The sequence below is a fragment of the Streptomyces sp. NPDC079141 genome, assembly GCF_040686775.1.
Taxonomy (GTDB): domain Bacteria; phylum Actinomycetota; class Actinomycetes; order Streptomycetales; family Streptomycetaceae; genus Streptomyces.
The window spans coordinates 1-400,260 of sequence record NZ_JBFBLP010000007.1; the positions used below are offsets into that span (position 1 = coordinate 1).

The window sequence follows — 400,260 nt, forward strand, 5'->3', positions numbered from 1 at the left end:
AGCTTCCAGTTCGCCTTCACGTCGTAGGTGATACGGCGGCCCAGCTTGAGGTCCTCGATGCCGTAGCGCTCGATCGACTCGACGTCGCCGAGGCGGGCGACGACCTCCCCGATGACGTCCTCCTCGAAGGAGGGCGGGTTCTCCGCCAGGCACACCCAGACATAGCCGAGCCACTCCCGCACGGCCACGCTCACCAGGCCGTACTCGGTGCGCCCGACGTCGGGCATCTTGGTGAGATTGGGCGCCGCGACGAGCTTGCCGTTCAGGTCGTAGGTCCAGGCGTGGTACGGGCACTGGAAGGCCCGCTTGACCTCGCCGGACTCCTCGGTGCACAGCTTGGCCCCGCGATGCCGGCACACGTTGAAGTACGCACGGATCGAGTGGTCGCGCGCCCGGGTGACGAGGATGCTCTCGCGGCCGACGTCGACGGTGCGGAAGGCACCGGGCTTCGCCAGCTCGGAGGCGCGCGCGACGCAGAACCACATCGCCTCGAATATGCGCTCCTGCTCCTGGGCGAAGATCCCCGGGTCCGTGTAGGAGGAGCCGGGGAGGGTGGCGATCAGACTGTCCGGCAGGCTGGTCGAGGTCACGGTGCACTCCTCGGGAAACGTCGTGGAGGGGTCAGGTGTCAAGATGCGGTGGCGGCGAGTTGCTTGCGCCAGCGCATGAACAGCCGCGGCTGGTTCATCCCGAGCACGGCGACCGGGTTCCCGGCCCGCCGGTAGACGGCCAGGACGTCGCGGTCGTCCGCGGCGCCCGCCTCGACGGTCACACTGTCCGCGCCGGACGCGTGACCGACGAACTGGATCTTCACGCCGTACTGGTCGGACCAGAAGTACGGCGGCCGGGGCACACCCGGTTCCACCGCGCCCTGCGCCAGCAGGGTGGCGACGGCGGCGTCGGGCCGCTCGCGCGCACCGGTCCAGTGCTCGACGCGACGATGGACGCCCGCGCGCGGGTCGTACCAGTTGGCGCAGTCGCCGACCGCGACCACGCCGGCCAGGCTGGTGCGGCCGTCCGCGCCGCACTTGACGCCGTTGTCGAGCGCGATGCCGGAGCCTTCCAGCCACTCGACGCACGGACTTGCGCCCACACCGACCACGACGACGTCGGCGGGGATGCTGCGGCCGTCCTCCAGCAGAACGGCGGCCACGCGCGTCTCCCCGCTCAGCCCCTTGACGCCCACACCGCACACCAGCCGTACGCCGTGGTCGGCGTGGAGGGCGGAGACGAGGGCGCCCATGGTCTCGCCGAGCGGCCCTGCGAGCGGTGTCGGGGCCGCCTCGACGACGGTCACATCGAGCCCGAGGGCGTACGCGGTGGAGGCGACCTCGGCTCCGATGAAGCCGCCGCCGATCACCACCAGCCGTCCGCCGCGGGCCAGTTCGTCGCGCAGGGCACGGGCGTCGTCCAGGGTGCGCAGGGTGTGCACTCCGGCGAGCCCGGCGGACCCGGGCAGGGTGCGTGCCGCGGCGCCGGTCGCGAGGACGAAGCCGTCGGCGCGCACCTCACGTCCGTCGGCGAGCCGGACGACACGGCCGGCGTGGTCGAGTCCGACGGCACGGGTGCCGAGCAGCCACTCCGCCCCCAGGTCCTCGTCGTCGGTCTCCAGGGCGAGTTCGGCCTCGCCGAGGGTGCCGGCCAGGAACTCCTTGGACAACGGGGGCCTGTCGTACGGGCGGTGGAGCTCGTCGCCGATGACGACCAGTCGCCCGTCGTAGCCCTGCTTGCGCAGTGAGCGCGCCGCCGACAGGCCGGCCAGGGAGGCGCCGACCACGGCGACGGTCCTCACGCGGGCCCTCCGGCGAGCCGGGCCGAGATGCAGGGCGGCAGGTTGGGCGCCGCCGTGGACAGCCGGACGTAGATCATGCCGTCCTCGACCACGACCTCGTGCGTCCGCACCGGGAGCTTGGCCGGCGGGGCGTCGACCGCACCGGTCCTCAGGTCGAACTTCGAGGCGTGCAGCGGGCATTCGACCTCGCAGCCCTCCAGCCAGCCGTCAGCGAGCGAGGCGTCCTGGTGGGTGCAGGTGTCGTCAATGGCGAAGAGTTCGCCGTCGTCGGTGTGGAACACCGAGACCGGCGGATCGATGTCGAGCCGGTGGGCCTCGCCTCGCGGGAGATCCGCGAGACGGCACGCGGGAATCATCATGACACCTCGGTGCGTATAACGAAACGGATTGCGGTAAGCGCAACGTCAGTCTGGGGGCCGCCCAGAAGCGTTGTCAAGGCGTCAAAAGACCTCGTTCGGACAGGCCTGCCGCCCGGCCCCCGGGCAGCCCGAAGCGCCCGAACCACCTGCACGAACAGGCGGAACGGGCGCCACACGTCATCCCCTCGGGGAGAGTCAGAAGCCGCGGTCGATCCACTCCTGGAGGTGCGGCGCCTCGGCCGCGACCGTCGTCGTCCCGCCGTGCCCGGTGTGCACGACGGTCTCCCCCGGCAGCGTCAGCAGCCGGTCCCGGATCGACTCGACGATGGTCGGGAAGTGGCTGTACGACCTTCCTGTCGCCCCCGGCCCACCGGCGAACAGCGTGTCCCCGCTGAAGAGCGCGGTCAGGGCCGGCGCGTACAGGCAGACCGCTCCGGGGGCATGGCCGGGGGTGTGCAGCACGGTCAGCTCGATGCCGGCCACGACGAGGCCCTGGCCGTCGGCGAGTTCGGCGTCGGGCGCCCTGTCGGGGTGGGTCTGCTTCCACAGCGGCAGGTCGTCCGGATGCAGGAGCACCGGGGCGCCCGTGCGGGCGGCGAGTTCGGGCGCGGCGTCGATGTGGTCGTTGTGGGCGTGCGTGCAGACGATGGCGCGCAGGGTGCGCCCGCCGACGGCCCGGGCGATCGCCTCGGCGTCATGCGCGGCGTCGATGACGATCGCCTCGGTGTCGTCGCCGACGATCCACACGTTGTTGTCGACGTCCCACGTACCGCCGTCCAGCGAGAACGTGCCCGAGGTGACGAGGTGCTCGATGCGGGCGGCCATCAGAGCACCACCACCGAGCGCAGCACGTCGCCGTGGTGCATCCGCTCGAAGGCCTTCTCCACCTCGTCCAGTGCGATGGTCTCGGTGACGAAGGCGTCCAGGTCCAGCCGCCCCTGCAGATAGAGGTCGATGAGCATCGGGAAGTCACGCGAGGGCAGGCAGTCGCCGTACCAGGAGGACTTCAGTGCGCCGCCGCGCCCGAACACGTCCAGCAGCGGCAGCTCCAGCTTCATCTCCGGGGTCGGCACGCCCACCAGGACGACCGTGCCGGCGAGGTCGCGGGCGTAGAAGGCCTGCTGGTACGTCTCCGGGCGGCCGACCGCCTCGATGACGACATCGGCGCCGAAGCCGCCGGTCAGCTCACGGATCGCCTCGACCGCGTCGGCGTCCTTGGAGTTGACGGTGTGAGTGGCGCCCAGCTTCTGCGCGGTCGCCAGCTTGCGGTCGTCGATGTCGACCGCGATGACCTTCGCGGCGCCCGCCAGATTCGCCCCCGTGATCGCCGCGGCGCCGACACCGCCGCAGCCGATGACGGCGACCGAGTCGCCCCGGCCGACGTTCCCGGTGTTGATGGCGGCGCCGATGCCGGCCATCACGCCGCAGCCCAGCAGTCCGGCGGCGGCCGCGGACGCCGTCCGGTCGACCTTCGTGCACTGTCCGGCCGCGACCAGCGTCTTCTCCGCGAACGCGCCGATGCCCAGGGCCGGCGACAGCTCGGTGCCGTCGAGCAGGGTCATCTTCTGCTTCGCGTTGTGCGTGTTGAAGCAGTACCAGGGCCGTCCGCGCCGACAGGCCCGGCACTGGCCGCACACGGCACGCCAGTTGAGGATGACGAAGTCACCGGGGGCGACATCGGTGACCCCCTCCCCCACCGACTCCACGACACCCGCGGCCTCGTGGCCCAGCAGGAACGGGAAGTCGTCGTTGATGCCGCCCTCGCGATAGTGCAGATCGGTGTGGCAGACCCCGCAGGCCTCGATCTTCACCAGCGCCTCACCCGGACCCGGGTCCGGCACGATGATCGTTTCCAGGCTGACGGGGGCGCCCTTGCCCCGCGCGACGACAGCACGGACCTGGTGCGTCATGGCCACTCCTCGGCTGATCGAGACTTGAATCAGATGTTGCTTATTACGGCACGCATCTCATCTATCGCAACACAGCATCGTGGAGCGCCGACCGGAGGTCAAGGCGTCGACGGAGGTTGCTTCCCTCAGGGGGACGGCATCGCGGCGCAACAGCGCGAACGCCCGACGGGGCCGTGACCACACCTGTCGGTGCCACGGCCCCGCCGGGCGCGGGTCCCGCCGATTTCAGCGGGCGGAGGAGGATACGGACTGCGTGGACTCCGTGCCGTCGTTGGACACGGCCGGGCCGATGCGGAGTTCGAAGTCGCCGTCGTACTTCTCGTGACCGGCGATGACGGCCGTCTCGATGGCTTCCTTGCACTCCCGACCGCGGATGATCAGCGGATCACTGCGCAGATCGCGGGTGAGCGCGACACACAGGCCGACCATCACCACGGTGAAGGGGGCCGCGGCGAGAATCGTGAGGTTCTGCAGCCCGGTGAGCGCGTCGCCCTTGCCGTCGCCGATGAGCAGCATGACGGCGGCGACCGCCCCGGTCAGCACACCCCAGAACACCACGACGGTTCGGGTCGGTTCCAGGGATCCGCGCTGCGAGAGCGTCCCCATCACGATCGAGGCGGCGTCGGCGCCGGAGACGAAGAAGATCCCGACGAGGATCATCACCACCACGCTCGTCACCGTGGCGATCGGGTACTGCTGGAGCACGTCGAAGAGCTGTCCCTGGGGTGTCGTGGCGTCGCCCAGGCGCCCTTCGTCCTGCAGGTGCATCGCCGAGCCGCCGAAGATCGCGAACCACAGCAGACTGACCGTGCTGGGCACCAGGATGACCCCGCCCACGAACTGCCGGATGGTCCGGCCACGACTGATGCGCGCGATGAACATGCCGACGAACGGCGTCCAGGAGATCCACCAGGCCCAGTAGAAGACCGTCCATCCGGCCAGCCAGTCGGCGACTCCCTCACCGCTTGAGGCCTCGGTGCGTCCCGCCATCTGCGCCAGGTCGCCCAGGTAGGCACCGATGGAGGTGGGCAGCAGGTCGAGGACGAGGACGGCCGGCCCCGCGACGAACACGAAGAGCGCCAGGGCGAGCGCCAACACCATGTTGATATTGGACAGCCACTGGATGCCCTTGGCGATACCGGACACCGCGGAGGCGACGAACGCCATGGTCAGCACCGCTATCACCACGACCAGCAAGCCGGTGCCGACGGATCCCATCCAGCCCAGTTCGGTGATGCCGCTGCGGATCTGCAGGGCGCCGAGCCCCAGGGAGGCCGCCGAACCGAAGAGGGTGGCGAAGATGGCGAGGATGTCGATGACCCGGCCGCCCCAGCCGTTCGCCCGGCCCTCGCCGATCAGTGGGGTGAACACGGCACTGATCAGCTGCCGGCGTCCACGCCGGAAGGTGCTGTAGGCGATGGCCAGGCCCACCACCGCGTACATCGCCCATGGATGGAGGGTCCAGTGAAAGAGGGTGGTGGCCATGGCGGTCTCCATGGCCTGGGGAGCATCGGCCGGGTCGGTGCCCGGTGGTGGCGTGGTGAAGTGTGACAGTGGTTCGCTCACGCCGTAGAACATCAGGCCGATACCCATGCCCGCGCTGAACATCATGGCGATCCACGAGACGGTGCGGAACTCGGGCTGCTCGCCCTCCCGGCCCAGCGTGATCCGACCGTAGCGGCTCATCGACAGCCAGAGGGCGAAGACGACGAAGCCCGAGGCGGCGAGGATGAACGCCCAGCCGCCGTTGCGGATGGTCCCGTCCAGCAGCTTCCCGGACATGCTCTCCAGCGTGTCGGTGGCCGTGGCCCCCCACACCACGAAGGCCAGGGTGAGGAGCGCGGCGACGCCGAAGACGACCGGGTCGGTCCGGGGGCCGACGGATGCCGCCGGACCTCCTGGCAGATCCGCCCCGGCGGGACGACTTCGGCTCCCGTTCCGTTCGCGGGTCTTGTTCATCAGCTCGTCCTTTCCGCAGACGGCAGGGGAGGTGGAGGGGTCAGCACCGAGACGTCCCGGCGGTCGGTGGCGCACTGGACTGCGCGTCCGCAGCGACCGGCTCCAGCCGTACGACGACGGACTTGGACGTCGGGGTGTTGCTGACGGCTGCCGTGGAGTCCAGCGGTACCAGGACATTGGTCTCGGGGAAGTAGGCGGCGCAGCAGCCCCGGGGGGTCGAGTACGGCACCACCCGGAAGGCATACGCCCTGCGCTCCACCCCGTCCTCGTACTCGCTGACGATGTCGACGAGGTCGCCGTCGGCCAGACCGCGGGCGGCGAGGTCGTCCTGGTGCACGAAGAGCACCCTGCGCCCCTGGTGGATCCCGCGATAGCGGTCGTCAAGGCCGTAGACGGTGGTGTTGTACTGGTCGTGCGAACGCAGCGTCTGCAGCAGCAGACGGCCTTCCGGCGCGCGCGGGAACTCCAGTGGGTTCACGCTGAAGTTGGCCAGGCCGGTGGCCGTCGTGAACCGTCGTTCGTCACGGGGCGGGTGGGGCAGGGCGAAACCGCCCGGCTGCCGTACCCGGGTGTTGAAGTCCTCGAAGCCGGGGATCACCCGTTCGATGCGGTCACGGATGCGGCCGTAGTCCGCCTCGAACTCCTCCCACGGCACCTGCGCGTCCGCGTCCGCGAGGGTGGCCCGTGCCATCCGGCAGATGATCGCGGTCTCGCTCAGCAGGTGCTCGGAGGCGGGGGCGAGCCGTCCCTGCGAGAGGTGCACCATGCCCATGGAGTCCTCGACCGTCACCTGCTGCGGTCCGCTCGGCCGCAGGTCGGCCTCGGTGCGTCCGAGGCACGGGAGGATGAGCGCCTGCTGCCCGGCGATGACGTGCGAGCGATTGAGCTTGGTCGAGATCTGGACGGTCAGGCGGCAGTTGCGCAACGCCCGCTCGGTCAGCTCGGTGTCCGGGGCCGCGGCGACGAAGTTGCCGCCCAGCGCCACAAAGACCCGGACCTCGCCGTCGCGCATGGCGCGGATCGTCTCCACGGCGTCATGACCGTGGTGCCGCGGGGGCGTGAACGCGAACTCGGCGCCGAGCGCGTCGAGGAACGCGTCGTCCGGCTTCTCGTAGATGCCCATCGTCCGGTCGCCCTGCACGTTGGAGTGGCCGCGCACCGGGCAGAGGCCGGCGCCCGGACGGCCGATGTTGCCACGCAGCAGAAGGAAGTTGACGACGTCGCGGATGGTGGGCACGGAGTGCCGGTGCTGGGTGAGTCCCATCGCCCAGCACACGACAATCTTCCCGGCGGCCAGTACCTGGCGGAACGCGGCCCTGATCTCCTCCTCGGGCAGACCGGTCGCCTCCAGGATCTCGTCCCACGACGCCTTGCGGGCATGCTCGGCGAACTCCTGGAAGCCATGGGTGTACCGGTCGATGAAGGACGTGTCCAGGCAGGTGCCGGGGGCCTCGTCCTCCGCCTCCAGCAGCATGCGGTTGAAGGCCTGGAACAACGCCTGGTCCCCGCCCAGCCTGATCTGGAGGAACCGGTCGGCAAGCCGGGTGCCGCCGCCGATGATGCCGGAGGGCCGCTGGGGGTTCTTGAACCGGAGCAACCCGGCCTCGGGCAGCGGGTTGACGGCGATGATGCGAGCGCCTCGCTGCTTGGCCTCCTCCAGCGCGGAGAGCATGCGGGGGTGGTTGGTGCCCGGGTTCTGGCCCACGACGAGGATGAGGTCGGCCTCGTAGAGGTCGTCGAGGCTGACGCTGCCCTTGCCGATGCCGATGGTCTCCGTGAGGGCCGAACCGCTCGACTCGTGACACATGTTGGAGCAGTCCGGCAGGTTGTTGGTGCCGAAGCCCCGGGCGAGGAGCTGATAGGCGAACGCGGCCTCGTTGCTGGCCCGTCCGGAGGTGTAGAAGGCGGCCTGATCCGGGTTGTCGAGCGCGGCGAGTTCACGGGCGACCACGGCGAACGCATCGTCCCAGGAGATCGGCCGGTAGCGGTCGCTGCCCGCCGGGCGGTACATGGGGTGGGTGAGGCGCCCCTGCTGTCCGAGCCAGTAGTCGCTGCGAGGGAGCAGGTCCTCCAGGGTGTGCTCGGCGAAGAAGTCCGGGGTGACCCGGCGGAGGGTGGCTTCCTCGGCCACCGCCTTGGCCCCGTTCTCGCAGAACTCCGCCCGGTGCCGGTGCTCCGGCTCCGGCCAGGCGCACCCGGGGCAGTCGAAGCCCTCCTTCTGGTTGACCTGGAGGAGGGTGAGCAGGCTGCGGCGGGTCCCCATCTGCTCGCCGGCGTGCCGCAGCGACGAGGTGACCGCGGGGATGCCGGCGGCGTACTCCTTCGGGGGGCCGACCCGCAGGCGGGCGTCGCCGGGATCTTCAGCAGGTGCCTTGCGAGTCATGTGAAGCGCTACTCCGAGGTGTAGGGGAATCACAGCGGGCTGAGTTGCCTATTGCGCAACCGTATCTCTATACGCAACGCATCCAAGGAAGCCCAACGCACGACCTCCTGTCAAGGCCGCTGCTCTGTCGGATTCGAATCGGGCGTATACGAAAAAGGGCCCTCACAGGTGGTTACCTGTGAGGACCCTTCGCACCGTCGGGACGACAGGATTTGAACCTGCGACCCCTTGACCCCCAGTCAAGTGCGCTACCAAGCTGCGCCACGTCCCGGTGCCGTCTGACCTGGGCTTTCCCCTGGCCGAACGAACACGGAAACAATACCGCACTCGGGTCCGTGGTCGCGCACCGGTTTGTTCGGCGCCGACGGTCCGATGCCGTTCGGCGCTCAGTCCTGGCGCGCCCCGCCGACGTCGGCCGTACCGCTCGGACGCGCCCGCTCCTCTCCCTCGGCCGGCTTCGATCCCGTCGCCGGTGCGTCGGCGCGCTCCAGGTTGCGTATCGCCCCCACCGAGAGCAGCGTGCCGGCGACGACCAGGCTCATCACGCCGGCGACGACGAGCACGTGCCCGGCGCCGAAGGCCGAGGCGGCCGGGCCGGACAGGGCCTGGCCGACGGGCATCATGGCGAGGGAGCCGGCCACCTCGTAGGCGTGGATGCGATTCAGGACGTCCGGTGGGACCTGCGTCTGCACGCTGGTCGCCCACATCACGCTCCAGAACGCCATGCCGGCGCCGGCGACGGCGGCCCCGGCCGCCATCGCCGGTACGTCGAGGCCGAGCCCGACGGTCACCGGGAACCCGACGAAGGCGAAGAGGCCGCTCGCACCGGCGCGCAGCATACGGCGGGGGCGCAGCCGGAGGGCGAGGAGGCCACCGACGACCGTGCCGGCGCCGAGGGCGGAGTTGATCAGGCCGTAGGCGCCGGGGCCGTGCTCCCGGACCACCTCGGCCGCCACCAGCGGGAGGGTCGGTCCCCACACGGCGAGCATGTAGAGGCACCAGACGGCAATGACGCCCCACATCCAGGTGCGCGACCTGAACTCCCGCCAGCCCTCGACCAGATCGGCCCGGAAGGTGCTCGCCCCGCGGGGCTTCGCTGCGCTGCCGGGGGTGAGCGGGGGCAGGCGGAGCAGCAGGAGGCACAGGGCGCTGACCGCGTACGTGGCCGCGTGGGCCGCGAACACGCCGGCCGGTTCGGCAAGGCCGACCAGGAGGCCGGCGAAGGCGGGGCCCGCGAGCTGGGCGGCGGACTCGGCGATGCGTATGGCGCCGTTGGCGCCCTGGACGTCGGAGGCGAGCCGGGGGGTCGTACTGGCGACGCCGGGCTGGAACAGGGCTCCCGCGACGCCGTTGACGAAGCCGATCGCGCAGATCTCCCACAGGACGACGTGACCGCTGAAGAACAGGGCGGCGGCCAGCGCCTGGGTGCCCAGCCGCACCAGGTCGGCGCCGATCATCAGCCTGCGGGTGTTGAACCGGTCGGCGAAGACCCCGCCGAACACGACGAACCCGGCGAAGGCGGCGGCCGTCGCGGCCATGGCGAGGCCGACCGCGCCCGCGCCGTGGCCGTGCTGGAGCAGCCCTGCGGCGAGGGCCACCGGCAGCATGGTGTCGCCGAGCCGGGCGACGGCACGGGCGACGAAGAACAGCGCGAAGTCGCGTGACCAGACGGACTGCCCCTTCGGCGACTGCTTCAACGGCCCCCCTGCCCGCCCGGCTTCCGCACACCTGCGTCCTACGGCAGCCGGGATCCCCTCCATCCCAGCCGCCACGTTCGTCTCCGGATCATGCCACTCGGCACTGACAACGCCCGAGGGGTTTTCACTCGGCGGCCGGAAGCCCCAACTCCGGGTAGGAGTCGAGGAGTCGGGTGGGCGCCGCCTGCCGCCAGGAGTCGGCGAGGATGTCCCTCAGCTCCCCCTCGTCCTCCAGCGCGCCGAGGCGGACCCGAACCCACGCGAACTGCGCTTCGTGCTCGGCGATCCAGAACTTCCCCGGCTCGGCCAGCACCAGCTCGTCGCGCTCCTCCTTGGGGCAGCGCACCGCGATGGAGCTCTCGTCCTCGGGCAGCGTCGCGAACATCTTCCCCGCGACCCGGAACGTGGGCATGCTCCAGGCGATCTTCTCCGACGTGTCCGGCAGGGACAGGGCAATACGGCGTACGTCTTCGGCATCCTGCATGGCACGCACCGTAGCCGCTCCCACTGACAGTCACCGTTCGAGCCGTCCCGCCTCTCGGACCTGCGGTCACGGCCGAACCGACCGCCCGCCCTGGGATCATGAACGCATGTCCCGTCTGCGCGTCCCTCCGCGCCCGTTGAGCACCGCCGAGCGGGCCCTCCTTGAACACGTCCTGTCGGCCGACTTCGCCGGGGCGGCGGAGCTGCGCGGCCAGCTGGACCGGACGGAGGTCGTGGCCTCCTGGGCGCCGGGGTCCGTGAGCGTCGATCTGCGGGTTCGCGAGCCTGTGCCGCATGCGGCGATGCCCTCCGCGCTGGTGCCCGTCGACGCCCACGTCCAGGACGCCTCCGGCGAGTACGTCGGTGAACTGCTGGTGTGGACCGACGGCGGTGCCACCCTGGCAGCCCTGGAGTTCGCCTGGGTCACCGCCGAGCCGCCGCGCTCGCTGCCCGGCGTCGGCCAGGTGCGGGTCAGCCCGCGCTGACCAGCCGCTTGTAGTAGAGCGTCGTCCCCCGCAGCACCCCGCCCGGGTCCGCCGCGTAGTCGGGGATCACACCGACCCGGGTCCAGCCGGCACTGCCGTAGAGGTGCTCGGCGGGGCTGTCGGTCTCGGTGTCCAGGTGGAGGAGGGTGATCCGCGCGGCCCTGGCCGCCTCCTCGGCGGTGGTCAGGAGCGTCCGGCCGAGGCCGCGTCCGCGGGCGTCCCGGTGGACCATCAGCTTGACCAGTTCGGCGCGGTGGCCGCTGTTGGGCTTGTCGGGGAAGGCCAGGCTGACGGTGCCGACCAGCCGGTCGCCGTCGAGCGCCGCCCAGACGGCCAGCTGCCCGGCCGCCGCCGCTGTGGCACGCTCCTTCCACCATGCGGCGGCCTCGGCGAGGTCGAGCGGGGCGAGGAATCCGACCGACGCTCCCCCGTCCACGGTGTCGACCAGCAGCCCGGCCAACTCCTCGACCCGGTCCAGGAGTTGTTCCGTGTCCAGACGGGTGACGATCACGGCAGCACCACCGCCAGGACATAGCGCGCCTCCCGGCTCCCGGCGCAGCGGAACCGGGTCGGCCCCCACACCCGCATCCGCAGACAGTCGCCCGTGTCCAGGTGGTGCTCGGTCTTCCCGTCCGTCACGTCGAGTTCCCCTTCCAGGATCCAGAGGTGCTGTTCGAGGCCGGGGACCGGCGGGCGGTCGTAGGCGATGTCGGCGCCAGGGGCGAGGCGGCCCTCGACGAGTTCGCCGCGCAGCCCGGCGTGCGGCGGGGACACCGAACGCCGTACGAAACCGGAGGCCCGGTCCTCCCACACCTGCTGGTCGGCGGCCCGCACCACGCGCGCGGGTTCCGCCTCGACCTCGCTGAGCAGCTGGGACATGGTCCGTCCGTAGACCGCGCACAGGCGGTTCAGCAGCGAGGCGGTGGGGCTGGTCTCCGCGCGTTCGGCCCGGGACAGGGTGGACTTGCTGATCCCGCTGCGCTCGGCCAGCTCACCCAGCGACCAGCCGCGTTCGGTGCGCAGCTCGGCCAGCCGGGCGCCGAGCAGGGCGTCGACGGGATCGGGCCCGGCCTGAGTCTCCTGCTGTTTCATATCCGGGACGATATCCCAGATGCGCAACGATCATTCCCGGCCGCCGAAGCCCGCCAGCGTCCGCTCCAGCGCCGGCATGGCCCGCATCACACGCTTCGAGCGGATCCCCCTGGGCACTGCTTTCGGCCCGCGGCCGGCTCCCCTACCCTTCGGCGGACTCGCCGAGAGCGGCCGCGCGCAGGGCGTCCAGCACCGGGCGGATCAGCGGGTGCTCCTCGGCCCCGCGGCGTACGGCCGCGAAGACCCGGCGGGTGGGTGCCACCCCGTCGACCGGACGGACGACCACGCCGGTCAGATCCATGCCGCGCAGCGCCGAGCGGGGCACGAGCGCGACGCCCACGTCCGCCGAGGCCAGCGCCACGACCGCGCGGAAGTCGTCCGAGGAGTGTTCGAGACGGGGCTGGAAACCGGCGCTCTCGCAGGCCAGGACGACCACGTCGTGGCAGGGGTTGCCCGGGTACGGGCCGATCCACGCGTCCTTGGCCAGCTCCGCCAGCGGCACCTCGTCGGCGTCGGCGAGCCGGTGGCTGACCGGGACGACCGCGTCGAAGGGCTCGGCGTACAGCGGGACGTGCGCCAGCCGCGGGTCGTCGGCGGGCGGGGCCCCGCGGTACTCGACGGCGACGGCGACATCGACCTGCCTGTCCAGGACCATTGGCAGGCTGGCGTCGCCCTCGGCGTCCTGGACGCGGATCCGGATGCCGGGCGCCGACTCGGCGAGGCGGGCCACGGCCGGGGCGACGACCTGGGCGATGCCGGTCGCGAAGGAGGCCACGGTGACCGTACCGGCCGCGCCCGAGCTGTACGCGGCGAGCTCGGCCTCGGCCCGCTCCAGCTGGGCCAGGACCGCATTGGTGTGGCTGAGCAGGATCTCGCCGGCCGGGGTGAGCCGTACGCCCTTGGCGCCGCGCTCGACCAGGCGGTGGCCGGTCTCCTGCTCCAGCGCGGTCAGCTGCTGCGAGACCGCCGAGGGCGTGAGATACAGCGCGGCGGCAGCCGCCGTCACCGTGCGGTGGTCGGCCACCGCACGGAGGATGTGGAGCCGCCGCGCCTCGATCATGGGATCGATTCTCTCAGGTCAGGCGGCCAGCTCCGCGCGGGCGGCCACGAAGGCGTCCACGGCCCGGTTCACGTCCTCGGTGGAGTGCGCGGCGGACAGCTGCACCCGAATACGGGCCTGGCCCTGCGGCACGACGGGGTACGAGAAGCCGATCACGTACACGCCGCGCTCCAGCAGCAGCTCCGCCATGCGGCCCGCCTGCGCCGCGTCGCCGATCATCACCGGTGCGATGGCGTGGCTGCCGGGGAGGATGTCGAAGCCTTCCTCGGTCATCCGGCGCCGGAACAGGGCCGTGTTCTCGTTGAGGCGGACACGCAGGTCGTCCGCCGACTCCAGCAGGTCGAGCACCTTCAGCGAGGCCGCGGCGATCACGGGCGCCAGGGTGTTCGAGAAGAGGTACGGCCGCGAGCGCTGGCGCAGCAGGGCGACGATCTCGGCGCGGGCGGCGACATAGCCGCCGGAGGCGCCGCCGAGGGCCTTGCCGAGGGTGCCGGTGATGATGTCGACGCGGTCCATGACGCCGTGCAGCTCGGGGGTGCCGCGCCCGCCGGGGCCGACGAAGCCGACGGCGTGCGAGTCGTCGACCATGACCATGGCGTCGTAGCGGTCGGCGAGGTCGCAGATCTCGGCGAGGGGCGCCAGGTAGCCGTCCATGGAGAAGACGCCGTCGGTGACGATCAGTCGGCGGCGCGCGCCCCCTTCGATGGACTCCTTCAACTGCCGTTCCAGGTCGGCGAGATCGCGGTTGGCGTAGCGGAAGCGGCGGGCCTTGGACAGCCGGATGCCGTCGATGATCGAGGCGTGGTTGAGGGCGTCGGAGATGACCGCGTCCTCGGGGCCGAGGAGGGTCTCGAAGACGCCGCCGTTGGCGTCGAAGCAGGAGGAGTACAGGATCGTGTCCTCCTGGCCGAGGAACGCCGACAGCCGCGCCTCCAGCTCCTTGTGCACCTCCTGCGTGCCGCAGATGAAGCGCACGGAGGCCATGCCGTAGCCCCATCGGTCGAGGGCGTCGTGGGCGGCGGCGATCACCTCGGGGTGGTCGGCCAGGCCGAGGTAGTTGTTGGCGCAGAAGTTGAGGACCTCACCAGGGCGGCCGCCCGCGGTGACGTTCACGGTCGCGGACTGCGGGGTGCCGATCACGCGCTCGGGCTTGTGCAGGCCCGCGGCGCGGATCTCGTCGAGGGTGGCGCGCAGGTCGTCGCGCACGGAGTCGAACATCGAAACAGCTCCTAAAGGGTTACGCAGTCCAGTCCAGAATGACCTTGCCGCCCTTGCCGCTGGCAGCGTCGGCGAAGGCCGCCTCGAAGTCGCGGTAGCCGTAGCGGCCGGTGATCACGGGGGCGAGGTCGAGGCCGCCCTCCAGCAGCACCGACATCGCGTACCAGGTCTCGAACATCTCGCGGCCGTAGATGCCCTTGATCGTGATCATGGAGGTGACGATCCGGGCCCAGTCGACCGGGAACTCCTGGGCGGGCAGGCCGAGCATGGCGATCCGGCCGCCGTGGGTCATGTTGGCGATCATGTCGCGCATGGCCACGGAGTTGCCCGACATCTCCAGGCCGATGTCGAAGCCCTCGCGCAGGCCGAGGGAGCGCTGTCCGTCGGCGATCGTGGACTGCGCCACGTTCAGGGCGAGGCTGACGCCGATCTTGCGGGCCAGCTCCAGGCGCTCCTCGCTCACATCGGTGATCACGACGTTGCGGGCGCCCGCGTGCTTGGCCACCGCGGCGGCCATCAGACCGATCGGTCCGGCGCCCGTGATGAGCACGTCCTCGCCGACCAGCGGGAAGGACAGCGCGGTGTGCACGGCGTTGCCGAACGGGTCGAAGATCGCCGCGACGTCGAGGTCCACGGGGACGCGGTGCACCCAGACGTTCGACGCGGGCAGGGCGACGTACTCGGCGAAGGCGCCGTCGCGGCCGACCCCGAGTCCGACCGTGGCCCGGCACAGATGGCGGCGGCCCGCCAGGCAGTTGCGGCACTTGCCGCACACCAGGTGGCCCTCGCCGCTGACCCGGTCGCCGATGCCGATGTCGGAGACGTTCCGGCCGGTCTCGACGACCTCGCCGACGAACTCGTGTCCGAGGACCAGCGGGGTACGGATGGTCTGCTGCGCCCAGCCGTCCCAGGACCGGATGTGCAGGTCGGTGCCGCAGATGCCGGTGCGCAGCACCTTGATGAGTACGTCGTCGGCTCCGACGGCGGGCTCGGGGACGTCCATGAGCCAGAGCCCGGGCTCCGCCTTCTGCTTGACCAGCGCCTTCAACGCTACGGCTCCTGTGGGTGCGACCCCGGACGCGGGCATGCCGAAGGAGCCCGTACCGGGGAAAGAGGTGGTGTCGACTGGCAATCTGCCGCACCGCCGCACCCCTGGTCCATCGAGGTTTTCTTAACCGCGGCCGAAGCTCCGCTTCACGCCCGCCCCTCGAAGCACCTCACAAAGCATCGCTCTCCCGCCGCTCCAGCCGTACGACGAGCTCGGCGGCCGTCGACTTGATCGACTCAAGGCCGGCCTTCCCCCACGACCTCGGCTCGATGTCGACCACGCACACCGTGCCGAGCACCATGCCGGTGCTGTCGACGAGCGGTGCGCCCAGATAGGAACGGAACCCGAACTCGTCCACGACGGGATTGCCCGCGAAGCGCGGGTAGTCGAGGACGTCCTCCAGGACCAGTGCCTTGCGCCGCACCACCACATGCGGGCAGAAGCCGTGGTCGCGCGGGAGTTGCCGGCCGACCTCCGGGCTGGTGCCGTCCCCCTTGCGGTACGGCCCGGTTGCCGGACGGCGCAGCCCCGCGAAGAACTGCCCGTGCTCGTCGATGAAGTTGACCATGGCGTACGGCGCCCCGGTGGCCTCGGCGAGGCAGTCGGCGAAGGCGTCGAGGGCGGGGTCCGTCCGGTCCCCGAGTCCCAGCCTGCGCAGTCGGCGCGCGCGGGCGGGGGCTTCCTTGTCCTCCGGGGTGAGCAGCAGACGACCGGCCGGGCGGGGCGGGTCGTAGCTCATCGGCACGCTCCGTCGGTGTGGACGTAAGGCATAGGCAGGCTCCGTGGGGTGTGCGTTGATCACATGTGGGCGCCGTGGCTGGGCGCGGGTGCCGGGGTGTGGGCGATGAGGTGTTTCACCAGGGTCAGCAGGGTCTGGACGCCCGAGCTGGAGATCCGGGCGTCGCAGCGGACGACCGGGATCCCGGGGTCGAGGTCGATGGCGGAGCGGACCTCCTCGGGGTCGTAGCGGTAGGCGCCGTCGAACTCGTTGATCGCGACGATGAAGCCGAGACCGCGTTGTTCGAAGAAGTCGACGGCGGCGAAGCAGTCCTCCAGTCGTCGGGTGTCGGCGAGGATGACCGCGCCGAGGGCGCCCTCGCACAGCTCGTCCCACATGAACCAGAACCGCTCCTGCCCGGGTGTGCCGAACAGATAGAGGACGTGTTCGGGGTCGAGGGTGATGCGGCCGAAGTCCATGGCCACCGTCGTCTCGACCTTGTTCTCGATGCCGTCGAGATTGTCGGTCGCGGCGCTGACGGTGGTGAGCAGTTCCTCGGTGCTGAGCGGCGCGATCTCGCTGACGGCGCCGACGAAGGTCGTCTTGCCGACCCCGAACCCGCCCGCCACAAGGATCTTCAGCGCGGTGGGGAAGGGGTCGGCGCCTTCGTCGTACTCAGAGCTGTCGTCGTAGTCCATCGAGCACTGCCTCCAGAAGAGCCCGGTCAGTGGGGTTGTGGTGGAACTCGGGGGGCTTGGTGGTGAGCGCCCCGCAGTCGACCAGGTCCGACAGCAGCACCTTGGTGACCGCCGCCGGCAGCTTCAGGTGGGCGGCGACCTCGGCGACCGAGACGGGGGCGCGGCACAGGGCGAGCGCTTCCGTGTGCTCGGGTCCGAGGTAGCCGAGGGGCGTCGCCCCGGTGGCCATCACCTGCGAGATCAGATCGAGCGCGACGGTGGGCCGGGTACGGCCGTTGCTGACCGTGAAGGGGCGCACCAGTCGTCCGGCCGCGTCGTCGAGCCAGGGCCCGTCGCCGGCCGCCGCCACGCTCAAGGCCTCGACGCCGACGGTTCGACGGCATGCTGCCGGGGGGCGGTCACCAGGTACGGGCGGACGCTCTTGACCAGCATCGCCATCTCGTAGCCGAGCACGGCGGCGTCGGCCTCGCGGCCGGCGAGCACGGCGAGACAGGTGCCGGAGCCGGCGGTGGTCACGAACAGCAGCGTCGAGTCGAGCTCGACGACGACCTGCCGGACGTCTCCGCCGTCGCCGAAGCGGACCCCGGCGCTGCGGCCCAGGGAGTACAGGCCGGAGGCCAGGGCGGCCATGTGGTCGGCGCTGTCCGGGTCGAGGCCGTGGACGGACTTCACGAGCCCGTCGCAGGAGAGGAGTACCGCACTGGTCGTGTGCGGTACGCGCTGCACGAGGCCACTCATCAGCCAGTCGAGATCGGATGCATGGCCGGTCGGCGCTTCGCTCGCCATGGTGGATCGACTCCTTGAGGTACGAAGGTCTGCGGGAGCGCTGGGGGTGGGGGTGGGAAGGGGGGTCATCCGGCGGGTGCGCTCCCGTCGTGCCGGGTGGTGTGGTCGAGGCGGGACATGCGCACGGGGCGCGCCTCGGTTATGCGGGTGGGGGACACGTCCGGTTCCATGGGGCTGGACACCATGTGGATCGAATCCACCGTGTGCGGCGGCTCTGTGGGGTCGGGACCCATGTGGCCCGCCTCCATGTGCTGTTGGGCCTCGGCCAGGCCGATCCCCCGTTGGAAGGCCGCCATGAGGCCGGGGTCGTGTCCGGCGAGGTGTTCCGCGTCCGGGCGGGGCGCGGCGGGGCCCCCGCGCAGTTGGGGCGCGATGTGTTCCTGGGCGCGGCGGCGGGGCAGTTGGGGCTTGCCCATGGTGCCGCGGACGGCACTGCTGCGCGGGGTGGGCGGCGCGATCGTGTGCTCCGCGACGAGGGGGCGGTCGTCGGGCCGGATGCCGGGCACGGCCTCGGCGGGGGTGGGCCGCTCCCGGTGCGCGCCGCGCACGGGCAGCGGTACGGGCCCCCCGCCGTTCGCCATCGGTGCCGCGCCCCGGTGCTCCCCCACCGGCCCACGAGGCGGCGCGGCCTGCGCGTGCTGCTGAGGATGCACCCGATGCTGAGGCTCCCCCTGCGCCGCCTGCTGCGCTACGGCGGTCATGGCCCCGCCCGCCGCCCCCGCCGCCCCCGGCTCGGCGCCGAGCAGCCCCTGCGGTACGACGAGCACGGCCTGCACGCCGCCGTAGATGTTGGTCTGGAGGCGGACGTTGATGCCGTGCCGCCGGGCGAGCTGCGAGACCACGAACAGTCCGATGCGCCCGTCCGCCAGCAGGCTGGCGACGTTGACCTGGTCGGGGTCGGCGAGCAGGGCGTTCATCTTCTCCTGCTCGCCGACGGGCATGCCGAGGCCGCGGTCCTCGACCTCGACGGCGAGCCCCGAGGTGACGAGGTTGGCCCGCAGCAGCACTTGGGTGTGCGGGGCGGAGAACACCGTGGCGTTCTCCACGAGTTCGGCCAGCAGGTGGATGACGTCGGCGACGGCGTGCCCGCGCAGGGTGCCGTCGACGGGCGGCACGAGCTTCACCCGCGAGTACTGCTCCACCTCCGCGATCGCCGAGCGCAGGACCTCGGTCATGGAGACGGGGTTGCTCCACTGACGGCGGGAGACGGCGCCGCCGAGGACGGCGAGGTTCTCGGCGTGGCGGCGGATCCGGGTGGCGAGGTGGTCGACGTGGAAGAGGCTCTTGAGCAGGTCGGGGTCCTCGATCTCGTTCTCCAGCTCGTCGAGGATCGAGATCTCGCGGTGCACCAGGGACTGAAGGCGCCGGGCGAGGTTGACGAAGACCTCCAGCTTCTGTTCGCTGCCGGCCTGGCTGGAGAGCTGGGAGGCCTGCACGACGGCGGTGACGGCGCCGTCGTGCGCGCGGGCCAGGTCGGCGGCGAGCAGTTCGAAGTCGTCGGCGTCCTCGGGCGGGCCGCTGCGCGGCTTGCGGCGGGGTGGGCCGTCGCCGCGGCGCAGAGTCTCCACGAGGGCCCGCAGATCGGCCTCCTGACGCGCGCTGCCGCGGCGCAGGGCCCCGATGCGCTCACTCACGGACTTCGCGGTGCGGTCGGCGGCCACGGCGGCGATCACGATGCCCGCGAGGGCCACCGCGATCGCGCCGCCGAGCATGCCCCACAGGGTGAGACCGGGCCGGGCGCCGGTGGACCGGACGGTGAACAGTACGGCGGCGCAGCCGGCGAGGGCGACCGCGATCGGCGGCAGCACGGCGAGCCGCAGCAGTTGCGGCCGTATGTGCGTCTCGGGCAGCGCGGGAACGGGGCGGGCGACCGGCCGTCCGTGCCGCCCGCCCTCACGGCGGTCTGCGCGTGCGGCCGGTGCGCGGAGGTGAGACATCGGTGTCCTCGTACTGTCCGTCGGGCGGGTTGCCGGGAGTCGCGGTCTGCGCGTCGGGCGTGCGCCATCGCGGTGCCGGTCGAGTGAGCCCAAAAATTCGGCCCCGCGTCGCCCGACGGACACTGACAGTAGTCGGCAAGGCATCATGTGCGATGGGCAGTTGACAAACTCGCACGCACAGCGTCCCGCTCTGGTATGAGGGCTCGCACGGCAGATCGACGGACCTTACGGGAACCGGCCCCGGAACGGAAAGATCTCGATCACACCTGGTCAGAAGCGGTCATCGACGAACGGCGGGGGCCGGAGAGCGTCTCGCTCTCCGGCCCCCGCTGTTTCCCGTTTCCCTGCCCGGGCACCCCGTTCTCGCCCGCCTCGACGGTCTCCTGACCGGAACTGCCGATGTCACCCGCCGTGTCGGACCTCCGCCGTGAACAGTTCACTCGTGCAGGTCAGCTGGTGGTGACCGCCTGACGGGGTTCCCGGGCCGGTCCGTCTTGCTCCGGCGGTGGCAAGGACGCGGCCGTCGAGCAGGGTCACCGCCGCGAAATCGCTGCGGCCCACCGTCAGGCCGGCGGCCGGGTACCAGGACCGGGTGAGGGGGTCGTAGCGCACCGCGCTGCCCAGGCCCGCGTCGTACAGCGGCTCCGTGGTGCCGCCGAGCACCAGCACCTCGCCCGAGGGCAGCGGGACCGCGCGGTGCTGGGACCGGCCGCAGGGCATGTCCTGCTCCCTGGTCCACGCGCCCGGGCCCGGGTGGTAGCGCTCGGCGGTCGGCAGGCTGAACGGCTCCAGGCGGCCGTCCGGGCCCGGTGAACCGCCCGGCCCGCCGCCGGTTGCCAGGACGGAACCGTCCGGCAGGGCGGTCAGTTGGTGGCCGCCACGGGGGACGGCGAAGGAACCCGTGGGCGTCCAGGTGCCCCTTGCCGGGTCGTAGCGTTCGCAGTACGCGAGGGCCGCTCCGCCGCCGCGGTGGGTGTAGGCCCAGCCGCCGGCCACCAGGACGGAACCGTCCGCCAGGGCCGCCGCCGGGTGGTGGGCGCGGGCGTCGCCGAGGTCCCCGGTGGGCAGCCACCGCCCGCCGCCCGCCGGATCGAACAGCTCGGCGGAGGTCAGCGAGCGCTGCGAGTCGCCCGATCGGCGGTCGCCGCCACCCGCCACCAGGACGCGGCCGTCCGCCAGCAGGGTCGCGGAGTGCGCGAAACGCGCCTGTCCCATCGGCGCGGCTTCCGTCCAGCGACCGGTGTCGGGGTCGTACAGCTCGGCCGTGGCCAGCGGACGCAGCGGATGCGTCAGCGGACCGCCGTAGCCTCCGGCCACCAGTACGCGGCCGTCGGCGAGCACTGTGGTCGTGTGCATCCGCCGGGCCGTGTGCAGGGGCTCCGTCGGCGTCCAGGTGCCGGTGGCCGGGGAGAAGAGCGCGGCGCCCGCCTGGGCGGTCAGCCGGGCGTCGCCCCCGCCCGCCAGCAGGACGTGCCCGTCCGCGAGGAGGACCGCGCCGCTCTGGGCTCCGTACGCGTTCAGTTCCCGGGGCAGGTCTCCGGTGGGCGCCCAGTGTCCGGTGCTCATGGCGTGAACACCTCCGCCTGCGTTGCCGGGACGTCCGCGCCCAGGGCCGGGGCGGCGACGCCGGTGCGGGTGACGCCGCCGGCCACCAGGACCCGGCCGTCGGCGAGCGAGGTCGCGCCGAAGATCCACCGGCCGGTACGCAGCGGGCCCGCCGGGTACCAGCGGTGGGCGGCCGGGTCGTAGCGCAGCGCGCTCGGATAGCCGCAGTCCAGGACGGCCGGGTCGGCGCCGCCGCAGACGAGGACCTCGCCCGAGGGCAGGGCCAGCGCCCGGGCGGCGCAGCGGCCCCAGGGCAGCGGCGCCTCCTGCTGCCAAGTGCCGGTCGCCGGGTCGTAGCGTTCCACGCCGGTGGGACCGTACGGGTCGTGGCGGGCGTCCCCGGTCGGCGTGCGCCCGCCGCCCAGGACGAGCACGGAACCGTCGGGCAGCGGCACGGCCTGGTGGTCGGAGCGGGCGGAGTGCAGCGCGCCGGTGGCGGTCCAGCGGTCGCCGAGCGGGTCGTAGGTCTCGCACCAGCCGAGCGGGGTGAGGACGGGGCGCTCGGTCGCGGTCAGCCCGCCGACGGCAAGCACGCGCCCGTCCGGCAGGAGTGCCGCGGCATGGTGCCAGCGGGGGTCGAGCATGTCGCGGGCGGGTGTCCAGGTGCCTGTGTCGGGGTCGAACAGCTCGGCGGCGGCCAGGGTCAGGACGGTCCGGGTGTCGCGCGGCCGAAGTCCGCCCGCGACCAGCACGCGGCCGTCCGGCAGCAGCGTGGCCGAGTGCCCGGTGCGGGCGGCGGCCATGGGCCGGCCCGGTTCCCAGGTCCCGCTCTCGGGGTCGTAGAGCTCGGTGCTGTCCAGGGCGGGCTGGGGGTACGCCTGAGGTCCGGGGGTGCCGCCCGCGGCCAGGACCCTGCCGTCGGCGAGGACGGTCAGCGTGTGCAGCCTTCGGTCCTGGCGGAGTTCACCGGTCGTCGTCCAGCTGTTGTGGGCGGGGTCGTAGAGCGCGGCGGTGGACACGGATCGCAGATCGGGCCCCGCTCCGCCCGCGGCCAGCACCCGGCCGTCGTGCAGGGTGACGAGACCCTCGTACTGGCCCGCCCAGTACACCAGCGGGAAGGGCGGCTCACCCGCCGCCGCCCACTCCCCCCGGCCCGCCACGGGCCGGGAAGCCGGTTCGCCGCCGTCGGCCAGGACCATGCGCACGGTCGTTCCTCCCGCGTTCAGGGGTGGTAGATCTCGGTCGTGGCGGTGACCTCGTCCTCGCCGTCCACCGGCGCGGCGGGGCCCGAGCGGGTGAGGCCGCCGATGGCGACCGCCCGTCCGTCCGGGAGGGCGACCGCGGCCGGTGCCCAACGGCCCTCGACGGTGCCGAACTCGGCCGACCAGTTGTCCGCGACCGGGTCGTAGAGCACGGCGTTCTGGTAGCCAACGGCGAGGGAGGCGTCGTCCGTGCCGCCGATCACCAGGACGGCACCGGACTTCAGCCGGACCGCCCGGTGGTGGCTGCGCCCCCACGGCAGGTCGGCGACCGTGCTCCAGGTCCCCGCGCGCGGGTCGTAGCGCTCGGTCGTCCACTGGCTGTATGGGTCGAACGCCCAGTCGTCCTGGCGGAATCCCCGCATATCGCCTCCGGTGACCAGCACACCGCCGTCGAGCAGGAGGGTCGCCTGGTGGCCCTTGCGCGCGGAGGCCAGACTCCCGGTCGGCGACCAGGCGTCGGCGGCCGGATCGTACGTCTCGCAGTACCCGAGGGCGGCATAGCGGCCGCGACCGACCGCGAGAACCCCGCCGGCGACGAGCACCCGGCCGTCGCCGAGCGGCACCGCAGGATGGCCGAAGCGGGCGTCGGTCATCGGACGGGCGGTCGTCGTCCACTGTCCGGTGACGGGGTCGTACAGCTCGGCGGTCGGCAAGGTCTGGAGGGACGGCCCGGGCCGTGCCGTGACACCGCCCGCCACGAGGACCCGGCCGTCCTCCAGCAGGGTTGCCGAGTGGGAGAAGCGGGCCTGGCGCAGGCCGCCGGTGGGGGTCCAGTGTCCGGTGCCCGGATCGTGGATCTCGGCGGTGGCGAGGCCCTCGGCGGGTCCGCCGGGAGGCCGGCCGATCCCGCCGACGGCCAGCACCCGGCCGTCGGCGAGCAGGGTCGTGGTATGCAGCCGTCGCGGGGTCCACATGTCGTCGTTCGTCGTCCAGGTGCCGGTGGCAGGGTCGAGGACCGCGGTGGTCGCCGTGGGCGTACGGCGGCCGTCCTCGCCTCCGGCCAGCAGGACCCGGCCGTCCTTCAGGAGCACGGCGGCGTCGGCGGGTTGAGCCCAGAACCCGGCGGACGGCAGGTCTCCGGCGGCCGTCCACCCGCCTGCCGCCCGGGGGGCCGCGGGCCGGTCGGCCGTAAAGCCTGACGCCCGCTCCCCGCCCGGACCGGACCGCGGCGAGAGGCTCACCGCTCCACCCGCGCTACGGTGTACCGCACCACCAGCAGCAGGTCCACGACCGCCTCCGGGTTGATACCGGAGCCCGCCCGCAGGTCCGGGGCCAGCGCCGCGATCCGCTCGGCCGGCACGCTCAGCTCCCACTCCTCACCCGCCTCCGTGACCGGGCCTCCGACCCCGTCCGCGGCCGCCCTCGGCTGCCCGCCCAGGGAGGGATCCGCGCTCAGCCGCACCGCCGCGCTCCTGCCGGGGCCGGCGGTGAGCGTGCCCGTGAGCGGCTGGCCCTCGCCGTAGCAGTCGACGTAGCGCTTGCGGCCGTCGGGCCGCAGCTCCCCGGAGAGCACCAGCACCAGTTCCGGCTGGGACACCGTGATCCGCTCGTCCCGGAACACGTACGGGAACCGGTCCTTGGCCACCGTGAACCGCAGCGTCGCGGGCCCGCCCGACGGCGGGGCGAGGAAGCGGCTCCACCGGTCGCCGAACTCCCGGCGCGCGCTGAACGCCCGGTGCGGCGCGGTCGCGCCCTCGCCGTGCGCCCAGGTGGTCAGCGCGGCCCGCAGCTCGTGTACGGCCCGTTCGGCCAGGGCACCGCCCCCGTCGCGTGCCGTGTACCTCAGGTGCAGGACCACGTCGGTGATGGACTCGTAGTCGAACTGCCGGAACTCCTCGGGCAGCGACAGCCGCCAGCGGCTCACCGCCCCGGCGCCCTCGAACGGCAGGAACCGCTCGTCGCGCAGGCTGGTCTCGAACAGACCGGAGTCGTCCTGCCCGGTGCTGGTCACGATGGACTGCCCGCTTCCGGCGCTGTCACGGAACCGGGTGTCCGAGCGCTGCCGGGCGTACTTCCCGTCGGTCAGCCGGGGATCGACCCGTACGGTGCTGTCCAGCAGGGTCGCGGTCAGATTGACGGGGGTGTACGGCCCGGTCACGCACGGCACGCTCACGGCCAGGCTCTTGATCCGGCGGAGATAGTGCCCGGGCGTGTCAAGGTCGAACAGCGCCTCGGGCAGGGAGAGATACGCGCTTCCGGTCTCCTTCAGCCGGAGCAGCGCCACCGGGTCCAGCTGGGCGAGTGAGATCCGTTTCGTCAGCTCGAACTCGCGCGCGTTGCTCTCGTGGTAGGCCGCGTCCATCCGGCCCAGGTCCACGGCGAGGCGCTCGCCGGACAGCAGCCCCTTGTGCAGGGTGTCCCAGTAGCCGAAGCGGATGAAGTCCGTGTCCTCGACGCCCAGCTCGTGGCGGTAGGCCCGCTCGGCGCGCTTCGCCAGGTCGTACGCCAGCTGGTACGCCTGGAAGTAACTGGTGGCGAGCCGGCCGGCCATCCAGTCGTAGAGCTCCTGGCTGGTGTACTTCTCGTACAGGAAGGCGTCCGCCTCCCCGGCCTGGGCGAGCTGGAGGTCGTGGTTCTCCAGTTCCAGCCGGGCGACCTTCAGCCGGATCTCGGCCGCGACGATCTGCCGCTCGTACTGCGCCTGCTCGATACGGCCCTGGTCGGCCTGGAACGTCCAGTCGTCCTGGCGCCGGTCGTAGCCGGCCATCGTGGCGGCGAGCGCGCCCGCCGCGTTCAGGTTGTTGCCCACCTTCTCCAGGGATCCGGAGAGCCCGTGGAGCGCCTGGCTGAGGCTGCTGCCGCCGAAGGTGAGGCCGATGGTGGTGGGGGTGCCGGTCTTGACGTCGGGGATCAGGCCCATGGCGCTGGCCGTCATGTCCACACCGGCGGCGACCGCTTGGTGGACGATGGCCGCGGCCGACAGCACGGTGTGGGCGATCTCGCCGGTGTTCATGTACGACCTGCTGGAGTAGTACTGCACCTTCCCCTCGGCGCCGTCACGCGACTTCTGCACGGCCTGGAGGCTCGCGTCGGCCTCCACCACCTGCTGCGCACGGACCTCGCGTGCCGCTTTGAGCACCGCCTCCTCGTGGTGGGACCTGAGCCGGGCGAGCGCCTCGGCGTCGCGCTTCTCCAGGGCGGAGAGCAGGGCGGCGCCGAACGCCTTGACCTCCGCGGCGAGTTCCTTCGCCTTGGCCGACATGGTGGCGAACCGGTAGTGCGGTACGGGAGCACTGATGTCGTCCAGGACGCTCTCCAGGCTGAGGCCGGCGGCCGTGGCCCGCACCAGCAGCGCGGGATCGATGGCCGGGCCGAACAGCGCGGCGCGCCGCTGGACGCCTGCGATGTCCTGCCCGGCACGGATCTTGGAGAGTCGGTCGGCCACGGTGTCCCAGTAGCCGAGGAGTTTGTCGTTGCGCGGGACGACGAAGTAGTTCAGCCAGTTCACGCCGAGTCCGGGCATGAGCTGCGGGTCGGCCACGGGCGCGTCCTCGGGCCCCACCGGCACGAGGTGTTCGGCCTCGACGACCGCGGACGGCCCGGAGGTGGGCGCGACGACCTCGCGGTAGGTGAGAGGTGGGGGAACGGGCCGTCCGGTGACCTCCTCGGGCCGCCGTCCGAGGAGTTGGGAGGCAAGGACGTACAACTGGGTGGCCTGGTTGACGGCCTCCAGGGTGTCCTGGCGGAACAGCTGGTCGCCCCAGGCGATCAGGTTGTCGAGGTATTTCATCACCACCGCCTTCTGGTAGGCGGTGGTCCGCAGCCGCGCCACCACGTCCGGCTCGAAGGGGTGGGTCAGCCAGTCGTACACCTCGGTCGTGTCCCACCAGCCGCCTTCGGCCAGCCGGCGCAGGATCACCTCGATGCGTTCCTTGTGATAGTCCGTCGTGAGAAAGAACGGCTTCGTCTTCCAGAAGCGCTGGGGCGCCGGCAGATCCTCGCGCTCCGTGGGATCAAAAATGTGGTGCAACCACTCCTGCGCCTGCGCGAACCGCTGGTTGGTGGACAGCCGGGCGGCCCCGAGCAGCGGGGCGTGGAAGAACAGCTCCCAGTTGTAGTCGGCGTAGGCGTCGCCGCGCGTGAACTCGACGGTCTCGACGGGGAGATCGCCATGGACGACGTTCATGTTGGGCCCGTACGAGCGGGCGAAGTCGAAGGCCACACCGAACTTCTCGGGCGTGAGCTGGAGTCCGCGGTCGTACAGACCGTCCATGCCGCGCAGTGCGAGACGGGAGGCAAAGGTCTGGGTGTACGGGTGGTAGACGGGGACGATCTGCACGTGGGAGGTGCCGTAGGGCTGGGGCACCAGCAGGAAGGTGCGTTTGTCGTCCGTGAACGTCTGGTAGAAGCGGGTGGGGTCGTCCGTGTACGTATGGGAGCACAGCAGCCGGGGCAGGTCGAAGCCCGGGGTGCTCATGAGCAGGTCGAGGTGCGGCCGGTACCAGGGATTCTGGACGTCGAACATGCAGAAGGGGCCGTACTCCCCCAGAATCTGCACGTACTCGTTGTAGCGCGCGCGGGTGCGGGGAGGGATGGGCAGCGTCGGGTTGTCGGAGGTCGCTTTCATGAACACGCCGAAGGTGATTCCGCCCAGGCGCGAGGTGAGGTAGTAGTCGCCCGTGAAGTCGATGGCCGGCCCCAGCCGGCGGGCGAAGCAGAACTCCACCGCCAGATCGTCCGGAAAGTACTGCGCGGGCCGCCTCGGCGCGAGGGAGTAGAGCTCGGGATTCAGGACTCCGTCGATCGGGTCCACCGTGCTCTGCCGGGCGTACAGGATGTCCTTGGCGACCGTCTTGTGCTGCCACCTGCCGTCCGTGAACTGGCTCCAGCTGAGCTTGAACTCGCCGTGATGGGGCGGGTCGGCCACCGTTTGGCCCGGCTCGGGCATGCGCAGCGGCTGCTGATCGGCCACGTCCGTGTATGTGCCCCAGAACAGGAACAGGCGATCCTTCCAGATCACCGGCACCACCGGATCCCCGTCCACATCGAGGTCGATCTTCTCCCACGGAGTCCAGTAGCGGCCTTCCACCCGCCGCCGGTAGTAGTGCACGCGGGGCGTGGCCTCGCTGCGCCCCACCAGGTGCAGGTCGCCCGGGCCGTACTCCTTCTTCTCGTGGCACAGCCCGGCGGGCTGCAGCCGGGCCACCCGGTCCAGGCTGTCCAGATAGCCCCTCACCCCGTCCTCGATGGATTCCGAGGTGACCTCTCGCTGCATGATCGCGTTCTCGAAGTCGGTGAAGAACGGAGTCTTGTCCGTCCGTAGCTCCGGCTCGAAGTAGTTCTCCGGGAAGAGGAAGACCCTCTGGTTGGCCTCCCAGGTCCGGAACCGCTTCATCCACTCCCACTGGCCCCACGGGCCGTTGTTCCACACGGCCACTGGCTCCAGGTTGAGCAGGATCCGCTGGGCGAACAGCTGCACGGTGTAGATGGCCTGGGCGAGCCGGGTGGTGAGCTGGGCGGGTCCCATCTCCACGTCCAGCAGGAAGTGGTCGTGCAGGTCGTCGGCGGTCCGCCAGTGGGGCCGGCCGTCGGCGTCGCGCAGGGTGAGGAGGTACGACACCAGGGCGGCCCGCTGCCGTTCGCGCAGCGCGTCCCGCAGCGGGGTGGCGGCCGCCGTCCAGTCGCGGGGCGCGTGCCGGGACTTCGCCGCCAGCCAGGCGGCCTCGGCGGCCTCGGCGGTGGGTTCGGGGGCCTGCCACAGCTGGGCGCGTTCGGCGGCGACGCCCATCCGGCGCAGCAGTGCGATGCCGTCGAACAAGGTGCGCATCGCGCCCGGGGTGCCGTACTGCGCGGCTGTGGTGATGCCACGGCTCCGAGCGACGGCCGTGATGTCGGTGGCGGTCCAGCCGGTACGGCGGGCGAGTTCGGCGGCGGCCTCGCGTTCCTGGGCGCCGGGGGTGCGAGCGATGTCGAAGACGGCCCGCAGGGTCGGGACCCCACCCGGGATCACGGAGCGCAGCCGGCCCAGCTCCAACAGGGTCCGCAGCGGAGCGACGGGGGCGGTCGGCACCGGAGTGAGCGGCAGGGTGTTGAGGTCGAGCCAGCCGCCCTGCGCCGCGTAGCCGAAGACGTACGGGATCTCCTCGGCGGTCACTCGCAGCCGAGCCAGCACCAGGGCAACCCGGTACAGGTAGGACAGCGCCCGGAACTGCGGTCCGAACGCCGTCCGGCTCACCGCCACGGCCGGGTCGCTGCCGGTGAACTCGGGTGCCAGGAACTCCTGGAGGACCGGGCCGCGGCCCGGTGCGCGGAGCCAGTCGCGCAGCAGGGTGTCGGCGCTCGCCGGGTCGAGGCCGGTCGCCCGGCCGAGGTGCTGGACGACGGCGGTCTCGCTCAGGGTGCGCCGCAGGTAGGGCGCGAGCCGTTCCAGGACCAGGTGGAAGCGGTCCGCCGGCGTCACGTCCGAGCCGTCGAAGAGGGTGCCGGCGTCGGCGGCGGTGAGGAAGCCGTTGCCCTCGGCGGGCGCCTTGTTCTGTGCGGCCACGAGGTCTTCGGCCGCTTTCACGATCTCCGCTGGTGTGCCCTGGACGGTGAGGAGGGCGTGTTCCGCGTCCGTCAGATAGCCCCGGCAGCGCAGGGCGCGCAGGCTCGGGTCGTGGAACACCTTGGCGGCGAGCGTCGCCGGGATCGTGTATCCGGCGGGCAGAGCGGGCAGGGCGGCGGCGAACACCGGGACGCGCAGGGCCTTCATGCGCATCCGCACGACAGCGCGCGGCGCGTCGTGCAGCAGGCGGACGGCTGCCCGGAAGGCGTCGTCGGCGCCGGGCAGGGCGAGGGCGCGGTCGAGCTGCGCCTGGTTCATCGGCCCGCCGAAGGTGAGCCTGCCGCTGTCCGGTTCCTCCGCCATCTCGTGGCGCAGGGGCAGGTCGGGCGGCAGGACCAGCTCCTCGGGCAGCGCGGCCAGCGGTGTGGTGTAGGTGACGGTGCCCAGCAGAGTGGCGACGGCCTGCTGGACGAGGGCGGCGTCCCAGCCGAGCAGGGCGAGGTGTTTGCGGGTGAGGTCGCCCTTGTCGTCGCTGGTCCGGGCGGTCTGCTGATGGACGGTCTGCACGGCGGCGCGCACCGCGGTGAGGGTGGCCGCGAGCTCCTCGTCCCCCGGCACCGGGCCCTGGGGCTTCGCGGTGAGTACGGCCTCCAGGTCGGCGACGGTCAGACCGCTGTCGGCGAGCAGCTCGGTGAGTGCGAGGAACTCCTCGGTACGGGTGATGCCCTGGTCGATGGGGTGGGTCGGGGCGGCCGCGGCGGTGGGGTCGGCGCCGCCGAAGCGGGCGGGATCGCCGCCTGCGGGCTCGGACTCGGCGCCGGTGACGGGGGTGACGCGGGGCAGCCGGACGGGCGCCCCACCGCCCAGTTCCGTCTCGGCGCCGGGGGCCTGGAGGCTGCCTGCCGTCGGAGGGGTCCAGACGAACGGAGGGCTGTAGCGGCCCAGGCGCAGCGTGTCGGGGATGCTCAGGGAGACGGCCCGGGCGAGGGCGACCCAGGCGGTCAGCTTGGTCAGCGCCAGGAGGTCCAGCCGGTCGGGGATCACCGCGTCCGGGCCGGTGGTGAGGGCGGCGAGCTCGTCGTCGGTGACGCGCAGGACGCCGAGGAGCGCGGCCGTGACGGCGGGCCGACCGGTCAGCGGGCCGACCTCCTGGAGCTCCGTGCGGTCCGCCGTGAGCCGGAACGGGTGTGCCTGGCCGGGCTGGACGGGGACGACGGCCGGGTCGAGGAACAGCCGGTCGTACAGCGGCGGCCGCTGCTCGGCAGGGTGGCGATGGGTGTCCAGGGGTTGGGAGAAGGCGAGGACCTGGTCCGTGTCCAGTCCGAGCCGGTCGGCGAGTCGTCGGGCGGCGGCGATGCAGCGCAGGGCGACCGGGTCCAGTCGCCCGCCGGAGCCGCTGCCCGCGATCAGCCGGTCGAGTTCGTCGGCGGACACCCCGAGGGCGCGGCACAGCCGGACGAACCGGTGGAGCCGGTCGAGGAAGGCCCCGTCGATGCCGGTGAGCGTCATCCGGGTGGTGTCGTAGGGGCGTTGGGGATCGAACTGGACGCTCACGGTGCCGCCCGGGTTCACGAACCGGGTGCGCAGGAGGAGTTCCAGCTGCTCGTAGGAGAGGTGGCCGGTGTCCAGGAGGGTGCGCACCCCCGTCATCTCGGTGGCCAGCTCTTCGGGCGTGAGGTCGGCGGGCCGTCCGTAGAACTCGGCGAGGCTGCGCACGGGGGCGAGGGGTTCACCGGCGATGATCCGGTGCTCGTGGCGGGTCAGACCGAGCCGTTCTGCGGTGCGGACGGCGCTCGCCTCCTCGGCGCCCGCTCCGGGGATGCCGAGGGTGGTGAGGAGGGCGTCCCTGGTCACGCCCAGGTGTCCGAGGCAGGTTGCGGTCTGTGTGTGCCACAGGTCGAACGGCAGGTCCCACGGGTGGACGGCGGCGCGCAGCTTGTCGTAGGCGCCGGGGTTGATGTGCTGGGGCTGGACGCGGAGTTCGGCCTCGTCGCCGGTCGTCTGGCGGGCGGCGGTGGGCACCGCGGTCTCCGGTGCGGCGGCCGACTCCAGGAGTTCGTTGACGAGGTCGACGTAGGGCAGGGCGAGTTCGGTGTTGTCCTTGCCGAGGTGCAGGTCCCACAGGTCGGGGCGCCGCTGGTGGAGGACGTCGGCGACGGGTCCGTCGCCGGACCGGCCGGGGTCGGAGCCGTCGCCCTCCCCGAGGCGCCGCAGGAAGTACAGGAGGTCCACGAGATAGGCGGGCTGCCCGTGCACCGTCTGCCATTCCTCGACCGCCGGGTAGTCGGCCGAGCCGAACAGTTCCTCCCAGTTGGGGATCCGGCCGTCCGGCGCGAGCGGCGCGGGCAGCCAGGGCACGGCGAACTGTCCGGCGGTGCGCAGGTCGGCGACGAGGTTGACGGCGGTGGCGTGCACCCGGGTGGCCCGGGCGTGCATCGCGTGGGCCTCCGCCTCGCCGACCTGGCCGGCCATCCGGCGGGCGAAGCCGGCCCCGTCGATACGGGCGATGTCCTGCGCCGAGGCGAAGCCGTTGTCGCGCAGCGCCCGCATGGTCTCGAAGCGGGGCGCGATCTTGAACGTGCGCTGGAGGACGCCCAGTTCCCGCCGGGCGTCGGCATCGGGGACGGTGGCGGCGTTGACGGGGGCTCGGGCGAGGTCGAAGTCGGGGTTCTCGGCGAGGAAGCGGGTGGCCGGGCCGTCCCGGTGACCGGGGTCCGCGGCCAGCTTGTGGGCGAGGTAGGCGGTGGGATGGGCGGCGGCCACGCGGGCGCGGACCGACTCGGCGTATTCCGGGGCCTCGCGTCCGGGCGGGGGGCCGCCGGCCCGCTCGACGAGCTCGGGCCACTGCTCGTCGAGTGCCACCAGGTCGCGGGTCCCGGTCAGGCCGTCGGCGGCGGCACGGTCGAGGAGGACTCCGACCAGGGTGGGGTGTTCGGCGGTCAGGGCGGAGAGTTCCAGGGCCAGCCGCAGCCGGTCGGCGTGCGGGTCGGCGCCCGCCGTCCGGTGCCAGGTGTCGTCGGTGCGGTCCAGGTAGGCGCGGTAGAGACGCTCCCGGGCGTTCGGGTCGGGTACGGCGATGGTGAGAATCCGCGCGAGCGGGGTTGCCGCGACCCCGGCCTGGGTGAACGAGGCGGAGGCTGCGGCGAGTTGGCGCTCCCGCAGCGCTGTGAGGAGCGCGTCCGTGTGGGAACTCAGATCCGGTGCGGGACCGCCCGTGCCGTCGGACAGATGCCCCGCGCGGCCCTCGGCCGGCTCGGGCGGGGCGACCGGTGCGAGGGCACGGCGGACGTCCTCGGCCCGTCGCTCGGCCAGGGCGGCCAGGTTGTCGGGGAACCCGTGGCGCAGCAGCGCGTAGAAGACCTCGGCGGGCTGATCCGTCACTTCCGCGTGCCGTGCGGCTGCGGCGAGATGTGCGATCGGGCCGGGCTCCCGGCCCAGGACGCGGGCGATGTAGGAGACCTCCTCCTCGGTGAGGCCGGCCGGGTCGGCTCCGTCCAGCAGGGGTGCCAGATCGGCAAGGAGACGTTCGTACTCGCTGCGCCCGTCCACGGAAAGGGTGACGTCGAGGGTCGTGTCGGGCGTCCCGTCGAGCGGGCGGGCCACGCTTGCGGAGGTGCCGTCGAGCACGACCTCGACCAGCAGGTCCGCTGTTCCGGCGGGGGCCGTGAACTCCAGCACATAGCCGCCGTCGGCCCCGGCGACGGCCTCGCCGAGCTGCTCGGTCGAGCGCAGCCGCCGAGCGCTGACGGCCACGCCTGCGCCCGAGCCGGGACGGCCGTCGGCGCGCAGCACCCGTCCACGCAGTCGGCGCACGCCGTCGGCGGAGACGGACGCGGGGGCACCGGAGGGAACGCTGGTCAATGTCCTCACCATCCGAAGAACTTGTTGACGGCCATCACGTGGTTGCGGAAACTCTCGGACTTGGCGAGCAGGGGGATGCCCACGTGGTCGACGAGCTTGTCGACCGCGAAGTCGACGGCGGCCACCGCGGAGCCGATGCCGGGAACGGCGCTGATCACATTGACCGCGGCATGGGTGTAGTCGCCCTTCCTGAGGTCCTGGTTGATGCCGTACAGGGCGATCGCGGTGCCGAAGAGGGGTGCGATGCGCGCCGCGCCCCGCGCGTTCTTGACCACGGACGCGGCGCCCGGTGCGGTCTTCGCGACACTCGCGGCGGCCTTCGTCGCGGTCTTCGCGGCGGTGTCCGCCGCGGATCTGGCCCCGGACAGGAAGGCATGGGCCGCGCCGCGGAACCCGCGGGCCGCGCTGGCCGCCTGGGCGGCGGGCCGCCCCCGCACCCCAAGCTTGATCTCCCCGGTTTTCACGGGGTAGAGGCTCTCCTTGCCGGCCGCCCGCGCGGCCTCCAACGTCGGATTGGCCGCGCCGGCACCGGCCGCCTGGCGTGCCTGTTCGAGGATCGCGTGGGTGGTGCCCGCGGTGCCCTCCTGTCCACGCACCAGAGCCAGATTCGTGACGTCCAGAGCCTTGGCCGGCACCATCGCGAGCTTGTCGAGGACGTGGTGGATCTGGATGCCCTTCTCCATCCCGCTCACGTACCGGAAGCGCTTCCCCGCCGCCTCGAAGAGCTTTCTCGCGCGGTTGACCGCCGTCCCCGCCGCCCGGTTGGATCCCTGGCCGCCGTGCAGCTCGGTGACGTACGCCAGCTCGTCGTGGAACCGCTGGAGGCCCTCCTTCAGGTTTCTGGCCCCGTATTCCTTGGACAGCACGTGCTGGACGGACTCCTCCCACATTTTGGCTACACGGCCCGAAAGCAGCCCCTCGTGCGTCACCGCAGGCAGCGCCGACTCCAGTCCGTCGGGGTCGTGCCAGGTGGCCGGGTTGGCCCGGGCGTAGACGTACAGGTTGGGTCCGTCGACCGGGCCGGCCGGGTCCGGGCTGGTCCAACGGCCCAGCCACGGGGCGTAGTAGCGGGCACCGTGGTGGGTGAAGCCCGTCTCCGTGTCGGTCTCCCTGCCGGTGAAGCGGTACCGCTTGAGGCTCGTCCGTGCCGCGCCGGCCGCCGACCGGAAGGAGGTCGTGCCGTACGGGTGGTACTCCTCGTACGACAGCAGAAGGCCGTCCTCGTCCACTTCGACGGTGGCGCTGCCGAGCAGGTCGGAGAGCTGAAAGCGCAGCACGGTGCCACCGCCGGTGGTGGTCTCGGCTAGCGCGATCCTGCCGTGCTCGTCCTCGGCGTGCACGGTGGTGCGGGTCAGCGGTCCGGTGACGGCACCGGTCCTGACGTACCGTTCCCAGGCCCCGCAGTACACCCGGGTCTCGGTCCGTGAGCCGTTCTCGACGGTGGCGCGGACCCGCTCCCCATGCTCGTCGTACTGGTAGTGGGCTGTTCCCCCGCCACCGAGGTCTGCGCGGACGAGGTGATCGTCCGCGTCCCATTCCAGGGCGGTCAGATGGGGCATCGAGGTGACGCGGCCCAGCTCGTCGTAGGTGTAGGGGGCGGAGTGGGTGCCCTCGGCGTCGCCGGGGAGGCTGGTGGCCGACAGGCGGTTGGAGTCGGGAGCGATCGCGTGGCGCCGGGTCCAGCTGCCGTCGGAGCCCGCCGAGTGGGCGAGGGTGAGCAGGTTGCCCGCGGGGTCGTAGGTGTAGGACTCCCTGTACCGCCGCATCGCGTTCGCGTCGTTGACGTGGGGCAGCGGGTGCGTGGGCGGTCCACCCGGCCCGGGCATGCTCGGCGGGTTCTGGCCGATGTGCTCCCGGCCGGTGGCCCCGACGAGCCGGTACGCCGGGTCGTAGACGTAGCCACGGGTGGCCGGGACCACGGTGTTGGCGAAGAAGAGCGTGTCCTGGGCGCGGTCCTCGGTGGCCACCACGTTGCCCACCGGATCGTAGGTGTACTCCAGCAGTTGGAGCTGTTCGCCGGAGGCGGAGCGGGTGTCCACCGTGGACAGCCGGAAGGTGTCGGGCTCATAGACGTAGCGGGTGCGGGTGCGGGAGCCCCGTTCGAGCAGCACACGGCGGCCGTGCTCGTCGTAGTCGATGTTCCGGACGAGGAAACGCCGTTCCCCGCCCGGGACTTCGATCTCCAGGGTCTCTGGAAGTCCGGCCAGGTTGTAGCCGGTCCACAGTCGGCTGCCGTCGGGGTGGGTGACCAGGACGGGCCGGTCCAGCGCGTCGTAGGCGGTGCGTGACGCGTGCTCCTCGTCCTCCAGCAGCCCGGCAACAACCTCCAGCGCGTGCTCCGGGTCGTCCTGCTCCCCCAGCGCGGACCAGTCGGGTTCCCCGCGTGGATCGGCGGCGAACCTGCGTACGACCTGAAGGGTGTTGCCCTTGAAGTCGACCTCGTCGGTACGGGTCACGCCCGCGCCGTCGAAGACCAGGCAGGGCCTGCCCCGCAGGTTCACAGCCTCGGGAGCGGCCAGGGACTCGCCGTAGTACCAGCGGGTGCACAGCCGTTCGGCGCCGCCCGGCTCAGAGCGGTAGGTGTGCGTGGGACGCCCGGCCACGTCGTGGCGGTGGCGCACGGCGGTGCCGTGGGCGTCCCAGGTGCGGTACGGGCGGTCGGCCGCGTCGTGCAGGGCCCACCGGTCCCCCGCGTCGGCGCTCCAGGTGTGCGCGGGCCGGCCGAGCATGTCGTACCGCCGCTCCAGGACGCGAAGCCCGCGGGGGTCGGTGAGAGCCGTCTCGTTGCCCTGCGCGTCCTGTTCGACAGTGGTGACCAGGGTCTGCCCACCGCCCAGGTCCACGGCGGTGACGCGGGGGCGACCGAGCGCGTCGAGCCGGACCCGGGTGGGGGTGTCGGCGTGGGCGTCGGTGAGAACGGCGGCCCGGTGGCGGGGGTGGGTGTCGGGCAGGGCGAGGCGTTCGCGCTGCCAACGGCTGTCGCGCGCGGTGTCGTTGCGGTCCCATTCGCGGCGCTCCCAGGCGTGCGTCACCACGCGTTCCTCGGTGCCGTCGGGGTACTCGGTCCGCTCCGGCCTGCCCAGCGGGTCGTAGTGCAGGACGGGTGTCACCCCGCGCTCGACCAGCTCCGGCTCGGTGTCGTACTCGGGGTCGGGGGCGAAGTACGGCTCGTACTTCTTCACCGGGTTGCCCTTGCCGTCATAGACCGTGCGGCCGGTGCCCACCCAGCGGGGCGTCCCGGCGACGGGCTCGGCGCGCGTCTTGACCAGGGCGATGCGGCCGGTGCCGTCGACGTAGGTCCAGGACTCCCGCAGCGGTGCGTCGGGGTCGCCGTGGCGTTCGCGCGCGTACTGCCGGAAGCGGGCGGGGGTGGCGCGCAGGTCGTAGTCGAGCCAGGTGGTGGGGGCGTCGCCGGGGGCTGGTTCGGTCCGGGTCAGGTCCAGGTGGTCGCCCTCCTGGGCGCCGGGCCTGCCGAGAGCGGCGGTCGCGATGACGAAGCCGAGCGGGTCGAAGCGGACTCCGGTGCGGTTACCGTTGGCGTCGGTGAGCAACCAGGGCCTGCACACCCGGTAGTTGAGCGCGGCACGGGTGCGATTGCCGGCGGGATCGGTGAGCTCGGTCGCGTGCAGCAGATGGATGTCGTACGCGATCGTCCAGCGGCCTCCGAACGGGTCGACGTGGGCGACCGGCAGAAAGCCCCGGGCCGGATCCGGGACCTGCCGCATCGAGGGCGCCCACCACAGCCCGTCAAGCCGCACATAACCGGCATCGGCCAGCAACGCGTCGCCCACCCGCTCGCCGTACAGCTGCCGGGCCTGCCCGTCCGCGAACACCTGCCGGTACTGGCGCCAGAGCAGCGCCCGCAGGCCGACCTGGCCCGGCGGGAGCTCCGTGGCCAGGTCGTTCGCGTGGTAGGTGTGGCGGGTGCGGCCGATGAGCCGACGCTGGGGTCCGGGCCCCTCGAACTCCTGGTGGTACGGGATCTCGTCCCGGGCGGCGGTGTCGAGAAGCTCCACCAGCCCGGCGACGGTGAAGACCTCCGCCGTGCCCGGGACTCCGCCGATCTCATAGCCGCGCTCCTCGACCGGGGTGCCGATGCGCCATGGGCCGTCGGCCGTGGTGTCGTTGGCCGGATCGAGTTCCTGGACGGTCAGCCACAGCCGCTCCTGCTCCGGGCCGGCGGGGGTGGCTCGGGGGTAGGCGGCGCGGGCGGAGCGCAGCACGTTGCCCCAGTCGTCGAACTCCAGGGTGAGTTCATGGCCGATCCGCGGGTCGTCGGCCTGGCGTTCCAGGTGCGCGGTGAGGGTCTCGCCGGGTACGGCGAGCACCACGCAGTGACGCCGGTCACCCTGCGCTTGCAGCACGTGCAGCAGGTGGCTGGTCTCGGTGACGGCGTACGGGGTCCCGAGGGCGCCGTCGGCGTCCTCGGCGTAGACCTCCTCGCGCAGGGGTCGGCCGCGCAGGGCACGGGTCGCCTGACGGGCCTCCTCGACGGTGAGGCCGGCGGGCAGGACGGTGTCGGGCAGCAGCGGGCCCGGCGGTAACCGCTCCGCGTGCCAGTACTCGTCGGCGAACTGCGTGGAGACGCGCTCGTCGGTCCAACCGGTGTGCTGCCAGCGCCGGGTGACGGCGGCGGGCTCGTGGCTCCGTCCGTCACCGGCCGGGTAGGAGAGCGCGTCGCGGTGCTCGACGTAGCCGAAACCGCGGAACTCGCGTTCCGTTCCGTCGTAGTGGCCGTGCCGGTAGCGGTACGAGGAGACCTGGACGGTGCCGGCGACCTCGTCCTCGGCCCGTACCTCGGAGACCGTCTGGACCGGGAATGGCAGCCGGGTCAGCCAGGGCCGTCCGGCGGCCTCGTCCGCGAGCCGCTGCGTGGTGGAGGACGCGTAGCGCAGCGTGGTGCGCAGGCCCATGCCGTTGCTGACGGTGTGCAGCACATGGGGTTTGCCGCCGGCCATCAGATCGACGTAGCGGATCTGGGGCTCGGAGTCGGGGCGGGGTTCGGCGAGGACCAGGCAGGCGGTGCCCTGGCCGAGTAGGTCGGTGACGGCGACGGCCGACGCGGCGGGCGCGCTGTGGTGCACGGTCTGCGACGGGCCGAAGGAGTTGCCGGACTGGTTGAACCAGACGCGGACCGTGTCCGGCCCCACGTAGACCAGATCGGTGGGTGCCGAGCCGTCCACGTCGCCGAGGATCACCCGGCGGGGGTCGAAGCGGTCGGGGTGGTCGAGGTGGGGGGCGTCCGCCATGGTCACCCTGGGGCCGAACCGGCCGTGGCCGAGGCTGGGCCAGTAGCAGATCTCGCCGTTGCGGACCCGGACCAGGTCGGTCAGCCCGTCCCCGGTCATGTCGGCGAGATGGACGCTCTGTTCGGCGTCGGCGAGCAGCAACCGGGGGCCGCGGTCCTCGGTGCGGGCCGCCGGGACGGAGAGGCTGTCGCCGAAGCCCTCCGGGCCGAGGGAGGGATGCCAGGTGAATCCCTCGTCCCCGGCGAGCAGGACGTCCGCGAGTCCGTCGCCCGTCAGGTCGATCAAGTGGACACCAGGGTCGGTCCAGTTCAGTGCGGGCCATCGTGCGAAGGTCCGGAACGGCGCCCAGCCCCGGTCGTCCGTGCGGGAGTGGTGCCCGGGTAACGCCCCGGCGAGTTCGACGAGGGAGAGCCGCCCGTCACCCGCGAGGTCGAGCAGCCGACGGCCGCGGGACGGACCGGACGGCATGGGGTCCACCGGCCGGGGGCCGTCGAGCAGTCCTTCGCCCAGGTTGCGCCGGTAGTACCAGGCGCCGTCCTGCTCGGTGAGGAGGCCGGCGATGCCGTCGCCGTCGAGGTCCGTCCACTGGCTGCGCTCGTCCATGCGGGGCGGCGGGTCGCCAGGCGCTCCGCGCAGCGGTCGAGCCTCGGAGGTCACGACGCGTGGGGTGTACGTGAAGGTGAGCGCGGGCAGTTCGGCGGTGCCGGTTCCGGTGTACCCGCGGTGGGTGATCGACGTGAGCTTGGTGAGCGCCGGGTCCGACCGGTACTCCAGGTCGGTGGAGCTGACGAGGACGGGCTCCGGGCCGAGGTCGGGGATGCGGTGGAAGAGCAGGACCCGGTGACACAGGCGGTGGGTGCGCACCTCGAAACCGGGACGGCGGGTGGAGAACGGGTCGGAGCGTTCGCTCCAGGGCCGGACCTCCTCCGGGGTCGGCGCGTCCTTGTCGTGCTCCCCGTAGTCGAAGACCACCTCGAAGCAGAAACGTCCGCTGTCGCCGGGCACGGGGTTCCCGTAATGGATCCGCTTGATCAGCCGGTCGGCGCCGCCGGGCCGGTCCTCCGCCTTGTACGCGTACCGCACCAGGTTGCCGCGGTCGTCGGCGGTCTCCTCAAGAAGCCAGCGGAAGATCCGTGTTGGATCGTCCGGGTCCGCGATGCGGGCCGCCGCGTCACGCCCGAAGACACTGGTGACGTTCTCCCGCGAGGTGACCCGCCAGTGGGTGTCACCCGTCGCGCGCTCCCGCCACCTCTCGATCCGCGCGAACAGCCCCTCGGTGCGCGGCCGATAGTAGACGATGTCGTACGGTCCTACTGCCCGCGCCGACGGCGTGACGGCCGGAACCAGATCCTCTGCCCCGGTGAGCTGGAAGACGTCGGCACCGTCGAGATAGCGGGGCAGGCCCTTGTCCGTGGTCCGGGAGATGGTTGGCACGTCGAGCAGCCAGCCGAGCCCGAACGGGCCGTTGCCGGCGCTGGAGTCGTAGGAGAGAGCGAGCTCCGGCTCGGCACCGCCGCGGGCGGGGGTCAAGGTGATCGGGACGGTCAGGGAGGCCGTCCCGGTGACTGAGTCGGCGGCGATCTTCTCCGCCATGCCGCGGATCGCGCCGCCGGCCTTGGGGAGCGAGAGTGAAGGTGTGGACGGGCTGGCGGCGCGAGGGTCGGCGGGCACGCTCCCATCCTGGTGGGTGCGGCCATGACAGAACACCCCCCGAAAGTGGTAACTGATCTCGGCCAGGCGGCGGGCGCCTCTGGGCGATGACCTTCCCCGACCGAACGATCGGCCCCCGGCAAGCCGGGGCTCGCACGCTCTGCACCGGGATGGGGCCTCCCTGCTCCGGTCTGCCCCAGCAGCCCTGAGCCCGGGCGCTCGGAACGCGACGCCTTCAGCGAAGCCGGCGCGCACGGAACGCCACGGCCTCAGCGGAGCCAGCACGCACGGAACACATCGGCCTCAGGCCGCCAGAGCGCGCGAAACGCCGCAGCCTTAGCGTTCGCCTGCGAGGTCGAGGTCGGGCCGGGCGGGCTCCGGGGCGGCTGCCGCGGGCTCGGAACGGCGCCACGCGTGCGTGAGCGGTGCGGAAACCGATCGCCACCACGGGTGGACGGGCAGCAGTCCGCCGGGCTCGAAGGGCTCGCCGGGCCGCGGGAACGCGGCCGCCTGGCCGGCCTCGTCGGCGGCGTCCTTGGTCCACTCCCCCGGCTCGGCCCAGGCGTGCGTGGCGAGGTTGAAGGTGGCCCAGTGGATCGGCAGCAGCACGCCGTGCGGCTGTCCGCCCTGGAGGTCGAGGTGGGCGCGCATGCCCTCCTCGGGCGTCATGTGGATGTCCGGCCAGAAGTCGCTGTAGGCGCCGATCTGGATCATCGTGGCGTCGAACGGGCCGTGCTCGGTGCCGATGTCCTTGAAGCCCTCGAAGTAGCCGGTGTCGCCGCTGTGGTAGATCCGGTGCTCGGTGCCGGCGACGGCCCAGGAGGCCCAGAGCGTGTGCTGGGTGTTGCGCAGGCCGCGGCCGCAGAAGTGCCGGGCGGGGGTGGCGGTCAGGGTGAGTCCGCTGATCTTGGTGGCCTCGTGCCAGTCCAGCTCGCGCAGCCGGTCCGCGGAGACGCCCCAGTGCTCCAGGTGGGCGCCGACGCCGAGCGGGACCGCGAACACCGTGTCCGTGCCGGCCAGCGCCTTGATCGTGGGCAGGTCCAGGTGGTCGTAGTGGTCGTGCGAGATGACGACGACGTCGACCGGGCCGAGCGCGGCCAGCGGCAGCGGCACCGGATGCAGCCGCTTGGGACCGGCGAAGGAGAACGGGGAGCAGCGCTCGCCCCAGACCGGGTCGAAGAGCACCCGGTGGCCGTCGATCTCCGCGAGGACACTGGAGTGGCCCATCCAGGTGAGCCGCAGTCCGGTGGCGGGCGGGCGCGCGATGTCGGCCAGCGTGGTGGCGTGCACGGGGAGGGTGCCCTGGGGGGCGCGCCGGGGCCGCTGCTCCTTGTCGAAGAACACCTTGGCGAACTCCCGCATCGACCCGGAGGGCCGGGTCCGTGCCTCGCCTCCGGGGTTCTGGAAGACCCCGTCCTTGAAGTGGGGCGATCTGCGGATGCGGGCCATGCGCTCGCCGCTCGGCTCCGCGCCGAAGGCCGCCGGCTCCAGCGCGCGGAGCCCGGTGCTCAGGGAACGGAAACCGGTCACGGTACCTCCAGGTGGAGTCGTCGAGGCATCCATTATGGTCGCCCGCTCCGACAACTCCGGATCACCGGCCTCTCACATCCGGACAGCGGCCGCGTTGACAGCCCGGAGCACTCGTCTCGATACTGACCGGTAATTCAGTAAGGAGACTCGATGGCCGCCCCCCTTCTGTCGCTCACCTGGACCGATCACATCACCGGTCGTCAGGGATTTCTCGTGGTCGACCGGCTTGTGCGCGGGGTATGCAGCGGCGGGCTGCGGATGCGCGAGGGCTGCTCACTCGACGAGGTCACCGGACTCGCGCGTGGCATGACCATGAAGGAAGCGCTGCACTACGACCCCGAGTGCCGCTACGTCCCCCTCGGCGGCGCCAAGGGCGGCATCGACTGCGATCCCCGGGACCCGCGCGCGTACGACCTGCTGGTGCGCTACCTGCGGGCGATGCGGCCACACATCGAGGGCTTCTGGACCACGGGGGAGGATCTCGGCCTCAGCCAGGACCTGGTGGACCGTGCGGCCGCCGAGGCCGGGCTGGTCTCGTCGGTCCAGGCCGTCTATCCGCTGCTGGACGACGAGACCGCCGCCCGCCGACGGCTGGCGGAGGCCTTCACCGTCGAGGTGGACGGCATCGGGCTCGACGAACTGGTCGGCGGCTGCGGGGTGGCCGAGGCGGCGCTCACGGCGCTGGACCGGGCGGTCGTGCCGTACTGGCGGACGCGCGTCGCCGTGCAGGGGCTGGGGACCATGGGCGGCGCGACGGCCCGCTTCCTCACGCGCGCGGGTCTCACGGTCGTGGCCGTGGCCGACATCAAGGGCACGATCGCCAACCCGGCGGGCCTCGACATCGAGGCCCTGCTCGCCGCGCGGGACGCGCACGGCACCGTCGACCGCGCCGCCCTGCGCCCCGGCGACCGCGAACTGCCGGGCGACGCCTGGCTGTCGGTCGAGGCGGAGGTGCTGGTGCCCGCGGCGGTGTCGTACGCGATCGACACCGCGAACCAGCACCGCATCACCGCCCGCTGGATCGTCGAGGCCGCCAATATGCCGGTCCTGCCCGAGGCCGAGGACCTGCTGGCCGCGCGCGGCATCACCGTACTGCCCGATGTCGTGGTCAACTCCGGTACGAACGCCTGGTGGTGGTGGACCCTCTTCGGCGACATCGGGCCGGACGCGGAGGAGGCCTTCGCCCACACCCGCCGTTCGATGCGCGCCCTGACGGAACGGATGCTGACCCGCGCGGAGAGCGACGGGACGACGGCGCGGGCCGCTGCGCACGCGATCGCCGCGGAACGGCTGCCGGTGATCGCGGAGCGGTACGGGTGGTATCGGTGAGACGGCTGGCCGAGAAGCTCCGGGGCACCCCGGGCAGCCCGCTGCCCGGGGGCTAGGGTGAGCCGCGTGGCGAGAGTGCGATTGAGCGTGGCGCAGCGGCGTGAGGAGTTGCTGCGGGCCGCCATCGAGCAGATCGAGGCAAGGGGTGTTGCGGCGGTCCGGATCGCCGACGTGGCCTCGGCGCTCGGCGTGAGCAACGCCCTCGTGCTGTACCACTTCTCCACGAAGGAGAAGCTGGTCGCCGCCGCGTTCACCTACGCCGCCGAGGACGACCTCGCCCATCTGCGCAAGCTGCTCGGCCGCCGTACGACGGCGTTGCGCCGACTGCGCGCGGCCGTGCGCTGGTACGCGCCCACGGGCCAGGCCAAGGGCTGGCGGCTGTGGATCGAGGGCTGGGCGGCGGCGCTGCGCGAACCCGCCCTGCGCGAGGTCACCCAGGACCTCGACCGGGAGTGGAAGGCCGCGATCGCCGAGGTCATCGCCGAGGGCGTGGCGGCGGACGAGTTCCGCTGCCCGGACCCCTCGGGCGCGGCCCTGCGGCTGACGGCCCTCCTCGACGGGCTCGCCGTGCAGCTGACGTCCTATCCGGGCTCACTCTCCCGCGCGCGGGCGCAGGAGTGGGCCGAGGAGGCGCTGGACCGGGAGCTGGGTCTGGAGCGGGAGGCGCTGACCGCGCCGGCGTCTCAGGCGAGTTCGTAGACCGCGGTGACCGTGACGGTCTCCTGGATCTCACCCGGGGCGACCGGGACGCCCGCACCCCCGGCCGGTGCGTCCGCGGGCAGCGGGACGGGGTGCTGACCGCCCGACGAGGCCTCGTTGAGGCTGACCAGAGGGCCGAGCTTGCGTCCGCTGAGATCGGCGTACTGGAGGGCCTTGGCGTGCGCGTCCTTGTACGCGGCCTTACGCGCGCGGGTGTGCAGTTCGCTGCGGTCGGCGACGTCGAAGGCGATGCCGTGAATGCGGCCCGCGTCGCCGGTCGCGGTCGCGATCGCCTCCACGATCTTGCCGGTCGCATCGACGTTACGGACCTTCACCGAGAAGATCTGCGCGGCCTGATAGCCCGTCAGCAGCGTGGAGCCGTCCTCGTACTTGTAGACGGGCGTGAGGGACAGCCCCTCGGTGCGGATGTCGCCGTCGGCGACCCCGTGCTCGCGCACCGCGTCCAGCAGCGCCTGGGCGGCCTTGTTCTGCGCGTCCAACGCTTCCTGCGGGGTCTTGCCCACGACTTCGACCCCGGCGCTGACGACCGCCAGGTCCGGCGCGGCATTGGCGGAGCCGACGCCGGTCACGGTGACGGTCGCCACGCTCGGCGCGCTGGGCGTCGCCGAGGCGACAGGGCTGGTCAGCGCGGTCGCCGGGGCTGCGGCGAGGGCGGGCAGGCCCAGGGCGAGAAGGGTGACTGCCAGCGTGACGGTGGTGCGGGGCAGCGGTGCGGGCATACGGCGCCGGCCTTCCGGACGTAGGGGAGGACTCGCGCCCATCCCAGCACCGGGCCCGGCACGCGCGCGTGCACCACTCCCCCGCCGTCACCTCACTGGTCGAGCCGGCGGACCGCTCAGGCCACCGACTCGATCCGCATCTTGATGTCGTCCGGCGACAGGCTCCCCTTGGCCGTCACATGGTCGCCCGAAGACTCCCCGCGCAGCCGGCGCCCGATCCACGGCACCAGGTACTCGCGCGCCCAGTGGACGTCGTCCCGGCGGACCTCCAGGGTGCCGCGCGGCGGCAGCGGCGGCCACGGCTGGTCGGGGTCGGCCGGGACCTCCAGACCGAGGACCTGGCCCGCGCGCAGCGCCACACGCGTGTGCCCCTCGGGCGAGAGGTGCAGCCGGTCGTCGTCCCAGGCGCGCCGGTCCTGAACGGTCTTGAGGGACCACAGGTCCAGCACGGGGCAGCCGTACCGGTCGGCGATGGCCCGGACGTGCAGGTTGTACATGGCGATCTTGCCGCGCAGATGCTTCAGCACCGGCACGCCACGGGTGTCGAAGCCGGTCGTCACCAGTACGGTGCCGGCGACCTCGGTGAGCCGCGCGATCGCCCGCTCGTAGCGCTCGGCGACCTCGTCGGGGTCGCTGCCGGGCCGGATGATGTCGTTGCCGCCGGCGCAGAAGGAGACCAGGTCCGGCGCGAGTTCGACGGCCTTCGGAAGCTGGTCCTCGACGATCTGGTCGAGCAGTTTCCCCCGCACGGCCAGGTTGGTGTAGTCGAAGTCGTCCTCGGGCCGGCGGTCCGCGAGCAGCACCGCGAACCGGTCGGCCCAGCCGACGAAGGCCCCGTCGGGGCCGGGGTCGCCGACGCCCTCGGTGAAGCTGTCCCCCACCGCCACGTACGACCCGATCACTGCTCTGTTGTCACTCTTCGAATCGTCTGCCACATCGGCACATGATTCACCTTCGAATGTGACCTACGCGACCGTAGGCAGGGCTTGACGGTCGGTGAGATAAGCCACTCCTAAAGGGTTCGCCAAACCCGGAATAAGCCTCCGATCAGGGCTGTTGCGGGCTCAACCGCCACACCCGGAAGTCGCTGATCCGGAAGTGGCTCCACACGGTCCGGAAGGCGAAGTGTCCGCTCGTGTACGGCTCCGGGTCGGCGAGGTCGAAGACCAGCCGCCCGTTGTTCCACCACCGCTGGACGGAGCCGTCGGAGACGATGCGGACCCGGTGCGGGGCGTTCGCCACGAGGAGCGGCTCGGTGTAGTCGAAGACCAGCGGGCGCACACCGGCCTCGCCGACGTACCGGCGCAGCCGCGTGGTGGTGTTGTAGTTCGCCCCGTACCCGGCGTAGTACGTCTTGAGGTGGTCGTACTCCGCCAGGGCCCCGCCCCGCCGCGTGGCGAAGAGGTCGTCGGGGGAACGGACGTCGAGGGCGTTCCAGAAGTTGTTGAGGTCGGAGACCCGGTCGTTGACGCCTCCCTCCGACACGGGCGTGGCGGTGTATTCGAGGACGTACGGGCCTTCGAGGGGCCGCTCGAACCAGATCGTCGCACCGCTCGGCACGTCGATCTCCAGGACGCCGCGGGAGGCCGTGACCGTACCGCCGTCCTGGAGTTCGGTCACCCACTGGCCCAGTCCGCGGCGGAAGTCGTCGTGGGCGATCAGACGGCGGTGACGGGGGGCCGCGCTCGCGGCGGCCGCTGGGGCGAGGGCGGCCAGGGCGGCACCGGCAGCCAGTCCGGCGAAGGCTCTGCGCGTGGTCGGCATGGGCACGGCTCCTTCCAGGAGTCGAGTCGAGTCGAGTCGACAGAAAGCGCTTGCATCACAACAGAGATCACTCTGGCCCAATCCCCTGCCGCTGTCGACGCTTTGGACACCCGCGCCACAGGACCGCAATACGGCGATCACGAAAGAACAACCCGGCCTTCGCCGGCCTGGTCCACGACACCGCCACCGCCCTCCTCGGCAGCGGGCGCCTGCATGAGTTGCCCGACCCGGTCATGGGCTCCGAGGACTTCGGTTACGTCCTCGGACGCGTCCCGGCGCCATGGCCCTGCTCGGCGCCCGTCCGCCCTCGGTGCCGGCGGACGGCGCCCCCGACTGCCACTCCAACCGGGTCGTCTTCGACGAGGACGCGATGGCCACCGGTATCGCCGTCCACGCGGCCGTGGCCCTGCGCCACCTGGCCGGCTGACGGCAGGACAGCCGCACGCGGACACGGCAACACCGAAGGCCGGACCCGGGGATCGAGGTCCGGCCTTCGGCAGCGTGTCAGGCGGGGGGTTCCGAAGGAGGCGTCAGAGAGCGACGCCCTTCGAGCGGAGGTAGGCGACCGGGTCCACGTCCGAGCCGTAGTCCGGCGTGGTGCGGATCTCGAAGTGCAGGTGCGGGCCGGTCGAGTTGCCGGTCGAACCGGAGAGGCCGACCTGCTGACCCGCGGTCACCGACTGTCCGCTGGAGACGGAGAGCGAGGACAGGTGGGCGTACTGGGCGTAGTAGCCGTCGGCGAGCTTGATGACGACCTGGTTGCCGTACGCGCCGGCCCAGCCGGCGGAGACGACGGTGCCCGCGCCCACGGCCTTGAGGGAGGTGCCCGTCGGAGCGGCGAAGTCGGTGCCGGTGTGGTAGCCGCTGGACCACATGCTGCCCGCGACCTTGTAGCCGGTGCTGATGCTCGCGCCGGCCAGCGGAGCGGAGAAGCCACTGGCGGAGGACTGGGCGGCCTGGGTGGCCGTCGTGGTCTTCGACTCGGAGGTCTCCGAGGACTTCGTCGACTCGGAGGAGTCCGTGGACGCCTTCGAGGAGGACTGCGACGCGGAGGACTTCTCGGCCGTGTCCGTGGCTGCGGCCTTCTTGCCGATCGAGAGCTCCAGGCCCGGGTGGATCAGCGACGGGTCGGTGCCGACGGCCGCACGGTTGTCCTGGTAGAGCTTCCGCCAGCCACCGCTGACGTCCTGCTCGTCGGCGATCTTCGACAGATAGTCGCCCGACCGCACGGTGTAGGTCTTCGAGCCGGTCGCAGCGGTCTTCTTTTCGGTCGCCTTCTTCTCGGCGGCCTTCTTGTCCGCCACCGGAAGGGACTGAACGGCCTTTTCCGAAACGGACTGCGGCGTGGCCGCGTGGGCGCCGGTTGCTCCCAGGAGCGGGAGGGCGAGCGCGGCGCCGCCGGTTCCGGCGACGGCGATCGAACGGGTGAAGCGCTGGGTCTTGGGACGGCGGTGCTTACCCCTCGCGGGCATGGCGAATTCCTCTCCGGCGCCTACGAGGTGAGCTGTCGGGTGCGGACTGGAGATGTCCGGCCGCGCGCTGGGCGCGACTTGACCCCAAGCCTGTTCCGGAGACCGGAGCAGGCGGTTGTGCCTGTGGGTCCCCCGCTCCTGCCGGGTACGGGTAAGTGTGCGGATCCCGGACGGTGGCAGGATTCGGCGTCCGTCCGGATTGGTGGCGAACGTAAGCGACCAAGACGCAAAGGGACAAGCAGAAGGTTCCGCATGAATGCGTTCTTCTTGATCCCCTGTGAGAATTCCCGGTCACCCTCCGTGCATTACGCGAGCCACCGTTTCCGTAAACCCCCTTGAAAACCACTTGAATTACGTGAACATGACGGGCGACTCACGGTCACGGATATGACGCTGCTCACGTGACGTTGCTCCAGACTCCTTTACTCCAGAGCGAGTTGGAATGAAGGCTGCAATTCGGACAGAACTCTCAGATGCGACGCAGCCGGAGAACCGTCGCATCAAGGTCTCCGCGCAATTCCAGGCGCAGCCCGTGATGCATCAGGACCGCACCCCGGTGCACTTCGCCCGTTTCGCGGCATTCGTACGCCGCTGTCGGGTCGAGCCCGCGCAGCCGCACCGCCGGCACCGGCTCGCCGTACCGCTGCGCCTGGAGCCAGGCGAGGACGACGGTCTCGTCGCCGAGCATGTACTGCACAGCACTCAGCCCGCCCGACGGGGGCCGCAGCCGATAGAGGTCTCCGCGCTGCACGAGGGGTCTGATCTGCTTGTAGAGATCGACCCACCCGCGGGCCTCGGCCAGCTCCGCCTCGGTCCATCGTGTGAGGTCTCCGCCGACTCCGAGCACCCCGGCCATCGCGCTGACGAACCGGAACCGCAGGGAGCTGATCCGGCCGTTGAGCATGGCGTTGGGGCTGTCCGTGACCCAGGCCGCCATGACGCGCGCGGGGTGGATCTGGCTGAAGCCGTGCTGGATGGCGAGCCGGTCGAGCGGGTCGGTGTTGTCGGAGGTCCACACCTGGTCGGTACGGCTCAGCACCCCGAGGTCGATCCGGCCGCCACCGCCCGAGCAGGACTCGAAGGCGACGCCGGGGTGGGCGGCCCGCAGCCGGTCCAGCAGGCCGTAGAAGGCGTGCACGTGGTCGACCCACAGCCGCTGCGGGTACGGCTCCCCGGGCCAGCCCGCGTCGGTGAAGCAGCGGTTGAAGTCCCACTTCACATAGTCGATCGGAGCGCTGGAGAGGAGTCCGTCGAGCTGGGTCCAGAGGTACTCCTGGACGTCCTCGCGCGCGAGGTTCAGTACGAGCTGATTGCGGAACTCCGTCCGCTTTCGTCCCGGATGGTGCTGCACCCAGTCCGGGTGCGCGCGGTACAGGTCGCTGTCCGGGTTGACCATCTCCGGTTCGACCCAGATGCCGAACCGCATGCCGAGTTCGCGCACCTGGTCGGCGAGCGGTTTGAGGCCGTCCGGGAAGCGGTCGGCGTTGGGGGTCCAGTCGCCGAGCCCCGCGCGGTCGCTCGTGCGCGTCCCGAACCAGCCGTCGTCGACCACGAACAGCTCGACGCCGATCGCCGCGGCCCGCCGGGCGAGCGCGAGCTGCTGTTCCTCGGAGATGTCGAACTCCGTGGCCTCCCAGGAGTTGAACAGCACCGGCCGGTCCCGGTCGGCGTCCGGCACCACATGCGCGCGCTGGTACGCGTGCCAGGCCCGGCTCGCCCCGCCGAAGCCGCCGTCGCTCCACAGACCGGCGAATACGGGTGCGGTGAACGACTCCCCCGCCGCCAGCCGGAGCAGCCCGGAGTCGTCGTACCCGGCACCGCCGGTGATCTGCACGCGCGCGTCGGGAAGTTGGGCGACGGCGATCCGCCAGGACCCCGACCAGCCCAGGGCACAGCCGTAGACCTCGCCGCGCTCCTCGGTGGCGTCGGTGTCGAGGGCCACCCAGGGCAGGTGCTGGTGTCCGGTGTGGCCGCGGCGGCTGCCGATGATCTTCTCACCGTAGGTGAGCGGGGAGCGCACCAGGCGGGACTCGGCGGCCCAGCGGCCGTGCAGCTGGGAGAGCCGCCAGTCCTCCCGCTCGGGCAGCGTCCAGGTGGCGGAGTCCGCCCGCAGCACCTCGATCGCGGGCCCGTCGTTGTGCAGGGTCACCCAGCGCTCGACGACATCGGCGCGCATGCGGTAGTGGAGCGTGACGAGGAGCCTGCCGTCGCGGAACCGCAGCCGCAGCTCGTCGTCCCGGGTCTCGGACCGCTCGAAGCTCCACTCGGTGCCGCGCCGCTCCTCGGTGCGCACGGACAGGGCGGGCCGGACGAATCGGGGGCCGCCCTCGACCGGGTACTCCTCGCGTCCGTCGAGCCGGGACTCGAAGGGCCAGTGGTCCGGCAGCGGACGGGCCGCGAGCGCCTCGGCGTCGGCCAGGGCGATGCGCGCTCCCCAGTGCAGGTGCAGCAGCTCGTCGTCCGCGTTGAGGTGCAGGGCGTAACTGCTGGTCGGCCCGGACAGCATCCACGTACGTCCGTCGTCGGAGATCTCCAGCATGCACACCTCACAGATCCGCACATCCACACTCAAGGAACAACATCATCAAGCGTCCCGGGCCTGCGCGGCAATGCCTGTGGACAACCGCCTGTGGACAACTCATTGCCCTGGAAACCCATGTCGTATGGTCGAGAGGTGCCGTCGACGAGCCGCGTCGGCGGCATCGGCTGGGAGGAGCCCCCGTGACGCAGCAGATCCCGTCGACCGAGCCCGAGCTGGCCGGAGTCCGCAACTTCCGCGACGTGGGCGGACTGCCGACCGTGGACGGACGGCGGGTGCGCCACGGAGTGCTGTTCCGCAGTGGCCACCTCGCGCACGCGACCGAGGACGACGCGGCCTTCCTCGACTCCCTGGGCCTGCACACGATCTTCGACTTCCGCAACGCGGCGGACCAGAAGCTGGAGGGCCCCGACGTCGAGCTGACGGGCGTGCGCAATGTGAACCTTCCGCTGTCCGACCCCGCGGACGGCGCCGAGTTCTGGAAGATGGTCCGCGACGGCGAGATCGAGCAGCTGCGGGAGATCCTGGCGGAGGGCAAGGCCGCGAACCGCATGATCGAGTCGTACCGCATGATCATCACGGAGCGCACCGCCGAGCACTCCCAGGTGCTGCACTCACTGGCCGAGGACAGCGTCCCGGCCCTGATGCACTGCGCCGCCGGCAAGGACCGGGCGGGTCTGTCGATAGCCGTGACCCTGCTCGCCCTGGGCGTCGAGCGCGAGGCGATCGTCGCCGACTACCTGGAGTCGAACGCCAAGCACCGCCGCTACAAGGTGCACCGCAGCAGCAGCTCCGTGGCGGCCTACTCCCCCGAGGTCATGGAGCTGCTCAGCCCGCTCTTCGACGCGCGCGCGGAGTACCTGACGGCGGCCTTCGAGACCATCGAGGAGACGTGGGGCGGCGTCGAGACCTATCTGGAGCAGGCCCTGCGCCTCACCCCGGAGCTCCGGGAGCGGCTGCGGGAGCGGCTGCTCGACTGAGCCCGGCGGCTACTGCTTGGCCCCCATCTCGAACAGCAGGTAGATGAAGGCCGCGAAGACGTGGCCCACCGCGATGTAGATGATCAGCCGGATCCACAGGGCGCGGGGGAACTTCTCCTCCATGTCGCTCATGGCGTCTCTCCAAGGGTCTGGCCCAGGCACAGCGCGGCTGTGGGGCTCTGCAGCAGGGTGTGGACGAACAGCAGGTCGACCCCGTCCCGGTCCAGGGCGGCGATGCGGTGCGGGGTCAGTGAGTCGAAGTGCGCGCTGTCGCCGGGCGCGAGCCGGTGCACGGTGTCGCCGAGGCGCAGCCGCAGTCGGCCGGTGAGGACGTAGAGCCACTCCTCGCCGGGGTGCACCCGCACGATGTCGCCCTGTGTGCCGTGCGGGACGTGCACGCGCAGGGCCTGCATGCCGCGGCCGGGCGCGCCGGCCTGCCAGTAGGTCCAGCCGCCCGCGGCGGTCGCCTCCATGTCGGCGGCGCGCACCACGGCGTCCCGGTCGGCGACCGTCTCGCCGAGCAGCTCGGAGACGGTCGTACCGTAGATGCGGGCGAGCGACAGCAGCATCGGCAGGGACGGCTGGCGCTGCCCGGTCTCCAGTCGGGAGAGGTGGGCGGGCGACAGGCCCGCCGCGCGGGCGGCGGCCTCCAGGGTGAGGGAGGCCTGGCGCCGCAGGGCACGGAGCTGCGGCGCCATCACGGGCAGGTCGTCGGCCGGCCCGGTCTCGGGAGAGCTCATGCTCTCCATTCAGCCGGAGACTTGCCTGTGGGGCAAACTTCTTGCCTCAGAGGCAAAAGCCCCCGGAACCTCCTACCGGTTCGCCACCGCCTGCTTCACCAGGGTCCGCCCGAACTCCCACATCAGGCCACTCCCCCTGTGTGCGTCGTCCATCACGTCCGTGAAGGCGTCGACGAACCGGTCCACCTCCCGCTCGCCCACGATCAGCGGCGGAATCAGCTTGATCACCTCCAGGTGGTCGCCGGAGACCTGGGTGAGGATCCGGTGCCGCTGGAGCAGCGGCACGACGACCATCTGCGCGAACAGGCCCTTGCGGGCGGCCTGGAGCATCGTCCAGCGGCCGCGCAGCTTCAGCGAGGACGGCTTGCCGAACTCGATGCCGATCATCAGGCCCCGGCCGCGGACGTCGGCGAGCAGCTCGTACTTGTCGACCAGCGCCGCCAGGCGGGACTTCAGCAGCTCGCCCGTGGCGCGGGCGTTCGCGACGATCTGCTCGTTCTCCATGACCGCCAGCACGGCGAGCCCGGCCGCCATGGCCTGCGCGTTGGACCCGAAGCTCGCCGAGTGCACCAGCACCCGGTCCATCGACGAGTAGACCTTCTTGAAGATCCAGTCCTTGCCCAGGGTGGCGCCCACCGGCACATAGCCGCCGGAGAGCGCCTTGGCCACGCACACCAGGTCCGGCTCGACACCCTCCTCGTGCTGGTAGGCGTAGAAGTCCCCGGTCCGGCCGAGGCCGGTCTGCACCTCGTCCGCGATGAGCAGCGCCTTGTGCCGGTGCAGCAGCTCCTGCGCCGCGCGCAGATAGCCGGGCGGGGCCTCGTGCACACCCTTGCCCTGGATCGGCTCGACGATCAGCGCGGCGACGTCGCCCTTCTCCAGCTCCCGCGCCAGGGCGTCGAGATCGCCGAGGGGTACGGCCGTGTCGGGCAGCAGCGGGGCGAAGCCGTCGCGGAAGCCGTCCTCGCCGTTGACGGACAGGGAGCCGATGGTCAGGCCGTGAAAGGCGTGGTCGCAGTACAGGATCCGCGGCTTGCCGGTGGCCCGCCGGGCGAACTTCAGGGCGGTCTCGACGGCCTCCGTGCCGCTGTTGCCGAAGAACACCCGGTCCAGGTGCGGGCTGTACGTGAGCAGCTTCTCCGCCAGCAGCCCGGGCAGCGGCTGGCAGTCGAAGCGGGTGAGGTCGGCGAGGGAGGCGTCGAGGACGTCGTGCAGCGCCTTGCGGACGACGGGGTGGTGGCGGCCCAGGCCCATCACCCCGAACCCGGCGAGCATGTCCAGGTAGTCGTCGCCGTCCGCGTCCCAGAAGTAGGCGCCCTCGGCCCGCTCGTAGACCTTGTCGAAGCCGATGGTCTGCAGCATGCGCGGGAGCTGGTGGTTGAGATATCTGCTGTGCAGCTCGTAGCGCTCGGCTCCGCGCTCGGCGAGCAGGGCGCCGAGGTCGAACTCCGTGGTCATTCCGCTGTCTCCTTGACTGGCTCCTGGACGGCCAGGCTCGCGCTGATCCGCCCGGCGACCTCCACCGGGGTGAGCCCGATGTCGGCCAGCACCTCGCCCCGTTTGGCGTGCGCGAGGAACTGCTCGGGGATGCCGAACCGCCTGACGGGTACGTCGACTTCGGCATCGCCCAGGGCCAGCGCCACGGCGGCGCCCACACCTGCCGCGCGGCTGTTGTCCTCGACGACGGCCACCAGCCGGTGTTCGGCGGCGAGGCCGGGCAGCGCCGGGTCGACCGGTTTGACCCAGCGCGGGTCGACGACCGTGCAGCCGATGCCACGGGCCTGAAGCAGCTCGGCGGCCTGGAGGCAGACCGGCGCCATGACGCCGACGGCCACCAGGAGCACCTCGGGCTGTTCACCCCTGTGCAGCACGTCCAGGCCGCCGACCCGGTCCACAGCCGGGATCGACGGGCCCACGGACTCCTTCGGGAAGCGGACGAGCGTGGGCGCGTCGTCCACGGCAACCGCCTCCCGCAGCTGGGCCCTGAGCTGGTCGGCGTCGCGCGGCGCGGCGATCCTCAGACCGGGGACGACCTGGAGGATCGACATGTCCCACATGCCGTTGTGGGAGGCCCCGTCGACGCCCGTGACCCCGGCCCGGTCCAGGACGAACGTGACCCCGCAACGGTGCAGGGCGACATCCATCAGCAGCTGGTCGAAGGCGCGGTTGAGGAAAGTGGCGTAGACGGCGACGACCGGATGCAGGCCGCCCGTGGCGAGGCCGGCCGCCGATACGGCCGCGTGCTGCTCGGCGATGCCCACGTCCCACACCCGGTCCGGGAAGCGGGCGGCGAACTTGCCGAGGCCGACCGGGTGCAGCATGGCCGCCGTGATCGCCACGACGTCCTGGCGCTCCTCGCCGATCCTGACGATCTCGTCGCCGAACACCGAGGTCCAGGAGGGGCCGTTGGAGGGCGCGAGGGGCTCGCAGGTGAGCGGGTCCATCACGCCGACGGTGTGGAAGTGGTCCTCCTCGTGGGCGAGGGCGGGTTCGTAGCCGCGGCCCTTCTCGGTGAGGCAGTGGACCAGGACGGGGCCGTGGAAGCGTTTCGCGCGGCGCAGCGCGGACTCGACGGCACCGATGTCGTGTCCGTCGATCGGGCCGACGTACTTCAGGCCCAGGTCCTCGAAGAGCCCCTGCGGTGCGAAGGCGTCCTTGAAGCCCTTCTTGGCGCCGTGCAGGGCCTCGTAGACGGTGTGGCCGACGACGGGGGTGCGCAGCAGGACGTCCTTGCCCCAGGCCAGGACCCTCTCGTAGCCGTCGGTGGTGCGCAGCGTCGCGAGATGGTTCGCCAGGCCCCCGATGGTCGGCGCGTAGGACCGCTCGTTGTCGTTGACGACGATGATCAGCGGCCGGTCCTTGGCGGCGGCGATGTTGTTGAGCGCCTCCCAGGCCATGCCGCCGGTGAGGGCGCCGTCGCCGATGACCGCGACGACATGGCCCTTCTCCCCCTGGACCCGGCGGGCCTTGGCGAGTCCGTCGGCCCAGCCGAGTGCGGTGGACGCATGGCTGTTCTCGACGATGTCGTGCTCGGACTCCTCGCGCGAGGGGTAGCCGGACAGGCCGCCCTTGCCGCGCAGCTTGGAGAAGTCCTGACGCCCCGTCAACAACTTGTGTACGTAGCTCTGATGGCCGGTGTCCCACACGATGCGGTCGACCGGTGACTCGAAGACCCGGTGGAGCGCGATGGAGAGTTCCACCACCCCCAGGTTGGGCCCGAGGTGTCCGCCGGTCCTGGCCACCGCGTGCACCAGGAACTCTCTGATTTCTTCGGACAGTTCACCGAGATCCGCCTCGGACAGCGCCTTCAGGTCGCGTGGTCCCCGGATGTTCTCCAGAATCGTCACGCTCGGGCCCCCTTCGGTCCGTGCTGCTCAACTCACGGTGACGGCCGGCTCCCCCGACGCGACGCCGTCCTGCTCCATCTGTTCGGCGATCTTCATCGCCTCCTCGATGAGGGTCTCCACGATCTTCGACTCGGGTACGGTCTTGATGACCTGGCCCTTCACGAAGATCTGCCCCTTGCCGTTGCCGGAGGCGACCCCCAGATCCGCTTCCCGCGCCTCGCCGGGGCCGTTGACCACACAGCCCATGACCGCGACGCGCAACGGCACTTCCATGCCCTCCAGGCCGGCCGTGACCTCGTCGGCCAGCTTGTAGACGTCCACCTGGGCGCGTCCGCAGGACGGGCACGACACGATCTCCAGCCGCCGTTGCCTCAGGCCCAGCGACTCCAGGATCTGGATGCCGACCTTGACCTCCTCGGCGGGCGGGGCGGACAGGGACACCCGGATGGTGTCGCCGATACCCCGGCTGAGGAGAGCGCCGAAGGCCACCGCCGACTTGATCGTGCCCTGAAAGGCCGGACCCGCCTCCGTGACCCCCAGGTGCAGCGGGTAGTCGCACTGCTCGGCGAGCAGCTGGTACGCGCTGACCATCACCACGGGGTCGTTGTGCTTGACCGAGATCTTGATGTCCCGGAAGCCGTGCTCCTCGAAGAGCGAGGCCTCCCACAGGGCGCTCTCCACCAGCGCCTCGGGCGTGGCCTTGCCGTACTTCTGGAGCAGCCGGCGGTCCAGCGAGCCCGCGTTGACGCCGATCCGGATCGGCGTGCCGTGGTCCTTCGCGGCCCGTGCGATCTCCTTGACCTTGTCGTCGAACTGCTTGATGTTGCCGGGATTGACGCGTACGGCCGCACAGCCCGCCTCGATCGCGGCGAACACGTACTTGGGCTGGAAGTGGATGTCCGCGATCACCGGGATCTGCGACTTGCGCGCGATGGTCGCGAGGGCGTCCGCGTCGTCCTGCGTGGGGCAGGCGACCCGGACGATCTGGCAGCCGGACGCGGTGAGTTCCGCGATCTGCTGCAGGGTGGCGCCGATGTCCGACGTACGGGTCGTCGTCATCGACTGCACCGACACCGGGGCCCCGCCCCCGACCGCCACCGGTCCGACCTGGATCCGGCGCGACAGGCGCCGTTCGGCGATCGGGCGGACCGGTACCTCGGGGACTCCCAGAGGGACGGCGGTCATGACGTCACTCCCGGTTTCCGTTGACCGTCTCGCGCATGGCGCGCAGGGACTCCTTCAGGGACCCCATGGTGGCGAGGACGGCGGTGGGCTCGTAGCCGCAGTGCGCCATGCAGTTGGCGCAGCGCGGGTCCTTGCCGCGGCCGTACTTGTCCCAGTCGGTCTCCTCGATGAGCTGGCGGTACGTCGGCACGTACCCGTCGGCCATCAGGTAGCAGGGGCGCTGCCAGCCGAACAGGGAGTAGTTGGGGATCGCCCAGGCGGTGCACGGGAAGTCGACCTTGCCCTCCAGGAAGTCCAGGAAGAGCGGCGAGTGGTTGAGCCGCCAGCGGCGCCGGTTGCCGCCGGAGAAGGCCTTCTTGAACAGCTCGCGGGTCTGCTCCACGCCCAGGAAGTGCTCCTGGTCGGGCGCCTTCTCGTAGGCGTAGGCGGGCGAGATCATCATCTCGTCGACCTTGAGGTCGTCGTTGAGGAAGTTGAGCACCTCGATGATGGTCTGCGGGGTGTCGGTGTTGAAGAACGTGGAGTTGGTGGTGACCCGGAAGCCGAGCCGCTTGGCCTCCTTGATGGCCGCCACGGCCTCGTCGAACACGCCCTCCTTGGCCACGGACTCGTCGTGGCGCTCGCGCAGGCCGTCGATGTGCACGGCGAAGGCGAAGTAGGGCGAGGGCTTGAACTTGTCGATCTTCTTGCGCAGCAGCATGGCATTGGTGCACAGGAAGACGTATTTCCGCTTGGCCACCAACTGCCGCACGATTTCATCGATCTGAGGGTGCATCAGGGGCTCACCGCCGGCGATGGACACCATCGGTGCGCCGGATTCGAGCACCGCTCCCACGGCCTGTGCGACCGGCATGCGCTGTTTGAGGACGCCCGCCGGGTGCTGGATCTTGCCGCAGCCCTCGCACTTGAGGTTGCAGGCATAGAGCGGTTCCAGCTCGACGATGAGCGGAAACTTGTCGCGCTTTCGGAGCTTTTGTTCGGCCAAGTATGTAGCAACCTTGATGGACTGGCGCAGCGGCATGGCCATCTGGCTCACCTCCTGGGGAGCAGCAAAGAACGGTGCCATTCGAAGAAAGCGGGAAGGACCGACCTAAGTACACGGAATGCTGATATTCCACCGCGCACCGTTCCGATCCGGACGAGTTCATGTTCTGGAGCGTCCACGACCACCCGTACGGCCGCAACGGGGCGCTCGCCCGCGCGCACGGCGCTCAGGAGCGTGACCGCCGACTCCATGTCGACCGCGATTGCGCCGGTCGTGAGCAGATCGGACCGTTCCTGACCACGCACGACGTGATCGGAACCGGTGAGCGGTCCGGTGTGGACGGTGCGCCCCGGTACGGCGCGGGCGAGTTCCTTGACGAGCAGGTCGGTGGCGACACACGGCGTGGTCCCGCGCCGGTCCCGGGTCTCCTCGGCAACGACCAGGTCACCGGGGTGCATCCCGGGGGCGAGCCCCGCGCAGAAGCCGGTGGCGAGGACCGCGGCACCGTGCAGCGCCGGGTCGGCCAGGACCCGGGTGACGGACCGCTCGGCCGCCTTGGGCCCCATGCCGGTCCGCAGCACGGTGACCGGCCCGCCCGCACCGCTTCGGTCGCCGGTGCGCAGGGCGAGGTGCTCGATGCCGAGCGCGCAGGCGATCAGCAGCGGGGCCGCGGCGGGCTGGGTGGTCATCAGCGCCTCTCAGGCCCGGAGAACGGCTCTCCGTGCACATACCGGCCGAGCGCGGTGAGCGGGAAGACCTGCCGGTAGAGGTGGTAGTTGATGGAGAAGTCCCAGGGGAATCCGGTGCCGGTGAAGTACGGCTCGTCCCAGGAGCCGTCCTCGCGCTGGGTGGTGGCAAGCCACTCGACGCCGCGCTCCACGGCCTTGGCGTCCCGCTCGCCCGCGGCCAGCAGCGCCATCAGCGCCCAGGCCGTCTGCGAGGCGGTGGAGGCGCCCCGGCCGCTCCATCCCTTGACGTCCTGGTAGGAGCGCAGGTCCTCGCCCCAGCCGCCGTCGTCGTTCTGCACGGACTCCAGCCAGGCCACGGCCCGGCGGATCGCCGGGTGCGAGCCCGGGAACCCGGCGGCCACCAGTGCGGGAACGACGGACCCGGTGCCATAGACGTAGTTGACGCCCCAGCGTCCGAACCACGAGCCGTCCGGCTCCTGTTCTGCGAGCAGCCACTCGATGCCCCGTCGGGTGCGCGGGTCGTGGGCGAGCCCCTCGACCGCGAGCATCTCCACGACGTGCGCGGTGACATCGGCCGACGGCGGGTCGATGACCTCGCCGAAGTCGCAGAACGGCAGCCGGTTGGGGAACGGGCTGGTGTTGTCGACGTCGAAGGCGCCCCAGGCGCCGTTCTTGGACTGCATGCCGAGGTTCCAGCGCACCCCGCGCCCGATCGCCTTCTGCACCCGCTCCGGGTCGTGGTGCCGGACCCGGCGCAGCGCGAGCACCACCTCGGCGGTGTCGTCGATGTCGGGGTAGTTGTCGTTGTGGAACTCGAACGCCCAGCCGCCGGGCGGCAGTTGGGGGCGCTTCACGGCCCAGTCGCCGGGCCGGACGATCTCCTCGCCGAGCATCCAGTCGGCGGCCTTGACCAGCTGCGGATGGTCGGCGGGCACCCCGGCGTCGGCCAGCGCAATGGTGGCCAGACAGGTGTCCCACACCGGTGACTGGCAGGCCTCGATCATCCGGGCCCCGTCCTCGCGCCAGATGGCGAAACGGTCCAGCGACTCCAACCCGGCCCGCATCACCGGGTGTTCGAGGTCGTAGCCGACCAGGTGCAGCGCGATGACCGAGTACACGGCCGGGGGCTGAATGCCGCCCCAGCAGCCGTCGTTCTCCTGCCGTTCGATGATCCAGCGGGCGGCGGCGTTCATCGCGGACCGGCGCAGACTGCGCGGTGCGACCTTGCGCAGCACGTGCAGCGCCTTGTCCAGGCGCTGGAAGGCGCCGTCCCAACTCGCCACCGGGGCAAGGGGCTTGGCGGGATTGGGGGTGGCCGGATCGGTGTGCAGCTCGTCCAGCGGGAAGGGCGCGGGCCGCACCGGGCGTTTGGCGGAGACGATCGTCAGCGGGACAATGGTCTGCCGGGCCCAGCAGCCGAAGTCGTAGATGTTGAGCGGCACCCACTTCGGGAAGTAGATGAGCTCGGGCGGGAGTTCGGGCAGGTCCTCCCACTTCCACCAGCCGAACAGGGCCAGCCAGATCCGGGTGAAGACACGGGCGGCGGCGATACCGCCCCGCGCCCGGATCCACTCCGCCGCCTTCGCCATGTGGGGCGCGTCCGGCGTGTCACCGGCCAGCCGGAGGGCGACGTACGCCTCGACGGTGGTGGAGAGTTCGCCCGGTCCGCCGTGGAAGGTGGCCCAGGTGCCGTCCTCGCGCTGCTCGCCTCGGATGAAGAGGGCGGCGGCGTGGGTCGTGGCCTCGTCGCGGATGCCCAGGAACTGGCGCAGCAGCAGGTCCTCGGCGTCCATGGTGACGTTCGTCTCCAGGTCGCCCTTCCACCAGCCCTGGGAGTCCTGCCGGGACAACAGGTGGTCGGTGGCGCGCCGGACGGCGAGCACGGCGGCGTCATGGACCCCCGCCGCCACGGGGGTGGTGCTCTTGGTTTCGCTGGCCGCGGCAGCGCGGGGCGGCAGGGCCCCGGTGCTTCCGTCGGTCGTCGCTGTCATGGCTTCCCCTTCGTGCAGTGTGCAAGTGGTGCGTCTGCTGTGGGTCCGCCGTCGGCCGGTGCGCGTCAGCTCACGAACACCGGCCGGCGACTACGCGAGGGCTATTCGACCGATAGTGATCATCTCTTTCGTACGACGACGAAGTCGGCGAGCGCCGCGAACTGCGCCCGCACCCGGTCGGGCATGTCGATGGCGTCGAGGGCCTCGATGGCGACGGTGTGCTGACGGCGCGCCTCCTCGGCAGTCCACTCACGGCCGCCGGCCTCCTCGATCAGAGCGGCGCGGGCCGCGAACTCCTCCTCGGAGAAGTTCGCGAAGTCGCTGCTCTTGGCATCCGCGGCAAGGAGCTCGCCGAGCCGCTCGGAGGCGGGGCCGCCCGCCGCGAGCGCGGCCACGACCGGCAGCGACTTCTTGCGCTGGCGCAGGTCGCTCCAGGTCTGCTTGCCGGTGGAGACCGGGTCGCCCCAGATGCCGAGCAGGTCGTCGACGGCCTGGAAGGCGAGGCCCAGGTGGTAGCCGTACTTCTCCAGGGTGTCGGCGGTGCGGTCGTCCGCGCCGCCCAGCACGGCGCCGATGGAGCTGGCGCAGGCCAGCAGCGCGCCGGTCTTGTTGCCCTCCATCTCCAGGCACTCCTCGACGCTGACACGGTCGCGGTGCTCGTAGGAGATGTCCTGGGCCTGTCCGTCGATCAGGGCCCGGGTGGCGGTGGTCAGCCGGCGGGTGGCGCGGCCGGCCTCGACGGTGCCGAGCTCCAGCAGGATCTCGTTGGCCAGCGCGAACAGGGCGTCGCCGACCAGGATGGCCTGGGCGGGGCCGTGCACCTTCCACACCGTGTCGCGGTGACGGCGCTGCTCGTCGCCGTCCATCAGGTCGTCGTGCAGCAGCGAGAAGTTGTGGACCAGTTCGACGGCGACCGCGCCGGGGATACCCACCTCGGGCGCGGCGCCGGTGACCTCGGCGGAGAGCACGGCGAGGGCAGGGCGCACGGCCTTGCCGCCGTCACCGGCGGTGGGCCTGCCCTCGGCGTCGATCCAGCCGAAGTGGTAGGCGGAAACGGTGTCCATGGGAGGGGCCAGGCGGTCGATCGCCGCCCTCAGTACCGGGGTGGCCAGGGTCCGGCCGCGCTCCAGCAGCGCGGTCACGTCCACCGCGTCGGCAGCCGTCGAGGCCGGGGGCACAGTGGGCACAGTCTCTCCTCTTGTTGCGGTACCGGGGGTGCGGGGACCTGCCGCGTGCTGATCGAGCATCAGGCCGCCTCCTCGACGTCGAAGAGGTGGTCGCGGGGCCGGCCCAGGGCGCTCAGCGCGGCGTCCGCCGCACTCACGCCACTGCGGACCGCACTCTCCATGGTCGCGGGCCACCCTGTGGCGGTCCACGCTCCGGCCAGGTAGAGGCCGGGTGCCTTGGTGCGGGCACCGGGCCGCAGCCGCCCGACGCCTGGGGTGGGAGCGAACGTCGCCGTGCGCTCCCGGGTCACGAAGAAGTCCTTCACCTCCGCCCCGCGCGCGCGGGGCAGCAGTCGCTCAAGCTCGGGCAGATAGCGCTCGCGCAGTGCCGCCACCGGAGCGTCGATCTCGTCCTGTGCGGCGGACTGGGACAGCGCGAGGTACTGGCCCGCGCGCAGCCCGGAGGCCTCGGTCCGGTCGAAGACCCACTGCACCGGGGTGCCGAGGGCCGCGAAGAACGGCCTGCTCAGTACCTTCCGGTCGTACACGACATGGACGTTGAGGATCGGCGCGGTGCCGATCTCCAGCAGTTGTTCGGGGGCGTCGAGGGCGCCCGCGGGCAGCAGGTCGTACGCCTCGCGCTGTGCCACGGCGAGGACGACGGCGTCCGCCCGGAACGTCTCGCCGGGAACCTCGACGCTCCAACGCCCGTTCTCGTCAGTAGAGATGGAGGTGACGCGTGTACGGACCTCGGTACGGACGCCCGCGGAGTCGAGCGCCTTGCGGGCCAGCCGGTCATGCAGTTCGCCCAGCGGGACGTGCGCCCATCCGATGTCGGCCGCGCCCGGGTCGGACAGCAGACCGGTCTTGAACACCATCGCGGCGAGCCCCAGTGAGGCGTCGCCCGCGACCGCGTTGAGGGTGGCGACCCCGACCAGGTCCCACAGGGCCTCGACGGCACGCGCCGACTGACCGTGCGCGGTCAGCCAGCTGCCGAAGTCCTGGGTGTCCAGGGTCGGATCGGCGAGGTCGAGCCCCTTGAGCGCGAGCGCGGCACGCCCGACCGCCGCCCGCTCGGCGAGCGAGAGATGCGGGTAGGTGGCGAGACTGCGCCCCAGATGCAGCGGTACGGGCAGCGCATCGCGTCGCAGCCGGCCCAGCCGCCGCCCCTCGGGCCGGTTCACATCGACAACGGGCACGTCGAGACGATCCTGCAACGGCGCCAGCGCCTGCCCCTCGATCCGGTCGAGGAACCAGCGGTAGGCGGTGCAACAGCGCAGGTAGACGTGCTGTCCGTTGTCGACGGTCAGTTCGCCGCGCTGGAAGGAGAAGGCGAGCCCGCCCAGGCGTGGGCGGCCTTCGAGCAGCATCACGCGCACTCCGGCGTCGGCGAGCGCGAGCGCGGTGGTGATTCCGGCCAGGCCGCCGCCGATCACGACGGCGTCACGCCCCGGCTGCCGTCCCGGCGTGCCCGTGAGCGGCCCCTCCGGCCGCATGCCGTCGGTCATCGTGCGCCCTCCCCCGAACGGCCGCCGCAGTGCTTGAACGGTGCACGGTCGGCCGTTGCAGTCAGGGACGCCGCCCCGCCGCGGAGGGTTGCGTGCCGTTCTTCGCCAGTGGCATCACTTTGAACCGGATTGTCCATCAGGCGCGCCTCCTGACGGTCCGCCGCGTCACATGCCGGGCGTCCAGGCCGGACAGGCCGCGCACGGCGACGTACGCCTTCTCGCGCCCCGGCAGCGAGACCCGGCCGCGCAGCACGGCCTCCGGCTCGCGCTCGATGCGGTCGAGGAGGCGGCGGTAGATGCCCGCCATGGCGGCGACGCAGGCGCCGCTGCGCCGGTCGAGCAGCGGGAGCAGCCGGTATCCCTCGGCGAAAAGGGCGCGGGCCCGGCGCACCTCGAAGTGCACGAGCCCCGCGAAGTCGGCGCCCTCCGGCGGTTTCGGCCCACTGAACCCGGCCGAGCAGCCGAACTTGGCGAGATCGTCGGCCGGCAGATAGGTGCGCCCGCCCTCGGCGTCCTCACGCACGTCCCGGAGGATGTTGGTGAGTTGGAGCGCGAGCCCGAGCGTGTCGGCATACTCCGGCGCGCGCTCGGCGCCGCGCGCCCCCGGTTCGGTGCCGAACACCCCGAGCGAGAGCCGCCCGATGGCGCCCGCCACACAGCGGCAGTACACCTTCAGGTCGTCCCAGGTCTCATAGGTCTCGCCGCGCACGTCCATCAGCACGCCGTCGATCAGCTCGTCCAGGCCGTCGAGCGGGATCGGGAAGACCTCGGCGGCGTGGGCGAGGGCGACGGCGACCGGGTCGGTGTCGTCCTCGTCGACCGCGCCGCCGCGGACCCGGGACAGCATCGCCCGGGTCTCCTCAAGTCTCGCGATCTTGACGTCGCCGGCCAGCAGCCCGTCACCGATGTCGTCCACCCGGCGCGAGAACGCGTACAGCGCCGACATCGCGCGGCGCTTCGGTGTGGGCAGCAGCCGGATCCCGTAGGCGAAGTTACGGGCCTGCTGTCCGGTGACGGCCTCGCAGTAGCTGTAGGCGGCGAGTACCGGTGCGGACACGTGTGGTGCAGACTCCACGGTCCGGATCACCCCTCTCCTCGCAGAGTCACGCCCACCTCGCGCAGCAGCTGGATCTTGCCGGGCTTGGGCGGGCCGGGAAGTACGTCGTATTCAGCGGCGGCAATCGCGTGGATTGCCGCCCTTCCCCCCGCCACGAACCCTGCGAGCAGCAGCCTCAACCTGCCGTGGACGCTACCCACCAGGGGGGCGCCTTCATTCAGGAGATCGCGGGCGCGTTGCGCTTCGTATGCAACCAGTGCGCGCACTGATGCGCCTGCGGTTTTCGTGGCGAGATCCGCCTCCTGGACGTGAAAGCGCTTCATGTCCGTGGCGGGCAGGTAGATGCGGTCGCGGCCGAGGTCCTCGGCGACGTCCTGGAGGTGCTCGACGATCTGGAGTGCGGTGCACACCGCGTCCGAGCGGCGGATGCGCTCCGGGGTGGCGGTGCCGGTGACGGCGAGGACCAGATGTCCGACGGGGTTGGCGGACAGTTCGCAGTAGGCAAGCAGATCGTCGTAGGTCTCGTAGCGCCCCACGAGCTGGTCCTGGCGGTTGGCCTCGATCAGGCCGAGGAACGGCTCGGGGGTCAGCGAGCGGCGGCGGACCGTCGGCTGGAGGCGGCGCAGCAGAGGGTGTCGGGGCGTGCCGTCGAAGACCTGGCGCAGGTCGGCCTCGAAGGCGTCCAGCATCACCAGGCGGTCGTCGGCCTCCTCGGCGGCGACGCCCAGCAGCCGGGCGTCGGCGCCGCCGGGGGCCAGATCGCCGTCGCCGATGTCGTCGACGAGGCGGGCGAAGCCGTAGACGGCCATGAGGTCGGTGCGCCAGGCCCGGGGCAGGAAGAAGGGGGCCACGGGGAAGTTCTCGTGCGCGGCCTTGTCGAGCGTGCCGCGCTCCGCGTCACCGGTGTGCGGCGTGCCGGTTCCCGTCACCGCGTACTGCCCGGCGCGGAGACGGCGCATGCTGCGTTGAGCTGGGGAGTTTCCGTAGCCATTGCCGTCACATCTCCCGTTCTACACCGCAGACCCAATACACACTATTTCGGACACGCCGCCCGGCCGTCCGCGCGGCCGCCCCCGCAGAGGGTGTGGGGCATTATCGCCCCACTTGCCGCGTTTCGGGACCGGTACAGCTTACGTTGTACAACGCAGTGCGGTTCGCCGGGGTGTCCTGCACATCACAACAACACACCGATTGGCCCCCAAGATTCCTAAGGCCAGCCGAAGTTGACGTTTCCTTTGCAGACGCGGAGCCCCGCCGGAACAGTTCCGGCGGGGCCGTGGGAAGCGGGGTCGGCCGGGTGCGCCGGTCCCGGGTGGACTACTTGCCCGTGAACTTCTCGTACTCCTTGAGGACCTCGTCGGTCGGGCCGTCCATGCGCAGCTCACCGCGCTCCAGCCACAGGACGCGGTCACAGGTGTCCCGGATCGACTTGTTGTTGTGGCTGACGAGGAAGACGGTGCCGGCCTCCTGGCGCAGCTCCCGGATGCGCGCCTCGGAGCGCTTCTGGAACTTGCGGTCGCCCGTCGCCAGCGCCTCGTCGATCATCAGGACGTCGTGGTCCTTTGCGGCGGCGATGGAAAACCGCAGACGGGCCGCCATGCCGGAGGAGTAGGTGCGCATCGGCAGGGTGATGAAGTCACCCTTCTCGTTGATACCGGAGAAGTCGACGATCTCCTGGTAGCGCGCCTTGATCTCCTCGCGGGTCATCCCCATGGCGAGCCCGCCCAATATGACGTTCCGCTCCCCGGTCAGGTCGTTCATCAGGGCCGCGTTCACGCCCAGCAGCGAGGGCTGGCCGTCGGTGTAGACCTTGCCCTGCTCGGCGGGCAGCAGGCCGGCGATGGCCCGCAGCAGGGTGGACTTGCCGGAGCCGTTGGAGCCGATGAGGCCGATGGCCTCGCCGCGGTAGGCGACGAAGGAGACACCCCTGACGGCGTGCACCTTGCGCACCCCGCGCTCCTCGCCGCGCTTGAGGATGCGGCTCAGCGCCGCGGTGGCGCTGCCCTTGCCGGTCTTGGCGCCGTTGACGCGGTAGACGATGTGCAGCTCGTCGGCGATGACGGTGGGGACGCGCGCGTCCGTCTTGGGGTCAGCCACGGCCGTACCTCTCCTCCGCCTTCCAGAAGTACACGAAGCCGCCGAGCGCGAAGAGCAGCGCCCAGCCGCCCGCGGCCGCCCAGACGTGGTCGGGGAGGTTCTCGGAGCCGTAGCCGTCGATCAGCGCGAAGCGCATCAGGTCCATGTAGATCGCGGCCGGGTTCCACTGCAGGACGTCGGCGATCCACTGCGGCTTGTCGGCGAGCATGATCGGGATCGAGTACATGACGCCGGAGGCGTACATCCACGTACGCATCACGAACGGCATCAGCTGCGCCAGGTCCGGGGTCTTGGCGCCGGCCCTGGCCATGATCAGGGCCAGGCCGGTGTTGAACAGGAACTGCAGGGCCAGCACCGGAACCATCAGCAGCCACGACGCGTCCGGGTAGCTGCCGAACACACAGGTCACCGCGACCAGCACGAGCATCGACGCGAGCAGCTGCTGGAGCTGCTGCAGCGAGAACGACACCGGCAGCGAGGCGCGCGGGAAGTGCAGCGCGCGCACCAGGCCGAGGTTGCCGGAGATCGCACGGACGCCCGCCATCACCGAGCTCTGCGTGAAGGTGAACACGAACACGCCGGTGACCAGGAACGGGATGTACACCTCGCGGGACATGCCGCGGTCGGCTTCCAGGATGACGCCGAAGATGAAGAAGTACACGGCCGCGTTCAGCAGCGGCGTCACCACCTGCCACAGCTGGCCGAGCTTGGCCTGGCTGTACTGGGCGGTCAGCTTCGCCCGGGAGAAGGCGAGGATGAAGTGGCGCCGGTCCCAGAGCTGGCGCACGTACTCGAACAGCGAGGGGCGTGCGCCGCTCACGGACAGCCCGTACTTGGCGGCCAGCTGGGCCGCCGTGAGGCCTTCGTCGGGCGACGGGGGCTCGCTCACCGCGACTCGGCCGTCGTGCGTTGTCTCACTCACTACCGGAAACTTTCGTCTTCGAGATGCACGCCTGTGCGGGCATGGCATGACCCTGGGGCCGTGGGTGCGGCCCGGTTGCTCTCAGGGACGAGCTTGTCAGATGACGGGAGGTCGGCCCAGTCGGGTCAGCCGCCACACCGTACGCCACTTCATGGGCCGGCGGGGGCCGCACGGGCTGGTCCAGCCCTCCCGGAAACCGCCGAACCAGGCTTTGAGGGCGGGCCGCGAGGGGCGGCGCAGCAGGGTGAGCAGCATCCAGACGCCCAGGTAGACCGGCACCAGGAGCGCGGGCAGGTTGCGGCGGGCCAGCCAGACGCGGTTGCGGGCGACCATGCGGTGGTAGACCGCGTGCCGCGAGGGCGCGGTCGTGGGGTGGTACAGCACCATGTCGGACCGGTAGTCGATCATCCAGCCCGCGTCGAGGGCCCGCCATGCCAGGTCGGTTTCCTCGTGTGCGTAGAAGAATTCGTCCGGCAGGCCGCCGACTTCGGCGAAGACCTGGGTGCGGACGGCGTTGGCGCCGCCGAGGAAGGTGGTCACCCGGGAGGAGCGCATCGGGTCCGAGGCGCGCAGCCTCGGCACATGGCGGCGCTGGGTCTCACCGGTGTCCGGGTCGGCGATGCGGAAGCTGATGATGCCGAGGCCGGAGTCGGCCGCGAAGGCCTGCCGGCACAGCTCGGCGGTGTCGGTCAGCGGCAGGAGACCGTCGTCGTCGAGGAACAGCAATATGTCGACATCTCGACCGCTGGGGCCGAAGGCCTCGATGCCGACGTTGCGGCCGCCGGGGATGCCGAGGTTCTCCGGCAGCTCGACGGTGCGTACACCCGCGGGCACCTCCGGGACGGGCGAGCCGTTGCCGACCACGACCACCTCGACGCGGTCGCCGTCCTGCTTGGCGACCGAGTCGAGCAGCGCGCGCAGTTCGTCGGGGCGGTTTCCCATGGTGATGATGACCGCGCCGACCTTGAGCGAGGAGTCCATGCCGCTCACCTCAGCCTGCTCGACACGAGGATGGACACGAGGTGCAGCAGCGTCTGCAGCAGCGCGATGCCGGCCAGTACGGCGACACCGAGCCGGGAGAAGAACAGGTCGCCGCGCAGCTCGTCGGCGATCGCGAGCACCAGGATCAGCAGGGACGCCTCGATGCCGAGGATCAGCCGGTGGAACTTCAGCGCCGCGGCGGCCTTGCGGGCCAGCGCCATGCCGGAGGAGCGCGGCTCGGACGCCGACTCCTTCACGGGCGGCAGGCCGTTCTGGTGGCGGGCGACGCCCACCAGGTCGGTCTCGGCCTTGATCAGGATCGCGCCGAGCGCGGCCAGCGTGCCGAGGAAGGCCCACAGCCAGTCGATACGGCCGCTGCCCCACAGGTCGGCGGCGCGCAGACCGAAGCCGACCAGTACGGCGGCGTCGGTCAGGTAGGCGCCGACGCGGTCCAGGTAGACCCCGCCGAGCGAGTACTGCTTGCGCCAGCGGGCGATCTCGCCGTCGACGCAGTCCAGCAGCAGGTACAGCTGGACGCACACCACACCGAGTACGGCGCCCGGGATCCCCGGCACGAGCAGTGCCGGGGCCGCGAGCACACCGAAGACGGTCATCAGGTACGTGAGCTGGTTGGGCGTGACCCTGGTGTTGACCAGGTAGCGGTCGACCCGCAGGGACACCTCGCGCATGTAGAGGCGTCCCATCCAGTGCTCACCGCTGCGCCGGTCCTTCACCCCCGGGGGGTGGACGACCGGACGGAGTTCAGCTACCGATGGCCTTGACATAGTCGGCGTAGATGTCCTTGATCTGGTCGGTTTTCAGGTCGAGGTGTTCGAGGATCGTGTAGCGGCCGGGACGGGTCTCCGGAGCGAACTCCACGACGCGGACGAACTCGTCCCGTGTGAAGCCGATCTCCTCCGGCAGCACCGGCAGTCCGTGCCGACGCAACACCTCGGCCATGTAGGCCGACTCCTCGTGGGCCCCGCGCAGGTACATCGCGAAGGCCGCGCCCAGTCCGCACTGCTCGCCATGGGCGGCCGCGCGGCGGGGGAACAGCAGGTCGAAGGCGTGGTTGATCTCGTGGCAGGCCCCGGAGGACGGGCGGGAGTCGCCCGACACCGACATGGCGATACCGCTGAGCACCAGCGCCTCCGCCAGTACCTGGAGGAAATCGGTGTCCCCTATGCCGCCGGGGTGCCTGAGCACGGCCTCGCCCGCCTGCCGGGCGATGGCGGCGGCCAGGCCGTCGATCTTCTCGCCCTTGACGCGGTTGGCCAGCTCCCAGTCCGCGATGGCGGAGATGTTGGAGACGGCGTCACCGATGCCGGCGCGCACGAAGCGCGCCGGGGCGTCGCGGATGATGTCGAGGTCGATGACGACCGCGATCGGGTTCGGCACGCCGTAGGAGCCGCGGCCGGCGTCGTTGTCGAGGGTGGCGACGGGCGAGCACAGGCCGTCGTGCGCGAGGTTCGTCGGCACGGCGACCAGCGGCAGGCCGACCCGGGCCGCGGCGAACTTGGCGCAGTCGATGATCTTGCCGCCGCCGAGCCCGACGACCGCGTCGTAGTGGCCGGCCTTTATGTCGCCGGCCAGCCGGATCGCGTCGTCGAGGGTGCCGCCGCCGACCTCGTACCAGCTGGCGCCGGGCAGTGAGGGCTCCAGCCGCTCGCGCAGTTTCGCCCCGGAACCGCCGCTGACGGCCACGGCGAGCTTGCCGGAGTGCGAGATGCGCTCGTCGGCGAGCACACAGGCCAGGTCGTCGAGGGCACCCGGGCGGATGTCCACGACGACCGGCGAGGGGATGAGCCTCGTCAGTACTGGCACGCGATCTCCCGTCCGCGGGCGAGATCGTCGTGGTTGTCGATCTCGACCCACTTCACCTCGCCGATCGGCGCCGTGTCGATCTTGAAGCCGCGGTTCACGAGCTCCTGGTAGCCGTGCTCGTAGAACTGCTGCGGGTCGGTCTCCCAGACCGTCTTCAGGGCGTCGACCAGCTCGGGGGCGGCGTCTCCCTCGATGAGGGTGACGCCGATGTACTCGCCGGTGGCCTCGGACGGGTCCATCAGCTTGGTGATCTTCGTGACGCCCTTGTCGGGGTCCACGACGACCTTCATCTCCTCGTCGGCGAGGGACTTCACCGTGTCGAGGGCGAGGATGATCTTCTTGCCGTCGCCGCGGGCGGCGAGCAGCGTCTGCTCGACGGAGACCGGGTGGACGGTGTCGCCGTTGGCGAGGATCACGCCGTCCTTGAGGGCGTCACGGCCGCACCACAGGGAGTAGGCGTTGTTCCACTCCTCGGCCTTGTCGTTGTCGATGAGGGTGAGCTTGAGGCCGTACTTCTGCTCAAGGGCTTCCTTGCGCTCGTACACGGCCTCCTTGCGGTAGCCGACGATGATCGCTACCTCGGTCAGGCCGATCTCGGCGAAGTTGGCGAGGGTGAGGTCGAGAACCGTGGGTTCGCCCTCTATGCCCGCGGGGCCCACCGGCACCAGAGCCTTGGGAAGGCTGTCGGTGTAGGGGCGCAGACGCCGTCCGGCGCCGGCCGCCAGCACGAGGCCGATCATGCGGGTTCTCCTTCATCGTGTACGGCGGGCGCCCCTGCGGACACCCAGAAGCGGATGCTCTCGACGAGCACCACCAGAGCCACGGCCACGGCAAGAGCCGTGAGCGCGACCTTGAACTGTGCGGCGGTGAACAGCACGGCCAGCACCGTGACCACCAGCGTCCGGCCCTCGTGCCCCCCGATCGCCCGCACCAGCCAGTGCGGGGGCGCGCCCGCGTTGCCGCGGATGCGGTAGACCGTGTCGTAGTGATGGTAGGCGACAGCCGCCACCAGGCCGAAAGCCGCAGGAAGGGCTCCGTTCACCCCGGCGTTGACTGCGAGGGCGAGGACGGTGCCGTACTCGGCCGCCCGGAAGAACGGCGGGACCAGCCAGTCGAGGGCGCCCTTGAGGGGGCGGGCGACGGCGAGGCCCGAGGTCACGGCGTAGAAGAGGGCGGCGACGACCGGCCAGGGGCCGCCGAAGTCGGTGAGCGCGGCGGTGGCCACGACGGCCAGGCCGCCGAGGAGGGCGAGCGCGGGCGCCGCGAAGCCGGGCAGCCGGCGCGCGGGGTTCTTGACCGCCTCGGCGATGCCCTGCGCGAGCGGGCCGGAGTCCGCGAGGTCGGCCAGCGCCTGCGCGGCCCGGTCGGTGCGGCGCGCCTTGCGGGTCAGCGAACGCAGCACGCGGCCCGCCGTGGTGTACGTGGCGGCGAAGGCACAGCCGATGAGCAGCGCGTAGAAGGTGATGCGCGGGGTGGTGACGGCCGTCAGGACGGCGATCATCGCCCAGCGCTCGCCGATCGGCAGGACGATCATGCGGCGCACCCAGACCGTCCAGCCGACGCTGTCGAGCTTGTCCGAAAGGGCCGCGGTGGGGCTGGTGTTGGCCGTCGCGTCGTGGTTCGCCTCGTTGAAGGAGAAGTCCACGACGTGCCGGCAGGTCTGCAGGACCATCGCCCCGAGGGCGAGCGCCCATACGTCGTCGCCGCCGCGGGCCGCGCCGAGGGCGAGGCCCGCGTAGTAGGCGTACTCCTTGGCCCGGTCGAAGGTGGCGTCGAGCCAGGCGCCGAGCGTGGAGTACTGCAGGGAGTAGCGGGCGAGCTGGCCGTCGGTGCAGTCCAGCACGAAGGAGAAGAGGAGCAGCACCCCGGCCGCCACGAATCCGCCGCGGGTGCCGGTGGCCGCGCAGCCCGCTGCGATGAGCGCGGTGAGCAGCGAGGCGGTGGTGACCTGGTTGGGGGTCAGACCGCGGCGGGCGCACCAGCGGGCGATGTAGCGGGAGTAGGGGCTGATGCAGAACGTGGTGAAGAAGCCGTCGCGGGCCTTCACGGCCGACTTCAGGCGTACGGCCTCGTCGTCGACGGAGGCGACGGCCTGGCGTGCTTCGTTGCGGGCCTGCGGGTCGGCGGGGACGGCGGCGACGAGGCTGCCGAGCTCGGGCCGGTGGACGGCGGTGCCGTCCTCGTCCAGGGCGGTGACGATGCGGTCGGCGAGGCTGTCCACGGCGAGGGCCGTACCGCCGCCGGCGGAGTTCTCGCGGGCCATCGCGCGGGTCAGCGCCTGGCGGCCCTCGGGCTGGGCGGTGATCGCGCCGGACACCGCGGCGAGCGGGAAGCGCGGGTCGGTCAGACCGAGGCGCAGGGCGTGCAGGTGGCCCACGAAGCGGGCGTCGACCAGGGCGACGCGCTCCTGGGCCGGGATCCCGGCCAGAAGCGTCTCGGCGTCGGCGGCGTCGGCCGCGGTGCGGACGTCGAAACCGAGCGACCGCAGATCGCCCTCGATCGACGATCCGGGGACCGGCTGACCGGTGAGGATGGCGGTCGACAACCGAACTCACTCCCTGGGTGCCGACGCCGGGACGCCGGTCTTGCGCATGATGGGGGCGCCCTTGCCTGTGGCCCCGGGCGGCATGTCGGCAGAGGCTATCGGATGCCGGGAACGCTGCGTTCACCGCCCGTTTCACAGCCCGATCGACGTGGTTTGCACACGCCGTTGCCGCGATCATCATCGGGGATCCGGGGCCCGGCCCACAAACTGCGCTTCCAGAGCTGACATTTGGAACATTTCAATGGCCCGGGATGCCTCGGCATAGGGTGGGACACCATGACATGGCTGATCACAGGCGGGGCCGGATACATAGGTGCACACGTGGCGCGGGCCATGACCGACGCCGGGGAGCGCGTGCTCGCGCTGGACGACCTCTCGGCCGGAGTGCCCGCGCGGCTGCCGGCCGGGGTTCCGCTGGTGCACGGTTCGTCGCTCGACGCCGAGCTGCTCAAGCGGCTCTTCGCGGAGCACGCGGTGACCGGTGTGGTGCACCTGGCCGCCCGCAAGCAGGTGGCCGAGTCCGTGGCCCAGCCGATCCGCTACTACCAGGAGAACGTGGGCGGTCTCGGCACACTCCTCCAGGCGGTGGCCGAGGCCGGGATCCAGCGGTTCGTGTTCTCCTCGTCGGCGGCCGTCTACGGCAACCCGGATGTGGACCTCATCACGGAGGACACCCCGTGCGCGCCGGTGAACCCCTACGGCGAGACCAAGCTCGCCGGTGAGTGGCTGGTCCGCGCGGCGGGACAGGCGCACGGAATCTCCACGGTTTGTCTGCGCTATTTCAACGTGGCGGGCGCCGCCGCGCCCGAGCTGGCCGACACGGGCGTCTTCAACATCGTCCCCATGGTCTTCGACCGGCTCACCCGCGACGAGGCCCCGCGGATCTTCGGCGACGACTACCCGACGCCGGACGGCACCTGTGTCCGTGATTACATCCATGTCGCCGACCTCGCCGAGGCCCACCTCGCGGCCGCCCGCCGGCTCACCGAGCGCAGCGGCGACCTGACCGTCAACATCGGCCGCGGCGAGGGCGTCTCCGTCCGGGAGCTGATCGACGTCATCGGCGAGGTCAGCGGCGACGCCCGGCCGGCCGTCGTGGAGGGCCGCCGGCCCGGGGACGCGCCACGGGCCGTGGCCTCGGCCGCACGGGCCGCCGAAGAGCTCGGCTGGACCGCTCGGCGCGGGGTACGCGAGATGGTGGAGTCGGCGTGGCAGGGGTGGCTGCGGCACCACGGCGGATGACCGCGTCGGCGTTCTGACCTGCGGATCGTTTCCGCAGGTCAGGGCACATGACAACGGTGTTCAGTGCAGCGTTGCCTGATACCCCCCACCCGTAGTTCACTGTGATCCCGGACGACCACCAGGACCACAGCAGGAGGCGGCTTTCATGGGGGCTGGGCACGATCACGGGCATGCACACGGTGCACCCGCCGGCGGTACGGCGACCGCCGCCTACCGCGGCAGGCTGCGCGTCGCGCTGTCGATCACGCTCACCGTCATGGTGGTCGAGGTCGTCGGAGGCGTCGTCGCCGACTCGCTCGCCCTCGTGGCGGACGCGGCGCACATGGCGACCGACGCGCTGGGGCTCGGCATGGCCCTGCTCGCGATCCACTTCGCGGGCCGCCCGCCGACCGGCAACCGCACCTTCGGCTACGCCCGTGCCGAGATCCTGGCCGCGCTCGCCAACTGTCTGCTGCTGCTCGGGGTGGGCGGCTACGTCCTGTACGAGGCGATCCAGCGGTTCTTCACCCCCGCCGGCACCGAGGGCGGCCTGATGATCGTGTTCGGCGCGATCGGTCTGGTCGCGAACATGATCTCGCTCACGCTGCTCATGCGCGGCCAGAAGGAGAGCCTGAACGTACGCGGCGCGTTCCTGGAGGTGGCCGCCGACGCTTTGGGCTCGGTGGCGGTGCTGATCTCCGCGGTGGTCATCCTGACGACCGGCTGGCAGACGGCCGACCCGATCGCCTCGCTGATCATCGGCCTGATGATCGTGCCGCGCACCGTCAAGCTGCTGCGCGAGACCCTCGACGTCCTGCTGGAGGCGGCCCCCAAGGGCGTCGACATGATGGAGGTACGGGCCCACATACTCGCCCTGGACGGCGTCGAGGACGTTCACGACCTGCACGCCTGGACGATCACCTCGGGCATGCCGGTGCTGTCCGCGCACGTGGTCGTCAGCTCCGAGGCGCTGAGCGCGATCGGCCACGAGAAGATGCTGCACGAGCTCCAGGGCTGCCTCGGCGACCACTTCGACGTGGAGCACTGCACCTTCCAGCTGGAGCCCGGCGGGCACGCGGAGCACGAGGCGCGGCTCTGCCACTGATGGAACGCAGCGGTCCGGCGCGCGGCTGCGTCTTCACCCCCACAGCCCGGCCGCGCCAGGGTTCCCGTGCCGCCGCGCCGGGCACGATCAACTGCCGGGAGTGCCGGATTCGTGCGGCACACTTGGGGCGCGAAGACCGAAGTGAAGGATGGGTATGCCGATCACACCTGCCACCGCCGCGCAGCGCGCGTCGAACGGCACCGCAGACGCGATTTTGCTCGAACTGGTCGACGAGAACGGTGTGACGATCGGCACCGCGGAGAAGCTCGCCGCCCATCAGCCGCCGGGGCAGCTGCACCGCGCCTTCTCGGTGTTCCTCTTCGACGAGCGGGGCCGGCTGCTGCTCCAGCAGCGGGCGCTGGGCAAGTACCACTCCCCCGGTGTGTGGTCCAACACCTGCTGCGGCCACCCGTACCCGGGCGAGGCGCCGTTCGCGGCGGCGGCCCGGCGCACCTTCGAGGAGCTCGGGGTCTCCCCGTCGCTGCTCGCCGAGGCGGGCACGGTCCGCTACAACCACCCGGACCCGGACTCGGGCCTGGTGGAGCAGGAGTACAACCACCTCTTCGTGGGCCTGGTGCAGTCCCCGCTGCGGCCGGACCCGGAGGAGGTCGGGGAGACCGCCTACGTGACGCCCGCGGAGCTCGCCGAGCGGCACGCCAAGGACACCTTCTCGTCCTGGTTCATGACCGTCCTGGACGCGGCCCGTCCCGCGGTCCGGGAGCTGACGGGCCCGTCCGCGGGCTGGTGAGCCGGGTCAGGTCAGCCGTTCGGGTTTGAGCGGCAGGGCGGCCCAGATCACCTTGCCGCCGCTCGCGGTGTGCTCGACGTCGCACACCCCGCCCGCCTCCCGGGCGACCTCGCGCACGAGGAGCAGCCCGCGCCCGCCGGTCTGGCCGTGATCGGCTTCCAGGGCCGTCGGACGGTAGGGGTGGTTGTCCTCCACGGACACCCGCACCCACTCGGCGCCGACGGCGACCTCCACGGCGAGCATCGGCGACAGCAGCGCCGCGTGCCGGACGGCGTTCGTGACCAGTTCCGAGACGATCAGCAGCAGACCCTGCGCCAGATCGTCCGAGATGGGTACTCCCTGGCGGTACAGCAGGTCCCGTACGGCATGCCGCGCCTGCGGGACGGAAGCGTCGACGGCGGAGGCGGTGAACCGCCACACCCCCTCATAGGGCAACGGGTCCGGAGACCCGTGGTTGTCCATCGTCCGGTCGCCACCCTCGCGCTCGATTGTCGCCACACGACGAGTGTTGGTAACACCCCGCTCCGCACCGGTTACCTGAACACAAGTCAGCGCATATCGAGCGTTTATGACCGTTGACGTACGGCACGGTCAGCCACAGGACCGCTTCTGCCCCTCTCGCACCAACTTTACGAACTATTCGGGTTGTACGGGTTTGTTGACTGCCCAGGGATGATCACCACGCCGAACCGGCGCCCTTCTTGATCGGCCGTCCGGTGCGGCCGGATAGCATCCGGCGCATGGAGCCGCAGCTGCTGCACAGCGTCACCGACTCGGTCGCCACCGTTGTCGTCCACCATCCGGCCAAGCGCAACGCCATGACGGCCGCGATGTGGCGGGCGCTGCCACCCCTGCTCGACACCCTCGCCGCCGATCCGCAGGTGCGGGCCCTGGTGCTGACCGGGGCCGGCGGAACCTTCTGCGCGGGGGCCGACATCTCCACCCTCCAGGGCTCGGCGGCGGAGGCCCAGGGTCTCGCGATGCTGGCCGAGGAGGCGCTCGCGGCCTTCCCCAAGCCGACGCTGGCGGCCGTCCGCGGACACTGCGTGGGCGGCGGTGCTCAGCTCGCGGCCGCCTGCGACCTGCGGTTCGCCGAGGAGGGCTCGCTGTTCGGCGTGACGCCGGCGAAGCTCGCCATCGTGTATCCGGCCTCGTCCACCCGGCGGCTGGTGTCACTGATGGGCCCGTCGGCCACCAAGTACCTGCTGTTCTCGGGCGAGTTGATCGACGCCGAGCGGGCCCTGCGCACCGGCCTGCTCGACGAGCTGCTGCCGGTGGGCGAACTGGACAAGCGGGTGGCGGAGTTCACCCGGGTGCTGGTGAGCCGTTCGCAGCTGACGCAGGCCGCGGCCAAGGAGTTCGCGAACGGGCGTACCGACCGGGACGCGTACTGGACGGAGCAGGCGCGCGGCAGCGACGACACCGCGGAGGGCGTCGCCGCGTTCCTGCAGCGCAGGGCGCCGCGCTTCACCTGGACTACGTCAGGATGAAGCGGCTCCGCGCGCGCAGCAGTTCGACGAGGTGCGCCGGCGCCTTCTCCGGCGAGCCCGCGTCGTAGGGCGGCTGGGGGTCGTACTCGGTCCCCAGCTGGACCGTCTGCGCGTGCTCGTCGCCCGCGATCCGGCCGAGCAGGGCGAGCCCCATGTCGATGCCGGAGGAGACCCCGGCCGCGGTGACGTACTTCCCGTCGAAGACGACGCGTTCGCCGGTGGGCTCGGCCCCGAACCGGGTCAGCTGGTCGAGGGCCAGCCAGTGGGAGGTGGCCCGGCGCCCCTTGAGGAGTCCGGCGGCGGCCAGGAGCAGGGAGCCCGAGCAGACGGACGCCATCCAGGTACTGGTGGTGTCGGCGGCGCGCAGCCAGTCCAGCAGGGGCTCGTGCGCCATCAGCGCGCTCTGGCCGGGACCGCCGGACACCAGCACGATGTCGGGGTCCGGCACCTCCGCCAGCGCCTTGTCCGCGCTGATCGCGAGGAATCCGGTCTCCGTGCGGACGAGGCCGGCCTCCTCCGCGACGAACACCGTCTCCGCGCCCGGGAGGCGGGAGAGGATCTCGTACGGTCCGACGACGTCGAGGGCGGTGAAGCGGTCGTAGACGACGATGGCGATCTGCATCGGTTCCCTTTCAGCGGGCGGGTGCGGGGCGGAAGCGGCGGCGGTACTCGGCCGGGGGCGTTCCGAGGGCCTTGACGAAGGCGCGGCGCATGGCCTCGGGGGTGCCGTAGCCGCTGGCGCGGGAGATCTCCTCGATGCCGCCGGTGGTGTCCTCCAGGAGGCGGCGGGCGTGTTCGAGGCGGACCCGGTCCACGTAGCGGCCGGGTGTCGTCCCCGTCTCGGTCCGGAAGGCGCGGGCGAAGTGGCGCGGCGAGAGCCCGGCGCGGGCGGCGAGGGTCTCCACGGACAGGTCGGCGGCGGGATGCTCGGTGATCCACTGCTGGACCTCGCGCAGCGGGTCGCGGCGCGCGGTCTGGGCGGCGAGCTGGGCGCTGAACTGGGCCTGGTTGCCCGGCCGGCGCAGGAAGACCACCAGGTGGCGGGCGATGGTGAGGGCGACGTCCCGGCCGAGGTCCTCCTCGACCAGGGCAAGGGCGAGGTCGATGCCCGCGGTGACACCGGCCGAGGTGGCGACCCGGCCGTCGCGCACATAGATCGGGTCGGGGTCGACCTCGACGGCCGGGTGCTCACGGGCGAGCCGGTCGCAGTGCGCCCAGTGGGTGGTGGCGTGGCGGCCGTCCAGGAGGCCCGCCTCGGCGAGCCGGAATGCGCCGGTGCACACCGAGACCAGCCGCTCGGCCCGCGGCCCGTGCTCGCGCAGCCAGGCCGTGAGCCGGGCATCGGGGTGGCGGGTGCCCCGGCCGCCGGGGACCAGCAGGGTGTGCGGGGCGGGCGCCCCGGCGAGCGACGAGTCCGGTACGAGGGTCAGGCCGCCGGAGGTGCGTACGGGGCCGCCGTCCGGCGAGGCCGTACGGATGCGGTAGGAGCCCGGGGTGTGCTGCTCGGCCCCCGCGAAGACCTCCAGGGGACCGGTGACGTCGAGGCCCTGCACACCGTCGAAGAGGACCAGGAGAACCGTTCGCTGCTGCGCCATGCCCTCGATTCTTGGCGGGCGCCGTCATGGCCGCAATGACGAGTTCCCCACCTTTTCTGCCACCCTTGACCGGGGATACCAAGCGGTCGGTAACCTGCCCGGCATGACTACTGCCGCCCTGGACCCGCGCGCGGGCCGCCGCTGCCACAACGCGCTCAACACCCTGCACTCGATGCACTACTTCGCGCCCGAGCTGGCCCAGGAGCTGGGCGCTCTCGGGATCACCCACCCCAAGGCCGTCAACTTCGCGGTACGGGCCGCCGCCCTCGGTGCGGTCGGGCCCGGCACGGTGGCCGCGACCTTCTACAACTACAAGTACGAGACGGTCGCCCGCTTCGTCCCCGCCGTCTGGGAAGCCGCCGCCCCGGAGCAGATCCTGGCCGCACGCGCGCGTGCGGTCGACGCCATGCTGCGCCGGCTGCTCGGCGAGGAGGTCCTGGCGTCCGCCGAGATGGCGGAGGCCGCACGGCTCGCCCTGCGCGCCACCGAGGCCTGCTCGCGCGCCGCCCGGCCGCTGTACTCGGCCCACGCCGACCTGCCGGTCCCCGAGGAGCCGCACCTGGCGTACTTCCACGCCGGCATGCTGCTGCGCGAGCACCGCGGCGACGGGCACCTCGCCGCGCTGATGTCCGCCGAACTGGACGGCCTGGAAGCGGTGGTGACCCACACCGCGACCGGCCGGGGCTTCACCCCGAAGTGGGTGCTCATGACCCGCGGCTGGGCCCAGGACGAGTGGGACGCGGCGGTCGGCCGGCTGCGCGAGCGCGGCCTGGTGGACGCGGCCGGCGAGCTGACCGACGACGGACTCGCGCTGCGCGACGAGATCGAGCGGCAGACGGACCGGCTGGACCGGGCCCCCTACGAGCACCTGGGCGCGGAGGGCGTCGCACGTCTGACCGAGCTCGGCACGGGGTTCGCGCACACCGCCCTCGCCGCGGGCGCGTACCCGGCGGATCTGATCGGCAAGGCCTGATCCCCGGTTGTCGGTGCCACCTGCCACAATTGCCGCGCAACCTCAGTGAGAAGGCGGTACGGGATCGTGACGACACCCGGGTCCAACGGATCCATCAACGCGGGATCCATCGAAGGCAGGATCGCCGGGGAGCTCGGCGTACGGGAGCGGCAGGTCAAGGCTGCCGTGGAGCTGCTCGACGGCGGTTCGACGGTGCCCTTCATCGCCCGCTACCGCAAGGAAGCGACCGAGATGCTCGACGACGCGCAGCTGCGCACGATCGAGGAGCGGCTGCGCTATCTGCGGGAGCTGGAGGAGCGGCGGACGGCGATCCTCGACTCGGTGCGTGAGCAGGGCAAGCTCACCGAGGAGCTGGAGGCGCGGATCCGCGGCGCGGAGACCAAGGCGCGCCTGGAGGACATCTACCTGCCCTTCAAGCCCAAGCGCAGGACCAAGGCGCAGATCGCGCGCGAGGCCGGTCTTGAGCCGCTCGCCGAGGGGCTGCTCGGGGACCCGGGTGTGGAACCGCTGGCCGCGGCCGCCGCGTTCGTCGACGCCGACAAGGGCGTGGCCGACCCGCAGGCCGCCCTCGACGGCGCCCGGGCCATCCTCACCGAGCGGTTCTCGGAGGACGCCGACCTGATCGGCGAGCTGCGCGAGCGCATGTGGGTGCGCGGGCGGCTGGCCGCGAAGGTGCGCGAGGGCAAGGAGGAGGCGGGCGCCAAGTTCGCCGACTACTTCGACTTCGCCGAGCCGTTCACCGAGCTGCCCTCGCACCGGATCCTGGCGATGCTGCGCGGCGAGAAGGAGGAGGTCCTCGACCTCGTCCTGGAGCCGGAGGAGGCCACCGAGGGTCCTTCGTCGTACGAGGGGATCGTCGCCTCGAAGTTCGCGATCGCGGACCGGGGCCGTCCCGCCGACAAGTGGCTGACGGACACGGTCCGCTGGGCCTGGCGGACCCGGATCCTCGTGCACCTCGGCATCGACCTGCGCCTGAGGCTGCGTACGGCCGCCGAGGACGAGGCGGTCAACGTCTTCGCCGCCAACCTCCGCGACCTGCTGCTCGCCGCCCCGGCCGGCACGCGCGCGACGCTGGGCCTCGACCCCGGGTTCCGTACGGGTGTGAAGGTCGCCGTGGTGGACGCGACCGGCAAGGTCGTGGCGACGGACGTCATCTATCCGCACGTCCCCGCGAACAAGTGGGACGAGGCCATCGCCAAGCTGGCGCGGCTGGCGAAGGAGCACGCGGTCGAGCTGGTCGCGATCGGCAACGGCACGGCGTCCCGCGAGACCGACAAGCTCGCCGGTGAACTCATCACCAAGCACCCCGAGTTGAAGCTCACCAAGGTGATGGTGTCCGAGGCGGGCGCCTCGGTGTACTCGGCCTCCGCGTTCGCCTCGCAGGAGCTGCCCGACATGGACGTGTCGCTGCGCGGCGCCGTCTCGATCGCGCGCCGGCTCCAGGACCCGCTGGCCGAGCTGGTGAAGATCGACCCGAAGTCGATCGGCGTGGGCCAGTACCAGCACGACCTGTCCGAGGTGAAGCTGTCGCGCTCGCTGGACGCGGTGGTCGAGGACTGTGTGAACGGCGTGGGCGTCGACGTGAACACGGCGTCGGCCCCGCTGCTCGCCCGGGTCTCCGGCATCACCTCCGGCCTCGCCGAGAACATCGTGTCGCACCGCGACTCCAACGGCCCGTTCCGCTCGCGTTCGGAGCTGAAGAAGGTCGCCCGGCTCGGGCCGAAGGCGTACGAGCAGTGCGCGGGCTTCCTGCGCATCCGGGGCGGCGACGACCCGCTGGACTCGTCCAGCGTGCACCCGGAGGCCTATCCGGTGGTCCGGCGGATGGTGAAGACCTCCGGCCAGGAGGTGGCCGCGCTCATCGGCAACACGGGCGTGCTGCGCTCGCTGCGGCCGCAGGAGTTCGTGGACGAGACGTTCGGTCTGCCGACGGTGACCGACATCCTCAAGGAGCTGGAGAAGCCCGGGCGTGACCCGCGGCCCGCGTTCAAGACGGCCACCTTCAAGGAGGGCGTCGAGAAGATCTCCGACCTGTCGTCCGGGATGGTGCTGGAGGGCGTGGTCACCAATGTGGCGGCCTTCGGGGCCTTCGTGGACGTCGGTGTCCACCAGGACGGGCTGGTGCATGTCTCCGCGATGTCCAAGACGTTCGTCAAGGATCCGCGTGATGTGGTCAAGCCGGGCGACATCGTCAAGGTGAAGGTGCTCGACATCGACATTCCGCGCAAGCGGATCTCGCTGACGCTGCGGCTGGACGACGAGGCGGCCCCGCAGGGCGGTCAGCCCTCCGGCGGTGAGCGCCGCCAGCAGCGGGGCGGGCGTCCGCCGCAGCAGCGGCAGAACCGTGGCGGGGGCGGCGGCGGGGGCTCGCGCCAGGCGCCGCCGCCGGCGAACAGCGCGATGGCCGACGCGCTGCGCCGGGCGGGTCTGGTGGACCCGAAGAAGGGCCGCCGCTGATCTGATCCCCGGTCCCTCCGCCACCGCGGGGAGGGACCGGGTGACCTCCCCTTGGGCCGTGTGCAGCAACACGGGCGGCTCGCGGATCGCCGGGAAGTGAAGCTGGACGGCGACCAGCCAGCGCCTCCCGGGAGTGCCCATGCCGATCCGCCGCCGTGTCCCGTTCCGCCTGGGGGCGGTCTGTCTGATCGCGGTGTGCCTCACCGCCGCGACGCCGCCCGGACCGCCCGCCGACCGCGGGCTGCAACACCAGTTGGACGACCTCGTCCGCAGGCCGGACGGGCCGCCCGGGGTCATCGCCGTGCTGAGCGACGGCAGGAAGAGCCGGGTCCTGCGGGCCGGGGTCGCGGATCTGGACACCGGGCGCCGGCCCGGGGCCCACGACCACATGCGGATCGCCAGTACGGCCAAGGCGTTCAGCGGCGCCGTGGCCCTGTCCCTGGTCGGCCTCGGCGACCTGGACCTGGACGACACCGTGGGCAAGCGTCTGCCGGGGCTGCCGAAGGCGTGGCACGCCGTGACGCTGCGCCAGCTGCTGAATCACACCAGCGGGCTGCCCGACTTCTCCGAGTCGCCCGAGTTCCTGCGGATCCTGAGGGCCGACCCACGGCACCGCTTCGACTCCCGCAGGCTGCTCGACTACGTCGCCGGCCGTCGGCTGCGGTTCGCGCCGGGCAGCCGCTACCAGTACTCCAACTCCGACAACATCGCCGTCGCCCTGATGGCGGAGGCGGTCACCGGCACCCGCTACGAGCGTCTGCTGGGCGAGCTGGTGTACGCCCCGCTGGGGCTGCGCCGCACCAGCCTGCCGCAGGGGTACCGGATGCCGGGGCCGTACCTGCACGGCTACGCCGTGGTGCCGCCGCCCGCGGAGGACGTCAGCGAGGTGATCGGCATGTCCGGCGTATGGGCGTCCGGCGGCATCGTCTCCACACCCGTCGACATGACCCGTTTCGTGCGCGGCTACGCCGGAGGGCGGCTCTACGGCCAGGACGTCGTACGGGAGCAGCGCACCTGGGTCTCCGGGGCGTCCGAGCCCGCCGGGCCGGGACGCAACGACGCGGGGCTCGGCATCTTCCGGTACAAGACCCGGTGCGGGATCGTCCTGGGCCACACCGGCAACACCCCCGGCTACACCCAGCTGATCGCGGCCACACCGGACGGGCGCCAGTCGCTGACCTTCTCCACCACCACGCAGATCAACCAGCGCGTCGCCCCCGACCTGTTGCAGCAACTGCGCGCCGTCCAGGAGAACTTCGTCTGCGCGCTGTTGCGCCCCAAGGGCTGAGCGGACCTGGTGAAGTCCACTGCGGTTCGGCAACTCCCTCCAGGGGCGCGGGGAACTGCGCGACCAGCCACAACGGCGCCGCAGCCGAACGACGACCCGTCACCGCAGCTCCAGCGGAGCGCTCAGCGTTCGGTCACCTTGCCGTCCGCGACCTCCAGGCGGCGGGTGACATGGACCGCGTCGAGCATGCGCCGGTCGTGGGTGACCAGGAGCAGCGTGCCCTCGTAGGCGTCGAGGGCCGATTCCAGTTGCTCGATGGCCGGGAGGTCGAGGTGGTTGGTCGGCTCGTCGAGGACGAGGAGGTTGACGCCGCGGCCCTGGAGCAGCGCCAGGGCCGCGCGGGTGCGTTCGCCGGGTGAGAGGGTGCCCGCCGGGCGCAGTACGTGGTCCGACTTCAGGCCGAACTTGGCGAGCAGGGTGCGGACCTCGACCGGTTCCGTGTCGGGGACGGCCGCGCAGAACGCGTCCAGCAGCGACTCCTCGCCGTGGAACAGCTTGCGGGCCTGGTCGACCTCGCCGATCAGGACGCCGGAGCCGAGGGAGGCCTGGCCCGCGGTCAGCGGGACCCGGCCGAGCAGGGCTCCCAGCAGCGTGGACTTGCCCGCGCCGTTCGCACCCGTCACCGCCACCCGGTCCGCCCAGTCGATCTGGAGGGACACCGGGCCGAGGGTGAAGTCGCCGCGGCGCACCTCGGCGTCACGGAGGGTGGCGACGACGGCGCCGGAGCGCGGGGCCGACGCGATCTCCATGCGCAGGTCCCACTCCTTGCGGGGTTCCTCGACGGTGTCGAGGCGTTCGATCATGCGCTGGGTCTGGCGGGCCTTGGCCGCCTGCTTCTCGCTGGCCTCGCTGCGGAACTTGCGGCCGATCTTGTCGTTGTCGTTGGCCGCCTTGCGGCGCGCGTTCTTCACGCCCTTGTCCATCCAGGAGCGCTGCATCTGCGCCCGGTCCTGGAGGGCGGCCTTCTTGTCGGCGTACTCCTCGTAGTCCTCGCGCGCGTGCCGGCGGGCGACCTCGCGCTCCTCCAGATAGGCCTCGTAGCCGCCGCCGTAGAGGTTGATCTGCTGCTGGGCGAGGTCGAGTTCGAGGACCTTGGTGACGGTGCGGGTGAGGAACTCGCGGTCGTGGCTGACGACGACGGTGCCGGCGCGCAGGCCGGAGACGAAGCGTTCCAGGCGTTCCAGGCCGTCGAGGTCGAGGTCGTTGGTCGGCTCGTCGAGGAGGAAGACGTCGTAGCGGGAGAGGAGGAGGGAGGCGAGTCCGGCGCGGGCCGCCTGGCCGCCCGAGAGGGAGGTCATCGGCTGGTCCAGGTCCACGGCCAGGCCCAGGGAGTCGGCGATCTCCTCGGCGCGTTCGTCGAGGTCGGCGCCGCCCAGGTCGAGCCAGCGCTCCAGGCTGGTGGCGTAGGCGTCGTCGGCGCCGGGCGCCCCGTCGACCAGGGCCTGGGTGGCCTCGTCCATCGTGCGCTGGGCCTCGGCGACGCCGGTGCGGCGGGCGAGGAACGCGCGCACGGTCTCGCCCGGGCGCCGCTCCGGCTCCTGCGGGAGGTGGCCCACGGTGGCCGTCGGCGGGGACAGGCGCAGTTCGCCCTCCTCCGGCGCGGCGAGGCCGGCGAGCAGCCTGAGCAGGGTGGACTTGCCGGCGCCGTTGGCCCCGACCAGCCCGATCACGTCTCCGGGCGCGACGACGAGGTCGAGCCCGCTGAACAGGGAGCGGTCGCCGTGGCCGGCGGCGAGGTTCTTCACGACGAGAGTGGCAGTCATCAGGCCCACGATCCTAGTCGCCGGCGCGGGGAGCCTTCATTTCCTTTCTCACCGGGCCATCGCCTCCACCAGCACGCTTCCCGAGGTCCGCGCCACTACGAAGGACTCCCCCTTCACCGCCCTGGCGTCCAGGGCGATGCGGTGGCGGCCCGCCTCCAGGACGCCGTCGAAGACCTCGTGGGCGTGGGTGCGGTACAGGCGGTCCAGACGGTAGGCGGTCAGCCGGACCCGGCAGGGCGAGGTCACCTCGATGCCCGCCTCGCCGTCGACGGCCACCAGGCGGGTCAGCCGGCGCTGCTGCTCCGGGCTGCGGTCCAGCGCGTGTTCGATCTGGGCGACGAGAAGGGGGACGATCGGGGCGAGGCCGTCGACGTACGCCACGTCGACGCCGGCGCGGTCGAAGGCGCGGCGTACGGCGGAGCGTTCCTGCTCGGTGACGGCGCGGCCGAAGGCGACGGCGCCGTAGGCCCGCAGTTCGTCGGCGGGGACGTGCTCGGCGTCGCGGGTGATGTCGGCGCCGATGCCGATGGTGCGCAGCGCGGCGGCGAGCTTGGCCAGCAGGGCGACCCGGGCGCCGATGAGCAGGACGCGGCGGCGGGAGCCGTGGGGGGCCTGGTCGAGGAGGGAGGCCAGCGCCTCCCGGTACTCGGTGCCGTGGAAGCGGAAGGGCCCTATGCCGTGGTAGCCGTTGAGCTCCAGGTCGGCGTGGTCGGCGGTCTGCCAGGCGAAGTCGCGCCAGATGTAGTCCTCGCCGTCCCTCTCGATGGCCGCGGTGACCGCGCCGCAGGCGAGGTTCTCGCATTCGGGGCAGCCGTAGATGACATAGCGGCCGTCCGGGAGCGGTGGTTCCGCTTCCAGCAGGAGGCTGCGGACCTGGGCCGTGAAGATGGCGGGCGGGACGTCGGAGGCGAGCGGGGAGACGGCGTCGAGGTCGGAGAGCTGGAACAGCAGCGGGCGGCCGTCGACGATGAAGTCCACGAAGTCCCGGTGCACTTGGTAGTCACCGTTGGCGAGGACTCCACCGGCACGCATCGCCGGTGCCAGGCCGAAGGTCGCGTACTCGGCAGACATGCTGTGAGTATTCCCGGCGCGGGGGTGATGTGAGCACGGCATGGCACATTCCGCTACCTTCCCCGGGTGGAGACTGGGCGGAGCGACGAAGTCATCGTGGTCGGCGGTGGGGTGATCGGCCTGACGACGGCCGTGGTGCTGGCCGAGCACGGCAGGCGGGTCCGGGTGTGGACGCGGGACCCTGTCGAGCGGACCACCTCGGCGGTCGCGGGCGCGCTGTGGTGGCCGTACCGGATCGAACCGGTCGCTCTCGCGCGGGTGTGGGCGCTGCGGTCCCTGGATGTGTACGCGGAGCTGGCCGCGCGTCCGGAGGTCACCGGCGTACGCATGGTCGAAGGGGTACTGGGCGAGGGCGATCTGGACGGGGCGGACGCGTGGGCGGCGGCCCGGGTGCCGGGGCTGCGCAGGGCGACGGCGCACGAGCACGCCGGCGGGACGGGATTGTGGGCCCGGCTGCCGCTGATCGACATGTCGACCCATCTCCCGTGGCTGAGGGAACGGTTCCTCGCGGCGGGCGGGGCCATCGAGACGCGTACGGTCTCCGCCCTCGCCGAAGCCGGGACCGAGGCGCCGGTCGTGGTCAACTGCACGGGGCTCGGCGCCCGCGAGCTCGTCCCGGACACGTCCGTACGGCCCGTGCGGGGGCAGTTGGTGGTCGTGGAGAACCCCGGGATCCGCACCTGGGTCACCTCCAGCGAGCCGTCCGGGGAGATGGCGTACTTCTTTCCGCAGCCGGGCCGGCTGCTGCTGGGCGGGACGGCGGACGACGGGGAGTGGTCGCTGGAGCCCGATCCCGAGGTCGCCGAGGCGATCGTGCGGCGCTGCGCGCGCCTGCGTCCGGAGATCGCCGGGGCGCGGGTCCTGGACCACCGGGTGGGGCTGCGGCCCGTGCGGGACGCCGTCCGGCTGGAGCGCGAACCGCTGCCGGACGGGCGGGTGTTGGTGCACAACTACGGCCATGGCGGCGCCGGGGTCACGGTGGCCTGGGGCTGCGCGGAGGAGGCGGCCGCCCTCGCCTCCGGCTGAGGCTCTGGCGTGGTCGTGGCCCAGCGGGTCGCCCACCGATGGGGTCCCCCAGGCTCGAACGCAGTTGAGAGCTGGGGGAGGCTGATCGCGAGCCAGAGGGCGAAGACCGCGAAGCGCGAGGCGGTCAGCATGAAGGCCCAGCCGCCGTTGTGGATCAGGCCGTTGAGCATCTTCGTGGACCCGTTCTCCAGCGAGTCCGTGGCCACCGAGCCCCGGATCACGAAGGCGACGGTGATGACGGCCGTGACGCCGGACACCACACGGTCCGTGTGGTGGGGGCCGGAAAGGTCGTCAGAACCTTCCCGGCCACCCCTTTTCTTCAGGTCCTCCGTTTCAGCAGTCGGTGTCGGGCTCCGCCGCGGTGAGGTGGTACGGGGCGCGCTCGTCGAGGAGCAGCGGGACGAGGGCGCGCAGGGACTGGCGGAGCGGGACGTACGTGCCGTTCGTCCGCACTCCGTGCAGGGCGAGTTCGTCCTTCACCTGTGCGTACTGGTCGGTGGTGAGCCGGTAGCCGCAGGGCGGGTCCTGGATCACCTCGGCGGGTTCGGGCGGGTCGTTGTCGGCGCCGCCGACGTAGACCGGTCCGGTGTCGCGCCAGCCGGCCAGCCGGGCCGCGGAGGTGGCCGCGTCGACCTCCGCTCCCCGCTCACCGGCGAACCCGAACAGGCCGTCCAGTGCCGAGAGTTGGGAGTTGACCCGGCGCAGGTTGTTGACCGGCTCCGGCACGTCCGTCAGCGGTTCCACGCGGCTTTCGATGAGCAGGCCGACCGCGTGCTTGATTCCGGACATGTTCCGCAGGATGCGTTCCTGGCCGTCGCCGGCGACCTGCCGGATCGGTTCGCCGGTGACCGGGTCGGTCCAGATTCCGTATGTCCCGGTGGTGTATCCGTCGGCCTCGGCCGCGGGCCGGACGTAGTCCAGCGACAGGGCCTGGGCCTCCTCGTGCACGGCGGGCGCGGTGTTGAGGTTGCGCGGCCACAGGTCGAAGAGGTCCTTCTCGTAGTACAGGGGTGTCCCCCCGTACTCGTGCAGGTCGTAGATCACGTCGGGCCGGCGGTCGCGGACGACCGCGGCCAGCGCCCGGCCCTCGGCCGTGCGGAGGGCGAGATGGTCGCGGTTGATGTCGACGCCGTCGCCGTTGCCGCGGGTGTCGGCGGCCCGGCCGTCGGGGTTGGCGGTGGGCACGACGAGCAGGGTGGTGTTGCTGAGGAACCGCCGAGTCCGCTCGTCCTCGGCATAGGCCAGATCGCGGATCGTGGTCAGACACGCCTCGCGGCCCGAGGGCTCGTCGCCGTGCTGGCTGCACACCAGGAGCACCGTGCGGGTGCTGGGCCGGGTGCCGATCCGGACGAGCTGGAGCGGACGGTCCTGCTTGGTGGTGCCGATCCTGCTGATCGACACGCGGTCGCTCGCCTCGTCCACGGCCGCGAGGAAGTCCTGCTCCTCGGGCTGACTGGTCCAGCGGGCGCCGCCCGACTCCTCGAAGCCCGTGCGCGGCGGGGTGTCCGCCGCGTGCGCGGGAATCGACAGCAGCGGGGCGGCGAGTGCGGCCGCGATCACCGCGGCGATACGGGACTTCACGAGGCCTCCGGGACACGCTGGGCGGCGCGCGGATCGCGTACGCCGTCGAGGACGGCCTCGCTCGGGGCGGCGACCGTGCCGGAGGTGGCCTCGCGGAATGCGTCGGCGCCGCCGACCAACGGCACCCGGGCCGAGGTGCGGGACAGATCGAGTGTCAGCGTCGGCGTCGTCGAGGGCGGTTCGATGAGGTCCTGGTCGGTGCCCGCGACGATCAGGGCGAGCCGGTGACCGGCCGGGACGACATGGTCGGTGGCCGCCAGGTCGAGGGTGATGGTGTACGGCCTGCCGGGCGTGAGGGGGGCTCCCCCGGTCGAGGCGAGGTCGGCCCAGCCGCGGCTGACGATGTTGTAGTCGACGTCGGCCGTCTTCGCCGCGGTCTCCTTGAAGCAGGCGCTGTCACCGGTGGTGCTGGCGCCCCAGCAGGTGCGCTCGGTGAGGGTGGTGATGCCCTCGCCCGCGGTGGCGTAGTCGCGGATGGTGTCGGGGCCGAGGTCCACGAGCACGGCCGAGAGATGGGCCGTCGAGGTGCTCGGGGTGGCGGTGACGGTGACCTTTGAGGAGCCGGACAGGCGCAGGTCGCGGGTGAGCGGCCCGGTCGTGAAGCCCGCCTTGTCGGGGGTGGGCTGGTCGATGTGGGCGGCCCAGTCGGTCTCGTCGTGCTCCGGGTTGTCGGTGAAGGTCTCGGTGCCGGAGCCGGTGGTGAGGCCGAGGGTGCCGACGCCCGCCTGGGTGCCCCGGCCGGGCCTCAGGCTCACGGTGTCGGTGGCGCGGGGCGGCCAGGCCTTGGAGGTGACCCACTGGTCGGGATGGCGCTCGATGTCGGCCATCGGCTCGTCGTCGATGCCGTTGTCGTAGCCGAGGAGTTCGTGGTCGAACCAGCGGTGCAGGGTGTCCACCCACTCGGCGCGGCGGAAGTCGAAGGGGTCGACGTGGCCGACCTGGGAGAGCCAGATCTTGCGCTCGACGCCGTTCTTCGCCAGGGCGTCCCACCACTGGCCGAAGTGCTTGGTGCGGACGTTGAGGTCCTGCATGCCGTGGATCACGAAGACGCTGGCCTCGACCTGGTCGGCGTCGGGCACGTAGTTGCGCTCGCTCCACAGCGGGGTCCAGGCACCGGTGCGCGGGGCGCCGGCGACGATGCGCTGCTGCACGGCGGCGCAGCGGGCGCGGGCGTCCGGGCTCTCGACGTAGTTCGACAGCCAGTCGGGGCCGGAGTCGAAGAGCGGGGCGCCCTTGGCGAAGTAGTAGTCGTACCAGGAGGAGATGGCGCCGATCGGGACGATCGTCTCCAGGCCCTCGACCCCGGTGGCGGCGACGCCGTTGGCGATCGTGCCGTCGTAGCTCTTGCCGATCATCCCGGTCTTGCCGTTGGTCCAGCCCGTCGCGTTGGCGCGGGTGGTGCCGGTGCGGGTGGTGTAGCCCTTGGCGCGGCCGTTGAGCCAGTCGACGACGGCCTTCGCGGACTGGATGTCGGAGCGCCCGCCGACGTCGACACAGCCGTCCGAGCGATTGGTTCCGGCCAGGTCCACGCCGACGAAGGCGTAGCCGCGCGGCACGAAGTAGTTGTCGTAGAACAGCGGCATCTGGACTACGTTGCCGTTCGCGTCGTACGTCTTGCGCTGGCCCTCGTTGCCCCGCCCGCAGCAGGAGTAGTACGGGCTGGCGTCCATGATGACGGGTATCTTGCGGCCCTGCTGGGCGGGTTCGCGGGGGCGGACGATGTCGACGGCGACGCGGTCGCTCTTTCCGTCGCCGTCGCCGTCGAGTCCGGTGTCCACCCATACGGCTTCGCGGATGGCGTTGTCGTAGGAGTGGACGGGTTCGCTCGTGCGCGGGCCGGCGTGGGCCGCGGCGGGCGTGAGGAAGGTGGCCATCAGGGCGGCCGTGGCCGCCGTCGCGAGCGGTCTCCAGATCGTGAAGCGCATGCGTATCGGCATGCGCGGACGGTACATCGGTCAACTCCCGTGCAGAAGAGGGCAACCGGACGCGGAAGTGGTCCGAGGGAGCTGTCGGCCCGTGTCGGCCGAATGGCGATCGTGTGACAGCCGCGCCTGTGGACACGTGCGGGGCACAGGTAGTGAATAAGCTTCGAACAGCCTTCGGTCCCCTACGACTTGGAGCTTTCGTGCACCGCAGATTCTTCACGCCGGGCGCGCTCGCGGCGGCCACCGTGTTGCTGGCGATCCCGGCATCGGCCGCGAGTTCCTCCCCCGGCACCCCGGGTATCGGCGACCCCTACTACCCGGCCTACGGCAACGGCGGATACGACGTCTCCCACTACGACCTGCGCCTGAAGTACCAGCCGGAGACGGACCGGCTGGAGGGCACCGCCACCCTGCTGGCCCGCACCACCCAGGACCTCTCGCGGTTCAACCTGGACTTCCTGCTCGACGTCGGCGAGGTCCGGGTCAACGGCGCGAAGGCGTCGTTCACCACCTCCGGAGAGCACGAACTGGAGATCACCCCGAAGACCCCGCTGGCCAAGGGCTCGCACATCACCGTCGTGGTGCGCTACAGCGGGGTGCCGTCCGCGGAGCAGGCGTACGGCTTCACCAGCTGGCACCGCACCCCGGACGGCGGTGTCGCCGCCAACGAGCCCGAGGCCGCCTGGTGGTGGTTCCCCAGCAACGACCACCCGCTCGACAAGGCCACCTACGACGTGTCGGTGGCGGTGCCGGACGGCACCCAGGCCATCTCCAACGGCACGCTGCAGTCGACCAGTTCACGGCTCGGCTGGACCCGGTACAACTGGCGCTCCAACAAGCCGCAGGCGACGTATCTCGCCACGCTCGCGGTCGGGAAGTTCGACATCACGACCGGCCGGACCGAGAGCGGGATTCCGGTCGTCAACGCCTACAGCAAGAACCTGGGCGACAACTACAGCGCGGCGCGGGCGAGCATCGAGCGGACCGGGGAGATCGCCGACTGGCTGGCCGAGTACTTCGGACCGTATCCGTACAACGCGCTCGGCGGATACGTGCCGAACACCACCACCCGGTACGCGCTGGAGACACAGACCCGGCCGTTCTACAGCCCGGCCAGGTTCGCGAACGGGACCAACACCTACGTGGTCGTGCACGAGTTGGCGCACCAGTGGTACGGCGACCTCGTGTCGGTCGCCGGGTGGAAGGACATCTGGATCAACGAGGGCTTCGCGCGCTACTCCGAGTGGCTGTGGTCGGAGCACGAGGGCGAGGGGACGGCGCAGGAGATCGCCGACTACGTGTACGCCTCGCGCGCTGCCGACGACCCGTTCTGGACGGTCCGGCCCGGTGACCCGGGGCCGGAGAACCAGTTCCACATCGCGGTCTACGACCGGGGTGCGCTGGCCCTCCAGGCGCTGCGGAACGAGATCGGCGACGACGCGTTCTTCGCGATCCTGAAGGGCTGGCCGCAGAAGTACGCCCACGGCAACGCGACCGTGGCCGACTTCGAGGCGTATGCCGAGGAGGTGTCCGGGCAGGCGCTGGGCACGCTGTTCGACACCTGGCTGTTCCAGCCGTCGAAGCCGTCCGCGCCCGCGGCACGCGCCGCGTCCCTCGCGCCGGAGACGGCTGCTCCCGCGCAGCCGAAGTCGTGGAAGAAGCTCGCGTCGACGGGCGACATCCACGAGCACGAGGAGTAGCACCCGGTGCGGGCGCGGCTCAGGCCTCGATTCCGGTCGGGGTGTGGGCCGCGCCCACCGGCTCGGACCATGCGAGAAGGTCGCTCCGGCTGATCGCGTCGGCCCGTGTCGAGGGCACCGTGCAGGCGTAGGCGCCCGCCACGGAGCCGTACAGGGCGCAGCGGTGCGGGGGCTCGCCGTTGAGGAAGCCGAAGACGAAGCCGGCGGCGAAGGAGTCGCCCGCGCCGTTGGAGTCGACCACCGGTGCCGGAGGCGTGACCGTCGGGATGTGGGTCACTTCGCCGTCGGTGAGCAGATACGCGCCCTCGGCCCCGGCCGTGGCGACGACCGCCTTGGCGCGGCCGTGCTCGGCGATGCGGCGCATGGTGCCCTTCGGGTCGGTCAGGGCGGTGGTGGAGAGGAAGACGACGTCGGCCGAGAAGGCGAAGGCCTCGTGGTAGGGGTTCTCGCCGTCCCAGTTGTGCAGGTCGGTCGAGATCGTCGCGCCGCTGTCGGCCAGGACGGGCAGGGCCTGGGCGCAAGGGTGGGTGATGGAGACGTGGACGTGCCGGCTCGCCTCCGCCAGGGCGCGGACGGTGTCCTGCGGGAGGCGGTCCTCGGCGTGCGCGCGGCTCGTGTCGTACAGCGACAGCCGCCGTCCGTCGGGGCCGACAAGGTTGACCGCGCGCTTGGTGCCGAGCGGCTGCGGAACGGCGGTCAGCGCGATGCCGTGGTCGTCGTGCAGGGCGCGGACCAGGTCGCCCTCGGGGTCGTCGCCGAGGAAGTCGAGGTGGTGGACGCGCAGGCCCAGCGTGCTCAGGCCGAGGGCGACGAAGTCTCCCGTCTGGCCCGCGCGCGTGCGGACGCCGTCCTCGATCATGTAGCTGTCGGCGTACGGGAGCGGAAGCTCCGGCACATGGACGATGGTGTCGACGCCTGCCCCGCCCAGTACGAGGACGTCGGTGTCACGGCTCAACTCTGCCCCTCCCCATGGTCGTAGACCGTGACGGGGATCCCCCGCCGGACGAGCCGCTGCTCGATCAGCGGTTCGACGCGGGACCACTTGCCGCCGGCCAGACCGCACCCTATCCGGGGCATGTGCACGGAGGCGCCGAGTTCGGCGGCCTTGTCCGCGAGGCGGTCCAGCGCCGCGTCGATCGCCTCGTAGCGCACGGGGACGCCCTTGCTGCCGGTCCGTATGCCGCGCTGGCCGACCATGTTGGCCACCCACACGTACGGCTCGACCTGGACGAACTGGGCGGCTCCCAGGCCGAAGTCGTTCGTGGCGCGGTCGCGGTGCCAGGCGCGGTAGGCCTTCTCCGGTTCCGGCCAGCGGCGGGACACGGCCAGCACGAAGCCCTTGCCCCAGCCCCCGATGTCGTTGCAGACATGGGCGATCAGCTTGACGCCCTTGACCGACGGAACGGTGGCGTCACCCCGGACGTAATTGATCTCCGACATGACGCCACCGTAGGCGGTGCCACTGACAGTGGCTCCTGAATTACTTCGTGAGCTCGGCCAGCTCCTGGTCCTCCGTCTTCGCGACCCGGCGCCGGACGGCGAACCAGCCGGCGACGAGCATCGCGGCGATCACCGGGATGAGCAGGAGGGTCTTGCGGCCGACCTCGGGGTCGTTCCACATCAGGCCGAGGACGGCGAGCAGGAAGGCGATCGTGACGATCTCCGTGACCGGGCTGCCGGGCAGGCGGAAGGAGGGGCGGGCGACCAGGCCGGCCTTGGCGCGGCGGACGAACAGCAGGTGGCAGATCATGATGATCACCCAGGTGCTGATGATGCCGAGGGAGGCGACGTTCAGCACGATCTCGAAGGCCTGGCTCGGCATGAGGAAGTTCAGGCCGACGCCGAGCACGCAGACCGCGCAGGTCAGCAGGATGCCGCCGTAGGGGACCTGGCTGCGGTTCATGCGGGCGGTGAACTTGGGGGCCGAGCCCGCCATCGCCATCGAGCGCAGGATACGGCCGGTGGAGTACAGGCCGGAGTTGAGGGAGGACATAGCCGCCGTCAGGACGACCAGGTTCATCACGTCGGCCGCGCCCTCCACGCCGATCTTCGACAGGACGGTGACGAAGGGGCTCTCGTCGGCCGAGTAGACCGAGCCGGGGAGCAGCAGGGCCAGCAGGACGACCGAGCCGACGTAGAACAGGCCGACGCGCCACATGATCGAGTTCACCGCGCGCGGGACGATCTTCTCCGGCTCGGCGGTCTCGCCGGCGGCGACGCCGACCAGCTCCAGGGCGGCGTACGCGAAGATCACGCCCTGCATGACCAGGACGACGGGCATCACACCGTGCGGGAGGATGCCGCCGTTGTCGGTGATCACGCTCAGGCCGGGCGTCTGGCCGCCGACCTCGTGCGAGGTGGCCAGCAGGAAGATGCCGATCAGCATGAAGCCGACCAGGGTGGCGACCTTGATGATCGCGAACCAGAACTCCATCTCGCCGAAGATCTTCACCGAGATCAGGTTCACGGCCAGGACCACCGCGAGGGCGGCCAGGGCGAGCACCCACTGCGGAATGTCGGTGAACATGCTCCAGTAGTGCGTGTAGAGCGCGATGGCGGTGATGTCGGCGATACCGGTCGTCGACCAGTTCAGGAAGTACATCCAGCCGGCGACGTAGGCGCCCTTCTCACCGAGGAACTCGCGCGCGTACGACACGAAGGAGCCCGAGGAGGGGCGGTAGAGGACCAGCTCGCCCAGGGCCCTGACCACGAAGAAGGCGAAGATGCCGCAGACGAGGTAGGCGATCGCGAGCGCCGGGCCCGCGTTGTGGAGGCGTCCTCCGGCGCCCAGGAAGAGGCCGGTGCCGATCGCGCCGCCGATGGCGATCATGTTGACGTGGCGGGCCTTGAGGTCCTTGCTGTAGCCGGCGTCGCCCGCGTCCGCGGGGGTCCCGGTCGCCTGGGGGTGGGCGGCGACCTGTGCCGTGTCCACGGCGTCCTTGCTCACAGGTGGTACCACTCTCTGGTGCGCCCGGGCGGGGGTGGGCCCGGGTGTCCTTACATAGATGTGGCCCGTACCGCGCGCGTACGCGGCACAGACCAAGGCAGCACCTTCCCACGCCGATCACTCCATATGCGGTGGTTCATGTCACAGAGCGTTGCTTCTCACATGGTCATCGGGGCCTGCCGGGAGGTTTCACAGCACTGGTGAGACAGCGATACTGCTGCACATGACGACCGAGGCCGAGCAGCTGACTCTCACCATCGACGAGCTCGCCGCGCGCGCGGGCGTCACGGTCCGCACGGTGCGCTTCTACGGCACCAAGGGGCTGCTGCCGCCGCCGGTGATCGGTCCCCGCCGGGTGGGCCACTACGGCAGGGAGCACCTGGCGCGGCTGGCGCTGATCGAGGAGCTCCAGCAGCAGGGCATGACCCTGGCCGCGATCGAGCGGTACGTGCAGCAGCTGCCGCCGGACCTGAGCGCCCACGACCTCGCCATCCACCGGGCCGTGGTGGCCTCCTGGGCGCCGGACGCCGTGGAGACCGTGACCCGGGCGGAGCTGGAGCGACGAGCCGGCCGTGAGCTGGGCGACGAGGACGTGGAGCGGCTCGCCGCGATGGGGGTGCTCGGCGCCGACGGCACCACGTACCGGGTGGACGCGGGTCTGCTGCGGCTCGGCGTGCGGCTGCTGGACGTACCGCTGTCGCAGGAGGCGATCCTCGCGGCGCGCGGCGTCCTCATCGAGCACTCCCGCGCCGCCGCCCACGAGCTGTCGCAGCTCTTCCGCGGCGAGGTGTCCCAGCGCGCCGCGCAGGACGTGAAGTCGCTCTCCGCGGACATGCAACCCCTGGTGGTGCAGGCACTGTTGACGACGTTTCAGCGTTCGCTCAAGGAGGAGCTGCGGGAATGGCTGAGCAGCGGGTCACAGGTAGGTGGATCCGCCTGACACGTTGAGCGTCTGTCCGGTGAGGAAGCCGCTGCCCTCGTCGACGACGTACAGCAGGGTGGAGACGAGGTCGCAGGGCTCCTGCGTGCGCCGGACCGCCTGTCCGGCGCGGACGTCCTCGAAGCCGCCGTCCGCGCCGACCGTCCGCTCGGCCGTGGGCGTGCGGACCATGCTGGGCGCGATCGCGTTGACGGTGATGTCGTAGGGCGCGAGGGCACCGGCCAGGGCGCGGGTGAAGCCGATCAGGCCCGCCTTGGAGGCGACGTACGGCACCATCGTGGGCGGCGCGGTGAACACGGCCGCCGAGGCGATGTTGACGATACGGCCCCAGCCGGCCGCCTTCAGATACGGCAGCGCGGCCCGGGTCACCAGGAACGGCGCCTCCAGGTTGACGCTCATGATCCGGCGCCAGTCCTCGGGCGTCGTCTCCTCGAAGGGCTTCGCCGGATAGACGCCCGCGTTGTTGACGACGACGTGCAGCGTGCCGAACCGGTCGATGAGCCGCTCAAGGCCCTCGCCTATCTGCGTCTCGTCGGTGACGTCGCCGACGAGTTCCACGTAGTCCAGGATCCTTCCTGCGGTCTCCGGCTGGGGGACGAGGTCGAGCCCCGCGACCCGGTAGCCGCGCCCGGCGAGCGCGACGGCGAACTCCTGTCCGAGGCCCTGTGCCGCTCCGGTCACCAGGGCGGTACGCGTCTCCATGCAGGCGAGTGTGACGAGCCGTCAGGCCCTGGGCAAGGGCACCCATTTCATTCGCCGGAACGCCGTGGTTGCCGCCCGCGTCCGGGGGATCGACGCTGCGGGGCGACCCAGCACCGGCCGTAGGGAGCCGTGTTCCGATGACCGAGACCGAGCGTGCCGTGGACGACGCCGAGCGCGCCCGTGAACGGGGGGCCGCGGCACACCGGCTGACACCCCGTCGGTTGGTGCGGGACGAGTTCGGGGTGCTGCTGGTGCTGGGTCTGCTGATCGCCGCGATCGGCATCCCGTACCCGGACTTCCTCGACACGGGCAATCTGCTGTCCACCGCGCACAACTCGGTCTACATCTCGCTGATGGCGTGCGGGATGGTGTTCGCGCTGGCCATGCGCGAGGTCGACCTGTCGGTGGGCGGCACTTACGCGATGTGTCTGGTGGTCGGGGCCCTGTTGGTGCGGGACGGTGTGGCGCCCTGGCTCGCGGTGCCGGTGGTGCTGGTCACCGGGACGGTGCTGGGGGTGTTCAACGCCCTGGTGACGACCTTGCTGGCGCTGCCGTCGTTCATCGTGACGCTGGGCACGCTGATGCTGTACCGGGGCGTCGGGCTCGCGCTCGCCGACGGCAAGCAGATCACCGATCTGCCGCTGGACGACTCCTTCTTCACCTTCGCGGGTGGGGATCCGGGCGGCGTGCCGTTCGCGCTGTGGGTGCTGCTCGCGGTGATGACCCTGCTCGCCGTGGTGCTCGCCCGCACCCGCTTCGGCGCCCGGGTGCGGGCGATCGGGTCCAACCCCGACGCCGCCGCGTTCAGCGGCATCCCCGTCGTCCGCACCCGTGTCCAGGCGCTCGGCCTGTCGGGCCTGACCACGGCCTGCGCCGCCGCGCTGGCGCTCGCCTTCTACGGCGCGGGCGACCCGACGCTCGGCCAGGGCTACGAGCTCCAGGCCATCGCCGCCTGCATCATCGGCGGCACCCCGCTGGCCGGCGGGCGCGGCTCGGTGGTCGGTGCGGTCGCCGGGGCGATGATCCTGTCGGTCGTGGCGGCCGGGCTCGTGTTCTTCGAAGTCCCCATCAACTGGACGTCGTTCGCGACCGGCGGGGTGATCCTGCTCGCCGTCGCGGCGGACAGCGCGCTGCGCCGCAGTGGACGTCGCCGCAAGTGAGCCGGAAGCCCTGACGCACCCCCCTTGGAGGCCGTGATGCACCCCCAATTCCGTATGGTGGCCGCCGCGTTGGTGCTGTTCACCGCCGTCGGCTGCGGCAACGACGGCCCCGGCGGCGACGGCGAGCTGGACATGGGCATAGCGGTGGCCAACATCTCGCTGAACTTCGCCCACGAGATGGTGCTCGGCGCCGAGAGCGCGGCCGCCCAAGCGGGTGACGTCGACTTCAAGGCCGTAGGGCCGCCGAACACGGACGGGCCGGCCGAGGTGCAGCTGTTCCAGAACCTCACCACGCGCGCGAAGGACGGCATCGTCCTGGAGAACCTGGACCCGCCGATCTTCACCCGCCCCGCCGCCCGGGCCGTGGACCAGGGCATCCCGGTCGTCGCCCTGGACACCTCCCCCACCGACGGCAGCAAGGTCACCTTCTACGTCGGCAACGACAACTACGCACTGGGCGAGTTGATGGCGAAGGAGGCGCTGAAGCGGCTCGGCGACGATCCCGAGGGGGAGATCGTGGTCGGGGTGCCGAACCCCGGAACCCCGGTGCTGGACAACCGGGCGCAGGGGATCATCGACACGTTCAAGAAGGAGGCACCGGGGGTCGAGGTGCTGGGCCCGTTCCAGACGTACAGCGATCCCGGGCAGAACCACAGCTCCTGGTCGGCGCAGGTCAACGCGCACCCCGACGCGCTCGCCTTCCTCGGTGTGGGGGACGCCGACAGCTACAACCTCGCCAAGATCAAGAAGTCCCGGAAGGGCACCTGGCTGACGGCCGGCTTCGACGTCGACCCCAAGACGCTGGACGCGGTCAAGGACGGTTCGAACTTCGTCACCATCGACCCCCAGCACTTCCTCAAGGGCTATCTCTCCACGGCGATCCTGATCGAGTCGGTGCGCGAGAACGACGGGAAGCTGCCCGACGGCTGGCTCCTGTCGCCGGGCGCCGTCGTGGACTCCTCCAACATCGACGAGATCATCACCCGGCAGAAGTCGGCCGAGGCGGCCCACGACTGGTACAAGCCGACGATCGATGAGCTGCTGGGCGACCAGGAGGCCCAACTGCACCCGCTGAAGGACGCGCGCTGACATGTCGTACGGCGATGTCCTGGTGGCCCAGGGTCTGGTCAAGTCCTACGGCGGGGTACGGGCGTTGGACGGGGCCGGGATCCGGCTGCGGGGCGGCGAGGTGCACGCGCTGGTCGGGGAGAACGGGGCGGGCAAGTCGACACTGGTGCGGATCGTGTCGGGGGCGCTCGCGGCGGACTCCGGTGCGGTGCGCACGGCCCGGGACACGCGGATCGCCGTCGTCTCCCAGGAGTTGAGCCTGTTTCCCGACCTCACCGTACGGGAGAACCTCTTCCCGCACCGGCCGCCGCGCACCCGCCTCGGCCTGCTCGACCGGGGCGCGATGGACCGGGCGGCCCGGCCGGTCCTCACCGAACTGGGCCTGGACGTCGACCTGTCCACCAGGGTCGGCGAACTCACCCTTGCCGACCAGCAGTTGACGGAGATCGCGCGGGCACTGCTGCTCGACCCGAGGCTGCTGATCCTCGACGAGCCGACGTCGGCGCTGCCGGCCGCGGCCGTGGACCGGCTGGAACGGGTGCTGCGCACCCTCACCGGCCGGGGCATCGCCGTCCTGTACGTCACGCACTTCCTGGAGGAGGTGATGCGCCTCGCGCAGCGCGTGACGGTGCTGCGCGACGGGCGGATCGCGCTGCCCGGGGCGCACCGGTCCGAGGTCGACGTGCCCGACCTGGTGACGGCGATGCTGGGCGGCCGCCCCGAGCCGCCGGTGCGCCGGGCACGGGCCTCGGTGAACCTGCCGCCGCCGGTGGTGCTGTCCGGGGTGTGCGTGCCCGGACGGCTGGCGGACGTGACGTTCACGGTGCGGGCGGGCGAGGTGGTGGGGGTCGCCGGGCTGCAAGGGGCGGGCCATCTGGACGCGTTGGCGGTGGTGTGCGGGCGTACGGCGGTATCGGCGGGGCGGGTAGACGTCTGCGGGCGCGGACAGCCGCGCTCACTGCGGGACGCCGTCCGCGCGGGCGTCGCCTTCGTGCCGAGCGACCGCAAGCGGTACGGGCTGATGGTGGACCGTACGGTGTGGGAGAACGCCACCGCGGTGAGCTGGCTGGCGTTGGGCCGCGGCGGCATCGCTCCGCCTCGGGCCCAACTCGTGTGTCGCACACTCGCCCTGACGGAACGTCTGCGTCTGCGGGGCGGGCCCGAGGACCTGGTGGCCCGGCTGTCCGGCGGGAACCAGCAGAAGGTCGTGTTCGCCAAGTGGCTCGCCACCGAGCCGACGGTCGTGGTCCTGGACGATCCGACGCGGGGCGTCGACGTCGGGGTGCGCGCCGAAATGCACCGGATCGTCGGCGAGTTGGCGACGGGCGGAGCGGCCGTGCTGCTCGCCTCGACCGATCTCGCGGAGCTGACGGAGGTGTGCGACCGGGTGCTGGTGTTCGTACGCGGGCGGCTCACCGGCGAGGTGCGCGGGGAGCGGCTGACGGAGCATGCGCTGGCGGTGGCGATGCAGCGGGGTACGCCCGCGTCAGGCTGACAGGGCCCGGGTCAGTGCCTTCGCCGCCGCGCAGACCCGGGCGCCGACGCGGTCCACGTCCAGGCGCCGGGTGCCGCCGGTCACGGAGATCGCGGCGATCGGGCGGGAGTCGCGGCCGTGTGCGTAGACGGGGGCGGCGACGGCCGAGACGCCGATCTCGGCCTCCTCCAGGTTGACGCCGTAGCCGCGGGCCCGGGTGCGGGCCAGATCGCGGGCGAGCTGGCCGGGGAGCACCAGGGTGCGCGGGGTCAGGCGGGGCAGCACCGGGCGCGGTGGGCGCGGGTCCAGGGCGAGGAAGACCTTGCCGGTGGCCGTGCAGTGGGCGGGCAGCCGGCCGCCGGTGCGCGAGACGATCGGGGTGGCACGGCGGCTGGTGATCTTCTCCAGGAAGAGCGTGTCGGTGCCGTCCGGGACCGCCAGGTGCACGTTCTCGTGCGTGGCCTCGTGCAGATCTCCGAGGTAGGGCAGGGCGGCGTCCCGCAACTCCCGTACGGACAGCGCCGACTGGCCGAGCACGAAGAGGCCGAGGCCGATGCGGTAGCGGCCGTCGGCGGTGCGCTCGACCAGGCCGAGCCGGACCAGCTCGCCGATGAGACGGTGCGCGGTGGGTTTGGGCAGGCCGGTGCGCAGGGCCAGTTCGGCGAGGGTGAGGGCGGTACCGGAGTCGCCGCAGGCGCGCAGCAGCGCCGCACCGCGCGCGAGCACCGACTTGGGCGGCGGGCGGTCGTTCATGGACCGATGGTGGTGGCTCGCGCGCGGGGTGACAAGGTGCGGGTCCCTGTGAGTTCAGCAGCGGGGCACGGGCTTGCTGTACGTCGTGTTGCTCGCGTTCGCGACGTAGTAGTCCGAGACGTAGTGGCCGTTGTCCAGCCGGTCCCAGACCTTCGTGGTGCCGACCGTCGTACCGGCGCGCTGGCAGGTGACCCAGGCCAGTGCGCCGTTGGGCGAGGTGCCGACGGCGGTGTAGCCGGCGCCCGGTCCGCTGCGCTCGGTGAGGCCGCCCGTGGCGGTCACCTGGTACGGGTACGTGCAGCGCGGCAGGGGCGAGCTGTAACCCGTGTCGGACGGCGTGCTGACGTAGTAGTCCGAGACGTACTGGCCGTTGCTGAGCTTGTCCCAGACGCTTGTGGTGCCCACCTTCGAACCCGGTGTCTGGCAGACGACCTTGAGGGTCGCGCCGGGCGCGTACGTGGTGGCGATCGGGTAGCTCGTCGAGGGGCCGGTGCGGGCGTTGAGCGGGGTCGTGCTCGTGACCTTGTAGGGGTGGGCGACCGTGGCGACGGGCGCGTCCAGGCGGTCGTTGTCGATGTTCAGGGTGACGCCGCCGTACGTCTCGTTGTGGCTGCCGCGGTACTGCTTGGCACGCTGGTGGACGGCCCACTTGGAGTCGGCGATGCCGGCCCAGCCCTTGAGGGAGTCGACGCCGTCGTAGCGGGCGATCCACAGGGCGTCGGGGCGGGCGTACGTGGTGGACGTGTAGACGTCGGAGAGCTGCTTGGCGCCGAGGTTGAGGTTCATGTAGACGCCGGAGACATAGCCGAGGCGGTGCAGTTCCTTGGTCCAGGCCGAGACGTAGGTCAGTACGGCGGTGCGGCACACGGTGTCGGTCTGGGAGTAGTGCTCGATGTCGTTGTAGAGGGCGCTGCCGGGCAGCATGCCGAGCGCCTTGGCCGCGGTGCTCGCCTCGCCGGCCGCGGCCGTGCCCTGGGAGCGGGCCGTCGCCGGGGTCGTGCTGATCTTGGCGTCGGTCGGGCGGGCGCCGCAGGGTGGTTGCAGGCCCTTGTGGATGGGCAGCAGACGCCACTTGAGCTGGGAGACCGAGGCCACCCAGGAGGCGGTCAACTGGGGTTGGGCGCAGGTGCGGTTGACACCCGAGACGTAAACGCCCAGGGCACGGTACGGGGAGGCGTTCCAGGCCTTCACGGAGGCCAGGGGCGGAGCCGTGCAGGTGTCGAAGGCCAGGCCGGAGTAGCGGGTGGCGGTCGCGCCGGAGGGATAGCCGATCGGGGTCGCCGGTTCGGCGGCGGCGACGGGGGCGAGGGCCAGGACGGCAGTGGTGCCCAGGACGCCGGCGGACGCGACGGCGAGGAGTCTTCGCAGGACGGGGTGCGGATGTGACATGACAGCCCCCTGAGTGAAGCGGTGTTGTCCGTCAGGTTCCGGGTGCTTCTGGGATCGGGCAAGGGGCCGATCGGCCCAAGCCGTGGCGCGCCGGGGCTTGTTGACCATCCCGGGGCGCGATCACGGCCGCAGCGGTACGTCCACCAGCAGCGGACGCGTCAGTTTGCCCGCGCCGGCGACCAGTTCGCGCAGGTGAGCGGCGCTCCGGGCGCGGACCGCGTCGACGCCGAAGAAGGCGGCGGCGCGGGTGAAGTCCAGCGCGCCCAGTTCGGTGCCGGGGCAGACGCCCTCGCCGCCGATCGCCTCGTAGGTGTCCTGGAGGGTGCGGTAGGCGCCGTTGCCCATCACCACGAACAGCACCGGTGCCGACTGCCGGGCCGCGCTCCACAGGCCCTGGAGCCCGAACAGGGCGCAGCCGTCGCCCAGAACGGCGACGACGGGCCGGCCGGGCTCGGCGAGCGCGCGGCCCACGGCGGCCCCGATGCCCCAGCCGAGGCCGCCGCCGACGGTGTGGGTGTAGCTGCCGGGGCGGTCGAGGCGGACGAGGCGGCGGAGCAACAGCCCCACGGTGATGGCCTCCTCCACGACCACCGCGCCCGGCGGCAGGCCGCGTGCCACGGCGTGGGCGGCGGCCCAGGGCGCCAGGGGCGCCGCGGAGTAGGCGGCGCGGGCCGCGGACTCCGTCCGGTCGCGGTCGGCGCTGTGCCGTTCGCCGGCGCGCAGGATGCGGGACTTGGCGGTGTGGGCGGGCACACGCTCGCGCAGCAGCTCCGCGAGACGGTCCAGCGAGGGTTCGAGGGCGCCCACGAGTCCGGCCGTGGCGGGGAAGTTGCGGCCGATCTCGTCCGGGTCGGAGTCGAGCTGGACGACGGTCAGGCCGGGCGGGAGCGCGGGCCCTGGGCTGTAGTGGTGGGGCGTGAACGCGTGCGCACCGGCGATGAGTACGGCGTCGTACCGGGCGAGGGCGTCGCGGATGGCGTCGTGGCGTGGCGGCAGCATTCCGGCGTGGAGGGGGTGGGTGGTCGGGAAGTCGAGGCAGTCGGCCATCGGCTGGTGGTGGACGGGCGCGCCACAGGCCTCCGCCACGCGCGCGAGCGCGCCGAGCGCGCCCTCTCGGCCCACGCCGTCGCCGGCGACGATCGCGGGGCGGGCGGCGTCGCCGAGCAGCAGGGCGGCCCGTTCGAGGCCCGGTGCCGGTCCCTGTGGGGGTGTCGGGGTGCGTGCCGGGACCTGTACGGCGGTGTCCTCGGCGAGCAGGTCCATGGGGACGGACAGGAGGACCGGGCCGGCGGGCGGGCGGACGGCCAGGGCGAAGGCGCGGCGCAGGGCGAGCGGGAGGTCGTGCGCGTGCTGGACGTCGTGCACCGCCTTGACCGCGGAGGCGGCGAGGCCGACCAGGTCGGCGGAGAGCATGGGGTCCTGCTGGAGGTGGCGGCGGTCCTGCTGGCCGGCGGTGACGACCAGCGGGGTGCGGGAGCGGCGGGCGTTGAGCAGGCCGATGAGTCCGTTGGCGAGGCCGGCGGCGATGTGGAGGCTGACGAAGGCGGGGCGGCCGGTGCCGCGGGCGTAGCCGTCGGCCATGGCGACCACGGCGCCCTCGTGGACGCCGAGGATGTACTCGGGGGCGTCGTCCGTGGTGGACAGTGCGGCCAGGAAGGGGAGTTCGGTGGTTCCGGGGTTGCCGAAGACGCGGTCCACGCCCTCGCCGCGGAGGATCTCCAGGAGGGCGAGGGCGGGGCGGGTTCCCATGGGGGCTCCTCCGGGGGCGCGGACCGTTTCGCCGGTCAGCGTCCGGGGAGGGGTGGGGCGGGGGCAAGGGGGGCGTGTCGGTGAGCGGTACGGGTGGGTGGGCGGCGGGGTTTTTCGCCCCCGCCGCCCCTACCCGTCCCGTCCTCCAGGGGCGCTGCCCCTTCGACCCCGCTTCGGCCTCACGGCCTCGTCCTCAAGCGCCGGACGGGCTGGGTGGTGCGCAGCTGCGGGTGGGTGGGGGCTGGTCGCGCAGTTCCCCGCGCCCCTTTGGGGCGCATCGATCACGCGTCCGTGAAGCGCTCGCCCTTCTCCGCCTTCTCCACCAGCAGGGCCGGCGGGGTGAAGCGGGTGCCGTAGCGGGTGGCGAGTTCGTTCGCGCGGGCTACGAAGCCGGGGAGGCCGCCCTTGTAGCCGTTGATGTACTGGAGGATGCCGCCGGTCCAGCCCGGGAAGCCGATGCCGAAGATGGAGCCGATGTTGGCGTCGGCGACGGAGGTCAGGACGCCCTCCTCCAGGAGGCGGACGGTGTCCAGGGCCTCCGAGAAGAGCATGCGTTCCTGCATGTCCTCGAAGGGGATCTGGGCGTCCGCGCGCGTGAAGTGCTCGCGCAGGCCGGGCCAGAGGGCCGCGCGCCTGCCGTTCTCGTCGTAGTCGTAGAAGCCCGCGCCGCCGCTGCGGCCGGTGCGGCCGAACTCGTCGACCAGGCGGTCGATGACGGCCTCGGCCGGGTGCTCCTGCCAGGTGCCGCCCGCCTCCTCGACGGCTCGCCGGGTCTCGGTGCGGATCTTGCGCGGGAGCGTGAGCGTCAACTCGTCCATCAGGGAGAGGACCTTGGCGGGGTAGCCCGCCTGGGCCGCCGCCTGTTCGACCGACGCGGGCTCGATGCCCTCGCCGACCATGGCCACGCCCTCGTTGATGAAGTGGCCGATGACCCGGGAGGTGAAGAAGCCGCGTGAGTCGTTCACCACGATCGGCGTCTTCTTGATCTGGCGGACCAGGTCGAAGGCCCGCGCCAGCGCCTCCTCCCCCGTCCGCTCGCCCTTGATGATCTCGACCAGCGGCATCTTGTCGACCGGCGAGAAGAAGTGCAGGCCGATGAAGTCCGCCTGGCGCTCGACGCCTTCGGCGAGGGCGGTGATGGGGAGCGTGGAGGTGTTGGAGCACAGCAGCGCGTCCGGCTCCACGATGTGCTGGATCTCCTGGAAGACCTTGTGCTTGAGCTCGGGGTTCTCGAAGACCGCCTCGATGACCGCGTCGCAGCCCGCCACGTCCTGCGGGTCGGCGGTGGGCGTGATGCGGGCGAGCAGTTCGTCCGCCTTCTCCTGGGTCGTACGCCCCCTGCTCACGGCCTTCGCGCACAGCTTCTCGGAGTAGCCCTTGCCCTTGACCGCCGCCTCCAGTGCGACGTCCTTCAGGACCACCTCGATGCCCGCGCGGGCGCAGGAGTAGGCGATGCCCGCGCCCATCATCCCGGCGCCGAGGACGGCGACCTTGCGGACCGGGCGGGGCTCGATGCCCTTCGGGCGGTTGGCGCCGGAGTTGACGGCCTGGAGGTCGAAGAAGAACGCCTGGATCATGTTCTTGGAGGTCTGGCCCGCGGCCAGTTCGACGAAGTAGCGGGCCTCGATGACCTGCGCCGTCTCGAAGTCGACCTGGGAGCCCTCCACGGCCGCCGCGAGGATGTTGCGCGGGGCCGGGTAGGGGGCGCCGTTCGTCTGGTTGCGCAGGTTGGCCGGGAAGGCGGGCAGGTTGGCCGCGAACTTGGGGTTCTCGGGCGTGCCGCCGGGGATGCGGTAGCCGGGCCTGTCCCAGGGCTGCTGCGACTCGGGGTTGGCCTCGATGAAGGCGCGGGCCTTGGCGAGCATCTCCTCCTGGCTGTCGGCCACGTCGTCGACCAAACCGTTCTGCAGGGCGCGCCGCGGGTTGTACTGCGTGCCCTGGAGGAGGACCTTCAGGAGCGCGTCGGCGATGCCCAGGAGGCGGACGGTGCGGACGACGCCACCGCCGCCCGGCAGCAGGCCGAGGGTGACCTCGGGGCAGCCGATCTTGGAGCCGGGCGCGTCGAGGGCGATGCGGTGGTGACAGGCCAGGGCGATCTCGTAACCGCCGCCCAGGGCCGCGCCGTTCATCGCGGCGACGACCGGCTTGCCGAGGGTCTCGATGCGGCGCAGGTTCCGCTTGATGGCCATGCCGCCGTCGAACAGTTCCTGCGCGGTCTCGGGGGTGACCCGGATCAGGTCGCGCAGGTCGCCGCCGGCGAAGAAGGTCTTCTTGGCCGAGGTGATGATGACGCCGCGGATGCTGTCCTTCTCGGCCTCCAGGCGGTCGGTGACCGTGGCCAGGGAGTCGCGGAAGGCCTGGTTCATGGTGTTGGCGGACTGGTTGGGGTCGTCGATGACGAGGGTGACGACGCCGGTGCGGTCCTGTTCCCAGCGGATGGTGGTGGTCATGAGGGGGTCTCCGTAGAAGTCTCGTGTGGCCGCTGGGGTCTTCAGATGCGTTCGACGATCGTGGCGATGCCCATGCCGCCGCCGACGCACAGCGTGGCAAGGCCGTAGCGCTTGTCCTGGCGCTCCAGTTCGTCGACGAGCGAGCCGAGGATCATCGCGCCGGTGGCGCCGAGCGGATGACCGAGGGCGATGGCACCGCCGTTGACGTTGACCTTGTCCAGGGACAGGCCCATGTCCTTCACGAAGCGGAGCACCACGGCCGCGAAGGCCTCGTTGATCTCCACCAGATCGATGTCGTCGATGGTCAGGCCGGCCTTGGCGAGGGCCTTGCGGGTGGCGGGCGCGGGGCCGGTGAGCATGATGGTGGGCTCGGAGCCGGAGACGGCGGCCGAGACGATCCGCGCGCGCGGGGTGAGGCCGTAGCGCTCGCCGACCTCCTTGGAGCCGATGGCGACCAGGGAGGCGCCGTCGACGATGCCGGAGGAGTTGCCCGCGTGGTGGACGTGGTCGATCTTCTCGACCCAGTGGTACTTCTGCAGCGCGACGGCGTCGAAGCCGCCCAGGTCGCCGATGTCCGCGAAGGACGGCTTCAGCTTGGCGAGCGAGTCGGCGGTCGTTCCCGGGCGCATGTGCTCGTCGTGGTCGAGGACGACCAGGCCGCTGCGGTCCCGGACGGGGACGACGGAGCGGTCGAAGCGGCCCTCCTTCCACGCCGTGGCCGCCCGCTCCTGGGAGAGGGCCGCGTACTCGTCGACGTCGCGCCGGGAGAATCCCCCGATGGTGGCGATCAGGTCGGCGCCGATGCCCTGCGGCACGAAGTTGACGGCGAGGTTGGTCATCGGGTCGTTGAACCAGGCGCCGCCGTCCGAGGCCATCGGCACCCGGGACATGGATTCCACGCCACCCGCGAGAACGAGGTCCTCCCAGCCCGAGCGCACCTTGGCGGCGGCCATGTTGACGGCCTCCAGGCCGGACGCACAGAAGCGGTTCTCCTGTACGCCGGCCACCGTGTCCGGAAGTCCGGCGGCGACGGCGGCGATACGGGCGATGTCGGAGCCCTGGTCGCCGACCGGGCCGACGACGCCGAGCACGATGTCGTCGACGGCGGCCGGGTCGAGGCCCGGGAAACGGTCGCGGAGTTCGTGGATCAGCCCTACGACCAGGTCGATGGGCTTGGTGCCGTGCAGGGCGCCGTTCGCCTTGCCGCGGCCGCGCGGGGTACGGATCGCGTCGTACACGTACGCTTCGGTGCTCACGAGGAAGCCTTTCGGTGAGGGTCGGCCGGGCAACTGTGCTTCAGCCGAGCAGGGAACGGCCGATGATCTCCTTCATGATCTCGGTCGTCCCTCCGTAGATGGTCTGGATGCGGCCGTCGGTGAACGCCCGGGCGACGGGGTACTCGCTCATATAGCCGTAGCCGCCGTGCAGTTGGAGGCAGCGGTCGGCGACCCGCTTCTGGAGTTCGGTCGCCCACCACTTGGCCATGGAGGCGTGCACGGCGTCGAGTTCGCCGCTGGAGTGGTCCTCGATGCAGCGGTCGAGGAAGGTGCGGGTGACGGCGCACTCGGTGGCCATCTCCGCTATCTCGAAGCGGATGTGCTGCTTGGTGGCCAGGGGCCGGCCGAAGGCCTCGCGCTCCTTGACGTACGTCGTGGTGATCTCCAGCAGGTGCTCGGCGGCGGCGATCGCGGACACGGCGATGCTCAGGCGCTCCTGGGCGAGGTTCGTCATCAGGTGGACGAAGGCGCCGTTCAGCTCGCCGAGGAGGTTCTCCTTGGGCACCCGGACGTCGTGGAAGAACAACTCGGCGGTGTCCTGGGCCTTCTGGCCGATCTTGTCGAGGTTGCGGCCGCGCTCGAAACCCGCCATGCCGCGTTCCACGACCAGCAGGGACAGGCCGTGCGCGCCGCCCTCGGGAGTCGTCTTCGCGACGACGATCACCAGGTCCGCCAGGATGCCGTTGGAGATGAACGTCTTGGAGCCGCCCAGCAGCCAGTGATCGCCGCGGTCCTCGGCGTGCGTGCGGATGCCCTGGAGGTCGGAACCCGCGCCGGGCTCGGTCATGGCGATGGCGGTGATCAGCGAGCCGTCGCAGAAGCCGGGCAGCCAGCGCCGTTTCTGCTCGTCGGTGGCCAGGCCGGTGAGATACGGGCCGATGATGTCGTTGTGCAGGCCGAGGGCGAGTCCGGGGGCGCCCGCGCGCGTGAACTCCTCGGCGAGGACGGCGCTGTAGCGGAAGTCGGCGGTGCCGCCGCCCCCGTACTCCTCGGGCACGGCGAGGCCGAGCAGGCCCTGCTTGCCGGCCGCGCGCCAGGCCTCGCGGGAGACGATGCCGTCCTTCTCCCACTGCTCGTAGCAGGGCAGCACCTCCCGGGCGAGGAAACCGCGCACGGTCTCGCGGAACGCGTCGTGCTCGTCGGAGAAGATCCGCCGCTTCATGCAAGGCCCTTCATCAGGTCGGGTACGTCCCAGTCGCGCGCCACGTCCGCGGTGTCGGCGCCCGGCCGCGCGGGCCCGGAGCGGACCGCGGTGGGGGTCGCGGAGAAGCGGGGCGCCGGGGCGGGCTGGGTGATGCCGCCGTGGTCGGTGAAGGTGCCACGGGCGGCGAGGTGCGGGTGGTGCGGGGCCTCGTGCAGCGACAGGACGGGGGCCACGCAGGCGTCGGAGCCCTCGAAGACGGCCGTCCACTCGTCCCGGGTGCGGGAGGCGAAGCGGGCGGCGACGGCCTCACGCAGTTCGCCCCAGCGGGTCCAGTCCTTACGGGCCTCGGCGTGCTCGGGGATGCCGAGGAGGGTGACGAACTCGTCGTAGAACTGCGCCTCCAGGGCGCCGACCGCCATGTACCTGCCGTCGGCCGTCTCGTACGTGCCGTAGTAGGGGCAGCCGCCGTCGAGGAGGTTGGCGCCGCGCCGGTCCTGCCAGCCGCCGGCGGCGAGCATGCCGTGGATCATCGCGGCGAGGTGGGAGGTGCCGTCGACGATGGCGGCGTCGACGACCTGGCCGGTGCCGGTCGCGCGCGCGTGGTGGAGGGCCGCGAGGACGCCGACGACGAGGTAGAGGGAGCCGCCCGCGTAGTCGCCGAGCAGGTTGGCCGGGACGGCCGGGGGCTCGTCCGGGTTGCCGATCATGCCGAGGGTGCCGGTGAGCGCGATGTAGGCGACGTCGTGGCCGGCGCGGTCGGCAAGGGGGCCGTCCTGGCCCCAGCCGGTCATACGGCCGTAGACGAGCCGCGGGTTGCGGGTGTGGCAGGCCTCGGGGCCGACGCCGAGGCGTTCGGCGACGCCGGGGCGGTAGCCCTCGATCAGGACATCGGCGCGGGAGGCGAGGTCGAGGACGCGCGCGGGGCCGTCGGGCGCCTTCAGGTCGACGATCACCGAGCGCTTGTTGCGGTTGGTGATGTCGTACGCGGGGTCGATCGCGAGCCCCGGGCCGCCGGGCCGGTCCACGCGGACGACGTCGGCGCCGAGGTCGGCGAGGAGCATCGCGGCGAACGGGCCGGGCCCGATGCCGGCCAGCTCCACCACGCGTACGCCGGTGAGCGGGCCGTGCCCTGGCGTCTTTGCCATCCGGTCCCCAGATTGGTGTGTGACACGACTGATGTAACACCAGCGATGCTAGGAACGTGTTCCAGTAAGCACAAGACCCTGACGAGCAAGCGCTTAGCCAATCTGTGGCGCGCTCCCGCGTCAACGCTTGTCGAGCTCCGCCGTCAGCCGTTTCGGCGCGATCGTGCGGTAGCTCTCCTCGACCCAGTCGCACAGCAGCTCCGCGGCCGGGGCGCCTGTCTGCTCCAGGGGGACGCTGACCCAGCCCGCCTTGCCCAAGCCGTATCCGGCCGGCTCGGCGCCGGGGCAGGACAGTGCGTGGGCATGGGCGGCCTCGTCCCTGAGCTTGACGGTGATGCCCAGGGGATGGCTGCCGTCGTCGACACCGAGGAAGACGAACACCTTCTTGTTGACCTTCGCGACGGTCTCGCCCCAGGGGAACTCCTCGGCCGCGCCGGGCATGCCCAGGGCGAACTCGCGCACTTTCTCCCACTTCTTCAGGGCATTCCTGGCCACGGCCACGCGCTACCTCCCGGCCTCGTCGTCGGGCTCCGCACCCTTCACGCTAGCCTCGGCCACCGACAACGGCGCGTGGTGCGGGACCGAGGAGTGTCATGAGCAGGCCGAACAGGGCGGACCGTCCCTACGACATCGTGCTCTTTGGAGCCACCGGCTTCGCCGGGACGCTCACCGCCGAGTACCTCGCGGAGCACGCGCCGGAGGGCCTTCGCTGGGCGATCGCGGCACGCAGCGAGGAGAAGCTGGAGCGGCTGCGCGAACGGCTGCCCGGCGGCGAGCGCGTCGGCGTCCTGGTGGCGGACGTGTCCGACCCGGCCTCGCTGCGCGAACTGGCGCAGCACGCGCGCGTGGTGGCCACGACGGTGGGTCCCTACCTGACCTACGGCGAGGAGCTCGTCGCGGCCTGCGCGGACAGCGGGACGGACTACATCGACCTCAGCGGTGAGCCGGAGTTCGTGGACCTGATGTACGTCCGCCACGACGCACGCGCGCGTGAGACCGGGGCGCGGCTGGTGCACGCGTGCGGCTTCGACTCCGTCCCGCACGATCTCGGCGTCCAGTTCACCGTCCAGCAGCTGCCGGAGGGCGTGCCGCTGACGGTGGACGGGTTCGTGACCGCCGACGCCATGTTCTCCGGGGGGACGTTCGCGTCGGCCCTCAACCAGTTCGGGCGCGGGCCGCAGATGCTGGCCGCCGCGCGCGACCGCGCCCGGCACGAGCCGCGGCTGATGGGCCGCCGGGCGCTGGCCCCGACGGGCGCGCCCCGCTACTCCGGTGAGATCGGCGCCTGGGCGCTGCCGCTGCCGACGATCGACCCGCAGATCGTCCGCCGGTCCGCCAAGGCCCTGGACCGCTACGGCCCCGACTTCCGCTACCGCCACTACGCGGCCGTACGGCACCTGCCGGTCGCCATGGCCGGCGTCGCGGCCGTGGGCGGCCTCCTGGCCGCCTCCCAACTCCCGCCCGCCCGCCGCTGGCTGTCCGACCGCCTGAAGCCCGGCGACGGGCCGAGCCCGGAGAAGCGTGCCAAGAGCTGGTTCTCCGTGCGCTTCGTCGGCCGGGGCGGCGGCCGCACGGTCTTCACGGAGGTCTCGGGCGGCGACCCCGGCTACGACGAAACGGCCAAGATGTTCGCCGAGTCCGCACTCTGCCTGGCCCTCGACCCCCTCCCGCCGACCTCCGGCCAGGTCACCACGGCCACGGCCATGGGCAACGCCCTCACCGAACGCCTGCGCCGCGCGGGCATCGTGTTCCGGGTGGCGGCCACACGGTAGCTCAAAGGGGCCACTGCACAACGGTGTAGATCATCCCGCAGATCCAGGCGAACGCCGCCAGCACGGCCAGCACCAGCGCGGCCGTCACGGCACGCTCGACGGGGCGGTTGGGGTCGGCGAGGGGCTTGGGAGCACGGTGCGTCGTCATGCGCCCAGCTTGCCGACGGGGGCAGTGGGGGCACATCCGTACGGGTACTCAGAGCGCGTACTCAGTCCGTCCCGTGAGTATCACTGGGCAGCCGGTCGCCCAGCGCCGCTTCGAGGCGGTCCCGTACGGCGGGATCGGCGGCCTCGGCGGCGATACGGCCGACGAGAGGGCCGATCGCCCAGCCGGCGTGGTGGTCGAAGTACGGCGCGGGACCTGCCGTGTTGTGGGCGACCTTGGCCACCAGCTCCGCGAGGCGGAACACCGACTGCTCCTCCGGGGCGACGTCGGCGGCGCGCAGCCGTTCGAAGACCGCGCGGCCCGCGCTCCACCGGTCCCGGTCGCCGGACATCTCCAGTGCGGCGACGATCTCCGGCCTTCTGGGCCCGCCCGTCACCGCCGCTTCGAGGACACGGCTCGCCCAGGACACCGGATCCCGCTGCCGCTCGAACAGCGTGCGACCCCAGGACCGGCTCCGGTCCGCCCGCGCGCGGGCGGCGACTTCTTCATTCGGCGCCGTCACCTCCCGCAACACCCGCCGGCACAGCGCGTCCGCCCGCCGGGTCGTCTCCGGTAGGCGGTATTCGGGGGTCAGGGCGAGGGTGTGGGCGCAGGCGTTGTCGAGGGTGACGCGGTGGCCGACGGAGACGAAGACCGGCTTGACGGCCTCTCGGGTGCGCAGGGCGCGGCCGACTTCCTCCGGGCCGGAGAGGAGCGGGGAGGAGGATCCGCGCGGCGCGTCGGGGGTGTCGTAGGTGAAGGTGAAGGGGTTCTTCGCGACGCCGATCGTGGGGAGGCCGGTGAGGACGCCGAGGTGGGTGGCGAGGCCGAAGCGGCGGGGGTGGGCGAGGCCGTAGCCGTCGCAGACGACCAGCCCGGGCGGGCAGGGCAGGGAGTCGAGGGCGGCCAGGACGGTCGGGATCTCGCGGAAGGCGAGCAGGCCCGGTACGTAGGGGAAGGAGATCCGCCCCACGGCCGTCGACTCGGCGACGACCTCCAGGGTTGCCGCGTCCAGGACCACGGCCGCCGCGGCGACGACGTCGCGCTCGTCGTCGTAGGCCACGTCAACCCCGGTGACCCGGCCGGTTCCGGGCGGTGGTCCGGGCTCGTCGAGCACCACCCGCTCCCGCAGCTCGTCCTGGACGGCGCGGGCTTCCTCCTCGGTCGCGGGCCAGCCCGCGGGAATGCGTACGGTCGTCATGATGCGGACGAGCGTACGGGCCGCAGGCGTAGGCTCGCGATCATGTTCGTACTGGAGCTGACCTACACCGCCCCGCTCGACGCCGTGGACGCCCTGCTTCCGGCGCATGTCTCCTGGCTCGACCAGCAGTACGAGAAGGGCTACTTCCTCGCGTCCGGGCGCAAGAACCCTCGCGACGGAGGCGTGATCCTGGCCGTCGCGAAGGACCGTGCGGAGATCGAGCGGGTGACCACCGGTGACCCGTTCGTCACCGCCGGCGTGTGCGCCTACCGCGTCACCGAGTTCGCCGCCACGAAGACCGCGCCGGAGCTGGCACGGTACCGGGAGACGCTCGGCTGAGGGCTCAGCCCTTCCCGCCCAGCGCGCGCCGCAGCCGGCTCTTGTTCATGTCCGAACGGCCGTCGATGTTGCGGCGCTTGGCCTCCTCGTACAGCTGGTCGTAGGTGGGCCCCTGGGAGCCCTTGCCGGACCGCTGGCCGCCCCTCTTGCCGGACGACATGTCCTGGGTCGAGGTGCGGCTCGCGGTCCTGGACTCGCCGGACCGGGCGCGTTCCTTGTTCACGGTGCGCGCGGCGATCTCCTTGGCCCGCTCCGTGCTCTCCCCCCGTTCCTGCGCGCTCTTCTTGATGTGCTCGTACTGCCGTTCCCGTTTGGGGCTCGAACCGCGCGGCATGTGTGCTCACTCCCTCTCGCAGTCGGCGGCCGAGTACCCACTTTCCGGATCAGCTCTCCAGCCGGGCCACCCGTCCCCGCTCGCCCGCGGCCCAGCAGCCCAGGTCCGGGGTGCAGTCCACGGTGTCGTACGAGCCCGTGTCGACGGTCCGCCAGGTGCGGCCGCCGTCGGTGGTGAGGTCGGTGCCGGTGGGGCCGACCGCGAGGGCGGCCGTGCGGCTGTGCGGGAGCCAGGCGACGCCGGAGCGGTAGGCGGGGACCGGCGCGGCGGCGGGCTGCCAGGTGGCGCCGCCGTCGCCGGTGCGGGCCGCCGCGCGCGGGGAGGCCTGGTCGGGCCGGTAGTCGCCGCCGACCGCGAGGCCGTGGACGCGGTCACGGAAGGCGAGGGCGAAGACGCCCCGGGCCGGGTCGCCCGCCGGGATCGGCGTGTCGGTGGCCGTCCAGGTCAGTCCCCGGTCGGCGGAGTGCAGCACACGCGCGCGTGCGGCGCCGCCGGTGGCCAGCCACACGTCCTTGGGCCCGGAGGCCACCAGACACTGCCCACTGGCGGCGAACCCGGCCTCGCCCTCCAGTGCCTCGGGCATCCCGTCGTTCGGCAGGACCGTCCAGGAACGGCCGCCGTCGGACGTCGACAGGATGCGGAACTTCCCCTCCACCGGGTCGCTCATCGCAAGCCCGTGCCGGCGGTCGAAGAAGGTGAGGCAGTCGTAGAAGGCCCGCGGATCGGTGTTGCGGAAGGACTCGGTCCAGGTGGCTCCGCCATCGTCGGTGCGGTAGACGCGGGAGGCCTCGCCCTCCCCGATGGCCAGGACGACGGCCCGCCGCGCGTCGAACGCCTCCACGTCCCGGAACTGCAACTCGGCCGCGCCGGGCGGCGAGACGTTTCGCCAGGAGTCCCCGCCGTCCGTGGTGCGCAGTACGGTCCCCCCGGTTCCGGCCAGCCAGGCGGTGTCCCGGCTGACCGCGGCCAGCCCGCGGAACCGCACCGTCGTGGTGCCGCTGTCCTTCAGCTCCCAGTGCGCTGCCGCCCCCGGCGACTCCTGCCCCTGCGCGGGTACGGCCGTCAGCGCGGCCAGCGCCGCCCCGCACACCACCCCCGCGGCCGCCGTACGAAGCCTGCGTCCCGTTCGTCGCGTGTTCCCCGTGCGCCTCATGGCGGGCGAAGCTAGCCCACTGCCCGGTCGCCGTCCAGAAGGCCTCCCCCGCCCCACCGGGCCCGCGCGGACGAACCCGCCACTCCCCTGCATGAAAAGCGGTGACCGAGGTCACTCGCCCTCGGTGTGCACGGATTGGCGGATTCCGTCGTCTCTTCCAGTGCCAGGTCTCGTCCGCCCGGAGATACGTCCAGCCGTCACAAGGGAGCAAGGCGTTGTCCATCGTCATCGAGCAGCCCGTCGAGGCCCGTCTCGTCGCCGCCGCGCCGCGGATGCAGAGCATTCCCGCCACGCTGCACTACGACCGGAGCGACCCGTTCGCCGTCCGCATGACCTTCCCGGCTCCGGCCACCCTGGAGGGCGTGGAGGTCTGCTGGACCTTCAGCCGCGAACTCCTCACGGAGGGCCTCACCGAGTCCGTGGGCCACGGCGACGTCCGCGTCCGCCCCTACGGCTACGACCGCACCGTCCTGGAGTTCCACGCCCCCGAGGGCACGGCCGTCGTCCACGTCCGCACCGGCGAGATGCGCCGGTTCCTGGACGCCACGAGCGCGCTGGTGCCGGTCGGTCTGGAGCATCTTCAGCTCGACCTGGACCATGATCTGGCGGAGCTGATGCGCCAGGCGTGAGCGCTCCGCGGGTCGGGCCGCGGTGTGCCGTTCTTAATTCCGTTGACACCCGTTTCCCTGCTCCGTACGGTGTTCAACGGTTCTGTTGCCGTCGATCGGAGAAGGACGTTGCTCGTCTGAGGTCTTGAGACACCGCGTCACACCACACGTGTGTGCGCAGCGTGCGACCTCGGCGTTCGAGCCGTCCTCCGGAGCAGGGCCTTTTCTCATGCCCCGGACTCCCTCCGCCCGTAGGTCGCCGGTGTCTCGATACGCGTTTGCCATCGATCACTGCGAGCAACCGCGGAGGCATGCATGCCCAGTTCCATCACCTGTACGTCCCTGGCCTACGCCTGGTCCGACGGCACCCCCGTCTTCGAGGGCCTCGACGTCTCCTTCGGCTCCGGCCGCACCGGACTCGTCGGCGTCAACGGGTCCGGGAAATCAACCCTGTTGAAGCTGATCGCGGGTGAACTCACCCCGGCCGACGGCTTGGTGCGCGTCGCCGGCGAGGTCGGCTACCTCCCGCAGAACGTCACGCTGGACACCACGCTCAGCGTCGACGAAGCCCTGGGCATCGCCGCGCAGCGGGCCGCGCTGCACGCCATCGAGGCGGGCGACGTGGCCGCGGAGCACTTCGAGACGGTCGGCGACGACTGGGACGTGGAGGAGCGCGCGCTCGCCACGCTCGGCGAACTCGGGCTCGACCACATCGGATTGGACCGCACCATCGGCGAGGTGTCGGGCGGCGAGTCGGTGCTGCTGCGGCTGGCCGCGCTGCTGCTGCGCCGGCCGGATGTCCTGCTGCTGGACGAGCCCACCAACAACCTCGACATCTACGCACGCAAGCGGCTGTACGCGGCCGTCGCGGCCTGGCCGGGCGTGCTGGTCGTGGTCAGCCACGACCGCGAACTCCTCGAACTCGTCGACCAGATCGCCGATCTGCACTCCGGGGAGATCACCTGGTACGGCGGCAACTACTCGGCGTACGAGGCAGCGCTCGCCACCGAACAGGAGGCGGCCGAGCGCATGTTGCGCGTGGCCGAGGCCGATCTGAAGAAGCAGAAGCGCGAACTGGTCGACGCCCAGGTGAAGTTGGCCCGCCGTAAGCGGTACGGCCAGAAGATGTGGGACCAGAAGCGCGAGCCGAAGATCGTCATGGGGGCGCGCAAGCGGGCGGCGCAGGAGTCCGCGGGCAAGCACCGGATCATGCACGAGGAGCGGCTCGCCGAGGCCAAGGAGCGGGTCGACGAGGCGGTGGAGGCGGTACGGGACGAGGACGAGATCCGTATCGACCTGCCGTACACGGCCGTGCCGCCGGGCCGTACCGTCCTCACCGTCCTGGATCTGGAGCTCGCGTACGGGGCGCGGGTGGCCGGCGGGCTCGATCTGCGCGGCCCGGAGCGGATCGCGCTGATCGGGCGCAACGGCGCGGGCAAGACCACGCTGCTGCGCACGATCGCCGGGGAGCTGGCGCCGGTGTCGGGCGAGGCGACGGCGCATGTTCCGCTGCGGTTCCTGCCGCAGCGGCTGGATGTCCTGGACGGCGAGCTGACCGTCGCCGAGAACGTGGCCCGGTTCGCGCCGGGCGCCACGAACAACCGGATCAGGGCCCGGCTCGCCCGCTTCCTGTTCCGGGGCGCCCGCGCCGACCAGAAGGCGACCACGCTGTCCGGCGGCGAACGCTTCCGGGCCGCACTGGCGGCGCTGATGCTGGCCGAGCCCGCCCCGCAGCTGCTCATGCTGGACGAGCCGACGAACAACCTCGACATGGCGAGCGTGCGTCAGCTCACCACGGCCCTGGAGTCGTACGAGGGGGCCCTGATCGTGGCGAGCCACGACATCCCGTTCCTGGAGTCGATCGGCATCACCCGCTGGCTGCTGCTCGACGGGGAGCTGACGCACATCACGCCGGACGCCGTCGGGGATCCGCTGTAGCGGGAAGGAGGCGGCGCGGAGGTGATCTTCACCGGGGCTCCGCGCCGCCTCCCCGACGTCCCCGCGCAGCATCTCAGGAGGGCCACAGCCTGGTGACGAGGGTTTTGTCGGGGCCGATCCGGCCTGCATGATGGCGGACCGGCGCTGTATGACGGCGTCCACACCTGCCGCCGATTCGGAGATCCCCCGTGCCCAGCAAGAAGGCCCTCGTCCGCCGCCCCAGCCCGCGCCTCGCCGAAGGCCTGGTGACGCACATCGAGCGGGAGAGCGTCGATGCCGACCTCGCGCTGGAGCAGTGGGAGGCGTACACCGAGGCCCTGCGCGCGCACGGCTGGGAGACGGTCGAGGTGGACCCGGCCGACGACTGCCCGGACTCGGTGTTCGTCGAGGACACGGTCGTCATGTACAGGAACGTCGCGCTGATCACGCGCCCGGGCGCCCAGTCCCGGCGCGCCGAGACGATCGGCGTCGAGGAGGCCGTGGCCTCGCTCGGCTGCTCGGTGAACTGGGTCTGGGAGCCGGGCACGCTGGACGGCGGCGATGTGCTGAAGGTCGGCGACACGATCTACGTCGGCCGGGGCGGCCGTACCAACGCGGCCGGCATCCAGCAGCTGCGGGCCGCCTTCGAGCCGCTCGGGGCGCGCGTGGTCTCCGTACCGGTGACCAAGGTGCTGCATCTGAAGTCGGCGGTCACCGCGCTGCCCGACGGGACGGTGATCGGCCAGATCCCCAAGATCGACCGGCCGTCGCTGTTCCCGCGCTTTCTGTCGGTGCCGGAGGAGTCCGGCGGCCATGTGGTGCTGCTCGGCGGCGACAAGCTGCTCATGGCCGCGAGCGCGCCGAAGACGGCGGAGCTGTTCACCGACCTCGGCTACGAGCCGGTCGTGGTGGACATCAGCGAGTTCGAGAAGCTCGAAGGATGTGTGACATGTCTCTCGGTGCGGATGCGGGAGCTGTACGCCTGACCGAGTGAATCCCTCACTCCGCCGGCCCCGGGACCTGCGATTCCCGGGGCTCTTTGGCATGCCCTCGGACCCTTGCGGAACAGCACCTGATCAGCGATCTTTACAGCGTTCTTAACCTACGGCTTCGTAACCTACGGATTCGTAGCCTACGATCCCGTAGGTTCGCCTACCGCAAGCCGGTTTCCTCCGCTCGTGCCACGTCCCCCTGGAGTTCCCGTGACGATCACTTCTCCGCACCTCGGCAGCCCGTCCGCCGCCTGGACCGACGCCCGGCTGCTCTACGCGCTTGAGGAAGTGGTCGAACAGGAACTCAACCGGCACCTGAAGGTCGCCAAGGACTGGATGCCGCACGAGTACGTGCCGTGGAGCGACGGCCGCAACTTCCCCGGCCAGTTCGAGGACGGCGAGGCCTGGGAGAAGGAGCAGTCCAAGGTCACCGAGATCGGCCGGATCGCGCTCGTGGTGAACCTCCTCACCGAGGACAACCTCCCCAGCTACCACCACGAGATCGCCTCCCTGTTCGGCCGCGACGGCGCCTGGGGCACCTGGGTGCACCGCTGGACCGCCGAGGAGGGCCGGCACGGCATCGTGATGCGCGACTACCTGCTCACCTCGCGCGCGGTGGACCCGGACAAGCTGGAAGAGTTCCGCATGTCCCACATGAGCGAGGGCTTCGAGTCGGACAACCGTCACTCGATGCTGCACTCGGTCGCCTACGTGGCCTTCCAGGAGCTCGCGACCCGCATCTCGCACCGCAACACCGGCCACCAGAGCGGCGACCCGGTCTGCGACCGCATGCTGGCGCGCATCGCGACCGACGAGAACCTCCACATGGTCTTCTACCGGAACCTGCTGAAGGCCGCCTTCGAGCTCGCGCCCGACCTGACCATGCAGGCGGTGCGCGACGTGGTCGTGAACTTCCGCATGCCCGGCCACGGCATCCCCGGCTTCGAGCGCGCCGCCGCCCAGATGGCGATCGGCGAGGTCTACAACATGCGGATCCACCACGACGACGTGCTCCAGCCCGTGCTGCGCTTCCTGAAGATCATGGAGATCGACGGGCTCGGCCCCGAGGGGCAGAAGGCCCAGGAGGAACTCGGGCTGTACATGGGCGGTCTGGACGCGGAGGCCCTGAAGTTCGACGAGAAGCTGGCCGCGCGCAAGGCGCGGATGGCGGCGCGCGCCGCGGGCTGACGCCCGCCGGAATTTTCCTTGGGCGAGATCGCGGGCCTGCGGCATCATGCAGGCCATGCGTGAGAACAGCAGGTCGGAACAGGCGGTCGGATTCCTGCTCGGGCTGGTCGGCGAGGACACCGCCGCACGGGTCCGGGCCCGGACCGGCCTGCCCGGCCCGGAGGCCCCGGAGGCGTCCCTGCGGCGGCTCCAGCGCGCGTGGAACTGGTCCCGCCTGCTGCCGGCCTCGGTGGCGCTGTGGATCCTGGAGAACGACGATCCGTCGCTCAACGCCGTGGTGTGGCCGCACCTGGAGCGGGACCCCGGTCTGCGCCGCGCCGTCGTCCGCGGGCTGCCGTTCGGGCCCGGCCGCACCGACCCGGTCCGGGTGGACGCCCTGCTCATGGGCCAGGAGCCGGAGGTTCCCCGGAGTTACGTCCGTCTCGGCCTCGTCGGCTGTCTGCGCGCGGTCACCTCGATGGGCGAGGGCCGCGCCGCCGCCTCGATGGTCCTCACCCGCGACGACTGGCGGACGGCCGGCGAGGCCGACAGCGAGCGTCCGCTGCCCGGGTACGCGCGCTGGGCGCTGTCCGTGCGCCCCGACTGCCCGCCCTCGGTACGGGCCGGATTCGGCTCGCACGCCAAGTTCGCCCACCGGCTGCGGCAGGCGGGCGTGCTGGAGGGAGTGGAGCGCTTCGCGCTGTCGTACGACCCCGCCGTCAGCGTTCTGGAGGTGCTGGGGATGGGGCGGACCCTCTTCCCCCGGCATGTGCGCGAGGCCGAGGACGCGCTGCGGCCACTCGTCCAGGAGCACCTGGGCGACCGCGAGGAGGCCTGGGCGGTGCTGGCGCAGCTGATGGAGACGTTCCACGGCACCGCACCCGAGCTGGTCGTCACCGCGGGCGCCATCGCCTGACCCGGCGAAAAGGGGGGCGGGGCGGCCGGATTCGAACCGGCGTGTTCTGGTTTTGGAGACCGGTGCGCCTGCCTCTGCGCTACGACCCCGCCCTTGGGGGCAGATCGTAATGCCTTGGCCCGTTGTCAGTGGGTCCTGGTACCAATGATCCACGGGGGACAACGGGCACGGGGGGCTTCGCATGGCGTACGGGGAGCGGGGGCGGCGTGTCCCTGTGGTCGACCTCGCCGACCGCAGGGCGCTTGAGCGGTACCGCCCGGCGGATGCGGGGACGGTCGAGGAGGCGCGTCGGCTGAAGGAGGCCGCGCTGCTGGACTTCGGGCTGACCGAGTCGGCCGTGGCGTCCTGGCTGTACGCGAAATGCCACCACCAGATCGCGACGACGGCGGTGGACACGGCCGCCGTGGTGGCCTCCGGCGACGGCTCCTGTCTGCTGCTGTTCAACCCGGACTTCTTCGTCGGACTGGGCCTGGACGGCGTGAAGTTCGTGCTGTTCCACGAGGCACGCCATCTGGTGCACCGGCATCTGTTCGCCGACCCGGAGCTGCGCGCCGACCCGGTCTTCGAGCTGGCCGCGGAGGTGTCCATCAACCAGGTGGCGCTGGTCCGGCTCGGCCGTCGCGAACTGCCCCTGCTGGACGGCCGGCCGACGGGCGTGGACCCGCGCGCGGTGCACGAGCTCTACCGGGCCGACCTGACGGCGCACGGCCTTGAGCCGCTGGACTACGAGGCGTTCACCGCGACGGACATGCGGGTGTACGGCGAGCTGAAGCGGATGCACCGCCCGCCGGTGCCCGAACGGCGGCTGTGTCTGCACCTGGTGGACGGGGCGGTCCCCGCCGACCAGGAGACCGTCGACGCGATCGGCTCCTCCGCGCTGCTCAACTCCCTGCTGGCGGCCAGGCGCGGGCACACGGGCGCCGAGCGGGAGCTGCTGGACCTGATGGGCCGCACCGAGGACGGCAACCCGCGGGCCGCGAAGCTGTGGGGGCAACTGGGCGCGGGCATCCTGCGCGGCGAGACCACGCGCACGCGTACGGTCCACTGGTGGCAGCGCTGGCTGGTCGACGTGCTCGCCTCGAAACTGCGCGAGGGCGAGCGGCTGGTGTACCCGAAGAAGCGGGGCGCGCTGCTCGCCGCCCTCGGCCAGGACCCGATGCTCTCGCGGCGCGGCCCGGTCCGCGACAAGGTCCTGGTCATCGCCTACGACACCTCGGGCTCGATGCCCCGCCACGTGATCACCTGGCTCACCGAACTCGTCGGCCGCATCGACGGCGTGGAGGCGCACTGGCTGTCCTTCGACGGCGTGGTGATGCCCTTCAGGCCGGGCGAGCGTGTCTACGGCGGAGGCGGCACCAGTTTCGGGGCGGTCGCCGACTACGTCGAGGGCCGCACGGAGGTGAACGGCCGCCGTTTCGAGCAGACCCCGGACGCGGTCGTCGTCCTCACCGACGGATACGCGCCCCCGATCACGCCCGCCGAGCCGGAGAAATGGATCTGGCTGATAACGGAGGGCGGCAGTGAGTGGCCCGAGACGCACACCCCCGCGATGGACTGCCATCGCGTGACCACAGGATCGCGGTAAATGACCAACCGGACACAGCAGTTGACGGCCTCGCGCCTGGAGTCCTTCATCGACGCGATGATCGACCTGGGTCAGACCGGCCAGGTCTTCGGCGAGCACGGCATCGGCAAGACGGCAACGTTCTTCTCGCACATCGGGCGGGCGTACCCGGACACCACCCTGGTGTACGTCCCGGCGGCCAACCTCACCCCGGACGACCTGCTGGTCAACGCGCCGGTGCGGGACCCGCACACCGGTGAACTCGTGCTGCGCCAGCTGGTGATGAGCCAGCTGAAGCCGGGCAGCCCGTTCGTGCTGCTCATCGACGACTCGTTGCAGGCGGGCGACACGATCCAGTCGCAGCTGATGCAGATCGCCTGCAACTGGACGCTCGGCGAGCACGATCTGCGGGCGCTCGGCTGCGTCGGTGTCTTCCTCGCCGACAACGAGTCACTCGCCGAGACGTCGGCCCGGCGCAGCGACCTGGCGCTGCTCGACCGCATGGTCACCCTGCGGATCACCGCCAACGACACGTCCTGGCGGCGGCATCTGGCGGCCAAGTACCGCCCGTGGGACCTCGGGCCGGTGTTCACGCTGTGGGCCTCGCTGCCGCCCTCGCTGCGCGAGCTGCTCTCCCCGCGCACGCTCGATCACATCCTGGCCAACGCGCGCGAGGGCTTCCCGCTGCGCTGGGGCCTGCCCCTGGTCGACGGCGAGCGGCTGCGGCTGGCCGAGTCCGGCCCGGACGGCAGGCCCGGGCAGAACCGCACGGCCGAGATCCTCGACCGGATCGCCGAGTCGCTGGGCGTGGCCAACCCCTCGACGATCCCGGACCCGGTACGGCAGGTCGTGCGGGCCGCGCTGCGGGGCCGCTGGACGGTGCTGCTCCAGGGCCCGCCCGGGTGCGGCAAGACGGAGCTGGTGCGGCAGACGCTGCGGGAGGGGCTGGGCCGTGAGGCGCTGTACTTCTCGCTGCCGGTGACCAATGTCGAGGACCTGTGCGCGCCGGTGCCCTCACCGGACGGCACGCTGGAGAACCTGCTGGCGGCGAAGTTCACCGGGCCCGAGCCCAAGGCGATCGTGTGGGACGAGTACAACCGGCCCAAGGACAAGGCCGCGTTCGCCAAGCTCATGGAGGTCACCCAGGAGTGGTCGCTGGCGGGACGGCCGATCGAGAACCTGCGCGCGCAGATCGCCGTCCAGAACCCGCCGTACCACCTGGGCCGCAAGCTGCTCGTCGCCCGGAACAACATCGCCCAGGCGACCCGCTTCACGGCCTCGCTCCAGGTGGCGCCGGAGGACATCCCGGCCAACGAGTGGCTGCTCGCGCGGTACGGCTCCGACGCCGAGACGGTGCTGGAGTGGTGGAAGCACGACATCGACGACGAGGGCCGCGCCTGGATCACCAAGCGCACCCTGGAGCGGCTGATCAAGCTGCACCGGCGGGGGCTGCCGTTGGAGATGGCGACGGTGTACCTGGGCGACGGCGAGTACGCGCCGGTGCCGCTCACGGCCCTGATGGACCGGCTGAACGGCCGGCCGGTCACGGGCCTGCGCGAACTCGCCCGCGACGCCGACGCGTGGGAGGCCCGACTGCGCAGGGCCGCCGAGCACTCCGAGGAGGGCGCCGACGACAGCGACGTGGTGCACCAGATCCTGGCCAACGCCGAGCTGTCCCAGCTGAAGAAGCACCGCACGGTGGTGATCCGCCTGGTGGCCCTGCTGCCGGCGAAGCTGCGGGCGACGTACCTGGTGGGGGCGGATCAGAAGCAACAGCGGTTCTGGACGGAGATATTCATGGCGCTGCCGCGGTGAGGCTCAGGCTTTTGGGGCTGCCGTGCGGTGCACGCTGCGGACCGCCGCCACGTCCGCCGGGACCGTCGGCGGCGGGACGTGGGCGCTCAGGGCCTCCAGTCGGCGCTTGATGCTGGCGGCGATGCCCTGGCCGAGGACGAAGCGGGTGGCGGTGGCGGCACCGGGGGCGGCGTCCAGCAGACGGTGGGCCTCGCGGCTGCGCAGGCCGGTGTGGCTCAGGACCAGGTGGGCGAGGCGGTGTTCGGCGGCCGTGAGGGCCTCGGCGATCGTCTCGGCTGCCGTCAGGTCGAGGTGGTTGTCGCTCGCGCCGAGCACGGCCGCGGCCCGCACCCGGCCGAGGTCGAGCAGGGTCGCACCGGCCGTGGTCGCCGCCGCCACCAGCCGGGCCGCCGCCCGGGGCCCGATGCCGTTGCTGGCCACGGACAGCCGGCTGAGCCGGCCGTTGGGGGCCCGGTCCAGGGCGTCGGCGAGGCGGAGGGCGCCCGCGTCGCCCAACCGGGCGGCGGAGACGTAGAGTTCGTCGATCGCGCCCGCGGCGAGCACGGCCGCCAGCGGCTCCGCGCCCGCCTCTCCCAGCGGGTTGCCGCCGACGAAGAGCCGCTCGATCCGGCGCCCGTGGGCGGCGGCCGTCAGCAGCGCGTCGGCGAGGGCGGCGGCACCGGCCGCGTCGAGTCCCGTCTGGACGAGGTCGAGGGTGCGCAGGGACCGGGCGGACTCGATGAGTTCCGCCGCCGCACGCCCTCCCCCGCTGCCCAGCGGGTTGCGTTTGAGCCACACGCCGGTGACCACCTGCGGGGAGGCGCGCAACTGGTCGGCGATACGGCAGGCGCCGCCGGAGGTGATGCCGTTGCAGCCCAGGTACAGCGTCTCGACGTCCGCGCCCGTCCCGGCCACGGCGGCGGCACCGTCGTCGCCGAGCGCGTCCGTGCCGAGCAGCAGGTGCCGTACCGGGGCCGGGCCCTGGGACAGGGCCTCGGCGACCAGGGCGGCGCCGTCCGCGCCCAGGGCCTGCTTGCACAGGTCGAGCCGGCCGTCGGGCAGGGCGGTCCCGGCCGTGAAGTCCCGGCGCTCCTCGACCGGTTGGCCCGAGCGCAGCCACTGGAGCAGCGGGGCGAGATCGACGAGCGGGCGCGGCACGACGTGCGGCACCCCGGCGAAACCCTTGCCCTCGCTCACCACTCCGCCTCCTGGTAGTCCTTGAGGAACACACCGGAGACGGGGTCCCCGGCCTCTCCCCGCACGATCGGGTCGTACACGCGCGCCGCCCCGTCCACGATGTCCAGCGGTGTACGGAACCCGGACTCGGCCATCCGCGCCTTCTTCGGCGCCGGATTCTCGTCGGTGATCCAACCGGTGTCGACGGCGCACATGTGCACGCCCCGCTCGGCGAGTTCGGCGGCACTGGTGCGGGTGAGCATGTTCAGGGCGGCCTTGGCCATGTTGGTGTGCGGATGGCCGGCCATCTTGTTGCGGACGGCGAACCGGCCCTCGACCGCGGTCACGTTGACCACGTACCGGCGCGGGTGCGGCGAGGCGAGCAACAGCGGCAGCAGCCGGTCGCACAGCAGCGCGGGGGCAAGGGCGTTGACCAGCTGGGTCTCCAGGACCTCGGCCGGGTCGAGCGCGCCGAGCCGGGCCGACCAGGAGTTCTCCGGGGACGGGTCGGGCAGCAGCCCGGCCTCGTCGGCCTCGCGCAGCGCGGCGGGCAGGGCGGCGGCCCCGCTCCCCAGCATCCGCAGCGGGGTGAAGCCGGGCGCCTGCCGGGCCCCTTCGGGCAGCGCGTCGTACTCCCCGGCCGCCAGCAGCGCGTACGACTCGGGTGGCCGCCGTACGGTCTGGGCGGCGTTGTTGACGAGGATGTCCAGCGGTTCGCCCGCGGCCCGCAGCTCCTCGCACAGGCCGAGCACCTGGCGCGGGTCGCGCAGGTCGACGGCGAGGACGGTCAGCCGGTCGAGCCACTTCGCGCTGCCCGGCTCGGCCCGGAAGCGGCGCACGGTGTCGTGCGGGAAACGGCTGGTCACCAGCAGTTCCGCGCCGTCGCGGAGCATCATCAGCGCCAGCTGGAAGCCGATCTTCACCCGGCCGCCGGTGAGCAGCGCCCGGCGCCCGCTCAGGTCGGTGCTCAGCGCGCGCCGGGCGGTGTTGTCGGCGGCACACCGCGGGCACAGCCGGTGGTAGAAGGCATCGACCTGTCGATACGGGGACTTGCAGACATAGCAACTGCGCGGCTTGTGGAAAGCCCCCGCGCTGCCGGAGACGGCCAGCGGCGCGTCCTCCCGGCGGTCCCGGGCGCCCGTCGCGGTCGCGGCCATGACGGCGGCGTCGGCGGCCGATGCCTCGGCGCCGCGGGTCTTGCGCCGGCGCAGCCGCCCGTCCCGGGCGAAGGAGGCGGCGACCTGCTCGGCCCGCAGCCGGACCGGGTCGTCGACGGGCAGGGCCCGCAGCCGGCCGACCGTGCGGTGGAAGGCGGCCAGCTCCTCCTCGTCGATGCCGTCGCCCATGTTCCCGCCCCGTGTGTGCCGTCGTGCCTGTGGTGGGCCCCGGCCGGATTCGAACCGGCGTGACCGCCCTGAGAAGGCGGCGAGTCTGCCTCTGCTCTACAGGGCCCCCGACGCGGTCCCGGGGATCGGATTCGAACCGATGTGTTCCGCCTGGGCAAGGCGGGTGCGCCTGCCTCTGCGCTACGCCCGGGTGCGCCCCCGGATCCTAACCGCACGCCGCTCGGCCGGTCGCACCGATTTACGACCGGCCCGGACGGTGCAACGGTGCCCGAAGGGGGTGACACACCATGGCCCAGACCCATGAGTGGATGTTCTACGAGGTCATGTGGCGCGGCTGGGCAGGGCGGGACCGGGTCCCGTATCCCGTGCCCTGGTGGGCGCAACAGGCCTTCCGGCGCTGGAGCGACGACTTCGACTCCGGCACCTACGAATCGAAGGAGGCGGCCTTCGCCTCCAACGCCCTGTACCGCTACTGGCACATGGTCGGGGTGAAGGACCACCGTCAGGAGTCCCTGATCGGGCAGGCCGGCGAGATCGAGCCGGTCTACGACAAGTACTGTCTCTGCTTCTTCCTGTACGAACCGGCGACGGGCAGCCTGCGGCTGCCCCAACTCCCGGACGGCGGGCAGGTGGAGCAGCGGATGGAGGCACCGCATCTGCCGGTCGTGCTGACGACGTTCCGCACACCGGAGGAGGTCGAGTTCGTACAGCGCACGTTCGCCGCCCCGGTGGGGCCCCGGCAACGGGACCTGACCGTCACGCGGGTGACCGTGGGCAGCCCCACGGGGCAGCTGCGCGAGGGGCTGCTCTGCGCGGCGGTGCTGCCGGCCGGCCCGAGCGGCTTCCAGCGGCACGACCGCAACGGACGCCAGATCACCGACCGCCGGCTGACCTTCCTGCGCTATCTGCCGGACGAGCAGCGGGTGGAGACCAACTCGGGCTGGGGCCCGGTCTTCGACACCGCGCCGGAGCAGTTCGGGGTCTACGGCAACACGGACTTCTCCTTCGACCCGGACGCGTACCTCACCCGCAGCGCGTTCCACGACCTGGTCGTGGGCGGCAAGCTGAACGGCGCGCTGGAGGCGCAGGACCAGGTGGCAGGCCTGTGCAGCGCGGTGTTCGGGTGGCCGTTCCGGGTGGCGGAGGACGAGGTCTTCGAGATCGGCGTCCGCCTTCCGGTGGACGTCTTCAGCGGCTCCGCCGACCTCAGTGAGCTGCGCGGACCGTCGACGGCCGAACTGGAGTCCGCGAGCCGGGACTTCTGGACGGCGAAGCTTCTCGAACAGGGGCTGCAGCCCGGACTGCCGCGTCCCGTCGGCCACTTGACGGACCTGTTCCGGCAGGCGCGCTCACAACTGCTGATCCTCTCCGACCACGGCGAGATCCATCCGGGCCCCACCGTGTACGACTCCTTCTGGATCCGCGACTCCTCCGTCGAAGCGACGGCCTGCTCGCTCGTCGGCGACGCGGCCCTGGCCGAAGGGCAGTTGGGCACCCACTACCCGCTGAGGTTCAACCGCGGCACCGGCCGGATCGGGCCGTGCGCCGAGTACGGCTTCTACGGCGGCCCGCACGAGAAGGACGACCGGGAGTGGGACAGCAACGGCCAGGCGCTGTGGGCGATCGGCCGCTACGACCGCACCAGCGGCCCGCGCACGGCCTTCGGCGCCAAGCTGTACGTCCCGTACGTGCGCGACGCCGCCCGCTGGCTGCGCGACAACCGCGACCAGTACGGCCTGCTGCACAGCGGCTGGAGCGCCGAGCACCTCGGCGAGCGCGACAAGCCGCACTACTGGGACGACCTGTGGGCACTGGCCGGGCTGTACGAGGCGGCGCGGCTGGCCGAGCGGATCGGGGCGCCCGAAGTCCCGGAACTGTGGGGCATCTTCGACGACGTCAAGCGGGCCACCGGTGACTCGGTCCGCTGGGTGCTGGGCGAGCAGCGCGGGCGCGGCGCGTGGGAGACGTACATTCCGACCGGGCCCGCGGACGTGGGGCGGCTGGACTCGACGATGATCGGCACGGCCGCCTACTTCCATCCGCTGCGCCTGCACATGGGCAGCAAGCTGGGCGACGACATCGACACCGCGGCCCGCTTCACGCTCGACACGATGTACGCGCACTGCGTGACGGGCGGCTTCCGGCACGACGCGGCCTGGTACGCCTATGGGCCGTATCTGACCATGCAGTTGGCGCACGCGTATCTGCTCGCCGGGAATCCGGGGCGCATGGACGCGCTGCTCGGCTGGACGGTCGGCGCGGGCTTCCCGGCCGTGGCCGGACGGCACGCGGCGCTGGGCGCCTGGAACGAGCAGCACGCCTACCCGGTGGCCTCCGACTTCCACGAAGCGCCGTACGGCCGTTGGTACATGGGGGACATCCCGCACGGCTGGGCGGCGGCCGAGTATCTGCTGCTGATCCGCGACATCCTCTTCTTCGAGGCCGACGAGGACCGCGACCCGCACCTGTACATCGCGCCGGGGATACGGCCGCACTGGGTGCCCGGCGGTGAACCGGTGACCGTGGAGACGGCGCCGACCCTGTTCGGCTCGCCGTTCGGCTACCGGCTCGCGCACGACCCGGCGGAGCGGACGGTGACGGTGGAGGTCACGCAGGCGCCCGAAGGGGTGCGGTTCGTTTATCCGTGCGCCTTCGGCGAGGTGCGGGCGGCGTCCGCGGACGGACGCGAACTCGCGGTGACGGGCCGGGACGTACAGGTGCCGGCCGGGACGCGGCGGTTCAGTGTGACGTACGCCTGATCGCGAGACGCTCCTTCTCCGACAGGCCGCCCCAGACGCCGAAACGCTCGTCGTTGTCGAGCGCGTACTCCAGGCAGGCGGAGCGGATCGGGCACAGGCCGCAGATCCGCTTCGCCTCCCGGACGGAGCTGCCCGGCTCGGGGAAGAAGAAGTCCGCCCCGGTCTGCGCGCACAACGCCTCTTCCTGCCAGTTGAGGTCGGGCGTGGTGAGTGTGTCGAAGTACATGGCCTGAAGCGTGCCGGGCGGCGAAAAACGTTCGATCAACGCCGGATCAACGCCTCGCGGCGGGGCCCCGGGCGACCGCACGATGATGGACCGGCCGCGCGCCCGAATGCACGGCGGCGCGCGGCACAGACCTCCGCGCGGCGTGTCAGCCCTCCTGCGTCGTGCCCTTGAGCACCGCGAAGCGTGCGCCGAAGGGGTCCGCCAGCTTGGCCATACGGCCCACGCCCGCCACGTCCGTGGCGGGCATCCGGACGGTGCCGCCCAGCTCCAGCGCCTTGCTCACCGCGACGTCGGTGTCCGTGACCTCGAAGTACGGCAGCCAGTAGGGCTCGGTCTCGGTTCCGGTCGGGTCGGCGGCCAGCGGAACGAGGCCGCCGAACATGGCGTCGTCGCCGGTCCCCGCGGGGTTGATGCACGTATAGACGCCGCCGGGGAAGGTCATGGCCGAGGTCTCCCAGCCGAACACGGAGTCGAAGAAGGCGGCGGTCCGGGCGATGTCCGGGGTGTACAGCTCGACCCAGCACAGGGAGCCGGGGTCGCCCACCACGTCCAGGCCCTTGAGGGCGGCCGGCTGCCAGACCCCGAAGTGCACGCCCGCATGGTCGGCGAGGATCGCCATCCGCCCCTTGTCCATGACGTCGTCGGGCGGCATGAGCACACTGCCGTGGTGCTCCTCGACCGCCTTCGCGGTGGCGTCGACGTCCGGACTCTGGAAGTACACGGTCCAGGCGGGCGGGCCCTGCTCGGCCGTGGTCTGCATGCCGCCGGCGGCGGTGCGGCCGTCGAGCTGGAAGAAGCCGTAGCCGCCGGCCTCGGGTCCCGCCGACCGGAACTCCCAGCCGAAGAGGGCGCGGTAGAAGGAAGTGGCGCCGTCGATGTCGGCCGTACTGACATCGACCCAGTTGGGTGCGCCGTGGACAAAACGGGTGGTGAGCATGATGCCCTCCTCTGAGGGGTCCCGTCTCCTGCTCTGCCGAGTCTTCCACCGCCCACTGACAATCGCCGTCGGAGCGCGCCCTAGGCTGTCGGGATGTTCTTCGGCAGGCGCAGGGCGCAGAAGGAGCAGGAGCGGCGCGAGGAGCTGTCGCTGCGGCTGAGGTCGGCGCAGGCGGAGGTCCGGGCGGCCGCGGCCACGGAGATCGCCGAGGCGCCCGACCTGGAGTGGGCGGTGCGGGAGCTGGCTCGGGCACTGGACCGGGAGCCGACGCCGGAGACGTTCCACGACATCGCGTGGCCCTTCTCGACCGCGCTCCGCCGGGATCGGGCCACACGTCAGCACATCGAGCACATGTTCGCATCCCGCGTCGACGACCCCGCGGCCCTTGTGCAGGACTGGACCGCGCTCCTGGCGGAGTACGGGGCCGATACGGCCGTGGAAACGGTCGACGACGATCTGGCCGAGGACGTGCGCGGCAGGCTGGAGCGACTGCGCAAGCAGGGCTGGAGGCACCATGAACTGGCCCGGATGAAACCGGACTCCTATGCCTACATGGTCGCTTTCGGCACGGCCGTGGAACTGCTGCACGAGGCCATGCTCCGCGCGGTACCCCTCGCCTCCGACCAGGAAGAACGCAGCCGGAAGGAGACACAGGCCGCCTTTGCGCAGGCTCTCGCCCACGCCCCGGACAGCGAAGAGCGCTCCGAGATCCTCATCGCGCTGAGCGAAGGGCCCGACGACGAATCCTGGACGGATCGCCCCCTCGCCGCGCTGCACATCGAGGAGGCGCTCGCCCTGTGCCGGAGCGCGGAGCCCGACCGGGTGACGCTGGGCGTGGAAGCGCTGCACTGCATGCTCCTCTTCAACGACGCCCTGCGGCGCGGGGCGATCCGGGCGACGCTCGACCGGCTCTGCGTACCGGAGCAGGAGCCGTTCACGCTCAGCACCGCTCTGCGCTGCTACACCGTGCTCCGCAACCACCAGGAGATGGCCGACCCCCCGGTCGAGGTGTTCCTGACCGCACTGCACCACCCCGACGCCCGAGTGCGGGCCGCCGCCGCTTCGGGGCTGGATCCCATGGCGGGCGAACAGCCGCAGGAGGCGCGCGCGGTCGCCGAGCTGATCGACGTCATGGACCATGACCCCGACATCACGGTCGCGCGGTGCGCCGCACGCTCCCTGGCCCTGATCGTCTGCGCCGAGGAGGCCCACACCCGCACGGCATCTCGGGCTCTGGCCCGTAGGGCCGACGCGGAGGATGCGGGAATCCGTGCCGCCGTCGTGGAAGGGGCGCTCTTCCGGGAGGAGCCCGGAGCGTTCGCGCGGCTGACGGCGGAACTCCAACGGTCCGATGTCGAGCCCGCGTTCATCGCCGCGATCGAGTTCATCTGCGGTCTCGACGTCACGATCCCCGACGACGCACGTGCCGAGCTGACCGGACTCCTGGAGCACCTGGAACAGGCCGGCTGGGCCGAACTGCCCGCCGACGACGAGAACTACCCGGATCCCGAGGACCGGGAGGAGCTGCTGGAACAGGCCCTGGAGGCCCTCAGGCCGACGCCCGACGCACCAATGTCGTAGGCAGCACCACACTGTCCGCCGCCTCGTCCGCCGCCCCCAGCAGCAGCCGGGCCATCAACCGCCCCATCTCCTCGATGTCCTGACGCACCGTCGTGAGCGCCGGATCGGTCTGTTCCGCGACCGGCAGCATGTCGTCGAAGCCGACCACGGCCACGTCCTGCGGCACCCGCCGCCCGCACTCGCGCAGCACCCGCAGGGCGCCCGAGGCGGTGAGGTCGTTGGCGGCGAAGACAGCGTCCAAGTCGGGTCGGCGGTCGAGGAGTTCGCGCATCGCCCGCTCGCCCCCGCCCGGCGTGAAGTCGCCCTCGGCGACCAGCCCCGGGTCGGTGTCTCCCACGACGTCCCGGTAGCCGTCCAGCCGGTCCACCGCCGACGTCTGGTCGAGGGCGCCGGTGATGTGGGCGACGCGGGTGCGGCCGAGGTCGACGAGATGGCGCACGGCCTCGCGGGCGCCGCCCCGGTTGTCGCTGTCGACGTAGACGACACCGTCCTTGTCGCCGCTCCAGCCGGGCCGTCCGCCGAACACCGTGGGGATGCGGGCCTGTTGGATCAGTCCGGGCAGCGGGTCGTCGAGGTGGAGGGAGAAGACCAGCGCGCCGTCGACATGGCCGCCGGCCAGGTAGCGGGCGACCCGGGCGTGGTCGTCGCGGCCCTCGGTGAGGAGCAGGACAAGCTGGTTGTCGTGGGCCGTCAACTCCTTGCTGATGCCTCGAAGTTGCAGCGCGAAGAACGGGTCGGCGAAGACGCGGCTCTCCGGTTCGGCGACGACGACGGCGACGGCGTCGTGCCGCCGGGTCACCAGGCTGCGGGCGGCCTGGTTGGGCACGTACCCGAGCTCCTCCACCGCGCGCCGCACCCGCTCGACGAGGGGTTCGCGCACGCCGTCCCCGCCGTTGACCACCCGGGAGACGGTGGCCCGCGAAACTCCGGCCCGGGCGGCCACGGCCTCCAGGGTGGGGCGCGGGGCTGTGTCGGTCATCGGGACTCCTCACCGGCGGCTGCGGATCAGGATAGTCCCGGGCGCGCGAACGGGTGAGAGCGCTCTCTCGGGTGCGGAAATGGCTCTTGCGGACGCCGACGGCCACGCACACTTGCTGCCCCCGGGGCACACCGCGCGAACCGTACGACGCGGTGGTGGTCACCGTCGGGGACGGCTGGACCAATCAGACGCAACTGAACGCCGTGACCGCGGGTTTCCGGCACCTCGCCGCACTGCCGGGAGGGCAGTAAGCAGGGCTGCGCCACTGGAGCAGCACGGACGAGAGCATGTGGGCCTGCTCACCGGCCGACGCGGCGCACTCGGTCTCCGACTGCTACGCGCTGAACGTGTCCCGAGGGACCGTCTGGGCCTGCCCGTACACCCGCTTCCCGCTGCTGGAGATCGGCCCCGGCCACTCGGTCCGCGTGCGGGAGAACCCGGTCCGGTCCGGCCGTGGGTTTCGCCGTGCGCGGCGACCGCGTCGTGCTGTTCGGGCGCCGCGGCAAGGAGCCCCACGGCTCGTCGACTGCCGTCTCACCGACTCGGCCGTCGAGCCGCTGTCCGAGAGCCGGCTGGTCCGCCCCGGTGGCGAAGCGCTCGGCCGCCACCGGGTGGTCTCGCGCGGCGCCCGTCTCTACGTCCAGGAGGAACCGGCCACGGCCTGGTCCGTGCTGGACATCGGCTGATGTCAGTGCCGGTGCGCGGCGGGCGGCTCGTCGGGCTCGCTCTGCGTGTGCGGTGCGTGCGGCTCGTAGCCCGGGATGGTGCCGTCCGTCTTCTTCACCAGGAACAGCCCCACCATCCCCATGTCGGAGTGGCTCTGGACATGGCAGTGGTACATCCACGCGCCCGCCCCGACGCCCTCCCCCGCGATCACCTGGAAGCCGAAGGAGTCCGCAGGGCCCACGATCTTGTTGTCGATGACCTGGGTCGGATCGTCGGGGCCGGTGAGCATGCCGGTGCGGTTGTCCGCCCAGCGATGACCGTGCATATGGAAGGTGTGGTAGAACTCGCCGTGCGTGATCATCACGAACTCGACGCGATCGCCCACCGTGGCCTCGAAGTTGGGCCCGGAGTGCGCCGGCTTGTTGTTGATGAGCATGTCGTTGAAGACGATCGTGTGGGTCGCGTCGGGGAGGATGTCGCCCTTGCGGCGGACGATCACCGGACCGTACAGGCCCTTGCGGAGGCCGCCGGTGCCGTGTTCCGTGCCGACGACATGGTCGTGGTAGTGCCAGTAGCCCGCGCTGCCCGCCCGCCAGGTGCCGTCCTTGCGGCGGCCGGGGGCGTGGGTGCGCCAGGTGTAGGTGCGGGTGCCGCCGGGTTCGACGTCGCTCTTGTTCAACTTCGTTCCGTCGCTGGAGATTTCGTAGTCCAGCCCGTGCACATGCAGGCTGACCGCGACGTCCATGGTGTTCTCGAACTCGATGTGCAGCGTGTCGCCCTCGTTGAGTTCGATGAGCGGTCCGGGGATCGTCGCCTTCCCCTTCTCGAAGCCGTAGCCCAGCTGTCCGTCGGCGAGCTTCTCGGCGTAGAGCTTGATGTGTTTCACCTCGCCCCCGGCCGGGGCCGTCTTCGCCGGTGTGTCGGCGATCGCGGCCTCCGGAGCGAGGGACAACGATGTCGCGACGGCCGCGCCGCCCAGCAGCACCCGACGGTTGAACCCGCGTCTGTCCATGCGGAACTCCCCACCCTGATACGGAATTTGCGGAGACGCACCTGTGATGAACCTGTGCGACGGTACCGAGGGCGCCCTCGTTTTTCCACACCCAGGACAAAGTTCGTGCCATTGCGGTCATAGGTATTGGCGAGTCGTGCAAAGAGGTCTAGCTTCCTTGGCGCTGCTGCTGTGACCGAGGAGGTGCCCATGCACTTACGAGGGTTGAGCACGAGAAGACGGGTCTGTGCGGCGGGTGTGACCGCCGCGGCCGTCGTGGCCGGGCTGCTGTCCGGCCCTGCCGCGAGCGCGCGACCCGAACCACCGCTGACAACGATGTCCGTCAAGTCGCCGCCGGGCGGCGCGAATGTACGGGTGCTGATCTTCCACGGATCCGCCGCGGCCGGCGAGGAGTCGCCGGTCGTCAACGCCGGGATCGAGGCGATCGAGCGGATCGGCCTGTCCGGTCCGGCGAACCAGCGCTTCAAGGTCGAGGCCACGGACGACGCCTCGGTGTTCACCGACGAGACGCAACTCGGCCGCTACAACGCGATCGTGTTCCTGACCGGCGGCGGTGACGTCCTCGATCCGGAGCAGGAGGCGGGCCTTGAGGCCTACATGGAGGCGGGCGGCGGCTTCGTCGGCCTGCACGACGCGGCGCGCGCGGAGCCGTACTCGGACTGGTTCACCGGTCTGATCGGCGCGCGGCCTGCCGCCCCCAGCCCAACGACCGTACAGCGCGCCACGGTTGAGGTCGGTGACCGCCGGCATCCGGCCACCAAGGACCTGCCCGTGCAGTGGAAGCGTCCCGACCGGTGGCTCAACTGGACCACCAACCCGTCGGGCCAGGTGCACACCGTGGCCCGCGTCCGCGAGTCGACCTACCAGCCGGGCGCGAGCGCCAACGGCCCGGACCATCCGGTCAGTTGGTGCCGTGACTACGACGGCGGCCGCTCCTTCTACACCGGGATGGGCGGCACGGTCTCGTCGTACGACGAGACGGACTTCCGCACCCATCTGCGCGGCGCCCTGCTGTGGACGACCCGGCTGGTGCGGGCCGACTGCCAGGCCACGATCACCGGCAACTACCGGGCCGAGCGGCTCACCCAGCCCAACCAGCCAGGCCAGAACGACCAGATCGGCGAGCCGCACGGCCTGGTCACCGCCCCCGACGGGCGGGTGCTCTACATCGGCCGCGGCGGTGCCGACTCCTCCCAGCCCGTGGTCACCGACTGGAACAACCCGGACATCGGCAAGGGCAAGGGCGAGATCCACGTCTACGACCCGCAGACCAAGAAGGTCACCCTGGCGGGCGCGTTGACGGTGTTCGGCAACAAGGGCGGCGGCGACGAGCTGGTCAAGGTCGAGGAGGGCCTGCTCGGCATCGAGCTCGATCCCCGCTTCCAGGAGAACGGCTGGGTGTATCTGCACTACACCCCGCACGCACAGATCAACCGTGACACCCGCATGGCCGAGCGGCGCGTCTCCCGCTTCACCCTGGACCTCGCCACCAACAAGCTCGACCTGGCGAGCGAGAAGGTGCTGCTCAAGTGGCCGGTCCAGATCCACAGTTGCTGTCACTCGGGCGGCGGGATGGCCTGGGACTCCAAGGGCAACCTGTACATCGCGACCGGGGACAACAACTCCAGCCGGTTCAGCGACGGTTACTCGGGCAACAACCCCGAGCCGAACTACAAGGGCGTCTCCTTCGCCGACGCGCGCCGCACCGCCGGCAACACCAACAACCTCAACGGCAAGATCCTGCGCATCCACCCCGAGCCGGACGGCACATACACCCTCCCCGAGGGCAATCTGTTCACCGGCCGGGAGACGGACGAGGGCGGCGGCAAGACGCGCGGCGAGATCTATGTGATGGGGGTCAGGAACCCGGCCCGTATCTTCGTCGACCGGCAGACCGACATCCTCTACGCGGGCTGGGTCGGCCCGGACGCCGGCGCGCCCTCGCCGACCTGGGGCCCGGCCAAGTACGACACGTTCGCCGTGATCACCAAGGCGAGCAACCGGGGCTGGCCGTACTGCATGGGCAACAAACAGCCCTACCGGGACCGCAATCTGCCGGACCCGTCGAAGCCGCTGGGCTGGTACGACTGCGACCACCCGAAGAACGAGTCGCCGAACAACGACGGCCTGGTCAACCTGCCGCCGGTGACCGGCAACAACATCTGGTACTCGCCCCAGGGCGGCGGCCCGGACTTCCCGCGCGACGCGAACGGGATCCCCTCCTACCAGCAGGAGCAGTCGACCTATCTGCTGCCGTGGCTCAAGGGCGGCGGCCAGGCCGCGATGAACGGCCCGGTCTACCGCTACGACGAGACGAGCACCAGTACAACCAAGTGGCCCGCGTACTGGGACGGCAAGTGGTTCGTCGGCGACTTCTACGACGGCGCCCAGCCGCGCAACGCCGTCATCACCGACCCCAGGACGCACGGCGACGGCGGACTCCCCGTGCACTCGGAGTCGCTGAAGAAGATCGTGCCGGTCGGTGCGGACGGCATCAAGAACCTCATGGACTGGAAGTTCGGCCCGGACGGGGCGCTGTACGTCCTCGACTACGGCCGGGGCTTCTTCACCTCGGACGCCAAGTCGGCGCTGTGGCGGGTCACTTACACGGGCGGTGGGCCGACCCCGGCCGCCGGCCAACTGGCGAGGGGAGAGCAGTGACACGGCAACGAAGACTCTGGACCGCCCTGTTGGCCGCCGTACTGCTGATGCTCGGTGTGCAGTCGGTGCCGGCCGGCGCGCAGCCCGAGCCGCAGGCCGCCGCCGCGCAGGTGCTGACCTGGACGGCCGGTGACGACATCACCAAGTACACCTCGGCGCCCACCACCGCGGTGGCCGGGCCGACGACGATCGTCTTCGAGAACAGTGCGGCGACCGGCAACACCACGGGCATGCCGCACACCCTGACGTTCGCGACCAGCGATCCCGAGTTCAACAGCGACGTCCAGCTCAACATCCTGGCGAGCCCGAACGACGACCAGGGCGGCCGGTACACCGCCGAGGTCACGCTCACCCCGGGCCGCTACTTCTATTCCTGCACGATCCCGGGCCACGGCCAGATGCAGGGCATCCTGGTCGTCACCGAGGGCACCGGCGAGGACACGACCCCGCCCGAGGCCTCGGCCCATGTCAGCGGCACCCAGAACTCCCAGGGCCAGTACGTCGGTTCGGCGAGCGTCATGATCCACGCCACCGACGAGGGCGGCTCCGGCGTCGACCGCGTCGAGTACGCGATCGGCGACACCGGCGCCTGGCTGCCGTACACGACACCGGTCGTGGTGGACCAGGTCGGCGACCACAAGGTGCGCTACCGGGCCTTCGACAAGGCGGGCAACGTCTCCGCGGAGAAGAGCGCCGCGTTCACGGTGGTCGCCCAGCCCTCGGACGACACGACGCCGCCGGAGACCTCGGCGACGGTGAGCGGCGAGCGCAATGCCGACGGCGCGTACCTCGACATGGCCACGGTCACGGTCTCCGCCTCCGACACCGGATCCGGGGTGAACACGATCGAGTACGCCGTCGGAAGCGGCGCCTGGCAGCCGTACACCCAGCCGGTGATGGTGCATCAGGTCGGCACGCACACCGTGCGGTACCGCGCCACCGACAAGGCGGGGAACGTGGCGGCGGAGAAGAGCGTCGGGTTCACGGTCGTCGCCGCGCCGCCGCAGGACACGACACCGCCCGTGACCGGCGTGACCGTCGAGGGCACCCGCAACTCCGACGGGGCGTACGTGGCGAGCGCCAAGGTCACCGTCAGCGCGACCGACGCGGGCGGGGTCGCGGGCATCGAGTACTCGCTCGACGGCGGGCCCTACCTCGCCTACACCGCGCCCGTGGTCGTGGACCGGGTGGGCGCGCACACCGTGGCGTACCGGGCCACCGACAAGGCGGGCAACACCTCCGAGGCCAGGACCGTGAGCTTCACGGTGGTGGCGGGCGAGGTGCCTGCGCCGCCCTGCCCCGAGTACGACGAGCGGCTGACGGTGATCGTCGGCACCGTGGACTCCGGTGTGCCGAACCGGGTCACCAACAACCGGTGCCGGATCAACGAGTTGATCGAGGACGAGAGGGAGTGGACGTCCCACGCGCTGTTCCTCAAGCACGTGAAGTCCGTACTGGACGCGCTGCTGAAGGAAGGGGTTGTCGACCAGCGCGAGTACAACGCCATCCAGAAGGCCGCCCGTCAGTCGGACATCGGCAGGCCCGGCCAGACCGAGGGCTACCGCAAGATCCTCGACGGCACGGCCGACTCCTTCGCCAAGTGGCAGCACGTGGGCGGCGGTTCGTTCGCACTGAACGCCGACGGCTCGATCACGAGCGGCACCACGAAGGCGGGCCTCGGCATGCTGTGGTTCCCGCAGCGCAAGTACGGCGACTTCTCGCTGCGCCTGCAGTGGCGTGACGACGCACCGGGCACCGGCAACGCCAACTCCGGTGTGTTCGTGCGCTTCCCGTGGGTCCACGACCACCCGGAGGAGACGCGTCCGGAGTGGGTCGCCATCAAGTACGGGCACGAGGTGCAGGTGCTCGACCGGCCCGACGGCGACATGTACAAGACGGGCTCGATCTACGGCTTCGACCGCGTGGGCCTGGCCGGCGCGGGCGTGACCGGGAAGGGCACCTGGAACGACTACGAGATCCGGGTGGTGGACCAGCACTACTCGGTCTACCGCAACGGCGTGCTGATCAACGAGTTCGACAACACCGGAGGCCAGGACTTCTACCCGCCCCGCTCGGACGACCCGGGCACGGACGGGCGGCGGTTCGCCTCCGGCTACATCGGGCTCCAGGTGCACGGCACGACCGACGTGGTCTCCTACCGGGACATCCGGATCAGGGAGCTGTAGGCGGCTCCTTGCGGGCCCGGCTCGGCTGTACCCGCTTGGGTTCCCCCGGCATCTTGGGGTACTCGGGCGGGTACGGCAGGTCGCCGAGCCCGTGGTCCTGCTCGTCCTTGTTGGCCAGCTCCAGCAGCGCCTCCAGCGAGTGGCGGTGCTCGTCCATGTCCGCGTGCACGTCGCCGAGTTCGGCGAAGCGCGCGGGCATGGTCGCGAGGTCGAAGTCGCGGGGGTGCGCGACGCCGACCTCGTCCCAGCGCAGGGGCGCGGAGACGGGGGCGTGCGGGTGGGGCCGTACGGAGTAGGCGGAGGCGATGGTGCGGTCGCGGGCGGTCTGGTTGTAGTCGACGAAGATGCGCTCGCCGCGCTCCTCCTTCCACCACTTGATGGTCACCTGCTCGGGCATCCGGCGTTCCAGCTCCCGCCCGACGGCGATGGCGGCCCGCCGGACCTGGGTGAAGGTCCAGCGCGGCTCGATGGGTACGAAGACATGCAGCCCGCGCCCGCCGGAGGTCTTGGGCCAGCCGCGCAGCCCGCCGAACTCCTCCAGCACTGCCCGCAGTTCATGGGCGGCGCGGACGGCGTCGTCGAAGTCGGTGCCGGGCTGCGGGTCGAGGTCGATACGGAGTTCGTCGGGACGGTCGACGTCGGCGCGGCGCACCGGCCAGGGGTGGAAGGTGAGTGTGCCGTACTGGGCGGCCCACAGCACGGCGGCCTCCTCGGTGGGGCACATCTCGTCGGCGCTGCGGCCGCTGGGGAAGGTGATGTGGGCGGTCGGGATCCAGTCGGGCATGTTCTTCGGCGCCCGCTTCTGGAAGAACCACTCGCCGCCCACGCCGTCGGGATAGCGCTCCAGGGTCGTGGGCCGGTCGCGCAGGGCACGCAGGATGCCGGGGCCGACCGCGATGTAGTACCGGGCGAGGTCGAGCTTGGTGAAACCGCGCTCCGGAAAGAAGACCTTGCCCGGGTTGGACAGCCGTACGCTCCGCCCGCCCGCCTCCAGCTCCACCGCTTCGCCCATGCGAGCCACGGTAGGCGCCCTTCGCATATCAGGCATCCGATGACATATGCGAGCAGAATCGGACCATGGATCTGCCGGTGATGCCGCCCGTGAAACCGATGCTCGCCAAGTCGGTCGCGAAGATCCCGCCGGGCATGCAGTACGAGGCGAAGTGGGACGGGTTCCGGGCGATCGTGTTTCGCGACGGCGCCGAGGTCGAGCTGGGCAGCCGTACCGGCAAACCGCTGACCAGGTACTTTCCCGAGCTGGTCGAGGCGCTGAAGGAGCGGGTGCCCGAGCGGTGCGTGCTGGACGGGGAGATTGTCATCGCGCGGGACGGGCGGCTGGACTTCGACGCGCTCACCGAGCGGATCCATCCGGCGGCCTCCCGGGTGCGGACGCTCGCGGAGCGCACCCCGGCCTCCTTCGTCGCCTTCGACCTGCTGGCGCTGGCGGACGAGTCCCTGCTGGACGTGCCGCTGGCCGACCGACGGACGCTGCTCACCACGGCGCTGAACGGGGTGACGGCGCCGGTGCACATCGCGCCGGCGACGACCGACGTCGAGGTGGCCGAGCAGTGGTTCGAGCAGTACGAGGGGGCGGGCCTGGACGGCGTGATCGCCAAGCCGCTCGCCTCGCACTACCGCCAGGACGAGCGGGCCATGTACAAGATCAAGCACGAGCGCACGGCGGACGTCGTCGTCGCCGGGTACCGCTTCCACAAGAGCGGGCCGGTGGTCGGTTCGCTGCTGCTCGGGCTGTACGACGACCGGGGCGCCCTCCAGCACGTCGGCGTGTCCGCCGCGTTCGCCATGAAGCGGCGCGCCGAACTGGTCGAGGAGCTGGAGCCGCTGCGCATGGAGGACACCTCGGGGCACCCCTGGGCCGCGTGGGCGCAGGAGGCGGCGCACGAGAGTGCCCGACTGCCCGGGGCGCCGAGCCGCTGGTCGGGCAAGAAGGACCTGTCGTGGGTGCCGCTCAGACCGGAGCGGGTGTGCGAGGTGGCGTACGACCACATGGAGAACGGCGCGCGGTTCCGGCACACGGCCCGGTTCCGCCGCTGGCGCCCGGACCGGACGCCGGAGAGCTGCACCTACGCCCAGCTGGAGGAGCCGGTCCGCTACGACCTGGACGAGATCCTCAGGGCTTCATCAGCACCTTGACCGCGCCCTCCTGCTTGCGCTGGAACATCTCGTACGCGTGCGGCGCCTCGGTCAGCGGCACCCGGTGCGTGGCGAAGTCGTCCACTCCGAGAGGGTCGTCGTCCGTCAGGTACGGCATGATCTCGTCGGCCCAGCGGCGCACGTTGGCCTGGCCCATCCGGATCTGGATCTGCTTGTCGAACATCGTCAGCAGCGGCAGCGGGTCGGCCGTACCGCCGTAGACGCCGACCAGCGACAGCGTGCCGCCGCGGCGGACCAGGTCGATGGCGGTGTGCAGGGCGGCGAGCCGGTCCACGCTGAACCGTTCCGCCAGCCGGCTGCCCAGCGCCCGCGGGAGCAGACCCGAGGCCTGCTGGGCGAGGCGGGCGGCTGCGCTGCCGTGTGCCTCGGTGCCGACCGCGTCGATCACGGCGTCGGGACCGCGGCCGGCGGTCCGGTCGCGGATCGCGGTAACCAGTTCCTTCTCGCCGTCGAAGTCCCTCAGGTCGAAGGTCTCCACGCCCCGGCCCCGCGCCCGGCGCAGCCGCTCGGTGACGAGGTCCACCCCGAACACCTGCCCGGCACCGCGCACCCGGGCGACCCGGCAGGCCATGTCGCCGATCGGCCCGAGACCGAGCACGGCGACGCTTGCGCCCTCCGGGAGGCCCGCGTGGACGACCGCCTGCCAGGCGGTGGGCAGGACGTCGGAGAGGTAGACGAAGCGGTCGTCGGGCGGCCCCTCGGGCACCTTGATCGGCCCGAACTGCGCCTGCGGAACCCGCAGATACTCGGCCTGGCCGCCCGGGACGGAGCCGTACAGGCGGGTGTAGCCGAACAGTGCCGCGCCCATGCCCTCGCCGGTGACCTGGGTGGTCTCGCACTGGGTGGGCAGTCCGTTCAGGCACATCCAGCAGTCGCCGCAGGCGATCTGGAACGGCACCACGACGCGGTCGCCCGCCTTGAGGTCCGGCACACCGGCACCGACCTCCTCGACGATGCCCATCGGCTCATGGCCGAGGATGTCGCCGGGTGTCATGAACGGTGTGAGCACCTCGTACAGATGCAGGTCGGAGCCGCACAGGCCGGTGGAGGTGATGCGGACCACCGCGTCGGTCGGCTCCTGGATCTTCGGATCGGGCACGTTCTCCACGCGGACGTCCCGCTTGCCGTGCCATGTCACAGCCTTCACCGCGCCGGCTCCCTCCATCAGCTCCCGGCCCCGGGTACCCGGGGTGTCCGCCGCGAACCACTCCGTGCGCCGATCGGTGTATTCCACGCGAGCAATCGAATTCGAGCGGGTATGGCCAGCAATGAACTGATAAGCGCACAATCGTTGACAACAGAACGGGGTGGCTTCGGTGGGCATGCGACACAGGGGGCGTACGCGACGGGCCGCGACGACGGCGGCGCTGCTGGCCACAGCACTGGCGGCCGCGCTGGCGGCGGGCTGCACCTCAGCGGACGAACGGCTCGACGACGGGCGCGGTCCCGACCAGAGCCGGGAGCAGGGCCCCGACGAGAGCCGCGCCGGCCAGGTACTCGCCGTGAAGATCGACAACGCCGGCCGGGCGAGACCCCACACCGGCCTGAACTCGGCCGACGTCGTCTACGTCGAGCAGGTCGAGGGCGGGATGAGCCGCCTGATGGCGGTGTACGCGACCAAACTGCCGAAGATCGTCGGGCCGGTGCGCAGCGCACGCGAGTCCGATCTGGAGCTGCTGCGCCAGTTCGACCGGCCGACGCTCGCCTTCTCCGGCGCCCAGCGCAAGCTGCTGCCGCTGATCAACGCGGCGCCGCTGGTCGCGCAGACGCCCGGCAAGGTCTCCGGCGCCTACTTCCGCGGCGCCGACAAGCCCGCACCACACAACCTCTACCTGCGCCCCGACCGGTTGCTGCCCTCCACCCCCGGCGCCGACGCGCTCACCACCGGTTTCCGCTACGGCGCCGCGCCCTCCGGCGGCACACCGGAGACCTCGCGCACCGTCCGCTACCCGGCGGCGAGCTTCACCTTCACCTGGTCCCAGAACAAGGCCCGCTGGCTGGTCTCGATGGACGGCACCCCGACCATGACGACCGACGGCAAGCGAGTGGCCCCCGCGACGGTCGTCGTGCAGTACGTGAAGGTGACCAAGTCGGACTATCACGACTCCCTCGGCAACTACACGCCGTACACGCACACGGTGGGCTCGGGGAAGGCGAAGGTGCTGCGCGGCGGGCGGGCGTACGACGTCGACTGGGAGCGTCCGAAGGGCACGGACGGCACCGAGTTCACGACCTCGGACGGCACGCCGGTCAACTTCGCCAAGGGCCAGGTGTGGGTGGTGTTCGCCAAGGCCGCCTGAGGACGCTCAGGGCTGTGCGACGAGGGGTTCCGCCGGGTTGCGGAGCCCCTCGGCCGCGTCGGCGACCCGGCGGATGAGATCGAAGAACACCGTCTGCTCCTCGGCGGAGAGCGGGGCGAGGAAGACCTGGTTCATCCGGGCCGTGCGCACGGTGAGCTTGCGGTGGGTCCGCACCCCGTCGTCCGTCAGCCGCAGCAGCGAGCGCCGGCCGTCCTGCGGGTCGCGGACCTTGTCGAGGAGTCCGCGGCGACTGAGCCGGCTGACCACCTCCGCGATGGTGGACCGGTCCAGGCCCACCCGCTCCCCCACGGTCCGCTGGTCGAGCCCGGGCTCGGCGACGAGGGTGTTGAGGACGGCGAACTGCGGTGAGGTGATCTCCTCCGAGACCATCGTGTTCCAGAGCAGGTAGTGGGCCTGCTGGAGCCTGCGGGCGAGGTGCCCGGGGTGGGTGGTCAGATCCACCGCAGCCATGTGCGCTCCCGAGGTCGTATTCGTTGGTGCACTGAACAATACTCGTAGGCACCTGTTTCTGTCTGCCTCACATCACAGCAGCTCAGAGCAGACCTCTTGACGGCCCGGCGCTCCGGTGGCAGCGTGAGGACATCCTCGCTGAGATACTCAGTGCCCTGAGTAATTGGAGAGATGGGGCTTACGGATGGACAAGGTGGTCGCCACAGCCGTCGAGGCGGTGGCCGATGTGCCGGACGGCGCGTCGCTCGCGGTGGGTGGCTTCGGGCTCAGCGGTGTGCCGAACGCGCTGATCCAGGCCCTGTACGAGCGCGGCGTCGGCGGCCTGTCGGTCGTCTCCAACAACTGCGGCGCCATGGAGTCCGGCCTCGCGGTGCTGCTGTCGGCCGGGCGGATCGCGCGGGTGACCGGCTCCTACATCGGCGCCAACAAGGAGTTCGCCCGCCAGTACCTGGCCGGCGAGCTGGAGGTGGAGATGATCCCGCAGGGCACGCTCGCCGAGCGGCTGCGGGCCGGCGGCGCCGGCATCCCCGCCTTCTACACCCCGGCCGGGGTCGGCACCCAGGTCGCCGAGGGCGGACTGCCCTGGCGCTACGACGGCTCCGGCGGCGTCTCGCTGGCCTCGCCGGCGAAGGAGGTGCGCGAGTTCGACGGCACCGAGTACGTGCTGGAGCACGGCATCCGCACCGACTTCGCCCTGGTCCGGGCCGCCAAGGGCGACCGGCACGGAAACCTGGTGTTCGCCAAGTCCTCCCGCAACTTCAACCCCCTCGCAGCCATGGCGGGCCGGGTGACGATCGCCGAGGTCGAGGAGCTCGTCGAGCCGGGCGGGATCGACCCGGACGCGGTGCATCTGCCGGGGATCTTCGTCCAGCGGGTGGTGGCGCTCACCCCGGAGCAGGCCACCGACAAGCAGATCGAGAAGCGGACGGTGAGCGGCTGATGGCCTGGACGCGTGAGGAGATGGCCGCGCGGGCGGCGCGCGAGCTGACGGACGGGAGTTACGTCAATCTCGGCATCGGGCTGCCCACCCTGATCCCCAACTACCTGCCCGAGGGCGTCGAGGTGATCCTGGAGTCCGAGAACGGCATCCTCGGCACCGGCCCCTACCCGGCCGAGGACCAGGTCGACCCGGACCTGATCAACGCGGGCAAGGAGACCGTCACGGTCCTGCCCGGCGCCTCCTTCTTCGACTCGGCACTGTCCTTCTCGATGATCCGCGGCGGGCACATCGACGTCGCCGTGCTGGGCGCGATGCAGGTCTCCGCGGGCGGGGACCTCGCCAACTGGGCCGTCCCGGGGAAGATGATCACCGGGATCGGCGGGGCCATGGACCTGGTCCACGGTGCCCGCACGGTCATCGTGGTGATGACCCACACCGCCAAGGACGGTTCGCCGAAGATCCTCACGGAGTGCGCGCTGCCGCTCACGGGCAAGGCGTGTGTGAACCGCATCATCACCGATCTCGGGGTGATCGACGTGACGCCGGAGGGGCTGGTGTTGACCGAGGTCGCCCCCGGCGTCGCCGTCGACGACGTCATCGCCAGGACCGACGCCAAGCTGACCGTCACGGAGGGCCTGCTGTGAACCCGGTGTACATCGTCGACGCGGTCCGCACCCCGATCGGCCGCTACAACGGCGGCCTGGCTGCGGTGCGCCCCGACGACCTGGGCGCCCACGCCCTGCGCGAACTCCTCGCCCGCACGCCCGCCTTGGACCCCTCCCGCATCGAGGACGTGTATTTCGGCAACGCCAACGGCGCCGGCGAGGAGAACCGCAACGTCGCCCGTATGGCCGCGCTGCTGGCCGGACTGCCGACCAGCGTGCCGGGCGTCACCGTCAACCGGCTGTGCGCCTCCGGCCTGGAGGCGGTCATCCAGGCGGCCCGCGCGATCGCGGTCGGCGACGCCTCCATCGCCGTAGCGGGCGGGGTGGAGTCGATGACGCGGGCGCCGTATGTGTTGCCCAAGTCCGACCGGCCGTTCCCGGCCGCGCACACCGAGCTGTACTCGACCACGCTGGGCTGGCGCATGGTCAACCCGAGGATGGACCCGCAGTGGACCGTCCCCCTCGGGGAGTCCGCCGAACTCATCGCGGACAAGCACAAGATCACGCGTGAGCAGCAGGACGAGTTCGCGCTGAGCAGCCACCGCAAGGCGGCCGCGGCACAGCAACAAGGTCTGTTCGATGCCGAGTTGGCGCCCGTGTCGATTCCGCGGCGCAAGGGTGACCCGGTCGTCGTCGGCGCCGACGAATGCGTACGCGCGGACGCGTCACTGGAGGCGATGGCCAAGCTCAGGCCGTCCTTCCGCAACGAGGGCGGCACGGTCACCGCGGGCAACGCCTCTCCGCTCAACGACGGCGCGGCGGCCCTGCTCCTGGTCGACGAGGAGGGGCTGAAGGCCGTCGGCCGCGAACCCCTCGCCCGGATCTCCGCCACCGGTGTGTCGGCGATCGAGCCGCACTACTTCGGACTCGCGCCCGTCGAGGCCGTCAACCGGGCACTGGCCAAGGCGGGCAAGGGATTTGACGAACTGTCGGTCCTGGAGCTGAACGAGGCGTTCGCCGCCCAGGTCCTCGGCTGTGTCGCCGAATGGCCCGAGTTCGACCCGGCGATCCTCAACCCCCAGGGTGGCGCCATCGCCCTCGGCCACCCGCTGGGCGCCTCCGGCGCACGGCTCGCCGGCACCGTCGCCCACCAACTCGCCCGCCAGGGCAGCGGTATCGGCGTCGCCACCCTCTGCATCGGCGTCGGCCAGGGCCTCGCCCTCGTCCTCGAACGCTAAGACCCCCGAGGAACACTCATGACTCTCACCCAGCACGACATCGACCAGGAGATCGCGGCCGAACACGCCGCGTACGAGAAGCGTGTCGCCGACGGCGCCCCTGTGGAGCACCAGCCGCGCCGCGACTACGCCCCGTACCGCTCCTCGGTCCTGCGGCACCCCAAGCAGCCGCCGATCACGATCGACGTCACCAAGGACCCGGAGCTGGTGGAGCTGCACTCCCCCGCGTTCGGCGAGCGGGACATCACCGAGATCGACAACGACCTCACCCGGCAGCACAACGGCGAGCCGATCGGTGAGCGCATCACGGTGTCCGGCCGGCTCCTGGACCGCAACGGCAAGCCGATCCGCGGCCAGCTCGTGGAGATCTGGCAGGCCAACTCGGCGGGCCGCTACGCCCACCAGCGCGAACAGCACGACGCCCCGCTGGACCCGAACTTCACCGGCGTCGGCCGCACATTGACGGACGGCGACGGGAACTACCACTTCACCACGATCCAGCCGGGCCCCTACCCCTGGCGCCAGCACCTCAACGCCTGGCGGCCGGCGCACATCCACTTCTCGATCTTCGGCACGGCGTTCACCCAGCGGCTGGTGACGCAGATGTACTTCCCGAGCGACCCGTTGTTCCCCTACGACCCGATCATCCAGTCGGTGACGGACGACGCGGCCCGGCAGCGCCTGGTGGCCACGTACGACCACAGCCTGTCGGTGCCGGAGTTCTCGATGGGCTACCACTGGGACATCGTGCTCGACGGCCCGCAGGCCACCTGGATCGAAGAAGGACGCTGACCAGCCATGACGAAGATCGACACCAGCCGTCCGGAGACGGTCCTCCCCACCCCGTCGCACACGGTCGGCCCCTTCTACGGCCACGCCCTCCCGTTCCCCGGCGGCGGCGACATCGCGCCCGTCGGCCACCCCGACACCATCGCGCTCCAGGGGTACATCCTGGACGGCGAGGGCAATCCGCTGCCGGACGCGTTCGTGGAGCTGTGGGGCGCCGACCCGGACGGTGACGTGCCGCAGGCCGACGGCTCGATGCGGCGCGACCCGGCGACCGGCGGCTTCCTCGGCCGCAACGGCGTGGAGTTCACCGGCTGGGGGCGCATCCAGACCGACGCGAACGGTCACTGGACCGCGCGGACCCTGCGGCCCGGGGCGCGCGGGCAGAGCGCGCCGTACCTCAGCGTGTGCCTCTTCGCACGAGGTCTGCTCGTACACCTGTACACGCGGATCTATCTGCCGGGCGACGAGGCGGCGCTCGCCGCGGACCCGCTGCTCTCCCGGGTGCCCAGGGACCGGCGCGACACGCTGATCGCGACGGACCAGGGCAACGGAACGTACCGTTTCGACATCCGCCTTCAGGGCGAAGGCGAGACGGTCTTCCTGGAGTTCCAGTGACTTCTCCCGATGCGGACACCGGCCTGCTCTCCCCCGGGTGGGCAGGCTCCCCCGCCGCGGCCGCGACCAGCGACGGCGCCTTCCTCCAGGCACTGCTCGACGCCGAGGCCGCGCTGACCCGCGCCCAGGCCGCGCTGAGTCTGGCCCCGGCCGAGGCGGCAACGGCGGTGACCCGGGCGGCCGACGCGAGCCGCTTCGACGTACGGTCCCTGGCGGAGCGTGCCCGGGCCGGCGGGAACCCGGTGATCCCGCTGGTCGCCGAGCTGACCGGCGCGGTCGGTGCGGAGCACGGCCCGTACGTCCACCGCGGCGCCACCAGCCAGGACATCATGGACACCGCGACGATGCTGGTCGCGGACCGCACGCTGGGGTTGGTCCTCGCCGACCTCGCCCGCACCGAGGCGGCACTGGCCCGGCTCGCAGCCGCGCACCGCGACACCGCCCGGCCCGGACGCACGCTCACCCAGCACGCCGTACCCACGACGTTCGGGCTCAAGGCGGCGGGCTGGCGGTCGCTGGTGCTCGACGCGCGCGACCGCGTCACCGCCGTACGCGGCTCACTGCCCGCGCAACTCGGCGGCGCCGCCGGGACGTTGGCCGCCTTCGCGGTCTACGGCGCCGAGGACACGACGGCGCTGGTCGCGGCCTACGCCCGGGAGGCCGGGCTCGCTGTCCCCGCACTGCCCTGGCACACCCTGCGCACCCCGATCGCCGACCTCGCCGGATGTCTCGCCTTCACGGCCGGGGCGCTCGGCAAGATCGCCGCGGATGTCCTCACGCTCTCCCGGACCGAGATCGCCGAGCTTGCGGAAGGCAGCGGGGGCGGCTCCTCGGCCATGCCGCACAAGGCCAACCCGGTGCGGTCCACGCTGATCGCGGCCGCGGCCCGGCGGGCGCCCCAGCTCGCGGCCACGCTGTACGGCTCACTGGTCGCCGAGGACGAGCGGCCGGCCGGGGCCTGGCACGCCGAGTGGGAGCCGTTGCGCGAGCTGCTCCGGCTGGTCGGCGGGGCCGCCCGGGACGCCGCCGAACTGGCCGAAGAGCTGCGCGTCGACGCCGACGCCATGCGCGAACACCTCGGCCTCACCCACGGGTTGATCGTCTCGGAGCGGCTCTCCGCCGAACTCGCCCCGCTCCTCGGCCGCGCCCGGGCCAAAGCACTGCTCACCGAGCTGGCCGGACGCTCCTACGCCGAAGGCCGAAGCCTCGGCGAACTGCTCGCCGAGGAACCGGAATTGAAGGACCTCGACCTCGACGACCTCACCGATCCCGACCGCTACACCGGCAGCGCCGCTGCCCTCACCGACCGTGCCCTGGAGCGACGTTGACCGACACACTCCTCAACCACCGCGCCGAAGGGCCTGCTTCGGCCCCGCCACTGCTGCTCGGACCGTCGCTCGGGACGTCGTACGCCCTGTGGGACAAGGTGGCACCCGAACTGTCGATCACCCACCGGGTCATCCGCTGGGACCTGCCGGGGCACGGCGGCAGCGCGGCCGGCCTGATCGGACCCGGGGCCACCGTCGGCGACCTCGCCGGTCTGGTGCTCGCGCTCGCCGACTCGCTCGGCATCGAACGGTTCGCGTACGCGGGCGTGTCGCTGGGCGGTGCGGTCGGGATGCAGCTGGCCGTGCAGCACCCGGAGCGGATCTCGTCGCTGGCCGTCGTCTGTTCGTCGGCCCACTTCAACGGCTCCAAGCCGTGGGAGGAACGGGCCGCGCTGGTACGCAAGGAAGGGCTGGCCGGGCTGGCCGAGGGCGCCGACTCCCGCTGGTTCACCCCCGGGTTCACCGTGCCGGAGCTGGTCCAGGACCATCGCGACGCCGATCCGGACGCCTACGCGGCCTGCTGCGACGCGCTGGCCGCCTTCGACCTGCGCGACCGGCTCGCGGAGATCTCCGCGCCCACGCTGCTGGTCGCGGGGCGGGAGGATCCGGCGACGCCTCCGGCGCATCTGCGGGAGATCGCCGACGCGGTGCCGAGCGCGGCGCTCGTGGAGATCCCGGGCGCCTCGCATCTGGCGCCCGCGCAGTGCCCGGAGGCCGTGCTGACCGCGCTGCGCGCGCACTTCGACGGCGGCGCCAAACGCGGTATGGAGGTGCGGCGGGAGGTGCTGGGCGATGCGCACGTGGACCGGGCCCAGTCCCGGCAGACCCCCTTCACCGCCCGCTTCCAGGACTTCATCTCCCGCTACGCCTGGGGCGAGATCTGGACGGACCCGACGCTCTCCCGCCGCGAACGCAGCATGATCACCCTGACCGCGCTGGTCGCACACGGGCACTACGACGAGCTGGCCATGCATGTGCGGGCGGCGCGGCGCAACGGGCTGACCCCGGAGGAGATCGGCGCGGTGCTCCTGCAGACGGCCGTGTACTGCGGGGTTCCGGCAGCGAACTCGGCGTTCGCGGCCGCGCAGCGCGTCCTCGCCGAGGAAGAAGGCTGATTCTGCCGGTAGTGGCTGCAAAAGGATCTCGCGCATGCCTTCACCGCCTGCCTACGGTGGAGGCATGTCCACGATTCTGATCACCGGCGCCACCTCGGGCCTGGGCCGCTATGTCGCCTTCGAACTCGTCCGCTCCGGGCATGTCGTGCTGGCCCACGGCCGCGATGCCGGCCGTACGGAACGCCTGGTCGATGAGTTGCGCACCGAGGGCGACGCGGAGGGCTTCGTCGCCGATCTGGCCTCGCTTGAGCAGGTGCGCGAACTGGGCGCGCACGTCGCCGCCGCGCATCCCGACCTCGATGTCCTGGTCAACAACGCGGCGGTGGGCGGCGGTCCACGCGGCTCCGGCCGCGAGCTGAGCGCCGACGGGTACGAACTGCGGCTGGCGGTCAACTACCTGGCGCCGGTCGCGCTGACCCGCGCCCTGCTGCCCGTCCTGCGCGCCAACGCGCCCGCCCGGATCGTCAACGTCGGCTCGGTCGGCCAGGAGCCCCTCGACTTCGACGACTTGGCGCACACGCGCGGCTACGAGGGCTTCGCGGCGTACTGCCGCAGCAAGTTCGCGCTGGCCGCCCACACCTTCGCCCTCGCCGAGGAGCTGGCAGGCACCGGTGTGTCGGTGAACGTGCTGCATCCGGCCACCTACATGGACACGGCGATGGTCCGCGAGAGCGGCATCGCGCCCTGGAACTCGGTCGCCGACGGCGCGCCGGGCGTGCTGGCCCTGGCCACCCGGGAGTCGGGCAGCGGCGGCTACTTCGACGGCACGCGTCCGGCGCGGGCGCACGAGGCGGCGTACGACCCGGAGGTGCAGAAGCGGCTGGCGGCGGTCACCGACCGGATGCTGGCCGGCTGAGCTACTCCGGCCCGGTGCCGGACGCCAGCATCTCCTCCGCCTTCGCCACCAGCCCGTCGGCGCCGCACGACTGTGCCAGCGTCAGGCCGCGCTGGAGTTCCGTGGTGGAACGGGCCGCGATGCCGTACTCGATGCGGGCGGCCGCGTGTTCGTACTGGCAGGGCGAGGCCTCCAGGAAGGTGACCGCCTGGGCGGCCAGGCGGACCGCGCGCTGGCCGGTCGCCAGGGCCGCCTCGCAGCGCAGGGCCTCGCCGATGGCCGTGTCGGAGCCGAAGCGCTCGGCGTTGCGGCGGACGTCGGCGGCGAGCTGGGCGGCCCGCGCCGGGTCCTCTGCGGCCAGGGCCCGGGCCAGGTCGAGGGCCCAGGGCACCAGGACGGGGTTGTGGTGCCCGCGTACGGAGGCCGCCTTGCCGGCTTCCTCCAGTTCGTTGATGCCGTCCTTGGTGCGGCCCACGGCCAGCAGCAGCCGGCCGCGCACCGAGCGCGGGTCGGGCAGCACGATGGTGGACGGGTACGGCGGTGCGAAGCCGTACTGCTCGGCCACCTCCCAGGCCTCCTCGACATGGCCGCGGGCGAGCAGGGTGTCGACGAGGTTGCAGGAGGCGGACCAGTACAGGGGCAGTCGGCGGCCGACGCGCTCGGCGAGCCGCAGGGACTCGCGCAGTGAGGTCTCGGCCTCCCTGAGGCGGCCGCGCCGGCGGTGCGCGAAGCCCAGGAAGGCGTGGGCCAGGGCGAGATGGCCGCCGCTCCAGCCGGCCGACTCGTACGTGCGCAGGGCCTCGGTGAACATGCTCTCGGCGCGGTCGAGCCGGTCGGTGTAGGTGTACGAACTGGCCAGCATCATCAGGATCTCAACGCCCCACTCGGTGTCGGTCCAGCCGAGGCCGGGTGCGAGGCGGCCGTTGACGAGGGCGCGGTCGCACAGCTCGACGACCTCCTCGGCGTTCTCCCCGTGGGTCATCGCGTCGAAGCCGCGCAGAATGATCAGGGCGCGCTCGGAGTTGTCCCGGCCGGTGCAGGTCGCGGCGAGTTCCGCGAGCCGTTCGGAGCGTCCCGGTGAGGTCGCCTCGCCGGCGTGGATGCCCTCCCACATGTACTGCACGGCCTGGAGCCGCAGCCTGGCCGGTCCGGACTCGTGCCGGGTGGCCTCGGCCTCGACGGTGCGGACGGCCTCCTCCAACTGGTCGTTGTGGAGCAGGGCCTGGGAGAGGCGGTAGACGGCGTCGACGCGCTCGGCACCGTCGAGGCCGGGCATGGCGAGCGCGGTCCGCAGATGGCCGATGGTGGTGGCCGGGGAGGTCAGGAGGGCGGCGCAGCCGAGTTCGTAGAGGACGTGCGGGTGGACCTCGGGCCGGGGCGGTTCGCGCAGGGCGCGCTCCAGACAGCGGCGGGCCGCGTCGGGGGCGCCGACGGCGAGGTGTTCGCGGGCGGCGTCGCGCAGTTGGTCGACGAGTTCCGCGTCGTCGTCGGGGTGGACCTCCAGCAGATGGCGGGAGGCGGCCGCGGCGCCGCGCCCGGAGTCGGTGACGACGCGGGCGGCGATGCCGTGCATGGCGGTGCACAGGGCGGGCGGGATGGAGTTGTAGACGGCGGTGGCGATCAGCGGGTGGACGAACTCCAGGTCGCCGTCCTGCGCGGGGCCCGCGGCCGGGTCGGGCTCGGTGAGGATACGGGCGGTGCGCAGCAGCGCGGCGCAGCGGACCGCTTCCTCGCGGCTCATCGTGGCGAGCCGGGCGACTTGGTCGACGGAGATGCCGGTGCCGAGGATCGCGGCGGCCCAGGCGAACCGGGTGGCCTCGATGCCGAGACCCTCCAGGCGGGCGACCAGGCCGCCGCCGCGCGCCGAGCGGTTCAGGGCGCGCAGTTCGGCCGCGGAGGACTCGACCGGCTCCATCTCGCTGTCCTGCACCTTGGCGAGGAGTTCGACCGTCTCGTAGGGGTTGCCGGCGGTGACGGCCCAGACCTCGCGGCAGAACGCGGCGTCGGCGTGGGCGCCGAGCGTGGCGCGGGTGAGGCCGGCGGTGGCGTCCGGGGTGAGCGCGCTGAGGTTGGCGACGGGGCGGTTCGCGGCGGCGGCCACCGCGTCGAGGTGACGGGCGCTCTCGCCGCCGACGTCGTTGGGGCGGCGGGCCACCACGACGAGCACGGAGAGGTCGTCGAGGCGCTCGGTGAACGCGGCGAGCCAGCGCAGGGTCTCCTGGTCGGCCCAGTGGGCGTCGTCGATCAGCAGCACCAGGGGCCAGTCGCGCCGGGCCAGCCGGCGTACGGCGGCGACCAGACCGTCGCACACGCCCTGCGGGTCGGGAATGCGCTCGCCGGGGTCCGCTATGCCGAGGGCGGGGCCGGCGATGTCGTACCAGTCGCCGAGGTACTCGCGGGCCTCCTCCGCCAGCAGGGAGACGAGTGCGGGCTGGAGTAACTGCCGTACCACGTTGAAGGGGACGGACCTGAGGGTTTCGCCGCCGCGGGCCGACCACACCGTGCAGTTGCGGGCCTCGGCGATGCGCCGGGTCTGGGCCAGCAGGGCGGTCTTGCCGAGGCCCGCCTCGCCGCGGAACACCAACACGCTGCCCGAGGACGACCGGTCGGCGCACAGGGTGTCCACCGCCCGTGCCACGGCGGCGACTTCCTCGTCGCGCTCCCACAGCGAGGCCGAGGCGGCCGCCGTGGGCCGTACCTCCGTCATCCCGCTACCTCCCCAAGTCGCCCGAACGACGTACAGACCTTGAGCGTAGCCCTCCGGGACCTCGCGCGGAGGCCGGTCCGGCGAGCTGTTGCCGTCACGGGTGACAGCAGGTTCGGAAAGGTGACCCGAGGGAACGGCGGACGGGCGGAACGGCTCGCAAGGGCTCCCTCTCATACGGCTTTCACCGACGCCTCATACGGTGGGGGCATGACGCAGGTGACTCCTCCCGGGTGGTATCCCGACCCTGGACAGACAAGTGACGGTCCCGCCACCGAGCGCTGGTGGGACGGCAGTGCATGGACGGACCGGACCCGCCCCGCCGGGTCGGCCGAGGTATGGGGTCCGCCGGTGCCGTCGCCGACCGCCGGGACACAACCGGCGTACCCGGCCTATCCGGTGTATCCCGGTCAGCCGCCGGCCGGCCGGCGGCGCGGGCTGCGCACCGGCATAGCCGTGGGCGTGGCGGTCGCGGTCCTCGCGAGCATCGGTGTGGGCGTGTACGTGCTCGCCGACAGCGACGGTTCGGACGGCGGCACCGCCAACTCGCAGCAGAGCCCGGGCGGTCAGGGCGGTCCGAGCGACGGCCCGGGCGGACCCTTCGGCGACTCGGGCGGCTCCGGCGGACAGTCTCCCGAGCCGAGGGACTCCGCGCCTCAGGAGTCCGAGGCACCGAAGGTGGAGAGCGGTTCGGTGACCGACTCGGTCAGCGGCATCAGCCTCCCGATCCCGGACGGCTGGTACGGCCAGGCGATCAGTGTGGGCGCGGCGGTGACGTCGAACGACTCGTACAAGTGCCCCGGCGACACCGCCGAGACCTGCACGAAGGGCGGCGCCTACTCGGCTCCCGCCGTCGCGCTCGGCGCCACGGGCGACAGCGCCGAGAAGGTCGCGAAGGCGGACATCGCCAAGAACGCCGAGGAGTCCTACGGCGGGAGCTACGGCGGCATCACCTCGCACGAGGTGCTGGCCTCCAAGGCCGTGACGGTGGCCGGGCAGAAGGGCTACCTGGTGCGCTGGAAGGCGGTCACGAAGACGGGAGCCGACGGGTACGTCGAGTCGCTCGCCTTCCCCTCCCCCGCGAACTCCGAGCAGCTGGTCCTGGTCCGCTTCGGCGTCGACGTCGGCGAGCCGCAGTCCGTCATCGACGAGATCACCGAGGGGATCGAGGTGGCGTCCACCGGCGGCAACGGCCAGGACGTCTGAAAACAGTCGGCCGGGTGGGTCACCTCTCCGCTCAAGAGGTGACCCACCCGGCCGGGGGGTACGCGCCGCCCCCGTCCCCACGGTGCGGCGCGAGCAGACCGCCGTCCAGTCATCCCGTGGACGGCGGCCCGGTCCTCAGGTCAGACCCAGTGCCGGCAGCACGGCGGCCTCCACGAAGCGGGGCAGGTAGTCCTGGTCGGGGCACTCGCCCTCCAGGATCGGACGCACCCGCATGACGCCGAACATCTGCGCCGGGACGAACGGCAGCGCCGGATGGTCGGCGGCGATCTCCCCGCGGTCGACTCCGCGCTGCAGAATCGCCTGGAGCGCGCCGATCTCGGGATCGATGAGCGTCTCGCGCAGCGCCTGCTGGAGTTCCGGGTCGTTCAGCACGGCGTGCCCGAGCGCCTGGTGCAGGTTGGTGATGTGCCCGGACAGCTCGCCCGCGGCCCGTGCGGCCTCGCGCAGGTCCTCCGCCAGCGAGCCGGTGTCGATGTCGGCGAAGAGCGGCCGACGGCTGGCGCGCAGCGCCGCCGCGACGAACCGGGGCTTGGTCTTCCACTGGCGGTAGAGCGTGGACTTGCTGCACCGCGTGCTGGCGGCGATGCCCTCCATGGTCACGGCCTCGTAACCGCAGGAGCGGAGCTGGTCCAGGACGGCGTCGAAGAACTCCCGCTCACGCTCGGGCGTGATCTTGGAGCGGCGCGAGGCGACGACCGTCTCCGGTCCGTCCGCGGCCTGCGACGTCATCGGCGCTTCCCTTCGTTCGTTTTCGGTCGCTTTCCAGTGTGGCGCACCTCAATCGATACACCAGTGTACCGGTACGCCGCCGTATCGGTACACTGCCGTATCGGTACAGTGTCGTTTCGGTACACACCCGTATCGATGAGTTCGGCGTCCTCGACGAGTCACAAGCCCGTCAGGGCGCCGCCTGCACCACCGAACGCACCACCGTCAGCGAAGGGGCCGGGGTATGAATGGCCGCACCGAGCTTGGAGAGCGACAGTCCGACGCGCTGGCGCGACCGCCGCTCGTCCGTGAGCTCCTGCTCGTCGTAGGGCTCTTCCTCGTCTACAAGTTCGGCCGGCAGTTGGCCACCGGCCACACCGGCGAGGCGTTCCGCAACGCGGACCGCGTCTGGGACTGGGAACGGGCGCTGCATCTGCCCGGCGAGGACTCGGTGCAGTCACTGCTGCTGCACGGCGACACCCTGGTGCACCTCGCGAACACCTACTACGCGACCGTCCACTTCCCGGCCACCGCGGCCTTCCTGGTCTGGCTCTACCTGCGCCGCCCCGCCCACTACGTCTGGGCCCGGCGCGTCCTGGCCCTGGTGACGGCCGCCTCGCTGGTGGTGCACCTGTTCTTCCCGCTGGCCCCGCCGCGGATGCTGGCCGCGACCGGCCTGGTCGACACCGCCCGGATCTTCGGCCCCTCCGTGTACGGCCCGCCCGAGAGCGACCACCTGTCGAACCAGTTCGCGGCGATGCCCTCCCTGCACTTCGGCTGGGCGCTGATGGTGGCGATCGGGCTGATCGTCGCCACCCGGTCCCGCTGGCGCTGGCTCTGGCTGCTGCACCCGGCGCTGACCCTGCTGGTGATCGTCGGCACGGCCAACCACTACTGGCTCGACGCGATCGTGGCGGCCGCCATGCTCGGCCTCGCCCTCACCGTCGTCCACCTTCCGCACCGCACCCGCACCACGGCAGGACGCGGGACGGACCAGCTCGTACCCGCCACCGAGGAACCGCCCGTACTCGTGGGAGCCGGCCGATGAACGCGACCCTGATCGCCGTAGTCCTGTCCCTGTTCTCGGCCGTCGCCTACGCGGCCGCCGCCGTCGCACAGGAGCGGCTCGCCTCCCGCGCGCCCTCGACCGGAATCGTCGGCATGATGGCGTCCGGCCCCTGGTGGGCCTCGGTCGGCCTCAACGCCTCCGGCGCGCTGCTGCACGTCGTGGCCCTGAAGTACGGGCCGCTCACGGTGGTCCAGCCGCTCGGCGCGCTCACCCTCGTCGCGGCGGTGCCGCTCGGGGCGCGGGTCGCCGGGCGCCGGGTCAGCGCCGTCGAGTGGCGGGGCACCGCGCTCACCCTGGCCGGCCTGGCGGCGATCCTGGTCACGGCCTCCGGGCCCGCCCCCGACAACGTGCTCAGCACCCCCGAGGCGCTGGCGGTGGCCGGCACCACGGCCGCGCTGATCGCCCTGCTGGCCCGGCCCGGAGCCCGGCCGGGGCTGCGGCACGCGACCGCGTCCGGCTTCGCCTCCGGGGTCGCCTCGGCGCTCACCCAGACCGTCACGGTGGCCGCGACGGACCGCTCCGGATCGCTGCTCAGCGTGCAGGTGATCGGGGTCGCGCTGCTGGTCGCCGCGCTCGCGGTGGGCGGGCTGCTGCTGTCCCAGACGGCCTACCGCAGCGGGCTCGACGCCCCGCTCGCCGTGGTCACCCTGACCAACCCGGTGGCCGCCGCCCTGATCGGGCTGGTGCTGCTGGGCGAGCGGCTCCAGGGCGGTGCGGCCGGAATCCTGCTCGCCCTCGCCGGGGCGGGGCTCGCGTCCTGGGGCGTGGTGCTGCTCACGCGGGTGACGCCGCACCAGGACGAGGACCGCGCCGTGGCCGCGCAGCATGACGAGGACCGCGCCCTGGCCCCGCACCACGACGACGACCATCCTGTGGCCGCCGTCCTGGCGCTGGCGCCGGGCACGGCGTCGGTGGAACCGGCGCTGGTGCCCCGGCAGCCGGAACCGAGGCGTCTCGCACCGGAACCGGGGCACCTCACCCCTCTGTGAGCCGCGCTACTCGACGATGAACGCCGGGTCGCTCACCCCGGGACGGCCGTTCTCGACGTGCCCGGCGAACCTCCGCAGGAACGCCGGGTCGGCGTCGGAGGTGACCGTCAGGTCGTACCAGCGGCGGCTCGCCGCGAGGTCGACGGTGCGCTTCACCGTGGCCCCGGGGCGCACGGTCAGCGTCGTGCCGGGGCCGCCGTACCCGTCGGCGATCTTCAGGCGCACGGTGCCGGAGCCCTTGTTGGTGAGCGTCAGCTCGATGTCGTCACCGGTGTGCCGTGCGGTGACCTCGGGTCCGGCGGCCTTGTTCGAGCCCTTGAAGTACCGCACGAAGCCGTTCGGGCCATGCACGGTCAGGTCGTAGGAGCCGCCGGAGTACACCGAGTTCCAGGTGTCGGCGAGGCTCTTGCCGGCCTCGGTGGTGTAGAACCAGGGGCCGTCCGTGCGGTTGCCGGACGTGACGTGGAAGGCGGCGCCCGCCTTGCTTCCGGAGGCGAAGGCCAGCGTGAACTTCCCCACCGCCGCGTCCACCGAGCCGTCCACGTACGGGGCGTACTTCAGCGGGCGGGAGGGGCGCAGGCCGCGCTCCTGCTTGGGCATGTCCGGGTCGGCCGGCGGCGTCGGCTTGTAGTCGGGGTGACGCTCGCGGTCCTGCGGCTCGTACTCGTCGGTCTCCGGCAGGGGCGCCGGGCGGCTGTCCTTGCGGGAGAAGTCGAAGGCCGAGGTGAGGTCGCCGCAGACGGTCCGGCGCCACGGCGAGATGTTCGTCTCCTTGACCCCGAAGCGGCGCTCCATGAACTGGAGGATCGAGGTGTGGTCGAGGGTCTCGGAGCAGACGTAACCGCCCTTGCTCCACGGCGAGACGACCAGCATCGGCACCCGCGGGCCAAGGCCGTAGGGGCCGGCCGGGCGCCTGCTGTCGCCGGGGTAGAGGTCGAGGGAGACGTCGACCGTGGACTTGCCGCGGGAGGCGTCCTTCGGCGGGAGCGGCGGGACCACGTGGTCGAAGAAGCCGTCGTTCTCGTCGTACGTGATGAACAGCGCCGTCTTCGACCAGACCTCCGGGTTGGAGGTGAGGGCGTCCAGCACCTGGGCGATGTACCAGGCGCCGTAGTTGGTGGGCCAGTTGGAGTGCTCGGAGAAGGCCTCGGGGGCGGCGATCCAGGAGATCTGCGGCAGCCTGCCGGCCTGGACGTCGGCCTTGAGCCGGTCGAAGTAGCCGTCGCCGTTCTTGACGTCGGTGCCGGTGCGGGCGTTGTCGTACCAGGGCGAACCGGGCTCGGCCTCACGGTACTTGTCGAAGTACAGCAGCGAGTTGTCGCCGTAGTTGCCCCGGTAGGGGTCGGAGATCCAGCCCCAGGAGCCCGCCGCGTCCAGGCCGTCGCCGATGTCCTGGTAGATCCTCCAGGAGATTCCGGCCTGCTCCAGGCGCTCGGGGTAGGTCGTCCAGCCGTAGCCGAGCTCGTCGTTGCCGAGGACCGGGCCGCCGCCGGTGCCGTCGTTGCCGGTGTAACCCGACCACATGTAGTAGCGGTTCGGGTCCGTGGAGCCGATGAACGAGCAGTGGTAGGCGTCGCAGACGGTGAACGTGTCGGCGAGGGCGTAGTGGAAGGGCATGTCCTCGCGGGTCAGGTACGCCATCGTCGTGGTGCCCTTGGCGGGTATCCACTTGTCGTACTTGCCGCCGTTGTAGGCCTGCTGGCCGTCGGTCCAGCCGTGCGGCAGGCCCTCCAGGAACTGCATGCCCAGGTCGTCGGCGTCCGGGTGGAACGGCAGGATGTCCTTGGTGCCGTCCGACTGGTGCCAGTTCGACTTGCCGTTGTCCAGCCGCACCGGGCGCGGGTCGCCGAAGCCGCGGACACCGCGCAGCTTGCCGAAGTAGTGGTCGAAGGAACGGTTCTCCTGCATCAGGACGACGATGTGCTCGACGTCCTCGATCGACCCCGTGCGGTGGTTCGCCGGGAGCGCGGCGGCACGCTGAATGCTGCTCGACAGCGCGGTGAACGCCGTGGTGGCACCCGCGAGCTGAAGGAATCTGCGCCGGTTGACTTCGGGCATGAGTGAGGGACCTCTCCCCTTGAGGGTGTTCGACCGGTCGGAACTGTTTGACGGAATGTGCGCGGAAGGAGTGTTCCAGGAGCAACAAACGTCAGGGAAGGGTCTGGTGGCGGTGGTGTGAAGGTCGGCGGTACGGGTGGTGCCGGGTATCAGTCAGGAGTGGAGTCGCTGGATGCGGGTGTGACGCCGGCCGGCATGGTGGGCCACGGCCCGGTCCAGCTCTTCGGGGGTGGTGTCGAGGCGGCTGCCCTCGACCGAGATCAGGCGGAGGCCGCCGTACTCCTGATGGAAGGGCCACCACAGGGAGCGCGGTGGGCGTGCCCCCGGTCTGAGCCACATCACGAGGGAGTGCTGTGCGACGAGGTCCTGCGTCGCGATGATGCCGACGCTCTCGATGTCGCCCCAGGGCACGCGCAGGGTCCGGGGACGACGCAGGCCGGAGAAGAAGGCCAGGGTCAGTCCGGTTGTTCCCACGTGGAGGGTGACCCGGTGACAGCCGGTCAGGAAGTAGGCGGGCAGCCCGATCAGGGGCAGCCAGGCCAGCAGCAGTTCCTCGACCGCGATGAGCAGTGTGGGCGCGTCCCGGCCGTCACTCGGGCTCACGTAAGTGAGGTACGGAGCGAAGAGCACGGCGCCGACGAAGAATGAGGTGCCCTTGGACCTGAGGCCCTGGAATGTCGTCCCTTCGTCGGACGGGCGGGACCCAGCCGGGGACCGGGCGGGTCTGAGCCATTCGTGTTCCGCGGGCGCGAGTTGCGACGGACCGGCGAACCGTTCGACGGCCCTGCGCAACTCGGCGGGATCGGTGGTCACTTCGGGAATCGTGCACAGGGTGAGCGAGCCGACACCGAGCCTCGGCAGATAGAAGGCGGTGCGGTCCACGGGTTCCCGCGCGGACCGCTCGACGGGCCGCAGCGCCAGCAGCCCGAGGGCGTCGACACGGCCCGGCCAGTGGACGATGCCGATCCGTTCGATCTCGGTCCAGGCATGGACGATCTCGGTCTCCGCTCTGGTGAGGGTCACACCGGCGGCGCTGATCACCAGACGGACGGGGTGGACAAGCCTGGAGACGGCCCACCACACGACCGCGCAGGCCGCGGCCGAGAGCAGCAGCGACGGGATGCCGAGCCAGACGCGAACGGGTTCGTGCACCGCGTCCTCGGGAAAGGCGGCGTAGGCGACCAGGGCGGAGACCACCGCCGTGACCACGAGGAAGCCCCTTTCCGCGGAGAAGACCGCCACCGCCTCCTCGTCCGGCGCGGGCGGTCCGAGCGGCTCGCTGCTGGGTGTCCACGCCGAGCCCGCGGTCCGCGAGAGGGCCTTCTCCACCATGGCGGGTGGAGCATCGAGACGGGTCAGCTCGGCGAAGCGCAGCGCGCCCGTCCTGCTGTCCCGCCTGGGTCCGGGGGCACCGAGCCTGGCGGTCTCGATCAGGACGCCGGGCTTGGGCCGGAGCATCAGGGCGTACCGGGGACCGCGCAGTCGCCCTCCTGGGCGGGCGACGATCCACACCCGGCTGACGCGGTGCCAGGGGTAGTAAAAGTGCTGGTCCTTGCTGTAGCGGACCTCGATCCCGTCCGGCCCGACGGACAGGGAGTACCCGCCGGGCAGCATCCGGCCCAGCGTGCCGAAGAGCACAACCATCGCGGCTATCGCACCCATCATGACCAGGCTGGGCGGGGAGGTCAGGTCCGACGTCGACTCCCCCTCCTTCGGCCCGAATTCGACGACCACCCAGCCGATCCCCACCAGGCCCGCGGCGGCGATCGACCACTCCACCAGGCGCCGATGCCAGACGTCGGGACGCAGCCGTGTCACCGGGACCGGTCCCGCCTCACCCTCGTCCGCGATCCGTTCCACGGCGCTCTCCTGGCCCGCCGCCCGGTTCCGCACCACCGCCAGCGCCGCATGCCCGTCCGACCCCTGCTGCCGCGGACGCGGCATGTTCCGCCGTTCCAGCGCATCAGCCAGCGGCTCGAACAGCACGCTGAGCGGCAGCAGTTCGGGACCGCCGGGCAGGCCGTCGCGCAGCAGCTGGATGAATTCGCCGGTGAAGGCGGTGTAGCGGTCCGTCGGCGGCGCGTACGACTTCAGGTCGCCGGAGGAGGAGGTGAGCAGGTACGTACCCCGGATCTCCAGCGGCGCCTCCCCGCCACCGCTCTCGCCCATCATCGCGTCCAGGACCCAGCCGCTCTGACAGCAGTCCAGGATGAGGATCTTGTTCCGGCAGGGCGCCGTCTCGAAGATCTCCCGGATCGCCTGGAACGGTACCGTCGTCCAGCGCAGGTCGTTCTGGTCGGCCCCGCTCAGCGCCAGATGCAGCTCGCTGTAGTCGTGGTTGAGGATGCCGTGGCCGGAGAAGTAGACGAGCAGCGTGTCGGGGGCGTCGGCCGCCGCCTCGCGGATGGTGCGGCACACGCCCCGCGGGTCGGCGGAGTCCTGTACGACGGTGCATCTGCCGGGCAGGAACGACCCGTTGTCCGCGGTGAGGAGTTCGGACAGCACCTCCAGGTTGTTGCGCACGGCCAGCAGGGGCTTGAGGTCCGGGCTGTCGTAGGAGGAGGTGCCGATGAGGACCGCGCGTGACCCTCGCGGGTCCGGCAGCCGGGTCTTCATGGCTGCGGCGGGTTCAGGTGGTCCCGCAGGGCCTCCTCCAGGAGGGCCCGCGCGTCCTCGACCGAGTCCGCGGTCACTTTCGCGCTGCGGCCGTCGGCGAGTGTGATCTCCACGGAGGTGGGCGACCGGCGGGCCCGGAGCAGCGCGGGCAGCGTCGTGATCAGCGCGGTGACGGCGCCTCCGCTGCCCAGACCGACGAGGAGCAGCTCCAGGCCGGTGCCCATCTCGCCCTCCGCGGGGCTGCTCCGCACGAGGTCGACATGGCCCCGGAGTTCGGGGCGGGCGCTCAACTGCCGCCGGACCGCCGCGAGATCGGCCCCGGAGGGTTCGCTCCCGTTCCCCTCCAGCATGCGCAACCGCACCTGCATGACCCGTCGCCTCCCCCTAGCCCGGTGTGGAGGTCAAGTGTGCAGCACCTAACCGGGAGTTGTACCGGCATTGCAGGGAAGCCTTCCGCCTGACGGAAGCAGCCTTGCCCGGCCCCGGCGGGCGTCACGAACCTGAGTCCAACCACGGCACGCGGGGCGACGGCGCCCCGCTCTCAGGGACGGGAACGCCATGCCACACACCACCGCCTTCGCCAGAAACCAGTGGTACGTCGCCGCCTACAGCCACGAGGTGGGCCGCGAGCTGCTCGGCCGGACGATTCTCGGGGAGTCGCTCGTCCTCTATCGGACGGAGGAGGACGGGACGCCCGTCGTGCTGCACGACCGGTGTGTGCACCGCAGGTATCCGCTGTCCGAGGCGCCCACCCGGCTGGACGGGGACCGGATCGTCTGCGGGTACCACGGGTTCACGTACGACACGACCGGTACGTGTGTGTATGTGCCGGGGCAGAAGCGCGTCCCGCGCACCGCACGCGTCGCCTCCTACCCCGTGGTCGAGCAGGACTCGCTGGTCTGGGTGTGGATCGGCGACCCGGCGCTCGCCGATCCGCAGGCAATTCCCCGGGCCGCGCACCTCGATTCCCCCGGCTGGGTCACCGTGCGCGGTATGGAGCCGATCGACTGCGACTACGGTCTCCTCGTCGACAACCTTCTCGATCTGTCCCACGAGACCTATCTGCACGGCGGTTACATCGGCACGCCCGAGGTCGCCGAGACGCCGATCACCACGGAGGTCGACGAGGGCGCGGGGATCGTGCGGGTGAGCCGGCACATGGACGATGCGGAGTGCCCGCCGTTCTACGCCAGGTCGACCGGCATCACAGGCCGGATCATGCGCTGGCAGGACATCGAGTACCACGCGCCCTGCCTCTATCTGCTGCACAGCAGGGTCGCGCCGGTCGGGGTGCTGCCCGAGGCGGACGGCAGCGATCCGGGCGGCTTCCACACCGAGATCACCTACGCCATCACCCCGTCCGGCGACGGCAAGGTGTACGACTTCTGGGCGGTCTCGCGCGACTGGGCGACGGACGATGCCGAGGTCACCGAGTTCCTGCGGGCCAACAACCACACCGTCGTCATGCAGGACGTCGACGCGCTCAACCTGTTGCAGAAGACCCTCGGCACCGAGCGGCACGGCTATCAGGAGCTGAGCATCAACATCGACACCGGCGGGCTGGCCGCCCGCCGTATCCTCGCCCGGCTGGTCGAGGAGGGTGACAAGCCCGTGGAGAAGGTCCTGTGACGGCGCGGACCGGGGAGATCTACCGCATCGACTGGCTGCCGGGCACCGATGTCCTGCACGGCACCTGTCACTGCGGGGCCGAGCACGCCTCCGAGGACCCGGTCGAGATGTGGGAGTGGATGCTCGGACACCCCGAGGGGCACGACTCATGAGGGAACTCGTCGTCGAGAAACGGGAGTTCGCGGCCGACGGGGTGATCGCACTGACACTGCGCCATCCCCTCGGCGAGCCGCTGCCGGAATGGGAGCCGGGCGCCCACGTCGACCTCCTGCTCGGGCCGGACCTGGAGCGGCAGTACTCCCTGTGCGGCGACCCGGCCGACCGCACCGCCTGGCGGATCGCCGTGCTGCGCGAGCCCGAAGGGCGGGGCGGATCGGCCTACGTACACGAGCAGTTGCACGACAAGGTGCGGGTGCGAGGGCCGCGCAATCACTTCGCCCTGCTTCCCTCCCCTCGCTACCTTTTCATCGCGGGCGGCATCGGCATCACGCCGATCCTGCCCATGCTGGCCGCGGCCGAGTCGGCGGGCGCCGAGTGGTCGCTGCTCTACGGCGGACGCAACCGCAACTCCATGGCCTTCGCCGGTGAGTTGAGCCGATACGGAGACCGGGTGACCCTCGCCCCGCAGGACGAGACCGGACTGCTGGACCTGGACTCCGCGCTCGACGGTCTGCCCGACGGCACCCTCGTCTACTGCTGCGGTCCGGGGCCGCTGCTCGACGCGGTGGAGGAGCGCTGTCCGCAGGGGATGCTGCATGTCGAGCGGTTCCGGCCGAAGGAGCAACCGGTTGGCGAGGACCGTGAGTTCGAGGTCGTTCTCGCGCAGAGCGGTCGTAGCGTCACCGTCCCGCCCGGCGTCTCCGTACTCGACGCCGTGCGCGACGCCGGTGTCGAGGTGCTCTACTCCTGCACCGAGGGCACGTGCGGGACCTGCGAGACGGAGGTCGTCGAAGGGGTGCCGGAGCACCGGGACTCGGTGCTGACCGACGCGGAGCGCGCGGCCGGGGAGACCATGCTCATCTGTGTGTCCCGGTGCCGTGGGAGGCGGCTCGTGCTGGACCTGTGATCCGCAGGTCGGCCTCGATCCGGGCGACCGTGTCCAGCAGCGGCGGCAGCAGGTCACGGCGTACGGACTCAAGGGAGTTGCGGCCGGCGTGCACCGCGATGTTCACGGCCGCCGTCACCGCGCCGCCCCGGTCCCGCACCGGGGCGGCGACCGACCGGAGCCCCAGCTCCAGCTCCTGGTCGACGATCGCGTAGCCCTGCCGGCGCACCCGGCGCAGTTCGGCCCGCAGGGCGTCCGGTGAGACGAGCGTGCGCGGGGTCAGGGGGCCGAGGTCCGCCCGGGCCAGCCGGGTGTCGATCTCCTCGTCCGTCAGATGCGCAAGGATCACCCGGCCCACCGAGGTGACGTGCGCCGGGAAGCGGGTGCCCACGGTGATGGACGCGGTCATGATGCGGCTGGTCGGCACCCGTGCCACGTAGACGATGTCGTCGCCGTCCAGGACGCACAGTGAGGACGACTCCCTTACGTGGGCGACGAGTTGCTGCAGGTGCGGTTCGGCGAGTTCGGGCAGCGTGAAGCCGGCGAGGTAGGAGTAGCCGAGCTCCAGCACGCGCGGGGTGAGCCGGAACTGGCGGCCGTCCTGCTGAACGTAGCCGAGGTCGGCCAGGGTCAGCAGCAGTCGGCGGGCGGCGGCGCGGGTGAGGCCGCAGTCGCGGGCGACCTCGCTGAGTGTGCGGGCGGGATGCTCGGCGTCGAAGGAGCGGACGACAGCGAGGCCGTGCGCGAAGGACTGCACGAAGTGGCGTCCGTGGGCCGGCTGTGGCATCGTCGCCCCCTATCCTGTCAACAATTTTGTCAGCGAAACTGGTTGACCTGATCCGTTCAGGGTTCTACCTTCCCGCTCAGTACGCCAGAGCACTACTGTGCGGTCTGCGCACAGCCTGTCGGAACACCGTTGTCTGCACAGGAGGAGCCATGCGTCGTCTGCTTGCCGGTCTGGTGACCGGCACCTTCATGTTCGCCGTGACGGCCTGCGGCTCGTCCGACGACGGCAGTTCGTCGGACGGGAACGCCTCGTCCGGGGGCACCACGACGGTGAAGGTGGGGCTCATCCCCATCGTCGACGTCGCGCCTCTCTACCTCGGCCAGGAGAAGGGCTTCTACGAAAAGCAGGGCCTGAAGCTGTCGTTGACGACGGCTCAGGGTGGCGCGGCGATCGTGCCGGCCGTCGTCAGCGGGCAGTACCAGTTCGGGTTCAGCAACATGACCTCGCTGATGATCGCCCAGTCGAGCGATGTGCCGGTGAAGGCGATCGCCAACGGCATCGCGTCAACGGGCCAGGACGGCAAGGACTTCGGCGCGCTCACCGTGAAGGGGGACAGCGAGGTGAAGTCGCCCAAGGACCTGGAGGGCAAGAAGGTCGCCGTCAACACGCTGAAGAACATCAACGAGACGGCGGTACGGGAGTCGGTCCGCAAGGACGGCGGCGATCCGGACAAGGTCCAGTTCGTGGAGCTCGCCTTCGACCAGATGCCCGCCGCCCTCGACGGCGGCCAGATCGACGCGGCGATGGTGGTCGAACCGGCCCTCGCCACGGTCAAGAGCCAGGGCGGCCGCGAGATCGCCTCCTCGCTGGTCGACGTGGCCCCGGACCTCACGGTGGCGATGTACTTCACCTCCACGCAGTACGCGCAGGAACACCCGGACATCGTGAAGAAGTTCCAGGACGCCACCGCGGAGTCCCTCGCCTACGCTGACGCCCACCCGGACGAGGTCCGCCAGATCGTCACCTCCTACACGAAGATCCCGGCGACGGTGCTGGAGCAGGTGACCCTGCCGAAGTGGCCGGCCGAGGCCAACCGGTCCTCCATCGAGAAGCTGATGCAACTCGGCGAGCAGGACGGGCTGTTCAAGGCGACCCCGGACCTCGACAAGCTGCTGTCGTGAGGGGCCTGAACCTCGCGCTCGGCGCGGCCGGGCTCGCGGCCTTCCTCGCGCTGGGCGAGGCGGCACCGCGGCTCGGCCTGGTCAAGGAGGAGTACTTCCCGCCGACCAGCCGCATCGCGGACGCCTTCGGCGCCGAACTCGCCGACTCCGCCTTCTGGTCGGCGCTCGGCGACACCCTCACCGGCTGGGCGCTGGGCCTGGCGATCGCCTCCTGCGCGGGGATCGTCGCGGGCATCGTCGTCTCCGTCGTGCCCCACCTGCGGGAGGCGACCGCGTCGACGATCGAGTTCCTGCGCCCGATCCCCTCGGTCGCCCTGATCCCGCTCGCGGTGCTGCTCTACGGCACCGACCTGGGCTCGGTGCTCCTGCTCGTCGTCTACGCCTCCTTCTGGCAGGTGCTGATCCAGGTCCTGTACGGCGTGCAGGACCTGGACCCGGTCGCCGACGAGACGGCACGCTCCTACGGCCTGGGCACCTGGGCGCGGATCCGGCATGTGCTGTGGCCGACCGCGCTGCCGTACGTCATGACCGGGGTGCGGCTGGCCGCGGCCGTGGCGCTGATCCTCGCCGTGACCGCCGAACTGGTCATCGGCGCACCGGGGTTGGGGGCGCGGATCGCGATCGCGCAGAACTCGCAGGCGGTGCCCGAGATGTACGCGCTGATCGTGGTCACCGGACTGCTGGGGCTGCTGATCAACGTGGGTGCGCGGACGGTGGAGCGGCGGGCGCTGGCCTGGCACCAGTCGGTGCGCGGGGAGGTGACGGTGTGAGGCTGCTGCTCCTGCGGCTCGTCTTCGTGTTCGCGCTGCCGGCCGTGCTCGTGAGCGTGTGGTGGGTGGCGTCCGACGACAGTACGGACGTGTACTGGCCGCCGCTGCGGAAGATCCTGGAGACCTTCCCGGAGGTCTGGACGGCAGACCGCTTCAAGGACGACGTGCTGCCCAGCGTGCTGCGGCTGACCGGCGGTTACGCGCTGGCGGCCGTGGTGGGCGTGGCGCTCGGCACGGTCATCGGCTCCTACCGGCGGGTGCGGGCGGTGTGCGAGCCGGTGCTGGAGTTCCTGCGGGCCGTGCCGCCGCCGGTTCTGGTGCCGGTCATCATGCTGTTCGCGGGCATCGGCGACACGATGAAGGTCACCGTGATCGCGAGCGGCTGCGTCTGGCCGATCCTGCTCAACACGGTGGAGGGCGTGCGCGCCGTCGACCCGGTGATGGCGGAGACGGCTCGCAGCTACGGCATCACCGGCGCCGCCCGGCTCAGGAACCTGGTGCTGCGCTCGGCGAGCCCGCAGATCTTCGCGGGTCTGCGCCAGGCGCTGTCCATCGGCATCATCCTCATGGTCATCAGCGAGATGTTCGCCGCCAGCAACGGACTCGGCTTCACCATCGTGCAGTTCCAGCGCAGCTTCGCCATCCCCGACATGTGGACCGGCATCCTCGTGCTCGGTCTGCTCGGCTTCCTGCTGTCGGTCGTCTTCCAGCTCGTCGAACGGCGGGTGCTCGGCTGGTACCACGGCCTGCGCGCCTCCACCCGGCGGTCCCCGTGAGCCATGTGAAAGGGCGGTCCATGCTCGACGTACGCGGCCTGAAGAAGGTGTACGAGGGATCGGGGCGGCGCGTGGAGGCGGTGCGCGACCTGACGTTCACCGTCGAGGCGGGCGAACTGGTCTGCCTGGTCGGCCCGTCGGGCTGCGGCAAGACGACCCTGCTGAAGTGCATGGGCGGCCTGCTGGCGCCGACGGGCGGCGAAGTGCTGCTGGAGGGACGGAAGGTGACCGGTCCGCCGCCCGGGATGGCGTTCGTCTTCCAGGAGTACGGGCGGAGCCTGTTCCCCTGGATGCGGGTCGGCGAGAACGTCGAACTGCCGCTGAAACAGAAGGACTTGACCAAGGCTGCGCGGCGGGAACTGGTCCGGGACGCGCTGGACTCGGTGGGGCTCGCGGACGCCGTGGGGGCCTACCCCTGGCAGCTGTCCGGCGGAATGCAGCAGCGGGTGGCCATCGCCCGCGCGCTGGCCTACGAGCCCCGGGTGCTGCTGATGGACGAGCCGTTCGCGGCGGTCGACGCACAGACCCGCGCCGACCTGGAGGACCTCGTACGGCGGCTGTGGCGGGAGCGGGGCATCACCATCCTGTTCGTCACCCATGACATCGACGAGGCCGTGTACCTCGGCGAGCGGGTCGTCGTCCTGTCCGCCTCCCCCACGGTCGTCCAGGAGCAGCTGAAGGTCGACCTCCCCGCCGAGCGGGACCAGTTGCACACCCGTGTGGCCCCGCGCTTCGCCGAGCTGCGGACCCATGTGTACGAGCAGATCCAGGCGGCGAAGCGCGGGGCACCGGTCACGAAGTCGGACACGCCCCCACTCGATTGAAGTCGCCTAGCGCGCGGCCCACAGCCCCCGGACGTGACCGAGGTGGCGGGTCATGACCTCGCGCACCGCCCGCTCGTCCCGGGCCAGCAGCGCGTCGAGCAGTTCCAGATGCTCCTCGGCGGAGGAGATCAGACGGCCCGCCTCCACCAGGGCGGTCAGGCCGTAGAGCCGGGAACGCTTGCGCAGGTCGCCGACGACCTCGACGAGGTGGGCATTGCCGGCCAAAGCGAGCAGGCCGAGGTGGAAGCGGGTGTCGGCCTCCACGTACGCGATGAGGTCACCGGCCACCGCGGCCTGCACGATCTCCCGGGCGGCCGGGCGCAGCGCCTCCAGGGAGACGGCGTCGGCGGTCCCGGCCAGCTCCACCACGGTCGGGATCTCGATCAGCGCGCGGACGTGCTTGTACTCGTCGAGCTGCTTCTCGGAGACGACCGTGACCCGGAACCCCTTGTTGGGAACGGTGTCGACCAGCCCCTCCTTGGCCAGGTCCAGCATGGCCTCGCGCACCGGCGTCGCCGAGACGCCGAAGCGGGCGGCGAGCGTCGGCGCCGAGTAGACCTCGCCCGGGCGCAGCTCGCCGGCGATCAGCGCGGCCCGCAGGGCGTCGGCGACCCGCTCGCGGTAGCTGCGCTTCTTGCCGCCCAGGCTGGGCAGGGCAGGAGCAGCGGCGGATGGGGCGCCGACGGACTGGGCGGCCATGGAAGGTCTCCTAGCTGGTGCAATGCAATGTCACGCGTCACCGGCCATTATCCCTGAGCCGCCGGGCGGCTACAGGACGAACCCCGCCGGAAAGGGATCGGCCGGATCGAGCAGGTACTGGGCGGTGCCGGTGACCCAGGCGCGGCCGGTGAAGCTGGGCAGGACGGCGGGGCGGCCGGCGACCTCGGTGGTGCCGAGGAGCCGGCCGGTGAACCGGGTCCCGATGAAGGACTCGTTGACGAACTCGGTGTTCAGGGGGAGTTCGCCGCGGGCGTGCAGCTGGGCCATGCGCGCGCTGGTGCCGGTGCCGCAGGGTGAGCGGTCGAACCAGCCGGGGTGGATCGCCATGGCGTGCCGGGAGTGGCGGGCGGTGGCGCCGGGAGCGATCAGATGGACGTGGTGGCAGCCGCGGATGGAGGGGTCCTCGGGGTGGACGGGCTCCTCCTCCGCGTTGATCGCTTCCATCAGGGACAGGCCCGCCTTGAGGATGTCGTCCTTGCGGGCACGGTCGAAGGGCAGCCCGAACTCCTCCAGCGGAAGGATGGCGTAGAAGTTGCCGCCGTATGCCATGTCGTATGTCACCGTGCGCCCACCGGCGAGTGTGATCTTGCGGTCGAGGCCGACGGAGAAGGACGGCACGTTCTTCAGGGTGACGTTCTTCGCCGCCCCGTCCTCCACCGCCACCTCGGCGACGACGAGGCCCGCCGGGGTGTCGAGCCGGATGGTGGTGACCGGTTCGACGACCTCGACCATGCCCGTCTCCACCAGCACGGTGGCCACACCGATCGTGCCGTGCCCGCACATCGGCAGATAGCCGGAGACCTCGATGTAGATCACGCCCCAGTCGCAGTCGGGGCGGGTCGGCGGCTGGAGGATGGCGCCGCTCATCGCGGAGTGGCCGCGCGGCTCGTTCATCAGGAGCTGCTTGATGTCGTCGCGGTGCTCACGGAAGTACAGGCGCCGCTCGTTCATGGTCGCGCCGGGGATCGCTCCGATGCCGCCGGTGATCACGCGGGTGGGCATGCCCTCGGTGTGCGAGTCGACGGCGTGCAGGACGAGTTTGCTGCGCATGACGCTCCTGATGATCCGGATCGGGAGGGGTGAGGGAGGGGGCGGTTACGCGAGCCCGGCGGCGACGGCCTTCTCGGTGGCGGCGCGGACGGCCGCCTCCTGCTCGGGCAGCAGCGGGACGCGCGGCGGGCGCACGGGGCCGCCGTGCCGGCCGACGATGTCCATGGACATCTTGATGGCCTGCACGAACTCGACCTTGGAGTCCCAGCGCAGCAGCGGGTGCAGCTGCTCGTACAGCTTCTTGGCGGTGCCGAGGTCGCCGCCGACCGCGGCACGGTACAACTCGACGGACGCGGCGGGCAGCGCGTTCGGGTAGCCGGCCACCCAGCCCTTGGCGCCGGCGACCGCCAGCTCCAGCAGGACGTCGTCGGCGCCGATCAGCAGGTCGAGGCCGGGGGCGAGCTCGGCGAGCTGGTAGGCGCGGCGGACGTCGCCGGAGAACTCCTTGACGGCGTGGATGCAGCCCTCGCCGTGCAGCTTGGCGAGCAGCTCCGGGACCAGGTCGACCTTGGTGTCGATCGGGTTGTTGTAGGCGACGACCGGGATGCCCGCCTGTGCGACCTCGGCGTAGTGGGCGAGGACTGACCGCTCGTCGGCGCGGTAGGCGTTGGGCGGCAGCAGCATCACCGAGGCGCAGCCCGCGTCCCGGGCCTGCTCGGCCCAGCGGCGGGCCTCGGCGGAGCCGTAGGCGGCGACTCCGGGCATCACCCGCTGCCCGCCGATGGCGGCGACGGCCGTCTCGACGACCTTGGTGCGCTCCTCGGGGGTGAGGACCTGGTACTCGCCGAGCGAGCCGTTCGGCACGACGCCGTCGCAGCCGTTCTCGACGAGCCAGGCGCAGTGCTCGGCGTACTTGTCGTAGTTCACGGAGAGGTCGTCGTTGAGCGGCAGGGCGGTGGCGACGAGGACGCCGCGCCAGGGGGTGCTGTGGGTGGCGGTCATGTGAATGTCCTTCTCGATAGCGTGTGACATATTACTGATGAATGGCCTGACGGCGGCCATGCGCGCTGGTGGTGACTATGGGGTGTGCTGCCCCGCCTGCGCCAGTACACCGAGCGGTACGGGCCGCGCGAAGGGCCGCCGCGACGGCGTGAGCTCGCACCCGGCGAGCCCCGCGACCGCGGGCCCGCACACCCGCCCCTGGCACCAGCCCATCCCGGCCCGCGTCAGCAGCTTCACAGTGCGAACGTCCCCGGCACCCAGCTCCTCGACGGCCTCGCGGATCGCCCCGCCGGTGACCTCCTCGCAACGGCAGACGACGGTGTCGTCGGTGACCTGCTCGGTCCAGTGCGCGGGCGGCGCGTAGACGCTGTCGAGCGCGGCGGAGAACGCCCGCAGCCGGGTACGGGTCCGCGCGGCGGCCGTCCACCCGGCGGGGTCGGGCTCGGTGCCGTTCAGGCGGGCCGCGGCCGACCGGCCCCCAATGTGTCCCTCGGCCAGGGACAGGGCCGAGCCGCCGATGCCGGTGGTCTCGCCCGCGGCCCAGACGCCGGGGACGTCGGTGCGCTGTTCGTCGTCGACGTGGACGTCCATGCCGTCGAGGCGGCAGCCGAGGGTCTCGGCGAGATCGGTGTGCGGCAGCATGCCGTGGCCGACGGCGAGGGTGTCGCAGGCGATACGGCGCTCGGTGCCGGGCCGGACCCGGCCGTCGCCGTCGAGGGCGGCCACGGTCACGGCCTCCAGCCGCTCGCCACCATGCGCCTCGACGAGGGTGTGCCGGACGAACGTACGCACCCGCCGGCGCAGCAACTGGGCCGCGTACCCAGCGCCTTCGGCGACCTTGCCGGGCTGGGCCGCGAGGGCGCGGGAGCGTCGTACGAACGCCTTGGGATCCGCCGACTCCACCAGCGCGGCGACCTCGACACCGGCCGCCGCGAGACCGGTGGCCACGGGCAGCAGCAGCGGCCCGGTCCCGGCGACGACGGCGGTGCGTCCGGAGACCGCGAGGGCGCCCTTGAGCATGGCCTGGGCGCCGCCCGCGGTGACGACGCCGGGGAGGGTCCAGCCGGGGAACGGCAGCACCTTCTCGTAGCCGCCGGTGGCGAGGAGGACGGCGTCGGCGCGCACCTCGACGGGCTCCTCCTGCTCGGGGCCGAGGAGGGCATGCACGGTGAAGCGGTCGGACTCCCGCTCGACGAACCACACATGATGGTCCGTCAAGTGCCGTACCGAGCCTGCCTGTACGTGTGCGCGCAGGCCGTCCCGGAGACGTTCCCAGGTGCTCCACTGGTGGTGCAGGGCCTGCGGGCGCCCGGCGCGCAGTGCGCTCGCCGGCTGCCGGTAGAACTGCCCGCCCGCCTCCGCGGCGGCGTCGAGCAAGGTGACCCGTACGCCGTGGGCCGCGGCGGCGACCGTCGCGGCGAGGCCCGCCGGGCCAGCGCCGATCACGGCGAGATGCGGTCGCTCAGTCATCGCGCCCCGTCCCTTCCTGCGTACGGATCGCGTCACCGGGGTGCAATGGCACCAGGCAAGCCCGTTGATTGGGACGGCCGTTGACGGTGACCAGGCAGTCGAAGCAGACGCCGATCCCGCAGAAGACGCCGCGCGGGCGGCCCTCTCCGCGCGTGCTGCGCCAGGAGGTGACCCCGGCCGCCCAGAGGGCGGCGGCGACGGTCTGGCCGGGCAGCGCCGCGATCTCCCGCCCGTCGAGGGTGACGGTGAACGGCGGGCCCGGCCGGGCGTCGGCGAGGCTCAGTGGGGTTCTCACACGGTCTCCTCGTCTGCGGGGAACCGGTCCGGGCGGAACGGCGCCAGGTCCTGGTCGGGGGTCTTCGCGGTCAGCACCTGTGCGATCAAGTGGCCGGTGCCGGTGGCGAGTCCGATGCCGGCGCCCTCGTGCCCGCAGGCGTGGTGGAGACCGGGGACGCGCGGATCGGGACCGATGGCGGGCAGGTGGTCGGGCAGATACGGCCGGAAGCCGAGGTACGCGCGCATGGCCCGCACCTCCGCCAGGAACGGGAACAGCCGGGTCGCACCGGCCGCCAGAGCGCGCACGACCGGCAGCGAGAACGACCGGTCGAAGCCCACCCGTTCCCGGCTCGCGCCGATCAGCACCGGCCCCGCGGGCGTCCCTTCGACGACCGGCGAGGTCTGGAGCGCGGCCGAGTCGCTGGCCACGTCGGCCACATAGTCGGCGGCGTACACCTTGTGCCGCACCTTGCGCGGCAGAGGCTCGGTGACGAGGACGAAGCCGCGTCGCGGGCGGACCGGGAGGCGGGTTCCCGCGAGTGCGGCCAGTTCGGCGCCCCATGTACCGGCCGCGTTGACCACCGCCGGGGCGTGGATGTCCCCGCGGTCCGTGCGGACACCGCGCACCGAACCGTCCGCCGCGCGCAGTACGCCGGTCACGGTCCACCCGGTGAACAGGCGGGCGCCGGATGCCCGTACGAGGTGCGCGGCGGCCAGGGCGGGCATGACCTGGCAGTCCTGCGGGTAGAGCACACCGCCGGGCAGCCCGGGGGTGAGGTGGGGTTCGAGGCCGTACAGCCCCTCGCCCACGACGGTCTCGGCGACGACCCCCGCGGCGCGCTGCGCCTCGGCGAACCGCTCCAGGGCCGTGAGCCCCTCCGCGGTCGAGGCGACGACGACGCCGCCCTTGGCCTCGTACTCGACGACCCCGCCGAACTCGTCGGCCAGGTCGGCCCAGAGGCGGCCCGAAAGGAGCGCAAGGTCCAGTTCCGGGCCGGGTCCCTTGTCGGAGACGAGGAGGTTGCCCTCCCCGGCACCGGTCGTACCGCCGGCCACCGGGCCGCGGTCGACGATGATCACGTCGAGGCCCGCCCGCGCCCCGTACAAGGCGCAGGCCGCTCCCACCATCCCGGCGCCGACAACCACGACGTCACAGGTCAGTCGCTTGCTCACGTCAGTACTATGTCACATACTTCTGTTCGGGGGAACGCCACCGCGCCCGCCGTCATCAACAGAAGAAGGTGTCCGACGTGGCCAAGGGCCGAAAGAACAGTCTCTACTCAGGAATCTCCGACGAGCTGTCCGCCTGGATGCGCACGGGATGGGCCGACACCGAGCGCAAGGACCTGACGCCGACCGAGCAGGCGCCCTACGCCGCGCGCCGGCGCGCCGCGCTCTCCGCCCGCTTCCCGGGCGAGCGGCTGGTCGTGCCGTCCGGAGGCCTCAAGATCCGCTCGAACGACGACCCTTACCCCTTCCGCCCGTACTCCGGCTATGTCCACCTCACGGGCGATCAGGCCCGCGACGGCGCCCTGGTGCTGGAGCCCCGCCCCGACGGCGGCCACGACGCACACTGCTACCAGCTCCCCCGCGACAGCCGGGACAGCGACGAGTTCTGGGCCGGCTACACCGCCGAGCTGTGGATGGGCCGCCGCCCCACGCTCGCCGAGGCGGAACGGGTGCTCGGCCTGCCGTGCCGCGACATACGGACGATCGCGCAGGACCTCAACGACTCCCCCGCCGCGCCCACCCGGATCATCCGTGGCATCGACCCCGCCCTGGATGCGGCGCTCGACACCGACCGGGAGCGGGACGACGAACTCGAAGAGGCCGTCTCCGCCCTGCGACTCGTCAAGGACGAATGGGAAATCGGCGAAATGCGCCGCGCGACGGACTCCACGGTGCGCGGATTCACCGATGTCGTACGGGAGTTGTCGCAGGCCATGGCCACCTCGGAGCGGTGGATCGAGGGCACCTTCTACCGCCGGGCCCGCGTCGAGGGCAACAGCGTCGGCTACGGCTCCATCTGCGCCGCCGGCGAGCACGCCACGATCATGCACTGGACCGACAACGACGGCCCGGTCCGCCCCGGCGACCTCCTCCTGCTGGACGCGGGCGTGGAGACCCGCACCCTCTACACCGCCGACGTCACCCGCACGCTCCCCGTCAGCGGCACGTTCAGCCCGGTCCAGCGCAAGGTCTACGACGCCGTGTACGCCGCTCAGGAGGCCGGAATGGCCGCGGTCAAGCCCGGCGCCCACTACCGGGACTTCCACGAGGCGGCGCAGCGGTCGATGACCGAACGGCTGGTGGAGTGGGGCTTCGTCGAGGGCCCGGTGGAGCGGGCGTACGAGCTGGGCCTGCAGCGCAGGTTCACCATGGCCGGCACCGGCCACATGCTCGGTCTCGACGTCCACGACTGCGCGACGGCCCGCAACGAGGACTACGTGGACGGCGTGCTGGAGCCGGGCATGGTGCTCACCGTCGAGCCCGGCCTGTACTTCCAGCCCGACGACCTGACGGTGCCCGAGGAGTGGCGCGGCATCGGCGTCCGGATCGAGGACGATCTGCTGGTGACGGAGGACGGCCACGAGAACCTGTCGGCGGGGCTGCCGCGCTCGGCCGACGAGGTGGAGGCGTGGATGCGCGAGCACGCCGGCTGAGTGTCCGTGACGGGGCGCCGTCGGCGACCTGAACGCCGGCGGTGCCCCGGTCAGGCTTCGGGGGCGGGCACCACGCTGAGGTGGGTCGCCGTACGGCGCGGGCGCACCGCCCGGCGCGCGGCGGGCGCCGGACGCCGCGCGTCGCGCAGCACCAGCGTCATCCGTCGGTAGCCCATCTCCTTGAGGGTGGCGGGGGTCTCCTCGACGATCCGGCAGTCGGTGGCGCCCCAGCGCGGGTCCGGGTGGAGCAGCGGGCGGACCGCGCCGTCGTGCGCCACGGCCTGCTCGCCCACGGTGCGGATCCAGTGCGGCAGGCCGTGCCGGTAGGCCGCCTCCATGATCGGGTCCTGGGCGATGTCCCGGCGGATGGCCTGGAGTCCGTGGTCGTGGCCGTGGCGCTCCACGGCGGCCGCGAAGTGGGCCAGCATCGGCAGGCACCAGCTCGACTCGTGCTCGCCGAGGACGGTGCCCGCATCGGGGTGGAACAGGACGAACCTGAGGAAGTTGTCACCCGGCATGGCCGTCGGATGCGGTCCGACGCCCCGGAAAAGTGACGCGAAAGCGGTGTTGGCCAGGATCACGTCCCAGCGGTGGTCGAGCACGACGGACGGGAAGGGCACGGCCTCCAGAAGGGTGGCGTAGTCCTGGAGGTATCCCTGGGCCTCGGGACTCTCGGGGACGGACCGCAGTTCCGATCGCTGCCCTCCTGCCTGATGTGCCATCCGGAGGTCACCCCTCTTGCCTGTGCGGCCTTGACGCGGCGCCCCGATCCTGATGCCCCGGCACAACCGGTGTCAACTATCGTGGCATTTCATGCCGGTTGACGGCTGAAATTGGCCACAGTTGTGGCGAGACCTGGATGTGAGTTCGAACCACCGGTTACTCTCCGGGAAGTTCACGGCAATCGCTTGTGAGAGACGTAGGAGTTCTGTCGGTGACGGGTGGCTTCGAAGGTCCGGGCGCCACGGGCACGGCGGCACTGCCGGCCGTGGTCGCTCGCGTGACCGCACTCGCCGACCGGCTCGGCGTACCGCACGCCGAGGTCTTCGACACCGGCCGTCTGTCCGTCGCCTCCGGTGTCCCCGAACCCGTGGTCAAGGCCCTGCTCAGCGGCCGCCCGGCGGGTGAGCCCGACATCCAGGCCCGCTTCCTGCAACGGCTGGACCTGCTGCGCCGCACGCGGCTGAAGCCCAACGGGCGCAAGTACACCCAGCAGGAGATCGCCGACGGGGCCGGCATGTCGCGCCAGCAGGCCGGCGCGCTCATCAACGGCGACCGGCGGCCCACGATGGAGCACTGCGACGCCATCCAGCGCTTCTTCCGTGTGCACGCCGGTTTCCTCACCGCCGAGGACCCCGAGGCGCTCGCGGGCGCCCTCCAGCGCACCGAACAGGAACTCCTCCAGCAACTCGCGGAGCGGGAGGCGGCCGCGTCCGCCGAGGACCCGCTGGAGCGGCTGCTGCAGGACCACGGCGTGCGCGGGATCGCCTGGCGGGCCGCGCAACTGCCCACCGACCAGCACCGCGACAAGGTCGCCGAGTGGCTGGACATGCTCCTGGAGAGCGTCAAGCGGCCCGAGTCGTGACCCGGGGGAGAACTGTGAGCATCCGAAGGGAAATGCACCGCCTGTGCGGCGAGTTGGTCGGAGAGCTGGAGCTTCCCGGCCCGGTGCCGCCCGCGGACCTCTACGGCGCACTGTGCGGATCGATGGCCAGACGGCGCGGTCGGCCCGTCCACTTCCGTACGGCGGCCTTCCCGGTCGGCACGGCCAGCGGGCTGTGGCTGGACATGCGCGACCAGGATCTCGTCGTCATCGAGGAGCGCACCGCCCCCGACCACCAGTTGGTGATCCTCGGCCACGAACTGTGGCACATGAAGGCCGGGCACTGCGGCCATCACGTCGCGGGCGCGGCCGTCGCCGCCCGGCTGCTGCGGGACGACGCCGACCTGGAGGCGACGGTGCGCAAGGTGGCCGCCCGCAGCCGCTTCGACCAGGCCGACGAGCAGGAGGCCGAGAGCTTCGGCCTCCTCCTGGCCAGCAAGTGCCGCACCTGGCTGGCGGGTTCCTCGCAACGCACCCCGGTCCAGCGCGACCGCCTGGCGGGCAGGATCGAGGCGTCACTGGGGTACCGGGGCTCGCAGGCCTGACTCCTTCACGTAGCGCTGCGTTCGCTCGCTTCGCGTAGATCCCGTTCCACCGCACGGTTGCGAGGTGTGTCCTGGCGGCCCTCCTTCAGCAGGTCGCGCCAGTGCTCTCGGCTCCAGTCCGCAGGTGCTGTCGTCGCCGTGAACTCCTCGACCAGGGCGACGAAGCGGCCGGGGTCGGTGTGGAAGGGGAAGTGGCCGGCGCCCTCGAAGATCTCCAGCCGGCTTCCGGGCATCGCCTCGTGCGCGCCGAAGGCGTGCCGTACCGGTACGACGCTGTCCCGGTCGCCCCAGAGCAGCATGGTGGGCATGCCCTCGGTCAGATAGCAGCGGTCGAGCATGGTCACGACCTGTCCGCGCCAGTCGACGACCGCGCGCAGGGTGCGGATGAAGGCGTTGCGGGCGGTCTCGTCGGGGAGCGCGTCGACGAGGGTGAGCAGTTCCGGCGCGTCCTGGCCCAGGTCGGTGTCGAGGAGCTTCATCAGGCCTACGGTCAGGCCGAGTTGGTATCGCATGCCGGGCAGGCGCAGCGCGGACAGCAGCAGGTGGGCGCCGGGCACGGAGACCAGCCGCAGGACGGGGTTGACCTCGCGGCCGACACCGCCGGCGCTCACGAGGATGAGCCGTTCGGTGCGTTCGGGGAACTGGTAGGCGAACTGCATGGCCACTCCCCCGCCGAGCGAGTGGCCGACGAGAGTGGCGGACTCGATGCCGAGAGTGGTGAGGAGATCGCGCACTCCGTTGGCGTACGCGGCGACGGAGTAGTCGGCGCGCGGCTTGTCGGAGGCGCCGTGGCCGAGCAGGTCGGGGGCGATGACGGTGTGGGTGCGGGCGAGGTCGGGGATCAGCTCCGCCCAGGTCGCCGAGGAGTCCCCGATGCCGTGGATGAGCACCAGCGCCGGGCCCTCGCCGGCCATGCGGAAGGCGCGCCGGTAACCGTGCACGACGCGGTACCGCAGCTCCAGTTCTCCGTCGCCCACGGGACGCAGCCGTACGGCGCGCACCGGGCGCCGGCGGGGGACGTCGACCACGCGCTCGCCTCCTGATGCCGGGGCCGCGCGATCGCGGCCGAAAGCCTGTCACTCCAGCGTAGAGGTGCCTTCCCCCAAGGGATTTCGGCCAGGTTTCACCTCCGCTAAGCGGGCGAACCGGGGACTGGGCGGGCCCGATTGTCAGTGGTGGACGGCAAGCTGGAGATGCGCCCTGACTTGCGGGGCGGGAGACGACGCCGACTTTGGGGAGAGCCGACCGATGCCCACCGCCGTTCTGACCGACCGTGAGCGCACCGCCGTCCAGGCCTATCTACGGCTGCTGCACACGGTGCGGGCCGCTTTCGATGCCGCGGGTGGCCCGCCGGGAGAGGGACGACCACCCGTCGTGCCGCCCTCGGTGCTCGCGGAGGCCGAGCAGGCGCTGGCGGCCGCCGGGCTCACGGGCAACGAGGAGGCGTTCTTCCGGCTGCTGCAGAGCTGGTGCCCGGAGCCCTGACGGGGGTCAGGGGTGCGGGACCGTGACCACGGACGCCACCAGCCCTCGGCCGACCGTCCAGCGGCCGTCGAAGTGGCCGAGGCGCCGGCCGTCGCCGAGCAGGGGGCCGGGGACGAGAAGTGTGGCGCGAAAGGTGCCGCTCGGGCGGTCACCGGGGTCGGCGGCGAGCTCGATGTCGGCCTCGGTGAACTCCAGCCACTGTCCGGTCAGGGGGAACCACGCCTTGTAGACGGACTCCTTGGCGCTGAACAGCAGCCGGTCCCAGCGGACGTCGGGGCGGTCGTCGGTCAGGGCGCGGATGCGCTGCTGCTCGCCGGGCAGGGACACGGCGGCGAGCACACCGTCGGGGAGCGGCTCGTTGGGTTCGGCGTCGATGCCGAGGGAGGCCAGGTCGGTGGCGCGGACCACGGCCGCGGCGCAGTAGCCGTCGCAGTGGGTCATGCTGCCCGCCAGGCCGGCCGGCCAGCGCGGGGCGCCCCGGTCGCCGGGCAGGAGGGGCTGTGCGGGCACGCCCAGCTTCTCCATGGCGCGGCGGGCGCAGGAGCGTACGGCGGCGAACTCACGGCGCCGTTTCTCGACCGCCTGTGCCACGACGGCCGCCTCCTCGGGGTACAGCGGCGCGGGCCCGGGTTCCTCGTCCCCGTACAGCTCCACCGTCACCACCGAGTCCGGCAGCAGTTCCTCGATCACGGTGCCCCGACCTCCCTGGGCAGTATGCGACGCAGCCGTCCCGGCGGTTCCGGGCGCTTGCGCCACTCACGCGGGTATCCCACCGACACCTCCTCGAAGCGGACACCGTCGTGCCAGGTGGTCCGCGGGATGTGGAGGTGGCCGTAGACCATGGTCTCGGCGCGGAACCTGGTGTGCCAGTCCGCGGTCAGCCCGGTGCCGCACCACATGGCGAATTCCGGGTACCACAGGATCTCCGTGGGGTGCCGGTCGAGCGGGTAGTGGTTGACCAGGACGGTGGGCAGGTCGTCGGGGAGGGCGGCGAGACGGCGTTCGGTCTCGGCGACCCGGGCGCGGCACCAGGCCTCGCGGGTGGGGTACGGGTCGGGGTGCAGCAGGTACTCGTCGTTGCACACGATGCCGGTGCTGTGCGCGTAGGCGAGGCCCTGCTCTTTTGTCGCGCAGCCCTTCGGGAGGAAGGAGTAGTCGTACAGCAGGAAGAGCGGGGCGACGACGACGGGGCCGCCGGGGCCCTCCCAGCGGGGGTAGGGGTCCTCGGGGGTGGTCACACCGAGGTCCCGGCACAGGCCGACCAGGTAGTCGTAGCGGGCGACGCCGCGCAGGGTGACGGGGTCGCGGGGGTGGGTCCACAGTTCGTGGTTGCCGGGGGCCCAGATGACCTTGCTGAACCGGCCTGCGAGGGTTTCCAGCGCCCAGCGGATGTCGGCCACGGTCTCCGCGACGTCGCCGGCGACCAGAAGCCAGTCGTCGTCGGAGTCGGGCCGCATCTTCTCGACGAGGGAGCGGTTCTCCTCGTAGCCGATGTGCAGGTCACTGATGGCCAGCAGCTGTCCGGCACCGCCGACCGTCGACGCCACCTCTCGTCCCCCTCCGCACTCCGAAAGCACCACCAGAACACAACCACCGTACGGGTTCAAGACGGCTTCACGCCGAGCCGCGGGCATATTCCGTGCGGAACTTCAGCGACTCATGATCCGGACGGGCATGATCGGAAAATCCGTAACACGCATGTTGCACGCGGGCCCTCCGCGGGGCCGTATGATCGCCCCAACACCACCGCCATGAACTTCCCTTCGCACGGGGCGGTTTGGTGTACCTCCCATCACCCTGGCCGGGCACGGCCTGCTTCGCCGTGCCCGCGAACCGTGAAAGGCGGCCTGCATGGTCTCTCGCGTACGCGTCTGGCTCAACCGCACGTACGCGGAGAACGTGTTCTTCATGGATCAGCTGCGGCGAAATCCCAGCGACCGGGCCGTCGAGATCCATGCCACCCACGGGGACGCCGACTCGCCCGTGCTGGCCGCCGCCGACACCGCGGACCTGGAGCCGGAGGGGCTGTCCCCGGCCGGTTACGTGGAGTACGCCCTGGACCAGTGCCAGCGGCGCGGGATCGACGTGTTCGTGCCGCGGCTGCACCAGGCGGCGGTCGTGGCGCACCGCGCCGAGTTCGAGGCGGTCGGTACGGCGCTGCTGGCGCCGCCGCCGGAGGCGGTGTCCGTCTTCCACGACAAGGTGATCGCCTACGAGGCGGTCCAGGCGATCGGGGTACCGGTTCCGCCGTGGTGGCGAGTGCGGACGGCCGACGAACTCGTGGGCGCAGTGGAGGAGTTGGAGGCGCGCGGCCACAAGGCGTGCTTCAAGCCGGCGTCCGGGGCGGGCGGGGTGGGCTTCCGCGTGATCACGCGCGCCCCCTTCTCGCTCGTGCACCTCAACGGATTCCCGAGCCCGTACGTGCCGCTCGATCTGGTCCTGGCGGCGCTGAAGGAGGCCGAGGAGGAGGTCGACTGGCTGGTGATGCCGCGGCTGGAGCAGCCGGAGGTGTCGGTGGACTGCCTGACCGGGCCGGACAACCGGGTGCGGATGGCCATCGGCCGCACCAAGAACGGCCGGCGGCGCGGGTTCACGCTGCAAGAGCAGTGGCTGGCGCCCGCGCGGCTGCTCGCCGAGGAATTCGGGCTGCACTATCTGTCCAACGTGCAGTTCCGGATGCTCGGGGACCGGCCGGTGCTGATGGATGTGAACACGCGGCCGGCGGGCGGTCTGCACCAGCTGTCGCTGTGCGGGGTCAATGCGCCCTGGGCCGCCGTGCAGTTGGCGCTCGGGGAGGACCCGGGGGAGATCGTGCCGCCGTTCCTCGGGCAGGACTACACGGTGGTGTCGGGGCCGCGGCCGTTGCGCGGGGTCTCCCTGCCGCAGCAGCGGATGGAGGAGGCTCTGCCCGCCGTGCCCGCGCCGGTCACCTCCGTCGAGGTGAGGGCGGGTCAGGTACTGCCCCTCTGAGCGGCAGATCCCCTCTCCGGTATGGACCAATCGACGCACAGACTCTTGACAGGTTGATTGGTCCAGACCAAATCTGGATGCGCACTCTCTTGCACCACCTCCCGAACACCCCCCATTCCTTCAGGGAGTTCGTGTGCGCATCCCACTCAGACGCACCAGACGTCGTCTTCTGGCCCTGCTCGGCTCCGCCGCCCTCGCGGTCACCGGAGCCGTCGCCCTTCCGGGTACGGCCCACGCGGCCAACATCCTGCCCAACCCCGGCTTCGAGTCGGGCTCCCTCTCCCCCTGGTCCTGCACCGGCAACCTCGGCTCGGTGGTCTCCTCACCCGTGCACAGCGGCACCAAGGCCCTTGCAGGCGCGGTGAGTTCCAGCGACAACGCCAAGTGCAGCCAGACCGTCACCGTCCGGCCGAACACCGCGTACACCCTGTCGGGCTGGGTGCGCGGCTCCTACGTCTACCTCGGTGTCGACGGCGGCGCCTCGACCTGGACCACCTCGCCCTCGGCGTACAGCCAGCTGAGTCTGACGTTCACCACCGGCGCCACACAGACCTCGGCCACCGTCTACACGCACGGCTGGTACGCGCAGGGCACCTACTACGCCGACGACATCAGCCTCGACGGGCCCGGCGGCGGCTCGGACACCCAGGCACCGACGGCGCCCTCGAATCTGCAGTCCACCGGCAAGTCCTCCTCCAGCGTGTCCCTGGCATGGAACGCCTCGACGGACAACGTGGGTGTGACCGCGTACGACATCTACAGCGGTTCGAACCAGGTGCTGAGCGTCTCCGGGACGACCGCCACGGTCGGCGGGCTGGCGCCGAGCACCGGCTACACCTTCACCGTGCGGGCGCGGGACGCGGCCGGGAACGTCTCGGCGGCCTCCAACGCCGTGAGCGTGACCACCGATCCGGGCAGCGGTGGCGGCGGCTTCAAGCAGGCCGCGCCCTATCTGTACCTCGGCTGGGGCGATCCGCCGAGCGCGACCTCGGTGATGAGCGCGACCGGCATCAAGTGGTACACGATGGCCTTCATCCTCTCCTCCGGCGGCTGCAACCCGGCCTGGGACGGCAACCGGCCGCTGACCGGCGGCAACGACCAGACGGTGATCAACTCGATCCGGTCCGCGGGCGGTGACATCGTCCCGTCGATCGGCGGCTGGAGCGGCAACAAGCTCGGGCCGAACTGCTCCACCGCCGAGGCACTGGCGGGCGCGTACCAGAAGGTGATCGACGCCTACGGGCTCAAGGCCATCGACGTCGACATCGAGAATTCGGACGAATTCGAGAACGCGACCGTGCAGGACCGGATCCTCAACGCGCTGAAGATCGTCAAGGCCAACAACCCGGGCCTGCGCACGATCATCACCTTCGGCACCACGACCACCGGCCCCAACTACTGGGGCAACCGGCTGATCGACCAGGCCAAGGCGCTCAACGCCAATATCGACGTGTTCACGATCATGCCGTTCGACTTCGGCGGCGGCGCCGACATGTACGGCAACACCGTGAACGCCACCGAGGGGCTGAAGAACAAGCTGAAGTCGGCCTTCGGCTGGGACGACGCGACGGCGTACGCGCACATCGGCATCTCCGGCATGAACGGGCTCAGCGACCAGCAGGAGCTGACCTCGCCGGCGACCTGGACGCAGATCCGCGACTGGGCCAACTCCCGGCACCTCGCCCGGCTCGCGTTCTGGTCGGTCAACCGCGACCGGCCGTGCCCGGGCGGCGGCGTGACCAGCAACTGCTCCGGCATCAGCCAGAGCAACTGGCAGTTCACCTCGATCACGGCCGGGTTCACCGGCTGACACCGCAGACGGCGTGGGGGTACCTAGACCGGGTACCCCCACGCCCGCGCGATCTCCTTCAGACGCGGCGGGAGTTCGACGTCCGGGTCGGCGGTGCGGGCCGCCTGGATACGGCCGGACTTGATGGTCGGGGACCAGTCGCCGAGCTGCGGGCGGAAACGGCCGTGGTCCTTGCTGCCGTAGTCGAGCATCGCGGCCTCCCAGGGGATGCCGAGGTGCTCGCAGATGCCGCGCGTCACCTTCTCCGGCTCGGCGGTGAGGTCCTCGTAGGTGATCACATGGAGGTTGTCGAGGCTGCGCCGCGCCTCCTCCAGCTTCTCGCTGTAGTTGGCGACCTCGGCGAGGATCTCCGCGTGGTCGGGGTCCGCGCGGCGGTCGGTGAGGGAGGCGATGATCGCGCCCGGGTGGCGGAGCAGCAGGAGGTAGCGGGCGTTCGGCCAACATCGGTTGAGCCGCGGCCAGATGAGGGTGTTCGGCGGCGTCTTGTCGACGATGACGTCCTTGCCGCTGCGGGTGAGCTCCAGATGCAGCACCCGGTCCCACAGCACGTGCTCCAGCTCGTCCTTGTCCAGTTCGAGCGCCTTCATGGCGTCCGCGGTGAACGAGCGGGAGAGGTTGACGTGCAGGGTGCGCAGATGCATCTCGTGCGGGGCGCGGATCCGGCTGTGACTGTTGAGCAGGACACGCAGCAGGGTCGACCCGGAGCGCACCGACGACAGCACGAACACCGGCGAGTCCACCAGGCGCGGGGCGGGCGGGGCGGTGTACGCGTCGGCCGCGGTCGGGCGGCTGCGGGGCGCGGGTACGGCGTCCAGAGTCGTCCGGCGCGGGGGGCTCACCGCCTCCCTCATCAGCCTCCCCCGCCGCCTCAGTCCCTTCCCGATCGCGTAAATGCGCGGGTCTCCCACGGTGACACCTCTCTCTCGCGCCTGCCCCCGCATCCCACGGGCAGCAGACGAACTGAAGGTGACGGGGAGGCGAAGCGCCGTGGTCACGGAGGCCCGGATTCCGGCCGTGACCAGGCGCTTTACCGCTTCCTTAAATCTTCCTGGGAGTTACTGTGCAACCGCCTTGGTCAGGCGCAGGGTGAGGATCTGGAACGGCCGCAGCCCGATCCGGACGGCTCCGGCCTCGACCTCCGCGTCTTCAAGGGGGCGTTCCAGCAAGTCGGTGACCTGGGCGGAGGCCAGCGGGAAGCCCGAGCGCAGCACTCCCTGGGCACGGCCACCGCGGGACTCGTAGAGGCGGACGACGACGTCGCCGGAGCGGTCGTCGGCGAGCTTCACGGCCTCGACGGTCACGCCCTCGCCGGTCACCGACACCACCGGCTCGGGGGCGCCCGCCGCGTCCGCCACACGCAGCGGCAGGTTGAGGGCGTAGCCCTCGGCGACGGCGTCCTCGATCGTGGCGCCGGGGAGCAGCGCGTAGGTGAAGCGGTGGCGGCCCTGGTCGGCCTCGGGGTCCGGGACCCGCGGGGCCCGCACCAGGCTGAGGCGCACCGTGGTCGTCGTACCGCCGTCCTCGCGGACCGTGCGGGAGATGTCGTGGCCGTAGGTCGAGTCGTTGATCACCGCGACGCCGTAGCCGGGTTCGCCGAGGTGGACCCAGCGGTGGCCGGAGACCTCGAAGCGGGCCGCCTCCCAGCTGGTGTTGGTGTGCGTGGGCCGCTGGATGTGGCCGAACTGGATCTCGGCGGAGGAGTGCGGGGCCCGGATGTCGATCGGGAAGCCCGCCTTGAGGAACTTCTCGGCCTCGTGCCAGTCGATCTCGGTCTCGAAGTCGATCCGGGGGCTGCCGGCGCGCAGGGTGACGGTCTGCGTGATGGTCGAGCCCTTGCCGAAGGAGCGTGTGACCCGGACCGCGCCCACCAGGGGGTTCTCCTCGACGACCGTGATCTCGGTGGCGTCGAGCAGGTCGGTGTAGCGGTTCTTGTAGTGCTTGTCGACGTCCCAGGCGTCCCAGTAGTTGGGCAGGTCGGTGTGCAGGCGGAGCAGGTTGCCCTTGTCGGCGAGGACCTCGCGGTTCGCCTTGAGGTCGCGTACGGAGGCGAGCGTGCCGTCCTCGGCCAGCTCGACGCGGACGAGACCGTTGTCGAGGACCCGGCCGCCGACCGTGACGGGCCGCGCGGGCGCGGCGCCGGCGAGCGGGGCGCTGCCGTTCGCCGGTACCTGTACGAAGGCGGGAGCGCCCTCGGCCGTACGCACGACCTCCGCCCGGTCGTACGGGCTGGTGTTGAACACCCGGCTGTCGCCGCCGCCCAGCGCGCCGACCGCCTCGCTCGTGATGACCTCCAGCTCCCGTGCCACACGGGCGTATTCGGCCTCCGCCTCCCGGTGCACCCAGGCGATCGAGGACCCCGGCAGGATGTCGTGGAACTGGTGCAGCAGCACCGTCTTCCACAGCCGGTCCAGCTCCTCGTACGGATACGCGTACCCCGGCGCGTGCAGCGCCGCCGTCGTCGCCCACAACTCCGCCTCGCGCAGCTTGTGTTCGCTGCGCCGGTTGCCCTGCTTGGTGCGGGCCTGGGTGGTGTAGGTGGCGCGGTGCAGCTCCAGGTAGAGCTCGCCCACCCAGACCGGGGCGTCCGGGTACTCCTCGCGGGCCTTGGCGAAGAAGGCGTCGGGGTGTTCCACGACGACCTTGGGCGAGCCCTCCAGGTCCGCCAGCCTGCGGGCCCGTTCCATGATCTCGCGGGTGGGGCCGCCACCGCCGTCGCCCCAGCCGAAGGGGGCGAGGGAGCGGGTGGCGCCGCCCTTCTCGGCGTAGTTGCGGACCGCGCGGGACATCTCCACGCCGCTGAAGCGGGCGTTGTAGGTGTCGACCGGCGGGAAGTGGGTGAAGATGCGGGTGCCGTCGATGCCCTCCCACCAGAAGGTGTGGTGGGGGAACTTGTTGGTCTGGTTCCAGGAGATCTTCTGGGTGAGGAACCACTCGTTGCCGGCGAGCTTGGCGAGCTGCGGGTAGGCCGCGTTGTAGCCGAAGGAGTCCGGCAGCCACACGCCCTTGGTCTCGATGCCGAAGTGCTCGATGAAGAACCGCTTGCCGTGCACGAGCTGGCGGGCGATGGCCTCGCCGCCCGGCAGGTTGCCGTCGGACTCGACCCACATGCCGCCGACCGGCGCCCACTGGCCCTTCTTCACCGACTCCTGGATGCGCGCCCACACCTGCGGGTAGTTGTCGCGCACCCACTCGTACTGCTGGGCCTGCGAGCAGGCGAAGATGAAGTCGTCGTACTCCTCGGCGAGCGCGGTGACGTTGGAGAAGGTGCGGGACGTCTTGCGCTTGGTCTCGCGGATGGGCCACAGCCAGGCGGAGTCGATGTGGGCGTGGCCGACGCCGGAGATGATGTGGGCGCTGGCGTTGGCGGGCTTGGCCAGCGCCAGCCGGAGCGCGGCGCGCACGTCGGACGCGGATCCGGAGATGTCGTCCAGGTCGAGGAGGTCCATCGCCCGGTCGAGGGTGTGCATGATCTCGTGCCGGCGCGGGTCGTGCTCGCCGAGTTCCAGCATCAGTTCGCGCAGCACCTGGACGTCGAGGTCGAGGTGGAAGACCTCCTCGTCGAGGACGGCGAGGTCGGCCCGCCTGAAGGTGTAGAGGGGCTTGTCGCCGGCGGTCAGGACGTCACCGAGCGGGGTCGGGCCCGCGAAGTCGTTCGCGAGGATGTCCGGGTTGGAGGCCGCCTCGACCAGGTAGTCGATCCGCTCGCCGCCGGTCGCCGGGTTGGCGATCGGCACGTACTGGTTGAGCGGGTTGACCGCCTTCAGCGGGGTCCCGTCCGTGCGGTGGACCAGCGCCTCGGCCTGGTTGCCGGGCCAGTCCCCCACGAAGCCGAGGTCGATGACCGCCTCGACGCGCCTGCCGGCCCACTCGGCGGGCACCTGTCCGCGCATCCGGAACCAGGTCGTGCCCCAGGGCGGGCCCCAGGGGGTGTCCATCGCGAAGGGAGCGTAGGGGGCGGCCGCCGCCTCCTCGAACGGGACCGGCTCCCCCGGCGCCTGCCAGGCCTCCACCTCGAAGGGCGCCGTGGCCGCGTAGATCGCGGGCTTGATCCGCTGGTTGTGGAGGCGCTCGACGCGCTCCTCGATCCGCCGGCGTTCGTCGTGCATGAGTGTCTCCAGAGAGCGTGCGGGAAAGCGCTTACCGCGAAGGGCTTACTTAAGGTACGCCAGGCCGGGGTGGACCTCGGTGTAGCCCTCCACCAGCCTGCGGGCGACGTTCACGGAGTCGACCAGCGGGTGCAGGGCGAAGGCCTTCACTGCGGTGGTCCGGGAGCCGGACTCAGCGGCAGCGAGGACCTCGCGCTCGACCGCCTTGACCGAGCAGACGAGCCCGGTGGCATGGTCCGGCAGCGGGTCGACGGCGACGGGGTGGGCGCCGTTGGCGTCGACGAGGCAGGGCACCTCGATGACGGCGTCGGCGTCGAGGACGGAGAGCGTGCCGCGGTTGCGCACGTTGAGGATCAGCGTGGTGCGCTCGTCCCGGGCGATGGCCCGCATCAGGGCGAGGGCGACCTTCTCGTAGCCGCCGGACAGGTCGTCGGCGTCGCGTTCGCCGGCGCCCGCCGTCTCCCGGTTCTCCGCCATGTACGTCGCCTCGCGCTCGGCGCGGGTGCGGTCCCAGGCGGTCAGCGCGGCGGCGTCGGGGGCGCGCATCTCCTCGTAGAAGCGGGCCTGTTGGTCACGGAGGAAGGCGCCGCGGGTCTGCTCGGCCTCCTGGTAGGCGCGGACGGCCTCCCGGTTGAAGTAGTAGTAGTGCAGGTACTCGTTCGGGATCGCGCCGAGGGACTGGAGCCAGTCGACGCCGAACAGCTTGCCCTCCTCGAAGGAGCCGAGCAGGGCAGGGTCGGCGAGCAGCCGCGGGAGTTCGTCGCGGCCGGCGATGCGCAGGCCGCGGACCCAGCCGAGGTGGTTGAGGCCGACGTAGTCGATCCAGGCCTGCTGGGGATCGGCGCCGAGCACCCGGGCGATACGGCGGCCGAGGCCGACCGGTGAGTCGCAGATGCCGATGACCCGGTTGCCGAGGTGGCGGGACATGGCCTCGGTGACCAGGCCCGCGGGGTTGGTGAAGTTGATGACCCAGGCGTCGGGCGCGAGACGGGCCACCCGCTGGGCAATGTCGACGGCCACCGGCACGGTCCGCAGTCCGTAGGCGATGCCGCCCGCGCCGACCGTCTCCTGGCCGAGGACGCCCTGGGCGAGGGCGACCCGCTCGTCGTTCGCACGCCCCTCCAGGCCGCCGACGCGGATCGCGGAGAACACGAAGTCGGCGCCGCGCAGCGCCTCGTCGAGGTCGGTGGTGGCGGTGACCTCGGGGGCGTCGGGGATCGCGGCGGCCTGCTCGGTCAGCACCCGGGTCACCGCGGAGAGCCGTTGCGCGTCCAGGTCGTGCAGGACGACCTCGGTCACCCGCCCCTCGCCGCGGTCCCCCAGCAGCGCCCCGTACACGAGCGGTACGCGGAATCCGCCGCCGCCCAGAATCGTCAGCTTCACGCCTGCACCTTTCCTGCCAGGACCACGTCGACGCCGGCCTCCTCCAGGGAGGCGCGGGTCGTCGCGTCCATGGGAGCGTTCGTCACCACCACGTCCAGGTCCTCGGGACCGCACACCTTGGCCATACCCGTCCCCGGGAACTTCGCCGCGTCGGCGAGCAGGACGACCTTGTCGCTCGCGGCGATCATGGCGCGCTTGACGGGGACCTCGACCACGGTCGTATCCATCACCTGCCCGCCCGGGCGCACTCCGCTGGTGCCGAGGAAGAGCCAGTCGGCGTGCAGCTGGCGCAGGTTGTCCTCGGTGAGGAAGCCGACCAGGGAGCGGTACTCGCGCCGGACCATGCCGCCGAGCAGGACCAGTTCGATGGCCTCGTCGTCCGCGAGCTCCTCGTAGACCACCAGGTTGCTGGTGATCACGGTGAGGCGGCGGCCGTGCAGCTGCCGGGCCAGCCGGTAGGCGGTGGTGCCGATGTCGAGCAGCACCGACTGGCCGTCCTCGACCATGGCCGCCGCGCGCGCCGCTATGGCGTCCTTCTCGGCGACTCTGATCTCGGCGACCTCGGCGAAAGGCTGATCGCCCTCGTCCACGACCGCGCCGCCGTGCACCCGGGTCAGCAGCCCGTCCTCCTCCAGCTTGACCAGGTCGCGCCGGATGGTGGCGGGGCTCACGCCGAGCTGCTCGGACAGGTCGGTCACAGCCGCGGGACCGCCCGAGCGCAGGGCCCGCAGGATGAGTTGGTGTCGTCGTTCTGCCAGCACGACGTGAACACTACTCGTCATTCCCAATCATTTCTATGCTCACTTCTGCTCGACTATTGACCAATCTCGCGGAGCGGCGCACGATTCCGTGCACCGAATTTGAACGGTTCTGACGAGAGGGCGTTCCCTTGGACGACGACCGGCCCGATGTGCTGCTGACCGGGCTGCTCTTCTACGACCTCGTCCTGACGGGCCTCGGGAAGCCGCCGACGCCGGGCGAGGAGATCTGGACCTCCGGGATGGGCAGCGGCCCCGGCGGCATCGCGAACCTGGCGGTCGCCGCGTCCCGGTTCGGCCTCAGGACCTGTCTGGCCACGGTCTTCGGCGACGACTTCTACGGCGCCCACTGCCGGGACGTCCTCGCCGGGCAGGAGCACGTCGACCTCGCGCTCTCCCGCACCGCGGACGGCTGGCACACCCCCGTCACCGTCTCCCTGGCGCAGGGCGACGACCGGGCCCTGGTCACCCACGGCCAGGAGCCCCCGTACTCGCAGGACGCCCTGATGGGCGACCCGCCCGCGGCGCGCACGGCGCTCGTGCACCTGGAGGCCGAGCCGCGCGAGTGGATCGGCAAGGCCGCCGCGAACGGCACGCTCATCCACGCCGACGTCGGCTGGGACCCCACCCAGCAGTGGCCGGCCGGTCTGCTCGACCAGCTCTCGCTGTGCCACGCCTTCCTCCCCAACGAGACCGAGGCGAGGGCCTACACCCGCACCGACAGCGCGGCCGCGGCACTGCGCGCGCTCGCCGAGCTGGTGCCGGTCGCCGTGGTCACCCGCGGGGGCGACGGGGCGATCGCCGTCGACCAGACGACCGGCGAGTACGCCGAGGCCCCGGCCCTCGACATCGATGTCCTGGACGCCACCGGCGCCGGCGACGTCTTCGGCGCGAGCTTCGTCGCGGCCTCCCTCGGCGGCTGGCCGCTGGCCGAGCGCCTGCGGTTCGCGGTGCTGGCCGCCGGTCTCTCCGTGCAACACCACGGCGGCGCGCTCGCGGCGCCCGGCTGGTACGGCGTCGACCGCTGGTGGCGCTCACTCACCGACCCCGAACTCCGGCGCGCGTACGGCTTCCTGGCCGACCGTCTCCCCGCGGACCCAGGACCTCCCCTCCGGCACGCGCCGGTCACTCCCCCCGCACGGCAGAACTGACCCCCCGAACCGAACGAATCCGAAAGGCGGTGGGAGCTGTGCGGCTCTCACGAAGAGGCCTGCTGCGCGCGGGCCTGGCCGGTACGGCCACCGCGCTCGGCGGCCTGGCGTCCGGCTGCGCCGTACCGACCGGCTCCACCGGCCGGAACATGGTGCTGTGGTACTGGAGCGGCGGCCTGAGCGACACGGTCGTCAAGAACGCCAAGGCGCGCTACGACAGCGCCGTGGACCTCCAGGCCATCCAGATCGGCGGCTACTACCGCTCCAAGCTGATCACCACCATGGCCGGCAACGCCCACATCCCCGACATCGCGGGCCTCAAGGGCGAGGACATGGCGTCCTATCTGCCCAACACGGACCAGTTCGTCGACCTGCGCACGCTCGGTGCGGAGAAGTACAAGGGCCAGTACCTGGACTGGAAGTGGGACCAGGGCATCGCGGACGACGGCACGATGATCGGCTTCCCGATCGACTGCGGGCCGGTCGCCCACCTCTACCAGTACGACGTGTTCCGCAAGGCGGGGCTGCCCTACGAACCCGACGACGTCTCAAGGGAGTTGAACACCTGGGAGAAGTTCTTCGCCGCGGGCGAGCGGCTGAAGCAGCGGCTCCCGGGCACCGACCTGCTCACCGACATCACCTCCGTCTACGAGAACGTGGTGAACCAGGGCAGCAAGCGGTACGTCGACAAGGACCGCCACTTCATCGGCGACCAGGAACACGTGCGCAACGCCTGGGCGCTGGCCGTCGAGGCCAAACGGCGCGGGATCGTCTCCAACCTGGTCAGCGGCACCCCGGACCAGCTGTCGGCCATCGAGAGCGGCAAGCTGCCCAGCCAACTGAACGCCTCCTGGGCCACCTTCGACATCAAGAACGGCGTACCGAAGACCAAGGGCCGCTGGCGGGTGGCCGACATGCCCGTGCGGCCCGCCAACAACGGCGGCTCGTTCCTGTCGATCACCAAGGCGTGCCGGGAACCCGAGCGGGCCTTCGAGATCATCACCTGGATACTCAACGCCGCCAACCAGGGCCAGGGTTACCTCGACGCGGGCCTCTTCCCCTCCACGCCCGCCTCCTACGGACTGAAGCAGCTCCAGGAGCCCGACCCCTTCTTCGGCGGCCAGGTCACCACCGATGTCTTCGGGCCCGCCGCGCAGAAGATCGCCGTCGCCTACAACAGCCCGTACGACATCGCGCTCGGGCAGCCGATCAAGGACGAGATCAAGAACGTCGGTGTCCTCGGCAAGGACCCGGACAACGCCTGGAGTGACGCCATGAGCAAGTGCCGGCGCATCGCGAAGCACCTGGGGGTGAGCCACTGATGGCCGTCATCGAGCAGACCCCGCCCGTCGTGGCACCGCCCTCGCCCGTACGCCCGAAGTCGGCCTTCAGGAAGTACTGGCATCTCTACGCCGCGATCTCCCCCTTCTATCTCCTCTTCCTCGGCTTCGGCCTGATCCCGGTCGGCTTCTCGCTCTACCTGTCCTTCCACCGCTGGGACGGGCTCGGCTCGATGGAGTGGGCGGGCCTGTCGCAGTACCAGTACCTGATCGGCGACAGCGACTTCTGGAACGCGATCGGGAACACGATCGTCATCTGGGCGCTGGCCACCTTCCCCATGATCCTCCTGGCAATGGTGACGGCCGTGATGCTCAACTCGGCGGTCCGCTTCAAGAGCGTGTACCGCGTCGCCTACTTCCTGCCGAACATCACCTCGGTGGTCGCGCTCGCGATCGTCTTCGGCTCGATCTTCTCCACCAACTTCGGTCTGGTGAACGCCGTGCTCCAGGCGGTGGGCATCGACCAGGTGGCCTGGCTGAACACACCGTGGGGTATCAAGGTCGCCATCGCCTCCCTGATGACCTGGCAGTGGACCGGCTACAACGCGATCATCTTCCTCGCCGGACTCCAGACCGTCCCGAGCGACCTCTACGAGGCGGCGCGCATGGACGGCGCCGGTCCCGTGCAGACCTTCTTCCGGATCACGCTGCCGCTGCTGCGGCCGACGCTGCTGTTCGTGCTCGTCGTCTCCACGGTCACCGGTCTGCAGAGCTTCTCCGAGCCGCAGGTACTGCTGCAGACCACCGCCAACGACTCGACGTATGCGGGTGGTCCGGGCCACGCGGGCCAGACGATGGTCCTCTACTTCTTCCAGCAGACCTTCGACAACAACGACTTCGGGTACGGCGCCGCGGTGGCCTGGGGCATCTTCCTGGTCGTCGTCCTCTTCTCGATCGTCAACTGGCGCCTGGTGCGGCGCCGGGGCGAAGACTAGGAAGGCCGCGTCATGGCATCCACCAAGGGAGCATCCGTCAAGGGGTCCCGCCGCAGAGGGATCGCGCTGCACGCCGGACTGATCGCCGGCACTCTGCTCTCGGCCTTCCCGTTCTACTGGGCCGTGATCATGTCGACGCACTCCACGTCGGAGATCTTCTCCTATCCGCCGAAGCTGCTGCCGGGCACGCACTTCCTGGAGAACGTCCGCGGCCTGTTCGACGCCGTCGACTTCTTCGGGTCGATGGGCAACTCGCTGCTGGTCGCGACGGCGGTGACCTTCCTGGTCCTGTTCTTCGACTCGCTGGCGGCGTTCGTCTTCGCCAAGTTCCAATTCCCGGGCCGGAAGCTGCTGTTCGCGCTGCTCATGATGATCTTCATGGTGCCGGCGCAGCTGTCGGCCATCCCGCAGTTCGTCATCATGGCGAAGCTCGGCTGGATCGGCTCGATGACGGCGCTGATCGTGCCGGCGGCGGCCAACGCGTTCGGCATCTTCTGGATGCGCCAGTACATGAAGAGCGCCATCCACGACGAACTGCTCGACGCCTCCCGGCTGGACGGCGCGAACTTCCTGCGCCAGTACTGGCATGTTGCGCTTCCCGTGGTCCGCCCGGGCCTCGCCTTCCTCGGCATCTTCACGTTCATGGGGCAGTGGAACGACTACGCCTGGCCCCTGATTGCCCTCACCAACCCCGACAACGTCACCCTCCAGGTCGCGCTGTCCCAGCTCAACGGCACCCACGGCACCACCGACTACGGCATCGTCATGACCGGCGCCCTGCTCGCCCTCGTCCCGCTGCTGATCGTGTTCGCGATCGGCGCCCGGCAGATCATCGGCGACCTCGCCAAGGGGGCCGTGCGCGGATGAACCCCCTGACGGCGCTGCGCCCCTGGGCGGCACCCGAGGTGACCTCCTGGGGGCGGCTTGCGATGAACTCCGTGGACCGGCGGGCCGGTGCGATACGGCTCGACGGCGAGTGGCGGTTCCAGCTGCTGCCGTCGCCGGACGCACCGGTCGGGGACGACTGGTCCTCGACGTACGTCCCCGGCGCCTGGACCCTCCAGGACACGGGTGACCTCCCCCAGTACACGAACGTCCGGATGCCGTTCCCCGAGTTCCCGCCCGAGGTGCCCGACGCAAACCCGACGGGCGTGTACGAGCGTGAGGTGGAGGTGCCCGCCGCGTGGGCGGGGCGGCGGATCGTGCTCCAGGTCGGTGCCGCCGAGAGCGTGCTGCTGGTGCAGGTGGACGGGCGACCGGTCGGGATCTCCAAGGACTCCCATCTCGCGGCCGAGTTCGAGCTGACGTCCCTGGTCCGCCCCGGCTCCTCGGCGACCGTACGGCTCACCGTCGTGAAGTGGTCCGACGCCTCGCACATCGAGGACCAGGACCAGTGGTGGCACGGCGGCATCACGCGATCGGTGCTGTTGTACTCGACGGACCCGCTGTATCTGGCGGACGTGACCGTGCGGGCCCACGCGGACGGCGAGCTGCGCGTCGACTGCCGGGTCCGCGGCGATCTGGCGGCCGGGTGGTACGTCACAGGCCGGCTGGACGGCGAGGCCTTCGCGCAGGACACCGACTTCGACCGGCTCAACGCCGAGGAGGAGCGCGTCTCCGACTTCCTCGGCGAGGCCCGGATCGTCGCCGCCGTCCCGGAGGTACGTACGTGGACGGCCGAGACACCCGAGCTGTACGGCCTCGCCGTCCGGCTGCACCGCGCGGACGGAACGGTCGCGGACACCTCGTACCACCGCATCGGCTTCCGTGACGTGGAGATCGTCGGCCGGGACCTGCTGGTCAACGGCGAGCGGATCTACGTCCGGGGCGTGAACCGGCACGACTTCCATCCGCTGACCGGACGGACCGTGTCCTGCGACGACCTGCGCGCCGACCTCGTAGTGCTCAAGCGCTTCGGCTTCAACGCGATCCGCACCGCGCACTACCCCAACGACCCCGCGCTGTACGACCTCGCGGACGAACTCGGCTTCTATGTGGTCGACGAGGCGGACATCGAGTCGCACGACCACGCCCACGAGATCGCCGACGACCCGCGCTATGTGAACGCCTTCGTGGACCGGGTCTCGCGCATGGTCCTGCGGGACAAGAACCATCCGTCGGTGATCATCTGGTCGCTGGGCAACGAGTCCGACTACGGGGCGAACCACGACGCGGCGGCGGGCTGGGTGCGCCGGCACGATCCGACGCGGCCGATCCAGTACGAGGGGGCGGCCAAGCTCGACTGGGCGGCGACGGACGACGCCTCCGACATCGCCTGCCCGATGTACGCACCGATCGAGGACTGTGTCGCGCACGCCCTCTCCGGTGAGCAGACGCGACCCCTCATCCAGTGCGAGTACTCGCACGCCATGGGCAACAGCAACGGCACGCTGGCCGACCACTGGGCCGCCATCGAGTCAACGCCGGGCCTTCAGGGCGGGTTCATCTGGGAGTTCTGGGACCACGGAATTCTGCAACGCGTGAGCGACGGAAGACCGGCCGGGCGTGGGGGCGTCGGGCTGTACGACAACGGTGTCACCGCGCCCGGCCACCGCTGGGCGTACGGCGGCGACTTCGGCGAGGTGATCCATGACGGCGCGTTCATCGCCGACGGGATCGTCTTCCCCGACCGCACGCCCAAGCCCGTGATGTACGAACACCGGGAGATCGCGGCACCGGTGCTGTTGCGGTGTTTCCGGCACGAGGGGCTGGTGGTGCAGAACCACCAGTGCTTCCGGGGCCTGGACTGGCTCGCCGCCCGCTGGGAGCTGGCGCTCGCGGACGGACGGACGGTCACCGCTCCGGCCGGGCTGCCGGATCTGCGGCCCGGCGAGACGGCGGTCGTGCCGCTGCCGTTCGAGCTGCCGGACGACGGCGGCGAGGCCTGGGTGACGCTCAGGGTGACGACGAAGGACGACGAGCCGTGGGGGCCGCGCGGCACGCAGGTGTGCGCGCCCCAGCTGCGGCTGCGGGGGCCCGCCGTTCCGGAGAACCGTTCCGCCGGCTTCGGGGCCGAGGTCGAGATCGACGAGGAGGGGCTCCTCGTCCACCCTCTCCTCGCGGCCGGTCCCACGCTGTCCCTGTGGCGGGCGCCCACCGACAACGACGAGCTGGGCGGCATCGCCGCGCGCTGGCGCGGCTGGGGCCTCGACTCACTGGTCCGCAAGGTCGTCGAGGTGCGGCGCAGCGGCGGGGGCGTGACCGTGCGCGCCGAGTACGCCGGCACGGTCGGTGTCGTCCACCACGTGCAGACCTTCACCCCGGTCGAGGGCGGCATCCGGGTCGATGAATCCGCCGAACTGCCCGAGGACTTCTACGACGTGGCCCGGGTCGGCTCGGTGTTCGAGACGGTGCCGGGGCCGGACCTGCTGGAGTGGTTCGGGCAGGGGCCCTGGGAGTCGTACCCGGACCGCAGCGCGGGGGCGCCGGTCGGCCACCATCGCCTGCCCGTGGACGAGCTGTTCACCCCGTATCTGCGCCCGCAGGAGAGCGGCGGCCGGCACGGCGTACGGCACTTCACGCTGTCGGCGTCGCCGGACGCAATCGGTGTCTCGGTACCGCCGGACGCGATCGGTCTCTCGGCGCCGCCGGACGCGATCGGTCGCTCGGCACCACCGAACACCACCGGCCTCCCGGCACCGCCAGACACCACCAGCCCCTCGGCACCGCCAAACGCCACCACCCTCGCCGTGCGCCTGGACGAGCCGCGGCAGGTCTCGGTGGCCCGGTACCGCGCCGAGGACCTCACCGCGGCCACGCACCACGACGAGCTGGTCCCGCGGCCGGGGTGCGTGGTGCACATCGACGCGGCCCACCGAGGTCTCGGCACCGCGTCGTGCGGGCCGGACACCTCGGCCTCCCATCTGATCCCGCCGGGCGTCCACCGCTGGAGCTGGACCCTGCGCGCTCTCTGAGTCCCCCCGGTTCTCACCTTCCTACGGAGCACACGTGTGCACTTCGCCCGAACACGGGTCCGAGCATGCCCAGGCCGGCGCCGGACGCCGCAGCTTCCTGCGGGCCACCGCGCTGCTCGGCGCCGCCGCCACGGCGGGCCTCGCGCTGCCGACGGCGGCCGAGGCGGCCCCGGACAGCCGGTGGCGGCCGGACCCGGAAAGCCGCCGCTTCACGCTCGCCGTCATGCCGGACACGCAGTACCTCTTCGACGGGCCCAGCATCGACAAGGCTCCCGTCGAGGCCTCGCTGCGCTACCTCCTGGAGCAGGGCAGGGAGGAGAACATCGTCTTCCTGTCCCACCTCGGTGACCTCACCCAGAACGGGGCCGTGGCCGAAGTCGCCGCGATCAGCGAGGCGTTCGGGCTGCTGGACCGGCGGGACGTCGGCTACAGCGTCCTGGCCGGCAACCACGACGTGAAGTCGTCGACGACCGACCAGCGCGGTGCGTCCCCGTACCTGAAGGCTTTCGGTCCGGACCGGTTCAAGGGCAGCTCCACTTTCGCGGGGGCCTCGGCCGACGGCTACAACACCTTCCATCTGTTCCGGGCGGCCGGCCGGGAGTGGCTGGTGCTCGCGCTCGACTGGCGGCTGTCGGACCGGGGGTACGCGTGGGCGAAGGACGTCCTCGCCCGGCATCCGAGGACGCCGGTGATCCTCACGACGCACGAGCTGGTCGTCGAGGACGACACCCTCTCCTCCTACGGGCAGCAGTTGTGGGACCGCCTGATCGAGGACCACGACCAGATCTTCCTCACCCTCAACGGCCACTACTGGCCCGCCGCCCGCGCGACCCGCAGGAATGCGGCCGGACATGACGTCCATCTGCATCTGACGAACTACCAGAACCGCTACTTCGGCGGCGCCGCGATGATCCGGCTCTACCGCTTCGACCTGGACCGGAACGTCATCGACGTCGAGACGGTCTCGCCGTGGATCCTGGGCCGGGCCGCCGAGGGGCTCAACGAGCTGGAGCGGCAGGAGATCGAACTCAGCGGCGACGCCGACCGGTTCACGGTCGGGATCGACTTCGCCGACCGCTTCTCCGGCTTCGCCCCGGTCCCCGCCCGTCCGGAGCGGCCGGCCTCGCGGATGCTGGTACCGGGCACGGTGGCCTACTGGCGCTTCGGGAGCGCGGTGACCGACACGGTGCGCGACCTGTCCGGCCGCGGCAACGACCTCGCCCTGGTCAGCGTGGGCGGTGGCACGCTCGGCTGGTCCGCCGACCACCATCCCGACCAACCGGGCCACGGCAGCCTGGAGTTCCGGGGCGACAAGTCGCCACTGACGGGCGCGTATCTGCGCACGGTCGAGAGCGCGCCCATCAACTCGGCCACCTTCAAGGCCGGTTACACCATCGAGGCGTTCTATCGTCTCCCCGCCGACTGGGACCCCTCGCACCACGCCTGGTCCGGCCTCGTCGGCCGCACCGGCACGGGCGGCGCCGCGGGCAAGACCGCCGACGACCCCGACGAGCCGCTGGCCACGCTGTCACTGTCCAACGACCGCGAGCCGCAATGGGCCGTGCGCCCGCTCAACCAGGAGGGCATCGCCACCAACTGGGGCCAGGAGACACCGCTGGAGACCTGGTGGCACCTGGCGGTCGTCAACGACGGCGAGCACACCACGCTCTACGTCGAGGGCTGCCCGGTGGTCCGCAATCCGAGGGCCGCGGCGATCGGCATCACCTCGGTGGGCCTGCCCTGGCTGCTCGGCGGCTACGAGTACGCCGGGCAGATCGACCAGATCCTGCACGGCCGGCTCGGCGACGTCCGGATCGTCGAACGGGCGCTGCCCGTCACGTCGTTCATGAACCACTGACACCCCGTCACGAAAGAGGCCACCCGTGAACGACCAGCAGCTGCCCGCCTGGGCCGATCCAGCCGTGTCGCCCGCTTCCCTCGACCCGCAGGGCCTGTCCCGGCGCGGACTCCTGCGCGGTGCGGGCCTGTTCGGTGCCGCCTTCGCCCTGGGTTCGGCCGCCGTGCCCGCGGCGGCGTCCACCGCGAGCCAGGACGATCCGCGCCTGGCCTACCTCGTCGGCGACCACCACATCCACTCCGTCTACAGCCACGACGCCAAGTACACGTTCTCCCAACTGGCCGCCGCGGGCGCGAAGTACGGCCTGGACTGGATGGTGTTCACCGAGCACTCCAACTTCGGGCACGCCCGCTACGGCGCCCCGCTGGAGCACGAGGAGATCCTCAAGGCGCGGGCCGAGAACCCGCGCCAGCTGATCTTCCAGGGCCTGGAGTGGTACATCCCGGCCGCCGAGCACTGCACGGTCTTCGCCGCCCCGGGCCCGCACGAGGTGGACCTCCTCACCCGGTTCGAGAGCGCCTACGACGGCAAGCTGCTGGGCTGGACCGACGGCTCCGCGGGCGGCGCCGACACTGCACGCAACGAGGCCCACGCCGTCAAGGCGATCCAGTGGCTGGCCGAGCAGCGCCGCACCGGCTACATCGACGACGTGCTGGTCCTCGCCAACCACCCGATGCGCCTGGGTATCGACTCCCCGCACGAGCTGCGGAACTGGCGGGACGCGGCCCCCGAGATCATGATCGGCATGGAGGGCGCGCCGGGAGCCCAGGGCGCGGCCATTCCCGGCTGGCGCGGCTCTGCCTCGATCCGCGGCGAGTACGAGAACAAGCCGTCGGCGCAGTCCTGGGCCGGCTACCCGGCGAACGCGTATCTCACGTACGGCGGTTTCGACTGGGCGACCGCGACCGTCGGCGGACTGTGGGACGCGATGCTGGCGGAGGGCCGGCTGTTCTCGATCACCACGAACTCCGACGCCCACCGCATCGTCTTCGACACCTGGCGCAACGGCGACTGGCCGGCCGGGCAGAACTTCGACAGCACCGGCCGGCTGCCCGACCCGGTGAACACCGACACCGCCCAGCCCGGCAGCGACTTCTGGCCCGGCCAGTTCTCCCGCACCCATGTCGGCGTCACCCGCTACGGCTACCGCGCGGTGATGGCGGGCCTGCGCGCGGGCCGCGTCTGGCTGGACCACGGGCATCTGCTGGACGGTCTTGAGGTGCGCCTCAAGCGCGCGGGCGACTACGGGCGGGGCGTCACCCTGGGCGGCAGGCTGCGCGTCCGCAAGGGCGAGAAGCTCGTCCTCGACGTGACGGTGACGTCCGCCTCCCGGCCCAACCCGCAAGGGATCCTGCCCGAGTTGGCCCATGTGGACGTCATCCGGGGCGCGGTGCGCGGCCCGTCCGCCGACCGTGACTCCTGGCGGGCGCCCGACACCAGGGTCGTGGAGACAAGGGACGTCAGCGGCCGGAAGGGGACGTACACCCTGCGCATCCCGCTGACCGCCGGGGACGAGTCCTTCTACGTCCGGCTGCGCGGCAGCGACGGCAACCGCCACGGCGCGGGCTTCCTGGGCGCCTCGGTCGACCCGCACGGGCCGGTCCCGCACGAGCCCGGCAACGGCGACCCGTGGGCCGATACATGGTTCTATTCCAACCCCGTCTTCGTGGACACGCACTGATCGACCGGAGGTACCGTGGGCCGCGTGAGCACGGAAGAGTCGCTGCGGCCCCAGTCCCTGATGCTGACGTTCCTGGGCGAGCAGGTGCTCGGCCGGGACGTCTGCGTGTACTCGGGCAGCGTCATCGACGTCTTCGCCCGCGCGGGCGTCGGCGAGCAGGCGACGCGCTCGACGCTGACCCGGATGGTGAACCGCGGTCTGCTGCGCCGCCAGCGCGAGGGTCGCCGGATGTACTTCGGGCTGACGGAGCGCTCGACGGCCGTGCTGCGCGGCGGCGAGCGGCGGATCTGGCAGACCGGGGCGGTCAACCGGCACTGGGACGGCACCTGGACGCTGCTCGGCTTCTCGCTGCCCGAGTCCTGGCAGCGCCAGCGCCACGACCTGCGCTCCCAGCTCACCTGGAGCGGCTTCGGCCCGCTGTTCAGCGGACTGTGGATCGCGCCGGGCGAGGTCGACGTCCAGGAACTGGTCGCCGAGCTCGGCCTGTCCGCCCATGTGAAGATCTTCCGCGCCCACGCGGATGCCGGCATGGACATCGGCGCGATGATCGAGGAGACCTGGGAGCTGTCCGAACTGGCCGCGCGCTACGAGGCGTTCGCTACCCGCTGGAGCCCCTGGGAGACGCAGCCGCCGGAGGCCGACGAGGCCCTCGCCCTGCGTCTGCGCCTCCAGACGGAGTGGCTCCGAATCGTCCGCCGCGACCCCCGTCTGCCGGTGAAGCATCTGCCGGACGACTGGCCGGCCGACCGGGCCGAGAAGACGTTCCGGGCGGTCCACGAGCGGCTGAGTCCGCTCGCGGACGCCTCGGCGGAGCGGCTGCTCGACCTCGTGCCCGTGCGCGAGGCTCAGGCGTAGAACCGCGACAGGCTCTGCAGCACGGCCGCCGGCTTCGCGCCGCCCTCGATCTCGATCGCCCCGTCGACGGTGATCTGCACCCCGCCCGGCACGTCCTCGACCTCGGTGAGCCGGCCGGACAGCCGGATGCGTGAGCCGACCTTCACCGGGGAGGGGAAACGCACCTTGTTCAGGCCGTAGTTGACCTTGGTGGTGACGCCCTGGACGTCGAGGAGTTCGGTGAAGAGGGGGATGAAGAGGGAGAGCGTGAGATAGCCGTGGGCGATGGGGGCGCCGAAGGGTCCCTCGGCGGCGCGGGCGGGGTCCACGTGGATCCACTGGTGGTCGCCGGTGGCGTCGGCGAAGGTGTCGATGCGCTCCTGGGTGACCTCGATCCATTCGCTGGTGCCGAGGTCGCTGCCCGCGAGCTTCTTCAGTTCGTCGAGGCCGTTCACGGTGATGCTCATGGGGTTCCTTAACTGTTGCCGTACCGGGTGCGGACACGGGACTTGAGGAGCTTTCCGGAGGCGGTACGCGGGAGGGCCTCCGCGATCACCACCGATTTCGGGATCTTGTACTTGGCGAGGCGTCCGGCCAGGGCGGCCAGTACGTCGTCGGGGTCGAGCGGGACGCCCTCGCGCGGCACGACGACCGCGCGCGGGACCTCGCCCCACTTGTCGTCCGGCACGCCGATGACCGCGCACTCGACGATGTCGGGGTGGGCGAGGAGCAGGTCCTCGATCTCGGCCGGGTAGATGTTCTCGCCGCCGGAGATGATCATGTCCTTGATGCGGTCGACGACGAAGACGTAGCCGTCCCCGTCAATCCGGGCTGCGTCGCCGCTGCGGAACCAGCCGTCCGAGAAGGAGGCGGCCGTCTCCTCGGGCAGCCCCCAGTAGCCGGGCATGACATGCGGGCCGCGCACGACCACCTCGCCGGTCTCGCCGACGTCGGCCGGGGTCATGTCCGGCCGTACGACGCGCACGTCGCTGAAGAAGTGCGGCACGCCCGCCGACCCCGCCTTGCCGATCGCGTGCTCGGCGTCCAGGAAGAGCACCCCGGGCGAGGCCTCCGTCATGCCGTAGCCCTGGAGGAAGGTCAGGCCGCGCTCCTGGTAGGCGGCGATCAACGGGGTGGGTACCGGGGAGCCGCCGCAGGTCAGGATGCGCAGGGACGACAGGTCGGCGGCGGGCCAGCGCGGATGCCGGGCGATCAGGTCGAACATCGTGGGCACCCCGAACATGAACGTGATCCGGTGCCGGGCGATCAGCTCGAAGGTGGCGTCCGGGTCGAAGGCCTCGACCAGGACGCAGGTGCCGCCCTTGAGCAGCACCGGCAGCGTCAGCATGTTCAGGCCCGCCGTGTGGAACAACGGGGCGGAGACCAGGGCCCGTTCGTCGGCGATCAGGTCGGTGTCGACGAGGACGTTGACCGCGTTCCAGGTGAGGTTGGCGTGGGTGAGCATCGCGCCCTTGGGGCGGCCGGTCGTGCCCGAGGTGTACATGATGATGCAGGTGTCGTCGGGCGTGACGGGCTCGTCGAGCGGTTCGTCGGCGGCGGACGCGACCGCCGCCTCGTACTCCTCGCCGACCTCGATGCGGACGGCGACGTCCGTGCCGTCGTACAGCGAGGCATGGACGAGGGCCTTCGCACCGGAGTCGGCCAGCTGGTAGGCGATCTCGGGGCCGGCCAGCCGGGTGTTGAGCGGGACGAAGACGGCACCGAGCGTGCCCGCGGCGAACAGCGTCTCCAGGTAGGAGGGGTGGTTGGGGCCGAGGTAGGCGATCCGGTCGCCGCGCCGGACGCCCCGGGCGCGCAGGGCGTGGGCAAGGCGGGTGGTGCGCTCGTACAGCTGCGCGTAGGTGAAGGCCGTGTCGCCGTGGATCAGGGCGGTGCGGTGCGGGGTCTTGCGGGCCCGGCGTGCGGGCCACGACCCCAGTCCCTCGTTGCGCATGGTCACGCCCCTTTACGGTGTGGTCAGCCCGAGCAGTCGGGCGGCGTTCTCCTTGAGGATCTTCGGCTTCACCTCGTCCTTGATCGTCAGCTTGTCGAAGTCGGCGAGCCAGCGGTCGGGGGTGAGGACGGGGAAGTCGGAGCCGAAGAGGACCTTGTCCTTCAGCAGTGTGTTGGCGTACTGCACGAGCTGCGGCGGGAAGTACTTCGGCGACCAGCCGGACAGGTCGATGTGCACGCCCGGCTTGTGCGTGGCGACGGCCAGGGCCTCGTCCTGCCAGGGGAAGGACGGGTGCGCCAGGATGATCTTCAGGTGCGGGAAGTCGGCGGCCACGTCGTCGACGTGCAGCGGGTTGGAGTACTTCAGCCGGATCCCGCCCCCGCCGGGGACTCCGGCGCCGATGCCCGTCTGACCGGTGTGGAAGAGGGCGATGGTGCCCGTCTCCTCGATCACCTCGTACAGGTCGTAGGCCACCGAGCGGTCGTTGGGGAAGAAGCCCTGGATGCTGGGGTGGAACTTGAAGCCCTTGACGCCGTACTCCTCGACCAGCCGGCGCGCCTGCCGCACGCCCGCCCTCCCGCGGAAGGGGTCGATCGAGGCGAAGGGGATGAGGACGTCCGCGTTGGCGGCCGCCGCCTCGGCGACCTCCTCGTTGGGGACCGGTGCGGTGCCGGTGGCCGACTCGGCGTCCACCGTGAAGATCACGGCGGCCATGCTCCGCTCGCGGTAGTAGGCGGCCGTCTCCTCAAGGGTCGGCTTCCGCTTGCCCTCGACCTTGAAGTAGGCGGAGGAGGCGTCGTGCAGGTCGTCGTCCAGGGAGGAGTGGCCCTTGGAGGACACTTCCGCGTGGGTGTGGACGTCGATCGCGACCAGTGACTGAACGTCCATCACGCCTCCGGGAGCTTCGGCGCCGGGATGCCGACCGTCTGGAGTTCGGCGCCCACGGAGGTCGGCCAGGCGTCGGCCAGCGCGTCGGGGGTCCAGCCGCCGTCGGCGTAGGCGGCGCGGATCTCCTGCGGATGCGACCAGAGTGCCACCTTGTCGCCGCCGATGCCGATGCACTGGCCGGTGACCTGCCGGGCGGCCTCGGAGGCGAGGAAGGGGACGAGGGCCGCGCAGTCCTCGGGGGTGCCGAAGCCCTCGCCCTTGCGCAGGAAGTCGGGCAGCGGCTCGCCGTCGCGCATGGCCTCGATGTATGGGGCGAAGGCGGGGATGGTCTCGGTCATCGCGGTCGCGGCCACCGGCACGATCGCGTTGACGGTGATGCCCGCGCGGCCCAGCTCCATCGACCAGGTGCGGGTCATGGCGGCGATGCCGGCCTTCGCGGCGGCGTAGTTCGTCTGCCCGAAGTTGCCGCGCTGCCCGGCCGGTGAGCCGACCAGGATCAGGCTGCCGCCCTCGCCCTGCTCGCGCATGCGGACGGCGGCGGCGCGGGCGCAGGTGAAGGTGCCCTTGAGATGGGTGGTGACGACCGCGTCGAAGTCGTCGTCGGTCATCTTCCACAGCACCTTGTCGCGCAGGATGCCGGCGTTGGTGACCAGGACGTCAAGGCGTCCGAACTCGGTGACCGCGCGGGTCACGAGCCGGTCGGCGGCCTCGGCCGTGCCGACCGCGACCACCTCGGCGACGGCCGTGCCGCCCGCCTCGGTGATGGACTTCACGGCCTGTTCGGCCACGGCCTCGTCGACGTCGTTGACGACCACGGACGCGCCGTGGGCGGCGAGGGCGTGGGCGTAGGCGAGGCCGAGACCCCGGCCGCTGCCGGTGACGACGGCGGCCTTGCCGGTGAGATCGATGCTGGGCACGGGCGAATCCCTTCGCGAGGTAGTGCGACGGAGATCGAAGCTAAGAGCAATAATTGGTGACGTCAATAGTTGTTCCCAACCGCACTCTGCGAAAGACTGGGGCCATGAAGACCACCGCCATCGATGCGAACGAGCCCTGGATGCGCGAACTGCACGCGGACACGGGCTACCTGCTCTACCGGCTGGGCCTGCGCTCCGGGCAGCTGTTCAACGCCTGCCTCCAGGAGTCCGGACTGCGGCTGCGCCACTACGCGGTGCTGCGCTTCCTCGCCACCGGCGAAGGCGCCCTCCAGCGGGAGCTGAGCGCCCGGCTCGGCTACGACCCGAGCGCGATCGTCGGCCTGGTCGACGACCTGGAGAAGCTGGGCTTCGCCGAGCGCCGCCCCGCCCCCGACGACCGCCGCAGCCGGATCGTCGTCCTGACCGAGGGCGGCCGCGGCTTTCTGTGCGACACCGACGAGGCGAGCCACAAGGTGACGGGCGAGCTGCTGGGCCCGCTGGATCCGCAGGAGCGCGAGACCCTGCACGCCCTGCTGCTGCGGATCGCGGAGGAGAAGCCGGGGAACTGATGTTGTGCAAATTATTGACGGCTGCACGAGTGATGCCTAACTTCACGGTGGCATCCCGCCCTCGTCCCCAGGGAGCTCCCCGTGCAGCCATCCCAACCCACCTCAGACACCAGGCAGTTGCGCCGCGTAGCCCTCTCCGGCCTGCTCGGCACGGCCGTCGAGTTCTACGACTTCCTCGTCTACGGCACCGTCGCCGCGCTCGTCTTCGGCGAGCTGTTCTTCCCCCGGGCCGACCCCGCGGTCGGCACGATCGCCGCCTTCGGCACCTTCGCCGCGGGCTATCTGGCCCGACCGCTCGGCGGCATCCTCTTCGGTCACTACGGCGACCGCGTGGGCCGCAAGTCGATGATGCTGCTGACCATGCTCCTGATGGGCTGCGGCAGCTTCCTCATCGGCCTGCTGCCCACCTACGACGCGATCGGCGTGTGGGCGCCCGTGCTCCTGGTGCTGCTGCGCGTCGTCCAGGGCATCGCGATCGGCGGCGAGTGGGGCGGCGCGACCCTCATGGTCGTCGAGCACGCCGAGCGCACCCAGGGCGCGCGCCGCGGACTGTGGTCGAGCTTCACCCAGCTCGGCGCCCCGCTCGGCTCGGTGCTCTCGGCCGGCGTCGTCACCCTCGTCTCCACCCTCCCCGACGACGACTTCCGCTCCTGGGGCTGGCGGGTGCCGTTCCTGCTCAGCGTGGTCCTGCTGGGCGTCGGGATGTTCGTCCGCCTCAAGGTCGCCGAGAGCCCGCTGTTCACCAAGCCCCAACCCCTCGACAAACCACCCGTGCTGGAGGTCCTGCGCCGCCCGAAGCCGGTGCTGCTGGCCGCCTGTGTCGGCATCGGCGCGTTCACCGCGCAGTCCCTGCTGACCGGCTTCATGATCTCGTACGCGGTGGACCGGGGGTACAGCCGCCCGCAGGTGCTCACCGCCGTGACGGTCGCCTCCTGCGTGGCCCTGCTGGTGCTGCCCACCGCCTCCGCGCTCTCCGACCGGATCGGCCGCCGCCCCGTCGTGCTGGCCGGCGCCGTCGCCTCGGCCGCGCTCGCCTTCCCGGTGCTGGCGCTGGTCGACTCCGGCTCCCCCGGCCTGCTGATCCTCGCCCTCGTCCTCGGCCACGGCATCGCCCAGTCCACGATGTACGGCCCGCTCGGCGCCCTGCTCACCGAGATGTTCGGCACCCGCGTCCGCTACACCGGCGCCTCCCTGGGCTACCAGGCGGCCACACTGATCGGTGCCGGCTTCTCCCCACTCATCGCGAGCAGCCTGCTCGCCTCGAACGGCGGGGGCAGCACCCCCGTCTCGCTGCTGCTGTGCGGCGGCGCGGCCATCACCGCGCTCACCGTCTGGCGGATGCGCGAGACGCACGGCAACACCCTGGAACCGGCCGCACCCCACGCCGTGACCCCCACCCCGGAAGGGACCCCGCGTTGAGAACTCTCGTTGCCGCGCTGGCCGTCACCCTCTGCGTGGCCGCCGCACCGCCCGCCTCGGACACCCACGTGGAGGGCCGACTCCCCTCGGGAGCCACCTACTTGATGGACGTGCCCGCCGACTGGAACGGCACCGTTCTCCTCTACAGCCACGGCTACCGCGCCGCCGGCTGGCCCAACCCCGCCCAGAACGCGCCCGACACGGCGACCCTCGACAAGCTCCTGGACCAGGGGTACGCGCTCATCGGCTCCTCCTATGCCTCCACCGGCTGGGCCGTGACCGATGCCGTCCCCGACCAGCTCGCCACCCTGGACCTGTTCACCGACCGGTTCGGCACCGCCCGGCGCACCCTCGCCTGGGGCACCTCGTACGGCGGTCTGGTCACCACGACCCTCGCCGAACGGCACGCCGACCGCTTCGACGGCTCCCTGTCGATGTGCGGCCTGGTGCAGGGCGGCGTGGCCAACTGGAACAGCACGCTGGACCCGGTGTTCGCGCTGAAGACCCTGTTCGGCACCGACGTCCCGCTGACCGGTTTCACCGACCAGGCCGAGGCGCAGAGCGCCGCACAGGCCCTCACCGGTGATGTCACCGCCGCCCAGGAGACCGCCGTGGGCCGCGCCCGCATCGCGCTCGCCGCGGCCCTGCACAACATCCCCGGGTACAACGACGCCACGCAGCCCGAGCCCGCGCCGACCGACTGGAACGCCCAGCAGGCCAACCAGTACTCCGCCGTCCTCGGGCTCGTCCAGCTCCCCGCCTTCAGCTGGCGCCAGGAGGCCGAGAGCCGGGCGGGCGGCAACCCCGCCTGGAACACCGGCGTCGACTACACCGCGATGCTCCACCGCTCGCCGCTCTACAAGGAGGTGACCGCGCTCTACAAGGAGGCGGGTGTGCCCCTGCACAACGACCTCAAGGCCCTCGACCGGGCACCCCGGATCTCCGCCGACCCGGCGGCCGTACGGTGGATGCGCGCCACCAGCGTCTTCAACGGCCGGCTCACCGACCCCCAGTTGAACATCCACACCACCGGCGACGCCCTGATCCCCGTACAGTCCGAGAGCGCCTACCGCAGGGCCGCCACCGCGGCCGGCTCGGGCGCGCTGCTCGACCAGGCCTACGTCGACGCACCCGGCCACTGCACCTTCACCCCGGGCGAGACACTGGGCGCCCTGCACACCCTGGAGGAGCGACTGGACACCGGACGCTGGGACACCGCCCCGGCCGCGCTCAACTCCCGTGCGCAGCAGGCGGATCCGGACAGCGAGGCCAGGTACGTCGGCCACCGTCCCACGCCGTACCCCCGCCCCTACGACCTGGCGCACCCGGGAGACGCCCGGCCATGACCCCCCGCTCCGCGCCCGACCGGCTGCTGTCCGTGCTCGCCGCGTTCGACCACGAACATCCGGCCCTGAGCCTGACGGACATCAGCCGGCGGGCCGGGCTGAGCCTCACCACCGCACACCGGCTGGTGGGCGCCCTCACCGAGTGGGGCGCCCTGGAACGGGACGCCTGCGGCGTCTACCACGTCGGGCTGCGGCTGTGGGAGATCGCGGCGCTCGCCCCGCGCGGGCTCGCGCTGCGGCAGGTCGCGCTGCCGTACCTGGAGGACCTGTACGAAGCCACGCACGAGAACGTGCAGTTGGCGGTGCGCGACGGTACGGAGGTCGTCTACATCGAGTGGCTGTCCGGCCGGTCGGCGGTCGGCGTGCACATCCGGGTCGGCGCGCGCTGGCCCCTGCACGCCACCGGCGTCGGCCTCGCGCTCCTGGCGCACGAAGACCCCGCCTTCCAGGAGGAGTACTGCGCGGGACCACTGGCCTCGTTCACGCCGTACACGATCACCGAACCGGCGCGGCTGCGCCGGGTGCTGGCCGAGGTGCGGCGGACCGGGGTCGCGGTGAGCAGCCGTCAGGTCACCGACGACGCCCTGTCGGTGGCCGCTCCGGTGCGCGGTCCGGGCGGCGCGGTGGTCGCGGCCGTGTCCGTGGTCGTACCTCAACTCGACGCCCAGGTACCGGTGTTGGCACCGGCGGTGCGGATCGCGGCGCGGGGGATCTCGCGGGGACTGGGGTGGCGGCCCTGACGGTCAGCCCGGCGTGACGCGGGCCGTGTACGTCACCTCTTCGCCCGCATGCCGTGCCGTGGCCCGGCAGGCGAGGGTGGTGTCGGCACTGACCCGGGCGGGGGTGACCCGCCAGCGCACGGTGAGCCGTTCGCCCGCCGCGAGGCGAGGGGCGGTGACCGGGTCCAGGGCGCGCAGGCGCCATCCGCCGGGGGCGCGCAGGGCGAGCCGGGGCGCGGTCCAGGGCCGGGCGGAGCCGTTGGCCAGGGTGGCGGTCACGGTGAACTCAGGCCCCTCGGCCGCCACTTGGAGGCTGAGGCCGAAGGGCTCGCGCCGGTGGGGCGCCGTGGCCCACGACTCGCGCATCAGCTTCACCAGGGCATCGGCCTGGGCGGGCCGGGCGGCGGCGAGGTCGTGCTGCTCACCGGGGTCGCGCGCGAGGTCGTACAGCTCCACGTCCCACCGGTCGTCGGGAGCGGTCCGGTCCTCCCCCGGCGCGAACCGCACCGCCTTCAGGTCACCGCGCCTGAGGGCCTCCGCCAGCCTGCGGCCCCGGCCCTGGTCGACGGCGTCGGCGCGCGGGGTGACCCCGCTGTGGTTGCGGTAGAAGTACAGGTGGTCGTGGCGGGCCGCGTGCGCGGAGCCGCGCAGCAGCGGGGCCAGCGAGAGGCCGTCGACGTCCGTCGGGGCGGGCGCTCCGGCGAGGTCGGCGAGGGTGGGCAGCAGGTCGGTGAGCGGGGTGGGGCGGTCGGTGGTGCCGGCCGGCACGCGCCGCGGGGACCAGGCGATGAGCGGGACGCGGATGCCGCCCTCGTACAGATTGCGCTTGTACCCGCGCAACGGGCCCGCCGCGGCGAAGAGTTCGGGGTTGGTACGGCCCTCCTCGTGCGGGCCGTTGTCGCTGGTGACGAGGATCAGGGTGCGGTGGGCGATGCCGAGGCCGGTGAGCCGGTCGACGACCTTGCCGACGAGGGTGTCGAAAAAGGTGACCTGCGCGGCGTGCCGCCGGTCCGGGCCGGGCCAGGGGCGGTCGGCGTAGTCGCCCTCGTCGGGGATCCGGCTGGGGGCGTGCGGCAGGGTCGGGGTGAGGTGGAGCAGGAACGGCTCGGCGCGATGCGCGTCGAGGAAGGCCAGCGCCCGCTCCTCGATCAGGTCGGGCGCGTAGACCTCGCGGGCGCCGCCCCGGTTGGCGGGGATCTCCTGCCGGGTGCCGTTGTGCCACAGGTACGCGGGGTAGTAGTCGTGGGCGTGGCGATGGCCGATGTAGCCGTAGAACTCCTCGAAACCACGGGAGTTGGGGTGGCTCGGCTGGTCCGGCAGCTCCGGGCCGAAGCCCCACTTGCCGATGAGACCGGTGCGGTAGCCGAGCGCCCGGAGCGCCTCGGCGAAGGTGAAGTCCCCGTCGGTGAGCGCCCCTTGGCCGCCCGGGCCCCACGGGTTCTCCCGGACGGTGGCGTGGCCGCCGTGCAGTCCGGTGAGCAGCGAGCAGCGCGAGGGCGCGCAAACGGGGGCAGTGGCGTAGGCGTCGGTGAAGCGCAGTCCCTCGGCGGCGAGGGCGTCCAGGCGCGGGGTGCGGATGAGTTTCTGGCCGTAGGAGCCGAGTTCGCCGTAACCGAGGTCGTCGGCGAGGATGACGACGAAGTTGAGCCGGTCCGACCCGGATTGCACGGCCGGCACGGCGGCGGCCCGTTTGCCGTCCGGCGGCGGCAGCGCCTCGTCGTCGGCCTCGCACGCCACGGCCCCCGTGGCCGCCACCGGTACGGCGGCGGCCGCGGTGAGGAAACGGCGGCGGCTCGGCATGCGTCACTCCCGCGGTGGGCGCTGTGTGTCGACCGTAGAGAGGGATTGTCCCGGTCTGCGGTTCCCTTCCCGCGGCATCGGAACGATCACAATCGAAAGGGCGATATCCCTCTCACCGGTGAGGACCCGGCCGCCCGGACGCCGGAATACTGGAACGTCCCCCGGCCCCCGAGGAGCCGCCGATGTCCCCACGGTCATGGATCACACCGCTCGTCGCACGGCTGCGCACCACCAACCCGTACGTCGTCGACGCCGCCCTCGCCGCGCTCGTACTGTTCGCCGTCTCCTTGCAGTGGCTCTTCCCCGACGAGGGTGACGACGTCCTGACCTGGCAGGGCTGGCTGCTCGGCGCGGCCACGGCGGTGCCGCTGGTGTGGCGCCGGCGGGCCCCCATGACCACCGCCTGCCTGGTCTCGGTGGCCACCCCCGCGATGGCGGTCTACCACGCGCCCCCGCCGGACGTGAGCTACGGCGGCCTGGTCGTCCTCTACACCATGGCCGCCCGCGGCCCCGCCTGGCAGCGGCGGCTGATGCTGGTGGGCTGGCTGATCGGCACCAGTCTGACCATGCAGCACAAGGAGAACGCCCTCCCCTTCGAGTACGCCTTCCATCTGATGGGCGTCCTGTGCGCGTACGGGCTCGGGGTGATCGCCCGGATGCAGCGTGCCTACACCGCGGCGCTGGAGGACCGGGCCCGGCGCCTTGAGGGGGAGCGGGCCGCCGACACCGCGCGCGCCATCGCCCAGGAACGCTCCCGCATCGCCCGCGACATGCACGACATCCTGGCCCACGCCGTGAGCCTGATGGTTGTGCAGGCGGAAGCGGGCCCGGTGGTGGTGCGCAGCGATCCCGCGCGCGCGGAAGCGGCGTTCGACGCGATCGCGGAAACCGGTCGGGACGCGATGTCCCAGCTCAGAAGGATCCTCGGCGTACTCAAGGAGGACCGCCTCGACGGCAGCGCCCACCGGCACCCGCAGCCGGGCCCCGAGTCCCTGGCCACCCTGATCCACCAGGTCACCGAATCCACCGGCCTGCATGTCGAGTTGCGAACAGCCGGCATCCCCCGACCCCTCCCGCCCGACACCGGCGTCGCCGCCTACCGCGTGGTCCAGGAAGCCCTCACCAACACCGTCAAGCACGCGTACGCTACCGGCGCCACGGTCGCACTCGACTGGACGGAGGAGGAGTTGACACTGACGATCACGGACGACGGCAGGGGTCCGGCGGGGTCGGGCGACGGGGCCGGGCTGGTCGGGTGGCGTTCTGATGAACAGCGCCGGGGCGGACGCGGACCGACCGCGCCTGGCGCCGCGGCGCCAGGCGGCGGGGCGCCAGGCGGCGGGGCGCCAGGCGGCGGGGCGCCAGGCGGCGGGGCGCACCTGGACGGACAGGGGTCTGGCGCACAGGACCGGCACGGACACGCCTCGACCCCGCAAAGCCCTGCCGGACCCGGCCCGACCCGGCAAGACCGCGCGGCATCGGGCGACGGGGCGGCTCTGGACGGACAGGGTCCTGACCCACAAGACCGCCGCGGCCACAGCCCGAACGTGTTCGGGCAAAGCCCCGGCGGGCGCCCCCCGACCGGACACGGAATGACCGGGCAGGACGCCGGCAGGCACGGCCCGAGCGGACACGGAGTCACCGGGCAGGAGCCCGGCAGGCACAGCCCGACCGGGCACGGAGTCACCGGGCAGGATCTCGGCGGGCGCCCCCCGAGCGGGCACGGCCTGATCGGGATCCGGGAGCGGGCCGTCGCCTGTGGGGGTACGGCGGATGTCGGGCCCGGTCCGGACGGTGGGTTTCGGGTTGTCGTGCGTCTGCCGGTGGTCGCCGAGCGGGAGGCGGCGCTCGGGTGAGCATCCGCGTGGTCGTCGCCGACGATCAGGAGCTGGTCCGCAGTGGCTTCAGCATGATTCTGGAGGCGCAGGCGGACATCGAGGTGGTCGCCGAGGCCGGGGACGGCGTCGAGGCGGTGGCCGCGGTGCAGGCGCACGCGCCCGACGTGCTGCTCCTCGACATCCGTATGCCGGAGATGGACGGCCTGGAGGCCGCGCGGCGGGTGTGCGCCCAGTCGGCGTGCAAGGTGGTCATGCTGACCACGTTCGACCTGGACGAGTACGTGTACGAGGCGCTGTACGCGGGCGCCAGCGGCTTCCTCCTCAAGGACGTGCGCCGCGACGACCTCGTGCACGCCGTGCGCGTGGTCGCCGCCGGGGACTCGCTGCTCGCCCCGGCGGTGACCCGCCGCCTGGTCGCCGACATCGTGCACCGCCGCCGCGAACAGGCCGCCGCCGATGTCACCCCCCAGCGTCTGGACATCCTGACCGCCCGCGAGGTGGAGACCTTGCGGATGCTCGCCCGGGGCCTGTCCAACGCGGAGATCGCCGCGGCCCTGTTCGTGAGCGAGCACACGGTCAAGACGCATGTCAGCAACGTCCTGAGCAAGCTGGGCCTCAGGGACAGGGTGCAGGCGGTGATCTGCGCCTACGAGACGGGGCTGGTGACGCCGGGGGCGCCCTAGCCGTCCAGTTCCGTGAAGAGGGTGAGCTGAAGACCGCCCGGCGCCTCCAGCCTGGAGTTCAGCGAGTTCCAGGGGGTACGGGTCGGCTCGGCGACGACTTCCGCCCCGGCGTCGGCCAGCTTCCGCGTCGTAGCGGGCGAGTCGTCCACCTCGAACGCCACCCGGATGTGCCCGGCGACCCGCCGCCCCACCTCCACGTCGTCGATGAACGCCGCATGGTTGGGATCGGTCAGCTCCAGCGTGGCCCGCCCGGCCTCCAGGATGCTGACCCGCCCGCCCGGGGAGGAGAACGCGGCCCGCTCGGGCAGGCCGAGGACATCCCGGTAGAAGTGCAGCGCGGCGTCGTAGTCCTCGGCGGTGACCACCAGGCGCAGCTCGCGGACGGCGGGTTCGTCGGACATGCGGGCTCCTTCAAGATCGCGGATGTTGGTCGGTCCAACTCCCTGACCGGTGCCGTTCATTCCTCCCCCGCAGGAGTGAGACTCCCGCGCCTCTCCCCCGTACGACCGAGGCCCGGAAACCGCTCCCCCCGGCGATCCGGCGACCCCCCGTCCGGCACGAGTCTGGGGGCGTTGTCAACCGTCCACTCGCCGGGAGGCGCCGTGCTCTCCACACTCGCCCGGGCGGCGACCCGCCGTCCGCTGACCGTCATCGGCCTCTGGCTGTTGTTCCTGCTGCTCGGCTTCGGGCTCGGCACGGGCGTCTTCGGGCGGCTCTCCGACGACGTGCCCGACGTGCCCGGCACCGAGTCGGAGCTGGCCGAGGAGTACCTCGCCGGCGTCGACCCGTCCGGCGACTCCGTGACCGCCGTGGTCGCGGGCGGACCGGTCTCCGACGCCGCGCTGCGCGCCCAGGTGGAGCGGGCCGTCGCCGACGTCCGTGAGATCGCCGGGGTGACCGCCGTACCCGATCCGTACACCACGCCCGGTCTCACCGCCCGGGACGGACAGGCCCTGATCATCCCGGTCACCTTCGACGGCGGCCTCGACGACGACGCGGCGGAGCAGGCGACCGACGCCGCCGCCGAACGCATCCGGCGGATCGACGCGCCCGACGTGCATGTCAGCGGCGGCGACCTGCTCGGCCGACAACTCGGCGAACGGGCCCAGGAGGACGTGAGGAACGCCGAGTTGATCTCCCTGCCCGTCGTACTCGCCCTGCTCCTCTTGGTGTTCGGCGGGCTGCGCGCGGCCGGACTGCCCCTGGTGATCGCGGTCAGCGGCGTCGCGGGCGCGTTCCTGGCCCTGTTCGGCTTCAGTCAGTTCACCGACATCTCGGTGTACGCGATCCAGGTCACCACCATGCTGGGGCTCGGACTCGCCGTGGACTACGCCCTGTTGATGCTGGTGCGGTTCCGTGAGGAGCGCCGGAGCACCGACGACGTCGTGGAGGCCGTGCACCGTACGGTGGCGGCGGCCGGGCGGACCGTCCTGTTCTCCGGGCTCACGGTGGCCGTCAGCCTGACCGGGCTGCTGGTCTTCCCGAGCGTGTTCCTGCGCAGCATGGGCCTGGCCGTGGCCGCCGTGGTGGTCGTCGACATGCTCGCCGCGCTCACCCTGCTGCCCGCGCTGCTGACGAGGTTCGGCGGGAAGATCCCCCCGTCCCGGGTCGGGCCGGACCGCGAGGAGGGCCGCCTGTTCGCCCGCCTGGCCCGCTTCGCGGCGCGCCGCCGTATCGCCGTTCTCGCCACGGTCGTCCCCGCGCTGCTGGTGCTGGCGCTGCCCGTCGCCGGCCTGACGATCAACATCGGCGACGCCAAACAGCTCCCCACGAGCACGGAGGCCCGACAGCTCTACGACACCGTCGACGCGCACTTCCCGCCCGGCACCGGGGTCGACCCGATCACCGTCGTGATCAAGCCCGGCACCGACCCGGCGACCGCCGAGCGGATCCGCGGCCTGTCCGGCGCCGACGCACGCGAGCTGCCCGGCGGCACCACCGTGGTCCTGCTCCAGCCGCCCGGCAGCGTCGACGGCAGGGCGGCGACCGACCTGGTCGAACGGGTACGGGAGCTGCGCGGCGACGAACCGGTCGAGGTCACCGGGGTCGCCGCCCGGCTGGTGGACTTCCGGGCGATGCTCGCCGAGCGGGCGCCCTGGGCGGCCGTGACCGTGCTGGCGGGGATCTTCGCGCTCCTGTTCGCCTTCACCGGGTCGGTGCTGATCCCGCTGCGCACCATCGCGACCACGCTGCTCAGTCTCGGCGCGGCGCTCGGTGCGGTGGTCTGGGTGTTCCAGGACGGCCATCTGGCCGGGCTGCTGGGCGCCGAGGGCCTGGGCGCGCTGAGCCTGACGGCGCCGCCGCTGATCGTCGCGATCGCGTTCGGGCTCGCCATGGACTACGAGCTGTTCATCCTGGCCCGGATGCGGGAGGCCCGGCGGCAGAGCGGCGACGACCAGGAGGCCGTGGTGACGGGGCTGCGCCGCTCCGGGCGTGTGGTCACCTGCGCCGCCCTGCTTTTGGCGGTCGTCTTCGGTGCCTTCATGACGGGCGGCTTCTCGCCCATCCTCCAGATCGGTCTGGGGCTCACGCTCGCGGTGCTGATCGACGCCACCGTCGTACGGATGCTGCTGGTCCCGGCGACGATGGCGCTGCTCGGGCGGCGTGCGTGGTGGTCGCCGCGTCCGCTGCGCCGGGCGCACGACCGGTTCGGGCTGAGCGAGGAGCCGACGGCGGCCGAGCCGCCCGTCATGACGAAGGTCTGACTCGGTTCCGCGGGGAGCTCTCACTGGAATCTCAGACTGCGGAGCTCTGATTCAAAGGTGCGCCCCAGGTACGGGGCGCACCATTCACGCGCAAGGATGGATGGATCAGGAAGGCCTGCCGTGGGTGTCCCGCACATATCGAACCGGTCCGAGCAGCCCTCGCGGAGGTGGTCCCGGCGCGGGGTGCTCACGGTCCTCGGCGCGGCGCCCGCCGCCGTTCTGACCGGGTGCGGCGGTTCGGCGGACGCCGCCGAGGCCGGTGGCGCCACGGCCGCCCCGGCACGGCGGCCGAAGATCGCCACGACCCCCGCCGACGGCACGAAGCAGGCCGCCTTCACCAGCCCGGTCGAGGTCACCGTGGCCGACGGCACGCTCGCGTCCGTAAAGGTCACCGGCAACGACGGCGCCACGCTGGCCGGTTCCTACAACGCCGCCAGGACGAAGTGGACCTCGGACGAGAACCCGTACTCGGGCACGAAGTACACGGTCGTCGCGCGGGCGGAGGGCGCCGCGGCGACGAAGGCGACCTTCACCACCCGCTCGCCCGCCGAGACCTTCGTCGGCTATTTCACGCCCGAGGCGGACTCCACGTCCGGCGTCGGCATGCCCGTGTCGATCAACTTCACGCACGCCGTGACAGACCGGGCCGCCGTCGAGCGGGCGATCACGGTGACCGCCGAACCGGCCGTCGAGGTGGTCGGCCACTGGTTCAGCGACACCCGGCTCGACTTCCGTCCCGAGACGTACTGGGCCGCCGGGACGACGGTCACGCTCGGCCTGCGCCTGAAGGACGTGGCGGGCGCCGACGGCGTCTACGGCAGCCAGTCCAAGGACGTCACCTTCCACATCGGCCGCGAGCAGATCAGCACGGTCGACCTGGAGACGAAGCAGATGACGGTCGTCCGGGACGGTGCGACCGTCGCCACCTACCCGGTCACCGGCGGCGACGCCGAGCACACCACCTGGTCCGGGATCATGGTGATCAGCGAGCGGTTCAAGGAGACCCGGATGGAGTCCTCCACGATCGGCCTCGGCGACGAGTACGACATCGCCGACGTCCCGCACGCCCAGCGGCTGACCACCTCCGGCACGTTCATCCACGGCAACTACTGGGCGTCCGCTTCGGTGTTCGGCGGCGAGAACACCAGCCACGGTTGCATCGGACTGCACGACGCGAAGGGCGCGGACGACAAGTCGGTGGACGGCTACCGGTTCTACGACAGCTCGATGCTCGGTGACGTGGTGATCGTGACCAACTCCGGTGAGGAGACGGTCGATCCGGCCAACGGGCTGAACGGGTGGAACCTGTCCTGGGCACAGTGGCGGGCGGGAAGCGCGCTGTAGACCGTTCTGCACCCATTCACAGGGTGAACTCCCGGACGGTGAAAGGGATTTCCCTGCTTCACCTCTTGACGACCGGGGTGCCGGGGAGCACATTGGCGGCACTTTGAGAGCGCTCTCAAGACCTCTCAAGGCCACTCGCGCACCCCACACCCCGTACCCGAGAGGCACCCCATGAGTGCACCCTCCGGAACACCCAGACGACGCATACCCGCACGGCACCGCGCCCTGATCGCCGTACTCTCCGTGCTCGGCCTGGCGGCCGTCGCCGCCACGGCCGTCACCCCGTCCGCGAGCGCCGCCGCTCCCCCGCCCCCGTCGGGCTGGACGCAGGTCTTCGTGGACGACTTCAACGGCGCCGCGGGCAGCGGCGTCAACACGGCCGACTGGCAGTACGCGACCGGCCACGGCTACCCCGGCGGCCCCGCCAACTGGGGCACCGGCGAGATCGAGACCATGACGTCCAGCACCGACAACGTGGCCCTGGACGGCAACGGCAACCTGCGCATCACCCCGCGCCGCGACGCCTCCGGCAACTGGACGTCCGGCCGGATCGAGACCAACCGCGGCGACTTCCAGCCCCCGGCGGGCGGCAAGCTGCGGGTGCAGTCCCGCATCCAGATGCCGAACGTCACCGGCGCCGCCGCGCGCGGCTACTGGCCCGCGTTCTGGATGCTGGGCACGCCCTACCGCGGCAACTACTGGAACTGGCCGAGCGTCGGCGAGCTGGACATCATGGAGAACGTCCAGGGCCTCAACACCGTGTGGTCGACGATGCACTGCGGCACCAGCCCCGGCGGGCCGTGCAACGAGACGACGGGCATCGGCGGCTCCCGCGCCTGCCCCGGCGCGACCTGCCAGGCCGGCTTCCACACGTACGCGACGGAGTGGGACCGCTCGACCAGTCCGGAGCAGATCCGCTTCTACGTCGACGACATCAACTACCACACCGTGCGCGCCGATCAGGTCGACGCGACGACCTGGACCAATGCCACCAACCACGGCTTCTTCGTCATCCTGAACGTGGCGATGGGCGGCGGTTTCGTGGACGCGTTCGGCGGCGGCCCGGACGCCGCGACCGTGCCGGGCCACTCGATGGTCGTCGACTACGTCCAGGTGCTGTCGGCCGGTGGGAGCGGTACCACGCCTCCGCCTACCGGCAACCGTGACGCCTACAGCGCCATCCAGGCCGAGTCGCACGACAGCCAGTCCGGCACGATCACCGAGGCGACCTCGGACTCGGGCGGCGGCCAGAACATCGGCGCCATCGCCAATGGCGACTGGGCACTGTTCCGGGGCGTCAACTTCGGCTCCACGGCGGCCACTCAGTTCGTCGCGCGGGTGGCGAGCGGCGCCGGCTCCGGCGTCAGCGGCCTGGTCGAGGTACGCCTCGACAGCCGTAGCAACGCCCCCATCGGCAGTTTCGCGGTGGCCAACACGGGCGGCTGGCAGAGCTGGCGGACGATCCCGGCGAACATCAGCTCGGTGACGGGCACGCACGACGTGTATCTGACCTTCACCAGCGGGCAGCCGGCGGACTTCGTGAATGTGAACTGGTTCAACTTCGGGCGCTGACGCGCCGTTTCCCTGCCGGGGCCCCACGCGCGTGTGGGGCCCCTTCGGCGTGTCAGCGCAGTTCCGCCCGGAACGCCGCCGGCGTCACCTCCGTGTGCTGGTGGAAGAACTTGGAGAAGTTCGCCGCGTCGGGGAACCCCACCGCCGCCCCCACCCTCCCGATCGGCAGGTCCGTGTGGGCCAGCAGCCGCTTCGCCTCCAAAATCACGCGCTTGTCGATGAAGCCCTTCGGGGTCTCCCCCGTCGCGGCCCGCACCGCCCGCACCAGAGTGCGCCGCGAATAGCCCAGCTGGTCGGCATACGCGCTCACGCTGTGATTCGTGGCGAAGCCCCGCTCGACCGCGTCCCGGAAGAGCGTGAAGGTCGAACCGGCTTCGCGGCGGGATGCCTCCTGGGCGCTTGCCGCGAGGTGGGCAAGGCGGAGCAGGAACGCCGAGAGGGAGTGGCGCAGGACGGCGGTGTGCAGGCTCAGGGGGAGCGTGGTGGTGTCCTCGTACTCGCGGCGGAGTTGGTCGAGGGCCGCCTGGAGGGCGGTGAGCTGCGGCTCGTCGGGGTGGAGCAGGGGCGGCAGGTCGTAGCGGTAGAGGCCGGTGGCCTCCACGGTGGCGCGGGGCAGGAAGCCGGGCTGCATGGTGAGGACGGTTCCCCGGTACTCGCTCGTGGCCGAGAAGCGGTGGATCTGTCCGGGGCGGATCCACAGCAGGTCGCCGGCGCCCGCCTCGTACTCGGCGAAGTCGATCATGTGGCGGACGGGTCCCCCGGTGAACAGCATCACGACGTGGAAGTCGATGCGGTGCACCCGGTCCAGGGGCGCCTCGGCGTGCCAGGTGCGCCCGGGTCCCATCGGGCCGACCTGCATGCCGACGCCGAGCACGCTCAGATCGACCGGGAAGGGGAAGGTTCTGATGCCGTCCCGGCCCGCGTCGCTCTCGCCGCCTTGTACTGCTCTGCCTGCCATGTCCTTCTTGTACCGCCTCTGCCGCCCGCCCGGTGTCCCACTTTCACCACAGGCTGACACACCCCGACCTTCCCTCGTAAAAGTCAGACTTTTACAGTCGAACGCGTCTCACCAGGGACGACGCAGGATTCGATGAACTCTTGAAGAGGACTGGCTTCAGATGAGCACGCAGACACCGGACAGCTTCGAATGGACCGAACTCGACCGGCGTGCCGTCGACACCGCCCGCCTGCTGGCGGCCGATGCCGTACAGAAGGTCGGGAACGGCCACCCGGGCACCGCGATGAGCCTCGCGCCCGCCGCATACACGATCTTTCAGAAGGTGATGCGGCACGACCCCGCCGACCCCGAGTGGACCGGCCGTGACCGCTTCGTCCTCTCCCCCGGCCACACCTCGCTGACGCTGTACACCCAGCTCTTCCTCGCCGGGTACGAGGTCGAGCTCGATGACCTGAAGTCGTTCCGCACCCAGGGCTCCAAGACGCCCGGCCACCCCGAGTACGGGCACACCGCCGGCGTCGAGACCACCACCGGCCCACTCGGCCAGGGCGTCGCCAACGCCGTCGGCATGGCGATGGCCGCCCGCTACGAGCGCGGCCTGTTCGACCCCGAGGCCGCCGAGGGTGAGTCCCCGTTCGACCACATGATCTGGGCGATCGTCTCGGACGGCGACCTGGAGGAGGGCGTCTCCGCCGAGGCCTCCTCGCTCGCCGGCCACCAGAAGCTCGGCAACCTGGTCTTCGTCTACGACGACAACCACATCTCCATCGAGGGCGACACCGCGACCGCGTTCTCCGAGGACGTGCTGAAGCGCTACGAGGCCTACGGCTGGCACACCCAGCGCATCGAGCCCACCGAGGACGGCGACGTCGACGTACACGCCCTGTACGCGGCGCTCAAGGCCGCGCAGGCCGAAACCGACCGCCCCTCGATCATCTCGATGCGCACGATCATCGCCTGGCCCGCCCCGAACGCCCGGAACACCGAGGCCTCGCACGGCTCCGCGCTCGGCGAGGACGAGATCGCCGCCACCAAGCGGCTGTTGGGCTTCGACCCGGAGCAGAGCTTCGAGGTCGCCGACGAGGTGCTGGCGCACAGCCGCCGGGCCCTGGACCGGGGCGCCGAGGCGCACGCGGCCTGGGACAAGCAGATCGCCGAGTGGCGCGGCGCCAACGCCGAGCGGGCCGAGCTGTTCGACCGGATCGTGGCCGGCCAGCTCCCCGAGGGCTGGGAGTCCTCCGTCCCGGTGTTCGAGCCCGGCAAGTCCGTTGCCACCCGCGCCGCCTCCGGCAAGGTCCTCCAGGCGCTCGGCGCGGTCCTGCCCGAGCTGTGGGGCGGCTCCGCCGACCTGGCCGGCTCCAACAACACCACGATCGACAAGACCAGCTCCTTCCTGCCGAAGGGCAACCCGCTGCCGGAGGCCGACCCGTACGGCCGCACCGTCCACTTCGGCATCCGCGAGTTCTCCATGGCCGCGGAGATGAACGGCATCGCCCTGCACGGCAACACCCGCATCTACGGCGGCACCTTCCTGGTGTTCTCCGATTACATGCGCAACGCCGTCCGGATGTCCGCGCTGATGCAGCTGCCCGTCACCTACGTGTGGACGCACGACTCCATCGGCCTCGGCGAGGACGGCCCCACCCACCAGCCGGTCGAGCACCTGGCGTCCCTGCGCGCCATCCCGGGCCTGAACATCGTCCGGCCCGCCGACGCCAACGAGACCGCCGTCGCCTGGGCGGAGATCCTGCGCCGCCACGCCACCGACCCGGCCCCGCACGGCCTCGCCCTCACCCGTCAGGGCGTGCCGACGTACGAGCGCAACGAGGACGCGGCCAAGGGCGGTTACGTCCTGAGGGACTCTTCCACCGGGACCCCCCAGGTGATCCTCATCGCCACCGGCTCCGAGGTCCAGCTCGCCGTCGCCGCAAGCGAGCAGCTCGAAGCAGACGGGATCGGCGCCCGCGTGGTGTCGATGCCGTCCGTGGAGTGGTTCGAGCAGCAGCCGCGCGAGTACCGCGACGCCGTCATTCCGCCGTCCGTGCGAGCGCGCGTCGCCGTCGAGGCCGGGATCGGTCTGACGTGGTACCGGTTCGTGGGTGACGCAGGACGCATCGTCTCCCTCGAACACTTCGGCGCCTCCGCCGATGCCCAGACCCTGTTCGCCGAGTACGGCTTCACCGCCGAGAACGTCGCCGCCGCAGCCCGGGAATCCCTCGCTGCCGCGCGTGGTTGATCCGACCGCCAGAAAGAAGATGATCACAATGACCGCAGTACTCAAGCGCCTCTCCGACGAAGGCGTCTCCATCTGGCTGGACGACCTGTCCCGCAAGCGGATCGCCTCCGGCAACCTCGCCGAACTCCTCGCCACCCAGCACGTGGTGGGCGTCACCACCAACCCGTCCATCTTCCAGGCCGCCATCGGCTCCGGCGACGGCTACGAGGAGCAGCTCGCCGACCTCGCCGTCCGCGGCGTCACGGTCGACGAGGCCGTACGGATGATGACCACGGCCGATGTGCGCGCCGCCGCCGACGTCCTGCGTCCGGTGTACGAGGCGACCGACGGCCGGGACGGCCGCGTCTCCATCGAGGTCGACCCGCGGCTCGCCCACGACACGGCGGCCACGATCGCCGAGGCCAAGCAGCTCGCGTGGCTGGTCGACCGCCCCAACGTGATGATCAAGATCCCGGCGACCAAGGCGGGCCTGCCGGCCATCACCGCGGTCCTCGCCGAGGGCATCAGCGTCAACGTCACGCTGATCTTCTCGCTGGAGCGCTACCGCGAGGTCATGGACGCCTACCTCGCGGGTCTGGAGCAGGCCGCCGCGAAGGGCCTGGACCTCTCCGCCATCCACTCCGTCGCCTCCTTCTTCGTCTCCCGCGTCGACAGCGAGATCGACAAGCGGCTCACCGTCCTCGGCACGGACGAGGCCCTCGCCCTGAAGGGCCGGGCGGCCCTCGCCAACGCCCGTCTGGCCTACGAGGCGTACGAGGCCGTCTTCGCGGGCGAGCGCTTCACCGCCCTGGCCGGCGCCAAGGCCAACCGGCAGCGCCCGCTGTGGGCCTCCACCGGCGTGAAGGACCCGGCGTACAAGGACACCCTGTACGTCGACGAGCTGGTCGCGCCCGGCACGGTCAACACCATGCCGGAGGCCACGCTGAACGCCACCGCCGACCACGGCGAGATCACCGGTGACACCATCACCGGCGGCTATGTCCAGGCCCGCGCCGACCTGGAGGCCGTGGAGCGCCTCGGCATCTCCTACGACGAGGTCGTCACCAAGCTGGAGGACGAGGGCGTCGCCAAGTTCGAGGCCGCCTGGCAGGAGCTGCTGGTCGCGGTCGCCAAGTCGCTGGACAGCAAGGGGGTCGACGCGTAATGACAACCGAATGGGCCAACCCGCTGCGGGACGCCCGCGACCGCCGGCTCCCGCGCATCGCCGGACCCTCCGGACTCGTCATCTTCGGCGTGACCGGCGACCTGTCCCGCAAGAAGCTGATGCCGGCCGTCTACGACCTCGCCAACCGCGGTCTGCTGCCGCCGGGCTTCTCGCTCGTCGGCTTCGCCCGGCGCGACTGGGAGGACCAGGACTTCGCGCAGGTCGTGCACGACGCCGTCCGCGAGCATGCTCGTACGGAGTTCCGCGAGGAGGTCTGGCAGCAGCTCGCCGAGGGCATGCGGTTCATCCCGGGTGACTTCGACGACGACACGGCGTTCAAGCAACTGCGCGAGGCCGTCGACGAGTTGGACGCCTCCCGGGGCACCAGCGGCAACTACGCCTTCTATCTCTCGGTGCCGCCGAAGTTCTTCCCGAAGGTCGTCCAGCAGCTGAAGAAGCACGGTCTCGCGGACGCCCCGCAGGGCTCCTGGCGCCGTGCGGTCATCGAGAAGCCGTTCGGCCACGACCTGGGCAGTGCCCGGGAACTGAACGCGCTCGTGCACGATGTGTTCGACCCGGAGCAGGTCTTCCGCATCGACCACTACCTGGGCAAGGAGACCGTCCAGAACATCCTGGCGCTGCGCTTCGCCAACCAGATGTTCGAGCCGATCTGGAACCGGTCGTATGTCGACCACGTACAGATCACGATGGCCGAGGACATCGGCATCGGCGGCCGCGCGGGCTACTACGACGGCATCGGCTCGGCCCGTGACGTCATCCAGAACCACCTGCTCCAGCTGCTGGCGCTCACGGCCATGGAGGAGCCGGCCGCCTTCGACGCCGGTTCGCTGCTGATGGAGAAGCTGAAGGTCCTCAAGTCCGTGAAGCTGCCGCGGGACCTGGGCGCGCACACCGTGCGCGGACAGTACGCGGCGAGCTGGCAGGGCGGCGAGAAGGTGCGCGGCTACCTCCAGGAGGACGGCATCGACCGGGCCTCGACGACGGACACCTACGCCGCCGTCAAGCTGGAGGTCGACAACCGCCGCTGGGCGGGCGTCCCCTTCTATCTGCGCACCGGCAAGCGGCTCGGGCGACGGGTCACCGAGATCGCGGTCGTCTTCCAGCAGGCGCCGCACTCCCCCTTCGACCACACGGCCACCGAGGAGCTCGGCAAGAACGCGATCGTCATCCGCGTCCAGCCGGACGAGGGCATCACGGTCCGCTTCGGCTCCAAGGTGCCGGGCACCTCGATGGAGATCCGGGACGTGACGATGGACTTCGCCTACGGCGAGTCGTTCACGGAGTCCAGCCCGGAGGCGTACGAGCGGCTGATTCTGGATGTACTGCTCGGCGACGCCAATCTGTTCCCCCGTCACCAGGAAGTGGAAGAGTCCTGGAAGATCCTCGACCCGATCGAGGAGTACTGGGCGCGGCACGGCAAGCCGGCGCAGTACGCCTCGGGCAGCTGGGGACCCGAGGAAGCCGACGAGATGCTCGCACGAGACGGACGGAGCTGGCGCAGGCCATGAAGATCGACCTGACCGACACCACGGCAAGCAAGATCAACAAGGCCCTTGTGCAGGGCCGCCGCGCCATCGGCACTCCCGCCGTGGGCATGGTCCTGACGATGGTCATCGTCACGGACGAGGAGAACGCGTACGACTCGATCAAGGCGGCCGAGGAGGCCTCGCACGAGCACCCCTCGCGCACCCTGGTCGTCATCAAGCGGCACGCCCGTACCCCGCGCGACCGCCAGGCATCCAAGCTGGACGCCGAGGTCCGGGTGGGCGCCGACGCGGGCACCGGCGAGACGGTGATCCTGCGGACCTACGGCGAGGTGTCCGAGCACGCCGACTCCGTCGTCCTGCCGCTGCTGCTGCCGGACGCCCCGGTCGTCGTGTGGTGGCCGGTGGAGGCGCCCGAGAACCCGGCGAAGGACCCGCTGGGCGCGCTGGCCCAGCGCCGGATCACCGACCTGTACGCGGTGGAGAACCCCTTCGAGGTCCTGGAGACCCGGGTCCGCTCCTACGCGCCCGGCGACACCGACCTGGCCTGGACCCGGCTGACCCCCTGGCGCTCGATGCTGGCCGCGGCCCTGGACCAGGCGCGGGCGCAGATCATCTCGGGGGCGGTGGAGGCCGAGGCCGACAACCCGGCCGCCGAACTGCTCGCGCGCTGGCTGGAGGCGCGGCTGAAGGTGAAGATCGAGCGCGTCGTCACCGGCGGCCCGGTGGTCACCGCGGTACGGCTGGGCACGGCCGACGGCGAGATCGTCATCGACCGCCCCGAGGGCCCGCTGGCCACGCTGTCCCTGCCGGGACAGCCGTCCCGCACCCTCGCGCTGAAGGTCCGCACCACCTCCGAACTCATCGCCGAGGAGCTCAGGCGCCTCGACGCGGACGAGATGTATGCCGTCGCCCTGCGGGGCGATGCCGCCAAGGAGACCCCCTCTCATGTCTGACTCTCCCAAGCTCACCCGGCGGCCGCAGTGGACCGCCCTGGAGGACCACCGCGCGGGGTGGCACGCCCACCTGCGTGACCTGTTCGCCTCGGACCCCGAGCGCGCCGAGCGGTATGTCGTGCGCGTCGGCGATCTGCGCATCGACTACTCCAAGCACCTCGTCAACGACGAGACGCTGGCGCTGCTCCAGGAACTGGCCGCCGCCACCGATGTGTTCGGGCTGCGCGACGCGATGTTCCGCGGCGAGAAGATCAACACCACCGAGGACCGTGCGGTGCTGCACACCGCGCTGCGCGCCCCGCGCGAGGCGGTCGTCGAGGTCGACGGCGAGAACGTCGTCCCCGGTGTGCACGCCGTCCTCGACAAGATGGCCGACTTCGCCTCGCGCGTCCGCTCCGGCGAGTGGACCGGTCACACCGGCCGGCGCATCAAGAACGTCGTGAACATCGGCATCGGCGGCTCCGACCTCGGCCCGGCCATGGCCTATGAGGTGCTGCGGCCGTACACCGCACGGGAGTTGACGTTCCGCTTCGTGTCGAACGTCGACGGCGCCGACCTGCACGAGGCCGTGCGCGACCTCGACCCGGCGGAGACGCTGTTCATCGTGGCGTCCAAGACGTTCACCACGATCGAGACGATCACCAACGCCACCTCGGCCCGCTCCTGGCTCCTCGCGGGCCTCGGCGGCGACGAGAAGGCCGTCGCCAAGCACTTCGTGGCGCTGTCGACGAACGCCGAGAAGGTCACCGACTTCGGCATCGACCCGGACAACATGTTCGAGTTCTGGGACTGGGTCGGCGGCCGCTACTCCTTCGACTCGGCGATCGGCCTCTCCCTGATGATCGCCATCGGCCCGGACCGCTTCCGGGAGATGCTCGACGGCTTCCACCTCGTCGACGAGCACTTCCGCACCGCGCCCGCGGAGGCCAACGCCCCGCTGATCCTGGGCCTGCTGGGCATCTGGTACGGCAACTTCCTCGGCGCTCAGTCGCACGCGGTGCTGCCCTACAGCCACTACCTGTCCAAGTTCACCGCCTACCTCCAGCAGCTGGACATGGAGTCCAACGGCAAGTCGGTGGACCGGGACGGGCATGGCGTGGACTGGCAGACGGGGCCGGTGGTGTGGGGCACGCCCGGCACCAACGGGCAGCACGCCTACTACCAGTTGATCCACCAGGGCACCAAGCTCATCCCGGCCGACCTCATCGGCTTCGCCCGCCCGGTGGACGAGATGAGCGACGAACTCAAGGCGCAGCACGACCTGTTGATGGCCAACCTGTTCGCGCAGGGGCAGGCGCTCGCCTTCGGCAAGACCGCCGAGGAGGTCCGCGCGGAGGGCGTGGCCGAGGAGCAGGTGGCGCACCGCACCTTCCGCGGCAACCACCCGACGACCACGATCCTCGCCCGCGAGCTGACCCCGTCGGTGCTGGGCCAGCTCATCGCCCTCTACGAGCACAAGGTGTTCGTCCAGGGCGCCGTGTGGAACATCGACTCCTTCGACCAGTGGGGCGTCGAGCTCGGCAAGGTCCTCGCCAAGCGGGTCGAGCCCGCCCTGACCGAGGGCGCCGACGTGCCCGGTCTTGATGCCTCCACCGCGGCTCTCGTGGCCGCCTACCGTGAACTTGGGAAGTGAACTGAAATGCAGCTCGGACTCATCGGACTCGGCAAGATGGGCGGCAACATGCGCGAGCGGATCCGCCGCGCCGGCCACACCGTCATCGGCTACGACCGCAACCCGGACCTCGCCGACGTCGCAAGCCTCGCCGAACTGGTGGACAAGCTCGAAGGACCCCGCGTGGTCTGGGTGATGGTCCCGGCCGGCGCCGCCACCCAGTCGGTCGTCGACGAACTGGGGCAGCTGCTGTCCCCCGGCGACATCGTGGTCGACGGCGGCAACTCCCGCTGGACCGACGACGAGAAGCACGCGCGCGAGCTCGGCGAGAAGGGCATCGGCTTCGTCGACGCCGGTGTCTCCGGCGGCGTGTGGGGCCTGGAGAACGGCTACGCGCTGATGGTCGGCGGCGACGCCGAGCACATCGCCAAGGTGCAGCCGATCTTCGACGCGCTCAAGCCGGAGGGTCCGTACGGCTACGTCCACGCGGGCAAGGTCGGCGCCGGGCACTTCTCCAAGATGGTCCACAACGGCATCGAGTACGCGATGATGCAGGCCTACGCCGAGGGCTGGGAGCTGCTGGAGAAGGTCGACTCCGTCACCGATGTGCGCGAGGTCTTCCGCTCCTGGCAGGAGGGCACGGTCATCCGCTCCTGGCTGCTGGACCTCGCGGTCAACGCCCTCGACGAGGACGAGCACCTGGACAAGCTGCGCGGCTACGCGGAGGACTCCGGCGAGGGCCGCTGGACCGTGGAGGCGGCCATCGACAACGCCGTGCCGCTGCCCGCGATCACCGCGTCCCTGTTCGCGCGGTTCGCCTCGCGCCAGGAGGACTCCCCGCAGATGAAGATGATCGCGGCGCTGCGCAACCAGTTCGGCGGTCACGCCGTCGAGTCGAAGTAGGCCCGGCCGTGGGGGACATCCTGCTGGTCCGCCACGGGGAGACGGAGTGGAGCGTGTCGGGCCAGCACACCAGCTGGACCGACCTGCCCCTCACCGAGCACGGTGAGGAGCAGGCCAAGTCGCTCGCTCCGCTCCTCTCCGGCCGGACCTTCTCCCTGGTGCTCACCAGCCCGCTGCACCGCGCGGTCCGCACCGCCGAACTCGCCGGACTGACCGGCGCCGTGCCCGAGCCCGATCTGCACGAGTGGGACTACGGGGCGTACGAGGGCATCACCACCGTCGAGATACACCGCACCCGGCCCAACTGGGACCTCTGGCTGCACGGCGTGCCCGGGGAGCGGAACGGTCACCCCGGGGAGTCCCCGGCCGAGGTGGGCCTGCGGGCCGACCGGGTGCTCGCCCGGGTGGACGCGGCGCTCGCCAACGGCACCGGGGACGTGGCCCTGGTGGCGCACGCCCACTTCCTGCGCGTGCTCACGGCCCGTCGGCTGGGGCTGCCCCCGGCCGAGGGGCGCCTGTTCCAGCTGGCGACGGGCACGCTCAGCCGCCTGTCGACCGAGCACGGACGGCCCGTCATAGCCGAGTGGAACACCCGGCCGTAACTCCCCTGGCCCGGGCTACAGCACGTCCCCGAACTCGCTCAACACCCCTGGTGGGGCGAGTGCGTTGACGTAGTGGCCCGGGCCGTGGTCGTCGAAGGAGTACTTGAACGGGATGGTGCGGGTCAGCGCCAGCCGGGTGGCGAGGAAGGCCAGCGGTGCCACCACCGCGAGACCGGCGAGAGAGTCCATCTGCGGGTAGTGCAGGCCCGGTTCGCGCACCTCGGTCCAGCCCTCGTCGCGGGCCCGCAGCAGCGGCCGCAGGGACCGCCCGGCGCCGTCCGCGAGCCGCGTCGCCAGCTCCGGCCAGCTGCGGCGGGCCACCGCTCGCAGCGCCTCGCCCGGCAGGGTGAGCGCCTCGATCGACGCGTCGGTGGCGGCGGTGAGCAGCGCGTCGGCCGGACTCCGGCGCCTGCGGTAGTGGAACTCGCGGCCGAACGGGGCGTAGGGGCCGACCGGGCGCGGCGGCAGCGCGGGGACGACGTCCCGGTCGAAGATGTAGCGCAGCAGCCGGTCGCGCAGCACGTGCGCGTCGTGCGGTCCGGGCACCTCCTCGCAGGCCTCGGCGAGGTCGGGGCCGCCGATCATCGGCTGGCCGAAGGTGTAGACGCCCTTGAGCCGGTCGACGATGTGCCGGTAGCGGGGTTCGTGCACCAGGGTCAGTGCCATGATCGCGGCCATCGCACCGCCCAGGCTGTGCCCGGTGATGTACAGGGCCTCCAGGCCGTCGCCCCGGGTGCCCTCCTCGGCGGAGTCCACGGACTCGCCGCGCAGCGCGCGTTCCAGGGCCTGGACGATCAGGTGGCGGGTGGCGCGGACATTGCGGTAGAAGCCGGCGTGCACCTCGTGCCGGCGGCCCTGGAGTTCGACCGCGAGCATCTCGGGGCGTACGTCGGCGTCGGTGAGGATGCTGATGATGTCCTCGGGCTGGGTGCCGCGGTAGCACAGGATCGCGACCCTGCGGTCCTTGTCCTGGATCAGATAGCCGGCGGACGCGATGTACATGGCGTCCACACGCTGTTCGAAGACCCGGCAGCCGTTCTCCTCAAGTCCCAGCCGCGCCATGATCATGGCGAGGGTCTCCGGGTCGCCCTCCTGCTCGAACCCCGCGTACGAGTAGGCCGAGCAGGTGGCCATGACGTGCGGGATCACCCCATCGGGGTCGGGCTGGAGCTTGTCCTCGACCAGCCGCTCCACCAGGTCGGGGTAGACCGGGAAGCTGCTCGGATCGGTCGCTGCCTTGCAGGGGCGCAGGGCCGCGAAACCGGGCCCCTTGACGAATGTGTCCCGCATGAGGGACCTCCCCGGAGGGTCTGCGGGTGGTGAGCACACCACCGGGGGCGGACGCCGTCAATGGACGAGGAGTCGTTCCCCGGCCAACGCGGGTGCGTGCGCGTGGGGTTGCTGGGGAGGGGCGGGACGTGAGCGGGTCCGGCCCGCCCGGCTGACGTGCTCACCCGCCGATGGTTCACATCGGAACAAGTCGGAGCACATCGACGCGAACCGGCGCTGCGGGGCGCTCGGGCCGTCGGTAGCGTGCGGCCCCTGTCCCGTACCACGCATCCGTACCTGCGAGGGAAACGACGATGGCCGACACCGGGCAGCACGAGCAGCGCTATGAACGGTACGACGGCGGCAGTCCGGAAGCGGAACGGCTGGTGTTCGAGCAGCTGGCCCGCGAGCTGATGGAGGTGCAGGTCCGCAACCGGCGGGCCGGGGGCGGTGAGGTGGCCCGCACCTTCCATGCCAAGGCGCCGGTGGCCGTGGAGAACGCACGGCTGCGCTTCCACGACGATCTCCCGGCCGCACTGCGCGTCGGCTTCGCCCAGCCGGGCAGCGAGTACCCGGCGGTGGTACGGCTGTCCAACGCGAGCGGCATCCGGCAGGGCGACGGTTCCCCGGACCTCAGGGGAGCGGCCGTGCGGGTGCGGGTGTCGCAGGACGAGAGCCACGATCTCCTCGCCACCAGCTATCCCGTCTCGCACGCCCGTAACGCACGGGAGTTCGTGGCCTTCGCCAAGGCGATGGCGGGCGCCCGCAGCCCGCTGCAGAAGGCGTTCGGCCTGTTCGTGAAGCTGCCGCTGGCCGTGGGCCTCGGCACCGCCAACCGGATGCGGCGCAATGTGCAGGCGGCCACCCGGCACACCGTCAACTCCCTGGCCAATGAGACGTACTGGAGCCGGGGCGCGATCCTGTGGGGCGAGGCGGGACCGGTGCGCTATCTGCTGCGGCCCGCGCCCGGCACCACGCCCGCGCCGGCCCCCGACCGCCGTGACCCCGACCATCTGCACCGCGAGTTCGCCCGCCGGCTCGCCCGGGCGGACGTCTCCTACGACCTGTGCGTGCAGCGGTTCGTCGACGAGCGGCGCACCCCGGTCGAGGACGCGTCGGTGGAGTGGAAGGACGCGGTGTCGCCCGCGATCCCGGTGGCCCGGCTCACCATCCCGGGCCAGGACCTGGACAGCGCGGAGGCCGGGGCGACCGCCCGCCGCGTGGAGGACCTCGCCTTCAACCCCTGGTACACGACGGACGAGTTCCGTCCGCTCGGCAACATCAACCGGGCCCGCAAGGCGGCCTACCGGGCGGCGAGCGCCCACCGGCTGGGCCTGCGCTTCGTCACCGAGGAGCCGGTGCGCAACAAGGTCCTCGGCCGCCCGGTGGAGGCGGTCTTCACGCTGCTGAACCGGTATGTGCCCTGGCACCGGCTGCCGTTGCAGCTGAGCCTGCTGAACCTGGTGTTCCTGCGCAAGGTGCTGCGCCGCCGCAACCTGATCGACACCGAGCCCCGCGAGGCGCCGCCGCGCGCCCAGCGGGTCCCGGAGCCGATACCGGAGCGGCTGCGCACCGAGCGCTCCTACGACGGCACGTACAACGACCTGTCCGAGCCGCGGATGGGCGCGGTCGGCTCGGCCTTCGGCCGCAACATGCCGCCGGTGCACCGCCCGGACCTCTTCGACGTCCCGAACCCGGTCACGGTCAGCCGCCAACTGCTGTACCGCGAGAGCTTCCTGCCCGCGACCTCGCTGAACGTGCTGGCCGCCGCCTGGATCCAGTTCCAGGTGCACGACTGGGTCAACCACCGCCGCCACAAGCCCGGCGACCGCAGTGTCGAGGTGCCGCTGCCGCCCGGCAGCGGGCCGTGGCACAACACGCCCGGCGGTCCGGCCGAGAACACGATGCGGTTCGCGGAGAACGAGGGCATCGAGGTACCCGGCAGCCCGCCGATCCTGTTCGGCAACACCGCCTCGCACTGGTGGGACGGTTCGGAGGTGTACGGCGCCGACGAGCAGACGGCCCGCTATCTGCGCGCGCCGGAGGGCCGTGCCGAACTCCGCCTGGAGGACGGTCACTTGCCGACCGGCACCAACGGCGGCATCCCGCTGACCGGGTTCAGCGACAACTGGTGGATGGGCCTGAGCGCCATGCACACGCTGTTCGCGCGCGAGCACAACGCGGTGTGCGCCGCGCTGCGCGCCGAGTACCCCTCGATGAGCGAGGAGCGGATCTACCACACGGCGCGTCTGGTGGTCTCGGCGCTCATCGCGAAGATCCACACGGTGGAGTGGACGCCTGCGATCCTCGCCACCGAGGCGATCGACATCGCCCTCCACACCAACTGGCAGGGCCCGCCCAGCAACTGGCTCAACCAGCTGGGCCTGTGGCTGCTGGAGGCCCACTCACTGACCGGCATCCCGAAGACACTGCCGGACCATCACACGGCCCCGTACTCGCTGACGGAGGACTTCGTCACCGTCTACCGCATGCACCCGCTGATCCCGGACGACTTCGAGCTGCGCGAACACCACTTCGGGCAGCGTCTTGAGACGGTGGGCTTCCTGGACATCCAGGGCGGCACGGCCGAGACACAGATCCGCAAGACCGGCCTGGCGAACACCCTGTACTCGTTCGGCATCGCCCACCCGGGCGCGATCACCCTGCACAACTTCCCGCGCTCGCTCCAGGCGTTCGAGCGGGAGGGCGAGATCATCGACCTGTCGGTGGTGGACCTGGTCCGCACCCGGCGGCGCGGAGTCCCGCGGTACAACGACTTCCGTGCGGGCCTGCACAAGCCGCGCATCCGCTCCTTCGAGGAACTGACGCAGAACGCGGAGACCCTGGCCCGGCTGAAGGACGTCTACCGCTCGGTCGACGAGATCGACACGGTGGTCGGCCTGTTCGGGGAGAACCCGCCGACCGGATTCGGCTTCAGCGACACCGCCTTCCGCGTGTTCATCCTGATGGCGAGCCGGCGCCTGCAGTCCGACCGCTTCCTGAACGTCGACTACCGGCCCGAGGTGTACACACCGCTCGGCATCGACTGGGTGGAGCAGGGCGGCATGAACTCCGTCATCCTGCGCCACTGCCCGGAGCTGGCGGCGCTGCTGCCGCGGGGGGCGAGCGCGTTCGCGCCGTGGCGGGCGGTACGGCCGACGGAGGAGAACCAGAGGTGAGTTGACAGTCGCTGTGCGTCGCGTCAGAGTCCCGGCTGATGGAGATCAACGATCTGACAGCGGCCGAGGAGCGGGTGTGGCGGGCCTTCCCGAAGGGCGAGGCCGTGGACTTCCGCACGGCGGGGGACGAGGACGCGCAGTGGGGACCGGAACGCACGGTGAGGGCCCGCGTGTTGCGGGCCCTCCTGCTCAACGGTCCTCGTGAACCGGGTGAGACGGCCGCCCTCAAACTGGCGGGCGCCCGCATCACCGGTGCGCTGGACCTGCGGTACGCGACGGTGGACAGCGTCGTACGACTGAGCCACTGCCGCTTCGAGGAGGTGCCGGATCTGTCGGGGGCGCAGCTCCAGTACCTCAACCTGAGCGGGTCCCACCTCCCCGGTCTGGCGTCCGCGCGGGCCCGGATCGACGGTTCGCTGCGGCTGACCGACTGTCGGTTCCGGGGACGGGTGCGGCTCGGCGGGGCGCAGGTTGCCGGGGCGCTCTTTCTGGAGGGCGCCGAGATCACCGTGCCGGAGGGCACCGAGGAACCGGTCCTCGCCCTGCACCAGGTGAACGTCGGTGAGGACCTGTGCGCGACCCGGCTGCGCACGCGCGGCGAGATCCGGCTCGACGGCGCCACGATCAGCGGCTCTCTCCGGCTGGAGGAGGCCGAACTCCGCAGACCCGGCGGCCTCGTTCTGCACGCCGAGGCCATGGAGGTGGGCGCCAACGTCCTGTGCCGACGGCTGAGCGCGGACGGCCGCATCGACCTTCGGGGCTCGCGCATACCCGGTCTGCTCGACCTGCTGTACTGCCGGCTGTCCAACCCCGGCGGCACCATGCTGCATGCGAGCAGCTGTGTCATCGGGGAGGTGTGGCTGCGCAAGGGTCCGCCGCTGGAAGGCAGGATCAACCTGCGACGCTCGCAGATCGAACACCTCAACCTGGAACCGGAGATGCTGCCCGACCAGGTCCGCCTGCTCGACCTCACCTACACGTTCCTCACCCCGCACGAGCCCGTCGAGCGCCGGCTGCCGATGCTGACGCGCGACGGCGACACCTACGACCCCCACGGCTACGAGCAGTTGACCGCCGCCTACCGCCGCAGCGGCGACGACCGGGCCGCGCGCCTGGTCCAGCTCGCCAAGCAGCGCCGCCACCGCTCCACGCTCTCCTGGTACGGCCGGCTGTGGGGCTACGTCCAGGACGCCGCCGTCGGCTACGGCTTCCGCCCGCTGCGCGCCTTCGGCTGGCTGCTGTCCCTGCTCGCCGTCGGCTCGGTCGCCTTCGCCCTGGAGCACCCGCCCGCGCTCAAGCAGGCCGAGGCCCCGGACTTCAACCCGGTGTTCTTCACCCTCGACCTGCTGGTACCGGTGATCACCTTCGGCCAGGAGGGGGCGTTCGCCCCGCAGGGCGGCTACCAGTGGCTGTCCTACGTCCTGGTCCTCACCGGCTGGATCCTCGCGACGACGATCCTGGCGGGCGTGACGCGGACGGTCAGCCGCCAGTGACCGCGCGCACGGCATGCTGGGCGGCCAGCCGGACGGGGGCGTTGCCGGCGCCGTAGCCGCGATAGCCCTCGCGCTGCACCAGTTCGAAGAAGACGCGGCCGACGGTCTGCGTGTAGCAGTGCCGGAAGACCCCGCCCGCGTCCCGGTCGTAGAGGATGCCCAGTTCGCGGTAGGTCTCCAACTCGCCGTCGGCGAAGTCGAATCGGGCCGCCAGATCGTCGTAGTAGTTGGCCGGGATCGGCAGCAGCCGTCCGCCCGCGGCGCGGAAGCGGCGTGCCGCCGCGACCACGTCGTCCGTGGCCAGCGCGAGGTGCTGGGCGTGGACGGTGTCGTCGCCGGGCGCCGCGCCGACGGTGAGCACGATGCGGACGCTGCCGTCGGCGTTGGTGACGGCGCGGCTGCGCAGCAGGCCGTAGGGGTCGGCGACGTCGACGCTCTCCTGGGCGTGCAGGCCCAGCACGCTGCGGTGGAAGAGGGTCGCCTCGTCGAAGTGGTGCCAGGGCTGGGTGAGGGCCAGGTGGTCGACGGCGGTGACGCCGGTGGCCGCGGGCGGGTGGGGTGCGTCCTCGAAGTCGCCGCGCCATGCGGAGGTGCAGAAGAACAGTTCCGTGCCGTCGGGTGCGGCCACGGCGTCGAGGAGCGCGTCCTGCGGGGCGCGGCGGCGCGGCAGTACGGGGGCGAGCAGGGCTTCGGCGCGGCGGGCCGCGCCCGTGGAGTCCGGGGACTCCAGCCCGATCGCGGCGAGGTGGACGCTGTCCCGGCGCGTGGCGGCTGCCGTGTTGACCAGGATCCGGGCCTCGCCCTGCTGCCACAGGTCGACGGGCTTGCTGCGGTGCCGTGCGGTGCGGGCGAAGCCCAGCGCGGTGAGGACCGCCGACACGGGTTCGGCGTCCGGGGTGAGGAGTTCGGCGAAGGCGACGCCGGTGGGGACGACGGGGGCGGGCGGCGCGGCCAGCCCCACCGCCTCCTTCAAGACCAGCAGGGAGCGCTGGGCGTCCACCGCCGTCGGTCCGGCCTCGGACTGGCGGAAGACGTCGTTGAAGACCTCCAGGGAGAGGGGACCGTCGTAGCCCGCGCGCAGCACGTGCCGGACCAGGCCCGTGACGTCGAAGCCGCCCTGGCCGGGGAAGCAGCGGTGGTGGCGGCTCCACTGGAGGACGTCCATGCCGAGCAGCGGGGCGTCGGCGAGTTGCAGGAAGAAGATCTTCTCGCCGGGGATGTCCTCGATCCCCTTGGGGTCGGAGCCCCGGGAGAGGATGTGGAAGCTGTCCAGGCAGGTGCCGAGCGCCGGGTGGTCGGCGCTCTCCACGATGCGCCAGGCATGGTCGTACGTGCTGACGTGCCGTCCCCAGGCGAGCGCCTCGTAGGCGACGCGGATCCCGAAGTCCTGGGCGAGGTCCGCGAGTTCGGCGAGCTGCCGGGCGGCGAGGTCGTCGTCGTCCACCGCCTGCGGGGAGACGCTGGAGCAGACGAGAACGGTGTCCGTGCCGAGCCGCCGCATCAGCTCGAACTTGTGCCGGGCGCGCCGCAGGTTGCGGGCGAAGACCTCCGCGGGCACGGCCTCGATGTCCCGCATCGGCTGGTAGAGATCGATGCTCAGCCCCAGATCCGCGCAGCGGGAGCGGATCTCCTCCGGAGCGAGCGGGCTGGCCAGCAGGTCGTTCTCGAAGATCTCGACACCGTCGAACCCGGCGCGGGCCGCGGCGGTGAGCTTCTCGGTGAGGGCTCCGCTGAGGGAGACGGTGGCGATGGAGGTACGCATGGTCAGACCGCCTCCACTACGTCCAGCTCCGCGATGTCCGCCAGCATCCGCGCGGCGTCGGGCTCATGGCCGGTGAACAGCCGGAACGCGTCCACGGCCTGGAAGACCGCCATCCCCCCGCCGTCGAGCGTGGCGCAGCCCAACTCCCGGGCGGTACGCAGCAGTTCCGTCTCCAGCGGCCGGTAGACCACCTCGGCCACCCACAACCCGGGATGCAGCAGCTCCGCGGGGAACGGCAGCCCGGGGTGCGCGGCCATTCCCGTCGGCGTCGCGTGCACCACCCCGTCGGCCGTGGTGAGCAGTTCGGCCAGCCGGTCGGGGGACGCGGCGGCGGCCCTGCCCTCGCCGAAGTGCCGGTTCAGGGAGTCGGCGAGCCCGGCCGCCCGCTCGGGCAGCGCGTCCACGACGGTGACCCGCGAGGCGCCGAGTGTGAGCGTCGCGTGCGCCACGGCCGCGCCCGCGCCGCCGGCGCCGAGCTGCACGACCCGCTCCAGCGCCGCGTCCGGCAGCCCGCGCGCGAACGACGCGGCGAAGCCGGTGACGTCGGTGTTGTGGCCGACGGCCCGGCCGTCCTCGAAGACGACGGTGTTGACCGCGCCGAGCGCCTCGGCCTGCGGGGACAGGGCGTCCAGGTGCTCGATGACGAGCTGCTTGCACGGGTGGGTGATGTTGAGCCCGTCGAAGCCGAGGTCGCGGGCGGCCCGCACCAGATCGCCGACCGCGCGGGGCGGAACGCCCAGCACCTCGATGTCGATGAGCCGGTACAGATAGCGCAGGCCCTGACGGTCGGCCTCCCGCTCGTGCAGGGCCGGGCTGAGCGACGGGCCGATGCCGGAGCCGATCAGTCCGACGAGATACGAGTCCTTGGCCACGACAGACCTCCAGGGCGGCTCACTAATGTACGAACTAGTGAGTTACTCATATCAGCCGGGTGCCGCCCTTGGAAAGCCCTCGCTCTACATCGCGCAGGGGCGCCCTTCTACAATCTGCGCACTGGCCCTACGCCCGAAGGATCCCGATGACCAGCGTCGAAGAACCGGCACGGCCGGGCGCACGCACCCGTGACGCCGCACGCACCCAGGCCGAGATCCTCGACGTGGCGACCCAGGAGTTCGCCCGGGCCGGTTTCGCTGGGGCCCGCGTGGACGAGATCGCCGCCCGCACCCGCACCACGAAGCGGATGATCTACTACTACTTCGGCGGCAAGGAACAGCTGTTCACGGCCGTGCTGGAGCGGGCGTACGGCGTGATCCGCGATGCCGAGCAGGAGCTCGACGTCGATCATCTGGACCCGGTCGCGGCCATCCGCCGCCTCGCGGAGCTGACCTTCGACCACCACGAGCAGCACCCGGACTTCATCCGCCTGGTCAGCATCGAGAACATCCACGAGGCCGAGCACATCGCCGCCTCCGAGAAGCTCGGCCGGATCGGCTCGCCGGCCCTGGACGTGATCCGCCGGATCCTGGCGACGGGGCAGCAGTCCGGGCTGTTCACGGCCGACGTCGACGCGGTCGACCTGCACGCGATGATCAGCTCGTTCTGCTTCTTCCGGGTCGCCAACCGGCACACCTTCGGCGCCCTGTTCGGCCGCGACCTGGTGGACCCGGCCCAGCGCGAGCACTACCGGACCATGCTGGGCGACATGGTGATCGCCTACCTGACCGCGGAGCGCGCGGCCGACTGAGAGCGTTCGGCCCGACCCCTTGACAGCTCGGAAACCTGCGCGCAACATCCTGGCACCGGGACTAACTATCCAGTGGGTTAATTAGCCGAAGATCCGGCCCCTCCCCCTCTCCGCTCACTCCGCGTACGTTGGAGTTCCCCCGAAGGAGCCGCCGTGTCCGTCCCCTCCCCCTCGACCGCCCCGCCCGGGCAGCCCAGGAAAGCCGCCACCGCCGCATGGATCGGCAGCGCCCTGGAGTACTACGACTTCTTCATCTACGGATCAGCGGCCGCACTGATCTTCCCCGAGGTCTTCTTCGACGAGTCCGACCCGGCCACCGCGACCCTGCTGTCGCTGGCCACCTTCGGTGTGGCCTACGCGGCCCGTCCGGTCGGCGCGCTCTTCCTCGGCCACTTCGGCGACCGCGTCGGCCGCAAGAAGATCATGGTCTTCACGCTGATCCTCATGGGCCTGTCGACGTTCCTGATCGGCTGTCTGCCCACGCGGGCCCAGGTGGGCACGCTCGCCCCCGTCCTGCTGGTGCTGTGCCGAGTGCTGCAGGGCATCTCCGCGGCGGGCGAGCAGGCCAGCGCGAACTCGATGACCCTGGAACACGCGCCACCCAACCGGCGCGGCTTCTTCACCAGCTTCACGCTCAGCGGCACACAGGGCGGCCAGCTGCTGGCCACGCTCGTCTTCATCCCGATCGCGGCGCTGCCCGAGGAGCAGCTGCTGTCCTGGGGCTGGCGGGTTCCGTTCTGGCTGAGCATCGCGGTCGCCGTGGTCGGCTACGTCATCCGCCGCAAGCTGGACGAGACGCCGGCCTTCGAGCAGCAGGCCGCCACCGAAGGCGTGGTCAAGCTCCCGCTGGCGGTGCTGATGCGCGAGCACTGGGCGGACGTCCTGCGGGTGATCGCGGGCGCGCTCGTCGCCTCGGTCAGCACGATCTTCACGGTGTGGGCGCTGGCGTACGCGACGAGCAACTCCGTCGGCATGAGCCGGTCCTCGATGCTGTGGGTGGGCGCGCTGGCCAACCTGGTCGCGCTCGCCGCGATCCCCCTGTGGGCCTCGCTCTCGGACCGCATCGGCCGCCGTCCGGTGTACCTGGTCGGCGCGGCGGGCAGCGCGGTGATGATGTTCCTCTACCTGTGGGCGATCTCCACCGGCTCCTACCCCCTGACCCTCCTGCTGGGCATCATCACCTTCGGTGTGGTCTACAGCGCCGCGAACGGCGTGTGGCCCTCCTTCTACGGCGAGATGTTCTCCACCAGGGTCCGGCTGTCCGGCATGGCCATCGGCACCCAGATCGGCTTCGCGGTGGCCGGATTCGCGGTCACCTTCGCCGCGCAGATCGCGGGCCCGGACGGCGACGGCTGGACGGCGGTGGCGCTCTTCACCTCGGCCCTGTGCGTCCCGCCGGTCGTGGCCGCGCTCTCGGCCCGCGAGACCGCCGGCATCCCGACGGAGCAGCTCGGCGAGCGCACGCCCAAGGAAGCGCCCCGGCCGGAGACGGTGACGGCCTGACCCGACCGCGAGCCCCCGGACGGCGTGACGGCCGCCGGGGGCTCGCTGCTCAGCTGTTGGACCAGCCCCGTGTGCACAGCACCAGCCGGTACCCGTCCGGGTCCTCGATCGTCACGCCCCACTCGTTCCAGTACGGGTTGGGCGACTCGACGCGCTTGCCGCCGTGCCGTTCCAGGCTCGCCACCACTTCGTCCGGGACCGGGCCGTCGACATAGATCACCAGGAGGTCCTCCTCGGTGGGCCGGGGCTCGACGGGGCGGGCGGGCTCGTGGACGAGTTCCAGGTGCCAGTCGGCGTCGGGCCAGCCGAGCATCAGCAGGTCGTGCTCGCCGTGCCGCGGCCCGGCCTCGGACCGCCAGACGACACTCAGCCCCAGCCCTTCGCCCCAGAAGCGCTCGGCGGCGGCCAGGTCCCTGGACGGTCGGGCGATCCGGATGTGACTACGGCCGTTGACAGGCATGCTGCCTCTCCTTCTGGGCGTCAGATGATCTCCGCACAGCCTAGGCAGCCCCCGCCCCACCGGACCATCGGCCGTCCGCCCTGCGCCCGGAGGCCTAGGACCGCGCGGTTATCGTTGCCCGATCACAGGGGCGAGGGCGAGAGGCGGCGACGGCGTGGCGGGGGCCGGGTGGATACGGGTGCCGGTGGGGGACGACGCGGCGCGCTGGGCCACGCGGGGGCGCGGCCGCAAGGTGCTTCTGGTCGTGCACAACGTGACCGCGGCGACGCGTCTCCTGGACGTACTGCCCCTCTTCCACGACGACTTCCGGGTGCAGTTGCTGGCGACGTGCCCCGGGTCGTCGGCGTTCCGGGCGGGGATCGCGGAGCTGCTGGCGGATACCGGGGTGCCGGTACTGCCGTGGGAGCAGGCGAGGAACACCCCGGTCTCGTTGGCGATATCGGCGAGCTTCGGCGGTCAACTACGGTCACTTTCAGGAGAGTTGGCCGTACTGTCCCACGGAGTCGGATACACTAAAAGATTGCCGACACCCGACACCCGACACCCGACACCCGACACCCGACACCCGACACCCGACACCCGACACCCGACACCCGACACCCGGCGTCGGGCACCGGGCTGCGGCACCGGATCCCGTCTTCGGCATGTCCCCGCAGTGGCTGCTCGACGAGGACGGCCGGCCGATCGCGGACGCGCTCGTCCTGTCGCACCCCGAGCAGTACGAGCGACTGCGTACCGTCTGCCCCGAGGCCGCGCCGACCGCCGTGCTGGCCGGGGACCCCTGCTGGGACCGCCTGCTGGCGGCCCGCCCGCACCGCGAGCGCTTCCGCCGCGCCCTCGGCGTGGGCCGGGGCAAACGCCTGCTCGTCCTCAGCTCGACCTGGAATCCCGACTCGCTCCTCGGTGACGGCGGCGACGACGTCCTGCCCGCCCTGCTGCCCAGGCTGACCTCGGAGTTCCCCGCCGACGAGTACCGGCTGGCGGCCGTACTCCACCCCAACATCTGGCACGGCCACGGTCCCGGCCAGATCCGTGCCTGGCTCGACCGCGCCCGGCGCGCCGGACTCGCCCTCGTCGACCCGCTGGACGGCTGGCGCCAGGCGCTGCTCGCCGCCGACGCGGTCATCGGCGACCACGGCTCGGTCACCTACTACGCCGCCGCCCTCGGCACTCCCGTCCTGCTGGGCGCCGCACCCCTGAACGGCCTCGCCCCGGACGCTCCGGTGCACGAGTTCGTCCGCACGGCGCCACGGCTGAGCCCCGGGCTCCCGCTCCTCCCCCAGCTGGAGTCACTGATCGCCCGACACCAACCCGCCCCGGAACCGGCCGAGTTCACCAGCTCGGCCCCCGGCGAGTCCGCCACCCGCCTGCGCCGCCTCTTCTACGACCTCATCGGCATCCCGGAACCGGACGCCCCGGCCCGCCTCGAACCGCTGCCCCTGCCACCGTACGAACCCGCCGCGCACACCGTGCCGCTGCTCGTGCTCACCCGGCTGCTCGGGGCCGGCGAGGTGGCGGTCACCCGGTACGCCGGCCCGCATCCCGCTCCGTACGACACCGGCGAGGCGCACACCGCCGTGCACGAGGACACCCGCGAGACGGACCAACTCGCTCTCGCCGACGTGGTGTTCCGCACCGGGCACACCGACGACCCCCGCTTCGGCTCCCCCGCCCGCTGGACGGCGGACATCCTCGCCCGGCACCCGCACTGCGCACTCGCGGCATACGTCACCGGCCCCGACTCCTGCATCGTCCGCACCCGCACCGGAGCACTGCTCCGCCTGGATGCCACTCCCGACGCGGACGCCGACCCCGCCGTCTACGCCTCGGCCCTGCACGCATGGCTCGCCGCGGGAAAATCCCCCCAGGAGCTGTACGCCACGGGCCTTACGGTCCGCACCGGCTCAGCACTGCACACGGTGACGGTCGGGCCGGCCTGACACCTGCGCCCCGGTGACACTCACCCCGCCCCGCCACACCGCCCCCGCAACACCCGCAGCCACGCCAGGTGGTAGTCCGCCTTCTCGCCCGCGAGGGCGGTGGTGGCCTCGTCGACGAGGGGGAGCGCGGTTGCGAAGTCGCCGTTGTCCAGGTGGGTTTCGGCGAGGTCGGTGAGGGTGCGGGCGGTGTTGTAGGCCTCGCCGGTGGTGCGGAAGAAGTGCAGGGCGCGCTCCAGGTGCTCGGCCGCCTCCGTGCGGCGGCCCTGGCCGCGCAGGGCGCGTCCGCGGTGGCGTTCCAGGAGGGCACGAGCGCGGGGGAGGTCGGCGGCGCCCTCGTCGTCGGGGCCGATGCCGTCGAGGATGCCGTACGCCTCCTCGAAGCAGGTCTGCGCCTCCTCGAACCGCCACTGGCGCAGTCGGAGCAGGCCGAGGAACTCGACGGCGGAGGCGTGGCCGCGCACATGTCCGGCGGTCCGCTCGTCCCGGGCGGCGGCGAGCGCCTCGGGCTCGGCCTCGTCCCAGAGGCTCAACTCGGTGAGGGTGTGGGCGAGTTGGGCGTGCAGGGCGCCGGACGTGCGGGTGCCGGGGGCGTGCGTGTCGGCGACGCGGGCACCGATGCGCAGTGCGGGCAGCAGGGTGTCGTGGTGGCCGGCCTTGAGCTGGAGCGGCCACAGGGCCCGGCAGAGCAGGAGGACGGTGTCCCGGTCGCGGTGTTCGTCGGCCGCGCGCACCGCCTCGACCAGGCCGGTCGCCTCGGCGGCCAGGGCGGCGACGGCCGTGCCCCGGTCCGGGTAGGACACGGGCGACGGCGCCGAGGGGACGCGCCAGCTCTCCGGCAGCGCCGCACGGGCCGCGCCGACCGCGAGGTCCCGGTAGCCCTCCACCACGCGGGCGACGGCCGCCGAGCAGGCGGCGATGCCGTCGACGGCGGCCGCCGTGCGCTCGGCGTGGGCACGGACGGAGGCGCGGTAGCGGTAGCGGCCGGTGTCGGTGCGGTCGAGGAGCAGCGCGTCGGCGAGTTCCTCCAAGAGGCGTGCGGCTTCCGTCTGCGGCACCTCCGCGGCGCGTGCCGCAGCTGCCGGGTCGAGGGCGGGCCAGTCGCGCAGGCCGGCGAGCCGGTACAGGCGGGCAGCGTCGGGGGTGAGCAGCTGGTAGGAGTCCTCGGCGGCGGCGCGGACCGGATCGTCGTCGCTCACGGTGGGCTCCTGGGCAGGCTCGGGCGGGGCCGTCAGGCGCAGCGCGGCGGCGTGCAGGGCGTAGGGGCGGCCGGCGCAGCGGTCCAGGACGCCGGGCAGCGTGGTGCGGGCCGCGGCCACCGCCGGTGGGCCGGCGAGGCTTTCGAGCATCCGTACCGCGTCGCGCCGGGCCAGCGGCCCGACCGGGATCTGCAGGGCGCCGAGGCCGGCCGGCGGCTGCCGGGCGACGACGAGGGTGAACACATCGGGTGCGGAGGCGAGCAGCGGCCGTACCTGGGCGGCGGACTGCGCGTGGTCGAGGACGAGGAGCATTCTGCGCTCGGCCAGGGCGCGCCGGCAGAGGTCGGCGCGGTCCTCGGCGGCCGGGGGTATCTCCTCGTCCGGCAGCCCGAGCCGGCGCAGCAGCGTGCCGAGGGCCGCCGCGGGGGTGAGGGCGCGCAGATCGACGTAGAGCTGGCCGTCGGGGAAGCGGGCGGTGTGCCGCCAGCCCCAGTGGCAGGCGAGGGTGCTGGTGCCGATGCCTTCGGGGCCGTGCAGGAGGGCGAGCCGGGGGCGGCCGTCGAAGGCGCGGGTGGCCTCCTTGTCGAGGAGCTTCATGGCCTGCTGACGGTCCGTGAAGAAGCGGGGCGCCGCGGGCAGCCGGGGGCGGAGGGTCGCCCCGGCGCCGGGGATGCGGACGGTGCGGGCGAACAGGGCCCAGTCCCGGGCGAGTTGCTCGTCCGCACGCACGCGCTCGTGCACCAGCCTGGCTACTTCCTCCCGGTCGCCGGGGGTGGTGGGAGCGGGGACCTCGCGTCCGGTGACACGGCGGACCAGTCCGCCCGCCGACTCCCAGACCCACCGCCCGGCCTCACTGCCCATGCCGGACCCGACGGCCCCGAGTACCGCGCTGATCGCCCCCACCGAAATCAGATCCATCATCGCGCGCACTCCCCCGCCCCGGTCGCCGTAGATCAACTCTAGTGTCAGGCAGCCGAGATGACGATGCATCACCGGTGGGACTTGAACCTGACACCGGTGTCAAGGCCGACCCTGCCGCCATGTCCACGCATACGACAACGGGCGCACGGAAGCCGTCCGCAGCCCCCGGTCTTCCTCTCCCGGCCCTGCTCGCTCTCGCCACCGCCGTCTTCGTCACCAGCCTGACCGAGACCCTGCCCGCGGGCCTGCTGCCCGCGATGAGCACGGATCTCGGCGTGGGCGAGTCCGCGGCCGGGCAGGCGGTGACCGTCTACGCCGCCGGTACGGCGCTCACCGCGATCCCGCTGTCCGCGGCCACCGCGCACTGGCGGCGCAAGCGGCTGCTGTTGACGGCGATGGCCGGGTTCGCCGTCGCCAACACGGTCACCGCCGTCTCGGCGAGCTATCCGCTGACCATGGCGGCCCGTTTCGTGGCGGGCGTGGCGGCCGGGCTCGCCTGGGCGCTGCTGGCCGGGTACGCCCGGCGTCTGGTGCCGGACGCAGTCCAGGGCAGGGCGGTCGCGGTCGTGATGGCGGGCGTACCGGTGGCGCTCTCGGTGGGTGTGCCCGCGGGCACGTACCTGGGCGGGGCGCTGGGCTGGCGGACGGCGTTCGGGCTGATGACCGTGGTGACGGTGCTGCTGCTCGGCTGGATCGCGCTGCTCGTCCCGGACCGTCCCGGGCCGGAGCACGGCGGCCGGGCGCCGGTGCTGCGCGCCCTGGCGGTCCCCGGTGTGGCGCCGGTCCTGTTCGTCACCCTGGTGTTCGTGCTGGCGCACACCGTGCTCTACGCCTACATCGCCACCTTCCTGGACCGGTACGGCATGGGCGGCTCGGCCGACCTGGTGCTGCTGGTGTTCGGCGGCACCTCGCTGCTGAGCATCTGGATCGTGGGCGCCCTGATCGACCGCAGGCTGCGTGCGCTCACCGTGGCGGGCGTGCTGCTGGTGGGCGCCGCGGCCGCGCTGCTGGCCGTCTTCGCCGACCGCCCCGCCCTCGTCTACGCGGCGGCCGCCCTGTGGGGGCTCGGCTGGGGCGGCGCACCCACGCTGCTGCAGACGGCCGCGGCCGACGCGGGCGGCGAACAGGCGGACGCGGCGCAGGCGATGCTGGTGACGCTGTGGAACGCGGCGATGGCCTCCGGCGGTTTGGCAGGGGGGATGCTGCTGGGAGTTTTCGGCGCGACGGCGTTCCCGTGGAGCGTGCTGGTGCTGCTGGTTCCTGTGTTGGGGGTGGTCATGGGGGCTCGCCGACACGGTTTCCCGGCAGAGCAGCAATGACTGACCTGCGGGCCGGTGGGGGCTGGTCGCGCCCACGCGGCGGTAGCCGCAAATTCAACACAGCCCCGCGCCCCTAAGGGGCGCCATCCCCCACCGGCGTCAATTACGCACGCTTCGGAATCCCGTACGCCCGATCCACCCTCAGCCGCAGTACCAGCCGGCCGTCGCGGACCATCGCGGCGCGGTAGTCGTCCCAGTCGGGATGCTCGCCCTGGACGTCGCGGTAGAGGCGGATGAGCTCCTCGACCGTGTCGTCGTGCGGGTCCTTCGCGACGGGCGTGAGGTCGGCGGTGCCCTCGGCGACGGTGTAGGCCCAGCGGTCGGAGCTGGTCACGTGGTAGGAGGCGCGCGGGTCCCGGCGCAGGTTGCGGGTCTTGGCGCGGTCGTCCGTGATCGAGACCCGGATGATCCGCTCGTCCGGGTAGTAGGCGTGGCTGACGTTCGACAGCTGGGGGCGGCCGTCCCGTTTGAGGGTCACCAGCACGCCGCTGTGCCCCTCGGAGAGCAGCCGGAGCAGGGCGTCCTGAGTCGCGTCGTGAGTCATACACGGTCAACCACGCGGGGCGGGCCGGACATTCCCGGGGTAGACACTGTCTACGTCGATCGGGTAGACAGTGTCTATGCATCAATCCGAGACCGGCCTCAGGGCCCGACTGGTCGACGTCGGCGCGGAACTGCTGGCCCAGGAGGGCGTCCAGGCCCTGACGCTGCGGGAGATCGCCCGCCGCGCCGGGGTCTCGCACGGCGCGCCCCGGCGCTACTTCCCCACCCACCTCGAACTGCTGTCGGCGATCGCCCGCCGGGGCTTCACCGAGCTGGCGGACCGCGCGACGGCGGCGACCGGTGACGGCACGGCGAGCCCGCGTGCCCAACTGGCGGCGCTGGCGGAGGTATATCTCCGGTTCGCGCTGGACAACCGCGGCATGTACGAGCTGATGTTCCGTCACGATCTGCTGGAGAGCGGTCATCTGGGCCTGCGGGACACCAGCCTTCCGCTGTTCGGGCGGCTGGTGGAGCTGGTCGGGCAGGTCCGCCCCGACGCGGACGCCCGGGTCGTCGCGGGTGCCCTGTGGGCGAACCTGCACGGCATCGCCCAGCTGTGGGGCTGGGGCAGCCTCCAACTCGCCACCGGTACCGACGACTTCAGGCCCGTCCTGCATGCCGCCCTGGACGCGCACCTGTGAACCCGCGCCCGACCCTTGCCGCGAGCGCGGCCGGAGCCGCGGTCGTCGCTCTCGACGGCACCGTGCTGACCGTCGCGCAGCCCGCGCTGCGCGAGGACCTGGGCGCGACGTACGCGCAGGTCCAGTGGACGAACACCGGCTATCTCGTCGCGGTGGCAAGCCTGTTGGTGTTCGGCGGGCGGCTCGGTGACCGCTGGGGGCACCGGCGACTGTTCGCCCTCGGCATGCTCGGCTTCGGTGCGGCCTCGGCGGGCATCGCCGTGGCGTCCGGCATCGGCTGGGTGATCGGACTCCGGGTCGTGCAGGGAGTGTTCGGCGCGCTGCTGCAACCGGCCGGCCTCGGCATGCTGCGCGCCGCCTACCCGCCCGACCGGCTGAAGGGGCCGATCGCCGTGCGGACCGTCGCCATCGGGGTGGCGGCGGCCGCCGGGCCCGTCCTCGGCGGCGCGCTCGCGGCCGGTCCCGGATGGCGGTCCGTCTTCCTGATCAACGTGCTGCCCGCGCTCGTGTTCGGCGTGCCGGCCCTCGTCTCACGGGAGCCACGACCGGCCACCCGCGTCCGGCTCGATGTGCCGGGTGCCCTGCTGCTCGCGGTGACGCTCGCCTGCCTGGTGCACGCGCTGGTGACCCGGACGGCGCCCGGACTGCTGGTGGCCGCGGTGGCGGCCGTCGTCCTGGTCCGGCACGAACGCCGTACGGCAAGCCCGTTGCTGCCGCCGGAGGTGGTCGGCGAGAGAGCCGTCGGGGCCGCGCTCGGCACCCTGGTGGCCGCGTCGGCCGCCCTCAACGGCGCCCTCTTCGTCGGGACCTACCTCCTCCAGGACACCCTCGGCCACGACCCGTTCCACAGCGCCCTGCTCAGCCTGCCGCTGGCCGTGCTGATGATCGCCGCCGCGGCCGGCTGCCCGGTGCTGCTGCGCCGGGCCGGTGCCCGCCGTACGACCGTGGCCGCGCTGGCCGTCCTCGCCGGGGGGATCGGGCTGCTCGCCGACGCGCGGGACACGCTCGCGCTGTGCACCGGTTTCGGGCTGCTCGGAGCGGGGTTCGGCACCGTGATGGTGGCCGCGACGCATGTCGTCGTCCAGCGGGCGGCCGTCGAGTCGGCCGGGGTGGCGGGCGGGCTTCAGCAGACCGCGATGAACGTCGGGCCGGTGCTCGGCGTGGCCGCCGCGACCACGCTCATGGGTGCCGCGGGACACGTCGCCCTGCCGCTGACCGTCCTCGCGCTGCTCGCCGCGGCCGGTACGGCGGCGGGCCGACTGTTGCCGGGACGTTTCGCCACGGCGGCCGACGAGCACTCCGATCGAAAGGACCGCACACGCGTTCCTACGCGACGATGAGGTCTGGGGCCGCTGCGGCTGGGTATGCCGGAGCGCACCTCGCGACAGGCATGCATAAGGAGAGCGATGGCACTGCTGCGACAAGAGGTCGACCCGGGCGAGGCCGGACTGGATCCGAAGGCGCTGGACCGCCTCGACCAGCACTTCGCCCACTACGTCGACGAAGGGCGACTGCCCGGCTACCTGGTGGCCGTCTCCCGCGGCGGACGCGTCGCCCACCTCACCACGCACGGCCACCGTGACCTCGCGGCCGGGCTGCCCGTCGAGGCCGACAGCCTGTGGCGGCTCTACTCCATGACCAAGCCGGTCACCTCGGTCGCCGCGCTGCTGCTGGTGGAGGAGGGCAGGCTGTCGCTCGACGACCCCGTGGGCCGCCATCTGCCGGCCTTCGCCGAGCCGCGGGTGTACGTCGAGGGCTCCGGCGCCTCGGTACGCACCCGGCCGGCCGCCGGGCCGATGCTGATCCGGCATCTGATGACCCACACCGCGGGCCTGACCTTCGCCTTCTACCACGCCCACCCCGTCGACGCCCTCTACCGCGAGGCCAACCTGGAGTCCGCGGTACTGCCGGGCTCCGACCTGGCCCGGACGGTCGACGTGTATGCGAGCCTTCCGCTCCAGTTCGACCCGGGCACCCAGTGGAACTACTCGGTCGCCACCAACGTGCTGGGCCGGGTGATCGAGGTCGTCTCCGGGCAGCCGCTCGACGAGTTCTTCGCCGAGCGGATCTTCCGCCCGCTCGGGATGACCGACGCCGGCTTCTGTGTCACGGACGAACAGGCGGGCAGACTCGCCGAGTTGTACGGCGAGACCGACGACGGCCGGATCGAGCCGATCCCGGGGCTTCCGCTGCGCGGCCGCCCCCGCTTCCTGTCCGGCAGTGGCGGGATGGTGGCGTCCGCGTACGACGTGCACCGTTTCATGGAGCTGCTGCGCCGTCGGGGCGAACTCGACGGCGTCCGGCTGCTCGCCCCGGACACGGTGGACCTGATGGCCTCCAACCACCTTCCGGGCGGCGCCGATCTGCGTTCCTTCGGCAGCCGCCCCGCCCACGACGAGCCCGGTAACGACGGGGTCGGCTTCGGCCTCGGCGTCTCGGTGGTCGTCGACCCGTCGCGTACGCGGGCTCCGGCGGGCCTCGGGACGTACGGCTGGAGCGGGGTGGCGACCACGACGTTCTGGGTGGACCCGGTGCACGATCTGACCGTGCAGTTCATGACGCAGGTGCGGCCGAGGACCTCGCACACGGTGTACCCGGAGCTCAAGCGGCTCGTGCACGAGGCCCTCGTCGGCGACTGAGCGAGGCTCAGCTGTCGACTCTGAGCGTGAAGTCCACGCCGTCGCGGGCGAGTTCACGCAGCCACCGCTGCGACCGGTCCGCCGTCTCGGCGGCCCGGTTCAGCCCCGGCGGCAGCTCGCCGTCGAGTACCTGGCGCACACCGATCGCCAGCGGCCGGGAGACACAGCGGGCCATCGCGCTCTCCTCCTCGTCGCCCACCAGGTCCAGGAGGTAACTGCCCGCCCAGGTCTGCCCGTTCGCCCCCTGCACGGCCAGCGACACGGCGAGGACGACGCGGTCCCGGTCGGCGTCGGTGGTCGGATGGGCGGCGGCCAGCTCCTTGGCCAGGGCGGCGATCCGGGTGTCGTCCCCGGTCTTCAGCTCCTCGAAGACGGTGTCCCAGGCGCGCAGCCAGCCGTCCAGGCGCAGGGTGCCGCGGACGAAGGTGCGCGCCTTCCACGCGGCCGGCAGCCCGTACTGGGCGACGAAGGGCACGCTGTCCCGGTTCGGGTAGACCTCGAAGGCCTCCCCGTCGACGACGTGCCGCCGGGTCGCCTCCCAGGGCCGGTCGACGGTGGTCTCGGCGCCCTCGTCGATGTAACGGGCGGGCGCGCGCAGGGCGTTGAGGACTCCCGCGGGCGCCCAGCTGAAGCGGTAGCGGAAGTCGTTCGGCTCGGCGGGGATGCCACCGCAGTACGAGGTGAGCCGGTACGAGGCCGCCGTCGTGTCGCCGATCGCCTCCCGGGCGCGGGCGACGAGGCAGTGCGCGAAGAGGTGGTCGATGCCCGGGTCGAGACCGGCCTCGGTGAGCACGACGAGCCCGGCCTCGGCCGCGGCCGGGACCTGTTCCAGGACGGCGTCGGACACATAGCTGGAGCAGACGAAGTGCGCCTTCTGAGCGACGCAGACGGAGAGGACCCCGGCGTGCTCGGGCGCGGGCAGCATCGACACCACGACGTCTCCGGGGGCCAGTTCGACCGTGAGGGCGTCGAGCGAGTACGCGCGCGGCTCGGCGCGCCCGGCCAGGCCCCGCTCGGCAAGGGCCTGTTCGGCGCGTTCCTCGGTGCGGTGCCACAGCCGGACCCGTCCGGCGCTCTCGCACAGGCGGGCCAGACCGCTGCCGGTGGACAGTCCGGCGCCGATCCAGTGGACGGTGCCGCTCGCGGGAACCAGGTCAGACATGGCGGAACTCCCCTTCTGCGCCGCCGAGTTCACGGCAGGCCCGGTGGAAGCGGTCCAGACAGCGTGCCCAGGGCGCGCCGGTGGTGAAGTCCAGGAGCTGGGGCAGCAGTGCCGCCGAGAAGTCGGTGCTGGACTCCTTCGGCAGCAGCGACGGCAGGTTGTCGATGGCGATGAGGTCCAGCGGCGGTTCCTTGCGCAGCCTGCGCGCCGGTTCCGTCCAGTCGGTGGTGCGGTCGTAGACCGGCAGGACGTTCAGGGGCGAGCCGACGTCGCAGGTGACGTCGCACAGGGTGCGCAGACGGCGGGCGGGGTCGTCGAGGTCCGCGTCGCGGAGGAAGGGCGGGACGGGTGTGGTGGCGAGGACGGCGTTGACCATGACGTCGTGGGCGAGCAGGGCGGGACGGTCCAGGTCGCGGGTCTCGGCGAGGTCCCAGCGGGTCGGCTCGACCCCGGCCGCCGTGAGGGCCGCGCACGCGCCCCGGCCGCAGCGGCCCAGGGCGCCGATCACCAGCGCGGTGAACTCCTCGTCCCCGGCGGCGGGCCTGAGCCGTTCGTCCAGTTCCGCCTTCGCCGTCGGCGTGAGCGGCGGCGCGAGCCGCCCGCGGTGCTGGAGGACGGCCAGCGCGGCACCCAGATATCCGGCCCAGAACCCGAACGCGGCGAGCCGGCGCCCGTCCTCGTCCACCAGGTACTCCAGGTCCAGCAGCGCCCCTCCCCCGGCGGCGAACCGGCCCAGCAGCTCGGCCGCCCCGGGCTGGCCCTTGTAGGCGTGCCCGAAGTACACGTGCCGGTGCGTCAGCCCGGCCGGTTCGTCGGGGAGTTCCTTCAGGCCTACGACCACGGCGTCGTCCGGCGCCGACGGCCACGACCCGGCGGGCGCGACCCGGCAGCCGGCCGCCGCGTACTCCTCGATCGGGAAGATCCGTTGCGGGGACTCCTCGACGGTCAGTATCACGCCGCTGTCGACGAGGCGCCGGGCGTCGGACGGCACGATCGGGGTGCGCCGCTCGGTGGAGCGGACCTCGTGGCGCAGCCACAGGTGGAGCTCGGTCATACGCAGTTGACCTCCGGGCGCAGGGCGTCGACCGCGAACCGGCCGGCGCTCAACGGGCTCACGTCCACGAAGGGTACGCGGCCCAGGTACAGGTCGCGGACGACCTCGCCGACAGCAGGTCCCTGAAGGAAGCCGTGGCCGGAGAAGCCGGTGGCGTAGAGGAAGCGGGAGGGGGAAGTCGCCTCGCCGATCAGCGCGTTGTGGTCGGGGGTGACCTCGTACAGGCCCGCCCAGCCGCCGGTGCGGCGCAGGTCGAGCAGGGCGGGCGCGCGGCGCTCCATGGCCTCGTACAGGCGGGGGATCCACCGGTCGTGGGTGGCGGTGTCGAAGCCGGGCCGCTCGTCGGGGTCGGACATGCCGACGAGCAGGCCGGGGCCCTCGGTGTGGAAGTAGAGGGTGCTGGAGAAGTCGATGGTCATGGGCAGGTCGGGCGGCAGTGCGGCGACCGGTTCGGTGACCGCGATCTGCCGGCGCAGCGGCTCCACCGGCAGGTCCACGCCGGCCATCGCGCCAACGGCCCGGGACCAGGCTCCGGCGGCGCAGATCACCGTGTCGGTGGCGATGCGGCCCTTGGTGGTGGTCACGCCCGTGATCGTGTCGCCGTTCAGGTCGATGCCGGTGACCTTGGTGTGGCGCAGGATGGTCGCGCCGTGGCGGCGGGCGGCGGAGGCGTAGCCGTGGACGACGGACTCGGGCGTGCAGTGGCCGTCGTCCGGCGAGAACGCGGCCGCCAGCAGTCCGTCGGTGGTGATCAGCGGGGAGAGCTCGCGTGCCTCGTCCGGGTCGAGCATGCGGCTGGGCACGCCCAGGGAGTTCTGGAGGCGGACGCCCGCCTCGAAGGAGGCGACCTCCTCGGGTGTGGACAGCAGGAACAGGTAGCCGACCTTGTGCAGTCCGATGTCCTGGCCGGTGTCCGCCTCGAAGCGGTCGAAGGCCTCCAGGCTGCGGGCGCCCAGGCGGATGTTCAGCTCGTCGGAGAACTGCGCCCGCACCCCGCCTGCCGCCTTGGAGGTGGAGCCGGAGGCGAGTTCGTCCCGTTCGACGAGGACGACGTCGTGTACGCCCGCGCGGGCCAGGTGGCAGGCGATGCTCGTGCCCATGACTCCGCCGCCGATGACGACGACGGACGCCTTCACCGCCGTACCCCCTTCGCCGCGTCGATCACGGCCCAGGCCGCGGCGGCGTCCTGGATGCCCAGGCCGACGCTGTTGTAGTAGACGATGTCGTCGGGTGCGGTGCGGCCCGTGTGCGTGCCCGTGAGGACGCCGCCCAGGGGGACGAGGTCGGCGGGCTCCAGCCGGGCGGCCATGATCGGGCCGGCGTGGTGGGCGGCGGTCTCCGGGTCGTCCACGACCACCAGGGCGCGTTGTACGACCTCTGCGTCCACCTCGCGCCGGGTCGGCTCGAAGGAGCCCACGCTGACGACCGTGCAGCCCGGTGCCAGCCACTGCCCGTGCACGACCGGGGTGGTGCTGAGCGTGCAGGCGGCGACGATGTGGGCGCCGGTCACGGCCGCCTCCGCGCTGTCCGCGGCCTCGACGGCGAGCCCCAGTTCGGCGGCCAGGGTCTCGGCGGCGCGCTCCCGGTTGGCCGGGGTCGGGCTCCACAGCCGTACGGACTTCAGGTCCCGTACCCGGGCGAAGGCCCGGGCGTGGGCGAGGGCCTGGGTGCCGGAGCCGATCAGGGCGAGATCCGCGCTGTCGGGCGTGGCCAGCGCGTCCACGGCGACGGCGCTGCCCGCGGCGGTGCGCAGAGTGGTCAGCGCGGTGCCGTCCATGACGGCGGCGAGGCGGCCGGTCACCGGGTCGAGGGCGGTCACGACGGCGTGCACCGTCGGCAGCCCGGCCGCCGCGTTGCCCGGATTCACGCTGCCGATCTTCGCGACCGCCCCGGTGTCCGCGGACAGCCGGGAGACGTACGCGAAGACGACGCTGTCGTCGAAGCGGCTCGGGTGCATGATCTTCCCCGGCGCATCGGCGGCCGCGGAGCCGAGGGCGCGGAAGGCCGCGCGCTGCGAGGCGATCGCCGCGTCGGTGTCCAGCAGGCGGGTCACCTCGTCGCCGGAGAGGAAGAGGACGTCGTCGTTCATTCCCTCTTCCTGTCCCGGCAGTCCCCGCGGCAATCAGGACCAGTGCGCGACCGCGTCCAGATGGGGCAGGTGGTGGTCCAGCCGCTCCCGCTTCGTGCGCAGATAGGTGATGTTGTTCTCGCACGGCGGTATCAGCAGCGGCACCTGTTCGGCGACCTTGATGCCATGGCTCAGCAACGCCTCGCGCTTGCGCGGGTTGTTGGACATCAGGCGGACGCTTTTGACCCCCAGGTCGTCCAGGATGCGGGCGGCGACACCGTAGTCGCGGGCGTCGACGGGCAGGCCGAGGGCGAGGTTCGCCTCGACGGTGTCCAGGCCCTCCGCCTGGAGGGCCATCGCCCGCAGCTTGGCGAGCAGTCCGATGCCCCGGCCCTCGTGCCCTCTGAGGTAGACGACGATGCCGCGGCCCTCGGCGACCACCGCGCGCAGGGCGGAGGCCAGCTGGTCGCCGCACTCGCAGTGCTGGGAGCCGAACGCGTCGCCGGTGAGGCACTCCGAGTGCAGCCGGGTCAGGACGTCCTCGGTGCCGATGTCACCGTGGACGAGGGCCACTTGCTCGTCGCCGCGGTCGTGGTCGAGGTAGCCGACCGCCTGGAATTCCCCGTACACGGTGGGCAGCGGGGCATTCACGACGCGTTCCACGCCGGTGCGCTGTGGTGGCTTCTTGCCGAGTACGCCAATTTTTTCTGTCATGATCTGGTTCCTAAGCAGAGACGAAAGGCCGTGAAAAGATGAGTGGTTCGGGAATACGTTCGGCGGCGTACGGTCTGTTGCCCGCGGACACCACGGAAGACGTACGGACGCGGGGAGCGGGCGTCTCACCGCAGATCGCCGTCCTGCCCGTCGGGAGCTTCGAGCAGCACGGCCCGTACCTTCCGCTGGCGACCGACACGCTCGTCGCCTGTGCCGTCGCCCGGGAGATCGCCGCCGTGTACCCGGTGCACCTCCTTCCTCCGGTGACGATCTCCTGCTCGCACGAGCACGCGGCGTGGCCGGGGACCGTCAGCATCTCCTCCGTCACCCTTCATGCGGTGGTGCGGGACATAGCGGACTCGCTCCGCCGGTCCGGCGTCGACGCCCTGGTGGTGGTCAACGGGCACGGCGGAAACTACGTACTGGGCAACGTCGTTCAGGAGGCCTCCGCGCGCAATGAGCGGATGGCACTGTTCCCGGCCGCGGAGGACTGGGAGGCGGCGCGGGAGCGGGCCGGGGTGGCCACCTCGCTGCTCACCGACATGCATGCGGGGGAAATAGAGACCTCCATCCTTCTGCATACTCATCCGGAAATGCTGCGCCCCGGATACGGGACTGCCGATTTCGTCGCTGACGACCGGCGGCATCTGCTCTCCCTCGGTATGTCCGCCTATACCGATTCGGGTGTCATCGGGCGTCCTTCCCTGGGATCCGCGGAAAAGGGGAAGGAACTCCTGGCGAGCCTTGCGGATTCTTTCGAGGCGTATTTCTCCTTGCTGACGGCGGAGTAGGCCGCCCCTCGCCGTGTGAGGAGGACGAGGGCGCCGGGCAGGCTGGCGGCGAGGCAGAGCACCCCGTACACGACGGCGACCGCAAGACCGCTGCCCGCGCCGAGCCCGGCCGCGCCGAACGCCCAGGCGGTGACGCCCTCGCGGGGGCCCCAGCCGGCGACGTTCAGCGGCACGCTCATGGCGAGCAGGGCGAGGACGGCCAGCGGCAGCAGGACGGCGACGGAGGCCGTGGTGCCCGCGACCCGGGCCGCGAGCACGAACATCGCGAGGTGTCCGGCCAGGACCACGCCGGAAGAGGCGGCGATCCCGGGCCAGTTGGCGCGCGAGAGCAGTCCGCCGATCGACGCACGCAGGGCCTGTGCCCGGGGCCGGCTCATCCGCAGGGCGAGGACGACGGCGAGCGCCCCCACCCCGGCGAGCCCGAGCAGCGGCGCGAACTGCCGGGTCTCGGCCAGCACCGGCGACGGCAGGGTCAGCAGCACGGCGGCGCCCACGACCACCAACGCGAGCTGTCCGGCAGCCCGTTCGAGGACGACGGACCGCACTCCGCGGCCCAGGTCACCGGTGCTCCTGCCGTGCCGTACCGCCCGGTGCACATCGCCGAGGACGCCGCCGGGCAGCGCCGCGTTCAGGAAGAGCGCACGGTAGTAGTCGGCCACGGCCTGCCCGAACGGCAGCCGGATGCGCAGCCCGCGGGCCACCAACTGCCAGCGCCAGGCGCTGAACACGGTGGTGACCACGCCGATCCCGACGGCCCCGGCCAGGCTCGCCGCGTCGATCCGCCGCAGTCCGTCCAGGAGGACGCCGGTACCGAGACGCCACATCAGCACGGCGAGGATGACGACGCCGACGGCCGTGCCGAGGTGGGCGCGGAGGGCGCGGGGCCGGGTGGGAGCGGCGGGCGCCGCCACTGTTGCCGCCGCCGGTACCGAGACGGCCCTGGGGACGACGTCGGCCGCCCGCACCATCGACACGCTCATGACGCCGCTCCGCCCGTCGGCCGGGACAACGCCAGCAGGTCGGTGTGGTGGACGACGACGTTCAACTCGCCAGCCTCGCAGGCCTCCAGGCGTTCGCGGAGGTAGCGCTCGGCGGGCTGGCGCAGTTCCGGGCGCTGTTCCACCGCCGCGCCGACCCAGCCGCGCAGCCACTGTGCGGTCAGCGCGGAGTCGGCGGGGCCGAGCCGCCAGGGGCTCGGATGCAGCCGTACCGTCGCGCCGCGCTCGGAGAAGGCCTCGCAGGCCACCGTGACGGCGTCCGGGCCGAGCAGGTCCGTGCGCCGCTGGTGGGCGTTGAACGCCTCGGCGATCTCCGCGTCGAGCGGGTGGGCCGGGGTGAGCTCCACCCGCCCGGCCACGGACAGCGTCAGCAGCGCCGGGCAGCCGGCGCCGGTGCAGGCCTCGGCGAGGGTCTCGACCTCCTCGCGGGTGAGGACGTCCAGCAGTGCGGAGGCCGTCACCAGCGAGGCGCCGGTCAGCGCGTCCGGGGTGAGCCGGGCGACGTCGCCGCGGCGCGTCTCCACCGTGACCCGGCTGCCGTCGGCGGCGGCCCGCGGGGAGGCCACGGCGGCGAAGTGCAGCAGGTAGGGGTCGCGGTCGTGCAGGACCCAGTGCTGTGCACCGTCGAGCCGGGGCGCCAGCCAGCGGCCCATGGACCCGGTGCCGCACCCCAGATCGTGAATCACCAGCCCGTCGCCCCGCCCCGGCAGATTGGCCAACCGCATCCGCAACGGATCGAGCAACTCCTGCGCCCGCGCCACCCCGTCCGGCGCCTCCCGCAACTCCAGCCACTCGGGCGCATACCGCGGCGGCTCCTCCGACCCACCTTCCCGCAACCGCACGGTGGGCCGCTCCCCGGGGCGGGGGGCGGCGGGACCGGCGCCCGGAATCACGCCGTGAGCTCCCTTGGGCCGGACCGTCTCCGTCGCCTCCCCCTGCCCCGGGATCCGCCCCGCCTCGCGTGGCGTTGCCGTCTTCCTCATGCCGTCCTCCTGGGGTCGTTCGGCAGTCGGCCCAGTACTCCGGCCAGGCTGCGGGCCGTGGTCGCCCAGCCGTCGAGGGCGGACCGTCGGCCCCGGGCGGCTGCCTTCAGGCGGCGTCGTACGTCCGCCTCGCCGAACCAGCCGCGCAGTTCGGCGGCGAGGGCCGCGGGGTCCTCCGGCGGGACGAGGATGCCGGGCACGCCGCCGTCGGGGGCGCGTCCGACCGCCTCGGGGACGCCGCCGACGTCCGTGGCCAACACCGGGATGCCGCGCGCGAGTGCCTCGGTCACCGCCATGCCGTACGTCTCGGCATAGGAGGTGAGGACCATGAGGTCGGCGGCGGCGTAGCTGGCGTCGAGTGCGGCGCCGGCCTGCGGGCCCGCGAGCAGCAGCCGGTCCTCCAGGCCGTGCCGTGCGATCAGTGCCCGCAGCCCGGCCACGTACTGCGGGTCCTGGGCCAGCCCGCCCACGCACACGCAGCTCCACGGCAGGTCCTTGACCGCGGCCAGCGCCTCCACCAGCCGGTGCTGTCCCTTGCGCGGGGTCACCGCGGCCACGCACAGCAGCCGGGAGACGCCGTCGGTGCCGGAGGCGAGCGGCGCGATGTCGGCGCCGGGGGCGGCGACGTGGACGCGGTCCGGGGCGAGGCCGTGGTGGGAGACCAGTCGGCGGACGGCCCACTCGGAGGTCGCGACGACCGCGGGGACCGCCCGCAGCACCGCGCGCTCACGCGCGTCCAACTCCGTGGCCACGGCGGGCTCCAGCCCGGTCTCGTCGCCCAGCGGAAGGTGGACGAGGACCGCGAGCCGCAGCCGCTCCGCCTCGGGGACGACGATCTCCGGCACGCCACAGGCGACCAGACCGTCCATCAGCACCACGGTGTCGTCCGGCAACTCCCGCAGCACTCGGGCCAGTTCCGCACGGGCCCCGACACCCGGCCGAGGCCACTCCCCCTCCACCGCATGCTTGTGCACCTGCCAGCCGAAGCCCGGCAGATCCAGACTCACCCGCCGGTCGTACGCGTTGCCGCCGCTCGGCGCGGCCGGGTCGTCGACGCCGCCCGGCAGGACGAAGTGCACGGAGCGCAGGGACATGGGCACGATCTCGGCGTTCTTCAGGGCGGAGTGCTGTACCGGCACATAGGTCAGGCGCGCCCGGTCCACGGTCAGGTCGGTCACAGGTCACGCTCGTAACTCGCCCAGGCGACATGCGACTCGTGCAGCGTGACGGTGATGCCCGCGAGGCCCTTGGCGCCCTCGCCCAGGGCCCCCTTGTGCACGCGCTCGGCAAGGCGGTCGGCGATGACCTTGGCCAGGAACTCCGTGGAGGTGTTGATCCCGGCGAAGTCGGGTTCGTTGTCGAGGTTTCTGTAGTTCAACTCGGCGACGACGGCGCCGAGTTCCTGGGTGGCCAGCCCGATGTCGACGACGATGTTGTCCTCGTCCAGCTGCTCGCGCCGGAATGTGGCGTCCACCAGGAACGTCGCTCCGTGCAGGCGCTGCGCGGGTCCGAAGACCTCTCCGCGGAAGCTGTGGGCGATCATGATGTGATCGCGGACGGTGATGCTGAACAACGGACGACCCTCCAGGTGCGGCGCGTCTGACCCCGGCGGATCGTCGCCGGGGATGCCGTGTAGTACGGCTCTTCGCTTCCCCTTGTTCAGCCGCCTCTCACTCTTTTCTCAGGTCAGGCGCTCTTGCCGTACCTCACCCGGTGGCACAGGGCGGGGATCTCGCCGGAGGCGAGCCTCGGCATCACCTCCGGCAACTCCTCGAACGCGCTGTCCCCGGTGACGAGGGCGTCGAGTGCCGGGTCGGCGAGCAGGTCGAGGGCGAGGGCGAGCCGGTCGGCGTAACTCCGACTGGCCCGGCGGGCCGGGGAGACGGTGCCGACCTGGCTGCTGCGGATGACCAGCCGTCGGGAGTGGAAGGCCTCGCCGAGCGGGAGGCTGACCTGCCGGTCGCCGTACCAGCTCAGTTCGAGGACCGTGCCCTCGGCGGTGAGGAGCTCCAGCGACCGGGCGAGGCCCTGCTCGGTGGCGCTGGCGTGCACGACGAGGTCGCACTCCCCCAGCGCGTCCCCGGGCAGCGCGAAGCCGACGCCGAGCGCCTCGGCGGTCTTCGCCCGCGCCGGGTCGGCGTCGACCAACTGCACCCGCACGCCCGGGAACCGGGCCAGCAGGGCGGCCACCGAGCAGCCGACCATGCCGCCGCCGACCACCGCGATCCGGTCGCCGACCAGGGGAGCCGCGTCCCACAGCGCGTTCACGGCGGTCTCCACGGTCCCGGCGAGCACGGCCCGTTCGGCGGGCACGGACTCCGGTACGACGGTGACGGCGGCGGCCGGGACGACGTACCGCGTCTGGTGCGGGTAGAGGCAGAAGACCGTACGGCCGAGGAGGTGGGCCGGGCCCTCCTCGACCTCGCCGACGCTGAGGTAGCCGTATTTCACGGGTGCCGGGAACTCGCCCTCCTGGAAGGGGGCCCGCATGGCGGTGTGCTGGCCCTTGGGGACGCCGCCGCGGAAGACGAGGGTCTCGGTGCCGCGGCTGATCCCGGACCACAGCGCGCGGACCAGCACTTCGTCCTCGCCCGGGGCCGGAAGAGTGACCTCACGTATCTCACCTTCACCCGGACTGCTGACCCAGAACGCACGTGCGGTGCGCTTCATCGGCGTCCTCCTGAACGATCGGGAAGCTGTTCACGTACCGAGGTGTGCACAGGCCGCGCACAGTACGCGGCGTTGATCGACTCTGTCACACGGCCGGAGGATGTTCGGTGGCCCTGAACAACACTTACGACGCGAGGCTGGTCCAGCAGGAGACCGCGCTGGGCGCGGGCGTGCAGATCCTGTTGCTCGCGCTGCTCGGTTCGGCGATCGGCATGGGGCCGGCGGGCTGGCTGACCGGGATCGTCTTCGCCGTCGCGAGCTGGGCGGTGCTCTCCCGGGCCCTGCACCGGTCCCGGCTGCGCTCCTTCGGGCCGGCCAACCGGGTCACGCTGGGCCGTTCGATCCTGGTCGGCGCCGTGACGGCGCTGGTCGCGGACTCCTTCCAGAGTCCGCCGTCGCTCACCCTCCTGGTCGGGCTGACCGCGGTGGCGCTCATCCTCGACGGCGTGGACGGCAAGGTCGCCCGCCGCACCGGCACCTCGACCGCGCTGGGCGCGCGTTTCGACATGGAGGTCGACGCGTTCCTGATCCTGGTGCTCAGTGTGTACGTGGCGATGGCGCAGGGACCGTGGGTGCTGCTGATCGGCGGCATGCGCTACGCCTTCGTCGCCGCCGCCCGGGTGTGGCCGTGGCTGAACGCCCCGCTGCCGCCGAGCACGGCCCGCAAGACGGTGGCCGCGCTCCAGGGCGTGTTCCTGCTGCTGGCCGCCTCGGGCCTGCTGCCGTACGTGCTTGAGTTCGGCGTCGTCGCCACGGCGCTGGCGGCGCTGGTGTGGTCGTTCGGGCGGGACGTGCTGTGGCTGTGGCGGACGTCCAGGGTTCAGGCGGCCGCCGAGACGGAGGAGGACCTGGTCGCCGTCTGACGCGGCAGCAGCGCCACGGCCGCCAGCGGTACGGCGGCCAGGACCAGCCACGGCACGGCCGCCGGGAGCCCGCTGTCCAGCAGCATCCCGGTCATCGAACTGCCCACCAGCACGATCAGGCCGGACACCGAGGACAGCGCACCGGTGTAGAGGCCGAGCCGCCCCTCCTCGGCGAGATCCGGCACCCAGGCGCGGGCGACGGGCGCCACGAGCATCTGCCCGAGGGTGAGCAGCACAACGAATCCGGCCGCGGGCAGGAGCCCCGCCGTGCGGACGGCGGCGACGACCGCGAAACCAGCCGCGATGATCAGCAGCCCGGCCACCATGGACCGGCGCAGGCTGAGCCGCTCCCCCACCCAGCGGGTGACGGGCAGCTGGGCGGTCACCACCAGCAGCGAGGACAGCGCGAACAGCCAGGCCAGCGGCGCCTGCGAGCCGGCCGCGCGCTCCACCTCGGCGGGCAGGGCGAGATAGAGCTGGTTGTAGGCGAGCAGGTAGGCGCCGTACGCGCAGCACAGCGCGAGGAAGCGCCGGTTGCGCAGCATCGGGCCGATGCCGCCGCGGACCCGGACGCGCTGCCTGCCGGGGATGTGCTGCGGCAGCAGCCAGGCGTGTCCGGCGAGGACGAGTACGAAGATCCCGGCGCCGCCCAGGCACACCGTGCGGTAGTCGAACGAGAGCAGCAGCGCACCGAGCAGCGGTCCGAGGAACGCACCCGCTTGCCCCGCGACGGTGAAGAGTGACAGCACGCGCGTGCGTGAGCCGCCCTCCTGTTCGTGGACGACGGCCTGCCGGGCGACCTCGGACTCGACGGCGGGCGAGAACAGCGCGGCTGCGAACCCGATGAGGAGTACGGCGCCGATGACGGCCCAGGTCCGCTCGGCGAACCCGAGCCAGGCGAACCCGGCGATCCGCAGCACGCAGCCCGCGAGCACCACCGGCCGGATGCCGTATCGGTCGGCGAGCGCCCCGCCGACCACGAACAGCCCCTGCTGGCTGAAGGTCCGCAGCCCGAGCACGAAGCCGACGAGCCAGCCCGCCATGCCGATGGCCTGACCGAGGTGCTCGGCGAGGAAGGGCAGCACGGCGAAGAAGCCGATGTTGAAGGCGAGTTGGGTGAGGATCAGCAGGTGCAGCAGCGGCGACAGCCGGGGGCGGGCGGGCTCGGTGGCCGTCGGTCGGCCACCCGTTCCCTTGGTTTCGGCGGTCACTTGGGGCTCCGGGGTTCGGGACGCGGCAGAAGCCGGGTATGGACGGGCGCAACAGTCATCGGTCGGGCTCCGGCTCCCTTGGGTTCGGCGGTCACTCGGTGCTCCGGGGCTCGGGATGCGGCAAAAGCCGGGTATGGACGGGCGCAACAGTCATCGGTCGGTCACCGGCTCAGGGCTCGGGACGTGACAAAGGACGCGACGGTCATCGGCTCACCACCGGCTCCCGGATTTCGGCGGGCACTTCGGACTCCGGCGCGCGGGGTTCGGGGACGCGCCGCCGGGGCAGCCGTATGCCTCCGGCCGCGGTCACCGCCAGCGCACCGAGCAGGGCGAGGACGGTGGCGGGGGCGAGGACGGACCAGGGGGCGCGCTCGGCGTAGGGCTGGTTCTCGGCGAGCAGCAGGCCCCATTCGGGGGACGGCGGCTGGGCGCCGAGGCCGAGGAAGGCGAGTGAGGCGAGGGCAAGGGCGATGCCGGGCAGCCGCAGCAGGGCGTGGCGGGTGACGGGCGGCAGGACCGCGGGGAGCAGTTCGTGCCGGAGCAGGTGGCCGCGGCCGGCGCCCAGGGCGCGGGTGGCGGTGAGGTGGAGGGCGGCGCGTTCCTGCCGGAGCAGGGCCGAGGTGTGTGCCGCGAGGGGTGCCCAGGCGACGGTGGCCACGGCGAGCGCGGGCGTGGCGGTGCCGCTGCCGGCCACGGCCGTGACGAGGAGCGCGACGAGGACGGGCGGCAGGGCGGTGACGGTGTCCACGAGCGGCCCGGACAGCCGTGGCACGAGTCCGAGCAGTACGCCGGTGACCAGGGCGGCGGTGCCGATCGCGAGGGCGAGCAGCAGGGTGTCGAGGGCGCCGTGGGCGACCCGGGCGAGGACGTCGCGGCCGAGGGCGTCGGTGCCGAACGGGTGGGCCCAGGAGGGCGCTTGGAGGCGGGCGCCGGTGTCGAGGGCGAGCGGGGCGCGGGGCAGGCCGAGGACGACGACGCCGAGCAGGACACCGCCGTAGAGGAAGGGCTGGAGGCTGCGGGACGGTGGGGTGGGCCGGTGCAGGGAGGGCAGGGCGCCGTCGCGCAGCGCGGGGCCGGTGAGGACGCGGGTGCCGAGGTGGGCGAGTGCGGAGGCGGCCGCCGCGAGCAGGACGAGCAGGAGGGTGCCGGCCTGGAGGACGGGCAGGTCCTGGGCGAGGGCGGCCTGGAGAGTGGTACGGCCGAGGCCCGGGATGTCGAAGATCTGCTCGACCGCGACCGCGCCTCCGGTGATGCCGACCACGAACAGGCCGGTGTTGGGCAGGAGTCCGGGCAGGCTGCGGCGCAGCGCCTGGCGGGCGATCCGCCGGCCGGGCAGTCCGCGGGCGGCGGCGGCCAGCGCCCAGGGTTCGGCGAAGGCGCCGGGCAGCAGGTCGTCGAGGAGCCGCCCGAGGACCGCGCCGGCGGGCAGGCCGAGGGCGAGCGCGGGCAGCACCGTCCACTGCGGGCCGTACCAGCCGAGGGCGGGCAGCCAGCCGAGCTGGACGCCTACGACGGTGGCGAGGACGGTGGCAGTGAGGAACTCGGGGAGTGCGGCGAGGACCGCGGAGCCGGTCCCGGCGCGCCGCCGCAGGGCACCATGGCGCAGGGTGCGGGCGCAGATCAGCGCGGCGGTGCCGACGGCGACCACGAGGGCCACCGCCATCAGCAGCAGGGATACGCCTAGGGCCTGGAACACATCGGGCGCGACCTCGCCGCCGGAGAGCCACGACCGCCCGAAGTCCCCGTGCCACAGCCCGCCCACCCACTGCCCGAGCAGATGGAACGGGCCCGCGTCCAGGCCGAGTTGGGCGCGGACGTCGGCGAGCGCCTCGGGCGTGGGGTCGCGGTCCGCGGAGCGCGCCTTGAGCACGGTGAGCGCCGGGTCGGTGTGCGAGACCCAGGGCAGCACACCGATGGCGCACACCAGGGCGACCGCGATCGCCGCACGCCACAGCAGCGCGCCTGCCTGCCGCCGCATACGTCAGCGCCGGGTGCCGATGCCGACGAGGGTGCGCTCGTACGGGTCGAGGAGCGCGCCGCGCACGGAGGCGCCGACGCCGGTGATGATGCGCTGGTGGACCAGCGGGACGACCGCGTCGGTGCCCAGGATCCGCGCCTCGGCCGCCATCGCCGCGTCCTGCCGCTGCGCGGTGTCGACGGCGTCCTCGGCCTCGGCCACGGCCCGGTCGACGTCCTGTTCGCACAGTTGGGCGATGTTGTAGCCGCCGTCGCAGGTGTAGTCGCTGGCCAGCACGGAGACGGGGTCGCCGGTGTCGACGAGGGTGTTGCGGGCGAGGACGAACGCGTCGAACTTCCCCTCCAGCGCGTCGCTCTCCAGCCGCGCGTACTCGCGCACTTCCAGGCTGACGTCGAACCCGGCCTTCTCCAGCTGCTGTTTGAGCACCTGGGCGACCTCGGGCAGCTCGGGCCGGTTGTCGTAGGTGGCCAGGGTGATCGTCGTACCGTCCGGGTCCGCCGCCTTCGCGCGCCCGACCGGCGCGCTCCGCCTGCCTTCGGCCCAGGTGACGGCGGGGCCGTAGATGCCGGTGCCGGCGTCCGCGTACCCCTCGTAGACGTCCTTCGCGAGCACGGAGGTGTCGACAGCCTGGCGTGCGGCGGCCCGCAGTCCGGCGTCCTCGAACGCACCGGACTCGGTGTTGAGCAGCAGGCTGGTGGTGCGGGTGGTGGCGGTCGCCTTGCGCAGGGCCTTGTCGAAGGTGGCGGCCTGGGCGACGGGTACCGCCTCGGCGAGGTCGATCTGGTCGGTGCGCAGTGCGTTGGCGCGGGCGGTGCCGTCGGCGATGAACTTCACGTCGATGCCGGGGGCCTGGGCGCGGCCGCCCCAGTAGTCGTCGTAGCGGTCGAGAGTGGCGGCGGTGGCGCCCAGGACCTTGGTGAGCTCGAAGGGGCCGGTGGCGGTGCCGACCGGGTCGACGCGGCCGCCGTTGCCGTACGCCTTGCCGGAGAAGACAGCGAGGGAAGGGCTGGACAGGCGCAGCGGCAGCACCGGGTCGGGTTCGTCGGTGGTGATCGTCACGTCGGCGTCCCCGGCGGCCTTCGCCGTCAGGCCGACTCCGGCCAGGGCGGCGGGTGCGGGCTCGGCCTCGGTGGCGTGGGTGAGGGAGGTGACGACCGCGGCCGGGGTGACGGCGGTGCCGTTCTGGAAGGTGGCCTCGCGCAGGGTGAAGACCCAGGTGCGGTCGTTCTCCCGGCGCCAGGAGGAGGCGAGCGCGGGGGCGGCGGCGCCGTTGGCGTCCAGGGCGGTCAGGCCCTCGGTGACCCCGAGACGGCTGAGGATGGTGGCGTCGGCGCCGTACGGCGAGAGGTTCTCGGCGGGCGGGAAGGCCAGCGCGACCCGCAGCCGGGCAGCGGCCTCGGCGTCGTCGGAGGAAGTGCCGCCGGAGGAGGCGAAGCAGGCGGTCAGCGCGGGAGCGAGCAGAAGGGCGAGGAGGAAACGGGTTCGGCGCACGATCGGTCTATCGCCCTGTCGGTATCTCGAAGTGGACAACAGCCTGACCGTCGGCGTCCTCGCGCTCGTCGTGCACGACCTTGCCGATCGACCGCCAGAACGCCTCCGCGCCCGGCACGGAAGGGTCCGTGTGCAGATACACGGCCCGGTAACCGCCGTCGGCCTCCGCGAACGCCAGCAGCTCGGCCACCAGCCGCCGGGCGAGCCCGCGCCTGCGGTGCTCGGGCCGGACGTAGACGCGCCGCAGCTGTGCGGTCTCACCGGAGGGGTAGCGCTCGGCGAGCTCCCGCGGGTTCGGCGGGTGGGCCGGGCCGCGGGAGTCGAGGGCGGCGGTGGCGGCGATCTCACCGTGCGGGTCGACGGCCACGAGGAGGGTGTGGCGGTCGGAGGCGAGGTAGGCGGCCGCGGGGTCGATGATGTCCTGGTGCCAGCGAGGTACATAGCCGCTGCCGAAGTCGCGGTAGACGGTGTCGAGCATCACGGCCCGGGCAGCGTCCAGATCGTCGGGGCTCGCCGCCCTGATGCTGTAGTCATGCACTTGCACATCATATGCATTAAGCGGAATCACTTGATCACCGGACTGGCGAACGGGCCGACCACCAGGCGATTTGACAGTGATCGACAACGCGCCTACAACGTACCGACATGACATCCGTTTTCAAAAACGCCTTACGTTCGGCAAAGGCGGGACGCTGATGCGCATCGCCTTCGTCGGCAAGGGCGGCAGCGGCAAGACCACCCTGTCGGCGCTCTTCTCCCGCCACCTGGCCCGCTCCGGCGCCCCGGTGCTCGCCGTTGACGGGGACATCAACCAGCACCTGGCCGAGACACTGGGCCACGACGGCCCACCACTCGACACCCCTCCCCTCGGCGCCCATCTCGCCGAGATCAAGGACTTCCTGCGCGGCACCAACCCGCGCATCGCCTCCCACGAGGCCATGATCAAGACCACCCCGCCGGGCCGGGGCTCCCGTCTGCTGCGCCTCCTCGGCGACGACGAGCTGCACACCCGGCACGTCCGGCGCGTGGGCGACGTGCCGCTGATGGTGACGGGCGAGTTCGACGAGAGCGACCTCGGGGTGGCCTGCTACCACTCCAAGCTCGGCGCGGTCGAGCTCTACCTCAGTCATCTGGTGGACGGCCCCGGCGAATACGTCGTGGTCGACATGACAGCGGGCGCGGACGCGTTCGCGTCGGGTCTGTTCGCCCGCTTCGACATGACGTTCCTGGTCGCGGAACCCACCCGCAAGGGCGTCTCCGTCTACCGCCAGTACCGCGACCACGCCCGGGAGTTCGGGATCCGGATCGCCGTGATCGGAAACAAGGTGACCGGCGAGGACGATCTGCTCTTCCTCAAGCAGGAGGTCGGGGACGACCTCCTGACCCACCTCGTCCACTCGTCCTGGGTCCGCGCCGCCGAACAGGGCCGACAACAGGGCGAGTTGGAGCAGGAGAACCGCCACGCCCTGAACGTCCTGCGCGAGGCGGTCGACGCCCACCCCCGTGACTGGGCGAAGCTCCACCGGCACACGGTCGAGTTCCACCTGCGCAACGCCCGGGCCTGGGCGGGCGAGGACCTGGCGTCCCAGGTCGACCCGGACTTCGTACCGGGCCCCGCATCACTGATCTGACACCTTTTCACCCCCCACCGCACAGACAGGAACAGCACCTTCATGTCTCTCGACGTCTCCCCGAAGCTCCTCGCCGAAGCCGAGCAGGGCGCCATCCGCGAGGAGGACTTCGTGGACACCGTCCGCACGTCCCTCCCCTACGCCTACGACCTCATCGCCTCCCTCGCCGCCGAACTGAACGACGGCAAGGCCGAGTTCACCGACAACCAGACCCCTCCCCCGTCCGAGCAGGAGCGCGGCCAGCTACTGCGCGCCCTGGCCAGCGACGCGATCCGCGGCAGCCTGGAACGCCACTTCGGCATCACCCTGGCCTTCCAGAACTGCCACCGCGTGGCCGCCTTCCGCCCAGGCGCCCAAAGCAGCGACACCTACACGAAGTTCACGTCGGTACGCTCACAGGTGCTGAACCAGTCACCGGAGTTCCGGGACTGCTGACCCGTCGCGCGCGCCTCTCTGCCTGCGCGCGGATCGACGCGTCCGCGATGTCGGTGTCGGCAGTGAGCAGGAACATGTTGATCCAATCGGCCTCGACGAGCTGTGCCGTTCAGCGGGGGCGAGGCCGAGGACGACGTCGATCTCGGCCACGGCTATCGGCCCCTCGCCCTACCCCGCACAGAGGTCCGCCGCCGCCCGCTGGGCCGTGAAGCCTGCGTCATCGACGCACCGGTCGCCGCGCCGTGAGCGTTGCGCTGGAATGACGGGCTCGCACTTGGCCCCATAGTCCACGATGCGTGGGAATTCTCATCGTTCGGCCAACGAAGCCTGCGCTCACGAGACGCTCAACCGCCGAGATGCCACTCGAACGCGCCCCTACCCTCCGCCCAGCGCCGAAATGCCGTCAGGCGTGAACCTCTGGGACATACAGAGGGATGGACAGCGGGCTGACCCTCCGTCACTATCGGTTACGCACACTGCATTTGACGGATCAACTTGCATACGGCATGCCCCGAATAGGGACTACCGGGGCGCACCCAATCCGGGGGACTCATGCCTGAGGACGCGTATGGCTGGTTACGCGACGCCGTGTCGGATTTCGGCCGACAGTGCCGTCAGAAGCTTGCTGGCGGAGGCGGCCCAGAATCGTCCATACGTTCCCCTGTTGAAGTGCTACTCAGGGCCGTGGGCGAACGTCATCAGTTTCGAGAAGTGTCGTGGCACGACGAATATCGCATCCCCGAGCTGGGCGTTCGCCCTGACTACGCCGTTCGGTCCGGGCACGACATCACCGGGTACATCGAACTCAAGAAGCCCGGACTGTCGGTGGACCCGGAAACCTTCTCGAAGCACAACCGCGAGCAGTGGGAGAAGCTCCGAGACCTGCCCAACCTCCTGTATTCCAACGGTACCGAGTGGCGTCTCTTCCGCCACGGCGATCAGCTCGGCGAGACCGTCTTCTTCCACGGAGCACTCAAAAGCGCCGGCGAGAAGCTGTCCCCCGTCGACCCGGCCGCGTTTGACGCACTGCTGAAACAGTTCCTGCGCTGGACACCGCCGAAGATCACCCAAGTGTCCCGTCTCGTCCACCACATCGCGCCGCTGTGCCGACTATTGCGCTCCACCGTCCTGGAGCAACTGGACTTCGAGGCACGCTCGTCAGCTCCCGACGACGACATGCGCGCCCGACCGTTCACCGGCCTCAAGAACGACTGGAGGCGATTACTCTTCCCCACCGCCGACGACGCCACGTTCGCCGACGGATACGCGCAGACGATCACCTTCGCACTCCTGCTGGCGCGCACCGAGGGCATCCCGCTCGAACCGAACTCCTTCCACGAAATCGGCCGCCTGCTCGACGCCGACCACGCGCTGATGGGCAAGGCTCTCCAACTGCTCACGGACAACGTCAACGAACGCTTCACCGTCACACTGGACCTGCTGACCCGGACCATCGCCGAAGTGCAGTGGGACGTCATCCGAGCCGGGAACCGGGACGCGTACCTCCACCTCTACGAGCACTTCCTCACTGTCTACGATCCGGCGCTGCGGCAGCAGAGCGGCTCGTACTACACGCCGCTCGAAGTCGTGGAGGAGATGGTCCGCCTCACCGAGGCGGTCGTACGGACCCGGCTCGGCCAGGAGGAGGGCTTCGGCGCGGACGAGGTGAAGATCGTCGATCCCGCCATGGGAACGGGCACCTTCCTCCACACCATCATCGAGCGGGTGGCCGAACAGGCGACGGATCGCCACGGCCCGGCCATGGCCCGCGACGCCATCTCCCGGCTGGCCTCGCGGCTGTTCGGCTTCGAACTCCAGACGGGCCCCTTCGCGGTCGCCGAACTCCGTGCCTCCGACATGCTCAAGCGGTACGGCGCGCCGCTGCCGCGGAACGGGCTGAGCTTCTTCGTCACGGACACCCTGGACAACCCCTTCGTGGAGGAGGAGCACCTGGCCTCCACCTACGGAGCCCTCTCCGACTCCCGCAAGCGCGCCAACCAGATAAAGGCCCGCACTCCGGTCACCGCCGTCGTCACCAACCCGCCCTACGACGACAAGGCGGAAGGTCGGGGCGGCTGGGTGGAGAAGCGTCCTGCGGGCACGGAACCGCCGGTGCTCGATGCGTTCCGCTACCCGGACAACGGACGTCACGAGCACATCCTCAAGAACATGTACGTGTACTTCTGGCGCTGGGCTACCTGGAAGGTCTTCGATGCTCATCCGGAGGACCAGCACGGCGTAGTCTGCCTCGTCACCCCGTCAGGCTGGGCAACCGGGCCCGGTGGCCGTGGGATGCGCGACTATCTTCGCCGTACCTGCGACGAGGGATGGATCATCAATCTCTCGCCCGAGGGACAGCGGGCGCCGGTCCCCAGCCGGGTCTTCCCCGGAGTCGCACAACCGCTCGCGATCCACATCTTCGTCCGCCGGGCAGACACGGTACGTGGGCCCCAGCATCGGGCCCATGTCCACTACCGGGAAGTGACCGGCCGACGTGCGGACAAATTCCGTCAGCTCAAGGGCATCTGCCTCGATGACGACGGTTGGCGGGACACCCACGCGGAAGGCCCTCGTCCTTTCACGCCAGCCACTCGCTCGGGCTGGGAGGAGTTCCCCGAACTCGGCGACTTGTTCCCCTGGAGCAGCCTCGGCATTACATCGAACCGCTCCTGGGTCAGCTCCCCTTCAGCCGAGACTCTGCGCCGCAGATGGGCCCGGCTGATCCGAGAAACCGACCGTGCGGAGAAGGGCAGCCTGTTCAAGGAAACCCGCGACCGGACGCTGGCAAACAGCAGGCAACCGCTACCCGGGCAGTCGGGCTCCCTGCTTTCCATCAGCCAGGAGACCGTCACCACACCGGCACTCATACGCGTCGGGCTGCGTAGTTTCGATCGCCAGTACCTCATCGCAGACAATCGCGTGCTCGACTACCCCAGGCCCAACCTGTGGGCCTCCCTTCAACCCGGCCAGATCTTTCTCAACCAGCAGTCGTCCCATGCCATCGACTCGGGTGCCGCCTTGGTCGCGACCCACCTGCTCCCCGATACCCACCACTTCAACGGCCGCGGCGGCCGAGTCCTGCCGATCCTCCATCCTGATGGCTCTGCCAACACCCCCTCCGGCCTGCTGCCCTATCTCGCGCACGTCCTGGGAATAGAGCGCGTCATCGTGGCAGATCTGGCTGCCTACACGATCGCCCTGGCCGGCCACAGGGCCTTCACCGAGTGCTTCACCGAAGAACTCCTCACTCCTGGTGTACGCATCCCCCTCACCCGGGAACGGGACCTGTGGGAAAAGGGCGTCGGCCTCGGACGCGAAGTCCTGTGGGCCTCCACTTACGGCGAGCGCTGCGCTGACCCGTCAGCGGGGCGCCCTCCCATGAACGTGGGGTTCGTCTCCGGTGAACCCGGTCAGGTGAAGTACCTGAGCCACATCGGCGACGGGCTGCCCGACCGCATGCGTTACGACGCCGAGGCCCAAACCCTTCACATGGGTGCGGCACGCTTCGCTCCGGTACCACAGGTCGTCTGGCAATTCGACGTCGGCGGCATGGGCGTCCTCAACAAGTGGTTCGGCTACCGCAAGGCGTCCCCCACCAGCAAGAAGACCAGCCCGCTGGACGACATCCACGTCGACAGCTGGCCGCATGAGTGGACGACCGAGCTGATCGAACTGCTCTCCGTCCTGCGCCGCCTCACCGACCTGGCGCCCGTACAGAGCGAGTTGCTCACCGACATCCTGAGCGGCAGCGTCGTGACCGTCACGGACCTGGCCACCGCCGGTGTTCTTCCGATCGCTCCCGGAGCACGGAAGGCCCGACATCGTGACGAAGGCACTTTGTTCAGCACCGGCACCGACAGCGGCTGATTCGCCTCAGTCGGTGTCGGCCACCTCGGCAAGCGCCTCGGCAAACGAGGCACTCCCCTGTGCCAATCGACGCACCGCGCGGCAGAATCTCGGGTCCAGGTTGTCCGCCGCTTCGGCGAGCAGCGCCACGGCGGCCAGCCGCTCCTCGGCTGCCTCGTATGCGGCCCGGTAGTGGACCGCCGCCCCCAGACGGGTCATCGCGAGCGAACCCTGCTCCTGGGAAACAAGTCCGAGGAAGATCAACTCTGACACGTCGAGCTCGGGATCTTCCCAGTCCAATCCCCTTGCGCTCCATTCCAGTTGCGCGTCCTCCCGCGTCGTGGGATCAGGCAGGGAACTGAGCACCGTCTCGGCCAGAAGCCGGTACTGGGAACTGCTGAGCTCGAAGTGCGGCAGCGGCATGACGTCATGCCTAGCACACAGCTCGGACAAGACTCACCGCGTGGATTCATGGGCGCCGAGGTGCGAGTGCAGAACTTGAGTCCCGGGTCATTGCTTCGGGATTGGTTGGGACGAGGACATATCCGAAACAGCTCCGCGTGAACTGCAACCGTTCGGTGGAACACTGGCTGGCCCACAGCACCGACGAGGACCTCGCCTCGGACAGGGGCTTGCTCGGACTGGACCGGTGGCGGACACCGAGTTTGCTCGCCGCCCTCGACGAATGCAGCCGCGCGGCTCGCCCCATTAGCGCCAGGCCCCTCCGGCGGCGACCCACAAGTCGGCCTGGGCCTAAGGTCCGCCGTAGCGTGCGTCTCCGCTTCGATGACATCACCATCACGCGCGACATCGGCCGCGTCATCAATACCCTGCACCTCAACGGTGGCACCCTCTCGATCTCAGCCGTGGTGGCTTCGTGCTGACCAGCCGCGCACGGACCCGGATCCCACCGCGATGGCCGAAAGATCTGCTGCACGCACTGGCTGCAGGTTTCGGACTTTCGTCCACGTGGTCCCACGACAGCCTCCTGCCGGAAACAACTCGGAACCCGAACAATTTCGCATCGCCGCAGCGGCGCTCCTCAAAGTGGGCGCAAGCGCCTACCGCGCCACGCACGAGATTCTCAGCTGGTCCACCGCCCTCCTCGTCGGCCGCCCCTTCGAAGAGCTGGCCGACGACGCGCGCAACGAGACGCTTCTCGGCTATCGCTCGACCCTGCACGGCGACGGCCCCGAACTGCACGCTGCGGCCACGGAGGAGGCGGAACTCGACGCGCTCGTCCATCGGGTGCGGGGTTGGTTGGACAGCGGGATCGCCCCTGGGGAAATCGGGATCAGCGCCCGGTTCAACAAGGTGTGCGACCAGGCCGTGACGCGTTTGCGGGCTGCTGGGCTGCCCGCGGTTCGACTGCGCCCCGACGCTCCGGAAGGCGCTGACGCCGTGCGCATCGGCACCATGCACTCGTTCAAAGGCCTTGAGTTTCGTTGCGTGGCCGTGATCGGCGTCCACGACGCGGCGCTGCCCAATCCGAGTGCCCTCACACCGAATGACCCGTCGATGCGCAGAGCGCCCTTCTGCTGTACGCGATCGCTCCGCCGAGCCTCATGTACTACCATGTAGTACATGGAGACCACCGCCCGCGAGTTCAACCAGAACGCCTCAAAGATCCTTGCCGCAGCAGAACGCGGCGAACGCATCACGGTGACCAAGAACGGACGGCCGGTCGCCATACTCTCCCCGGCGGGTGACCAAGGCACCCCTGTTTCCGCTTACCCGACCGACCCAATGGGCGAGGACGACGAAGCCCCCGTGTTTCACAGCGGATCCCCCCTCGACTGGTCGGCGGGCCGCCGTGACTACCTGGAAGGGTTCGGCGCGTGACCGTACTGATCGCGGACACATCGGGCCTGTACGCGTACTACGACGGAAGCGACGCGCAGCACAAGGCGTGCCGCGCGGGGGTGGCCTCCGCCGCTCATCTCGTGGTGACGCCCTTGGTGCTGGCCGAACTCGACTATCTGCTGACCACTAGAATCGGGCCGGAAGCCGCTCAGGGGGCACTGGCCCACATCCGCGACCGCGTCGCCGTACGCCGGTACGCGGTGCCCGAGATCGAGCCGCATCTGTCGACCGCATTGGTCACCATGCGCAGGTATCCGCAGATCGGGCTCACGGATGCCATGAACGTGGTCATGGCATCCGAGTACCACACCGACTCGGTCCTGACCCTGGATCACCGCCACTTCCGGATGGTTCGCCCTCTGACCGGACACCCCGCGTTCCGTCTTCTGCCGGACGATCTCTGACGGACCGGCCCCAGGGGGCCTGTCCCGCCGTGGGCACAGCTCTCCTCAGGCGCGATCCCCCGAGCCCAAGAACGACACCACGGCCGTCACGAACCGCTCGGGGTCGTCCAGCCACGGAAAGTGCGCTGCGCCGGGCTGGACGACCAGGTGGGCGTGCGGGAACAGCCCCGCGTACTCGGCCATGGCGGGATGCGGGGCCGCTACGTCCACCTCACCGGCCAGCACGAGTACCGGCGCCGCGAAGACGGTGAGCGCCGTGCGCGTGGTGTCCGGGGTGAACGCTCCTTCGGAGCCGTAGACCGGCGCCGCCGCGTCGTTGCGCTGCTCGTCCTCGGCCGCGCGCACCGCCCGGGCCTCGTCGTCCCAGCGGGCGAACCAGAAGGGGGCCACGGCCTGCCAGGCGTCGGGCGTCGGGCGGCCCTCGGTGATCGACTCCAGGGCCGCGTAGGCGGGCCCGAACCACGTCTCGTTCCGGCGCAGTCGGGCCGTACGCAGGCGGTCCTCGGCGGTGACGTCGATGCCGACGGCGTAGACGCTCGGCGTGATCAGGGCGAGGCGGGCGACTCGGTCGGGGTGGCGGGAGGTGTAGAGAGCGGCCAGGTTGGCGCCCGCGCTGTGGGCGAGGAGCTCTACGCGGTCCAGGCCCAGTTCCTTCCGCAGCGCCTCGACGTCGTCCACCTGGCGGTCGCAGCGGTACGTCGTCGGATCCTCGGGGGTCGCCGAGTCGCCCGTACCCCTGAGGTCGAGGCGGATCAGGGTGCGGTGGGCGTTCAGACCGCCCAGGTCGCCGAGGTAGGCCGAGGCCTGCATCGGGCCGCCGGGGAAGCAGACCAGGGGCGGGCCGTCGCCGGTGACGTGGTAGGCGAGCGGGGTGCCGTCGTGGGCGGTGAAGGTGGGCATGGTCGTGAGGCTTTCAGCGGGGTCGACGCGCGGCAACGGATTAAGTGCCGGCGCGTTCCGTTCGACGTACGCGGGAAGGGCCGGGCGGTCGACCGCCCGGTCCTTCCCGCTGCCGACGCTGTCCGCGCCGCTCAGCTCGGCGACTCCGCGCCCTTGCGGGCGTAGTGCCACCAGGTGATCGCGACGCAAGTGGCGTAGAAGATCACGAAGCCCCACATCGCGCTGGTGACGGCGAAGTTCGCGAACAGGGCCGGGATGAAGAAGAAGCCGTACGCGGCGATCGCGGCGGTGAAGCCGGTGACGGCGCCGGCCTCCATCTCGGTCTGCTTCAGCGCCTTGGTGTATTCGGGGGTGCCCTCGGTCAGGCCCTTGAGGTGCTGGTTGCGGAAGATCACCGGGATCTGGCGGAAGGTCGATCCGTTGCCGATGCCGGAGAAGAAGAACGCGGCCAGGAAGCAGAGGAAGAACCCGGCGAAGTTGCCGCCGTCGCCGCCGCCGCCGGGCAGGAAGTTGATCACGCCGATGATCGAGGCCGCCATGCCCACGAAGGACAGGATCGTGACGCGGGCGCCGCCCAGCTTGTCGGCGATCCAGCCGCCCGCCCAGCGGGCCAGGGCGCCGAGGGCCGGGCCCATCCAGGCGTAGGTGGCGACGGAGTACGCCGGGAACGTGGTCTTGATCAGCATCGGCAGGGCGGCCGCGAAGCCGATGAAGGAGCCGAAGGTGCCGACGTACAGCCAGGTCATCAGCCAGGTGTGCTTGCGACGGAAGATGATCTTCTGCTGGCGGAAGGAGGTGGAGGCCGTCCTGAGGTTGTTCTGGCCGCGCCAGGCGATGGCCGCCAGGATCACCAGGACCGGGACCCAGACGAAGGCCGCGTTCTGGAGGTAGACCGTCTCGCCGGTCTTCGTGTTCGCCCGGCCCGAGCCGATCGCGATGACCGAGCTGGTGATGACGATCGGGGTGAGCAGCTGGACGACGGAGACACCCAGGTTGCCGAGGCCGCCGTTGATGCCGGTGGCGTTGCCCTTCTCGCGCTTGGGGAAGAAGAAGCCGATGTTGGCGAGCGAGGAGGAGAAGTTCGCTCCGCCGATGCCGCACAGGGCCGCGATCGCCGCCATCTCGGTGAAGGAGGTGGAAGTGTCCTGGATCGCGTAGCCCAGCCAGATCAGCGGCACGATCAGCACGAGCGTGGACAGCGAGGTGAAGGTGCGCTGGCCGATCCTCGGCCCGAGGAAGGTGTAGAGGATCCGGGCCGTACCGCCCGTCAGACCCGGGATCGCGGTCAGCCAGAACAGCTGCGAGGTAGTGAAGGCGAAACCCACGTCCGCGAGGTTGGTGGCGGTGACACTCCACACCTGCCAGACGACGAAGGCCACGAGGAGGGCGGGGACGGCGATCCACAGGTTGCGCTGGGCGACGCGCTTGCCCACGGAGTTCCAGAAGAGCTCGTTCTCGGGCTCCCAGTCGGTGATGTCCCGGCCGGGCCGGTACTGGGCGAGGTCGTACGACCGCCCCGCGACCGCGGTCGTCGCTTCTTGTACGGCAGGCATGACGGTTCCCGGTGGTGAGGAGGAGGCCTGTCCTTGCAGGTCCTTGCCTCTTCAGGCTCCGCCCGGGAGAAGGGCGAGGTCAGAGCCCTTGGTTGGCTCTTCGGGCGGACGTTGGTCCCGTGGGGTGGTGGACTTTGGGTCGGCTGCGGCCCGTTCCGCTGCCGACGCGCCTCAGTGCGCGTGCCCGGTGTGGTCCGCCGTACCGCCCGCGTGGACCGTGAAGGCTGCCGTCCGCACCTCGCCCTCGTGCTGGAAATCCAGGAACAGTCGATAGGCGCCGGCGGTGGGCGCGGTGGCCGTGAAGGAGACCTCGGGGCCGGGCAAGGTCCTGCCGTCGCCGGGTTCGCCGTTGGGGTGGACGTGCAGGTAGGCGAGGTCGCCGAAGCGCAGGGCGACGAGGTGGCCGTAAGCACCCAGGTACGGCTCAAGGTCCAGGACCGGCTTGCCGTCCTTGGCCACCGTCAGCGTCAGCTCGCTGGGCCGGCCTGCGGTCAGACTCCCGTCGAGCCGCACCTCGTAACCGTCCACCCTGGCCGTGGTGTTGTGCTCCGGCAGGGCGGCGAGTTCGGGCGCTCCCGAGGCCGAGAGGTCCGCGCCGAGGATGAGCGCCTCGCCTCCCTCGGGACTGAAGTCGGCGAAGACACGGTAGCCGCCGGCCTTGGGGAGGTGCACGGGGGTGGACCAGGTGCCGCCGGCGGCCCGGGTGGGGTGCAGATGGCGGTAAACGGTCAGGTCGCGGGAGGCGAGGATGAGGTGCAGTTCCTTGCCGTGTGCGCGCTGGTACGCGGTGACGTTACGGCCGGTGCTGTCCTCGACAACGGCGAAGCGCAGCTCGCTCTTCTCGTCGGCTTCAAGGCGTGTGGTCTGCAGGGCGAGGGTGTAGCCGCCCTGTGAGATCTCCAGGCCTGCCGGCGCGTGGTGGTGACCGGCGCCTTCGTGTCCCTTGTGTCCCGCGTGTCCCTCGTGACCGGCGTTCATGACTCGCTCCTCTTCTTCATGCCGCTCGTCGGTGCGGTGCGGCGATGCACATCAACATACCCCCTGGGGGTATCAAGTCAAGAGAGATCTTCCCTTGCGTCGAATACGGGAGGGGGGTATACATGGAGTCGTCGCAGATACCCCCCAGGGGTATTGATGGCACCGAATCGCGGAGAAGTGGAGATCCCCATGTCGAACAGCCACACCAGCGCCCAGATCAAGACCACCTACAAGGTCGAGGGCGTCGGCAGCGCCCACTGCCAGGCCATCGTCGCGAAGGCCGTCGGCGGCCTGGACGGGATCAGCACGGTCGACGTCGAGATCGGCACCGGGCTGGTCACGGTGACGACCGCCGCCGAACCCGACGAGGCGCTCGACGCACTGATCGCCGAGACCGTCGACGACGCGGGCTACGACTACTCCGGCCGCCTGGCCGCCTGACAGGAGGCCGTCATGGCCGGACACCACACCGAACGGGCCGACATCGTCCGAAGGCTGCGCCGCATCGAGGGCCAGGTGCGAGGACTGCAGCGGATGGTCGAGGAGGACACCTACTGCATCGACGTCCTCACCCAGGTCGCCGCCACCACCGCCGCGCTCCAGTCGTGCGCCCTGGTTCTCGTCGAGGAGCACCTCAACGGCTGTGTGTCGGAGGCCCTCGTCGAGGGCGGCGAACACGCACGAACCAAGGTCAGCGAGGCATCGCAGGCCATCGCCCGGCTCGTACGGGCCTGATCACCGGGTCAGGCGGCGCCGGCGGCTCCTGATCAGCAGGTCAGGAGTCGTCGGCGTCGTCGGACTTCCCGGCAGCGGCGGGGAAGAGTCGCTGCACCGCGGTGACGACGGCTGCGCGGCGGGCTGCCGGGGAGGGGTCACGGACCTGGTCGGCGGCCGCCTCGACGAGGTCGAGCTGCCCGGCCCAGGCCATGGCGATCTGGTTGACGAAGACGAGGATGTCGATGGGGTCCCAGGTGGGATCCAGATGGCCGGCCTCCTGCGCCTTGCGCACCTGCTCGGCCTTGTGCCGCACAGTTTCGCGGGTGGCGTCGTCGGCGTCGGTACCCGCGAATTCCAGCCGGCCCCAGCTCATGAGCCGGTAGCGGTCGGGGTGACGCTGGAAGTAGTCGTGGACCCGCCCCGCGTACTCGGGCAGATCGGCGGTGTCCAGACGGGTCGCCTCGGCCACCGCGGCCAGCTCCTCCCCGGCGACGAACCGGTAGAGGGCCTCCTTGCTGCGGAAGTAGACGTAGAGGCGTTCCTTGCTGGTCTTCGCGGCCTTGGCGATCCGGTCGATCCGCGCGCCCGCGATCCCGTACCGGGAGAACTCCGCCCGCGCCGCGGCGACGATGCGATCACGGGTGGAGTCTGCGCCGGTCGAGGAAGCCATGCCCTCAGATTACCTGGCCGAACTGTCCGGTTTGGCCATGCCCCGGAGCCGGGCGGCCGTAGCGGGGCCTGCGGATCGGCCGCGGGCCGGTGATGCGGCGGGGGCCCGAGTGCCGACGAAACGCGGTCTGTGTCCGAGACCGACACACCATTTGGTCACACGCCCTCCACCAGCAGATATGGCTGGAGGTCGGCTAAATGATCGCCCGAACGAAGTCACGTGGCACACCCCCGGCCACCGCCTTCGAGCAACGATTCACGCTCCACGCCGTGACAGTGATCATGACGGCAGTTGTCGGTCTCGCCTTCCTCTTCGGGTTCGGCAATGTCTGGGCGCTGGCACGACACCTCGGCGTGAATGGCGGCCGACGAAGAGATCCAGGCATACGTGCTGCCCGCCGGCGTGGTCAGCCTTCTGCTCCGCGAGATCGGCGCCCGCCGCCCCGGCCTGATCACCACCACCGGTCTCGGCACCTTCGCCGACCCACGCCACGGCGGCGGCCGCGCCAACAAGAGCGCCACCGAACCGCTCGTCGAGCTCCTCGATCTCGACGGCACGGCACCACTCACTTGCGCTACAAACCCTTCCCCGTGCACGCCGCGTTCGTGCGTGGCACCGCCGTCGACCCGCACGGCAACATCACACTGCGCGAGGAGGCCGCCCAGCTCGACGCGCTCGCCGTGGCGCAGGCCGCCCGTGCCTGCGGCGGCGTCGTCCTGGCTCAGGTCCGCGAGCGCCTCCCCGACCCCCTCCCACCCGGCGACGTCCACATCCCGCGACACCTCGTCGACACGGTCACCCTCTGCCCAGACCAGCAGCAGACATATCTGGGCGGATACGACCCGGCGCTGTACGGCCGCACCCCCGTCGCCGCCGAGCCGGAACCCACCCCGCCCACCTGCCCGATCCGCCGCCTCATCGCTCGTCGCGCCGCACTTGAGGTGCAGCCCGGCCAGCTCATCAACCTCGGCTTCGGAGTCTCCAGTGAGGTCGCCGACGCCCTCGCCGAACAGCGCCGCACCGGCGAGATCACCTTCAGCGTCGAGCAGGGACACACCGGCGGCATGCCGCTGACCGGCGCCATGTTCGGCACCTGCCGAGGCCAGGAGGTGACGCTGTCTTCCCCCAGCCAGTTCGACCTGTATGCCGCCGGGATCCTCGACGCCGCCTTCCTCGGCCTCGGCCAGGTCGACGCCGCCGGCTCGGTCAATGTCCACCGGCTGGGGCCTGGCATCATCGGCCCCGGCGGCTTCGTGGACATCTCACAGAACGCCCGGCGCGTCATCTTCTGCGGCCACTTCACCACCGGGGGAGCCCGGGTGAAGGCCCGCGACGGACGCCTGCACATCCAACGAGAGGGCGACACCGCCAAGTTCGTACACCGCGTCACCGAAGCCACCTTCTCCGGCCCACAGGCCCTCGCCCGCGGCCAGGACGTCCTCTACGTCACCGAACGCGCCGTCTTCCGCCTCACCCACGACGGCCTCGAACTCACCGAGCTCGCCCCCGGCATCGACATCGAGCAGCACCTTCTGCCCCACATGGGCTTCACCCCGCGCTACCGCGAACCACAGCCCATGCCCGCCCACCTCTTCGACGCCTCATGACGGCCATGCACCGAGCGGCCCGCCTTACGGCTACCGCCTGGTGGACGCCGGCCCGCACCCCAACCGCGCCTACGCACGCCGCATGGAATCGTGCTGGGCCCGCCGACCCGCCTACCGGTGCCGGCACGGCCACACCAGCGTCACCGCACCCACCGCCCGGCGGGCCCCGAACGCCTACGTCCGCGAGGACCACGTCCTGCCCGCCCTCGCGCTCCCAGCGTTCGTGGTAGAGCCGTACCAACCATGCGGCGGGGTACCGCTGGGCGTCCAGCAACGTGCCACGACCTGCGGCCTCGTGCCGGGATCCGGGCGCGCCCGCCGAGCCACCGACACTTTCACAACAAAAGTGTCGAGGCGGAAGTTCCTCGAAGTCACCCCGCCTTCTAGGGCATGCTCGCAAGATTCAGGCAATCATGCTTCCGCCATGGAAGTAATCGCGGTTGCGTGGAATGCTGACCCTGCCAGCCGAGCGCCTGCCGCGCATGCCGACCCTGGGGAGGGCCACCCGTGGACGCCACCACCGCTCCGTCGACCCGCGCGGTCGCCCTGGAAGTGCTGCTGAGCGGCCCCCTGCCCCGCGGCGAGATCGCCCGTCGCCTCGACCTGTCGGCCGGCAGCCTCACCCGGCTGGCCAAGCCGCTGGTCGACAGCGGTCTACTCGTGGAGGTGGACACCAACGGTGCCCCCGAGTCCGGGAGCCTGCGCCGGACTCGCCCGCTCGACGTCAACCCCACCGCCCACCACTTCATCGGCGCCAAGGTGACCGGCGACGACGTCCACGCCGTCCTCACCACGATGCGCGCCGAGGTGGTGGCCTCCAGCCGCAGACCTCTGACCGGCCGGGACCCCGCCTCCGTCGTGGCGACCGTCATCGAGCTGGCACAGGAGCTCACCCCCGGGCATGCGCAGGTGAGTGGATTGGGCGTGAGTCTCGGAGGGCGAGTCGTCGACCATACGACGGTGACCGACGCGCCGTTTCTGCAATGGACCACGGCCGTTCCCCTCGGCAGCCTCCTCCAGGACGCGTTCGACGGTTCCGTCACCGTCGACAACGACCTTCTGGCGCTCACCCGGGCCGAGCACTGGTTCGGCGCGGCACGCGGTCATGACCGTTTCGCGGTCGTCGCCATCGGCGAGGGCGTCGGCTACGGCCTGGTCATGCACGACACCATCGTCGACATCCCTGACGTCGGTGCCGGGCTGCTCGGGCACCACCCCCTCGACCCGATGGGCCCGCTCTGCCCGCGGGGACACCGAGGCTGCGCCACGGCGATGCTCTCCGTCGCCTCCATCCGCTCCGCCGTCTCCGTAGGACTGCGCCGTCCGGTGACCTACGACGAGTGCCTCGACCTCGCAGCCGGCGGCGAACCCGTCGCCACGGCCGTGGTCACCGCCTCCGGTCGCGCTCTCGGCCGCCTGCTGGCCGCGGTCGCCAACTTCGCGCTGGTACAGAAGATCGTGGTCACCGGCGAAGCCGTACGTCTGGCGGAAGCCGCCCGTCCCGCCATGGACGAGGGCATCCGGGCCGACCGCGTCCCGGATGCCGCCCCTGTCGACGTGGACGTCCGCCACAACAACTTCGCCCACTGGGCCCGTGGCGCGGCGGCCACCGTCATCCAGAGCTACGTCCTGGGCCACGCCCCGACACCGGCGCGACGCCCACGGGCTGCGGCGGCCGGCCCCGGAGCACGCGCCGCCAGGGTCGCTTCAGGCTGAGTGAAGTCGTCGGGTGTGCCATCACGCGCACGCCGACTCTCGCGCCACCTTCCGCGCAGGCACACTCGTGCCACAATTCCATGCTTTGTCGAAGCGCTTCGATATCGACCTAATCCGACGAGGCGCCGCTTTTGATGCCGCCAAATAGAAACCCCGCCTGCGCGCGTATCCCCGTTTCTGCCTTTTCGAAGAGACTAAGGCGAAATCTCTTGTGCACCCCAGAGGGCGTCACTTGAAGAACGGCTCGGCGGCCGGGTACACCGGCAGGATCGACCTCGCCGTCTCGGTCCCGGACAAGCTCGGAACCGGCGCCCCCTTCAAGATCACGGCTCCGCTCTGGGGGACGCGCCGAAGCCGGACTGCGCCTACTACACGGAACTCGACAAGGCTGCGGGCACCAAGATCACCTGGAAGAACCAGGACGGCACCACCTACGGCCAGAAGCTCGGCGCCGTCCTCGCCTCCAGCTCCATACCGGACATGGTGGTAGTGCCCAGCTGGGAGCTGACCGGCAAGATCCCCAACGCCGTCATCGCGAAGTTCATGGACCTCGGCCCCTACCTGGCGGGCGACAAGGTCAAGAAGTACCCCAACCTCGCCGCGATCCCGTCCGACGCCTGGCGCATGAGCATCTTCGGCGGCGCACTGCGCGGCATCCCGATATCCGGCGCCCCCGTGCCCGGCATCGTTCCGTACTACCGCAAGGACATCTTCGACAAGAAGGGCTACACCGTCCCCAAGTCGGCCGATGAGTTCCTCAGCTGGGCCAAGGAGGCCACCAGCGCCAAGACCAAGGTGTGGGCCTGCGCCGACATGCGGTGGGCGTCGTCCACCCCGACGACAAAGCCAACACCGGTGACCCGACCCAGCGGTTCACCGCCGGGCAGATCCTGGTCTTCAACGGCGACATGTCCGCCTGGTACGGCAAGACCGCAGAACAGGCCAAGGCCAACCCGGAGTTCGAGATCGACGGCATGGACTACTTCGCCGCCGACGGCGGCGACCCGACCCTGTACTGGCCGCCGCCAACTTCGCGGCAGCCCCGTACGGCACCAAGGAGCGGATGTACGTCGACTACGGCGTCGAAGGCACCCACTACTCCATCGAGGGCGACGTTCCGGTCAAGAACGACCAGGGAATTCAGGAGGTGAACAACGCCTGGGTGATGCTCGCGACCCCGGCGCCCTACCTAGCTCACCCCGACATCACCCGCAAGCAGGTCGAGTGGCAACAGCGCCAGGGCGCCTTCATCAAGAAGACGTCCACGTACGGCATGAACATCATCGAACCGCGCCGCTACGCCAACATCTCCACCCCGTTCGAGCAGCTCGAGATCGACTTCGTGCACGGCAACAAGGAGCTGTCCGACGTGCAGCAGGCCATCTCGACGTGGAAGACCTCCGGCGGCGACAAACTGCGCGACTGGTACAAGATGCTGCTGGAGAAGAACGGCAGTGGTCGCTGATGTCCCTCACAGCGGGGAGCAGGCCGGACGGGACGCGTCCGGCCTCGGCCGTCGAGGAGCCGGTGGCCGCGGCCGGCACGGCCGTCCTCACCCGCCACGTACCGGGCAAGGCCCGCCGCACCGGCAGGGTGCCCTTCCGGGTCCGGTTGCGCCGTGACCGCGCGCTGATCCTGATGACGCTGCCCGTCCTCGGCCTTCTCCTGGTCTTCAACTACGTTCCGCTGCTCGCCGACGTCATCGCCTTCCAGGACGACGACCCGTACGCCGCGGGCAACGGCATCACGGCCATCTTCCACAGCCCCTGGGTCGGCATGGAACAGTTCTCGCGGATGCTCGACGACCCGCCGCTCTGGGACTCCGTGCAGAACACCCTTGTGCTGTTCCTGCTCCAACTGGTGCTGTTCTTCCCGGTCCCCATCGTGCTCGCGCTGGTCATCAACAGCGTGGTCCGGCCCCGGGTGCGGGCCGTGGCGCAAGCGATCATGTATCTGCCGCACTTCTTCTCGCGGGTCCTCGTGGTCACCGTCTTCCAGCAGGTCTTCGGTGGCACGGTCATCATCGCCCAGACCCTGCAGAACCACCCGGCAGCCTGGGGCACCGGGTCTTCCTGGCGGCCATGATGGCCACCATGTTCTTCGGAGCCGGGCTGATCCCCACGTATCTGCTCGTGCAGACACTCGGCCTCACGGACACCTACCTGTCACTGATCCTGCCGAGCGCCGTCAGCGTCTTCAACATCCTGGTGCTGCGGGCCTTCTTCATGGGCATCCCCCCCCGAACTCACCGAGTCCGCCCGCATCGACGGCGCCGGCGACCTGCGCATCCTGCTGACCATCGTCCTACCGCTGTCCCGGGCGGTGCTGGCCGTCATCTCCCTGTTCTACGCGGTCGGCTACTGGAGCGCCTGGTTCAACGCCTCCATCCACCTCTCCGACCAGCAGATGATGCCGCTGCAGAACGTGCTCATCCAGCTGATCCAGAAGAACACGGAGGCGCCGACAGGTCTCGCGCAAGCGGTCCACACAGGCCAACTCTCGGCACTGGGCCTGCAGATGGCCGTCATGGTCCTCGCTCTGACCCCTGTCGCCGTCGTCTCCCCGTTCGTCCAACGGCACTTCAAGAAGGGCATGCTCACGGGCGCCATCAAGGGGTGACGCCGAGAAACAGGGCGGAGGAAGGCGCTACGGCGGGGCCGGCGATCACGGATGACGCGATCGCCGGCCCCGCCGCGCACTGCGCTCTGCCAGCAGGAGACAGGCTCTCAGGCCTCCGGCGTCGTGCGGGTGATGCGGAGCAGTGCCGCGGAAGGCGCGGTGGGCAGGGTCACGGTGAGGTCTGCGGTGTCCGGGTCCCAGACGGCAACTGCCTGACTGGAGGCGGGGTACAGCACCTCGGCATGGGCCGCGCCGCCTGCCAGTTGGGGCAGCCGGAGGGTGGTGGTGGCCTCGCCGCCTGGTCGGCGCCAGATGGTGAGGTAGGTGGTGGTGGGGGTGTGCAGGGCCAGGGCGATCCAGAAGTCGTCCCAGGCGGGGAGGCCGAGCGGCCAGGACGGTATGGCCTTGGGCAGGTCGGCGCGGATCGCTTTGTATACGGCGACTGCTTCGTGGACCAGGGTGCGGGCTTCGGGCGCCAACTCCGGCAGGTGGCCGGAGAGGTGGATGCGGCCGAGGAGGGCGCTCGTCATGGTGAAGGCGACCTCGTCGAGGGAGTCTCCGGGCTGCGGATAGGCCCATACGGCGCCCTGTTCGGGGGTGACGGCGGTGGGTGCGGAGGCCGCGATGGGCGCGTAGAGCTGCAGGTTCTGCTGGTCGCTGGTGGACTGCAGGTGCAGCCGTGACAGCAGGGCGTGGTCCCAGCGCATGCCGCCCGAGGCGCAGTTCTCCACCACCAGGTGCGGGTGGCGGTCCAGGATGCCGTCAAGCCAGTCCAGTTGGGCCCGGTTGTGGCCGAGTAGTCCTGCGCCGGGGCTTTCGCCGGGGTGGGCGCTGGTGCCGGAGCCGGGGTCGATGTTGTGGTCGAGCTTGAGATAGCCGACGCCCCACTCGCCCACCAGGCGGTCCACGACCCGGTCGAGATGGGCGCGGGCGGCCGGGTGGCGCAGGTCCAGATGGTGCCGGCCGACTTCGGTGAGACGGACGCCGTCGCGGCGGAAGAACGCCTCGTCGGGCAGGGACTTGGCCATGGGGCTGTCGACACCGATGACTTCCGGCTCCAGCCACAGGCCGGGGACCATGCCGCGCTCCCGGATGCGGTCGAGGACCTCGCGGATGCCCTTCTCGCCGGGGAAGCGGGAGGCCGACGGCTCCCAGGCGCCGACCGAGGTCCACCAGTCGGCACCGTCGTCGTACCAGCCCGCGTCGATGACGAAGTACTCGGCGCCGGCCTTCGCCGCCGCGTCGATGTGCGGCAGCAGTTTCTCGGTGGTGGGGTCGCCCATCAGGCAGTTCATGTAGTCGTTGAAGACGACGGGCAGCCGTTGGTGGTCGGCGTGCGGGCGGCGCTGGACGCGGCGGTAGCGGGTCAGCGCGGCGAACGCGGCGTCCGGGCCGCCGTCGGAGCTGAAGGACAGCGCGGCCGGTACGGTACGGAACTCGGCGCCCGGCTCCAGTCGGTGGCGCCAGCCGTGGTGGGTGTCGGTGGGCCCGAACATGGCCGTGTACGCGGCCCGTTCGTGTTCCTGGCACTCCCAGCGCCAGCCGCCGCCGTTGTGCTCGATCTGCCACACCCAGCTGCGGCCGGTATGCCGGTCCGTCAGTCCGCCCATCGGCAGATGTCCGCAACTGGACCAGGTGCCCTGGCCGTTGAGGGCGAAGCCGGCCTTGCCGTGTCCGTACTGCACCTGCCGTCCGCTGACGCCGGGTGTGGTGTGGCGCATCGGCTGCCGCTGCCAGCGGCACTCGGCGAGCCAGTCGTTGTCCGCCCACAGCAGGTCGGCGGCGTCGAGCGCCGCCGTGAGGCCGCCCACCACGAGCGAGCTGACCGACTCCAGATGCAGCGTGGTCCGGCCTTCGTTGCGCAGGACCAGCTCGCTGCGCAGCACGGGGATTCCGTCGGGCGAGCGGTAGGTCACCTCTGCGACCAACCCGGTCTCCGGGTCGTGGAGTTCAACGGTCAGTGTGTGCCAGTCGCCGTCGCGGGCCGCGCGGTGGGACCGGTGGCGCAGCCGCCCGCCGAGAGCGGTCCCGATCAGACGGCTGCCCGACCAGCCGCGCCCGTGACCCGCCGCCGTCACCCTCCACCAGAGGCAGCGACGCACCGGGACCGCCACCCACGTCGCCGGGGTGACCCATATGCGCAAGGCGGACGCGGTCGTCGTCGCCGACGGTGAAGTCGAGTCGCAGGGCGCTGTGACCCCAGCGGAAGTCCCGCTGTTCGTTGTCCATGGTGTCCTTCGGTGTCCCTTGTGCGGAGGTGGGGAAGCGAGTCGCGGGATAGCGCAATCGAAGCGCTTCACTAAAACAGTGAAGCTAACCGAGTCAATTCTCCGGAACAAGCGGAAAGCGAGAGAATGACGTGTCAACTCCCGGGCAAATTTCCTCGGTTCGAACCATTGACAGCAACGGAGAGGAATGTCAGCGTCGAAGCGCTTCGACACATGCTCTCCACCACCACTCGCCCCGTCTGCCGAGGAATCCCTCACGTGACTTCTGCGTCCGCATCCGCAGCCACGCCCCCCTTCCGTGACTCCGCGCTCACGCTGCACGAGCGCGTCGACGACCTGCTGGAACGGCTCACGCTCGACGAGCGGCTCGCCATGCTGCACCAGTACGTGCCCGCCGTCCCCCGCCTGGGCATCGCCGCGTTCCGCACCGGAACGGAGGCGCTGCACGGTGTCTCCGGCCTCGGCAGGGCGACCGTCTTCCCCCAGGCCGTGGGGCTCGGCGCCACCTGGGACGAGGAACTCGTGCACGCCGTCGGCGAAGCCGTCTCCGCTGAACTGCGCGGGTTGCACCAGCATCGGCCCGCCCCGACCGTGCCCGGCCCCAACGGGTTGCAGGTCTGGTCGCCCGTGGTGAACCTGCTGCGCGATCCGAGGTGGGGCCGCAACGAGGAGGGCTACTCGGAGGACCCGCTGCACACCTCGCGCGTCGCCACCGCGTACTGCCGAGGACTGACCGGTGATCACCCCGCCTACCTGCGGACCGCTCCCGTACTCAAGCACTTCCTCGCCAACAACAACGAGACCGACCGCAGTACCACCTCCTCCGGCCTGCGCCCGCGCGTACTGCACGAGTACGACCTGGCCGCCTTCCGCCCGGTCATCGCCTCCGGCGCGGCCACCGGCGCCATGGCCGCCTACAACCTCGTCAACGGACGTCCCTGCCACGTCAGTCCACTGCTCGAGCGCGAGCTGAGGGCCTGGGCGAGGCCCACGGGCCACGAGCTGTTCGTGGTCAGCGACGAGGGTGCGCCGACCAACCTCGTCACACCGGAGGAGTACTTCGACGACCACGCCGAGGGCCACGCCGCCGCCCTGAAGGCGGGCATCGACAACTTCACCGACCTCCAAGTGGACAGCGCGACCGTGGTCGGCCGGCTGCGCGCGGCGCTGGAGCGCGGCCTGATCGACGAGGAGGATGTGAACCGCGCGGTCCGCCGGCAGCTGCAACTCCGCTTCCGACTGGGGGAGTTCGTCCCCGACCTTGACCCGTACGCGGGCATCGGGCCCGAGGTGGTCGACTGCCCCGAGCATCGCGCGCTCGCCCGCCGTGCGGCGGCGGAGTCGGTCGTGCTGCTCAAGAACGACGGCCTGCTGCCGCTCGCCCCGGCCCGTGCCGCGCGGATCGCGGTCATCGGCCCGCACGCGGACGCGCTGTACGAGGACTGGTACAGCGGCACTCTGCCGTACGAGGTCGGCATCGCGACCGGTCTGCGGGCGGCGCTCGCGCCCCTGGGCGGTGAGGTGGTGTGCGTGCCGGGCACCGACCGGATCGCGCTGCGCTCCCGTACCACGGGCGATCCCCTGGGCAAGAGCGCCTTCGACGTTCAGGAGTGGGGCGACGGCGTGGTCACCCTGTGCGAAGCCGGTACCGGCCGCTATCTCCGCTCCTGCGACGACGGTTCGCTCGTCGCCGACCGGACGACGCTCAAGAACTGGTTCGTCGACGAGACGTTCCGCCTGGAGGCCGTACCCGCCGACGAGGACGACGAGGACGACGTCGTGGTGCTCCGGCATGTGCGCACCGGCCGCTACGCCGCGGTCGATCCCGCGGACGGCAGCGTGCACGTCACCGCCGACGGCCTCGCGGCGGCCGAGCACTGGCAGCGGGAGCTGCTGCACGACGGGACGGCCGAGGCGCGGGCCGCCGCCGCGTCGGCCGACGTGGCCGTCGTCGTCCTCGGCAACCACCCGATGATCAACGGCCGCGAGACCGAGGACCGTACGGGAATCGCCCTGCCCGAGGCCCAGGAGGCGTTGCTGCGCACGGTCGCCGCGGTCCGCCCCGAGACCGCGCTCGTCGTCATGAGCAGCTACCCCTACGCCGTCGACTGGGCCGACACACATCTGCCCGCCGTGCTGTGGACCTCCCACGGCGGCCAGGAGACCGGCAATGCGCTGGCCGCCGTGCTGCTCGGCGAGGCCGATCCCGCCGGACGGCTGCCGCAGACCTGGTACCGCGGCGACGACGAGCTGCCGGACCTGCTCGACTACGACGTCATCAAGGCCGGCTGGACCTACCAGTACCACCACGCCGCGCCGCTCTACCCGTTCGGGCACGGCGTGTCGTACGCGGATGTCACCTATTCCGACCTGCTGCTCTCCGCGCACACCATGGCCCAGGACGGCGCCGTAGACGTCTCGGTGACGACGGTCAACTCCGGGTCCCGGCCCGGCAGCGTGGTCGTTCAGCTCTATGTCCGTCCCCGTCACGCCCGTTACCAGGCGCCCCGGCTGCGCCTCGCCGACTTCCGCAAGGTCCGGCTCGAACCCGGCGAGACAAGGCGGCTCGAATTCCGGCTCCCCGCCGACCAGTTCGCCCACTGGGACGTGGGGACCGGCACCTTCACCGTCGACCCCGGCGACTACGACGTACTGGTGGCACGTTCCGCCGGGGACGTCGTCGCCGCCGCGGGGCTCCGTGTGACCGGGCCACCACCCGTGCCCCGGACGGTCGTCGGCCGCCGCACGCGCGCCTGCGATTTCGACGACCACACGCGCGCCGTCCTGGTCGACGCCACCCGGGCCGCGGGCGACGCGGTCGCCCCTTCCGATCCGTCCCGCCCCACGACGCTGCTGTTCCGCTCGGCCGATCTGACCGGTGCGGTCCGCTTCGACGCCGAGGTCGCCCGCGAGGAGGAAGCCGAGGGCGAGGCGAGCGTGGAAGTGCGGGCGGGCGAGCGGAGCTTGGGCCGGATCGTGGTCCCGGTCACCGGCGACCGGTACGCGTGGACCGAGGTAGCCGCCGAGCTGTCCGGCGTCGAACCCGGCCCGCACGACCTGACCTTGATCCTGCGCGGGCGCTTGCGCCTCGCCGCGTTCCGCTTCCACTCGTCCCCGGCGGACGACTGAGCGTTCACCGCGCCCACCAGCGCACAACAAGTTTTGTGCGAAGTCTGTGCCCCCTCCTGATCCCGACGCCGCGGCCCCTGCCGCGGCCGGGAGACCTCACAGGCGTGGGCCGCCTCCGAGACGAACAAGGGAGAAACCGTGTCCTACAGCATCCGTGCGGGCGGCCTGGAGCGCCACACCGCGGCGGAGATGCTCCGCATCGAGCCCTGGGGCCCGCACGCCGTACGCGTACGGGCCACGGCAGGGACCCTCGACCCCGCCGCCCCCGGTGCACTGGAGAGCCCGGCGCCCGTCACCCCTGACGCCCTGTCCGCATCGGACGACGGCTCGGCCCGTCTGGTCAACGGCCGGCTGGCCGTGGAGGCCTCGGCCGACGGCCGGCTGACGTTCCGTCACGTCGCCTCGGGCCGCGTACTCCTCGCCGAGCGCGACCCGCGCTCCCATCACACCGGCTCCCGCGTCCTCGCGGCCGGCGGCCGTACGCAGCAGTCCTTCGACGCCTACGACGGCGAGCGGCTGCACGGCCTCGGGCAGCATCTGCACGGACGCCTCGACCAGAAGGGCTGCGTGATCGATCTCGTCCAGAGCAACACCGTGGCAGCCGTCCCCTTCCTGCACTCCTCGCGGGGCTACGGGCTGCTGTGGAACAACCCCGCCACCGGCCGGGTCGAGCTGGGCGCGGACGCCACCCGGTGGACCGCGGACGCCGGCGGACGCATCGACTACTGGATCACCGCGGGCGACACCCCGGCCCAGATCCTCGACGCCTACACACAGGCCACCGGCCGGCCGCCCCTGCTGCCGGAGTGGGCGTCCGGCTTCTGGCAGTCGAAACTGCGCTACCGCACTCAGGACGAACTCCTGTCGGTGGCACGGCAGTACAAGGAACGCGGCTTGCCGCTGTCCGTCATCGTCTGCGACTTCTTCCACTGGCCGCGCATGGGCGACTGGCGTTTCGAGCCCGCCGAGTGGCCCGATCCCGCTGCCATGACGCAGGAGTTGGAAGGGCTCGGGGTGAAACTCGCCGTCTCGGTCTGGCCGACGGTCGAATCCGGCAGCGACACGTACGACGAACTGCGCGCGGCCGGGCACCTCGTCAGGGACGCCGACGGCGGCCTGCTCACCTTCCCTTGGCCCTCCCGCCACGGCGGCGACGCGCTGACCCTCCCGATGGCGTACTACGACGCCACACACCCCGGCGCCCGTGCGGCACTGTGGCAGCGACTCAACGACAACTACCGTGCCATGGGCGTAAGTTGCTTCTGGCTGGACGCCTGCGAGCCCGACATGCCACCGGCGTTCGCCGAGCGCGCGGTGTACGCGGCCGGGCCCGCCGCCGCAGCGGCCAACCACTATCCGCTGGAGCACGCCCGCGCGGTGGCCGACGGTCTGCGCGCGGCGGGCGAGGACCGCCCTTTGTCACTGATCCGGTCGGCCTGGGCGGGCAGCCAGCGGCACGGCGCCCTGCTGTGGTCCGGCGACATCCCCACCACGTTCGACTCGTTGGCGCGCCAGATCAGGGCCGGCCTGAACGTCGCGATGAGCGGCATCCCCTGGTGGAACACCGACATCGGTGGCTTCGCCGGCGGCGACCCCGACGACCCCGCCTACCGTGAACTGCTCATCCGCTGGTTCCAGTACGGCACCTTCGGTCCGGTCATGCGGCTGCACGGAGACCGCGAGCCGAACCACCCCACGTTCTCCACCGATATGACCGCCGGTCCGAACGAGGTCTGGTCGTACGGGCCGGAGGCGTACGACATCCTGCGCCGGCATCTGCTGCTGCGGGAGCGCCTGCGCCCCTACCTGCACCGCCTCGCCGAGGACGCCCATCGCACCGGCGCTCCGCCCATGCGCCCGCTGTTCTTCGACTTCCCCGAGGACCCGGGTGCCTGGGACGTGGACGACCAGTTCCTTCTGGGCCCCGATGTCCTGGTGGCGCCCGTGTACGAGGCGGGCGTCCGGGCCCGCCGGGTGTATCTGCCGTCCGGGACCGGCTGGCTCGACCCTGCCTCCGGAGCCGTGCTGAAGGGCGGCACGACGCTCGACGCCGAAGCCCCCTTGGAACGTATCCCGATCTTCGTGCGGGAGGGGTCCGGCATGGCGGAACACCTGGCCTGACGACGCCCCGGGCACCCACTTCTCGTGCGCACACCGGCCCGGCACCTCAAGACAAGACTCCCATCAGAAAGGCAGGACCGTCCATGCCTCCCACCCCGCACCTCTCGCGGCGCGGACTGCTGGCCGCCGGCGCGGCAGCCGCCGCGCTCCCGGTGCTCGCCCCTTCCGCGGCGTCCGCCGCCGGCTCCGGAAGGGCCAGAGCGCCGTACCGCTTCCGCAACGCGGAGATAGTCGGCGGCGGCTTCGTCACCGGCATCGTCTTCAACCAGCGTGAGCCCGGCCTGGTGTACGCCCGTACCGACATCGGCGGCGCCTACCGCCTCGACTCGAAGTCCCGGCGGTGGATCCCGCTCACCGACTGGATCGGCTGGGACAGGTACGGACACACCGGCATCATCAGCATCGCCACCGACGAAGTCGACCCCGATCGCGTCTACTTGGCGGCGGGCACCTACACCCTCCCCGAATGGGACCCGGACATGGCGGCGATCCTGCGCTCGACCGACCGCGGCCGCACCTGGCAGACCACCCCGCTGCCGTTCCGCCTCGGCGGCAACATGCCCGGCCGCGGCATCGGCGAACGCCTGGTGATCGACCCGAACCGCAACCGGATCCTCTACCTGGGAGTGCGCGGAGGCCACGGGCTGTGGCGCTCCACCGACCACGGCAAGACCTTCGCGAAGGTCGCCAACTTCCCCAACGTAGGCACCTTCGTCCCCGACCCGAGCGACCCCAACGGCTACAACGGCGACAACCTGGGCGTACTGCAGGTCGTCTTCGACAAGCGCACCGGCAGAGCGGGCAGAGCCACCAAGACCCTCTACGTCACCGTCGCCGACAAGGACAACATCCTGTACCGGTCGACCGACGCGGGAGCCACCTGGGAACGCGTCCCCGGCCAGCCCACCGGGTACATCCCGCACCACGCGGTGTTCGACCACGAAGGCGGCTACCTGTATCTCGCCACCAGCGACACCGCGGGACCGTACGACGGCTCCAAGGGCGATGTGTGGAAGCTGGACACAGCCGACGACTCCTGGACCCGTATCAGCCCGGTCCCGTCCACCAGCGACGAGAACCAGTACGGCTACAGCGGTCTGACCATCGACCGGCAGAACCCCGACACCTTGCTGGTGTCCACCCAGGTCAAGTGGTGGCCCGACTGCCTCCTCTTCCGGTCCACCGACGGCGGCGCCACCTGGACCCGTGCCTGGGACCTGGACGCGGACGGACAGCGCACGCAGCGCTACGACATCGACATCTCGGACGCACCCTGGCTGACCTGGAACGCCACCGTGAATCTCCCCGAGTTGACCCCGAAGCTGGGCTGGATGATGGAGTCCGTCCAGATCGACCCGTTCGACTCCGGCCACTTCATGTACGGGACCGGAGCGACGATCTACGGCGCGGACAACCTGACGGACTGGGACAGCGGCGGCACGGTCCATCTGTCCGTGCGGGCCCAGGGGTTGGAGGAGACAGCGGTCCTCTGCCTGATCAGCCCGCCGAGTGGGCGAGCACATCTCTTCTCCGGCATCGGGGACGTCGGGGGCTTCCGGCACACGGACCTCAACAAGGCGTCGAAGATGTATGACACCCCGACCTTCGACCTCACCCCGGCCCTGGACTACGCGGAGCTGGCGCCCCACACCATTGTGCGGGTCGGCCGCCCCACCAGCGGCTGGACCCAGCACTTCGCGATCTCCACCGACGGCGGCGACACCTGGATGCCGTCCGGCAGCGAACCCGCCGGCCTCACCGGCCCCGGTGTCGAGGACCAGGCCGTCGCCGTCGGGGCCGACGGCCGACGGATCGTCTGGTCACCGGCCGGGGCACCGGTCAGCTGGTCCGACGACCACGGTGCGACCTGGACCGCCGCGAAGGGGCTGCCGGCGGGGGCGCCGGTGCGCTCCGACCGGGTGAACCCGGCGAAGTTCTATGCGTACGCCTCCGGTCACTTCTACGTCAGCAGCGACGGCGGCGAGAGCTTCGGCCGCACGGCGGCCACCGGTCTGCCCACTGACGGAAACGTGCGGTTCAAGGCGGTGCCGGGCCACGAGGGCGACATCTGGCTGGCCGGCGGCACCGACAAGGACGGGACCTCCACGCCCTACGGCATGTGGCGCTCGACCGACTCCGGAGCAACCTTCACCCGGATCGAGGCGGTGGACCAGGGCGACGCCGTCGGCTTCGGCAAGGCGGCGCCGGGCGCCACGTACCCCGTGATCTTCACCAGCTCGAAGATCGGCGGCGTGCGCGGCATCTTCCGTTCCGACGACACGGGCCGGACCTGGGTCCGCATCAACGACGACCGGCACCAATACGCCTGGACGGGCGGCACCATCACCGGAGACCCCCGCATCCACGGCCGCGTCTACTTCGGCACCAACGGACGGGGGGCCGTCTACGGCGACCCGGCCTGAACCCCCGGCTCCGGTCACGGCAGAAGCACCCAGCCAGGCGTCGATCTCGGCCATCGACAACTCCCGTGCACTCGCCTCTCGGAGCGGCCCTCACCCTCGGCAACGGTGGCCGGACGCCTGGCCGTCCCCGCCGACGCCCCGATGCCGCGCCCAGCGACATGGCGTACGACTCCAAGGCCGTGCGCGCCCTGCTCCTCATGATCCTGTTACGACCTCATAGGGATGTTGACCGACCACACGTCGCCCCCGTCCAAAACCGTAGTCGGATCCAGAGACCATCTATCAGCGCCAGACACTGAACGGGTTCGTCATGGAAGACAGAGTTCTCGTCTACACCCGAACACCGCTCGACGAGTACACGGACTCGCTGAGCAACAGCATCCACCTCGCGTTGAGCGAAGACGGAGCACCGTTTGAGCCGCTCAACCAGAACTACGGGATCTTGTTTCCCGAAGCCACGGTGAGCGAGCACAACACGATCCTGGAGAAGGGCGCCAAGAACCCCTTCCTGTTCCGCACGAGAGAAGGCGGGTTCGGGCTGGTCGCCGTCCGTGTCGCACCCCGGGGAGCACAGGACGAGGAAAGCCGTGGCTGTGTCCTGGTGTGGACGTCGACAGATCTGACGGAGTTCCGATCCCGAGGACTCCTTCGGTTGCACAACTGGGTGCATGTCGATGCCGTCGCGTGTCAGTACGACGAGGCGGTCGGTGCGTACGAGTTTCTGTGGCGAGACGCCGACGGAAACGTGTTTGAGAACCAGGTTGTCGATCTCGCAGGAGGAGTGTCGAAGGGGCCTCGGCCGGGATCCCGGTTCCCGCAGGTCGCGGACCCCTGCAACCTGACGGACATCAACCCGGGGAATGTGCTCGCGGTGGAACCGTCGATCGCTCAAGCCGTTCGGGACCGGTGGACGCCCCTGGCACATACGGAAACCCGCGTCCCCAAGACTGTCGTCGCGTCCTCCCTGTCGGAACTGGCCGCGGTGAAGGCGACAGCCGTCTACTCCGACGGTTCCACGGCCGACAAGTCTGTCGTCTGGGACACCGGTGCGGTGGACTTCTCGGCTCCGGGAACCTACCAAGTCTCCGGCACGGTGCAGACTCCCGTTCGCCCCTTCCCATTGGCGCGCGGGTACGCGGACCCGGTGATTCTGCCTTGGGAAGGGAAGTACTACTACATCGCGACCAACGACAACGTGGACGACATCGGCTTCTACGTCCGAGAGGCCGAGACGATCAACGGCTTGTTCGACGACGGGTTCCGCGAGCAGGTGATCCTCGACGCGGACGAGAGCAAGGGCTTCGTGCAGACCTTCTGGGCCCCTGAGTTCCACCAGATCGGCAACGACCTCTACATCTTGTTCGCTGTCAGCGGCACTGAGTGGGGGCCGCAGTGCCACATGATGCGGCTCAAGAAGGGGCGCGACATCATGCGGGCCGACAGCTGGGAGACCCCCGTACCGGTCCGGAAGGCCGACGGCTCCTCCTTGGCCGACAGTGACGGCATCACGCTGGACATGACCTACTTCAAGGCTGACGAGAGGTGCTTCCTCGTCTGGTCGTCCCGGACGGGTCTGGGCTCGCCGATGGACTCGGGCAGCATGGTCTGCATCGCGGAGACGACCGGGGCTGATCCCACTCGTCTCATCAGCGAACCGGTGGTGCTGACGCGCCCGCTGTACGGCTGGGAGAACGTGCACGGGACGATCAACAACGAAGGCCCGTACCCGTTCCTGACCGACGAGACCGTGTACATCACGTACTCCGGTGGAGACTCCAGAGGCTATACCTACTCCATCGGGATGCTGAGTATTCCCCGAGGAGGTGACTACCTGGATGCCTCCGCATGGTCCAAGGCGATCACGCCGGTCCTGAACTACCGGTCGGTGGAAGGGCTCTACGGTGCCGGGCACAACTCCTTCTTCACCGACTACGACGGCAACACCTGGATCTGCTACCACGCGGTCGCCTCGCCCGTGGGGCACGGCGTGGTCTCGTCCGCGATGCACCGGGTCCACTTCGGCACGGACGGAGTTCCCGTCTTCGACCTCAGCCCGGCCCGCGACCTGCGAGAGGAACTGACCGACGTTCGCCTCGAAGTGGTGGTGCCCTGAGGTCGGGGCAGGCCCTACCTCGGGCTGACGGCATCGGCGAACGGCCTGGGCGGCACCCGGACCTGGTAGGAGGTCCGGGTGCCGTCGTCAGACGGGGCGGTGAGGTGGGAGACCAGGGCCTGCACAGGCAGCCTGAACAGGAGGCAGGCCACCGCGTAACTCTCCTTGGTAAACGCCCAGTTCGACTACGAGAAGTGCACGATGGCCCTGTCTCAGTCTGAGCTGAGCTGATACGGCTCCTTGAGTCACTACGCTCGACCGACGGAATCGAGCTCATCCGCGCCATCGCCGAGCTGATCGAGGCCGAGGCGACCGCGCATGTCGGCGCGGAGTGGAACGGGCACACGCCGACGCGGACCAACATCCGCAACGGTCACCGGGAGAAGGTGCTGACCACGCTGGCCGGCGACCTCGACCTGGAGATTCCCAAGGTCCGCACCGGCAGCTGCTTCCCGTCCCTGCTCAAGCGTCGGCGCCGCATCGACCAGGCCCTCTACGCAGTAATAATGGAGGCATACGTGCACGGCGTCTCCACCCGCAGCGTCGATGACCAGGTCAAAGCCCTCGGCGGGGACAACGACATCTCCAAGTCCCAAGTGTCGCGGATCTGCGCTGTCGTGGACGAGCCGCTGACCGCGTTCCGCACCCGCCCCCTGAATCATGTCCGTGTGCCCGGCCCGGCGAACTCGCCGCCGTGCTCTGCCTTCTGCTGTACGCCGTCGAAACCCCGGAGACCACGCCACTGGCAGCGAGCCGCTACCCGGCAGCCTTGCACGATCTCCACACCCGCCTCGCCCGCCGCGCAAGTCCCGTACAGCTGGACCGATGGGCAGAAGCCGTCCGTGGATGGTTCCTGGCCGAGATCTGGCGGGCCGGCAACATCGACCGCGAGATCGTGCCATCGGTCGACGACTACGCGCGACTGCGTCTGTACAGCGGCGGCGGCATGGCCTTCCGTTGCCGAGGGCCTCAGCCGCGACAACGTACTCGGCCCCTCCGCCCATGACCGAGCCCGCTGCACGGCGCAGTACCGGGCAACGCTGTACGCCGGAGCGGATCCAGCACCGATGGCCCAATGGCTGGCCGAGGCCCACGCGGAGAAGTCTGCGGCCCGACAGCAGCTTGTAGTGGCGGCTGAGAGCCGCCGCGAAGCCCTCGCCCGGTCAGATCCGGGAAATGATCATCGCGCTGGGCAGCCTCCCGACCGGATCCAGGCCGCGGAGCCGGATCGCAAAGCGCCGCTGTAAGCGAGCCTAAGGCCTGCAGCTCACGCATGACATGCAAAAGCGGGTTGTGACTGTTCAGTCACAACCCGCTATGTGCGTAATCGCGTGTCCGAGGGGGGACTTGAACCCCCACGCCCGATAAAGGGCACTAGCACCTCAAGCTAGCGCGTCTGCCATTCCGCCACCCGGACTAGGTGTCTGCCGCCTGGCCGGGGGTGTTCCCCGCGGCGACATGGACAACAATACCAAGGTTTCGGAGTGCGTTTCACCTGCGTATCCGTGCGGTCGGGGCCTGTGAGCAGGGCCGGAAAGCGTCCGCCGGAAGGTTTCACCAGGAGTGAGGTCGTCGTCACTCGGTGACGTGGTCCTCCAGTGCCAGCAGCCGGAGCGCGCGGATCAGCGTTGCCGCGGTCTCCTCGTCCAGCGGGGACAGAAAGCGCCGCTCGGCGGCCGCGCGGGCCTGCTCGGCCTGCCGGAGGCAGTCCTCCCCCGCCGGTGTGAGCTCGACTATGTTCTTGCGCCGGTCCTGCTGGCTACGTCTTCGCGCCACCAGGCCGTGATCCTCCAGTCCGTCGAGGAGCGAAACCATGGTGGTGCGGTCCACGCCTAGCCGCCCCGCCGCCTCGGCCTGCGACAACGGGCGCGCGTGCGACAGCACCGCCAGCACGGCCAGCTCCTGTCCGTCCACCCCGTAGGGAACCAGCGCCGCGGCGGACGTCCTGGCCAGCCTGATCTGCGCGAGCCTCAGGAGGTGGCCGATCCGGGTGCCGGAAGACGCGGGATGCTCGTCGCTGACCATGCGCCGACTGTAGCGATCAGGATCCGACCCGACCCGATCAATCGGAGGGCCGGGAGGTCTCGATCATCCGGGGGCCGTGCGTCCCGCGGGGTGCGGTCCTGCGCGGTTCGGTCCCGCGGTGTGGTTCCGCGCAGTGCGGTGACCGCCCGGCGTCCGGCACGTCCGGCACCGCTTACAGTCCGGCGATCACGGCTGACACGGCCGACGGTCCGGCCGTCACGGCTGACACAGCCGACAGTCCGGCCGTCACGGCCTGAGGACGCCGCACGGGGACGGACGGACCCGACACTCCGCCCCCGCCGGCCCGACCATCACGGCATGAGGTGATACTCCGGGAAGTTCCCCGGCAGCCGCTCCCCGGCCGGCCCGAGCGTCACCGCCCGCACCAGCAGCTCGCCGCCGACGAACGCGCCCCGCCAGGACGCGCCGAAGCCGCCGAACAGTTCGTCGCGGTCGCCGCGGGAGCGCGGTGTGCCGTGGCCGACCTTGAAGGCGCGGATCTGCGGGGCGAGCCGGTCGTAGGTGGCACGGTCGTCCGTGGAGAGCGTGGCCACGAGGGCGCCGTTGGAGGCGTTCATCGCAGCCAGCAGCTCCGCCTCGGTGTCGACCAGGACGATGGTGTCGACCGGGCCGAACGGCTCCGCGTGGTGCAGCGGCGAGGACGGTGGTGGGTTGAGGAGCGTGACCGGCTGGACGTACGCCGCCGTGTCCTGGCCGGTCAGGAAGCGGGCGTCGGACAGCCTGCCGCGGTGCAGTGGGACGGCGCCCCGGTCGATCGCCTCGGCGACCTGGTCGTGGAGCTCCTTGGCCTTGGCCGCATTGATCACCGGACCGAAGTCCAGCGCCGGGTAGGGGTCGTCGCTCTGCTCGACGGCCAGCGGGTGGCCGACCCTGAGCGTGCGCACCGCCGGGAGGTACGCCGCCAGGAACTCGTCGAACAGCTCACGCTGGACGACGAAGCGCGGATACGCCGTGCAGCGCTGTTTGCCGTAGTCGAAGAGTTTCGGGACGACCGCCGTGAGCGCTTCCCAGTCCGTGTAGTTCCAGATGCCCCAGGTGTTGAGTCCTTCCTGTTCGAGTACATGGCGCTTGCCGAGGTCGGCGACGGCCGTGGCCACCGCGGCGCCGGTGTCGCGGCCGCCGACGAAGGAGACGCAGCCGATCTCGGGCGCCCGCACCAGCGCCTGGGACAGCTCGCCTCCGCTGCCGCTGACGAGGGTGACGGGGATGCCCTCGCGGGCGGCGAGTGCACAGGCCAGGGTGAGACAGGCGACACCGCCGTCGGTCGGGGTCTTGGCGATGACCGCGTTGCCTGCCAGTGCCTGTACCAGTACTGCGTGAACGAGCACGCTCATCGGGTAGTTCCAGCTCGCGATGTTGGACACCGGCCCGTCCAGCGGAGCGCGGTCGGCGAGCATCGGCTCGATTCCGTCGACGTACCAGCGCACGCCGTCGATGGCCCGGTCGACGTCGGCCTGGGCCAGCCGCCAGGGCTTGCCGATCTCCCAGACGAGCAGCAGGGCGAGCAGTTCGCGGTGTTCGGTGAGGGCGTCGAGGGTGGCCGCGACCCGGGCGCGGCGCTCGTCGAGGGGGATGTGGCGCCAGGCGCGGTGCTGGTCGAGCGAGGCGCGGACGGCTCGGTGGGCGGTGGCGCGGTCCAGCCGTGGCGGGCCGGCGACGGGGGTGCCGTCGACGGGGCTGGTGGCGGGCAGGGCCCGGCCGTCCGCCTGCCAGGCGCCGTTCCAGAGGTTGAGGACGCGGTCGTCCCGGAATGCCTCGGGGGCGACGGCGAGGCAGCGCTGCCAGGCGTCGGCCCAGGAGGTGCCGGTTTTGAGGGTGAGGGTGGTTGCCATCGGGTTGCTCCGCTCTCGGTGCACAGTCGGGGGCGGGATGGGCAGCGGACCGGCCTCGGAGCCGATCTCCGAGGACCGGGCGGCCGCTGTCCGGTGCATGGCTCAGGTCAACTATGGGTGACCTGGCGCTGCTCTTCGAGACGGGAGAGCACAAGTTTCGCGGTCTCGGTCGGCGTGCTTCCCACACTGACCCCGACCGCCTCCAGCGCCTCCTTCTTCGCCTGCGCGGTTCCGGAGGAGCCGGACACGATGGCGCCCGCGTGCCCCATGGTCTTGCCCTCGGGGGCGGTGAAGCCCGCGATGTAGCCGACGACCGGCTTGGTGACGTGCTCCCGTATGTATGCGGCCGCGCGTTCCTCCGCGTCGCCGCCGATCTCCCCGATGAGTACGACGAGTTCGGTGTCGGGGTCGTCCTGGAATGCGGCCAGGCAGTCGATGTGGGTCGTTCCGATCACCGGGTCCCCGCCGATGCCGACGCAGGTGGAGAAGCCGATGTCGCGGAGTTCGTACATGAGTTGGTAGGTGAGGGTGCCCGACTTGGAGACCAGTCCGATACGGCCCGGTTTGGTGATGTCGGCCGGGATGATGCCGGCGTTGGACTGGCCGGGAGTGATCAGGCCCGGGCAGTTGGGGCCGATGATCCGTGTGCCCTTCTGCCGGGCGTACGTGGTGAAGGCGACGGAGTCGTGGACCGGGATGCCCTCGGTGATGACGACCGCGAGGCCGATGCCGGCGTCGGCGGCCTCCACGACGGCCGCCTTGGCGAAGGCGGGTGGCACGAAGACGACGCTCACGTCCGCTCCGGTCTCCGCCATGCCCTCGGCCACGGAGCCGAAGACGGGGACGGCACGGTCGTCGAAGTCGACGGTGCGGCCGGCCTTGCGGGGGTTGACGCCGCCGACGACATTGGTGCCGGAGGCGAGCATGCGCCGGGTGTGCTTCATGCCCTCGCCGCCGGTCATGCCCTGGACGAGGACCTTGCTCTCCTTGGTGAGGTAGATGGCCATGGTGTCCCGTCTCCTTAGGCTGAGGTGGCGAGTTGGGCGGCGCGGCGGGCGGCGCCGTCCATGGTGGTGGCCTGCTGGACCAGCGGGTGGGCGCGCCCGTCGAGGATGGCGCGGCCGCGGGCGGCGTTGTTGCCGTCGAGTCGGACGACGAGCGGTTTGGTCAACTGCACCTCGTCCAGGGCCTGCACGATGCCGTCGGCTACCGCGTCGCAGGCGGTGATGCCGCCGAAGACGTTGACGAAGACCGACTTCACGGCCGGGTCCGAGAGGATCACGGACAGCCCGTCGGCCATGACCTGTGCCGAGGCTCCGCCGCCGATGTCGAGGAAGTTGGCGGGTCGGGCGCCGCAGCCCGCGACGACGTCGAGGGTCGACATGACCAGTCCGGCGCCGTTGCCGATGACGCCGACCTCGCCGTCGAGTTTCACGTAGTTGAGGCCCTTGGCCGCGGCCGCCGCCTCCAGCGGATCGTCGTGCGCCGCGCTCTCGTCGCCCCAACGCGCCTGCCGGAAGACGGCGTTGTCGTCGAGGGTCACCTTGCCGTCGAGGGCCAGGATCTGTCCGTCCATCGTGCGGACGAGCGGGTTGACCTCGACGAGGACGGCGTCCTCACGGACCAGCACCTCCCACAGCCGCACCAGGACGTCGACGGTCTGCGGCGGGAGTCCGGCCTTCTGCGCGATCTCGCCCGCCTTTGCCGAGGTGACGCCCTCGGCCGGGTCGATGTGGATGCGGGCCACCGCCTCGGGCCGGGTGGCGGCGATCTCCTCGATCTCCATGCCGCCCTCGGCGGAGGCGATGGCGAGGAAGCGGCCGGCCGCGCGGTCGAGGACATAGGAGACGTAGAACTCGCTCTCGATGTCCACGGGTTGGGCCAGCATCACCTTGCCGACCGTGTGGCCCTTGATGTCCATCCCGAGGATCTGACGGGCCGTGAGTTCGGCCGCGGCCGGGTCGGCGGCGAGCTTCACCCCGCCCGCCTTGCCGCGGCCACCGGTCTTGACCTGGGCCTTGACCACAACTCGCCCGCCGAGGGCGCGGGCCGTCTCGCGGGCCTTCTTGGGTGAGTCCGTCACCTCGGCCCTCGGCACCAAGATGCCGTGTTCCTCGAAGAGTTCCCTTGCCTGGTGCTCGTACAGGTCCATCTCGGCTCCTGTCTGAAAAGTGCCGCACGCCCCCTGGACACCACCCACCGGATGCGGGATAACAAGCTTCATACAGTATTCGTCGACTGTATGCAATGTACCGCGAGAGCGTTCCAACCCCCTACGAAGGGACAGGACTTCGCCATGCCCGACGACACCCAGGACGTGATTTCCGGTGGTCATCTCGTTGCCAAAGCGCTCAAGGCCGAGGGGGTCGACCGCATCTACACCCTGTGCGGCGGCCACATCATCGACATCTACGACGGCTGCGTCGACGAGGGCATAGAAGTCGTCGACGTCCGGCACGAACAGGTCGCCGCCCACGCCGCCGACGGTTACGCGCGCATCACCGGCAAGCCCGGCTGCGCGGTCGTCACCGCGGGGCCCGGTACGACCGACGCCGTCACCGGTGTCGCCAACGCCTTCCGCGCGGAGTCCCCGATGCTGCTGATCGGCGGCCAAGGCGCCCTCACCCAGCACAAGATGGGGTCCCTCCAGGACCTTCCGCACGTCGACATGATGACGCCGATCACCAAGTTCGCGGCCGCCGTGCCGGACACGGCACGCGCCGCGGACATGGTGTCCATGGCGTTCCGCGAGTGCTACCACGGCGCGCCCGGGCCCTCCTTCCTGGAGATCCCGCGCGACGTCCTCGACGCCAAGGTGCCGGTGAGCAAGGCACGTGTGCCGAAGCCCGGCGCCTACCGCGCCTCGACCCGCTCGGCCGGCGACCCCGAGGCGATCGAGAAGCTCGCCGACCTGCTCGTGCACGCCGAGAAGCCGGCCATTCTGCTGGGCAGCCAGGTGTGGACGACCCGCGGCACCGAGGCCGCCGTCGAACTCGTCCGCACCCTCAACATCCCCGCGTACATGAACGGAGCGGGCCGCGGCACCCTCCCGCCCGGGGACCCGCACCACTTCCAGCTCTCCCGCCGGTACGCCTTCTCCGGCGCCGATGTCATCGTCATCGTCGGGACGCCCTTCGACTTCCGTATGGGCTACGGCAAACGGCTCTCGCCGGACGCGACCGTCGTGCAGATCGACCTCGACTACCGCACCGTCGGCAAGAACCGCGACATCGACCTGGGGATCGTCGGCGACGCCGGACTGGTCCTCAAGTCCGTGACCGAGGCCGCTTCCGGGCGCCTGAACGGCGGGGCGTCCAAGCGCAAGGAGTGGCTCGACGAACTGCGCGCCGCCGAGCAGACCGCCCTTGAGAAGCGGCTGCCGCAACTGCGCTCGGACGCCTCGCCCATCCACCCGTACCGACTGGTCAGCGAGATCAACGACTTCCTCACCGAGGACTCGATCTACATCGGCGACGGCGGCGACATCGTCACCTTCTCCGGCCAGGTGGTGCAGCCCAAGTCGCCCGGCCACTGGATGGACCCCGGCCCGCTCGGCACGCTCGGCGTCGGCGTCCCGTTCGTGCTCGCGGCCAAGCAGGCGCGGCCCGACAAGGAGGTCGTCGCCCTCTTCGGCGACGGCGCGTTCTCCCTCACCGGCTGGGACTTCGAGACCCTCGTCCGCTACGACCTCCCCTTCGTCGGCATCGTCGGCAACAACTCCTCCATGAACCAGATCCGTTACGGCCAGAAGGCCAAGTACGGCGAGGCGCGCGAGCGGGTCGGCAACACCCTCGGCGACGTCCACTACGACAAGTTCGCCCAGATGCTGGGCGGTTACGGCGAGGAGGTCCGCGACCCCGCCGACATCGGCCCCGCGCTCCGGCGCGCCCGCGAGTCCGGAAAGCCCTCGCTGATCAACGTCTGGGTCGACCCGGACGCGTACGCCCCCGGAACCATGAACCAGACCATGTACAAGTGAGGTGGCCCCGATGACTGGTACGCCCACCAAGGCACTTGACGGCATCCGTGTCCTGGACATGACCCACGTCCAGTCCGGGCCCTCCGCGACCCAGCTGCTGGCCTGGCTCGGAGCGGACGTCGTCAAGCTGGAGGCGCCGACCGGCGACATCACGCGCAAGCAGCTGCGCGACGTCCCCGACGTCGACTCCCTCTACTTCACGATGCTCAACTGCAACAAGCGGAGCATCACCCTGAACACCAAGACCCAGCGCGGCAAGGAGATCCTCACCGAGCTGATCCGGCGCTCGGACGTCATGGTCGAGAACTTCGGACCGGGCGCGGTCGACCGGATGGGCTTCACCTGGGAACGCATCCAGGAGATCAATCCACGAATCGTCTATGCCTCCATCAAGGGGTTCGGCGACGGCCCGTACACCAACTTCAAGGCGTACGAGGTCGTCGCGCAGGCCATGGGCGGGTCCATGTCGACCACCGGGTTCGAGGACGGGCCGCCGCTGGCGACGGGGGCCCAGATCGGGGACTCGGGCACGGGCGTCCACGCCGTGGCGGGGATTCTCGCGGCGCTGTTCCAGCGTGAGAGCACCGGGCGCGGTCAGCGGGTGAACGTGGCCATGCAGCACGCCGTCCTCAACCTCTGCCGGGTGAAGCTGAGGGACCAGCAGCGCCTGGGCCACGGCCCGCTCGCTGAATATCCGAACGAGGACTTCGGCACGGAAGTTCCCCGCTCGGGAAACGCGTCCGGCGGCGGTCAGCCCGGCTGGGCGGTCAAGTGCGCGCCGGGCGGCCCCAACGACTATGTGTACGTCATCGTGCAGCCCGTCGGCTGGCAGCCCGTCAGCGAGCTGATCGGCCGGCCCGAGCTGGCCGAGGACCCCGAGTGGGCGACGCCGGAGGCCCGGCTGCCCAAGCTCGGCAAGATGTTCCAGCTGATCGAGGAGTGGTCCTCGACCCTGCCCAAGTGGGAGGTGTTGGAGAGGCTCAACGCCCACAACATCCCGTGCGGGCCGATCCTGTCCACCAAGGAGATCATCGAGGACTCCTCGCTGGTCGACAACGAGATGGTCGTCACCGTCCCGCACCCCGAGCGGGGCGATTTCGTGACCGTCGGCAGCCCGCTGAAGCTCTCCGACTCCCCCGTCGAGGTGACCAGTTCACCGCTGCTCGGCCAGCACAACGAAGAGGTCTACATCGGCGAGCTCGGTCTCGGCGACGAGGAACTGCGCCTGCTCAAGTCGAACGGAGTGATCTGACGTGATGGCCGAAGACCGCGTCCTTAGGGTGCGCACGCTCCTCGACTCCGTGCGGGCCGAGGGACGCACCGCGCTGACCGCACCCGAGGGCAAGGTGGTCGCCGACGCGTACGGGATCGCCGTACCCGGGGAGGAGTTGGCGACCGACGTCGACGAGGCGGTGGCGTACGCGGCGCGCTTCGGCGGGCCCGTGGTGATGAAGATCGTCTCGCCGGACATCCTGCACAAGACCGACGCCGGCGGAGTGGTCGTCGGGGTGGAGGGCGCCGCCGAAGTACGGGCCGCGTTCCACACGATCGTCGACAACGCGCGCGCGTTCAACGCATCCGCGCGCATCGAGGGCGTACAGGTGCAGGAGCTGCTCCCGAAGGGGCAGGAGGTCATCGTCGGCGCGGTGACCGACCCGACGTTCGGCAAGGTCGTGGCCTTCGGGCTCGGCGGGGTGCTGGTCGAGGTCCTCAAGGACGTCACCTTCCGGCTCGCGCCCGTGGACGGGGACGAGGCCCTGTCGATGCTGGACTCGATCCGGTCGGCGGAGATCCTGCGCGGGGTGCGCGGCCAGGCGGCCGTGGACCGGTGGGCGATCGCGGAGCAGATCCGGCGGGTGTCCCAACTGGTCACGGACTTCCCCGAGATCGCGGAGGTCGACCTCAACCCGGTGATCGCCACCGCGGAGGGAGCGGTCGCCGCCGACATTCGCGTGATCCTCTCCGAAGCACCCGCGAAGCCGCGCCGCCGCTACACGCGGGACGAGATCCTCACGTCCATGCGCCGCCTGATGCAGCCCTCCTCGGTCGCCGTGATCGGCGCCTCCAACGAGCAGGGAAAGATCGGCAATTCGGTGATGCGCAACCTCATCGACGGCGGCTTCTCCGGAGAGATCCATCCGGTGAACCCCAAGGCCGATGACATTCTGGGCCGCAAGGCGTACAAGAGTGTCACGGACGTTCCCGGTGAGGTGGATGTGGCGGTCTTCGCGATCCCCGCCAAGTTCGTGGCCTCGGCCCTGGAGGAGGTGGGACGCAAGAAGATCCCCAACGCCGTGCTGATCCCCTCCGGCTTCGCGGAGACCGGCGAGCACGAACTCCAGGCGGAGATCGTGGCGATCGCCGAGCGGCACGGCGTACGGCTGCTCGGACCGAACATCTACGGCTACTACTCGACGTGGCAGGACCTGTGCGCCACGTTCTGCACGCCCTACGACGTCAAGGGACCGGTGGCGCTGACCTCGCAGTCCGGTGGCATCGGCATGGCCATCCTGGGCTTCGCCCGCACCACGAAGACGGGCGTGTCGGCGATCGTCGGCCTCGGCAACAAGTCCGACCTGGACGAGGACGACCTGCTGACCTGGTTCGGCGAGGACCCGCACACCGAGTGCATCGCGATGCACCTGGAGGACCTCAAGGACGGTCGCGCCTTCGTGGAGGCCGCGCGGGCGACCGTACCGAGGAAGCCGGTGGTCGTGCTCAAGGCCGGGCGTACCGCGGCGGGCGCGAAGGCGGCCGGCTCGCACACGGGCGCTCTCGCCGGGGACGACGCCGTGTACGACGACATCCTGCGGCAGGCCGGTGTCATCCGGGCGCCCGGTCTGAACGACATGCTGGAGTACGCGCGCGCGTTGCCGGTGCTGCCCACTCCCCAGGGCGACAACGTCGTGATCATCACCGGGGCCGGCGGCAGCGGGGTCCTGCTCTCCGACGCGGTCACCGACAACGGCCTGTCCCTCATGGAGATCCCGCCGGACCTGGACGAGGCCTTCCGGAAGTTCATCCCGCCCTTCGGCGCCGCGGGCAACCCGGTGGACATCACCGGGGGCGAGCCGCCGTCGACGTACGAGGCGACGATTCGGCTGGGTCTGGAGGATCCGCGCATCCACGCGCTCGTGCTGGGCTACTGGCACACCATCGTCACGCCTCCCATGGTCTTCGCCGAGCTCACCGCGCGCGTGGTGGCCGAATTCCGGGAGCGCGGGATCTCCAAGCCCGTGGTGGCCTCGCTCGCGGGTGACGTCGAGGTCGAGGAGGCCTGCCAGTACCTCTACGAGCGGGGGGTCGTGGCGTATCCGTACACGACCGAGCGGCCGGTGGCCGTGCTCGGCGCCAAGTACCGGTGGGCCCGGGCGGCGGGCTTGTTGGGGGGCGGCTCATGAGGTGAGGGAGCGGGGGGCCGGTCGACGGTGCGCGTCGGCCGGCCCCGGGACCCGTGCGCGCACGAAAGGCATTGGACAGGGGGCGCTGGCCAGAACTTTCGACGCAAGGGGTGCTGAGCGACATGACAACCACCGACCTCTCGACATCCGCCACCTACAGGGAGGTGACGGACCGCAACGGCCGCGTGTACCGGATCGGGGAGACCGACCGGGACATCATGGGGCGGCCACGATGGACCATGGTGCTCTTCCCGTGGATGGGCATGCTGGGCATCAGTTCCTCGGAGTACGCGTTCACCTCCGCCGAGGACACCCTGCACGAGGCCCATCTGTGGGACAGCGGGCACATCTTCTGGCTGATGGGCGTCTGGGTGTTCTTCCAGGCGGCCGTGGCCTTCCCGGCCGGGCAGCTGAGGGAGAGCGGAAAGCTCCCCGCGCGGTACGCGATGATGCTCGGCGCGCTGGGCACGATCCTCGGATATCTCTCACTCGCGTACGCGCCGCACGTGACCGTCGCCTATCTCGGCTTCGGCATGTGCAGCGGCATCGGCGCCGGCCTCGTCTACGCGACCTGCGTGAACATGGTCGGCAAGTGGTATCCGGAGCGCAAGGGCGGCAAGACCGGCATGGTCAACGGCGGTTTCGCCTACGGCTCCGTGCCTTTCGTGTTCCTGTTCACCTCCTACATGGACCTGAGCAACTACCAGGGCGTCCTGGTGATGGTCGGTCTCATCTGCTGTGCGGTCGTGGCGTTCGCGGGCTGGTTCTTCAAGGACCCGCCGAAGAACTGGTGGCCGCCGCACGTCGACCCGCTCAGGCAGACCGACGACCCGAAGATCCGCCGGGCACTGGAGAAGAACCCGCCGGCGGTGAAGCAGTACAGCCCGAGGGAGGCCGCACGTACACCAGTCCTGTGGATGATGTGGTTCTGTCTGCTGTGCACGGCCGGGATCAATATCTTCGGCATCGCCTTCCAGGTGCCGTTCGGCAAGGACATGGGCTTCGCGGGCGGGATCGTGGCCACGGCGATGTCCCTGAAGGCGATCGTCAACGGCACCGGGCGCGGGGTCATCGGCTGGATCTCGGACCGCTACGGCCGCCGCAACACCCTGATCATCGTCTGTATCGTGCTCGGCTCGGCCCAGTTCGGTGTGCTGATCTCCGGTCAGATGGGCAGCATGCCGTTCTTCCTGTTCTGCTCCATGGTCTCCGGCTTCGGCGGCGGCGCGATCTTCCCACTGTTCGCCGCGATGACGGCCGACTACTTCGGTGAGAACAACAACGCCACCAACTACGGCATGGTCTACAGCTCGAAGCTGATCTCGGGGCTCGTGGGCTCCGGTATGGGCTCGATCGTGGTCGCCGCCTGGGACTACGAGGGCGCGTTCGTCATCGCGGGCTGCATCGGCCTGGCCTCGGCCGTACTGGCGCTCTTCCTGAAGTCACCCGGCCGGCCGCAGGCCGAGCGCAGCATCGTTCCCAACCCGCAACCGCTCGGCGAGGAAATGGCGTGACACGACGGCAGTTCCGTACGCAGCCGCAGACCGTCCCCACCCCAAGGTGACCGACTTCCCCGGTCCCGTCGCATACCTGAGGAGGCCCTCCCCGGCATGGGGAGGGCCTCCTCAGGCGTGTACGGCCGTCAGCAGTCCTCACGCAGGGAGTGCAGGTGCTCGCTCGAACGCCGTGCGAAGGTGAAGGACTCGGTCGGGTTGTCGTGCTCGGCCTGCCAGTGGTGGGCGAGCCGCTCGCCGCGCAGCCGGGTCACGCCGGAGATGAACCGCTGGTAGTCGATGTCGCCGTCGCCGACGTCGGTCATGCGGTAGCCGTAGGTGCTCGCCGGGTCGCTGACGCCGTCCTTGACATGGAAGAGCGGATAGCGGTGGGGCTGCTTGAGCACGTAGTCGAGGGGCTCGAAGGGCGCGGGGGTGCCGTCGGGCCGCTTGGAGAAGCGGAACTGGCCGGAGTACGCCCAGAAGATGTCCATCTCCAGGTGGACGAGGTCGGGGTCGGTCTCGGCGAGCAGCACGTCGTAGAGGCGGACCTTGGGGTTGTCGGTGGCGAAGGAGAACTCCTCGGAGTGGTTGTGCTGGTAGAACTTCATGCCGCGTGCCTTGGCGGCGGCTCCGTAGGTGTTGAACTCCTCGGCGGCGCGCTTCCAGGCGTCGACGGTGGAGCCGTAGCGGAACGGGCCGGAGGCGGTGCCGATGTGCTTGAGGCCGAGGGCCTGGGCGTCGTCGAGGACCTTGGTGAGGTTCTGCGCGAAGGTGTAGGCGTTGGGGTCGCTGGAGTAGTAGCCGACGTGGCTGCCGATCGGGTTCAGGCCGTGGTCCCTGGCCAGCCGCTTGAGCTGGGCGAGGGTGATCGGGCCGGCCGAGCCCTGGGTGTAGCCGGCGAACTCGACCTCGTCGTAGCCGTACTTCTCCAACTCGGCGAAGACGGCGGCGAAACCGAGGGTGGAGACCTTGTCGCGGAGGCTGTAGAGCTGGATGCCGAGCCGGCCGGGGGGCAGGACGGGGCGGCCGCGCCCGGCGGCGGAGGCATCGGTGTCGGTGGCGGCCGTCGCGGGGGCGGCTGCGGAGCCCAGCAGGGCGGCGGCGGTGGCGCCCGCGGCCACGCCGAGCATGCCGCGTCTGGTGAGGCGGTGGGTGAGTTCGGGGTCGGTCTGGGAGGTGCGGCTCATGCGGGAACTCCTTGTGGTCACAGGGCGTTGTCAGTGGTGAGTGCTTCACTTGTGACCAGTCGGACCCGAGGGTTCAGTCCTCAGGTGAGACCGGCGAGTCGGAGCAGCAGTGACTTCACATCGGTGGCCGCGACGCAGTCGCCGACAGCGCGGGGGGTGGAGCAGATGAGGAGCGGACCGTCGTCGTCGCTCGCGGGAAGGCGGCCGTGGCTGCCGCGAATAGGTGAGGGATCCAGGGGCACGACCGCCATCCGGTAGCGCAGACCGAGTTTCTTGCGCGCCAGGGCTGCGGCGGCCTTGACCTTGACGTAGGGGTCGAGCGGGTCCATGAAGAGTTCGACCGGGTCGTAGCCGGGTTTGCGGTGGATCTCGACGAGGCGTGCGAAGTCGGGCGCGCGGTCGTCGTCGAGCCAGTAGTAGTACGTGAACCAGGCGTCCGGCTCCGCGACGGCAACGAGTTCGCCGGAGCGCGGATGGTCGAGCCGGTGGGCCTTCTTGCCCTCGTCGTCGAGGAGTTGCTCGATGCCGGGCAGTCCGTCGAGCGCGGCCCGGGTCGCGTCGAGGTCCTCCGGGCGGCGTACGTAGACGTGGGCGATCTGGTGGTCGGCGACGGCGAAGGCGCGCGAGGCCATCGGGTCCAGGTACTCCATGCCGTCCTGCGTGTGCACCTCCAGCAGGCCCGCACGGCGCAGGGCGCGGTTGATGTCGACGGGGCGGCTCACGCGGGTGATGCCGTACTCGGACAGGGCGACGACGGTACGGCCCTCGGCGCGGGCGTCGTCCAGGAGCGGGGCCAGGGCGGTGTCCAGGTCGGCGGCCGCCTTCAGGGAGCGCGGGTCGTCGGGGCCGAAGCGCTGCAGGTCGTAGTCGAGGTGAGGGAGGTAGCTGAGCGTCAGGTCGGGGTGGCGGGTGCGCATGATGTGGCGGGTCGCGTCGATGATCCAGCGGCTGGAGACCAGGTCCGCGCCGGGGCCCCAGAAGTGGAAGAGCGGGAACGTGCCGAGTTTCTCGGTGAGTTCGTCGTGCAGGGCCGGGGGCCGGGTGTAGCAGTCGGGCTCCTTGCGGCCGTCGGCGTAGTAGATGGGACGGGGGGTGACGGTGTAGTCGGTGTCGGCGCCCATGGCGTACCACCAGCAGATATTGGCGACGGTGTAGCCGGGGTGGGCGCGGCGGGCGGCGTCCCAGAGTTTGTCGCCGGCGACCAGGCCGTTGTGCTGGCGCCACAGGAGTACGTCGCCGAGTTCGCGGAAGTACCAGCCGTTGCCGACGATGCCGTGCTCCGACGGGTGGGTGCCGGTGAGGAAGGTGGACTGGGCGGCGCAGGTGACGGCGGGCAGGACGGTGCCGAGCGGGGCGCGGGAACCGGACGCGCCGAGCGCCTTGAGGTGGGGCATGTCGTCGAGGAGACGGGGGGTGAGGCCGACGACGTCGAGGACGAGGAGCGGGGTGGGGGTGCTCATGGCAGCTCCTTCAGGCCGAGGTCCGTCAACAGGTCGCGGGCCAGGGTGAGTTCGGCGGCGATGCCGTCGGCGAGCTGGGCCCGGGTGGTGGGGCGCAGCTCGGGCGGGAGGGCCTGCCAGGTGTAGGTCTCGACCTCCAGGTGGCGGGTGAGCGGGTGCGGGCCGCCGACGAGCCGGGTCAGGGCGGTCTTCAGGACGGGGAGTGTGGAGGTGAGGGGCGCGGCGGGGGCCGCGTGCAGCGGGACGTGGAAGTGGGCGCGCCAGGGAGCGGCGTCGGGGAGCACGTGGTCGGTGAGGGCTTCGCCGAGGTCGTCGGTGCCGCGCAGGCCGGCGGCGGTGGCGGTGCGGGTCTGGTGCAGGAAGCGGGGCTCGTCGAAGGCGGCGAGGGCCTCGCGGACCTCGGGAAGGTGAGGGTGCTCGGCGTGCAGCGCGGCCGAGAGCTGGGACTTGACGACGGGGACCCGGGCCGCGGTGAGCGCGTCCAGGGCGGTGTGCGGATCTTCGAAGGAGGTGGCGAGGTGGCAGGTGTCGACGCAGATGCCGATGCGTTCGTGGCCGACCGCGGTGAGCGGGGCGATGGCGTCGGCGGTGGTCTCGACGATGCAGCCGGGTTCGGGTTCGAGGCCGACGCGGATGGAGCGTCCGGTCAGTTCCTCAAGGGCGTCGAGGCGTTCGGCGAGGGTGCGCAGAGCGGTGTGGGCCGTCTCCGTGGGCCGGGTGCGCCAGGCGAGCGGGAGGGTGGAGATGGTGCCCTCGGTGACGTCGTCGGGGAGGAGGCCGGCGAGGACCCGGGCCAGGGCGGTGGTGTGGTCGAGGCGCTCGGGGTCGGTCCAGTCCGGCCGGTAGACGCGGTACTTGACCTCTTCGGCGCCGAAGCCTTCATAGGGGAAGCCGTTGAGGGTGACGGCCTCCAGGCCCCGGCGGTCGAGTTCGCAGCGCAGGCCGCGCAGGGCGGACGGGTCGGTGACGAGGGCGTCGGCGGCGTCCTTGGCGAGCCACAGGCCGATGCCCAGGCGGTCGCGGCCGAGGCGGCGGCGGACGGGTTCGCAGTGGTCGCGGAGCTGGGTGAGGACGCCGTCGAGGGTCTCGGCGGGGTGGACGTTGGTGCAGTAGGCGAGGTGGACGGTGGAGCCGTCGGGGTGGCGGAAGCGCATGGCTCACGCACCGCCGCGGAGGATCGAGTTGCCCTCGTGGGTGGCGTCCGTGGTGGTGACGTCGAGGTTCAGTCGGCCGCTGAGCCCGTAGAAGGCGACGGGGTTGCGCCACAGCACCCGGTCGACGTCGTCCTCGGTGAAGCCTTCGGCCAGCATCAGGTCGGCGACGCTGCGGGTCTTGAGGGGGTCGCTGCGACCCCAGTCGGCGGCGGAGTTCACCAGGACCTGCTCGGGTCCGTAGGCGCGCAGGATCGCCACCATCCGCTCCTCGTCCATCTTGGTGTCGGGATAGACGGAGAAGCCCAGCCAGCAGCCGCTGTCCTTGGCTTCCTTGACGGTGGTCTCGTTGAGGTGGTCGACCAGGACGCGGTCCGGGGGCAGTGCGGACTCGGCGACGACGTCGAGGGTGCGGCGCAGGCCGGCCGCCTTGTCGCGGTGCGGGGTGTGCACGAGCGCGGGCAGTTCGTGGTCGGCGGCGAGTTGGAGCTGGGCGGCGAGGGCGGCGTCCTCGGCAGGGGTCATCGAGTCGTAGCCGATCTCGCCCACGGCCACGACCTGGTCCTTGACGAGATAGCGGGGCAGTTCGTCGAGGACGGGCAGGCAGCGCGGGTCGTTCGCCTCCTTGGGGTTGAGGGCGAGCGTGCAGTGGTGGGCGATGCCGTACTGGGCGGCGCGGAAGGGTTCCCAGCCGAGGAGGGAGTCGAAGTAGTCGAGGAAGGTGGCCGGCGAGGTGCGGGGCTGGCCGAGCCAGAAGGAGGGCTCGACGACGGCGCGGACGCCTGCGGCGTGCATGGCCTCGTAGTCGTCGGTGGTCCTGGACGTCATATGGATGTGGGGATCGAAGATGCGCATCAGGACTCCTTGCCGTGGGGGTGGACCGAACCGTGCGGTGAGCGTGGGGAGTCGGCTTCGGTCAGGGCCAGGACGCGGTACAGGTCCTCGGGCACGGGACGGCCCGCGGCGGTGCGTTCGGCGGCGTAGTCGCGGAGCATGCGGGCGAGTTCGAGGTCCGCGTGGGCGCGGCGGTCGAGGTCGGCCACCGTGTCGACGGACACGCCGGTGAACAGGCACTTCAGGACGGCGTGGCGCCACTGGTGGGGGTCGAGGTGCCGGGCGGCGTACGGGCCGACGGCGGCGGTGAGGAGCCGGGTGTCGTTGGCGCGCAGGGCGTCCTCGACGAGCGGGAGGGCGTCGGGGCCCGGCACGAGGTGAGGCAGGGCGTGCAGGACGGCGCGGCGTTCGGCGCCGGTGCCCTGGAAGTAGACACGGGTGACGGCCTCCGTGTCGGCCCGGGCCGCGTGAAGGATGAGGACGCGGGCGGCGTCGGCGTACTCGGGCCCGCAGCGGCGTCCGGCCTCGGCGAGGCGCAACTCCCATACGGAGATGGGTCCGTGGGTGCCGGGGTGGGCGGCGGCCTCGTCCAGGGCCTGGTCGAGCCAGGCGCGGGCGGCTGCGCCGAGGCGGTCGGCGAGGTGACCGTGCAGCTGGGCCGGCGGGGTGAGGGCGAGGGTGGTGCCCTCAGTGGCCGCCGCCGGCGTGCCCGTGGTGGGGCGCGGGTGGGTCATGAGGTGCTCCCTTCTGGGGTGGCGGAGGGATCGCCCCGGCGTGGAGGTGCGGCGCTGTGGAGGAACGGGAGGGAGTGTTCGGCGAAGTGGGGACCGGCGTGGGAGTGGCGGGGCAGTTCCACGACGGTCAGGCCCTGGTAGCCGGTGGCGGCGAGGGCCGCGAGGACGGGCGGGAAGTCGATCTCGCCGTCTCCGAAGGGGAGGTGTTCATGGATGCCGCGGCGCATGTCCTCGATCTGGACATGGCGCAGCCAGGGGGCGGCGGCGCGGACGCAGTCGGCCGGGGAAAGGGGTTCGAGGCACTGGCAGTGGCCGATGTCGAGGGTGAGTCCGAGGTGTTCCGGGTCGCCGAGGGCGTGGCGGAGGCGGTGGAAGTCGGCGAGCGTGGACAGGAGGTGGCCGGGTTCGGGTTCGACGGCGAGAGGGATGCGGGCGGTGGCGGCCGCGTCCAGGACGGGGGCGAGGGACTCGGCCAGGCGTTTCCACGCGGTGTCCGTGTCCGTGCCTTCGGGGGTGATGCCGCTGAAGCAGTGCACGGCGTGAGCCCCGAGATCGGCGGCGACCCGGACGGCCCGGAGCAGCAGGTCGACGCGTCGGGCGCGGTCGTCCGGGTCGGCGTCCAGCAGCGACGGCCCGTGCTTGCGGCGCGGGTCGAGCACATACCGGGCCCCCGTCTCGACGGTGACCCCGAGACCGAGGGCGTCCAGCCGGTGCGCCACGTGGCGCGTGCGGACGGCGAGGTCCGGCGCCAGTGGGTCGAGGTGCATGTGGTCGAGGGTCAGCCCGACACCGTCGTAGCCGAGGTCGGCCAGGAGGTGGAACGCGTCGTCGAGACGGAGGTCGGCGAGGCCGTTGGTGCCGTAGCCGAAGCGGAGGGAGGTGGTGGAGGTCATGTGATGCTCACCCTCTTCGCGAACCTGCGGCCCAGCGGGGCCAGGGCCGCGACGAGCACGGCGGTGGCTCGGGCGCCGGACCGGGCGGTGAGGGCGGCCTGGAGAGGGACCGTGGCGCGGATGCCTCCGGCGACGGCTCGTTGGGTGAGGGGAGGTGAGGCGTTGAGGGTGGCGTGGAAGTAGGGACGGGCCGCGGTCGCTGCGTAGGCGGCGGCGAGGGCGGCGCGCAGGATGTACGCCGCGGTCGACGCGGGCGCCGGGGTCGGTTCCGGCCGGCGGGCTCGCGGCGTTCCGGCTCCCGGCCGACCAGCGCCCGGTCGCGCGACTCCCGGCCGACGAGCGGCCCCGGGGTCAGGCGTGAGCAGGCGCGTCAGGACAGCGGTCGTCGTGAGAGCGGCCAGGGCTGTCAGGGGGGCACCACCCCGTGTCTCGCTTCGGGAGACGGCCGTCACCGCGAGGGTGTGGCTGCCGAGGAGGGCGGCGGAGGGGAGGGCGGTGCGGGTGTGGCCGGTGGTGGCCGCGGCGCCCAGGAGCAGGTCGAGGGCGCGGGCGGCGGCCATGGCCGCGGGGCCTGCCGGGGTGTGCTTCAGCTTGAGGTCGTAGGCCCAGACCGTGGCGGCGAGGGGTGCGGCGACGGCCAGGGCGGGGCGTCCGGCACGGACGGCCAGGGCCAGGCCGGTGCCGGTGAGGGCGCAGGCCGCCGTGAGGGCCGCGGTCGGTCGGATACGGCCGGAGGGGAGGGGCCGGTGCGGGCGTTCGGCCGCGTCCTCGTGGCGGTCGGCCCAGTCGTTGAGGGCCATGCCGGCCTCGTACAGGCACAGGGAGGAGCCGATGGCGAGCAGGGTGCGGGAGTTGGGGGGTGCGGCGGTGGCGGCCGCGCCGGCCAGGGCGTCGCCGGGGACGGTGAACAGGGCGGGCAGGCGCAGGAGTTCGGCCCAGGCGAGGGCGGGGTTCGGGTCGTGGCTCACTGTGTCTCCCCGGCGCTGTCGCCGCCGATGCCGGGCTGACCGGCGCCGCGGTCCTCGCCGGCTCCCCCACCCCGCAACCGCCCGGCGAACCGCACCAGTGCCGTGTACTGGTCCGCCAGTGCTGCCGGACCCTCGCCCAGTGGGTCCTTGAAGTAGAAGGCGAGGTCGGTAAGGGGGCCGGCGAGGCCCCTCTCGTGGGCGCGGGTGGTGAGGCGGGCCAGGTCGAGGATCAGGGGGGCCGCGAGGGCCGAGTCGCAGCCCTGCCAGATGGTCTGGAGGATCATGCGGGTGCCGAGGAAGCCGTCGAAGGCGATGTGGTCCCAGGCGGTCTTCCAGTCGCCGAGGGCGGGGACGTCGTCGATGTGGACCTCGCCCTCGGGGGCCTGCCCGAGGACGTCGGTGAGGACCCGCTCCTTGCCTGCGTTCTTGGCCGCCGCCGCGGCGGGGTCGGCGAGGGCGGCGCCGTCGCCGCCGCCCAGCAGGTTGCTGCCGGACCAGGCGCGGACCGTGAGGGCCCGCTGGGTGAACATCGGGGCCAGGACCGCGCGCAGGAGGGTCTGGCCGGTCTTGCCGTCACGGCCGGCGTACGGGAGGCCGGACACGGCGGCCGGTGCCGCGAGGGAGGGGTGGTGCAGGCCGGTGGAGGGGGTGAAGTTGACGTAGGGGCAGCCGGCGCGCAGGGCCGCTGCCGCGTACAGGGTGCTGGGCGGGAGTGCCCGGCCGGAGGGTGCGGGCTCGGTGGAGGCGACGTTCACCACCACCGCTCGCGCCAGACCGCGCTCGCGGACGAAGGATTGGATGTCGGCGGCGAAGGCGACGATCAGTTCGTCCTCGGTACGGGTGTCGCCGGGGAGCGGGCCGCCCGGCTTGATCTCCCGGTCGGCGGCGGCCAGTTCGGCGGCGACGGCGGCCGGGAGGCCGGGGGGCAGGACGCCGCCGGCGGCGAGTTCCTCCGCGCGTTTGGGCAGCGGGCAGTCCACCGTGTCGTGGCCGCCGAAGACGAGGGAGGGCAGCGGTGGCAGGCCGCAGTCGGCGAAGGCGGGGGTTTCGGTGACCATGCCCGTGGGCGGTTGCAGTCCCGCGGCGACGGCGGCGCAGCCCGCGACGACGGTCGTGGCGACGGAGCCGCGTGCCCCGATCAGCCACACACCGACGGGGGGACGGGAGAGGGACGCGGACATGGGCAGCCTCCTTGTCGTGCGTGCGTTGCCAGCACCAGGGGGTGGTAGACGGCGGGCGGGGGTCCGGCGTCCCCCGCCCGCCGCCGCTCAGTTGCCCTTCAGGGGCAGTTCCTTGATCCGGATGTCGCGGAAGGACACCTGGTCGTCGGCTCCGTGGTTCTGGATGCCGACATGCCCGTCACGCAGGCTCCGGGCCGGATCGGAGTTGGTGAAATCGTTGATCTTCACGCCGTTGAGCCAGACGCGGAGGCGTTCGCCCTCCACGCGGATCTCGTACGTGTTCCACTCCCCCGGCGGGTTCAGCGCGCTGTCGCGCTTGGCCAGGTCGGCGGAGTGGAAGCCGTAGACCGACCCCGTGGTCTTCTCGGGGACGTCCGTGGCGTCGATCTGGATCTCATAGCCGTTGTTGACAGCCGACCACGGGTCGTCCGAGGGCGGAAATCCCACGAATACACCGGAATTGTCGTCTCCGTCGACCTTCCAGTCGAGCTTCAGCGAGTAGGCACCGAAGCCCTGGCCGGCGTACCAGAGCATGCCGAGGCCGCCGGTCGTGGTGAGGGTGCCGTCGGCGCCGAGCTCGAAGGAGCCGGGGCCGGCCTGCCGCCAGTCGGCCAGGGCCTCGGCCGTGCCGTCGAAGAGCGGGCGGTAGCCGTTCTCCGGGCGGCAGTCGGCCTGGGCGGTGCCGGTGGTCCAGCGGAGCCCGCCCAGCAGGTGCTGCCGGAAGGCGGGGTCGGCGTAGGACTCCTTGGTGTGGCCGCCGCCGGTGTAGAAGGCGCGGCCGCCCTGGTAGGTGTGGCACCAGGCGATCGGGTGGTCGCCGTTCATGGTGCCGCCGCTGTAGGACGATTCGTCGAGGGAGGCCAGGACGTGGACCTGTTCCCGCGGGTTGGAGCGGTAGTTGTACCACTCGTCCGTGCGGTTCCACTCGGCGGGCAGCTGGGCGGTGGCCGGGTGGGCGTGGTCCTCGACGTCGACCGTCGCGGGCTGGATCGCCGGATGCGACTGGAAATACGCCCCGACGACCCCGCCGTAGAACGTCCAGTCGTACTCGGTGTCGGCGGCGGCGTGGACGCCCATATAGCCGCCGCCGTGGCGCACGTAGCGTTCGAACGCGCGCTGTTGCGCGCCGTCGAGCACGTCCCCGGTGGTCGACAGGAAGACGACGGTGTCGTAGCGCCGCAGGTTCTCGGGCGTGAATGCCCCGGCGTCCTCGGTGGCGTCGACGGTGAAGCCGGCCGAGCTGCCCAGCTCCTTGATCGCGGCCACCCCGTCGGGGATCGAGTCGTGCCGGAAGCCGGACGTCTTGGAGAAGACCAGCACCCGTTCGTCGGCGGAGGGCTCCGACGCCGCGGGTCCCGACATGCAGCCCAGGAGCAGGGCCGTGCCCGTGACCACCGTTGCCAGTTGGCTGGTTGATCGCATCGTGTACCCGCCTCCTCAGCCGGTGGTGAAGGTGAAGTCGTCCACGTCGAACAGGGCTGCCGTGCCCGTCCCCTTGAAGACCAGGTAGAGCGTGGTCGTGCCGCGCGGGGCCCGGGACAGGTCGGCGGTGACGTCCTGGAAGTTCTCCCAGCCGCCGGTCACCGGCACGGTCGCCTTGCCGAGCAGGGTGCCCGTCGACGAGCCGGCGCGGATCTCCAGCGTCCCTCCGGTGCCGCCGGACGACACGCGTGCCGTCACGGACTTCGCGTTGCTCAGCGCGTACGGCGTGAAGGAGATCCAGTCGCCGTTGTGGATGTCGCCCACGGTGTTGCCGCCGTGCGCGGTGTCCTTGGCGATGATCGAGACGCCGGAGCCGTTGCCGAAGTGCTCGGCCTGGCGCTGCTTGGGCTGGACGACGTTCTGGTCGTGGGTGGTCAGCGGGGCCTGGCCGCCGCCTCCGCCGTCGGTGTACTCGGCGTCGAAGACCCCGAAGATGTTGGCGTTGGGGTCGTGGCCGCCGTCGGCGGTGGTCTGGATGGTGCCGGTGCAGCCGTCGGCGGAGGTCACCGGGTGCCCGTGGCTGTCGTGGCCGAGGACGAAGGTGACCTTGACCTTGGAGCAGTCGATCGTCCGGTCCTCGGGGTCGGTGACCCGCACCTTGAACGGGATGGCGTCACCGAAGCTGAACAGCTGTCCGTCCTGCGGGAGTTCGAGTGTCACCTTGGGTGCGGTGTTGCCCACCACGATCTGCACGCTCGCGCTGCCGGTGCGTCCCGAGGGGTCCTTCGCGGTCAGGGTGGCGGTGTAGGTGCCGTTCTTCCGGTACCGGTGGGTGGGGTCGGCCGAGGTGGAGGTCGTCCCGTCGCCGAAGTTCCAGCTGTAGGTGAGCGCGTCGCCGTCCTGGTCGGTGGTGCCCTCGGAGGAGAACTGCACCCTCAGCGGCGCGGTTCCGGAGGCCCGGTCGGCCGAGGCCTGTGCGACCGGGGAGTGGCCGTCGATGGCGTTCTCGATGCGGTACAGGGCCGAGTGTTCGTCGCCGCCGAACCAGGCGGTGCCGTAGTCGAGGACGTACAGCGCACCGTCGGGGCCGAAGGCCATGTCCATGATCTGGGTGCCGGTCCACGGGACGTCGTTGATCGACTGTACGGTCCCGTCGGCGTCGCTGGTGATCCGCTTGATCCAGCGGCGGCCGAACTCCCCGGCGAAGAAGTCCCCGTCGTAGGCCTCGGGGAACTTCACCGGCGAGTCGAGCGCGGGGTCGTAGTGGTAGACCGGGCCGCCCATCGGGGACTCGGAGCCGGTGCCGAACTCGGGCAGGGAGCCGCCGTCGTAGGGGATCCAGGCCGCCTGGGCCGGGGGCAGGTCGGTCAGGCCGGTGTTGTTCGGCGAGGTGTTCTTCGGGGCGGCGCAGTCGAAGGCCGCGCCGGACTGACCGGTGGCGAAGTCATAGTCGACGTAGGCGTCGTTGTCGCCGGTGCAGTACGGCCAGCCGAAGTTGCCGGGGCCGGTGACGCGGGCGAACTCGACCTGGCCGGCCGGTCCGCGGGAGGGGTTGGCGGCGCCGGCGTCGGGACCGTAGTCGCCGACGTACAGGATCCCGGTCTCCTTGTCGACGCTGAACCGGAACGGGTTGCGGAAGCCCATCGCGTAGATCTCGGGCCGCGTCTTGTCCGTGCCGGGCGCGAACAGGTTGCCCTCGGGCACCGAGTAGCTTCCGTCCGCGTTCACCTTGATACGGAGGATCTTGCCGCGCAGGTCGTTGGTGTTGCCGGAGGAGCGCTGGGCGTCGAACGCCGGGTTGCGGTTGGCGCGTTCGTCGATCGGGGTGAAGCCGTCGGACTGGAACGGGTTGGTGTCGTCGCCGGTCGACAGGTACAGGTTGCCGGCCGCGTCGAAGTCGATGTCACCGCCGACGTGGCAGCAGATGCCGCGGGAGGCGGGGACGTCGAGGATCTTCGTCTCGCTGGCGTTGTCGAGGGTGCCGTCCGCCTTCAGCACGAACCGGGAGAGCCGGTTGACGCCGTCGAAGGGTGCGAAGTCGGCCGCCGTGCCGGTCTCGGGGGCGTCGCCCGCCGGGGTGTTCAACGGGGGTGCGTAATAGAGGTAGATGAAGCGGTTGGTGGTGAAGTCCGGGTCGACGCCGATGCCTTGGAGCCCTTCCTCGTCGTGCGAGTAGACGTCGAGCTTTCCGGCGAGCCTGGTGTTGCCCGCCGCGTCGGTCAGGCGGAGTTCGCCGTCGCGCGAGGTGTGCAGGACCGAGCGGTCCGGCAGGACGGCGAGCGACATGGGCTCGCCGACCTCCGGTTCGCCCTTGGCCAGAGTGACCTGCTGGAAGTCCTCGGCGGCCAGGTCGGCGTCGGCGACAGCCGGGGGCGCGGCGAGGGTGAGGGACGCGCCGGCGAGGAGTGCGCCGCTGAGCAGCGCGATCGCCTTGTGGAAGCGTCGTCTGTGGGTCTCGGTTCTGTCGTTGCCGGTGGTGCGGTCGTTCCCGTGCACGAATGCCTCCAGAATGGGGCCGGTTGTACGGGCGGGTGCGTACGCCGGGATGCGCCGTCATCCCGGAGAGTCACAGGAGAAGCTCAGTTGCCGAACGCCGCGTCGAACGAGGCCGACGGCGGGTCGAAGTCGTACGCCTTCAGGCGGGTCAGCGCCTCGGGAGCGCCCTGGAGCCGGTCCATGCCGGCGTCCTCCCACTCGACCGAGATCGGGCCCTGGTAGTCGATGGAGCGCAGCATCCGGAAGACGTCCTCCCAGGGGACGTCGCCGTGTCCCGCGGACACGAAGTCCCAGCCGCGGCGCGGGTCGCCCCACGGAAGGTGCGAGCCGAGGCGGCCGTTGCGCCCGTCGAGGCGCTTGCGGGCCTCCTTGCAGTCGACGTGGTAGATCCGGTCGCGGAAGTCCCACAGGAAGCCGACCGGGTCGAGGTCCTGCCACACGAAGTGCGAGGGGTCGAAGTTCAGGCCGAAGGCCGGGCGCCTGCCAACGGCCTCCAGGGCACGCTGGGTTGTCCAGTAGTCGTAGGCGATCTCGCTGGGGTGGACCTCGTGGGCGAAGCGGACGCCCTCCGCGTCGAAGACGTCGAGGATCGGGTTCCAGCGGGCCGCGAAGTCGTCGTAGCCGCGGTCGATCATCGCCTCGGGGGCGGGCGGGAACATCGCGACCAGGTGCCAGATGGCGGAGCCGGTGAAGCCGATGACGGTGTCGACGCCGAAGGCGGCCGCGGCGCGCGCGGTGTCGGCCATCTCGGCGGCCGCCCTCTGCCGTACGCCCTCGGCATCACCGTCGCCCCAGATCCGGGCCGGCAGGATCGCCTGGTGGCGTTCGTCGATGATGGCGTCGCAGACCGCCTGGCCGACCAGATGGTTGGAGATCGCCCAGCACTTGAGGCCGTACTTGTCGAGGAGCTGATGCCTCGACTCCACATAGGAAGGATCGGCCAACGCCTTGTCCACCTCGAAGTGGTCGCCCCAGCAGGCGAGTTCGAGGCCGTCGTAGCCGAAGTCGCGGGCCAGGCGGCAGACCTCTTCGAGGGGCAGGTCGGCCCACTGGCCGGTGAACAGGGTGAAGGTGCGCGGCATGACCAGTGGCCTCCTAGACCGCTACGGGGGTGTAGACGGAGTTCTTCTCGGCGCTCTCCTCGACCGCCGCCAGCACGCGCTGCACCTGGAGTCCGTCGGCGAAGGAGGGCTCGGGCTGCCGGCCCTCGGCGACGGCGTGCACCAGGTCGCGGGCCTGGTGGACGAAGGTGTGCTCGTAGCCGAGACCGTGGCCCGGCGGCCACCAGGCCTCCAGGTAGGGGTGGTCGGGTTCGGTGACGAGGATGCGGCGGAAGCCGGCGTGTGCTCCGGGCTCGGTGCCGTCGTGGTACGAGAGTTCGTTGAGCCGTTCCAGGTCGAAGGCCAACGAGCCGTGTTCACCGTTGAGTTCGATGTGCAGGGCGTTCTTGCGGCCGGTGGCGTAGCGGGTCGCCTCGAAGGAGGCGAGGGCGCCGGAGGGGAAGCGGGCGGTGAACAGGGCGGCGTCGTCGACGGTGACCCGGCCGGTGCCCGCGGACGCCCCGGCGGACAGGCCGCTGGTCGCGCCGACGGGCAGGGGGCGCTCCCGCACGAAGGTCTCCGTCAGTGCGGACACCCCCGCCAGCCGTTCTCCCGCCAGGTACTGGGCGAGGTCGATGATGTGCGCACCGAGGTCGCCGAGCGAGCCCGAACCGGCGTATTCCTTGCGCAGCCGCCAGGTCAGCGGGAACTGCGGGTTCACCAGCCAGTCCTGAAGGTACGTCACCCTGACGTGCCGCAGCCTGCCGAGCCGGCCCTCGGCGACCATGTTCCGGGCCAGTGCGGTGGCCGGCAGCCGGCGGTAGTTGAACCCGACCATCGCCAACTGGCCGCGCCCGTACGCCTCTTCGGCCGCCGCCGCCATCGTCGAGGCCTCCTCGACCGTGTTGGCCAGGGGCTTTTCGCACAGGACGTGCTTGCCGGCGGCCAGCGCGGCGACGGCGATCTCGGCGTGGCTGTCGCCGGGGGTGCAGATGTCGACGAGGTCGACGTCGTCCCGGGCGATCAGCGCACGCCAGTCGGTCTCGACCGCCGCCCAGCCGTGCCGGTCGGCCGCCGCGCGCACGGCCGCCGCGTCCCGTCCGCAGATGACGGCCAGTTCCGGACGCCGGGGCAGGTCGAAGACGCGCCCCGCGGTGCGCCAGCCCTGGGAGTGGGCGGCGCCCATGAAGGCGTAGCCGACCATGCCCACTCTCAGGGGCGGCTTCCCTCCCTCTCCCTCGGTCCCTTCTGACTGCTGCGGCTGTCCCATGGGTGTGTCCTCCTCGTCCTCGTCGGGTGCGCACGTGGGGGGTGCGGGCGGAGCGGCCTACTTGAAGCCGGTGGCCATGTACTGGTCGACGTTCGTCTTGTCGACGACGGCGGAGTACAGGGTGAGCGAGGCGGGGATCTCGAACTCGGCGAGCCCGCCGACCCCCTTGCCCTGGCCGAGCGCGCGGGCGAGGTCGATCGCGGAGGCGGCCATGGTCGGCGGGTACAGGACCGTCGCCTTCAGTACGCCGTCGTCCTGCTTGATGGCCTGGAAGGCGGAGAGCGCGCCGGCTCCGCCGACCATCAGGAAGTCGTCGCGTCCGGCCTGCTCGATGGCGCGCAGCGCGCCTACTCCCTGGTCGTCGTCGTGGTTCCACATCGCGTCGAACTTCGACTGGGCCTGGAGAAGTTGGGCCATCTTGGCCTGCCCGGACTCGACGGTGAACTCGGCCGCCTGCCGGGCCACCTTCTTGATGTTCGGGTAGTTCTTCAGGGCGTCGTCGAAGCCCTTGGTGCGCTGCTGGGTCAGTTCCAGGTTGTCCAGGCCGGCCAGCTCGATGACCCGGGCGCCGGACTTGTCCTTGAGCTTCTCGCCGATGTAGTGCCCGGCGTTGAGGCCCATGCCGTAGTTGTCGCCGCCGATCCAGCAGCGGTACGCCTGGGGCGAGTTGAAGATGCGGTCGAGGTTGACGACCGGGATGCCCGCGCGCATCGCCTGCAGTCCGACCTGGGTGAGCGCCTTGCCGTCGGCGGGCAGCACCACCAGTACGTCGACCTTCTTGTTGATCAGCGTCTCGATCTGGCCGATCTGGGCGGCGGTGTCGTTGGAGCCTTCAGTGATCTCCAGGGTGACGTCGGAGTACTTCTTCGCCCGGCTCTTGGCGTTGTCGTTGATGGCGTTGAGCCAGCCGTGGTCGGCCTGTGGGCCGGCGAACCCGATGGTGACGGGCTTGCCGGGCTTGTCGTCGGCGGCCGGCTGGTCGTTCGCGGCGGGCTCGTCGTCGGACTCGTTACTCGTGCAACCAGCGAGAAGAACACCGGCGGAAACGGCAGCGGTCCCGAAGAGCAGCCCTCTGCGACTCGTAAGCTCTGGCATGGCGGTGAACCCTTTCCTCAGGTCGTGCGTGCGATACGACGCTCAGGTCGTGCGAGCGAATGCGACGCTCAGGTCATGCGTGCGGTACGACGCTCAGGTCGTGCTTGCGGTACGGCGCTGGACCAGCACGGCGGCGACGATGATCGCGCCCTTGGCGATCTGCTGGACGTCGCTCTGCAGGTTGTTCAGGGCGAAGATGTTGGTGATCGTGGTGAAGATCAGGACACCGAGCACGGAGCCGGTGATGGTGCCGCGCCCGCCGCTGAGCAGGGTGCCGCCGATGATCGCGGCCGCGATGGCGTCGAGCTCGTAGAGATTGCCGTTGGTGTTCTGGCCGGAGCCGGACAGGATGATCAGCAGGAAGGCGGCGATGCCGCAGCACAGTCCGGACAGCAGATAGAGGTAGAGGCGCTGGCGGCGGACGTCGATGCCGGCGAGCCGTGCGGCCTCGGCGTTGCCGCCGACGGCGACCGTACGGCGGCCGAAGGTGGTGCGGTTGAGAATGAGCCAGCCGATGATCGTGACGACGGCGAAGACCATCACCAGCGGCGGGACGCCGAGGACGTAGGCGTCGCGTTCGCCGAGGTCGAGAATGCTCGGGATGGTGACGACCTGTGTCTTGCCGTCGGTGATCTGGAGGGCGAGGCCGCGCGCCGAGGCGAGCATGGCGAGCGTCGCGATGAACGGGACCATGCCGCCGTAGGCGATGAGCAGGCCGTTGACCAGGCCGCAGCCCACCCCCACCAGGACCGCGGTGAACAGGATGCCGCCGAAGCCGTACTCCTGGGTGGCGACCGTGGTCGCCCAGACCGAGGCCAGGGCGACGATCGCGCCGACGGACAGGTCGATGCCGCCGGAGGTGATGACGAAGGTCATGCCGACGGTGACGACGCCGATCACGGAGGCCTGGGTGAGGACGAGTTGGAGGTTGCGGGTGTCGAGGAACTCGTCGGGCTTGCTGATGCCTCCGATGAGGATCAGCGCGGCGAGCACGCCGAGGAGGGACAGGGTGCGCACATCGGCGCGGGCCATCATGCCCCGCCAGGCGGGGAGTTGGGCCACGGGGGCGGTCTTGCCGGTGCCGTCCCTCGGTGGGGACGCGTGCTGCGTCATGACGCCGGGCTTCCTTCCATGACGAGGTCGAGGACACGGTGTTCGTCGAGGTCGCGGGCGGGCGCCGTATGGACGACGCGCCCTTCGCGCAGCACCAGGACGCGGTCGGCGAGGCCGAGCACCTCGGGCACCTCGCTGGAGACGAGCAGGACGGCGAGGCCTTCGTCGGCCAGGCGGCGGATCACCGCGTACAGCTCGGCGCGGGCGCCCACGTCGACGCCGCGGGTGGGTTCGTCGAGGAGCAGGACGCGGCAGCCGCGCAGCAGCCAGCGGGCGAGGACGGCCTTTTGCTGGTTGCCGCCGGACAGGGTGCGCACGGGCGCGGACGGGTTGTCGGGCCTGAGCGAGAGCTCACGGGTGGCGGCACGCGCGGCTCCCAGTTCGGCGCCCCGGTCGATCCACCCGCCGCGGGAGAAGCGGGACATGGAGGAGACCGACACATTGCGCGTGACGGACTCCAGCATCAGCAGGGCCTGCGCCTTGCGTTCCTCGGGGGCGAGCCCGAGTCCGGCCCGGACGGCGGCGCGGACGCTGCCGGGGTGCAACGGGCGGCCGTCGACGAGGACTTGACCGGTACTGGGCTTGCGCGCCCCGTAGATCGTCTCCAGGATCTCGGAGCGTCCCGAGCCGACAAGGCCGGCGAGGCCGACGATCTCCCCGGGCCGTATCGCAAGGTCCAGCGGTTCGAACTCCCCTTGCCGGGACAGCCCCTTGACCTCCAGCAGCGGTGCGCCGTCCGAGGGCGACGCGGGCCGCTGCGGGAAGACGTACTCGACGTTGCGTCCCGTCATCAGGGCGACGACATCCCGGGTGGGCGTGGTCTTGGCGGGCAGTCCGCCGGCCACGGCCCGGCCGTCCTTGAGGACGGTCACCCGGTCGCCGATGCGGCGGATCTCCTCCAGGCGGTGCGAGATGTAGACGACCGCGACGCCGTCGGCGGTGAGGTCGCCGACGATACGGAAGAGGTTGTCGACCTCGTCCGGGTCGAGGGCGGCGGACGGCTCGTCCATCACGATCAGCCGTACGTCGTGGGAGAGCGCCCGGGCCATGGAGACGATCTGCTGCTGGGCCGCCGACAGCTCCCCGACCAGACGGCCGGGGTCGATCTCCGGATGGCCAAGTCGCTTGAGGAGCTGGGCAGTTGACGCTCGCGCGGTCTTCCGCCGTACGACGAATCCGGCGGTCGTCGGTTCATGGCCGAGGTGGACGTTCTCGGCCACGGACAGGTGCTCGACCAGGTCGAGTTCCTGGTAGATGGTGGCGATGCCCAGGCGCATGGCGGCAATGGGCGACCGCAGCGTCACGGGTGCGCCACGCCAGTTGATGGTGCCGGTGTCGGGCTGGTGGGCGCCGGCCAGGACCTTGATGAGGGTGGATTTCCCGGCGCCGTTCTGGCCGAGCAGACAGTGCACCTCGCCGGCCTGGACGTCGAGGTCGACGCCGTCGAGGGCCCGGACACCGGGGAAGGACTTGGTGATGCCGGACATGCTGAGCAGCGGTGCTTCTGGTGCCATGCGGATTCCCCTTGGCGGGCGTGCGGGCCGGTTTCAGGGCAGGGCGATGCGTCTGAGGGCAGGGCAAAGCAGGGAGAGGTGCCGATGCGACTGAGGGAGAAGTCGGTTACGCCGGTGAGAACAGGTGATCGCTGATGAGCCGGGCCGCGCCGATGACACCGGCGGTGGGGCCCAGTTCGCCTAGGACGATGGGGAGGTTGCCGGTCGCCAGGGGCAGCGACTGACGGTAGACCTGGGTGCGGAGCGCGGCGAGCAGGGTGTGGCCGAGGCCGGTCACCCCGCCGCCGATCACCACCAGGCCCGGGTTGAAGAAGCTGACGAGGCCGGCGATGACCTGGCCGACGCGGTTGCCGCCCTCACGGATGAGGTCGAGTGCGGTGGCGTCGCCCGCGGCGGCCGCGGCGGCGACGTCGACGGCCGTGAGGACGCCGTTCGTCTCCAGGCGGCTCGCGAGTTCCGCCGACAGCCCCTGCTGGGCCGCCTCCGTGGCGTCCCGGGCGAGGGCCGCCCCGCTGAAGTGGGCCTCCAGGCAGCCCCGGTTGCCGCAGGCGCACGGGCGGCCGTCGGGCACGGCCTGGATGTGCCCGATGTCTCCGGCGCTGCCCGTCACACCGCGGTGGACGTCACCGCCGGCGACGATGCCGCAGCCGATGCCGGTGCCGATCTTGACGCAGAGGAAGTCGCCCACGGAGCGTGCCACGCCCGCGTGCATCTCCCCCATCGCCATCAGGTTCACGTCGTTGTCGACCATGACCGGGCAGCCGAGTTCCTGGCTGAGGGCCTCCCGCACCGGGAAGCCGTCCCAGCCCGGCATGATCGGCGGTGCCACCGGGACGCCCTCGGGGAAGCGGACCGGCCCCGGGACGCCGATACCGGCACCGTCGAAGCCCTCCGCGAGTCCCGAGGCACGCAACTTCGCGGCCATGGACAGGACTTGCTCGAAGACCGCGACCGGGCCCTCGCGGACGTCCATGGGCTGGTTGAGGTGGCCGAGGATCTCCAGTTCGGCGTTGGTGACGGCGACGTCGACCGAGGTCGCGCCGATGTCGACGCCGAGGAACCGCAGCCCGGGGTTGAGCCGGATGTTGTGGGAGCGGCGGCCGCCGCGCGAGGCGGCGAGTCCGTCGGCCACGACCAGGCCCGTCTCCAGCAGCCGGTCCACCTCCACGGCCAGCTTGGACCGTGACAGGTCGACCTGGTCGCCCAGTTGCGCCCGGGAGTTGGGGCCTCCGTCACGCAACAGCTTGAGCAGCCGGGCCTGATGGGCGTTCGCGGGTCGTGCCGTCATGCGTCTCACGTGCCCCTCCCCGCCTCAATCGGCCACCAGTTGCCGGGCTTTCGAGGGGAACGTAGCAGCGGCTGCCGCGGCTGGGAAGAAGCTCTGCACGAATTGCTTCCAACTTTCTCCACTGACAGGACAAAGCCCGGCCCGGCGGCCGCGGCTGCCGGGCGGCATTGCAGGATGGGCGCAGGCCCGGGCCACCGCAGGCCCGGGACAGGGAGAGGGGAACCTTGTGTTACTTGTGACGGGTGCCACGGGGAACATCGGTGCCGAGCTCGTGCGGGGCCTGGCGGGGAGCGGGGAACCGGTCCGCGCGCTCAGCCGGTCCGGCGGCACGGACGGTCTGCCACCGGGCGTCGAGGCGGTGGCGGGCGATCTCAACCGGCCCGAGTCGGTGCGCGACGCGCTGGACGGCGTAGCGGCGCTGTTCCTGATGCCCGGGTTCGCCGGGCAGCGGCAGATCCTCAAGGACGCGCGGGAGGCCGGGGTGCGGCGGGTCGTCCTGCTGTCCTCGCCGTCGGTGCGCACCGGCGACACGGAGAACGCGGTCGCCGGCTACATGATCGACGCGGAGAACGCGGTGCGCGAGTCCGGTCTTGAGTGGACGTTCGTGCGGCCGACCAGCTTTATGTCCAACGCGCTGCGGCTGGCGGACCAGATCCGCAAGGGCGACACCGTGCAGGTGCCGTTCCCGGACGTGTACACGACCGACATCGACCCGTACGACATCGCCGCGGTCGCCCGGCACGCCCTGGTCTCGGACGCCTACGCGGGCCAGGCCCTCGAAGTGACCGGGCCCGAGGCGCTGCTGCCCGCGGACCGGGTCCGCATCCTCGGCGAGGCACTGGGCCGGGATCTGCGCGCGGTCGGGCTCAGCCACGAGGAGGCGCGCGCCGGGATGGAGGCGCAGATGCCGAAGCCGTACGTCGACGCGTTCTTCAGCTTCTACGTCGACGGCACCCTGGACGAGTCCGTGGTGCTGCCGACGGTCGAGGAGGTCACGGGACGACCGCCGCGCTCGTTCGGGGAGTGGGCGCGGGAGCACGCGGACTCCTTCTGAGGGTCAGCCCTGCTGACGTGCGTGGTACGAGGTCCGCGTGTGCTCGGTGTGCTCGCGCATGAGCTCGGTGGCGCGCTGCTCGTCCCGGTCGGAGATCGCCGCGATCAACTGGCGGTGCTCGATCCACGACTGGCGGCCGCGCTGCCGGGCCACCGGCGTGTAGTACCAGCGCACCCGGCGGTCGACCTGGGCGGCGAGCTCGGCCAGGACGGCGTTGCCGGCGAGCTCCATCACCTTGGCGTGGAAGCGGGCGTTCAGGGCGACCGCGCCGTCCACGTCGTCGGCGGCCACCGCGCGCTCGCCCTCGGCGCACAGCTCCTCCAGGGCCGCGATGCCGGCGGAACCGGCGCCCGCCGCGGCGAGCCGGGCGGCCTCCGCTTCCAGCAGGGTGCGGACGGTGAGCAGCTGGTCGGCCTCCGCCTCGGTCGGCTCGTGCACGAACGCGCCCTGGGCGGGCCGCAGATCGACCCACCCTTCCGTGTTCAGCCGCTGCAGCGCCTCGCGCACGGGCTGCCGCGACACCCCGAGATGCCCGGCGAGCTCGCTCTCGACCAGATGCTGGCCGGGGCGCAGGGCGCGGGTGGTGATGAGTTCGAGCAGGGCCTCGTAGACGCGGTCGCGCAGGGGCCCGGGGCGTTCGAGCTTGGGCACCGCCCCTTGCGGAAGTCCTGTCGACAACATCGCAGCCCCCTCCAGTGCCGTCGGACAGCCAGTATGGATTGTCTTTCGTCTACAGTCTACGGCGCACAAAGGCCAGGGAGAGGGGGAGTTGGCCGCATCACACCGCGGTCAGGGGCACCGGACGACCTGACCCGCGTACGACAGGTTCCCGCCGAAGCCGAACAGCAGCACCGGGTCGCCGGTGGAGATCTCGCCGCGCTCGACGAGCTTGGAGAAGGCCAGCGGGATACTCGCCGCGGAGGTGTTGCCGGACTCGGTGACATCACGGGCGACCACGGCGTTCACGGCGCCGATCTTCTCCGCGAGCGGCTCGATGATCCGCAGGTTCGCCTGGTGCAGCACGACCGCGGCGAGGTCGGCGGGCGTGAGACCGGCCCGCTCGCAGGCCCGCCGGGCGATCGGCGGCAGCTGGGTGGTGGCCCAGCGGTACACGCTCTGCCCCTCCTGCGCGAACCGTGCGGGCGTCCCCTCGATGCGGACGGCGTGCCCCATCTCGGGCACCGAGCCCCACAGCACCGGGCCGACGCCGGTCTCCGGCGAGGCCTCCACAACGGCGGCCCCCGCCCCGTCGCCGACGAGCACACAGGTCGTGCGGTCGGTCCAGTCCGTGACCGCGGACATCTTGTCGGCGCCGATCACCAGCGCGCGGGTGGCGCCACCGGCCCGGACGGTGTGGTCGGCGGTGGCCAGGGCGTGGGTGAACCCGGCGCACACGACGTTGACGTCCATCGCGGCGGGCGAGGGGATGCCGAGCCGGGCGGCGACGCGGGCGGCCATGTTCGGCGAGCGGTCGACGGCCGTGGAGGTGGCCACCAGGACCAGGTCGATGTCGCCCGGCGCGAGGCCCGCGGCGGCGAGCGCCTTGGCCGCGGCGTGCGCCGCCAGCTCGTCCACGGGCTCGTCGGGCCCGGCGATATGGCGTGTCCGGATGCCCACCCTGGACCTGATCCACTCGTCACTGGTGTCGACCATGCCCGCCAGGTCCTCGTTGGTGAGTACCGTGGCGGGCTGGTAGTGGCCGACTGCAGCGATACGCGAGCCGTTCATCGGGTGATCCCCCTCGTTGCCTTGGGTAGCGGGATCCACCAGTCTGATCAGTGACTCGCGGGTACGACGGCAGGTGAAGCCACAGGAATCGGGCGCCCGGGTTGTCGGCTTCCATCAGGCGCTCGGACGCCCGAACAGTTATCGAACGCTCAGCCGGTGAACAGCTGCGTCGCCTTGTGTACGAGCTCGTACAGCCCGTAGGCGAGCGGCGCGCCCACCCACAGCCAGGCGAAGGCGATCAGCCCGCGGCGGCTAGGCGGACTCTGACTGCTGTCGCTGGACGACATCGGCATCGACGCGCTCCTCCCTCGGTGCGGGGATGTGGTGACGGACATGGACGGGCCGGACCAGCTCGTTGGCGACGAAGCCGACGACGAGCAGGCCGATCATGATGAGGAACGACAGGCTGTACAGGGAGGAGCCGGTCCTGCCCGCCTCCTCCTGCCGGTCGGCGATCCAGTTCACGATCAGCGGTCCAAGGACGCCGGCCGTGGACCACGCGGTCAGCAGCCGGCCGTGGATGGCGCCGACCTGGTAGGTGCCGAACAGGTCCTTCAGATACGCGGGGATCGTGGCGAAGCCCCCGCCGTAGAAGGAGAGGATCACCAGGGCACTGAGAATGAACAGCGGTTTGGAGGAGTCGCCGAAGACGGCGATGGTCGCGTACATCAGGGCGCCGACGCCCAGGTAGACGCGGTAGATGTTCTTGCGTCCGATCAGGTCGGAGGTCGAGGACCAGCCGATGCGGCCGGCCATGTTGGCGGCGGAGAGCAGGGCGACGAAGCCGGCCGCTGCGGGAGCTGACACCGTTGTCGAGGTGTCCGCGAAGAAGTCCATGATCATGGGGGCGGCCTTCTCCAGGATGCCGATGCCCGCGGTCACGTTCATGCACAGCACGACCCACAGACACCAGAACTGCGGCGTGCGGATGGCCTGGTTCGCGGAAACCTGCGGGCCGGCCACGACGCTCGGGCCGCCGCCGACCGGCCGCTCGTCGCGCGGCACCCGCACCAGCACCACGCCGAGCAGCATGAACACGGCGTACGTCAGCCCGTGCACGAGGAAGGCCAGCGCGATCCCGGAGGGGGTGGCGCCGAACGACTCCAGCATCCGCGCCGACCAGGGCGAGGCGATCAGCGCGCCGCCGCCGAAGCCCATGATGGCGATGCCGGTGGCCATGCCGGGCCGGTCCGGGAACCACTTGATCAGGGTGGAGACGGGTGAGATGTAGCCGATGCCGAGGCCGATCCCGCCGACGAAGCCGTAGCCGAGGACGATCAGCCAGTACTGCTCGGTGGCCGCGCCCAGCGCGGAGAGCAGGAAGCCGGACGAGAAGCAGCACAGCGCGACGGTCATCGCCCAGCGCGGGCCGTTGCGCTCGACGAGCGTGCCGCCGAACGCGGCGGACAGGCCCAGCATGACGATGCCGAGCTGGAAGGGCAGCGCGCTCTGGGTGCCGCTGAGGCCGAGCGCCGATTCGAGGGGCGGTTTGAACACGGACCAGGCATAGGCCTGGCCGATGGAGAGGTGGACGGAGAGAGCGGCGGGGGGAACGAGCCAGCGGCTCCAGCCCGGGGGCGCGACGGGGGGACTCATGATCCCGAACGGTAGGAAGCGGCACGGGAGTTGAGAAGCCGACACGTCGACCGTATGCGGTGAACGGTATCCAGCGCGCGACGAACGGTCGCCCTGTCCAAACTCTTGCCGCCCCAACGAGCATACTGTAGACAATATTTCGTCGACAGCGTTTCGACGGTGCGCCATCTCCTCGGTATCCCTCGACCGAACGGAGCTACCCCGTATGAAAGTCGCAGTTCTCGGCGCCGGTGCGATCGGCGCCTATGTCGGCGCCGCGCTCCATCGCGCGGGCGCCGAAGTGCATCTCATCGCCCGTGGACCGCACTTGGCGGCCATGAGGCGGCACGGCGTGCGGGTCCTCAGCCCGCGCGGCGACTTCACCGCCGCCGCACACGCCACCGACGACCCGGCCGAGGTCGGCCCGGTCGACTTCGTCCTGCTGGGCCTGAAGGCCAACTCGTACGCGGCGTGCGGGCCGCTGATCGAGCCCCTGCTCAAGGACACGACGGCGGTGATCGCCGCCCAGAACGGCATCCCCTGGTGGTACTTCCACCGGCACGGCGGCCCCCACGACGGTCATCGTGTGGAGAGCGTGGACCCCGGCGGCGCGGTCAGTGCGGTGCTCGCGCCCCGGCGGGCCGTCGGATGTGTCGTCTACGCGGCGACCGAGCTCGAAGGACCGGGCATCGTACGGCACTTGGAAGGCACCCGGTTCTCCGTCGGCGAGCCCGACCGCAGTGTGTCCGAGCGCTGCCTGGCCTTCAGTGAGGCCATGATCGCGGGCGGCCTGAAGTGCCCGGTGGAGCCCGATCTGCGCAACGACATCTGGCTCAAGCTGCTCGGCAACATCTCCTTCAACCCGATCAGCGCGCTGGCCCGCGCCACCATGCGGCAGATGTGCCTGCACGGCGGCACCCGCAAGGTGATCGAGACCATGATGGCCGAGACGCTCGCCGTCGCCGAGGCCCTCGGCTGCAAGGTCGGGGTCTCCATCGAGCGCCGGATGGCCGGCGCCGAGCGGGTGGGCGACCACCGCACCTCCACGCTCCAGGACCTGGAGCGCGGCAAGCCGCTCGAACTCGACGTCCTCCTCGCAGCCGTCGTCGAGCTGGCGGAGATCACCGGCGTGGAGGTGCCCACCCTGCGCACCGTGCACGCCATCTCGGACCTGCTCGCGCTGAGGAGCGCCGCATGAGTCGCACAAGGAGCGCCGCATGAGGAAGCGTCAACCGAAGACGTACACCCGGCTCACCCACCCGCTCGTCAGGGACTCCCGTGACGAGCCCTTCAGGCAGGCCGGTTGGGACGAGGCCCTGGACCGCGCCGCCCGCGGCCTGGACCGCAACCGCAGCGCGTTCGGCATGTTCTCCTGCGCCCGCGCCACCAACGAAATGAACTACGTGGCCCAGAAGTTCGCCCGCGTGGTGATGGGCACCAACAACGTCGACTCCTGCAACCGCACCTGTCACGCCCCGAGCGTGGCGGGCCTGTCGGCGGCCTTCGGCTCCGGCGGCGGAACGTCGTCGTACGAGGAGATCGAGCACACCGACGTCATCGTGATGTGGGGCTCCAACGCCCGCTTCGCGCACCCGATCTTCTTCCAGCACGTGCTGAAGGGGATCAGGAACGGCGCCCGGATGTACGCCGTCGACCCGCGCCGGACCTCCACCGCGGAGTGGGCGGAGAGCTGGCTCGGTCTGAACGTCGGCACCGACATCCCGCTGGCGCACGCGATCGGCCGCGAGATCATCCACGCGGGCCTGGCCAACGAGGCGTTCGTCGAGCGGGCCACCAGCGGCTTCGAGGAGTACCGGGCGCTGGTCGAGCCGTGGACGCTGTCGCTGGCCGAGAAGGTCACGGGCGTACCGGCCGCCGCCATACGGGAGTTGGCGCACGCCTACGCCCGCGCCGAGCGTGCCCAGCTGTGCTGGACCCTCGGCATCACCGAGCACCACAACGGCACCGACAACGTCCGCGCGCTGATCAACCTCTCCCTGCTGACCGGCCATGTCGGCCGCTACGGCTCGGGGTTGCAGCCGCTGCGCGGCCAGAACAACGTCCAGGGCGGCGGCGACATGGGCGCCATCCCCAACCGGCTGCCCGGCTTCCAGGACATCCTCGACGCCGACGCCCGGCTGAAGTTCGAGTCGGCCTGGGACACCGTCATCCAGCCGCACTACGGATGGAACCTGACGGAGATGTTCGAGGCGATGGAGGAGGGCACGCTCAAGGCGGTCTACTGCATCGGCGAGAACCCGGCCCAGTCGGAGGCCGACAGCGAGCAGGCGGTACGCCGGCTCAAGGCCCTCGACTTCCTGGTCGTCCAGGACATCTTCCTCACGAAGACGGCAGAGCTGGCCGACGTCGTCCTGCCCGCGACCGCCGGCTGGGCCGAGACCGACGGCACGACCACCAACAGCGAGCGGCGGGTGCAGCGCGTCCGCCGGGCCGTGACCCCGCCCGGCGAGGCCCGCGAGGACATCGACATCCTCTGCGACCTGGCGGCACGCCTGGGCCACGAGTGGAAGTACGCCGACGCCGAGGCCGTCTGGAACGAGCTGCGGTCGGTGTCGCCGGACCACTACGGGATGACGTACGAACGACTGGAGGCGTACCAGGGCATCCAGTGGCCGTGCCCCAGCACCGACGGGATCGAACCGACCTATCTGCACGGCCGGTTGTGGGATCCCGACCCGGCCGAGCGGGGCATGCGGGCGCCGTTCGGACTGGTGCAGCACGATCCGCCGGTCGACCTCACCGACGAGACGTACCCGATCCGGCTGACCACCGGCAGGCGGCTCGACTCCTACAACACCGGGGTGCAGAGCGGGGGTTACGCCTCCCCGCTGCGGCGCGGCGAGTACATCGAGCTGTGCCCGGAGGACGCCGAGCGCTACGGCGTGGTGGTCGGCGAGGAGGTGCGGATCTCCTCGCGGCGCGGATCCGTGACCGCGCCGGTGTGGGTCGACACCGCGCTGCGGCCCGGACTGGCGTTCATGACCATGCACTTCCCCGACGAGGTGGACACCAACCAGCTGACGATCGAGGCCAACTGCCCGATCGCGGGGACCGCGGAGTTCAAGGCCTCGGCGATCCGCATCGAGAAGCTTCCCGTGGCGACCATCGTGAGGTGACGCAAGTGGACCTGCACTTCGGCGACAGCAAGCCGACGGACGACGAACGGGCGGCCGTGGACGCCCTGTTGGGGCCCCCGGAGTCCTCCTGGGAGGGCGCGGACCGTTCCGACGCCGACCTGAGGTGGGCGCGCGGCGGGCGTGCGGCCCGGGACCGCCGCGACCTGCTGTTGCCGGGGCTGCACGCGATCAACGACCGGATCGGCTGGATCAGCGAGGGCGCCCTCGACTACCTGTGCCGGCGGCTCACGGTACCGCCGGCGGAGGCGTACGGCGTCGCCACCTTCTACGCGATGTTCTCGGTCAAGCCCCGCCCCGCGACCGTGCTCCACGTCTGCACGGACCTGGCGTGCGCGGCGGCGGGCGCGGCCGAACTGTGCGCGGGCGTCGAGGCGGGCCTCGGCCCCGGCGTCCGCGTCGAACGCAGCCCCTGCCTGGGCCTGTGCGAGCGGGCCCCGGCCGCCCTCGCGATCAGGGCAGGCGATCCGGTGCGTACGGCCGTGTCGGCGCCCGCGACCGTGCGCGAGGCCGTCCTCGCGGCGAGCGCGCCCGACTCCGCGCCCGAGGAGCCGCCTGCGGCGATGGCGGTGCCCCAGACAGGGGACCCGTCCTTGACCTTGCTGCGGCGCGTCGGCGTCGTCGACCCCTCCTCCCTCGACGACTACCGCGCCCACGGCGGCTACACCGCCCTGCGCCGGGCCTTCGAGCTGGGCCCGGCCGGAGTCATCCGTGAGGTCACCGACTCGGGCCTGGTCGGGCGCGGCGGCGCCGCCTTCCCCACCGGCCGCAAATGGCAGGCGACGGCGTCCCAGCCCGACCACCCGCACTACCTCGTCTGCAACGCCGACGAATCCGAGCCGGGCACCTTCAAGGACCGCGTGATCATGGAGGGCGACCCGTACGCGCTGGTCGAGGCGATGACGATCGCGGCGTACGCGACCGGCGCGCACCAGGGCTACCTGTACCTGCGCGGCGAGTACCCGCGCGCCCTGCACCGCATGGAGCACGCCATCGCCCAGGCACGCGCGCGCGGTCTGCTCGGCGACGACGTCCTCGGGCAGGGATACGCCTTCGACATCGAGATCAGGCGCGGTGCGGGCGCGTACATCTGCGGTGAGGAGACGGCGCTGTTCAACTCCATCGAGGGGTACCGGGGCGAGCCGCGCTCGAAGCCGCCGTTCCCCGTGGAGAAGGGACTGTTCGGCAAGCCGACGGTGGAGAACAACGTCGAGACGCTGGTCAACGTGCTGCCGATCCTGACGACGGGCGCACCGGCGTACGCCGCGATCGGCACGGAGAAGTCCACCGGGCCGAAGCTGTTCTGTGTGTCGGGGAGCGTGCAGCGGCCCGGCATCTACGAGCTGCCGTTCGGCGCGACGCTGGGCGAGCTGCTGGAGCTGGCCGGGGTCCGTGAAAACCTCCGCGCGGTCCTGCTCGGCGGCGCGGCGGGCGGCTTCGTACGCCCGGACGAACTGGACATCCCGCTGACCTTCGAGGGCACGCGGGAAGCGGGCACCACGCTCGGCTCGGGGGTCGTGATGGCCTTCGACGACAGCGTGCCCCTGCCCCGCCTCCTGCTGCGCATCGCGGAGTTCTTCCGCGACGAGTCGTGCGGGCAGTGCGTGCCGTGCCGGGTCGGGACCGTGCGCCAGGAGGAGGCTCTGCACCGGATCGTCGAGCGCACCGGTGCCGCGGCCGCCGACGACATCGCCCTGCTCAGGGAGGTCGGCCGCGCGATGCGAGACGCCTCGATCTGCGGTCTGGGGCAGACCGCGTGGAACGCCGTGGAATCCGCCATCGACCGCCTGGGGGCGTACGAATGACCGTGACACCGCTGGGGATCCCCCGCCGACTGCTGGAGTTCCGCATCGACGGCCAGGAGGCCCGGGTCCCCGAGGGCTCGACCATCCTCGACGCGTGCCGGGCGGCCGGGAAGGACATCCCGACGCTCTGCCAGGGCGACACCCTCACACCCAAGAACGCCTGCCGGGTCTGTGTCGTCGAGGTCGAGGGATCCCGGACGCTCGTCCCGGCCTGCTCCCGCAAGGCGGAGCCGGGCATGGAGGTCCGCACCGACACCGAGCGCGCCCGGCACAGCCGCCGCATCGTCCTGGAGCTGCTGGCCTCCTCGGTCGACCTGTCGACGACCCCGCGGGCCGCCGAGTGGATCAAGGAGTACGAGGCGAAGCCGGACCGCTTCGGCCCGGACGCGGCCCGTCTGAACGAGGAACCGAAGGTCGACAACGACCTGTACGTGCGCGACTACGACAAGTGCATCCTCTGCTACAAGTGCGTGGACGCCTGCGGCGACCAGTGGCAGAACACCTTCGCGATCTCGGTGACCGGGCGGGGCTTCGACGCCCGGATCGCCGTGGAGCACGACGCGCCGCTCACGGACTCCGCCTGTGTCTACTGCGGCAACTGCATCGAGGTGTGCCCGACGGGGGCGCTGTCGTTCCGGTCGGAGTTCGACATGCGGGCGGCGGGTACCTGGGACGAGTCGGCGCAGACCGAGACGACCACGGTGTGCGCGTACTGCGGAGTGGGCTGCAACCTCACCCTCCACGTGCAGGACAATGAGATCGTGAAGGTCACCTCGCCGCACGACAACCCGGTGACCCACGGCAACCTGTGCATCAAGGGCCGCTTCGGCTATCAGCACGTGCAGAACCGGAACTGATCGGGACTGGTGGGGACATGGGACGAGTCACGGAACGACGCAAGGTGATCCGCATCCGGGACGGGGCGGTCTCCACCCGGCCGGACACACTCGTCGCCGAGGAGCCCCTGGAGATCCGGCTGAACGGCAAGCCCCTCGCGATCACCATGCGCACGCCCGGCGACGACTTCGCGCTCGCCGCCGGGTTCCTGGTCAGCGAGGGGGTCCTCGGTGCCTCTTCGGAGCTGCAGAACATCGTGTACTGCGCGGGCGCCACCGTGGACGGCTCGAACACGTACAACGTGGTGGACGTGAGGACCGCTCCCGGCGTGACGATCCCCGACATCACCCTCGAACGGAACGTCTACACGACCTCGTCCTGCGGCCTGTGCGGCAAGGCCAGCCTGGACGCCGTCCGTACGACGGCCCGCTGGCCGATCGCCGACACGCCCCCGGTCCGCGTCGACGCCGAGCTGCTCGCGAGCCTCCCCGACCGGCTGCGCGCCTCCCAGCGGGTCTTCGACCGCACCGGCGGTCTGCACGCGGCGGCCCTGTTCGCCGAGGACGGCGAGCTGCTCGACATACGGGAGGACGTGGGCCGGCACAACGCGGTCGACAAGCTGGTCGGCCGCGCCCTGCAGAACGGCGACCTGCCGCTGTCCCGCACGGTCCTGCTGGTCTCGGGCCGCGCCTCCTTCGAGCTGGCCCAGAAGGCCGTGATGGCGGGGATCCCGGTGCTGGCGGCGGTCTCGGCACCCTCGTCGCTGGCGGTGGACCTGGCCGCGGAGACCGGGCTGACCTTGGTGGGCTTCCTGCGGGGCACCTCCATGAACGTGTACGCGGGCGAGCACCGGATCGCCCTGCGGGCCGCGGCCGCCCAGGGCTGACCCGGCTCCCCGCGACACGGCGGCGGGACCCTCGCAGGCGGGGAGCGCCCCCTGCGCCGCGGGGGTCCCGCTTGTACTGGTCGGTCGCCTGCGGGGCGCCCTATGCCGGTGTCGAGACGGCGATCGTGCTCAGCGCTGCGCGCCTCCGCGCGTTCGCCGTCTCGACACCGGCGCGCCCCTCCGGCTCCCTCCCGGCCGGTGGCGTGGGGACAGTGGGCGTTGGTGGGCCTGTGCCGTCAGTTGGTGAATCTCACTGCCGCCGCCGGTACCACTGTGCCCAGCCTTGGGAAGTCCAGGCGTACCGATGCCTCGTGCTCTGCTGCTGTGAAGGCGGCCATGGCGTTCTCCACGAAGACCAGGTCGTAGCCGAGGTCGCCGGCCGCTCGGGCGGTGGACTCCACGCCCAGGTTGGTGGCGATGCCGCCGAACACGATGGTGGTGACGCCGCGTTGGCGCAGGAGGTCGTCCAGGCCGGTGCCCTGGAAGCCACCGATGGTCCGCTTCACGATCTCCAGGTCTCCGTCCTGCGCCAGGCCTTCCGCGAGTGAACTGCCGGGCGGCTGCTCGGTGACGCCCGGCCGTTCGACCCTGATCAGCACCACCGGCGCGCCCGCCGCACGGAAGGCGGACGCCAACTCCGCGCAGGCGGTGAGCACTTCCGTGCCCTTCCGGGGTTCCAGGGGCAGCGCGACGATGCGGTCCATCAGATCGACGAGGACGAGAGCGGTGCGCGCGGGATCGAGTGCGAGAGGTGCGGTCATGACGGAACGTTAGCCCCCGTCAGCCGTCCGTACCGGACATCCGGATCAACTGGGCCGTGAATCGGCCGCGTTCGGAGGCCCCATGGACCAGGTGCGCCCGGGCCACTAACGTCCCGGAGCGTGCCCGACGACGCACGAGCACGACAGCGCACGGGAACGGGGATCGGCCTGCTGCTGGCCCTGGTTCTCGGCGCCGTGCTGCTCACCGCCTTCCCGGAGGACGACGAGGGGGGTGGCGCCTGCCCGGCCCGTACTGTGCGGGCCTGGTCGGCCGACGAGCGGCTCACCTCGGAGTTCGCGCGGTACGGCGACGACGCGTCCCGCACGGACGACTGGACCGGCGGCGACGGCACCCACTCGGTGCGGCTGCCGGACGGGCGGGTGCTGTGGCTGTTCTCGGACACCTATCTCGGCCAGGTGTACGGACCTCCCAACCCGGTCGGCGAGTCGTACGCCTGGCGGGACTCGACGGCGCCGCTGGTGCGCAACTCGGCCGTGGTGATGCGCGACGGGCGCCTGGAGAGCACTCTGCCCGCGCCCCTCTTCCCCGATCCGGCGCCGAACCAGTGGCGCTGGCCGGTCGCGGCCCGGGTCGAGCCGCGCTCCCCCGGCTCCTCGGAGCAGGTGCTGCGGGTGCTGCTGTGGGTGCGGACAGCGGGCTCGGCGCCGTGGATCTACGGGGTCCCCACCGCCACCGAGGTCGCCACGCTCTCCCTGCCGGACCTACGCGTGGAGTCGACCGTCAAGGTCTTCGACCAGCAGCTCGTCACCGATCCGTCCCGGCGCGTGCTGTTCGGCACGACGCTGGTCCGGGAGGGCGGCTGGACGTATGTCTTCGGCGGCGACGACGGCCAGGCCGCGTCCCGTCCTGCCTCGCACGCGTATGTGGCCCGGGTGCCGGAGGGCGGGCTCGCCGATCCCGCCGCGTGGGAGTACTGGGACGGCTCCGGGTGGGCGGCCGGTGTCCGCCCGCGTCCCGTGCTCGGGGACGGGCGGAGTACCGGCGTGGGCAGCGCGTTCTCGGTGGTGCGGGACAAGGACACGTATGTGCTGTTCACCATGGCGGCGGGCAGTGCGGGGCTGACCACCGTGACCTCGTACTGGGCGTGTGCGCCGACCGGGCCCTGGTACGGGCCGACGAAGGACTTCAGCCCCTCGCTCCCCCAGGGCCGGGTGGCCGCGTACAACCCGCAGACGCATCCGGACCTGAGCGGCGGCGGACGGCTGGTGCTCAGCTACGACGTCAACTGGCTGGAGACGGACGGCGCGGCGGCGCAGCTCAGCCGGAACGTGTCCCTGTACCGACCGCGGTTCGTGACGCTGCGGCTGGCGGCTGCGGGGTGATCTCCTCGACGGGGTCGTGGGACCGGCGCTTGGCGATCACCGCGCACACCATGAGCTGCATCTGGTGGAAGAGCATCAGCGGGAGCACGGCGAGGGAGGCGTGCGCGCCGAACAGGACGCTGGCCATGGGCAGTCCGGAGGCGAGGGACTTCTTGGAGCCGGCGAACTGGATGGCGATGCGGTCCTCGCGGTTGAACCGCAGGGCCTTGGCGCCGTACCAGGTCAGCAGGAGCATCACGGCGAGCAGGACGGCCTCGACGGCGAGCAGTCCGGCCAGCCGGAGCGGGCTCACCTGGTGCCAGACGCCCTGGACCATGCCCTCGCTGAACGCGGTGTAGACGACGAGCAGGATCGAGCCGCGGTCGACCAGCCCGAGGACCTTCTTGTGCCGGGCGACGAAGCCGCCGATCCAAGGGCGCAGCAGCTGACCGGCGAGGAAGGGCACCAGCAGTTGCAGCACGATCTTCAGCAGCGAGTCGGCGGAGAACCCGCCGCCGCTGTTGCCGAGCAGGGCGGCCGCGAGCAGCGGGGTGAGGACGATGCCCACCAGCGAGGAGAAGGAGCCCGCGCAGATCGCGGCGGGCACGTTGCCGCGGGCGATCGAGGTGAACGCGATCGACGACTGGATGGTGGACGGCACCAGCGTCAGGAACAGCAGGCCCTGGTAGAGCGGGTCCGTGAGGAACACCGGGACGAGCCCGCGCGCGGCCAGGCCGAGCAGCGGGAACACGAGGAACGTGCAGGCCAGGACGGTGACATGGAGCCGCCAGTGCTTGAGCCCGTCCAGTGCCTCACGGGTGGACAGGCGGGCGCCGTACAGGAAGAAGAGGAAGGCGATCGCGGCCGTGGAGGCGCCGGAGGCCACATCGGCCGCCGTCCCGCGGGCCGGCAGCAACGCGGCGAGGCCGACCGTCCCGAGGAGCAGGAGGATGTAGGGGTCGATCGGCAGCCGACGCGGCCATCGCAGGCGTTTCACTGTGCTCCACACTTCGCTGTACGTCCGGTTCCAGGGGGCACGGTCGTGCCCTCTCCATCGTCCTCCGCGCCCTCGCGATCGGGAATCCGGCATACCACTCTGACTGTCATCGCGTTCCGCGATAACCTGGGGATGTGTACGACCCCTCCCACCTGCGCACTTTCCTGGCGGTCGCGCAGACCCTGAGCTTCACGCAGGCCGCCCGGCGGCTCGGTCTGCGGCAGTCGACGGTCAGCCAGCACGTACGGCGCCTGGAGGACGCGGCCGGCCGGCAGCTGTTCACCCGGGACACACACTCGGTGGAGCTGACCGAGGACGGCGAGGCGATGCTCGGCTTCGCCCGGCGGATCCTGGAGGTGCACGAGCAGGCGACGGCGTTCTTCACGGGCACCCGGCTGCGCGGCCGGCTGCGCTTCGGCGCCTCGGAGGACTTCGTCCTGACCCGCCTGCCGGAGATCCTGGAGGGTTTCCGGTACGACCATCCCGAGGTCGACCTGGAGCTGACGGTCGAACTGTCGGGCACCCTGCACGAGCAACTGGCCGCCGGGAAGCTGGACCTGGTGCTCGCCAAGCGCCGCCCCGAGGACGCGCGCGGCGAGCTGGTCTGGCACGACCGGCTGGTGTGGATCGGCGCGGAACGGCTGCGCCTGGACCCCGACCGGCCGGTGCCGCTGATCGTCTTCCCGCCGCCGGGCATCACCCGGGCGCTCGCCCTGGAGGCGCTGGAGCGGCAGGGGCGCGAGTGGCGGATCGTGTGCACGAGCGGCAGCCTCAACGGTCTGATCGCGGCGGCCCGGGCGGGCCTGGGCGTGATGGCGCACTCACGCGGTCTGATCCCGCCGGGGCTGGTGCGGATGCCGGAGCGCTCGGGGCTGCCGGAGCTGGGCCGCGTCGACTTCGTCCTGGTCCACGGCCGGCGCCGTACGGCCGCCCAGAGCGCGGCGGCCGCGCTGGCGGCGGCGATCCTGGCGGGCGGGGACCGACTGCACCGGCGTTAGTGCGTGACGTTTTCGGCCGCGTTGACGCTGACCGTAGAGAGACCTGCGACCCGGGTCGTCGAGTCGTACAGATTCGGTGGAGATTACGCCACCGAAACTTACTGAACCGTCAGTTTTCTGTCCGACCCTTCCGCAGATGAGCGCATTTTCCTTCGCTGACCTGTGCGGACGTGAGCGCTGCTCGCCTTCCGACCCCCTCCCGCCCCGTCGAACGGTGGGGTAGCTTTCACGGCGCTGTGCGGAGCGTCACAGGCGAACCGGGACACGAGGAGCGGGGAGCGGGGTTTGCGCGAGTTCACCAACCCTCCGTTGGCGTTGGCGCCGCCGGTGGGCGGCCTGGCCGACGTCGTGTTCCGGCACGCCCAGGAAGACCCTCAGCGCATCGCACTCGGGCGCAAGGACGAGGCCGGGCAGTGGCGGGACGTGACGGCGGCCGAGTTCCGCGACGAGGTGCTGGCCCTGGCCAAGGGCCTGCTCGCCCGTGGTGTCCGGTTCGGCGACCGGGTCGCGATCATGTCCCGCACCCGCTACGAGTGGACCCTCTTCGACTTCGCCCTGTGGACCATCGGCGCCCAGGTGGTGCCGATCTATCCGACCTCCTCCGCCGAGCAGTGCTTCTGGATGCTGTACGACGCGGAGGTGTCGGCGGCGGTCGTGGAGCACGAGGACCACGCGATGACCATCGCCACGGTCATCGACCGGCTGCCGCAGCTGCGCGAGCTGTGGCAGCTGGACTCGGGCGCCGTGCAGGAGCTGTACGACGCGGGCGCCCACCTCGACGACGAGGTGGTGCACCGGCACCGCCAGGCGGTCACGCCCGACTCGCTCGCGACCGTCATCTACACCTCGGGCACCACGGGCCGCCCCAAGGGCTGTGTGCTCACGCACGGCAACTTCATGTACGAGGCGGACACCGTCATCGAACGCTGGGAGCCGGTCTTCCACTCCAAGAAGGGCGACGAGGCGGCGACCCTGCTCTTCCTGCCCCTCGCGCACGTGTTCGGGCGCATGGTGCAGGTCGCCGCCATCCGCGGCCGGGTCCGCTTCGGCCACCAGCCGCAGATGAACGCGGCCGCCCTGTTGCCGGACCTGGCCGCGTTCAGACCGACGTTCTTCCTCGCCGTGCCGTACATCTTCGAGAAGGTCTTCAACGCCGCCCGCCGCAAGGCCGAGAAGGAGGGCAGGTCCGGCGCCTTCGAGAAGGCCGTCGACGTCGCCGTGAAGTACGCGGACGCCATGGAGGCCAAGGCCTGGGGCATCGGCCCCGGCCCGTCGGCGGCCCTGCGCATGCAGCACCAGCTCTTCGACAAGCTCGTCTACGGCAAGATGCGGGCCGCAATGGGCGGGCGCATCCGGCAGGCGATGTCCGGCGGCTCGGCGATGGACCGCCGGCTCGGCCTGTTCTTCGCGGGCGCGGGCGTGCACATCTACGAGGGCTACGGCCTGACCGAGTCCACGGCGGCGGCCACCGCCAACCCGCCCGAGCGCACCCGGTACGGCACCGTCGGGCAGCCCATCCCCGGGATGACCGTCCACATCGCCGACGACGGCGAGATCTGGCTGAACGGCGGCAACGTCTTCCAGGGCTATCTGAACAACAAGAAGGCCACCGACGAGGCGCTGCACGACGGCTGGCTGGCCACCGGCGACCTCGGCGCCCTGGACGAGGACGGCTACCTCACCATCACCGGCCGCAAGAAGGAGATCCTGGTCACCTCGGGCGGCAAGAGCGTCTCCCCCGGTGTGCTGGAGGAGCGGGTGCGCGACCATCCGCTGGTCGCCCAGTGCATCGTCGTCGGCAACGACCGCCCGTACATCGCGGCCCTGGTCACCCTGGACCACGAGGCCGTGGAGCACTGGCTGGCCATGCGCAAGAAGCCGCAGCTGACCGCGGCCGAGCTGGTGCGCGACGCCGACCTGGAGACGGAGGTGCGGCGCGCGGTGGTCGCCGCCAACACGCTCGTCTCACAGGCCGAGTCCATCCGCACGTTCCGGATCCTCGCCCAGCCCTTCACGGAGGAGCACGGCCTGCTGACGCCGTCGCTCAAACTGAAGCGCAAGGCGATCGAGAACGCCTACGCGAACGAGGTCGAGGCGCTGTACCGCGCGTGACACCCGTCCCATCCGGTCGATTCTCCCGTCAGGAATGCATCACGGCGCGTGATCGTTGACGATGGGAGTACCACCTGACGACAACCGAAGGATCAAGAGCTCGTGAGCAGCAAGGTCCCCCCGATCATCCTCAACAACGGTGTCGAGATGCCCCAGCTGGGCTTCGGCGTCTGGCAGGTCCCGGACGACGAGGCGGCGCAGGCCGTCGGCACCGCCCTGGAGGCCGGGTACCGCAGCATCGACACAGCGGCGATCTACGGCAATGAAGAGGGCACCGGGCAGGCGATCGCCGCCTCCGGCATCCCCCGCAAGGACATCTTCGTCACCACCAAGCTCTGGAACAGCGACCAGGGGTACGACTCCACGCTGCGTGCCTTCGACACCTCGCTGGACAAGCTCGGCCTGGAGTACATCGACCTGTACCTGATCCACTGGCCCAACCCGGCCCGCGGCCGGTACGTCGACACGTACAAGGCGTTCGAGAAGCTCCACGCCGACGGCCGGATCAAGGCCATCGGCGTCTCCAACTTCCTCCCGGAGCACCTGCGGCGGCTGATCGAGGAGACCTCGGTCATTCCCGCGGTCAACCAGATCGAGCTGCACCCCCACCTCCAGCAGCACGCCTCCCGCGAGTACCACGCGGAGCAGGGCATCGCGACCGAGGCCTGGTCGCCGCTCGGCCAGGGCAAGGGCCTGCTGGAGGTTCCGGCGATCGTGGCCATCGCCCAGAAGCACGGGCGCACCCCGGCCCAGATCGTGCTGCGCTGGCACCTCCAGCTGGGCAACGTCGTGATCCCGAAGTCCGTGACCCCGTCCCGGATCAAGGAGAACATCGACGTCTTCGACTTCAGCCTGGACACCGAGGACCTGGCGGCGATCAGCGCGCTGAACGAGGACCGGCGGATCGGTCCGGACCCGGCGACGTTCGACATCGGCTGAGAGCTGAGACCTGGGGCTCAGAGCTCAGAGCACGGCGAGTTCGCGGGCGGCCCGGTCCAACGGGCCGCCCGCACCGCTCAGTTGGGCTGCCCGATCGGCCGTACGACGACCGTGTTGACGTCGACCCCGGCGGGCTGCCGGATCGCCCAGACGACCGAGTCGGCGAGCTGGTCGGCGGTCAGCAGATGGCCGGGCGGCAGGCTGCCGTAGCTGTCCCAGAACGGGGTCTCCACGCGGCCGGGCGCGATCAGCGTGACGCCGACGCCCCAGTCGGTGACCTGGCGGCGGGTGTTCTCGGCGAGGCCGGTCAGGGCCCACTTGGTGGCGCCGTAGATGTTGCCCGGGCCGTGCACGAACCCGGCGACACTGCCGACCAGCACGATCCGGCCCTTGGTCTCCTTCAGGGCGTCGATCGAGGCCCGCACGAGCAGGGCCGGTCCGAGGACGTTGGTCAGGATCATCTCCCGCCAGCCCTCGGGGTCCCCGTCGGCGACCGTGTCGTGGGTGGCGATGCCGGCGTTGGCGACGACCGTGTCGAGCCGCCCGAACTCCTTCAGCGTGGTCTCGACCGCGGCCCGGATCTGCTCGTACTCCGCGGCGTCACCGACGAGCGTCAACAGCCCCTCGGGGTTGCCGAGTTCCTCGGCGAAGCCGCGCAGCCGGTCCTCGCCGCGGCCGGTGACGGCGACGCGGTGCCCGGCGTCCAGCAGCTGCCGCGCCACGGCGGCGCCGATGCCGCTGCCGCCGCCGGTGATGAGTGCGACCGGAGAGTCGGTCATGGGTACCCCCTGTGTTTCGGTGAACGCGAGGGAGTCCATCAGTTGGAGTGCTCTCGAAGTCAAGAGCCGCCGCAGGTGGAACGGTACGCGGCCGAGGGAAAGTAGCGCCGCCACTCGGCCTCCGTCAGCCCTCCCCCGGCCCGCTCGCACACCGTGGCCGCGGCGTGCTCCGGGGTCAGGGGCAGGCGCCGGTCGGCGAGATGCGGGGTGCTGATGCTCAACTCACCCGCGCGCGAGGGGAAGCGCAGGGCGAGCGCCGGGCCGTCCCCCACCGGGAGCACGGCCGGCGGCAGGGTGGGCGTGGCGGTCTCCCATACCTGCACGGAGCCGTCGGGCGCGCTGCCCGCGAGGAGCGAACCGTCGGCGGAGAAGACCAGAGCCACGTCGTGCACGGTGGAGCCCACCGCTCTGAGGACGGCGATCCGGTGCCAGGTGCCCGTGTCCCACAGGGTCACGCGCCCCTGGATGTCGGCGACGGCGGCCAGCCGCCCGTCGCGGCTCAAGGCGCCCGCGCGCAGATAGTCCTCACCCTCGACGCCCTTGCTTCGTCTGCCCGTTGAGACGTCCAGGACGGTCCCCTCGGACGTCAGCGCGGTGCGGCCGGCGCGGGCTAGGACCTCGGTGCCCGCGACCGTGAGGCGCTGCGTCCGCCGCGCCGCCCGCTCGCGCCATGCGTCGTCCATGAGCCCGTGCAGCGAGAGGGTGCGCACGACGCCGGTCCGTCCGCCTTCCCGGTAGCGCAGCACGCCCCGGCCGGGGTCCAGCCTGATGTCGGTGATCGTCTGAGCGGTGACGGGATACGTCAGCAGGGGCTCGCGCGGACCGTCGTCCGCCGGGGCCGGGAGGTCCGTGCGCCACAGGGTGAAGGAGCCCGGGCCCCAGGCCAGGGCGTGCACACCGGAGAACTCCACGGCATGCGCCCCGCCGGTGATCGGCAACCGGGGGCGTTCACGGCCGGCCCGGAAGTCCCAGGTGACGATCCCTTCCGAAGTGGCGGCGGCCACCGCCCGCCCGTCGGGGGTGAAGGTCAACTCCCCTTCGCACAGCACCCGTTCGGTCGCCGCCGGGATGTCCCCGGTGACGGGCCGCCCCTCGACCGCGTCCAGCACCCGCAGCCGCTCGCCGTCCTGCGCGCACCAGGCGAGGTGGCGGCCGTCGCCGCTGAACACGGGCAGGGCTCCGTCGCCGTCGCCCCGGTCGTAGCGCAGCAGCCGGCGCTCCCCGCGCACGTCCCACACCTCCAGCGTGGCGCGCCCGTCGGCCGAGCGGTGGTCGAGGCGCCGCAGCAGGAGCGTGTTCCCGCCGGGGCCCAGGGCGATGTCGGTGTCGGTCCACGGGCCGGTCGCGAGCCGGTGGGTGCTGCCGTCGGTGAGACCGGCGACCACCAGGCCGTCGCGGCCGCCGGGCGTCCGGTAGGCCACCGTCCGGCCGTCCGCGCTGACGTCGACCGCGCTGTCCGGCACCCCCGCCAGCCGCACCGAGCGCAGGCGCCGATGGCCCGGCACGTCCCACTGAACGGCCTTGCCCCGCATCACCGTTGTCAGGATCCGTCCGTCCCGGCTCAGCCACACCGGGGTGTCCGACGCGCGGCCGTCCTCCTCGGGCTGGACGAAGGCGTCCTGCTCGCTCTGGGCGGCGGCCGTGCGCAGCGCCGCGCGGGTCTCGGGCAGGTCGGCGGTGCGCCACGCGGCGAGGGCCAGCCGCATCGCGGTCCGCGGCTCGGTGGCGCGCACGGAGTCCACCAGCGCGGCGGCCCGGCGTGCCTCGGCCTCGTCGCGCTGCCGGGAGCTGACCTCGCTCTGCCGCCAGGCCGCCACACCCGCGACCACCGCCAGGCACAGCAGCACGGCAAGGGCAGCGGTCAGCGCGCGCAGCCGACGGGCCGCCCGGGTCGTGGCGCGCCGTGCGTGCTCGTACGCCGTCACGCTCGCGGCCAGGAAGTCGCGCTCCAGGCGGCTCAGTTCGGCCCCGTCACCAAAGTTCTCGCGCGCCTCCGTCAGCCGTATCCCCCGGTACAGCGCGCCCGCGTCACGGCCCAACTCGGCCCAACTGTGGGCGGCTTCGGTGAGCCTGCGGTGCAGGCGCAGCCGCTCGCGGTTCTCCTCGACCCAGCCGCGCAGCCGGGGCCAGGCGCCTATGAGGGCTTCGTGGGCGAGTTCGACGGTGTCGCCGTCGACGGTCAACAGGCGGGCGCGGACGAGGCGTTCGAGGACCTCGGCGGTGGTGTCGTCGGCGTCCAGCTCGGCGCGGGCGACGGGCCGCCGGGTGTCCTCGGTGCCGTCGCCGGGCTGCACCAGCCGCAGCAGCAGCGCCCGGGCCGCGGCGGCCTCGGCGGGGGTGCAGCGGGCGTAGGCCGCCTCGGCGGTGTGCGCGACGGCGCCGTGGACGCCGCCCACGGCCTCGTAGGCGGCGAGGGTGAGGGTCTTGCCGGTGCGCCGGCGCCAGACCTCGCGCAGGGCGTGCGCCATCAGGGGCAGGCCGCCGGGTTCGCCGGACACGTCCGCGACGATGCGGGCGGTCAGGGCGCGTTCGACGACCACCCGGCGGGCGGCGGCGGGGCGGACCACGGCCTCGCGCAGCCCGCGCGGTGACATCGGGCCGACCAGCAGGGCCGCGTCCCGCAGCGCTTCGGCGAGCGGGCCGTGTTCGGCGCAGCGGCCGTAGAAGTCGGCGCGGACGGCGACGACCACCCGCAGCCGGGAGGCGGGGTCGGTGGCGGTGAGCAACCGGCCGAGGAATCGGTCGCGTTCGCGGGTGTCGGTGCAGAGGGTGAAGACCTCCTCGAACTGGTCGACGACGAGCAGTGTGTCGCCGGCTCCGTCGTGGGGGGTGAACAACTCCTCGTGGCTCCGGGCCGGTTGGGGGCCGGGGGTGAGCAGCCGGATCACGGCGGGCCGCTGGTCCTCCGCCCCGCGCAGGGCAGGGACCAGTCCCGCCCGCAGCAGCGAGGACTTGCCGCTGCCGGAGGCGCCGACGACCGCCGCGAAGCGGGTGCGGGCGGTGAGCCGGAGGAGTTCGCCGGTCAGGTCGTCCCGGCCGTGGAAGTGGTCCCCGTCAGCGGTGTCGAAGCGGGCGAGGCCCGGATAGGGGCCGCTGCCGTCGTCGGGTTCGGCCGGGGCGCGGGCGTCGGCGATCGCCTCCCGCCACCGCCGTTCCCACTCCTGCGGGTCGCCGCCGCACACGGTGACGTACGCCGTGAGCACCGCCAGGGACGGCAGCCGTTCGCCGCCCGCCGCCGCGGCCAGGGTGGGCGCCGAGTAGCCCGCGCGGGCCGCCATCGCGCGGTAGGTCGGACCGCCCGCCTCGTCGCGCAGCTTGCGCAGTTCGTACGCGAACCGCTGCACCGCACCGTCCTGCGGGTCGAGCGGTTTCTCGCGGCGCCCCATGCGTCCCCCAACCCCCGTTGAAGCCAACGGCGAATTGTTGCGTACCGCCGACCAGGGCTGCCCAACAATCCTGCGACGTCTGGACTCGTCGGTGCACACCACGCGGAGCTGCCTGTTTGCGGTTCCGCCTCCCGATCACGCACCGGAGCCCGCCATCACCACCACCCACGCACCCGTCGTCCTGCCCGCCCGCCGCCCCCTGCCGGCAAGACCCGCGAGCCCGTCCCGCGCGCCCCTGCTCCTGCCGCTCGCCCTGTCGCTCGCGCTCGGTCTGTGGGGCATCCGGCGCGGCGGCAGCCTGTGGCGGGACGAGGCAGTGACGTACGACATGGCGCGGCGCCCCCTGCCCGACCTGCTGGCGACCCTCGGCGAGGCCGACGCCGTGCACGGCCTGTACTACCTGCTGATGCACGGCCTGTTCCAGGTGCACGGCGATCCGCTGCTCGTGCTGCGGCTGCCCTCGGTGCTGGCCGCGGCCACGGCGACCGGTTTCGTCGTCCTGCTGGGCCGTCGACTCGCCGGACCGCGGGCCGGTCTGCTCGCCGGGATCGTGTTCGCGCTGCTGCCGCCGGTGCAGCGCTACGCGCAGGAGGGCCGCAGCTACGCGCTGGTCTGCGCGCTGGTCGCCTGGGCGTCGTACCTGCTGGTCGGCGCGGTGCGCACGGGCCGCCGCCGGGCCTGGGCCGGTTACGGCGCGGTGCTGCTGGCGGCGTGTCTCCTGCACGAGTTCGCCTTCCTGGCCGCGATCGCGCACACGGTGGCGGTACCCCGGTCGGCCCGCAGGGCCGCCGTGACGGTGACCTGCGCGGTCGGTGCCTGCCTGGCCCCGCTCGCCCTGCTGAGCCTGCGCCAGTCGGAACAGGTCTCGTGGATCGGCGGCGCGGACGCCGGGGCGTTGGCGGGCTTCGCCGGGGTGACACTGCTCGGCGCCGGCTGCGCCGTACTCGTCAAGGGGCCCCTACCGAGGCTCGCCCTGCCCCTGCTGACCCTGCCCGCCCTCCTGCTCCTCCTGCTCTCCCTCGCCAAGCCGCTGTACGTGGACCGTTATGTCCTCTACGGCCATGTGGGCACCGCGCTCCTCGTCGGCGCCGCCCTCGACCGCCTGGCCCGGGCGCGGGCCGTGCTCGTCCTGTGCGCCGCGGGAGCCGCGGTGGTCGCCCTGCTGCCGACGACCCTGCATCTGCGCACCCCGGAGAGCCGCACCGACGACGTCACCGCCATCGCGCGGGCCCTCGGGGAGGCCGACGCCGACGCGATCGTGTTCATGCCGGCGCGGCGCCGCGTATGGACGTTCACCGAGCCGGAATCTGTGCGTGGACTGCGCGATCTGGCCCTGGCGCGCGGTCCGGCCGCCTCGCGCACGTTGTACGGCACGGAGGTGCCCGCGTCCGTGATCCGTGCCCGCATGCTCGCGGCCGAGCGGGTCGTCTCCGTTCGCGATCCGGCCGGGCAACCGCCCGACGGGACCCCTGAGGAGAAGGTGAAGCGGCGCGTGCTCGCCCGCTACTTCGTGGAGTGCGAAACCCGCACCCTCCAGGGCGCGAGAATCACCGTCCACACCCGACCCGGCGCCTGCTGAGGCGCCCCACTCAGCCGGTGCGGACCGCGGTGTGCACCGTACGGGCGGCCAGCACGAACAGGTCCCCCCGATGATGCACGCTCGCCTTGTCATCCGGGTCGAGAAGCCGGTCGAGCGTGGCCCGGTCGGCGGCGTCGAGGCCGTCGCCGAACATCTCCCGGAACCGCCCGAACGTCGCCGCGGCAACGGCACGCGCCCGATCCGTCGCCGGCGCCGGCAGATCGAGCAGGAAGGTCCGCGTACCGCTGGGCTTCAGGCCGGCGCCGCTCAGCAGCGCCCGCCAGTCCTCGGCCACGGCCACGCTGTCGGCCAGGGAGGCACGCATCTCGGCGAACCAGTCCTCCTGCACGGCGTCGATGCGCGACTGGAGGCCGGGGCGCCCGAGGCCGATGTCGCGCGGCAGGAAGCGGGTGGGCAGGCCGCCCTCCACGAGGGCGAGCGTGCCGCCGACCGCCAGCCGCTCGGCGAAGGCCCGGACGGCCGCCTGCTGGTCGCCGAGGTGGTGCAGGCTGTTGCTGGCCCAGATCAGGTCGGCCGGGTAGTCCAGGTCGGCCATGACGTCCGGCAGCTCGCCGGTGAGCGTGCCGAAGCGGTCCGCGACGCCGAGCCGCTCGGCGCGGGCGCGGGCCAGCTCCAGCAGCGGCTCGGAGCCGTCGACGGCGACGACCCGGGCGCCGGGGAAGGCGTCCGCGAGCATGCAGGACACGACGCCGGGTCCGCTCCCCGCGTCGACGATCAGCCCCGGCTCGGTCTGCTTTCCGCCGAGCCAGGCCAGGGCGTGCTCGTGCAGGGGCGTGTACAGCTCCGCCTGGGTCTCAAGGTGCTCGGCCATCTCGGCCCAGTCGATGTCGGTGTGGTTGTGGTCGTGGTGGTGCCGGTGTCCGTGATCGTTTCCGTGGTCGTGCGCCATGGTGGTCAGCCTCTCGTCCGCGTGCAGCCACTGTGCGCCGACGCACCGCGGCGAGGCCACAACTGTTGCCGCAACCGCAAAAACCGGCCCTGCGCCGGGGCCCGGCCCTCCCGGGCCCCGGCGGGTTCGGCCGCTTACGACAGCGGCGGGTAGGCGTTCTGCATCAGTTGCTGGAACTGGGCGGAGAACCAGTCCCCGGAGAGCGGCGCGTCCGGCAGGGCGCCCGACAGGTTGAAGCCGTTACGGGGGGTGCCCGTGAACGTCGGGTCGCACATCCGGTCGAAGCCCTTGCCGTCGGGGTTCTCGATGAACTTGCTCGACCCGTCGGACTCACCCGGCGGCTTCATCCACACGTAGGCGTCGATCCCGGCCGCCGGGGCGGCCTGCGGGCGCTCGCCGAGGCCGGCTCCGGCCTGGTTGCACCAGTTGCCGGTGTTGAGGCGGCGGTCGTAGCGGCCGCCGTCGACGTAGGTGTCCACGCTGGTCGTCGCACCGGGGCCAGTGGGCCGTGCGGTGCCTCCCCAGCCATTGCGGGAGGTGTCGATCAGCATGCCGATGCCCGAGTTGAAGCCGACCGAGACCAGCTGGCTGCGGAAGGCCTGGGCGAACGACAGCTCGTCGACGTAGCGGTTCCAGTCGACCCACTTGGACTCGCGGACGGACTTGCCCGCGACGTTGTCGTTGATGGTGAAGTTGTTCTCCTTCAGGGCGCTGTAGTTGGCCGTGTTGGTGATAAAGCCGTGGACGTCGTTGACGGTTGCGCCCTCGGCGGTCGCGGCCTCCTTGAAGAGCTGGGCGGACGGCGCGAAGTTGTCGTCCCAGCCGATCCAGCCGTGGTGTCCGGCGTCGACGTAGTTGTAGACGTTGGGCACGTCACCGAGCTCGCTGAGCGCATAGCCGACGCCCTTGACGTAGTTGCCGTTGGCCTTCATCACGTCGCACTCGGGGGTCGCCGTCGGGCGGCTGCCGGTGTTGGTGACGAGGTTGGGCAGCGAGTCGATCTCGACGGTGGTCACGATGCGCAGCGAGGCGTACTTCGGGTCGGCGAGGATTGCGGCGATCGGGTCGATGTACTCGGTCTTGTACCGGCCGATCTCCGTCGGACCGAGCTCTCCGTTGGAGGCGAGGGCCGAGCAGTCGCGTCCGGGCAGGTTGTAGATGACGAGCTGGACGACGAGTTCGCCGCTGCCCTTCTGGGTCAGGGCCGCGTCGAGGTGGTCGCGCAGGCCCATGCGGCCGTTGGCGCCGTTGATGGCGGCGATCCGGTCGAGCCAGACGCCGGTCGGCTGGTCGGAGATCCGGCTGCCGCCGGGTTCGGCGTTGGCGTTGGCCCGCCACTCGGGATTCACGTACACCTTGGCGCCGGAGTACGGGTTGTCGACCCGCGTGCCCGTGCCGGGGTCCGGGTCGGGGTCCGTACCGCCACCACCGTCGTCGACGTTGCAGGTGACGCCGTCGAGGGTGAAGGTGGCCGGGATCGCGTTGGTGCCGCTGTAGGAGCCGTTGAAGCCGAAGCTGACCGAACCGCCGGTACCCAGCGTGCCGTTGTAGGACTCGTTGGCCGCGGTGACCGCGGTCCCGCTCTGGGTGATCTTCGCGTTCCAGCCGCTGGTCACCTGCTGGTTCCCGGCGTAGGACCACTTGACCGCCCAACTGCTCTTGGCGGCCCCGTTGTTGGTGACAGTGACGGCGGCGGTGAAGCCGGTGTCCCATTGGTTCTGCACCTTGTAGTCGACGGTGCAGGGGATCGCGGCCACCCCGATCCCGTCGTCGGGCACGGCGGCGAACGCCGTCCCGGAGGCCCCGGCGACCAGCGCCAGGGCGGCAAGCATCGCTGTTCTGGTGCGACTCATGTGTGCGGGTTCCTTCTCCATCGGGGGTGTTGTGCGTTCAGGGCGCGCAGCCGACGGGCACGTCGGCGCAGCCGGCCGAGGTGCCGGCGTGCCGGCCCCAGGACGGGAGACCTTCGGTACGGGTGGGTCGTCGCCGGGGTCGGGTGGACCGGTCGGCGTCGGCGTCGGCTCGACGCCGGTGTTGCAGCCCTGGTCGACCTGTCGGCCGGACGCGAAGTGGAAGGCGAGGCGTGGCTCTCGACGCCGTCACGACCGGAACGGTCATGCCCGTGACAAGGGCGACCGTTCCGGCGAAGGCTAAAAGTACTGAACGCGGGGGGTGTCGCATGAGCGACTCCTTGCAGTTCAGGCGCGTCGTGACGGACGCGTCGACTGATGGAATCGCTCCCACTGGTGTCAACGAAGTTAGCGCCAAGTGACGGTAAAGGACAGGGGAGTCACTGACTTTTACTCAACCGCGCGCATCGAATCTTTTCGACTCTTCAAGCACCTTGACCCCTTGGACCCCCGTCCCCACTATGGGAGCGCTCCCACTGGTTCAAGCCTTGACTTCTCCGAGCCGCAAGGAGGAACCAGCACCATGCATCCCCCACCCCGGAGACAGAGAGCGGTACGGCGCGCCTGGACGGCCGTCGTCGCTGCCCTGGCGCTTCCGTTCACCATGCTGGCAACGGGCACAACTCCCGCACAGGCTGCGCCACTTCAGTGCAGCGTCGACTACAAGACGAACGACTGGGGTTCCGGCTTCACCACGGACGTGACGATCACCAACCGCGGCACGGACGTGATCGACGGCTGGACCCTGACGTACGCCTACTCGGGCAACCAGAAGCTGTCCAACGGCTGGAACGGGACCTGGTCCCAGTCCGGCCAGAACATCACGGTGCAGAACGCCTCGTACAACGGGCGGATCGCGGCCGGCGCCGCGGTGAGCACCGGGGCGCAGTTCAGCTACAGCGGCAGCAACGCCGCCCCGACGTCCTTCGCCATCAACGGCACCACCTGCGCGGGCGCACACCAGCCCCCGATCACGGTGCTGACCAGCCCGGCCGCGGGCGCCGTCTACTCGCAAGGAGACGCGGTGCCGCTCGCGGCCACCGCCGCGGCCGCCGACAACGCCACCATCAGCAAGATCGAGTTCTACGACGACACCACGCTGCTGGGTACGGACACGAGCGCTCCCTACACGCTCTCCGTCTCCAACCTGTCCGTGGGAAGTCACTCCTTGCTGGCCAAGGCGTACGACAGCCTGGGCGCGTCCGCGGAGTCCACCCCGGTCGGCATCACGGTCGCCTCGGGTCCCGCCGTGGTGGCGTCGACCAGCCAACTCGCCGTGCAGCAGGGCGAGTCGGGAACCTACGACATCAAGCTGTCGACCCAGCCCTCGGCCAACGTGACCGTCACCACCGCCCGTGCGAGCGGCAATGCGGGGCTGTCGGTGACCGGCGGGGCGACGCTCACCTTCACCCCGTCGAACTGGAACACCGCGCAGAAGGTGACCGTCTCGGCCGACTCCTCCGGCACCGGCGCTGCGACCTTCGAGTCGACCGCGAACGGCCATGCCAAGGCGTCGGTGACCGTGACCCAGATCGAGGCGTCGGGCGAGTACGACGCGCGCTTCCTGGAGCTCTACGGGAAGATCACCAACCCGGCGAACGGCTACTTCTCCCCCGAGGGCATTCCCTACCACTCGGTCGAGACGCTGATCGTCGAGGCACCGGACCACGGCCACGAGACCACGTCGGAGGCCTACAGCTACCTTCTCTGGCTGCAGGCGATGTACGGCAAGATCACGGGTGACTGGACCCGGTTCAACGGCGCCTGGGAGATCATGGAGAAGTACATGATCCCGACCCACGCCGACCAGCCGACCAACTCCTTCTACAACGCCTCCAAGCCGGCCACCTACGCGCCCGAGCTGGACACTCCGAACGAGTACCCGGCCAGGCTGGACTCCGGGGTCTCGGTCGGCTCGGACCCGATCGCGGCCGAGCTGAAGAGCGCGTACGGCACCGACGACGTGTACGGCATGCACTGGCTCCAGGACGTCGACAACGTCTACGGCTACGGCAACTCGCCCGGCAAGTGCGAGGCGGGCCCGTCGGACACCGGTCCGTCGTACATCAACACCTTCCAGCGCGGCGCGCAGGAGTCGGTGTGGGAGACGGTGCCGCAGCCGACCTGTGACCAGTTCAAGTACGGCGGCACGAACGGGTACCTGGACCTGTTCACCGGTGACGCCTCCTACGCCAAGCAGTGGAAGTTCACCAACGCCCCGGACGCCGACGCGCGTGCGGTGCAGGCCGCGTACTGGGCCGACAAGTGGGCCGACGCGCAGGGCAAGGGCGGCGAGATCTCCGCGACCATCGCCAAGGCCGCGAAGATGGGCGACTACCTGCGCTACGCCATGTACGACAAGTACTTCAAGAAGGTCGGCAACTGTGTCGGACCGTCGACCTGCCCGGCCGGCACCGGCAAGGACTCCTCGTTCTACCTGCTCTCCTGGTACTACGCCTGGGGCGGCGCCACCGACACCTCGGCGGGCTGGGCCTGGCGCATCGGCTCCAGCCACGCGCACGGCGGCTACCAGAACCCGATGGCCGCCTACGCGCTCGCCAACTACGCCGACCTGAAGCCGAAGTCGGCGACGGGGCAGGCGGACTGGGCCAAGTCCCTTGAGCGGCAGATCGAGTTCTACCGCTGGCTCCAGTCCAGCGAGGGCGCGATCGCGGGCGGCGCGACCAACAGCTGGGCGGGCCGCTACGCGACCCCGCCGGCCGGCAAGTCCACCTTCTACGGCATGTACTACGACCAGCAGCCCGTCTACCACGACCCGCCGTCCAACCAGTGGTTCGGCTTCCAGGCGTGGTCGATGGAGCGGGTGGCCGAGTACTACCAGCAGACGGGCAACGCGTCCGCGAAGGCCGTCCTCGACAAGTGGGTCGACTGGGCGCTGGAGCACACGACGGTCAATCCGGACGGCACGTACCTGATTCCGTCGACGCTGCAGTGGTCGGGCCAGCCCGACACCTGGAACGCGTCAAGTCCGGGCGCCAACAGTGGACTTCACGTCACCGTCGCCGACTACACCAACGACGTCGGGGTGGCCGCCGCGTACGCCAAGACCCTGACGTACTACGCGGACCGGTCCGGCGACACGGAGGCCGCGACGACGGCGAAGGCGCTCCTCGACGGCATGTGGGACAACCACCAGGACGCCCTGGGCATCGCCGTCCCGGAGAACCGCACCGACTACAACCGCTTCGACGACAGCGTCTACATCCCCTCCGGCTGGACCGGGACGATGCCGAACGGCGACGCGATCAACTCGTCGTCGACCTTCGACTCGATCCGCTCCTTCTACGAGGACGACCCCGCGTGGTCGAAGATCGAGGCGTATCTGGCGGGCGGAGCGGTGCCGTCGTTCACGTATCACCGGTTCTGGGCGCAGGCGGACATCGCCCTCGCCATGGGTTCGTACGCGGAGCTTCTCGAATAGCCCCCGCGAAGCGCTCCGCGGGTTGGGCCGCTTTTGGCTGCGGGTCCGCTGTGGCTGGTTGCGCAGTTCCCCGCGCCCCTGAAGGGGCACGGCTCAACCCCGGAAGCGCTTAAAGGTTCCGCGTACGTGGTCTCGTCACCTGACGGCGAGGCCGGACAGCCGGGCGGTCCCCACCCGCACAGGGGACCGTCCGGCACATCTCGCTGTAGCGAGAAAGCGCTTGCCACCCCCACCTCCGAAAGGAGTTCCCGTGCGAAGAACCCGCATCCTCACGGCCGTGCTGGCGCTGGCGGCCGGTCTGCTCGCGGGCACCCCGCCCGCACTGGCCGCCGAGCCCGACGAGACTCCGGTGTCGATCACCGCGGACACCTACACCTGGAAGAACGCCCGTGTCGACGGCGGCGGTTTCGTCCCCGGCATCGTGTTCAACCGCTCCGAGAAGAACCTCGCCTACGCCCGTACCGACATCGGCGGCGCCTACCGGTGGGTGGAGTCGTCGAAGACATGGACGCCGCTGCTGGACTCGGTCGGCTGGGACGACTGGGGGCACACCGGTGTGGTGAGCCTGGCCTCCGACTCCGTCGACCCGGACAAGGTGTACGCGGCCGTCGGCACGTACACCAACAGCTGGGATCCGAGGAACGGCGCGGTCATGCGCTCCTCCGACCGGGGTGCCAGCTGGCAGAAGGCCGAGCTGCCGTTCAAGCTGGGCGGCAACATGCCCGGCCGGGGCATGGGCGAGCGGCTCGCGATCGACCCCCACAAGAACAGCGTGCTGTACCTGGGCGCGCCGAGCGGCAAGGGCCTGTGGCGGTCGACGGACTCCGGGGCCAGCTGGTCGCAGGTGACGAACTTCCCCAACGTCGGCAACTACCAGCAGGACCCGAGTGACACGAGCGGGTACGCCTCCGACAACCAGGGCATCGTCTGGGTCACTTTCGACGAGTCCACGGGCAGCTCGGGCAACGCCACGCAGACGATCTACGTCGGGGTCGCCGACAAGGACAACGCGGTGTACCGCTCGACGGACGCGGGCGCGACCTGGACCCGGCTGGCCGGGCAGCCGACCGGCTATCTGGCACACAAGGGCGTCCTGGACGCGGAGAACGGCCATCTGTATCTGTCGTACAGCGACAAGGGCGGGCCGTACGACGGCGGCAAGGGCCAACTGTGGCGGTACGCGACCGCGACGGGAAGCTGGACGAACATCAGCCCGGTCGCGGAAGCCGACACCTACTACGGCTTCAGCGGACTGACCGTCGACCGGCAGGACCCGGGCACGGTGATGGCGACGGCGTACAGCTCCTGGTGGCCGGACACGCAGATCTTCCGCTCCACGGACTCCGGCGCCACCTGGACGAAGGCCTGGGACTACACCTCGTACCCCAACCGCTCCAACCGCTACACCATGGACGTCTCCTCCTCCCCCTGGCTGACCTGGGGCGCGAATCCGAGCCCGCCGGAGCAGACGCCCAAACTCGGCTGGATGACCGAGGCGTTGGAGATCGACCCGTTCAACTCCGGCCGCATGATGTACGGCACGGGCGCGACGATCTACGGCACCGAGAACCTGACGAACTGGGACAGCGGTTCGCAGTTCACCATCAAGCCGATGGTGCAGGGCCTGGAGGAGACGGCCGTCAACGACCTGGCCTCGCCCCCGTCGGGCGCCCCGCTGCTCAGCGCCCTCGGTGACGTCGGCGGGTTCCGGCACACGGATCTGACCAAGGTGCCGGCGATGATGTACACCCAGCCGAACTTCACCTCGACGACCAGCCTGGACTTCGCCGAGTCCAACCCCAACACGGTCGTGCGGGTGGGCAACCTGGACTCGGGGCCGCACGTCGCGTTCTCCACGGACAACGGCGCCAACTGGTTCGCGGGGCAGGACCCTTCGGGCGTCAGCGGCGGCGGCACGGTGGCCGCGGCGGCGGACGGCAGCCGGTTCGTGTGGAGCCCGCAGGGCGCGGGCGTGCACTACGCGACCGGCTTCGGCACCTCCTGGTCGGCGTCCTCCGGCATCCCGGCGGGCGCGATCGTCGAGTCCGACCGGGTCGACCCGCAGGTCTTCTACGGCTTCAAGTCCGGGAAGTTCTACGTGAGCACGAACGGCGGCGCGAGCTTCACGGAGTCCTCGGCCGGCGGCCTGCCGAGCGGTGACAGCGTCCGCTTCAAGGCGCTGCCCGGCAAGAAGGGCGACGTCTGGCTGGCGGGCGGGGCGAGCGACGGCGCGTACGGGCTGTGGCACTCCACCAACGGCGGTACCAGCTTCACCAAGCTCTCGGGCGTCGAGCAGGCCGACACCATCGGCTTCGGCAAGGCGGCGCCGGGAGCCTCGTACCAGACGCTGTACACCAGCGCGAAGATCGGCGGGGTGCGCGGCATCTTCCGCTCCACGGACGAGGGCGCCACCTGGACCCGGATCAACGACGACGCCCACCAGTGGGGTTGGACGGGTGCGGCGATCACCGGTGACCCGCGGGTCTACGGCCGGGTGTACATCGCGACCAACGGGCGCGGGATCATCTACGGCGACAGTTCCGACTCGGGCGGCGGCACCGACCCTGATCCCGACCCCACCCCGACCGGCGCCTGCGCGGTGACCTACAAGATCACCAACCAGTGGTCGGGCGGCTTCCAGGCGGACGTACAGCTGTCCAACACCGGCACGAGCGCCTGGTCGGGCTGGGCACTGACCTGGTCCTTCCCCAACGGCCAGACGATCTCGCAGATGTGGAACGCCGATCCCACCCAGTCGGGTTCGTCGGTCACGGCGAAGAACGTGGGCTGGAACGCGAACGTGGCGGCCGGATCGTCGGTGGGCTTCGGCTTCACGGGCAACTGGTCGGGCACGAACGCCGAGCCGACCGCGTTCAAGGTCGGCGACCAGTCCTGCACGGTGAGTTGAGCAAGCGGGGCGCGTGCCGGTTCCCGGCACGCGCCTCTGCGCTGCCCTACAGCGTCTTCAGCCTTCAGTGGCTCACGGTGTGTAGACCGTCGGCCGGGGCGCCGTCGCCATGCCGTTGCCGAGGAAGAAGCTCGGGTGCGGTGGCTGGTTGTACGCCGTGTTCTGCCAGGCGAGGCCCGTGCGGTACATCGTGTCGTGCAGCAGGGTGGTGATCCTGGTCCCGGTCTCGTGCGGGGTGGAGTAGATCCGCAGGGCTGTGTTGTCGCCGGTCGGCCAGATGACCTCCTCGCGCCAGTCGCCGAGGATGTCGCCGGACAGCGACGGCGTCGCCTTGGTGCTGTTGTTGGAGTGGACGCCGGAGGCGGTCAGCAGCCGGGTGTCGGACGAGGTGCCGTACTTGTCGATGCGGGTGCCGTCGAGGAGTTCGCGCACGGTGTCGCCGTCCCACCAGGACAGGAAGTTGACGGAGGACGGCTCGCGCCCCTTGGTGGCACCGGCCTCGTCCCGGACGGACGTGTCGGAGGCCGACCAGACCTCCGCGCCGTCGTTCCCGGCGTAGATGTCACCGGCCACGCCCCGGCCGTTGTCACAGCATGCCGCGAGCTGCCAACGGATCGCGCCGTTGGCCGGGTTGAGGTACAGCTCGGCCGGCTGGGTGGTGGACTCGGAGACCTTGAAGTACTCCAGGCCCGCGGTCGACGGGTCGAGGTCGCCGAGGTGCTGGGCGTCGCCGTGGCCGGTCTTCGCGGTCCACAGGCCGGAGCCGTTGTCGTCGACGGCCATCGAGCCGTAGACGATCTCGTCCCGGCCGTCGTTGTCGACGTCCCCGACGGACAGGCTGTGCGAGCCCTGACCGTCGTACCCCTTGCCGGAGTTGGTGGAGGAGTTGGTGTCGAAGGTCCAGCGGCGGGTGAAGGTGCCGCCCCGCCAGTCCCAGGCGGCGATGACCGTACGGGTGTAGTAGCCGCGCGCCATGATCAGCGAGGGGCGTGAGCCGTCCAGGTAGGCGGTCCCGGCCAGGAATCGGTCGACGCGGTTGCCGTAGGAGTCGCCCCAGGAGGAGACGGTGCCGCGGGCCGGGACGTAGTCGACGGACTGCATCGCCCTGCCGGTCTGGCCGTTGAACATGGTCAGGTACTCGGGCCCGGACAGGACGTACCCGCTGGAGTTGCGGTAGTCGGCGGAGGAGCTGCCGATCACCGTGCCCGCGCCGTCGACCGTGCCGTCGGCGGTCTTCATGGCGACCTCGGCCTTGCCGTCGCCGTCGTAGTCGTACACCTGGAACTGCGTGTAGTGCGCGCCGGAGCGGATGTTGCGGCCCAGGTCGATGCGCCACAGGCGGGTGCCGTCGAGCTTGATGCCGTCGACGATCGTGTTGCCGGTGTACCCGGACTGGGAGTTGTCCTTGGCGTTGGTGGGCTGCCACTTCAGGACCAGGTCGAGGGCGCCGTCGCCGTCCAGGTCGCCGACGGAGGCGTCGTTGGCCTCGTAGGTGTAGGCGACGCCGTCGGGGGTGGTGCCGCCGGCCGGCGGGGAGATCGGCACGTCCTTGTATCCGCTGCGGAACTGGATCGCGTGGACGGAGTCGCCCTGCTCCACGCCGTTCACGATCGCGCGGACCGTGTAGTCGGCGTGCGAAGGGGCGCCGGAGTGGAAGTAGTTGGTGGTGCCGGTGATCGGGGTCGTGTTGACCTTCGTACCGGCCCGGTAGAGGTTGAAGGAGACGTTGTCGGGGTCGGTGCCGAGCCAGCGCCAGCTGACCAGGTTGCCGCTGCCGTTGTAGACGCTGACCACACCCCGGTCGAGGGCCTCGACCTGGCGTGCGGTGGCGGCCTCGGCCGTTCCGGTGCCGGTGAGCGTGGTGAGGCCGGCGGCCACGAGCGCCGCGGTGGCGCCGAGGGCGGACAGGACGACCCTGCGTCTGCGGTGCTTGTGCGGGTGCTGCACGAGACGTACCTCCTGGGAGGACGGACGGGTTCCGTTCCCCTTCAGTCGTCGCCGCCCGCCGTGAAGTTGCCGTATTTCCCGGCCAGTTCGGCGACGGTACGGGCGATCTTCGCGCGCAGCTCGGCGGGCTGGAGCACCTCGACGTCCGTGCCCAGGCGCAGGAACTCGCCGTGCGCCTGCTCGACGGACTCGATGGGGACGGCGACCAGGGTCCAGCCGTCCTCTTCCGTACCCAGGTTCCGCGCCCTGGGGAGCGTCCGGCCCGGCGCCAGCCGTACGACGGCCTCGGCGCGGTACAGCCGCTGATGGAAGTCGCGCTGGTACGCCGCCCAGTAGGCGGCCAGGTCGAAGTCGTCGGGACGGGCGAACTCCTCTCCCGGCGCGGCGAGTTCGAGGATCTGATCGACGCGGAAGGTGCGTGGCCCCGGCCCGGCGACGACGTACCAGCGACCCGCCTTGAGGACGAGTCCGTACGGCTCCAGGCGACGCTCCACGTCGGTGGGCTCACGCCAGCGGCGGTACGTCACGTGCAGGACGCGGCTGTTCCAGACGGCGTCGGCGACCGCGGGGAGGTACGGGGTCTCTTCGGCGTCCGTGTACCAGCCGGGGGCATCGAGGTGGAAGCGGGCGCTGATCCGGTCGGCCTGCACGGGGAGGGCCGCGCGCACCTTCAGCTCGGCGGCGGCGAGCAGCGAGCCGAGACCCAGTTCGGCGGCGGGTCCCGGGACCCCGGCGAGGAAGAGGGCCTCGGCCTCGCCGGCGGTCAGGCCGGTCAGGCGGGTGCGGTAGCCGTCGAGGAGGCGGTAGCCGCCGGCATGACCGGCGTCGCCGTACAGCGGCACACCGGCGGCGCTCAGCGCCTCGACGTCCCGGTAGACCGTACGGACGGAGACCTCCAGCTCCTCGGCGAGCTGGGCGGCGGTCATCCGGCCGCGGGTCTGGAGCAGCAGGAGGATCGAGACGAGTCGGCTGGACTTCACTGACACAGGATGTCAGTGAAGCGGTCCTAACGTCGCGGTATGCCTTTCACGGAGAAACTTCTGACCGTTCCCCCGCCGATCGAGGTGGCGGGCCGCCGCATCAAGCGCTACCACGTCACCGCCGACCCGGACGGCATCGCCCCGGACGTGGTGAAGGCGGCGTACGAGATGCTGCCCGACCTGCTGCCCGAGCCGGACGGCACCCCGCCGGCGACCTTCGTCGTACTGCACCGGGGCGGCGACGACGGCGCCTACCTCAACGCCTACAGCTGGGTGTGGGACAACGTCCTGCACTTCCGGGGCGCGGCGGCGGGCCAGCCGGCCCTGGACTGCCCGGACAACGACCCGACGAACTTCATCACCATCGACCGCCCATGGATCGGCTGTGTCTGGGAACTGCCCCCGGTCCTGCACGAACGGAACGCCTGGGTACGGCACATACTCGCACCCGAAGTCCCCGACCTCATGGCCTACTTGACCGATTCCCTGCCCGAAGGAACCACGGGAGACCGGTCATGAGCGGCGCGCGCGACTTCGACTTCCTGCACGGCGACTGGGAGGTCCGCCACCGCCGCCGTGCCGACTTCCTCGACCCGGACAGCGACTGGGAGGAGTTCCCGAGCACAACGCGCTGCTGGAGCCTGTTCGACGGCGCCGCGAACGTCGACGAGATCGACATGCCGCACCTGGGCTCGAAGGGCCTGACCCTGCGCCTCTTCGACCGGGAGACCGAACAGTGGTCCCTGAACTGGTCCTCCAGCCGCAGCGGCAAGCTGTTCCCGCCGGTGCTCGGCCGCTTCGACGGCGACCGCGGCGAGTTCTACGGCGACGACCGCCACGACGGCAAGGACGTGCGGGTGCGGTTCGTGTGGTCGGGTGTCACCGCGGCCACGGCCCGCTGGGAACAGGCGTTCTCCCTCGACGACGGGCAGACCTGGCTGACCAACTGGATCATGGAGTTCACCCGGACTTCCGGAACACACGCAGGCTGAAGACCGGGTCGGGGCGCCGGCGGTCCGGGTCCGGGAGGGTCTCCAGTTCGGCGGCGAAGCGCTCGGTGAGCGGGGCGCCCGGCGGGAGCTGGGTGAACCAGCCGCGGCGCAGGTCGGCGGCGGTGCCGCGGGGGGTGCGGCCCTGGCCCACGCCGGTGAAGAGGGCGCAGTCGGCGAGGGCCAGGCCCTCCGCCGTGGCCCGGGCCTCCACGCGGGCCGCCGCGTCGGGGGCGGCCCGGCGCGGGCGCGGTTCGAGCACGGCGTCGATGTCGCTGCCGACGTCGTGGGCGGCGGCCTTGTCGACGGTGGTCACGTACACCCCGCCGGGCCGCAGGACACGGGCGCACTCGGCGACGACCGCGCCCATGTCGTCGCCCCGGTCCAGCAGGTGCAGCAGCCACACGCTGGTGACCGCGTCGAACGTCCCGTCCGGGAACGGCAGCCGCCGGCTGTCCGCCAGCACGATCGCCCCGGGCATCCGCGCCGCGGCCATCCGGACCATCCCGTACGTCAGGTCGGCGCCCGTCACCCGCAGGGCGGGCCGGGCCGCCGCGAGCCGCCGGGTCACGATGCCGGTGCCGCAGCCGACGTCGAGGAGGGTGCGGGCGGATTCCGGGATCAGGCCGAGTACCGCTTCGGCGGCCGCGGCGGCCCGGGGTTCGCCGCCGCGGCTGGCATCGTAGTCGTCGGCTTCCTTGTCGTAGTCGAGCACGCCGTCACTGTGCCCCGTGGCCGGGGGCGAGCGCCTCCACTTTTTGCGCGAGCTGGAAGTCCTTCTCGGTCACCGCGCCGCCCACGCTGTGGGTGTTCACGGACAGTGACACGCTGTTGTAACCGAGGGTGAGGTCGGAGTGGTGGTCGAGCGTCTCCTGGACCTGGGCGATGTGCACGACCAGCGCGGTGGCCGCGAAGTGCGTGGCGAGCCGGTACCGCCGGGTGATCCGGTCGCCGTCGAGCGACCAGCCCGGCAGTTCCGCCAGCCGGTCCTCGATCTCCTTCTGCGACAGCGGTTCGAGGGGCATGGCCTCGCTCCTTCCAGGGCTGCGGGTTCCCTCTCAGCGTGCCACAGAAGAAGGGCCGAAGCCCTGGTCAGAAGGGTCGCTTCCGCTGCGTGCCGGTTCGTCGTCTACGGTCTCTCGTATGACCATCACTGCCACCGACCGGGGCGTCGGCCCGCTGCTGCGCGCCTGGCGGGTGCAACGGCGGGTCAGCCAGCTGGAGCTGGCCCTGCGCGCCGACTCCTCCGCCCGGCACATCAGCTTCATCGAGACGGGCCGCTCCCGGCCCAGCGAGGAGATGGTGCTGCGGCTCGCCGAGCACCTCGACATCCCGGTGCGGGAGCGCAACGCCCTGCTCCTGGCGGCCGGTTACGCCCCGCACTACCCGGAGACCCCGCTGGACGACCCGGCGCTGGGCGCGTTGCGCGAGGGCATGGAGCGGCTGATCCAGGGCTACGAGCCCTACCCGGCGCTGGTCGTCGACGCCATGTACAACGTGATGGCCGCCAACCGGGGCATCCTGATGATGCTCGAAGGCGTTCCCGAGCATCTGCTCGCGCCCCCGCTGAACGCGATGCGGCTGACCCTGCACCCGGAGGGCATCGCGCCCCGCATCCGCAACCTGCGTGAGTGGCGCGGCCATCTGCTCGCCCAGATGGAGCGGCAGATCGCGCTGTACCGCTCCGACGAACTGCGGGAGCTGTACGAGGAGGTGGCGGCGTATCCGGTGCCAAAGGACGCGCCCGGCACCGAACCGGACGAGCCCGTCCCGTACTTCGCGCTGCCGATGCAGATCGAGCACGAGGGCCGGACGCTGTCGTTCATCTCCTCGATCTCCACGTTCAACACGCCGATGGACGTGACCGTCGCCGAGCTGGCCATCGAGACGTTCCTCCCGGCCGACCCGGCGACGGTCAAGTACCTTCAGTCGCTGCTGCCCTGACGCCCCTTCAGCGCCGCGTACTGGAGCACCGCGAACCCGGCCACGGTGGTCGCCTGCAGCACGGTCCACACCGCACCCGCCGTGGTCGGCGTCAGCCACACCGCCAGCGCCACCAGGCTCAGCGCGGCCCAGGCGAAGTTGGCCTCGACGACCGCACGCACCGGGAAGGCGGCGGGCCGGGCACGGGAGGCGAGCCAGCCCACCCCGGCGGCGAACACCGCCAGGAACACGCCGAGTTCGAGCAGCAGCGTCGAGTCGACGCCGAGCAGGTCTCCCAACGGTCCGGAAGCGGCGAGGTAGGCCAGGGCGTTACCACCGGTCACGACCGCGTCCAGGGCCAGGAAGCGGCGCAGCGCGGTCTGCGGGTCGGTGGTCCGGGCGAGCGCGGCAAGCTGGGTCGCGGACATGACGAATCACCCTCCGTAGGGTCGGAAGTCGAGCGGCTGTGGGACCCGGGTCCCGGATCGGAGTGCGCCGACCCGGAACCCGGTGACTCAACGATGTCGCGTCCGCCCGGCAGGGTCGATTACCTCCCGGGTAATGCCGGGCCCGACAGTGGCGAGCGCCTCACCGCCGACCTCGTGAGACCGGAACCGGAACATGGCAGACTGCACGGGTACTTCGGCGCGTAGGGGAGGCGTGGCGTGAGTGAGCGGCGGCCTGCGCCCACTGTGGGCCAGGTGGTGCTCGGCAAGCGGCTCCAGGAGCTGCGGGAGGCGGCCGGACTGGGGCGTGACGAGGCAGCCCGGGTGCTGCGCGTGGCCTCGGCGACCGTACGGCGGATGGAAATGGCCGAGGTCGCGCTGAAAATCCCGTATGTGCAGGTGCTGTTGGAGACGTACGGCGTGCCCGAGGACGAGGCCGCCGCGTTCGTCTCGCTGGCCGAGGAGGCGAACCAGCCGGGCTGGTGGCAGCGGTTCCACGACGTGCTGCCGGACTGGTTCAGCCTGTATGTGAGCCTGGAGGGCGCCGCCCGGATCATCCGCTCCTACGAACCGCACTTCGTGCCCGGTCTGCTCCAGACCGAGGAGTACGCCCGTGCCGTGCTGGAGGCGGGCACGATCGGGCAGACCGGGCCGGAGACGATCGAGCGCCATGTGTCCCTGCGCATGGAGCGGCAGCGGCTGCTGGAGCGGCCGGACCGGCCCCACCTGTGGGTGATCATGGACGAAACGGTACTGCGGCGGCCGGTGAGCGTCCACGGCGCGGTGATGCGCGAGCAGTTGGACAAGCTGCTGGAGTTCGCCGAGCGGGACCGGGTCACGCTCCAGATAGCCGAGTTCACCGGCGGCCCGCATCCGGGGACGTACGCGCCGTTCACGCTGTTCCGGTTCGCCGAGCCGGAGCTGCCGGACATGGTGTTCACCGAGTATCTGACCGGCGCGCTCTACCTGGACTCCCGTACCGAGGTCGCGGCCCATCTGGAGGTCCTGGACCACATGTCCACGGGGGCCGCCTCGGCCGAGCGCACCAAGAAGCTCCTGCGAAAGCGCCGCGAGGATTTCTGAGCCTCCCGTACTTCCAGTCCCAAGGAGAAGACACCGTATGACCGGATCCGACGCCGCGCCCCTCCGTATCGACACGAGCAGGCCGCATCCGGCCCGGGTCTACGACTGGTGGCTGGGCGGCAAGGACAACTACCCGGTGGACGAGGAGCTGGCCCGCAGGATCCTGGCCGTGGACGGCACCGTCCTGCGTGGGGCGCGGGCAAACCGCCGGTTCATGCACCGGGCGACCCGGGCCGCCGCCGAGGCGGGGATACGCCAGTTCCTGGACATCGGCACGGGCATCCCGACCGAGCCCAACCTGCACCAGGTCGCGCAGCAGGTCGCCCCCGAGGCGAAGGTGGTGTACGCCGACAACGACCCCATCGTGCTGCGGCACGCCGAGGCGCTGCTGCACAGCTCCGCCGAGGGCAGCACGCGGTATCTGCACGCGGACGTCCGCGACCCGGAGGCGATCCTGGCGCAGGCGGCCGGGTCCCTGGACTTCGCACGGCCGGTCGCCCTGTCGCTGGTGGCGCTCACCCACTACCTGGGCGACGAGGTCCACGGCCTGCTGAAGCGGTACGTCGAGGCCCTCGCCCCCGGCAGCTTCCTGGTGCTCTCCCAGGTCACCCCGGATCTCAACCCCGAGGCCATCGAGAAGGCCGCCGAGAACTTCCGGCGCAGCGGCACCCCCTTCCACCCGCGCTCCCTCGCCGAGTTCTCAAGCTTCTTCGAGGGGCTGGAGCTCCTGGGCCCGGGCGTGATCCCGGTCTCGGGGTGGCGGCCGGAGCCCGAGGACGTGGCGGCCCAGGCGGAGGGCATCGTCCCGGTGTACGCGGGGGTCGCCCGCAAGCCCTGACCCGTACGGGTGCCCTGAACAGGTGTGTTCCCTTGCTCAGCCCTAGCTTCGAAGGCACGGGCAAGCAAGGGAGCGCACGTGACCGACACGCAGACACCGCCCACCGAGCCGGGCGCCGCGCTGCTGCGGGTCGGCCGGTTCTTCCGGCCCGGCACGCCCGCGCCGGACCTGCACAGCATCGGGCTGGTGGGCGGCCGGGAGGCGGACGCCTTCTACCGGGACCGCTGGAGCCACGACAAGGTCGTGAACTCCACGCACGGCGTGAACTGCACGGGATCGTGCCGCTGGAAGGTGTATGTCAAGGACGGCATCATCACCTGGGAGACCCAGCAGACGGACTATCCGAGTGTGGGCCCCGACCGCCCGGAGTACGAGCCGCGCGGCTGCCCGCGCGGCGCCGCCTTCTCCTGGTACACGTACTCGCCGACCCGGGTGCGCTACCCGTATGTGCGCGGGGTGCTGCTGGACCTGTACCGGGAGGCGAAGGGCCGGCTGAAGGACCCGGTGCTGGCCTGGGCCGACATCCAGAACGACCCGGAGCGGCGCCGCCGTTACCAGCGGGCGCGCGGCAAGGGCGGCCTGGTGCGGGCGACTTGGGACGAGGCGGTGGAGCTCGTCGCCGCCGCCCACGTCCACACGATCAGGGCGTACGGCCCCGACCGCATCGCCGGGTTCTCCCCCATCCCCGCGATGTCGATGGTGTCGCACGCGGCGGGCGCCCGCTTCCACTCCCTGATCGGCGCCCCGATGCTGTCGTTCTACGACTGGTACGCCGACCTGCCCGTGGCGTCCCCACAGGTGTTCGGCGACCAGACGGACGTACCGGAGTCGGGCGACTGGTGGGACGCGGCGTATCTGATGATGTGGGGCTCGAACGTCCCCGTCACCCGCACCCCGGACGCGCACTGGATGGCGGAGGCCCGCTACCGCGGCCAGAAGGTGGTCGTGGTCGCGCCGGACTACGCGGACAACGCCAAGTTCGCCGACGAGTGGCTGCATCCGCACCCCGGCACCGACGGCGCCCTCGCGCTGGCGATGGGGCACGTCGTGCTGAAGGAGTTCTTCGTCGACCGTGAGACTCCGTTCTTCGCGGACTACGTACGGAAGTTCACCGATCTGCCGTTCCTGGTGACGCTCACCGAGCGGGACGGCGGGTACGTGCCCGGCAAGTTCCTGCGCGCCGCCGACCTGGGACAGGACGGCGAGGGAGCGGAGTGGAAGACGGTCGTCCTGGACGAGGTGACCGGCCGCGCGGTCGTCCCGAACGGCTCCCTCGGCTTCCGCTGGACCGAGTCCGGCAAGGGCAACTGGAACCTGGAACTCGGCAATGTGAAACCGCAGTTGAGCCTGCACGGCAGCCCGGTCGCGGCCGGTGTGGAGGTCCTGCTCCCCCGCTTCGACCACACGGACGGCCACGGAGACGTCCTGCGCCGGGGTGTCCCCGCGACCCGGATGGGCGGTGCGGACGGGCCGCTGGTGACGACGGTCCACGACCTCCTGCTCGCCCAGTACGGAGTGTCCCGGCAAGGTCTCCCGGGCGCCTGGCCCACCTCCTACGAGGACGCGGACGCGCCCGGCACACCCGCCTGGCAGGAGGTGCACACCTCCGTCCCGGCGGCCAAGTGCGTGAAGATCGCCCGGGAGTTCGCGCGGACCGCCGAGCGCTCCAAGGGCCGCTGCATGATCCTGATGGGCGCCGGCACCAACCACTGGTTCCACTCCGAGACGATCTACCGCGCCTTCCTCGCCCTGCTCCAGCTCACCGGCTGCCAGGGCCGCAACGGCGGCGGCTGGGCGCACTACGTCGGCCAGGAGAAGTGCCGTCCGGTGACCGGCTGGGCCACCCTCGCGGCCGGATCCGACTGGTCGCGCCCGCCGCGCCAGATGATCGGCACCGCGTACTGGTTCCTCAACACCGATCAGTGGCGCTACGACCGGTTCACCGCCGATGTGCTGGCCTCGCCACTGGGCGAGGGCCGGTTCGAGGGCATGACGGGCGCGGACTGTCTCGCGCTGTCGGCGCGGTCGGGCTGGATGCCGTCGTATCCGACCTTCGACCGCAATCCGCTGGAGCTGGGCGAGGTCTTCGGCGATCCGGTGGCGAAGACGGTGGCCGAACTGCGGGCGGGCACGCTGAAGTTCGCCTGCGAGGACCCGGACGCGCCGGAGAACTGGCCGCGGGTGCTGACCCTGTGGCGGGCCAATCTGCTGGGCTCGTCGGCGAAGGGCGCCGAGTACTTCACCCGGCATCTGCTGGGCACGCAGTCCTCGCTGAGCGCCGAGGAGGCCTCGCCCGGGGAACGGCCGCGCGATGTGACCTGGCGGGCGGAGGCGCCCGAGGGCAAGCTCGACCTGCTGCTGTCGCTGGACTTCCGGCAGACGTCCTCCACGCTGCTCTCCGACGTCGTCCTGCCGGCCGCGACCTGGTACGAGAAGCACGATCTGTCCAGCACGGACATGCACCCCTACGTGCACTCCTTCACCCCGGCCGTCGACCCGCCGTGGCAGGCGCGCACCGACTTCGACACCTTCAAGGCGCTCGCCGAGAAGCTGAGCGAGCTGGCCGTCGGCCACCTCGGGGTGCGCAAGGACCTGGTGGCCTCGCCGCTCCAGCACGACACCCCGGGCGAGACCGCCCAGCCGGGCGGTGTGGTGCGGGACTGGAAGCGCGGGGAGTGCGATCCGGTGCCCGGGAAGACCATGCCGAACCTGACCGTCGTGGAGCGGGACTACACGAAGATCGGCGCCAAGTTCAGCGCGCTCGGCCCGCTGGTCGAGCAACTCGGCCTGCCCGCCAAGGGGATCGCACTCAGGCCCGACGAGGAGGTCGAGCACCTGCGGCAGCTCAATGGCGTCGCGTTCGACGGCCGGCCCGCCCTGGACACGGCGGTGAAGGCCGCGAACACGATCCTCGCCCTGTCCGGCACCACCAACGGCCGGCTGGCGACCCAGGGTTTCCACGCGCTGGAGGCCCGCACCGGGCAGGAGATGGCCCACCTCGCCGCCGAGCACGAGGGCAAGCGCATCACGTACGCGGACACGCAGGCCGCGCCGGTGCCGGTGATCACCTCGCCGGAGTGGTCGGGCAGCGAGTCGGGCGGGCGCCGCTACACGGCGTTCACGCTCAACACCGAGCACCTCAAGCCCTGGCACACGCTCACCGGACGCCAGCACTTCTTCCTGGACCACGACTGGATCCACGAGCTGGGCGAGGCGCTCCCGGTGTACCGGCCGCCCCTGGACATGAACCGGCTGTTCGGCGAGCCTCGCCTCGGCCCGGACGGCTCCCGGGAAGTGACGGTCCGTTACCTCACCCCGCACAACAAGTGGTCCATCCACTCCGAGTACCAGGACAACCTGTTCATGCTGGCCCTGTCCCGCGGCGGCCAGAACATCTGGATGTCCCCGCAGGACGCGGAGGCGATCGGCGTCGTCGACAACGACTGGATCGAGGCGGTCAACCGCAACGGCGTCGTCGTCGCCCGCGCGGTCGTCTCGCACCGGATGCCGGCCGGCACGGTCTACATGCACCACGCGCAGGAGCGCACGGTCGCCGTCCCGAAGACGGAGACCACCGGCCTGCGCGGCGGCATCCACAACTCGCTCACCCGTCTGATCCTCAAGCCGTCCCATCTCATCGGCGGCTACGCCCAGTTGTCCTGGGCGTTCAACTACCTGGGCCCGACGGGCAACCAGCGCGACGAGGTGACGGTGATCCGCCGCCGCAGCCAGGAGGTCCAGTACTGATGCGTCCGATGGCCCAGATCGCGATGGTCATGAACCTCGACAAGTGCATCGGCTGCCACACCTGTTCGGTCACCTGCAAGCAGGCGTGGACCAACCGGCAGGGCACGGAGTACGTCTGGTTCAACAACGTCGAGACCCGGCCCGGCCAGGGCTACCCGCGCCGCTACGAGGACCAGGAGCGCTGGCGCGGCGGCTGGGAGCTGAACAAGCGGGGCGCGCTGAAGCTGAAGGCGGGCGGCCGGCTGCGCAAGCTCGTCGGGATCTTCTCCAACCCCCAACTCCCCGAGATCAAGGACTACTACGAGCCCTGGACGTACGACTACAAGAACCTCACCGACGCCCCGCTCGGCGACGACTACCCCGTCGCCCGGCCCGTCTCGCAGCTCGACGGCAAGCCGATGAAGATCGAGTGGTCGTCGAACTGGGACGACAACCTCGCGGGCGCCCCGGCCTACGGCGACCTCGACCCGATGGTGGAGCGCACCCGCCAACAAACCTCGGACAAGGTGAGGTTCGAGTTCGAGCAGACCTTCATGTTCTATCTGCCGCGCATCTGCGAGCACTGCCTCAACCCGAGCTGTGTGGCGTCCTGTCCGTCGGGCGCAATGTACAAGCGGGCCGAGGACGGGATCGTGCTGGTCGACCAGGACCACTGCCGGGGCTGGCGGATGTGCGTGACGGGATGCCCGTACAAGAAGGTGTACTTCAACCATCGCACCGGCAAGGCGGAGAAGTGCACGCTGTGCTATCCGCGCATCGAGGTCGGCCTGCCGACGGTCTGCTCGGAGACCTGTGTCGGGCGGCTGCGGTATCTCGGGGTGGTGCTGTACGACGCCGACAAGGTGACGGCCGCCGCGTCCGTGAAGGACGACAAGGCCCTGTACGAGGCGCAGTTGGGTGTCTTTCTCGACCCCGAGGACGTGGAGGTGCGCAGGGCGGCCGAGGCGGCGGGAATCCCGCACGACTGGCTGGAGGCGGCCCGCCGCTCCCCCGTTCACACGCTGATCAGCAAGTACCGGGTGGCACTCCCGCTGCACCCGGAGTACCGCACCATGCCGATGGTCTGGTACATCCCGCCGCTGTCGCCGGTGGTGGACGCGCTGTCGGAGACCGGGCACGACGGCGAGGACGCGGGGAACCTGTTCGGCGCGATCGACACGCTGCGCATCCCGCTGGAGTACCTGGCGGAGGTGTTCACCGCCGGTGACACCGGCCCGGTGCGGGCCTCGCTGGAGAAGCTCGCCGCGATGCGCTCCCACATGCGGGCGCTGAACCTCGGCGAGGAGCCGGATCCCTCGGTCCCGGCCGCCGTGGGCATGAAGCCCGACGAGATCGAGCAGATGTACCGGCTGCTCGCCATCGCCAAGTACGAGGACCGGTATGTGATCCCGACGGCCGCCGTGGGCGACGCGCGACGGCTGGAGGAGTCCGCGCTGCCGCAGGAGTGCAGCCTCGACTACGAAGGCGGGCCGGGCGCGGGCGGCGACGGGCCGTTCGGCCAGGACTCGGGCCGCAAGCTGCTGCCGGTGGTGTCGGTGGAGAACTTCCATGTGCTGCGCAGGCGGCAGACCTCGGACGACGCGGAGGAGACCTGATGCCCTCGGACGCGGTGCTGTACCAGGCGGCGGCGCTCTGCCTGACCTACCCCGACGACGACTTCCGGGCCCGGCTGCCGCTGCTGCGCGAAGCGGCCCCGCAGCTACGGGAGTTCACCGACCATGCGGCGGTGACCGACGCCCGGGAGCTGGCCGCGCACTATGTGCAGGTCTTCGACTTCAAGAACCGGCACAGCCTGTACCTGAGCTGGTGGCACGACGGCGACACCCGGCGGCGCGGGATGTCACTGGTCCGCTTCAAGGACGTCTACCGGGCGCACGGCCTGGAGTTCAGCGGCGAGGAGCTGCCCGACTTCCTGCCGGCGGTGCTGGAGTTCGCGGCCCGCACCGGAAACACGGACCTGCTCACCGAGCACCGCGACGGCCTGGAGCAACTCCGCTCCCGGCTCACCGACTTCGGCACGCCGTACGCGTCCGTACTCGACGCCGTGTGCGCCACCCTGCCGACCGCACGCACAGGGGTGCACCGATGACCACCCTCCTCTGGGGCATCCTGCCGTACGTCACCTTCGCCCTGCTCGTCGCCGGCGTCGTCTGGCGCTACCGCTACGACAAGTTCGGCTGGACGACCCGCTCCTCCCAGGTGTACGAGTCGAAGCTGCTGAACATCGCCTCGCCCGCCTTCCACTACGGCATCCTGTTCGTGCTGGTCGGCCACATCGTGGGCCTGTTCATCCCCGAGTCCTGGACGGACGCGGTCGGCGTGAGCGAGCACACCTACCATCTGTTCTCCCTGTACGGCGGCACGGCGGCCGGCCTCCTCACGGTCGCCGGGATCCTGCTGCTGATCTACCGCCGCCGCACCCGGGCCCCCGTGTTCCGGGCGACGACGGCCAACGACAAGCTGATGTACCTCGTGCTGCTGGCGGCGATCGTGATGGGCATGGTGGCCAAGCTGAGCCATGCCTCCGGCGACGGCTACGACTACCGCCACACGATCGCCCCCTGGTCCCGCAGCCTGTTCACGCTCAGCCCGGACACCGATCTGATGACCGGTGTGCCGGTGCTGTACCAGGTCCACGCGGTGATCGGCATGGCGTTGATCGCGCTGGTGCCGTACACCCGCCTGGTGCACATGTTCAGTGCGCCGGTGCAGTACCTGTTCCGGCCGTACGTGGTCTACCGCAGCCGGGACCCGAGGCAGCTGGGCCCGCGGCCGGAGCGGCGGGGCTGGGAGCGGGCCGGGTCCTAGGCGGCGCCGCCCTTCTGCTCCTTGTCCTCGTCGACGATCTCCGCGTCCACCACGCCTTCGTCGTCCTGCGGTGACGTGTGTTCCTGCGCCGGCGCCTGCTGCTGGGCCTGCGCGTACATCGCCTGGCCCATCCGCTGGCTGACGGTGGCGAGTTTCTCGACGCCCGCGCGCAACTCGGCCGTCTCGGCGTTGTGTTCCAGGAGCTGCTTGAGGTCCGAGATCGCCGCGTCCACCTCGGACTTGGTGTCGGCGGGCACCTTGTCCTCGTTGTCGCGGACGAACTTCTCGGTCTGGTAGACGAGTTGTTCGGCCTGGTTGCGGGTCTCCGCGGCCTCGCGGCGTTTGCGGTCCTCCTCCGCGTACTGTTCCGCCTCCCGCATCATGCGGTCGATGTCGTCCTTGGGGAGGGCCGAGCCGCCGGTGACGGTCATCTTCTGCTCGCGGCCGGTGGCCAGGTCCTTCGCGGAGACGTGCATGATCCCGTTGGCGTCGATGTCGAAGGCGACCTCGATCTGCGGGATGCCGCGCGGGGCGGGCGGAAGGCCGGTGAGGTCGAAGACGCCGAGCTTCTTGTTGTAGGCGGCGATCTCGCGTTCGCCCTGGTAGACCTGGATGCCGACCGAGGGCTGGTTGTCGGTGGCGGTGGTGAAGATCTCCGAACGCCGGGTGGGAATGGTCGTGTTGCGCTCGATGAGCTTCGTCATGATGCCGCCCTTGGTCTCGATGCCGAGGGACAGCGGGGTGACGTCCAGGAGCAGTACGTCCTTGACGTCGCCGCGGATGACGCCCGCCTGGAGGGTCGCGCCGACGGCCACGACCTCGTCGGGGTTGACGCCCTTGTGCGGGTCCTTGCCGGTGAGCTCCTTGACCAGGTCGGTCACGGCGGGCATCCGGGTCGAGCCGCCGACGAGGATCACGTGGTCGACGGCGGCGAGCTTGATACCGGCGTCCTTGACCGCCTGGTGGAAGGGGGTCTTGCAGCGGTCGAGGAGATCGGCGGTGAGCTCCTGGAACTGGGCGCGGGTCATCTTCTCGTCGAGGTGCAGCGGGCCCTCGGCGGAGGCCGTGATGTAGGGGAGGTTGATCGTCGTCTCCGAGGACGAGGACAGCTCGATCTTGGCCTTCTCGGCGCCCTCCCGCAGCCGCTGCACCGCCATCTTGTCGTTGCCGAGGTCGATGCCGTACTGGCCCTTGAACTTCTTCACCAGGTACTCGACGACCCGCTGGTCCCAGTCGTCGCCGCCGAGGTGCGTGTCGCCGTTGGTGGCCTTGACCTCGATGACGCCGTCGCCGATCTCCAGCAGGGAGACGTCGAAGGTGCCGCCGCCGAGGTCGAAGACGAGGACGGTCTGCTCCTCCCCCCGGTCCAGGCCGTAGGCGAGGGCGGCGGCCGTCGGCTCGTTGATGATCCGCAGCACCTTCAGGCCGGCGATCTCGCCGGCCTCCTTGGTCGCCTGCCGCTGGGCGTCGTCGAAGTACGCGGGGACGGTGATCACGGCGTCGGTGACGTCCTCGCCGAGGTAGGACTCGGCGTCCCGCTTCAGCTTCTGCAGCACCCGCGCCGACAGCTCCTGGGCGCGGTAGCGGGTGCCGTCGACGGAGCCCTCCTGCGGGAAGCGCCAGCCGCCGTCCCCCATGTGGCGCTTGACCGAGCGGGCCGTGCGCTCGACGTTCGTCACCGCCTGCCGCTTGGCCACCTCGCCGACGAGCACCTCGCTGTTCTTGGCGAAGGCCACCACCGACGGGGTGGTCCTGGCCCCCTCCGCATTGGCGACGACGGTGGGTTCGCCGCCCTCCAGGACGGCCACCACCGAGTTAGTGGTCCCCAGATCGATACCGACCGCGCGTCCCATCGCTGTCCCCTTCCGCCAGGGCACTTCCCGGACTCCAGCACAAAACTTGAGTGCGCTCTTGTCAATGGTGCGGGGTACCCCGGCGGAGGCTCAGCGAAGCGCGCGCTCGGGCTCCCTCGGCTCGCCGCGCAGGGCCACCGCCCGTCGAGGCCGGTCGGTGATCAGCACGTCCACCCGGGGATGGTTCAGGAACGTCTGCATCAGTGTGTCGTCGTTGACCGTCCACACCATGCTGAACAGGCCGTGCCGGGTGGCCTCGCGCAGCACGCTCGCCCGCGCGAGCTGCTGGTGCACGGCGACCCCGGTGGCGCCGCAGGCGCGCACCCGGCGCATGGGCAGCAGCTCGCTCAGCCGGGTCCAGGGCAGCCGCGCCCAGCCGATCTCCGTGCGGTTGCGGCCCAGGGACAGCGCGGTGCGCACCCCGGGGAAGGCGGAGGAGATCGCGGCGATGGAACGGTCCTCCAGGGTGGTGGCGACGAAGCCGTCCTCGCCGAGCAGGGCGACGGCCCGGTCGATCACCTCGCGCTCGTAGCCAATCTCCTTCAGGTCCAGGTGGCCGATCAGCTTCCCGGCGATCAGCTCCATGACCTCGTCGACGACCGGCACCGCGTATCCGGCCCGCTCGCTGAGCTCGGTGTGCGAGATCCCGGACAGCAGCGGTCCCGTGTGGTCGACGCGGGCGTCGTGGTAGACGACCAGCACGTCGTCGGCGGTCCGCCGGATGTCGAACTCGACGTACTCGGCGCCGCTCAGCAGCGCGTCCTCGTACGCCTCCCAGGTGGCGGCCCCGGCGCGTTCGGAGCCTCCGCGGTGGGCGGAGACGGCGGGTCGTCGCGGCATGGTCAGTCAGCTCCCGGAGGGGGTACGAGGTGCGGGCACCGGTGCGGGTCCGCCGTCGGACGGGGTCAGCAGCGAGCCGGAGCCCCTGCCGGCCCGCCTCAGCAGGAAGTATCCGATCACGACCAGGACGACGAAGGGCAGCCAGGCCAGAGCGTACGCGGCCCCGTACCGCCCGAGGTCGAGGATGGAGCGGCCCTCGTCGACGTTGGTGGCGTTCACACCGAAGAAGGCCAGCAACAGCGTCGGCGGCAGCGCTATCAGGGTGGCCGCGGCGACGAGCGCCGAGACGATGCGGTTCTGCCGTTCGTCGCGCTCCGCGAGGGCGGCGTCCAAAGCCGCCGATCGGGCGTTGATCACCGAGGTGAGGCGCTCGACCATGCGGGCGGAGTTGTCGAGGCTGTCGCGGATGCCGAGGGAGTCGCGCAGCGAGGACTGGAAGCCCTCCATCAGCATCTCCGGGATCAGCAGGCTGTCCACGTAGGCCTCGACGCCGAAGGCCAGGTCCAGCTGGAGCTCGTTCACACCGTCCGACAGCCGTGAGATGAGGGTGCGGATCTCGGAGGGCGAGGTGGTCAGTGCCTGCTCGTTCTCCTTCATCATCGCGAAGGCCACGAGCCGGGTGCGCTGCAGGACGGCCAGCGCGGAGACCATGCCGAGGGCGACGACGACCAGGCCGTTCTCCACGTGCGGTGCCCAGCCGGCCTGGACGGAGACCCCGCGGCCGTGCGCGGACAGGGTGACGCCGTGGTTCCTGAGGTTGGGCGGCACGCTGACCGTGAGCCGGTCGGCGCCCTCGCTCGGCATCTTGCCGCGGTAGATGATGCCGTTCAGCAGGACCGACTGGCGGGTCTCGTCGCTGTGGTCGAGCAGCTCCTCGCGCAGGCTGCCGCCCGGGAAGACGAGTTGGTGCACGTTCAGACCGAAGGAGAGGGGTTCGGACAGGGCCAGCCGCCCGCCCACCACTTCCAGTAACGGCCGGTCGTCCAGCCGCAGTTGATCACGCTCGAAGCAGGTGGTGGCCAGCCAGGCGGCGACCGAGGCGGCGTCGGTGGCGCCGGCGAAGCCGCAGTCCAGCAGCAGCGTCGCGTCGCCGCGCGGGGTGGCGACGACCAGCAGCTCGCAGGAGGCGAGGGTCAGACCGTGGTCGCCGTGGGGCAGCCGCAGCCGGTCCGGGGCTATGCGCTCGGCCAGCACGGGTACGGGCAGCACCGCCTCGCCGGACTTCAGATGCGGCCTAAAGCGGCCGAACTCGAACCGGTCGACGAGTCCGCCGAGGGCCGCGCCCTCGGGGCGGATCCGGCAGCCCAGGCTGAACAACAGCAGAATGCGGGTGAGTTCCCGAGGGGCGGAGTCAAGTACCGCCGCACTGCTGGACGTTCCCGGCAACATCACAGTCCTTCCGACACTTCTGCGTCCATTTCATACCCTCGCCCGACCCCGCGAACCGACGTCGCGCAGGCCGCCCCGGGCGGGCGGCCTGCGCGACGTGTGGTGCGGCGGTGTGCCGGGCGGCTCAGGCGAGCTTCGCCGACAGCGTGATCGGTACGGCCTTCAGGGCCTGGCTGACCGGGCAGTTGGCCTTGGCGTCCTCGGCCGCGGCAGCGAACGCCTCGTCGTCGATGCCGGGCACGGTGCCCTCGACGGTGAGGTGGACGCCGGTGATGCCCTCGCCCGGCTGGAAGGTCACGTCAGCGGAGGTGACCAGCTTGGTGGGCGGGGTGCCCGCCTTGTCCAGGCCGTTGGACAGGGCCATGCAGTAGCAGCTGGAGTGGGCGGCGGCGATCAGCTCCTCGGGGCTGGTCTTGCCGTTCGCCGCCTCGGCGCGCGACGGCCACGACACCGGCTGCGCTGCGATGGCGCCGGAGGAGTCGAAGGTGACGACGCCGTTGCCCTGGAACAGGTTGCCTTCCCACACGGTGTGTGCGGAGCGCGTGGTTGCCACGATGAATCCCTTCGGTGAGGTCCCGTGTTCGGGGTCCGTGTGCCCCATCCGATCACATTCCGGCTCAGCTCACCCGGAAGACCGGCCCACGTGCGGTGAACGGCAGCCGCGCGCCCTGCGGAATCAGGTACGCGTGCTCGCGCCGCACCCGCAGGACGTCGCACCAGCCGTCGGTGATGACCAGCATCGGCGCGCCGGGCGGGAAGTCGTCGGCGCGGTGCAGCAGATCGATCCCCGGCTGGAGTTCCGTGCCGCCCCGCCCTCGCACCCGGACCCGTCCGGCGATCTCGGTGACCGGCAGATAGCCCGCGTCGTGCGGCGCCGCGTCGCAGAACACCACGCGTGCGGCCGGTACGTCACGGGCCTCGGCGTAGGAGGCGATGGCGCCGAGGGCCTTGCCGAGCAGGGTCCGGTCCATCGAGCCGGAGGTGTCCAGGACCACGCCGAAGGTGCACCGGGCGATCTCCTCCGGCGGGAAGTAGCGGCCCGCGCGCGGGATATCGGGCGTCGAGGCCTGGCGGCGCGCGGGGCGGGCGTACGTCCGTACCGGCTCCGGACGGGGCACGAACTCGTCGAACCAGCGGGCCAGTTGTGCGTCCCACGGGAGCGGCGGATGGCTGAGGGCGCGGATCTCCTCGACCAGGCCGCCGGGCAGGAATCCACGCTCCTGGCGCTGGTGCAGGTCGAGTCCGTTGGCCAGGCCGCGGCGGTAGAACTCGTCGAGGTCGACGCGGGGGCCGGGCGGGCCGAGCGGGCCGCCGAGGACGTCACCGACGCCCTTGCCGCGCAGGGTGGCCAGCCGCCGCATGCGCCGCAGGTCGCCGGCGATACGGTCGTAGACCTCCTCGGCGGACAGGCCGGACAGCTCCCGGTCGTACAGCAGCCCGTCGGGCATGGTGCCGACCTGCATCTCGCACAGCCAGCCGTTGATGACGTAGTCGCAGGCGACGTTGAACAGGTAGGGGTCGCGGGTGCCGCAGCGGTCGCCGTGGCGCAGGGCGGCGTGCAGCATCTCGTGGGCGAGGACGAACCGCCATTCCTCGTCGTCGAAGGTGCGCAGCGGGTTGATGTAGATCTCGCCGGCCTCGGTGTCGACGGCGGCCACCGAGATGCCGTGCGCGTGGACGAGTTCGAGGTCGGCGACCAGCTTGATGCCGGCCGCGATGCCGCCGAGCAGCGGGTAGGAGGAGACGAACCAGCTCAGTGCCTGCTCCCAGGGGCGCAGCCCGGCCGCCTCGCCGTCCAGGGAGTCGCGTCGGCCGCCCGCCATGTCCATCGCCGCGGACACGGTCCGGGTCAGGGCGGTGGCGAACGCCAGCTGGTGGTCCGGCGGCTGTCCGTACCAGCCGTGCCACTCGACGAGCCGCAGGTCCGGCTCGTCGCCCGCGGTGCCGCAGCGCTCGTACACGGCCGGGATGCCGTCCCGGCGCCAGCGGGCGGCGAGCCGTTCCTCGTCGCCGTCGGGGTAGGCGGCGGGCAGCCCGTCCGGGGCCCTGCCGATGCTGAAGCCGAGCAGGAAGCGGTTGACGACCACGCAGCGGGCGGCGAGGTCGCAGCGGTCGGGCTGCTCGCGCTCGCCCTTGGCCGCGGGGACATGGCCGAAGCCGAGATGGAGGACGGCGTGCGCGAGCGACCAGGCCCACACGGCCGGATCGGCCATGCGGTCCGGGTGGACGTGCAGGGTGGCGCCGGAGTCGACGCGCACGAGCCCCTCGCGCGGGGCGAGCACACAGTTCTCCTGGCGGCAGACGCTGAACTCCACGGCCGCGAGCGCCGGGTTGGCCTTCACCAGCCGCATCCCCTCGGCGAAGGCCTCCGCCGCGAGGTCCCGCTTCTTGGGCCGGGTACGGCTCACCGGCGCGCCTCCACCAGACGCGGCATGTCCCGCGCCGCCTCGACGAGGAACCACGAGGGCAGGACGGGGTTGCCGTCGGCGTCGGAGGCGATGACGGTCTGGGCGACCTCGACGGAGATCTCGGCGAGCTGCACGAGCAGCGACTTGGCGCGGTACGCGGTCTGCCGGCCGTTCGCCGACATGTGCTCCTTGCTCGCGGGCAGTTCCTTGATCAGACGGCCGCGGAACGAGTCGGCGAGGTAGTACAGCAGGTCGCGGTCCGCGATCCCGTTGGGCCAGCGGGCGTCGCCCTTGATGATCGCCTCGATGCCGAAGCGGCTGCGCACGATCTTGACGTAGCCGCAGAAGGCGGTGGCGTGGGCGGGCGTCAGCGTGCCGTGCGCGAGGACCTTCAGGGTCTGCTCGTCCAGGTCGCGGCCGAAGGAGTGCAGCGCGTCGGAGAGCATGTGCCAGGAGCGGGGCGTGGAGAACGGCTCCTCGGTCTTGGGCGGCTTGGACCACAGGTGGTCGGGCCGGTCGGTGAGATGGTCCAGCACCCACGGGTGGACGTCGTGGTTCGCGGCCCAGGTCAGCCAGTCCTTCGCGGACGCCTCCAGGTGCACATGGGCGAGGCGGTTGACGAGGGCGGAGGCGATCGGGCGGGCGAGGGCGTTGTCGGTGGCGCGGTTGCCGGCGCCGATGACGATCGAGCCCTTCGGCAGCTCGTAGTTGCCGATACGGCGGTCCAGGATCAGCGAGTAGAAGGCCTTCTGCACATCCGGCGTGGAGGCGTTCAGCTCGTCCAGGAACAGGCAGTACGGCTCGTCACGGGCGATCGTCTCGGGCGGGCAGAACACCGACCGGCCGTCCCTGATCTGCGGTACGCCGATCAGGTCCTCCGGCGCCAGCTGGGTGCCGAGCAGGCTCACGCACTCCAGCCCCAGCGACTCGGCGAACTCCCGCACCAGGGAGGACTTTCCGATGCCGGGGGCGCCCCAGACGAAGACCGGCCGCACGGTGGCGAGGCCGAGCAGGAGGTCGGGAAGACGGGCGGGGGTGACGGTGACAGCAGCCTGCAAAGCAGGTACTCCTCAAGGGTGTTCGAGCGATTTCGACTGCGAACAGTGTGTGCGTACGACCGTTTTGACGCACCCGGTTTTCAGGCCGCCCGCTCCTCGGGCTCACGCTCCACCGGCACCTCGGGCCCACCGGACTCAGCCAGCCAGCGGCGCAGGATCCGGTGGACGTGCTCGGCCCCGGCCAGGTCCTCGCCGTCCTCGGCCGGCGCGGACAGGGCGACCGGCGACAGCAGGAACGGCTTGCCCTGCGCGCCGCCGAGCCCGCCGTGCGAGCCGATCTGCTCCTCGAAGGCGAGGACTTCGCCGTCGGCCGGGTCGTACATGGAGTTGACCATGATGTCGGCGGTGTGCGGGAAGGAGTGCGTGCGCCGGACGGCGTCCGCCGCGCCGGGCCCGAAGGGGACGAGCGGGCCGGGGTCCCGGTCGAGTTCGTCCAGCGGGATCTCGGCGCCGAACGGGCCGAGCACCACACCGCCGTGCTCCTTGCTGCGGACCAGCAGGAAGCCGATGCCGGGGTGGTTGGCGAGCGTGGTCAGCAGGGCGGGGTGGCGGGCGTCGATCTCCTCCTTGGTCATCCGGTGGGGGACGTCCGGGAAGGAGACCAGGCCGAGGTTGCCCGAGGCGAGCACGATCGGCTCCGAACGGCGGGGCGTCGGACGGTGCTTCTCGCCGCGTTCCTCGACGGGGATGCGCAGTGCGGCGCGCACCGCCGTCCGCGCCTCGGCACCGCTGTGGGTGCGCCGCGCCCGGCGCGGCACGGGCAGCCCGCAGCCGGCCCGCACCAGGTCGCCGAGGGAGAGGCCGTAGCGGGCGCGGAAGGTCTCGCCGGGGCTCTGGCCGTGGTCGGAGAGCACGACGATGCGGTACGGCCGCGGGGCGTGCTCGGCGACCTTCTCGATCAGTTCGAGCGCCCGGTCGAGGCGTTCGAGGACCTTCTCGGCGTCACGGCCGACCGGCCCGGAGTGGTGCGCCACCTCGTCGTAGGCGACGAGGTCGGCGTAGACGGCGGTGCGGCCCGCGAGCATGTCGCCCATCACCGCGGCGACGACGACGTCCCGTTCGACGACGGTCGCAAAGGCGCGGACGAAGGGGTAGAGGCCGCCACGGGAGACCCGCGGGCGGACCTTGCACAGCCGGGCCCGGGTGGACTGGCCGATCTCGCGGCCGACCTCGGCGACGAACGAAAGGGCGGTGCGGACCGCGTTGGCCGGGTCGGAGAAGTAGGCGAAGTAGCCCGCCCGGGAGCGGTTCTCGCGGCGGCGGCGCTTGGTCGCGATGGACAGCACGAGGGCCTGTTCGTCGGCGCCGCCGCTGAACAGGTTGCCGCGGCTGGCGCCGTCGACGGTGAGCAGTCCGCCGTCGCCGGTGTGCCGTACGGCGCGCCGCTGGAGTTCGGCCGCGCTGGTGGGGCGGTTGCAGACCATCACCTCCCGGTTCTCCTTCTCGTACCAGCGGAAGGCCGGGATGTCGTGGTTGCTGCCGTGCAGGATGCCCAGCTGGCTGGCGCCGGTCTGGCTGGACCAGTCGGTGCGCCAGTCGGTCAGCCGGTGGGTGCCCTCCAGCCAGCGGGCCACGGTCGGCATGAGGTCCTTGCCGACGGCGTCCACCAGCACGTCGTGGCCGACGCCGTCGAGCTGGAGGAAGACGGTTCCCGGGCTGGTGGGGCAGGGCGGCCGGCTGCTGCGGCGGCGGTCGGCGAGACGGTACAGGCGGCGCCGGTAGGCGTCGTCGTCACGTACGGCGAGGGCGGCGCCGGTCGCGGAGGCCACGGCCGACATCACGGCGGCGACCACCACCGCGGTCTCCCAGGCGGCCCCGCCGCGCTCGGCGGGGTTCAGCCGGAGGGCGACGAGCAGGAGGGCGCCGTTCAGGAAGAAGACCAGCAGGCCGAGGACGAGCGCAGGCACGAGCAGCAGCAGCCGTACGAGCAGCGGCCAGACCAGGGCCGACAGCACACCGAAGGCGCCGGCGCCGAACGCGGCGGTGACGGCGATCCGGGTGGCGCTGTCGCCGTCCGCGGACTGCAGCTGGAAGTCCGGCAGGATCCCGGCGAGCACGAGCATGGTGACCGTGGAGACCGCCCACACCGCAACGCTCCGCCCGACCTGACTGGCGACCCGCCGCCAACGCCCACCGCGCACGCCCCGCACACCTCACGTCCCGGCCCGTCGACCGCGTGGGCCTGCACCCACCTTGTCATATCGACTGGCCGGAATCGGTGTCTTGATCGGCTTCCCGGACGATTGCCCGTGTTCGCCGGGCTATCGCCCGTCGTAGCCCGCCGTCGGCATCGACAGCCTGCGGTGCACCCGGGCCTTCATCTGCGAGTCGTACAGCGGCTCCTCGCAGCCCACCGTCTCCACCCGCACCCCGCGCCGCGCGCACTCGGCGGCGAACTCCTCGGCGGAGGACAGTGCGCTCTCCAGTACCCGCCGGCTGGGGGCCACGAACACGTCCATGCCGGGCCGCACGCCGTCCCACAGCACGCAGTGGTCGGGACGCAGCCCCCGCACCAGCAGCTCGCGGCTCACGGTGTAGCCCCGCTCGGCGGCCCAGCGGGCGCAGATGGCGTACTGGCTGCGGGAGTCCACCAGGAAGGGATCGGCGTCCAGCTCCTCCAGCGGCGTCAGACTCGCGATCGCCGTGACCCGCACCGGTCCCATGGCGTCCCCCTCACCTCCGGGTTTCAGGCGCCGACACTACTCCTGCCCGTAGGCTTCGGGGGAGTCGCGCGAAGGAGGCAAAGAGGTGCCGGTGGAGATCACCTGGTGGGGTCACGCCACCTGCACGGTCGCCGACTCGGACGTACGTGTGCTCACCGATCCCCTGTTCGCGCGCCGGCTCGCGCATCTGCGCCGGCGCCGGGGCGCGCTCCCCCCGCCCGGCGCCTGGCGTGCCGACGTGGCGCTCGTCTCCCATCTGCACGCCGACCACCTGCACGTTCCCTCGCTGGCGCGGCTCGCCCCGGGCACGCGCCTGCTTGTGCCCCGGGGCGCACCCCGGGCCGTGCCGGGGCTGCGCCGGCTCACCCAGCTGCACATCAGTGAGGTGCAGCCCGGCGATGTCACCGAGGTGGGCGGCCTCGCGGTGCGGGCGGTGCCCGCGCGGCACGACGGGCGGCGGCTGCCCGTGGGACGGCACCGCTCCCCCGCCCTGGGCTATGTCATAGAGGGCGAGGCGCGCACCTACTTCGCCGGGGACACGGGACTGTTCGACACGATGGCCGAGGAGGTCGGGCCGGTCGACGTGGCGCTGCTGCCGGTGGGCGGCTGGGGGCCGTATCTCGGGGAGGGGCATCTGGACGCGGGGCGGGCGGCGGAGGCGCTGGCCCGGCTGGCGCCGCGCAGCGCGGTGCCGGTGCACTACGGCACGTACTGGCCGATCGGCATGGACGCGGTGCGCCCCCATGAGTTCCATGCGCCCGGCGAGGAGTTCGTGCGTCTGGCCGCGGAGCGTGCGCCCGGCGTGGCGGTGCACCGGCTGGGGCACGGGGAGAGCGTCCGGCTGGAGGTGGCGGCGTGATGTGGCTGGCCGCCGCGTCCGGCACGGTCCCGACCGAGTCGACTCAGCAGGCGGTGGGGTATCCGACCTTGTTCGTGCTGGTGCTGCTGGGGGCGCTGGTCCCGGTGGTGCCGACGGGGGCGTTGGTCAGTTCGGCGGCTGTGGTGGCGTTCCATCAGACGGCGCCGTTCGCGTTGGGCCTGGTGTTCGTGACGGCCTCGCTGGCGGCGTTCTGCGGTGACATCGCGCTGTACTGGCTGGGACGGCGCGGGATGGGGTCGAAGAACGGGTCGCGGTGGCTGGAGGCGATTCGCTCGCGGGCCCCCGAGGACCGGCTGGAGCAGGCCCAGGAGAAGCTCGCCGAGCACGGGGTGGCGGTGCTGATCCTGTCCCGGCTGATGCCGGCGGGCCGTCTTCCGGTGATGCTGGCGTGCCTGCTCGCGAAGTGGCCGATGCGGAGGTTCGCGCGGGGGAATCTGCCGGCGTGTCTGGCGTGGGCCGTGACGTATCAGCTGATCGGGATCCTGGGGGGATCGCTGTTTCCGGAGCCTTGGCAGGGTGTGGTGGCGGCGGTGGCGCTGACGCTGGTGATCAGTGCGGCACCGAGTCTGTGGCGCAGGATGCGCCGACCCGCGAAGGCCTAGTCCAGCACGCGTGAGGCTCCGACCGGCAGGTCCCACAGATCTTCCCTGGGCAGTCCCGCCTTCTCCCATGCCGCCCGTGCCCGCTTGAGCGGCTCCAGCACCGGCTCCGCCGACAGGACGAACGTGCCCCAGTGCATGGGGGCCATCCGGCGCGCGCCCAGGTCCTGGGTCGCCCGTACGGCCTCCTCCGGGTCGCAGTGGACGTCGCTGAGCCACCAGCGGGGGTCGTAGGCGCCGACGGGCATCAGGGCCAGGTCGATGCCGGGGTAGCGGCGGCCGATGCGGGTGAACCAGTGGCCGTAGCCGGTGTCGCCCGCGAAGTACAGGCGCTGTCCGTCGGGGGCGGTGAGGACCCAGCCGCCCCACAGGCTGCGGCAGGTGTCGACGAGGCTGCGCTTGGACCAGTGGTGGGCGGGGACGAAGTCGAAGCGGACGCCGTTCAGTTCGGCCGCCTCCCACCAGTCCAGTTCGGTGACGGCGGTGAAGCGGCGGCGGTGGAACCAGCGGGCGAGGCCGGCCGGCGCGAACACCGGTGTGTCGCGCGGGAGGCGGCGCAGGGTGGGGGCGTCCAGGTGGTCGTAGTGGTTGTGGCTGATGACGACCGCGTCGATGCGCGGCAGGGCGGTCCAGGCGATGCCGACCGGGGTGAGGCGGGCCGGGGTGCCGATGATGCGCCGGGACCAGACCGGGTCGGTGAGGACGGTGAGCCCGCCGACGCGGACGACCCAACTGGCGTGTCCCGCCCAGGAGACGGCGATCGTGCGCGCGTCGACGCGGGGCAGCGGGGCGGGTTCGAAGGGCAGCAGCGGGATGTCGGCGAGTCCCTCGCGGCCGGGGCGTACGGCACCCTCGCGGGCGAACCGGGCCATGGCCTTGAGGCCGGGCAGCGGGGCGGTGAGCCGGTCGTGGAAGGTGCGCGGCCACACCCGGCGCTCGCCCAGGGGGCGGGGTTCGGCGAGGGGCGGAAACGGTGACGTGACCGCGGAACTGTCGGCTTCCTGGGTGCTCGTACTCGTCGTGGTCGACTCGGACTGCTGCGTCATCGAGGAGGCTCCCATCGCTGAGCGTCGTCGCGGAGGTCGTCGAAGACCGACGTCACATGGTTCAACGCGCGTTGCACGTGTGGCAGTTCCAACGGGGTGAGGGAGGTGAGGCATTGCGCGCGTTCCTCGTCCGTGCCGCGCAGCAGATCAGCGGTGGACAGTCGGACGCGCGGCGCTCCGAGATCGTCGCCGAAGCGGTGGCCGCCGGGCGCGGGCATGCCGAGCCGAGCGGTGAGGAAGTCCTCCAGGTCCTGGGCGTCGCCCACGCCGTGCGCGCCGAGGGCGGTGCGCAGCGGTCCCAGGTCGACGTAGAGATGCCGGCCGGCCTGCGGGGGCCGGGCGAGGGCGCCCGCGGCGACGACCGCCGAGTGCAGGGCGGCGGCCACGCGCGCGTGCAGGCGTACGGCGGCGGTGCGGCGTGCGGTGACCGGTTCGGGTTCGGTGAGTGCGTAGCCGGCCGCGGCGGCGACCGGGCTCGCGATGCGGGCGCCTAGGGCGGTGAGCACGTCGAGCACGCGCGCGTGCAGGTGCTCACCGGCGTCTCCGGAGGGGAACCGGGCGACGGCGGCCGGCCAGCCCGGCGGCAGCAGGGCCCCGGCCAGGTCGGTGACGACGGTGACATGCCCGGGGAGCATCTCGGCGGGGCTGAGCAGCACGGTGTCGTACGGGTCGTGCCGGGTGTCGCGCCAGGTCTCGTCGCTGACCAGGTGCAGGCCCTCGCCGACGGCGGCCTCGACGGTCTCGTGCAGCAGTTCGGGCGGCGCCACCGTGGCGGTGGGGTCGTCGGCGACGGACAGCACGAGCAGCCGCGGGTCGCCGCCCTCGGCCCGGACCCGGCGCACGGTCTCCAGCAGGGCGTACGGGTCCGGCACCCCGCCGGACTCGGCCGGGGTGGGGACGTGGAAGACGGGTCTGCCCAACAGGCGCGCGTACGGCGCCCACCAGGCGGCGCAGGGCCGGGGCACCAGGACGTCGCCGCCGAGCGCCGCGGTCAGGGCGAGCAGCAGGGCGGGCGCTCCCGGCGCGGCGACGGCCCGGTCGGGGGCGGTGGGCAGACCGCGTCGGTCCCAGTGGCCGCAGGCGGCGTCCAGCAGGGCGGTCGAGCCGCCGACGGGCTCGCTGTCGGGGCGGCCCGCGGCGGCGGCGAGCACCGCGGTCAGTTCGGGCAGCACGGGCAGCCCGTCCGCGGGGAGCGGCGGCCCGTAGCGGACGGGGCCGTGGCTTTCCGCTTCCCTCCGCGCCATCCGTTCCTCCGCTTCCCCTCTCCGCGCCTCCCCGCTCCTGCGTGGTGCGTACGGTGCGGATCGTGTCTGTCCCTCGGGCTCTTGCGTACCCAGCGGGCCCTCGGCCCATGGGCGTCCGCGGAGTTCGCGCCGGTCAGGCGTCGGCCGCGGGCGCCTTGCGGCGCAGCCGGTAGACGGCGCCGCCGAGCGCGCCCGCGATCAGCACGCCGCCGGCGACCAGGGCGGGGACGGAGTCGGTGAAGGCGCCGCCCTGGCCGGCCCGCACTCCGCGCTGGACGACCGCGCCGGAGCAGGAGTCGGGGTGCGGCTCGGTGCACGGCCGGGCGGTGGCGGCGGCGCGGGTGACGGTGAAGGTCGCGCTCCAGGGTTTGCCCTGGCCTCCCGGGCAGGTGCCGTCGACGGTCCACGCGGAGTCCGGTCCGACGCCGCTCTCCAGATCCGCGGCGGGGGCGATACGGGCGGTGCCGCGGTAGGCGGGTCCCGCGGCCTGCTCGTCGTTGCCGGGGACCTTCTGGAGGGCGACGGTGCCTTCCTCGAAGGCCTGCGAGGTGGCGTCCATGGTCGTGGGGGCGGGCCCGCCGACGGGGTCGCAGGTGACCGAGACGGTGACGCTGCCGCCCGGCTGCACGGTGGCGGGGCTGACCTCCGCGGCCGGGTCCGCGGAGGCCGACGGTGCGGCGACGCCCAGCGCGGCGCCGGCGAGGGCGGCGACGGACAGGGCACGGACGGTGCGGCGCATGGGGTGGGCTCCTTCGGCCGACGGCTCGGGACACGTCGCTCGTGTCCCGTGGCCATCACAGCCCGCCCGGCGGCCGGGCGCGCGCGGCCGGACCCCATTCGCGGGAACCTGGGCGCCCGTGCGGGTGACAACCGCGCCGCGCCGGGTTCATGCGGGTGACAACCGCGCCGTGCCCGGTTCAGTTCAGCAGCGCGGCAAGGTCCCGCTCCAGACCGCGGCCCCGCCTCTCGACGACCGCCGAGGCGACGTCGGCGAGCTTGCGGTTGGTGCCCTGGGAGATCCGCCGCAGCACCGAGAACGCGGCCTCGGCGTCGCAGCCGAGGACATGCATCACGATGCCGCAGGCCTGGTCGACGACGGGCCGGGAGCGCAACGCGGCGCCCAGCTGGCCGAGTTCGGTGAGCGCGGCACGGTAGGAGCGGTCCCGGACCAGACAGCCGGCGGCGAAGTCGCCGAGCGCGCGGGCGGGCCCGTGCGGGGCGTCCTCCAGGGTGCCGGCGCGGAAGCTGTAGAGGCTGAGCGTCACCGTCAGGCCCGAGCGCCGGAAGGGGATCGTCACGCTGGAGCGCACCCCGGAGTCGAGCGCCAGGGCCCGGTACTCCGGCCAGCGTTCCTCGCGCAGCAGGTCCCTGGAGTCGACCGGCTCGCCGCGTTCCAGGGCGGCCGGGATGGGGCCGTCGCCACTGCGCAGCTGCACGGCGACGAGGGGGGCGAGGTCGGGGTGGGTGACGGCGGCGGGCCGTTCGCTGCCGCCCTCGGCCACCATGCCGCTCGCTCCGCAGCAGGCGGCGGTGCAGCGGGCCGCCTGCTCGACGAGTTCGGACAGCCTTCGCCCCGGAAGGGCGGATTCGGGTGACTCCATCAACTCGGTCCCCCAGCGGTCGGGATGCGCGGTGTCCGGCATTGCGCGGTCCTCCTCTCCCTGGACGCCTGCCCGGTCAACCGGTCGGAAAACACGGCGGGAACAGGGGACCGCGCTAGGTTCGTGGCATGGCGCAGACGGACGAGTTCGGCGAAGAGCTGGTGGATTTTGTACGCCGCGTCGCGGAGTTGAAGGCGGCACGCTCCGTCTCGGGCGGTGATCTGCCCACCGTGCTCGACGCGGCGATCTTCGAACTCGACCATGTGGCGGACCAGTTGTGGCCCTGGTACGAGCGGCTGTCCGCGGCGGGCATGTCCCGTGCGGCGCCGGCGGACCGGCAGGAGCAGCAGTTGCTCAAGGCGGTGTTCCAGCGTTTCCCGCTGCCGGTGGCGCTGGTCGACCGGGAGACGGTGGTGCGCCGCCTGAACTTCGCGGCGACCTCCTTCACCGGGGTGCGCGCCGGGTACGCGACGGGCCGGCCGTTGACGGGGTTCCTCGCGCACGCCGACCGGGTCGCGTTCCGTTCCCAGGCGGCGGCCGTCGCGCGCGGCGAGGGCGACCGCAGTCTCACCGTGCATCTCCAGCAGCGCCCGTCGGTGCCGGTGCCGGCCACGCTCGCGGCCGTACGCCCGAGCGGGGAGCCGCACCCCACGGTGCTGGTGGCGTTCCAGCCCGGCGCGCCGAGCACCGCCGTCGCCCCGGGCGAGGGCCCGTCGGCCCAGGTCCCCGATCTGACGGAGGCCACCCGGCACGCGGCGCTGGTGGATCTGCTGGACACGATGACCACGACCTTGCTGACCGCCCCGCCCGGCGGCCGTGAGGCGGTCCTGAGGCGGGCGGCACAGGTCCTGCACGGCCGTTTCGCCGACTGGGTGATCGCCGACACGGCCGCCACCCGCACGGCGGTGTTCGCGCCGTCCGAGGCGGAGGCGGCCGCGCTGGCCGCTCAGGACCCCGCCACCTGCCCGCTGGTCGTGGAGGCGGCACGCGGCGGCGGTACGGCCCTCCAGGTGCGCCCGGAGGACCCGGACGCCTTCGGCCGCACCCCCGAGGGCGGCCCCGTCCTCGTCCGGGCGAACGTCACCTCACTCCTGTGCGTCCCCTTGACGACGAACGGCAAGGTGGAAGGCGTACTGACCTTGTTCCGCTCGGGACCGCGGCTGGCCTTCTCGATGGCGGAGGCGAAGGCGATGGACATCATGAGCCGCCACATCACGCTCCGGATGAGGAGTGCCTCGTAGAGGGCCTATGCGGCGTCCCTCAGCACCTGCTCGCGCACCCGCCCGCAGCAGCGGCTGATCAGCCGGGACACATGCATCTGCGAGATCCCCAGCTGCTCCGCGATCCGGCTCTGCGTCATGTCGCCGAAGAACCGCATGTAGAGAATCGCCCGTTCCCGCTCGGGCAGCGCGGCGATCCGCGGCTTGACGGCCTCACGGTCGATCACGACGTCCAGCGCCGGATCGGCGGAGCCCAGCGCGTCGCTCAGGGAGTACCCGTCCTCGCTGCCGGGCAGCTCCGCGTCCAGGGACAGGGCCGTGAAACTCTCCAACGCCTCCAGGCCCACCTGGACGTCGGCCTCGCTCATGTCGGCATGCGCGGCGATCTCCGCGACCGTCGGCCTGCGGCCGGAGACGGTCTGCAGGTCCTGGACGGCGAACCGGACCCGGTTGCGCAGATCCTGCACCCGGCGCGGCACGTGCAGCGTCCACATGTGGTCCCTGAAGTGCCGCTTGATCTCGCCGGTGATGGTCGGCACGGCATAGCTCTCGAAGGCGTTGCCGCGCTCGGGGTCGTACCGGTCGACGGCCTTGACCAGCCCGAGGGCGGCGACCTGCCGGAGGTCCTCGAAGCTCTCGCCGCGGCTGCGGAAGCGTCCCGCGAGCCGTTCCGCCATGGGCAGCCAGGCCTCGACCACCTCGTCGCGGAGCATGTCGCGCTGCCGGCCGGGGGGAAGCGTGGCGAGCCTGCGGAACGCGTCCGCGGTGTCGGGGGCGTCGTCGTGCGGGTGGTGCTTCGCGCTCACTCGTGTGGGCATGTGCGTCGCAACTCCCTTGGTTGTGCTCTGGGTTGGACGGTCACCATGGGAGCGCGGGCGAGAACCGGACGGGCACACCCGTGACGACGGTTCGCCGCTCCCACGGACGTGCCTCCTGTCCGAAGCACTGTGGTTGCGCCTGCCCCGCTGCCCGGGCGGCAAACACCCGGGCAGGTTTTCGGCAGGACGGCAGGGTTCAGGGCGAAGATGCAGGAGTTCCTGCCGGGGCGTGAGAGGGAGTGGGCGGCAGCTCCACCGCCTCGTCCCGCTCCTCCGGCAGCAGAAGCTCCTCGTAGCGGCCCAGTGCCAGCACCACGCCGAGCATGAGGAGCGGGATGAGCACAGCGAGCATCGCCATGGCTGTTCCTCCCCGGGAAGTGCGTGGGGGGCGTCCGCCCGGGTCTCCCCCGAAGCGGAAGGCAAACCCTCGTGTCGGGTTCCCGTCTTCGGGTACGCGGTGCCCACCCCCGAAGATCTGGAGGGCGTCATGCAGCGAGGCAGCGATCGCCTGAGCGTCCATCGCGACGACGAGATGAAGCACGAACTCCAGGGCCTGCTCAGGTCCGGGCACTCCACGCGCACCGAGGAGTGGCACGACCCCGAGCCGACCGCCGAGGACGATCCGCAGGTCGCGGGCGGTCCGGTGGCACCGGGCGCGGGTACGGCGACGCTGGCGCAGGTGCGTCTGGAGCTGGCCCGGTTCCTCAGCCGCAGCCAGTTCCCGGCGCGGCCGCGCGAGCTGGCCGGCACCCTGCGCCGCGCCTACGCGCCCGACGCCCTGGTGGAGGCCCTGGAACGGCAGCCGCGCTCGGCGCGCTACGCCACCGTCCAGGAGCTGGCCGAGGCACTGCTGCGGCCGGAGCGCGCACGGAACGCATAGCCACCCCGCCCGCGGGTACTGCGGGCGGCGTCATGCCGACACGGCCGCGGTGACCCGCACCGGCCGGAAACGGAGGAGGGGCCCACAGAGATGGCTGATTTCGTGAGGGACGTCATGACTCCGGGCGTGGTCGCGGTACGCCCGGACGCCTCGCTGGTCGAGGCGGCGCAGCTGATGCGTGCGCAGGACATCGGCGACGTGCTGGTGGCCGACGGCCAGCGGGTCGTCGGCATGCTCACCGACCGCGACATCGCCGTACGGGCGGTCGCGGACGGCGTGGACCCGCTGACGGTGAGCGCCCAGGCGGTGTGCACCCCGGACCCGGTGGTGGTGGCGCCGGAGGACCCCGTGTCGGCGGCGGTCGCCCTGATGCGGCGGCACGCGGTACGCAGGCTGCCGGTCGTCGAGGGCGGCCTGCCGGTCGGCATGGTGAGCCTCGGGGACCTGGCCGAGGCACAGGATCCGGACTCGGTGCTGGCCGACATCAGCCGGGCCGCGCCGGAGGGGTGAACGCCGGGGCCGCGGAAGGACGTTGATCCATCATGCGCATCGCATTTCTGGCCGCGCCCGAGGGCGTCGAGCAGATCGAGTTCACCGACCCCTGGCGGGCCGCGCTGGACGCCGGGCACGAACCCGTGCTCGTCTCCACGAAGCCGGGGAGGATCCAGGCGTTCAACCATCTCGACAAGGCGGACACCTTCCCCGTGCAGGAGGTCGTCGGCGAGGCGTCGGCCGGTTCCTTCGGCGCGCTCGTGCTGCCGGGCGGGGTCGCCAACCCCGACTACCTGCGGATGAACCGCAAGGCGGTCGCGTTCGTGCGGGACTTCTTCGAGCAGGGCCGGCCGGTCGCCGCGATCTGTCACGCCGCCTGGCTCCTGGTCGAGGCGGACGTCGTACGCGGCCGGGTGCTGACCTCCTGGCCGAGCCTGGCGACCGACGTCCGCAACGCGGGCGGCACCTGGGTCGACGAGCAGGTGAAGATCTGCGACCGCGGCCGCAGCAAGCTGGTGACCAGCCGCAAGCCCGGTGATCTCAAGGCGTTCCGCGAGACGTTCCTGGAGGTGTTCGCGAAGGAGTCCGGCTGAACGACCCCAGGCGGGCCGGGGATCCCACGGGCCCGAGGATCAACTGCGGGGAGTCGCCGACTCCCCGCAGCCGCGTTCCCGGGCTCCTTCGCGGGTACGGCCCGCGGCCACCGGGCGCCGCGGGTGGCGGCGCAGGTACTCGCCCTCCAGCTGGGCCATGCGCTCGTTGTGGGCCCGCAGTGCGTCGTTCGAGCCGTGCAGGAGCGTGTCGTGCCGCGTGCGGTGGATCGTCTCCAGCTCCTTCATGAGCTGCTGGTCGTCCAGCCGGCTGGCGTCGACTCCGTTCATGGTGGTGCCCCGCTCGTCGTGTTCGTGTCTGCTGTCCGGGTACCCGCCCCTTTGAGGCCTGCCTCCGCGCGACATCCGGGAGGGAACCATGGATCTCGCCTTCCTGCATCCACTCTACGAACATCCGGGGCCCTGGGCCTCCGTGTACGTCGACACCTCCCGGCACACGGAGGGCACGCCGCACGAACGGCACCTCACGGCGCAGGCCCTCGCCCGGGAGCTGGCCGGCCAGGGCTGCGACGAGGCGACCTGCCGGGCTGTGCGCGGCGCGCTGGAGGAGCTGGAGCACTCCTCCGAGCCGCACGGGCGGGCGCTGTTCGCGCGCGCCGGTGAGGTGGTCCTGGATCCGCCGCTGGCGCGGCCCCCGCTGCGGGACAGCGTCCTGTGGGCGCCGCTGCCGCACACCGCTCCGCTGCTGGAGCTGGCGGGCGAGGACCCGGTGTGCGTGGTTGCGTACGTCGACCGCAGGGGTGCCCACTTCGAGCTGCGCACGGCGATGGGACGACAGGACGCCGGGGACGTCACGGGACGGCAGTGGCCGCTGCACCGGACGAGCACGATGGACTGGTCGGAGCGGCACTTCCAGCTGAAGGTGGAGAACACCTGGGAGCACAACGCGGCCGAGATCGCGGACGCGCTCGCCGTCTGCCAGGACGACACCCGGGCCGACCTGCTGATTCTCGTGGGGGACGACCGGGAGCGGCGGGCCGTGCACGAGCGGTTGCCGCGGCGGCTGGACGATCTGGTGGTCGAGGCGCCGCACGGCAGCGGCAGCAGGCTGCTGGACGAGGATGTCGAGCAGGCCCGTGCGGAGCATGTGCGGCGCCGGGCGGAGCAGGAGCTGGAACGGTTCCTTGCGGCCCGTGAGCCGGGCGAGGACGGTCGGGCCGGGGCCGTGGAGGGGGTGCCGGCGCTGGTCGAGGCCGCGCGGGAGCACCGGATCGACGAGCTGCTGATCCGGGTGGACGGGCCGGACGCGCACCGGGAGATCTGGATCGGCGAGCACCCGGACCAGCTGGCGGTCCGCCGTACGGACCTGAAGATCCTCGGCTACCAGAACTCCTGGCCGGCCCGTGCGGACGACGCGCTGATCCGCTCGGCGGTGGCGACAGGAGCGGAGGCGCTGTCGCTGGCCTCGGCCGGGGAGGCCCCGTCGGGCGGCCTGGGGGCGCTGCTGCGGTGGACGTAGGGGGAGGGTTTTCGCCCCCGCCGCCCCTACCCATTCCCGTCCCCTGGGGGCTGCCGCCCCCAGACCCCCGCTTCGGCCCTGAACGGGCCTCGTCCTCAAACGCCGGACGGGCTGAAATTGCCTGGACCGGCGTTCAGAAAATCCAGCCCCTCCGGCGTTTGAGGAGCGGGGGTCCAGGGGGCAGCGCCCCCTGGAGGACGGGACGGGTAGGGGCGGCGGGGGCGAAAACCCTT

Annotated in this window: 324 protein-coding genes, 5 tRNA genes, 9 pseudogenes and 1 riboswitch; of the genes and pseudogenes, 146 read left to right on the forward strand and 192 right to left on the reverse strand. The window is 71.4% G+C overall.

Going from position 1 to position 400,260, the window contains the following annotated elements:
- The 10 genes from AB0Q90_RS20350 to AB0Q90_RS20395 all read right to left on the reverse strand — a co-directional run.
- A partial coding sequence (locus tag AB0Q90_RS20350) for an aromatic ring-hydroxylating dioxygenase subunit alpha (RefSeq protein WP_363160079.1) occupies positions 1–590 on the reverse strand: 590 nt, incomplete at its 3' end.
- A 38-nt stretch (positions 591–628) separates the two neighbouring features.
- The gene (locus tag AB0Q90_RS20355) at positions 629–1,792 is read right to left on the reverse strand and encodes an FAD-dependent oxidoreductase (RefSeq protein WP_363160078.1); all 1,164 of its coding nucleotides are present in this window, start codon (positions 1,790–1,792) and stop codon (positions 629–631) included.
- Positions 1,789–2,151 (reverse strand): bifunctional 3-phenylpropionate/cinnamic acid dioxygenase ferredoxin subunit, encoded by a 363-nt coding sequence (locus tag AB0Q90_RS20360; protein ID WP_363160077.1) that lies wholly within the window; start codon positions 2,149–2,151, stop codon positions 1,789–1,791. Before AB0Q90_RS20360 ends, AB0Q90_RS20355 begins: the two co-directional genes overlap by 4 nt.
- Before the next feature lie 195 nt (positions 2,152–2,346).
- Entirely contained in the window at positions 2,347–2,976 is a 630-nt protein-coding gene (locus AB0Q90_RS20365; protein WP_363160076.1) for an MBL fold metallo-hydrolase, read from the reverse strand.
- Positions 2,976–4,061 (reverse strand): S-(hydroxymethyl)mycothiol dehydrogenase, encoded by a 1,086-nt coding sequence (locus AB0Q90_RS20370; RefSeq protein ID WP_363160075.1) that lies wholly within the window; start codon positions 4,059–4,061, stop codon positions 2,976–2,978. Before AB0Q90_RS20370 ends, AB0Q90_RS20365 begins: the two co-directional genes overlap by 1 nt.
- A gap of 225 nt (positions 4,062–4,286) precedes the next feature.
- A complete protein-coding gene (locus AB0Q90_RS20375) occupies positions 4,287–6,020 on the reverse strand; it encodes a BCCT family transporter (protein WP_363160074.1) in 1,734 nt (577 codons plus the stop codon).
- Between the two features lie 40 nt (positions 6,021–6,060).
- Positions 6,061–8,403 (reverse strand): FdhF/YdeP family oxidoreductase, encoded by a 2,343-nt coding sequence (locus tag AB0Q90_RS20380; RefSeq protein WP_363160073.1) that lies wholly within the window; start codon positions 8,401–8,403, stop codon positions 6,061–6,063.
- A gap of 197 nt (positions 8,404–8,600) precedes the next feature.
- Positions 8,601–8,674, reverse strand: a tRNA-Pro gene (locus AB0Q90_RS20385).
- 115 nt (positions 8,675–8,789) lie between these two features.
- Positions 8,790–10,163, reverse strand: a complete 1,374-nt coding sequence (locus tag AB0Q90_RS20390; protein WP_363160090.1) for an MFS transporter — start codon at positions 10,161–10,163, stop codon at positions 8,790–8,792.
- Between the two features lie 61 nt (positions 10,164–10,224).
- On the reverse strand, positions 10,225–10,584 hold the full coding sequence (locus AB0Q90_RS20395; RefSeq protein ID WP_363160072.1) for an MmcQ/YjbR family DNA-binding protein: 360 nt from the start codon (positions 10,582–10,584) through the stop codon (positions 10,225–10,227).
- A 106-nt stretch (positions 10,585–10,690) separates the two neighbouring features.
- On the opposite strand from AB0Q90_RS20395, the gene AB0Q90_RS20400 reads away from it, so the two are divergent.
- Entirely contained in the window at positions 10,691–11,068 is a 378-nt protein-coding gene (locus AB0Q90_RS20400) for a hypothetical protein (protein WP_363160071.1), read from the forward strand.
- On the opposite strand, the gene AB0Q90_RS20405 is transcribed toward AB0Q90_RS20400, so the two are convergent.
- The 16 genes from AB0Q90_RS20405 to AB0Q90_RS20480 all read right to left on the reverse strand — a co-directional run bounded on the left by AB0Q90_RS20405 (position 11,055) and on the right by AB0Q90_RS20480 (position 41,206).
- On the reverse strand, positions 11,055–11,579 hold the full coding sequence (locus AB0Q90_RS20405; RefSeq protein ID WP_363160070.1) for a GNAT family N-acetyltransferase: 525 nt from the start codon (positions 11,577–11,579) through the stop codon (positions 11,055–11,057). The genes AB0Q90_RS20400 and AB0Q90_RS20405 overlap by 14 nt on opposite strands.
- Positions 11,576–12,160, reverse strand: coding sequence for an XRE family transcriptional regulator (locus tag AB0Q90_RS20410; RefSeq protein ID WP_363160069.1), 585 nt, complete (start codon positions 12,158–12,160; stop codon positions 11,576–11,578). The genes AB0Q90_RS20405 and AB0Q90_RS20410 overlap by 4 nt, the downstream gene beginning before the upstream one ends.
- 142 nt (positions 12,161–12,302) lie before the next feature.
- Entirely contained in the window at positions 12,303–13,220 is a 918-nt protein-coding gene (locus AB0Q90_RS20415; protein ID WP_363160068.1) for a LysR family transcriptional regulator, read from the reverse strand.
- Between the two features lie 18 nt (positions 13,221–13,238).
- Positions 13,239–14,438: a glycine C-acetyltransferase gene (locus AB0Q90_RS20420; protein ID WP_363160067.1), complete on the reverse strand. Its 1,200-nt coding sequence runs from the start codon at positions 14,436–14,438 to the stop codon at positions 13,239–13,241.
- A gap of 19 nt (positions 14,439–14,457) precedes the next feature.
- The gene (gene tdh / locus AB0Q90_RS20425) at positions 14,458–15,486 is read right to left on the reverse strand and encodes an L-threonine 3-dehydrogenase (protein WP_363160066.1); all 1,029 of its coding nucleotides are present in this window, start codon (positions 15,484–15,486) and stop codon (positions 14,458–14,460) included.
- A 169-nt stretch (positions 15,487–15,655) separates the two neighbouring features.
- Positions 15,656–16,225, reverse strand: coding sequence for a GAF domain-containing protein (locus AB0Q90_RS20430; RefSeq protein ID WP_363160065.1), 570 nt, complete (start codon positions 16,223–16,225; stop codon positions 15,656–15,658).
- A gap of 59 nt (positions 16,226–16,284) precedes the next feature.
- On the reverse strand, positions 16,285–16,902 hold the full coding sequence (locus AB0Q90_RS20435; protein ID WP_363160064.1) for an ATP/GTP-binding protein: 618 nt from the start codon (positions 16,900–16,902) through the stop codon (positions 16,285–16,287).
- Entirely contained in the window at positions 16,880–17,251 is a 372-nt protein-coding gene (locus AB0Q90_RS20440) for a DUF742 domain-containing protein (protein ID WP_363160089.1), read from the reverse strand. The genes AB0Q90_RS20435 and AB0Q90_RS20440 overlap by 23 nt, the downstream gene beginning before the upstream one ends.
- 2 nt (positions 17,252–17,253) lie before the next feature.
- Positions 17,254–17,688, reverse strand: a complete 435-nt coding sequence (locus tag AB0Q90_RS20445; RefSeq protein ID WP_363160063.1) for a roadblock/LC7 domain-containing protein — start codon at positions 17,686–17,688, stop codon at positions 17,254–17,256.
- A gap of 65 nt (positions 17,689–17,753) precedes the next feature.
- The gene (locus AB0Q90_RS20450; RefSeq protein ID WP_363160062.1) at positions 17,754–19,625 is read right to left on the reverse strand and encodes an ATP-binding protein; all 1,872 of its coding nucleotides are present in this window, start codon (positions 19,623–19,625) and stop codon (positions 17,754–17,756) included.
- 402 nt (positions 19,626–20,027) lie between these two features.
- Positions 20,028–21,191: a kelch repeat-containing protein gene (locus AB0Q90_RS20455; protein ID WP_363160061.1), complete on the reverse strand. Its 1,164-nt coding sequence runs from the start codon at positions 21,189–21,191 to the stop codon at positions 20,028–20,030.
- Positions 21,188–22,369, reverse strand: coding sequence for a kelch repeat-containing protein (locus AB0Q90_RS20460; RefSeq protein WP_363160088.1), 1,182 nt, complete (start codon positions 22,367–22,369; stop codon positions 21,188–21,190). The genes AB0Q90_RS20455 and AB0Q90_RS20460 overlap by 4 nt, the downstream gene beginning before the upstream one ends.
- A 23-nt stretch (positions 22,370–22,392) precedes the next feature.
- Positions 22,393–23,613 (reverse strand): kelch repeat-containing protein, encoded by a 1,221-nt coding sequence (locus AB0Q90_RS20465; protein WP_363160060.1) that lies wholly within the window; start codon positions 23,611–23,613, stop codon positions 22,393–22,395.
- Positions 23,610–32,777 carry a neuraminidase-like domain-containing protein gene (locus AB0Q90_RS20470; RefSeq protein WP_363160059.1) on the reverse strand — a complete coding sequence of 3,056 codons (9,168 nt, stop codon included), beginning with the start codon at positions 32,775–32,777 and terminating at the stop codon, positions 23,610–23,612. Before AB0Q90_RS20470 ends, AB0Q90_RS20465 begins: the two co-directional genes overlap by 4 nt.
- Before the next feature lie 5 nt (positions 32,778–32,782).
- A complete protein-coding gene (locus tag AB0Q90_RS20475) occupies positions 32,783–39,697 on the reverse strand; it encodes a SpvB/TcaC N-terminal domain-containing protein (RefSeq protein ID WP_363160058.1) in 6,915 nt (2,304 codons plus the stop codon).
- A 315-nt stretch (positions 39,698–40,012) separates the two neighbouring features.
- Entirely contained in the window at positions 40,013–41,206 is a 1,194-nt protein-coding gene (locus tag AB0Q90_RS20480; RefSeq protein ID WP_363160057.1) for an MBL fold metallo-hydrolase, read from the reverse strand.
- Between the two features lie 150 nt (positions 41,207–41,356).
- Between AB0Q90_RS20480 and AB0Q90_RS20485 the strand changes: the two genes are divergently transcribed.
- Entirely contained in the window at positions 41,357–42,535 is a 1,179-nt protein-coding gene (locus AB0Q90_RS20485; protein WP_363160056.1) for a Glu/Leu/Phe/Val dehydrogenase dimerization domain-containing protein, read from the forward strand.
- A gap of 66 nt (positions 42,536–42,601) precedes the next feature.
- Positions 42,602–43,234 carry a TetR family transcriptional regulator C-terminal domain-containing protein gene (locus tag AB0Q90_RS20490; protein ID WP_363160055.1) on the forward strand — a complete coding sequence of 211 codons (633 nt, stop codon included), beginning with the start codon at positions 42,602–42,604 and terminating at the stop codon, positions 43,232–43,234.
- Here the strand turns inward: AB0Q90_RS20490 and AB0Q90_RS20495 are convergent.
- The 3 genes from AB0Q90_RS20495 to AB0Q90_RS20505 form a co-directional block, all read right to left on the reverse strand.
- A complete protein-coding gene (locus tag AB0Q90_RS20495) occupies positions 43,219–43,974 on the reverse strand; it encodes an SIMPL domain-containing protein (RefSeq protein WP_363160054.1) in 756 nt (251 codons plus the stop codon). The genes AB0Q90_RS20490 and AB0Q90_RS20495 overlap by 16 nt on opposite strands.
- Before the next feature lie 116 nt (positions 43,975–44,090).
- Positions 44,091–44,876 (reverse strand): SGNH/GDSL hydrolase family protein, encoded by a 786-nt coding sequence (locus tag AB0Q90_RS20500; protein ID WP_363160053.1) that lies wholly within the window; start codon positions 44,874–44,876, stop codon positions 44,091–44,093.
- Positions 44,877–45,021: 145 nt separating this feature from the next.
- Positions 45,022–45,738, reverse strand: a complete 717-nt coding sequence (locus AB0Q90_RS20505) for a DUF6250 domain-containing protein (RefSeq protein WP_363160052.1) — start codon at positions 45,736–45,738, stop codon at positions 45,022–45,024.
- 280 nt (positions 45,739–46,018) lie between these two features.
- Here AB0Q90_RS20505 and AB0Q90_RS20510 point away from each other — a divergent pair, with 280 nt between their 5' ends.
- Complete coding sequence (locus AB0Q90_RS20510; RefSeq protein WP_363160051.1) at positions 46,019–46,165, forward strand: hypothetical protein; 147 nt, start codon at positions 46,019–46,021, stop codon at positions 46,163–46,165.
- Positions 46,166–46,268: 103 nt separating this feature from the next.
- On the opposite strand, the gene AB0Q90_RS20515 is transcribed toward AB0Q90_RS20510, so the two are convergent.
- Positions 46,269–47,210 (reverse strand): LysM peptidoglycan-binding domain-containing M23 family metallopeptidase, encoded by a 942-nt coding sequence (locus AB0Q90_RS20515; RefSeq protein WP_363160050.1) that lies wholly within the window; start codon positions 47,208–47,210, stop codon positions 46,269–46,271.
- A 4-nt stretch (positions 47,211–47,214) separates the two neighbouring features.
- A riboswitch (cyclic di-AMP (ydaO/yuaA leader) is annotated at positions 47,215–47,409 on the reverse strand.
- 270 nt (positions 47,410–47,679) lie between these two features.
- Complete coding sequence (locus tag AB0Q90_RS20520) at positions 47,680–49,749, reverse strand: alpha-galactosidase (protein WP_363160049.1); 2,070 nt, start codon at positions 49,747–49,749, stop codon at positions 47,680–47,682.
- A 182-nt stretch (positions 49,750–49,931) separates the two neighbouring features.
- Between AB0Q90_RS20520 and AB0Q90_RS20525 the strand changes: the two genes are divergently transcribed.
- Positions 49,932–50,729 carry a tyrosine-protein phosphatase gene (locus tag AB0Q90_RS20525; RefSeq protein ID WP_363160048.1) on the forward strand — a complete coding sequence of 266 codons (798 nt, stop codon included), beginning with the start codon at positions 49,932–49,934 and terminating at the stop codon, positions 50,727–50,729.
- A gap of 9 nt (positions 50,730–50,738) precedes the next feature.
- Here AB0Q90_RS20525 and AB0Q90_RS20530 read toward each other — a convergent pair whose 3' ends face one another.
- From AB0Q90_RS20530 to AB0Q90_RS20625, 20 genes are all read right to left on the reverse strand, one after another.
- Positions 50,739–50,861 carry a DUF6126 family protein gene (locus AB0Q90_RS20530; RefSeq protein WP_363160047.1) on the reverse strand — a complete coding sequence of 41 codons (123 nt, stop codon included), beginning with the start codon at positions 50,859–50,861 and terminating at the stop codon, positions 50,739–50,741.
- Positions 50,858–51,469, reverse strand: coding sequence for an XRE family transcriptional regulator (locus AB0Q90_RS20535; RefSeq protein ID WP_363160046.1), 612 nt, complete (start codon positions 51,467–51,469; stop codon positions 50,858–50,860). The genes AB0Q90_RS20530 and AB0Q90_RS20535 overlap by 4 nt, the downstream gene beginning before the upstream one ends.
- Positions 51,470–51,541: 72 nt before the next feature.
- Positions 51,542–52,927, reverse strand: coding sequence for an aspartate aminotransferase family protein (locus AB0Q90_RS20540; protein ID WP_363160045.1), 1,386 nt, complete (start codon positions 52,925–52,927; stop codon positions 51,542–51,544).
- Entirely contained in the window at positions 52,924–54,816 is a 1,893-nt protein-coding gene (dxs, locus tag AB0Q90_RS20545) for a 1-deoxy-D-xylulose-5-phosphate synthase (RefSeq protein ID WP_363160044.1), read from the reverse strand. Before dxs ends, AB0Q90_RS20540 begins: the two co-directional genes overlap by 4 nt.
- Positions 54,817–54,843: 27 nt before the next feature.
- On the reverse strand, positions 54,844–56,001 hold the full coding sequence (gene ispG, locus AB0Q90_RS20550) for a flavodoxin-dependent (E)-4-hydroxy-3-methylbut-2-enyl-diphosphate synthase (protein ID WP_363160043.1): 1,158 nt from the start codon (positions 55,999–56,001) through the stop codon (positions 54,844–54,846).
- 4 nt (positions 56,002–56,005) lie between these two features.
- The gene (gene hpnH, locus AB0Q90_RS20555) at positions 56,006–57,028 is read right to left on the reverse strand and encodes an adenosyl-hopene transferase HpnH (RefSeq protein ID WP_363160042.1); all 1,023 of its coding nucleotides are present in this window, start codon (positions 57,026–57,028) and stop codon (positions 56,006–56,008) included.
- 5 nt (positions 57,029–57,033) lie between these two features.
- Positions 57,034–57,675, reverse strand: coding sequence for a 1-hydroxy-2-methyl-2-butenyl 4-diphosphate reductase (locus tag AB0Q90_RS20560; protein ID WP_363160041.1), 642 nt, complete (start codon positions 57,673–57,675; stop codon positions 57,034–57,036).
- A complete protein-coding gene (shc, locus tag AB0Q90_RS20565) occupies positions 57,675–59,666 on the reverse strand; it encodes a squalene--hopene cyclase (RefSeq protein ID WP_363160040.1) in 1,992 nt (663 codons plus the stop codon). The genes AB0Q90_RS20560 and shc overlap by 1 nt, the downstream gene beginning before the upstream one ends.
- A 119-nt stretch (positions 59,667–59,785) precedes the next feature.
- On the reverse strand, positions 59,786–60,913 hold the full coding sequence (locus AB0Q90_RS20570) for a polyprenyl synthetase family protein (RefSeq protein ID WP_363160039.1): 1,128 nt from the start codon (positions 60,911–60,913) through the stop codon (positions 59,786–59,788).
- Positions 60,913–62,340: a hydroxysqualene dehydroxylase HpnE gene (gene hpnE, locus AB0Q90_RS20575; RefSeq protein WP_363160038.1), complete on the reverse strand. Its 1,428-nt coding sequence runs from the start codon at positions 62,338–62,340 to the stop codon at positions 60,913–60,915. Before hpnE ends, AB0Q90_RS20570 begins: the two co-directional genes overlap by 1 nt.
- Positions 62,337–62,477, reverse strand: coding sequence for a DUF6380 family protein (locus AB0Q90_RS20580; protein WP_363160037.1), 141 nt, complete (start codon positions 62,475–62,477; stop codon positions 62,337–62,339). The genes hpnE and AB0Q90_RS20580 overlap by 4 nt, the downstream gene beginning before the upstream one ends.
- Positions 62,477–63,427 (reverse strand): presqualene diphosphate synthase HpnD, encoded by a 951-nt coding sequence (gene hpnD / locus AB0Q90_RS20585; RefSeq protein ID WP_363160036.1) that lies wholly within the window; start codon positions 63,425–63,427, stop codon positions 62,477–62,479. The genes AB0Q90_RS20580 and hpnD overlap by 1 nt, the downstream gene beginning before the upstream one ends.
- Entirely contained in the window at positions 63,424–64,326 is a 903-nt protein-coding gene (hpnC, locus tag AB0Q90_RS20590) for a squalene synthase HpnC (protein WP_363160087.1), read from the reverse strand. Before hpnC ends, hpnD begins: the two co-directional genes overlap by 4 nt.
- 388 nt (positions 64,327–64,714) lie before the next feature.
- The gene (locus AB0Q90_RS20595) at positions 64,715–65,494 is read right to left on the reverse strand and encodes an ABC transporter ATP-binding protein (protein WP_363160035.1); all 780 of its coding nucleotides are present in this window, start codon (positions 65,492–65,494) and stop codon (positions 64,715–64,717) included.
- The gene (locus AB0Q90_RS20600; RefSeq protein WP_363160034.1) at positions 65,487–66,416 is read right to left on the reverse strand and encodes an ABC transporter permease; all 930 of its coding nucleotides are present in this window, start codon (positions 66,414–66,416) and stop codon (positions 65,487–65,489) included. Before AB0Q90_RS20600 ends, AB0Q90_RS20595 begins: the two co-directional genes overlap by 8 nt.
- 96 nt (positions 66,417–66,512) lie before the next feature.
- Positions 66,513–67,397, reverse strand: a complete 885-nt coding sequence (locus AB0Q90_RS20605) for a glycosyltransferase (protein ID WP_363160033.1) — start codon at positions 67,395–67,397, stop codon at positions 66,513–66,515.
- A gap of 5 nt (positions 67,398–67,402) precedes the next feature.
- Entirely contained in the window at positions 67,403–68,182 is a 780-nt protein-coding gene (locus AB0Q90_RS20610) for a CDP-alcohol phosphatidyltransferase family protein (RefSeq protein WP_363160032.1), read from the reverse strand.
- Entirely contained in the window at positions 68,160–69,221 is a 1,062-nt protein-coding gene (locus AB0Q90_RS20615; RefSeq protein ID WP_363160031.1) for an iron-containing alcohol dehydrogenase family protein, read from the reverse strand. Before AB0Q90_RS20615 ends, AB0Q90_RS20610 begins: the two co-directional genes overlap by 23 nt.
- A complete protein-coding gene (locus AB0Q90_RS20620; RefSeq protein WP_363160030.1) occupies positions 69,209–69,961 on the reverse strand; it encodes a phosphocholine cytidylyltransferase family protein in 753 nt (250 codons plus the stop codon). Before AB0Q90_RS20620 ends, AB0Q90_RS20615 begins: the two co-directional genes overlap by 13 nt.
- Positions 69,958–71,766: a DUF5941 domain-containing protein gene (locus AB0Q90_RS20625; RefSeq protein ID WP_363160029.1), complete on the reverse strand. Its 1,809-nt coding sequence runs from the start codon at positions 71,764–71,766 to the stop codon at positions 69,958–69,960. The genes AB0Q90_RS20620 and AB0Q90_RS20625 overlap by 4 nt, the downstream gene beginning before the upstream one ends.
- A gap of 276 nt (positions 71,767–72,042) precedes the next feature.
- On the opposite strand from AB0Q90_RS20625, the gene galE reads away from it, so the two are divergent.
- The 3 genes from galE (at position 72,043) to idi (ending at position 74,840) form a co-directional block, all read left to right on the forward strand.
- Positions 72,043–73,008, forward strand: a complete 966-nt coding sequence (gene galE, locus AB0Q90_RS20630) for a UDP-glucose 4-epimerase GalE (protein ID WP_363160028.1) — start codon at positions 72,043–72,045, stop codon at positions 73,006–73,008.
- Between the two features lie 145 nt (positions 73,009–73,153).
- Positions 73,154–74,092, forward strand: coding sequence for a cation diffusion facilitator family transporter (locus tag AB0Q90_RS20635; RefSeq protein WP_363160027.1), 939 nt, complete (start codon positions 73,154–73,156; stop codon positions 74,090–74,092).
- Between the two features lie 154 nt (positions 74,093–74,246).
- Positions 74,247–74,840 carry an isopentenyl-diphosphate Delta-isomerase gene (gene idi / locus AB0Q90_RS20640; protein ID WP_363160026.1) on the forward strand — a complete coding sequence of 198 codons (594 nt, stop codon included), beginning with the start codon at positions 74,247–74,249 and terminating at the stop codon, positions 74,838–74,840.
- A 6-nt stretch (positions 74,841–74,846) separates the two neighbouring features.
- On the opposite strand, the gene AB0Q90_RS20645 is transcribed toward idi, so the two are convergent.
- Positions 74,847–75,338 carry an ATP-binding protein gene (locus tag AB0Q90_RS20645; protein WP_363160025.1) on the reverse strand — a complete coding sequence of 164 codons (492 nt, stop codon included), beginning with the start codon at positions 75,336–75,338 and terminating at the stop codon, positions 74,847–74,849.
- A gap of 242 nt (positions 75,339–75,580) precedes the next feature.
- On the opposite strand from AB0Q90_RS20645, the gene AB0Q90_RS20650 reads away from it, so the two are divergent.
- Positions 75,581–76,330, forward strand: a complete 750-nt coding sequence (locus AB0Q90_RS20650; protein ID WP_363160024.1) for an enoyl-CoA hydratase/isomerase family protein — start codon at positions 75,581–75,583, stop codon at positions 76,328–76,330.
- On the opposite strand, the gene AB0Q90_RS20655 is transcribed toward AB0Q90_RS20650, so the two are convergent.
- Positions 76,317–76,952, reverse strand: a complete 636-nt coding sequence (locus AB0Q90_RS20655; RefSeq protein WP_363160023.1) for a DJ-1/PfpI family protein — start codon at positions 76,950–76,952, stop codon at positions 76,317–76,319. The genes AB0Q90_RS20650 and AB0Q90_RS20655 overlap by 14 nt on opposite strands.
- A 10-nt stretch (positions 76,953–76,962) precedes the next feature.
- Positions 76,963–77,925 (reverse strand): GlxA family transcriptional regulator, encoded by a 963-nt coding sequence (locus AB0Q90_RS20660; RefSeq protein WP_363160022.1) that lies wholly within the window; start codon positions 77,923–77,925, stop codon positions 76,963–76,965.
- A gap of 103 nt (positions 77,926–78,028) precedes the next feature.
- Between AB0Q90_RS20660 and AB0Q90_RS20665 the strand changes: the two genes are divergently transcribed.
- The 3 genes from AB0Q90_RS20665 (at position 78,029) to AB0Q90_RS20675 (ending at position 82,643) form a co-directional block, all read left to right on the forward strand.
- Positions 78,029–78,898 (forward strand): hypothetical protein, encoded by an 870-nt coding sequence (locus tag AB0Q90_RS20665; protein ID WP_363160021.1) that lies wholly within the window; start codon positions 78,029–78,031, stop codon positions 78,896–78,898.
- 66 nt (positions 78,899–78,964) lie between these two features.
- Entirely contained in the window at positions 78,965–81,355 is a 2,391-nt protein-coding gene (locus AB0Q90_RS20670; RefSeq protein ID WP_363160020.1) for a Tex family protein, read from the forward strand.
- Positions 81,356–81,494: 139 nt separating this feature from the next.
- Complete coding sequence (locus AB0Q90_RS20675) at positions 81,495–82,643, forward strand: serine hydrolase domain-containing protein (RefSeq protein ID WP_363160019.1); 1,149 nt, start codon at positions 81,495–81,497, stop codon at positions 82,641–82,643.
- A gap of 122 nt (positions 82,644–82,765) precedes the next feature.
- On the opposite strand, the gene AB0Q90_RS20680 is transcribed toward AB0Q90_RS20675, so the two are convergent.
- Together AB0Q90_RS20680 and AB0Q90_RS20685 are read right to left on the reverse strand one after the other, a co-directional pair.
- Positions 82,766–84,406: an ABC-F family ATP-binding cassette domain-containing protein gene (locus tag AB0Q90_RS20680; RefSeq protein ID WP_363160018.1), complete on the reverse strand. Its 1,641-nt coding sequence runs from the start codon at positions 84,404–84,406 to the stop codon at positions 82,766–82,768.
- A gap of 48 nt (positions 84,407–84,454) precedes the next feature.
- On the reverse strand, positions 84,455–85,477 hold the full coding sequence (locus AB0Q90_RS20685) for an oxidoreductase (protein ID WP_363160017.1): 1,023 nt from the start codon (positions 85,475–85,477) through the stop codon (positions 84,455–84,457).
- 66 nt (positions 85,478–85,543) lie between these two features.
- Between AB0Q90_RS20685 and AB0Q90_RS20690 the strand changes: the two genes are divergently transcribed.
- On the forward strand, positions 85,544–86,503 hold the full coding sequence (locus AB0Q90_RS20690; protein WP_363160016.1) for an FAD-dependent oxidoreductase: 960 nt from the start codon (positions 85,544–85,546) through the stop codon (positions 86,501–86,503).
- Between the two features lie 80 nt (positions 86,504–86,583).
- Here the strand turns inward: AB0Q90_RS20690 and AB0Q90_RS20695 are convergent.
- The 3 genes and pseudogenes from AB0Q90_RS20695 to AB0Q90_RS20705 form a co-directional block, all read right to left on the reverse strand.
- Positions 86,584–86,826: pseudogene (locus tag AB0Q90_RS20695) on the reverse strand (BCCT family transporter); the annotation flags it as partial.
- Between the two features lie 10 nt (positions 86,827–86,836).
- Complete coding sequence (locus AB0Q90_RS20700) at positions 86,837–88,084, reverse strand: M14 family metallocarboxypeptidase (protein ID WP_363160015.1); 1,248 nt, start codon at positions 88,082–88,084, stop codon at positions 86,837–86,839.
- A complete protein-coding gene (locus tag AB0Q90_RS20705) occupies positions 88,081–90,021 on the reverse strand; it encodes a Xaa-Pro dipeptidyl-peptidase (protein WP_363160014.1) in 1,941 nt (646 codons plus the stop codon). Before AB0Q90_RS20705 ends, AB0Q90_RS20700 begins: the two co-directional genes overlap by 4 nt.
- 188 nt (positions 90,022–90,209) lie before the next feature.
- Here AB0Q90_RS20705 and AB0Q90_RS20710 point away from each other — a divergent pair, with 188 nt between their 5' ends.
- Complete coding sequence (locus AB0Q90_RS20710; RefSeq protein ID WP_363160013.1) at positions 90,210–91,709, forward strand: M1 family metallopeptidase; 1,500 nt, start codon at positions 90,210–90,212, stop codon at positions 91,707–91,709.
- A gap of 19 nt (positions 91,710–91,728) precedes the next feature.
- On the opposite strand, the gene AB0Q90_RS20715 is transcribed toward AB0Q90_RS20710, so the two are convergent.
- The 3 genes from AB0Q90_RS20715 to AB0Q90_RS20725 are packed head-to-tail and all read right to left on the reverse strand — an operon-like array spanning position 91,729 to position 94,656.
- Positions 91,729–92,664 (reverse strand): adenosine kinase, encoded by a 936-nt coding sequence (locus tag AB0Q90_RS20715; RefSeq protein WP_363160012.1) that lies wholly within the window; start codon positions 92,662–92,664, stop codon positions 91,729–91,731.
- The gene (locus tag AB0Q90_RS20720; protein WP_363160011.1) at positions 92,661–93,149 is read right to left on the reverse strand and encodes a macro domain-containing protein; all 489 of its coding nucleotides are present in this window, start codon (positions 93,147–93,149) and stop codon (positions 92,661–92,663) included. Before AB0Q90_RS20720 ends, AB0Q90_RS20715 begins: the two co-directional genes overlap by 4 nt.
- A 40-nt stretch (positions 93,150–93,189) precedes the next feature.
- Positions 93,190–94,656 (reverse strand): amino acid permease, encoded by a 1,467-nt coding sequence (locus tag AB0Q90_RS20725; RefSeq protein ID WP_363160010.1) that lies wholly within the window; start codon positions 94,654–94,656, stop codon positions 93,190–93,192.
- 223 nt (positions 94,657–94,879) lie between these two features.
- Between AB0Q90_RS20725 and AB0Q90_RS20730 the strand changes: the two genes are divergently transcribed.
- On the forward strand, positions 94,880–95,596 hold the full coding sequence (locus AB0Q90_RS20730) for a MerR family transcriptional regulator (protein ID WP_363160009.1): 717 nt from the start codon (positions 94,880–94,882) through the stop codon (positions 95,594–95,596).
- Here AB0Q90_RS20730 and AB0Q90_RS20735 read toward each other — a convergent pair.
- Positions 95,573–96,298: an SDR family oxidoreductase gene (locus AB0Q90_RS20735; RefSeq protein WP_363160008.1), complete on the reverse strand. Its 726-nt coding sequence runs from the start codon at positions 96,296–96,298 to the stop codon at positions 95,573–95,575. The two genes, AB0Q90_RS20730 and AB0Q90_RS20735, sit on opposite strands and share 24 nt — an antisense overlap.
- A gap of 137 nt (positions 96,299–96,435) precedes the next feature.
- Here AB0Q90_RS20735 and AB0Q90_RS20740 point away from each other — a divergent pair, with 137 nt between their 5' ends.
- The 3 genes from AB0Q90_RS20740 to AB0Q90_RS20750 are packed head-to-tail and all read left to right on the forward strand — an operon-like array spanning position 96,436 to position 100,021.
- The gene (locus AB0Q90_RS20740; RefSeq protein ID WP_363160007.1) at positions 96,436–97,458 is read left to right on the forward strand and encodes an ABC transporter permease; all 1,023 of its coding nucleotides are present in this window, start codon (positions 96,436–96,438) and stop codon (positions 97,456–97,458) included.
- Between the two features lie 36 nt (positions 97,459–97,494).
- Positions 97,495–98,547 (forward strand): sugar ABC transporter substrate-binding protein, encoded by a 1,053-nt coding sequence (locus tag AB0Q90_RS20745; protein WP_363160006.1) that lies wholly within the window; start codon positions 97,495–97,497, stop codon positions 98,545–98,547.
- 1 nt (position 98,548) lies between these two features.
- Positions 98,549–100,021 (forward strand): sugar ABC transporter ATP-binding protein, encoded by a 1,473-nt coding sequence (locus AB0Q90_RS20750; RefSeq protein ID WP_363160005.1) that lies wholly within the window; start codon positions 98,549–98,551, stop codon positions 100,019–100,021.
- On the opposite strand, the gene AB0Q90_RS20755 is transcribed toward AB0Q90_RS20750, so the two are convergent.
- The 8 genes from AB0Q90_RS20755 to AB0Q90_RS20790 all read right to left on the reverse strand — a co-directional run bounded on the left by AB0Q90_RS20755 (position 100,013) and on the right by AB0Q90_RS20790 (position 110,408).
- Positions 100,013–100,753, reverse strand: a complete 741-nt coding sequence (locus AB0Q90_RS20755) for an IclR family transcriptional regulator (RefSeq protein WP_363160004.1) — start codon at positions 100,751–100,753, stop codon at positions 100,013–100,015. The genes AB0Q90_RS20750 and AB0Q90_RS20755 overlap by 9 nt on opposite strands.
- 54 nt (positions 100,754–100,807) lie before the next feature.
- Positions 100,808–102,142, reverse strand: a complete 1,335-nt coding sequence (locus AB0Q90_RS20760; protein ID WP_363160003.1) for a glycoside hydrolase domain-containing protein — start codon at positions 102,140–102,142, stop codon at positions 100,808–100,810.
- Positions 102,143–102,262: 120 nt separating this feature from the next.
- Entirely contained in the window at positions 102,263–103,891 is a 1,629-nt protein-coding gene (locus tag AB0Q90_RS20765; protein ID WP_363160002.1) for a thiamine pyrophosphate-binding protein, read from the reverse strand.
- Between the two features lie 281 nt (positions 103,892–104,172).
- Positions 104,173–106,341, reverse strand: coding sequence for a 3-hydroxyacyl-CoA dehydrogenase NAD-binding domain-containing protein (locus AB0Q90_RS20770; RefSeq protein WP_363160001.1), 2,169 nt, complete (start codon positions 106,339–106,341; stop codon positions 104,173–104,175).
- Between the two features lie 41 nt (positions 106,342–106,382).
- A complete protein-coding gene (locus tag AB0Q90_RS20775; protein ID WP_363160000.1) occupies positions 106,383–107,597 on the reverse strand; it encodes an acetyl-CoA C-acetyltransferase in 1,215 nt (404 codons plus the stop codon).
- Positions 107,598–107,637: 40 nt separating this feature from the next.
- Positions 107,638–108,780, reverse strand: a complete 1,143-nt coding sequence (locus AB0Q90_RS20780) for an acyl-CoA dehydrogenase family protein (protein WP_363159999.1) — start codon at positions 108,778–108,780, stop codon at positions 107,638–107,640.
- Positions 108,777–109,907 carry a CaiB/BaiF CoA-transferase family protein gene (locus tag AB0Q90_RS20785; protein ID WP_363159998.1) on the reverse strand — a complete coding sequence of 377 codons (1,131 nt, stop codon included), beginning with the start codon at positions 109,905–109,907 and terminating at the stop codon, positions 108,777–108,779. Before AB0Q90_RS20785 ends, AB0Q90_RS20780 begins: the two co-directional genes overlap by 4 nt.
- 120 nt (positions 109,908–110,027) lie before the next feature.
- Positions 110,028–110,408 (reverse strand): MmcQ/YjbR family DNA-binding protein, encoded by a 381-nt coding sequence (locus AB0Q90_RS20790; RefSeq protein WP_363159997.1) that lies wholly within the window; start codon positions 110,406–110,408, stop codon positions 110,028–110,030.
- A 92-nt stretch (positions 110,409–110,500) separates the two neighbouring features.
- Here AB0Q90_RS20790 and AB0Q90_RS20795 point away from each other — a divergent pair, with 92 nt between their 5' ends.
- Positions 110,501–111,679 carry a saccharopine dehydrogenase NADP-binding domain-containing protein gene (locus tag AB0Q90_RS20795; RefSeq protein ID WP_363159996.1) on the forward strand — a complete coding sequence of 393 codons (1,179 nt, stop codon included), beginning with the start codon at positions 110,501–110,503 and terminating at the stop codon, positions 111,677–111,679.
- A gap of 1 nt (position 111,680) precedes the next feature.
- Here AB0Q90_RS20795 and AB0Q90_RS20800 read toward each other — a convergent pair whose 3' ends face one another.
- Both AB0Q90_RS20800 and AB0Q90_RS20805 read right to left on the reverse strand, forming a co-directional pair.
- Complete coding sequence (locus AB0Q90_RS20800; RefSeq protein WP_363159995.1) at positions 111,681–111,827, reverse strand: hypothetical protein; 147 nt, start codon at positions 111,825–111,827, stop codon at positions 111,681–111,683.
- A 511-nt stretch (positions 111,828–112,338) separates the two neighbouring features.
- Positions 112,339–113,025 (reverse strand): annotated as a pseudogene (locus tag AB0Q90_RS20805) (endonuclease V); the annotation flags it as partial.
- A 42-nt stretch (positions 113,026–113,067) separates the two neighbouring features.
- On the opposite strand from AB0Q90_RS20805, the gene AB0Q90_RS20810 reads away from it, so the two are divergent.
- A complete protein-coding gene (locus AB0Q90_RS20810; protein WP_363159994.1) occupies positions 113,068–113,364 on the forward strand; it encodes a YciI family protein in 297 nt (98 codons plus the stop codon).
- Positions 113,365–113,368: 4 nt separating this feature from the next.
- Here the strand turns inward: AB0Q90_RS20810 and AB0Q90_RS20815 are convergent, their stop codons facing one another.
- On the reverse strand, positions 113,369–113,698 hold the full coding sequence (locus AB0Q90_RS20815) for a plasmid stabilization protein (RefSeq protein ID WP_363159993.1): 330 nt from the start codon (positions 113,696–113,698) through the stop codon (positions 113,369–113,371).
- 49 nt (positions 113,699–113,747) lie between these two features.
- Positions 113,748–114,851 carry an oxidoreductase gene (locus tag AB0Q90_RS20820; RefSeq protein WP_363159992.1) on the reverse strand — a complete coding sequence of 368 codons (1,104 nt, stop codon included), beginning with the start codon at positions 114,849–114,851 and terminating at the stop codon, positions 113,748–113,750.
- Between the two features lie 215 nt (positions 114,852–115,066).
- On the opposite strand from AB0Q90_RS20820, the gene AB0Q90_RS20825 reads away from it, so the two are divergent.
- The 5 genes from AB0Q90_RS20825 (at position 115,067) to AB0Q90_RS20845 (ending at position 120,451) form a co-directional block, all read left to right on the forward strand.
- Positions 115,067–115,480, forward strand: a complete 414-nt coding sequence (locus AB0Q90_RS20825; RefSeq protein ID WP_363159991.1) for an SsgA family sporulation/cell division regulator — start codon at positions 115,067–115,069, stop codon at positions 115,478–115,480.
- Positions 115,481–115,774: 294 nt separating this feature from the next.
- A complete protein-coding gene (locus AB0Q90_RS20830) occupies positions 115,775–117,397 on the forward strand; it encodes an ABC-F family ATP-binding cassette domain-containing protein (protein WP_363159990.1) in 1,623 nt (540 codons plus the stop codon).
- Positions 117,398–117,585: 188 nt separating this feature from the next.
- Positions 117,586–118,362 carry a dimethylargininase gene (gene ddaH / locus AB0Q90_RS20835; protein WP_363159989.1) on the forward strand — a complete coding sequence of 259 codons (777 nt, stop codon included), beginning with the start codon at positions 117,586–117,588 and terminating at the stop codon, positions 118,360–118,362.
- A gap of 216 nt (positions 118,363–118,578) precedes the next feature.
- Positions 118,579–119,556 (forward strand): acyl-ACP desaturase, encoded by a 978-nt coding sequence (locus AB0Q90_RS20840; protein ID WP_363159988.1) that lies wholly within the window; start codon positions 118,579–118,581, stop codon positions 119,554–119,556.
- Positions 119,557–119,611: 55 nt separating this feature from the next.
- Positions 119,612–120,451, forward strand: coding sequence for a hypothetical protein (locus AB0Q90_RS20845; RefSeq protein WP_363159987.1), 840 nt, complete (start codon positions 119,612–119,614; stop codon positions 120,449–120,451).
- Between the two features lie 15 nt (positions 120,452–120,466).
- On the opposite strand, the gene AB0Q90_RS20850 is transcribed toward AB0Q90_RS20845, so the two are convergent.
- Positions 120,467–120,542, reverse strand: a tRNA-Trp gene (locus AB0Q90_RS20850).
- 90 nt (positions 120,543–120,632) lie between these two features.
- Between AB0Q90_RS20850 and AB0Q90_RS20855 the strand changes: the two genes are divergently transcribed.
- Positions 120,633–122,036, forward strand: a complete 1,404-nt coding sequence (locus AB0Q90_RS20855) for a hypothetical protein (RefSeq protein WP_363159986.1) — start codon at positions 120,633–120,635, stop codon at positions 122,034–122,036.
- Positions 122,037–123,830, forward strand: a complete 1,794-nt coding sequence (locus AB0Q90_RS20860) for an AAA family ATPase (protein WP_363159985.1) — start codon at positions 122,037–122,039, stop codon at positions 123,828–123,830.
- A gap of 3 nt (positions 123,831–123,833) precedes the next feature.
- Here AB0Q90_RS20860 and AB0Q90_RS20865 read toward each other — a convergent pair whose 3' ends face one another.
- From AB0Q90_RS20865 to AB0Q90_RS20880, 4 genes are all read right to left on the reverse strand, one after another.
- On the reverse strand, positions 123,834–125,006 hold the full coding sequence (locus tag AB0Q90_RS20865; protein WP_363159984.1) for a ribonuclease inhibitor: 1,173 nt from the start codon (positions 125,004–125,006) through the stop codon (positions 123,834–123,836).
- Positions 125,003–126,331: an SDR family oxidoreductase gene (locus AB0Q90_RS20870; protein WP_363159983.1), complete on the reverse strand. Its 1,329-nt coding sequence runs from the start codon at positions 126,329–126,331 to the stop codon at positions 125,003–125,005. The genes AB0Q90_RS20865 and AB0Q90_RS20870 overlap by 4 nt, the downstream gene beginning before the upstream one ends.
- Positions 126,332–126,365: 34 nt before the next feature.
- Positions 126,366–126,437 (reverse strand) — tRNA-Glu (locus tag AB0Q90_RS20875).
- Between the two features lie 10 nt (positions 126,438–126,447).
- Positions 126,448–126,522: transfer RNA gene (locus AB0Q90_RS20880), tRNA-Gly, on the reverse strand.
- Positions 126,523–126,618: 96 nt separating this feature from the next.
- Here AB0Q90_RS20880 and AB0Q90_RS20885 point away from each other — a divergent pair.
- Positions 126,619–129,090: a hypothetical protein gene (locus tag AB0Q90_RS20885; protein ID WP_363159982.1), complete on the forward strand. Its 2,472-nt coding sequence runs from the start codon at positions 126,619–126,621 to the stop codon at positions 129,088–129,090.
- Here the strand turns inward: AB0Q90_RS20885 and AB0Q90_RS20890 are convergent.
- On the reverse strand, positions 129,071–129,316 hold the full coding sequence (locus tag AB0Q90_RS20890) for a WhiB family transcriptional regulator (protein WP_363159981.1): 246 nt from the start codon (positions 129,314–129,316) through the stop codon (positions 129,071–129,073). The genes AB0Q90_RS20885 and AB0Q90_RS20890 overlap by 20 nt on opposite strands.
- A 145-nt stretch (positions 129,317–129,461) precedes the next feature.
- Positions 129,462–130,253 carry a VOC family protein gene (locus tag AB0Q90_RS20895; protein ID WP_363159980.1) on the reverse strand — a complete coding sequence of 264 codons (792 nt, stop codon included), beginning with the start codon at positions 130,251–130,253 and terminating at the stop codon, positions 129,462–129,464.
- Between the two features lie 93 nt (positions 130,254–130,346).
- On the opposite strand from AB0Q90_RS20895, the gene AB0Q90_RS20900 reads away from it, so the two are divergent.
- Positions 130,347–131,834, forward strand: coding sequence for a hypothetical protein (locus tag AB0Q90_RS20900; protein ID WP_363159979.1), 1,488 nt, complete (start codon positions 130,347–130,349; stop codon positions 131,832–131,834).
- On the opposite strand, the gene AB0Q90_RS20905 is transcribed toward AB0Q90_RS20900, so the two are convergent.
- Complete coding sequence (locus AB0Q90_RS20905) at positions 131,803–132,813, reverse strand: LacI family DNA-binding transcriptional regulator (RefSeq protein ID WP_363159978.1); 1,011 nt, start codon at positions 132,811–132,813, stop codon at positions 131,803–131,805. The two genes, AB0Q90_RS20900 and AB0Q90_RS20905, sit on opposite strands and share 32 nt — an antisense overlap.
- Positions 132,814–133,100: 287 nt before the next feature.
- Between AB0Q90_RS20905 and AB0Q90_RS20910 the strand changes: the two genes are divergently transcribed.
- Positions 133,101–133,499 (forward strand): hypothetical protein, encoded by a 399-nt coding sequence (locus tag AB0Q90_RS20910; RefSeq protein ID WP_363159977.1) that lies wholly within the window; start codon positions 133,101–133,103, stop codon positions 133,497–133,499.
- Between the two features lie 2 nt (positions 133,500–133,501).
- Here the strand turns inward: AB0Q90_RS20910 and AB0Q90_RS20915 are convergent, their stop codons facing one another.
- Positions 133,502–134,491: a multicopper oxidase domain-containing protein gene (locus AB0Q90_RS20915; protein WP_363159976.1), complete on the reverse strand. Its 990-nt coding sequence runs from the start codon at positions 134,489–134,491 to the stop codon at positions 133,502–133,504.
- Positions 134,492–134,680: 189 nt separating this feature from the next.
- On the opposite strand from AB0Q90_RS20915, the gene AB0Q90_RS20920 reads away from it, so the two are divergent.
- Together AB0Q90_RS20920 and AB0Q90_RS20925 are read left to right on the forward strand one after the other, a co-directional pair.
- Positions 134,681–137,152 carry a ThuA domain-containing protein gene (locus AB0Q90_RS20920; RefSeq protein ID WP_363159975.1) on the forward strand — a complete coding sequence of 824 codons (2,472 nt, stop codon included), beginning with the start codon at positions 134,681–134,683 and terminating at the stop codon, positions 137,150–137,152.
- 47 nt (positions 137,153–137,199) lie between these two features.
- Positions 137,200–139,338 carry a family 16 glycoside hydrolase gene (locus AB0Q90_RS20925; RefSeq protein ID WP_363160086.1) on the forward strand — a complete coding sequence of 713 codons (2,139 nt, stop codon included), beginning with the start codon at positions 137,200–137,202 and terminating at the stop codon, positions 139,336–139,338.
- Here AB0Q90_RS20925 and ligD read toward each other — a convergent pair.
- Positions 139,325–140,350 (reverse strand): non-homologous end-joining DNA ligase, encoded by a 1,026-nt coding sequence (gene ligD, locus AB0Q90_RS20930; protein WP_363159974.1) that lies wholly within the window; start codon positions 140,348–140,350, stop codon positions 139,325–139,327. The genes AB0Q90_RS20925 and ligD overlap by 14 nt on opposite strands.
- Positions 140,351–140,415: 65 nt before the next feature.
- Here ligD and AB0Q90_RS20935 point away from each other — a divergent pair, with 65 nt between their 5' ends.
- Positions 140,416–141,492, forward strand: coding sequence for an ATP-dependent DNA ligase (locus AB0Q90_RS20935; protein ID WP_363159973.1), 1,077 nt, complete (start codon positions 140,416–140,418; stop codon positions 141,490–141,492).
- Here AB0Q90_RS20935 and AB0Q90_RS20940 read toward each other — a convergent pair.
- Positions 141,470–142,660: a zinc-dependent alcohol dehydrogenase gene (locus AB0Q90_RS20940; RefSeq protein ID WP_363160085.1), complete on the reverse strand. Its 1,191-nt coding sequence runs from the start codon at positions 142,658–142,660 to the stop codon at positions 141,470–141,472. The genes AB0Q90_RS20935 and AB0Q90_RS20940 overlap by 23 nt on opposite strands.
- 175 nt (positions 142,661–142,835) lie before the next feature.
- On the opposite strand from AB0Q90_RS20940, the gene AB0Q90_RS20945 reads away from it, so the two are divergent.
- Positions 142,836–143,813, forward strand: a complete 978-nt coding sequence (locus AB0Q90_RS20945) for a DUF3048 domain-containing protein (protein ID WP_363159972.1) — start codon at positions 142,836–142,838, stop codon at positions 143,811–143,813.
- Positions 143,814–143,819: 6 nt separating this feature from the next.
- On the opposite strand, the gene AB0Q90_RS20950 is transcribed toward AB0Q90_RS20945, so the two are convergent.
- On the reverse strand, positions 143,820–144,284 hold the full coding sequence (locus AB0Q90_RS20950) for a MarR family transcriptional regulator (protein ID WP_363159971.1): 465 nt from the start codon (positions 144,282–144,284) through the stop codon (positions 143,820–143,822).
- Between the two features lie 184 nt (positions 144,285–144,468).
- On the opposite strand from AB0Q90_RS20950, the gene AB0Q90_RS20955 reads away from it, so the two are divergent.
- The 8 genes from AB0Q90_RS20955 to AB0Q90_RS20990 all read left to right on the forward strand — a co-directional run bounded on the left by AB0Q90_RS20955 (position 144,469) and on the right by AB0Q90_RS20990 (position 151,770).
- Positions 144,469–145,224, forward strand: a complete 756-nt coding sequence (locus AB0Q90_RS20955; RefSeq protein ID WP_363159970.1) for a CoA transferase subunit A — start codon at positions 144,469–144,471, stop codon at positions 145,222–145,224.
- Positions 145,224–145,868, forward strand: a complete 645-nt coding sequence (locus tag AB0Q90_RS20960; protein ID WP_363159969.1) for a CoA transferase subunit B — start codon at positions 145,224–145,226, stop codon at positions 145,866–145,868. Before AB0Q90_RS20955 ends, AB0Q90_RS20960 begins: the two co-directional genes overlap by 1 nt.
- Positions 145,865–147,067: a thiolase family protein gene (locus AB0Q90_RS20965; protein WP_363159968.1), complete on the forward strand. Its 1,203-nt coding sequence runs from the start codon at positions 145,865–145,867 to the stop codon at positions 147,065–147,067. The genes AB0Q90_RS20960 and AB0Q90_RS20965 overlap by 4 nt, the downstream gene beginning before the upstream one ends.
- Positions 147,068–147,085: 18 nt before the next feature.
- Positions 147,086–147,859: a protocatechuate 3,4-dioxygenase subunit beta gene (gene pcaH / locus AB0Q90_RS20970; RefSeq protein ID WP_363159967.1), complete on the forward strand. Its 774-nt coding sequence runs from the start codon at positions 147,086–147,088 to the stop codon at positions 147,857–147,859.
- 6 nt (positions 147,860–147,865) lie between these two features.
- Complete coding sequence (gene pcaG, locus AB0Q90_RS20975) at positions 147,866–148,471, forward strand: protocatechuate 3,4-dioxygenase subunit alpha (RefSeq protein ID WP_363159966.1); 606 nt, start codon at positions 147,866–147,868, stop codon at positions 148,469–148,471.
- Positions 148,468–149,799, forward strand: a complete 1,332-nt coding sequence (pcaB, locus tag AB0Q90_RS20980) for a 3-carboxy-cis,cis-muconate cycloisomerase (RefSeq protein WP_363159965.1) — start codon at positions 148,468–148,470, stop codon at positions 149,797–149,799. The genes pcaG and pcaB overlap by 4 nt, the downstream gene beginning before the upstream one ends.
- The gene (gene pcaD, locus AB0Q90_RS20985; RefSeq protein WP_363159964.1) at positions 149,796–150,914 is read left to right on the forward strand and encodes a 3-oxoadipate enol-lactonase; all 1,119 of its coding nucleotides are present in this window, start codon (positions 149,796–149,798) and stop codon (positions 150,912–150,914) included. Before pcaB ends, pcaD begins: the two co-directional genes overlap by 4 nt.
- 64 nt (positions 150,915–150,978) lie before the next feature.
- A complete protein-coding gene (locus AB0Q90_RS20990) occupies positions 150,979–151,770 on the forward strand; it encodes an SDR family NAD(P)-dependent oxidoreductase (protein ID WP_363159963.1) in 792 nt (263 codons plus the stop codon).
- 1 nt (position 151,771) lies between these two features.
- On the opposite strand, the gene AB0Q90_RS20995 is transcribed toward AB0Q90_RS20990, so the two are convergent.
- Entirely contained in the window at positions 151,772–154,456 is a 2,685-nt protein-coding gene (locus AB0Q90_RS20995; RefSeq protein WP_363159962.1) for an AAA family ATPase, read from the reverse strand.
- 207 nt (positions 154,457–154,663) lie between these two features.
- Here AB0Q90_RS20995 and AB0Q90_RS21000 point away from each other — a divergent pair, with 207 nt between their 5' ends.
- Positions 154,664–155,659 (forward strand): DUF2510 domain-containing protein, encoded by a 996-nt coding sequence (locus AB0Q90_RS21000; protein ID WP_363159961.1) that lies wholly within the window; start codon positions 154,664–154,666, stop codon positions 155,657–155,659.
- A 135-nt stretch (positions 155,660–155,794) separates the two neighbouring features.
- Here the strand turns inward: AB0Q90_RS21000 and AB0Q90_RS21005 are convergent, their stop codons facing one another.
- On the reverse strand, positions 155,795–156,409 hold the full coding sequence (locus tag AB0Q90_RS21005; protein ID WP_363159960.1) for a TetR/AcrR family transcriptional regulator C-terminal ligand-binding domain-containing protein: 615 nt from the start codon (positions 156,407–156,409) through the stop codon (positions 155,795–155,797).
- Between the two features lie 223 nt (positions 156,410–156,632).
- Between AB0Q90_RS21005 and AB0Q90_RS21010 the strand changes: the two genes are divergently transcribed.
- Complete coding sequence (locus AB0Q90_RS21010; protein WP_363159959.1) at positions 156,633–157,436, forward strand: phosphatase PAP2 family protein; 804 nt, start codon at positions 156,633–156,635, stop codon at positions 157,434–157,436.
- Positions 157,433–158,446 (forward strand): hypothetical protein, encoded by a 1,014-nt coding sequence (locus AB0Q90_RS21015; protein WP_363159958.1) that lies wholly within the window; start codon positions 157,433–157,435, stop codon positions 158,444–158,446. Before AB0Q90_RS21010 ends, AB0Q90_RS21015 begins: the two co-directional genes overlap by 4 nt.
- Before the next feature lie 6 nt (positions 158,447–158,452).
- On the opposite strand, the gene AB0Q90_RS21020 is transcribed toward AB0Q90_RS21015, so the two are convergent.
- The 3 genes from AB0Q90_RS21020 to AB0Q90_RS21030 form a co-directional block, all read right to left on the reverse strand.
- On the reverse strand, positions 158,453–160,504 hold the full coding sequence (locus AB0Q90_RS21020) for a phosphocholine-specific phospholipase C (protein ID WP_363159957.1): 2,052 nt from the start codon (positions 160,502–160,504) through the stop codon (positions 158,453–158,455).
- A 153-nt stretch (positions 160,505–160,657) separates the two neighbouring features.
- Positions 160,658–163,120, reverse strand: a complete 2,463-nt coding sequence (locus AB0Q90_RS21025) for a caspase family protein (protein ID WP_363159956.1) — start codon at positions 163,118–163,120, stop codon at positions 160,658–160,660.
- Positions 163,117–163,470: a hypothetical protein gene (locus AB0Q90_RS21030; protein ID WP_363159955.1), complete on the reverse strand. Its 354-nt coding sequence runs from the start codon at positions 163,468–163,470 to the stop codon at positions 163,117–163,119. Before AB0Q90_RS21030 ends, AB0Q90_RS21025 begins: the two co-directional genes overlap by 4 nt.
- 208 nt (positions 163,471–163,678) lie before the next feature.
- Between AB0Q90_RS21030 and AB0Q90_RS21035 the strand changes: the two genes are divergently transcribed.
- The 3 genes from AB0Q90_RS21035 to AB0Q90_RS21045 are packed head-to-tail and all read left to right on the forward strand — an operon-like array spanning position 163,679 to position 165,815.
- Positions 163,679–164,749 (forward strand): aromatic ring-hydroxylating dioxygenase subunit alpha, encoded by a 1,071-nt coding sequence (locus AB0Q90_RS21035; protein ID WP_363159954.1) that lies wholly within the window; start codon positions 163,679–163,681, stop codon positions 164,747–164,749.
- Entirely contained in the window at positions 164,746–164,901 is a 156-nt protein-coding gene (locus AB0Q90_RS21040; RefSeq protein WP_363159953.1) for a hypothetical protein, read from the forward strand. The genes AB0Q90_RS21035 and AB0Q90_RS21040 overlap by 4 nt, the downstream gene beginning before the upstream one ends.
- Complete coding sequence (locus AB0Q90_RS21045; RefSeq protein ID WP_363159952.1) at positions 164,898–165,815, forward strand: PDR/VanB family oxidoreductase; 918 nt, start codon at positions 164,898–164,900, stop codon at positions 165,813–165,815. The genes AB0Q90_RS21040 and AB0Q90_RS21045 overlap by 4 nt, the downstream gene beginning before the upstream one ends.
- Here AB0Q90_RS21045 and AB0Q90_RS21050 read toward each other — a convergent pair.
- Positions 165,766–166,581: an IclR family transcriptional regulator C-terminal domain-containing protein gene (locus tag AB0Q90_RS21050; protein WP_363159951.1), complete on the reverse strand. Its 816-nt coding sequence runs from the start codon at positions 166,579–166,581 to the stop codon at positions 165,766–165,768. The genes AB0Q90_RS21045 and AB0Q90_RS21050 overlap by 50 nt on opposite strands.
- Before the next feature lie 149 nt (positions 166,582–166,730).
- On the opposite strand from AB0Q90_RS21050, the gene AB0Q90_RS21055 reads away from it, so the two are divergent.
- From AB0Q90_RS21055 to AB0Q90_RS21070, 4 genes are read left to right on the forward strand one after another with little or no spacing between them, the layout of a single operon-like run.
- Entirely contained in the window at positions 166,731–167,702 is a 972-nt protein-coding gene (locus tag AB0Q90_RS21055) for an ABC transporter substrate-binding protein (RefSeq protein ID WP_363159950.1), read from the forward strand.
- Positions 167,699–168,472, forward strand: a complete 774-nt coding sequence (locus AB0Q90_RS21060) for an ABC transporter permease (RefSeq protein WP_363159949.1) — start codon at positions 167,699–167,701, stop codon at positions 168,470–168,472. Before AB0Q90_RS21055 ends, AB0Q90_RS21060 begins: the two co-directional genes overlap by 4 nt.
- Positions 168,469–169,248: an ABC transporter permease subunit gene (locus AB0Q90_RS21065; RefSeq protein WP_363159948.1), complete on the forward strand. Its 780-nt coding sequence runs from the start codon at positions 168,469–168,471 to the stop codon at positions 169,246–169,248. The genes AB0Q90_RS21060 and AB0Q90_RS21065 overlap by 4 nt, the downstream gene beginning before the upstream one ends.
- A gap of 20 nt (positions 169,249–169,268) precedes the next feature.
- Positions 169,269–170,072 (forward strand): ABC transporter ATP-binding protein, encoded by an 804-nt coding sequence (locus tag AB0Q90_RS21070; RefSeq protein WP_363159947.1) that lies wholly within the window; start codon positions 169,269–169,271, stop codon positions 170,070–170,072.
- A 6-nt stretch (positions 170,073–170,078) separates the two neighbouring features.
- On the opposite strand, the gene AB0Q90_RS21075 is transcribed toward AB0Q90_RS21070, so the two are convergent.
- The 6 genes from AB0Q90_RS21075 to AB0Q90_RS21100 form a co-directional block, all read right to left on the reverse strand.
- Entirely contained in the window at positions 170,079–170,771 is a 693-nt protein-coding gene (locus AB0Q90_RS21075) for a GntR family transcriptional regulator (RefSeq protein ID WP_363159946.1), read from the reverse strand.
- 69 nt (positions 170,772–170,840) lie between these two features.
- Complete coding sequence (locus tag AB0Q90_RS21080; RefSeq protein WP_363159945.1) at positions 170,841–171,842, reverse strand: proline racemase family protein; 1,002 nt, start codon at positions 171,840–171,842, stop codon at positions 170,841–170,843.
- Between the two features lie 45 nt (positions 171,843–171,887).
- The gene (locus AB0Q90_RS21085; protein WP_363159944.1) at positions 171,888–172,784 is read right to left on the reverse strand and encodes a dihydrodipicolinate synthase family protein; all 897 of its coding nucleotides are present in this window, start codon (positions 172,782–172,784) and stop codon (positions 171,888–171,890) included.
- Between the two features lie 75 nt (positions 172,785–172,859).
- Positions 172,860–174,254 carry an NAD(P)/FAD-dependent oxidoreductase gene (locus AB0Q90_RS21090; protein ID WP_363159943.1) on the reverse strand — a complete coding sequence of 465 codons (1,395 nt, stop codon included), beginning with the start codon at positions 174,252–174,254 and terminating at the stop codon, positions 172,860–172,862.
- Positions 174,247–174,549, reverse strand: coding sequence for a (2Fe-2S)-binding protein (locus tag AB0Q90_RS21095; protein ID WP_363159942.1), 303 nt, complete (start codon positions 174,547–174,549; stop codon positions 174,247–174,249). Before AB0Q90_RS21095 ends, AB0Q90_RS21090 begins: the two co-directional genes overlap by 8 nt.
- Positions 174,546–175,703 (reverse strand): FAD-binding oxidoreductase, encoded by a 1,158-nt coding sequence (locus AB0Q90_RS21100; RefSeq protein WP_363159941.1) that lies wholly within the window; start codon positions 175,701–175,703, stop codon positions 174,546–174,548. Before AB0Q90_RS21100 ends, AB0Q90_RS21095 begins: the two co-directional genes overlap by 4 nt.
- A gap of 77 nt (positions 175,704–175,780) precedes the next feature.
- Here AB0Q90_RS21100 and AB0Q90_RS21105 point away from each other — a divergent pair, with 77 nt between their 5' ends.
- Positions 175,781–177,193, forward strand: a complete 1,413-nt coding sequence (locus AB0Q90_RS21105) for an aminopeptidase P family protein (protein ID WP_363159940.1) — start codon at positions 175,781–175,783, stop codon at positions 177,191–177,193.
- A gap of 50 nt (positions 177,194–177,243) precedes the next feature.
- Here AB0Q90_RS21105 and AB0Q90_RS21110 read toward each other — a convergent pair whose 3' ends face one another.
- A complete protein-coding gene (locus AB0Q90_RS21110) occupies positions 177,244–177,915 on the reverse strand; it encodes a hypothetical protein (protein ID WP_363159939.1) in 672 nt (223 codons plus the stop codon).
- Positions 177,916–178,127: 212 nt separating this feature from the next.
- Here AB0Q90_RS21110 and AB0Q90_RS21115 point away from each other — a divergent pair, with 212 nt between their 5' ends.
- Positions 178,128–178,778 carry a helix-turn-helix transcriptional regulator gene (locus AB0Q90_RS21115; RefSeq protein WP_363159938.1) on the forward strand — a complete coding sequence of 217 codons (651 nt, stop codon included), beginning with the start codon at positions 178,128–178,130 and terminating at the stop codon, positions 178,776–178,778.
- 32 nt (positions 178,779–178,810) lie between these two features.
- Positions 178,811–179,341, forward strand: coding sequence for a toxin-antitoxin system, toxin component (locus tag AB0Q90_RS21120; protein WP_363160084.1), 531 nt, complete (start codon positions 178,811–178,813; stop codon positions 179,339–179,341).
- A 5-nt stretch (positions 179,342–179,346) separates the two neighbouring features.
- On the opposite strand, the gene AB0Q90_RS21125 is transcribed toward AB0Q90_RS21120, so the two are convergent.
- Entirely contained in the window at positions 179,347–180,369 is a 1,023-nt protein-coding gene (locus AB0Q90_RS21125) for an alpha/beta hydrolase (RefSeq protein WP_363159937.1), read from the reverse strand.
- A 220-nt stretch (positions 180,370–180,589) separates the two neighbouring features.
- On the opposite strand from AB0Q90_RS21125, the gene AB0Q90_RS21130 reads away from it, so the two are divergent.
- Positions 180,590–180,826, forward strand: coding sequence for a hypothetical protein (locus AB0Q90_RS21130; RefSeq protein WP_363159936.1), 237 nt, complete (start codon positions 180,590–180,592; stop codon positions 180,824–180,826).
- 6 nt (positions 180,827–180,832) lie between these two features.
- On the opposite strand, the gene AB0Q90_RS21135 is transcribed toward AB0Q90_RS21130, so the two are convergent.
- Together AB0Q90_RS21135 and AB0Q90_RS21140 are read right to left on the reverse strand one after the other, a co-directional pair.
- Positions 180,833–181,516 carry a 4'-phosphopantetheinyl transferase superfamily protein gene (locus AB0Q90_RS21135; RefSeq protein ID WP_363159935.1) on the reverse strand — a complete coding sequence of 228 codons (684 nt, stop codon included), beginning with the start codon at positions 181,514–181,516 and terminating at the stop codon, positions 180,833–180,835.
- Positions 181,513–182,373: a metallophosphoesterase gene (locus AB0Q90_RS21140; RefSeq protein ID WP_363159934.1), complete on the reverse strand. Its 861-nt coding sequence runs from the start codon at positions 182,371–182,373 to the stop codon at positions 181,513–181,515. The genes AB0Q90_RS21135 and AB0Q90_RS21140 overlap by 4 nt, the downstream gene beginning before the upstream one ends.
- A 304-nt stretch (positions 182,374–182,677) precedes the next feature.
- Here AB0Q90_RS21140 and AB0Q90_RS21145 point away from each other — a divergent pair, with 304 nt between their 5' ends.
- Together AB0Q90_RS21145 and AB0Q90_RS21150 are read left to right on the forward strand one after the other, a co-directional pair.
- Complete coding sequence (locus tag AB0Q90_RS21145) at positions 182,678–183,796, forward strand: ATP-grasp domain-containing protein (protein WP_363159933.1); 1,119 nt, start codon at positions 182,678–182,680, stop codon at positions 183,794–183,796.
- Between the two features lie 133 nt (positions 183,797–183,929).
- A complete protein-coding gene (locus AB0Q90_RS21150) occupies positions 183,930–185,606 on the forward strand; it encodes a carbohydrate binding domain-containing protein (protein ID WP_363159932.1) in 1,677 nt (558 codons plus the stop codon).
- Positions 185,607–185,629: 23 nt separating this feature from the next.
- Here the strand turns inward: AB0Q90_RS21150 and AB0Q90_RS21155 are convergent, their stop codons facing one another.
- The 4 genes from AB0Q90_RS21155 to AB0Q90_RS21170 form a co-directional block, all read right to left on the reverse strand.
- Positions 185,630–186,457, reverse strand: a complete 828-nt coding sequence (locus AB0Q90_RS21155) for a sulfotransferase (RefSeq protein ID WP_363159931.1) — start codon at positions 186,455–186,457, stop codon at positions 185,630–185,632.
- Between the two features lie 204 nt (positions 186,458–186,661).
- On the reverse strand, positions 186,662–189,712 hold the full coding sequence (locus AB0Q90_RS21160; protein WP_363159930.1) for a glycoside hydrolase family 38 C-terminal domain-containing protein: 3,051 nt from the start codon (positions 189,710–189,712) through the stop codon (positions 186,662–186,664).
- A gap of 45 nt (positions 189,713–189,757) precedes the next feature.
- Positions 189,758–191,095, reverse strand: coding sequence for a 6-phospho-beta-glucosidase (locus tag AB0Q90_RS21165; protein WP_363159929.1), 1,338 nt, complete (start codon positions 191,093–191,095; stop codon positions 189,758–189,760).
- On the reverse strand, positions 191,092–191,856 hold the full coding sequence (locus tag AB0Q90_RS21170) for a DeoR/GlpR family DNA-binding transcription regulator (RefSeq protein ID WP_363159928.1): 765 nt from the start codon (positions 191,854–191,856) through the stop codon (positions 191,092–191,094). Before AB0Q90_RS21170 ends, AB0Q90_RS21165 begins: the two co-directional genes overlap by 4 nt.
- Before the next feature lie 128 nt (positions 191,857–191,984).
- Between AB0Q90_RS21170 and AB0Q90_RS21175 the strand changes: the two genes are divergently transcribed.
- Genes AB0Q90_RS21175 through AB0Q90_RS21210 form a run of 8 tightly spaced genes read left to right on the forward strand, consistent with a single transcriptional unit; the run spans position 191,985 to position 203,587 of the window.
- Positions 191,985–193,004, forward strand: coding sequence for a carbohydrate kinase family protein (locus AB0Q90_RS21175; protein ID WP_363159927.1), 1,020 nt, complete (start codon positions 191,985–191,987; stop codon positions 193,002–193,004).
- 38 nt (positions 193,005–193,042) lie between these two features.
- Positions 193,043–194,326, forward strand: coding sequence for an extracellular solute-binding protein (locus AB0Q90_RS21180; protein WP_363159926.1), 1,284 nt, complete (start codon positions 193,043–193,045; stop codon positions 194,324–194,326).
- Complete coding sequence (locus tag AB0Q90_RS21185; RefSeq protein ID WP_363159925.1) at positions 194,326–195,279, forward strand: sugar ABC transporter permease; 954 nt, start codon at positions 194,326–194,328, stop codon at positions 195,277–195,279. Before AB0Q90_RS21180 ends, AB0Q90_RS21185 begins: the two co-directional genes overlap by 1 nt.
- Before the next feature lie 12 nt (positions 195,280–195,291).
- Positions 195,292–196,146, forward strand: coding sequence for a carbohydrate ABC transporter permease (locus AB0Q90_RS21190; protein WP_363159924.1), 855 nt, complete (start codon positions 195,292–195,294; stop codon positions 196,144–196,146).
- Positions 196,143–199,193, forward strand: coding sequence for a glycoside hydrolase family 2 TIM barrel-domain containing protein (locus tag AB0Q90_RS21195; protein ID WP_363159923.1), 3,051 nt, complete (start codon positions 196,143–196,145; stop codon positions 199,191–199,193). The genes AB0Q90_RS21190 and AB0Q90_RS21195 overlap by 4 nt, the downstream gene beginning before the upstream one ends.
- A gap of 34 nt (positions 199,194–199,227) precedes the next feature.
- Positions 199,228–201,051, forward strand: coding sequence for a LamG-like jellyroll fold domain-containing protein (locus AB0Q90_RS21200; RefSeq protein WP_363159922.1), 1,824 nt, complete (start codon positions 199,228–199,230; stop codon positions 201,049–201,051).
- Between the two features lie 25 nt (positions 201,052–201,076).
- Positions 201,077–202,732 (forward strand): PHP domain-containing protein, encoded by a 1,656-nt coding sequence (locus AB0Q90_RS21205; protein WP_363159921.1) that lies wholly within the window; start codon positions 201,077–201,079, stop codon positions 202,730–202,732.
- A 24-nt stretch (positions 202,733–202,756) separates the two neighbouring features.
- The gene (locus AB0Q90_RS21210) at positions 202,757–203,587 is read left to right on the forward strand and encodes a PaaX family transcriptional regulator C-terminal domain-containing protein (protein WP_363159920.1); all 831 of its coding nucleotides are present in this window, start codon (positions 202,757–202,759) and stop codon (positions 203,585–203,587) included.
- Here the strand turns inward: AB0Q90_RS21210 and AB0Q90_RS21215 are convergent.
- From AB0Q90_RS21215 to AB0Q90_RS21230, 4 genes are read right to left on the reverse strand one after another with little or no spacing between them, the layout of a single operon-like run.
- Positions 203,578–204,033: a MaoC family dehydratase gene (locus tag AB0Q90_RS21215; RefSeq protein ID WP_363159919.1), complete on the reverse strand. Its 456-nt coding sequence runs from the start codon at positions 204,031–204,033 to the stop codon at positions 203,578–203,580. The two genes, AB0Q90_RS21210 and AB0Q90_RS21215, sit on opposite strands and share 10 nt — an antisense overlap.
- Positions 204,034–204,041: 8 nt before the next feature.
- On the reverse strand, positions 204,042–205,520 hold the full coding sequence (menE, locus tag AB0Q90_RS21220; protein WP_363159918.1) for an o-succinylbenzoate--CoA ligase: 1,479 nt from the start codon (positions 205,518–205,520) through the stop codon (positions 204,042–204,044).
- Between the two features lie 12 nt (positions 205,521–205,532).
- The gene (locus AB0Q90_RS21225) at positions 205,533–206,408 is read right to left on the reverse strand and encodes an amidohydrolase family protein (RefSeq protein WP_363159917.1); all 876 of its coding nucleotides are present in this window, start codon (positions 206,406–206,408) and stop codon (positions 205,533–205,535) included.
- A complete protein-coding gene (locus tag AB0Q90_RS21230; RefSeq protein ID WP_363159916.1) occupies positions 206,408–207,325 on the reverse strand; it encodes an SDR family oxidoreductase in 918 nt (305 codons plus the stop codon). Before AB0Q90_RS21230 ends, AB0Q90_RS21225 begins: the two co-directional genes overlap by 1 nt.
- 140 nt (positions 207,326–207,465) lie before the next feature.
- Here AB0Q90_RS21230 and AB0Q90_RS21235 point away from each other — a divergent pair, with 140 nt between their 5' ends.
- The 4 genes from AB0Q90_RS21235 (at position 207,466) to AB0Q90_RS21250 (ending at position 211,399) form a co-directional block, all read left to right on the forward strand.
- On the forward strand, positions 207,466–207,894 hold the full coding sequence (locus AB0Q90_RS21235) for a MarR family transcriptional regulator (RefSeq protein WP_363160083.1): 429 nt from the start codon (positions 207,466–207,468) through the stop codon (positions 207,892–207,894).
- An 81-nt stretch (positions 207,895–207,975) separates the two neighbouring features.
- On the forward strand, positions 207,976–209,313 hold the full coding sequence (locus AB0Q90_RS21240; RefSeq protein ID WP_363159915.1) for an MFS transporter: 1,338 nt from the start codon (positions 207,976–207,978) through the stop codon (positions 209,311–209,313).
- Positions 209,310–210,659, forward strand: a complete 1,350-nt coding sequence (locus AB0Q90_RS21245; protein ID WP_363159914.1) for a prolyl oligopeptidase family serine peptidase — start codon at positions 209,310–209,312, stop codon at positions 210,657–210,659. Before AB0Q90_RS21240 ends, AB0Q90_RS21245 begins: the two co-directional genes overlap by 4 nt.
- On the forward strand, positions 210,656–211,399 hold the full coding sequence (locus AB0Q90_RS21250) for an IclR family transcriptional regulator (RefSeq protein WP_363159913.1): 744 nt from the start codon (positions 210,656–210,658) through the stop codon (positions 211,397–211,399). The genes AB0Q90_RS21245 and AB0Q90_RS21250 overlap by 4 nt, the downstream gene beginning before the upstream one ends.
- Positions 211,400–211,402: 3 nt before the next feature.
- Here AB0Q90_RS21250 and AB0Q90_RS21255 read toward each other — a convergent pair whose 3' ends face one another.
- Positions 211,403–213,178 (reverse strand): sulfatase-like hydrolase/transferase, encoded by a 1,776-nt coding sequence (locus AB0Q90_RS21255; protein WP_363159912.1) that lies wholly within the window; start codon positions 213,176–213,178, stop codon positions 211,403–211,405.
- A 182-nt stretch (positions 213,179–213,360) separates the two neighbouring features.
- On the opposite strand from AB0Q90_RS21255, the gene AB0Q90_RS21260 reads away from it, so the two are divergent.
- Positions 213,361–215,034 (forward strand): histidine kinase, encoded by a 1,674-nt coding sequence (locus tag AB0Q90_RS21260; protein ID WP_365733461.1) that lies wholly within the window; start codon positions 213,361–213,363, stop codon positions 215,032–215,034.
- Entirely contained in the window at positions 215,031–215,699 is a 669-nt protein-coding gene (locus AB0Q90_RS21265) for a response regulator transcription factor (protein WP_363159910.1), read from the forward strand. The genes AB0Q90_RS21260 and AB0Q90_RS21265 overlap by 4 nt, the downstream gene beginning before the upstream one ends.
- On the opposite strand, the gene AB0Q90_RS21270 is transcribed toward AB0Q90_RS21265, so the two are convergent.
- Positions 215,696–216,100 carry a VOC family protein gene (locus tag AB0Q90_RS21270; RefSeq protein ID WP_363159909.1) on the reverse strand — a complete coding sequence of 135 codons (405 nt, stop codon included), beginning with the start codon at positions 216,098–216,100 and terminating at the stop codon, positions 215,696–215,698. The two genes, AB0Q90_RS21265 and AB0Q90_RS21270, sit on opposite strands and share 4 nt — an antisense overlap.
- 201 nt (positions 216,101–216,301) lie before the next feature.
- Between AB0Q90_RS21270 and AB0Q90_RS21275 the strand changes: the two genes are divergently transcribed.
- From AB0Q90_RS21275 to AB0Q90_RS21285, 3 genes are all read left to right on the forward strand, one after another.
- Positions 216,302–218,404 (forward strand): MMPL family transporter, encoded by a 2,103-nt coding sequence (locus AB0Q90_RS21275; protein WP_363159908.1) that lies wholly within the window; start codon positions 216,302–216,304, stop codon positions 218,402–218,404.
- A gap of 120 nt (positions 218,405–218,524) precedes the next feature.
- Positions 218,525–219,748 (forward strand): Ig-like domain-containing protein, encoded by a 1,224-nt coding sequence (locus AB0Q90_RS21280; RefSeq protein WP_363159907.1) that lies wholly within the window; start codon positions 218,525–218,527, stop codon positions 219,746–219,748.
- A gap of 171 nt (positions 219,749–219,919) precedes the next feature.
- Entirely contained in the window at positions 219,920–221,320 is a 1,401-nt protein-coding gene (locus tag AB0Q90_RS21285) for a glycoside hydrolase family 16 protein (RefSeq protein ID WP_363159906.1), read from the forward strand.
- 52 nt (positions 221,321–221,372) lie between these two features.
- On the opposite strand, the gene AB0Q90_RS21290 is transcribed toward AB0Q90_RS21285, so the two are convergent.
- Complete coding sequence (locus tag AB0Q90_RS21290) at positions 221,373–222,278, reverse strand: AraC family transcriptional regulator (RefSeq protein ID WP_363159905.1); 906 nt, start codon at positions 222,276–222,278, stop codon at positions 221,373–221,375.
- A 160-nt stretch (positions 222,279–222,438) separates the two neighbouring features.
- Between AB0Q90_RS21290 and tkt the strand changes: the two genes are divergently transcribed.
- Genes tkt through AB0Q90_RS21325 form a run of 7 tightly spaced genes read left to right on the forward strand, consistent with a single transcriptional unit; the run spans position 222,439 to position 231,236 of the window.
- The gene (gene tkt, locus AB0Q90_RS21295; protein ID WP_363159904.1) at positions 222,439–224,514 is read left to right on the forward strand and encodes a transketolase; all 2,076 of its coding nucleotides are present in this window, start codon (positions 222,439–222,441) and stop codon (positions 224,512–224,514) included.
- 19 nt (positions 224,515–224,533) lie between these two features.
- Complete coding sequence (gene tal / locus AB0Q90_RS21300) at positions 224,534–225,658, forward strand: transaldolase (RefSeq protein ID WP_363159903.1); 1,125 nt, start codon at positions 224,534–224,536, stop codon at positions 225,656–225,658.
- On the forward strand, positions 225,658–227,187 hold the full coding sequence (gene zwf, locus AB0Q90_RS21305) for a glucose-6-phosphate dehydrogenase (protein ID WP_363159902.1): 1,530 nt from the start codon (positions 225,658–225,660) through the stop codon (positions 227,185–227,187). The genes tal and zwf overlap by 1 nt, the downstream gene beginning before the upstream one ends.
- Positions 227,184–228,119 (forward strand): glucose-6-phosphate dehydrogenase assembly protein OpcA, encoded by a 936-nt coding sequence (gene opcA / locus AB0Q90_RS21310; protein ID WP_363159901.1) that lies wholly within the window; start codon positions 227,184–227,186, stop codon positions 228,117–228,119. Before zwf ends, opcA begins: the two co-directional genes overlap by 4 nt.
- The gene (gene pgi / locus AB0Q90_RS21315) at positions 228,112–229,752 is read left to right on the forward strand and encodes a glucose-6-phosphate isomerase (RefSeq protein WP_363159900.1); all 1,641 of its coding nucleotides are present in this window, start codon (positions 228,112–228,114) and stop codon (positions 229,750–229,752) included. The genes opcA and pgi overlap by 8 nt, the downstream gene beginning before the upstream one ends.
- A gap of 6 nt (positions 229,753–229,758) precedes the next feature.
- The gene (gnd, locus tag AB0Q90_RS21320; protein WP_363159899.1) at positions 229,759–230,634 is read left to right on the forward strand and encodes a phosphogluconate dehydrogenase (NAD(+)-dependent, decarboxylating); all 876 of its coding nucleotides are present in this window, start codon (positions 229,759–229,761) and stop codon (positions 230,632–230,634) included.
- An 8-nt stretch (positions 230,635–230,642) separates the two neighbouring features.
- The gene (locus tag AB0Q90_RS21325) at positions 230,643–231,236 is read left to right on the forward strand and encodes a histidine phosphatase family protein (RefSeq protein WP_363159898.1); all 594 of its coding nucleotides are present in this window, start codon (positions 230,643–230,645) and stop codon (positions 231,234–231,236) included.
- Between the two features lie 15 nt (positions 231,237–231,251).
- Here AB0Q90_RS21325 and AB0Q90_RS21330 read toward each other — a convergent pair whose 3' ends face one another.
- Positions 231,252–232,526 (reverse strand): lipase family protein, encoded by a 1,275-nt coding sequence (locus tag AB0Q90_RS21330; protein ID WP_363159897.1) that lies wholly within the window; start codon positions 232,524–232,526, stop codon positions 231,252–231,254.
- Positions 232,527–232,819: 293 nt separating this feature from the next.
- On the opposite strand from AB0Q90_RS21330, the gene AB0Q90_RS21335 reads away from it, so the two are divergent.
- Positions 232,820–235,684, forward strand: a complete 2,865-nt coding sequence (locus AB0Q90_RS21335; RefSeq protein WP_363159896.1) for a peroxidase family protein — start codon at positions 232,820–232,822, stop codon at positions 235,682–235,684.
- A gap of 38 nt (positions 235,685–235,722) precedes the next feature.
- Positions 235,723–237,177, forward strand: coding sequence for a membrane-associated oxidoreductase (locus AB0Q90_RS21340; protein WP_363159895.1), 1,455 nt, complete (start codon positions 235,723–235,725; stop codon positions 237,175–237,177).
- On the opposite strand, the gene AB0Q90_RS21345 is transcribed toward AB0Q90_RS21340, so the two are convergent.
- Positions 237,164–238,939, reverse strand: a complete 1,776-nt coding sequence (locus AB0Q90_RS21345) for a TIM barrel protein (RefSeq protein WP_363159894.1) — start codon at positions 238,937–238,939, stop codon at positions 237,164–237,166. The two genes, AB0Q90_RS21340 and AB0Q90_RS21345, sit on opposite strands and share 14 nt — an antisense overlap.
- 2 nt (positions 238,940–238,941) lie before the next feature.
- Positions 238,942–239,811 (reverse strand): shikimate dehydrogenase, encoded by an 870-nt coding sequence (locus AB0Q90_RS21350; RefSeq protein ID WP_363159893.1) that lies wholly within the window; start codon positions 239,809–239,811, stop codon positions 238,942–238,944.
- Positions 239,812–239,957: 146 nt separating this feature from the next.
- Between AB0Q90_RS21350 and AB0Q90_RS21355 the strand changes: the two genes are divergently transcribed.
- Together AB0Q90_RS21355 and AB0Q90_RS21360 are read left to right on the forward strand one after the other, a co-directional pair.
- Entirely contained in the window at positions 239,958–240,623 is a 666-nt protein-coding gene (locus tag AB0Q90_RS21355) for a TetR/AcrR family transcriptional regulator (protein WP_363159892.1), read from the forward strand.
- Between the two features lie 153 nt (positions 240,624–240,776).
- Positions 240,777–242,126, forward strand: a complete 1,350-nt coding sequence (locus AB0Q90_RS21360) for an MFS transporter (protein ID WP_363159891.1) — start codon at positions 240,777–240,779, stop codon at positions 242,124–242,126.
- 49 nt (positions 242,127–242,175) lie between these two features.
- Here the strand turns inward: AB0Q90_RS21360 and AB0Q90_RS21365 are convergent, their stop codons facing one another.
- A complete protein-coding gene (locus AB0Q90_RS21365; RefSeq protein WP_363159890.1) occupies positions 242,176–242,586 on the reverse strand; it encodes a VOC family protein in 411 nt (136 codons plus the stop codon).
- Between the two features lie 644 nt (positions 242,587–243,230).
- Between AB0Q90_RS21365 and AB0Q90_RS21370 the strand changes: the two genes are divergently transcribed.
- Entirely contained in the window at positions 243,231–244,526 is a 1,296-nt protein-coding gene (locus AB0Q90_RS21370) for a hypothetical protein (protein WP_363159889.1), read from the forward strand.
- Positions 244,527–244,546: 20 nt separating this feature from the next.
- Here AB0Q90_RS21370 and AB0Q90_RS21375 read toward each other — a convergent pair whose 3' ends face one another.
- A complete protein-coding gene (locus AB0Q90_RS21375) occupies positions 244,547–246,643 on the reverse strand; it encodes a tetratricopeptide repeat protein (protein WP_363159888.1) in 2,097 nt (698 codons plus the stop codon).
- 119 nt (positions 246,644–246,762) lie between these two features.
- Here AB0Q90_RS21375 and AB0Q90_RS21380 point away from each other — a divergent pair, with 119 nt between their 5' ends.
- Positions 246,763–247,962 (forward strand): MFS transporter, encoded by a 1,200-nt coding sequence (locus tag AB0Q90_RS21380; protein WP_363159887.1) that lies wholly within the window; start codon positions 246,763–246,765, stop codon positions 247,960–247,962.
- A gap of 103 nt (positions 247,963–248,065) precedes the next feature.
- Here AB0Q90_RS21380 and AB0Q90_RS21385 read toward each other — a convergent pair whose 3' ends face one another.
- Positions 248,066–248,506, reverse strand: coding sequence for a PPOX class F420-dependent oxidoreductase (locus tag AB0Q90_RS21385; RefSeq protein ID WP_363159886.1), 441 nt, complete (start codon positions 248,504–248,506; stop codon positions 248,066–248,068).
- Positions 248,507–248,582: 76 nt separating this feature from the next.
- Between AB0Q90_RS21385 and AB0Q90_RS21390 the strand changes: the two genes are divergently transcribed.
- The 3 genes from AB0Q90_RS21390 to AB0Q90_RS21400 all read left to right on the forward strand — a co-directional run bounded on the left by AB0Q90_RS21390 (position 248,583) and on the right by AB0Q90_RS21400 (position 251,785).
- The gene (locus AB0Q90_RS21390; protein ID WP_363159885.1) at positions 248,583–249,146 is read left to right on the forward strand and encodes a TetR/AcrR family transcriptional regulator; all 564 of its coding nucleotides are present in this window, start codon (positions 248,583–248,585) and stop codon (positions 249,144–249,146) included.
- Complete coding sequence (locus AB0Q90_RS21395; protein ID WP_363159884.1) at positions 249,143–250,486, forward strand: MFS transporter; 1,344 nt, start codon at positions 249,143–249,145, stop codon at positions 250,484–250,486. The genes AB0Q90_RS21390 and AB0Q90_RS21395 overlap by 4 nt, the downstream gene beginning before the upstream one ends.
- Before the next feature lie 66 nt (positions 250,487–250,552).
- Positions 250,553–251,785 (forward strand): serine hydrolase domain-containing protein, encoded by a 1,233-nt coding sequence (locus tag AB0Q90_RS21400; RefSeq protein WP_363159883.1) that lies wholly within the window; start codon positions 250,553–250,555, stop codon positions 251,783–251,785.
- Positions 251,786–251,792: 7 nt separating this feature from the next.
- On the opposite strand, the gene AB0Q90_RS21405 is transcribed toward AB0Q90_RS21400, so the two are convergent.
- Genes AB0Q90_RS21405 through ribA form a run of 5 tightly spaced genes read right to left on the reverse strand, consistent with a single transcriptional unit; the run spans position 251,793 to position 256,783 of the window.
- Positions 251,793–252,947, reverse strand: coding sequence for a saccharopine dehydrogenase family protein (locus tag AB0Q90_RS21405; protein WP_363159882.1), 1,155 nt, complete (start codon positions 252,945–252,947; stop codon positions 251,793–251,795).
- A complete protein-coding gene (locus tag AB0Q90_RS21410) occupies positions 252,940–254,001 on the reverse strand; it encodes a saccharopine dehydrogenase (RefSeq protein ID WP_363159881.1) in 1,062 nt (353 codons plus the stop codon). Before AB0Q90_RS21410 ends, AB0Q90_RS21405 begins: the two co-directional genes overlap by 8 nt.
- A complete protein-coding gene (locus AB0Q90_RS21415; RefSeq protein ID WP_363159880.1) occupies positions 253,998–255,137 on the reverse strand; it encodes an FAD-binding oxidoreductase in 1,140 nt (379 codons plus the stop codon). Before AB0Q90_RS21415 ends, AB0Q90_RS21410 begins: the two co-directional genes overlap by 4 nt.
- Positions 255,134–256,090: an ornithine cyclodeaminase family protein gene (locus tag AB0Q90_RS21420; RefSeq protein ID WP_363159879.1), complete on the reverse strand. Its 957-nt coding sequence runs from the start codon at positions 256,088–256,090 to the stop codon at positions 255,134–255,136. Before AB0Q90_RS21420 ends, AB0Q90_RS21415 begins: the two co-directional genes overlap by 4 nt.
- 33 nt (positions 256,091–256,123) lie before the next feature.
- Positions 256,124–256,783, reverse strand: coding sequence for a GTP cyclohydrolase II (ribA, locus tag AB0Q90_RS21425; RefSeq protein WP_363159878.1), 660 nt, complete (start codon positions 256,781–256,783; stop codon positions 256,124–256,126).
- A gap of 38 nt (positions 256,784–256,821) precedes the next feature.
- On the opposite strand from ribA, the gene AB0Q90_RS21430 reads away from it, so the two are divergent.
- On the forward strand, positions 256,822–257,574 hold the full coding sequence (locus AB0Q90_RS21430) for a creatininase family protein (protein WP_363159877.1): 753 nt from the start codon (positions 256,822–256,824) through the stop codon (positions 257,572–257,574).
- Positions 257,575–257,642: 68 nt separating this feature from the next.
- Here the strand turns inward: AB0Q90_RS21430 and AB0Q90_RS21435 are convergent.
- The 5 genes and pseudogenes from AB0Q90_RS21435 to AB0Q90_RS21455 form a co-directional block, all read right to left on the reverse strand.
- A pseudogene (locus tag AB0Q90_RS21435) lies at positions 257,643–258,554 on the reverse strand (lysylphosphatidylglycerol synthase transmembrane domain-containing protein); the annotation flags it as partial.
- Positions 258,551–259,555, reverse strand: a complete 1,005-nt coding sequence (locus AB0Q90_RS21440; RefSeq protein ID WP_363159876.1) for a methyltransferase domain-containing protein — start codon at positions 259,553–259,555, stop codon at positions 258,551–258,553. The pseudogene AB0Q90_RS21435 and the gene AB0Q90_RS21440, both read right to left, overlap by 4 nt.
- Positions 259,552–260,733: a glycosyltransferase family 4 protein gene (locus AB0Q90_RS21445; protein WP_363159875.1), complete on the reverse strand. Its 1,182-nt coding sequence runs from the start codon at positions 260,731–260,733 to the stop codon at positions 259,552–259,554. Before AB0Q90_RS21445 ends, AB0Q90_RS21440 begins: the two co-directional genes overlap by 4 nt.
- Positions 260,730–261,128, reverse strand: coding sequence for a 6-carboxytetrahydropterin synthase (locus tag AB0Q90_RS21450; RefSeq protein WP_363159874.1), 399 nt, complete (start codon positions 261,126–261,128; stop codon positions 260,730–260,732). The genes AB0Q90_RS21445 and AB0Q90_RS21450 overlap by 4 nt, the downstream gene beginning before the upstream one ends.
- 113 nt (positions 261,129–261,241) lie before the next feature.
- Complete coding sequence (locus tag AB0Q90_RS21455) at positions 261,242–262,225, reverse strand: dehydrogenase (protein WP_363159873.1); 984 nt, start codon at positions 262,223–262,225, stop codon at positions 261,242–261,244.
- A gap of 107 nt (positions 262,226–262,332) precedes the next feature.
- Here AB0Q90_RS21455 and AB0Q90_RS21460 point away from each other — a divergent pair, with 107 nt between their 5' ends.
- Positions 262,333–263,088 (forward strand): CDP-alcohol phosphatidyltransferase family protein, encoded by a 756-nt coding sequence (locus AB0Q90_RS21460; protein ID WP_363159872.1) that lies wholly within the window; start codon positions 262,333–262,335, stop codon positions 263,086–263,088.
- On the opposite strand, the gene AB0Q90_RS21465 is transcribed toward AB0Q90_RS21460, so the two are convergent.
- The 4 genes from AB0Q90_RS21465 to AB0Q90_RS21480 all read right to left on the reverse strand — a co-directional run bounded on the left by AB0Q90_RS21465 (position 263,046) and on the right by AB0Q90_RS21480 (position 268,306).
- A complete protein-coding gene (locus tag AB0Q90_RS21465) occupies positions 263,046–264,236 on the reverse strand; it encodes an MFS transporter (protein ID WP_363160082.1) in 1,191 nt (396 codons plus the stop codon). The two genes, AB0Q90_RS21460 and AB0Q90_RS21465, sit on opposite strands and share 43 nt — an antisense overlap.
- Before the next feature lie 265 nt (positions 264,237–264,501).
- A complete protein-coding gene (locus AB0Q90_RS21470) occupies positions 264,502–266,277 on the reverse strand; it encodes an ABC transporter permease subunit (RefSeq protein WP_363159871.1) in 1,776 nt (591 codons plus the stop codon).
- Between the two features lie 3 nt (positions 266,278–266,280).
- The gene (locus AB0Q90_RS21475) at positions 266,281–267,768 is read right to left on the reverse strand and encodes an ABC transporter substrate-binding protein (RefSeq protein WP_363159870.1); all 1,488 of its coding nucleotides are present in this window, start codon (positions 267,766–267,768) and stop codon (positions 266,281–266,283) included.
- Positions 267,769–267,775: 7 nt separating this feature from the next.
- A complete protein-coding gene (locus tag AB0Q90_RS21480) occupies positions 267,776–268,306 on the reverse strand; it encodes a GNAT family N-acetyltransferase (protein ID WP_363159869.1) in 531 nt (176 codons plus the stop codon).
- A 157-nt stretch (positions 268,307–268,463) separates the two neighbouring features.
- Here AB0Q90_RS21480 and AB0Q90_RS21485 point away from each other — a divergent pair, with 157 nt between their 5' ends.
- The 4 genes from AB0Q90_RS21485 to AB0Q90_RS21500 all read left to right on the forward strand — a co-directional run bounded on the left by AB0Q90_RS21485 (position 268,464) and on the right by AB0Q90_RS21500 (position 273,701).
- Positions 268,464–269,399 (forward strand): ATP-binding protein, encoded by a 936-nt coding sequence (locus AB0Q90_RS21485; RefSeq protein ID WP_363159868.1) that lies wholly within the window; start codon positions 268,464–268,466, stop codon positions 269,397–269,399.
- Between the two features lie 42 nt (positions 269,400–269,441).
- A complete protein-coding gene (locus AB0Q90_RS21490; protein WP_363159867.1) occupies positions 269,442–269,834 on the forward strand; it encodes an SCO5389 family protein in 393 nt (130 codons plus the stop codon).
- Between the two features lie 102 nt (positions 269,835–269,936).
- Positions 269,937–270,080: a hypothetical protein gene (locus AB0Q90_RS21495; protein ID WP_363159866.1), complete on the forward strand. Its 144-nt coding sequence runs from the start codon at positions 269,937–269,939 to the stop codon at positions 270,078–270,080.
- A gap of 438 nt (positions 270,081–270,518) precedes the next feature.
- Complete coding sequence (locus AB0Q90_RS21500; protein WP_363159865.1) at positions 270,519–273,701, forward strand: type ISP restriction/modification enzyme; 3,183 nt, start codon at positions 270,519–270,521, stop codon at positions 273,699–273,701.
- A 6-nt stretch (positions 273,702–273,707) separates the two neighbouring features.
- Here the strand turns inward: AB0Q90_RS21500 and AB0Q90_RS21505 are convergent, their stop codons facing one another.
- On the reverse strand, positions 273,708–274,103 hold the full coding sequence (locus AB0Q90_RS21505) for a hypothetical protein (protein WP_363159864.1): 396 nt from the start codon (positions 274,101–274,103) through the stop codon (positions 273,708–273,710).
- A 639-nt stretch (positions 274,104–274,742) separates the two neighbouring features.
- Between AB0Q90_RS21505 and AB0Q90_RS21510 the strand changes: the two are divergent.
- From AB0Q90_RS21510 to AB0Q90_RS21520, 3 genes and pseudogenes are all read left to right on the forward strand, one after another.
- Positions 274,743–275,186, forward strand: a pseudogene (locus tag AB0Q90_RS21510) (DNA helicase UvrD); the annotation flags it as partial.
- A 78-nt stretch (positions 275,187–275,264) separates the two neighbouring features.
- Positions 275,265–275,522 (forward strand): type II toxin-antitoxin system prevent-host-death family antitoxin, encoded by a 258-nt coding sequence (locus AB0Q90_RS21515; protein WP_363159863.1) that lies wholly within the window; start codon positions 275,265–275,267, stop codon positions 275,520–275,522.
- Positions 275,519–275,947, forward strand: a complete 429-nt coding sequence (locus tag AB0Q90_RS21520; RefSeq protein WP_363159862.1) for a PIN domain-containing protein — start codon at positions 275,519–275,521, stop codon at positions 275,945–275,947. The genes AB0Q90_RS21515 and AB0Q90_RS21520 overlap by 4 nt, the downstream gene beginning before the upstream one ends.
- A gap of 45 nt (positions 275,948–275,992) precedes the next feature.
- On the opposite strand, the gene AB0Q90_RS21525 is transcribed toward AB0Q90_RS21520, so the two are convergent.
- The 3 genes from AB0Q90_RS21525 to AB0Q90_RS21535 all read right to left on the reverse strand — a co-directional run bounded on the left by AB0Q90_RS21525 (position 275,993) and on the right by AB0Q90_RS21535 (position 279,378).
- On the reverse strand, positions 275,993–276,847 hold the full coding sequence (locus AB0Q90_RS21525) for an alpha/beta hydrolase (protein ID WP_363159861.1): 855 nt from the start codon (positions 276,845–276,847) through the stop codon (positions 275,993–275,995).
- A 131-nt stretch (positions 276,848–276,978) separates the two neighbouring features.
- Positions 276,979–278,400: an MFS transporter gene (locus AB0Q90_RS21530; protein WP_363159860.1), complete on the reverse strand. Its 1,422-nt coding sequence runs from the start codon at positions 278,398–278,400 to the stop codon at positions 276,979–276,981.
- A 171-nt stretch (positions 278,401–278,571) separates the two neighbouring features.
- Positions 278,572–279,378 (reverse strand): hypothetical protein, encoded by an 807-nt coding sequence (locus tag AB0Q90_RS21535; RefSeq protein WP_363159859.1) that lies wholly within the window; start codon positions 279,376–279,378, stop codon positions 278,572–278,574.
- Positions 279,379–279,567: 189 nt separating this feature from the next.
- On the opposite strand from AB0Q90_RS21535, the gene AB0Q90_RS21540 reads away from it, so the two are divergent.
- Together AB0Q90_RS21540 and AB0Q90_RS21545 are read left to right on the forward strand one after the other, a co-directional pair.
- Positions 279,568–279,819 (forward strand): cation transporter, encoded by a 252-nt coding sequence (locus AB0Q90_RS21540; protein WP_363159858.1) that lies wholly within the window; start codon positions 279,568–279,570, stop codon positions 279,817–279,819.
- Between the two features lie 12 nt (positions 279,820–279,831).
- A complete protein-coding gene (locus AB0Q90_RS21545) occupies positions 279,832–280,113 on the forward strand; it encodes a metal-sensitive transcriptional regulator (protein WP_363159857.1) in 282 nt (93 codons plus the stop codon).
- Positions 280,114–280,153: 40 nt separating this feature from the next.
- Here AB0Q90_RS21545 and AB0Q90_RS21550 read toward each other — a convergent pair whose 3' ends face one another.
- Positions 280,154–280,765 carry a TetR family transcriptional regulator gene (locus AB0Q90_RS21550; RefSeq protein WP_363159856.1) on the reverse strand — a complete coding sequence of 204 codons (612 nt, stop codon included), beginning with the start codon at positions 280,763–280,765 and terminating at the stop codon, positions 280,154–280,156.
- A 590-nt stretch (positions 280,766–281,355) separates the two neighbouring features.
- Here AB0Q90_RS21550 and AB0Q90_RS21555 point away from each other — a divergent pair.
- The 5 genes and pseudogenes from AB0Q90_RS21555 to AB0Q90_RS21575 all read left to right on the forward strand — a co-directional run.
- Complete coding sequence (locus AB0Q90_RS21555) at positions 281,356–282,372, forward strand: hypothetical protein (protein WP_365733474.1); 1,017 nt, start codon at positions 281,356–281,358, stop codon at positions 282,370–282,372.
- 507 nt (positions 282,373–282,879) lie between these two features.
- Complete coding sequence (locus tag AB0Q90_RS21560; protein ID WP_363159854.1) at positions 282,880–284,088, forward strand: ROK family transcriptional regulator; 1,209 nt, start codon at positions 282,880–282,882, stop codon at positions 284,086–284,088.
- 235 nt (positions 284,089–284,323) lie between these two features.
- Positions 284,324–285,553, forward strand: a pseudogene (locus tag AB0Q90_RS21565) (extracellular solute-binding protein); the annotation flags it as partial.
- Positions 285,553–286,128, forward strand: a pseudogene (locus AB0Q90_RS21570) (sugar ABC transporter permease); the annotation flags it as partial. The pseudogenes AB0Q90_RS21565 and AB0Q90_RS21570, both read left to right, overlap by 1 nt.
- An 8-nt stretch (positions 286,129–286,136) precedes the next feature.
- Positions 286,137–286,707 (forward strand): annotated as a pseudogene (locus AB0Q90_RS21575) (carbohydrate ABC transporter permease); the annotation flags it as partial.
- A gap of 107 nt (positions 286,708–286,814) precedes the next feature.
- Here AB0Q90_RS21575 and AB0Q90_RS21580 read toward each other — a convergent pair.
- Positions 286,815–288,936 (reverse strand): annotated as a pseudogene (locus AB0Q90_RS21580) (alpha-galactosidase).
- A gap of 212 nt (positions 288,937–289,148) precedes the next feature.
- Here AB0Q90_RS21580 and AB0Q90_RS21585 point away from each other — a divergent pair.
- The 4 genes from AB0Q90_RS21585 (at position 289,149) to AB0Q90_RS21600 (ending at position 298,721) form a co-directional block, all read left to right on the forward strand.
- Entirely contained in the window at positions 289,149–292,064 is a 2,916-nt protein-coding gene (locus AB0Q90_RS21585) for a glycoside hydrolase family 3 C-terminal domain-containing protein (RefSeq protein WP_363159853.1), read from the forward strand.
- A gap of 138 nt (positions 292,065–292,202) precedes the next feature.
- Entirely contained in the window at positions 292,203–294,185 is a 1,983-nt protein-coding gene (locus AB0Q90_RS21590) for a TIM-barrel domain-containing protein (protein WP_363159852.1), read from the forward strand.
- An 83-nt stretch (positions 294,186–294,268) separates the two neighbouring features.
- On the forward strand, positions 294,269–296,608 hold the full coding sequence (locus tag AB0Q90_RS21595) for a xyloglucanase (RefSeq protein WP_363159851.1): 2,340 nt from the start codon (positions 294,269–294,271) through the stop codon (positions 296,606–296,608).
- A gap of 310 nt (positions 296,609–296,918) precedes the next feature.
- Positions 296,919–298,721 (forward strand): family 43 glycosylhydrolase, encoded by a 1,803-nt coding sequence (locus AB0Q90_RS21600; protein ID WP_363159850.1) that lies wholly within the window; start codon positions 296,919–296,921, stop codon positions 298,719–298,721.
- Between the two features lie 14 nt (positions 298,722–298,735).
- Here AB0Q90_RS21600 and AB0Q90_RS21605 read toward each other — a convergent pair whose 3' ends face one another.
- Positions 298,736–298,873 carry a hypothetical protein gene (locus AB0Q90_RS21605; protein ID WP_363159849.1) on the reverse strand — a complete coding sequence of 46 codons (138 nt, stop codon included), beginning with the start codon at positions 298,871–298,873 and terminating at the stop codon, positions 298,736–298,738.
- Between the two features lie 49 nt (positions 298,874–298,922).
- On the opposite strand from AB0Q90_RS21605, the pseudogene AB0Q90_RS21610 reads away from it, so the two are divergent.
- Together AB0Q90_RS21610 and AB0Q90_RS21615 are read left to right on the forward strand one after the other, a co-directional pair.
- A pseudogene (locus AB0Q90_RS21610) lies at positions 298,923–299,332 on the forward strand (transposase); the annotation flags it as partial.
- An 83-nt stretch (positions 299,333–299,415) separates the two neighbouring features.
- Positions 299,416–299,727, forward strand: a complete 312-nt coding sequence (locus AB0Q90_RS21615) for a terpene synthase family protein (protein WP_363160081.1) — start codon at positions 299,416–299,418, stop codon at positions 299,725–299,727.
- Positions 299,728–300,053: 326 nt separating this feature from the next.
- Here the strand turns inward: AB0Q90_RS21615 and AB0Q90_RS21620 are convergent.
- From AB0Q90_RS21620 to sucC, 5 genes are all read right to left on the reverse strand, one after another.
- Positions 300,054–300,138, reverse strand: a tRNA-Leu gene (locus tag AB0Q90_RS21620).
- Between the two features lie 158 nt (positions 300,139–300,296).
- Positions 300,297–300,746 (reverse strand): MarR family transcriptional regulator, encoded by a 450-nt coding sequence (locus tag AB0Q90_RS21625; protein ID WP_363159848.1) that lies wholly within the window; start codon positions 300,744–300,746, stop codon positions 300,297–300,299.
- 311 nt (positions 300,747–301,057) lie between these two features.
- Entirely contained in the window at positions 301,058–302,599 is a 1,542-nt protein-coding gene (locus tag AB0Q90_RS21630; protein WP_363159847.1) for an aldehyde dehydrogenase family protein, read from the reverse strand.
- Positions 302,600–302,706: 107 nt separating this feature from the next.
- Positions 302,707–303,606: a succinate--CoA ligase subunit alpha gene (gene sucD, locus AB0Q90_RS21635; RefSeq protein WP_363159846.1), complete on the reverse strand. Its 900-nt coding sequence runs from the start codon at positions 303,604–303,606 to the stop codon at positions 302,707–302,709.
- Positions 303,607–303,620: 14 nt separating this feature from the next.
- On the reverse strand, positions 303,621–304,751 hold the full coding sequence (gene sucC / locus AB0Q90_RS21640) for an ADP-forming succinate--CoA ligase subunit beta (protein WP_363159845.1): 1,131 nt from the start codon (positions 304,749–304,751) through the stop codon (positions 303,621–303,623).
- 144 nt (positions 304,752–304,895) lie between these two features.
- Here sucC and AB0Q90_RS21645 point away from each other — a divergent pair, with 144 nt between their 5' ends.
- The 4 genes from AB0Q90_RS21645 to AB0Q90_RS21660 all read left to right on the forward strand — a co-directional run bounded on the left by AB0Q90_RS21645 (position 304,896) and on the right by AB0Q90_RS21660 (position 311,493).
- The gene (locus AB0Q90_RS21645) at positions 304,896–306,578 is read left to right on the forward strand and encodes a thiamine pyrophosphate-binding protein (protein WP_363159844.1); all 1,683 of its coding nucleotides are present in this window, start codon (positions 304,896–304,898) and stop codon (positions 306,576–306,578) included.
- Between the two features lie 10 nt (positions 306,579–306,588).
- Entirely contained in the window at positions 306,589–307,830 is a 1,242-nt protein-coding gene (gene frc, locus AB0Q90_RS21650) for a formyl-CoA transferase (RefSeq protein ID WP_363159843.1), read from the forward strand.
- A 4-nt stretch (positions 307,831–307,834) separates the two neighbouring features.
- A complete protein-coding gene (locus AB0Q90_RS21655) occupies positions 307,835–309,979 on the forward strand; it encodes an acetate--CoA ligase family protein (protein ID WP_363159842.1) in 2,145 nt (714 codons plus the stop codon).
- 122 nt (positions 309,980–310,101) lie between these two features.
- The gene (locus AB0Q90_RS21660) at positions 310,102–311,493 is read left to right on the forward strand and encodes an OFA family MFS transporter (protein ID WP_363159841.1); all 1,392 of its coding nucleotides are present in this window, start codon (positions 310,102–310,104) and stop codon (positions 311,491–311,493) included.
- Between the two features lie 128 nt (positions 311,494–311,621).
- Here the strand turns inward: AB0Q90_RS21660 and AB0Q90_RS21665 are convergent, their stop codons facing one another.
- From AB0Q90_RS21665 to AB0Q90_RS21740, 16 genes are all read right to left on the reverse strand, one after another.
- Positions 311,622–312,662: a sugar phosphate isomerase/epimerase gene (locus AB0Q90_RS21665; RefSeq protein ID WP_363159840.1), complete on the reverse strand. Its 1,041-nt coding sequence runs from the start codon at positions 312,660–312,662 to the stop codon at positions 311,622–311,624.
- Between the two features lie 80 nt (positions 312,663–312,742).
- Positions 312,743–314,122: a nucleotide pyrophosphatase/phosphodiesterase family protein gene (locus AB0Q90_RS21670; protein WP_363159839.1), complete on the reverse strand. Its 1,380-nt coding sequence runs from the start codon at positions 314,120–314,122 to the stop codon at positions 312,743–312,745.
- Positions 314,119–315,276: a metabolite traffic protein EboE gene (gene eboE / locus AB0Q90_RS21675; protein ID WP_363159838.1), complete on the reverse strand. Its 1,158-nt coding sequence runs from the start codon at positions 315,274–315,276 to the stop codon at positions 314,119–314,121. The genes AB0Q90_RS21670 and eboE overlap by 4 nt, the downstream gene beginning before the upstream one ends.
- 3 nt (positions 315,277–315,279) lie before the next feature.
- Positions 315,280–316,128 (reverse strand): TatD family hydrolase, encoded by an 849-nt coding sequence (locus tag AB0Q90_RS21680; RefSeq protein WP_363159837.1) that lies wholly within the window; start codon positions 316,126–316,128, stop codon positions 315,280–315,282.
- On the reverse strand, positions 316,128–316,841 hold the full coding sequence (locus AB0Q90_RS21685; RefSeq protein ID WP_363159836.1) for an EboA domain-containing protein: 714 nt from the start codon (positions 316,839–316,841) through the stop codon (positions 316,128–316,130). Before AB0Q90_RS21685 ends, AB0Q90_RS21680 begins: the two co-directional genes overlap by 1 nt.
- Positions 316,838–317,734, reverse strand: a complete 897-nt coding sequence (locus tag AB0Q90_RS21690; protein WP_363159835.1) for a sugar phosphate isomerase/epimerase family protein — start codon at positions 317,732–317,734, stop codon at positions 316,838–316,840. The genes AB0Q90_RS21685 and AB0Q90_RS21690 overlap by 4 nt, the downstream gene beginning before the upstream one ends.
- Entirely contained in the window at positions 317,731–318,702 is a 972-nt protein-coding gene (locus AB0Q90_RS21695) for an SCO3242 family prenyltransferase (RefSeq protein WP_363159834.1), read from the reverse strand. The genes AB0Q90_RS21690 and AB0Q90_RS21695 overlap by 4 nt, the downstream gene beginning before the upstream one ends.
- Positions 318,699–319,883, reverse strand: coding sequence for an inositol-3-phosphate synthase (locus AB0Q90_RS21700; protein WP_363159833.1), 1,185 nt, complete (start codon positions 319,881–319,883; stop codon positions 318,699–318,701). Before AB0Q90_RS21700 ends, AB0Q90_RS21695 begins: the two co-directional genes overlap by 4 nt.
- 87 nt (positions 319,884–319,970) lie before the next feature.
- Entirely contained in the window at positions 319,971–321,305 is a 1,335-nt protein-coding gene (locus AB0Q90_RS21705; RefSeq protein WP_363159832.1) for a ThuA domain-containing protein, read from the reverse strand.
- A gap of 15 nt (positions 321,306–321,320) precedes the next feature.
- Positions 321,321–323,801: a PQQ-dependent sugar dehydrogenase gene (locus tag AB0Q90_RS21710; RefSeq protein ID WP_363159831.1), complete on the reverse strand. Its 2,481-nt coding sequence runs from the start codon at positions 323,799–323,801 to the stop codon at positions 321,321–321,323.
- Between the two features lie 83 nt (positions 323,802–323,884).
- Positions 323,885–324,883: a sugar phosphate isomerase/epimerase family protein gene (locus AB0Q90_RS21715; RefSeq protein ID WP_363159830.1), complete on the reverse strand. Its 999-nt coding sequence runs from the start codon at positions 324,881–324,883 to the stop codon at positions 323,885–323,887.
- 13 nt (positions 324,884–324,896) lie between these two features.
- Positions 324,897–326,111: a Gfo/Idh/MocA family oxidoreductase gene (locus AB0Q90_RS21720; RefSeq protein WP_363159829.1), complete on the reverse strand. Its 1,215-nt coding sequence runs from the start codon at positions 326,109–326,111 to the stop codon at positions 324,897–324,899.
- Positions 326,112–326,168: 57 nt separating this feature from the next.
- The gene (locus AB0Q90_RS21725; protein WP_363159828.1) at positions 326,169–327,206 is read right to left on the reverse strand and encodes a substrate-binding domain-containing protein; all 1,038 of its coding nucleotides are present in this window, start codon (positions 327,204–327,206) and stop codon (positions 326,169–326,171) included.
- 93 nt (positions 327,207–327,299) lie between these two features.
- The gene (locus AB0Q90_RS21730) at positions 327,300–328,319 is read right to left on the reverse strand and encodes an ABC transporter permease (protein ID WP_363159827.1); all 1,020 of its coding nucleotides are present in this window, start codon (positions 328,317–328,319) and stop codon (positions 327,300–327,302) included.
- Positions 328,316–329,833 carry a sugar ABC transporter ATP-binding protein gene (locus tag AB0Q90_RS21735; protein ID WP_363159826.1) on the reverse strand — a complete coding sequence of 506 codons (1,518 nt, stop codon included), beginning with the start codon at positions 329,831–329,833 and terminating at the stop codon, positions 328,316–328,318. Before AB0Q90_RS21735 ends, AB0Q90_RS21730 begins: the two co-directional genes overlap by 4 nt.
- A 106-nt stretch (positions 329,834–329,939) precedes the next feature.
- Positions 329,940–331,121 carry an ROK family transcriptional regulator gene (locus tag AB0Q90_RS21740; protein ID WP_363159825.1) on the reverse strand — a complete coding sequence of 394 codons (1,182 nt, stop codon included), beginning with the start codon at positions 331,119–331,121 and terminating at the stop codon, positions 329,940–329,942.
- Between the two features lie 235 nt (positions 331,122–331,356).
- On the opposite strand from AB0Q90_RS21740, the gene AB0Q90_RS21745 reads away from it, so the two are divergent.
- The gene (locus tag AB0Q90_RS21745) at positions 331,357–332,175 is read left to right on the forward strand and encodes an NAD(P)H-binding protein (protein ID WP_363159824.1); all 819 of its coding nucleotides are present in this window, start codon (positions 331,357–331,359) and stop codon (positions 332,173–332,175) included.
- Positions 332,176–332,178: 3 nt separating this feature from the next.
- Here AB0Q90_RS21745 and AB0Q90_RS21750 read toward each other — a convergent pair whose 3' ends face one another.
- The 4 genes from AB0Q90_RS21750 to AB0Q90_RS21765 all read right to left on the reverse strand — a co-directional run bounded on the left by AB0Q90_RS21750 (position 332,179) and on the right by AB0Q90_RS21765 (position 335,499).
- Entirely contained in the window at positions 332,179–332,856 is a 678-nt protein-coding gene (locus AB0Q90_RS21750; RefSeq protein ID WP_363159823.1) for a GntR family transcriptional regulator, read from the reverse strand.
- A gap of 108 nt (positions 332,857–332,964) precedes the next feature.
- Complete coding sequence (locus tag AB0Q90_RS21755; protein ID WP_363159822.1) at positions 332,965–333,903, reverse strand: beta-ketoacyl-ACP synthase III; 939 nt, start codon at positions 333,901–333,903, stop codon at positions 332,965–332,967.
- A gap of 149 nt (positions 333,904–334,052) precedes the next feature.
- Entirely contained in the window at positions 334,053–334,190 is a 138-nt protein-coding gene (locus AB0Q90_RS21760) for a hypothetical protein (protein WP_363159821.1), read from the reverse strand.
- Positions 334,156–335,499 (reverse strand): OFA family MFS transporter, encoded by a 1,344-nt coding sequence (locus AB0Q90_RS21765; RefSeq protein ID WP_363159820.1) that lies wholly within the window; start codon positions 335,497–335,499, stop codon positions 334,156–334,158. Before AB0Q90_RS21765 ends, AB0Q90_RS21760 begins: the two co-directional genes overlap by 35 nt.
- A gap of 205 nt (positions 335,500–335,704) precedes the next feature.
- On the opposite strand from AB0Q90_RS21765, the gene AB0Q90_RS21770 reads away from it, so the two are divergent.
- From AB0Q90_RS21770 to fdhD, 5 genes are read left to right on the forward strand one after another with little or no spacing between them, the layout of a single operon-like run.
- Positions 335,705–336,676 (forward strand): 2-dehydropantoate 2-reductase, encoded by a 972-nt coding sequence (locus tag AB0Q90_RS21770; RefSeq protein ID WP_363159819.1) that lies wholly within the window; start codon positions 335,705–335,707, stop codon positions 336,674–336,676.
- 19 nt (positions 336,677–336,695) lie between these two features.
- Entirely contained in the window at positions 336,696–338,615 is a 1,920-nt protein-coding gene (locus AB0Q90_RS21775; RefSeq protein ID WP_363159818.1) for a molybdopterin-dependent oxidoreductase, read from the forward strand.
- A 5-nt stretch (positions 338,616–338,620) separates the two neighbouring features.
- Positions 338,621–340,438: an NADH-ubiquinone oxidoreductase-F iron-sulfur binding region domain-containing protein gene (locus tag AB0Q90_RS21780; RefSeq protein WP_363160080.1), complete on the forward strand. Its 1,818-nt coding sequence runs from the start codon at positions 338,621–338,623 to the stop codon at positions 340,436–340,438.
- Positions 340,435–341,295 (forward strand): 2Fe-2S iron-sulfur cluster-binding protein, encoded by an 861-nt coding sequence (locus tag AB0Q90_RS21785; protein WP_363159817.1) that lies wholly within the window; start codon positions 340,435–340,437, stop codon positions 341,293–341,295. The genes AB0Q90_RS21780 and AB0Q90_RS21785 overlap by 4 nt, the downstream gene beginning before the upstream one ends.
- 17 nt (positions 341,296–341,312) lie before the next feature.
- On the forward strand, positions 341,313–342,161 hold the full coding sequence (fdhD, locus tag AB0Q90_RS21790) for a formate dehydrogenase accessory sulfurtransferase FdhD (protein ID WP_363159816.1): 849 nt from the start codon (positions 341,313–341,315) through the stop codon (positions 342,159–342,161).
- 236 nt (positions 342,162–342,397) lie between these two features.
- On the opposite strand, the gene AB0Q90_RS21795 is transcribed toward fdhD, so the two are convergent.
- Positions 342,398–342,922 (reverse strand): isochorismatase family protein, encoded by a 525-nt coding sequence (locus AB0Q90_RS21795; RefSeq protein ID WP_363159815.1) that lies wholly within the window; start codon positions 342,920–342,922, stop codon positions 342,398–342,400.
- 120 nt (positions 342,923–343,042) lie between these two features.
- Here AB0Q90_RS21795 and AB0Q90_RS21800 point away from each other — a divergent pair, with 120 nt between their 5' ends.
- On the forward strand, positions 343,043–344,266 hold the full coding sequence (locus AB0Q90_RS21800; protein ID WP_363159814.1) for a DUF4185 domain-containing protein: 1,224 nt from the start codon (positions 343,043–343,045) through the stop codon (positions 344,264–344,266).
- Here the strand turns inward: AB0Q90_RS21800 and AB0Q90_RS21805 are convergent.
- Positions 344,202–345,242, reverse strand: a complete 1,041-nt coding sequence (locus AB0Q90_RS21805; RefSeq protein WP_363159813.1) for a bile acid:sodium symporter family protein — start codon at positions 345,240–345,242, stop codon at positions 344,202–344,204. The genes AB0Q90_RS21800 and AB0Q90_RS21805 overlap by 65 nt on opposite strands.
- Before the next feature lie 134 nt (positions 345,243–345,376).
- Between AB0Q90_RS21805 and AB0Q90_RS21810 the strand changes: the two genes are divergently transcribed.
- The 3 genes from AB0Q90_RS21810 (at position 345,377) to AB0Q90_RS21820 (ending at position 349,291) form a co-directional block, all read left to right on the forward strand.
- On the forward strand, positions 345,377–346,240 hold the full coding sequence (locus AB0Q90_RS21810) for a LysR substrate-binding domain-containing protein (RefSeq protein ID WP_363159812.1): 864 nt from the start codon (positions 345,377–345,379) through the stop codon (positions 346,238–346,240).
- Positions 346,241–346,525: 285 nt separating this feature from the next.
- Positions 346,526–348,352, forward strand: coding sequence for an AMP-dependent synthetase/ligase (locus tag AB0Q90_RS21815; protein ID WP_363159811.1), 1,827 nt, complete (start codon positions 346,526–346,528; stop codon positions 348,350–348,352).
- 102 nt (positions 348,353–348,454) lie between these two features.
- The gene (locus tag AB0Q90_RS21820; protein ID WP_363159810.1) at positions 348,455–349,291 is read left to right on the forward strand and encodes an aldo/keto reductase; all 837 of its coding nucleotides are present in this window, start codon (positions 348,455–348,457) and stop codon (positions 349,289–349,291) included.
- A gap of 77 nt (positions 349,292–349,368) precedes the next feature.
- On the opposite strand, the gene AB0Q90_RS21825 is transcribed toward AB0Q90_RS21820, so the two are convergent.
- Positions 349,369–350,070 (reverse strand): SDR family oxidoreductase, encoded by a 702-nt coding sequence (locus AB0Q90_RS21825; protein ID WP_363159809.1) that lies wholly within the window; start codon positions 350,068–350,070, stop codon positions 349,369–349,371.
- A gap of 59 nt (positions 350,071–350,129) precedes the next feature.
- On the reverse strand, positions 350,130–353,456 hold the full coding sequence (locus tag AB0Q90_RS21830; RefSeq protein ID WP_363159808.1) for a hypothetical protein: 3,327 nt from the start codon (positions 353,454–353,456) through the stop codon (positions 350,130–350,132).
- A gap of 91 nt (positions 353,457–353,547) precedes the next feature.
- Between AB0Q90_RS21830 and AB0Q90_RS21835 the strand changes: the two genes are divergently transcribed.
- Positions 353,548–355,035: a glycosyltransferase family 39 protein gene (locus tag AB0Q90_RS21835; protein WP_363159807.1), complete on the forward strand. Its 1,488-nt coding sequence runs from the start codon at positions 353,548–353,550 to the stop codon at positions 355,033–355,035.
- Between the two features lie 10 nt (positions 355,036–355,045).
- Here the strand turns inward: AB0Q90_RS21835 and AB0Q90_RS21840 are convergent, their stop codons facing one another.
- Both AB0Q90_RS21840 and AB0Q90_RS21845 read right to left on the reverse strand, forming a co-directional pair.
- Entirely contained in the window at positions 355,046–355,945 is a 900-nt protein-coding gene (locus AB0Q90_RS21840; RefSeq protein WP_363159806.1) for a class I SAM-dependent methyltransferase, read from the reverse strand.
- Between the two features lie 134 nt (positions 355,946–356,079).
- The gene (locus AB0Q90_RS21845) at positions 356,080–357,798 is read right to left on the reverse strand and encodes a glycoside hydrolase family 6 protein (RefSeq protein WP_363159805.1); all 1,719 of its coding nucleotides are present in this window, start codon (positions 357,796–357,798) and stop codon (positions 356,080–356,082) included.
- Between the two features lie 580 nt (positions 357,799–358,378).
- Here AB0Q90_RS21845 and AB0Q90_RS21850 point away from each other — a divergent pair.
- Both AB0Q90_RS21850 and AB0Q90_RS21855 read left to right on the forward strand, forming a co-directional pair.
- Positions 358,379–361,297, forward strand: coding sequence for a glycoside hydrolase family 48 protein (locus AB0Q90_RS21850; RefSeq protein ID WP_363159804.1), 2,919 nt, complete (start codon positions 358,379–358,381; stop codon positions 361,295–361,297).
- 250 nt (positions 361,298–361,547) lie between these two features.
- A complete protein-coding gene (locus tag AB0Q90_RS21855) occupies positions 361,548–364,205 on the forward strand; it encodes a cellulose binding domain-containing protein (RefSeq protein WP_363159803.1) in 2,658 nt (885 codons plus the stop codon).
- Positions 364,206–364,277: 72 nt separating this feature from the next.
- Here AB0Q90_RS21855 and AB0Q90_RS21860 read toward each other — a convergent pair whose 3' ends face one another.
- Entirely contained in the window at positions 364,278–366,152 is a 1,875-nt protein-coding gene (locus tag AB0Q90_RS21860; protein WP_363159802.1) for a rhamnogalacturonan lyase, read from the reverse strand.
- Positions 366,153–366,193: 41 nt separating this feature from the next.
- Positions 366,194–367,132, reverse strand: a complete 939-nt coding sequence (locus tag AB0Q90_RS21865) for a YafY family protein (protein WP_363159801.1) — start codon at positions 367,130–367,132, stop codon at positions 366,194–366,196.
- Positions 367,133–367,171: 39 nt separating this feature from the next.
- Between AB0Q90_RS21865 and AB0Q90_RS21870 the strand changes: the two genes are divergently transcribed.
- A complete protein-coding gene (locus tag AB0Q90_RS21870) occupies positions 367,172–367,651 on the forward strand; it encodes a hypothetical protein (protein WP_363159800.1) in 480 nt (159 codons plus the stop codon).
- The gene (locus tag AB0Q90_RS21875; protein ID WP_363159799.1) at positions 367,648–368,124 is read left to right on the forward strand and encodes a hypothetical protein; all 477 of its coding nucleotides are present in this window, start codon (positions 367,648–367,650) and stop codon (positions 368,122–368,124) included. The genes AB0Q90_RS21870 and AB0Q90_RS21875 overlap by 4 nt, the downstream gene beginning before the upstream one ends.
- Here AB0Q90_RS21875 and AB0Q90_RS21880 read toward each other — a convergent pair.
- On the reverse strand, positions 368,093–368,836 hold the full coding sequence (locus AB0Q90_RS21880) for a class I SAM-dependent methyltransferase (protein WP_363159798.1): 744 nt from the start codon (positions 368,834–368,836) through the stop codon (positions 368,093–368,095). The genes AB0Q90_RS21875 and AB0Q90_RS21880 overlap by 32 nt on opposite strands.
- Before the next feature lie 4 nt (positions 368,837–368,840).
- Positions 368,841–369,146 carry a 4a-hydroxytetrahydrobiopterin dehydratase gene (locus tag AB0Q90_RS21885; protein WP_363159797.1) on the reverse strand — a complete coding sequence of 102 codons (306 nt, stop codon included), beginning with the start codon at positions 369,144–369,146 and terminating at the stop codon, positions 368,841–368,843.
- A 118-nt stretch (positions 369,147–369,264) separates the two neighbouring features.
- Between AB0Q90_RS21885 and AB0Q90_RS21890 the strand changes: the two genes are divergently transcribed.
- Positions 369,265–370,065, forward strand: coding sequence for a helix-turn-helix transcriptional regulator (locus AB0Q90_RS21890; RefSeq protein WP_363159796.1), 801 nt, complete (start codon positions 369,265–369,267; stop codon positions 370,063–370,065).
- Here the strand turns inward: AB0Q90_RS21890 and AB0Q90_RS21895 are convergent.
- On the reverse strand, positions 370,047–370,472 hold the full coding sequence (locus tag AB0Q90_RS21895) for a hypothetical protein (protein ID WP_363159795.1): 426 nt from the start codon (positions 370,470–370,472) through the stop codon (positions 370,047–370,049). The two genes, AB0Q90_RS21890 and AB0Q90_RS21895, sit on opposite strands and share 19 nt — an antisense overlap.
- Positions 370,473–370,709: 237 nt before the next feature.
- On the opposite strand from AB0Q90_RS21895, the gene AB0Q90_RS21900 reads away from it, so the two are divergent.
- From AB0Q90_RS21900 to narI, 6 genes are all read left to right on the forward strand, one after another.
- The gene (locus AB0Q90_RS21900; RefSeq protein WP_363159794.1) at positions 370,710–371,573 is read left to right on the forward strand and encodes a helix-turn-helix transcriptional regulator; all 864 of its coding nucleotides are present in this window, start codon (positions 370,710–370,712) and stop codon (positions 371,571–371,573) included.
- 37 nt (positions 371,574–371,610) lie between these two features.
- Positions 371,611–372,411 carry an SAM-dependent methyltransferase gene (locus AB0Q90_RS21905; protein ID WP_363159793.1) on the forward strand — a complete coding sequence of 267 codons (801 nt, stop codon included), beginning with the start codon at positions 371,611–371,613 and terminating at the stop codon, positions 372,409–372,411.
- Positions 372,412–372,489: 78 nt separating this feature from the next.
- A complete protein-coding gene (locus AB0Q90_RS21910) occupies positions 372,490–376,158 on the forward strand; it encodes a nitrate reductase subunit alpha (protein WP_363159792.1) in 3,669 nt (1,222 codons plus the stop codon).
- Positions 376,158–377,753: a nitrate reductase subunit beta gene (gene narH / locus AB0Q90_RS21915; protein WP_363159791.1), complete on the forward strand. Its 1,596-nt coding sequence runs from the start codon at positions 376,158–376,160 to the stop codon at positions 377,751–377,753. The genes AB0Q90_RS21910 and narH overlap by 1 nt, the downstream gene beginning before the upstream one ends.
- Entirely contained in the window at positions 377,753–378,247 is a 495-nt protein-coding gene (gene narJ, locus AB0Q90_RS21920) for a nitrate reductase molybdenum cofactor assembly chaperone (RefSeq protein ID WP_363159790.1), read from the forward strand. The genes narH and narJ overlap by 1 nt, the downstream gene beginning before the upstream one ends.
- The gene (gene narI, locus AB0Q90_RS21925) at positions 378,244–378,966 is read left to right on the forward strand and encodes a respiratory nitrate reductase subunit gamma (protein WP_363159789.1); all 723 of its coding nucleotides are present in this window, start codon (positions 378,244–378,246) and stop codon (positions 378,964–378,966) included. The genes narJ and narI overlap by 4 nt, the downstream gene beginning before the upstream one ends.
- On the opposite strand, the gene dnaK is transcribed toward narI, so the two are convergent.
- From dnaK to AB0Q90_RS21965, 8 genes are all read right to left on the reverse strand, one after another.
- Positions 378,963–380,819 (reverse strand): molecular chaperone DnaK, encoded by a 1,857-nt coding sequence (gene dnaK / locus AB0Q90_RS21930; protein WP_363159788.1) that lies wholly within the window; start codon positions 380,817–380,819, stop codon positions 378,963–378,965. The two genes, narI and dnaK, sit on opposite strands and share 4 nt — an antisense overlap.
- Positions 380,820–380,909: 90 nt before the next feature.
- On the reverse strand, positions 380,910–381,659 hold the full coding sequence (locus AB0Q90_RS21935; protein WP_363159787.1) for a glycerophosphodiester phosphodiesterase family protein: 750 nt from the start codon (positions 381,657–381,659) through the stop codon (positions 380,910–380,912).
- 6 nt (positions 381,660–381,665) lie between these two features.
- Positions 381,666–383,048, reverse strand: a complete 1,383-nt coding sequence (locus tag AB0Q90_RS21940; RefSeq protein ID WP_365733489.1) for a CorA family divalent cation transporter — start codon at positions 383,046–383,048, stop codon at positions 381,666–381,668.
- Between the two features lie 124 nt (positions 383,049–383,172).
- Positions 383,173–383,601 (reverse strand): OsmC family peroxiredoxin, encoded by a 429-nt coding sequence (locus AB0Q90_RS21945; protein ID WP_363158326.1) that lies wholly within the window; start codon positions 383,599–383,601, stop codon positions 383,173–383,175.
- A 64-nt stretch (positions 383,602–383,665) separates the two neighbouring features.
- Complete coding sequence (locus AB0Q90_RS21950; RefSeq protein ID WP_363158683.1) at positions 383,666–385,399, reverse strand: hypothetical protein; 1,734 nt, start codon at positions 385,397–385,399, stop codon at positions 383,666–383,668.
- 53 nt (positions 385,400–385,452) lie between these two features.
- Complete coding sequence (locus AB0Q90_RS21955) at positions 385,453–386,514, reverse strand: MoxR family ATPase (protein ID WP_363158327.1); 1,062 nt, start codon at positions 386,512–386,514, stop codon at positions 385,453–385,455.
- A gap of 80 nt (positions 386,515–386,594) precedes the next feature.
- The gene (locus AB0Q90_RS21960; protein ID WP_363158328.1) at positions 386,595–388,664 is read right to left on the reverse strand and encodes an alkaline phosphatase family protein; all 2,070 of its coding nucleotides are present in this window, start codon (positions 388,662–388,664) and stop codon (positions 386,595–386,597) included.
- A gap of 111 nt (positions 388,665–388,775) precedes the next feature.
- Complete coding sequence (locus tag AB0Q90_RS21965) at positions 388,776–389,177, reverse strand: hypothetical protein (RefSeq protein ID WP_363158329.1); 402 nt, start codon at positions 389,175–389,177, stop codon at positions 388,776–388,778.
- Between the two features lie 85 nt (positions 389,178–389,262).
- Between AB0Q90_RS21965 and AB0Q90_RS21970 the strand changes: the two genes are divergently transcribed.
- Together AB0Q90_RS21970 and AB0Q90_RS21975 are read left to right on the forward strand one after the other, a co-directional pair.
- Positions 389,263–390,036, forward strand: coding sequence for an MBL fold metallo-hydrolase (locus AB0Q90_RS21970; protein ID WP_363158330.1), 774 nt, complete (start codon positions 389,263–389,265; stop codon positions 390,034–390,036).
- Entirely contained in the window at positions 390,033–390,659 is a 627-nt protein-coding gene (locus AB0Q90_RS21975) for a VTT domain-containing protein (protein ID WP_363158331.1), read from the forward strand. Before AB0Q90_RS21970 ends, AB0Q90_RS21975 begins: the two co-directional genes overlap by 4 nt.
- Here the strand turns inward: AB0Q90_RS21975 and AB0Q90_RS21980 are convergent.
- From AB0Q90_RS21980 to AB0Q90_RS21995, 4 genes are all read right to left on the reverse strand, one after another.
- Entirely contained in the window at positions 390,656–391,702 is a 1,047-nt protein-coding gene (locus tag AB0Q90_RS21980) for an MBL fold metallo-hydrolase (protein WP_363158332.1), read from the reverse strand. The genes AB0Q90_RS21975 and AB0Q90_RS21980 overlap by 4 nt on opposite strands.
- On the reverse strand, positions 391,699–392,946 hold the full coding sequence (locus AB0Q90_RS21985; protein ID WP_363158333.1) for an aminotransferase class I/II-fold pyridoxal phosphate-dependent enzyme: 1,248 nt from the start codon (positions 392,944–392,946) through the stop codon (positions 391,699–391,701). Before AB0Q90_RS21985 ends, AB0Q90_RS21980 begins: the two co-directional genes overlap by 4 nt.
- 133 nt (positions 392,947–393,079) lie before the next feature.
- Positions 393,080–393,685, reverse strand: a complete 606-nt coding sequence (locus AB0Q90_RS21990) for a hypothetical protein (protein ID WP_363158334.1) — start codon at positions 393,683–393,685, stop codon at positions 393,080–393,082.
- Between the two features lie 178 nt (positions 393,686–393,863).
- The gene (locus AB0Q90_RS21995) at positions 393,864–394,589 is read right to left on the reverse strand and encodes a GAF and ANTAR domain-containing protein (protein ID WP_363158335.1); all 726 of its coding nucleotides are present in this window, start codon (positions 394,587–394,589) and stop codon (positions 393,864–393,866) included.
- Positions 394,590–394,675: 86 nt separating this feature from the next.
- Here AB0Q90_RS21995 and AB0Q90_RS22000 point away from each other — a divergent pair, with 86 nt between their 5' ends.
- The gene (locus tag AB0Q90_RS22000) at positions 394,676–395,788 is read left to right on the forward strand and encodes a PAS domain-containing protein (protein ID WP_363158336.1); all 1,113 of its coding nucleotides are present in this window, start codon (positions 394,676–394,678) and stop codon (positions 395,786–395,788) included.
- 5 nt (positions 395,789–395,793) lie between these two features.
- Here AB0Q90_RS22000 and AB0Q90_RS22005 read toward each other — a convergent pair whose 3' ends face one another.
- Both AB0Q90_RS22005 and AB0Q90_RS22010 read right to left on the reverse strand, forming a co-directional pair.
- Complete coding sequence (locus tag AB0Q90_RS22005) at positions 395,794–396,585, reverse strand: RNA polymerase sigma factor SigF (RefSeq protein ID WP_363158337.1); 792 nt, start codon at positions 396,583–396,585, stop codon at positions 395,794–395,796.
- Positions 396,586–396,781: 196 nt separating this feature from the next.
- Positions 396,782–396,943: a hypothetical protein gene (locus AB0Q90_RS22010; protein ID WP_363158338.1), complete on the reverse strand. Its 162-nt coding sequence runs from the start codon at positions 396,941–396,943 to the stop codon at positions 396,782–396,784.
- Positions 396,944–397,072: 129 nt separating this feature from the next.
- Between AB0Q90_RS22010 and AB0Q90_RS22015 the strand changes: the two genes are divergently transcribed.
- The 3 genes from AB0Q90_RS22015 (at position 397,073) to AB0Q90_RS22025 (ending at position 398,550) form a co-directional block, all read left to right on the forward strand.
- Entirely contained in the window at positions 397,073–397,465 is a 393-nt protein-coding gene (locus tag AB0Q90_RS22015; RefSeq protein WP_363158340.1) for a DUF2795 domain-containing protein, read from the forward strand.
- A gap of 90 nt (positions 397,466–397,555) precedes the next feature.
- A complete protein-coding gene (locus AB0Q90_RS22020; RefSeq protein ID WP_363158341.1) occupies positions 397,556–397,975 on the forward strand; it encodes a CBS domain-containing protein in 420 nt (139 codons plus the stop codon).
- Positions 397,976–398,007: 32 nt separating this feature from the next.
- A complete protein-coding gene (locus AB0Q90_RS22025) occupies positions 398,008–398,550 on the forward strand; it encodes a type 1 glutamine amidotransferase domain-containing protein (RefSeq protein WP_363158343.1) in 543 nt (180 codons plus the stop codon).
- 39 nt (positions 398,551–398,589) lie between these two features.
- On the opposite strand, the gene AB0Q90_RS22030 is transcribed toward AB0Q90_RS22025, so the two are convergent.
- Positions 398,590–398,913: a DUF6158 family protein gene (locus tag AB0Q90_RS22030; RefSeq protein ID WP_363158684.1), complete on the reverse strand. Its 324-nt coding sequence runs from the start codon at positions 398,911–398,913 to the stop codon at positions 398,590–398,592.
- A gap of 13 nt (positions 398,914–398,926) precedes the next feature.
- Between AB0Q90_RS22030 and AB0Q90_RS22035 the strand changes: the two genes are divergently transcribed.
- Positions 398,927–400,027, forward strand: coding sequence for a Vms1/Ankzf1 family peptidyl-tRNA hydrolase (locus AB0Q90_RS22035; protein ID WP_363158344.1), 1,101 nt, complete (start codon positions 398,927–398,929; stop codon positions 400,025–400,027).
- Positions 400,028–400,260 lie beyond the last annotated feature (233 nt).

Bases quoted from the DNA above. Each gene is read 5' to 3' on its own strand.
- ribA (WP_363159878.1), bottom strand. From the start codon at position 256,783: ATGACAGAAAAAATTGGCGTACTCGGCAAGAAGCCACCACAGCGCACC.
- AB0Q90_RS20365 (WP_363160076.1), bottom strand. From the start codon at position 2,976: ATGGCCGCCCGCATCGAGCACCTCGTCACCTCGGGCACGTTCTCGCTG.
- AB0Q90_RS20955 (WP_363159970.1), top strand. From the start codon at position 144,469: ATGGACAAGGTGGTCGCCACAGCCGTCGAGGCGGTGGCCGATGTGCCG.
- AB0Q90_RS21630 (WP_363159847.1), bottom strand. From the start codon at position 302,599: ATGGCAACCACCCTCACCCTCAAAACCGGCACCTCCTGGGCCGACGCC.
- hpnE (WP_363160038.1), bottom strand. From the start codon at position 62,340: ATGACCGACGGCATGCGGCCGGAGGGGCCGCTCACGGGCACGCCGGGA.
- AB0Q90_RS20610 (WP_363160032.1), bottom strand. From the start codon at position 68,182: ATGTCAAGGCCATCGGTAGCTGAACTCCGTCCGGTCGTCCACCCCCCG.
- AB0Q90_RS22010 (WP_363158338.1), bottom strand. From the start codon at position 396,943: ATGGCGATGCTCGCTGTGCTCATCCCGCTCCTCATGCTCGGCGTGGTG.
- AB0Q90_RS20845 (WP_363159987.1), top strand. From the start codon at position 119,612: ATGCGTGAGAACAGCAGGTCGGAACAGGCGGTCGGATTCCTGCTCGGG.
- AB0Q90_RS21330 (WP_363159897.1), bottom strand. From the start codon at position 232,526: ATGCGGGACACATTCGTCAAGGGGCCCGGTTTCGCGGCCCTGCGCCCC.
- AB0Q90_RS22025 (WP_363158343.1), top strand. From the start codon at position 398,008: ATGCGCATCGCATTTCTGGCCGCGCCCGAGGGCGTCGAGCAGATCGAG.
- AB0Q90_RS21400 (WP_363159883.1), top strand. From the start codon at position 250,553: ATGGCACTGCTGCGACAAGAGGTCGACCCGGGCGAGGCCGGACTGGAT.
- AB0Q90_RS21270 (WP_363159909.1), bottom strand. From the start codon at position 216,100: ATGTCCGACGAACCCGCCGTCCGCGAGCTGCGCCTGGTGGTCACCGCC.
- AB0Q90_RS21385 (WP_363159886.1), bottom strand. From the start codon at position 248,506: ATGACTCACGACGCGACTCAGGACGCCCTGCTCCGGCTGCTCTCCGAG.
- AB0Q90_RS20620 (WP_363160030.1), bottom strand. From the start codon at position 69,961: ATGATCGGCCTCGTGCTGGCGGCCGGCGCCGGACGGCGTCTGCGCCCC.
- AB0Q90_RS20755 (WP_363160004.1), bottom strand. From the start codon at position 100,753: ATGAACGACCGCCCGCCGCCCAAGTCGGTGCTCGCGCGCGGTGCGGCG.
- AB0Q90_RS21085 (WP_363159944.1), bottom strand. From the start codon at position 172,784: ATGACCGCCACCCACAGCACCCCCTGGCGCGGCGTCCTCGTCGCCACC.
- AB0Q90_RS20890 (WP_363159981.1), bottom strand. From the start codon at position 129,316: ATGTACTTCGACACACTCACCACGCCCGACCTCAACTGGCAGGAAGAG.
- AB0Q90_RS21160 (WP_363159930.1), bottom strand. From the start codon at position 189,712: ATGCACGACGAACGCCGGCGGATCGAGGAGCGCGTCGAGCGCCTCCAC.
- AB0Q90_RS20535 (WP_363160046.1), bottom strand. From the start codon at position 51,469: ATGAGCTCTCCCGAGACCGGGCCGGCCGACGACCTGCCCGTGATGGCG.
- AB0Q90_RS21775 (WP_363159818.1), top strand. From the start codon at position 336,696: ATGAGGAAGCGTCAACCGAAGACGTACACCCGGCTCACCCACCCGCTC.
- AB0Q90_RS20905 (WP_363159978.1), bottom strand. From the start codon at position 132,813: ATGACCGACACAGCCCCGCGCCCCACCCTGGAGGCCGTGGCCGCCCGG.
- galE (WP_363160028.1), top strand. From the start codon at position 72,043: ATGACATGGCTGATCACAGGCGGGGCCGGATACATAGGTGCACACGTG.
- AB0Q90_RS21195 (WP_363159923.1), top strand. From the start codon at position 196,143: ATGAACCCCCTGACGGCGCTGCGCCCCTGGGCGGCACCCGAGGTGACC.
- opcA (WP_363159901.1), top strand. From the start codon at position 227,184: ATGAAGATCGACCTGACCGACACCACGGCAAGCAAGATCAACAAGGCC.
- AB0Q90_RS20570 (WP_363160039.1), bottom strand. From the start codon at position 60,913: ATGCTCGATCAGCACGCGGCAGGTCCCCGCACCCCCGGTACCGCAACA.
- AB0Q90_RS21110 (WP_363159939.1), bottom strand. From the start codon at position 177,915: ATGGCACATCAGGCAGGAGGGCAGCGATCGGAACTGCGGTCCGTCCCC.
- AB0Q90_RS20855 (WP_363159986.1), top strand. From the start codon at position 120,633: ATGGCGTACGGGGAGCGGGGGCGGCGTGTCCCTGTGGTCGACCTCGCC.
- AB0Q90_RS21825 (WP_363159809.1), bottom strand. From the start codon at position 350,070: ATGACCGACTCTCCGGTCGCACTCATCACCGGCGGCGGCAGCGGCATC.
- AB0Q90_RS20815 (WP_363159993.1), bottom strand. From the start codon at position 113,698: ATGCCGCGCGGTTCGAGCCCCAAACGGGAACGGCAGTACGAGCACATC.
- AB0Q90_RS21525 (WP_363159861.1), bottom strand. From the start codon at position 276,847: ATGCCCACCTTCACCGCCCACGACGGCACCCCGCTCGCCTACCACGTC.
- AB0Q90_RS21515 (WP_363159863.1), top strand. From the start codon at position 275,265: ATGGAGACCACCGCCCGCGAGTTCAACCAGAACGCCTCAAAGATCCTT.
- AB0Q90_RS20950 (WP_363159971.1), bottom strand. From the start codon at position 144,284: ATGGCTGCGGTGGATCTGACCACCCACCCCGGGCACCTCGCCCGCAGG.
- AB0Q90_RS21030 (WP_363159955.1), bottom strand. From the start codon at position 163,470: ATGCTGGAGGGGAACGGGAGCGAACCCTCCGGGGCCGATCTCGCGGCG.
- AB0Q90_RS20995 (WP_363159962.1), bottom strand. From the start codon at position 154,456: ATGACGGAGGTACGGCCCACGGCGGCCGCCTCGGCCTCGCTGTGGGAG.
- AB0Q90_RS21045 (WP_363159952.1), top strand. From the start codon at position 164,898: ATGAGGGAACTCGTCGTCGAGAAACGGGAGTTCGCGGCCGACGGGGTG.
- sucD (WP_363159846.1), bottom strand. From the start codon at position 303,606: ATGGCCATCTACCTCACCAAGGAGAGCAAGGTCCTCGTCCAGGGCATG.
- AB0Q90_RS21335 (WP_363159896.1), top strand. From the start codon at position 232,820: ATGGCCGACACCGGGCAGCACGAGCAGCGCTATGAACGGTACGACGGC.
- AB0Q90_RS20415 (WP_363160068.1), bottom strand. From the start codon at position 13,220: ATGATCGAGGCGCGGCGGCTCCACATCCTCCGTGCGGTGGCCGACCAC.
- AB0Q90_RS21120 (WP_363160084.1), top strand. From the start codon at position 178,811: ATGCACCGCCTGTGCGGCGAGTTGGTCGGAGAGCTGGAGCTTCCCGGC.
- tkt (WP_363159904.1), top strand. From the start codon at position 222,439: ATGAGCACGCAGACACCGGACAGCTTCGAATGGACCGAACTCGACCGG.
- AB0Q90_RS21380 (WP_363159887.1), top strand. From the start codon at position 246,763: ATGTCCACGCATACGACAACGGGCGCACGGAAGCCGTCCGCAGCCCCC.
- narI (WP_363159789.1), top strand. From the start codon at position 378,244: ATGACCACCCTCCTCTGGGGCATCCTGCCGTACGTCACCTTCGCCCTG.
- menE (WP_363159918.1), bottom strand. From the start codon at position 205,520: ATGCGCAACGAGGGACTGGGGTCGTGGCCCGCACGCCGGGCCCGCAAG.
- shc (WP_363160040.1), bottom strand. From the start codon at position 59,666: ATGACAGCGACGACCGACGGAAGCACCGGGGCCCTGCCGCCCCGCGCT.
- AB0Q90_RS20665 (WP_363160021.1), top strand. From the start codon at position 78,029: ATGACTACTGCCGCCCTGGACCCGCGCGCGGGCCGCCGCTGCCACAAC.
- AB0Q90_RS20795 (WP_363159996.1), top strand. From the start codon at position 110,501: ATGAGCAGGCCGAACAGGGCGGACCGTCCCTACGACATCGTGCTCTTT.
- AB0Q90_RS21345 (WP_363159894.1), bottom strand. From the start codon at position 238,939: ATGCGTACCTCCATCGCCACCGTCTCCCTCAGCGGAGCCCTCACCGAG.
- AB0Q90_RS21025 (WP_363159956.1), bottom strand. From the start codon at position 163,120: ATGAAGACCCGGCTGCCGGACCCGCGAGGGTCACGCGCGGTCCTCATC.
- AB0Q90_RS22030 (WP_363158684.1), bottom strand. From the start codon at position 398,913: ATGTCGCGCGGAGGCAGGCCTCAAAGGGGCGGGTACCCGGACAGCAGA.
- AB0Q90_RS20370 (WP_363160075.1), bottom strand. From the start codon at position 4,061: ATGACGCACCAGGTCCGTGCTGTCGTCGCGCGGGGCAAGGGCGCCCCC.
- AB0Q90_RS21940 (WP_365733489.1), bottom strand. From the start codon at position 383,048: ATGTTGCCGGGAACGTCCAGCAGTGCGGCGGTACTTGACTCCGCCCCT.
- AB0Q90_RS21705 (WP_363159832.1), bottom strand. From the start codon at position 321,305: ATGCGATCAACCAGCCAACTGGCAACGGTGGTCACGGGCACGGCCCTG.
- AB0Q90_RS20785 (WP_363159998.1), bottom strand. From the start codon at position 109,907: ATGGCAAAGACGCCAGGGCACGGCCCGCTCACCGGCGTACGCGTGGTG.
- AB0Q90_RS20760 (WP_363160003.1), bottom strand. From the start codon at position 102,142: ATGTCACATCCGCACCCCGTCCTGCGAAGACTCCTCGCCGTCGCGTCC.
- AB0Q90_RS20450 (WP_363160062.1), bottom strand. From the start codon at position 19,625: ATGTCTCACCTCCGCGCACCGGCCGCACGCGCAGACCGCCGTGAGGGC.
- AB0Q90_RS20495 (WP_363160054.1), bottom strand. From the start codon at position 43,974: ATGCCCGCACCGCTGCCCCGCACCACCGTCACGCTGGCAGTCACCCTT.
- tal (WP_363159903.1), top strand. From the start codon at position 224,534: ATGATCACAATGACCGCAGTACTCAAGCGCCTCTCCGACGAAGGCGTC.
- AB0Q90_RS21235 (WP_363160083.1), top strand. From the start codon at position 207,466: ATGCGCGAACTGCACGCGGACACGGGCTACCTGCTCTACCGGCTGGGC.
- AB0Q90_RS21750 (WP_363159823.1), bottom strand. From the start codon at position 332,856: ATGTTGTCGACAGGACTTCCGCAAGGGGCGGTGCCCAAGCTCGAACGC.
- AB0Q90_RS22000 (WP_363158336.1), top strand. From the start codon at position 394,676: ATGGCGCAGACGGACGAGTTCGGCGAAGAGCTGGTGGATTTTGTACGC.
- AB0Q90_RS21890 (WP_363159796.1), top strand. From the start codon at position 369,265: ATGACCATCACTGCCACCGACCGGGGCGTCGGCCCGCTGCTGCGCGCC.
- eboE (WP_363159838.1), bottom strand. From the start codon at position 315,276: ATGCGCTTCCGCCACCCCGACGGCTCCACCGTCCACCTCGCCTACTGC.
- AB0Q90_RS20435 (WP_363160064.1), bottom strand. From the start codon at position 16,902: ATGGACTACGACGACAGCTCTGAGTACGACGAAGGCGCCGACCCCTTC.
- AB0Q90_RS21685 (WP_363159836.1), bottom strand. From the start codon at position 316,841: ATGACCCACCCGCGCCCCACCACGGGCACGCCGGCGGCGGCCACTGAG.
- AB0Q90_RS21700 (WP_363159833.1), bottom strand. From the start codon at position 319,883: ATGTCCGCGTCCCTCTCCCGTCCCCCCGTCGGTGTGTGGCTGATCGGG.
- AB0Q90_RS21895 (WP_363159795.1), bottom strand. From the start codon at position 370,472: ATGTCCGCGACCCAGCTTGCCGCGCTCGCCCGGACCACCGACCCGCAG.
- AB0Q90_RS21540 (WP_363159858.1), top strand. From the start codon at position 279,568: ATGTCGAACAGCCACACCAGCGCCCAGATCAAGACCACCTACAAGGTC.
- pcaG (WP_363159966.1), top strand. From the start codon at position 147,866: ATGACGAAGATCGACACCAGCCGTCCGGAGACGGTCCTCCCCACCCCG.
- dnaK (WP_363159788.1), bottom strand. From the start codon at position 380,819: ATGGGACGCGCGGTCGGTATCGATCTGGGGACCACTAACTCGGTGGTG.
- pgi (WP_363159900.1), top strand. From the start codon at position 228,112: ATGTCTGACTCTCCCAAGCTCACCCGGCGGCCGCAGTGGACCGCCCTG.
- AB0Q90_RS20660 (WP_363160022.1), bottom strand. From the start codon at position 77,925: ATGGCGCAGCAGCGAACGGTTCTCCTGGTCCTCTTCGACGGTGTGCAG.
- AB0Q90_RS21130 (WP_363159936.1), top strand. From the start codon at position 180,590: ATGCCCACCGCCGTTCTGACCGACCGTGAGCGCACCGCCGTCCAGGCC.
- AB0Q90_RS21535 (WP_363159859.1), bottom strand. From the start codon at position 279,378: ATGAACGCCGGTCACGAGGGACACGCGGGACACAAGGGACACGAAGGC.
- AB0Q90_RS21735 (WP_363159826.1), bottom strand. From the start codon at position 329,833: ATGGCACCAGAAGCACCGCTGCTCAGCATGTCCGGCATCACCAAGTCC.
- AB0Q90_RS20770 (WP_363160001.1), bottom strand. From the start codon at position 106,341: ATGACCACCACCATCCGCTGGGAACAGGACCGCACCGGCGTCGTCACC.
- AB0Q90_RS21155 (WP_363159931.1), bottom strand. From the start codon at position 186,457: ATGAGGGAGGCGGTGAGCCCCCCGCGCCGGACGACTCTGGACGCCGTA.
- AB0Q90_RS20830 (WP_363159990.1), top strand. From the start codon at position 115,775: ATGCCCAGTTCCATCACCTGTACGTCCCTGGCCTACGCCTGGTCCGAC.
- AB0Q90_RS21420 (WP_363159879.1), bottom strand. From the start codon at position 256,090: ATGAACGACGACGTCCTCTTCCTCTCCGGCGACGAGGTGACCCGCCTG.
- AB0Q90_RS21850 (WP_363159804.1), top strand. From the start codon at position 358,379: ATGCATCCCCCACCCCGGAGACAGAGAGCGGTACGGCGCGCCTGGACG.
- AB0Q90_RS21600 (WP_363159850.1), top strand. From the start codon at position 296,919: ATGGAAGACAGAGTTCTCGTCTACACCCGAACACCGCTCGACGAGTAC.
- gnd (WP_363159899.1), top strand. From the start codon at position 229,759: ATGCAGCTCGGACTCATCGGACTCGGCAAGATGGGCGGCAACATGCGC.
- AB0Q90_RS20900 (WP_363159979.1), top strand. From the start codon at position 130,347: ATGTTCTTCGGCAGGCGCAGGGCGCAGAAGGAGCAGGAGCGGCGCGAG.
- AB0Q90_RS21530 (WP_363159860.1), bottom strand. From the start codon at position 278,400: ATGCCTGCCGTACAAGAAGCGACGACCGCGGTCGCGGGGCGGTCGTAC.
- AB0Q90_RS20990 (WP_363159963.1), top strand. From the start codon at position 150,979: ATGTCCACGATTCTGATCACCGGCGCCACCTCGGGCCTGGGCCGCTAT.
- AB0Q90_RS21980 (WP_363158332.1), bottom strand. From the start codon at position 391,702: ATGACGCAGCAGTCCGAGTCGACCACGACGAGTACGAGCACCCAGGAA.
- AB0Q90_RS21845 (WP_363159805.1), bottom strand. From the start codon at position 357,798: ATGAGTCGCACCAGAACAGCGATGCTTGCCGCCCTGGCGCTGGTCGCC.
- ispG (WP_363160043.1), bottom strand. From the start codon at position 56,001: ATGACCGCCGTCCCTCTGGGAGTCCCCGAGGTACCGGTCCGCCCGATC.
- AB0Q90_RS21410 (WP_363159881.1), bottom strand. From the start codon at position 254,001: ATGACCGAGCTCCACCTGTGGCTGCGCCACGAGGTCCGCTCCACCGAG.
- AB0Q90_RS20360 (WP_363160077.1), bottom strand. From the start codon at position 2,151: ATGATGATTCCCGCGTGCCGTCTCGCGGATCTCCCGCGAGGCGAGGCC.
- AB0Q90_RS21990 (WP_363158334.1), bottom strand. From the start codon at position 393,685: ATGCGCCGCACCGTCCGTGCCCTGTCCGTCGCCGCCCTCGCCGGCGCC.
- AB0Q90_RS21720 (WP_363159829.1), bottom strand. From the start codon at position 326,111: ATGGGACAGCCGCAGCAGTCAGAAGGGACCGAGGGAGAGGGAGGGAAG.
- AB0Q90_RS21020 (WP_363159957.1), bottom strand. From the start codon at position 160,504: ATGCCCGAAGTCAACCGGCGCAGATTCCTTCAGCTCGCGGGTGCCACC.
- AB0Q90_RS21365 (WP_363159890.1), bottom strand. From the start codon at position 242,586: ATGCCTGTCAACGGCCGTAGTCACATCCGGATCGCCCGACCGTCCAGG.
- AB0Q90_RS21870 (WP_363159800.1), top strand. From the start codon at position 367,172: ATGCCTTTCACGGAGAAACTTCTGACCGTTCCCCCGCCGATCGAGGTG.
- AB0Q90_RS20915 (WP_363159976.1), bottom strand. From the start codon at position 134,491: ATGGACAGACGCGGGTTCAACCGTCGGGTGCTGCTGGGCGGCGCGGCC.
- pcaH (WP_363159967.1), top strand. From the start codon at position 147,086: ATGACTCTCACCCAGCACGACATCGACCAGGAGATCGCGGCCGAACAC.
- AB0Q90_RS20750 (WP_363160005.1), top strand. From the start codon at position 98,549: ATGTCGTACGGCGATGTCCTGGTGGCCCAGGGTCTGGTCAAGTCCTAC.
- AB0Q90_RS21625 (WP_363159848.1), bottom strand. From the start codon at position 300,746: ATGGTCAGCGACGAGCATCCCGCGTCTTCCGGCACCCGGATCGGCCAC.
- AB0Q90_RS21995 (WP_363158335.1), bottom strand. From the start codon at position 394,589: ATGCCGGACACCGCGCATCCCGACCGCTGGGGGACCGAGTTGATGGAG.
- AB0Q90_RS20860 (WP_363159985.1), top strand. From the start codon at position 122,037: ATGACCAACCGGACACAGCAGTTGACGGCCTCGCGCCTGGAGTCCTTC.
- AB0Q90_RS21795 (WP_363159815.1), bottom strand. From the start codon at position 342,922: ATGACCGCACCTCTCGCACTCGATCCCGCGCGCACCGCTCTCGTCCTC.
- AB0Q90_RS20705 (WP_363160014.1), bottom strand. From the start codon at position 90,021: ATGCCGATACGCATGCGCTTCACGATCTGGAGACCGCTCGCGACGGCG.
- AB0Q90_RS21075 (WP_363159946.1), bottom strand. From the start codon at position 170,771: ATGGCCGCCCAGTCCGTCGGCGCCCCATCCGCCGCTGCTCCTGCCCTG.
- AB0Q90_RS20895 (WP_363159980.1), bottom strand. From the start codon at position 130,253: ATGCTCACCACCCGTTTTGTCCACGGCGCACCCAACTGGGTCGATGTC.
- AB0Q90_RS20400 (WP_363160071.1), top strand. From the start codon at position 10,691: ATGTCCCGTCTGCGCGTCCCTCCGCGCCCGTTGAGCACCGCCGAGCGG.
- AB0Q90_RS20510 (WP_363160051.1), top strand. From the start codon at position 46,019: ATGGCCCTGCTCGGCGCCCGTCCGCCCTCGGTGCCGGCGGACGGCGCC.
- AB0Q90_RS21070 (WP_363159947.1), top strand. From the start codon at position 169,269: ATGCTCGACGTACGCGGCCTGAAGAAGGTGTACGAGGGATCGGGGCGG.
- AB0Q90_RS20635 (WP_363160027.1), top strand. From the start codon at position 73,154: ATGGGGGCTGGGCACGATCACGGGCATGCACACGGTGCACCCGCCGGC.
- AB0Q90_RS21950 (WP_363158683.1), bottom strand. From the start codon at position 385,399: ATGCGGCTGGTGAAGGCCAACCCGGCGCTCGCGGCCGTGGAGTTCAGC.
- AB0Q90_RS20730 (WP_363160009.1), top strand. From the start codon at position 94,880: ATGACGACCGAGGCCGAGCAGCTGACTCTCACCATCGACGAGCTCGCC.
- AB0Q90_RS20920 (WP_363159975.1), top strand. From the start codon at position 134,681: ATGCACTTACGAGGGTTGAGCACGAGAAGACGGGTCTGTGCGGCGGGT.
- AB0Q90_RS21370 (WP_363159889.1), top strand. From the start codon at position 243,231: ATGTCCCCGCAGTGGCTGCTCGACGAGGACGGCCGGCCGATCGCGGAC.
- AB0Q90_RS21755 (WP_363159822.1), bottom strand. From the start codon at position 333,903: ATGAACGGCTCGCGTATCGCTGCAGTCGGCCACTACCAGCCCGCCACG.
- AB0Q90_RS20420 (WP_363160067.1), bottom strand. From the start codon at position 14,438: ATGTTCGACTCCGTGCGCGACGACCTGCGCGCCACCCTCGACGAGATC.
- AB0Q90_RS21290 (WP_363159905.1), bottom strand. From the start codon at position 222,278: ATGGCAGGCAGAGCAGTACAAGGCGGCGAGAGCGACGCGGGCCGGGAC.
- AB0Q90_RS21080 (WP_363159945.1), bottom strand. From the start codon at position 171,842: ATGCGCAGCAAACTCGTCCTGCACGCCGTCGACTCGCACACCGAGGGC.
- AB0Q90_RS20885 (WP_363159982.1), top strand. From the start codon at position 126,619: ATGGCCCAGACCCATGAGTGGATGTTCTACGAGGTCATGTGGCGCGGC.
- AB0Q90_RS21055 (WP_363159950.1), top strand. From the start codon at position 166,731: ATGCGTCGTCTGCTTGCCGGTCTGGTGACCGGCACCTTCATGTTCGCC.
- AB0Q90_RS20580 (WP_363160037.1), bottom strand. From the start codon at position 62,477: ATGGACAATCCGGTTCAAAGTGATGCCACTGGCGAAGAACGGCACGCA.
- AB0Q90_RS21770 (WP_363159819.1), top strand. From the start codon at position 335,705: ATGAAAGTCGCAGTTCTCGGCGCCGGTGCGATCGGCGCCTATGTCGGC.
- AB0Q90_RS20395 (WP_363160072.1), bottom strand. From the start codon at position 10,584: ATGCAGGATGCCGAAGACGTACGCCGTATTGCCCTGTCCCTGCCGGAC.
- AB0Q90_RS21015 (WP_363159958.1), top strand. From the start codon at position 157,433: ATGAACGCGACCCTGATCGCCGTAGTCCTGTCCCTGTTCTCGGCCGTC.
- AB0Q90_RS21430 (WP_363159877.1), top strand. From the start codon at position 256,822: ATGAGTGGTTCGGGAATACGTTCGGCGGCGTACGGTCTGTTGCCCGCG.
- AB0Q90_RS21455 (WP_363159873.1), bottom strand. From the start codon at position 262,225: ATGAAGCGCACCGCACGTGCGTTCTGGGTCAGCAGTCCGGGTGAAGGT.
- AB0Q90_RS20745 (WP_363160006.1), top strand. From the start codon at position 97,495: ATGCACCCCCAATTCCGTATGGTGGCCGCCGCGTTGGTGCTGTTCACC.
- AB0Q90_RS20520 (WP_363160049.1), bottom strand. From the start codon at position 49,749: ATGCTGGAGATCTCCGACGACGGACGTACGTGGATGCTGTCCGGGCCG.
- AB0Q90_RS21665 (WP_363159840.1), bottom strand. From the start codon at position 312,662: ATGAGCCGCACCTCCCAGACCGACCCCGAACTCACCCACCGCCTCACC.
- AB0Q90_RS20800 (WP_363159995.1), bottom strand. From the start codon at position 111,827: ATGACGACGCACCGTGCTCCCAAGCCCCTCGCCGACCCCAACCGCCCC.
- AB0Q90_RS21595 (WP_363159851.1), top strand. From the start codon at position 294,269: ATGCCTCCCACCCCGCACCTCTCGCGGCGCGGACTGCTGGCCGCCGGC.
- frc (WP_363159843.1), top strand. From the start codon at position 306,589: ATGACTGGTACGCCCACCAAGGCACTTGACGGCATCCGTGTCCTGGAC.
- AB0Q90_RS21585 (WP_363159853.1), top strand. From the start codon at position 289,149: ATGCTCTCCACCACCACTCGCCCCGTCTGCCGAGGAATCCCTCACGTG.
- narH (WP_363159791.1), top strand. From the start codon at position 376,158: ATGCGTCCGATGGCCCAGATCGCGATGGTCATGAACCTCGACAAGTGC.
- AB0Q90_RS20910 (WP_363159977.1), top strand. From the start codon at position 133,101: ATGTGGGCCTGCTCACCGGCCGACGCGGCGCACTCGGTCTCCGACTGC.
- AB0Q90_RS21355 (WP_363159892.1), top strand. From the start codon at position 239,958: ATGACCAGCGTCGAAGAACCGGCACGGCCGGGCGCACGCACCCGTGAC.
- zwf (WP_363159902.1), top strand. From the start codon at position 225,658: ATGACAACCGAATGGGCCAACCCGCTGCGGGACGCCCGCGACCGCCGG.
- AB0Q90_RS21485 (WP_363159868.1), top strand. From the start codon at position 268,464: ATGCGCATCGCCTTCGTCGGCAAGGGCGGCAGCGGCAAGACCACCCTG.
- AB0Q90_RS20935 (WP_363159973.1), top strand. From the start codon at position 140,416: ATGGATCTGCCGGTGATGCCGCCCGTGAAACCGATGCTCGCCAAGTCG.
- AB0Q90_RS22020 (WP_363158341.1), top strand. From the start codon at position 397,556: ATGGCTGATTTCGTGAGGGACGTCATGACTCCGGGCGTGGTCGCGGTA.
- AB0Q90_RS20380 (WP_363160073.1), bottom strand. From the start codon at position 8,403: ATGACTCGCAAGGCACCTGCTGAAGATCCCGGCGACGCCCGCCTGCGG.
- AB0Q90_RS21985 (WP_363158333.1), bottom strand. From the start codon at position 392,946: ATGGCGCGGAGGGAAGCGGAAAGCCACGGCCCCGTCCGCTACGGGCCG.
- AB0Q90_RS20505 (WP_363160052.1), bottom strand. From the start codon at position 45,738: ATGCCGACCACGCGCAGAGCCTTCGCCGGACTGGCTGCCGGTGCCGCC.
- AB0Q90_RS20735 (WP_363160008.1), bottom strand. From the start codon at position 96,298: ATGGAGACGCGTACCGCCCTGGTGACCGGAGCGGCACAGGGCCTCGGA.
- AB0Q90_RS20460 (WP_363160088.1), bottom strand. From the start codon at position 22,369: ATGGTCCTGGCCGACGGCGGCGAACCGGCTTCCCGGCCCGTGGCGGGC.
- AB0Q90_RS22005 (WP_363158337.1), bottom strand. From the start codon at position 396,585: ATGCCCACACGAGTGAGCGCGAAGCACCACCCGCACGACGACGCCCCC.
- fdhD (WP_363159816.1), top strand. From the start codon at position 341,313: ATGGGACGAGTCACGGAACGACGCAAGGTGATCCGCATCCGGGACGGG.
- AB0Q90_RS21050 (WP_363159951.1), bottom strand. From the start codon at position 166,581: ATGCCACAGCCGGCCCACGGACGCCACTTCGTGCAGTCCTTCGCGCAC.
- AB0Q90_RS20605 (WP_363160033.1), bottom strand. From the start codon at position 67,397: ATGGACTCCTCGCTCAAGGTCGGCGCGGTCATCATCACCATGGGAAAC.
- AB0Q90_RS21840 (WP_363159806.1), bottom strand. From the start codon at position 355,945: ATGGCGCACGACCACGGAAACGATCACGGACACCGGCACCACCACGAC.
- AB0Q90_RS20680 (WP_363160018.1), bottom strand. From the start codon at position 84,406: ATGACTGCCACTCTCGTCGTGAAGAACCTCGCCGCCGGCCACGGCGAC.
- AB0Q90_RS20515 (WP_363160050.1), bottom strand. From the start codon at position 47,210: ATGCCCGCGAGGGGTAAGCACCGCCGTCCCAAGACCCAGCGCTTCACC.
- AB0Q90_RS20780 (WP_363159999.1), bottom strand. From the start codon at position 108,780: ATGAAGCGGCGGATCTTCTCCGACGAGCACGACGCGTTCCGCGAGACC.
- AB0Q90_RS21690 (WP_363159835.1), bottom strand. From the start codon at position 317,734: ATGACCTCCACCACCTCCCTCCGCTTCGGCTACGGCACCAACGGCCTC.
- AB0Q90_RS20390 (WP_363160090.1), bottom strand. From the start codon at position 10,163: ATGGAGGGGATCCCGGCTGCCGTAGGACGCAGGTGTGCGGAAGCCGGG.
- narJ (WP_363159790.1), top strand. From the start codon at position 377,753: ATGCCCTCGGACGCGGTGCTGTACCAGGCGGCGGCGCTCTGCCTGACC.
- AB0Q90_RS21875 (WP_363159799.1), top strand. From the start codon at position 367,648: ATGAGCGGCGCGCGCGACTTCGACTTCCTGCACGGCGACTGGGAGGTC.
- AB0Q90_RS21340 (WP_363159895.1), top strand. From the start codon at position 235,723: ATGGAGATCAACGATCTGACAGCGGCCGAGGAGCGGGTGTGGCGGGCC.
- AB0Q90_RS21760 (WP_363159821.1), bottom strand. From the start codon at position 334,190: ATGTCGTCCAGCGACAGCAGTCAGAGTCCGCCTAGCCGCCGCGGGCTG.
- AB0Q90_RS21730 (WP_363159827.1), bottom strand. From the start codon at position 328,319: ATGACGCAGCACGCGTCCCCACCGAGGGACGGCACCGGCAAGACCGCC.
- AB0Q90_RS22035 (WP_363158344.1), top strand. From the start codon at position 398,927: ATGGATCTCGCCTTCCTGCATCCACTCTACGAACATCCGGGGCCCTGG.
- AB0Q90_RS21000 (WP_363159961.1), top strand. From the start codon at position 154,664: ATGACGCAGGTGACTCCTCCCGGGTGGTATCCCGACCCTGGACAGACA.
- AB0Q90_RS21185 (WP_363159925.1), top strand. From the start codon at position 194,326: ATGGCCGTCATCGAGCAGACCCCGCCCGTCGTGGCACCGCCCTCGCCC.
- AB0Q90_RS21010 (WP_363159959.1), top strand. From the start codon at position 156,633: ATGAATGGCCGCACCGAGCTTGGAGAGCGACAGTCCGACGCGCTGGCG.
- AB0Q90_RS21905 (WP_363159793.1), top strand. From the start codon at position 371,611: ATGACCGGATCCGACGCCGCGCCCCTCCGTATCGACACGAGCAGGCCG.
- AB0Q90_RS21190 (WP_363159924.1), top strand. From the start codon at position 195,292: ATGGCATCCACCAAGGGAGCATCCGTCAAGGGGTCCCGCCGCAGAGGG.
- AB0Q90_RS21375 (WP_363159888.1), bottom strand. From the start codon at position 246,643: ATGATGGATCTGATTTCGGTGGGGGCGATCAGCGCGGTACTCGGGGCC.
- AB0Q90_RS20820 (WP_363159992.1), bottom strand. From the start codon at position 114,851: ATGAGGCGCACGGGGAACACGCGACGAACGGGACGCAGGCTTCGTACG.
- AB0Q90_RS21830 (WP_363159808.1), bottom strand. From the start codon at position 353,456: ATGGGGCGCCGCGAGAAACCGCTCGACCCGCAGGACGGTGCGGTGCAG.
- AB0Q90_RS20945 (WP_363159972.1), top strand. From the start codon at position 142,836: ATGCGACACAGGGGGCGTACGCGACGGGCCGCGACGACGGCGGCGCTG.
- AB0Q90_RS20455 (WP_363160061.1), bottom strand. From the start codon at position 21,191: ATGAGCACCGGACACTGGGCGCCCACCGGAGACCTGCCCCGGGAACTG.
- AB0Q90_RS21935 (WP_363159787.1), bottom strand. From the start codon at position 381,659: ATGCCGCGACGACCCGCCGTCTCCGCCCACCGCGGAGGCTCCGAACGC.
- AB0Q90_RS20655 (WP_363160023.1), bottom strand. From the start codon at position 76,952: ATGCAGATCGCCATCGTCGTCTACGACCGCTTCACCGCCCTCGACGTC.
- AB0Q90_RS20375 (WP_363160074.1), bottom strand. From the start codon at position 6,020: ATGAACAAGACCCGCGAACGGAACGGGAGCCGAAGTCGTCCCGCCGGG.
- AB0Q90_RS20430 (WP_363160065.1), bottom strand. From the start codon at position 16,225: ATGAGCTACGACCCGCCCCGCCCGGCCGGTCGTCTGCTGCTCACCCCG.
- AB0Q90_RS21260 (WP_365733461.1), top strand. From the start codon at position 213,361: ATGTCCCCACGGTCATGGATCACACCGCTCGTCGCACGGCTGCGCACC.
- AB0Q90_RS21645 (WP_363159844.1), top strand. From the start codon at position 304,896: ATGCCCGACGACACCCAGGACGTGATTTCCGGTGGTCATCTCGTTGCC.
- AB0Q90_RS21545 (WP_363159857.1), top strand. From the start codon at position 279,832: ATGGCCGGACACCACACCGAACGGGCCGACATCGTCCGAAGGCTGCGC.
- AB0Q90_RS20925 (WP_363160086.1), top strand. From the start codon at position 137,200: ATGCTCGGTGTGCAGTCGGTGCCGGCCGGCGCGCAGCCCGAGCCGCAG.
- AB0Q90_RS21145 (WP_363159933.1), top strand. From the start codon at position 182,678: ATGGTCTCTCGCGTACGCGTCTGGCTCAACCGCACGTACGCGGAGAAC.
- AB0Q90_RS20685 (WP_363160017.1), bottom strand. From the start codon at position 85,477: ATGTCTGCCGAGTACGCGACCTTCGGCCTGGCACCGGCGATGCGTGCC.
- AB0Q90_RS21655 (WP_363159842.1), top strand. From the start codon at position 307,835: ATGGCCGAAGACCGCGTCCTTAGGGTGCGCACGCTCCTCGACTCCGTG.
- AB0Q90_RS21470 (WP_363159871.1), bottom strand. From the start codon at position 266,277: ATGCGGCGGCAGGCAGGCGCGCTGCTGTGGCGTGCGGCGATCGCGGTC.
- AB0Q90_RS21405 (WP_363159882.1), bottom strand. From the start codon at position 252,947: ATGTCTGACCTGGTTCCCGCGAGCGGCACCGTCCACTGGATCGGCGCC.
- AB0Q90_RS20445 (WP_363160063.1), bottom strand. From the start codon at position 17,688: ATGGCGAGCGAAGCGCCGACCGGCCATGCATCCGATCTCGACTGGCTG.
- AB0Q90_RS21885 (WP_363159797.1), bottom strand. From the start codon at position 369,146: ATGCCCCTCGAACCGCTGTCGCAGAAGGAGATCGAGGACCGGCTGGCG.
- AB0Q90_RS21715 (WP_363159830.1), bottom strand. From the start codon at position 324,883: ATGCCGCGCACCTTCACCCTGTTCACCGGCCAGTGGGCCGACCTGCCC.
- AB0Q90_RS21765 (WP_363159820.1), bottom strand. From the start codon at position 335,499: ATGAGTCCCCCCGTCGCGCCCCCGGGCTGGAGCCGCTGGCTCGTTCCC.
- AB0Q90_RS20560 (WP_363160041.1), bottom strand. From the start codon at position 57,675: ATGACCACCCAGCCCGCCGCGGCCCCGCTGCTGATCGCCTGCGCGCTC.
- AB0Q90_RS20870 (WP_363159983.1), bottom strand. From the start codon at position 126,331: ATGGGCGACGGCATCGACGAGGAGGAGCTGGCCGCCTTCCACCGCACG.
- AB0Q90_RS21035 (WP_363159954.1), top strand. From the start codon at position 163,679: ATGCCACACACCACCGCCTTCGCCAGAAACCAGTGGTACGTCGCCGCC.
- AB0Q90_RS20740 (WP_363160007.1), top strand. From the start codon at position 96,436: ATGACCGAGACCGAGCGTGCCGTGGACGACGCCGAGCGCGCCCGTGAA.
- idi (WP_363160026.1), top strand. From the start codon at position 74,247: ATGCCGATCACACCTGCCACCGCCGCGCAGCGCGCGTCGAACGGCACC.
- AB0Q90_RS20960 (WP_363159969.1), top strand. From the start codon at position 145,224: ATGGCCTGGACGCGTGAGGAGATGGCCGCGCGGGCGGCGCGCGAGCTG.
- AB0Q90_RS21390 (WP_363159885.1), top strand. From the start codon at position 248,583: ATGCATCAATCCGAGACCGGCCTCAGGGCCCGACTGGTCGACGTCGGC.
- AB0Q90_RS21005 (WP_363159960.1), bottom strand. From the start codon at position 156,409: ATGACGTCGCAGGCCGCGGACGGACCGGAGACGGTCGTCGCCTCGCGC.
- AB0Q90_RS20675 (WP_363160019.1), top strand. From the start codon at position 81,495: ATGCCGATCCGCCGCCGTGTCCCGTTCCGCCTGGGGGCGGTCTGTCTG.
- AB0Q90_RS21660 (WP_363159841.1), top strand. From the start codon at position 310,102: ATGACAACCACCGACCTCTCGACATCCGCCACCTACAGGGAGGTGACG.
- AB0Q90_RS21670 (WP_363159839.1), bottom strand. From the start codon at position 314,122: ATGAGCACCCCCACCCCGCTCCTCGTCCTCGACGTCGTCGGCCTCACC.
- AB0Q90_RS20410 (WP_363160069.1), bottom strand. From the start codon at position 12,160: ATGAAACAGCAGGAGACTCAGGCCGGGCCCGATCCCGTCGACGCCCTG.
- AB0Q90_RS20650 (WP_363160024.1), top strand. From the start codon at position 75,581: ATGGAGCCGCAGCTGCTGCACAGCGTCACCGACTCGGTCGCCACCGTT.
- AB0Q90_RS21215 (WP_363159919.1), bottom strand. From the start codon at position 204,033: ATGAGCATCACCGTGAACGGCCTCGACGAACTGAAGAAGCTCGCGGGC.
- AB0Q90_RS21250 (WP_363159913.1), top strand. From the start codon at position 210,656: ATGACCCCCCGCTCCGCGCCCGACCGGCTGCTGTCCGTGCTCGCCGCG.
- AB0Q90_RS21785 (WP_363159817.1), top strand. From the start codon at position 340,435: ATGACCGTGACACCGCTGGGGATCCCCCGCCGACTGCTGGAGTTCCGC.
- AB0Q90_RS21490 (WP_363159867.1), top strand. From the start codon at position 269,442: ATGTCTCTCGACGTCTCCCCGAAGCTCCTCGCCGAAGCCGAGCAGGGC.
- AB0Q90_RS22015 (WP_363158340.1), top strand. From the start codon at position 397,073: ATGCAGCGAGGCAGCGATCGCCTGAGCGTCCATCGCGACGACGAGATG.
- AB0Q90_RS20720 (WP_363160011.1), bottom strand. From the start codon at position 93,149: ATGTCGGAGATCAATTACGTCCGGGGTGACGCCACCGTTCCGTCGGTC.
- sucC (WP_363159845.1), bottom strand. From the start codon at position 304,751: ATGGACCTGTACGAGCACCAGGCAAGGGAACTCTTCGAGGAACACGGC.
- AB0Q90_RS21550 (WP_363159856.1), bottom strand. From the start codon at position 280,765: ATGGCTTCCTCGACCGGCGCAGACTCCACCCGTGATCGCATCGTCGCC.
- AB0Q90_RS21285 (WP_363159906.1), top strand. From the start codon at position 219,920: ATGAGTGCACCCTCCGGAACACCCAGACGACGCATACCCGCACGGCAC.
- AB0Q90_RS21740 (WP_363159825.1), bottom strand. From the start codon at position 331,121: ATGACGGCACGACCCGCGAACGCCCATCAGGCCCGGCTGCTCAAGCTG.
- AB0Q90_RS21680 (WP_363159837.1), bottom strand. From the start codon at position 316,128: ATGCGCATCTTCGATCCCCACATCCATATGACGTCCAGGACCACCGAC.
- AB0Q90_RS21725 (WP_363159828.1), bottom strand. From the start codon at position 327,206: ATGCCAGAGCTTACGAGTCGCAGAGGGCTGCTCTTCGGGACCGCTGCC.
- AB0Q90_RS21965 (WP_363158329.1), bottom strand. From the start codon at position 389,177: ATGGGACCGGTGCGGGTCACGGCGATCGCGAGTCTGACGCCGCTGGAG.
- AB0Q90_RS20530 (WP_363160047.1), bottom strand. From the start codon at position 50,861: ATGAGCGACATGGAGGAGAAGTTCCCCCGCGCCCTGTGGATCCGGCTG.
- AB0Q90_RS21090 (WP_363159943.1), bottom strand. From the start codon at position 174,254: ATGACTGAGCGACCGCATCTCGCCGTGATCGGCGCTGGCCCGGCGGGC.
- AB0Q90_RS20485 (WP_363160056.1), top strand. From the start codon at position 41,357: ATGGCCGCCCCCCTTCTGTCGCTCACCTGGACCGATCACATCACCGGT.
- AB0Q90_RS21255 (WP_363159912.1), bottom strand. From the start codon at position 213,178: ATGCCGAGCCGCCGCCGTTTCCTCACCGCGGCCGCCGCCGTACCGGTG.
- ligD (WP_363159974.1), bottom strand. From the start codon at position 140,350: ATGGGCGAAGCGGTGGAGCTGGAGGCGGGCGGGCGGAGCGTACGGCTG.
- AB0Q90_RS21440 (WP_363159876.1), bottom strand. From the start codon at position 259,555: ATGAGGAAGACGGCAACGCCACGCGAGGCGGGGCGGATCCCGGGGCAG.
- AB0Q90_RS20765 (WP_363160002.1), bottom strand. From the start codon at position 103,891: ATGGGAACCCGCCCCGCCCTCGCCCTCCTGGAGATCCTCCGCGGCGAG.
- hpnH (WP_363160042.1), bottom strand. From the start codon at position 57,028: ATGGCCATGCCGCTGCGCCAGTCCATCAAGGTTGCTACATACTTGGCC.
- AB0Q90_RS20540 (WP_363160045.1), bottom strand. From the start codon at position 52,927: ATGACCACGGAGTTCGACCTCGGCGCCCTGCTCGCCGAGCGCGGAGCC.
- AB0Q90_RS21225 (WP_363159917.1), bottom strand. From the start codon at position 206,408: ATGGACGTTCAGTCACTGGTCGCGATCGACGTCCACACCCACGCGGAA.
- AB0Q90_RS21505 (WP_363159864.1), bottom strand. From the start codon at position 274,103: ATGCCGCTGCCGCACTTCGAGCTCAGCAGTTCCCAGTACCGGCTTCTG.
- AB0Q90_RS20810 (WP_363159994.1), top strand. From the start codon at position 113,068: ATGTTCGTACTGGAGCTGACCTACACCGCCCCGCTCGACGCCGTGGAC.